The 328,942-nt window shown below is 38.0% G+C and carries 273 protein-coding genes, 9 tRNA genes, 2 pseudogenes, 1 riboswitch and 1 other annotated feature (1 of these 286 running past the window's edge); of the genes and pseudogenes, 141 read left to right on the top strand and 143 right to left on the bottom strand.

Going from position 1 to position 328,942, the window contains the following annotated elements; all coding sequences use genetic code 11:
- Positions 1-112 precede the first annotated feature (112 nt).
- The 4 genes from DK858_RS15820 to DK858_RS15805 form a co-directional block, all read right to left on the bottom strand.
- Positions 113-460: a YfiM family lipoprotein gene (locus tag DK858_RS15820; protein ID WP_109398205.1), complete on the bottom strand. Its 348-nt coding sequence runs from the start codon at positions 458-460 to the stop codon at positions 113-115.
- Between the two features lie 130 nt (positions 461-590).
- Positions 591-1,949, bottom strand: a complete 1,359-nt coding sequence (gene pssA / locus DK858_RS15815; protein ID WP_109398204.1) for a CDP-diacylglycerol--serine O-phosphatidyltransferase — start codon at positions 1,947-1,949, stop codon at positions 591-593.
- A 178-nt stretch (positions 1,950-2,127) separates the two neighbouring features.
- On the bottom strand, positions 2,128-4,797 hold the full coding sequence (locus tag DK858_RS15810; protein WP_109398203.1) for a bifunctional acetate--CoA ligase family protein/GNAT family N-acetyltransferase: 2,670 nt from the start codon (positions 4,795-4,797) through the stop codon (positions 2,128-2,130).
- Between the two features lie 46 nt (positions 4,798-4,843).
- The gene (locus DK858_RS15805) at positions 4,844-5,527 is read right to left on the bottom strand and encodes a tRNA-uridine aminocarboxypropyltransferase (protein WP_109398217.1); all 684 of its coding nucleotides are present in this window, start codon (positions 5,525-5,527) and stop codon (positions 4,844-4,846) included.
- Positions 5,528-5,666: 139 nt separating this feature from the next.
- Between DK858_RS15805 and DK858_RS15800 the strand changes: the two genes are divergently transcribed.
- Both DK858_RS15800 and DK858_RS15795 read left to right on the top strand, forming a co-directional pair.
- The gene (locus DK858_RS15800) at positions 5,667-6,737 is read left to right on the top strand and encodes a C48 family peptidase (protein WP_109398202.1); all 1,071 of its coding nucleotides are present in this window, start codon (positions 5,667-5,669) and stop codon (positions 6,735-6,737) included.
- Between the two features lie 91 nt (positions 6,738-6,828).
- Complete coding sequence (locus DK858_RS15795; protein WP_109398201.1) at positions 6,829-7,965, top strand: tRNA/rRNA methyltransferase; 1,137 nt, start codon at positions 6,829-6,831, stop codon at positions 7,963-7,965.
- Positions 7,966-8,059: 94 nt separating this feature from the next.
- Here DK858_RS15795 and emrB read toward each other — a convergent pair whose 3' ends face one another.
- The 8 genes from emrB to DK858_RS15755 form a co-directional block, all read right to left on the bottom strand.
- Complete coding sequence (gene emrB / locus DK858_RS15790) at positions 8,060-9,577, bottom strand: multidrug efflux MFS transporter permease subunit EmrB (protein ID WP_109398200.1); 1,518 nt, start codon at positions 9,575-9,577, stop codon at positions 8,060-8,062.
- Positions 9,578-9,592: 15 nt separating this feature from the next.
- On the bottom strand, positions 9,593-10,771 hold the full coding sequence (gene emrA, locus DK858_RS15785) for a multidrug efflux MFS transporter periplasmic adaptor subunit EmrA (RefSeq protein ID WP_109398199.1): 1,179 nt from the start codon (positions 10,769-10,771) through the stop codon (positions 9,593-9,595).
- 192 nt (positions 10,772-10,963) lie between these two features.
- On the bottom strand, positions 10,964-11,491 hold the full coding sequence (gene mprA, locus DK858_RS15780) for a transcriptional repressor MprA (RefSeq protein ID WP_023581117.1): 528 nt from the start codon (positions 11,489-11,491) through the stop codon (positions 10,964-10,966).
- A gap of 492 nt (positions 11,492-11,983) precedes the next feature.
- Positions 11,984-13,192 carry an MFS transporter gene (locus DK858_RS15775; RefSeq protein WP_109398198.1) on the bottom strand — a complete coding sequence of 403 codons (1,209 nt, stop codon included), beginning with the start codon at positions 13,190-13,192 and terminating at the stop codon, positions 11,984-11,986.
- Positions 13,193-13,358: 166 nt separating this feature from the next.
- On the bottom strand, positions 13,359-13,766 hold the full coding sequence (locus DK858_RS15770; RefSeq protein WP_109398197.1) for a hypothetical protein: 408 nt from the start codon (positions 13,764-13,766) through the stop codon (positions 13,359-13,361).
- Positions 13,747-15,102, bottom strand: a complete 1,356-nt coding sequence (locus DK858_RS15765) for a phosphatase PAP2/dual specificity phosphatase family protein (protein ID WP_109398196.1) — start codon at positions 15,100-15,102, stop codon at positions 13,747-13,749. The genes DK858_RS15770 and DK858_RS15765 overlap by 20 nt, the downstream gene beginning before the upstream one ends.
- A 103-nt stretch (positions 15,103-15,205) precedes the next feature.
- Positions 15,206-16,975, bottom strand: a complete 1,770-nt coding sequence (locus tag DK858_RS15760) for a bifunctional alpha/beta hydrolase/class I SAM-dependent methyltransferase (RefSeq protein WP_109398195.1) — start codon at positions 16,973-16,975, stop codon at positions 15,206-15,208.
- Positions 16,972-17,607: a CDP-alcohol phosphatidyltransferase family protein gene (locus tag DK858_RS15755; protein WP_109398194.1), complete on the bottom strand. Its 636-nt coding sequence runs from the start codon at positions 17,605-17,607 to the stop codon at positions 16,972-16,974. Before DK858_RS15755 ends, DK858_RS15760 begins: the two co-directional genes overlap by 4 nt.
- Before the next feature lie 446 nt (positions 17,608-18,053).
- Between DK858_RS15755 and DK858_RS18095 the strand changes: the two genes are divergently transcribed.
- Positions 18,054-18,209 (top strand): hypothetical protein, encoded by a 156-nt coding sequence (locus DK858_RS18095; protein WP_162556410.1) that lies wholly within the window; start codon positions 18,054-18,056, stop codon positions 18,207-18,209.
- Between the two features lie 106 nt (positions 18,210-18,315).
- Here DK858_RS18095 and DK858_RS15750 read toward each other — a convergent pair whose 3' ends face one another.
- From DK858_RS15750 to nrdH, 8 genes are all read right to left on the bottom strand, one after another.
- Entirely contained in the window at positions 18,316-18,666 is a 351-nt protein-coding gene (locus tag DK858_RS15750; RefSeq protein WP_109398193.1) for a ribonuclease G, read from the bottom strand.
- A 276-nt stretch (positions 18,667-18,942) separates the two neighbouring features.
- Positions 18,943-19,938: a glycine betaine/L-proline ABC transporter substrate-binding protein ProX gene (proX, locus tag DK858_RS15745; protein WP_109398192.1), complete on the bottom strand. Its 996-nt coding sequence runs from the start codon at positions 19,936-19,938 to the stop codon at positions 18,943-18,945.
- Between the two features lie 123 nt (positions 19,939-20,061).
- The gene (proW, locus tag DK858_RS15740; protein WP_109398191.1) at positions 20,062-21,261 is read right to left on the bottom strand and encodes a glycine betaine/L-proline ABC transporter permease ProW; all 1,200 of its coding nucleotides are present in this window, start codon (positions 21,259-21,261) and stop codon (positions 20,062-20,064) included.
- Entirely contained in the window at positions 21,254-22,453 is a 1,200-nt protein-coding gene (gene proV / locus DK858_RS15735; RefSeq protein WP_109398190.1) for a glycine betaine/L-proline ABC transporter ATP-binding protein ProV, read from the bottom strand. Before proV ends, proW begins: the two co-directional genes overlap by 8 nt.
- A gap of 621 nt (positions 22,454-23,074) precedes the next feature.
- Positions 23,075-24,043, bottom strand: coding sequence for a class 1b ribonucleoside-diphosphate reductase subunit beta (gene nrdF, locus DK858_RS15730; RefSeq protein WP_109398189.1), 969 nt, complete (start codon positions 24,041-24,043; stop codon positions 23,075-23,077).
- Between the two features lie 24 nt (positions 24,044-24,067).
- Complete coding sequence (gene nrdE / locus DK858_RS15725; protein WP_109398188.1) at positions 24,068-26,194, bottom strand: class 1b ribonucleoside-diphosphate reductase subunit alpha; 2,127 nt, start codon at positions 26,192-26,194, stop codon at positions 24,068-24,070.
- Positions 26,195-26,199: 5 nt separating this feature from the next.
- Positions 26,200-26,619: a class Ib ribonucleoside-diphosphate reductase assembly flavoprotein NrdI gene (gene nrdI / locus DK858_RS15720; protein ID WP_109398187.1), complete on the bottom strand. Its 420-nt coding sequence runs from the start codon at positions 26,617-26,619 to the stop codon at positions 26,200-26,202.
- A gap of 11 nt (positions 26,620-26,630) precedes the next feature.
- A complete protein-coding gene (gene nrdH / locus DK858_RS15715; protein ID WP_109398186.1) occupies positions 26,631-26,855 on the bottom strand; it encodes a glutaredoxin-like protein NrdH in 225 nt (74 codons plus the stop codon).
- 283 nt (positions 26,856-27,138) lie between these two features.
- On the opposite strand from nrdH, the gene DK858_RS15710 reads away from it, so the two are divergent.
- Positions 27,139-27,612, top strand: a complete 474-nt coding sequence (locus DK858_RS15710; RefSeq protein ID WP_109398185.1) for a methylated-DNA--[protein]-cysteine S-methyltransferase — start codon at positions 27,139-27,141, stop codon at positions 27,610-27,612.
- A 197-nt stretch (positions 27,613-27,809) separates the two neighbouring features.
- The gene (gene cspE / locus DK858_RS15705) at positions 27,810-28,019 is read left to right on the top strand and encodes a transcription antiterminator/RNA stability regulator CspE (protein WP_023581133.1); all 210 of its coding nucleotides are present in this window, start codon (positions 27,810-27,812) and stop codon (positions 28,017-28,019) included.
- 60 nt (positions 28,020-28,079) lie between these two features.
- Here cspE and crcB read toward each other — a convergent pair whose 3' ends face one another.
- From crcB to rsfS, 10 genes are all read right to left on the bottom strand, one after another.
- Positions 28,080-28,454 carry a fluoride efflux transporter CrcB gene (crcB, locus tag DK858_RS15700; RefSeq protein WP_109398184.1) on the bottom strand — a complete coding sequence of 125 codons (375 nt, stop codon included), beginning with the start codon at positions 28,452-28,454 and terminating at the stop codon, positions 28,080-28,082.
- A gap of 13 nt (positions 28,455-28,467) precedes the next feature.
- Positions 28,468-29,433, bottom strand: coding sequence for a lipoyl synthase (gene lipA, locus DK858_RS15695; protein ID WP_075671558.1), 966 nt, complete (start codon positions 29,431-29,433; stop codon positions 28,468-28,470).
- Between the two features lie 101 nt (positions 29,434-29,534).
- Positions 29,535-30,179: a lipoyl(octanoyl) transferase LipB gene (gene lipB, locus DK858_RS15690; protein WP_109398183.1), complete on the bottom strand. Its 645-nt coding sequence runs from the start codon at positions 30,177-30,179 to the stop codon at positions 29,535-29,537.
- 157 nt (positions 30,180-30,336) lie between these two features.
- Positions 30,337-30,600: a DUF493 family protein YbeD gene (gene ybeD / locus DK858_RS15685; RefSeq protein WP_109398216.1), complete on the bottom strand. Its 264-nt coding sequence runs from the start codon at positions 30,598-30,600 to the stop codon at positions 30,337-30,339.
- Positions 30,601-30,800: 200 nt separating this feature from the next.
- Positions 30,801-32,012, bottom strand: coding sequence for a D-alanyl-D-alanine carboxypeptidase DacA (dacA, locus tag DK858_RS15680; RefSeq protein ID WP_109398182.1), 1,212 nt, complete (start codon positions 32,010-32,012; stop codon positions 30,801-30,803).
- A 121-nt stretch (positions 32,013-32,133) separates the two neighbouring features.
- A complete protein-coding gene (rlpA, locus tag DK858_RS15675) occupies positions 32,134-33,129 on the bottom strand; it encodes an endolytic peptidoglycan transglycosylase RlpA (protein WP_109398181.1) in 996 nt (331 codons plus the stop codon).
- 10 nt (positions 33,130-33,139) lie between these two features.
- Positions 33,140-34,252, bottom strand: a complete 1,113-nt coding sequence (gene mrdB / locus DK858_RS15670) for a peptidoglycan glycosyltransferase MrdB (protein WP_099075876.1) — start codon at positions 34,250-34,252, stop codon at positions 33,140-33,142.
- A 5-nt stretch (positions 34,253-34,257) separates the two neighbouring features.
- Complete coding sequence (gene mrdA / locus DK858_RS15665; RefSeq protein ID WP_109398180.1) at positions 34,258-36,153, bottom strand: peptidoglycan DD-transpeptidase MrdA; 1,896 nt, start codon at positions 36,151-36,153, stop codon at positions 34,258-34,260.
- A gap of 38 nt (positions 36,154-36,191) precedes the next feature.
- Positions 36,192-36,662 (bottom strand): 23S rRNA (pseudouridine(1915)-N(3))-methyltransferase RlmH, encoded by a 471-nt coding sequence (gene rlmH, locus DK858_RS15660; protein ID WP_004246050.1) that lies wholly within the window; start codon positions 36,660-36,662, stop codon positions 36,192-36,194.
- Positions 36,663-36,664: 2 nt separating this feature from the next.
- A complete protein-coding gene (rsfS, locus tag DK858_RS15655) occupies positions 36,665-36,991 on the bottom strand; it encodes a ribosome silencing factor (protein WP_109398179.1) in 327 nt (108 codons plus the stop codon).
- 516 nt (positions 36,992-37,507) lie between these two features.
- Here rsfS and DK858_RS15650 point away from each other — a divergent pair.
- Entirely contained in the window at positions 37,508-38,254 is a 747-nt protein-coding gene (locus DK858_RS15650; protein WP_109398178.1) for a YbgA family protein, read from the top strand.
- Positions 38,255-38,264: 10 nt separating this feature from the next.
- Here the strand turns inward: DK858_RS15650 and nadD are convergent, their stop codons facing one another.
- The 8 genes from nadD to DK858_RS15610 form a co-directional block, all read right to left on the bottom strand.
- The gene (gene nadD / locus DK858_RS15645) at positions 38,265-38,936 is read right to left on the bottom strand and encodes a nicotinate-nucleotide adenylyltransferase (protein WP_109398177.1); all 672 of its coding nucleotides are present in this window, start codon (positions 38,934-38,936) and stop codon (positions 38,265-38,267) included.
- Positions 38,929-39,963: a DNA polymerase III subunit delta gene (gene holA, locus DK858_RS15640; protein WP_109398176.1), complete on the bottom strand. Its 1,035-nt coding sequence runs from the start codon at positions 39,961-39,963 to the stop codon at positions 38,929-38,931. The genes nadD and holA overlap by 8 nt, the downstream gene beginning before the upstream one ends.
- A complete protein-coding gene (gene lptE / locus DK858_RS15635) occupies positions 39,960-40,508 on the bottom strand; it encodes an LPS assembly lipoprotein LptE (RefSeq protein ID WP_109398175.1) in 549 nt (182 codons plus the stop codon). The genes holA and lptE overlap by 4 nt, the downstream gene beginning before the upstream one ends.
- Positions 40,509-40,520: 12 nt before the next feature.
- Positions 40,521-43,103, bottom strand: a complete 2,583-nt coding sequence (gene leuS / locus DK858_RS15630; RefSeq protein ID WP_109398174.1) for a leucine--tRNA ligase — start codon at positions 43,101-43,103, stop codon at positions 40,521-40,523.
- 326 nt (positions 43,104-43,429) lie between these two features.
- Positions 43,430-44,155 (bottom strand): amino acid ABC transporter ATP-binding protein, encoded by a 726-nt coding sequence (locus tag DK858_RS15625; protein ID WP_109398173.1) that lies wholly within the window; start codon positions 44,153-44,155, stop codon positions 43,430-43,432.
- Positions 44,156-44,830 carry a glutamate/aspartate ABC transporter permease GltK gene (gene gltK / locus DK858_RS15620; RefSeq protein WP_006537724.1) on the bottom strand — a complete coding sequence of 225 codons (675 nt, stop codon included), beginning with the start codon at positions 44,828-44,830 and terminating at the stop codon, positions 44,156-44,158.
- Complete coding sequence (locus DK858_RS15615; protein ID WP_069370058.1) at positions 44,830-45,570, bottom strand: amino acid ABC transporter permease; 741 nt, start codon at positions 45,568-45,570, stop codon at positions 44,830-44,832. The genes gltK and DK858_RS15615 overlap by 1 nt, the downstream gene beginning before the upstream one ends.
- Positions 45,571-45,686: 116 nt before the next feature.
- Entirely contained in the window at positions 45,687-46,580 is an 894-nt protein-coding gene (locus DK858_RS15610) for an amino acid ABC transporter substrate-binding protein (protein WP_109398172.1), read from the bottom strand.
- Between the two features lie 365 nt (positions 46,581-46,945).
- Here DK858_RS15610 and DK858_RS15605 point away from each other — a divergent pair, with 365 nt between their 5' ends.
- The 4 genes from DK858_RS15605 to DK858_RS15590 all read left to right on the top strand — a co-directional run bounded on the left by DK858_RS15605 (position 46,946) and on the right by DK858_RS15590 (position 50,693).
- Positions 46,946-47,335 carry a metal resistance protein gene (locus DK858_RS15605; RefSeq protein WP_109398171.1) on the top strand — a complete coding sequence of 130 codons (390 nt, stop codon included), beginning with the start codon at positions 46,946-46,948 and terminating at the stop codon, positions 47,333-47,335.
- Positions 47,336-47,419: 84 nt separating this feature from the next.
- Positions 47,420-49,459 (top strand): protein-disulfide reductase DsbD family protein, encoded by a 2,040-nt coding sequence (locus DK858_RS15600; protein ID WP_109398170.1) that lies wholly within the window; start codon positions 47,420-47,422, stop codon positions 49,457-49,459.
- Positions 49,459-50,190: a DsbA family protein gene (locus DK858_RS15595; RefSeq protein WP_109398169.1), complete on the top strand. Its 732-nt coding sequence runs from the start codon at positions 49,459-49,461 to the stop codon at positions 50,188-50,190. The genes DK858_RS15600 and DK858_RS15595 overlap by 1 nt, the downstream gene beginning before the upstream one ends.
- Complete coding sequence (locus tag DK858_RS15590; protein WP_109398168.1) at positions 50,190-50,693, top strand: protein disulfide oxidoreductase; 504 nt, start codon at positions 50,190-50,192, stop codon at positions 50,691-50,693. Before DK858_RS15595 ends, DK858_RS15590 begins: the two co-directional genes overlap by 1 nt.
- An 87-nt stretch (positions 50,694-50,780) precedes the next feature.
- On the opposite strand, the gene lnt is transcribed toward DK858_RS15590, so the two are convergent.
- The 5 genes from lnt to miaB form a co-directional block, all read right to left on the bottom strand.
- Positions 50,781-52,307: an apolipoprotein N-acyltransferase gene (lnt, locus tag DK858_RS15585; RefSeq protein WP_109398167.1), complete on the bottom strand. Its 1,527-nt coding sequence runs from the start codon at positions 52,305-52,307 to the stop codon at positions 50,781-50,783.
- Between the two features lie 7 nt (positions 52,308-52,314).
- Entirely contained in the window at positions 52,315-53,196 is an 882-nt protein-coding gene (gene corC / locus DK858_RS15580) for a CNNM family magnesium/cobalt transport protein CorC (protein ID WP_109398166.1), read from the bottom strand.
- Between the two features lie 71 nt (positions 53,197-53,267).
- Complete coding sequence (ybeY, locus tag DK858_RS15575) at positions 53,268-53,735, bottom strand: rRNA maturation RNase YbeY (RefSeq protein ID WP_109398165.1); 468 nt, start codon at positions 53,733-53,735, stop codon at positions 53,268-53,270.
- Positions 53,728-54,789 carry a PhoH family protein gene (locus DK858_RS15570; RefSeq protein ID WP_109398164.1) on the bottom strand — a complete coding sequence of 354 codons (1,062 nt, stop codon included), beginning with the start codon at positions 54,787-54,789 and terminating at the stop codon, positions 53,728-53,730. The genes ybeY and DK858_RS15570 overlap by 8 nt, the downstream gene beginning before the upstream one ends.
- Before the next feature lie 28 nt (positions 54,790-54,817).
- Positions 54,818-56,248 (bottom strand): tRNA (N6-isopentenyl adenosine(37)-C2)-methylthiotransferase MiaB, encoded by a 1,431-nt coding sequence (gene miaB, locus DK858_RS15565; RefSeq protein WP_109398163.1) that lies wholly within the window; start codon positions 56,246-56,248, stop codon positions 54,818-54,820.
- 205 nt (positions 56,249-56,453) lie between these two features.
- On the opposite strand from miaB, the gene ubiF reads away from it, so the two are divergent.
- A complete protein-coding gene (ubiF, locus tag DK858_RS15560; RefSeq protein ID WP_109398162.1) occupies positions 56,454-57,641 on the top strand; it encodes a 3-demethoxyubiquinol 3-hydroxylase in 1,188 nt (395 codons plus the stop codon).
- Between the two features lie 52 nt (positions 57,642-57,693).
- On the opposite strand, the gene fghA is transcribed toward ubiF, so the two are convergent.
- From fghA to nagB, 13 genes are all read right to left on the bottom strand, one after another.
- Positions 57,694-58,524 (bottom strand): S-formylglutathione hydrolase, encoded by an 831-nt coding sequence (fghA, locus tag DK858_RS15555; protein WP_109398161.1) that lies wholly within the window; start codon positions 58,522-58,524, stop codon positions 57,694-57,696.
- A gap of 53 nt (positions 58,525-58,577) precedes the next feature.
- Positions 58,578-59,690 (bottom strand): S-(hydroxymethyl)glutathione dehydrogenase/class III alcohol dehydrogenase, encoded by a 1,113-nt coding sequence (locus DK858_RS15550; protein ID WP_109398160.1) that lies wholly within the window; start codon positions 59,688-59,690, stop codon positions 58,578-58,580.
- A 19-nt stretch (positions 59,691-59,709) separates the two neighbouring features.
- Positions 59,710-59,985: a metal/formaldehyde-sensitive transcriptional repressor gene (locus DK858_RS15545; RefSeq protein WP_109398159.1), complete on the bottom strand. Its 276-nt coding sequence runs from the start codon at positions 59,983-59,985 to the stop codon at positions 59,710-59,712.
- Between the two features lie 264 nt (positions 59,986-60,249).
- Positions 60,250-60,334: transfer RNA gene (locus DK858_RS15540), tRNA-Leu, on the bottom strand.
- 50 nt (positions 60,335-60,384) lie between these two features.
- Positions 60,385-60,459: transfer RNA gene (locus tag DK858_RS15535), tRNA-Gln, on the bottom strand.
- A gap of 5 nt (positions 60,460-60,464) precedes the next feature.
- Positions 60,465-60,541: transfer RNA gene (locus DK858_RS15530), tRNA-Met, on the bottom strand.
- A gap of 32 nt (positions 60,542-60,573) precedes the next feature.
- Positions 60,574-60,648: transfer RNA gene (locus DK858_RS15525), tRNA-Gln, on the bottom strand.
- 42 nt (positions 60,649-60,690) lie between these two features.
- Positions 60,691-60,765: transfer RNA gene (locus tag DK858_RS15520), tRNA-Gln, on the bottom strand.
- 27 nt (positions 60,766-60,792) lie between these two features.
- Positions 60,793-60,877, bottom strand: a tRNA-Leu gene (locus DK858_RS15515).
- Positions 60,878-60,884: 7 nt separating this feature from the next.
- Positions 60,885-60,961, bottom strand: a tRNA-Met gene (locus tag DK858_RS15510).
- Positions 60,962-61,371: 410 nt separating this feature from the next.
- Entirely contained in the window at positions 61,372-62,604 is a 1,233-nt protein-coding gene (nagC, locus tag DK858_RS15505) for a DNA-binding transcriptional regulator NagC (protein WP_109398158.1), read from the bottom strand.
- Positions 62,605-62,617: 13 nt separating this feature from the next.
- On the bottom strand, positions 62,618-63,778 hold the full coding sequence (gene nagA / locus DK858_RS15500; protein ID WP_109398157.1) for an N-acetylglucosamine-6-phosphate deacetylase: 1,161 nt from the start codon (positions 63,776-63,778) through the stop codon (positions 62,618-62,620).
- Between the two features lie 125 nt (positions 63,779-63,903).
- The gene (gene nagB, locus DK858_RS15495) at positions 63,904-64,710 is read right to left on the bottom strand and encodes a glucosamine-6-phosphate deaminase (RefSeq protein ID WP_075671607.1); all 807 of its coding nucleotides are present in this window, start codon (positions 64,708-64,710) and stop codon (positions 63,904-63,906) included.
- A 354-nt stretch (positions 64,711-65,064) separates the two neighbouring features.
- Between nagB and nagE the strand changes: the two genes are divergently transcribed.
- From nagE to DK858_RS15475, 4 genes are all read left to right on the top strand, one after another.
- Positions 65,065-67,107, top strand: a complete 2,043-nt coding sequence (nagE, locus tag DK858_RS15490) for an N-acetylglucosamine-specific PTS transporter subunit IIBC (RefSeq protein WP_109398156.1) — start codon at positions 65,065-65,067, stop codon at positions 67,105-67,107.
- A gap of 197 nt (positions 67,108-67,304) precedes the next feature.
- Positions 67,305-68,972, top strand: coding sequence for a glutamine--tRNA ligase (glnS, locus tag DK858_RS15485; protein ID WP_109398155.1), 1,668 nt, complete (start codon positions 67,305-67,307; stop codon positions 68,970-68,972).
- Between the two features lie 634 nt (positions 68,973-69,606).
- On the top strand, positions 69,607-71,001 hold the full coding sequence (gene chiP / locus DK858_RS15480) for a chitoporin ChiP (protein WP_109398154.1): 1,395 nt from the start codon (positions 69,607-69,609) through the stop codon (positions 70,999-71,001).
- Between the two features lie 494 nt (positions 71,002-71,495).
- A complete protein-coding gene (locus tag DK858_RS15475) occupies positions 71,496-72,335 on the top strand; it encodes a DUF817 domain-containing protein (protein ID WP_109398153.1) in 840 nt (279 codons plus the stop codon).
- An 85-nt stretch (positions 72,336-72,420) separates the two neighbouring features.
- Here the strand turns inward: DK858_RS15475 and fur are convergent, their stop codons facing one another.
- The 4 genes from fur to ybfF form a co-directional block, all read right to left on the bottom strand.
- The gene (gene fur, locus DK858_RS15470; protein WP_023581171.1) at positions 72,421-72,867 is read right to left on the bottom strand and encodes a ferric iron uptake transcriptional regulator; all 447 of its coding nucleotides are present in this window, start codon (positions 72,865-72,867) and stop codon (positions 72,421-72,423) included.
- A 189-nt stretch (positions 72,868-73,056) separates the two neighbouring features.
- Entirely contained in the window at positions 73,057-73,584 is a 528-nt protein-coding gene (gene fldA, locus DK858_RS15465; protein ID WP_004244384.1) for a flavodoxin FldA, read from the bottom strand.
- Positions 73,585-73,857: 273 nt separating this feature from the next.
- Positions 73,858-74,166, bottom strand: a complete 309-nt coding sequence (ybfE, locus tag DK858_RS15460; protein WP_036912278.1) for a LexA regulated protein — start codon at positions 74,164-74,166, stop codon at positions 73,858-73,860.
- Positions 74,167-74,377: 211 nt separating this feature from the next.
- Positions 74,378-75,160 (bottom strand): esterase, encoded by a 783-nt coding sequence (ybfF, locus tag DK858_RS15455; protein WP_109398152.1) that lies wholly within the window; start codon positions 75,158-75,160, stop codon positions 74,378-74,380.
- Positions 75,161-75,617: 457 nt separating this feature from the next.
- Between ybfF and seqA the strand changes: the two genes are divergently transcribed.
- The 6 genes and pseudogenes from seqA to DK858_RS15425 all read left to right on the top strand — a co-directional run bounded on the left by seqA (position 75,618) and on the right by DK858_RS15425 (position 80,322).
- Positions 75,618-76,169, top strand: coding sequence for a replication initiation negative regulator SeqA (gene seqA / locus DK858_RS15450; protein ID WP_109398151.1), 552 nt, complete (start codon positions 75,618-75,620; stop codon positions 76,167-76,169).
- A gap of 74 nt (positions 76,170-76,243) precedes the next feature.
- The gene (gene pgm, locus DK858_RS15445; protein ID WP_109398150.1) at positions 76,244-77,884 is read left to right on the top strand and encodes a phosphoglucomutase (alpha-D-glucose-1,6-bisphosphate-dependent); all 1,641 of its coding nucleotides are present in this window, start codon (positions 76,244-76,246) and stop codon (positions 77,882-77,884) included.
- Between the two features lie 146 nt (positions 77,885-78,030).
- Positions 78,031-78,513, top strand: coding sequence for a YehS family protein (locus DK858_RS15440; RefSeq protein ID WP_098943871.1), 483 nt, complete (start codon positions 78,031-78,033; stop codon positions 78,511-78,513).
- Between the two features lie 178 nt (positions 78,514-78,691).
- Positions 78,692-78,889, top strand: a pseudogene (locus DK858_RS15435) (type II toxin-antitoxin system RelE/ParE family toxin); the annotation flags it as partial.
- A gap of 260 nt (positions 78,890-79,149) precedes the next feature.
- Positions 79,150-79,356, top strand: coding sequence for a YbfA family protein (locus tag DK858_RS15430; protein WP_109398149.1), 207 nt, complete (start codon positions 79,150-79,152; stop codon positions 79,354-79,356).
- 222 nt (positions 79,357-79,578) lie between these two features.
- Positions 79,579-80,322: a type 2 GTP cyclohydrolase I gene (locus tag DK858_RS15425; RefSeq protein WP_109373941.1), complete on the top strand. Its 744-nt coding sequence runs from the start codon at positions 79,579-79,581 to the stop codon at positions 80,320-80,322.
- A gap of 61 nt (positions 80,323-80,383) precedes the next feature.
- On the opposite strand, the gene DK858_RS15420 is transcribed toward DK858_RS15425, so the two are convergent.
- From DK858_RS15420 to DK858_RS15395, 6 genes are all read right to left on the bottom strand, one after another.
- Positions 80,384-82,456: an SWIM zinc finger family protein gene (locus DK858_RS15420; protein ID WP_109398148.1), complete on the bottom strand. Its 2,073-nt coding sequence runs from the start codon at positions 82,454-82,456 to the stop codon at positions 80,384-80,386.
- On the bottom strand, positions 82,453-83,610 hold the full coding sequence (locus tag DK858_RS15415; protein WP_109398147.1) for a VWA domain-containing protein: 1,158 nt from the start codon (positions 83,608-83,610) through the stop codon (positions 82,453-82,455). The genes DK858_RS15420 and DK858_RS15415 overlap by 4 nt, the downstream gene beginning before the upstream one ends.
- A complete protein-coding gene (locus tag DK858_RS15410) occupies positions 83,597-86,179 on the bottom strand; it encodes a DUF5682 family protein (RefSeq protein ID WP_109398146.1) in 2,583 nt (860 codons plus the stop codon). Before DK858_RS15410 ends, DK858_RS15415 begins: the two co-directional genes overlap by 14 nt.
- Positions 86,180-86,278: 99 nt before the next feature.
- The gene (locus tag DK858_RS15405) at positions 86,279-87,388 is read right to left on the bottom strand and encodes an ATP-binding protein (protein ID WP_109398145.1); all 1,110 of its coding nucleotides are present in this window, start codon (positions 87,386-87,388) and stop codon (positions 86,279-86,281) included.
- A 25-nt stretch (positions 87,389-87,413) separates the two neighbouring features.
- Complete coding sequence (locus tag DK858_RS15400; protein WP_109398144.1) at positions 87,414-91,142, bottom strand: DUF4132 domain-containing protein; 3,729 nt, start codon at positions 91,140-91,142, stop codon at positions 87,414-87,416.
- 363 nt (positions 91,143-91,505) lie between these two features.
- Positions 91,506-92,636 (bottom strand): multidrug effflux MFS transporter, encoded by a 1,131-nt coding sequence (locus tag DK858_RS15395; RefSeq protein WP_109398143.1) that lies wholly within the window; start codon positions 92,634-92,636, stop codon positions 91,506-91,508.
- 102 nt (positions 92,637-92,738) lie between these two features.
- Here DK858_RS15395 and DK858_RS15390 point away from each other — a divergent pair, with 102 nt between their 5' ends.
- Positions 92,739-93,500, top strand: a complete 762-nt coding sequence (locus DK858_RS15390; RefSeq protein ID WP_109398142.1) for an AraC family transcriptional regulator — start codon at positions 92,739-92,741, stop codon at positions 93,498-93,500.
- A 78-nt stretch (positions 93,501-93,578) separates the two neighbouring features.
- Here DK858_RS15390 and DK858_RS15385 read toward each other — a convergent pair whose 3' ends face one another.
- Positions 93,579-94,862: a citrate synthase gene (locus tag DK858_RS15385; RefSeq protein WP_109398141.1), complete on the bottom strand. Its 1,284-nt coding sequence runs from the start codon at positions 94,860-94,862 to the stop codon at positions 93,579-93,581.
- A gap of 623 nt (positions 94,863-95,485) precedes the next feature.
- Here DK858_RS15385 and sdhC point away from each other — a divergent pair.
- The 12 genes from sdhC (at position 95,486) to ybgE (ending at position 109,822) form a co-directional block, all read left to right on the top strand.
- The gene (sdhC, locus tag DK858_RS15380; protein WP_129586864.1) at positions 95,486-95,866 is read left to right on the top strand and encodes a succinate dehydrogenase cytochrome b556 subunit; all 381 of its coding nucleotides are present in this window, start codon (positions 95,486-95,488) and stop codon (positions 95,864-95,866) included.
- Positions 95,860-96,204, top strand: a complete 345-nt coding sequence (sdhD, locus tag DK858_RS15375; RefSeq protein WP_006537664.1) for a succinate dehydrogenase membrane anchor subunit — start codon at positions 95,860-95,862, stop codon at positions 96,202-96,204. The genes sdhC and sdhD overlap by 7 nt, the downstream gene beginning before the upstream one ends.
- The gene (gene sdhA / locus DK858_RS15370) at positions 96,204-97,970 is read left to right on the top strand and encodes a succinate dehydrogenase flavoprotein subunit (RefSeq protein WP_006537663.1); all 1,767 of its coding nucleotides are present in this window, start codon (positions 96,204-96,206) and stop codon (positions 97,968-97,970) included. The genes sdhD and sdhA overlap by 1 nt, the downstream gene beginning before the upstream one ends.
- 34 nt (positions 97,971-98,004) lie before the next feature.
- Positions 98,005-98,721, top strand: a complete 717-nt coding sequence (locus tag DK858_RS15365) for a succinate dehydrogenase iron-sulfur subunit (RefSeq protein ID WP_006537662.1) — start codon at positions 98,005-98,007, stop codon at positions 98,719-98,721.
- A 245-nt stretch (positions 98,722-98,966) separates the two neighbouring features.
- Positions 98,967-101,771: a 2-oxoglutarate dehydrogenase E1 component gene (gene sucA, locus DK858_RS15360; RefSeq protein WP_109398140.1), complete on the top strand. Its 2,805-nt coding sequence runs from the start codon at positions 98,967-98,969 to the stop codon at positions 101,769-101,771.
- 13 nt (positions 101,772-101,784) lie between these two features.
- On the top strand, positions 101,785-102,990 hold the full coding sequence (odhB, locus tag DK858_RS15355; RefSeq protein WP_109398139.1) for a 2-oxoglutarate dehydrogenase complex dihydrolipoyllysine-residue succinyltransferase: 1,206 nt from the start codon (positions 101,785-101,787) through the stop codon (positions 102,988-102,990).
- Between the two features lie 161 nt (positions 102,991-103,151).
- On the top strand, positions 103,152-104,318 hold the full coding sequence (gene sucC / locus DK858_RS15350) for an ADP-forming succinate--CoA ligase subunit beta (RefSeq protein ID WP_006537658.1): 1,167 nt from the start codon (positions 103,152-103,154) through the stop codon (positions 104,316-104,318).
- On the top strand, positions 104,318-105,187 hold the full coding sequence (sucD, locus tag DK858_RS15345) for a succinate--CoA ligase subunit alpha (protein ID WP_006537657.1): 870 nt from the start codon (positions 104,318-104,320) through the stop codon (positions 105,185-105,187). The genes sucC and sucD overlap by 1 nt, the downstream gene beginning before the upstream one ends.
- A gap of 1,487 nt (positions 105,188-106,674) precedes the next feature.
- Entirely contained in the window at positions 106,675-108,240 is a 1,566-nt protein-coding gene (cydA, locus tag DK858_RS15340) for a cytochrome ubiquinol oxidase subunit I (RefSeq protein WP_072062916.1), read from the top strand.
- 14 nt (positions 108,241-108,254) lie between these two features.
- Entirely contained in the window at positions 108,255-109,412 is a 1,158-nt protein-coding gene (gene cydB, locus DK858_RS15335) for a cytochrome d ubiquinol oxidase subunit II (RefSeq protein WP_006537654.1), read from the top strand.
- 12 nt (positions 109,413-109,424) lie between these two features.
- Positions 109,425-109,538 carry a cytochrome bd-I oxidase subunit CydX gene (gene cydX, locus DK858_RS15330; protein ID WP_072062915.1) on the top strand — a complete coding sequence of 38 codons (114 nt, stop codon included), beginning with the start codon at positions 109,425-109,427 and terminating at the stop codon, positions 109,536-109,538.
- On the top strand, positions 109,538-109,822 hold the full coding sequence (gene ybgE, locus DK858_RS15325) for a cyd operon protein YbgE (RefSeq protein ID WP_006537652.1): 285 nt from the start codon (positions 109,538-109,540) through the stop codon (positions 109,820-109,822). The genes cydX and ybgE overlap by 1 nt, the downstream gene beginning before the upstream one ends.
- A gap of 91 nt (positions 109,823-109,913) precedes the next feature.
- On the opposite strand, the gene DK858_RS15320 is transcribed toward ybgE, so the two are convergent.
- Positions 109,914-110,801 (bottom strand): LysR family transcriptional regulator, encoded by an 888-nt coding sequence (locus tag DK858_RS15320; protein WP_109398138.1) that lies wholly within the window; start codon positions 110,799-110,801, stop codon positions 109,914-109,916.
- Positions 110,802-110,890: 89 nt separating this feature from the next.
- Between DK858_RS15320 and DK858_RS15315 the strand changes: the two genes are divergently transcribed.
- The 11 genes from DK858_RS15315 to DK858_RS15265 all read left to right on the top strand — a co-directional run bounded on the left by DK858_RS15315 (position 110,891) and on the right by DK858_RS15265 (position 118,688).
- Positions 110,891-112,261 (top strand): MFS transporter, encoded by a 1,371-nt coding sequence (locus tag DK858_RS15315; protein ID WP_109398137.1) that lies wholly within the window; start codon positions 110,891-110,893, stop codon positions 112,259-112,261.
- Positions 112,251-112,658: a DUF4440 domain-containing protein gene (locus tag DK858_RS15310; protein WP_109398136.1), complete on the top strand. Its 408-nt coding sequence runs from the start codon at positions 112,251-112,253 to the stop codon at positions 112,656-112,658. The genes DK858_RS15315 and DK858_RS15310 overlap by 11 nt, the downstream gene beginning before the upstream one ends.
- A gap of 309 nt (positions 112,659-112,967) precedes the next feature.
- On the top strand, positions 112,968-113,363 hold the full coding sequence (gene ybgC, locus DK858_RS15305; RefSeq protein ID WP_006537646.1) for a tol-pal system-associated acyl-CoA thioesterase: 396 nt from the start codon (positions 112,968-112,970) through the stop codon (positions 113,361-113,363).
- Complete coding sequence (gene tolQ / locus DK858_RS15300; protein WP_036912094.1) at positions 113,363-114,049, top strand: Tol-Pal system protein TolQ; 687 nt, start codon at positions 113,363-113,365, stop codon at positions 114,047-114,049. Before ybgC ends, tolQ begins: the two co-directional genes overlap by 1 nt.
- A gap of 22 nt (positions 114,050-114,071) precedes the next feature.
- Complete coding sequence (gene tolR / locus DK858_RS15295) at positions 114,072-114,497, top strand: colicin uptake protein TolR (protein WP_023581195.1); 426 nt, start codon at positions 114,072-114,074, stop codon at positions 114,495-114,497.
- Between the two features lie 28 nt (positions 114,498-114,525).
- The gene (gene tolA / locus DK858_RS15290; protein ID WP_109398135.1) at positions 114,526-115,593 is read left to right on the top strand and encodes a cell envelope integrity protein TolA; all 1,068 of its coding nucleotides are present in this window, start codon (positions 114,526-114,528) and stop codon (positions 115,591-115,593) included.
- 142 nt (positions 115,594-115,735) lie between these two features.
- Positions 115,736-117,031 (top strand): Tol-Pal system beta propeller repeat protein TolB, encoded by a 1,296-nt coding sequence (gene tolB / locus DK858_RS15285; RefSeq protein WP_109398134.1) that lies wholly within the window; start codon positions 115,736-115,738, stop codon positions 117,029-117,031.
- 45 nt (positions 117,032-117,076) lie between these two features.
- A complete protein-coding gene (pal, locus tag DK858_RS15280; protein WP_072070586.1) occupies positions 117,077-117,571 on the top strand; it encodes a peptidoglycan-associated lipoprotein Pal in 495 nt (164 codons plus the stop codon).
- Between the two features lie 9 nt (positions 117,572-117,580).
- Positions 117,581-118,351, top strand: a complete 771-nt coding sequence (cpoB, locus tag DK858_RS15275; RefSeq protein WP_109398133.1) for a cell division protein CpoB — start codon at positions 117,581-117,583, stop codon at positions 118,349-118,351.
- 154 nt (positions 118,352-118,505) lie between these two features.
- Positions 118,506-118,581: transfer RNA gene (locus DK858_RS15270), tRNA-Lys, on the top strand.
- 31 nt (positions 118,582-118,612) lie between these two features.
- A tRNA-Lys gene (locus tag DK858_RS15265) sits at positions 118,613-118,688 on the top strand.
- Positions 118,689-118,861: 173 nt separating this feature from the next.
- Here DK858_RS15265 and DK858_RS15260 read toward each other — a convergent pair.
- Entirely contained in the window at positions 118,862-119,746 is an 885-nt protein-coding gene (locus tag DK858_RS15260; protein ID WP_109398132.1) for an aminoglycoside 6-adenylyltransferase, read from the bottom strand.
- 253 nt (positions 119,747-119,999) lie between these two features.
- Between DK858_RS15260 and pnuC the strand changes: the two genes are divergently transcribed.
- Both pnuC and aroG read left to right on the top strand, forming a co-directional pair.
- Positions 120,000-120,728: a nicotinamide riboside transporter PnuC gene (gene pnuC, locus DK858_RS15255; RefSeq protein WP_109398131.1), complete on the top strand. Its 729-nt coding sequence runs from the start codon at positions 120,000-120,002 to the stop codon at positions 120,726-120,728.
- A 243-nt stretch (positions 120,729-120,971) separates the two neighbouring features.
- Positions 120,972-122,030: a 3-deoxy-7-phosphoheptulonate synthase AroG gene (gene aroG / locus DK858_RS15250; protein ID WP_109398130.1), complete on the top strand. Its 1,059-nt coding sequence runs from the start codon at positions 120,972-120,974 to the stop codon at positions 122,028-122,030.
- 73 nt (positions 122,031-122,103) lie between these two features.
- On the opposite strand, the gene gpmA is transcribed toward aroG, so the two are convergent.
- A complete protein-coding gene (gene gpmA, locus DK858_RS15245; RefSeq protein WP_109398129.1) occupies positions 122,104-122,856 on the bottom strand; it encodes a 2,3-diphosphoglycerate-dependent phosphoglycerate mutase in 753 nt (250 codons plus the stop codon).
- Between the two features lie 389 nt (positions 122,857-123,245).
- Positions 123,246-124,712 (bottom strand): molybdate ABC transporter ATP-binding protein ModF, encoded by a 1,467-nt coding sequence (modF, locus tag DK858_RS15240; protein WP_109398128.1) that lies wholly within the window; start codon positions 124,710-124,712, stop codon positions 123,246-123,248.
- 198 nt (positions 124,713-124,910) lie between these two features.
- On the opposite strand from modF, the gene DK858_RS15235 reads away from it, so the two are divergent.
- The 6 genes and pseudogenes from DK858_RS15235 to DK858_RS15220 all read left to right on the top strand — a co-directional run bounded on the left by DK858_RS15235 (position 124,911) and on the right by DK858_RS15220 (position 132,456).
- Positions 124,911-126,455 (top strand): ShlB/FhaC/HecB family hemolysin secretion/activation protein, encoded by a 1,545-nt coding sequence (locus DK858_RS15235; RefSeq protein ID WP_109398127.1) that lies wholly within the window; start codon positions 124,911-124,913, stop codon positions 126,453-126,455.
- A gap of 15 nt (positions 126,456-126,470) precedes the next feature.
- Positions 126,471-128,117 carry a filamentous hemagglutinin N-terminal domain-containing protein gene (locus DK858_RS18385; RefSeq protein WP_228407340.1) on the top strand — a complete coding sequence of 549 codons (1,647 nt, stop codon included), beginning with the start codon at positions 126,471-126,473 and terminating at the stop codon, positions 128,115-128,117.
- Positions 128,118-129,514: 1,397 nt separating this feature from the next.
- A pseudogene (locus tag DK858_RS18460) lies at positions 129,515-130,348 on the top strand (DUF637 domain-containing protein); the annotation flags it as partial.
- A gap of 86 nt (positions 130,349-130,434) precedes the next feature.
- A complete protein-coding gene (locus DK858_RS18380; protein WP_267128369.1) occupies positions 130,435-131,037 on the top strand; it encodes a DUF637 domain-containing protein in 603 nt (200 codons plus the stop codon).
- Positions 131,038-131,064: 27 nt separating this feature from the next.
- Positions 131,065-131,838 (top strand): hypothetical protein, encoded by a 774-nt coding sequence (locus DK858_RS18190; protein ID WP_194294857.1) that lies wholly within the window; start codon positions 131,065-131,067, stop codon positions 131,836-131,838.
- A 15-nt stretch (positions 131,839-131,853) separates the two neighbouring features.
- Positions 131,854-132,456, top strand: coding sequence for a hypothetical protein (locus DK858_RS15220; RefSeq protein WP_072062904.1), 603 nt, complete (start codon positions 131,854-131,856; stop codon positions 132,454-132,456).
- Positions 132,457-132,584: 128 nt separating this feature from the next.
- Here the strand turns inward: DK858_RS15220 and modE are convergent, their stop codons facing one another.
- The gene (gene modE, locus DK858_RS15215; RefSeq protein WP_109398126.1) at positions 132,585-133,376 is read right to left on the bottom strand and encodes a molybdenum-dependent transcriptional regulator; all 792 of its coding nucleotides are present in this window, start codon (positions 133,374-133,376) and stop codon (positions 132,585-132,587) included.
- Positions 133,377-133,535: 159 nt separating this feature from the next.
- Here modE and DK858_RS15210 point away from each other — a divergent pair, with 159 nt between their 5' ends.
- The 4 genes from DK858_RS15210 to modC all read left to right on the top strand — a co-directional run bounded on the left by DK858_RS15210 (position 133,536) and on the right by modC (position 136,550).
- Positions 133,536-133,679: an AcrZ family multidrug efflux pump-associated protein gene (locus DK858_RS15210; RefSeq protein WP_071788544.1), complete on the top strand. Its 144-nt coding sequence runs from the start codon at positions 133,536-133,538 to the stop codon at positions 133,677-133,679.
- A gap of 332 nt (positions 133,680-134,011) precedes the next feature.
- Positions 134,012-134,782, top strand: coding sequence for a molybdate ABC transporter substrate-binding protein (gene modA, locus DK858_RS15205; protein WP_109398125.1), 771 nt, complete (start codon positions 134,012-134,014; stop codon positions 134,780-134,782).
- Positions 134,783-134,799: 17 nt separating this feature from the next.
- Positions 134,800-135,492 carry a molybdate ABC transporter permease subunit gene (modB, locus tag DK858_RS15200; protein ID WP_006537607.1) on the top strand — a complete coding sequence of 231 codons (693 nt, stop codon included), beginning with the start codon at positions 134,800-134,802 and terminating at the stop codon, positions 135,490-135,492.
- Entirely contained in the window at positions 135,486-136,550 is a 1,065-nt protein-coding gene (modC, locus tag DK858_RS15195) for a molybdenum ABC transporter ATP-binding protein ModC (protein WP_109398124.1), read from the top strand. The genes modB and modC overlap by 7 nt, the downstream gene beginning before the upstream one ends.
- Before the next feature lie 75 nt (positions 136,551-136,625).
- On the opposite strand, the gene DK858_RS15190 is transcribed toward modC, so the two are convergent.
- Positions 136,626-137,447: a pyridoxal phosphatase gene (locus DK858_RS15190; RefSeq protein ID WP_109398123.1), complete on the bottom strand. Its 822-nt coding sequence runs from the start codon at positions 137,445-137,447 to the stop codon at positions 136,626-136,628.
- 149 nt (positions 137,448-137,596) lie between these two features.
- Between DK858_RS15190 and pgl the strand changes: the two genes are divergently transcribed.
- On the top strand, positions 137,597-138,586 hold the full coding sequence (gene pgl, locus DK858_RS15185; protein WP_109398122.1) for a 6-phosphogluconolactonase: 990 nt from the start codon (positions 137,597-137,599) through the stop codon (positions 138,584-138,586).
- 63 nt (positions 138,587-138,649) lie between these two features.
- On the opposite strand, the gene bioA is transcribed toward pgl, so the two are convergent.
- On the bottom strand, positions 138,650-139,921 hold the full coding sequence (gene bioA, locus DK858_RS15180; protein ID WP_109398121.1) for an adenosylmethionine--8-amino-7-oxononanoate transaminase: 1,272 nt from the start codon (positions 139,919-139,921) through the stop codon (positions 138,650-138,652).
- 103 nt (positions 139,922-140,024) lie between these two features.
- Here bioA and bioB point away from each other — a divergent pair, with 103 nt between their 5' ends.
- The 6 genes from bioB (at position 140,025) to DK858_RS15150 (ending at position 147,260) form a co-directional block, all read left to right on the top strand.
- Positions 140,025-141,062, top strand: a complete 1,038-nt coding sequence (gene bioB / locus DK858_RS15175) for a biotin synthase BioB (RefSeq protein ID WP_036912109.1) — start codon at positions 140,025-140,027, stop codon at positions 141,060-141,062.
- On the top strand, positions 141,062-142,225 hold the full coding sequence (gene bioF, locus DK858_RS15170; protein ID WP_109398120.1) for an 8-amino-7-oxononanoate synthase: 1,164 nt from the start codon (positions 141,062-141,064) through the stop codon (positions 142,223-142,225). The genes bioB and bioF overlap by 1 nt, the downstream gene beginning before the upstream one ends.
- Complete coding sequence (bioC, locus tag DK858_RS15165) at positions 142,200-142,964, top strand: malonyl-ACP O-methyltransferase BioC (protein ID WP_109398119.1); 765 nt, start codon at positions 142,200-142,202, stop codon at positions 142,962-142,964. Before bioF ends, bioC begins: the two co-directional genes overlap by 26 nt.
- Positions 142,957-143,640, top strand: coding sequence for a dethiobiotin synthase (bioD, locus tag DK858_RS15160; protein WP_109398118.1), 684 nt, complete (start codon positions 142,957-142,959; stop codon positions 143,638-143,640). The genes bioC and bioD overlap by 8 nt, the downstream gene beginning before the upstream one ends.
- A gap of 472 nt (positions 143,641-144,112) precedes the next feature.
- Positions 144,113-146,122, top strand: coding sequence for an excinuclease ABC subunit UvrB (gene uvrB / locus DK858_RS15155; RefSeq protein WP_109398117.1), 2,010 nt, complete (start codon positions 144,113-144,115; stop codon positions 146,120-146,122).
- 187 nt (positions 146,123-146,309) lie between these two features.
- Positions 146,310-147,260 (top strand): DUF1266 domain-containing protein, encoded by a 951-nt coding sequence (locus tag DK858_RS15150; protein WP_109398116.1) that lies wholly within the window; start codon positions 146,310-146,312, stop codon positions 147,258-147,260.
- A gap of 101 nt (positions 147,261-147,361) precedes the next feature.
- Here the strand turns inward: DK858_RS15150 and yvcK are convergent, their stop codons facing one another.
- Positions 147,362-148,300, bottom strand: coding sequence for a uridine diphosphate-N-acetylglucosamine-binding protein YvcK (gene yvcK, locus DK858_RS15145; protein WP_109398115.1), 939 nt, complete (start codon positions 148,298-148,300; stop codon positions 147,362-147,364).
- A 279-nt stretch (positions 148,301-148,579) separates the two neighbouring features.
- A riboswitch (molybdenum cofactor riboswitch) is annotated at positions 148,580-148,727 on the top strand.
- Between yvcK and moaA the strand changes: the two genes are divergently transcribed.
- The 5 genes from moaA to DK858_RS15120 all read left to right on the top strand — a co-directional run bounded on the left by moaA (position 148,717) and on the right by DK858_RS15120 (position 151,826).
- Positions 148,717-149,697, top strand: coding sequence for a GTP 3',8-cyclase MoaA (gene moaA / locus DK858_RS15140; protein WP_109398114.1), 981 nt, complete (start codon positions 148,717-148,719; stop codon positions 149,695-149,697). It overlaps the preceding riboswitch by 11 nt.
- 39 nt (positions 149,698-149,736) lie before the next feature.
- The gene (moaC, locus tag DK858_RS15135) at positions 149,737-150,216 is read left to right on the top strand and encodes a cyclic pyranopterin monophosphate synthase MoaC (RefSeq protein ID WP_072062889.1); all 480 of its coding nucleotides are present in this window, start codon (positions 149,737-149,739) and stop codon (positions 150,214-150,216) included.
- On the top strand, positions 150,213-150,458 hold the full coding sequence (gene moaD, locus DK858_RS15130) for a molybdopterin synthase sulfur carrier subunit (RefSeq protein WP_109398113.1): 246 nt from the start codon (positions 150,213-150,215) through the stop codon (positions 150,456-150,458). The genes moaC and moaD overlap by 4 nt, the downstream gene beginning before the upstream one ends.
- A 1-nt stretch (position 150,459) precedes the next feature.
- On the top strand, positions 150,460-150,921 hold the full coding sequence (gene moaE, locus DK858_RS15125; protein WP_109398112.1) for a molybdopterin synthase catalytic subunit MoaE: 462 nt from the start codon (positions 150,460-150,462) through the stop codon (positions 150,919-150,921).
- Between the two features lie 194 nt (positions 150,922-151,115).
- Positions 151,116-151,826 (top strand): Bax inhibitor-1/YccA family protein, encoded by a 711-nt coding sequence (locus tag DK858_RS15120; protein WP_109398111.1) that lies wholly within the window; start codon positions 151,116-151,118, stop codon positions 151,824-151,826.
- Positions 151,827-152,008: 182 nt separating this feature from the next.
- On the opposite strand, the gene DK858_RS15115 is transcribed toward DK858_RS15120, so the two are convergent.
- The 5 genes from DK858_RS15115 to cecR are packed head-to-tail and all read right to left on the bottom strand — an operon-like array spanning position 152,009 to position 157,754.
- Positions 152,009-153,118, bottom strand: a complete 1,110-nt coding sequence (locus tag DK858_RS15115; RefSeq protein WP_109398110.1) for an ABC transporter permease — start codon at positions 153,116-153,118, stop codon at positions 152,009-152,011.
- A 12-nt stretch (positions 153,119-153,130) separates the two neighbouring features.
- Positions 153,131-154,282, bottom strand: coding sequence for an ABC transporter permease (locus DK858_RS15110; protein WP_109398109.1), 1,152 nt, complete (start codon positions 154,280-154,282; stop codon positions 153,131-153,133).
- Complete coding sequence (locus DK858_RS15105) at positions 154,275-156,044, bottom strand: ATP-binding cassette domain-containing protein (RefSeq protein WP_109398108.1); 1,770 nt, start codon at positions 156,042-156,044, stop codon at positions 154,275-154,277. The genes DK858_RS15110 and DK858_RS15105 overlap by 8 nt, the downstream gene beginning before the upstream one ends.
- Positions 156,045-156,057: 13 nt before the next feature.
- Entirely contained in the window at positions 156,058-157,044 is a 987-nt protein-coding gene (gene hlyD, locus DK858_RS15100) for a secretion protein HlyD (RefSeq protein WP_109398107.1), read from the bottom strand.
- Between the two features lie 11 nt (positions 157,045-157,055).
- Entirely contained in the window at positions 157,056-157,754 is a 699-nt protein-coding gene (gene cecR / locus DK858_RS15095; RefSeq protein WP_109398106.1) for a transcriptional regulator CecR, read from the bottom strand.
- A gap of 371 nt (positions 157,755-158,125) precedes the next feature.
- Here cecR and rhlE point away from each other — a divergent pair, with 371 nt between their 5' ends.
- The 3 genes from rhlE (at position 158,126) to DK858_RS15080 (ending at position 160,933) form a co-directional block, all read left to right on the top strand.
- Complete coding sequence (gene rhlE / locus DK858_RS15090) at positions 158,126-159,541, top strand: ATP-dependent RNA helicase RhlE (RefSeq protein ID WP_109398105.1); 1,416 nt, start codon at positions 158,126-158,128, stop codon at positions 159,539-159,541.
- Positions 159,542-159,550: 9 nt separating this feature from the next.
- On the top strand, positions 159,551-160,483 hold the full coding sequence (gene dusC, locus DK858_RS15085) for a tRNA dihydrouridine(16) synthase DusC (RefSeq protein ID WP_109398104.1): 933 nt from the start codon (positions 159,551-159,553) through the stop codon (positions 160,481-160,483).
- Positions 160,484-160,684: 201 nt separating this feature from the next.
- Complete coding sequence (locus DK858_RS15080; RefSeq protein WP_069367521.1) at positions 160,685-160,933, top strand: GlsB/YeaQ/YmgE family stress response membrane protein; 249 nt, start codon at positions 160,685-160,687, stop codon at positions 160,931-160,933.
- 87 nt (positions 160,934-161,020) lie between these two features.
- On the opposite strand, the gene sseA is transcribed toward DK858_RS15080, so the two are convergent.
- The 4 genes from sseA to metC form a co-directional block, all read right to left on the bottom strand.
- A complete protein-coding gene (gene sseA, locus DK858_RS15075) occupies positions 161,021-161,863 on the bottom strand; it encodes a 3-mercaptopyruvate sulfurtransferase (protein ID WP_109398103.1) in 843 nt (280 codons plus the stop codon).
- 13 nt (positions 161,864-161,876) lie between these two features.
- The gene (locus tag DK858_RS15070) at positions 161,877-162,062 is read right to left on the bottom strand and encodes a hypothetical protein (protein ID WP_109398102.1); all 186 of its coding nucleotides are present in this window, start codon (positions 162,060-162,062) and stop codon (positions 161,877-161,879) included.
- A gap of 286 nt (positions 162,063-162,348) precedes the next feature.
- Positions 162,349-163,716, bottom strand: coding sequence for a C4-dicarboxylate transporter DcuC (gene dcuC, locus DK858_RS15065; RefSeq protein ID WP_109398101.1), 1,368 nt, complete (start codon positions 163,714-163,716; stop codon positions 162,349-162,351).
- A 34-nt stretch (positions 163,717-163,750) separates the two neighbouring features.
- On the bottom strand, positions 163,751-164,926 hold the full coding sequence (gene metC, locus DK858_RS15060; protein ID WP_109398100.1) for a cystathionine beta-lyase: 1,176 nt from the start codon (positions 164,924-164,926) through the stop codon (positions 163,751-163,753).
- A gap of 403 nt (positions 164,927-165,329) precedes the next feature.
- On the opposite strand from metC, the gene purB reads away from it, so the two are divergent.
- Positions 165,330-166,697, top strand: a complete 1,368-nt coding sequence (gene purB / locus DK858_RS15055) for an adenylosuccinate lyase (RefSeq protein WP_109398099.1) — start codon at positions 165,330-165,332, stop codon at positions 166,695-166,697.
- Between the two features lie 81 nt (positions 166,698-166,778).
- On the top strand, positions 166,779-168,167 hold the full coding sequence (locus tag DK858_RS15050) for an MmgE/PrpD family protein (RefSeq protein WP_109398098.1): 1,389 nt from the start codon (positions 166,779-166,781) through the stop codon (positions 168,165-168,167).
- A gap of 59 nt (positions 168,168-168,226) precedes the next feature.
- Here the strand turns inward: DK858_RS15050 and fabZ are convergent, their stop codons facing one another.
- Positions 168,227-168,652: a 3-hydroxyacyl-ACP dehydratase FabZ gene (fabZ, locus tag DK858_RS15045; RefSeq protein ID WP_109398097.1), complete on the bottom strand. Its 426-nt coding sequence runs from the start codon at positions 168,650-168,652 to the stop codon at positions 168,227-168,229.
- 211 nt (positions 168,653-168,863) lie between these two features.
- Positions 168,864-169,772 carry a LysR family transcriptional regulator gene (locus DK858_RS15040; protein WP_109398096.1) on the bottom strand — a complete coding sequence of 303 codons (909 nt, stop codon included), beginning with the start codon at positions 169,770-169,772 and terminating at the stop codon, positions 168,864-168,866.
- Positions 169,773-170,024: 252 nt separating this feature from the next.
- Here DK858_RS15040 and dinG point away from each other — a divergent pair, with 252 nt between their 5' ends.
- The 5 genes from dinG (at position 170,025) to DK858_RS15015 (ending at position 178,726) form a co-directional block, all read left to right on the top strand.
- A complete protein-coding gene (gene dinG, locus DK858_RS15035) occupies positions 170,025-172,127 on the top strand; it encodes an ATP-dependent DNA helicase DinG (protein ID WP_109398095.1) in 2,103 nt (700 codons plus the stop codon).
- 925 nt (positions 172,128-173,052) lie between these two features.
- A complete protein-coding gene (locus DK858_RS15030) occupies positions 173,053-174,609 on the top strand; it encodes a [FeFe] hydrogenase, group A (RefSeq protein ID WP_109398094.1) in 1,557 nt (518 codons plus the stop codon).
- Between the two features lie 18 nt (positions 174,610-174,627).
- Positions 174,628-175,458, top strand: a complete 831-nt coding sequence (locus DK858_RS15025; RefSeq protein ID WP_109398093.1) for a 4Fe-4S dicluster domain-containing protein — start codon at positions 174,628-174,630, stop codon at positions 175,456-175,458.
- Positions 175,455-176,600, top strand: a complete 1,146-nt coding sequence (nrfD, locus tag DK858_RS15020; RefSeq protein ID WP_109398092.1) for an NrfD/PsrC family molybdoenzyme membrane anchor subunit — start codon at positions 175,455-175,457, stop codon at positions 176,598-176,600. The genes DK858_RS15025 and nrfD overlap by 4 nt, the downstream gene beginning before the upstream one ends.
- 92 nt (positions 176,601-176,692) lie before the next feature.
- Positions 176,693-178,726 carry a TonB-dependent receptor plug domain-containing protein gene (locus DK858_RS15015; protein ID WP_109398091.1) on the top strand — a complete coding sequence of 678 codons (2,034 nt, stop codon included), beginning with the start codon at positions 176,693-176,695 and terminating at the stop codon, positions 178,724-178,726.
- A gap of 75 nt (positions 178,727-178,801) precedes the next feature.
- Here DK858_RS15015 and dps read toward each other — a convergent pair whose 3' ends face one another.
- Positions 178,802-179,308 carry a DNA starvation/stationary phase protection protein Dps gene (gene dps / locus DK858_RS15010; protein ID WP_006537560.1) on the bottom strand — a complete coding sequence of 169 codons (507 nt, stop codon included), beginning with the start codon at positions 179,306-179,308 and terminating at the stop codon, positions 178,802-178,804.
- Positions 179,309-179,584: 276 nt separating this feature from the next.
- Positions 179,585-180,475, bottom strand: a complete 891-nt coding sequence (gene rhtA / locus DK858_RS15005) for a threonine/homoserine exporter RhtA (protein ID WP_109398090.1) — start codon at positions 180,473-180,475, stop codon at positions 179,585-179,587.
- 330 nt (positions 180,476-180,805) lie between these two features.
- Here rhtA and DK858_RS15000 point away from each other — a divergent pair, with 330 nt between their 5' ends.
- Positions 180,806-181,384, top strand: a complete 579-nt coding sequence (locus DK858_RS15000; protein ID WP_109398089.1) for an LOG family protein — start codon at positions 180,806-180,808, stop codon at positions 181,382-181,384.
- 9 nt (positions 181,385-181,393) lie between these two features.
- Positions 181,394-181,858, top strand: coding sequence for a GNAT family N-acetyltransferase (locus DK858_RS14995; RefSeq protein WP_109398088.1), 465 nt, complete (start codon positions 181,394-181,396; stop codon positions 181,856-181,858).
- Positions 181,859-181,949: 91 nt separating this feature from the next.
- On the opposite strand, the gene DK858_RS14990 is transcribed toward DK858_RS14995, so the two are convergent.
- The 3 genes from DK858_RS14990 to moeA form a co-directional block, all read right to left on the bottom strand.
- Positions 181,950-183,650, bottom strand: coding sequence for an amidohydrolase (locus DK858_RS14990; RefSeq protein ID WP_109398087.1), 1,701 nt, complete (start codon positions 183,648-183,650; stop codon positions 181,950-181,952).
- A gap of 269 nt (positions 183,651-183,919) precedes the next feature.
- Entirely contained in the window at positions 183,920-184,687 is a 768-nt protein-coding gene (gene moeB, locus DK858_RS14985) for a molybdopterin-synthase adenylyltransferase MoeB (RefSeq protein WP_109398086.1), read from the bottom strand.
- Between the two features lie 5 nt (positions 184,688-184,692).
- Entirely contained in the window at positions 184,693-185,934 is a 1,242-nt protein-coding gene (gene moeA / locus DK858_RS14980; RefSeq protein ID WP_109398085.1) for a molybdopterin molybdotransferase MoeA, read from the bottom strand.
- A 205-nt stretch (positions 185,935-186,139) separates the two neighbouring features.
- On the opposite strand from moeA, the gene DK858_RS14975 reads away from it, so the two are divergent.
- From DK858_RS14975 to yeiB, 3 genes are all read left to right on the top strand, one after another.
- Complete coding sequence (locus tag DK858_RS14975) at positions 186,140-187,300, top strand: YbfB/YjiJ family MFS transporter (RefSeq protein WP_109398084.1); 1,161 nt, start codon at positions 186,140-186,142, stop codon at positions 187,298-187,300.
- A 156-nt stretch (positions 187,301-187,456) separates the two neighbouring features.
- Positions 187,457-188,116, top strand: coding sequence for a GTP cyclohydrolase I FolE (gene folE, locus DK858_RS14970; RefSeq protein WP_109398083.1), 660 nt, complete (start codon positions 187,457-187,459; stop codon positions 188,114-188,116).
- 14 nt (positions 188,117-188,130) lie between these two features.
- Positions 188,131-189,282: a DUF418 domain-containing protein YeiB gene (gene yeiB / locus DK858_RS14965; RefSeq protein WP_109398082.1), complete on the top strand. Its 1,152-nt coding sequence runs from the start codon at positions 188,131-188,133 to the stop codon at positions 189,280-189,282.
- Here the strand turns inward: yeiB and sanA are convergent.
- The 6 genes from sanA to metG all read right to left on the bottom strand — a co-directional run bounded on the left by sanA (position 189,279) and on the right by metG (position 196,479).
- A complete protein-coding gene (gene sanA, locus DK858_RS14960; protein WP_109398081.1) occupies positions 189,279-190,010 on the bottom strand; it encodes an outer membrane permeability protein SanA in 732 nt (243 codons plus the stop codon). The two genes, yeiB and sanA, sit on opposite strands and share 4 nt — an antisense overlap.
- A 140-nt stretch (positions 190,011-190,150) precedes the next feature.
- A complete protein-coding gene (locus tag DK858_RS14955; RefSeq protein WP_109398080.1) occupies positions 190,151-191,848 on the bottom strand; it encodes an NAD-dependent malic enzyme in 1,698 nt (565 codons plus the stop codon).
- 213 nt (positions 191,849-192,061) lie between these two features.
- Positions 192,062-192,946, bottom strand: coding sequence for a cytidine deaminase (cdd, locus tag DK858_RS14950; RefSeq protein WP_109398079.1), 885 nt, complete (start codon positions 192,944-192,946; stop codon positions 192,062-192,064).
- 199 nt (positions 192,947-193,145) lie between these two features.
- Positions 193,146-193,841 (bottom strand): CidB/LrgB family autolysis modulator, encoded by a 696-nt coding sequence (locus tag DK858_RS14945; RefSeq protein WP_109398215.1) that lies wholly within the window; start codon positions 193,839-193,841, stop codon positions 193,146-193,148.
- A gap of 2 nt (positions 193,842-193,843) precedes the next feature.
- The gene (locus DK858_RS14940) at positions 193,844-194,317 is read right to left on the bottom strand and encodes a CidA/LrgA family protein (protein ID WP_072063009.1); all 474 of its coding nucleotides are present in this window, start codon (positions 194,315-194,317) and stop codon (positions 193,844-193,846) included.
- Between the two features lie 134 nt (positions 194,318-194,451).
- Positions 194,452-196,479: a methionine--tRNA ligase gene (gene metG, locus DK858_RS14935; protein WP_109398078.1), complete on the bottom strand. Its 2,028-nt coding sequence runs from the start codon at positions 196,477-196,479 to the stop codon at positions 194,452-194,454.
- Positions 196,480-196,683: 204 nt separating this feature from the next.
- Between metG and apbC the strand changes: the two genes are divergently transcribed.
- From apbC to dcuC (DK858_RS14910), 5 genes are all read left to right on the top strand, one after another.
- On the top strand, positions 196,684-197,796 hold the full coding sequence (gene apbC, locus DK858_RS14930; RefSeq protein WP_036912151.1) for an iron-sulfur cluster carrier protein ApbC: 1,113 nt from the start codon (positions 196,684-196,686) through the stop codon (positions 197,794-197,796).
- A 219-nt stretch (positions 197,797-198,015) separates the two neighbouring features.
- On the top strand, positions 198,016-198,657 hold the full coding sequence (gene udk, locus DK858_RS14925) for a uridine kinase (RefSeq protein WP_109398077.1): 642 nt from the start codon (positions 198,016-198,018) through the stop codon (positions 198,655-198,657).
- 67 nt (positions 198,658-198,724) lie between these two features.
- A complete protein-coding gene (gene dcd / locus DK858_RS14920; protein WP_006537532.1) occupies positions 198,725-199,306 on the top strand; it encodes a dCTP deaminase in 582 nt (193 codons plus the stop codon).
- A gap of 46 nt (positions 199,307-199,352) precedes the next feature.
- The gene (gene asmA / locus DK858_RS14915; protein WP_109398076.1) at positions 199,353-201,287 is read left to right on the top strand and encodes an outer membrane assembly protein AsmA; all 1,935 of its coding nucleotides are present in this window, start codon (positions 199,353-199,355) and stop codon (positions 201,285-201,287) included.
- Between the two features lie 275 nt (positions 201,288-201,562).
- The gene (dcuC, locus tag DK858_RS14910; protein ID WP_109398075.1) at positions 201,563-202,924 is read left to right on the top strand and encodes an anaerobic C4-dicarboxylate transporter DcuC; all 1,362 of its coding nucleotides are present in this window, start codon (positions 201,563-201,565) and stop codon (positions 202,922-202,924) included.
- Between the two features lie 387 nt (positions 202,925-203,311).
- On the opposite strand, the gene DK858_RS14905 is transcribed toward dcuC (DK858_RS14910), so the two are convergent.
- Positions 203,312-204,892 (bottom strand): TerC family protein, encoded by a 1,581-nt coding sequence (locus DK858_RS14905; protein ID WP_109398074.1) that lies wholly within the window; start codon positions 204,890-204,892, stop codon positions 203,312-203,314.
- A gap of 244 nt (positions 204,893-205,136) precedes the next feature.
- On the opposite strand from DK858_RS14905, the gene gndA reads away from it, so the two are divergent.
- Positions 205,137-206,543, top strand: a complete 1,407-nt coding sequence (gndA, locus tag DK858_RS14900) for an NADP-dependent phosphogluconate dehydrogenase (protein WP_109398073.1) — start codon at positions 205,137-205,139, stop codon at positions 206,541-206,543.
- A gap of 332 nt (positions 206,544-206,875) precedes the next feature.
- Here gndA and DK858_RS14895 read toward each other — a convergent pair whose 3' ends face one another.
- Positions 206,876-208,228: a dicarboxylate/amino acid:cation symporter gene (locus DK858_RS14895; protein ID WP_109398072.1), complete on the bottom strand. Its 1,353-nt coding sequence runs from the start codon at positions 208,226-208,228 to the stop codon at positions 206,876-206,878.
- Between the two features lie 527 nt (positions 208,229-208,755).
- Positions 208,756-209,256: a YbaK/prolyl-tRNA synthetase associated domain-containing protein gene (locus tag DK858_RS14890; RefSeq protein WP_109398071.1), complete on the bottom strand. Its 501-nt coding sequence runs from the start codon at positions 209,254-209,256 to the stop codon at positions 208,756-208,758.
- 314 nt (positions 209,257-209,570) lie between these two features.
- Here DK858_RS14890 and yiaY point away from each other — a divergent pair, with 314 nt between their 5' ends.
- On the top strand, positions 209,571-210,722 hold the full coding sequence (gene yiaY / locus DK858_RS14885; protein ID WP_109398070.1) for an L-threonine dehydrogenase: 1,152 nt from the start codon (positions 209,571-209,573) through the stop codon (positions 210,720-210,722).
- Positions 210,723-210,831: 109 nt separating this feature from the next.
- On the opposite strand, the gene hisIE is transcribed toward yiaY, so the two are convergent.
- From hisIE to hisG, 8 genes are read right to left on the bottom strand one after another with little or no spacing between them, the layout of a single operon-like run.
- A complete protein-coding gene (gene hisIE, locus DK858_RS14880; protein ID WP_162556408.1) occupies positions 210,832-211,449 on the bottom strand; it encodes a bifunctional phosphoribosyl-AMP cyclohydrolase/phosphoribosyl-ATP diphosphatase HisIE in 618 nt (205 codons plus the stop codon).
- The gene (gene hisF, locus DK858_RS14875; protein ID WP_109398068.1) at positions 211,449-212,222 is read right to left on the bottom strand and encodes an imidazole glycerol phosphate synthase subunit HisF; all 774 of its coding nucleotides are present in this window, start codon (positions 212,220-212,222) and stop codon (positions 211,449-211,451) included. The genes hisIE and hisF overlap by 1 nt, the downstream gene beginning before the upstream one ends.
- Positions 212,204-212,941: a 1-(5-phosphoribosyl)-5-[(5-phosphoribosylamino)methylideneamino]imidazole-4-carboxamide isomerase gene (gene hisA / locus DK858_RS14870; RefSeq protein ID WP_109398067.1), complete on the bottom strand. Its 738-nt coding sequence runs from the start codon at positions 212,939-212,941 to the stop codon at positions 212,204-212,206. Before hisA ends, hisF begins: the two co-directional genes overlap by 19 nt.
- A 6-nt stretch (positions 212,942-212,947) precedes the next feature.
- Positions 212,948-213,538: an imidazole glycerol phosphate synthase subunit HisH gene (gene hisH, locus DK858_RS14865; protein WP_109398066.1), complete on the bottom strand. Its 591-nt coding sequence runs from the start codon at positions 213,536-213,538 to the stop codon at positions 212,948-212,950.
- The gene (hisB, locus tag DK858_RS14860) at positions 213,538-214,605 is read right to left on the bottom strand and encodes a bifunctional histidinol-phosphatase/imidazoleglycerol-phosphate dehydratase HisB (protein WP_109398065.1); all 1,068 of its coding nucleotides are present in this window, start codon (positions 214,603-214,605) and stop codon (positions 213,538-213,540) included. The genes hisH and hisB overlap by 1 nt, the downstream gene beginning before the upstream one ends.
- Positions 214,606-214,654: 49 nt before the next feature.
- Positions 214,655-215,737, bottom strand: a complete 1,083-nt coding sequence (gene hisC, locus DK858_RS14855; RefSeq protein WP_109398064.1) for a histidinol-phosphate transaminase — start codon at positions 215,735-215,737, stop codon at positions 214,655-214,657.
- A complete protein-coding gene (gene hisD / locus DK858_RS14850; protein ID WP_109398063.1) occupies positions 215,727-217,055 on the bottom strand; it encodes a histidinol dehydrogenase in 1,329 nt (442 codons plus the stop codon). Before hisD ends, hisC begins: the two co-directional genes overlap by 11 nt.
- Before the next feature lie 6 nt (positions 217,056-217,061).
- Positions 217,062-217,961: an ATP phosphoribosyltransferase gene (hisG, locus tag DK858_RS14845; RefSeq protein ID WP_109398062.1), complete on the bottom strand. Its 900-nt coding sequence runs from the start codon at positions 217,959-217,961 to the stop codon at positions 217,062-217,064.
- A gap of 44 nt (positions 217,962-218,005) precedes the next feature.
- Positions 218,006-218,135, bottom strand: a sequence feature (His leader region).
- 357 nt (positions 218,136-218,492) lie between these two features.
- Between hisG and DK858_RS14840 the strand changes: the two genes are divergently transcribed.
- Complete coding sequence (locus DK858_RS14840) at positions 218,493-219,314, top strand: SDR family oxidoreductase (RefSeq protein ID WP_109398061.1); 822 nt, start codon at positions 218,493-218,495, stop codon at positions 219,312-219,314.
- Position 219,315: 1 nt separating this feature from the next.
- Here DK858_RS14840 and DK858_RS14835 read toward each other — a convergent pair whose 3' ends face one another.
- A complete protein-coding gene (locus DK858_RS14835) occupies positions 219,316-219,936 on the bottom strand; it encodes a glutathione S-transferase family protein (RefSeq protein ID WP_109398060.1) in 621 nt (206 codons plus the stop codon).
- 157 nt (positions 219,937-220,093) lie between these two features.
- Here DK858_RS14835 and DK858_RS14830 point away from each other — a divergent pair, with 157 nt between their 5' ends.
- Positions 220,094-221,296: a serine hydrolase gene (locus DK858_RS14830; RefSeq protein WP_109398059.1), complete on the top strand. Its 1,203-nt coding sequence runs from the start codon at positions 220,094-220,096 to the stop codon at positions 221,294-221,296.
- Positions 221,297-221,445: 149 nt separating this feature from the next.
- Here the strand turns inward: DK858_RS14830 and DK858_RS14825 are convergent, their stop codons facing one another.
- The 4 genes from DK858_RS14825 to ybjG all read right to left on the bottom strand — a co-directional run bounded on the left by DK858_RS14825 (position 221,446) and on the right by ybjG (position 227,799).
- The gene (locus DK858_RS14825; RefSeq protein WP_109398058.1) at positions 221,446-223,116 is read right to left on the bottom strand and encodes a formate--tetrahydrofolate ligase; all 1,671 of its coding nucleotides are present in this window, start codon (positions 223,114-223,116) and stop codon (positions 221,446-221,448) included.
- Between the two features lie 365 nt (positions 223,117-223,481).
- Complete coding sequence (locus tag DK858_RS14820) at positions 223,482-224,846, bottom strand: L-serine ammonia-lyase (protein ID WP_109398057.1); 1,365 nt, start codon at positions 224,844-224,846, stop codon at positions 223,482-223,484.
- Between the two features lie 122 nt (positions 224,847-224,968).
- Positions 224,969-226,285: an HAAAP family serine/threonine permease gene (locus DK858_RS14815; RefSeq protein ID WP_109398056.1), complete on the bottom strand. Its 1,317-nt coding sequence runs from the start codon at positions 226,283-226,285 to the stop codon at positions 224,969-224,971.
- A 902-nt stretch (positions 226,286-227,187) separates the two neighbouring features.
- Positions 227,188-227,799 (bottom strand): undecaprenyl-diphosphate phosphatase, encoded by a 612-nt coding sequence (ybjG, locus tag DK858_RS14810; protein WP_109398055.1) that lies wholly within the window; start codon positions 227,797-227,799, stop codon positions 227,188-227,190.
- A 238-nt stretch (positions 227,800-228,037) separates the two neighbouring features.
- Here ybjG and DK858_RS14805 point away from each other — a divergent pair, with 238 nt between their 5' ends.
- Positions 228,038-228,463, top strand: a complete 426-nt coding sequence (locus DK858_RS14805; protein ID WP_109398054.1) for a secondary thiamine-phosphate synthase enzyme YjbQ — start codon at positions 228,038-228,040, stop codon at positions 228,461-228,463.
- Between the two features lie 253 nt (positions 228,464-228,716).
- Here DK858_RS14805 and DK858_RS14800 read toward each other — a convergent pair whose 3' ends face one another.
- Positions 228,717-228,980: a GrxA family glutaredoxin gene (locus DK858_RS14800; RefSeq protein WP_036912158.1), complete on the bottom strand. Its 264-nt coding sequence runs from the start codon at positions 228,978-228,980 to the stop codon at positions 228,717-228,719.
- Between the two features lie 171 nt (positions 228,981-229,151).
- Here DK858_RS14800 and DK858_RS14795 point away from each other — a divergent pair, with 171 nt between their 5' ends.
- The 3 genes from DK858_RS14795 to rlmC all read left to right on the top strand — a co-directional run bounded on the left by DK858_RS14795 (position 229,152) and on the right by rlmC (position 231,293).
- Positions 229,152-229,454 (top strand): YbjC family protein, encoded by a 303-nt coding sequence (locus tag DK858_RS14795; protein WP_109398053.1) that lies wholly within the window; start codon positions 229,152-229,154, stop codon positions 229,452-229,454.
- Between the two features lie 165 nt (positions 229,455-229,619).
- Positions 229,620-230,129: a type III secretion system chaperone family protein gene (locus DK858_RS14790; protein WP_109398052.1), complete on the top strand. Its 510-nt coding sequence runs from the start codon at positions 229,620-229,622 to the stop codon at positions 230,127-230,129.
- A 30-nt stretch (positions 230,130-230,159) separates the two neighbouring features.
- The gene (rlmC, locus tag DK858_RS14785; protein WP_109398051.1) at positions 230,160-231,293 is read left to right on the top strand and encodes a 23S rRNA (uracil(747)-C(5))-methyltransferase RlmC; all 1,134 of its coding nucleotides are present in this window, start codon (positions 230,160-230,162) and stop codon (positions 231,291-231,293) included.
- Between the two features lie 160 nt (positions 231,294-231,453).
- Here the strand turns inward: rlmC and artM are convergent, their stop codons facing one another.
- The 6 genes from artM to DK858_RS14755 form a co-directional block, all read right to left on the bottom strand.
- Positions 231,454-232,122, bottom strand: a complete 669-nt coding sequence (gene artM, locus DK858_RS14780) for an arginine ABC transporter permease ArtM (RefSeq protein WP_109398050.1) — start codon at positions 232,120-232,122, stop codon at positions 231,454-231,456.
- Positions 232,122-232,826, bottom strand: coding sequence for an arginine ABC transporter permease ArtQ (gene artQ / locus DK858_RS14775; protein ID WP_006537477.1), 705 nt, complete (start codon positions 232,824-232,826; stop codon positions 232,122-232,124). Before artQ ends, artM begins: the two co-directional genes overlap by 1 nt.
- A 17-nt stretch (positions 232,827-232,843) precedes the next feature.
- A complete protein-coding gene (gene artJ, locus DK858_RS14770; RefSeq protein WP_109398049.1) occupies positions 232,844-233,578 on the bottom strand; it encodes an arginine ABC transporter substrate-binding protein in 735 nt (244 codons plus the stop codon).
- A 14-nt stretch (positions 233,579-233,592) separates the two neighbouring features.
- A complete protein-coding gene (artP, locus tag DK858_RS14765) occupies positions 233,593-234,321 on the bottom strand; it encodes an arginine ABC transporter ATP-binding protein ArtP (RefSeq protein ID WP_006537475.1) in 729 nt (242 codons plus the stop codon).
- Between the two features lie 112 nt (positions 234,322-234,433).
- On the bottom strand, positions 234,434-235,891 hold the full coding sequence (locus DK858_RS14760) for a DUF2867 domain-containing protein (RefSeq protein ID WP_109398048.1): 1,458 nt from the start codon (positions 235,889-235,891) through the stop codon (positions 234,434-234,436).
- Between the two features lie 52 nt (positions 235,892-235,943).
- Entirely contained in the window at positions 235,944-236,846 is a 903-nt protein-coding gene (locus DK858_RS14755; RefSeq protein WP_109398047.1) for a LysO family transporter, read from the bottom strand.
- Between the two features lie 342 nt (positions 236,847-237,188).
- Between DK858_RS14755 and DK858_RS14750 the strand changes: the two genes are divergently transcribed.
- From DK858_RS14750 to macB, 3 genes are all read left to right on the top strand, one after another.
- The gene (locus tag DK858_RS14750) at positions 237,189-238,865 is read left to right on the top strand and encodes an ATP-dependent nuclease (RefSeq protein WP_109398046.1); all 1,677 of its coding nucleotides are present in this window, start codon (positions 237,189-237,191) and stop codon (positions 238,863-238,865) included.
- 134 nt (positions 238,866-238,999) lie between these two features.
- On the top strand, positions 239,000-240,109 hold the full coding sequence (gene macA / locus DK858_RS14745; RefSeq protein ID WP_109398045.1) for a macrolide transporter subunit MacA: 1,110 nt from the start codon (positions 239,000-239,002) through the stop codon (positions 240,107-240,109).
- A complete protein-coding gene (gene macB / locus DK858_RS14740; RefSeq protein WP_109398044.1) occupies positions 240,109-242,055 on the top strand; it encodes a macrolide ABC transporter ATP-binding protein/permease MacB in 1,947 nt (648 codons plus the stop codon). Before macA ends, macB begins: the two co-directional genes overlap by 1 nt.
- Before the next feature lie 139 nt (positions 242,056-242,194).
- Here the strand turns inward: macB and cspD are convergent, their stop codons facing one another.
- Positions 242,195-242,404 (bottom strand): cold shock domain-containing protein CspD, encoded by a 210-nt coding sequence (gene cspD, locus DK858_RS14735; protein WP_023581298.1) that lies wholly within the window; start codon positions 242,402-242,404, stop codon positions 242,195-242,197.
- 288 nt (positions 242,405-242,692) lie between these two features.
- Here cspD and clpS point away from each other — a divergent pair, with 288 nt between their 5' ends.
- Together clpS and clpA are read left to right on the top strand one after the other, a co-directional pair.
- Positions 242,693-243,007: an ATP-dependent Clp protease adapter ClpS gene (gene clpS, locus DK858_RS14730; protein WP_109398043.1), complete on the top strand. Its 315-nt coding sequence runs from the start codon at positions 242,693-242,695 to the stop codon at positions 243,005-243,007.
- 30 nt (positions 243,008-243,037) lie between these two features.
- Positions 243,038-245,320: an ATP-dependent Clp protease ATP-binding subunit ClpA gene (gene clpA / locus DK858_RS14725; protein ID WP_109398042.1), complete on the top strand. Its 2,283-nt coding sequence runs from the start codon at positions 243,038-243,040 to the stop codon at positions 245,318-245,320.
- 123 nt (positions 245,321-245,443) lie between these two features.
- Here the strand turns inward: clpA and infA are convergent, their stop codons facing one another.
- The 5 genes from infA to trxB all read right to left on the bottom strand — a co-directional run bounded on the left by infA (position 245,444) and on the right by trxB (position 251,320).
- The gene (infA, locus tag DK858_RS14720; RefSeq protein ID WP_004244560.1) at positions 245,444-245,662 is read right to left on the bottom strand and encodes a translation initiation factor IF-1; all 219 of its coding nucleotides are present in this window, start codon (positions 245,660-245,662) and stop codon (positions 245,444-245,446) included.
- A gap of 340 nt (positions 245,663-246,002) precedes the next feature.
- Positions 246,003-246,695 carry a leucyl/phenylalanyl-tRNA--protein transferase gene (gene aat / locus DK858_RS14715; RefSeq protein ID WP_109398041.1) on the bottom strand — a complete coding sequence of 231 codons (693 nt, stop codon included), beginning with the start codon at positions 246,693-246,695 and terminating at the stop codon, positions 246,003-246,005.
- A gap of 1 nt (position 246,696) precedes the next feature.
- Positions 246,697-248,448, bottom strand: coding sequence for a heme ABC transporter ATP-binding protein/permease CydC (gene cydC, locus DK858_RS14710; RefSeq protein WP_109398040.1), 1,752 nt, complete (start codon positions 248,446-248,448; stop codon positions 246,697-246,699).
- Positions 248,449-248,450: 2 nt separating this feature from the next.
- Positions 248,451-250,220, bottom strand: a complete 1,770-nt coding sequence (gene cydD, locus DK858_RS14705; RefSeq protein WP_109398039.1) for a heme ABC transporter permease/ATP-binding protein CydD — start codon at positions 250,218-250,220, stop codon at positions 248,451-248,453.
- 140 nt (positions 250,221-250,360) lie between these two features.
- Positions 250,361-251,320, bottom strand: coding sequence for a thioredoxin-disulfide reductase (trxB, locus tag DK858_RS14700; protein ID WP_109398038.1), 960 nt, complete (start codon positions 251,318-251,320; stop codon positions 250,361-250,363).
- 553 nt (positions 251,321-251,873) lie between these two features.
- Here trxB and lrp point away from each other — a divergent pair.
- The 5 genes from lrp (at position 251,874) to serS (ending at position 259,686) form a co-directional block, all read left to right on the top strand.
- Positions 251,874-252,368, top strand: a complete 495-nt coding sequence (gene lrp, locus DK858_RS14695; protein WP_004244566.1) for a leucine-responsive transcriptional regulator Lrp — start codon at positions 251,874-251,876, stop codon at positions 252,366-252,368.
- A gap of 132 nt (positions 252,369-252,500) precedes the next feature.
- On the top strand, positions 252,501-256,199 hold the full coding sequence (locus tag DK858_RS14690; protein WP_109398037.1) for a DNA translocase FtsK 4TM domain-containing protein: 3,699 nt from the start codon (positions 252,501-252,503) through the stop codon (positions 256,197-256,199).
- A gap of 113 nt (positions 256,200-256,312) precedes the next feature.
- Positions 256,313-256,921: an outer membrane lipoprotein chaperone LolA gene (lolA, locus tag DK858_RS14685; protein ID WP_109398036.1), complete on the top strand. Its 609-nt coding sequence runs from the start codon at positions 256,313-256,315 to the stop codon at positions 256,919-256,921.
- A gap of 7 nt (positions 256,922-256,928) precedes the next feature.
- Positions 256,929-258,278, top strand: a complete 1,350-nt coding sequence (locus DK858_RS14680; protein ID WP_109398214.1) for a replication-associated recombination protein A — start codon at positions 256,929-256,931, stop codon at positions 258,276-258,278.
- Positions 258,279-258,396: 118 nt separating this feature from the next.
- Complete coding sequence (gene serS / locus DK858_RS14675; protein WP_109398035.1) at positions 258,397-259,686, top strand: serine--tRNA ligase; 1,290 nt, start codon at positions 258,397-258,399, stop codon at positions 259,684-259,686.
- Positions 259,687-259,819: 133 nt separating this feature from the next.
- Here serS and DK858_RS14670 read toward each other — a convergent pair whose 3' ends face one another.
- Positions 259,820-260,152 carry a hypothetical protein gene (locus DK858_RS14670; protein ID WP_109398034.1) on the bottom strand — a complete coding sequence of 111 codons (333 nt, stop codon included), beginning with the start codon at positions 260,150-260,152 and terminating at the stop codon, positions 259,820-259,822.
- 401 nt (positions 260,153-260,553) lie between these two features.
- Here DK858_RS14670 and allD point away from each other — a divergent pair, with 401 nt between their 5' ends.
- A complete protein-coding gene (gene allD, locus DK858_RS14665) occupies positions 260,554-261,603 on the top strand; it encodes an ureidoglycolate dehydrogenase (RefSeq protein ID WP_109398033.1) in 1,050 nt (349 codons plus the stop codon).
- A gap of 85 nt (positions 261,604-261,688) precedes the next feature.
- Here the strand turns inward: allD and DK858_RS14660 are convergent, their stop codons facing one another.
- The 5 genes from DK858_RS14660 to ycaO all read right to left on the bottom strand — a co-directional run bounded on the left by DK858_RS14660 (position 261,689) and on the right by ycaO (position 269,342).
- Positions 261,689-262,576, bottom strand: a complete 888-nt coding sequence (locus tag DK858_RS14660; protein ID WP_109398032.1) for a BPSS1780 family membrane protein — start codon at positions 262,574-262,576, stop codon at positions 261,689-261,691.
- A gap of 295 nt (positions 262,577-262,871) precedes the next feature.
- Positions 262,872-263,612: a pyruvate formate lyase 1-activating protein gene (pflA, locus tag DK858_RS14655; RefSeq protein WP_023581312.1), complete on the bottom strand. Its 741-nt coding sequence runs from the start codon at positions 263,610-263,612 to the stop codon at positions 262,872-262,874.
- Positions 263,613-263,720: 108 nt separating this feature from the next.
- Entirely contained in the window at positions 263,721-266,003 is a 2,283-nt protein-coding gene (pflB, locus tag DK858_RS14650; protein WP_072062808.1) for a formate C-acetyltransferase, read from the bottom strand.
- Between the two features lie 54 nt (positions 266,004-266,057).
- Positions 266,058-266,912: a formate transporter FocA gene (focA, locus tag DK858_RS14645; protein ID WP_109398031.1), complete on the bottom strand. Its 855-nt coding sequence runs from the start codon at positions 266,910-266,912 to the stop codon at positions 266,058-266,060.
- Between the two features lie 672 nt (positions 266,913-267,584).
- The gene (gene ycaO, locus DK858_RS14640; RefSeq protein WP_109398213.1) at positions 267,585-269,342 is read right to left on the bottom strand and encodes a 30S ribosomal protein S12 methylthiotransferase accessory factor YcaO; all 1,758 of its coding nucleotides are present in this window, start codon (positions 269,340-269,342) and stop codon (positions 267,585-267,587) included.
- Positions 269,343-269,570: 228 nt separating this feature from the next.
- Here ycaO and ansB point away from each other — a divergent pair, with 228 nt between their 5' ends.
- Entirely contained in the window at positions 269,571-270,608 is a 1,038-nt protein-coding gene (ansB, locus tag DK858_RS14635; protein ID WP_109398030.1) for an L-asparaginase 2, read from the top strand.
- Between the two features lie 84 nt (positions 270,609-270,692).
- Here the strand turns inward: ansB and DK858_RS14630 are convergent, their stop codons facing one another.
- Positions 270,693-271,913, bottom strand: a complete 1,221-nt coding sequence (locus DK858_RS14630) for a two-partner secretion domain-containing protein (RefSeq protein ID WP_109398029.1) — start codon at positions 271,911-271,913, stop codon at positions 270,693-270,695.
- A gap of 140 nt (positions 271,914-272,053) precedes the next feature.
- The gene (locus DK858_RS14625; RefSeq protein ID WP_109398028.1) at positions 272,054-273,484 is read right to left on the bottom strand and encodes an MFS transporter; all 1,431 of its coding nucleotides are present in this window, start codon (positions 273,482-273,484) and stop codon (positions 272,054-272,056) included.
- A gap of 136 nt (positions 273,485-273,620) precedes the next feature.
- On the opposite strand from DK858_RS14625, the gene serC reads away from it, so the two are divergent.
- The 13 genes from serC (at position 273,621) to mqo (ending at position 289,464) form a co-directional block, all read left to right on the top strand.
- Positions 273,621-274,709: a 3-phosphoserine/phosphohydroxythreonine transaminase gene (serC, locus tag DK858_RS14620; RefSeq protein WP_109398027.1), complete on the top strand. Its 1,089-nt coding sequence runs from the start codon at positions 273,621-273,623 to the stop codon at positions 274,707-274,709.
- A 196-nt stretch (positions 274,710-274,905) separates the two neighbouring features.
- Positions 274,906-276,192 (top strand): 3-phosphoshikimate 1-carboxyvinyltransferase, encoded by a 1,287-nt coding sequence (aroA, locus tag DK858_RS14615; RefSeq protein ID WP_109398026.1) that lies wholly within the window; start codon positions 274,906-274,908, stop codon positions 276,190-276,192.
- A gap of 302 nt (positions 276,193-276,494) precedes the next feature.
- A complete protein-coding gene (gene cmk / locus DK858_RS14610; RefSeq protein ID WP_109398025.1) occupies positions 276,495-277,181 on the top strand; it encodes a (d)CMP kinase in 687 nt (228 codons plus the stop codon).
- A gap of 173 nt (positions 277,182-277,354) precedes the next feature.
- Positions 277,355-279,028 carry a 30S ribosomal protein S1 gene (gene rpsA, locus DK858_RS14605; RefSeq protein ID WP_006537421.1) on the top strand — a complete coding sequence of 558 codons (1,674 nt, stop codon included), beginning with the start codon at positions 277,355-277,357 and terminating at the stop codon, positions 279,026-279,028.
- A gap of 62 nt (positions 279,029-279,090) precedes the next feature.
- Positions 279,091-279,378 (top strand): integration host factor subunit beta, encoded by a 288-nt coding sequence (gene ihfB, locus DK858_RS14600; protein WP_006537420.1) that lies wholly within the window; start codon positions 279,091-279,093, stop codon positions 279,376-279,378.
- Positions 279,379-279,777: 399 nt separating this feature from the next.
- Positions 279,778-282,147: a DNA internalization-related competence protein ComEC/Rec2 gene (locus DK858_RS14595; RefSeq protein ID WP_109398024.1), complete on the top strand. Its 2,370-nt coding sequence runs from the start codon at positions 279,778-279,780 to the stop codon at positions 282,145-282,147.
- 36 nt (positions 282,148-282,183) lie between these two features.
- Positions 282,184-283,929: a lipid A ABC transporter ATP-binding protein/permease MsbA gene (msbA, locus tag DK858_RS14590; RefSeq protein WP_109398023.1), complete on the top strand. Its 1,746-nt coding sequence runs from the start codon at positions 282,184-282,186 to the stop codon at positions 283,927-283,929.
- Positions 283,926-284,915, top strand: a complete 990-nt coding sequence (gene lpxK, locus DK858_RS14585; protein WP_109398022.1) for a tetraacyldisaccharide 4'-kinase — start codon at positions 283,926-283,928, stop codon at positions 284,913-284,915. The genes msbA and lpxK overlap by 4 nt, the downstream gene beginning before the upstream one ends.
- A 513-nt stretch (positions 284,916-285,428) precedes the next feature.
- Complete coding sequence (locus DK858_RS14580) at positions 285,429-285,644, top strand: cold-shock protein (protein WP_023581324.1); 216 nt, start codon at positions 285,429-285,431, stop codon at positions 285,642-285,644.
- 415 nt (positions 285,645-286,059) lie between these two features.
- Complete coding sequence (locus DK858_RS14575; protein ID WP_004244593.1) at positions 286,060-286,239, top strand: Trm112 family protein; 180 nt, start codon at positions 286,060-286,062, stop codon at positions 286,237-286,239.
- A 4-nt stretch (positions 286,240-286,243) separates the two neighbouring features.
- On the top strand, positions 286,244-287,005 hold the full coding sequence (gene kdsB / locus DK858_RS14570) for a 3-deoxy-manno-octulosonate cytidylyltransferase (protein WP_099074994.1): 762 nt from the start codon (positions 286,244-286,246) through the stop codon (positions 287,003-287,005).
- A gap of 554 nt (positions 287,006-287,559) precedes the next feature.
- Positions 287,560-287,955 (top strand): cupin domain-containing protein, encoded by a 396-nt coding sequence (locus DK858_RS14565; RefSeq protein ID WP_006537410.1) that lies wholly within the window; start codon positions 287,560-287,562, stop codon positions 287,953-287,955.
- A gap of 12 nt (positions 287,956-287,967) precedes the next feature.
- Positions 287,968-289,464, top strand: a complete 1,497-nt coding sequence (mqo, locus tag DK858_RS14560; protein ID WP_109398021.1) for a malate dehydrogenase (quinone) — start codon at positions 287,968-287,970, stop codon at positions 289,462-289,464.
- Positions 289,465-289,572: 108 nt separating this feature from the next.
- Here the strand turns inward: mqo and DK858_RS14555 are convergent, their stop codons facing one another.
- Together DK858_RS14555 and elyC are read right to left on the bottom strand one after the other, a co-directional pair.
- The gene (locus tag DK858_RS14555) at positions 289,573-290,496 is read right to left on the bottom strand and encodes an AEC family transporter (protein WP_109398020.1); all 924 of its coding nucleotides are present in this window, start codon (positions 290,494-290,496) and stop codon (positions 289,573-289,575) included.
- Positions 290,497-290,904: 408 nt separating this feature from the next.
- A complete protein-coding gene (elyC, locus tag DK858_RS14550; RefSeq protein ID WP_109398019.1) occupies positions 290,905-291,738 on the bottom strand; it encodes an envelope biogenesis factor ElyC in 834 nt (277 codons plus the stop codon).
- A 375-nt stretch (positions 291,739-292,113) separates the two neighbouring features.
- On the opposite strand from elyC, the gene cmoM reads away from it, so the two are divergent.
- The 8 genes from cmoM (at position 292,114) to DK858_RS14510 (ending at position 303,969) form a co-directional block, all read left to right on the top strand.
- Positions 292,114-292,887 carry a tRNA uridine 5-oxyacetic acid(34) methyltransferase CmoM gene (gene cmoM / locus DK858_RS14545; RefSeq protein WP_109398018.1) on the top strand — a complete coding sequence of 258 codons (774 nt, stop codon included), beginning with the start codon at positions 292,114-292,116 and terminating at the stop codon, positions 292,885-292,887.
- Positions 292,888-292,896: 9 nt separating this feature from the next.
- On the top strand, positions 292,897-294,219 hold the full coding sequence (mukF, locus tag DK858_RS14540; RefSeq protein WP_109398017.1) for a chromosome partition protein MukF: 1,323 nt from the start codon (positions 292,897-292,899) through the stop codon (positions 294,217-294,219).
- Positions 294,200-294,928: a chromosome partition protein MukE gene (gene mukE / locus DK858_RS14535; RefSeq protein ID WP_006537402.1), complete on the top strand. Its 729-nt coding sequence runs from the start codon at positions 294,200-294,202 to the stop codon at positions 294,926-294,928. The genes mukF and mukE overlap by 20 nt, the downstream gene beginning before the upstream one ends.
- Positions 294,925-299,385: a chromosome partition protein MukB gene (mukB, locus tag DK858_RS14530; protein WP_109398016.1), complete on the top strand. Its 4,461-nt coding sequence runs from the start codon at positions 294,925-294,927 to the stop codon at positions 299,383-299,385. The genes mukE and mukB overlap by 4 nt, the downstream gene beginning before the upstream one ends.
- Positions 299,386-299,610: 225 nt before the next feature.
- Positions 299,611-300,324, top strand: coding sequence for an acid phosphatase AphA (gene aphA, locus DK858_RS14525; protein WP_109398015.1), 714 nt, complete (start codon positions 299,611-299,613; stop codon positions 300,322-300,324).
- A gap of 352 nt (positions 300,325-300,676) precedes the next feature.
- Positions 300,677-302,404: a L,D-transpeptidase gene (gene ldtD / locus DK858_RS14520; RefSeq protein WP_109398014.1), complete on the top strand. Its 1,728-nt coding sequence runs from the start codon at positions 300,677-300,679 to the stop codon at positions 302,402-302,404.
- 327 nt (positions 302,405-302,731) lie between these two features.
- Positions 302,732-303,280, top strand: a complete 549-nt coding sequence (locus DK858_RS14515) for a YcbK family protein (protein WP_109398013.1) — start codon at positions 302,732-302,734, stop codon at positions 303,278-303,280.
- 38 nt (positions 303,281-303,318) lie between these two features.
- Positions 303,319-303,969, top strand: a complete 651-nt coding sequence (locus DK858_RS14510) for an MBL fold metallo-hydrolase (protein ID WP_109398012.1) — start codon at positions 303,319-303,321, stop codon at positions 303,967-303,969.
- 150 nt (positions 303,970-304,119) lie between these two features.
- Here the strand turns inward: DK858_RS14510 and DK858_RS14505 are convergent, their stop codons facing one another.
- From DK858_RS14505 to pncB, 4 genes are all read right to left on the bottom strand, one after another.
- Positions 304,120-305,310 (bottom strand): amino acid aminotransferase, encoded by a 1,191-nt coding sequence (locus DK858_RS14505; RefSeq protein ID WP_109398011.1) that lies wholly within the window; start codon positions 305,308-305,310, stop codon positions 304,120-304,122.
- A gap of 447 nt (positions 305,311-305,757) precedes the next feature.
- Positions 305,758-306,855, bottom strand: a complete 1,098-nt coding sequence (locus tag DK858_RS14500; RefSeq protein ID WP_109398010.1) for a porin — start codon at positions 306,853-306,855, stop codon at positions 305,758-305,760.
- A gap of 340 nt (positions 306,856-307,195) precedes the next feature.
- Positions 307,196-308,596 (bottom strand): asparagine--tRNA ligase, encoded by a 1,401-nt coding sequence (gene asnS / locus DK858_RS14495; RefSeq protein ID WP_109398009.1) that lies wholly within the window; start codon positions 308,594-308,596, stop codon positions 307,196-307,198.
- Positions 308,597-308,863: 267 nt separating this feature from the next.
- On the bottom strand, positions 308,864-310,078 hold the full coding sequence (gene pncB / locus DK858_RS14490) for a nicotinate phosphoribosyltransferase (RefSeq protein ID WP_109398008.1): 1,215 nt from the start codon (positions 310,076-310,078) through the stop codon (positions 308,864-308,866).
- 340 nt (positions 310,079-310,418) lie between these two features.
- Here pncB and pepN point away from each other — a divergent pair, with 340 nt between their 5' ends.
- The 4 genes from pepN (at position 310,419) to DK858_RS18090 (ending at position 315,541) form a co-directional block, all read left to right on the top strand.
- On the top strand, positions 310,419-313,034 hold the full coding sequence (gene pepN / locus DK858_RS14485) for an aminopeptidase N (RefSeq protein ID WP_109398007.1): 2,616 nt from the start codon (positions 310,419-310,421) through the stop codon (positions 313,032-313,034).
- A gap of 204 nt (positions 313,035-313,238) precedes the next feature.
- Entirely contained in the window at positions 313,239-314,249 is a 1,011-nt protein-coding gene (gene pyrD / locus DK858_RS14480) for a quinone-dependent dihydroorotate dehydrogenase (protein ID WP_109398006.1), read from the top strand.
- A gap of 218 nt (positions 314,250-314,467) precedes the next feature.
- Positions 314,468-315,019, top strand: coding sequence for a cell division protein ZapC (locus tag DK858_RS14475; protein ID WP_109398005.1), 552 nt, complete (start codon positions 314,468-314,470; stop codon positions 315,017-315,019).
- Positions 315,020-315,394: 375 nt separating this feature from the next.
- The gene (locus DK858_RS18090) at positions 315,395-315,541 is read left to right on the top strand and encodes a hypothetical protein (protein ID WP_162556406.1); all 147 of its coding nucleotides are present in this window, start codon (positions 315,395-315,397) and stop codon (positions 315,539-315,541) included.
- A 403-nt stretch (positions 315,542-315,944) separates the two neighbouring features.
- Here the strand turns inward: DK858_RS18090 and DK858_RS14465 are convergent, their stop codons facing one another.
- Positions 315,945-317,069 (bottom strand): YcbX family protein, encoded by a 1,125-nt coding sequence (locus DK858_RS14465; RefSeq protein WP_109398004.1) that lies wholly within the window; start codon positions 317,067-317,069, stop codon positions 315,945-315,947.
- Positions 317,070-317,176: 107 nt separating this feature from the next.
- Here DK858_RS14465 and rlmKL point away from each other — a divergent pair, with 107 nt between their 5' ends.
- The 7 genes from rlmKL to rmf all read left to right on the top strand — a co-directional run bounded on the left by rlmKL (position 317,177) and on the right by rmf (position 325,965).
- Positions 317,177-319,291, top strand: coding sequence for a bifunctional 23S rRNA (guanine(2069)-N(7))-methyltransferase RlmK/23S rRNA (guanine(2445)-N(2))-methyltransferase RlmL (gene rlmKL / locus DK858_RS14460; protein WP_109398003.1), 2,115 nt, complete (start codon positions 317,177-317,179; stop codon positions 319,289-319,291).
- A 6-nt stretch (positions 319,292-319,297) separates the two neighbouring features.
- Complete coding sequence (locus DK858_RS14455) at positions 319,298-321,226, top strand: ABC transporter ATP-binding protein (RefSeq protein WP_109398002.1); 1,929 nt, start codon at positions 319,298-319,300, stop codon at positions 321,224-321,226.
- Between the two features lie 75 nt (positions 321,227-321,301).
- Positions 321,302-322,591 carry a membrane integrity-associated transporter subunit PqiA gene (gene pqiA / locus DK858_RS14450; protein WP_109398001.1) on the top strand — a complete coding sequence of 430 codons (1,290 nt, stop codon included), beginning with the start codon at positions 321,302-321,304 and terminating at the stop codon, positions 322,589-322,591.
- Entirely contained in the window at positions 322,584-324,236 is a 1,653-nt protein-coding gene (gene pqiB / locus DK858_RS14445) for an intermembrane transport protein PqiB (protein ID WP_109398000.1), read from the top strand. The genes pqiA and pqiB overlap by 8 nt, the downstream gene beginning before the upstream one ends.
- On the top strand, positions 324,236-324,808 hold the full coding sequence (gene pqiC / locus DK858_RS14440; protein ID WP_109397999.1) for a membrane integrity-associated transporter subunit PqiC: 573 nt from the start codon (positions 324,236-324,238) through the stop codon (positions 324,806-324,808). The genes pqiB and pqiC overlap by 1 nt, the downstream gene beginning before the upstream one ends.
- 100 nt (positions 324,809-324,908) lie before the next feature.
- Positions 324,909-325,322 (top strand): ASCH domain-containing protein, encoded by a 414-nt coding sequence (locus tag DK858_RS14435; protein WP_109397998.1) that lies wholly within the window; start codon positions 324,909-324,911, stop codon positions 325,320-325,322.
- Between the two features lie 472 nt (positions 325,323-325,794).
- The gene (rmf, locus tag DK858_RS14430; protein WP_023581348.1) at positions 325,795-325,965 is read left to right on the top strand and encodes a ribosome modulation factor; all 171 of its coding nucleotides are present in this window, start codon (positions 325,795-325,797) and stop codon (positions 325,963-325,965) included.
- A gap of 188 nt (positions 325,966-326,153) precedes the next feature.
- Here the strand turns inward: rmf and DK858_RS14425 are convergent, their stop codons facing one another.
- Both DK858_RS14425 and mdtN read right to left on the bottom strand, forming a co-directional pair.
- Positions 326,154-328,151 carry an FUSC family protein gene (locus DK858_RS14425; RefSeq protein ID WP_109397997.1) on the bottom strand — a complete coding sequence of 666 codons (1,998 nt, stop codon included), beginning with the start codon at positions 328,149-328,151 and terminating at the stop codon, positions 326,154-326,156.
- 25 nt (positions 328,152-328,176) lie between these two features.
- Positions 328,177-328,942, bottom strand: the 3' portion of a protein-coding gene (gene mdtN, locus DK858_RS14420) for a multidrug transporter subunit MdtN (protein ID WP_109397996.1). Its footprint extends 251 nt past the window's final position; 766 of the gene's 1,017 nt are visible here — the last part of the coding sequence; the start codon falls outside the window, past its right edge; the stop codon is at positions 328,177-328,179.

Here is a 328,942-nt window from a genome sequence, read left to right as displayed (position 1 = left end):
TGAGAGTAGGGAACTGCCAGGCATTAAATAAGACGAGAAAGCCAACCCACTGGGTTGGCTTTTTTGCGTTTGGGGTTTTTATATCTCTATTTTATTTTTGGGAAATAAAGCACTATTTTAATTGCTGATAAAGTAATGAACCTGCAACAGCTCCTGCAACATCGTAAGTAAAATCATGCCAACTCCAGCCAGTACCTTCTGGGCGGCTATCATAAAGTTCTTTCGCTACCCCTAAACTTATCGAAACCGAGAGCCCAATTAATAATCCCTCTCTATGACCATAATTTTGATGATCTGCATACGCATTTGCACCAGCAGATGTTGCCATTGAAAATAAAAAATGTTGAGCTTTATCTTTGCCTTTCCAATTATCATTAGCAAAATGAAATGATTGGCAACCAGTCAAAGTTATTACTGATAATAAAACGATCAGAAAGCCACATCTAAGCCTTTGTTTCATAAAAAATAAAAGCCTTTTCACTGATAAAGATATTTTTAATATAAGAGTTTACTAAGTATAGACGGGGAATATTAGAAAACAAAAAAGCCTTGCTAAAATTATAGCAAGGCTTATCAAATGAAGCGTCGATTTAAAGTATACGACTGATTAATCTATCAACACGAATACGTCGTAATCGTTTGATTAATTTCTTCACTTTTAGAGGATAAAGTTTAATACTTTCTAGATCTTGGTAATTTTTCACGACAATAGTATGTTGGCGAATACACTCTAACTCATTATGTCGTTGTTCATGTAATTCATGTTTAGGATCATGAATCAATATGGCATTTTCTAAATCTAATCCCCATGCACGTGGATTAAGATTATTACCAGTAATTAATTGCCAATTATCATCTACCCACAGGCCCTTTAAGTGATATGTATTATCATTATCTTTCCAAAGTCTTACTGTTAATTGGTCATTATCAATAAATCGTTGGAAACGTTGAGTAAATTTACGCAGATTGATCTCATAGAGATAAGGTAGAGCACCTATAATTTTAAATGGCTCTTCTGGTGGAATATAGAAGTCATTCGCAGTTTTATCACCAATAATAATTTCGACTTGCTTGCCATTTCTTAATAAATGACTGATTTGACGTACAAGTATCGCGGGTAAATTAAAATAAGGTGTACAAATAACAAGTTTTTCTTCAGTAGAAGCCATAAGGTGAGAAATGGTCTTATTTAAGATATTTTTCTTACCTAATCCCATTAAAGGTGTGACTGCCAATTCATTGTTAGAAGCGTTAGCTTTAATATCATAACCATCACGCGTGCGTAAATTGAAACGAAATTGACGAATACAGTTTTTAATTTCGGCACAACGAACTCTATCTTTGATATCCAGTCGTTGAATTGCTTCTGATTGCAACAGATCAGTCACAATAAATTGTTTCATTGTGGAGGCTAATTCGCTATTTTTGATGATGTGATATCTGTCATAACGATATTTATCCAGCTTGTGCAAGTAAACATTATTAATACTTGCACCACTATAGATAATCGTATCATCAAAGATAAAGCCTTTAAGGTGTAGTACACCTAATGCTTCACGAGTGTTTACGGGAATGCCGTAAATAGGGATCTCGATATCAGGGTGTTGTTGTGCAACATGGTAGTACCAATCTGCATTTGTTGCATCAGCAGAGACACCAATACGCCCACGCTGAGCACGGTGCCAATCAACAATAACGGTAATGGATAATTCAGGACGTTGTTGTTTTGCGGTGTAAAGTGCATCAAGGATCTCTTCACCAGCCTCATCGTGCTCTAGGTAAAGAGCTGTAATAAAGATCTCTTTTTGGGCTTGAGCAATGTATTTCAATAAGGTGCTGCGAAACGCGGATGTTTGATAAAGCGTTTCAACATCAGCAACTGACTGAGCTAATTTAGGCAGTTGTGCAAGGTGTTGTTGATGCTTAGCAAGTTTTAGTTTAGACAACATCACAGTGCTTAATTCTCTTGTTTATGATGGCAGATGGAGCCATCGTCCATGTGGATTTTCTTTAACCGATCTTCTGATCATAACATTAGTTATATGGGATGTACGCATAAAATCATCATATATAGCTAATTTATCAAAGGATGCGTGAACAATCACATAAAGAAACTTTCTCTTATGATCATAGTATTGGGCTATTTTTTGATGGTTCAAGCTGTAAATCAAGATTGACTATTCCTTCATCAAATTGTACTTCAACAGAAAACCCCAGTTTTTTGGCTAGACTTATCATATTGCGATTTTCAGGCATGGTTATTGCGGTTAAACGTTTAATGCCATGTTCTCTAGTATAGTTGATAAGTTTAGCCATAAGTTGATGGCCTAAGGTATTTCCTTTTAAATCAGAACGCACAAGGATAGCAAATTCTGCATGCTGATTATCAGGATCCGCCATTGCACGAGCAACACCAATGATTTCAGGCCGATCTTCAGGATTTCGGATTGCGACAAAAGCCATTTCTCGATCGTAGTCAATTTGTGTCATATTAGCGAGATCGTCATGTGTAAACTCACTGATTTCACTAAAATAACGATAATAAAGATCTTCTTTTGTGACTTGGTTTATAAACGTTTTAAGTAATGGCTCATCTTCCGGCAAGATCGGTCGGATAAAGCAAGGATTGTTATCCCTTAAAAAGAAGGTTTCTTCTAATTCATTGGGATAAGGGCGAATAGAGAGTTTTTGATGGGGATCGCCTTGTAGTGGTGCTAGCTCCATCGCAACATCGAGTAATGTAAAATCATTACCTGAAGCTAATAGAGGGTGAATATCTAACCTGACAATTTGCGGACAATCTAGAAGTAAGTGAGAAACTTGCACTAAAAAATGACTTAGACTTAATATATTTAGAGGCTGTAAAGCGCTTCTAGGCTGTATCTTTCCGCTTTTTATCGCATTAATAACCAGATAGCGAGCAAGTGCCATATTAAGAGGTGGCAAAGCAACTGCGGCTTTCGTTTCTATTTGCCACTCAACGCCCCCTTCACCCAATACAATTAATGGACCAAAAATAGGATCTTGCTCTATAGCGACTCGCAGCTCTTGAGAGCCAGCTCGATTTGCCATACTTTGCACTAATAAACCCTGAATTTGTGCTTGAGGGTACAGCTCTGTGACGCGCTCTATAATGGCATGTGCTGCTGATGATACTTCCGTACTGTCTCGAAGATAAAGCATAACACCTTGTACTTCGGACTTATGAGGGATATCAGGGGAACGCAATTTCAGAGCAACAGGATAACCAATTTTTTCAGCAATATTGACAGCTTCTTGAGCATTATGGGCAATCCAAGTTGGAAGTGTATTAAAACCGTAAGCTTCCATAATGGGCTGAACTTGGTGTGTATCTAATCGATATTGCTTATTTTTTAATGCTTCTTCAATGCAACGATGTGCTTGTTGCGTATTCATTTTGACATCTAAAGGTAATGCTGGTGTTTCTTTTAACTGTTTCTGATTTCGACGATATTCTACCATATGCATAAATGCGGTGACGGCACCTTCAGGTGTTCGATAGGTTGGAATTCCTGCTTCACTAAATAATTTACGCGATTGTTGAGATGAATACTCTCCACCCCAGTTAGTGAAAACGGTAAGCCATTTACGTCGAGGATGTTTATTGATGGCCTCTATCACTCGTTGAGCAGTTTCAATGCTAGGAGCAATGGCACTCGGTGTGTGAATAAGAAGCAAAGCATCATGATCATGGCTATCCAACAAACAATTCAATGCCAAAATATAACGATCAACCGTTGTATCATCACCTAAGTTTAGCGGGTTACGAATGCTATTTTCTTCTTGAATAACACTTTGTAGCTTTTGTTTTGTTTCATCTGTAATTTGTGCGAGTTTTCCTGAATGTAAAAATAGCTCATCAATTGCCATCGCGGCAGGTGCTGAGCCATTACTCATAATCATTAATCTTTCACCTTTTAAAGGCGTCATATAGCTAAGTGTTTCAACGGCAGAAAACATTTCATGGGTATCTTGTACTCGTAATAACCCAGCACGTTGAAAAGCCGCATCATAAGCGACGTCATAACTCGGTGTATCGCCCAGTAGCAGTTGAGCTTTTTGAGTACGACCGCTTTTTATCACCAGAATAGGTTTGTTGCGCGAAGCACTACGAGATGCTGACATAAAACGCCGTGCATCTTTGATATGTTCGAGATGCAATAAAATGGCACTGGTTTTACTGTCTCTTGCTAGAAAATCTAACAAATCATCAACTTGGATATCTTGGTTATCACCTAACGCAATAAAATAGGAAAAACCAATATTACGATAGTAAGCCCAATCTAAAATCGTATTGGCAACAGCTGCTGATTGCGAAATAAAAGCTAACTTTCCTTTTTTAACAGGCAGAGGTGAAAAGCTAGCATTTAAACCTTGCCACGGCGCTAAAAGCCCCAAACTATTTGGGCCAAGTAAGCGGATGTGATATTGCTGGCAAAGTAATTTTATTGGTTGAAATTGTTCAGGTTGTGCGGAAAGCACAATCACGGCTTTGCAACCCGATTCACCTAATTGTTTTAGTAGCTCAAGATTGCGACGATGATGTGTACAAATAATTGCGAGATCAGGAACTTGAGGTAATTTATCAATAGAAGGATAAGTAAAAACACCAGAGACAGAGCCACGAGATGGATTAATTGGAAACACAGGACCATTAAATCCACCGCTGAGCAGGTTTCTCATCATTGTTGTTCCTGCTCGACCCAATTTTTCAGAAGCACCGATCACTGCAATAGATTTAGGACGTAATAGTGCTTCAAGACCTCGTTGGCTCATATTCACTCCAGCGTTTCATTATCAACTGCTATTCAATGTAGCTGATTTACACTTCTTTTGCCTGACTTCGGTCTGGTTTTCCAAGTAAATATTGTTGACGAAAGTAACTAAAATGAGAAAAAAGTTGTTGTGAAGCTTGAATATCGCCGACATTCTCTAAAATAGAGGCAGCGACCTCTGCGGTACAATGTTGCTCTTCTCTTGCTGCTTGGCGAAGCACGTAGTCACATTTGCTGGCTTCATTTAAAGAGAAGATAGGCAGAGCATCAAGATAGGGGCTTTTGCGAAACATTTTGCGTGCTTCACTCCAAGTACCATCAAGAAGAATAAATAAAGGTGGTTTGCTATTTGTAGGGAGTTGGTTGTATACAATACGTTCACTTGATGCATAGCTTTCAGGGAAGACAACATAAGCTTGCCTATCTGGTGTATTGATGAGGTCAAGCAAGGCTTGTTCTGGCGTCGTTCGGGACCATAAAAAAGCTCGCGTGTCTGGTAATACATCGGCAATTAATTTCCCCGTATTACTTGGCTTCATCACTTCAGTATCATACATCAATAAACAAAATAGGCTTTTTGCGGGTTGATTGACAATTGTGTCACAAAGACACTGTTTTTCAGGTAATAAGCAAAAAGAGCAACGTTTTGTACGAAAACCTCGCGCTTTAAAAGGACGAGTTGAAATCGAAAGTCGATATTGACGAAGTCGAGAGACTGCATTGTCATGCATAACAGATTGACCAATACTCATAAAAAAGAATCGAATATTATCATGATACCCAAAAGTCTACTATCAGTTGTTTTTTTTATGAAAGTTAATTTACTGGATGGTAATAGGATTATTATTATTTAATAATTTGTGGTGATTTATGAACATAATGCCAATCTCTTTTGTTTCTAATCAACAGAGTATTAATGATAATGAAATTAAAAATCTATTTGATATTTTTAATAAAGATAGTTTGAGTCGTAATCTTGATATTGCTAAAAATCAAATAAATAAACTTGCTGATTTAGTAAGGAATGGAAGTTCAAAAGATTTAGAATATTTGATAAATATCATGTTTCATGATGATATAAAAATAAGCCTATATGCAACAAATCAACTCTACTTAATTTATTCAAAATTAAGTGATTCGATAAGAGAAGATATTAAGGAACTAATTAAATCACTCTATGAAGTAAAAGTAAAAGGTGAGAGCGAATATTTCAAAGAACGACCTTTATTAAGTGCTATGGCTTGCGGAACAGAAATAGCTAAACAAGAAGGAGATGGAGACAATGTTTTTATCTCAGTGATTGATACTTATTTAAAGAATGTTGTGTTAGCAGACAGTACTGAAAGCGTAAACTCTGAAAGCGTAAGCAATAATAATCGTTATATTTCTGCATCAGAATTACAATCTTGGGTTTCATTTCAACCCTATCAATGTGATATTAGCGATTATGAAACAGTACTTAAAAAAATAGAAAATGAAAAAAAAACTGATGAGTTAAAAAATTACATCGCTTTAGTCAACCACAATCATTGGGTAGCATTATTTACTTATAAAGATAGTTGTTTTTTATGTGACTCATTATCTTCAATTAAAAAAGAAAATGATGATCGTAATAAATTATTAGCTAGATTAAAAGAAAAAGGATTTAATATCTTTAATATAGAAGACAATTTACAAAAAAATGTACCTAATGGATGTGGTCTTTTTGCACTTAATTATATTGATAATTTACAAAATGAATTGAATAAATTAAATGATAAAAAAATAGCTGATTTAACATCTACAATAAAAACAGTATTACAAAATACAGGAAAAAACTTTCTTGGCCAGACAGATGAAGACCAAGCTGTATTTAATCATGATTTTAGGAAAAAATTGATCATGGATACACTTTTTCGTTTTGTTGAATCTGATCTTATTTTGAAAGAGAGTGTTTTTTGATATAGGTTTATCTCTTACTCTGCGTGATTCTCTCGGTGACAGTTGCTAAACTATCATGTAATCTGCGCCCCTATTGCAGTTGGAGAGACAAATGAACGATTCTTATGAAGGTAAAAACGGCAAAGTAAAAGTGATGTATGTCCGTAGTGAGGACAATGCCGACAATAAACCTAAAAAACCATCCCGTCGTCCTGAAAATGGTCGTGGTGATAACCGTAACGACAAAAGTCGTGATAATAGACGTGATAACCGCGATGATAAAAATCGCGATAACAGACGTGGTGATAACAAATTTTCTCGTCGTGATGATCGCGGTGCAGGTAAGCCTTCAGGGCGTGGTACATCACGTAATGAATCCAAACCTTCTCGCGATAGCGAAGGCGGAAGTTTTTCTCCATGGAAAACGGTTTCTCGCCCTGCGGGCGAAGAGGCAATTAAAGAGCACGATGGCATTACTGGCAAGAGCCAAATCGATCCTGAACAGCTACGTCGTCAGCGTTTAGAAGAAACCCGCATTTATGGTGAAAATGCCTGTCAGGCAATGTTTAAAAATCGTCCTGATGCAATTGTTCGTGCTTGGTTTTTACAAGATGTGACACCTCGTTTTCGTGATGCCCTAAAATGGATGGCTGCAAACCGTAAAGCTTATCATGTTGTTGAAGAAGAAGAGATGGTCAAAGCCGCTCGTACTGATCATCATGGTGGCGTATGCTTTTTAATCAAAAAACGTGTTGGTCATGATGCAGAAACTTATCTGAAAGATGCACCTGAACATGATTGCGTATTAGCACTTGAAGATGTGGGGAATCCACATAATGTAGGGGCTATTATGCGTAGTTGTGCACACTTTGGTGTGAAAGGCGTTATCTCTCCTGATTCTGCTGTCTTGGAATCTGGTGCTGCTGTTCGTACCGCAGAAGGTGGTGCTGAATATATCCAAGGTATTGATGCTGATAATTTTGCTCAAACTTTAGATAAATTTAAAAAAGCGGGTTATACGCTGGTGGCAACATCAAGTCATAAAGGCAGTGTGCCATTATCAAAAGCGCAATTACCGGCGAAAATGGTACTTATCATAGGTCAAGAGAAAGATGGTTTAAGTGAAGGTACTTTAAATCAAGGTGATATGAGCATTTACATCGGCGGTACTGGGCACGTTGAAAGCTTAAACGTCTCTGTAGCTTCTGGTGTGTTATTAGCTGAATGGTGGCGTCAGCACAAAGGCTAATTGCTTTATTGATTTAAATATAATATAAAAAATCCCGCTTAATTATTATGATTTTTAAGCGGGATTTTTATTTATAAGGCCTACGTTAATGGCATTATTTCCCCGGTGAGAAAGGCGGTTTTGCAAACCAAACCACGACCATCATGATAAGGAAAATACCTGCTGCTAACCAAAAAATTTCATTGGCTGAAATAATTAATCCCTGCTCTGTGATCATTTTCGCTAAATATGCTGATGCTTGTTCATTTGAAAGACCAAGATCATTCATTTGTTGGTACGCCATTTGCGAATCAGGATCGAGTGGATTAATTTTTTCTACAAAGGTTTCATGGTGAAGCGATTCTCTTTGTGTCCAAATTGTTGTGGTTAAGGATGCGCCAATTGCCCCTGCCAATGTTCTTAAGAAGTTCGAAAGACTTGACGCTGATGCCATTTTTTCTGGTGGTAATCCAGATAATGTCATTGTTGTTAATGGCATAAAGAAACACGCAACGGCTAAACCTTGCCAGAATTGAGGCCATGCCACAGTGGAAAAATCCATTCCTGGTTCGAAGGTGTAAGCTCGCCAATAAAAACACACAGAAAACATAATAAAGCTAAAGCTGATGATATAGCGTAAATCCACTTTACCACCAAACTTGCCTATTATCGGTGTGATAATTAAAGGCAGTAAACCTACTGATGCTGATGCTAATCCAGCCCATGTTGCTGTATAGCCAAAGACCTCTTGTAAAAGCAGGGGCAGTAAAACAATGGTGCCAAAATAGATCATATAGGCGAGGCTGAGTGTGACACAACCAATGGTAAAGTTTCGACTCTTAAAGAGCGAGAGATCTATCACTGGATGATCGTCTGTTAACTCCCAAACAATTAAGAAGCTGAGTGCAACTACTGCCACAATGGCGAGGACTATGATTTCTGTCGAATTAAACCAATCGAGCTCTTTACCCTGATCGAGCATGATTTGTAAAGCACCTATACCCACGACGAGTAAAACAAGACCAATAGTATCTATTGGTTTAATTTCAGTTTTGGTTTCGCGTCCAGCTAGGGTGTTTGATATACACATAATAATCAACACACCAAATGGAACGTTAATAAAGAATATCCATCCCCAATGATAGTTATCACTGATGTAGCCACCTAAAATAGGCCCTAAAATCGGTGCAACAACAATGGTTACTGACCATAGTGCAAGTGCCATATTTCGTTTTGCTGGTGGATAGTTATTCAATAGCAAACTTTGTGATAAAGGAATTAATGGTCCTGCAACTAAGCCTTGAAGTACACGAAAGAAAATAAGCATTTCAAGACTTTGAGAAATGCCACAAAGCCAAGAGGTTAGTGCAAAAAGTGCTGTTGACCACATAAAGAGTCGAACTTCACCAATACGTTTTGCTAACCAACCAGTAATGGGGATAGAAATAGCATTCGCCACACCAAAAGAGGTAATAACCCAAGTACCTTGTGAGTTAGAGGCACCTAAGTTTCCTGCAATAGTTGGAATGGCTACGTTAGCGATTGTAGAATCGAGAACTTGCATAAAGGTTGCCAACGCAAGGGCGATGGTCATTAAGGCAAGTTTTCCTCCTTGTAATGGCTCTTTGATCACCTTTACACCTCGCCTTTATTGTCCTGCATTTTGTTCAATGATTTCATTGATCAGTTTATTAATCTCTGACATATCAATTGTTAAAACATCAGTATGGTAAGCTGGCGTTTGGCGTTCACTGTGTGATAATACTTTTCCATCAAGGTTAATCGTATCGACAGTCACTTCAGAAGAAAGACCAATACGCAGTGGTTTTTCCGCTAATTCTTTTTCATCTAAAGAAATACGAACCGGCAAGCGTTGAACAACTTTTATCCAGTTACCACTGGCATTTTGCGCTGGTAATAATGAGAAAGCACTACCTGTTCCCATATCTAAACCTAATACAGTGCCGTGATAAATGACTTTTTTGCCGTAAAAATCAGTTGTGATCTTTGCCGGTTGCCCAATACGCATATTAGCGAGCTGGGTTTCTTTAAAATTGGCATCAATCCACATACCCGTTACAGGAACAACGGCCATTAATGGTTTACCCGGCGAGACTTGTGCGCCGACTTGAACGCTACGACGCGAAACATAGCCATCTGTTGGGCTTAAAATTTTAGTACGTTCTAATGCGAGCCATGCATTACGAACATCAGTCGAGGCTTGTAAAACAGAAGGTTGTTTTGCAATTGGTGTGTTTAAGATAATTGCTTGATTAGCATTATATTGCTCTTTTGCAACTTCTAAAGCCGCTTTTGCGGTAGATACTGCCTCTCTGGCGTGTTGAAGTTCTTCTTTACCAATGACATTGCGTTCGCCTAAAACTTCGCGACGACGAAGATCATTTTGTAATTTAGTGAGCTCTGATTCTCGTAAAATGATGTTTGCTTTTAGTTGGCGACCTGTGATGATTTGCTGATGCATTTGGCGAACACTATTTGCTAATGCTGTTTTTGCTTTTTCTAATGCCAATTTTTCATCACTTGAATCTAATAAAACTAAGGGGGCTCCTGCTTTTACAAAATCGGTGTTATCCACATAAACAGTGGTAACAGAACCTGAAATTTGTGGCATCACCATGATTTGATTGCCAGTTACATAAGCATTATCTGTCGTTTCATGATGTCTTAATACCATAAACCAATAAGCTGTATAAGCTACGGCTGCAACAATAAATAGGATAGTTAGCAACAGTAAAACATTTCGGCGAGTTCGTTTTTTATTGCGAATGGGAGCCTGAGGGAGGGTATTTTCCTCATTAACACTCATTTAGAAGATCTCCATAAAACCAGAAAAACATCATTAGATATGTTTCCAGTATTAAAACTGGAAACATAATTATAAAGTCAATCTTAGAATAATAATTAGCGTGAAGGTAAATTATAAATGCTAATGGGTAAGTATGTTTGCCGATTTATGGCGTAAATAGGATTAGATCAATAAAACTATTTATTATGCTACTTATTCACAACCTTTTTCAGCCAAAGTATCTAATTGTAATAATAACTTACGCATTAGTGTTTCAAGCTGTCTTTGTTCAGATTGATCTAATACAGACCAGATTTGTTTTAAACATTGATGTTGTGGTGGTAATAAGCTATTTAAAAACTCTTCGCCTGCATCAGTTAAATGGAGATGTAAACAACGGCGGTCATTATGACTTTCACGGCGTTCAATCCAACCTTGTTTTTCAAGCTCATCAGCAATACGCGTTGCATTTGTTCTTGAAGAGCCTAAAGCTGCACTTAATTCTGATGGTTGAATACTACGATTTTCTGTCGTATCTAATATCATTAGTGCCATAAATAATGTCTCGTTAATACCCTGAGACTTCAACATATTATTACGACTTTCAAGAAGTTTGCTTTGAACATGCATAGAAAGGCGAGTTAACAAAATTTCTTGATAAGGAATATCTTTGTTAAGCGATTTCTGTTGTGTAGCGCGAGTGTTTAGTAATTCTTCTGTTGGCGTAAATGAGCTTTCCATTTTTAGACACCTTGTTAGTTTCGAAAATTAGGATAATGCTGTTATCAACATGTTAAATGGTATATTAAACACACAATTTAGCAATTTTTATTATTTATAGTCACTATGTTTTTTTGATTATGTTACCTGATTCATAAATTTTCTGAATGATAACACAAAAAAAAGATAGGTACTTATCTCTTTGCAATAAGTTAATAAAATTAATTTATCACTTATCTGACAATGAATAGTAGTCTATTTACGAAAAAAGGGATCATTTTTTACGATAAAACACGTAATAATTTTATTATAACTACCAATGGTTGTTATGTTGATGATATCGAAATGAAATTATTTATATAGTGCTTTATTGGGGGGATTGATATAATTATTCTTAATAAAGAATAGGATGATGATATACATTAATAGTAATCACGCTGTTAAAACATTAACATTTTATTCTGATTACAGTAGGATTGAAGAAATAATATAACCCATCCTTGGGTTTGAAAATTATTCAGCGTGGATTATTGGATCATTTTTATAACCTAAAAACCAAACAATAAGTCCAATAACACCAATGACTAATCCAGCGATGGAAACCCCTGTCCATCCATATTGATGATAAGCATAGCCTGATAGTAAAGATCCTAATGCACCACCGATAAAATAGCTTGTCATATAAGCGGCAGTTAGGCGGTTTCTAGCATCCGGTAAAATACGGTATATGGTGCTCTGATTGGTAACGTGAACACCTTGAACAGCTAAGTCTAGCAAGACAACACCAATAATAAAGCTGATGAGCCCTATCCAGTGGTAATAAGGTGCAATAACGATAAAACCCCAAGAAAGAAAAAGGATGGCTAATCCCACGGTAGTGGTTTTTTTACCTTTTCCTTTATCAACTAATACACCTGCTTTACCGGCCATTAATGCACCTGCAGCACCAACAAGACCAAATAAACCAATCACGGCATCTGAGTAATTAAAAGGATCAGAAGCCAATAAAAAAGCCATTGAAGTCCATAATAAACCAAAGTGAGCAAAAATAAGTGCACCAACTAATGAGCGCGTTCTTAATACGGGAGTTGTTGCAAATAATTTGAAAATAGAGCCTAGCAATTGGAAATAATTTAAGTTAGTTTCACTTTTATAAGTGGGTAAACAGCGCCATAAAGTGATAGCCAAAATTGCCAGAAAAATACTTGCTACCCAGAAAATACCCTGCCAATTAGTAAATGACGCCATTAACCCAGATGCCGTTCTCGCCAGTAAGATCCCGAGTAAAAGACCACTCATAATCGTTCCGACGGCTTTTCCTCGTTGATGTGGCGCGGCAAGCGTTGCAGCAAAAGGAACAAGAATTTGAGCCACAACGGAGAACATGCCTGAGAGTGCAGTTCCTATTAACATTACCCAAATATTAGAGGCCATAGCAGTAATTAATAGACCACTCGCTGAAATTAATGTCATGGTAATAATGAGTGAGCGACGTTCAAAAATATCGCCAAGAGGCACTAATAACATTAATCCGATGGCATAACTTAATTGTGCTGTGGTGACAATAAATCCGGCCATAGTAGCCGATATGTGGAAATAGTTTGCGATTGAATCAAGTAGTGGCTGTGCATAGTAATTACTGGCAACAACCATGCCAGTGGCAACTGCCATAAGTAAAATAAGACCTTTGCTTAGCGAGGTTTTTGGTGCGCTGTTTTCCATAATACTCATAACGAATCATTTGTAAGGTAAATGATAGTAACATGAGTCATTTTTTTGAGAAAAGAATTACTGTGATAGAGATGTTCAATTAATTTGATATTACTCCTTAGATTTTATTTTTATAACATATTGTTTTGTATAATGAATAAATATTGAACCTAGCTTATTAATAACTAAAAGACGTAAGAAAAAGTATAGCCAAACACCATATCCATTGAACTGAAATACCAATAACTGCAAAAGAAAATAGACGTTTAGTCCCTAACCAGCGGGCTTCCATCGTCTGTTTTTTGGGGCGTTTAGGAAATAATGTAGAGAGACTTTCATCAAAGCTAACATGGTCTTGATAGCGATAAAGGGCTTGAAAAAAATGACTATCAAGCCATAAACGAAAAAGGTGATATTGCGTAAATAAAAATAAAAGAGAAGCACCAAAGAATGCTAATTTATTGTGAACGTGAAGGCTAAAAACAGGCCATGTGTTTATATAAGGTAACAGTGATAACAGCAGTAAATAACGCCAACTTTGAGTTAAAGATACAATGACTTTACCGCTAGTTTTTGTTGTCAGCATTGTTGCCTCTATTTTGTTGGAAATGTGAATACCAAATTTGTAATGCCTCTTGTGTTTCTGGATTTAAAATCACTTGAGGGCGTGTTTGATACACCTGTTTTATTGCGTCCTCCAAGGTATCAACTGTGCCATTATAAACTAGCCATGCGACTGCAATAGTAGCACTGCGCGAATAACCTAATTTGCAATGAATATAAACAGTTCCTACTTGGCTAAGATGTTCCATAGACAACATGGCTTTGCTGATATCATCAGGAGATAATGGTAATAAATCGATTTGAGGTTGGGCTAAATAAAGCTGATTTTGGCTAAATTTGTTTCTTGGCCATTCACAGGTTAAATCAAACACTGCGTTAGCGTTTAATTTATAGAGAGGGCGTCCACCTAGTAAAACACCTTCCGCCACTAAACTGGGAGTTTGGCAACGAGTTAAATAATAGCGATAAGTACACCAAGCAAAAAAGCGATAAGGTAATAGGATTATCTGTGCAGAAAGGGGAATTTCACCCTGTGTATTTTTTTGAAAAATAGAAGCTCCAGCCCCTAAATAACCCAAAGTTACAAAAGTTAATGTGATTGCTGGCCAGAGAAAGATCCAAAAGAAACCTTGCAGGCCAAAAGATAACAGATAAAACACCATTGCTGATAACGCATAATTTTTACCAATACGTAAACTGCGTTTGCTGCCGGTAAAATGCCATTTCCAACGAGAGTTTATTGGTAATAAATAACAAATAAACACACCAACACCAAAGCCTGTAATAATATCAATAAAGTGATGTTGCCATGTTGTCAGCACAGAAATAGCAATAAGCAATGACCATAAATTCAAAAACCATTGCCATGATTTGGGCGTATGTGCGCGAAAACGTAACCAAATTATCCACAATAAAATAATGTGCAAAGAAGGGGCTTGATTATAGGGTAAATCGAAACCTTCTAATTGGGTAAATAACCAGCCAGAAACCCCTTCTGTTGTTGGGCGAGTAAAACTAAATTTTAATGGAAATAATAAAAAACCAGCACAAGCAATAAGTGAGGCCACAATTAAACGTAATCCATGTATAAATTGCTCTCTTAGCGTTGTACAAATAATCAGTGAAATACCGTAGGCAATATTTACACTCCAATAAGGAATGATTGTCCAGGGTAAAAAGGGGATCGCTTTTTCCCATGAATAAACAAAAGAAGGAACATCAGATAAAGTGGAAGTATAAGTGTTAACTTGCATATAAGTTAAATAGAAAAATGGAGCCAGAAATAACAGCCATACAATACCAGCGAGCCAGATACTTTTTCTTGATGATGTTATTTGAGAATGTTGGGTTCCACCCATACTAAAATTCCTTTATTTGTTTATATTTCTGTTTTACAACGTCTTAAAGCTATCGCTATATGTTGCCATATAGCGATAGCCCAGTGATTGATGGTATATTCTGTTAGCGACGTTTTGCTATCGATACACTGAAAATCCCCCAATGATCAATTTGTTGATCTAACTTTTCAAATCCCGCTTCATTGACTAAAGCATCCATTTCCCCTTGACTACGGCAACGCATGATCCAAGGTTGTCCATTTTGGTGACTTGGTAATACACGCGCAATCATTTCAAGCTGAGGGTGCCAAGGTTGACAGGTATAAATCAATAAACCGCCACTAGGTATGGCTTGCGATAGTCCTTTTAAAGACTCTTTTAGCAGATGATTTTCAGGGAATAATTCATAGAGTCCACTGACAATGCCTAACGTTGGTGAAGGTGAAACTGAACTCAAACTTTCTGCATCAAAAGCGTTACCTTCTTCAAAGCGTACTTTATCTTCTAAGTGACGCTCTTTAATCGCCATTCTGCCTTGTTCGACATTAATGGTGCTATAATCACGCATTAAAATTGAATCAATCTTGCTATAATCATTAACAGCATCAAAAAGATAGCGCCCTTGTCCTGCTGCGATATCCATAATATGCACAGGCATATTATTTTGTATTAATTGGCGAATTGCGTAGCGGATCGTATTTTCAATATTGATTTTACGTTGGCGGATCCCTTGCCAACCAATACTATTTAGATACTGCCTATCAACAACTCGACCAAATAATCCTTTCCCTTGAGGCTGATTACGGTAGACATAATCTAGAGTCGATCCAGAATCAAAACCTTTATCGTAACCCAGCGCAACCCCTTCAGATGCTTTACCTAAAGTGCTCATAGAACGACTAAGTACTTTATAATAAAGTTTTTTTAGACAATATTTAGGAAGAGGGGTCTGTAATGCACGATACATATCAGCGCTATGGCTCCAAGTATCTTCATGCTGGTAATCATGTTGATAAAGTGGTTGTGCAAATAAGGTTTCGATAAAACTACGCATTTTATTAATAGGGATAACCCTGTCTTTTTCACCTAATGTATCGTGGTAAAAGCCGGGTAAGACGTGCTTTTCTTTGATAGGGGTATTTAAACGTTCATAGAAAAGGTGTTGAGGCTTGGCGTGAACCACATGATCATTACCTGAAATAAATAATTGTGTTGGTAAAGTAATCGCACTTGCATCTTCAACAACACGATCTGCCGTTTTATAAAGTTCTAATAAAATATTGACGGCAATAGGGCGAGTGATCAGAGAGTCTTGATTAAAAGAGTCTATACGACTTTGGTCATGGGTTAAGTATTTGGCTTTCACATACGAATTGACGTAAAAAAGGCCACGAACTTTTTGCATTAAGGCGAGGCCGGTACGTGCAAAAGGAACATATAACTTCACTTTAAATGCTGGCGAGGCTAACACCATACCACGGATTTTTGGGGCATAATCGTGTACCCAACCAGTTACTAAAACAGCACCGACACTTTGACCAACAACCAGAATATTCTCCATTGGAATATTATAGTTGGATGAAACGTAATGAACGAATTCGTCGATATCTTTTATTGATGTTCCCATTGATGGGCTATAACCGCGAGCACCTTCATTTTTACCATGTCCACGAGCATCCCAAGCAAACATTGAAAAATCAGGAAGATCTAACTCATCAACTAGATGAGAAACACGCCCTGAGTGTTCATGACCTCGGTGAAATAAAATAATTGCTTTTGGCTCAGTGGTAATTTGAGCAGGCCAGTGGCGATAATACAGTGGTGTCTTATCGCTGGTGGTAAATTCAGACTCAATCATATTCCTTTGAGTTTGATATTGCGGTTGTTGATTCATAACGATGTATCCTTATCTTTATCTGTCATCGTTGCTTCTTTTAGTGCGCGATGAATTCGGTGATAACAAGTCAACAAAAGTAATAAATTAATAATAATAAAAAGATAATGCGTGTTTTCTGATAATGTCAGTGAGGGGAATATTCCGATAAAAAACGCAATAGCACCGAAAATAAAGGCTCTATCACTTTTTCCCATGGGGCCATCATAACGACGAGACGCATGAATAGTTTGGGCAAGAACACCTAAAAACTCAGTCATTATCATTAAAAAAAGTGCCAGCATGATCCACCAGTAGGCCTGTGGAAAAATAAAAACAAAAGGTAAATAGAGTGCAATGTCTGAAATAACATCGCTAGCTTCGTTTAATATCGCTCCAAGCGCACTTTTTTGATTATGTTCTCGGGCAAGCATGCCATCAATGGCATTAAGCGCCATCCGAAAAAAGAGGACAAAAGGGAGTAATAAAAATAAACGAGGAGAAGGATAAAGCAAAAGTAATCCACCAACGGCAATGGATAACAGTAAGGCAGACAGTGTAACTTGATTTGCGGTGATCCCTTTTGTAAATAATTGTTTTACATAAGGGCGCAAGAGAGATTGAAATTTGGGTTTTAAGTCATAAATTGTCATGACGCATCCTTGTGTTCAAAAGTGCGTATACTATCTCAAAATTATTGTTTTATTATTAGCTTATTTTTATCTTATTGAATATATTTATTTCAAATGTTTAATTTATTTACGATTTGGTCATAAAACTATTTTCTGAAATTTACCTGAATTAATAAATGTTTAGCTCTAAAAATAAAAGAAAAATCAAATGTATATAATTGTAATTATCAGACTGTTCTGTGTTTGTATTTATTATTTTACTTTGAAAATTATTAATTTTTCTTTAGAAATGTGTGCGCAATTATAATTAGAGAATTAAAAGGAGGGAATGAAAATAAGGGATATTAAACACTTTATAACAACCAATAAAGTAGTTTGATTTATTTAATATATTGTTTTATATGATATTTAAATATAATGAGGGATCAATAGTGTAGTTATCTGTATTTAGTGTTAAGTGAAAAAAGATGATGATAATTATTATCACTATTGATGAAGTTGGGGGCACCTCTATCTATCAAGCTAATAACCATATAAAAACATATTATTATGGTTCATTCCTTAGTAAAAAAATGATGCTTACTATCAGTGGATTGGAATATTTTTATTTTCGTCATCAGTGATTTATAGTAGCAAAATGTTTCGAATATTATTGCAAGTAAAAACAGATAAACCCCATGGATATTATGGGATTTATTGTCATTAAGAGTTTATACCCAATATATTGAATTAATAACCGTGTGAGGCAGAAGTTGCAATCATTGCCATCATGGTAGTGAAGAAGAAAATAAAGAAAAGAACAGCCATAACGATACTAATAATAAAGTAAACAAAGCCCGCTCTATTCCATGTTTCTTGCACTTTCATAAAGGTTTCAACAGAATCATAATCACCATTTTTCCAAGCCCATTCATTCCCTTTAATACCACAGACAAAGATCCAAACGAGATTAAGTAAAGGAACAAGCGCTAATAATGGAAGATAGGATTTATTACCAAATCCCCAAATAATATTGAACATGAAAGCACCCCAGTTCCAACGTTTAATTTCTTCTGGTACGGGTTTATTAGTGTAAGACACAGTTTATTCCTTATCTAAAATATAAAAACGAGAGTGCCAAAATGGCAACTGGAGAAAAGGATAATCATAATTGAAGAAATGAGAGAATGAAAGATAGGCCTATCTCAGCCATTAATAAAAAGAATAATCTTAATAATAAAGTGGTATTAATATCTTTTAATTATTATATAAGTTTCGTTCGGCCTAATAATATTTCATTTTAGTCTTTATCAATAAAAACAGGCCACAATAGTGTGACCTGTTTTGTGATAATCTTAAATTAAGATTATTTATTGATTATTTTGCAGCTGCTTGGGCTTGCTCAATCCAACCATCAAAGGTTTTTTGATGTGCTTTGATCCAAGCATTAGCATGGCGCTCAATATCTGCTTGTGATTTTTGACCATTATGCATACGTAAGTTTTGCGCATTAATATCGGCAACAGACACTTTCATGACTTCAAAGAGTTTTGCCGCAGCAGGGTTTTCTTCAGCCCATTTTTTATTTGCTGCGATGTGCATGGTACTTGGCGGGAAGCCATAGTTTTTACCATTTGCTAATGTGGTATCAGTTTTATCATCACCTGGTAATGAAGAAAACGGTACTTGTAGCCAAACAACATCTTTACCCGGTTTTAATACATCACTTATCCAGTAAGGTGTCCAAGTGTAATAAAAAATGGGTTTGCCTTCTTTATAGCGAGTGATGGTATCAGCCATCATTGCCGCGTAATTACCTTGGTTGTGTGTAACCGATTTTTCCAATCCATAGGCTTTTAAGTGATTGTTGATAGCTTCTTCACAACCCCATCCCGGATTACACCCGGTTAAATCGGCTTTGCCATCACCATTGGCATCAAATAATTTAGCAATTTTAGGATCTTTTAATTGCTCAATATTTGTAATGTTATATTTTTCTGCTGTTTTTTTATCAATCAAGTAACCTTGAGCCGCATTAACGACATAATTCCCTTTACGATAAAAGGTATTATCACCTCCCGCCGCGGCATATTGTGAATTATGAAGAGGAACCCAACTGACGGCCATAAAGGTTGCATCACCATTGGCGATAGAGGAGTAAGCAACGTTATAGTCAACTTCTTTAATTGGCTGAACAGTGTAACCTAATTGTTCTAGTGCTTTGTTAACGATTAAAGTTTGAAAGGTTTCTTCAGAAATCGTACTTTGCACAGGTTGAACCGAAATCCCTTTTCCAGGTAAATCAGCAGCGGATAACTGGGTGCTTATCAGTGTGGCGGACAATACGGTTGCCCAGAGAACTGGATTACGCATAGTTTTTCCTTCTGTTGTTATGGTAAGAGATAAATAGTGACAGCAGAACTGCCACTTCTATTTCTTATATTGATTGAACGTGATGTTCTTTATTGATTTTTTAATTAATAGTGTAAATGTTTATTACGATGCTTTTTTGCCAAAGAGTCGGCAAATTAAGCCAATAGGCCCTGTCATATACCAGCATCGATTACCTTTATGACGGCTGTTTTGGCCTAAAGATTGTGTTAATCGGTCAAGGATAATGGCGAGGATAACAATACCTGCGCCTCCTACGGCAGCAAGACCCATATCAAGACGACCTATGCCACGTAATACCATTTGACCTAATCCACCAACGGCGATCATTGATGCAATAACAACCATTGAAAGTGCTAACATCAGTGTTTGGTTTACACCCGCCATAATCGTTGGCATGGCAAGCGGTAATTGCACTTTAAATAACATTTGGCGAGGATTCGCACCAAATGATTGTGCTGCTTCAATTAAATCTTCAGGGACTTGTTTGATCCCCAAAATGGTCAATCTCACAATGGGAGGTAAAGCAAAAATAATGGTGACCACAACGCCGGGCACGTTACCAATACCAAATAACATGACGATAGGAACTAAGTAAACAAACGCAGGTGTTGTCTGCATTGCATCCAGTAAAGGCCGAACAATTTTGGATGCTCTATCACTGTTAGCTAGCCATATTCCTAATGGAAGCCCGATAACAAGACAAAACAGTAATGAAGTGAGTACTAATGCGAGGGTCACCATGGCTTCGGACCAAGCACCAATCGCACCAATGAGTATTAATGAGATAAAAGATGCGATACCCATGGCTTTACCTGAAAGTTGCCATGCAATCAGAGAAAACAGAATAATGGCGATAGGTGCAGGCATTGAGGTTAAGAAATTTTCAAAACCGCTTAATACCAAATCAACAGGTACACGAATACCTTGGAAAACGGGACGAAAGTGCAACACAATCCAGTCAATCGCATCGGTAACCCATGAATCTAATGGGATCAGCGTATTGTGAAACGGATCCATTAGATTGAATGAATCTGGTGTAACATCTGTTGGTGCTGCATCTAGCCAATCACTGCCTGTGGATGAGGTATCGATATTTTCAGTACTACCACCAGCGCCCCATGGATCGGCATCTGTTGATGCACTGTCAGTACTGTTCCAAGGATCGCTTTCTGTTGTGCTTGTATCTGTTGTTGCCCAAGGATCATCACTGGCGTTATTGGTTGTCCCTTGTGTTGTCTCACTTGTTATGGTTTCTTGGATATCTGCATCCAAAGTCGTATTTTGATCTGTTGTATTACTCATTTGGCGTCTCCTTATCCAGTGCTTGTAGTAACATTCCTTTAGAAATTAAGCCGATATAACGATTTTTTTCATCAATAACAGGAATAGCACAGGGAGATTGTGCAACAGTTGAAATCAGCTCGTTTAATGGTGTATCACCATTAATGGCGCAAGGCTCAGGTAAAATAGCTGACTCAATAGGTTGTTTATTTTTAAGTGCCTCTTCAAGAGACGTAATGGAAACGATGCCAACAAATTTTCTTCCCCGTTCAATGAGATAGCCAAAGTTTCTATCTTCATCTTCGAGTACTTTCAAGGCGGAGCGTGGGCCAAAACCAGGAGCTATATGCAGTAAGGTTTCTGGGCGACGTTTGGCAATATCTTTTGCGCTAAATACGTGGCTAATATCAACGCCACGGAAAAACGTACGCACATAATCATTTGCTGGATTGTTGAGTATTTCATCCGGCGTTCCCGTTTGGACAACAACGCCACCTTGCATAATGGCAATTCGGTCGCCAATACGCATAGCTTCATCCAGATCATGGGAGATAAACACAATGGTGCGTTGTTTATCGCCTTGTAAGCTTAATAACTCATCTTGCATTTCTGTACGAATTAGTGGATCAAGTGCTGAAAAGGCTTCATCCATTAACAATATATCAGGATCATTAGCAAGCGCCCGGGCAAGACCTATACGTTGACGCATCCCCCCAGAAAGCTCATCAGGCCAAGAATTTGCGTAACTGCCTAAATTGACTTGCTCTAAGGCATCCATGGCTTTTTTATAACGCTCGTCTTTGCTTAAGCCAGCGAGATCCATGCCAAATGCTGTGTTATCAAGCACGTTCATATGGGGCATTAATGCAAATGACTGAAACACCATACTGATTTTTTTACGACGTACTTGTCGTAATTCTTTATCCGACATGGTAGCAATATTTTCACCATCAATAAGCACTTCTCCTTTTGTTGGAGAGATCAGACGATTGAGAAGGCGGACTAGAGTGGATTTACCTGAACCGGATAATCCCATAATGACAAATATTTCGCCTTCTTCAATTGCCAGATTTGCATTTTGAACACCCACCGTAAGCCCCGTTTTATCAAAAATCTGATCTTTATTCATACCAGATTCTAATAATTCAAATGCGCGTTTAGGGTGTTCACCAAATACCTTGTAGAGGTTTTTTACTTCGAGTTTAATTGCCATGCAATATATAGTTTCCTATTTAAATATTGAAAGGAATAAATTAAATATTAATTAATAAGTGTTGTTGTTTTTCCTAAATAAGATTTTTAGTAAGGAAAATACCCTACCACAATGATTGAGTCTGGCAACCCTATGTTAATTATAATTAATTAAATAATTTAGCTATATTTTCTTTATTTCAAATATGATTAATAATTAAATAAAGTGAAAAAAAGAAAATTTATTAAAAGATGAATTTTACTCTAACCAACTGAAATAACTTTATTTTTAGAAATATTGTTATTTTTATTAGGAACTCAATAAAAGGAATGTTTAATATCAAAATAGAGAGAAAAAAAGATGAAAAATAAATGAAAAAAAATCCAAATACATTAGGTTATTTAATGTTTTGTGTGTAACAATAAGGTTTATCTATGGGCGTTAAGCTAAAATCATTCGAAAAAAATTGATTTTTTGACAACATTGAACGGCAAAAATCAATTGATTAGATTATTTAATAGACAAATAAAAATACACCAAAAAATAATCTATATTTTTCAGTGTATTATGTTTTACATCCAATACATAATTAAATTGAATGTATTTGGCTATTTCTCTTATCTTTAATGAGGCTAGTAAATCTTAAAAATCCCAATCATCATCTTCAGTGTTAATGGTTTTTCCAATAACATAAGATGAACCTGATCCAGAGAAGAAATCGTGATTTTCATTTGCATCTGGTGACAATGAAGAAAGAATTGCAGGACTTACATCAGTTATCTCATCAGGAAATAAAGCTTCATACCCTAAATTCATTAATGCTTTATTTGCATTATAATGAAGAAATTTTTTAACATCTTCAGTCCAACCGACAATGTCGTAAAGATCTTCAGTATATTTCACCTCATTATCATATAAATCTAATAATAATGAAAAAGCAAAATCTTTAATATCTTGTTTCTCTGTTTCCGATTTATTTAATAACTGATTTTGAAATTTATAGCCAATATAATAACCATGAACGGCTTCATCTCTAATAATAAGGCGAATTAAATCAGCTGTATTGGTTAATTTTCCTCGACTTGACCAATACATTGGTAAATAGAATCCTGAATAAAATAAAAAGGATTCTAAAAAGACGCTGGCAATTTTTTTCTTTAAAGGATCTTCATCTTGATAATAACGCAAAATAATTTCTGCTTTCTTTTGTAAGTAAGGATTTTCCTCACTCCAACGATATGCTTCATCGACATCAGTTGTTAAGCAGAGTGTAGAGAATATGGAACTGTAAGAGCGAGCGTGAACCGCTTCCATAAAACAGATATTAGATAACACGGCTTCTTCATGAGGCGTGAGTGCATCAGGCATTAAAGTTGGTGCGCCTACGGTGTTTTGGATGGTATCAAGTAAAGTGAGCCCAGTGAAAACACGGATTGTCAGTTGTTTTTCAGCCGGTGTCAGCGTGTTCCATGAGGGAATATCATTAGAGAGTGGAATTTTTTCAGGTAACCAAAAATTCATGGTTAAACGATTCCAAACTTCTAGATCTTTTTCATCTTCAATGCGATTCCAATTAATCGCATTAACTTGGCTTAATAAAGGTGATGACATGCTATGTTCTCCTTATTGTTATTATTAAAGCGCACACGAAACACAGCCTTTGATTTCAGTACCTGCTAATGCAGATTGTCGGATACGAATGTAATACAAGGTTTTAATACCTTTACGCCATGCATATATTTGTGCTTTGTTAATATCTCGGGTTGTTGCTTCATCAGAAAAGAATAATGTGAGCGATAAACCTTGGTCGATATGTTGAGAAGCTTCAGCATAGGTATCGATTATTTTTTCAGCCCCAATTTCATATGCATCTTGATAATATTGACGATTTTCATTGGACATAAAGGGGGCTGGGTAATAAACACGCCCAATTTTACCTTCTTTTCTAATTTCTATTGGTGCAGCAATAGGATGAATGCTTGATGTAGAGTGGTTGATATAGGAAATAGATCCTGTCGGTGGTATCGCTTGTAAATTTTGGTTATAGATCCCATGCTTCATAATTGATTGCTTGAGAGTCTGCCAATCATCTTGAGTTGGAATATGAATATTAGATTGGCTAAATAGCTGGTGGACTTTTTGAGTTTTAGGTAACCATTGTTGTGATAGATATTTATTAAAATATTCACCCGTTGCGTATTTTGAATTTTCAAAACCTTTAAAGTGCTGTTTTTTTTCAATAGCTAATTGATTTGACGCTAATAACGCATAGTAAGTGACAGTATAAAAATAGATGTTAGTAAAATCTAACGCTTCTTCAGAGCCGTAATAGATCCTTTCACGTGCTAAGTAGCCATGTAGATTCATTTGTCCTAAACCAATGGCATGAGAAGCGAGATTACCTTTTTCAATAGAAGGAACAGACTCAATTTTTGTCATTTCAGAGACATTACTTAATGCCTTAATTGCGGTGCTGATGGTATGTGCAAAGTTAGGCGAGTCCATTGCCATAGCAATATTCATAGAACCTAAGTTACAACTGATATCATGACCTATATGGCGATAACTTAAGTCAGGATGATATTCACTAGCACTGTTGACTTGTAAAATTTCAGAGCAAAGATTACTCATGTTAATTCTACCAGCGATAGGATTGGCGCGATTCACTGTATCTTCAAACATGATATAAGGATAGCCTGATTCAAATTGAATTTCGGCAAGTGTTTGGAAAAACTCTCTCGCTTTAATTTTCTTCTTACGAATTTGTGCGTTATTTACCATTTCACTGTATTTTTCACTAATACTGATCTCTGACATAGGTACGCCATAAACACGCTCTACATCATAAGGAGAGAAGAGATACATATCTTCATTACGTTTTGCTAATTCAAAAGTGATATCAGGGATAACAACACCTAATGAGAGTGTTTTTATTCGGACTTTTTCATCCGCGTTTTCTCTTTTTGTATCAAGAAAATGGTAAATATCCGGATGATGAGCATGAAGATAAACAGCACCAGCGCCTTGCCTTGCACCTAATTGATTAGCATAGGAAAAAGCATCTTCAAGCATTTTCATAATAGGAACAACACCAGAAGATTGATTCTCTATACGTTTAATGGGAGCGCCTGCTTCACGTAAATTAGTGAGCAAAAATGCAACGCCACCGCCACGTTTAGAAAGCTGTAATGCGGAATTTACTGATCGGCCGATAGACTCCATATTATCTTCTATACGTAATAGAAAGCAGGAAACTAATTCACCGCGTTGTTGTTTTCCGCAATTTAAAAAAGTCGGTGTTGCGGGTTGAAAACGACCACTAATGATCTCATCAACAAGATGAATAGCAAGGTCAGTATCACCTTGTGCAAGCGTGAGAGCCACCATACAAACGCGATCTTCATAGCGTTCAAGGTAGCGCTCTCCATCAAACGTTTTTAAGGTGTAACTGGTGTAATACTTAAAAGCGCCAAGGAAAGATTGAAAGCGAAACTTTTTGCTATAAGCCTGTTTGAATAGTTGTTTGATAAAGGCAAATTCATACTGTTCTAACACTTGAGCTTCGTAATAGTGTTGTTGGACTAAGAACTCTAATTTTTCTCTTAGATCATGAAAAAATACCGTGTTTTGATTTACATGTTGACGAAAAAAATGGTGTGTCGCCAATTTGTCTTTATCAAATTGAATATTACCTTGCTCATCATAAAGATTTAGCATGGCATTCAGTGCATGGTAATCCAGTTGTTCTGTTGATTGTGTCATGTTAATTATCTCATGGCGCATTGGTCAGTCAGGCTTGACCAAAATGTGCTTAAACCTGTTTTTACGCGCTTGACATCTTCTTGCGTACCTAATAATTCAAATCGATACAGAAAAGGGATGTGGCATTTTTGTGCAATAATATCGCCCGCTAATCCGTAAGCTGTACCAAAGTTAGTATTTCCAGACGCAATGACTCCACGTATTAATTGGCGGTTTTCAGGAATATTTAAGAACTGAATAACCGCTTTAGGCACTGCACCTTTAGCACCACCGCCACCATAAGTTGGGCAAAGTAATACAAAAGGCTGCGTTGCAAGCAATGTTTCATCTTCACTAATTCTGGTCGCCTCTAAATTGAGCTTTTGTACAAAACGATGGCTGTTTTCAGAGCGACTTGAAAAATAGATCAAAGGTGCAGTTTGCATGAAATGCTCCTTTAGAGCGTGATCTGTCTGATTTTATCAGGGCAGAAACCCGACCAATGTTGTTCACCGTGAACCACAACAGGTACTTGGCGATATCCCATTGAAACAATGTGAGCGAGGGCTTGTGTATCTTTGGTGAGATCAATGGCAACAAACGGAATGTTTTTCTGTTTTAAAGCACGCTCTGTGGCACTGCATTGAACGCAATTCGGTTTGGTATAGAGGATAACAGACATAAAAATAACCCTTATAAAAATATGGATGCGTCTGTTTTCACATCCATAATGAGAAGTGTTTAAATACTATATATGGAGTTATTTTTTATCAACCACACAATATATGGTGGTTTTTATTTTTGATAATGATTATCATTAAAATTAAGTAGTTAGTGCGCTAATTTTATTTTTAGATCGTTCGATTGATCAATTTTTATTAGATATACGAGTAATTAGATGATTGCTTTATCAATCGAGCATGATTTAATCTTGTGGCTAAAGACAAATCAGCAGAGAAAACATTATGTATCAAGACTATCTCAATGCTCCTAAAAGCTTTCCAAAACCCTATATCTCTATTACTGCAAATGAAAAAGGGATCACGAGCCTATATTTTGTGAATGACAAAGAGGTTGCTGTAAATTCAAGCCCCGTGATTAATCAATGTATACAACAATTAAAAGAGTATTTTACAGGGAAGCGCACAACGTTCTCTCTACCATTAGCACCAGAAGGAACTGAATTTCAAAGCCGTGTTTGGAAAACATTACAGACAATCCCTTATGGCGAAATTTGGAGTTATAAAAAATTGGCGCTTACATTAGGTTCGATAAATTATTGCAGAGCGGTAGGAATGGCTAATTCACGCAATCCAATTTCTTTAATTATTCCTTGCCACCGAGTTATTGGTCATAACGGCAAGTTAGTCGGCTATACTGGCGGATTAGATATTAAGCGTTGGCTACTTCAATATGAAAAAGTAGAATTTGATGAATAGTTCTGATTGTAAGTATTAAGTATTGTTTCTTAAGTGAACTATGCGTTAAGGCATGGGATTTGTCTGAATATTAATCATTTGGCAGAAAAAAAATGTGAGTTTCGTGATCTAGACTGTGGACAGGGAATCATCATTTTTGTTTTACTATAGCTAACGCAAAACGCTTGCGTTTATTTTCTATTTTAAAGGTAAACTTGATGTCTAAATTAAAAGGTAACGTTAAGTGGTTTAACGAAACTAAAGGTTTTGGTTTTATCACTCCAGAAGATGGCAGCAAAGATGTATTTGTACACTTTTCCGCTATTACATCAGAAGGCTTTAAAACCCTTGCTGAAGGTCAAAAAGTAGAGTTTGAAGTTACTGACGGCGCGAAAGGGCCATCTGCTGCAAACGTTGTCGCTATCTAATTAACGACTTCTTTGAGACAGTAAAAACCCGTTGTTTAACGGGTTTTTATATTCTGAGTATTACATTTCTCGTAGTAACCAAAACGCAAATGCGGTCATTAAAAATGAACCCGCTAAGTTAGCACCCATCGTACTTAGCGCCCATCCTATCTTCCCTTCAGTTAAGAGTGCGACAACTTCGACAGAAAAGGTTGAAAATGTTGTCAGACCGCCACAAAAGCCCGTAGTTAGCATAATTTTCCAAATAGGATCAATATTTGGGGCTTTGCTAAACCAAGCGATACCAAAGGCAATAATAAAAGCACCAATACAGTTAGCAATAAAGGTGCCTGTGGCAAAATGAGGAAAAATAGAATTTAGGCGGTAGCTAATTAGCCAGCGTAATACGCTACCTAAACCACCACCTATAAATACAGCAATTGCAATATTAAGCATGAGAAATTAATTGTTATTTAACCTCAATCCCCTGAGCTTGAAGATCTGCATGATAAGAGGAGCGAACAAACGGCCCACAAGCAGCATGGGTAAAGCCCATCGCGAGTGCTTGCTCTTTCATATATTCAAACTCGTCAGGACTGACGTAGCGTTGAACAGGAAGATGGTGACGACTTGGCTGTAAATATTGCCCTAAAGTCAGCATCGTTACCCCATGTTTACGCAGATCACGCATAACGTCAATAATTTCTTCGTTGGTTTCCCCAAGACCGACCATTAAACCCGACTTAGTGGGAATATCTGGGTGAGCTTGCTTAAAGCGCTCTAACAAAGTCAATGACCATTGATAGTTAGCACCTGGACGTACTTGACGGTAAACACGAGGAACGTTCTCTAAGTTATGATTAAAGACATCAGGTGGTGTGTCCGTGAGGATCTCAAGTGCTTTATCCATACGACCACGGAAATCAGGAACTAATGTTTCAATACGGATGGTTGGATTTTTTGCTCGAATTGCTGCAATACAATCCGCAAAATGCTGAGCACCGCCATCACGTAAATCGTCACGGTCTACGGAAGTAATTACGACGTAGCGTAATCCCATATCTTTGATTGTTTGAGCGAGTTTCTCAGGCTCTTGTGGATCGGGCGCATTTGGTCGGCCATGAGCGACATCGCAGAATGGGCAACGGCGTGTACAGATTGCCCCTAAAATCATAAAGGTTGCCGTTCCATGGTTAAAGCATTCTGCAAGGTTAGGGCAAGAGGCTTCTTCACAGACTGAATGAAGACCATTTTTACGCATCGCTGCTTTGATACCCTGTATTTTACTTGAGTCAGCGGGTAGCTTTATTTTCATCCAATCAGGTTTGCGTAGCAGTTGTTCTCGTTCTGTAGCGACTGTTTTAACAGGAATAAGTGCCATTTTATCGGCGTCGCGATATTTAACTCCGCGTTCCATCTGAATAGGTTTACTCATAATTGTGCCAGTTCCAGTTATCTAGAGTGATTAACACGATGTGACTGAGGTAATCAGGGTTTTAAAAAAATATGATAAATGTTAAAAAAATTATAGCATTTTTATTGCTGTGGTTGAAATCCTAGATGTGTACAAAAATGCTTAACTAATAACGGTGCTACCTGTGTCGTTGTCGTATTCGGTGCAAAATCAATTAACTGCGTCATTTTGAGATCAGAATAACCACAAGGATTTATTCGTGCAAAAGGGGATAAATCCATATCGATATTGAGCGCAAGTCCATGAAAGGAGCAACCTTTACGAATACGTAATCCTAAAGAGCAAATTTTATCACCCTTCACATAAACACCGGGCGCATCAGCACGAGCATAAGCCTCTACATTAAACTCTGCCAGTGTATCAATAACAGTGTTTTCAAGAGCAGTGACTAATTGACGAACACCTATATGATTGCGTTTTAAATCAATTAAAACATACATCACTTGCTGACCAGGACCATGATAAGTCACTTGACCTCCACGATCAGACTGAATAACAGGGATAGTCCCTGTATTTAATAAGTGTTCTGCTTTACCTGCTTGGCCTTGGGTAAAAACCTGTTCATGTTGAACGAGCCATATTTCATCAGGAGTATGACTTTCCCGTTTTTCCGTAAACTGATGCATAGAATCAGAAACCGGTAAATAGGGTTTCACACCTAATTGGCGAATAATGATTGTCTTGTCTTGCACCGTGAAAATCTTCATTTGTAGCGTAATTGTGAAGGGCAGTATAACGCCCCAGCAAATGAACTACCAGATTGAGATGTTTTTTTTCCAAGGTTGAGATAAAAATGAGGAGATGTAGAAGAAAAAGCGCCTTAATGAAAGGCGCTTTTAAAAAGTCATCGATTAAAAGAAAAGGTTATAGAACCATACGGACTAATTCAAGTTCACCTAATTCTTTATATAACGTTTCTACTTGGTCGATATGAGTTGCGTTGATGGTAATAGAAACAGAGTGGTAATTACCTTTGCTACTTGGTTTCACTGAAGGTGTGTAATCACCAGGAGCATGGCGTTGAATGACTTCAACAACTTGCTCGACTAATTCAGGTTTTGCATGACCCATCACTTTATAAGTGAAAGAACATGGGAACTCTAACAACTCGTTTAATTTTGTTTTCATCATAATGTAATTCCTTAAGACAACAGGTGCTGTTGTTTTAATAATTTATTTCTACACCTAATCTTAGCAAATAAAAAGCGCATTCCTTATATAATAAGGAATGCGATACTGGTAATTAGGGTAAATATAAGAGTGGTAAATGTGTCTTTGCCAATATCTGTATAAAAGTTATATGTGGCCACATTTACCTTTTTCAAGTCTTAGCCAAACCAGTGTGAGAATAATAATTTGATATAGTCGATAATACGGCTAAAGAAACCACCTTCTTTTACTTCATTCATCACAACAAGCGGGCGCTGTTCAATAACTTGTCCATCAAGTTGGAAATTAATTGTTCCTACAACTTGGTTTTTAGTTACTGGTGCATGTAATTCTACATTATCAAGAACATAGCTTGCTTTTAAATCTTTTAAACGGCCACGAGGAATAGTTAAATAAACATCTTTATCTACCCCTAATTGTACTTTATCTGTTTCACCATACCAGATAGGCTCTGCCGCAAATTCTTTACCCACTTGCAATGGTTTTACGGTTTCAAAGAAACGAAAACCCCAAGTAAGCAGTTTTTTACTTTCGGCATCACGGCCTTTAGGTGAGTGACCGCCCATAACGGCAGAAATTAAACGCATATTGCCTTCAGTTGCAGAGGCGACAAGATTATAGCCAGCGGATGCAGTATGACCTGTTTTAATACCATCAACGTTTAAACTGGTATCCCACAACAAGCCATTTCGGTTAGTTTGGCGGATATTGTTGTAAGTGTACTCTTTTTCTTTATAGATGGCATATTCATCCGGTACGTCGCGAATTAATGCAGCACCGATTAGTGCCATATCACGAGCCGAGCTGTATTGTCCCGGGGCATCAAGACCATGAACGGTTTGGAATTGTGTATTTTGTAAACCTAGACGTTTAACGTAATCGTTCATCATAGTTACAAATGTATCTTGGCTGCCTGCAACATAAGAGGCCATTGCGACACAAGCATCATTACCTGATTGTAAGTTAATACCACGTGTTAACTGTGCAACAGTAACTTGATCACCTGGTTTTAAGAACATTAAAGAAGAGCCACGAAAAATAGGATTACCCGTTGCCCATGCTTCTTCACCAATAGGTACAATATCGCTATTAGATATTTTACCAGCCCGAATAGATTGACCAATAACATAGCTGGTCATCATCTTGGTTAAACTAGCAGGATCACGGCGAACATCAGCATTCATTTCAGCCAGTACTTTCCCAGAATTATAATCAATCAGAATATAAGATTCGGCTTCGATACTAGGAACAGCGGGTATCATTGTTTTTAGGGAATCTTCTGCAATACCTTGATGACTTACTGCGAGTAAGGCAAAAGTAGCACTTAATAAGCTTGTTCTTAGTAATTTTGCTGGGAGTATCTGTTTCATTCTGTTTGTTTTATCCAAAATTCAGGGAAAAATAGGAACCGATAAATAAAATATCAGCAAATCCGGATGATTCTACGCTTGAATTTGCTGATATAAAAAGAATTTTACGTAATATTATCTTTTATTGGGTAATAATAAACCCAGTGACATTTTTAACTTGTTTTAGCTTGTTTTTTATCGTTTCGGCTTGCTCTTTAGATGAATAAGGGCCGAGTTGTACTTTATATAATCCATCTGTTTTATTGATCACACCTTGTGTGTTAAATAATGACGATAAATCATTGAGCAAAAACTGTGCATTATTTTCGTTACTGAGAGCGCTGACTTGGACATAAAAACCTTGTGCTATGGAATTTGCCGATAATGCTGGTTTTGATGTTTTTGTTTCCGTCTCTACTGGCGTTGGAACTGGCACTGGAGTTGACGTTTTTGCTAGAACTGGAGTTGGGGCAGATGGCTCAACTGGCATATTGTTGTTGGTAGGCGTTGATGTTGTTAATGGCGCAGGTGCAGCGGGTTGAGCATTAAAATTAGGGCGCTCAGGTAATGCCGTTGTTTTCTTTTCTATTTGCGCACCATGTGTACCAATACCGCTCATATGGCCAGTTTGATCAACAACAATCCCTTCAATAAGTAATGGGGTTGTCGGCATTAAACGTAAGCTATCAGAAACCGCAGGAGTGACTTGGATTTGTTTTCCATTAACATAAGGGCCACGGTCGTTAATGCGTACAACCATTGTGCGTCCATTGATCAAGTTTGTGATTTTCGCATAGCTTGGGATCGGTAATGTAGGATGCGCAACGGCAAACTCATAGGGATTAACGCGCTCACCAATGGTAGTTAAACGGCTCATCGCTAAACTATCATAGACAATCGCTTCTCCTCGCTCACTGAAATTTGCTGGATCCGTCACGATACGGTAAATCACTCCATTTTTTCGGTAATCTTGATTTGCCGTAGGATGATAAGGCTCGTAACGTGGCTCTGCACCGAGAACACGTTGAGCTGGCACATTCGGTAATGGTGCTGGTTGTTTATTGGTATTTGGCTTATCAATAACACACCCTGACAGTAGCAATGCACTGATACCAATCAAAACCCATTGCAGACGCATAAAATCCTCGTTATAAACTTTTTGATAGTAGTTTTCGGTGTGTGTGAATCGACATCACGATACCAAACCCAGCCATTAACACAATAAGAGCCGAGCCTCCATAACTCATCAGCGGTAACGGAACACCCACAACAGGAAGGATGCCACTCACCATTCCTATGTTAACAAAGACATAGACAAAGAAAATTAGCATTAATCCACCAATCATGACTCTACCAAATGTGTTTTGTGCTTTCGTTGCAAGGTAAAGACCTCGCGCGATTAAGAGTATATAAAGAGTCAGTAGTATCAAAACACCAATTAATCCAAGTTCTTCAGCTAATACAGCAAAAATAAAGTCTGTATGGCGCTCTGGTAAGAATTCTAATTGAGATTGAGTGCCTTGTAACCATCCTTTTCCATGTAATCCACCAGAACCAATGGCAATTTTAGATTGGATGATATGATATCCTGCGCCAAGTGGGTCTGATTCGGGATCAAGAAGCATCATTACCCGTGCTTGTTGGTAATCATGCATGAGGAAAAACCAAAGTATGGGGATAAAGGCAGCAACAAGAATTATAGCCACAGTAATAAGACGCCAACTCATTCCGGCTAGGAAAAGGACAAATAATCCTGAGGCAGCAACAAGAATAGAGGTTCCTAAGTCAGGCTGCGCTGCGACTAATAAAGTTGGCACAAAAATAAGTACCAGAGCAATAGCTGTATTACGTAATGTCGGAGGGCACACATCGCGATTCATAAATCGAGCGACCATTAAAGGCACGGCTATTTTAGCGATTTCTGACGGTTGAAAACGCACAATGCCTAAATCTAGCCAACGTTGAGCCCCTTTACTGATTTGACCAAAGACATCAACAAGAATAAGTAAAATAACACAAAAGAAATAGAGATGCGGAGCCCAGCTTTCATAGACTCTCGGCGGGATTTGTGCCATGACTATCATGATCATAAAACCCATTGCAATCTGTCCTAACTTACGTTGCATCATTTCTGGATCTTGCCCACTGGCACTCCACATAATAAATGCGCTGTATCCTAATAAAGCAATAATACAAAGTAAGAATAGAGGATCGATATGGATCCGTGTCCAGAAGGATTTTTTCTTGTTATTTTCAGTCATAAGTATTATTCCTCTGAACCACGCGGTGCTGGTGGAGACGCTGGCAATACCGTGTTGTTATCACCAAGGAGAATATGGTCAAGAATTTGTCTTGTAATATCACCAACAGAAGGGCCGGCACCGCCATTTTCTAGAATAATAGAGATGGCTATGGTTGGGTTATCATAAGGTGCAAAGGCAATCATCAATTTGTGGTCACGAAGATGTTCAGCCAATTGGCTCGCGTTGTAGGTTTCGTAACTAAACACCTGCGCAGTCCCCGATTTTGCAGCGACTTTATAAGGCGCATCAGCAAAACTTCGGCGACCTGTACCATTTGGGAAGTTAGCCACACCATACATACCGTGTTTTGCTAATTCCCAATAACCGGAGTTGATATCACCAATTTGGCGTGTTTCCTTATCAACATAAGGCACCATTTCATTGCCAAGTTTTGTACCGTAAAGCAGGTGAGGGGTTTTAACTTGGCCGTCATTAATCAATGTCATTAACGCTTTCGCCATTTGAATGGGGGTTGCTGTCCAATAGCCTTGCCCAATTCCTACAGGGATTGTGTCACCTTGATACCAAGGTTTTTTATAACGTTGCTGTTTCCATTCACGTGTTGGCATGATCCCATTACGCTCTTCAGATAAATCAATACCTGTATATTCACCATAACCAAAGCGACTCATCCAAGTTGATATGCGATCAATCCCCATATCATAAGCAACTTGGTAGAAGAAGGTATCGGCAGATTCTACGATAGACTTTGTAACATTAAGTTTTCCATGTCCCCAACGTTTCCAATCTCGATAACGTTTTTCAGATCCCGGAAGTTGCCACCAACCGGGATCATGAATTGTTGTATTGGCTGTAATGACACCTTCACTTAATGCCGCAACAGACATAAACGGTTTCACAGTTGATGCCGGCGGATAAAGACCTTGGGTTGTACGGTTGATCAGTGGTCTATCTGGGTTATTTAGTAACCCTTGATAATCGGTGTTCGATATTCCGCCGACAAATAAGTTAGGATCATAACTAGGGTTTGATACAAGCGCTAAAATTTCACCATTACGAGGATCGGTTACTACAACTGCAGCTCGACTTGTGGTGAGTAGTTCTTCAATATAGGTTTGCAGTTCAAGGTCGATGGTAAGATAGATATCTTTACCGGCCTGTGGCGGCTGTTCGTGTAATTGGCGAATAACTCGACCACGGCTATTAACTTCAACTTCTTCATAGCCCGTAGTGCCATGTAAAACAGACTCATAATAACGTTCGATGCCTAACTTACCGATATCGTGAGTCGCTGCATAGTTAGGTGATAAACCTTCTTTATCAAGGCGTTCAACATCTTTATCGTTAATTTTCGCAACATAACCAATCACATGCGTTAATGCTGAGCCATAAGGATAATAACGACGTTGATAACCTTTAATTTCTAAGCCAGGATAGCGGTATTGGTTGATAGCGAAACGGGCGACTTGTACTTGGCTTAAAGTTGTTTTTAAGGCAATAGAGCTAAATCGGCGCGAGCGCTTGCGCTCTTTTTCGAATGCAGCAATATCTTCATCAGTTAAGTCAATAACATCTCTCAAACTTTCAAGTGTTTCTTGTAAGTTTTCTACCTTTTCAGGCACAACTTCTAATTGATAGATAGTACGATTGAGTGCAAGAGGGATACCTTTGCGGTCGTAAATAATGCCTCTGCTCGGCGCAATTGGTACTAATTTAATTCGGTTATCATTTGAACGTGTTTGATAATCATCATGGCGAGTGATCTGTAAGTGATTGAGGTTAAAAACCAAAATACCACTCAATATAATAATTACTGAAAATGCGACAATCACACGACGGATAAATAACTTTGATTCCGCAGTATAATCTCGAAACGGGGTACGTTTTTTTCTTTTCATCCCATTTGACTTCACTTACTGACCCGCCAATTTATTGATTATTCACGATGATAAGGATGGTTTGTGGTAATGCTCCATGCTCGATAAAGGCTTTCTGCAACCACGACACGAACAAGGGGATGTGGCATTGTTAAAGGAGATAAAGACCAGCTTTGTTCAGCCGCAGCTTTACACGCAGGTGCTAATCCTTCAGGGCCTCCAATGAGTAAGCTGACATTTCTACCATCAAGTTTCCATCGATCGAGTTGTTCTGCAAGTTTTGGCGTATCCCAGCGAGCGCCAGGAATATCGAGAGTGACGATACGATTTCCTTTACCTACTGCAGCTAACATTTGTTCACCTTCTTTTTCGAGAATACGTTTGATATCCGCATTCTTTCCACGCTTGCCTGCGGGGATCTCGATAAGTTCTAAAGGCATGTCTTTAGGGAATCGATTAAGATAATCCATAAAGCCGGTCTGTATCCAGTCCGGCATTTTTGTACCAACGGCAATGAGCTGTAATTTCAAACTCAGCTCCAGAGTTTTTCAAGTTCGTACATACGGCGACTATCTTCTTGCATGACGTGTACCATGGCTTCACCAAGATCAACGACTATCCAATCAGAAACGCCTTGTCCTTCAACACCTAAAGGTTGTAATCCCGCTTCGCGGCAATCATCAACGAGATTATCTGCAACAGACATAAGATGTCTGCTTGATGTACCTGTACAAATAATCATGTAATCCGTTACACTTGATTTTGCGCGGACATCTAATGCAATAATGTCTTGAGCTTTAGAGTCTTCAAGTTTATCAATAATAAATTGCTGTAATTCAGAACCTTGCAAAAGGATCACCTTTAATCTAATGAGTTAATTCAACCGAAAAATAACATACTCGTGATACTTTAAGCTGCAGCGTTGTTGACTACATTTATTCGCACTAGTTATATACTTGGGTATACTTCTAGCGACTTACTCCAATGGTTGTCTAACTGCGCCTCAAATTATTTAGAATATGAATGCTATTTTAAAGGAATTTATACCAATAAATCTATTTTACTGGATGATTAATTCCAGTTAGCAATAACAAGAACATAAATCTCATTTTCTTGTTTTTCGACGTTTGATTTAGAAAAATTCATATATGTCCATTAACTGCGTCATAATAAATAACAAAAAGAAGGCAGATAAGAACTTTTCCATTTAGACGACAGTTTTACCTTACAGTTCCCTTAAGGGAACAGTGGGTGAGAATAACAGCTAAACCTCGTCTGTCAATGCTCATCAAACACCTAATTAGGTGTGTTTTTACTTTGTTAGGTTCAGATTATACCGTGTAATGCTCAGACTTTTTAATTGGAGAGAAAAAGAATGGAAAGAAAAGTGAATTATCTCGGGATATCTTCAGAAATTATGAGTAACAGCGATCACCAATTACAAGAAAAGTTAGCGTTACTTTGTCACACCATTAAAGATGAAAAAATAGACATTATGCAGATAGATCCCCAAAACAGAGATTATCTGTTGCCGATTTATGGTTATATCGGCAAAGCGGGAGACAGTATTGTTTCACCATCAAATTTTATTTTACCTCAATTAAGTCTTGAGCAACTTTTACAGCCTATTATTCTTGACCATTTTCTTACTCAGTTCTTTACACTATTCGATTACCAACAACAGGTTAGCCAATCATTAAGTAAAGGGGCTTTGATTAAGTTTCATAGTCGGTATAAATATTTAATTATGGCTTATTCTCAAGTAGCTTATCGAGAATTAGGGCGTTATATCGCTAATCTTTCTGATGAAATTTCTCTCGATGAAATAGCATCGAAATATCAACAAAAGCTAATGAGAGCATTAAGCGTTGCGCCAAATCGAGAAGGGCAAACGAATGCATTAATGCATATGGCTGGGTATTTTAAACGAGATTTGAGTTCGCAACAGAAACAAGAAATGTCACAGACAATTTTGTTATATCGTCAATGTGTTATACCTTTTTCCAAGCCTTATAACTTACTTCAATATTGGTTAAGTGTTTACCCTGATGATTATTTGATTCATCAACGCTACTTCTCACCTTATCCGCAATCTTTTGATTATCTAAGAGAACAACTTTAGAAATAATAACTTATTTATAGAGTTGGTGTTGGCGGATATAGTTTTCAACAGCATTTGGTAGTAAATCGTGGCAATCTAATCCCGCTTTATGGCGGGCTCGAATATCTGTTGCTGAAATATTATAAAGAGGAGTATCAGCCAGAAAAATTTTTCCTGAAGGTAAGCAATGAATATCTTCTTGCTGTTTTGTTTGATGCTGGATTAACCAAGTTTGCATTTGTGTGTTTTCAAAATGCGTTTGATAACCGGGACGCGCGCAAACAAGCAAATGGCATACATCCAATAGTTCATCCCACTGATGCCATGTGTTAATTGAAAGCAATGAATCTTGACCAATAATAAAGGCTAAAGGTTGTTTATCGCCAATTTCTAGCCTGAAATCTCTTAATGTCTCAATAGTATAAGATGGAGTTGGTTTCTCAAGCTCACGGGTGTCCACTTTAAATGAGGAATAGGGTTCAAGAGCAAGCCGCACCATATCAAGACGTTGTTGAGAAGATGCCTCTGGTTGAGGGCGATGAGGAGGAATGTTGTTAGGTAGCCAAATCACCTCCTTTAAACCAATCAATCCTGAAAGTGCTTCTACAGGGCGTAGATGCCCATAGTGAATCGGATCAAATGTGCCCCCGTATAAGGCGATAGCTTGATTAATTAAAGGTGTGGCTTGATTAGTTTTAGGCATGACTTACAAATCCTTCTGGTAATGCTTTTCCACAGAGTAATAAACCTAATGCACTAAGTGATGGCCAAACGGTCTGACCATAATCTTGTTTAATGGTCATTTCTATATTGGCTAATAAGCGTATTGCGGTTAGTAGTTGATGCTCGGATAAACGCTGTAATGCCGCTGTGAAAATTGGGCGCCGGTTTTGCCAAATTCGATGTTTATCAAAAATTGTTTTTAACGAAGCCGTTTTAGATTCACGATGTAGCGTAATCAATTGCATTAACTCACGTTGTAATGTTCTGAGTAAAATAACAGGTTCGCTATCTTCTCTTTTGAGTTGTTGCAAGATATGCCATGCACGTTGTGTTTTTCCTGTCAGTAATGCATCAACCCAGTGATAAGGGGTAAAATGTGACGCGTCATTGACCGCTGCTTCTACTCTTGGAAGTGTTAGCTTACCATCAGGGTACAATAGAGAAAGGCGCTCGATTGCTTGTGCTAGTGCCAGTAAATTTCCTTCATAACAGTAGCAAAGTAATTGATTACCTTGTTCATCTAGCGCTAATCCTTTTTGTTTTGCTCGACGTGCAACCCAATTAGGTAATTTATCAAGCTCAGGTGTCAGACAAGACACATAGGTTCCATGTTGGCTTAATGTTTTAAACCATTCACTGTTTTCTTGGGCTTTTGTGAGTTTATTGCCACGTAAAATCAACAATAAATCTTGATGTAATTCTTGAGATAGGCGAGTGAGTTTCTCCGACATTACTGCATTAGGGCCATTTTCAGGTAAATGCAGCAAAAGAGATTGCCTTTGAGAAAAAAGACTGAGTGATTGACAAAGTGAGTAAATTTCATTCCAGTCCGTATTATTATCAAGGGTAAATTGATAATGTTCACTAAATCCTTGGGATTTAGCGACGGATTGAATAGCATCTTGAGACTCTTGGAGTAACAGAGGTTCATTACCCCAAAGTAGATAACTTTGACGCAGCCCCTCTTGGAGCTGCGCATTCAGTTGTTCTGGATATAAGCGGATCATTTGGCTGGTGAGATTATCTGTTTTGCCTGCTCAGTTTGTGCGGCTTTTTGGCGTTCAGCATTGTGAACAACCAATAATTTACGCACTAATATTGCTGTCGCTTGTTCACGCATCTCTTGCTTGATAATCTCATTTTCAGCATCTTTCGCTAATGCTTCTAATGGGTTATCGAAGAATGGGCGTGAAACCTGTGATGAAATTGGGTAAATCGTACCATCAGGCATAATCACTTGCGCATCAAGCACAAATGTTAACTGACGTTCTGCTGATTTACCGTCTTGATACACAGAAACGGTCTCTTTACTTTCTGATGAACCGACAATTTTAAGAATAGGGATATTCGCTGTTGGGTTTTCAACAAGCTGAACATCATTAAGTCTAAGTTGTTGACGCATTATACGAGATAATGGGCCATAAGGGTCACCAGAGCTAAGATAAAGCGTTTTTAATTCTGCTGGAACCTGAGTTTTACCCTGAAGGTGAAAACCACAGCCAGCGGTGATTAACACCGCTAAACCGAAAAATAGCGAAAGTAGATATCGCACTAGGCCTCCTTATCAGCCAACAACGATGTTCAGTAATTTTCCTGGAACATAGATGACTTTACGAACAGTCACATTTTCCAAATATTTAGCAACACTGTACTCTTTTGTCGCCATTTCCTGAACATATTCTTTTTCTGAATTAGCCGGAACAGTGACTCGACCACGCACTTTACCATTCACTTGAACGATAATTAGCTTGGTGTCATCGATCATTGCTTCTTCATCAGCAACCGGCCATGGTGCAACATCAACGTCCTCTTTTCCACCTAATGCCTGCCACATAACAAAACAAGCATGAGGGATAATTGGAGAAAGCATACGAACAATCGCTTCTAATGCTTCTTGCATTAAAGCACGATCTTGTTCTGTTTCTTGTGTTGCACGAGTTAATTTATTCATTAACTCCATAATGGCGGCAATCGCGGTGTTAAAGGCTAAGCGACGACCTACGTCATCAGATACTTTTGCAATCGTTTTATGTAAGTCGCGACGTAAATCTTTTTGTTCTTCTGTTAATGCAGAAAGATCAAGAGACTGTGTCGCTCCTTTTTGAGTGTGCTCGTGAACTAAACGCCATAAACGACGTAAGAAACGGTTTGCGCCTTCAACACTAGACTCCTGCCATTCCAGTGTTAATTCTGGTGGAGCAGCAAACATCATAAATAAACGAACAGTATCGGCACCATAACGTTCAACCATAGTTTGTGGATCGATACCGTTATTTTTAGATTTAGACATTTTGCTCATGCCAGCATAAGTCAGTTCATGACCTTCACTGTCAGTCGCTTTTATGATGCGGTTTTTCTCATCACGTTCAACTATAGCTTCAGCAGGAGATACCCAATGACGAGCACCATCTTCACCTGTGTAATAGAACGCATCAGCTAATACCATGCCTTGACACAGTAAGCGTTTTGCAGGTTCATCTGAGTTCACTAAACCAGCATCACGCATCAGTTTATGGAAGAAGCGGAAATACATTAAGTGCATGATAGCGTGTTCAATACCACCAATATACCAGTCAACAGGTAACCAATAGTTAGCGGCTTTTGGATCTAACATGCCTTTATCGTAATCAGGGCAGGTATAGCGAGCATAATACCAAGACGACTCCATAAAGGTGTCAAAAGTATCAGTTTCACGTAACGCTGGCTGACCATTGATTGTGGTTTTTGCCCACTCTGGATCTGCTTTAATTGGGCTGGTGATCCCGTCCATTTTAACATCTTCTGGCAGAATAACTGGCAGTTGATCTTCAGGAACAGGAACAACAGTACCGTCTTCTAAGGTAGCCATTGGAATTGGCGCTCCCCAGTAACGTTGACGAGAAACCCCCCAGTCACGTAAACGGTAGTTAACTTTGCGCTCGCCAACACCCATTTGTGCTAGTTTATCTGCAATTGCATTAAAGCCAGCTTGGTTGTCTAATCCAGAGAATTCACCCGAATTAATCAGGCTATTTTTCTCGGTTAATGCGCCTTCAGATAAGTCAGGTTGATTACCTTCAGCATCTGCAATAACAGCTTTAATTGGCAAGTTGTATTTAGTTGCAAATTCCCAGTCACGTTCATCATGGCCTGGAACTGCCATGACAGCACCTGTGCCGTATTCCATTAATACAAAGTTAGCAATCCAAATAGCTACTTTCTCTTTAGTTAATGGATGAATTGCATAAAGACCCGTAGCAATCCCTTTTTTCTCCATTGTTGCCATATCGGCTTCAGCCATTTTCATGTTACGGCATTCATCAATGAAGTGTTGAACTTCAGGATTATTTTGAGCAGCTTTTTGCGCTAATGGGTGACCTGCTGCAACTGCAACATAAGTAACGCCCATAAATGTATCTGGACGCGTTGTATATACGGTCATTGTGTCGTCACTATCAGCAACATCAAATTTAATTTCGATACCTTCGGAACGACCTATCCAGTTACGTTGCATGGTCTTAACTTGTTCAGGCCACTCATCTAACGTATCTAAATCGTTTAACAGCTCTTCTGCATATTGAGTAATTTTGATAAACCACTGTGGAATTTCTTTACGCTCAACAGGGGTATCACAGCGCCAGCAACAGCCATCGATAACTTGTTCATTGGCTAAAACAGTTAAATCGTGTGGACACCAGTTAACAGCAGAGGTCTTTTTATAAACTAAACCTTTTTCATATAACTTAGTAAAGAACCACTGTTCCCAACGATAATATTCGGGGGTACAGGTTGTGACTTCACGATCCCAATCATAACCAAAACCCAGTTTCTTTAACTGGTTTTTCATATAATTGATATTTTCGTAAGTCCACGGCGCTGGCGCGGTATTATTTTTTACAGCGGCACCTTCTGCAGGTAAGCCAAATGCATCCCAACCAATAGGTTGTAAGACGTTTTTACCTTGCATACGTTGATAACGGGAAATCACGTCACCAATGGTGTAGTTACGGACGTGTCCCATGTGTAGTCGGCCAGAAGGATAAGGTAGCATTGACAGGCAGTAATATTTTTCTTTGTTATTATCTTCTGTCACTTTAAATGTGTTGTTCTTTTCCCAGTGTTCCTGGATAGTTTGCTCTATATCTTCGGGACGATATTGTTCTTGCATGGCACCGATAATCCTATGGTGAATTAATGGCTACCGGAGGGTAACCGCTATTATGAAATTAAGACTTGCATAGCATAGCTGATTTTGTCTAATAGCCACAACTATTGATCTTAATGAAAGTCACTGTTTGCATAACTTTTTCAAGACAATTGCGAGATATCTTGGAAAGAGTTAAAACAAAAAGACAATAAATGCGTATTTTCTGAAAAAATAATAGTGATATTGCAAAAAAATAAGGTTTTTTGATATTTAGTTGCGAGGTTAATCGAAATTATTATTTGGGGCTGACGTGCTAAAAAAGCACGCCAGCAGAGGGATAGTGGCAATTAGTGCAGAATTTTAGCGAGGAAATCTTTTGCTCGTGCTGATTTTGGATTATCAAAAAAGTCGTTTTTAGGTCTATCTTCTACTATTCGACCTTCATCCATAAAAATAATACGGTCAGCAACCTTTTTAGCAAAACCCATTTCATGGGTCACTACCATCATCGTCATACCTTCATTTGCAAGCTCTACCATTACATCAAGGACTTCATTAATCATTTCAGGATCAAGTGCTGAGGTCGGTTCATCAAATAGCATTGCAATAGGATCCATACATAATGCACGAGCGATGGCGACACGTTGTTGCTGACCACCAGAAAGTTGCGCGGGATATTTGTTAGCATGACTTGCTAATCCCACTCGCTCTAATAACTTTAACCCTTTCTCTCTTGCAGCCTCTTTTTCTCTATTAAGCACTTTAACTTGTGCTAGTGTAAGATTTTCAATAATAGAGAGGTGAGGGAAGAGTTCAAAATGTTGGAATACCATCCCCACTTTTGCTCGTAATTTAGCAAGATCGGTATGCTTGTCATTGACTTTGATTTCATTAACAAGGATTTCGCCTTGTTGTATAGGCTCTAAACCATTTACTGTCTTGATCAGTGTTGATTTACCTGAGCCAGAAGGTCCACAGACAACAACAACTTCCCCCTTTTTAACTTCAGTGGAACATTCAGTCAGTACTTGAAACTGACCATACCATTTAGATACGTCTTTTAGGGAAATCATCTAGGTAGTCCTTTTTTTAAGAAAGTTCACTAACATTGAAGCAGCAAAGCTAATGACGAAATAAACAAAACCAGCAAAAAGGATCATTTCAACTTGTGTACCATCTCGTTCTCCAATATTTGCCGCTGTTCTGAAAAAGTCAGTAAGACTTAAAACGTAAACTAAGGAAGTATCTTGGAATAATACAATTCCTTGAGTCAGTAAAAGCGGGATCATGGCTCGAAAGGCTTGAGGTAGGATCACTAAACGCATTGTTTGCGATTTGGTCATACCTAACGCAAGTGAGGCTGAAAATTGTCCTTTGCTAACACTTTGAATACCTGCTCTTATAATTTCAGAGTAATAAGCTGCTTCAAATAAAGAGAACGCTATCATTGCTGAAATTAAACGGATATCACTTTTCGGTGAAAGCCCTAGAACATTTTGTAATATGTTAGGCACAATTAAATAAAACCACAGTAATACCATGACTAATGGAATAGAACGGAAGGTATTAACGTAAGCGGCTGCAAACCAGCTAATAGGCTTAAAGGTCGATAGGCGCATAACAGCAAGCACCGTTCCCCATAAAATACCGACCACAATAGCGGTGATGGTGATTTTTAGTGTAATAGCCATTCCATCAACTAAAAATGGTAGGCTTGGAACAACAGAACTCCAGTCAAATTCGTACATTATTGACCTCCTGTTGTGCCGGGTAAGCGAACGCGTTTTTCAAGCCAATGCATTATTAGCATTATGATGACATTGATAAATACATAGGCCAGTGTGATTGCTGTGAATGACTCATACGCTTTTGCTGAATAATCGAGGAGTTTATTTGCTTGTGCTGCCATATCAATCAGTCCGATAGTAGAGGCAATAGCTGAGTTTTTCACGAGATTGAGCATTTCGGATGTCATTGGTGGGATAATGACTCGGTATGCATTGGGTAATAAAACATAGCGATAAGTTTGAGGTAAAGTTAAACCCAATGCTAATCCTGCGGCTTTTTGACCTCGGGGTAATGAGTTTATTGCAGCTCTCACTTGTTCACACATACGCGCTGCGGTAAATAAACCTAAGCAGAGTGCTGATGAGACAAAAAATTGCACATTTGGCGCTAAGTCCATTTTAAACCAGTCGCCAATAGATTGAGGTAATAGCTCAGGAATGACGAGATACCACGTAAAGAATTGAACAATAAGTGGTACGTTACGGAATAATTCAACATAAACAGTGCCTAAGCTTGAAAGCCAGCGATTAGGGACCGTGCGTAAAATTCCGAATAAAGAACCAACAAGAAAGGCAATAACCCAAGCGCATAGAGATAAGGCAATAGTGACTTGGAAGCCAGAAATTAGCCATCCTAAGTATGTGGTGTTTCCGAAAGGGGCTTCTTGGAAGAATATCCCCCAATCCCAATCAATCGACATGATTTCACCTCCGGTGAAAAAAGAGGGGCAGGGAACGGCTGCCCCAAACTTCACTGATCTGTCTGTCCAACAGATACTTTATAATTATGTATTTTGCATCAACTGCTTATATGTTTTTAATTCAGAGCTTTATCATTTGGTGATGCAAATAATGCTTTCATTTCATCAGAGATGGTGAATTCTAAGTTAAGATTTTTAGGTGGGATCGGTGCATTAAACCAGCGATTGAACGATTTTTCTGCTTCACCTGATTTTTGTGCTTTAGCGATAGTTTCATCAATTAACGCTTTGAATTGAGTGTCATCTTTACGCAACATACAGCCATAGGCTTCTTCAGATTGTGGGGTTCCTACAATTTCCCACTCACCCGGTTTTTTCGCTTTTGCACGTTCGCCAGCGAGTAATGCGTCATCCATCATAAAGGCAACTGCACGACCTGATTCAAGTGTACGGAATGAGTCTCCATGATCTTTTGCGCTGATAATGCGCATATTCATCTTTTTCTCATCATTTAATTTGTTAAGTAACATTTCGGACGTTGTTCCTGATGTTACGACAACGTTTTTACCTGACAAATCTGTAAAATCTTTAATTCCACTGTCTTTTTTCGTCAGTAAACGAGTACCTACGATGAAAATAGTATTAGAGAAGCTAGCTTGTTGCTGACGAGCTTCATTGTTGGTTGTTGAGCCACACTCAAAATCAAATGTGCCATTTTGTAATAATGGAATACGATTCTGAGAGGTAATAGGAATAAGGCGAACTTGTAAGTTTGGTTTGCCTATTTTGTCTTTGACTGCTTGCACAATAAGGTTGGAATAGTCTTGAGAATAGCCAACCACTTTCTGTTGATTGTCATAATAAGAGAAAGGAACAGAGGATTCTCTGTGTCCAACGATAATAATATCGTTATCATTGATTTTCTTTAAGGTTCCAGTGAGTTCTTCTGCCTGCACAGCTCCTGCAGCCCCTAAGATCATTAACGATAATGCTAGTTTACGCATGCGCATAATAACTCCTGTCGTGGTGATAAGTGATATTTGTGTTTTGCTTTGTGTTACTTTTTTGTTTTAATTTGTTTTGGTAATGTTAATAGATAGAACAAATAACATATTGTTGGGAAGTGCAATTTGTGAAATACGAGAGGTATCTCTCAATAAAAGAATGAAATCAAATCTAGTTGATTATTTTTTTGGAAGTTGTTTTCAATATTTTAAATTATTGTAGTAGAAACCTTATAGAAATAAAGGGTAAAGATGGAAATTTGAGATAATGCGAAAAATAAACTAAGTAGGGATTTGTAAAGTTTGTCTTAAGGAGTTGTTTGTCTGTAGATTACCGCTAAGATAGCGAGTCATCTTGATGAGGAACATCTATGAGTAATTGGCGGTCAGGTCGCTGGCTAGTGGTGATAACAGTTTTGCTGATTTTGTGTTGTATTGTTCAGCGTTCATTAGGTGCCCACATTATTAGTGAGCGCTTAGCAACGGCTGTTGCTCAAACACAATACCCACTATCAACACCAATTGCCGATGAAAATAGCGCAACAGAACACACTTATTCACTATCCACCTGTGAGTTAAGCGCCAAATCATTATTATCTGTTCCTCCATTAACAGTAGAGCCATTTTTTCATTCATGGGCTGTATTGCTATTGTTAAGCATGGCTGGCATCTATGTATCGCGTCAGCGTAATCAGAAAAAACATCACCATCCACCTCCTCCAATCAGACTTCACCTTCATTATTGTATTTTGAGGGATTAGAAATTTCCTTTTAGCTAAAAGATTACACGTCTATTTTGGACGTGGCTCTATGTGTAGCGTTGTAGGAATTTTTAGGGAGTTGTTATGTTTCGTTCTTTTATGATGGCGTTTATATTCACGCTATTTACTTTATCTACTTCTCAAGCTGCAGATACAGGCTGGTTAACTACACCTGATAATTCTCATGCACAAGTTAGGGCGACAGCACAAAAGTCCCCAACAGGTGAAGTGAAAATGTTACTTGAAGTACAACTTGAGTCTGGGTGGAAAACGTATTGGCGTTCTCCTGGAGAAGGTGGTGTTGCCCCTGAAATTAACTGGTCTCAAGATGTGGGGGCTATGAATTGGCATTGGCCTTCGCCTTCAGCTTTTGATGTCGCTGGTATTCACACTCAAGGTTATGATAAACAGGTTATTTTTCCCATTGAATTATCTCCTGTTCATGCTGATCGTTTAACAGGGGTTTTAACTTTATCAACATGCAGTAATGTCTGTATTCTGACTGATTACACTTTAGATTTAGATCTTACTGAACCTGTGCCTGCTGATTTTGAATGGCAATATAATCAGGCAATGGCCAAAATTCCTGTTGGAACGGGATTAATATCATCAGTTTCTTCTAGTTATAACAATAGCCAACTCACTATTTCTTTGCAAAGAGAGCAAGGTGCTTGGGGTCAGCCTAATATTTATCTCGATCCCCCCGAAGGTATGCTTTATGGCATTCCAAAATTAAATCATCAAGATAAAAACCTATTTGTCACCGTTGATGTGACAGATGATTGGGGGGATGCTGCTGGTGATATCTCAGGTAAGGCGCTTTCCTTTGTTATTACTGACCAAGATTTTTCTCGTCAAGTTAATGACACAATAGGGCATGGAAAAGAGGAGATTGTTCCACCATCTAGTTCCGGTATTGGGCTTTGGAGCATTCTTGCTTTTGCACTATTGGGCGGCTTAATTCTGAATTTGATGCCTTGTGTATTACCTGTACTTGCGATGAAAATGGGATCAATTTTACATCTTGAAAATCGGGATAAAGGGGTTATTCGCAAGCAATTTTCTGTTTCTGTTTTAGGGATTTTAGTTTCATTTTGGGTGCTAGCTCTGTTTATGACGGGCTTACGTTATAGCCAAGAAGCCTTAGGTTGGGGCATTCAATTCCAAAGTCCTTGGTTTATTGGCTTTATGGTATTAGTTACTGCTATTTTTACTGCAAATCTATTTGGATTATTTGAACTGCGTTTAAGTAGTGATATGAATACCAAAATGGCAACCGCGGGGGGCGAAGGATATAGTCGGCACTTTTGGGAAGGTGCATTTGCGACTTTACTTGCGACACCTTGTTCAGCGCCATTTTTAGGAACCGCCGTCGCCTATGCACTTATTGCGCCTTTAAATGAGCTATGGCTTATTTTTACCGCGCTCGGGATTGGAATGAGTTTGCCTTGGATCTTAGTGGCAATATTCCCATCTATCGCCAAAGTGTTACCAAAACCAGGTAAATGGATGAATCGCCTAAGAGTGGTTTTAGGCTTTATGATGTTGTTGTCCAGTATTTGGCTAATTACATTACTTATTCCACACTTAGGAATGCCAATCGTTATGGCTATTTTTATTGCCATTGCTTTACTTTTATTGTTAGCGATTGCACGGCATTATGGCAAAAAAACCGTATTTATTTCGGCTATTATTGCTCTCTTTTTAGGTGGAAGTACTTATTTGTTTGTGGAGCAACCAGAAAGCCAAACACTCGCCGGTCAAGATACGATAAATTGGCAGCCTTTATCAGAAGAAGCAATACACCAAGCATTAGCAGACAATAAACGTGTGTTTATTGATGTAACTGCAGATTGGTGCGTAACCTGCAAAGCAAATAAATACAATGTATTATTGCGAGACGAGATCCAAGAAGCACTTTCAGCACCAGATGTTGTTGCATTAAGAGGGGATTGGACTAAACCCTCTGATAAGATCACTCAGTTTTTAAAACAACGTGGTCAAGTTGCAGTACCTTTTAACCAAGTTTATGGGCCTTGCCATAAAGATGGCGTGGTTTTACCCCCTATTTTAAATAAAGATTCAACATTGACAGTTCTTTCAGAGGCTAAAGGAGCCCAATAATGAAAAAAACACTTTCGGCACTGGTTATTTCTTCGCTACTTTTTGGTGCAAATGTGCAAGCTGCAGCATTAAGTGCTGATCAGGAAAAAGAAGTTCGCGCGCTGGTTCGTGATACGTTAATTAAAAATCCAGAGATTTTGGAAGAAGCTATCACTGCATTACAAGCGCAAAAAGCAGATGAGCAACAAGCTCAATTCCGTACTGCATTAAATGCAGAACACGATGCATTATATAACGATGCAGCAAGCCCTCGTATTGGTGCAAAAGACGCTAAGTTAGTGTTGGTTTCTTTTACTGATTATAACTGTCCTTATTGCAAACGCTTTGACCCACTGTTAGAACAAATCACAAAAGATTATCCTGAAGTTGCTGTGGTGATTAAACCACTGCCATTTAAAGGTGAAAGTTCAGCAAAAGCCTCTCAAGCTGTGCTTTCAGTCTGGAAGGAAGATCCAAAAGCATTTTTAGCATTACACCAACGTTTAATGCAGAAGAAAACAATGCTAGATAATGCAAGTATTGACGATGCAATGAAAACAACCAATACAAGCAAAGTAAAATTAACGGATGAAAGTTTAAAAGCGTTACAAAACAATTTAGAGCTTTCTCGTAAGTTAGGTATCCAAGGTACACCTGCAACGGTTGTTGGCGATATGGTTATCCCTGGCGCTGTTGATTACGCTCAACTAGAAGTGATTGTGAAAGAGCAACTGGCTAAAGTGAAAAAATAATGTGTAGTCGCTTGCGAAAGTGGAGTAAAGAACTGCTTGTTCTGGTTGTCATTTTCGTTGTAGCTTCTTTTGCTATGGATTGGTGGCGACAACCTACGCCACCCTCTCTAACCAATTTACCTGAGCTTTATACTATTGATAATAAGGTTGTTTCTTTAGCTGAATTGAGTGCTGAAAAGCCCTTATTAATCTATTTTTGGGCAACTTGGTGTGGTGTTTGTAAACTCACAACGCCGACAGTCAATTCGTTAGCGCAAGATGGCTATAATGTGACATCTGTTGCGATCCGTTCGGGTGATAACGCAAAGTTAGAACGCGGTATTCACTCTAAAGGACTACTCTTTCCGGTAATAAATGATAGTCGAGGGGATATTTCTCAACAGTGGGAAATTAGTGCAACACCCTCATTTGTTATTGTTTATAAAGGGGAAATGGTAGGGTTTACTAGCGGTTGGTCATCTTCGTGGGGATTAAAACTGCGTTTATGGTGGGCTGGTTTTTGAACGGTATACAAGCAATCATTTTAAGCTTTAATCGATTAAAAATAACGGAATTCATGATTATATTGAATTCCGTTATTTTATTTTGCTTTATTCAACTCGGCGTTTAATAAAGGCGATGATAAAAAATAATCCAACGATTATCCACAATGGTGTATTTCCCCATTTATAATAAGGGGTTAACCCTGTTGTTGGGGTGATTTTTTCCGCTAAAGCACCTTCTTCAAACTGAGGCAGTTGAGAGATTACATCACCATTGGCAGCAATGAATGCGGTAATACCGTTATTTGTCGAGCGTAATAATGGTCTTCCTAGTTCAAGAGAACGCATTCTCGCCATTTGGAAGTGTTGCCATGGTCCAATGGAGTTACCAAACCACGCATCATTAGAAATCGTTAATAAGAAGCGTGTATCAGGTTTAAAATTAGCGCGGACTTGTTCACCTAAAATAATTTCGTAGCAAATCGCTGCGGTTATTTTGGCATCATTGACTGTAAGTTGAGGCTGTACATATTCACCTTGGCTTAATGATGACATCGGTAAATTAAAGAAAGGCGCAAGTGGACGTAATAGTGATTCTAATGGTACATATTCACCAAAAGGAACAAGGTGATGTTTGTTATAGCGATCGGTTGCTGGATATTGATAAGCATAGTGCTCACCTAATGTGATGACACTATTGTAGAAACGATAACCTTCTAATGTTGGCCGAGCATCAATAATTCCTGTCATTAAATGGGTATCTTGCTCTCTTAACTGCTTATCCAATTCAGCTAAAAAACGTTGTTGCTGAATTTCAACATCAGGGATCGCAGATTCAGGCCAAATAATGAGATTCGCATTACCAATAAAAGGGCGACTTAAAGTGAGATAGGTTTTTAATGTACTCTCTAATGTACCCGGTTCCCATTTTAAAGATTGTGCAATATTGCCTTGAACTAATGCGATTTCTTGCGTTTCATCAGGCAAAGGTTGATACCACTGATAGGATTTAAAGCTGATAGGTAATACTAATAAAAGCAGTGCAACCACGAGGCTGTAAATTGATTTACGATAGATTGTAAATGCAATTAATCCACTAATAACGGTTAAGAGCAACGTTATCATCGTGACACCGAAAATAGGTGCAATACCTTTTAATGGGCCATCGATTTGGCTATAGCCAAATTGTAACCAAGGGAAACCTGATAATACCCAGCCTCTTAAAAATTCAGTGATTTGCCATAGTGCAGGGGCGGCAAATACAAAACGCCACAGGGTTGGCTTTGGAAAAAACTTATTCAGCAATCCTGCAAATAACAGTGTATAGAGTGATAAGTAGAGTGCTAATAAAATGACTAAAAAGATATTTATCGCAAACGGCATACCACCAAAATCAGCAATACTGACGTAAACCCAATTTACACCGCTACCAAATAACCCAAATCCCCAAGCAAAACCAAGGAATGCACCTTGACGAGTTGTACGATGCGTGATTATCAGTAATAAGCCAAGTAGTGAAATTAACGCCGCAGGCCAAAAATCAAATGGTGAAAATGCTAATGTGCCAATGGCACCGAAAAAAACCGCCAGAAGGGCGCGAACCCACTGGCGGTTTAAGAAAGAGATCTTATTCATTGATATCCTATGCATCATTACCTAGTTCAGGAATTGGCGCATCATCGGGAATATGCACATAAACCTGAATGATCTTACGGCTATCAGCCATAACAACTTTAAATTGGTAATTATCAATGGCAATAGTTTCACCACGAGCAGGAAGGTGACCAAAGGCTTGCATAACTAAACCGCCAATAGTATCAACTTCTTCATCGCTGAAATGTGTCCCGAACGCTTCATTGAAATCTTCTATCTGGGTTAAAGCTCGAACTGAGTAAGCGTGACGACTCAGTGGGCGAATATCAATATCATCCTCATCGTCATACTCATCTTCAATTTCGCCTACGATAAGTTCAAGAATATCCTCAATTGTGACGAGACCAGATACGCCTCCAAATTCATCGATCACAATCGCCATATGATAGCGTTGAGAGCGGAACTCTTTTAATAGGCGATCAACTCGTTTGCTTTCAGGCACAACAACAGCAGAGCGTAAGACTTTATCCATACTAAATGGCTCTGCGTCAGTACGCATAAATGGCAGTAAATCTTTTGCCATTAATAAGCCTTCAATATGATCTTTGTCCTCGCTAATAACAGGGAAACGGGAGTGTGCTGAGTCAATAATCACATCCAAACATTCATCAAGGGTTTGATTGCGTTTTAGTGTGACAATTTGCGAGCGAGGGATCATGATGTCCCGAACGCGTTGTTCAGCAATATCCATTACCCCTTCAAGCATGTCGCGGGTGTCAGGATCAATTAATTCTTTCTGTTCAGAATCGCGGATAAGCTCCATCAGATCATCACGGTTTTTAGGTTCACCGTGGAACCACTGATTAAGCAGTGTGAGAAACCCTTTCTTAGGACCAGGGTTATCGTTACTCGAAGATTGGTCGTCGCTCATGGCGTTTTAACTATTTTTCCTCATTGAATGGTTAATTAGATATAGTATTTATCATAAAAATAAGAGAACTGTTACTCTTTTTCAATTAAATAGGGATCTGCATAACCTAAATTTTGTAAGATTTCTGTCTCTAAACCTTCCATTTCTTCGGCTTCATCATCTTCAATATGATCATAACCTAAAAGATGCAGACATCCATGAATAACCATGTGTGCCCAGTGTTCTTCAACAGTCTTACTCTGTTCAGCCGCCTCTTTTTCTACCACTTGACGGCAAATAATCAAATCTCCCAAGAGAGGCAATTCAACTTCAGGTGGAGCCTCAAAGGGAAAAGAAAGCACATTAGTTGGTTTATCTTTTCCTCGATAAGTGAGATTTAGTTCGTGACTTTCTGCTTCATCAACAATACGAATAGTCACTTCACTTACCGGTTGAAATTGCGGTAATACCGCTTCTAACCATGTCATAAATTGGGCTTCGGTAGGAAGCCCTTGTGCATTTTCACTTGCTATTTGTAAATCAAGGATAACTTCACTCATGATTATCTCTCTGAAGCTTCTCTTTTTCTGCTTTGATAGCTTGGCGGCGTTTTTGATCTTCCGTTTCCCAAGCTTCATAGGCGATAACAATTTTGGCAACCACTGGATGGCGAACAACGTCTTCACTGTGGAAAAAGTTAAAACTTAAGTCATTTACATCAGATAACACTTCAATGGCATGACGTAAGCCTGATTTATTGCCTCTTGGCAGGTCAATCTGGGTAATATCCCCAGTGATAACTGCTTTAGAGTTAAAACCAATACGCGTTAAGAACATTTTCATCTGTTCAATAGTGGTGTTTTGACTTTCATCGAGAATAATAAAAGCATCATTAAGTGTACGCCCACGCATATAAGCGAGAGGGGCGACTTCGATAACATTACGCTCTATTAGTTTCTCAACTTTTTCAAAACCCAACATCTCAAATAACGCATCATAAAGTGGTCGCAAATAAGGATCGACTTTTTGACTGAGGTCACCCGGTAAAAAGCCTAGTTTCTCACCTGCTTCAACGGCTGGACGTGTTAACAGAATACGACGTACTTCTTGGCGCTCAAGGGCATCCACAGCAGCAGCAACAGCTAGATAGGTTTTACCTGTACCTGCAGGTCCAATACCAAACGTAATATCATGGGTTTGGATATTGGCAATATACTGCGCCTGATTGGGTGTACGAGGTTTTATTACACCTCGTTTAGTCCGAATATTGGTTGATTTCCCAAATTCAGGAACATGCTCATCACTTTGCTCAAGCACACGGCTTTCTTTGATTGCAAGGTGAATTTGTTCAGGGTCGATATCGGGGATCACGCCTTTAATTGGCGAGGTTTCCACATACAGGCGACGTAAAATTCCTGCAGCCGCATTGACACACAATGATTTTCCCGTGAGTTTAAAACGGTTATCACGATGATTAATCTCGATACCTAAACGGCGCTCAAGTTGCTTAATATTATCGTCAAATGGACCACATAGGCTCATTAAACGGGCATTGTCAGCTGGCTCTAAGAAGATTTCTTGGGTCGCTACCTGTGCATGTGCTATTACTGTCACTGATTATCCTTTTGTTAAATCTGATCAATTAAGGTTGGTAAACACCGACTCCTAATTCATCTTCTTTACGTGTACGTGCAATGACGGATTCTGGAGATTCGTGAATACGTAAATCCATTTGATCTTCCGTTCTAACGACTTTACCACGTAGTGAATTGGCATAAACGTCAACAATCTCAACATCAACGAACTTACCAATCATATCTGGTGTGCCTTCAAAATTAACCACTCGGTTATTTTCAGTACGGCCAGAAAGCTCCATCACATTTTTACGTGAAGGCCCTTCTACTAGAATACGCTGTACGGTGTTTAACATTGCACGGCTAAAGTTCATCGCTTGTTGATTGATGCGCTGTTGTAGTAGATATAAACGTTGTTTCTTCTCATCTTCAGTGACGTCATCAGGTAAATCAGCGGCTGGTGTACCTGGACGTGCTGAATAGATGAAACTAAAGCTCATATCAAAATTAACATCCGCAATTAATTGCATGGTTTTTTCAAAGTCGTCTTGAGTTTCACCCGGAAAACCAATGATAAAGTCTGAACTTATCAGAATATCAGGACGAGCTTTGCGTAATTTGCGAATGATGCTCTTATATTCAAGTGCAGTATGGTTACGCTTCATTAATGTTAGAATGCGGTCAGAACCACTTTGCACAGGCAAGTGTAAATAGCTGACTAATTCTGGTGTATCTTCATAAACCGCAACAATATCGTCAGTAAATTCGATAGGGTGACTGGTAGTAAAGCGAATGCGGTCAATACCGTCAATTGCAGCGACTAAGCGAATTAATTCAGCAAAGCTACAGATCTGACCATCAAAAGTAGCACCACGATAGGCGTTAACGTTTTGACCTAACAAGTTTACTTCTCGTACACCTTGTGCAGCTAATTGAGCAATTTCAAATAGTACATCATCACAAGGACGGCTAACTTCTTCACCACGTGTGTAAGGCACTACGCAGAAAGAGCAGTATTTGTTACAGCCTTCCATGATGGAAACGAAAGCAGAAGGGCCTTCAGCACGTGGTTCTGGTAAACGGTCAAATTTTTCGATTTCAGGGAAGCTGATATCGACAACAGGGCTTTTAGTCCCTTTAACCTGATTAATCATTTCAGGCAAACGGTGTAAGGTTTGTGGCCCGAAGATAATATCGACACACTGCGCGCGTTGACGGATGTATTCACCTTCTTGAGATGCAACACAACCGCCGACGCCAATGATAATATCGGGTTTATTATCTTTGAAATATTTCCAACGTCCTAACTGATGAAAGACTTTTTCTTGTGCTTTCTCACGGATAGAACAGGTATTTAGCAGTAGAATGTCCGCATCTTCGGCGACATCGGTTAACTGATAACCGTGGGTGCTTTCGAGTAGGTCTGCCATTTTGGATGAATCGTACTCATTCATCTGACAGCCCCAAGTTTTAATGTACAGTTTTTTTATCGTCGACATTGTGTAAATCCGGTATTTTCAGTGAGACAATAGCTAATCATTGGAAAACGTTGCGTGTAATAAGCCAATAAGGTGGTTATTGTAGTCATTTGTGTGGTCAGTGACTAGAGCAAGTCGGCGCTAATTATCTATGGCGTTTAGTTTAATAGAAATAAATTGAAACAGCGCTTACCTATTATTTAAAGTAATGAGTTATGGCATAACAATGATGAGTAATGTAAAAAACGATTTTGATGCAATCATCGCGGGTGGCGGGATGATTGGCGCTGCTGTTGCAATTGGGCTGGCGCAAGAAGGATTGCGTGTTGCAATGATTGAACGACAGTCTCCTGCACCTTTTGATGCGTCATCTCATCCTGATATCCGTATTTCTGCGATTAGTTGCGCGTCCGTTAGTCTATTAAAACAATTAGGTGCATGGCAACATGTTTTAGCTATGCGTTCTGCACCTTATCTTACCTTAGAAACATGGGAAGAAGAGAATGCCCATGTGGTTTTTGATGCTAAAAGCTTAGGTTTACCTGAATTAGGCTATATGGTTGAAAACCGAATTTTGCAATTAGCCCTTTGGCAAGAGGCTGAACGTTATAGCAATATCACTTTATTATGTCCAAATAGTCTAAGTAAAATGACGTATTTAGATGATAAATGGAAAGTAACACTTTCTGATGGTAATGAAGTGACTACAAATTTAGTGGTAGGTGCAGATGGTGCGAATTCTCAAGTTCGCCAATTTGCGGGTATTGGTAGCAATGGTTGGCAATATCGTCAATCTTGTATGCTGATCACGGTGAAAACAGAGTTGCCTCCTGAAAAGGGAACATGGCAACGTTTTTACCCCTCAGGGCCCCGTGCTTATTTACCCCTTTTTGATAATTGGGCCTGTTTGGTTTGGTATGACTCGCCTGACAGAATTAGAAAACTGCAAAATATGTCGATGACGCAGTTAGAAAAAGAAATTCAACATGCTTTTCCTGAGCGATTGGGTAAGGTAACGCCTATTGCTGCTGGCTCATTCCCATTAACGCGTCAACATGCAAGTCGTTATGTTGATAAAGGTGTTATTTTGTTGGGCGATGCGGCTCACACCATCAATCCGTTAGCAGGACAGGGCGTTAATTTAGGTTACCGTGATGTGGATTGTTTCTTAGACTTAGTGGCTGATGCCAAAAAACATTTTGAGCCTTGGGATTCAATGGCGGTATTGAAGAAATATCAGCGTCGTCGTATGCCTGATAATTTAGTCATGCAAGCGGGTATGGACGTATTTTATCACGCTTTTAGCCACCAATTACCGGGTTTAAAAGTCGTAAGAAATATCGGCCTTTTAGCTGCTCAACATGCAGGAAAAGTGAAAGAAGCTGCACTACGTTATGCGTTAGGTATTAAGTAACTAGAAATGCGATGATCTGGGGAATGTCAGCAATAAGATCATCGCATTATTATTACGCTTTTAACTGCTTGGCATGAAAAGCAATATGCTCACCAATAAAACTCGCCACAAAATAGTAACTGTGATCGTACCCTTGATGTAAATTCAATTGATAAGGGAATTGTTTTCTATCACAAGCTTGTGCAAATAATTCAGGTTTCAGTTGCTCTTGATAGAAAGGATCATCGAGTCCGACATCAATACGTATAGGTAACACACTTTCTGCTTGGTTAATCAATGCTACCGTATCATATTGTTGCCATTGTGCTGTATCATCGCCTAAATAAGCGCTAAACGCTTTTTTACCCCAAGGAACAACTGATGGTGCTACGATCGGAGAAAACGCTGATACACTGCGATAGCGCTCTGAATTTCGCAGTCCAATCATTAATGCGCCATGTCCCCCCATCGAATGCCCACTAATGGCACGTTGATAAGTCACTGGAAAATGCGTTTCTATTAGTGCAGGAAGTTCATCTACAATGTAATCATACATATTGTAATGAGTATTCCATGGCGATTGAGTCGCATTGAGGTAAAACCCTGCGCCTTGCCCTAAATCATAAGCACTATCATCAGCGACATTTTCACCGCGAGGGCTAGTATCGGGTACAACTAAAATAATGCCATGTTGCGCGGCAAATTGCTGAGCGCCTGATTTAGTAATAAAATTTTGCTCGTTACAGGTTAAGCCTGATAACCAATATAAAACAGGGTATTTTTGCTCTTCTTCCATAGGAGGAAGATAGATAGCAAATTTCATCTCACAATTTAACGTCGTTGATGTATGTTGATAGACTTCTTGCCAACCACCAAAACAGGCATGACGTTCAATCCTTTCCATTTTGACTCCTTTAAAAGCAAAGACAAACCTATGAGACATAGGTTTGATGATGATTAATCGAAATGAATAACGGTTCGGATTGATTTACCTTCGTGCATTAAATCAAAAGCTTCATTAATTTTTTCTAACGGCAGTTTATGAGTAACAAAAGGCTTAAGTTCTATATTGCCTTTCATCGCATCCTCAACCATATCAGGTAATTGGCTACGACCTTTAACACCACCAAAAGCTGTACCTTTCCAAGAACGTCCAGTCACTAATTGGAATGGACGGGTTGAGATCTCTTGTCCTGCGCCTGCAACACCAATAATAATGGATTGCCCCCAGCCACGATGTGCACTTTCTAATGCTGCTCTCATGACATTAACGTTACCAATGCATTCAAAAGTATGATCAACACCCCATTGTGTCATTTCAATAAGTACTTGCTGAATGGGCTTGTCGTAGTCATTAGGATTTAAGCAATCTGTTGCACCAAATTGGCGTGCTAATGCAAATTTTTCAGGATTGGTATCGATAGCAAAAATACGACCCGCTTTAGCTTGTCTTGCGCCTTGAAGAACGGCAAGACCAATGCCTCCTAAACCAAATACAGCAACAGAATCACCTTCTTGCACTTTTGCTGTATTGTGAACCGCGCCAATACCAGTTGTTACGCCACAACCTAATAAACAAACTTCTTCGTGATTGGCTTCTGGATTGATTTTTGCCAGAGAAACTTCAGCCACCACTGTGTATTCGCTAAAAGTAGAGCATCCCATATAGTGATAAATGGGCTGTCCGTTATAAGAAAAACGAGTTGTTCCATCTGGCATTAAACCTTTACCTTGCGTTGCTCTGACTGCAACACATAAGTTTGTTTTGCCTGATTTACAGAATAGACATTCGCCACATTCAGCGGTATACAGAGGAATAACGTGGTCGCCTGGTTTAACACTAGTGACACCTTCACCGACTTCGACAACTACTCCCGCACCTTCATGGCCAAGAATAGCAGGGAATACACCTTCAGGATCATCACCAGAAAGTGTGAATGCGTCTGTATGGCATACACCTGTGTGACTAATTTTAATGAGCACTTCACCCGCTTGAGGTGGCATGACATCAACTTCAACGATTTTTAAAGGTTCTCCTGGCCCAAATGCGACCGCAGCACGAGATTTCATGGTGTATCCTTTTTTGTTATTAACGCAGGTAAGTGCGGATAAGTGAAATGGCATCATCAACGGAATTTTTTTGATCTTCAGGAGAAGCGACGGCATCCATAAGACCTTCACGTAAATGACTTTCGAGTACACCGGCCATCAGACCGTTTATCGCACCTCTGATGGCGGCAATTTGTTGTAATACCTGACTGCATTCATTTTCTTTTTCAAGTGCAGTTTCCAATGCAAGAAGCTGTCCTTTAATTTTTCTTACGCGAGTTAACGCGGCTTTTTTTTCTGCTGGTGAGTGTGGCATACAGAGTCCTTAAATATACTATGGGGGAGTATAGTATTTAGGGGGATATATGTACAGAGAGATAAATAAAGTGTGTCGAGATGAGAATAAGTAAAAAAATAATGATGTAGAAGAGCTTAGTTCTTGGGTGCTGAGGAATAAGAAAAGAAGGGAAGAGAAATGATATTTAGAGAATAGATTGGAAATTTAAAGAGATAAAAACAAAAAAGACCCGCTATTGCGAGTCTTATCTGTTGATTTCGTGATAAACACGTTAGTAATCAATGGTGCGGGAGGCGAGACTTGAACTCGCACACCTTGCGGCGCCAGAACCTAAATCTGGTGCGTCTACCAATTTCGCCACTCCCGCAACAACTTGGAGAAAAAAAGACTCGCTCTGCGAGTCTCTCTTTCAAAATATGGCTGGGATACCAGGATTCGAACCTGGGAATGCCAGGATCAAAACCTGGTGCCTTACCGCTTGGCGATATCCCAAAAAATGGTGGCTATGACGGGATTCGAACCTGTGACCCCAACATTATGAGTGTTGTGCTCTAACCAGCTGAGCTACATAGCCGTATTGAATCTAGCTATCTTTCCTTTGAAAGATGGCTGGGGTACCAGGATTCGAACCTGGGAATGCCAGGATCAAAACCTGGTGCCTTACCGCTTGGCGATACCCCATCCGCTAATTCAATTGTCAACACACTATATTTATCAGAAAAATGGCTGGGATACCAGGATTCGAACCTGGGAATGCCAGGATCAAAACCTGGTGCCTTACCGCTTGGCGATATCCCAACTGATAAATTCTTGACGAAGTTTAAATGGTGCGGGAGGCGAGACTTGAACTCGCACACCTTGCGGCGCCAGAACCTAAATCTGGTGCGTCTACCAATTTCGCCACTCCCGCAAAAAGATGGTGGCTATGACGGGATTCGAACCTGTGACCCCAACATTATGAGTGTTGTGCTCTAACCAGCTGAGCTACATAGCCATCTTTTTTTGCATAACCTTCGTCGGCGTTGCGGGGCGCATTATGCGTATTACAGACAAATCCGTCAACTGCTTTTTGCATTAATTTTCGAGAAACGTGTCCGTTTGCTCGATGGTTAATCATTTTGTCGAAAAAAGATCCAAAAAACAACCTTGTTGATGAAAAATATCTCAAAGTATAAGGCGCAATGGTGTATGAATAAAAAGAAAAAACAAAGCAATAAGAGAAATGATATTAAGTTAAAGAGGAAAAAGATGAAGAACAAAGGGTATAAAAAAAGAAATGTAACGCGAAATTCACGCAACATTTCTTTTTCTTTGAATATTACTGATTGAATTTTAGACTTATTTTACAATTAAAATCAGAAAAGTATAAATTCAACTCAAAAAGTATAATTTATCGACAATAAACTACTTTTCTAATAGCTGTTGAAGCAATTCTCCGTTAAGCATTGCGCGTTTAGCCAAAGCAAAAGCCCCTATGGCAGAACGATGATCGAGCTCTGATATGACAATAGGAAGATCTTCTCTGAATTCTTTTAATACTTGTGTATTAATACAACTTTGAATTGAGGGAAGTAAAACTTCAGCCGCTTCAGTTAATTCACCCGCCAAAACTACTTTTTGTGGGTTAAATAGGTTAATTGCGATCGCAATCGCTTTACCTAAATGTAAACCCACTTGTTTGATGGTTTCGACTGCTAGAGGGTCATTTTTAACGGCAGCTCGACAAATATCTTGGATTTGGCACTGCGTTGGCGATAAATACTGGCTCGGATAGCCTTGCTCTAATTGATAGCGCACTCTGGCTTCGATAGCAGTATTGGATGCAATCGTTTCTAAACAACCAAAATTGCCACAATGGCAACGTTCACCTAGAGGATCGATTTGAATATGACCAATCTCCCCTAAATTACCACGTTGGTTGAGTAGAATTTTATTATTAATAATAACACCAGCACCAGCACCACGATGGATACGGACTAGTAACGAGTCTTCACAATCTCGTGTCGCACCAAAATAATTTTCAGCTAGTGCAAGGCTTCGAATATCATGTCCAGCATAACAAGGCAGATTAAAGCGTTTTTCTAAGCTATTGACCAGAGCCCAATTATCTACTTTCATATGAGGCATATAACGAACAATGCCTTTATTGGGATCAACAAGACCGGGTAAGATCACGGAAATTGAAATAAGCTCACGAATGCGGCGTTGATTTTGCTTAATAAAATCATCAATTGCATTGATAAGCAGGGCTTCAACTTCATTTTGAGTGCTCTGTTCTAACGGGTAGTGTTGCTCAATAATGACTTTACCGCTTAGGTCGTAAAGCGCGACAGTAGCATCATTACGACCCAATCGTACACTGACTGTATTAAAATTGCGGTGTTCAACAATAATAGAAATTGCACGACGTCCACCAGTTGATGCTTGTTGATCAACTTCTTTGATTAAGCCTCGTTCAAGCAACTGACGAGTAATTTTAGTCACACTGGCTGGTGCTAGTTGGCTTTGTTCGGCTATTTGGATACGGGAAATCGGCCCGTGTTGATCAATCAGTCGATACACAATCGCACTGTTAAGTTGTTTAACAAGATCGATATTGCCAATTTGCGTTTCAGTGTTGTTATGACTCATCAGCATATACATCCATTAGTTATTCAGTTATTTCGATACCATTGACAAACGTTGTACAAAGGTTGAAATCGTTGTCAAAAGAAGCGAGATTAGCAATTTTTCCAGCTTCAATTGTTCCCAATTCTTTTTCTATTCCAATTGCACGAGCAGGATAAAGTGTTGCCATCCGCAATGTTTCATCTAATGGAATACCTACGTGGATTACACTATTTTTGATTGCATCAATCATGGTCAGTGATGATCCACTTAATGTGCCATCCGCATCGACACAAAGGCCATTACGATAATATATGGTTTTACCGGCAAAATCGAAACTATCCATCTCATTTTTATTAGGATCAAGCCCCGCTGGCGCAGTTGCGTCTGTGACTAAAAGTAATTTTTCACCTTTTAAACGCTTACTGTTACGAATATTTGCCCATGAAACATGTAAACCATCGGCAATGATACCAGCATAAACCTCTGGTGTATCATAAATGGCGCCAACAAGCCCAGGGCCTCTGCCTGTAATATAAGGCATTGCATTGTAAAGGTGAGTCGATAATGAGATACCATTACGGAATCCTTTACGTGCTTCTTCATAAGTTGAATTGGAATGACCCGCAGAAACAATGATACCTGCTTTGATTAATTGACGAACATACTTTTCATCAACCATTTCTGGCGCAAGAGTGATTTTGGCGATGACATCAGCATTATCGCACAAATAGTTAATCATCTGAGCACTTGGTTGACGAATGAATTGTGGATCATGAGTTCCTTTTTTAATCACGTTGATATAAGGACCTTCTAAATGTAATCCCAATACTTTATTTTTATGTTTCTTCATATAAGCACGAGTTGCTTCAATGCCTATTTTCATCAATTCATCAGAACAGGTAATTAGCGTTGGCAAATAGCTAGTGCAACCTAAACGTTCATTCGCCTTTTGCATAATTTCTAACGTTTCAACAGTAACATTTTCAGGTATGTCATTAAATTGTACACCACCACAACCATTAACCTGTAAATCGATAAAGCCGGGAGAGACAATTGCCCCTTTCATATCACGAACAGTAATATCTTTTGGCAGTTGATCCTGTGGGCAAACCTGCTCAATATGGGCGCCGTTAATAATAATGGCGTGGTTTTCTAAACGGTCGTAACCTGTATAAATAACAGCATTTGTTAAGGCAAACATACCTTTGTCTCCTGATAAGGGAAGTCAATCTAAAAAGCCGATATCAGCCAGCAAATTCTGGCTGATAAGTAAGAGAGTTTAGCCTTTTCCGCTACTTAATCAGTAGGTACTTAATTTTACTAAACTTAGTCTTGGTATTTCTGACACTCTTGCGCTTCAATTTGTTGGAAATAACGCAATGTTTTTACTCGTAATTCCATTGTTGCTGGATCGTCACACACTAAAATTGCTTTAGGGTGAAGTTGAACACAGGAAATCGTCCATAAATGGTTAACAGCGCCTTCTGTTGCTGCATGTACGGCTTGTGCTTTATTAAAACCAGTTGCCAAAATCATCAATTCTTCAGCATCTAATAATGTGCCTACACCAACTGTCAGTGCATATTTAGGAACATGATTGACATTATTATCGAAGAAACGTGAATTTGCTAAGCGTGTATCTTCAGTTAGCGTTTTCATACGAGTGCGTGAAGAGAGTGATGACGCGGGTTCATTAAATGCAATGTGACCGTCGTTACCTACACCGCCCATAAATAAATTGATTTTGCCATAAGACTTGATTTTAGCCTCATAACGTTCGCATTCAGCTTGTGGATCTTCTGCATTGCCGTTTAATAAATTGATATTTTCATCTTTAATATCAATATGATTAAAGAAGTTTTCATACATAAAAGTACGATAACTTTGTGAATGGTCAGATGGAATACCAACATATTCATCCATATTGAACGTCACAACGTGTTGGAAGCTAACTTTTCCTGCACGATGTAATTCAATTAACTCTTTATATGTCGCCAATGGCGTGCCACCAGTCGGTAAACCAAGTACGAAAGGGCGTTCTGCCGTTGGATTAAATGCGTTGATTTTCTCAACGATGTAATTTGCAGACCACTTACCAACTTGCTTTGCCGTAGATAGGGGGATTAACCTCATAGTAACCTCATAGAAAAAAGACAAATCTGATAATTCAGTAACGTGTTATTTCATCATGTGATTATCAGTAGCTCATCTATAACACGAATTTCTTTTCATTTTTAGCTGATGATCGAAATGTCCCGCCAAAAGATATTTTTAATCATAAAATAAGCTTTCTGACTTAGCTAGCATTTAAGCTAAAAAATATACGACATTGGTGACTCAAATCACAAATTATGACTAATTAATTTGCGATACGAAATAATTTTTTTAGACTAAAAATGGAATTAAATAATTAGCTCATCAATTTTGTTACAAAATATGAATGAGTATGAATAAGATCCCGCATAGGGGCTATCCAAGGGGGAGTTTGTGAATATTTTAAGTTATCTGCAGAAGATAGGGCGGGCGCTGATGGTGCCTGTTGCTACATTACCTGCAGCAGCAATTCTGATGGGGATTGGCTACTGGATTGATCCAGTAGGCTGGGGTAGCGATAACGCGCTTGCTGCCTTACTTATCAAATCTGGTGCTGCCATCATCGATAATATGTCAGTCTTGTTTGCCATTGGTGTTGCTTATGGTATGTCGAAAGACAAAGACGGTGCTGCCGCTTTAACAGGATTTGTTGGGTTCTTAGTCGTGACAACACTTTGCTCTCCAGCAGCGGTGTCAATGATTAAAGGCCTACCTTTAGAAGAGGTTCCCGTTGCTTTTGGTAAAATAAATAACCAGTTTGTTGGGATCTTGGTTGGTGTCCTTTCTGCCGAGCTTTATAATCGCTTTAGTAGCGTTGAATTGCCTCGCGCATTGTCATTCTTTAGCGGTCGCCGTTTAGTTCCTATCCTAACCTCATTTTTAATGATTATCGTTGCCTTTATTCTGATGTATATCTGGCCTGTGATTTATGGCGGATTAGTCAGCTTTGGTGAAAGCATTAAAGATATGGGGGCATTAGGTGCGGGTATTTACGCATTCTTTAACCGTTTATTAATTCCAGTGGGCTTACACCATGCGTTGAACTCTGTATTCTGGTTTGACGTTGCTGGTATTAATGATATTCCTAACTTCCTAGCAGGTCAGCAAGCTATTGATTCTGGCTTAGCAACAGTGGGGGTTACAGGTCGTTATCAAGCAGGTTTCTTCCCAGTAATGATGTTTGGTTTACCGGGGGCAGCTCTTGCTATTTATCACTGCGCACGTAAAGAGCACAAAGCAAAAGTGGCTGGTATCATGCTTGCGGGTGCATTTGCTGCTTTCTTCACCGGTATTACTGAGCCGCTTGAATTCTCCTTTATGTTCGTGGCACCAGTGCTTTATGTTATTCACGCATTCTTGATGGCGATTTCTGTTTATATCGCGGCGAGCATGGAGTGGATTTCAGGATTCGGCTTTAGTGCAGGCTTAGTGGATATGTTCTTATCTTCACGCAACCCACTAGCTGTTCATTGGTACATGCTGATTGTTCAGGGTATTGTTTTCTTCTTTATCTATTACGGTATTTTCCGTTTCACTATCACTAAATTCAACCTGAAAACACCAGGTCGTGAAGATGAAGTGGTTGGTGATGAAACGGCGGATGGTTATGATGAAGATGTCAAAACAGCGCCAGCAAATAGTAAAGAAGGTATCCAGCAAGAAGCTCGTCAATATATCGCGGCTATCGGTGGTTCAGATAACTTAACCGGTATTGATGCTTGTATTACCCGTTTACGTTTAAATGTAAAAGATGCCACAGTTGTTAATGATGCCTATGCAAAACGTTTAGGTGCATCAGGTGTTATTCGTTTAAACAAACAAAGCGTTCAAGTGATTGTGGGTACGCGTGCTGAATTAGTTGCTAACGCTATGCGTGAAGTATTAACTCAAGGCCCTGTGCCGGCTTATGAAGCGCCTGCTAGTTCAACAGTATCTATGGAGAAAACAGCAGTAAAACAAGCCAACACAACTGCAAAAGTGTTACTTGAAATGATTGCACCTTTTGATGGTGAAGTCGTGGCATTGAAAGATGTGCCTGATGAAGCGTTCTCTAGTGGTGTTGTTGGTGATGGTGTAGCGATTAAACCAACCTCTAATATCGTGATGGCTCCAGCAACAGGTACGGTGGTTAAGATTTTTGATACAAACCACGCATTTTGTATTGAGACTGACAATGGTGTTGAAATCATCGTGCATATGGGAATTGATACCGTTGCGTTAGGTGGCAAAGGCTTCAAGCGTCTAGTTGAGGAAGGTGCGGAGGTTAAAGTTGGTCAACCTATCTTAGAATTAGATCTTGAATATCTGAATGCTAATGCTAAATCGATGATAAGTCCTGTGATTGTTAGTAATATCGATGATTTTGATAAGATTGCTAACCCCGTTGCCGGTGTTGTGGTCGGAAATAAAACCATTATCTACAATGTGATAAAATAAATTCTATATAGATATTTAATCCTCTATAAAGAGATGGTTAAATAAGACGATAAAACGGGGAGTCTTTTGAACTTCCCGTTTTTTTATCTCTATTTTGATAAATATCTCAGGGGTGTATTTAGCTAAGGTATTTATGAAACCTGCTTATTGGATTATAGTGGGTTAATTATGCGTTTTGCTTTGAGGAAAAAATGACCATGAATGAGGCAGATGCCCGCCCAACGAACTTTATTCGTCAAATTATTGATGAAGATCTGGCTACCGGGAAACATGATAGCGTTCATACGCGTTTCCCACCTGAACCTAATGGCTATCTTCATATCGGCCATGCGAAATCAATTTGCCTGAATTTTGGTATTGCTAAAGATTATCAGGGAAAATGTAATCTACGTTTTGATGATACCAATCCAGTAAAAGAAGATATTGAGTACATCAACTCAATTCAAAAAGATGTTCAGTGGTTAGGTTTCCAATGGGAAGGTAGCATTCATTACTCCTCAGATTATTTTGATCAGCTTTATCAATATGCGATTGAGCTGATTAATAAAGGCTTAGCTTATGTTGATGAGTTAAGCGCTGAAGAAATTCGTGAATACCGCGGTACATTAAAAGAGCCAGGTAAAAACAGCCCTTATCGTTCACGTAGCGTAGAAGAGAACTTAGCGTTATTTGAAAAAATGCGTGCTGGTGGTTTTGAAGAAGGTAAAGCCTGTTTACGTGCAAAAATCGATATGGCATCACCGTTTATTGTTATGCGTGATCCTGTGCTTTATCGTATTAAATTTGCTGAACATCACCAAACTGGAAATAAATGGTGCATTTATCCTATGTATGATTTTACCCACTGTATCTCTGATGCACTGGAAAATATCACGCATTCTTTATGTACTTTAGAGTTCCAAGATAACCGTCGTTTATATGATTGGGTATTGGATAATATCACTATCCCTTGTCATCCTCGTCAATATGAATTCTCACGTCTTAATCTTGAATACACAGTGATGTCAAAACGTAAGCTGAATCAGCTTGTGACAGAAAACATTGTCAATGGTTGGGATGATCCTCGTATGCCAACGATTTCAGGCTTACGTCGTCGTGGTTATACTGCAGAATCTATTCGTGAGTTTTGTCTACGTATTGGTGTAACGAAACAAGAAAACAACGTCGAAATGGCAGCGTTGGAATCTTGTATTCGTGATGACTTAAACGAAAATGCACCACGTGCAATGGCGGTTATCGATCCCGTTCGTTTAGTGATTGAAAATATGCCTGAAGGTGAAGAAATTCTTGTTGCACCAAATCACCCGAATAAACCAGAAATGGGAACGCGTGAAGTACCATTTAGCCGTGAGATCTATATTGATCGCGCTGACTTCAAAGAAGAAGCAAACCGTCAATATAAACGTTTGGTGCTAGGTAAAGAAGTGCGTTTACGTAATGCTTATGTTATTAAAGCAGAACGTGTTGAAAAAGATGAGCAAGGTGAAATTACGACTATTTACTGTACCTATGATGCAGAGACTTTAAATAAAGATCCTGCTGATGGACGTAAAGTAAAAGGCGTTATTCACTGGGTAAGTATTCCACATGCTGTTCCTGCTGAAATTCGTCTTTATGATCGTCTATTTAGCGTACCAAACCCAGCAGCAGAAGATGATTTCTTATCAACAATCAACCCTGAATCATTAGTTATTCGCGAAGGTTTTGTTGAACGTAGCTTAAAAGATGCAGCTATTGAAAAAGCGTATCAATTTGAGCGTGAAGGCTACTTCTGTGTTGATAAGCTTTCAACGGCAGATAAACTTGTGTTTAACCGCACCGTAGGCTTACGCGACACTTGGGCGAAGATTTCTCAGCAAGGTTAATCTAACGCACTTTAAGTCACATTAGTATTTTAATGAAAAATGCTCGGTAATTATTTATCGAGCATTTTTTTAGTTGTTTTACACCTTGGTTTGTATGATTTTTCATCTATTGATATAAAATAATGACTACTCTTAATTTGATTGATTGGTCATTTTCTCTTTTTTCGGTGATAAATTTTCATTTATTTCAGTTGAAATAATTTATTCACTATCACTTTATTCTTTTGTTTTTTCATACCATCACGCTAAATAAAACTGTAATAATAAAAGTGTGATACGAGCCATATATTTCACATCGTTAAAAAAGATTATTTATAAATACTGCTTATTATTCCTTTCTGTCAAAACGAAATTTTATATCATTTAATGATTGTTTTATAAAATATAGTTAAATCAATTAATTATGACATTTTTAAATCACTCTTTATAAAAGTAAAAAAATGAAACGATCATTGTGTTATGTGCCCTTTGTCATATTTTGATAAAAATTCTTTTTTTTAGGTTGATAATTCGCGTCGCGAAAAATATGCTGTTTCTAACCTAATTTAGGTTTTTTCCCCACTTGGGGTTTTATATTTGGAAATAGGCATTGTGCTTATTTCTTTTTTAGTCAAAGTCAAAGAGGAACAATGCTATGGTTATGCAACATGCTAAACCAGGCAGGGTGGCACTTGCCGTTATGGGCGCATTGCTTGTAACTGCACTACCTGCAAAAATGTCTCATGCTGAAGGGTTTATTGATGACTCAACCTTAACGGGTGGTCTTTTTTATTGGCAACGTGATCGTGATAGAAAAGAGTTAACACCAAATAGCCCCGATTACGGCAAATACAAAGCTAACTTACACCATTCTACATTCAACGCTAATTTAGATTTCTCATCTGGTTACCTCGGTGATTTTATCGGTATTGATTTAGCTGCTTTTGGTGCGGCTGAATTGAATAACAGTGGCCCTGCGGCACCTAATGAAATCGGTTTTAGTGACGCTAAAAGTCGCTGGGATGAAAAATGGACTGGCGATCGCAGTGGCTTAAGTGTTTATAAAGCGGCTGCAAAATTCAAATTAGGCAATTTCTGGGCTCAAGGGGGATATATTCAACCTAAAGGTCAAACGTTATTGCGTCCACATTGGAGCTTCTTACCGGGAACTTACCGCGGTGCAGAAGCGGGTGCTGTTTTCGATTTCGATAAAAGCGGTGAATTATCTTTCTCGTATATGTGGACAGATGAATATAAAGCGCCATGGTATCGGAATATGTACAACTTCCGCAAAGCGGATCTAGAAACCAATATCAGCTATCTTCACTCTTTCGGCGCCAAATATGATTTTAAAAATAGCCTAGTACTAGAAGCGGCATTTGGTCAGGCCGATGGTTATATTGATCAGTATTTTGGCAAAGTTTCTTATGATTTCCCAATTGCTGATAATGCATTAAGAACGTCTTACCAATTCTACGGTGCTAAAGATAAAGTGACCGGCGGTGGCGTTAATGACGTTTATGATGGGCTGGCATGGTTACAAGCACTGACTTTTGGTTATACCTATAATGTATTTGACTTCAAAGTAGAAGGAACATGGGTTAAAGCTGAAGGTAATCAAGGTTATTTCTTACAACGTATGACGCCGGGTTGGGCAACATCAAATGGTCGCCTTGATATCTGGTGGGATGGTCGTTCAGACTTTAACGCTAATGGAGAAAAAGCACTTTATGCTGGCGTTATGTATGATCTGAAAAACTGGGATCTATCCGGTTGGGCTGTAGGTACATCTTATATTTACGCATGGGATGCTAAGCCAAGCGGTAAAGCCATTTATGACCAAGGTCAGCGTATTAGAGAAAGTGCATGGAATGCGGATATTATGTATACGGTTCAAGAAGGTCGCGCTAAAGGCACTCTCTTTAAGCTTCACTATACCCGTTATGATAATCACTCTGATATTCCAAGTTATGACGGTGGTTTTAGTAATATTTTCCAAGATGAAAAAGACGTTAAGTTTAACGTGATAATGCCATTCACTATTTTCTAATATCGGCATAAGGATAAAGTGTATTAATTGCACTTTATCCTAAATAAAACTAAAAAGATTTAAATACGATTACGATAAATAAAATAAGTCGTAAAAAGGTAGGGGTGCGTTAATTAAGAATTAGAAACAAAAGAGTTGAAGTAAAAGTAGTAAACAGTTGTTTTAAAATAGTGGTATGCAGTTGTAGTAAAAGTAATGAAGTAAAGTCGTCATGTCATATCGTCTGAGATAAATGTAAGTGGGTTATGTTTATCTCTTGCGCTTCAGTTATTTCGCAGAATTTGCGTAAGGTATTTACCCTAAGTAAAGGCAGTCAGAGTGGGTATCGTAGTGGGGGGTAAATACCTTTATTTTTTCATTCCTTTCTTTTTCGTCCTTTTCATCCTTGTACGTTTTTTTATTCTATGGCAAATTTCTTGCCGTTCATTTTATCTCACCTTATTTATTATTCTGCATTAAAAGCTGTTTGATAATGCAAGTTTCCAGGAAGAAGCATGTTAAAACGATTGGATGATTTTTTATTAGAACCACCATTGAAACCTTTTAAAGGTATAAAACGATTTATTATTGAATTTCTTTTTTTTGGTGTGAAAGAGGTGCGGTCTTGTTTATTTGCGGGATTTTTCTTTTTTATTTTATTTGCAACACCAAGTAACGGTATTTTTGGCATACCTCGTTATGATGTACTTCTTATTCTCGCTATCGCTTTTCAATTATGGATGGTGTGGGGAAAGTTGGAAACATGGGATGAATTAAAAGCGATTTGTTTTTTCCACATTGTTGGTTTTGTGATGGAGCTATTTAAAACATCAGCGGCAATTGGTTCATGGAAATACCCTGATTTTGCTTACACAAAATTGTGGGAAGTCCCTTTGTTTACAGGATTTATGTATTCTGCGGTAGGAAGTTATTTAATTCAAGCATGGCGTTTTTTTAAACTTCGTATAGATAATTACCCACCTTATTGGCTGGCAACATTTGTTGCTCTTGCTATTTATATTAATTTCTTTTCTCATCACTTTATTGGTGATTATCGATGGTACTTAACTGCCTTTATTTTAGGTCTTTACGCTCGTAGTGTGGTTTATTTTACGCCTTATGATACAGAGCGAAAGATGCCCTTATTACTTGCTTTTGTTCTGATAGGTTTCTTTATTTGGCTTGCTGAGAATTTCGGTACATTTTTTGGTGTTTGGCAATACCCTAACCAAATTGGTGCTTGGTCTGCAGTACATGCAGGCAAATGGGGCTCTTGGTCACTATTGGTTATTGTTACATTTACGATTGTGGTGCATTTAAAACATGTCAAACACAGTATTAGTGTGATGAAGTAACGATATTTATATTACCTAATTTTGAATAATAAAAAAGGAACTGTTCACAGTTCCTTTTTTTTACTGAGAGATTATCCAGAATGAATTATTTCTCATCATGTGCATGGCTATCTTCTTTGCAATTACCTTCAGCGCAGTGGCCATATAAATAAAGGCTATGATTGGAAAGTTTGATACCATGACGTTCAGCGATGTTTCTTTGGCGTAATTCAATTGCATCGTCTGTAAACTCGATAACTTTACCACAATCAAGACAAATTAGATGGTCATGATGGTGTTGTTGAGTTAATTCAAATACTGATTTACCACCTTCAAAATTATGTCGGGTAACAATACCAGCATCATCAAATTGGTTTAAGACGCGATACACTGTAGCCAGACCAATCTCTTCACCGATATCGATGAGTTTTTTGTAGAGATCTTCAGCACTGACATGATGGCACTCAGGATCCTGGAGCACTTCCAAGATCTTTAAGCGAGGAAGTGTAACTTTTAACCCAGCATTTTTTAACGCTTTATTATTGTCGGTCATGCGGATTTAATCCTGTTGCTAATGGTGAATTTAATTTTTGTGCTCACAAATAGGTTTTATTCATTAATACTCGGGTGAATAAATAACCTCATTGATTATAGGCATGATATTTAAAAATAAACACCCCACCTATCACACTATCTTAGCACACCATTGAATAATTATCATTCTCAATATTGAGAATTTATTTTACCCCAGAATTTCGTCTAGGCTCATTTCTTCTTTGATTTGAGCAACCCAAGCGTCAACACGCTCTTCGGTTAATTCTGGTTGACGATCTTCATCAATTGCAAGACCGATAAAATGATTATCATCAGCAAGCCCTTTAGAGGCTTCGAAATGATAGCCTTCAGTTGGCCAATGTCCTACGATAACTGCACCACGAGGCTCAATAATATCGCGGATAGTACCCATTGCATCACAGAAATATTCTGCGTAATCCTCTTGGTCACCACAACCAAATAGTGCAACAAGCTTGCCATTGAAATCAATATCTTCTAGTGTTGGGAAAAAGTCATCCCAATCACATTGTGCTTCACCATAATACCAAGTAGGAATACCTAGTAACAGAATATCGAACGCTTCGATGTCTTCTTGACTAGATTTTGCAATATCATGAACTTCGGCATTATCAGCGCCCAGTCTTTCTTGAAGCATTTTGGCAATATTTTCTGTGTTGCCAGTATCACTGCCGAAGAATATTCCTATGATTGCCATAAAGTGAGATAACCTCTTTTATTCTAAATTCGTTATATTTCAAATTGTAGCGTTATTGACTACGTCTATTCTCACTAGTTACATACTTTTTGTATGTTTCTAGTGACTCATTCACTTGTCACCTAGCTACACTTCAAAATATTTAGAGTATATTTGTCTGTGTTTGAACAATTACTAGTGAAAGATAAGCATTGTGTTTTCATAATAGAAAACTAAAAATGTATTTTGACGAAAATAGCAGGCTAATTCTGTCGAATTTGTGTGGTTTATCTGCTAGCTATTCTTGTTTTGATGCATTTTTAAGGCGTGATTTTGCGCCAATTGCTCTAGTAATATTTCTTCAATAAGTTCACTACGACTGACGTTTCTTTCTGTCGCTAACTCATTGAGAGCATTCACTGCATCTTCATTTAATTTTAACTCAACTCGACGTAATCCATTAACTCTATCACGTCTTAATTGATTGCGTTTATTAATTCTAAGCTGTTCATCCCGAGAAAGCGGGTTTGTTTTAGGTCGCCCAGGTCTGCGTTCATCTGCGAACAAATCCAGTGTGGTGCGATCAGTTTGTTCTTTTGCCATAAATTTTGCTGTGAAAGGGCGTATACCAATGACTAAATTGCGAAACGCCCAATAATACCCCACATAGTGATGTCTCGCCACTGCTTCCTGAATTTAACCTATTGTGATTTGGTCTTTTTATCAACAGACACAAATTTTAAGCACAATAATTATACATTCTATTAAATTCTCATTTTTCAGTGACGTTATTTTAAACAGTAAAGTCTATCAATTAAGCTTTCGCTAAAAAACGACGAATGGCCTTAATAACGGTATCTGGTTTTTCTGAATGAACCCAATGCCCTGTGTTTGCGACAACAAAGGCAGTCGCGAGAGGAAATTGGCGAGCTATATTTTCACGATACTCATCTAAAATATAAGGTGATAAACCGCCACGAATAAATAATACAGGATGATGCCAAGCCGGCACCTCTTGCCAGCCAATAATGTCTGAATAAGCATTTTTTATTGCAGGTAAATTAAATAGCCATTCACCATTTTTGAATGATTTGAGTAAAAATTGGATCACACCTTCCTCTTCAATAAAAGGGCGCATGATTTCCACAGCATCTTGACGGCGTGTGACTTGAGCTTCTGTTACGGCTTCAAGCGCAGCAAAAATTTTGTCATGACGGCGAACGTTATAAGCAACAGGGGACATATCAATCACAACAATATTTGCGATACGTTCGGGAGCTAACGCTGTCATCGCCATCGCAATTTTGCCTCCCATTGAATGCCCAATAATAATGGCTTTTGAGATAGTTAAGCTATCAAGTAATGCGAGCACATCTTGTGCCATATCTTGATAATTCATACTGTTGCTATGAGGAGAATGTCCATGGTTACGCACATCAATTTGTATTACGGTATTATCTTGACGAAGTGCGCGACCTAAAACACCTAAATTATTGAGATCACCAAAGAGACCATGAATTAAAACGATAGGTAAATTAGATGCAGGTGTAGTTTCAGGTTGGTGTAATTGATAATTTAATAATGTATTGAGTTTCATATTAATGACCAAAATGATTGCGATTTTCTTCTATGATGACATGCACAAGATACTAAGCCAACTTATCGCGATAATATGAAAGAGTAATGAAGCTTAGAAATAATTGATAAGATAAATTTATAAAAAACTATAAAAATAACATTTTGCAGATATATATTCTAAAGTTATTTAAAAAGTTGAAACATTGACATTGCTCAAAAATAAATAATTAGGATTTTATATTATTTTGGAATTGGTGGTGTGATATGTTTGAGTTTAAAACTGACTTTTTGCGAATAAGTTCAAAGAATAGAAGATGATACCAAGATAAACAATAGGATAAATGCCGAGCTTAGCCTTTAAAACGGTAGGATCTCGAATAGATCTTCTTTAAGTTATTGAAATTTTACCTATTTTGTTTTTAAAGATTATATCTTATAATCCTAATTACTTTTTTTGAAAACAGTACTGGGTAGCAATGAAAAAGATAGAAATTGATGACGAACTTTACCGCTATATTGCTAGCGAAACTAGGCATATCGGTGAAAGCGCTTCAGATATTTTAAGGCGTCTACTGAAGCTCGATGCCAAACAGCCCGTACAACCAGTCGTTGTCACTGAGTCAGTACAAGCACCTGTTATAAAACAGGAAGCTGAACCTAAATCGATTACACCAGCAAAAAATCCGATCCGTGAAATGCGAGAACTGCTGCTATCTGACAGTTACGCAGAAAAAACAAAATCAGTTGATCGTTTTTTACAGATCCTTTCTACGTTATATAGCCTAGATAGCGCTACTTTTACTCAATCTGCTGAAACAGTACATGGACGAACACGTATCTATTTTGCTGGTGATGAACAAACATTACTCGATAGTGGACGTCATACAAAACCGCGCCATATTTCAGGTACGCCGTTTTGGGTTATCACTAACTCGAACACAGAGCGTAAAAGAACAATGGTACAAAGCATCATGCAGGATATGCAATTCCCTGCAAATGAGATTGATAAGGTGTGTGGAACTATCTAACCACTATTGTTAATTGATGCATTGCAAAGGCTTTTGTTTAAAGCGTGATTGTGATGTCTAATAGGAGAAGATTCGTGGCAATTCATCCAAGAGCAGGGCAGCATACTCGTCAAAGTGATCTTATTAATGTGGCGCAATTAACGTCTCAATACTATTCACTTAAACCACAAGCTAGCAATAATGCTCATCGTGTGAAATTTGGTACATCTGGTCATCGTGGAAGTGCAAATCGCCATAGCTTTAATGAAGCACATATTTTGGCAATTGCACAGGCTATTGCTGAAGTACGTGCTAATAATGAAGTAACAGGACCATGTTATGTGGGTAAAGATACCCATGGATTGTCAGAGCCTGCATTTATTTCTGTTTTAGAAGTACTTGCCGCCAATAAAGTTAAAGTGATTATTCAAGAAAATAATGGCTATACACCAACACCGGCAGTCTCTTTTTCTATTTTGACATACAATGAAGCACATCAAGATATTGCTGATGGTATCGTGATCACGCCATCTCATAATCCACCTGAAGATGGCGGTATTAAATATAATCCATCAAATGGTGGGCCTGCGGATACAGATTTAACTTCAGTTATTGAGAAACGAGCTAATGAACTGCTTGAGAACAATTTAGCAGGGATCAAACGTCTTTCTTATGATGAAGCATTAGCAAGTGGTTATATTCAACCTCAAGACTTAATTATGCCTTATGTCAAAGCGTTAGGTGACGTTGTTGATATGGAAGCGATTAAGAAAGCGGGCTTAAAATTGGGCGTTGATCCATTAGGTGGTTCTGGTATTGAGTACTGGAAACGCATCGGTGAATATTATGGTCTTGATCTTGAATTAGTTAACGATCAAGTTGATCAGACGTTCCGTTTTATGACGCTGGATCACGATGGTGTTATTCGCATGGACTGTTCATCGCCATGGGCGATGGAAGGCTTATTACAGTTACGTGATAAGTTTGATTTAGCCTTTGCTAACGATCCTGATTACGATCGTCATGGTATTGTGACACCTTCTGGTTTAATGAATCCTAATCACTATTTAGCGGCTGCGATTAACTATCTTTTCCGCCATCGTCCACAATGGGCTAAAGATGTAAAAGTAGGTAAAACACTGGTTTCAAGTGCAATGATTGACCGTGTTGTGGCAGATTTAGGCCGTGAGCTAGTTGAAGTGCCTGTTGGTTTTAAATGGTTTGTTCAAGGCTTATTTAGCGGTGAATTTGGTTTTGGTGGTGAAGAGAGTGCTGGTGCATCTTTCTTACGCTTTAATGGAAAACCATGGTCAACTGATAAAGACGGTATTATTTTATGCCTGCTGGCTGCCGAAATGAAAGCAGTAACAGGTAAAGATCCGCAAGAACATTACAATGAATTAGCACAACGTTTTGGTTCACCAAGCTATAACCGTATTCAAGCATCAGCAACCCATGAACAAAAAGCGCTGTTGTCACGTTTATCGCCTGAAATGGTGACAGCAAGTATATTAGCCGGTGATCCAATAACTGCACGTTTAACGCATGCATCAGGTAATGGCGCATCTATTGGTGGTTTAAAAGTGATGACCGATTACGGTTGGTTTGCGGCTCGTCCTTCTGGTACCGAAGAAGCCTATAAGATTTACTGTGAAAGCTTCCGTGGTCCTGAGCATCGTGAATTAATTGAAAAAGAAGCTATTGAAATAGTAAATAATGTTTTTGCTAATAAATAAGTTAGTACGATAAACTATTTATAGAGAATACACTCTACCTAAAGGTAGAGTGTATTTTTTTAATTATTGAATATTTTTAGATCACAGCATTGATATCCATCATTGAGGTTGATTTAGAATTAAAAATAGAGTGGATAATCAATAAAATGCAAAATAATTTTGTTTTACGAAGTGTACGCTACATGCTGGATCTAAGTGATGCGCATGTTGTTGAAATCATGAAACTGGCTGATTTCACAGTCACAAAAGAGTTAGTAAATAGTTGGTTGAAAAAAGACGATGAGCCTGAGTTTGTTGAGTGTGACGATAATGCAATGGGACATTTTTTAAATGGCCTGATTTTTTATCGTCGAGGCAAAGATGAGAATTTTCCAGCACCTGAAGTTGAAAAACGTATAACAAATAATATTATCTTAAAAAAACTGCGTGTCGCTTTTGAGTTAAAAGATGTTGATATTCTAAAGATTTATGAGCTTGCAGACTTCCGTGTTTCTAAGCCAGAACTCAGTGCAGTATTCCGTAAGCCTGGACATAAAAACTATCGTAACTGTGGCGATCAACTCGTGAGATATTTTCTTAAAGGGTTAACCGAAACCCTACGTGGTAAAGGCAAAACGGTTAAGAAATAAATATATCTTAATTAAAATTATCTCCCTCTTTGATAGAGGGATTTTTTTCAAAAAAATGCTTTGTCGTATGATAACTCGTATTTAATCTTGAATTTAGTTGGTGTACATTGCACACCCATTGATGACAGATTAGAAAGGGAATTTAATGAGTCATGCCATAGAATTTATTTAAACCTCAATGTTTACTGAGCAAATCAAACTATTGGCTACAGATAAAGAAATACGAATACTTCAAAATGAACTTATCAGTAAACCTGATAAAGGCGACTTAATTAAAGGAACAGGTGGATCACGCAAAATAAGAATGGCTGTAGGTAACAAAGGTAAAAGTGGGGGGACTAGAGTTATTTATTTTTTAGCAGTAAATCTTATTCTCTGATTTTCTCTTTTTTATAATTCACTCGCGAAATTATTTACTATAACCGTAATTTAATAAAATATTAGGCTACTTTGTTAATGTGGTTTGTTTTTTGTTTCAATTTTGTTTTATTTTTATTTCTATTATGAAATTTAATTACATATCAAGCAAAATAAAGGTGATTTTTCGCACAAATTAAGTGGTCTGATCAGTAGTAAAGTTTCATTAAATGAGGTAAAATTTCAATCAATAAATTAATCTGTATGCAGGAGAGCACTATGCCAGCTTATAACGAATATACAAAAAAACATGTTTTAGCCCGTCGTTCTGGTGCGATTGCGCTAGGTGTTGTGGCATTTCCTGTTATGATTTTTCATCCTAAACGCGCACAGTTTTATAGCTATATACATCGAGTATGGTCTAAAACAAGCGATAAACCCGTTTGGTTGGCAAAATCAGAAGTGGCACTAAATAGTCACAAATAACAGAATATTAAGATAACGCCTGCAAAAGTAGGCGTTATTTTTATCCCTCTTTAAGAACTTTTCTGGTGCTACTTTCTTGTTTTTTCTTATCTGCAAATAATCTTCAATTTTTACGTTACAATAAACAGTAATCAGTCATTTAAACGAAGGCGATTAACCTAATACTATTTATCTTATTGTTAGATAAATAGTGGCATTCGTGATAACAGGGAAATAGATAAAATGAAGAATACTGATCTGGAATTAGTGATTAATGAGAAGTTAAGCATTGAGAACTTTCAAGATTATGCACCTAATGGGCTTCAAGTTGAAGGTCGTCCTCATATTCAAAAAATAGTAACGGGTGTAACGGCAAGCCAAGCATTACTTGATGAAGCTGTACGATTAAACGCTGATGCGATTTTAGTACACCATGGTTACTTTTGGAAAAATGAGCCTGTTGTTATTCGCTCAATGAAGCGTAACCGCTTAAAGACATTACTTTGTAATGATATTAATCTTTTTGGTTATCATTTGCCGTTAGATGCTCACCCAATCTTAGGTAACAATGCTCAATTAGCGTTAAAAATGGGCGTTAAAGTTGAAGGTGAAATATTACCTTTAGTGCCTAAAGGTGTGTTTGATTTACCTTTAACGCCTCTTGAATTAAAAGCTCGTTTAGAAAAAGCATTACAACGCAATGTATTGCATTGTGGTGATAATGCCCCTGAAACTATTCGTAATATTGCTTGGTGTACAGGCGGCGGACAGGGCTTTATTCAAGATGCAGCAGAGCAAGGGGTGGATGCTTTTGTGACTGGTGAAGTTTCGGAACAAACTATTCATATTGCAAGAGAAATGGGCGTGCATTTTTTTGCAGCGGGACACCATGCGACAGAGCGTTATGGTATTAAAGCATTAGGTGAATGGCTTGCTCAGACACATCACTTCGATGTGACATTTGTCGATATTGATAATCCAGCATAAGCCTATTTATTCTTATTCTATAAGCGATCTCTCCATGAAAGAGAGATCGCTTATTACTTTATTACTCATTAAGCTGAATGGGTAATGGGCTTTGTAATTGTTGCAGATTATCGCATAGCCAAATTAGCTGTAATAAAGCTTGAGGATCACGTGTCGTTAAGGCCAGATAACGAGCTAATTGGTTGGCTATTAATGTCATTCCTAAATCGTCAGCAGTATGCTTGCTTATTTCTAACTGCTCTTTTTGCATTTCAGAAAGTAATTCTCTCCCAGTACAGGCTTGGGCTTCTAATACTGATAAAATAGGGCGGCAAAATTTTTGTGCTAAAGTCGGCTCACTGTGATGCATTGCCGTTTGTTGCTTACGTTTAGCCATATATTCTTGAATACGGCTAATAAACGTAGACTGTTTTTTCTTACGCGGAAATTGGTCAAAATCGAGATAAAACAGTTCAATACCTTTTGTCGTTTTAAACCAAATGGTTGTTGGTAATAAATCTATATTTAAATCACGTCGAACAGGTTGCACAGTGACTGCAACTATCTCTAATTCTCGCTTAGTGAGATAACGTAATTCTTCCAGATTATTTTGCATCGTTCCTTCCCAATAAAGACGTAAGAAGGCTGAATTATCATGATTATCTAAAACATCCCAAATAACGCACTGCTCTATTTCATACCAAATTAATGGTTTATAGCTTTTGATATGTAAGACGAGAGGAGAAAGAAATCCTTCAGGTTGATTAGCAAAATAGTCCGGTAATGCTTGCCAATTGTTGATCCCCAATTCAGTTTGCAGATTGTGATAATCCGTAATATCAAGAAAGTCCGTTTGGTTTTGTGCAAAGCTTTCGCCAATAGTCGCCAGTTTTCCTTCATCAGAAATACGAGGCTCTTGTAATAAAAAAGGACGGCGCATTAATTTATCGGATGTTTGTTTCCATAACGATAAGCTATTCCAAACACTATAACGGTTAAACAGAGTATCCAATTGATTTGGGCGTGCTTGTGTTGCTTGTAAGAGCTGTTTTTCTTCTTTATCCCAAAAGGTAAAGGTTGCACCTAATGCACCACTTTGTGCTGTCCACCAGTTCGCACCAATAGGGATCAGTGAGAGGCTCGTTTTTTTATCATCATATTGACGACGAAGTTGTCCTCGTAACACTTTTAACTGTTCAGGTGTCGCATTGGATAATTGGAATAGATAGGCTGAAATATGAGCCAACAAGCGCAAGACATTGCTTTCATCCATAGTGAAATGTCTTTCTGCCAACAACTTAACTTGGGTGCTTAATGTTCGCAAATAAGATGCTAAACGAGGTAAACCTTCTGCTCTAGCTGTCATATTCAATAAGTGCAACTGTGTGGCACTGCTTACGCTGATATGTGATAGCCCTTGACGCAATAGATCATAAATAAATTGTTCAACTGTCGTTATTAACGCTGACTCTTCTTCATTGAGAGGACGCTTTGAAGGTGGAACAACGATTAAATCTTCAGGCCAAACCCATGGTTGAGCATGTTGTTCAAATAGTTTAGCCACGATAGCAAGGTGAAATGCTTTTTTCTGTGAGTCAGAAAAAGGTGATAACATGCCATCATAACCACTACCTTGTAAGAAAATAACAGGTTCATTAATATCAGGAAGTTGAATTTTTAACTGTGTCCCCGTGTCTTCTAAATTTAATGTTGTTGTTTCCCACTGTTCAACTAATTTAATCGCCATGCGACAGGCTGGTTTTCCTGTTTTTTTGATTAATGCTTCTGGATCAAGAGCCAATAAGGTGGGTAATAGAGGGGCGATTTCAACGGGATCAGTAATGGTTTCTGATGATGTTTCATTACTATTATCATCATTTGAATTATCTACACTATTATTGGCTTGTAGCCATAAAACGGCGGCTAAAATATGTTTACAGCAACCTGATGCAGAACAATCGCAACTGGCTTGTTGGATCCCCGCTTCGTGTAAAACAACATTTTGTCCGTCACTATTGAACTGTCCTGTATTGGCATCAGTGAGAGAAACTTTTTTGTTATCAACATCTTTTCTTGCGCGTCTTAATAAACCTGCATTAGCAAATACAGTGAGCGCATCTTCATCGTAATGAAAATAAACAGTTTGCCAACTCATTGCATTACCTCTGCTAACCATTGTGCGAAATGTTCAGGTGTTAACGCTGCAACTTGCATACCTCTATCCGCAAGTTTTTGTGCAATTGCTGAGTCATAAACAGGTTGAGCTTCATCATCAAGCGCCGCAAGCCCTAATAATTTAACTTGTTGGCTATTAAGGCGTTGTGTGCAATCTAATAAGCGGTTTAATGAGCCACCTTCTTCAAAGTCACTGATAAGTGAAATAATTGTGCGTTTAGGATTTTTGACCAAACGTTCACAGTATTGCATTGCACCTGCAATATCAGTACCGCCACCTAATTGTACTGTCATTAAAACTTCAACGGGATCGTCTGCTAAATGCGACAAATCGACAACTTGAGTATCAAAAACCACTAAAGAGACATTAACAGCAGGTAAAGAGGCTAAAATACTGGCACAAACTGCGGCATACATAATTGAGCTGGACATTGACGCACTTTGGTCAACACAAAGAATCACATCCCACGGAAAGTGTTGTTGCATCCGTGAGTTAAAATAGGGAGTTTCAATCACTAAACGGCGATTTTGAGTATCGTAATGTTTTAAATTCGCCGCGATAGTTGCGCGCCAATCAAAGTTACGACTATTGGGGACTAAAGAGCGTCTAAAGCGGTTACGACGACCTGTTAACGATTGGCGAAAATTATTACGAATTTGACGTAAAATATCATCAACCACTTTACGAATAATGGTTTTAACCGCGTCTCGTGTTTCTTCACTCATACGGCCACGTAAGCTTAATAATGTTTTAGCTAACGCTTTTGTTGGCTCCATCGCTTTTAACGTATTGGGATCTTTAAGAAAGCTACTGATTTGATAACGTTCAATCGCTTGTGATTGCATACGTTCAAATGTGCTATTAGGGAATAGCTTACGTGCGTGATTTAGCCAGTTTACCGCAGTAAGTTGCGATGCATCGAGTGATCCATGACGACCTCGTTCTTGGCGAAGGCCTCTGCGTTGATATTCTCGGCGATAGAGAAAGTCGAGTGTACGTTCAACTTTTAAATCATCAGCATTAAAAGTTGCTTGCCCAAGAGCATCATCAGCATATTGACCTAAAATCAGGCGCCAGCGTTTTGCTTGTTTTATTTTATCTTCTTCAGGCATATCGTCATTATGCTGACTCATGAGTCGTATCTCCTTTCTCTATTTTCTTAGTATCAAACCAAGAAGTCATGCCTTGTTCCATTATTCGCTGTTGTAATTTTTGATTGAGTTTAGTGGCTTCAAGCATCTGTTTAGTACTAAATTCTGACTGCCATAAAGATAACGCTTGTGTATCTAAACCAATATCGTTGGCAATATATTGTGCAAGCTCCGCATTTTGTTTGGGATTAAGTTGGCTAAAGGCAAAACGCAGATCAGGTAAGATCTGAATAAATCGTTCTTCATCCCATTGCTGTAACAAGGTATTTAAGTGATCAACTAATAGCGGTAGGCGAATAACCAGCTCTGGTGCCGTTCGCATCATACCGACGAAATAACCAATAGCATGTTCGGGAGAACTGCCTGTACTAAAGGTCGTATTTAGCGTGGCGACTAATGTATTTTCGTCAATATATGAGCCTAAATAACGTAATGCATCTACGGCACCTTTTAATAAAGGTACGGTATCTAATTGACCATCAAGGCGATTGAGTTGCTGATAGAAATCACTTTTATAATCATGCGGATTATTGAGTGATGGCATAAATTCAATCAATTCACGCAAAGAGAGTAGCGCTTGTAAATTGCTTTCTTGTTGTTGCTCATCACCCTGAGCCAATTGTTCTAAACAAAAGAAAGCTTGTGGAATAACTTGATGTAGACGATTTTCAAGTGAAAGCTCATCAGTAATATCAAGATATTGGCGCCCTCGCCATAAATGGATCAGTTTATGTCCACATTGAGTGAGAGACTCAAGACGAAAATCTTGCTGAATATAACTATCTAACAATTTAAAGAGTGATGGTATGCGCTGGTGGAGTCCAATTAATGCTGCTTGGATTAATAACGTGACTGCACTTTGACTTGAACGGCTTTGACCTTGATCTTCAAGCTGTTTCTCCATTGATAACAGATTACTTAGGGCGATGGCTTCAAGTTGAGAGCCTTTCTCTGATAGTGAAATTAGCTCGCCTTCCACATTGGGTGTCCAAGCGTATTGCCACTCTTCAAATAACAGATCTAATTGATGACCAGAAAGAAAATCAGGGCCATTTACACGGTGTGCAAAATGGATCTCTAAGAAAGCCAATAAATGTAAAAAGCGACTTCTTAAGCGATGTTGCCGGTTACGGTACACATCACACTTAGTTGTTTTTGTTAAAGTATCATCAAGTTTGAAACGAAAAGCTTTAGCTCGTTCATAGGTTTCATTAACTAAGGGAGGTGTTGCCGTACCTAATGGAATTTTACCCAAGAGATAACCAGAGAAGCAGGTTTTAATTTCAGCCCATAATTCGCTTTGGCTATCATCTAAACTGCCTTTAATAAAGGCGCTTTGTAAACCATCAAGCAAGTCATAGCGACCGGTACCGGCGTGATCTCTGAGTAAAGCGAGGCGTAAACTCTGTTCAGCCGCGAGTTTTACCGCTAAATAGCTAGGTGGATTATCAAATTGTTTTTCTCTAATTGCCTGAGCTACAGAGCTTAGAAAAGCGATCCCCATTTTATTACGATAAACTTGGGTTGGCTGTTTTGCCGCATCATTATTTTCTAATTTATCATGATGTTGTTGCATCAAACTTTGCCAAGTTTGTTGATAAAATGCTGGAGATGGCATCCCTGAAGCATAACCATTAAGTGCATCTAATCTGTCAAAACTGTAACGAATAAGCCAAGCTTGCTCATTTTCACCCATTTTTTGCATTTTAGTGAATTGCTTCTGTTCTGCGTTAGAAATAGCGAAAGATTGAGATTGTGAATTAGTTAGGCCTTCAATTAATGCAAGGGTATGGAATCCTCCTGTGACGATTAAAATTTTGGCATTAGGCTCTTGCTGTTTGATGGTTTGAATATGCGTCAGCATATGTGCTTCACGTTGTGAAGAGCCCTCAGCTTCAAGCACTTCAGGTTCATAATCAAGGCGTGCAAGTGCGCACCAAATAAAGGTGTCATTAAACAGCGTTTGCCAATCCGCTAAGGATTCAATATTACGTAATTCAAAAAGATGCTCCCAAACATCATCATGATCACGACAGTGGCATTTTTTGGCTAATTGCGCGATAAATTGGCTATGTGCGAAATAACGCTCTTTTTGTAAGCTGCGACTTTGTGAGTCGCTATACTCTTCGTTATTAACTTGTGCAGCCCAAGGTAAATCGATAAAACGTGTTTTGGCATTGATGCGCAAACCACCTCGCAAAGCTTGCCATTCAGGAGAATATTCACAAAATGGAAAATAGGCTGAGTGTAGTGATTTCTCACCTCCTTCTTGTTTTCCATCATTATGCAAATACTCTGCTTGTCCCATAATGGCGACAGGAGGATGAGTGTCTTTATCGTTTAAGCTTGGGATTAGTGAGTTAAACGTATCCGGGCCTTCTATCAAAATATAGTCAGGCTTTACTGAATCAATAAGTGATAAAACACCGTATGCACAAGCTGGGCTATGGTGGCGTACAGGGGCAAAATAGAGATGTTGTTGCTGTAACGACGTCCATTTCAGTCGTGCTTGGTCAATTCTTTCTGGTAAAGGTATTGAAGGTAGCGTCACCGTGTCGATCCCTTTTTTGGGTGAAAAGGCAGAGTGAGTTAACTCTGCCTTTAATAGATAAATAACGTATTTTAGTATGTAGCCACGAGCCTTAGCGTTTTATTGCCAAAACTCTTTTGATGCATCAAAGAAAGCTTTCCACTCTTTACTGTTTCTTGCTCTCTCTCTGGCGACGTTGTCCATGTAATAACGAATACGCTTGATATCATCAGCATTGTCTTTTAATACAACACCGATTAATTGACGGGCAATTGCACCTGCATTCATCACACCGTCACCTAAATAATGCGCTTCTAAGGCACAAGCATAAGCAATATTCACGGCTTCTGCAGTTGACATAACCGCATCTGGTGTTTTGATATTGCCACCATCTTTAGTATTACCTGAGCGTAACTCTTGGAATGTTGTGACCAGTAATTCCACAACATCTGCTGGTACAGTGACTTCATTTGCTAAAGAGCCTAATTCATTTTCCAGCTGTGATTGGATCAAGCTAATTTCAAATGCAGGATCACGAATAGGTTTCACGGTTTCAAAGTTAAAACGTCGCTTTAATGCGGCAGACATTTCATGAACACCGCGATCACGTAAGTTTGCAGTACCAATGAGGTTAAATCCCGGTTTCGCACTAATACGTGCACCATCACCCATTTCAGGGATCATCAATTGTTTCTCTGACATCAAGGAAACTAAAACATCCTGAATTTCAGGAGGGCAACGGGTTATCTCTTCAAAGCGAACTATTTTGCCTTGCAACATACCTTGATAAAGCGGTGATCCCACTAAAGCGCGTTCTGTTGGACCTTCTGCTAATAGCAAAGCATAGTTCCAAGAATACTTAATATGATCCTCTGTTGTGCCAGCTGTTCCTTGGATCGTTAATCCTGAATCACCACTGATAGCGGCAGCAAAAAGCTCAGAGAGCATCGATTTTGCTGTACCAGGTTCACCAACTAGCATTAAACCTTGTTTACCCAACAATGTGACAATCGCGCGATCAACCAATGCATCGTCGCCAAAAAACTTAGGTGTGATGTTTAGTGCATCATCACCTAAAATAAATTGGCGTACAGCACGAGGAGAGCGAAGCCATCCTTGTGGTTTAGGATTATTAGCATCAGCTTTTGTTAAACGTTCTAACTCTTGAGCAAATCGAACCTCAGCGCTTTCCCTAATTGCTTGTTGATCTGCGGGTGCTTTTTTAGCCATATTCTTTCCTAATTATCCCTATCTTTTACCAAGGTGTTTTCTTTTCCCATTCAGGATCAAATCCTGCACAAGCTTCAGCGACTTTTAGATAATCGGCATAACTTTCTGCTAATAGAATGGGTGGTACATCTTTTAGCTCAACATTATTACGATCCCAGTAATCTTGCTGATTTTTCTCAAAGCTCAAATCAAATAAGACAGCAGGAATGTTTTCTTCTGGTACATAGCTACCACTGAAACCGATATTCACGTAGTAGTTTAAACTAGAGAAGAATTTGTAATAGTGCGAGAACGAGCCACCATCTTCTGCTGGGCCTCGTTGATAACCCATTTTGGTTAAAATACCGCGTAAAGTGAATGTGTCTGTGATCCAACCTTTTCTATCTTCCACTTCAGTTTGTTTCAGATCTAACTCAGGGATCTTATGCTCCATTTGAGAGAACAAGAATTTCACTTTGTAATCTTTAAAATGAGCGATCCATGCCTTACGCTCATCTTCATTAACTAATGCTGCATGAGCAAGCTGGATCAACGAATCGTTTTGTAAAGTCACTTCATCATCTTCTAGATCAAGCAATGCACCATCATCAGAAGGGCGGAATGTATTGATAACCTTGCCATCTTTCACTTCTTGCCAAACCAATTGTTCAATCAATTTATGCATGATTGGGTGAGCTAAGATATATTCTTGCCAATCCGTGCTTAACCACTGACGTTGAGCACACATCGCTTCATATAAGCGCACACTTTGTAGCTCGATAACTTGTTTAAGTTCTTTTTTGCTTGAAGTGAAGAGTTTTTTCGCTTCTTTGATAAGCTCAGGATCATCATTTTTACGCGCAGCAGGTAAGGCTTTAACTTCTTTCCCTTCAGGATTAAACAAGACTAGTTTTTGTTTTGCATCCATCTTCGCAGTAAAGGTACGCTCACCGTATTCCAGCACTAATGTACCAGTATCATCAAAGCCAGCAGTTGGAATGGTTCTATCCGCTAATTCATCTGAACTCCAGCCATTACGTTCAGCAATTTGCGTGACTAAGTTACGCGCTTTTTCTTGCACTGATGCAGTACGATAACGACGAGATAATGACAGAAGAAGCTGAATGATAATCGGATCATTGCTTGATGCTACGGCATCAATCATCGCTTCAATTTGCGCACGACGCTGATAGTGATCACGCATATAGTTACGTAATACAGATACCGCAACATGGCCTTCAATACCACAGATAAGCGCTAACATACCTTTATCACTGATTGCTGAGCCTAAATAACGACGTAATACCTCGTTTTTAATCTCTTCAATCACTTGCTCTAAAGTGTAGTTTTCATATTTAGCGTAATATTCAGGATAACGCTTCGCCCAGTTTTGATAATTGCTTAAACGTCCCGGTGCTTCACGTTGTGCTTCTACCATCGCTTCTTCAAGCGTTGGACCTTTAATATCTTGAGCAACAAAGGTATGCAGAATAAAGCTTGAAAGTTTATGTTGACTATCAGTAGAAAGCAGGCTGATATAACGTTGTAATAACGCGTTTCCTCCTGGCATTTTTAGTTTTACTGCCAGAATAATCCACCAACGAATAATTGCTGGATCAACTGCTTTTTTGTTTTCCCATGTTAATGCAGGAATGGCATCAAAGTTAAACCAAGCGAGGCTTGCAGGTGCTTTAGCTTTAAGGCCTTTTTCAGCTTCAGCTAATAAGGTTTTTGGTGATAAATAACTTGAGATATCTTCACCAAGTTGCTCTAACGCTGTTAATAAAGAGGCTCGTACTATTTCACGTTTCTCTTTTTTCAATAAGGCATTTAGTACAGGTAATGACTCTGGATTTTTTAAACGAGCCAACCATTCAATGGTGGTAACGCGAATTTCTTGTTTCGCAGAAGATAAACCTTCTTGTGCACTTGTATGAATATTTGGCAGTGTTTCAAGTAAATTCTGAGCTGAAACGCGGTGCATTTTATTTTCACCTAATGCCAATTCCATAATTCGAGGCACGAATTGTGCGGGAATGGTAGGAAAAAGACTTAATACTTTAATGCCTTGTGAAATTTCAAACTGGCGATAACGATGCTCACTTTGATTTGGCATTAAATTCAGGGCTTCAGCGATATAATCTGGATGTTGAGAGAAGAAAGGCCAAACTTGCTCTGGTTTACGGAAGCGTTTTAAACCATCCTCATAAGATTCTAAACATAATGCAGCAGTTAGGCGGGTTGCATTTTTAAAATTACAACGTTGTAGCACATCTTCAAGGTGACGTAATTCAATATCACTAAATAAGCGTTCAGGAATTTCGCCATTAAAATAATGAGAGGAGAAGTGGTCGGCATGTTGGCGATTATTTGCGATTACACGCACAGCATGGAATAGCGTATATTCAGGTAAATTTAAAACACGATTTTTATATTTAATGATTTGAATTTCATTTGACTGAATAGAACCTTGGCCACTATTCAATTTATCTACTATTGCACGGCACTGTTTTTCATCAATTTTATTTAAATCTCTTAAATGTCGTTGTGCCCAATTATAAGTGTGTTTAGTTGTTTTATTTTCTTCAATTTCACGTTCAGCATTTTCTTTGGCTTTGACCAAGAGCTCATTGAAGTTATTGACCATCATATCGCGAACGCTATCAGGTAATGGTATGTCTTCTAATGGCGTGAAATCAGGAGTCTCAATTGCCTCTACGGCATTGGCATCTTCTGCAACATTAAAACGTAGCAGGGCGCTTTCAATACTTTTTATTACCGCTTTTGAAGTTTCATGTTTTAACGCTTCTTCAAGTACATCGCGGTTTTCACCTTGGCGTGCAAATAAATCTGCGGCCTGCGTCCGTTGTTTTGGCGTACCATTCATTAAAACATGGGTAAGATTTTCTTTAACAATTTCAGGTGGTAAGGTGATTAAAATTGGTTCTGCGGTTTTCTTAACGGTTTTTAAGCTACTGGTGGCAAGTAACACAATAATGTCAGCAAAAGTGTCACGTAATACGGTATTTTTATTGAGGTAATTAATTAATTCAACTAAGCCATTTGCTGACAATTTTTCAATTAATTCTGTTCTAACAAATTCTTGATGTGAAAGTAGGTAGTCTTTTAAATCACTTAATTCATAGATACGCTTAAGATTAGAAGCATAGTATTCAGAAATATCTTTTCTATCAAACACAGCGAATAAGGCTTTTTCTCCCGCAATATTGGCTTCTTTTTCAACCATATTAGCGATAAATTCCATATTCCAATGTTTACGATGCTCTAAATTGAGATTGCGCGCATTATCATAAGTGTTGTAAAACACATCAATTAAAAGATAAAGCACCCAAGATGGCACTTCTTTTGTGGTGATTTTAATATTGATATCTTGGCAAGCTGCGGCTAGAACTTTACCATAACGTGCAACTTGTTCTGCTGAAAAGCTATCGCCGACTTTAGAATAGAGTTTGTGTCGTGCATTCAGCCCTTGAGTGATGACTTTATTATATTGACCTGTATTCACATTGTGAGCATACCACCACTCTAATGTGCCAGGTTTATCAAAGTAAACCGCCGCTTTTGAAGCATCCAGCTGATTTAATTCGAAAAGGATCTCCGGATTTTCACCTGTAAGTACATAATTTAATGTACGTTTAGGCAAACTCTCATCAAATATTGCAAGCAATACCAGTGATTCTTGGAGATGTTTTTCAGTAATTGCGACGTCTTTTTTCCCAAAAAGTGGGAAAATGTCTAAGATTTTTTTTATCACGCCAGTTCCTTAAGCTATGTATGGATAAACAGTTTTTTTTACCATGAAACAGCGTAACGAACAATTTGATTATTGTTATAATAAATAAAGGCAAGAGATAATATTGGTTAAATTTATAGAGATAAACACTAAATAAAATCACTAATCTTTATTAATGTTCAACTTGTCCTTATATAAAAGGGTATATCAGGAAAAAGTGCTAAAAACGAAGAAATGATAATAAAGGCATTTTTTGTGGGATTGAACAAGATTAAGAATTGTCTGTTAAGCGAAATAAGCGTTAACCCTTAGTGAAATTGATTAAAAAATAAGATCAATTGTAAGAGAAAACCCCGTACCTTTAAGGAGTACGGGATAAGTTTATTATTTAGCCGTTTGGCGAGAAAAAGACAACAATAAGGAACCGATGCTACAAATGAGTAACGTTATCGCTAAACTTTGTCCCCATCCTGCCAGTGCAAGCCCACCGCCAATTAACAGATAGTAGAACAAGCCTAATAACGCTCCCGCTGTGCCCAAACGATCTTTATATTGTGCTAATGCGGTAGCTAAGATATTTGGAATGGCAATGCCATAAGCAATAACGCTGGTCATCATTGGAATAATAAAGCTAATGTGACTACGTAATAAATAAACACTTATGGCACTGACTAATGCAATAAAACTTGCGAGTAAAACTAATTTTTCACATTGCCAATGATGATTTAATAGTGCTTTATTAATATAAGAGCCAATACCGACACCTATTGCTAATACAATACCGCTATAACCAAAAGTGCTCGCGCTATAACCTTGTTTATCAAACATAAAAGGTGCTAATTGATAATAAGCAAAGAGGCTGATATTAAAAAAGGCAATTAATAATACTGTTTTAGCAATTTGCTTATCTTTAAGCATTTTTATTGCAGTTTCTCCGAGTGGTGCTGTTTTTATTGTTTCAGGGCGACTTTCAGGTAAAGCGACGGCGCTCCATAACAGTAAAATTATAGCGAGAAAGGCTAGTCCACTAAACACACCTTGATAGCCCGTATAACTCACTAATAATGAACCACTTAACATCCCAATTGCTGGACTTAGTGCGATAGCGGCTCCCATAACAGAGAAAACTTTAGCCAGTTCATCACCACTATACACATCACGCATAATAGTTTGAGTGCCCACTGAACCTACTGCTGCACCAAAAGCGGAAAGCATGCGTAATCCAAGTAAGACTGAAAAATCTTGTGTCATAAAAACGCCAAGACAAGCAATCGCATAAATAAACAATCCAGCTAACATTGTTGGGCGGCGACCAATGACATCACATAATCGACCCCATATAATGACGCCCAAAGCAAACGCAAAAAAATAGAGCGAAAGTGTTTGTCCAGCTTCGTTTGCATTCACATGAAAGCCGTTTGCAATATCAGTAAGTGCTGGGCTATAAATGGTTTCTGCAATTTGTGGAAACATCATTAACGCAATTGCTAACCATAAAGAGAGTTTTTTGTTCATCTTTTTTATCCTAAATCCTTAAATCTTGATGAACAGAATACAGAGATAATAAATGTCTTGTTATAAATATAAAGACATATTGTTTTTCAAATAGGACAAGTGATGGCTTGGCTTAATCAATACGACCACTTTGTGCCAGAAGAACATCTTGCACCGGTCGTAGGTATTGCGGCAGAAATGGGAAAGCACGACTCAGGGTTTCATTCTCATGATAGAGGGCAATTATTATTTACGCAGTCAGGATGCATGAGAATTACTTTGGCTTCCCGTATTTCTGTATTACCTCCAATGAGGATTGCGTGGATCCCTCCGAGACTTGAGCATCGAGTCGAAATGTATGCCTCTGTTGGATATCGTTCAGTTTATATTAGTGAAGAGTTACATGATAATTTTCCAAGTGAGAGTGAGATCTTAACGATTTCACCTCTTTTACGAGAAGTATTAGAACGAATTTCTATTGCTGATTTTGATACTCAGTGGGAAGAAGGGCGCTATGCCAATTTATTGGCGGTTTTTTTTGATGAAATCGCTCAAGCACCGCGGCAACCTAATCATTTATTTATGCCTAAAGATAGGCGACTAAGCCGTTTATCCTTTGATGATTTACCGCCAGCACTACAAGAAATGGCTAAGTACGTGGGGGCGAGTGAAAAAACAATCACACGTTTATTTTACAAAGAAACGGGGCTGAGCTATCAACAATGGCGCCAGCAATGGCGATTAATGAAAGCTATTGAGTTATTATCTACCCATCATCGCTATATTGATATTAGTCAGATATTAGGATTTGCCAGTGACAGTGCCTTTATTACCTTTTTCAAAAAAATGACAGGGCAAACACCGCAAGAATATTTGAAAAATTGATAGATTTTATCGATAACTTAAAAACATAAAGCCCCGATTTAAACGGGGCTTAACAAAGATAATTAATAAAAAAATCAATTATTTCTTTTTAATTTCACTTTTGAAATCGCGCTCATCATAACCAGTATAAAGTTGACGAGGACGCGCAATTTTCAGACCATCTTCGTGCATTTCATTCCAGTGAGCAATCCAACCAATTGTACGAGCAATAGCAAAAATAACAGTGAACATATTGGATGGGATACCTAACGCTTTAAGGATAATACCTGAGTAGAAGTCAACGTTAGGGTAGAGTTTTTTCTCAATAAAATACGGATCGTTTAGAGCAATACGTTCTAATTCCATTGCCACTTCAAGTAAACTGTCATTGAGGTTTAATTCTTTTAACACTTCATGACAGGTCTCACGCATTACTGTCGCACGAGGATCGTAGTTTTTGTAAACACGGTGACCAAAGCCCATTAAACGGAAGGAGTCATTTTTATCTTTTGCTCGTTTAATAAATTCAGGAATATGTTCAACCGTTTTGATCTCTTCCAACATACGTAGACAAGCTTCGTTAGCACCACCGTGAGCCGGTCCCCAAAGTGACGCGATACCTGCTGCGATACATGCAAATGGGTTTGCACCAGAAGAGCCAGCTGTACGCACAGTAGAAGTTGATGCATTTTGCTCGTGATCTGCGTGAAGGATGAAAATTCTATCCATTGCGCGTTCAAGTACTGGGTTAACAACATACTCTTCGCATGGTGTTGCAAACATCATATGCAAGAAGTTGCCTGCATAGGAGAGGTCATTTCTTGGATAAACGAAAGGTTGACCAATCGAATATTTGTAACACATCGCTGCCACTGTTGGCATTTTAGAAAGAAGGCGATAAGCCGTAATATCGCGGTGAACCGGATTACTGACATCCAATGCATCGTGATAGAACGCAGCTAAAGCACCTGTAACACCACACAGTACGGCCATTGGGTGTGAATCACGACGGAATCCATTGAACAGTCGGGTAATTTGTTCATGGATCATGGTGTGACGCGTTACTGTGGTTTTAAATTTATCGTATTGCTCCTGTGTCGGTGCTTCGCCGTATAACAGGATATAGCAGACTTCTAAGTAGGTTGATTCAGTCGCTAATTGTCCGATAGGGAAACCACGGTGAAGTAAGATGCCATTATTACCATCAATAAAGGTGATCTTTGATTCACAAGAGGCGGTTGAGGTAAAGCCGGGATCATAGGTGTAATAACCTTTGGAGCCGAGAGTACGAATATCAATAACTTTGGAACCGAGTGTAGGGGATAGAACGTCCAAGTCTACAGATGTTTCAGCAATCGTTAGCTTAGCTTTGTTATCAGCCATTTATAATCTCCTTAGCGCTTATATGTCTCCTAACAAAGTCGAGGGTATCTTCATAAAGATGCACTTCGATAGTGAAACTATAGTTGATGTAAGGTACCCAGCCGAGTTTTACTTAATGCCCGTAATATCTAGGTCTATAGTGTGTCACTTATGTTAAGGAGCTTTTGATGTTATGTTTTTTTAGGTGCTTTTTTATGCAATGCACTTAGAATTAGTACTGCTATCACTTTTACATAAGTTTGAGGTTTCTGGAAGCGTGTTTGCGCACAAAAAAAACATAAACATTAAATTAATGCAGTAAATGTAATAAAAATGTTGTGTATGTGTCAAAAATGATAATCATTTTTGCATCGGATGTATTAAATAGTGATCCTTCTCACTGTTCGAGGCAAATGTCGGGCACACAAGTTGTGTGGTAATTGTAATAAGTTTGTGAAGCACTTATACTGCGCGCAGGTCTCCGGAACCGTTGTTGTATGGAGAACCAGCGTAACGAATCCACACTTTTTGTAAAATAGACGGATTTAACATTTTACTTAAAATGTGCCTTTGTACCCCATTCGCTGTTTGATTTCCATCCAGGTCCGGAGGAAGGAAAAATTATAAAAGCTGTGTGGGCATAAATTGTGAAAAAACAAAGACCTGTCAATCTGGATTTACAGACGATACAGTTTCCACTCCCTGCTATCGCATCGATCTTGCATCGTGTCTCTGGGGTTATCATGTTAGTCGCAGTTGGTATCTTACTGTGGTTACTTGGTACTTCTCTCTCTTCTCCTGAAGGTTTTCAGCAAGCTGCTGAAATTATGACTGGTTTCTTCGCAAAATTTATTTTGTGGGGCATCCTAACGGCATTGGCGTATCACATTTGTGGTGGTATTCGTCATATGTTGATGGACTTCGGCTTTATTGATGAAACCTTGATTGTTGGTCGCAACTCAGCGGCTGCATCAATGGTTATTACCGTTATTTTATCAATATTGGCGGGGGTATTAGTATGGTAAGTAATTCTTCTACTTTAGGCCGTACTGGCATACAGGATTGGTTATTCCTTCGTGCTTCAGCCATCATTATCGTTTTATATGTTCTTTATCTTGTGGGATTTATTGCTACAACAGAAATAACCTATGAGGTATGGCGTGGGTTCTTTAGCTCATCCTTAACCAAAGTGTTCACCATCTTGACCTTGCTTTCTATTCTTATTCACGCGTGGATCGGAATGTGGCAAGTGTTAACGGACTATATTAAACCGCTGGCATTACGCCTGACTTTACAACTGATTATTGTTGTTGCGCTGTTGGTTTATCTTATTTATGGAACAATTGTGGTGTGGGGTGTGTAATGAATCTGCCAGTAAGAGAGTTTGATGCTGTTGTTATTGGTGCTGGTGGTGCCGGTATGCGTGCCGCTTTACAGATTTCTCAAATGGGTCTGTCTTGTGCACTGATTTCTAAAGTTTTTCCTACTCGTTCTCATACCGTTTCTGCTCAAGGTGGTATTACTGTTGCACTGGGTAATACCCATGAGGATAACTGGGAATGGCACATGTACGATACAGTAAAAGGTTCCGATTATATTGGTGACCAAGACGCTATCGAATATATGTGTAAAACCGGCCCAGAAGCAATTTTAGAGCTGGAACATATGGGACTCCCATTTTCTCGACTCGATGATGGTCGTATTTATCAGCGTCCATTTGGTGGTCAGTCAAAAAACTTTGGTGGTGAACAAGCTGCGCGTACAGCGGCTGCTGCTGACCGTACTGGGCACGCATTATTGCATACCCTTTATCAGCAAAATTTAAAAAATCATACAACCATTTTTTCAGAGTGGTATTCACTGGATCTCGTGAAAAACCAAGATGGTGACATTGTTGGTTGTACAGCAATTTGTATCGAAACGGGTGAAGTCGTTTACTTCAAAGCCAATGCCACTATTTTAGCGACTGGCGGTGCGGGTCGTATTTACCAATCAACCACAAATGCGCATATCAACACGGGTGATGGTGTGGGGATGGCAGTTCGTGCAGGTGTTCCTCTGCAAGATATGGAAATGTGGCAATTCCATCCAACGGGGATTGCGGGTGCAGGCGTATTAGTGACCGAAGGTTGTCGTGGTGAAGGTGGATATCTGTTAAATAAAGACGGTGAACGCTTTATGGAACGTTATGCACCAAATGCCAAAGATCTTGCCGGCCGAGATGTGGTTGCGCGTTCTATTATGATCGAAATTCGTGAAGGTCGTGGTTGTGATGGCCCTTGGGGACCTCATGCGAAATTAAAACTGGATCACTTAGGTAAAGAAGTTCTTGAGTCTCGTTTACCGGGTATTCTTGATCTTTCTCGTACTTTCGCACACGTTGACCCAGTTAAAGAACCAATTCCTGTTATACCTACTTGTCACTATATGATGGGGGGGATCCCAACCAAAGTGACGGGACAAGCTATTCGTGTGAACGAAAAAGGCGAAGATGTTGTTATTCCTGGGCTGTTCGCAGTGGGTGAAATTGCTTGTGTATCTGTTCATGGTGCAAACCGCTTAGGTGGTAACTCGCTGTTAGACCTCGTTGTATTTGGCCGTTCAGCGGGAGTGCACTTAAAAGAGTCACTGATGGAACAAGGTACAATGCGTGATGCGAGCGATTCTGATATCGAAGCAGCATTAACTCGCTTAAATCGCTGGGAAAATAACCGTTCTGGTGAAGATCCAGTTGAAATCCGTAAAGCACTGCAATCTTGTATGCAACATAACTTCTCGGTATTCCGTGAAGGTGATGCAATGGCAAAAGGCTTAGAAGAACTGAAAGTGATTCGTGAGCGCTTACAAAATGCACGACTGGATGATAATTCAAGTGAATTCAATACACAGCGTATTGAATGCTTAGAGTTAGATAACTTGATGGAAACGGCTTATGCCACAGCGGTATCTGCAAACTTCCGTACAGAAAGTCGTGGCGCTCATAGCCGTTTCGATTTCCCAGAACGTGATGATGCGAACTGGTTATGCCATACATTATATCAACCGCAAACCGAAACAATGACACGACGTGAAGTCAATATGCAGCCGAAACTGCGTGAAGCTTTCCCACCAAAAGTGCGTACATATTAATTAGCGGTGTTATTGAAGTTGCGGAGACTTAAATATGAAACTTGAATTTTCGATTTATCGTTATAATCCCGACGTTGATAATGCGCCGCATATGCAAGATTACACCCTCGAAGTTCCTGAAGGGCGTGACATGATGCTGTTGGATGCATTAATTCAATTAAAGGAAAAAGATCCTACCTTATCGTTCCGTCGTTCTTGTCGTGAAGGTGTTTGCGGCTCTGATGGTGTGAACATGAATGGTAAAAATGGTTTGGCTTGTATCACACCTATTTCATCTTTACAGAAAGGAAGTAAGAAAATTGTGATCAGACCGTTACCTGGTTTACCAGTGATTCGTGATTTAATAGTGGATATGACTCAGTTCTATACACAGTACGAGAAAATTCGTCCGTATTTAATTAATAATGGCAAGAATCCTCCTGCTCGTGAGAACTTACAGTCACCAGAACAGCGTGAAAAGCTTGATGGGCTTTACGACTGTATCCTTTGTGCTTGTTGTTCAACCTCTTGTCCGTCATTCTGGTGGAATCCAGATAAGTTTATCGGACCTGCCGGACTGTTAGCGGCTTATCGTTTCTTGATTGATAGTCGTGATACAGAAACTGAATCTCGTCTTGATGATCTTAATGATGCGTTCAGTGTGTTCCGTTGTCATGGCATCATGAACTGTGTCAGCGTATGCCCTAAAGGACTTAATCCAACAAAAGCGATTGGTCATATTAAGTCAATGTTATTAAAACGTAGTGCATAAAATAATAACCGCCCTAAAATAATTAGGGCGGTTAATGGAAAAACTAAGTTAGGCGTTTGCGGTAAAAATAGTAAGGCACCTTTAAATACTGTAAGACAGTACTTAAAGGTTCCTTGAGAGCTAAAGCTCCATATTTAAAGAACCTGCGAGATAGCGGGTCATAAGAGAACCTTGCAATCGACACCGTTTAATCACGGTATTAGTTATCCACGGCGAACTAAAGCTGTATAGCTTAAGGGATCATAATGCAGAACGGCGCAATGAAGGACTGGCTAGAATCAACCTTTCTAGCAGGAGAGAATCAGTCTTACATAGAAGATATCTATGAAGACTACCTAACTGACCCAAACTCTGTTGACGAAAGTTGGAGAGAGATTTTTCAACAACTGCCCGCAAGTCAAGGCATAGAGCAGTCGCATTCACAAACCCGCGACTACTTCAGACGCCTCGCAAAAGAATCCACTCGATATCATACCTCGGTAAGCGATCCGGCAATGGACTCAAAACAAGTGAAAGTTTTGCAGCTCATCAATGCCTTCCGTTTTCGTGGTCACCAAAACGCTAATCTCGACCCGCTTGGTTTATGGAAACAAGAATCTGTGCCAGATTTAGATCCAGCTTTCCATAATCTAACTAAAGAAGACTTTGAAGAAACCTTCAACGTCGGTTCTTTTGCTATCGGCAAAGAAACGATGAAATTAGGTGATTTATATGAAGCCCTGAAACGCATTTACTGTGGTTCAATCGGTGCTGAATATATGCATATCACTAATACTGAAGAAAAACGCTGGATACAACAACGTTTAGAATCAGTGAATGTTGCAGACCAATTCACTAAAGAAGAGAAGTTACGCTTCCTGACAGAGCTAACTGCAGCTGAAGGTTTAGAGCGCTATTTAGGGGCTAAATTCCCAGGTGCAAAACGCTTCTCTTTAGAAGGTGGTGATGCATTAGTTCCAATGCTAAAAGATTTAATTCGCCATGCCGGTAAACAAGACACTCGTGAAGTCGTTCTTGGTATGGCGCACCGTGGACGTTTAAACGTTCTGGTTAATATCCTAGGTAAAAAACCGGCTGATTTATTTGATGAATTTGCGGGTATTCATAAAGAACATTTGGGAACAGGTGACGTTAAATATCACCAAGGTTTCTCATCTGATTTTGCGACTGAAGGTGCTCAAGTTCACCTCGCATTAGCTTTTAACCCATCTCACCTAGAGATTGTTAGCCCAGTTGTAATTGGTTCTGTTCGTGCTCGTCGAGATCGCTTAGATGAAGCGCGTAGTAATATGGTTCTTCCTATCACTATTCATGGTGATGCGGCTGTGACAGGTCAAGGTGTTGTGCAAGAAACCCTGAACATGTCTCAAGCGCGTGGTTATGAAGTAGGTGGTACCGTTCGTATTGTTATCAATAACCAAGTTGGTTTTACGACTTCAAATCCAAAAGATGCCCGTTCAACACAATACTGTACTGATATTGTGAAAATGGTTCAGGCACCAATTTTCCACGTTAATGCTGATGATCCTGAAGCGGTAGCTTTTGTCACTCGCTTAGCATTGGATTTCCGTAATACCTTTAAACGTGATGTTATGATTGATCTCGTTTGTTACCGTCGCCATGGTCACAACGAGGCGGATGAGCCAAATGCGACTCAGCCTCTGATGTATCAAAAAATCAAAAAACATCCGACACCACGTAAAATTTATGCGGATAAACTGGTTGCTCAATCATTGCTTGATGCCAATGATGTGACAGAGATGGTTAATCTCTATCGTGATGCCTTGGATCGTGGTGATTGTGTTGTTGAAGAGTACCGCCCAATGGGTCTGCATTCTTACACATGGGAACCATATTTAAATCACGAATGGAATGAAGAGTATCCACATAAAGTAGAGAAAACGCGTTTACAAGATTTAGCGCGTCGTGTGAGTACCGTTCCTTCAGAAATCGTGATGCAGTCTCGAGTTGAGAAAATTTATGCTGACCGTGCTGCTATGGCTGAAGGAGAGAAACTACTCGACTGGGGTGCGGCAGAAACATTAGCGTATGCAACTTTAGTTGACCAAGGTATCACCATTCGCCTTTCTGGTGAAGATGCGGGACGTGGTACATTCTTCCATCGTCATGCAGTTATTCATAACCAAACAAATGGCTCTGTTTATGTACCATTAGCCAATGTTCATAATGCTCAAGGACAATTTAATGTCTGGGATTCTGTATTAACAGAAGAAGCAGTGCTTGCATTTGAATATGGTTATGCCACAACAGAACCTCGTGGTTTAACAATTTGGGAAGCACAATTTGGTGACTTCGCAAACGTTGCTCAAGTAGTTATCGACCAATTCATTAGCTCTGGTGAGCAAAAATGGGGTCGTATGTGTGGTCTAGTCATGTTGTTACCACACGGTTATGAAGGTCAAGGTCCAGAGCACTCCTCTGCACGTTTAGAACGGTATCTGCAACTGTGTGCAGAACAAAATATGCAGGTTTGTGTGCCGTCAACTCCGGCTCAGGTTTACCATATGTTACGCCGCCAAGCGTTACGTGGTATGCGTCGCCCACTTATTGTAATGTCACCAAAATCACTGTTACGTCATCCATTAGCGGTTTCTGCGTTAGATGAATTAGCAAATGGTAAATTCTTACCGGTCATTGGTGAAATTGATGATTTAAAACCTACTGATGTGAAACGTGTTGTGATGTGTTCCGGTAAGGTTTACTACGATTTATTAGAACAGCGTCGAGCCAATGAGCAAAACAACGTTGCCATTATTCGTATTGAACAACTGTATCCATTCCCACACGAAGATATTGCGCAAATTCTCGCACCTTATGCACATGTAAAAGAGTTTATTTGGTGTCAAGAAGAGCCACTAAATCAAGGTGCTTGGTACTGTAGTCAGCATAACTTCCGTGATGCTATTCCAGCAGGCGCAACATTACGTTATGCAGGACGTCCTGCATCAGCCTCTCCAGCAGTTGGTTATACCTCTGTTCATCAGGAGCAACAAAAAGCTCTGGTTGAAGACGCACTGAAAGTTGAATAAATAAGGATAGAAAATGAGTAGTGTAGATATTCTAGTACCGGATCTCCCTGAATCAGTTGCTGACGCATCAGTCGCAACTTGGCATAAAAAACCTGGTGATAGCATTCAACGCGATGAAGTGCTGGTTGAAATTGAAACAGATAAAGTTGTTTTAGAAGTACCTGCAAGTGAAGCAGGTGTTTTAGAAAGTATTCTTGAGGAAGAGGGCGCTACTGTTGGTTCACGCCAATTGCTAGGTCGTATTCGTTTAGGTGATAGCACTGGCATTCCTGCTGATGTGAAACCTGCTCAAGATAGCACGCCAGCACAGCGCCAAAGTGCGGATATTGCTGCAAAAGACAATAATGATGCTTTAAGTCCAACAGCACGTCGCTTAGTGGCTGAACACGATATTAACCCTGCGGATGTGAAAGGTAGCGGTGTAGGCGGACGTTTAACTCGCCAAGATATCGAAGGTCATGTTGCGAATAAATCAATTGCACAACCCGTTGCAGAGGTTCCTCAAGCACCATTATCTCACCGTAGCGAAAAACGTGTACCAATGACACGTTTACGTAAACGTGTAGCAGAACGTTTATTAGAAGCGAAAAACACCACTGCAATGTTGACAACGTTTAACGAAATCAACATGCAACCAATCAAAGATTTACGTGCTCAGTATGGTGAAGCATTCGAAAAACGTCACGGTGTACGTTTAGGCTTTATGTCTTTCTATATTAAAGCGGTTGTTGAAGCCCTGAAACGTTATCCAGAAGTGAACGCTTCTATTGATGGCACTGATGTGGTTTATCACAACTACTTCGATATCAGTATTGCGGTATCTACACCGCGTGGTCTGGTAACACCAGTATTACGTGATGCGGATGCAATGAGCATGGCTGATATTGAGAAAAACATCAAAGCATTAGCTGTAAAAGGTCGTGACGGTAAGTTAACTGTTGAAGACTTAACCGGTGGTAACTTCACTATCACCAATGGCGGTGTTTTCGGTTCATTAATGTCAACTCCAATTATCAACCCACCACAAAGTGCCATTTTAGGGATGCATGCAATTAAAGATCGCCCAATGGCAGTAGATGGTCAGGTTGTTATTCTACCAATGATGTATCTGGCTCTGTCTTATGACCACCGTTTAATTGATGGTCGTGAGTCTGTCGGTTTCTTAGTAACCGTTAAAGAGATGCTAGAAGATCCAGCTCGTTTATTACTTGATGTATAGGTAATAGATATCGCTTTTAGGCAGGAGATGCTCCTCCTGCCTACTTAGCAACAGACACAAGCATCAAAGAAGTACAGTGTGTTCGTGAAGCCAGATTTTACTGGCTTATAGTCAAAAAAATAAGAAAGCCCGACTTTCAACAAGATTATGGATAGAACATCATGAATTTACACGAGTATCAGGCAAAACAGCTTTTCACACGGTATGGATTACCAGCACCTGCTGGTTTCGCCTGCACCACACCGCGTGAGGCAGAAGAAGCTGCATCAAAAATCGGTCAAGGCCCTTGGGTCGTGAAATGTCAGGTTCACGCGGGTGGACGTGGTAAAGCTGGCGGCGTAAAAGTCGTTAAATCTAAAGAAGAGATCCGCGCATTTGCTGAACAATGGTTAGGCAAACGTTTAGTTACTTATCAAACAGACGCTAATGGTCAGCCTGTTACACAGATTTTGGTTGAAGCAGCAACGGATATTGCTAAAGAGCTTTATCTTGGTGCGGTTGTTGACCGTGGTACCCGTCGCGTTGTCTTTATGGCCTCAACAGAAGGCGGCGTTGAAATCGAGAAAGTGGCAGAAGAAACGCCAGAACTTATTCATCGCGCAATTATTGATCCACTGACAGGCCCTATGCCTTATCAGGGACGAGAATTAGCATTTAAACTGGGTTTAAAAGGCAAGCAAGTTAGTCAATTTGCTAAAATCTTTATGGGATTAGCCTCTATTTTCTTAGAGCGCGATCTTGCTTTAATCGAAATTAACCCGCTGGTTATTACTAAAGAAGACGATCTGATTTGTCTTGATGGTAAATTAGGCGTAGATAGTAACGCGTTGTATCGTCAACCAGAAATGCGTGAAATGCACGATCCTTCACAAGAAGATCCTCGTGAAGCACAAGCTGCACAATGGGAACTGAACTACGTTGCATTAGATGGCAACATTGGTTGTATGGTTAATGGTGCAGGTTTAGCGATGGGAACAATGGATATCGTTAAACTTCACGGTGGCGAGCCTGCAAACTTTCTTGATGTTGGTGGTGGTGCAACAAAAGAGCGCGTAACTGAAGCATTTAAGATTATTTTGTCAGATGAAAATGTCAGTGCTGTATTAGTCAACATTTTCGGCGGTATTGTGCGTTGTGATTTGATCGCAGACGGTATTATTGGCGCAGTTGAAGAAGTTGGCGTTAATGTTCCAGTGGTTGTTCGTCTTGAAGGAAACAATGCAGAGTTAGGCACGAAAAAATTAGCGGATAGTGGATTAAACATTATCGCTGCTAAAAGCTTAACTGATGCCGCGAAACAAGTTGTTGCAGCAGCGGAGGCAAAATAATGTCTATTTTAATCGATAAGAATACCAAAGTAATTTGCCAAGGTTTCACTGGTAGCCAAGGAACATTTCACTCTGAGCAAGCTATTGCTTATGGTACACAAATGGTCGGTGGTGTTACGCCAGGCAAAGGCGGGACGACTCACTTAGGCTTACCTGTATTCAATACAGTACGTGAAGCGGTTGAAGCAACGGGTGCAACGGCAACAGTTATCTATGTACCGGCACCTTTTTGTAAAGATTCAATCTTAGAAGCAATTGATGCAGGCATTAAATTAATTATTACTATTACTGAAGGTATTCCTACGCTGGATATGCTGACGGTTAAAGTGAAATTAGATGAAGCTGGCGTGCGTATGATTGGTCCTAACTGCCCAGGCGTTATCACTCCAGGTGAATGTAAGATTGGTATTATGCCTGGTCACATTCACTTACCAGGTAAAGTAGGTATTGTATCTCGTTCAGGTACATTAACTTATGAAGCGGTTAAGCAAACAACAGATGTTGGCTTAGGTCAATCAACCTGTGTTGGTATCGGTGGTGACCCAATTCCGGGTTCTAACTTTATTGATATTCTGAAGCTTTTCCAAGAAGATCCACAAACAGAAGCGATTGTAATGATCGGTGAAATTGGTGGTACAGCGGAAGAAGAAGCGGCTGCTTATATCAAAGATCACGTTACTAAACCTGTTGTTGGCTATATTGCTGGTGTAACAGCGCCTAAAGGCAAACGTATGGGACATGCGGGTGCAATTATTGCTGGTGGTAAAGGCACTGCAGACGAGAAATTTGCTGCTCTTGAAGCTGCTGGTGTGAAAACTGTCCGTAGCTTAGCTGATATTGGTGAAGCAATTAAATCACTGATCAAGTAAGTAACAATTCTGTTAATAATTTCAGATTAACACTATCTAAAATGCCAGCTTCCAAAAAAGAAGCTGGCATTTTTATTTCTAGTTTCATTTAACAGCTTATATTCATAGTTAGTATTGTAATTAATGCATCAATACCTTGCCTAAATTTATACTAATAAATTGTTTTATATTGGCTTTTTCTAAAATTGATCTGGATATGAAAACGCGTTTTTCTATTTATTTACTTTATTGTAGAGCCTAAAAATAATGATAAAAACCATGAATAAGTCTCTTGGATTGTTAAAAATAATATTTTAAATACGTGTTTTGAATCAAAGAGTGTCATCTAGAAAAAATGAACATCTGTTTTATGCTGTTTTCAAGACTAGGTTTTTCTATAAATATCGTAATAATTAGCGTTAAATTTATACAAGGATCATGCTGTAACGCCGATTTTTACTAAGAAGATAAGACAGTTAAACATGCTAATGAATGCGTAATGAAGAGGGGGAGGTAAGCTCTTTGATAGAAAAAATATCTTCCTATTATACTAAAATATCAAAATGACGATTAAAGGTGGATTATGTTCTATTTATCGTTATAAGAATTGATAATAAGAAGTTGATAGTATCTTGAAGAACACTTAGTTTAAATAAGAAAATAAAATAAAAAAATCTTCGTTTTTTTTCTCACACCGTTCAATGAAATAATTTGCCATAATCATTTATCTTATTGATTTATTTGTGTTTATTTCCTTTTTTTGTGTTAATGGCTGTTTTGCGTTTTGTCAGTTAAATACAGATTTATTGCACTTCGTTTATTTAGAATAAAAAAGGACTATAAAAAAATAACATTAGGAATCAATAAGCAAGATTAGACTTTTCATATATCTTTATTAGATAAAATAATTGAGAGTATTTTTTATATTTACATTTTTGTAAATTTTAACTTATTAATTAATAGATTATTTTTTTAAAATATTTATTATTTACCTGCAAAAAAATCAAATTGATATTAAAATTAATAAAACACAATTAAATGTGTTTATTTTTAAGTCTTTTATGAAAATAAAAAGTTAATTTTATTATGGAAGTTATGAGGAGGTAAATAATACTCAAAAACAAAAACAACATTGCATTAACACTATGGTAACTATTGGGTAATTTATTCGCAACTAGTTAACATTAAAGTGTTTTTTTGATGTGGGTCAAGTTATTAATTGTGGAAAAAATTTCTGAATATGCTTAAATTGGCACACGATCAAATATGCTGTTACAAACCTAAAAGTCGTATTGTTGACCTAAGCTCAGAATTCAAATCTGGGTCACGCAAAATATATTTATTATATGTAAATATAAGCGTACTATTTGTAAGGTATTGTGTTTTTGGTCTTTAATATTCGTTGTTGTTTTTAGAGGCATTTATTGCTGGTAGTTATGAGGCTTTATAATTTAATAAAGTCGGGTTGCCGCAAGTCGGTGTCTTCCTGCTAGGAGCAAGGAGTCAAGATGTTTGATATTGTCGAACTGTCACGGTTACAGTTTGCCTTAACAGCAATGTATCACTTCCTGTTTGTCCCATTAACGCTGGGTATGGCGTTTATGCTGGCAATCATGGAAACGATATATGTTCTGTCGGGTAAACAAGTTTACAAAGATATGACAAAGTTCTGGGGTAAGTTATTTGGTATTAACTTTGCTCTGGGTGTCGCAACTGGGTTGACCATGGAGTTCCAATTTGGTACTAACTGGTCATATTTCTCTCATTACGTCGGTGATATCTTCGGTGCACCTTTAGCAATCGAAGGTTTGATGGCGTTCTTCTTAGAATCAACTTTCGTCGGATTGTTCTTCTTTGGCTGGGATCGCTTAGGTAAGAAGCAACACTTGATGGTAACTTGGTTAGTTGCTTTCGGTTCTAACTTCTCTGCTTTATGGATCCTTGTTGCGAATGGTTGGATGCAAAACCCTGTCGCTGCAGACTTCAACTTTGAAACCATGCGAATGGAAATGTTGAGTTTTGCTGATCTGGTTTTAAACCCTGTCGCTCAAGTTAAATTTGTTCACACCGTTGCTGCTGGTTACTGTACTGGTGCATTCTTTGTTCTGGGTATCAGCTCTTACTACCTGCTCAAAGGTCGTGATATTGGTTTTGCAAAACGTTCTTTCGCAGTTGCTGCTACTTTTGGTATCGCAGCTGTATTATCTGTTATCGTGCTGGGTGATGAATCTGGTTACGAAATGGGTGACGTACAGAAAACCAAATTGGCTGCAATTGAAGGTGAATGGCATACAGAACCCGCTCCAGCTGCATTTAATCTGATTGCATTCCCTAATCAAGAAAAAATGGAAAACTCGTTCGCATTACAAATCCCTTACGTCATGGGTATTATTGCAACGCGTTCTTTCGACACGCCTGTATTAGGTCTTAATGATCTGATGAGTCAGCACGAAGTTCGTATTCGTAATGGTATGAAAGCTTACGAATTATTAAGCGAATTACGCGCAGGTAATACTGATCCTGCTATTCGTGCAGCATTTAATGATGCTAAACAAGATTTAGGTTACGGCTTATTACTGAAGCGTTATACTGATAAAGTTGTTGATGCAACAGAAGAGCAAATCAAATCTGCTGCAAAAGACACTATTCCTAATGTTGCACCACTGTTCTGGTCGTTCCGTATCATGGTTGCTTCAGGCTTCCTGATGTTACTAGTTGTTGCGATTTCCTTCTGGACAGTTCTGTCTAACCGCATTGGTAACTATAAATGGTTACTGCGTGCTGCTCTGTTTAGTATTCCATTACCATGGATCGCAGTTGAAGCAGGTTGGTTTGTTGCAGAATATGGACGTCAACCATGGGCGATTGGTGAAATCCTGCCTACGGCTGTAGCAACTTCTTCATTGACACAGGCTGATATCCTAGTATCTATGGGACTTATCTGTGGTCTGTATACACTGTTCCTAATTGCTGAAATGTTCCTGATGTTCAAATTTGGTCGTCTTGGGCCGAGTAGCCTGAAGACGGGTCGCTATCACTTTGAACAGAAGACAGCTTCTTCTCAAAGTAAGTAACACAGGAGTCCACTATGTTTGATTATGAAGTATTGCGATTTGTTTGGTGGCTACTGATTGGTATCTTACTAATTGGCTTTGCGGTCACTGATGGTTTTGATATGGGTGTAGGGGTGTTACTACGCGTTATCGCGAAAGATGACACTGAACGCCGTATTTTGATTAACTCTGTTGCACCTCACTGGGATGGTAACCAAGTCTGGTTAATCACAGCAGGTGGTGCATTATTCGCTGCATGGCCAATGGTTTATGCTGCGGCATTCTCGGGTTTCTATTTTGGTATGATTTTCGTACTGGCGGCTTTATTCTTCCGCCCAGTGGGTTTTGATTACCGTTCTAAACTGGAATCTCCAAAATGGCGTGGTATGTGGGATTGGGGTATCTTTATTGGTAGCTTCGTTCCGCCATTAGTTATCGGTGTTGCTTTTGGTAACCTGTTACAAGGTGTACCTTTAGAAGTCGATAGCATGCAACGTGTATCTTATAACGGTACGACTAATGCACTGATCAACTTGTTAAGTCTGTTAAACCCATACGGTTTATTAGCGGGTGTGGTTAGCTTAATGATGATTGTTGCACATGGTGCAAGTTATCTTCAAATGCGTACAACAGGTGAATTACATGAGCGTACTCGTAAAACAACCTACATTACCTCATTAATTACATTTATCGCATTCGCATTAGCTGGTGTATGGTTAATCTATGGTATTGATGGCTTTATTATTACAAGCGCTATTGATACAGCTGGTCCATCATCTCCACTACTGAAAACCGTTTCTCATGAGGCGGGTGCTTGGATGACTAACTACAACAATTATCCAGTGTTATGGGTATTACCAGCCTTAGGTCTGTTATCTCCATTACTGGCGATTGTTGCAACTAAAGCAAATAAAGGTGGTTGGGCATTCCTGTTCACTTCACTGACAATTGCGGGTGTTATCCTGACGTGTGGTGTGACTATGTTCCCATTTGTGATGCCTTCAAGCACTTTCCCAGATGTGAGCTTAACTATGTGGGATGCAACTTCTAGCCTGTTTACTCTTCAGGTGATGACAGTTGTTGCGATTATCTTTGTACCTATCGTTCTCCTTTACACCATCTGGTGTTACTGGAAAATGCATGGTCGCCTCGATAAGAAATTTATCGAAGGCAATAATCATACTCTGTACTAAGGAGCATAGAGAATGTGGTATTTTACATGGCTTCTCGGAACGCTCTTCGCTTGTAGTATTGCGGTGATCGCAGGACTGGCTTTCGAGCATGCTGAAGCGAAAAAAGCTTCAGAAAGTGAAGAATAATGTTGGATAAGAGCTACCAACTCTTAGACAAGGGCCCTATTAGGGCTCTTGTTTTAATCATGGCGTTGGTAATGGCATTTTGTGTCATGTGGGATCCTAGCCGATTTGCAGCGAACACAAGTTCACTTGCAATTTGGCAAGGTGTCCTTCTTATTTGGTCTGTATGTGCTGGAGCAACTTTTGGTCTAGCATTTCGTCCTAAACATGTTGTTGCAAAATGTTTATTACATCCAATCCCTGCAATTATTATTTTAGTCGTTGGGCTAATTTACTTTTTCTTCTAAGAAAATACCTTATTTCTGCTCAGTGTATGAAAAAGAAATAAGGTATTTTATTTTCTAAATATCCTTGCTAAATTCTTTCGCTTTTCTAACGTTATAGCTGGATATTTTCTTTTAAATAATCAATAAATAAACGTGTTTTTCTTGGAATATATTCACTATACGGGAAAATAATATTAACGGACTGCGTTAATAAGGAAATATCAGGAAACAGCACAACCAATTTTTCTTCCAATAATTCTTGATGAATAAACCAATGTGGCAAAATAGCCATTCCTGCATGCGAAAGCACCATTTTTTTTAATGCCGCAATGGTATTAGTTTCAAAATAAGCATCTTGAGATAACTGAGACAGTAAGATATTAAACTCTAAAGATGATGAAAGTTTACTTTGACGTAAATTACTATTTGCTAAATAAGGAATAACCTTTAAGTCGTCGATAGTTTTTATTGAGAATTTCTGTAATAAATCAGGGGAAATAACTAAACTTATCTTATAATCAGCCAGCTTTGTAGATCGGTAATTGCTATCTTTCAATGTACCAAGTCGAATAGCAAGATCAAGCTTATGGTTTATTAAATCCTCAATAGAAGAGTTAAATGCATATTGTATTTTTAGCTTTGGGTGTAACTGTCTAAATTGATTGAGCAATGGTAAAATATAGTGTTCACCAAATTCAGCTGTTGAACTTAATCGCAACGATCCTTGCAACTCTTGTTGTCCTAATCGCGCCTTATCTAAAGTTTGTTCTAACTGACTTAGCACAAGGCGAAAGTCTTGATAAAGCATTTCCCCTGTTTCCGTCAGTGAAAATCGTCGTGTATTACGATTGAGTAAAGAGACATCCAATTCTGTTTCTAATGCTTTGATATGAATACTTACCATCGACTTACTGAGTCGCAAATATTTTGCTGCTTGAGTAAATGAGCCGGTATCAACAACAGCAATAAAAGAACGAATTCGATCAATTTGATTTTGCATGATTGTTTACTCTGATTAAACAATAAATTCTATTTTGTCAGATAGACGAAATTCGTCAACCTTCCGTACTCTATGTGCGGAGGATTTTTATGACTTACCGTTATCGAATTGCATCTATTTTTTTGCTGGGCTTCTTTATTGATTGTATTAACATTTTTATGTCAGCAATTGCATTACCTGCAATAGCCGATGATATGCAGATCTCTATCGTTTCTGTTACATGGGTTTCAAATAGTTATATTCTGGGATTAACATTAATTATTCCCTTGAGTCACTGGTTATCTCAACGTTTTGGAATTAAAGCATTGATGGTAACGTCAATGTTGATGTTTAGTTTATCGGTTGCATTAGTGGGATATTCTCACGCTTTCAGCGAGCTTATTTTTTGGCGCTTTATTCAAGGTGTGAGTGGTGGACTGTTAATCCCAATTGGACAAGCGTTAACGTTTCAATATTTTCAAGGGCATGAGAGAAGCAAAATTTCAACACTTATTATGGCAATCGCTCTAGTTGCTCCTGCAATATCGCCAACATTAGGTGGATTTATTGTTGATGTTGTGTCGTGGCGCTGGGTTTTTTATAGCAATATTCCATTCTCATTGCTAACTGCATTTCTAGCCTTTATCTGGGTAAAAGAGCCTTTAGCTAAAAAAAACGTTATACCTGATATTAAAGGGATCATTCTTATTAGTTTGATCATTGTATTTGGATTGTTCGCGTTATCTGCTTATGGTGAATATCACTCAACATTACTTGCCTTAGTGATTGCCGTACTTTCCACAATTTTTGCTGTACTTTATTATTACCACTATCGACACCATTCATCACCGGTTATTAATTTAGCACTGTTAAAAAATAGAAATTTATCTCTCTCTATTTTTATTTATTACTGTATTCCAGGTGTTTTTACTGGAGTGAATATTCTCGCTATTTTTTATTTACAACAATATTTAAAATTTACAGCTCAAGGAACTGGTGTTTTTATGTTGTTGTATGCACTGGGTGCTTTAATTTCAATAACAATAAGTGGTGCACTTTATAATAAATTAGGTATGAAACGCTTATTTATTATTGCATTGCTATTACACAGCCTTGGGATTTCTTTATTAACATTTGTAAATAGTAATACAGATATTCCATTACTTATTATTGTATATTTAATTATAGGAGTGGGTGGTGGAATTGGTGCTAACACCGCTCAAACCACAGCATTGTATGACTTTAGTGCACAAAAATTAGTTCAAGCAAGTGTTATTTGGAATATTAACAGACAAGTTGTTTTTAGTGTCGGAGCAACCATGGTTGCTATGTTATTTAATATTCTCTCTCTTTTTTGTTTACCACAAACAGCTTATAGCATGACTTTTTTAATATGCGCATTGATAGGCATATTGCCACTTATTTTATTATTCACACTAAAGAAAAAAGTGATTACACAGGAAATACAAGATGAATTTTAATACTGACTTAATTATAGAAAGCATCAAATCTTTGCATGATGAGATTGAAACCGTTTTTACGCAATATCCACTATCAGTTGATGCTATTACAAAAATAGAAAATGTTTTATCCCAAGACTTTTCAATGGTAGGGATCAGTGGAAAAGCAGTGAGTTATGATGACGTTATCGCGATGTTTAGACAAAATGCAGGAAAAAGAAGTGATCTGAAAATAAAAACGAACGATTATAAAATAATATATCAGTCAGATTTTTTGGCGCTTGTCAGATATCAAGAAACACATAGTGAAAATAAGAAAATTCTTACACGTGAGTCTGTAGTGTTATTGAGACGCAATTCTCATAATGAGTGTTGGCAATGGCACTATCTTCATGAAACCCCAATATTAAATAATTAATTGATTTATATGAAAAACCAGTTTTTAGCTGGTTTTTTTTTGTCATTAAAAATAATACTACTAAATTAGACAATATATGAATTTCTAATTAGCAAGCATTTTTATGCTGTCTTAATAAAAATATTTTTTCTATTCAGAGCACAAAGCATATTGCGTGTTGCAAAGAAGAGTTTATGATTGGCGCCTGAAAACTGCGTTTTCTATTCTTTACGTTACTACGATTCCCTTAGAGCGACCTCTTAAGTATAGTTAGGTAACCTATAGCTACATTATTTATGGACTTAACTTGGGGAATGTAAGGGAGGTAATATGCAGTTTCTTTGGCCTGTTCGTGTTTATTATGAAGATACTGATGCCGGTGGTGTTGTTTATCACGCCAGTTATCTGAAATATTTTGAACGCGCTAGAACGGAACTACTTAGAGAAAAAGGTTTTCATCAGCATGATTTACGGGAGTATGATCATGTTGTATTTGTTGTACGTAAATTATCAATAGAATATATTGCACCAGCTCGACTTGATAATCTTTTGCAAGTAGAAAGTGAAATTACCACATTGCGTGGTGCTTCAATGACATTTTCTCAAAAGATTATTAATGAAGATGGTTGTGTATTGTGTAGCGCAGAAGTCCTCGTTGTCTGCGTAGATTCATCAAAAATGAAGCCAGTAGCGCTTCCTAAGTCCATTATCGCGGAGTTTAAGTAGTGGCTGACATGAATGTTATCGATCTCTTTCTAAAAGCAGGGCTTTTAGTCAAGTTGATCATGTTGCTTTTAATCGGATTTTCTATTGCATCTTGGGCGATTATTATTCAGCGAACTAAAGTTCTGAATGCCGCCGATCGTGAAGCTGCAGATTTTGAAGATAAATTCTGGTCAGGTACTGATTTGGCTCGTTTATATAAAGATAGCCAAGCTCGTCGTGATGAATTATCTGGCTCAGAACAAATTTTTCATTCTGGATTTAAAGAATTTGCTCGTTTGCATCAAGCAAGCGTTCATGCTCCTGATGCGGTTGTTAATGGTGCATCAAGAGCAATGCGTGTCTCTTTCAATCGTGAATTAGAATCTTTAGAAACTCATATTCCTTTCCTCGGTACTGTTGGCTCTATCAGCCCATATATTGGTCTGTTTGGTACAGTATGGGGGATTATGCATGCATTTATTGCATTAGGTAGTGTTAAACAAGCAACGTTACAAATGGTTGCCCCCGGCATTGCTGAAGCGTTGATTGCAACAGCTATCGGTTTATTTGCGGCAATCCCCGCAGTTATGGCTTATAACCGGTTTACGCAGCGTGTAAATAAACTGGAACAAAGTTACGATAACTTTATGGAAGAGTTCCTGACGATTTTACATCGCCAAGCTTTTGCCTCCGCAGAAAAGAAATAGTTAACGCAGAAGGAGAGAGCTGATGGCACGGGGTCGCAGTAGCCGCCGAGGCGTAAAATCAGAGATTAACATTGTTCCTTTGCTCGACGTATTATTAGTGTTGTTACTTATTTTTATGGCAACGGCACCTATTATCTCGCAAAGTGTTGAGGTTGATCTTCCTGAAGCAACAGAGACACAAACTGTTTCAAGTAGTGATAATCCGCCTGTGATTGTCGAAGTGGCAGGGGTTGGGCAATACAATATTCGTGTTGATCAGGAAGTATTAGAATTATTACCACAAGAACAGATTATGGCTGAAGCTAAACGACAACTGGAAAAAAATCCGAAAGTTGTATTTCTTATTGGCGGTGCTAAAGATGTTCCTTATGATGAGATAATTAAAGCGCTCAACATGTTACGTCAAGCAGGTGTTAAATCTGTAGGTTTAATGACTCAGCCTATGTAATTAGGTTGAAATAAGTTTGGATAATAGCGTGGGAAAGAAAACGAAGCCAATTCGAAGTAAATTGAGCGGTTCAGTTATCTTGTCTACCGCCTTGCATTTACTCGTTATAGCCTTACTTATCTGGGGTTCGTTAACTCAGAAATGGGATTTAGGCGGTGGCGGTGGATCTGATGGACAAGTTATTGATGCTATTATGGTCGATCCTAATGCTGTGGTGCAACAGTATAATCAGCAAAAAGCGCAACAAGCTAACGTCCAAAAAGCCGAGCAAGAGCGTAAAGAGCGAGCTGAGCAACAAGAAGAAGAGTTGCGTCAGCAGCAAATGAAAGAACAAGAACGTTTGAAAACGCTAGAAGTTGAACGTTTACAAGCGAAAGAGGCGGCAGAGGCTCAAAAACGTGAAGCCGCATTAGCTGCTGCTAAAGCAAAAGAAGAACAAAAGGTTGCAGAAGAAGCGGCTGCGCAAGCAAAAGCTGAACGTGATCGCATTTTAAAAGAACAAGCTGATGCTAAAAAACAAGCAGAAGCAGAAGCAAAAAAACAAGCCGATTTAGCTGCGAAACAAAAAGCGGAAGAGGCGAAAGCTAAAGCCGAGGCAGATGCAAAAGCGAAAGCAGAAGCTGAAGCAAAAGCGAAAGCTGAAGCGGACGCTAAAGCCAAAGCAGCCGCAGAAGCAAAAGCTAAAGCAGCAGCAGAGGCTAAAGCCAAAGCCGCAGCTCAACAGCAAAGTAAGGCAGTAGATAGTTTACTTGATGGTTTAATGGCTGATGGTAACAAACAAAGTGGTGCAGCCGCAGCTGGCCAAGGCGGTGGAAATCGTACTGGTGCCAATAATGCAGGTGTTGCTACTTATATTGGACAAGTAAAAACGGCTATTGAGCAAAAGTTTATTGACCCAGAGTTGTATAAAGGGCGAACCTGTGAGCTAAAAGTCAGTATTGCACCTGATGGCTTGTTAATTAGTGCGAAGGTTGTAGGTGGGGATCCTTCTTTATGTCAAGTGGCATTAAGAGCAGCAAATACCGCTAAATTACCGAAGCCACCGAAAGATGTTTATGAACAAGTAAAATCATCAGTAATTGAGTTTAAACCATAAAACTGTCTGATTGTAGGAAAACATACACTAATTTATAGCTATTTTAGAATGTTATTGATGTGTTGTATGGTGTTGTTGAAAAGCGTTTGTTACTATTCTGTGCGTTATTGCGTAATAACCGCAATAATAAAAGGGAGACATGATGAAGCAGGCATTAAATGTTATTTTCGGGCTTTTAATTTTATGCGTAACCACTCTGGCCAACGCTGAAGTTCGAATTGAAATTACACAAGGGGTGAATACAGCACGCCCTATCGGTGTCGTTCCTTTTAAATGGGAAGGTACTGGTCAAATGCCAGAAGATATTGCTGGTATAATTGCGGCTGATTTACGAAATAGCGGAAAATTCAATCCGATTGATGTATCTCGTATACCTCAACAACCCGTTACTGCTTCTGAAGTCCAACCTGCACTTTGGACTGCATTAGGCATTGATTCTGTTGTCGTGGGACGAGTGCAACCATCAGCAGATGGCCAATATTTAGTAAGTTATCAGCTAGTTGATGTTGCAGGCTCACCAGGTGCAGTTTTATCTCAAAGTGAGTTTAAAGTTCCATCTAAATGGCTACGTTACTCTGCACACACCGCTAGTGATGAAGTGTTTGAAAAACTAACTGGTATTCGTGGTGCATTCCGTACACGTATTGCTTATGTTGTTGTGACAAATGGTGGCGCATACCCTTATGAATTGCGTGTTTCAGATTATGATGGATTTAACCAAGATCGTGTTTATCGTTCATCACAGCCATTAATGTCACCAGCATGGTCGCCAGATGGTGCTAAACTTGCATATGTGACCTTTGAAAGTGGTCAATCTGCTTTAGTAGTGCAAACATTAGCAACAGGTGAAATTCGCCAAATTGCATCATTCCCAAGACATAATGGTGCACCTTCGTTTTCACCTGATGGCTCTAAACTGGCATTTGCGCTTTCTAAGAGCGGTAGCTTAAATCTGTATGTTATGGATTTAGCTAGTGGAAATATGACACAGGTAACTAATGGCAGAAGTAATAATACCGAGCCAAATTGGATGCCAGATGGACAAACCTTAGTCTATACTTCAGATCAAGGTGGACGTCCACAAATTTACAAGATTAATATTAACGGTGGAACACCAGAGCGTATTACTTGGGAAGGTAAACAAAATCAAAACCCAGCAGTAAGCCCAGATGGTAGTTTCTTAGTTATGGTGAGTTCTGAAAGCGGTAGGCAACATATCGCTAAGCAGGATCTGGAAACGAATTCCGTACAATATCTAACAGATACGTTTCTGGATGAAACGCCAAGCATCGCGCCTAACGGCACAATGGTTATTTATAGCTCTACACAAGGCTTAGGCACCATTTTGCAGCTAGTATCGACTGATGGACGTTTCAAAGCGCGTCTTCCGGCGACTGATGGTCAGGTTAAATCGCCTGCCTGGTCACCGTTTATGTGATGCATAAAAATTATGTATGGCAAACAAATAAAGGAACAAATAGAGATGCAATTAAACAAAGTGTTTAAAGGGTTGATGTTAGCATTACCACTCGTTGCTGTTGCAGCATGTAGCTCAAACAAAAACGAAGATCAAACTGATACAAACAATGTACCAGTTGTTGAACAAGGTCCTACTGCTGAAGAATTAGCACGTCAGCAATTAGAACAACTGAAACAACAAAACATCGTTTACTTCGGTTTTGACAAATATGACATTAGCTCAGACTACGCTAACCTGTTAGATGCACACGCTGCATTCCTGCGTGCTAATCCTTCAGTACGTATCACTGTAGAAGGTCATGCTGACGAACGCGGTACTCCAGAATACAACATCGCTCTGGGCGAACGTCGTGCTAACGCTGTGAAAATGTACCTACAAGGTAAAGGCGTATCAGCTGATCAACTGTCAATCGTTTCTTACGGTAAAGAAAAACCAGCTGTACTGGGTCATGACGAAGCCGCTTATGCGAAAAACCGTCGTGCAGTACTGGATTACTAAGAGAACGGCATGAACAACAGTAACTTCAGACCTTTCTTGATGAGTCTGTTGTTACTGGTTGGCGTAGCGGCTCCTGTAGCCGCTATTGCCCAAGCGCCAATCAGTAATATCGGTTCAGGTTCGACCGATGAACGACTCGCCCAACTTGAGCGTTTTTCAAATGCTCACAGCCAGCTTTTGACTCAATTACAGCAACAACTCGCTGATTCTCAGCGTGATATTGATATGTTACGTGGTCAAATTCAGGAAAATCAATACCAGTTAAATCAAGTTGTTGAACGCCAACGTAACATCTATCAACAATTAGATAGCCTTGGTGGTGGAGCTTCTTCAACATCTACAGAAGCCACTCAACCTGATAATACTGCTTCTTCAACACCTTCTGCGGCAACTAATGCAGGGCAAGGTGATGAGAAGGCCGATTATAATGCAGCAATTGATATCGTATTGAATTCTAAAGATTACGATAAGGCAATTGTTGAACTAAACAACTTTATCAATAATTATCCGAAGTCTAGCTATCAATCAAATGCACAATTTTGGTTGGGTCAGATGTATTACTTAAAAGGTAATAAGGATCAGGCTGCAAGCACCTTTGCTATTGTTGTTAAAAACTATCCAAAATCTCAAAAAGCAAGTGAAGCCTTTTATAAAATTGGTTTAATTATGCAAGAGAAAGGGCAAAAGGATAATGCTAAAGCTGTTTACCAACAAGTGATTAAGCAATATCCAAATAGCGCTGGCGCTAAATTAGCGCAAAAGCAGCTAGGAACACTCTAATTATTGACCCCGTAATGTAAAACGTTGCATTTTCGGGGTTAAATGATTGTTTTTTCAACGGTTGAATGTTTTTTTGAAAAAAAACGTTGCACAAAAACATTAAATCAGTATTATTACCCGCCGTTGCCACAGAGAATGTGGCGAGTTCGAAAAAGGGTCGTTAGCTCAGTCGGTAGAGCAGTTGACTTTTAATCAATTGGTCGGGCGTTCGAATCGCCCACGACCCACCATTTTCGAATACCAATCCGTTTTTATTGAAATGGGTCGTTAGCTCAGTCGGTAGAGCAGTTGACTTTTAATCAATTGGTCGGGCGTTCGAATCGCCCACGACCCACCATTTCAAATCCTTCCTTGTTTTCATTACCGTTTTGATAGCCAACCAGATTATTAATTATTTTCCCTTCATTTTCTTTTGATAAATAACATCATCTAGCTATTTAGCTCAGTAACTAAGACAGTTTTCTCAAAATTGAAAAAACTATCTCGCTTTGATTAAAAATGATATTTAAGTCAGTAATGGCAAATAATAGATGACGTGATTTGGGTGTATTCATTTTCAGTCAAAAATTCATTATCAATTAACCAATTACTGACAAGTTCTTGGGTTTTAATGGCTGTATCGATAGGATGGTTTAACCGTTTTGAAGCATCAAAGAAAAATGCCATCATGGCAGAAAGGGCCGCGGCTGATTCATAAGGTGTACTCATTGCCAAGGTGCTTTCTAATGAACGCAATGAATAAAACTTAGGTAGCCACTCTTTCAGATTTCTACCTTGATACCACACATCTTGTGTTGATGTTTGTAAGGCTAGTTGCTCAAGTAATGTTATCAGCCATTCACGCATATCATTTATACGATAATTGGCGGACCAAAATTCATGGCGCAGAATGGCTACAGCGACTTGTGTCGCCTCAAACCAGAATTCTTGAGCATTGTTATACGCCTGCTCTTTTGAAAGCGTAGGAGGCGTTATAGTGCTAATTTCAGGAAGCCCGTCACATAAACCTGTTTTATCGAGTAATATTTGATATCCACGTTGGTAAACTGGGCTAAGTCCTTCAGTTTTCATGTTAAAAACACGCTCAGGCTCTGCCATCATAATGTCCATTTTGCGACCTTGAGCTAAAATATGTAAATAAATAGGCCAAAGTTTACCTCTAGGATCTTCACACTCTAATTGTAAGTTAACTAAGCTATCACCAAATTGTGATAACCAATGTTGGTTTTTTGCGAGTTCAGTCGCACCATAACCGATAAGCTCTATATCAATATCAGAATAACTGTCTATCTTTTTATTACGTCCTAATGATCCCGTTAGCACTACGGCTTCAATTCTTGGATCAAGGAGGGCAAAAGATAGCATACGATCGATTAAACGTGTTGTTGGCTCCATATTTCTCTCTAATAAGTAAAATATAATAAAGTTATTTGTCGTTTTTATTGTTTAAAAAGTAGAATTAGAATAATTTGTTTAATATATAAAACATTTGTTTGTTATTTTTATAAATCAGAAACATAATGTTTAATATTGAAAACTAAGTACCATTATAAATATGAATTTATAATATATCTTTACTACTTTGCAAAGATGTCGCAATAACCCATATTTTCTTTGTTTTTTCTATGATTAAGTCGGGGTTGTAAAAATGGATGTGATGAATTGGTTTAGTATCAATAATATTTTAGTCAATATTCCACTCGGAGAAGGTGGATATCCACTTTCATGGATTGAAGCAGTTGGCACCATCGCAGGACTATTGTGTATTTGGCTTGCCAGTCAGGAAAAAATTATTAACTATTTGTTTGGACTGATTAATGTCACTTTATTTGCCATTATATTTTTTCAAATTCAGCTGTATGCAAGCTTATTACTTCAAATTTTCTTCTTTGCCGCCAATATTTATGGATGGTATGCATGGAGCAGAGTGAATGATTTTGAGCAGGCTGAATTGAAAATACGTTGGTTAAAATCAAGCCATCGTCTTTTTTTAATCGTTGTTTCGATAGCGGCTATTGTAGCTCTTACTTTCAATATTGATATGGTATTTGGTTATTTAGCTGTTGTTGCTGTTGATATATTAAATGTCTTTGGTGCAAATTTAGCTACACCAGTTCTTGAACCTGATGCTTACCCATTCTGGGACTCGACAATGACGGTTCTTTCTATTGTCGCGATGATCTTAATGACACGGAAATTAGTTGAAAACTGGCTTATTTGGTCTGTTATTAATGTGATTAGTATTGTTATATTCTACAAACAAGGTGTTTATGCAATGTCTGTTGAATATATTATTTTACTGGCTATCGCTATTAATGGTTCTCGTTTGTGGATCAAAGCAGCAAAACACTCTAGCAGAAATAATTATCTCTCCTAATAAAAAAGGCTGGCAGAGTTATCTTTCTCTCCAGCCTTAATACTCATCGTTTTTATTCTTATTCCTAACGCAATTTCGAATCATTATTTTGCTTAAGTGCGCTATTTCCCTTTATATTGAAATTTTTAGAGAGATGACCGTAGGCGCTTTAGGTTGAAAGGGTGTTTACAGATAGAAAATGAATGGTTAGATTGGAAAAGCAATAATAACATTGACTAGATAACATAGAGTGGATACACGGGAATGAATTATCAAAATGATGACCTTAAAATAACACAAATTAATGAACTCTTACCGCCAGTTGCTTTATTGGAAAAGTTTCCAGCAACTGATAATGCGGCTTTTACAGTTCGTCATGCCCGTGAAGCTATTCATCAAATCCTCGCTGGAAAAGATGATCGTCTATTAGTGGTAATTGGACCGTGCTCCATTCATGATCCGAAAGCTGCGCTGGAGTATGCACAACGTTTAAGCCTTATTAGAGAAGAGCTGAAAGATAAACTCGAAATTGTCATGCGTGTTTATTTTGAAAAACCTCGTACTACTGTAGGTTGGAAAGGCCTAATTAACGATCCTCATATGGATCATACTTTTGATATTAATGAAGGTTTACGTATTGCTCGTAATCTTTTATTAACAATTAATGATAGTGGCTTGCCAACTGCTGGCGAGTTTTTAGATATGATAACGCCTCAATATGTTGCTGATTTAATGAGTTGGGGGGCTATTGGTGCTCGTACCACAGAATCTCAAGTACACCGTGAGCTTTCATCGGGTTTATCTTGTCCTGTTGGTTTTAAAAATGGTACAGACGGCACCATTAAAGTAGCTATTGATGCAATCAATGCTGCAGGATCGCCACACTGCTTTCTTTCAGTGACTAAATGGGGACACTCTGCGATAGTGCGCACAGCGGGAAATAAGGATTGTCATATTATTTTGCGTGGTGGCAAAGAGCCAAATTACAGCGCTGAACATGTCGCAGTGGTAAAAGAAGGGCTTAAAAAAGCCGGTTTACCACAAAATGTCATGGTAGATTTTAGTCACGCTAATAGTTGCAAGAAATTTGAGAAACAAATGGAAGTTGGTGCTGATATTTGCCAACAAATTAGCTCAGGTGAAAAAGCATTAATCGGTGTGATGATTGAAAGCCATTTAGTGGAAGGTAGTCAGTCATTAGAAAGCGGTGAGCCTTTGGTTTACGGTAAGAGTATCACTGATGCTTGTATTGGTTGGGATGATACTGAAACGCTGTTGCGTCAATTAGCAGATGCGGTTATAACTCGTCGTAGTAAAGCGTAATAGTTAAATTTAGAGTATAAAAAATGCCACTTTTACGTGGCATTTTTTTATGTAACTCAAAATAAAAGTAAAATTATTTTGCTTTACCTTGGTTAGCAACAGCGGCTGCTTTTGCTGCGATTTCGTCAGCATTACCTAAGTAGTAACGTTTGATTGGTTTCATGTTTTCATCAAATTCGTAAACTAAAGGTACAGCTGTTGGGATGTTCAGCTCAAGAATTTCATCTTCGCTCATGTTGTCTAGGTATTTAACCAGAGCACGCAGTGAGTTACCGTGAGCGGCGATAATAACTTTCTCACCAGAAGCAACACGTGGTTTAATCACTTCTTCCCAGTATGGTGTTACACGGTCGATAGTCAGTGCTAGGCTTTCAGTTAATGGCAGTTCTGCCTCAGTTAAAGAAGCATAACGAGGATCTTTACCTGGGAAACGCTCATCATCTTTAGTTAATTCTGGTGGTGTGATCGCAAAACCACGACGCCATTGTTTAACTTGCTCGTCACCGTATTTTTCAGCAGTTTCAGCTTTGTTTAAGCCTTGCAGAGCACCGTAATGACGTTCGTTTAATTTCCAGCTTTTTTCAACTGGCAGCCATTGTTGATCAACTTGATCAAGAATGTTCCACAGGGTGTGAATTGCGCGTTTCAGAACAGAAGTATATGCATAGTCAAAAACAAAACCTTCAGCTTTCAGCAGTTTACCTGCTTCTTGCGCTTCATTACGGCCTTTTTCGGACAACTCAACGTCAGTCCAGCCTGTAAAACGGTTTTCTTTGTTCCATACACTTTCACCGTGTCGAACTAGCACAAGCTTAGTTACTGCCATAGTTTAGACTCCTATAATTACTTTCTTAATATAAGTTTAAAATTAGCACTTCAATCATTATATGGATCATCGACAAGAACGCCAAACATAAGTGACAAAACAAGAGGGATTAAGTCAAAAATGTCGTTTGTTCGATGAATTATTGCACAGTTATCACACCTTTTGCTTAATCGTTCAAGCTATTAATCTAGCGGGATCGGCGTAAAAAAACAAAATATCCGTTTTGTATGAAAAATAGACGAAAATAACGTCTATAAAAGCGACACATTTTTTATTTATTATTGTTCAAATAATAAGCAAAAAATTGTCGATTTAAATAAAAATTCAGGCCTAAGTTTAGCGTTAATTTCTAAAATCATTGCCCTAATTATGACAGTAAAAAACCATATTTAACAAATTTCTTGCTGATAACGATAAATTTCGCCGTCTTTAATAAAAGTCAATCGATGAGTAATACATAATGGTGCGTCTTCTTGATGGTGACTCACAAAGAGAAGCTGTGTATTACTATGACTTATCATGATGTCAATAAAACGCTGCACTAAGAGTCGATTCGTTGTGTCTAATCCTTGCAGTGGTTCATCAAGAATAAGCAAAGTAGGGTGCTTAACCAACGCTCTAACAATTAGCACTAAGCGTTGTTGTCCCCATGATAAAGCATGAAATGGACTATTGGCATGGTTTGTTAAACCAATCAATGTTAACCATTCATCAGCGAGTTTAAGCTGTTTATCTGTAATAGCCTGATAAATACCAATTGAGTCATGAAAACCTGAAATAATGACATTTTTTACACTTGAAGAGACGCGATAGCTTTGGTGTAAGGCATTACTGACATAACCGATATGGCGTTTAATTTCCCATATCGTTTCGCCACTTCCTCTTTTACGGCCAAATAATGTTAAGTCATTACTATAGCCTTGAGGGTGATCGCCAGTAATTAAGCTTAATAATGTCGATTTTCCTGCGCCATTAGGACCTAAGATTTGCCAATGTTGGTGAGGTTTGACTTCCCAAGTTAAATGATGAAGCACAGGTTTGTCGTTATAGCTCACTACTCCATCTTTTAGCATGATAGGGGAAAGCGTTAGTGGTAATTGAGGAATAGCATTAGATGGATCTTGTTCTGGCAGTGTGAGATTTTCAAGGGTTTCACTGTGAGATAATTGCCCTATTACCGAATCAGATAAAATCTGTTCTTTTTTACCGTTGGCGACCAATTCGCAGTTAATCAGTAGACCTGCATACTGAATAAAATCAGGAATATCATTAAAACGATTTAAAATTAGGATGATAGTCAGATTTTGTTGATGTAATAGAGTGAGTAGTTCATTTAGTGCGCGACGAGAATCAATATCTAGGCCATCAAAAGGTTCATCTAAGATTAATAGATCAGGTTTATTCATTAAAAGCTGGATAAGTAATATTTTCCGAGATTCACCTGTGGATAGATATTTAAACCGTCTTGATAGCAAATATTCAACACCAAATTGTTTGGCTAATAAAAAACATCGGTCATCATCTTTTACCTGCATTTGAATAACTTGAGCCACGGTCAAGCCAGTATCTTCTTCACCTTCACTGAGTAAATCTGTGTTATTGCGACGCCACTCTTCTTCAATCATTTTTTGTAATTTTTCAAAAGAGAGACTAATTGGATGAGAAAATGTATTGATAAACTCACCTGATAGCAAAAGACCTTCTTGGCATAGTGCATTTGATAATGCTGTTTTACCACTGCCATTACTGCCCACAAATGCCCAACTGTCACCTTCATTAATCGTTAAGTCATTAATTTGCAAACAGAGTGTATCGCTTAATCGAAATTGTGTTTTTTTGAGTTGCAAGTATTTCATTATTATTATCCGTCGCTTTTTCGAGCAAATAGAGTACTTACCAATATCGAGTTAATTAAACATTGTCAATATCTGTTGAATTATTCTTAATTAAAAAATAAGCATCTATTAAAAAATATGCGTCTATTAAAAAATGATAACCATTAAGTTAGATAGCTTATGTAATGATATAAAAAATAATTCAAGGATGATTTTTATATGCATAAATTTAAAAATAAAATGATTAACTGGTTATTATTTTTTTTATTAATATCAGTAAATAAAATGAGTTTTTCTGATGTTAATAAAAATAATTGCTTTATAATTAATAAAATAAAAATAGAAGACGCTAGTTTGTTAAGTAGTAAAAAACAAAATCAATTAACATCAAAATATTTACATCAATGTTTAGCAGTAAATGATATACAGAGTATCGTTAACACTATAACAAATGAATATATTAAAAACGGTTATATCACTTCACGGGCGCTTATTTCTCATCAAGATCGCTCTAATAATAAACTTACAATTAAAGTCATAGAAGGAAAAATAAAAGATATTTTTATTGATAATATATCTTCTCAATTAATCAATATTATCTTTCCATCGTATAAAGAAAAAACACTTAATTTACGTGATTTAGAGCATGGGCTTGAACAACTTAATCGATTAACAACATCACAATATACATTAGATATAAAACCAAGTAATAGTGTGGGGTATTCTTCTATTTTTATTGTTCAAAAAAATAAAAGATCGCCATTTAAAAATCAATTAACCGTTGATAACTCAGGTACCAAAACAACAGGTGAAATTCTATTAGCTAATACTACAACTGTTGATTCATTATTTGGATTAGGCGAACAATGGGGGTTTTCACTAAGTTCAAATACAGATTTATCTCGTTCGCACTATTCTCGTTCTTATTCTGTAAGTGTGAATATTCCTTATGGGTACTGGTTTTATCAGTATCAATTATCTCATAGTCAATCCTCATATCCTTTTCAAAGCTATAAGGCTCAATATAGTTATAAAAACAAAAATAGAGATCAACAATTTGATATTAGCCGTTTAGTCTATCGTGATAATAAACAACGTATAACCCTAAAGGGAACGTTAAAAAATAAAAAAGCAAAAACAAAATTAGGACAACAAGCACTACGAATAAATAGCCCCACATTAACTTCTTTATCATTTAGCCCTCAATATAGCTTAACTATAGAACGAGGATATTTAACGATTTATCCAATGGTAGAAATGGGGCTTTCTTTTTTTGGTGCATCATCTGATTATATTGCTGAAAACTCACCTCGTAGTCATTATCGAAAACTAAGCATAAATTTAAGCTATCAACATTTATTTCTTAACAAATTTGTCTATATTACGTCATTTTATGGGCAATATACGCCAGATAATCTTTATAGTATAGAAAGAGTTGCAATTGATGGAATAAAGGCAACTCGTGGATATAAAGAAACAAAACTGAATGCGAATAGTGGATTTTATTGGCGTAATGAAATAAACACACCACAAATAAAATGTTTTTTAGGTAATGTTAATTTTATTTTTGCACTTGATTATGGCGTTGCTCATTCAGATAAATATGAAACAAAGAAAAATAAAATAATAGGAAGCGCAATAGGTGCTTCTTTTGATCACTCTATTTTTTCCTCTCAGATATTAATTAATAAGCCTATGTTTTATCCCACATCATTAAAACCTGAACATTGGTCTTTATTTTGGTCTATTTCTTTTGCTATTTAAAATTTGGAGGTTTTTATGCACGAAAAGGATATCTCTCGAAAACAGCGCTTAATTAGCTATAGTATTATTTATTTAACCGCTATTTATCCATTACATCCTGCTTGGAGTTCTGTAATTACTCCATCCGATAAAACAATAAAAATAAGTCAGCAAAATACTATTCCTATTATTAATATTGCCACACCTAATAATACTGGTATTTCTCATAATCAATTCCATTCTTTTAATGTAGGTAAACAAGGTGTTGTACTTAATAATGCAACAACTTCGGTTAATACACAATTAGCTAAACAAGTGAATGCCAATGCCAATTTAAAAGGTAATGCAGCGCATTTAATTATTAATGAAGTGGTAGGAAATGGACGTTCACAGTTATTAGGAAAATTAGAAGTTGCAGGTGAACAGGCGAAAGTGGTTATTGCAAATCCGAATGGTATTACGTGTGATGGCTGTTCGTTTATTAATACCCCTGCAATTACGCTTACGACAGGAAGATCTCAATTTAGCCCTCAAGGTGCCTATTCAGCAATAGAAGTGAAAAAAGGCAGTGTTGTTATTGGTAAACAAGGTATGAATACCGAGTTGCAAAATTATGCTGACATTATTAGCCGTAGTATTGAGTTAAACGGGAAAATAAATGCTAAAAACCTTTCTTTAATGCAAGGAAATAACCGTATTGATTTTGAAAAAGGAACAGTAAATAACCTTATTGGAGAAGACATAAAGCCAACAATCTCTATTGATACGAAAGTACTGGGGGGAATGTATGCCAATCAAATACGCCTAGTCAGCACAGAAAAGGGAGTCGGTGTTAATTTAAGTCATATTCAGACAACTCAAAATAGTGTGAATTTAACGGTTGATGGAAAAATTACCTTTAATGGCAATATTCAATCTGAACAAGATATTAATGTTAGCAGTAAAGAATTACAAATTAATAGTAATGCAAAGTTAAAAGCAAAAAGGGATATTACGTTAGCATCTAATACACTAACTAATCATAGTGAAATTATCTCAGAAAAAGATATGCGTTTATTTGCAGATAAACTCACTAATAAAGGCAAAAAAGCACTTATTCAAGCAAAAGATAATTTATGGATACAAAAAAATGCACAGGGTGATCCTAGTAGTTTAATTGAAAATCAATCAGCAACAATAAAAACAGAAAAGGGTGATTTGATTATTAGAACAAAGAAGTTGGTTAATGAATCTATTACTCCTTTATTTAAAGAGATAAAACAAGAGCCTGATTCTAAAAAATTTTACAGTGTGAGAAATCAATTTATTCCACCTTATCCTAGTAGCAGTTTTTCCCATGGTAATTATGAAGCATATATTATTGCTTATATACCTGAATTAATAGATGAGAGAAGAAAAAAATGGTTTGGGGTGGCAAATTTAAATGATGATTATGGTATAAATAGTGAGAGGAAAAAAGTAGATTTAATTTCAAGTTATGTTGGTTCTAAAATTATCTCTGGTAATAATTTATATGTTCAATCCAATAGTATCTCAAATCATCAATCATCTATTTTAGCAAATAATAATTCTATTTTAACTGGTAAGGATGCTTATTTTTTAGATTATTCAATAGGTCAATTAGATAAATGGGTAATATATAAAAATAGTGCTATTACTTCCAGAAGTAAATCCACTATTTGAGATCCCTAACAATCAGGTTGAGAAATCAAATTATAGAAAAGAATATATATATACCATATGTTTCCACTGATAATCATAGTTATAATTTTAAATTTGAAAACAAAAATGAATATATTAGAGCGAAAGGTAATTTAGTTTTAGATTTTAAAAACTCTATAAATATAGAAACTAAAGTATCATTTCAATATTCTAAGATTAAAAAAATAACAAATAAATTACACTCAGGGTATAATTTTTTAGCTAGTAGTATACTGCTTAATTCTAGTTCTATTAATATATCTTCAAATATAAATTCAAATAATGATTTATCTATTATTTCTAGTGGAGATCTTATAGTAAAAGATTCACATCTCTCATCTAAAAAATCATTAAGCTTAATTTCAAATAAAAATATAGAACTTAACCAAGTAGATTTAACAGCAAAAGATAGTGTTGTTCTTGCTAAGAATGGAAAAATTGATTATACATTAAATCCTATTTCTGCATTTAATGAAAATAACGTTTTAACTCCACCGGTTATTAATGTCTCTGATTCTGTTTTATTTCAATCTGGACAAGGTATAACTTTTAATAATATTGAGATTAATAATGCTAATTCTTTAAGTGTGATTGCACATGGTGATATAAAAATTCAGAGAGATGAATCAGCACTTTTTAAAATATTACCGTATTTTCATTTATATACTCAAGAACCTGCATTAGCAAAAACGGAAAGCTGGAAAACGCGAGGTGATATTACTTTCACTTCCGGTAAAGATATTATTAGTCAAGGAATAAAATATAACAGTAATAAAGCCATAACCTTTAATGTCGGACAGGATATTTTTCTTTCCTCTAAATCAATCAAAGAAGCCAATACTTTCTTTAGTGATGTTCATTATCCTCAATTACAGTCTAAGTTATTTTCAAACAATAACCTTATTTTAAATGCCGCTCGTGATATTGATTTAAGTTCAACAGTATTAAATTCAAAAGATAAAGTCATTGTATTAGCAGGTAGAAATATAAAGCTGGGTGCAAACGCTTATTCTGCTATCAAAGATCCCCATGAAGATGCTCAAGATATTCAGTATGCCACAGCAACGATAACTGGCAATAAAGGCATTTCTATTGCGTCATCAGGTACATTAATCACAGAAGGAAGTTCGTTTAAATCAGAGGGTGATGTCACTATTTCAAGTGGTGGCAATATTCAATTGGGATCAGTAAGAACGCATTTTCGTAAAGAGTCGGGTTCTGACTTAGAAGAACTTCGTAAACAAGTCAGTACTGAAATTAATAGTGGTAATAATCTAACACTATTATCTGAGGGTAGTATTTTATTTCAGGCATCAAAATTAACTGCCAATAAAGAGATTGATATCGCGGCTAAAGGTGGGTTCCTTTACGCGCAAGCAATGGAAGAGTCGAGTTACTACAAAGAAGAAAAGAAAAAATGTAATAAGTGGACTTTGTGTATTACTAAAAAGAAATATACGAAAACATTTTATAACACCAATAATAAAGTTACCGAATTTATTGCTAATGGCAATATTAATTTATTTGCTAAAGATGATATCACTTTAGAAGCGACTAAAATTGATACAGCAAAAAATGCCAAGTTAACCAGTAAAATAGGAAAAGTTAATTTTAAAGCAGTAAAAAACACTGCCTTTAAACAAGTTATTACCAATTCAAAAGATATTTATATTACTCAGCGTGATCAGGGATATACCAAAGGAATATGGGTATTACCTGAACTCTATATTGGCGGAAAGCTCACAATTGATGCCCCAAAAGGCATATCTGCGGATATTAAAGCTAAGAAAAAAGAATCACTAGAACAAGCATTAACCGTTTTAAGTAATACACCAGAATATGCTTGGCTTAACTCTCTTCAACGTCAAGAAAATATTAATTGGAATTTAGTGAAAGACACTTATTCCAATTTGGATGATAAAACTCAGCAATTAAATCCTGTTGTCGGTGCCGTTATTGCCATCGCGGTAGGGGTCGCAACTTATGGTACTGCAACCGCGGCGACCATTAGCGGAATGGCAAGTAAAGCAACTATTGCGGCAGGTGCATCAGCCAGTGTGGCTTCAACGGCATCTGTTGCAGCACAAGCAGGTTTTGCCTCTTTAGTATCGCAAGCAGCGGTATCTTTAGCCGAAAACAAAGGCAGTATTTATAAAACTATTGAATCCCTCGGCCGTAGTGATACCGCTAAATCTATTGTTACAAGCATGGTGGTTGCCGGGGCATTGCAAGGTCTTGACCAATTTATGGGGGGGATCAGGCAATCCAAGGCGGAACATTACCCTCAACAAGCAAGTTATTGCTTACTGATAACGCAACATGGGATCAAGTTGCACAGCGTGTCGCCTCGCATTCAGTTGTCAGTTCAACCCTCGGTACTGCCATTCAAGGCGGTAGTTTTATTGATAATTTTAAAACCGCGCTATTAAGCAATATTGGCAGTCAATTTCACGCAGAAGGCGCCAACTTAATTGGTGATAACGGTGCGGTATTAGGACATGCAGGAAAGGTTTTAAGTCATGGCGTCGTAGCAGGTATTAGTGCAGAAATTGCAGGAGGCAGTGTTACAGGAGCTGTAGCAGGCGCCTTGGCGGCAGAGATAGCGGCGATATCGCTACAAAGTAAATTATTTGAGCCTAGTTATTTAAATGAAACTGACAGACAAGTTGCATTAATTCAAGAGGCAATGCATGGCAATGAAGGTCAAACACAGCTCACTAAATTAATTGGTGCACTGACAGGCGCTATTGTGACTCGTAAGCCTGAGGGCGTATTTTCTGCGGCTAATTCTGCGGAATTAGTTTATCGGCATAATTATAGTGAGCATATGCTTTCTAACTTAGCTTTAGAAAATAATAAGGATATGATCGCTGCTTCGAAAGGAGATGTTGCAGCAGCATAAAGAGTTGTCAATCGACAAAATGCAGGAATGGTTGCAATCGCTCTTGGCTTAGGAGGAAGTGTAAGTTTTATTGCTGGTCATACAGTTATTGCAGCAACACCGGAACTTATCGCTATTGCTCAAGTTGCATTTAATACATGTAAAACTAACTGGGTTTATTGTGCTAATCAGCTAGGTATTAATATTGCGGGAATATCGGCTCCGGAAGCAGCAATAGCAGGCGTCACTTTTGGCAGCGGGTATAAAGTGTTAGCAAGTTCAGAAGAAAGTACTAAAGCTTTCTCTAGCATGTTAGCTAATAGCTCAAAGTCTTTAATGACGTCGGGTAAATTAAATATTACTGCTATAAAACCGATAGTAGAACAAGAAAAATTATTAATAGCAGCAAATAAACGTGTAATAGAGGAAATTAATAAAATATCTTCAAAGAGTAAAGCTAAAGATATTGCAACAATGGTAGCTGCATATGATATTAAAACAGGAACTATTATAGTAAGAGGAAGTGTTGGTTCTGACATTAAAATAGAAATGCTTCATAAAGATACTGTGATTCTATTAAAAAATAAATTAGGCGATGCTAAAGTCGGAACAAAAACAGTACACTGTGATAATATTGTAGGAGGATGTGGTGAGGTATTAGCAGCAGATCAGTTGATTCGAAAAGGGATCAAACCTCAAGATATTCGAATTTCTCAGGCATATCGCCCCAGAAAAGCTTACGGGTATGATTTATCAACTATGCCAGAAGAAGCATTTGTTGATACATGTAAAAATTGTATTAAAGTTTTTTTAGATAAATAGTACTAGGGAGCATATATGGGACTGTTACTTGATATAAACTGGTATCCTGGTCAAGCAAGAAATCATTCATGGATTGCTATGGATAAAAATGGATGTATTTCAATGATGCTAAATAATGGGTATGGATGGTTACCTAAATGCATATTAAAAATAAATAATATAAAAGAATCACTTAATGATTTATGTGAATATATCGATTGCGAATCTGAAAAATATAGTAATGATGTAAATAAAAAAGGTGAGTATTTTATAGATCTATATTCTAGCTGGGTATATAAAAGATATAAAAATAAACAAGAAATAATTAATAACTTTAACTTTAGGTTAGAAAATAAAAAAAATTGTGATGCTGAGTTAGCAACTAAAATGGGAATGTTTTATTTTGAAGCATTAGAGGGGCAATCTATAGGAGAAGATTATCCTATTGGTTATGAAGGTGAAACCAAAATGGGTGACTATTTTCGCTTTATTGTTCCAACTATTTATGCAACGATAAAAGATATTCCAGAAGAATTAAGAAAATATATTGTAGTCTCTGATAGTCTTGATTTTACCAAAGATAGATTGCTTGATAACAATAAAATTAGCGATTATTTTACTCGCATGTATTCAGAATAAATAATTTTAATTGTTTATTCTTTAATAAAAATATTTTTCTAAACTAAAAACCATCACTTAATATTATTTATTAAAATAATTAGCAAGTGATGGTTTTATTGTTTAATAAAAAGCAACCATGCTAATAATTAACACAGTGTGGCGACAATCACCTGATCGGCATTAAATAAAGCCGTTACATTGTCATTAATATGCAAATTTTGCTCTTTAACATGCTGATTAGAACAGGTGGCACACACTTCTTGTCCACCTTCTAATGTTACCACTAGTTCGCTGTTTTCATTGCCTGTTTCAATTTGAGTCAACGTGCCTGAAAGGGCATTGTCATATTGTTGTGCTAAAGAAGTCCCTTTTTCAATATTAACCCATGGGGCTTTAATTAAGATCAGTACTTCTTTGCCTTTTTTCAGGCCTAAGCGATCTGCACTTTTTTCTGTTAAAGCAGCACGAATAGTCGTTTTTTTATCTGCAAGTTGCACATTAACATGCTGTTGAACTTGCAGGTTATCACGTTCAATAATGGTACCGAAAAATTGGTTTCTAGCACTCGTTTGTAATGAAAAGCGAGAAATAGCTGCTAATAAGCTATCAAGAGGGAGTGAATCGTCTTTTAATACATCAAAGGCTTTTTGCTGAATTTGACCTAGTAGATCGTAAAGTTGAAGTAAGCGTTCACAATAATGAGTAAGAGTTGCACCACCGCCGCCTTTGCCACCTGTTGCTCTATCAACAAGAAGTTCGTCTGCGAGTTGATTCATTTCATTAATGGCATCCCAAGCACTTTTATAGCTAATGCCTGCCATTTTTGCCCCTTGGCTAATAGAACCTGTCGCTTTGATCTGTTTTAATAATGCAACACGACGAGGATCGGCAAAGAGCTTATCTTGAAGTTTAAGTGTTAATAATATTTCTGCTTGCATAATGATAGGCTTCTTCTTTTTTTGTGTGTTTATCGCATTTTTTGTGCCGACACAAAGCGATAATTCTCTAGAATATATACAACTATAGCGTTATTATTCGTTATTCGTGAAGAAATGCCAACTCTGGCTTTCCGAATATACCATGATAAAGAGGTTATCATGCTTGAATTATTGAAAAGTTTAGGGTTCGCTCTCTTGATGGTACCTGTTGTAATGGTACTCATTATGGGCATCATTTATGGTTTAGGTGAAGTGTTTAACCTGATTTCACCAAGTCAGCCAAAAGCAGATAAAAAATCATAAAATCTCCCCCCCCTGATTTAGAATAGCCCTTTATTATTAAAGGGCTATTTTTTTATACTCGTACTCGTCATACTTCAAGCCACAGCGTTGTTGACTGCGTTCTTTCGCACTAGTCACATATTCATGTATGCTACTAGTGAGTCATTCTCTTGTCGCCTAGCTGTGACTTGAATTATTTAGAGTATGTAAATTTCTCTATCTCTATTTTCTGTTTCTTCTTAATGGTTATATTTATTGATATATAACCAGTTTCTCACATCTAATTCTTTCATTTTACGTTGTATCTTGATATATACAGCGTGGTTATCCTTTAATTTAAGTGGAATTAGAACATGAAAAAATTATCAGGTAAGTTACTTGCTGGTGCGGTTATCTCTTTTGCTTTAGTGAGTCAAAGTTTTGCATCGGAAAAAGTAACGGTATTTGCTGCCGCTTCTCTTACCAATGCTCTTAATGAAATTTCGGCACAATATAAACAAGAAAAGAAAACTGAAGTGGTTGCATCTTATGCATCTTCTTCAACATTGGCTCGTCAAATAGAGCAAGGTGCACCTGCAAATCTGTTTATTTCAGCAGATCAGCAGTGGATGGATTACGTAATCGATAAAGATTTAATGGTTGCAGATTCACGTCATACACTATTAGGTAATGATTTAGTACTCATTGCCCCTAAAGATAGCAAATTAAATGACGTTGTTATAAATAAGGAAACCAAATGGAAATCCTTACTTAATGGTGGAAAACTTGCTGTTGGCGATCCGGACCATGTGCCAGTTGGTATCTATGCAAAAGAATCATTAGAATATTTAGGTGCATGGAATACAGTAAGTCCAGAAATGGCTCGAACTAATAACGTACGTAGTGGTATGGCGTTAGTTGAACGTGATGAAGCACCATTAGGTATTGTATACGGTTCTGATGCGGTTGCGAGTAATAAAGTGAAAGTGGTCGGCGTATTCCCAGCTGATAGCCACAAACCTGTTGAGTATCCAATGGCAGTTGTAAAAGGTCATGACAATAAAGCAGTTCGTGATTTTTATGACTATCTGAAAACACCTCAAGCCGCAGAAATTTTTAAGAAATACGGCTTTAGTCCACTGTAGGAATTATACTTTTGGAGATGTTAAGTGAATACGAATGGCAAGCCATCATACTAAGTCTTAAGGTATCGACTGTTGCAGTTATTATTAGTCTACCTTTTGGTATTTTTATGGCTTGGCTTTTAGTTAGGGTACGTTTTCCCGGTAAATCATTGCTTGATAGCATTATTCATTTACCTTTAGTTCTACCTCCCGTTGTGGTCGGTTATCTTTTACTGATCAGTATGGGAAGACGTGGATTTATTGGTGAATGGTTGTATGACTGGTTTGGTTTTAGTTTTACCTTTAGTTGGCGAGGTGCGGCACTTGCATCCGCAGTGGTTGCATTTCCACTGATGGTAAGAGCGATCAGATTAGCATTAGAAGCTGTTGATCAACGTATGGAACAAGCAGCGAGAACTTTAGGTGCTTCACCGTTGCGTGTCTTTTTTACCATAACATTACCTTTGTCTATGCCAGGGATCATCGCAGGAATTGTGTTGGCATTTGCGCGCTCATTGGGAGAATTTGGCGCAACGATCACTTTCGTCTCCAATATTCCGGGGGAAACAAGAACCATACCTCTGGCAATGTATACCTTGATTGAAACACCGGGTGCGGAAATGGATGCCGCTCGTTTATGTGTGATTGCAATTATTTTGGCGCTCGTCTCTTTAATGGCTTCTGAGTGGCTAACTCGTTGGGGCCGTAAAAGACTGGGGGGCGTATGTTAGAGATGAATTTTAAACAGACGTTAGGATCACTGCGTCTGGAAATCAATACTGAACTGCCAACAGAAAGTATTACTGCCGTCTTTGGTTTATCTGGGGCGGGTAAAACTTCACTGATTAATGTGATTGGTGGTTTAACCAAACCCGATTCAGGGCGAATTGTATTAAATAATCACACACTGGTTGATACTGAAAAGAAAATTTATCTGCCGCCTGAAAAACGTAAAGTGGGCTATGTATTCCAAGATGCCCGACTGTTTCCTCATTACACGGTAAGAGGAAATTTGCTTTACGGTATGTCACCGACAATGAAAGTGCAGTTTGATCGCATTATTCATTTGTTAGGTATCGAACATTTACTTTCACGTTTTCCTATCACCTTATCAGGTGGTGAAAAGCAACGTGTTGCTATCGGCCGTGCATTGCTCACTGCTCCAGATATTATGCTAATGGATGAGCCTTTAGCCTCACTGGATTTACCTCGTAAACGTGAGTTATTACCTTATTTAGAAAAACTCTCACAAGATGTACAAATTCCTATTTTGTATGTGAGCCATAGTCTTGATGAAATTATTCGACTTGCAGATAACGTCATTGTGATGGATGCAGGAAAGATCAAGGCGACAGGTAAGCTGGAAGATGTGTGGGCAAGTAGTGCATTACGCCCTTGGTTACAAAAAGAGACATTAAGCAGTATCGCTAATGTAATGGTAGTCGAACACCATAGCCATTACGATATGACTGCAACGGCTTTTGGTAATCAAGTGTTGTGGTTACCTCAAATTGAAACAAAAATCGGTCGTGATGTGCGTGTGCGTATTGATGCTTCTGATGTGTCATTAACAACGACTCGTCCATCCAATAGTAGTATTCGTAATATTTTGCATATGAAAGTGGTTGAAACCATAAAAAATGATGGTCAAGTTGATGTAAAGCTTGTCAATGATGGCAATTATTTATGGGCGAGGATCACTCCTTGGGCGAAAGATGAATTGAATATTCAAGAAGGGCAATGGCTTTATGCTCAGATAAAGAGTCTTTCGCTAAGTCGTCATCTATAATTTATTAGTTATATTTATTGATAAAAAACCTCATCTTTGATGAGGTTTTGTTTTGGGCTCAATATAGAAATGAGATTAAGACAGAATATATTTATGGATAGTTTCTGCGATACCTGGTTGTGAATTCACTTTAGTGACCATTTTAGCGCGTGCTTTTACTTCATCGGAAGCATTACCCATTGCAACCCCTAAACCAACATGTTCTAACATGCTCAGATCATTAAAATTATCACCGAAAGCAATAACATCACTCATCTTCATACCATTTGCTTCCACCCAACGTTGTAAACGACGGCCTTTACTATTGCCTTTTTTAGCGATATCAACTTGATCAACCCAAGACCATTCACACTCTAAGCCGACTTGTTGTTCAATTTTCTCAACTAATGCGTGTAGTTCATCGTGATCAGGCGTTGTAGTGGCAATTTTCCAAATGGCATTAACATCATGCATTGCTTGATAAAAATCATCGACTTTAACGAGATTGGGGCGCTGTGCGATGGGAAGGGTATCGGCCCAATTAAGTGTGCGTTGTACTGTTGCAGTTAGTTGGTCATACATCATTGCATCGTCAGCATAAACTAAATGGTGTACATCGGTTTGTTTAACGAGATCTAATACTGCTCTGGTTTCTTGTGTGGTTAATGGATCAGATTCCAGGACCTTTTTACCAATATAGTCATAAAGGTAAGTTCCATTACAGCAGATTGCAGGGGTGTCAAGATCGAGTGCTTGATAGAATGGATGGATAGCAACATGATGACGACCTGTTACAATTAAAACTTTAACACCTGCTTTTCTTGCAAGATTGAGTGCTTCTAAAGATTCTGGCAGGATACGTTTTTGGTCATCAAGCAGTGTGCCATCAAGATCCAATGCAATAACGCGATATGACATAAATAAGCCCCTTGATAGTATTAAGATGCAATGTTGTTGATGTTACACGTTAACCAATAAAAGATAAACTAGCTTAATCGTGACAGGTTATTGTTGGTTTTTCTATTATTCTTTATAAATCAATGGGTAATCAGTTTTAAGGAGAAGGGATGAAACAGGTAGTCTACGTAGCAAGCCCAGAGAGTCAACAAATCCATGTTTATGCATTAAACACTGAAGGTGAAATGGATTTATTGCAGGTTGTTGAGGTTGCAGGGCAAGTACAACCGATGATTGCAAGTGCAGATGGAAAATACCTTTATGTAGGTATTCGTCCTCATTTTAGTGTGGTGACATTTGCGATTGCTGTCGATGGCCAGTTAGAGCAAAAAGCTATCACTTCTATTCCAAGTACTCCTGTTCATTTGTGCTTAGATAAAACAGGGCGTTTCTTATTTGTACCTTCTTATCATCAAGGCAATTTGGCAGTTTTACCTATTAATGATAAGGGGATCCCTCAATCACCAATCCAAATTATTGAAGGACTAGATAAACCTCACTCCTCTAATATTGATTGGAATAATAAACAACTGATTGTGCCTTGTTTAGGTGAAGATCATATTCGTTTATTTAATTTATCAGAAGATGGGCGTTTAACAGAAGCAGGTACTGAATCGCTGACAACAGCGCAAAATGCAGGGCCTCGCCATATGGCATTTCATCCTAATGGTAATGTGTTTTATTGCCTTAATGAATTGGATGCGACAATCAATGTTTATTGTCGTATGGGCGATTTATATCGTTTAATGCAAACGGTTGATATTGTTCCTGAAACATTTAACAGTACTCGTTGGGCATCAGATATTCATATTACCGCTGATGGTCGTTTTCTTTATGCAAGTGAACGCTCTGAAAGCTTTATTTGTGCAATGACAATTTCAGAGACGGGCGACCATCTGCAACCTGTGGGTTATTACCCAACACAAATACAGCCTCGTGGCTTTAATCTTGATAATACAGGAAGTTATCTGATTTCTTGTGGTCAAAAATCAGATTTTGCTTCAGTTTCTCGTATTGATAAATATACGGGAGCCTTAACAGAATTAGCACAGTATCCTGTTGGAAAAGGTGCAATGTGGGTAACGGTTGTCACTAAATAAATCTCACTTTTAACCTCTAGTGAAAATAGTTTCTCACTAGAGGTTAGCGCATTGTTTGGCTTATTAAAGATTAACTACTTTTTCAATTGATTGAGTAAGTTTAGTTAGGCTTTCTGATGACATAATAAAGGGTGGCATGATATAAATTAGCTTACCAAAAGGTCTGATCCAGACCCCTTCATCAACAAAGATTTTTTGTAATTTTGCCATATTGACTGGCTCGTTCATTTCGACCACACCAATCGCACCTAAAACCCGCACATCTTTGACACTTTTAGCCTGTTTTAATGGTAATAGCTCATGTTTTAGTTGTTTTTCAATGTTTGCAACTTGGTTTACCCAATCGCCTTTTGCTAATAGAGATAAACTGGCATCAGCAACAGCACAAGCGAGTGGATTTCCCATATAGGTTGGGCCATGCATAAAGCAACCCGCATCGCCTTGACTGATGGTTTCGGCAATATGACGCGTTGTTAAGGTGGATGATAAAGTCATGTAACCACCCGTTAATGCTTTACCTACACACATTATATCTGGCGATATTCCTGCATGTTCACAGGCAAAAAGTTTGCCTGTTCTGCCAAATCCTGTGGCAATTTCATCAGCAATTAATAACACATCAAACTCATCACATAACGCTCTAGCCTGTTTCAAATATTCAGGATGATAAATTCGCATTCCTCCTGCACCTTGAACAATGGGCTCAAGCATCACGGCCGCAATTTCTTGATGATGTTGCTCTAACGTTGAGCGTAATGAGTGGATATCAGCCGGATCCCACTCTTCATAAAAACCTGTTTTAGGGGCATCCACGAAGAGATGATTAGGCAGATAACCTTTGTAAAGACTGTGCATGGAGTTATCCGGATCACACACAGACATGGCACCAAATGTGTCACCATGATAGCCTTGTTTTAATGCCACAATACGTTGGCGTTTTTCACCTTTAGCTTGCCAAAATTGCAACGCCATTTTCAGCGCAACTTCAACAGCAACCGAGCCAGAATCTGCTAGAAATATGCATTCCAGAGGCGCTGGTGTTATCGCTAATAATTTTCGACAAAGTGATACTGCTGGTGGATGAGTAATGCCACCAAACATCACATGAGACATATTACTGAGTTGTGTTGTAACGGCATTATTAAGTTCTGGGTGATTATAACCATGAATTGCAGCCCACCATGAAGACATTCCATCAATCAGTTTTCTGCCATCAGCCAAGACTAATTCAACGCCTTTTGCACTGACGATAGGGTAAGCAGGTAACGGATTACTCATCGACGTGTATGGATGCCAAATATGGCGTAAATCGAAAGCGATATCTTCAGATGTCATTATATTTTTCACTTAATCATGTAAACCAATGGTGATCAATTTTAGTTGACATGATAACCCTATTATTTAAACTGGCAATCACTTTTAAACAGGAGATTGTATTGTGAGCGCACTAAAACGTTGGACATTAAAAGAAGCCAGGGCACTGTTTGATATGCCATTTTTAGATTTAGTTTTTCAGGCACAACAAGTTCATCGTCAACATTTTGATCCTTCACAAATTCAAGTGAGTACGTTGCTCTCTATTAAAACAGGCGCTTGTCCTGAAGATTGTAAATATTGTGCCCAAAGCGCGCGGTATAAAACAGGATTAGAAAAAGAGCGATTAATGGAAGTGCAGCAAGTAATTGAATCGGCAAAAAAAGCAAAAGCAGCAGGTTCAACACGTTTTTGTATGGGAGCAGCATGGAAAAACCCGCATGAGCGAGATATGCCTTACCTTGAGCAAATGGTAAAAGAAGTTAAAGCACTGGGTATGGAAACCTGCATGACACTTGGCAAATTAGATGATTCACAAGCTAACCGATTAGCAGATGCAGGGCTAGATTTTTATAATCATAACCTTGACACCTCCCCTGAATTTTACGGCAGTATTGTGACAACACGTACCTATCAAGATCGTTTAGATACGCTTGATAAAGTGCGTAATGCCGGTATTAAAGTGTGCTCCGGCGGAATTTTAGGATTAGGCGAAGAAGTTAAAGATCGTGCAGCAATGTTAGTGCAATTAGCGAATTTACCGCAGCCTCCTGAAAGTGTGCCTATTAATATGTTAGCCAAAATCAAAGGTACGCCATTGGCTGATAATGAAGATGTCGACCCGTTTGATTTTATTCGTACTATCGCCGTTGCCCGCATCATGATGCCACGCTCTTATGTGCGTCTTTCTGCTGGTCGTGAGCAAATGAGTGAACAAACACAAGCGTTCTGCTTTATGGCTGGGGCGAACTCTATTTTCTATGGTTGTAAATTATTAACGACAACTAATCCAACTGAAGATAAAGATCACCAATTATTCCGTAAGTTAGGTTTAAACCCTGAACGATTAGCGGTATCTATGGGCGACAATCAGCAAGAAGAAGCTTTGATGCAAGCGGTTGCCAATAAAGACACTGAACAATTTTATAATGCGGCACTGTAATGAGCTGGAAAAACTATTTAGCTGAACAACTTAATGTGCGTAGAAATACGCCATTATGGCGAAAGCGCCAAGTGATCAAACAAGCTAATGGACGTTTTTTGATCACAATAGCGGGCGAAAAGTACCTTAATTTTTCAGGCAATGATTATTTAGGTATTAGCCAACATGAAGATGTCATTAAAGCATGGCAGCAAGGTGCTGATAAGTACGGTGTAGGTAGCGGTGGTTCAGGGCATATTACAGGATTTACACAAGCTCATGCGCAATTAGAACAGCATCTTGCAGATTGGTTAGGTTACGATAATGCGCTGTTATTTTCATCCGGTTATAGTGCTAATCAAGGTGTGATATCGGCATTACTTGAAAAAGAAGATGCCATTATTGCAGATAAACTTTGTCATGCTTCTCTAATGGAAGCCGCTGTATTATCACCCGCGACATTATGGCGATTTTTACACAATTCTCCTGACTCTTTATCTCAAAGACTCAGTAAAACATTAGCTAATAAAACCCTTGTGGTAACAGAAGGGGTATTTAGTATGGATGGGGATAAAGCGCCATTAAGAGAAATAGCAACAATAAGCCAAAAACATCAGGCATGGTTAATGGTTGATGATGCGCATGGCATGGGTGTTTTAGGTAAAGAAGGTCGAGGTAGTTGTGATGAAGCGGGTATTAAACCTGAAATACTGGTAGCCACTTTTGGTAAAGCTTTTGGTATCAGTGGGGCGGCAGTGCTTTGTAACAAGCCGACAGCAGAGTTTTTTGAACAATATGCTCGCCATCTTATTTACAGTACATCAATGCCACCAGCACAAGTTATTGCTTTAAACTCAGCTCTAAATGTTATTAAGCAAGCAGATAAGGAACGGGAATATCTTCAACAATTAATCAATACTTTTCGCCAAGGTGTAATTTCACTACCCGTTAAATTATTACCTTCAGAAACGGCTATTCAGCCATTAATTATTGGTGATGAACAATTGTGCCAAACACTTTCAGATTATCTGCAATCTAAAGGGCTCTGGGTAAAGGCCATCTTTCCTCCTACGGTACCTCCTCAAAGTGCACGTTTACGAATAACGTTAACCACTCGCCATCATCTTTCAGATATTAAGCTGTTAATCGAGACGCTTCATGCTTTCTTCAGTCAAAACAGATAAACAACGTATAGCTCAAACATTTGGTAAAGCGGCTGTTCATTACGATAATCACGCCAATATTCAGCGCTATAGCGGTAATAAATTAATGGATTTAGCACGTCATGATAGTGGTCATATCGTGTTAGATGCAGGATGTGGAACAGGATATTTCAGTCAAAAGTGGAAACAACAAGATAAGTTTGTTATTGCACTTGATCTGTCACACACCATGCTACAAGTGGCAAAACAACAACAGCGAGCTGATGGTTACTTACAAAGTGATATCGAGCATTGCGCGATTGCACCACAAAGTGTGGACATTGTATTTAGTAATTTAGCGATGCAATGGTGTGATGATTTATCTGGTGCGATTAAAACATTAATGAACGCAGTCAATGCAAAAGGTGCGCTTTATTTCTCAACACTGACTACGTTGACATTACAAGAAGTTAGAGAGGCTTGGCAATCTCTTGATCAACATTCTCATGTAAATCCTTTTTTATCACTTCACGATATTAAGAGAGCGTGTTGTGGTTTTCATTACCAATTGTCTCTTGAAACGGTCACTGAACGATATGATTCATTACATGCACTTTTTGCTTCTTTGAAGGGAGTTGGCGCCAATTTTGTGCAAGGGGATCGACAAAAAGGGTTGATGACACGACAGAAATTTCGTGGATTAGAAAATGTATGGAAAAGAGAATTTGGTAAATATTTACTTACTTATCAACTTGTTATGGTTAAGGTGTCACATGGCTAAAACATATTTTTTGACGGGTACAGATACAGAAGTGGGTAAAACTGTAGTCAGTAGTGCTCTATTACAATGTGCGGCGCAACTTGGGTTTCAAACTGCAGGCTATAAACCCGTGGCGTCAGGAAGTGAGTGGTTAAATGAAGGATTACGTAATTCAGATGCACTTACTTTGCAAAAATTCAGTACGGTACAGTTAGATTATCATCGCGTTAATCCTTACTGTTTTGAAACGCCAACATCACCACATATTGTTAGCCAAGAAATAAAACAGCCTATTGATTTTAATGTGATGTCAGAAGGTTTGTCTTATTTAAAGCAACAAGCTGATTGGGTTTTAGTCGAAGGTGCTGGTGGTTGGTTTACCCCACTGTCAGAAAACTATTTTTTCTCTGATTGGGTTATCAATGAAAAGCTACCTGTTATTTTGACTGTGGGTGTTAAATTGGGGTGCATTAATCATGCGTTATTAACGCAACAAGCAATTATTCAGTCTGGTTTAACATTGGCTGGCTGGGTTGCAAATGAAGTTGAACCTGCGGGGCGATATCAAAAAGAATATTTGGCAACATTAAAACAGCATATTAACGCACCATTCTTAGGCAAAATACCCTATTTAAACGAAGTAAAAGAGCATAATTTTACTTCTTACCTTGATCTTTCCTGTTTAAAACTAAGTTGATAGGTGGTTATTAAGTAAATTATAAAAGTCTATTTTTTATACCAATAAAAAAATAAAAAAAATAAATTTAGTCAATTTTTAGGGATATTTTAAGGTAGAAAAAAAGACGTAACCTACCGAGAGATAACAACTTTGTGCAGTTATCCACTATTCCTGTGGATAACCTTGTGTATTACCATTATAAAAATACGCTGAATAGAGAGAATACAAGGCATTGCTAAAGATTGGTGTTATTCTCAACTTTTATTTTTAATTCTTATATATCAATTAATTAAATAAAATCAATAGAGGGAGTGGTATTGGTGAGCCTCTTGGAATAATTCGCAAAAAAGGGGGTTGCCTTTTTGAAAAAAATCCAGTTCCAAAACTGGGGATAACTTATGCTAATTTATTCAGATAAATTTTGTGAGATAGAGATTGAAGCTGGATTTTTATCCAGTATCATAAGGAGTGTCAGCGAGGAGAAGAAAATATGAGCAAAGATTTCAAACTGCATTCTGAATTTAAACCGGGGGGGGATCAACCCGCCGCTATTGCCTCACTCTGTGAAGGGTTAGATGATGGTCTTGCTCATCAAACTCTTTTAGGGGTAACGGGCTCAGGTAAAACCTTTACGATTGCCAATGTAATTGCCAATCTAAATCGTCCAACTATGGTGTTGGCGCCGAATAAAACATTGGCAGCTCAGCTTTATAGTGAGATGAAAGAGTTTTTCCCTGAAAATGCAGTGGAATACTTTGTTTCTTATTATGATTATTATCAGCCTGAAGCGTATGTTCCAAGCTCTGATACCTTTATTGAAAAAGATGCCTCTGTTAACGAACATATTGAGCAAATGCGCCTATCTGCGACTAAAGCTTTGCTAGAACGTAAAGATGTTATTGTCGTATCATCAGTTTCTGCTATCTACGGTTTAGGTGATCCTGATAGCTATTTAAAAATGATGCTTCATCTGACTAACGGCATGATAATCGACCAACGTGCCATTTTACGTCGTCTTGCTGATTTACAATATACTCGCAACGATCAAGCCTTTCAGCGCGGGACATTTCGCGTACGTGGTGAGGTGATTGATATCTTTCCGGCTGAATCTGATGATTATGCATTACGTGTTGAGCTATTTGATGAAGAAGTCGAACGCCTTTCACTGTTTGATCCTTTAACGGGACAAATTCACTACAATGTGCCTCGTTTTACTGTTTATCCTAAAACGCACTATGTTACACCTCGTGAACGTATTCTTGAGGCGATGGAGAAAATCAAAGAAGAGCTTGCAGACAGACGCAAAGTGCTTTTAGCTAACGATAAACTGGTTGAAGAGCAACGTGTGACACAGCGTACTCAATTTGATCTCGAAATGATGAATGAGTTGGGGTATTGCTCTGGTATCGAAAACTATTCACGCTATTTATCTGGTAGAGGCCCCGGTGAGCCACCACCAACCCTGTTTGATTACCTCCCCGCTAATGGTTTATTAGTGATTGATGAATCACACGTTACTATTCCTCAAATTGGTGGAATGTATAAAGGTGACCGTTCGCGTAAAGAAACCTTAGTTGAATATGGTTTCCGTTTGCCTTCCGCGCTTGATAACCGTCCATTACGTTTTGAAGAGTTTGAGGCGTTAGCCCCACAAACGATTTATGTTTCAGCGACACCGGGTAAATATGAACTTGAAAAATCGGGTGATGAAATTGTTGAGCAAGTTGTAAGACCAACAGGTTTACTTGACCCGGTTGTTGAGGTGCGACCTGTTGCTACGCAAGTCGATGATTTACTGTCTGAAATTCGTATTCGTGCGGCAAAAAATGAACGTGTACTAGTGACAACACTGACAAAACGAATGGCTGAAGACTTAACCGAATATCTTGAAGAGCATGGTGAACGAGTTCGCTATTTACACTCTGACATTGATACTGTTGAACGTGTCGAAATTATTCGTGATTTGCGCTTAGGTGAGTTTGATGTATTGGTGGGGATCAACTTACTTCGAGAAGGTTTAGATATGCCAGAAGTCTCTTTAGTGGCGATTTTAGATGCTGATAAAGAGGGCTTCTTACGTTCAGAGCGTTCATTGATTCAGACAATTGGTCGTGCTGCACGTAACCTTGAAGGTAAAGCGATTTTATATGGTGATAAAATTACTGATTCAATGGCAAAAGCGATAAGTGAAACTGAGCGCCGTCGTGAGAAACAGCAACAGTTTAATCTTGAGCATGGCATTGTGCCTAAAGGATTAAATAAAAAAGTGGGTGATATTCTTAAGATTGGTCAACCTACGCAAGGGCGCAATAAGAAAGGGCATAAAGCAACAGATATTCATGAAAATTATCCGTTGTTATCAACGGCTGAATTGGAAAAAGAGATCCAACGTTTAGAAGCCGAAATGTATCAATATGCAAAAGATCTTGAATTTGAGAAAGCGGCGAGTACGCGTGATAAATTGCAAGCTTTACGTGCTCAATTTATTGCGAACTCTTAGTTAGCGAAATTAAGGTCACAAAACGATAAAGGGATATCCGTATTTTTTAAGGGATTATCCCTTTTTACCTTCTATCTTCCATTTTTTGCTTTTTTTGATATTCCCTTAATGGCGTGCAACTGTTTAAATATCACCACAAACAAAGCGTCAATTATTTACAAAGATAAAAAGACATTAAGGACAGTGAATGAGTGGTTATGTTTATGCAGGGTTTCCTAGCTCTGCTGGAGTAATTCTTGGTGTTATTCTTCTTATTATACTTTTTAAATGGCTACGCAAATTTGCTGTACAAGATAGTGAGTTGCAAAAATCATCAACAGCAGGGCAGGAGCCCATTTTATCTAAAGTAGAAAATACGGCAGATCAGTTGTTACCCAACGAATGGGGTCTATATGTTGCAGCGCCTTATGCCGTAATGAATGAGTGGGCATATAACGAATATGCTCAAGGCAAAGATGATGGTGGATTATCAGCAGGCTGGGGAATTAACGACCGTTGGGATTTAGTCTATCAACTCTTTTGGTTGCTTACTCAAGGTCACACGAATGATTTTTATCAGTTACGTGACCAAATTTTGAATGGCAAAGAAGACGATGTTCAGTCATTAAAAAATGATATCTTACTTTCTGAGTTAACTGAACATGATAAAAATGAGCGTTTATGGCAAATCGATATGATGAGCACAAATCGTATGAATATCCAAAATGTGAAATACCTTATTTGGGATCTCTGTCGTTTTAACAAGCTCTGTTTAGAAGGTTGCCAGCAAGGTTATATTACTCAACAAGAAGCCCAAACATGGTCATTAATGAGCGCATCAATGCTGCGTCGGATCTATGATGGTTGGGAAGATATGTGGAGAAACTTTATTGCTACTCGTTGGTTTTGGGCAAGTGGCGATCAAGATTGGGTCTCTTCACATCAAGCTTTTACGGATGTGATACAAAATATTCTGAATGCAGAAGATACGCTGGCAACAGAAGAGAATTGGATCATGGAGTTACCTCCGTTAGATTTAATGTCGTTTTCTCGCACTGTGGCAGGCCTTGGTTTGATGAAAAATGATGTACCAATGACACTTGACGAAATTGAAGAAGTGATTAGCCAGCGTATTACATTAAAGCAACTTAATAGCTAATAATTCGTTGAAGACCAATAGTGATATTGTGTTTTTACCAACAAAAAAACCGCATTTGCTGTTTGCCGATGCGGTTTTTTATGAAAGTAGATGGTTAAATACTATTTAACAGCTCGAGGTGATGCATTACGTTGCCCTAATTGCTGCAATGTTAACTCAATAGCTTTGCTTAATAGATGGCGATCGTGACGATAAGGAATATCTTTGGCTTCCAATTGAGCTTGTACAATTAATCGACCTTTCATCGATTCATATTGTGTTTCGGGGCTAATGATCACGGCATCTATCGTTTGTAAACCAATATAATTTTCCATCATAGCGATTTTATCAGATATCGTCATACTGGCAGCTGCAGGGCTTAGCTCTTTGCCTAAATTACCAATATAAATTGTGGTTGCACTGCTACGGCGCAATGCTTGTGCAAGCTCTGGCAGTAATAATAGAGGCATTAAACTGGTAAAAAAGCTACCAGGACCGATCAAAATCAAATCTGCTTGTTCAATCGCTTCAATGGCTTCGCGTGTAGTGGGTACTTTAGGATAGAGATCAAGTTTTTTGGGGATCTTCGGTAAAATATCAACATTGACCTCACCATAAATTTCATTTCCTTGGTCATCTATCGCCATAAGGTCAACAGCTTGTTCAGACATCGGAATAAGGTGAGCATTCACTCTTAATAACCCACGGATAAGGTTAATGGCTTCTAAAGGTCGAACACTTAAGTTATCGAGAGCTTTAAGCATTAGATTACCTAAGTTATGTCCTGCTAATTCACCTGTACCCGAAAAACGGTATTCAAACATCGCAGAAGCCACGGAAGGTTCAGTAATTAACTGATTAATGCAATTGCGCATATCTCCCCACGCAATCCCCCCTTCTTCTCGGCGAATACGGCCAGTAGAACCGCCATTGTCTGTTGTTGTAACAATACCAGTCAGACGAGAGCCTAAGTAGGAGAGTGCTGAAAGCACACGTCCAAGGCCATGACCACCACCCAGGGCAACAACACGATCTAAATCACTTAGCGTGCGATTTCGCATATTTGTTCTACTCATCTTTAAAAATTTGTCGCTAATTTATCACAATTAAATTTTAAGCCTATGATCACGACGTGATTTCATCACATTCCTAATTCAATTTTACTTTTGATAGCCTAATATTTAATCAATAAAGGTGTTTTTACTTATGTTATTAGAGTGATTAAAGTATTGTAAGTCGTTGTATTATAAATTATATAGCGAAAACATTGTTCGCTTTTTGAAAAATTAGCAGGTAGAATCCACAATAAATATATAGGTATTAGAAATCTGTGAAAAACAGATAAAGATTAACTCCTAGCCTTAACGTCTAAGTCATGTGCTTACAAGACAAGATATGATGTTCTGGCCGTGACGAAACAAGTCACCAGGGTGCAAGGTAGAAATGCCAGCATCTCCCGATTTGGAAAGGTGTTACTATGCAACAACTTGTTGATGCGTTTTCCCGCAAATTTTTCTATTTACGTCTTTCAATTACCGACGTTTGTAATTTCCGTTGTACTTATTGCCTGCCTAATGGCTATAAGCCTAATGGTCATAAATCATTTCTTTCGTTAGATGAAATCAGTAGATTGACACAATCTTTTGCCGCGTTAGGGACAGAAAAAATTCGCCTAACAGGCGGTGAGCCGACAATGCGTCGTGATTTTACTGATATTATTGCAACCATTAAAGACAATGCATCCATCAAAAAAATCGCAGTAACAACCAATGGCTATCGCTTATCCAGAGATGTTGCCCAATGGCGTGATGCAGGTTTAAGTGCCATTAATGTGAGTGTTGATAGCCTCGATCCTCGTCAATTCCATGCTATTACTGGGCAAGATAAATTTAGTCAAGTAATGGAAGGTATTGATGCTGCATTTACTGCGGGTTTTGAAAAAGTAAAAGTTAACGTTGTGCTAATGCGCAATGTGAATGATAAAAACCTCCCTGATTTTCTTAATTGGATCAAAGACCGACCGATTCAGTTGCGCTTTATTGAATTAATGGAAACAGGTGACGGTAGTGATATTTTCAACCGCTTTCATTTGTCTGGTGAAGTGATTCGCCAGCGCTTACTCAATGAAGGTTGGTTACAGATCCCTCGCGCTCGTAGTGACGGGCCCGCTCAAGTGTTTACCCATCCTGATTATCAAGGTGAAATTGGTCTTATCATGCCTTATGAAAAAGACTTTTGTTTAACTTGTAACCGTTTACGTGTTTCAGCTATTGGTAATCTTCATCTTTGCCTATTTGGTGAAAATGGAATTCCTTTACGTGACTTACTTGCTGATGATAGTCAACAACAAGCATTACAACAGCGTATTCAGGGTGGTCTTCTTCATAAACGAGAAACCCATTTTCTTCATCAAGGCGATAGCGGTATTACACCGAACTTATCAGTTATTGGTGGATAGTTTTTCGCTCTGTTATTTCGTTAATTTCAGGAGTTGTGCATGTCTCAACTAACCCATATTAATGCCGCCGGTGAAGCTCACATGGTGGATGTTAGCGCTAAAGCTGAAACAGTACGAGAAGCACGTGCTGAAGCCTTTGTTGAAATGTCAGCAGAAACATTAAGTATGATCACTGAAGGTAAACATCATAAAGGTGATGTTTTTGCCACGGCAAGAATTGCTGGTATTCAAGCAGCAAAAAGAACATGGGAGTTGATCCCATTATGTCATCCGCTGTTATTAACTAAAGTCGAAGTGCGTTTAGAAGCACTAACGGAGTCTAACCGTGTACGCATTGAATCTGTTTGCCGTTTAACGGGTAAAACAGGGGTTGAGATGGAAGCATTAACTGCGGCATCAGTCGCAGCGTTAACGATTTATGATATGTGTAAAGCCGTTCAAAAAGATATGGTGATAGGGCCTGTACGTTTATTAGAAAAAACAGGTGGTAAATCAGGTCACTTTAAGGTGGAAGCATGATTAAAGTTCTCTTTTTTGCTCAAGTGCGTGAATTAGTGGGTGTTGATTCTCTCGAATTAGATTGTGAATACCACACAGTAGACGATTTACGTAAAGTATTAATTAACAAAGGTGAACGCTGGTCACTTGCGTTAGAAGATGGCAAGTTACTCTCAGCGGTAAATCAATCTTTTGTTCAAGGCTCTCATGTTATTAAAGATGGTGATGAAATCGCCTTTTTCCCACCTGTTACAGGAGGATAAGATGAGTGCATCAACTCGTATTTCAGTACAAACTGAAAATTTTAGCGTGGGTGATGAATACCAATGGCTTTCAGAGTGCGACAGCGATGGTGCTGTTGTGACCTTTACGGGTAAAGTTCGTAATCATAATCTTGGTGATGAAGTGAGTACGCTCACGCTTGAACACTATCCGGGAATGACAGAAAAAGCACTGACAGATATAGTGAATGAAGCTCGTTCTCGCTGGCCTTTGCAACGTGTCAGTGTTATTCATCGGGTAGGGACTTTGCATATTGGTGAAGAGATAGTGTTTGTGGGCGTTACCAGTTCTCATCGTAATAGTGCTTTTGAGTCTGCTGAATTTATTATGGATTTTTTAAAAACAAGAGCGCCTTTTTGGAAAAAAGAAGGGCTTTCTGAAAATAATGATAGATGGGTAGAAGCACGCCAAAGTGATTATGACTCGGCTGAGCGTTGGGAATAAATCACTACACTGAATTAATCACTACATTACTTTACTTAAATTTATTTTATGGTGACATTTCATACAGTTTATTTCATGGAAATGTAAAATTAGTGTGATAAAATTAAATTCTAATGAGCCCATAATGGGCTCTTTGCTGAAATAAGCGTTATTATTAAATCTAACGTTATTACTATGATTAAAGGGTAATCATCATGGATCGATTTTCACGTTCAAATGATTCAATCGTACAGCGCACAGGTTCTGGCCTACAAACCTTTATGGCTCAGGTTTATGGTTGGATGACGGTAGGGCTGTTATTAACTGCGTTTGTTGCATTATACGTTGCATCAAGCGAAGCACTATTATCAATGATTTTCTCCAGCAAGATCGTCTTTTTTGGTTTAATCATTGCTCAATTAGGGCTAGTTTTCGTGTTATCAGGTATGGTTCATAAAATGAGTGGTGCAATGGCAACCTCATTATTTATGCTCTATTCCGTGTTAACAGGTGTGACTATCTCAAGCGTATTACTGCTTTATACTGCATCTTCAATTGCTAGCACCTTCTTTATTTGTGCGGCAATGTTCGGTGCATTAAGCATTTACGGTTATACCACTAAACGTAGCTTAACGGGTATGGGTAGCTTCCTGTTTATGGGGCTTATCGGTATCATTATTGCTTCTATTGTGAATATCTTTATGCAAAGCTCAATGATGAGCATGGTTATTTCTTACGCTGGTGTGTTAATTTTTGCAGGTTTAACTGCTTACGACACACAAAAATTAAAAGATATGGGTAATGAGATTAACCAAGAAGATAAAGAAAATATGCGCCGTTACTCAATTATGGGTGCATTAACGCTTTATTTAGATTTTATCAATCTGTTCTTAATGTTACTGCGTATTTTAGGCGATCGTCGTTAATTTTAACGATAGCTACGGATAAATGTAGTTAAAAAGTTTAAAAACAGTTTAAAAAATAAATCCCATAACTTTGTCAGTTATGGGATTTTTTTATGCTGATATTAAGCTGATTTGTATCTTGTTCGCCTATTATTTTTTTCTTTAGCATCAGTCTATTAGAGTTAGTGATCAATATACGGATTTTAAGCTATCTTCCGTTGGAAAAGGTAATAGGCAATGCTACCCGTTCCTACTGCAATCACTAATAAAGGCCACAGACTGTGCCATATAACAGTAATATCGGCATTTTTAAGGTAAATCTGTTTTGTGATATCGGTGAAATGACGAATTGGGTTTATCCATGTGGCATGTTGTAGCCAAATCGGCATATTTTCTACGGGGGAAATATAGCCAGATAATAAAACCGCAGGCATCATAAACACAAATACACCAATAAAAGCCTGTTGTTGTGTCGAACTTAAGGCTGATATTAACAAACCAAACCCTACCAGTGATAAGCCATAAATTAACATGGTAAAGTAAAATAGAGCTAGCGAACCTGAAAACGGAATTTGATAACCAAATATCCCAATAATTAATACGATAGTGCCTTGAACGGCAGCGACAACCATTGCGGGAACCGCTTTGCCGATAAATATTTGCCATGTTGATAGAGGAGAAACTAATAGTTGATCTAATGTGCCTTGTTCACGCTCTCTAGCAACAGAAAGTGAGGTGACTATCATAACGCCTATGGTAATAATCAATGCCACCAAAGAAGGTACAATAAACCATTTGTAGTTTAAATTAGGGTTATACCAATTACGAACAACAAGCTCTGTTTTATTCAGCAAAGAAGGTGTATTACCTGCTAATTCAGTTTGATAGTTTTGTACGATTTGCTGTACATAATTAGCAGCGATTTGCGCACTATTAGAATTTCGACCGTCTAGGATTATTTGCAATTTAGTAGCAGTATGGCTTTCTAAATCAGCACTAAAATTCTGTGGAAAACGAACTAATAAAAGCGCTTTGCGATTATCAATCGTTTCTTTTATTTCATGTTCATTTTTAAGCAAAAGAGTTTGAGAAAATGCACTTGCTTTGGCGATACGTTGGGTTAACTCAATAGATTGTTTACCATTATCTTCATCAAAAATTGCAATAGAGGCATTAGTAACATCTAACGTCGCGGCAAAAGGGAATAAGATCATCTGAAAGATAACTGGCACTATTAAAATAATACGCGTTTGAGGCTCTTGTAATAATGACTGTAGCTCTTTCATTATCAAGGTGAGAAGGCGATAAAACATAAAGTTCTCCCTTTAATCTAATCGACGACGTGTTGCTAACGCCGTTAATCCAATAAAAAATATCGCCGATACAATTAATAGCCACATATCTAGCATCAATATCAACGGAATATCGCCAGCTAAAAATAGCGTTTGTAAACTACTCACAAAATAACGCGCAGGAATAAAATAGGTCACCACTTGAATAAAGATGGGCATACTATCAATTTCAAAAACAAAGCCTGATAACATAATTGCGGGCAAAAATGCAGCGTTTAATGAAATCATTGCGGCATTAAATTGATTGCGCGTTAGCGTGGAAATAAGCAACCCCATACCTAAAGCGGTAGCTAAAAAGAGCGAGGTGATCCCGCCTAAAATCCACAACGATCCTCGATAAGGTACGCCAAGCACAAACACGGTGACTATCATACACAAGATCATGACAAAACTACCTAACACTTGGTAAGGAATAAGTTTTGAAAGTAAGAGTTCTGTGCGCGTAATTTGAGTGGAAAGTAAGGCTTCCATAGTGCCTCTTTCCCATTCGCGAGCAATCACTAACGAGGTAAGGATAGCTCCAACTACGGTAATAATAATAGTCACTGCACCCGGAATAATATAGTGCTGGCTGATTGCAGCAGGATTAAACCAATAGCGAGGTTCTATTTCAATTAATGGTGTAGTATCAATACCTTTACTAATGGCTTGTTGTTGTAACCAAATTTGCCAAACTCCTTTAGTATAAGCCTGAACGAAGTTTGCGGTATTGGGCTCACTGCCATCAGTGATCACTTGAATAGGGGCTGTAGTATCTTGACGGGCAAGCAATTCAGCAAAATTAACAGGAATAACGACAATGCCACGAATTTGTCCCGCTTGCATTTTATCGATTAATAATTGTCGATTATCACTAATAGTTGCATTGATATACGGTGAGTTTGTGAAGGTGTAAACAAGCTCTTGTGCTGGTTGGCTTTGTTGATTCGTTAAAATACCAATGTTTAATTTGCTTGAATCTAAATTAATGCCATATCCAAAAATAAACAGCAAAGTAAGTGGGATAACAATAGCAATTAGGGCACTACTGGGATCACGAGTAATTTGCTTTGTTTCTTTTAAACACAGTGCGTATAAACGTCGCCAAGAAAAGCGAGCATGAGATGATTGAGCTGAATTATGCATGTTTTTCGCTCCCTTTATCATTTTCACTTTCAAGTTTCTTATCATAATCCAGCACTAAACCAATAAAGGCATCTTCCATTGAAGGGGTTGGATTATCATCACTGGCAACCATTTTTTTAAGAGAATCAGGCTCGCCGGCCGCAATGATTTTTCCTCTATAAACTAAGCCAATACGATCACAATACTCGGCTTCATCCATAAAGTGAGTGGTAACCATCACAGTCACCCCTTTATCAACCATACCATTAATATGTAGCCAAAATTCTCTTCGCGTTAATGGATCAACGCCTGATGTAGGTTCATCTAAAAAGAGAATATCGGGCTCGTGCATTAATGAGCACGCAAGGGCAAGGCGTTGCTTATAACCTAGAGGTAAGGTTTCAGTGATTTGGTTTACCATCGGTTGTAAACCAAAAGCTGTTAACATATCGTTGATTTTGTCGCGTTGCTGTTTGCCATGTAAGCCATAAACACCAGAGAAGAATTTCAAGTTTTGTCCCACTTTAAGGTTGCCATAAAGTGAGAATTTTTGTGCCATATAACCTAAATGTTGGCGTGCTTTACCCGAGCTTTCTTTCAAGTCCATCCCTAGCACAAGGGCTTTACCGCTGGTAGGGACTAATAAACCACACATCATTTTAAAAGTTGTCGATTTACCTGCACCGTTAGGGCCCAATAAACCGAAAATTTCACCACGTTTAACTTGGAAGTCGACATGATCGGTTGCTGCGAATTGACCAAACATTTTGGTTAACTGTTGTGCTTCAATCACAGTCTCGTTAGGTGAGGGGGGGATCTGAGGCATAATTTCAGCTAATTCAGATTTATGAGAAGGCCCACCTCCTAATAAATCGATAAAAGCATCTTCAAAGCGAGGTGTAGCAGGAATAAGCTTCGCATCAGGTTTACCCAAAGCACTCAGTAATTCAGTTTGATTACTCTGTTTTTTCAAGATCAAACGAACGGATTGCCCTTGAATAACGCCATCAGTTACTTGAGGTTGAATAATCGCCTGTTGCAATACTTTTCTACGCTGATGACCTTCAACATTAAGTAAAAAAGAGCGACCTGCCATTTTGGCTGTTAAATCTTGAGGGATGCCACTATAAAGTCGCTCTCCTTTATTAAGTAAGAGAATGTTTTTACATTGCTCTGCTTCATCAAGATAAGAGGTGCTCCATAGTATCAACATGCCATCGCTAGCCAAAGCATGTACCATTTGCCAAAGTTCACGGCGTGCAATGGGATCGACCCCGACACCTGGCTCGTCAAGTAGTAAAACTTTAGGGCTACCTAATAAAGTACAGGCAAGGCCAAGTTTTTGTTTCATCCCTCCGGAAAGATTACCTGCAAGGCGAGATGTAAAGCGAGTAAGATCAGTAAAAGTGAGTAGTTGGTGATAAACTTTTTCGCGCTCCTCACCAATGACATTTTTTAAATCAGCATAAAGATTAAGGTTTTCTAATACCGTTAAATCTTCATAGAGCCCAAATTTTTGTGGCATATAGCCAAGAATTGCTCTGACATCGACACTCTGTTTTTGCGGATCCATACCCAAAATTCGAATATCACCCGCATCAGGTTTTAATAAACCCGCAAGCATCCGAATTAAGGTTGTTTTACCTGCACCATCAGGGCCAACTAACCCCGTCACAGAGCCACCTGTGATGGTGGCGGTTAATGACGAAACAGCAGGGTTTTCCATCCCTATAAAGCGTTTCTCAACACCTTTAAGTTCGATAGTGTAATCAGTGTGTTCCATTTTTTCCCCACACTTAATGAGAGGAGGCAAATTTTAAGGTGACTGGCATACCTTGGCGCAATTCGTCATCAGCATCTGTCACAACCACTCTGAGGCGATAAACTAAATCAGTTCTTAATTCAGGTGTTTCGACACTTTTTGGCGTAAATTCGGCTGTAGGGGAAACAAATCCAATCGTGCCATGGTATGGCTTATCTTTACGTCCATCGGTGTAGAGATAAACTTCTCGATTAGGAATAGCTTCGTTTAAATGTGTTTCACTGATATAAGCTCTGATCCAAACAGGGTTAGTTAATGACACCGTAAATACAGGGCTTCCGGCAGATAACATTGTGCCTGGTTCCACAGCTCGAGTTAACACAGTACCTTGTGATGGAGAGATTAATTGTGTGTCTTGGAGGTTTAATTCAGCTTGTGCAACGGCGGCTTTAGCTTGCATAACCTGCCCTTTTGCCGCCTCAATATCTTCTTTTCGATAACCATTTTGATACTGATTTAATTTATCTTGTGCTGCTTTTAAGGCTGCGGCTGCTTGATTGCGATTATTTCTTGCGCTATCTAAATCATTGGCTGAAATGACTTTTCGCTTGGCAAGATCTTGCTGGCGTTTATAAAAGTTATCGGCATATTGCCAAGCGGCTTGCTTTAATGACACATCAGATTGAGCTTGCGCGATTTCTTCAGTACGATACCCCGCTTCCATTAAAGCTAACGAAGCAATGGCACTATCACGCTCACCATAAGCTTTATTGAGTGCATTGCGATAGGGGGCATCATCAAGCTTACCTAATAGTTGTCCTTTTTGGACGGGTGCACCTTCGTCAACGAGTAATGAGTCTAATCTTCCAGCAACACGAAAACTGAGATTGACTGTACGTATATCGACATTGCCATAGAGTACTAATTCAGACTCTTTGTTTTCTTCATAATAATAGATACCTGCAATAATACCGATAATAATCATTAAGATAATAAACAAACTGACTTTTTTAGTTTTCATAATAACTCTATTTATGCGTGATGTGGGTTAGTGTAAATCTCTCTTAATCCGTTGAGTAATAAAGTAATATGAGTTTTTAAGGTGTTCGAGATAATTTGATATTCATTTTTACCTATTCTATCCCATCCTGTTTGTCTAAGAATGGTTTCTCTTACTAAACGAAATGATAGCACTTCTCCTAAAATAGCGTGAGTGTGTAGCATTGTCGTTGGAAGTGAAGGATCTAAACCAATATAGAGAGCTAATAGTTTGTTTACACGCGTTAAAAGAGGCGATAACGCTTGTTGATGGATTAGCGAGTATGCTTCTGTGGGAACAAGCTGTTCTCTTGCCATAATACGACTAAGATGAATATTTTCTTTATCAAGCACAAGACGAGCATATTGTAGAAAACTATCAGTGATAAGCGTTTGCAGTAATGGCAAATGTTCTGCTGGGTTAGGCCGCTCAAGAAATTCGTCAAGAATGACTACTGTCGGTTCAAAATCAAGGCGAATAAGATCAGCAATATGTTGTGCAACGGCGAGATATAACCCTTCTTTAGAACCAAAATAATAAGCGATAGCGGCAATATTTTGTTGAGCAGCTTGTGCAATTTGGCGTGTTGTGGCTGCATCGGGGCCATTTTTACCAAAGATCTCACATGCCGCTTCCAATAATTGTCGTTTTGCTAGTTCACCACGTGTCGTCTTCTGATGGGTTTCTGACATAATAGAAGATACCTTACTTAAGTAAAATGTAACAAAACCAATGATATTAAAAACAGCGATAACAAGGAGTATTATATTAGATGATATTGAACAATAGGGAAAATTTGTAATAAATAATCGAATAAAGGTGATTTGTAATAAAAAACACTATCTATTATTGAAAATTATTTTTGTATTCTGAATATAGCAAAAACTGTTAAAATAGGGGTTATTAGGTTAACCTAGCAAGGTTCATTCTCTTTCATCACTGTCTATATCTAGAAATGATAGTACTTATAGAGTAACAATACCTATAGATTGACAGTATGAAAGCCCGTCATTTTTAATTTCAATCACCGTGTTATACGTTCTGGTTGTAGGAGACTACTGTTTTGACCGATTTTACATCGCTTGGCTTAAGTGAGGCGCTTCTCCGCGCTATTGATGAGCAAGGGTATAAAACCCCAACCCCTATTCAACAACAGGCGATTGAGCCGATTTTGGCAGGTAAAGACGTATTAGCCAGTGCACAAACAGGCACAGGTAAAACAGCAGCTTTTACATTACCAATATTGGAAAAGTTATCTCAATCAGCTACGAAAACAAAAGGTCGCCAACCAGTTAAAGCGCTGATTTTGACACCAACACGCGAGCTTGCCGCTCAAATTGCTGAAAATGTAAAAGCGTATAGCCGTTATATTCCTATTCGTTCATTAGTTGTTTTTGGTGGTGTGAGCATTAATCCACAAATGATGAAGTTACGTGGTGGTGTTGATGTATTGATTGCAACACCAGGACGTTTACTCGATCTTGAACATCAAAATGCGGTTGATCTTTCTCGCGTTGAAGTTTTAGTGCTTGATGAAGCTGATCGTATGTTAGATATGGGCTTTATTCACGATATTCGCCGAGTGATTAGTAAATTACCGAAAAAACGTCAAAACTTACTATTTTCCGCGACGTTTTCTAAAGAGATCACCGGTCTTGCCAATTCGCTCTTAAATGATCCGGTGAGTATTTCTGTTGCACCAAAAAACTCAGCTGCTGAATCTGTCGATCAACATGTACATTTAGTTGATAAAAAGCGTAAAACTGAACTGTTATCACATTTAATTGGTTTAGAAAATTGGTCACAAGTACTGATTTTCACCCGCACTAAACATGGTGCAAATAAACTTGCTGAACATTTAAATGCAGATGGTATTAAATCAGCGGCTATTCACGGTAATAAAAGCCAAGGTGCGAGAACCCGAGCTTTAGCTGACTTTAAAGACGGTAAATTAAGAGCGTTAGTTGCAACAGATATTGCCGCTCGTGGTCTTGATATCGACCAACTACCTTATGTCGTCAATTTTGAATTACCGCAAGTTGCAGAAGATTATGTGCACCGTATTGGTAGAACAGGTCGTGCAGCTGCAACGGGTAAGGCTATTTCGCTAGTTTGTGTTGATGAACATGGTTTATTAGCTGATATTGAACGTTTATTAAAACGTGAAATCCCACGTTTAGCATTAGAAGGTTACGATCCTGATCCTTCAATTAAAGCTGCGCCTTTGCATAAAAAGCCAAAGAATAAAACACCACGTAGAAGTGGTGGTCGTGCAGATATTCGCGGTAAGGACAATCGCAACAATAACCGTACAGAGGGTGACAACGAAGGCAAAGAGTCTGGGCGTAATAAAAACAGAGAAAACTACCGTAATAAAGATGGCTCTCGTAGCGGAAAATTAGGGCCTCGCCGTTCACGTAAAAGTGATGAAGGTAGTAATAATCAAAGCCCTTGGTCAAAAGCTAGAAAAGAGTTTTGAGGTTAAAAAGTGCGAGTTTTATTAGCGCCAATGGAGGGGGTTTTAGACCCCCTTGTGAGAGAATTACTCACTTCGATTAACGATTATGATCTCTGTATTACAGAGTTTGTACGCGTTGTTGATTCATTACTGCCAACGAAAGCATTTTATCGCTTATGCCCTGAGTTGCAGACAGAAAGTCGCACTAAGAGTGGCACACTGGTGCGAGTACAATTATTAGGACAACATCCACAATGGTTGGCTGAAAATGCCTTTAGAGCGGTATCATTAGGCTCTTGGGGGGTTGATTTAAATTGTGGTTGCCCTTCAAAAACAGTCAATGGTAGTGGTGGGGGTGCTTCTCTTCTAAAACAGCCAGAAACGATTTATCAAGCAACAAAAGCAATGCGTGGCGCAGTGCCTTCAGAGTTACCTGTCTCTGTTAAAGTGAGACTTGGCTGGGATTCTTCTGCGTATAGTCATGAAATTGCCGATGCTGTGGTGCAAGGTGGCGCTACGGAAATCACCATACATGGTAGAACTAAAGAAGATGGTTATAATGCCGAAAAAATTAATTGGCAAGCCATTGGGGATATTCGTCAAAGGCTTTCAATCCCTGTGATTGCTAATGGCGAAATTTGGAACCGTGAAGATGCATTAGCCTGCTTAGCCACAACAGGTTGTGATGCGATTATGATTGGTCGCGGTGCAATGAATACCCCTAACTTAAGTCGTGTTGTAAAAGGCATAGAAGAGAGAATGCCTTGGCAAGAGGTGATAGAATTATTAAAGCGCTATGTTCGTTTAGAAAAGCGTGGCGATACGACGATTTATCATGCATCACGTATTAAGCAGTGGTTCAGCTATTTACGCAAAGAATACTCAGAAGCAGATGAGTTATTTAGGCAAATAAGAACATTAAAAACATCGCCAGAAATCGCGCTTGCAATAGAAGCGTTGTAGTTTAAAAATCATCTTATTCGATAACAATAGCGCTAATAAATTAGCGCTATTTTTTTGTTCGTTAAACAATAATTTCTCTATTTATCTTAAATATGATGTTACTTATCTTCAATAATTGGAAAAAATAATTATTTCGACTTACACTCAATAAGTGACATTTTTAGGTATGTTGTTTATATCATGACTATTTTAGGGGGAACTATGGGAATTCTTGCTTGGATTATCTTTGGTTTGATCGCGGGTATTTTGGCGAAATTCTTAATGCCAGGCTCTTATGATATTGGTCTGATATGGACTTGTATTTTAGGTATTGTGGGTGCGGTTGTTGGTGGTGCAATTAGTAGCTTCTTTGGCAAAGGCAAAGTGGATGGCTTTAACTTCGGTAGTTTTGTTGTCGCTGTCATTGGTGCTATTGTTGTGCTCTATCTTGCGAAAGTATTCGCAAGTTAATGTATTTGCATCAATATTCACATCTAATCGATATTGATAATAAACCCGCTTAATGCGGGTTTACTTTTTCAGGCAAAATAGATCAAGTTAGCATTCACAAGGAAGGGCACTTTCAGCACCCCATTGCGCCCAAGAGCCGTCATAAAGTGCAATAGATTGGCAACCTAATACAGTTAACGCTAAAAATAAAATTGCCGCGGTCATACCTGAACCACAAGTCACAATAATAGGTTGTGATAAATCAATGCCGGATTTTTCAAAGATTTGTTTTAGTTCGGTTTTTTCTTTTAATTTCCCATCAATAACTAATTCATTCCAAGGCACATTTTTACTGCCAGGGATATGCCCACTACGTAAACCCGGGCGAGGTTCAGGTGCTCTACCATAAAAACGATCAGCAGAACGAGCATCAACTATCTGTTTTTGTTTAGTCTCTAAATTATCAAGAAGTTGCTGTTTATTAGCATAACGTTGTGCATGGCGCTCAACAACAAAAGGAGACTGTGCAGGTGCTTTAATTGCTTCACCTTGTTCTGTCGCAAATCCCGCTTCAATCCATGCCTGTAATCCACCAGCAAGAATACGCACATTACGACAACCTAGTGTTGTGAATGTCCACCAGCCTCTTGGTGCCGAGAATAAATTGCCTTGATCATAAAGAATGACAGTCGTGCTATTAGAGATACCTAATTGTGTCAGAGTCTCTGAAAATAGCGCATCAGAAGGTAGCATATGGGGGAGTGACGTGGTTTTATCTGCGACTTCATCAAGATCAAAAAAATGGGCATGTGGAATATGACGTTCAAGGTAAAGTGCTTGATAATCAATATCTTGAGTTGGCATTGGTGCACTTACATCAAGGATCACAAGATCAGCGTTATTTTGATGTTCAAATAGCCATTGGGGAGTAACAAAGTAATCGTATTCCACGGTGCGACCTCATTTATTTTGTAGAAGGTGAGCTGTCTGGGATAGCTGGAAATTGCTGTGTAGGAGATATTTCTGGTTGAGTTTGCTCAGTTTCTATTGGCGTCGTAGAGCGTGTATAGATATTTAAACCCGCCAAGAAAATACCACCAATAGAACCAAAGGCAAGTAGCGCGATAATAACAATAATTATTTTTTTCATAATGTTCATTTGCAGATGAATGTTACGCAAAAGTATATCGAGATATAAAGTTGAAACAAGTACTCAGTTGGTTTAATCGACAAGTAATAGTGGCGAAAACATCTGTTTTTTTAAGTAAAAAAGAGGCAAATAGATAAATAAACAGGCTATTTATTTTTTATAAACAGCCTGAGTAAAGTTAAGGTTGACGTTAATGATTTCAATCAAAGTTGACAGTCAATGATAAGAAAAAAACCCTTAAACTCAGGAGTAACGGAGTTTAAGGGCAAGGGGTAACGCAACTTAATTAGGAATATAAAAACCAGAATGTCATTGCTAAGTTCACAATGGCTGCGACAGCCATAGGAATAGCGGTACGTTTAACTATTTGGAAAGGTGAGACATTCGCAATACCCGCAATAGCGACAATAGCGGCAGTAATTGGTGAAACAGTACGGCCAAAGCTTGTCATTATTTGCATAGGTAAAATTAGGGTGATCACATCTACTTTTAAGAAGGTGGCAATTTTGGGAGTTAAGGCGGCAAATGAGAAGAATGCCGCATTACCTGATCCCATTAAAAAGGCGGCTAATGCGAGAATGGCACTCATTACAATGATCATGGCTGCAATACCAAAACCCGCATCTTGAGCAGAGCTAATTAGCGTATCGACGGCACCACTTTTGAGTAAACCATTCGCAAAGAATTCACCTGATACAATTAACGATACCACTAAGACAAATTGCTTACCCATTCCTTCAAAAAACAGCATAAAGCTATTCATTACCGCTTTTGCATCGCGTAAGCGAACATATTCAAAAAGAAGGGCAATCACAGTACTAATAATCATCGCTGTGGTGACTTCTAATTTAATATAAGGGTGTAGCAAAGGACTGAAGCCGATAATTAGAATTAAAGGGATCACGGGTAGTAAGGCATAAGATAACGGGATTTTATTACCTTCTTCTTTTACGACATCAATTGTTGTTGGGTCAAAAACAAATCCTTCACGTTTATCCCACCAGCGTTGAATAAAAAAGTGAGTGATAGCAACCGCAATAATAATAGGAATAGTGATTGGTAACTGATACTGCACAAAATAGACAGCAGGTTCGATATCCGCTGTTTTTGCCGCCATAATCACATTACCTGAACCAGGACCATGGTCGATAAACTGGCAACATCCAATTACGGCTAAAGCGGAAAGTGGGCTAATACCAGAACGAATTAATATCGGATACATGGTAACCATTAACAGCATACCTAAGCCTGCATGGCTAGGAATAAAGATCACCAAGATTTGGGTAACTAGAAATGAAATCACTAATAATAAGTAAGGCGATTTTATCGCTTTTAATGGTCTTTCAAAAATAGCGAATAAAGCACGGCTTGCGCCAACATGTTCCATATAACGAGAGAAACCTGCTATTGCCATTAATGTTAAACCAAGGCCCGCTAAGCGAGAACTCATAATATTCGTAAAGATTTGGAAAATATCAAAATATTTAAATTGAGTGGATTTATTTTCTGGTAATAACGGATTAAGGTCTAGAGATGCTGTTAAGAGCAAGAGTAATAACCCGCCGAGTAATAATACTGGCTGAGGTTTATAACCCCGCGCCAGTAAATAAACCACCAGCGCTGTTACCAGCGCGGCAATAATTAAACCTGTCATAGTGAATTCCCCGGTAATGATGCAATATTTTTTGTTATTGGTTTAATGCTGAAAACGCTTGTGTAATATCTGCAATAAGATCATCCGTTGCTTCAAGGCCAATATGTAAACGGACAAAAGGCCCATGACCTTCACGCCAATCAGAGGCTGTTCTTGCACCGACAACATTGGCAGGTAAAGCAAGGCTCTCAAATCCTCCCCAAGAAGCACCAATACCAAAAAGTTCAAGTGCATCAATAAATTGCTCTGATTGTTTTGTGGTATATTTTTGTTTAAATTCAATAGTTAATAGACCGTTACTGCCTTTGCAGTCTCGTTTCCATAAGTCATGACGAGGGTGATTAGGTAATTCAGGAAACCAAACTTTTTCAACTTCAGGGCGAGTTTCTAACCACTGTGCAATGGCTAGTGCTGATTTACCATGAGCAGCAATGCGTTGACCTAGTGTTCTTATGCCACGAAGAACTAATGCTGCATCATCTGGGCTACTGGCTTGGCCTAATGCTTCAGGCAATGCACCAATTTTTTTCCATGCTTTTTCATTTGCAACCATAATGCCCATCATCACATCAGAGTGACCACATAGATATTTAGTTGCAGCGATAACAGAGACATCAGCGCCTAACTCTAGCGGGTTATACAGCCATGCTGAGCCCCAAGTATTATCAACCCCGACAGGAATATCTCTCTCATGAGCAATACGACAAATTTCAGGTAAGTCGAGCATTTCATAAAGTAATGAGCCCGGTGATTCGACAAAAATAAGTTGTGTATTTTCTTGAATTTTTTGTTCAAAATCAGAACCATCGGTTTTAAAGAAACTATAAGCGATGTTATTAGGTTCAAGAAAAGCCGATGCAATTTTACGAACGGGTTCATAAACAGAATCAGCAAATAAAACATGCCCACCACTACGTGCATATCCCATAATAGTGACGGCGATAGCCGCCAATCCAGTAGGGAACAACTGAGCGCGATAGCCACCTTCTAATTCGGTTACTAAAGCTTCAAGGGCAAATGCAGTTTCGGTACCACGTGCGCCATAACTTAAAACACGCTCTGTTGCTCGGCGATCACGCACTTCGCGCCAGCTTTTAATTGAATCAAAAACAATGGTACTGGCTCTCATGACTGGTGGATTAATAGGGCCTGAAGTTTTGATTGTTTGGCGTCCACTGTGTATCAGTTTTGTTTGTTTATTTTGTTTCATTATTAATATCTCCAAATATAGAAATAGAGTTCCCTGGTAATTAAATAAAAGGATTAATTACTGTTTGTGCTTATTTTGTTTCTATTATTTATAACAAACTTATTTGTTTTTAAAATAGCTATTTTTTAAAAATGATGATCTTCCTCTAATTTTTTAGCATTAATTATTCTAATTAAATCTTAAATAACATTTAAGATTCAAAAGTTATAACTAATAAATAAAGGGATATTTATAACTAATTGAATTAATGTTATTTTTTAATTGATTAGAAATATTTTAAATTAGATTAAAATTATCAAAGTGTTTTTATTGAGATTCTATTGCATAAATAAAATAACAATCTAACAAGTCGTTTGATTAAAAAAACGATTTTTTTATTATTCTTTTAACAGGGGAAATAATTATGGGAACCAGTGTTTTTGATTCTGTTTTATTAAAGAATTTATGGTCAACAGAAGAAATGAGAACTATTTTTTCTGATAAAACCAGAATGCAAAATTGGCTTGATTACGAAGCTGCATTAGCGATTGAGCAAGCTGAATTAGGTTTGATCCCAAAAGACGCGGCAAAAGTTATTGCAGATACTGCAAAACTTGAAAAACTTGATATGGATTATGTATTAGAACAAGTGCGTCTTACTCGTCATCCATTAGTGCCAACAATTCGTGGTTTAGAACATGCTTGTCCAGAACATTATGGGGAATATGTTCACTTTGGTCCAACAACACAAGATGTTATTGATACTGGACTTGTACTGCAATTAAAAGATGCACATCATACGTTTTTACGTGATATCAAAGTATTAGGTCGTGCACTGCTTTCATTAAGTGAACAACATCGCAACACCCCCATGGTTGGGCGTACATTAGCATTGCAAGCTCTGCCAATTACGTTTGGTCATAAAACTGCAATTTGGTTAACTGAGTTAGCGCGTCATTATCAACGCCTTAAAGAGATCGAGCCTCGTTTATTTGTTGGTAGTGTTGTTGGGGCGGTAGGCACAAAAGCTTCTTTAAGCGATAAGGCAGATGAATTAGAAGCTCGCGTATTAAAGCGCTTAGGCTTAGCTGTACCTGAAATTTCATGGCAACCTGCGCGTGATAGATTCAGCGAATATGGCATGCTAATAGGTTTAATTAGTGGAACTCTAGGTAAAATTGCTAATGAAATCTTACTGTTAGCGCATAACGAAATTGATGAGTTATCTGAGCCTTTCGGTAAGGGGCAAGTGGGGTCTTCGACCATGCCACATAAACGTAACCCTGCCATTGTTGAAAATGCGGCTTGTGTGAGTAATACCCTAAAAGCGAATCTTTCTGTTTTAACGGATATGATGAAACACCAACATGAACGTGATGGTGCAATCTGGAAAATGGAATGGAAGATCATGCCAGAGCTGTGTCTGATGCTGTCTGTTATTTTTGATAATATGAAAACAGTAATAGGCGGGCTGAATGTGCATGTCGAGAAAATGCGCGAAAATATGGATATCCTTGGGGGCTTTATGTTGGCAGAGCGTGTGATGTTTGCATTATCTGATAAGGCTGGCAAACAAACTGCGCATGAAATTGTGTATGAAGCATCAATGTCTGGGCAAGAAGAAGGTATTACCTTCGTGGAAGCGATTAATCGTGATACCCGTATTCGTGATCACATTACTCAAGAAGAGCTTGATGCACTTTTAGATCCAACGACATATGTTGGTAATGCACCAGCCCAAGTTGATCGTGTTGTTGCACAAACCAAAGCCTCTGGCTGGTTAAATGACTAAGTGACTTAATTGCATCTAACCTTCTTATTATCTAAAAGCCGGTGATATTGCTGGCTTTTTCTTATCGACTTCGAGGTGTTTATGACATTGAGTCAGCAGTTAGCTCTATTTATTACCACAACCCATTTTTCTGATTTACCCGCTCAAGTTGTTAGCCGAGCCAAAATTCATTTATTAGATACATTAGGTGTCGCCCTTGCTGGAAGTATGCAACAAAGTGCTATTCAAAGTCGTCAAGGTGTGGCTTTTTTACCTGATAGTCAAGGCAATATCCCAATCTGGGGGAGTTCGCTAACGACAAGTACCACCGTGGCTGCACTTACAAATGGTATTGCTTCACATGCATTAGATTTTGATGATACACACACAGACTCGATAGCACATGGCAGTGCGGTATTAACGCCGATCGCTTTTGCATTGGGTGAATCTATCGATGCATCATCACAAGATATTTTAACAGCGTGGGTGATTGGCTGGGAAGTCGCAGCAAGAGTGGGCTTAGCAAGCCATAGTGGATTTCATCAGCGTGGTTTTCATACCACAGCAATTGCTGGGATTTTTGGCGCAACGGCTTGTGCCGCTTCACTATTAAAATTGAGCTCTGAACAAACTGTGAATGCATTAGGATTAACAGGAAGTCAAGCTGGAGGTGTGGCGGAATATCTTACCAATAGCTCATCTTCTAAATGCTTTCATGCGGGATGGGCTGCACAATCAGGTATTATCGCGGCATCATTAGCAAAAGGTGGAATGACGGGGCCTGAAACAATATTTGAAGGTCGATATAGTCTTTATCAAACCCATGGCATTCGAGAGCAAGCGCAACCAGAACAGGTGGCATTGGGATTAGGTGAAGTATGGGAGTTTTTAAATGTTTCTATTAAGCCTTATCCGGTGTGCCATTTTGCTCATGCAACGGTTGATTGTGGGCGTAATTTACTGAAAAAAGGGATCACGGCTGACGATATTGTGAGTGTGGAGTGCGTTGTCGATCCGGTAGCGGCAGCCCTGATTTGTGAGCCTCCAGAAACAAAATGGGCTCCACAAACAGCTTATGGCGCCAAATTTAGTTTGCCGTGGTTATTTGCTGCCGGCTTTTTAGATAATGCTTTAACGCTATCTTCATTATTCCCTGAAAACCTACAGCGGGAAGATATTCAATCGTTAGCGAAGCGTGTGAGTTATCGTTATCCAGAAAAAGGGGAAATTCCATTTCCTACCTATTTCCCCGGATTAATTTTCGTGACATTAAAAAATGGTGAGAAGATCACGGAGAGATTAGATATTCAGTATGGTAATCCGAAAAATCCAATAACAGATAAAGATGTGATTAGTAAGTTTTACGATAATACATCTATGGTGATAGAAGCTAAACAATCGGCACAATTAGTTGAAAAGATACTTGATTTCGATAATGTCACTATTTCAGAAATAACACAATTATTACGTGTTAAAGAAATAGCAAGCTGAATAAAGATAAAACAATGAGATAATGACAAGAAGGATTGGTTTGAGTCACCAATCCTTTTTTATTGCCTTGCACACATAAACTCAGATGTACAAACTATCTTTTCCCCAATTTTTACTGTACCTGAAAAGCTAACAATAGTGCGACGCTGCCGGCAAAATTGGATCTCAATAAGTAGCTGATCACCCGCTTTAACCGCATCATAAAAGCGTGCGTTTTTTATGCTAGCAAAATAACATCGCTGATCTTCATTCATAGGTGAAAGGTAATAATGTGCAAGAACACCTGAAGCTTGAGCCATGCTTTCAAGTAGTAACAACGGTGGGTAAAACTCGCCAAAAACAACAGTGTCATTGGTTGTGATACTTTTAATAGCTGTTAATTTGCCACTGGCAAGTTCAGCTGGCTTAGAAATAACCTGATCGATTAATAAGAATGGATAACGATGAGGCAATATTTCCATTATTTCACTGACGGAAATGGGCATACATTTTCTCCTCGTTATGATGATAGGATAAACTTTATTTTATAATAATGGTGGCTATTATTTCATTCTTATTCAATATCGTACAGTGTTAGCCTGTCTTTGGGCTGAGAAATTTGAATTAAATAGATAACAAAGACTAGTATAGATAAAATCTAGTCTTTGTTATTGCTGATTTTTCTGATGTGTTATCGTAATAGTTTATTTATTTTGACTATTTTTGTTGAAGAGTAATATCAGCATGATTAATCACTTCATTTTGTTCGTTTTTTAATGAATCAAACAGTATTTGGGCAGCTTTCCCTGGGCTATTGGCATTGAGATACAGGTTATAACTAATCGCGGGTAAAGCGGGTAAACCTTCTTTTTCTCCTAAAATACGCAAATCATCACCTGACAGTTCAATTGAACGCGCCATAATACCTAAGCCTGCACGTACAGCGGCTCTAGCACCTGAAAGTGTTGTAGCAACATAAGCGATTCGCCAACGAATACCTTGCTGATCAAGATGATTAATCATCATATCGCGGTATGTGCTTGGTTCATCTAATACAACTAATGGTAGGGGATCATCAAGATCAAATCTGAAGTGTTTTCCGCAGTACCATAAAGAGGGGGAAACGCGTAATACAATTTTGGGATAACCTACATGTTCTTCGGTGGAAATGGCTAAATCAAGCTCGTTATTTTCTAACATAGACATTAAAAACGGACTACGTTTCACAATAATTTCCATGATTAAGCGAGGATAAGCTCCAGAAAAACGCGCGAGAAGATCAGGTAAAATAGTGTTTGCCGTGTCATCAGGAGATCCTATTTTTAAGATCCCATCAATTTCTTCATGCATCAATGAAAGACACGCTTCATCATTCAGACGCAAAATACGGCGAGCATAATTAAGTAGTTGTGTACCGGCTTCTGTCAGCGTTTTATTTCGACCTTGACGAGCAAATAGCTCTTTGCCTATTAGCGACTCCAGCCGTTGCATTTGCTGGCTTACCGCTGATTGTGTACGACAAACAGATTCCGCTGCTGCTGCAAAGGTATTACCATCGACAACAGCAACAAAGGTTCGAAGTAAATCAAGTTCTAAGTTAAAAATAGGGCGCTTTGCAGAGGTCATTATAGGAGTCTCTTAACTGATGTTGTATTTAGTAAAAATCATAAATCATATTTTTTATAAGACTATTTTAGATGTTACATAATGAATACTCATACTATGAAGAGTTGAATTAATAATCCATAACAAAGCTCAATAATTTCGAGGTGTTATCCATTCTTTGATGAAAAAGGAGACCAATCGAAGGTAACTACTGATTTTTATACAGTGTTATGAGACAATGACGCCTTTCTTAAAATCAGTTGCAGAGTGGTTATGTCCCTTTCCCAATCAGTTAAAAATCAAATAAGTCAGTGGTATAAAGCCCTACCAGAGCATATTGAAGGGTTTATTCCGCGTGCGCCACAGCGTGAAATGATCGCGGAGGTGGCTAAGACTTTTTCTGATGAAATGGGACGTCATTTAGTAATAGAAGCCCCAACAGGTGTGGGTAAAACACTCTCTTATCTTATTCCGGGTATTGCTATTAGCCGTGATGAGAAAAAACCACTGATAATCAGTACGGCAAATGTGGCACTGCAAGATCAAATTTATAGCAAAGATCTGCCATTACTAAAAAAAATTATTCCTGATCTTACGTTTACTGGCGCTTTCGGTCGTGGGCGTTACTTGTGTCCTCGCAATTTAGATGCGATCTGTGCAACAGAAGGCGAGCAAATTGACTTAATGTTTTTACTTGAAGATAAAGTTGATGTTGCAACAAGTGCAGAAAGAGAAATTTGTCGAGAGCTCAAAAATGATTTCACTAGTTTCGGTTGGGATGGCTTGCGTGATCACCATAAACGCGCACTAACAGACAGTTTATGGCGCAAAATCAGTACGGATAAAATGAATTGCTTAGGGCGCAATTGCCAATACTATCATCGCTGTCCTTTCTTTATTGCTCGTCGTGAAATTGATGAAGTAGATGTCGTTATTACTAATCACGCTTTAGTGATGGCAGCAATGGAAAGTGAATCCGTATTGCCTGATGCGAAAAATCTGCTTTTGGTGCTTGATGAAGGGCATCATATTCCTGATGTTGCGCGAGATGCACTTGAAGTCGAAGGGGAAATAACCTTAGTTTCTCTTAATAATCAGCTTGATAATATCACTCGCCATGTTAGCCAGTATTTAGCGCAATTTATTCCTGTAAGACCACCTAAATTAGCTGATCCTATTCGTTTTGATGCTCATATTGCTAAGTTACGTGAAGCTTATCAAGAGATTGATACATTTACCCGTGCACTATTACCAGAACGCAGTGAACAAGATGAATATCTCTTTCCGTTAGGTGAATTACCGGAACAACTTCTGTTAAGTTGTCAGACATTATTTAAGTTAACAGATGGTTTAAAAATGCTGGGCGAAGCTATTTTAAACGATTTAACAGAACGAACAGCGAAAGAAGATGTTGTACGTTTACATCGTGCTATTTTAACGACCAGTAGGATGGTGGGTTATTTAGAAAATATGGCGAAATTGTGGCGTTTAGCCACATTAGAGCAAACTTCAAAAGCACCAGTATCCAAATGGTTAACTCGCCGTTACGATAAAAAGCAGTCTCATCTCTATTTTCATTGCGCGGGTATTCGTGTCAGTGAACAACTGACGCAATTATTATGGAAAAATATCCCGCATGTGGTTATTACATCTGCAACATTACGTTCATTAAATAGCTATTCTCGTATTCAAGAATTAACAGGATTAAGTGAACATTTTGATGATCGCTTTATTACGTTGTCTTCCCCTTTTGAGCATCAAAAGCAAGGTAAACTGGTGATCCCAAAAATGCACTATGAGCCAACTATGCTCCATGAACGTGAGCATTTAAAAGAGATGGCTCGTTATTTTCGCCAAGAAATGGAAGAGAATAATCATCGCGGGCAATTGGTTTTATTTAGTAGTCAACGTGCAATGGATGGCTTTTTAGAAGAAGTGAAAGATTTGCGTTTATGCTTATTAGTACAAGGTGATCAGCCACGCTATCGATTAGTTGAAACGCATTGTAAGCGCATTGATGCGGGAGATAATAGTGTATTGATAGGTTTGCAATCTTTTGCCGAAGGGCTCGATTTAAAAGGTGATTATTTAACGCAGGTGCATATTCATAAAATTGCTTTTCCACCCGTGACGGATCCGGTGATTGTGACAGAAGGTGAGTGGCTTAAATCTCTAAAACGTTATCCTTTTGAAGTACAGAGCTTGCCAAGCGCATCGTTTAATTTAATTCAGCAAGTTGGGCGCCTTATTCGTAGTCATCATTGCCACGGTGAAATTGTTATTTATGACCGACGTCTGTTAACTAAAAACTATGGTTCACGTTTATTAACGGCTTTGCCTGTTTTTCCTATCTATCAGCCGGATATGCCTAAATAGGCTCTACATTGATTATTGATAAAACAAACCTCTTTTTATAAGTGTTTTATGCTTTATAATTCATTTTTATATGATTAATTCTGGAATATTTTTATATAGATAATTTTTTTATTGTTTATTTTATTTTTATTAAAAATAAAATATATAAAATGTTTAAAATGACTCACCTTATCTTATTGTTAAATATATTTAACTATTTTATTTTTATCCTCATTTTTTATATTCTATTTTATCTTTAACTTGCATTTATTATGAATCTTATTGCTATTTTAAAAAATAATTTTTTATATTTAAAATGTAATAATTTATTTACAATATTGAATGAAATTATAATTTTGTTATTTTTTTTGAATTAAGAAAAAGTATATACTTTATTTAGATTTTTTATCATTCATTTTTATTTTTAGTTTAATAAAATAAATAAGAAGTTATATTTTTTATTTTATTTATCAATTAAGATAAACGCTCAATAAATTAATAAAAAATAACAACACTAATAACATATTGATTATTAAGTTTATTTTATTATTTTTTTTAATGTTTTTTTTGTATGTTGGTTGTGTGTATTAATTGTTTTTTATTTGTATTTTGACATTTATCAATAAAGTCAACTATATTTTATCAATGATGCGCTATAATGTTTTCTTTAAATTTTTCTTCAGTACAATATATACATTAATAACACCCTATCACTTATTTGAATTTAAAAATCTCTCCTGATTTTCTTAAATGAAACGATGATTGCTGATAGGGTGTTTTATCCAATAAAATAATTTCTTTAAGGTTAATGCTTATTTTAAGTATTGATCTTTTTATTAATATAATTATGTAAATATATTTAACAAAAATAAGCTTTAATTATTTATATATTATTACTTTTAAACGGTAATTTTATTTATATATTAAAGCAGGAGCATTGTAACAAATGAAATCTATTCTCCCTACAAAAGAAGAAAGTGACGAGAAATTATTATCTCGGCGTTCTTTTTTTTCATTTGCTGGAAAGATGAGTCTTGTAGCTGGGGTAACTGCTGTTACTACCGGATGTGATGGTAATGTTTCGGGAGGTACTGGCTGGGTTCCTGAGCAATATAATGCGAAAGGCACTTTCCCTGTACAAGTCCGAGGCCGAATTCCTATTGATCCTAATAATGTAGCAATTTGTCGTGATGATAAAAAATGCATTTTATGTGGTCAATGTGTTGAGGTGTGTGAAAAAGTACAAACGGTGATGGGAAATTATAATTTACCGTTAATTGATAGCGTGCCTTGTATTGATTGTGGGCAATGTACACTTTGGTGTCCAACAGGTGCGATAACAGAAGTTGATGATACGGATAAGGTGATTAGGGCTTTATTAGATCCAACATTGCATGTTGTTGTTCAAACTGCGCCTGCAACACGAGTGGCATTAGGGGAAGAGTTTGGTATGCAACCGGGTAAGGATATTGAGTTACTGCAAGTTGCTGCACTGAGAAAACTGGGTTTTGATAAAGTTTTTGATACAAACTTTTCGGCTGATCTGACCATTATGGAAGAAGCCTCAGAATTACTGCAACGAATTCAAAATAATGGTGTATTACCACAATTTACATCGTGCTCGCCGGGTTGGGTTAAATTCTGTGAGATGTTTTATCCTGAATTGATCCCTAATTTATCTTCAGCAAAATCACCCATGACAATGTTGGGCACGATGATAAAAACCTATTATGCCAAAGAGCAAAATATCGATCCTACCAAAATTGTCTCTGTTGCCATTATGCCATGTACCGCTAAAAAATCAGAAGCAGCACGTCCTGAAATGAATGGCGCTAGCGTGTTATGGGAAAAACCCAATCTTCGTGATGTTGATATCGTGCTAACAACAAGAGAACTCGCCAGATTAATTAAAAGCCACAATATCAATTTAACGTCTCTTCAACCCGCAAATTATGATCGCTTAATGTCGGAATACAGTGGTGCCGGTGCCATTTTTGGCGTAACAGGGGGTGTAATGGAAGCGGCTGTCAGAACCAGTTACTACTTTATTACGGGTGAAAGACCACCTGAGCCGTTATTTAATTTACAACCTGTACGTGGATTAGAAGGCATCAAAGAGGCAGCTGTAGATATTCCAGGAGTGGGGGAGATCCGCGTTGCGGTTTGTTCTGGTATGGGAAATGCACGCCCGGTTTTAGAAGCAATTCAAAAAGGGGAAAAAGAGTGGCACTTTGTTGAATTTATGGGATGTCCTGGAGGTTGTATTGCGGGTGGTGGACAACCTCGTTCGGCATTACCGCCTTCAGATGAAATACGAGCTTTACGCATGAAAGCGCTTTATAGCAAAGATGAACGCGCCACCATTCGCTTAAGTTATGAAAACAGTGAAATTCAAAGTATTTACGAACAATTTTTAGGCGAACCTTGTAGTGAGCGTGCTCATCAGTTGCTTCATACGCATTACCAAGATCGCAGTATTCATTTTAACAAAAAGAAAGCTTAAAGATTGAGGAAACACATTATGTCTAAAGGTGTATTAGTCGATCTTACAAAGTGTATCGGCTGCGGTAGTTGTACAGTTGCATGCAAAATGTACAACGAAAATAAATGGATAGAAGACAGACAACCCACAAGTGGTGAGAATGCTAAACTTGCGGATGAAAACTGGACGGTTATCAAAACGGTCACGGTTGAAAAAGAAGATAAAGCGGTTTGGCGTTATGTTAAAGAGCAATGTTTTCACTGCATTGATCCCGCGTGTGCTTCAGCGTGTTTTGCAAAAGCCTTTCAAAAAACACCAGCAGGGCCAGTAGTTTACTATCCTGATCTCTGTGTGGGTTGCCGATATTGTATGGTGGCTTGTCCTTTTGATATCCCTAAATATGAGTGGGAAAAGTCACTTCCTTATGTCACTAAATGCATGATGTGCTCATCGCGTGTAGAAGAAGGGCAATCACCCGCATGTGTCGCGGTCTGTCCTACTCAAGCGTTGATATTTGGTGAGCGCCAAACTTTATTAGAAAAAGCCAGAGAAACCATCACGAATAATCCAAATTATGTTCAGCATATTTATGGAGAGAAAGAAGTGGGAGGGACTGAATGGCTCTATATTTCGGATGTGTCGTTTGAAAAACTAGGTTTTAAAACAGGGTTAACTGAAAAACCACTCTCTTCTTATACCTCTGATTTTATGAAATATACGCCGATAGCAGGCGCTACATGGGCTGTGATTTTAGGGGGTATTGCCATGTTTAATCACAGAAAAGATAAAGTGAGCCGCGATGAAAAATCCTATCAGAATCTAGAACATAACCAGAATAACACTGATGAAGAAACAAGGAGATCAGAATGAGTGTTATCGATAATTCGACCTACTTTGGTAAGTGGCGTTTTCCTATGACACCAGTACGCTGGGTACTCGTTGCTATCAGTTTGATTGCCGTAGGGCTTATCTTATTTCGTTTAGTCACTGGATTGGGATTAGTGACCAATCTTAATGATGAATGGCCTTGGGGGCTTTGGATCTCTTTTGACGTGATGTGTGGTGTGGCATTAGCAGGAGGCGGATATGGTACGGCGTTAATTGTTTATGTGTTTAAACAAGAACAATTTTCAAGTATTGCCCGAAGTGCAGCATTAACGTCATTAATTGGTTATTTATTGGTGATGGTTGGGCTTTTTCTTGATATTGGGCAATGGTGGAATTTCTGGCGCCCATTAGTTTCTCAAGGTCATAGTTCAGTATTATTTGAAGTCTTTATTTGCGTTTCTGTTTATACCAGCGTGCAATTAATAGAATTTGGTGAAGTGGCTACTGAGCGAATTGGACGAAAATATCATCCGTTTTTCCGTAAAATATTACCAGTATTGTTAGTTATTGGTATTGCAATTCCATCAATGCATCAATCATCACTTGGGGCACTTTATTTATTAATGGTCGATAAATTACATCCATTATGGTGGTCGCCAATTATTTTCTTCCAATTTTTGATTTCGTCATTCTTTGTGGGCCCCGCCATGATTGCTGTTGAAACTGCATTAGCAGGCCGAGCATTTAATCATAAAGTGCCAATACCGGTATTAAGTGGATTAGTTCGAGTTTCAGGTTATGCAATGCTGGTTTATTTAGTATTGAAATTCGGCAGTATTATTATGGAAGATAAAGTACATTACCTTTTTGAAGGTAGCTTTGAATCCTTATTTTTTTGGATTGAGGTCGGTTTTGGCGTTATTGTTCCATTAATTATCTGCTTCTCTCCATTAATAAAACGTCGTCGCTGGCTGGTGACCTTTGGTGTACTAGTGGCTTTAGGGGTTATTTTAAACCGTTATAACGTAGTAGTGACTGGTATGGTAACATCAACGGGTGTCTCTTATTGGCCATCACTACCAGAATTAACTATCACTCTTGGTCTGGTTTCAATGGGAGCGCTTGCTTATTTATTTATCTGCGAAAACTTCCGTATTATTGAACATGAAGACGCCAAACATTAATTAACTTAATGCCCAATTTTATTGGGCATTTTTTATAAATAAAACTAAAAAATATTTTTATTTTTTCTTTAACGATAAATAGAACGATAAATATGCTTATTTTAAAAAAATCTTTATGGTTTATTTCATTCTCTTTGCTTTCGATTACACCACTATTTAACTATTCCCAAGCGAGTGAAAATAAACTGGAACATATTATTGTCACTGGACAAAAAGAAGAACATACATCAAATCGCATTTATAACATTGAGTCTGAAAAAATAAGTAATATAGCTGGAGGAACCAATTTAATTACAGTTAATCATGAGAGCCGCTTATTAACGTTGAATGATGCCTTAAAGAATCAATCAGGTATTGTGATACAAAGTTTATTTGGTGGATTAGATCAACCTCGTTTAAGTATTCGCGGTTCAGGTGTTCAAAGTGCGCCACTTTCTAGAGGGGTGTTATTACTCCAAGACGGATTACCTCTCAATGAAGCTGATGGGAGCTTTCACTCAAGTATGATTGATGTACGAGATGTACAATTTATTAGCATTCGTCGTGGTGCAAATAGTACACAATTACAAAGCAATAACTTAGGAGGAGAGCTTGATTTTATCACTTATACAGGACGAGATAATCAAAATCAATTGCGTTATGAACAAGGTTCTTTTGGACGTCAAGGTCTACAAATGGCGTTAGGTGGTTATAGTGATGATCATCCTATTGATGCCAGAATAAGCCTAAGTTATGACCATTATGATGGGTATCGGGAGCATTCTGCTTCTCAACGTAAAACAATGCGTTCAACATTAGGGTATACCTCAGGCAACTTTGAAAACAGAACATGGATTAATTGGACTGATCTGCGTTTCGATGTTCCCGGCCCTGCAACATCACAAATGCTTGCAAATGATCCCAAAAGTGTATTACCTGCTATCCAGAAGAAAGATCCCCATCGTAATGTGGAGCAAATACGCATTATGAATAAGTCAACGTGGGATCTCGGTGCTCATGATATTCAACTAGGATGGTGGTATTCACAAACACATGATAATTTCAAAACACCCAGTCATTATCAATTTGTGAATTACTATACGAAAGGCGCTCAATTTAATTATAAATTAGAAACCCAGCATATTAGTTATCGTGCAGCGTTAGCTTGGGATCATTCGATAATGAAAGATGATATCGAGAAAAATCCCAAAGGTTGGTTAGGTCGATATGATGGACGAGCTGAGAATATTTATGCATCTTTAGGCGCAGGAATACATATTAGTAACAGTGTGTTATTTAATTTAGATATAAAAGGAACATATGCGAAAAGAGATGTATTTTCGGGTCATAATTCCCTTGCACAATCCTTTAATTTCTTAACACCTAAAGTTGGGCTGATTTGGTATCCTAATTACAAAACACGTTTATTTGCTAATGTCAGTATGAGCCAAGAGCCAGCTTCTTTTAATGATATTATTAACCCTAAAGCACCGTTAAATAAGGTCAATCTGTTAAAGCTTTCGCCTCAAAAAGCAACTAGTTTTGAAATTGGTAGTGATATTGAATTAACTGATAATATTAGTTTGAGTACTGCGCTTTATCGCAGTTTTATTAAAGATGAATATATTACATCCCACGATCAAAACGGGAATATTGTCGATATTTATAATTATCCTGCTAAAACTCGTCATCAAGGTGTCGAATTTACTATAAATGCCATTCAACCTCTTCGTGTAGGGGATTTTCTCTACCGCGCAACATGGACGTATAATGATTTTCGTTTTATGGGCGGAGAATATAACCGAAAATATATTGCAGGTGTTCCTAGAAATCTTATTTCGGGTGAAATTAACTACCAATTAAATGGATTGAGATTCGGTCCTACAGTGTATTGGTCACCAACAAATGTTGCTGTTGATCATGGCAACCATCTTAATCTTGAAAAGAGTAAACCCTATGCATTATTAGGATTTAATGCACACTATCAATATGACAATATATGGTTGACTTATCTTAATTTAGATAACATAACCAATAAACGTTATGCGGCAAGTACGTTAGCTAATCCAAGTGTGAATAAAAATAATGCTTTATTTTTTCCAGGAAATGGTTTTAGCGTTAATGTTGGCGTTGTCTATAAATTTTAACTAAATCGAAAATAGAGAAAGGCGGTCTTAAATGACCGCTTTTCTCATTATTAACAATGTATTGTTATATGTTAATTAGTTCTCAATATTGGCTTCAATGAACCATAAGAATTTATCAAGATCACGCGATGCGGCTGTAAACATATCGGCGGTATCTTCGTCTTCAACTTCGTCAATGGCTTTGCGAATATCATTAGCAACAACTGCATAACGATCAGCGAGCGCTTTTAGGTGATCTTGTACATCATGGATATCCAGAGGATACGCTTTTAAAGGGGTTTTCTTACTCACCACTTGTGCCGTACCCAATACAGTGCCACCTAATTGGACAACACGCTCTGCAAACTCATCAGTGTGCTGATTAATGGTATCGCGGAAACCGTCAACCATCTCATGAACAGAAATAAAGTTTCTGCCACGCATATTCCAGTGCGCTTGTTTTGTGATGAGAGATAGGTCGATAAACTGCGTCACCATCTGTTGCAATAGTTCGATAGCATGAAGTTTTACACTGTCATCGAGGTTATTACGGGTATAAAGCAGGCTTGAAGGTGTGGATTTGACTAATTTAGCAGTACTCATAATCGTTCTCCCTAAATAATTAATAACTCAATATCTTAATTTCTGTTAATTATGATAGTGAATTATTAATGGTTAGTCTTATCGATTGATACTATTAAATTGATAGGTCATCTATTTAAAAAAAACTAATCTATCGAAATAACCTATTTAGGTTAGGACAATGTGCGTAAAATAGCAATGATAGATCAGTAAAGTTATTATTTAATAAGTAAAAAGGATCATAAGATCCTTTTTAAATTAATATTTATTTGTTATTGAGCAAAATGAGTTAAATATCTATTTTACTTCCTCAATTTTGGTTTTGCTTTTCATGGTTACTGTTGAACCTATAGAGGCTAACACAATAAAGGCAAGAGCAATCCATTGAATTAATGTCAAATGTTCGTGTAAGAAAATAATACCAATAAAGGCACCCATACATGGCTCTAAGCTCATTAAAGTACCGAATGTTTTAGCTGGTAAACGTGTAAGAGCAATCATTTCTAACGTATAGGGGAAAGCGGTTGATAAAATCGCAATAGCTAATGCAACAGGTAAAATTGACCAGCTAAACATAATATCAGGACTACTTTGCAACATACCAATAGGTACAAAAATAAAGGCAGCAACTAATGAGCCAATTGAAACTGTTGCCGCACCATAGCCTTTACCTGCACGTTGCCCGAATACAATATATAATGCCCAACCTACACCAGCACCCAGTGCATAAAGAATACCTAGAGGATCTAATCCATGAATATTATCGCCAATAGGGAGTAATAACCCTAATCCAGCAATGACTAAAATTATCCATAAAAAGTCGATAGCTCTGCGCGATGAAAACATGGCAACAGCTAAAGGTCCTGTAAATTCAAGGGCAACAGCAATACCTAAAGGAATGGTTTCAAGCGCGAGGTAGAAAAGGTAATTCATTGCCCCTAAAGATAAACCATATAGAAACAGTGGTATAATCGATTCTCGATTAAACTTGAGTCGCCACGGTTTAAAAATAAAAAAGAGGATCAACGTGCCCAATAATAGACGTAATGCCGTTACAGCTGGGGCACCAATAACAGGAAATAGGCTTTTAGCAAGGGATGCGCCACTTTGAATTGAAAGCATAGAGAGAAGCAAAAGAAGCACAGGGTAAAATACCTGTAATTTAGCTGAGTGCCTGGCTGACAACATCCTATAAAACCTCGTCAATAATCAATCGTATGTGTTCTCTGTTAACAGCTAACAAAGGATCGCATAATATAAAGTAAAATTACCCACTTTAATATAGCTACTCATTAATAAATATTTTTTATTTTAATTTTGTTTAGTGAAATTGGCTAAAATATAAATTAATTTATATTTAACAAAATTAAAAATAACTTCTCATAAATATAAGTGTTAATAATGATTAAATATATATATGCGATAAAAAGCGTAAAAACACTTTTTTTAACCTTTTTTATTAAAAGTACCTTCAGTATAATTCCAAGCTCGTTTTAACTAGCTAAAAGAGAATAAAAAATGAGTAAAATAAAATCTATCGCAGTGTATTGTGGTTCTAGTTTAGGGGCTTCACCTATTTATAAAGAACAAGCAATTATTTTTGCTAAAGAGCTGGTTAAACGTAATATTACCTTAATTTATGGTGGTGCCAGCGTCGGTATTATGGGCACTCTCGCTGATACTGTATTAGCCGAAGGCGGAAAGGTGATTGGTGTTATTCCTGTATTATTAGAAGGCCGTGAAATTTCACATAAAAATCTGACCGAGCTACATGTCGTTGAAACAATGCATCAACGTAAAAGCAAAATGATTGAATTAGCTGAAGGTTTTGTCGCTTTGCCTGGAGGTTTTGGTACATTAGAAGAGTTTAGTGAAGTCTTTACTTGGAGCCAAATTGGTTTACATCAAAAACCGTTAGGCTTGCTTAATATCAATCAGTTCTATTCTCCATTATTAATGATGATTGATAAAATGGCTGATGAACAATTCTTACATGAAAAATATCGAACTATGGCGATTGTGGAACAATGTCCTATTCAACTTTTAGATAAATTTGAAACATATATTGCGCCACCAGTAAAAACCTATAACAAATAAAGGTAAAAAATGATAATAATAAGAAAAGCAATTTTGTCTGATATAGAAGAAATTAGCACGCTTTACACTTATTTATTTAATGAAATGGCGAAGTTACAACCCGATCGATTAAAACCGGGTGAGCAAGATGAAGCTTTTATTATTAATGGAATAAAAAATAATAAGTTTCATCTTTTAGTAGCAGATTTAGACGGTAAAGTGGTTGGATTTAGCATGGCGCAAATTCAAGAAACACCGATGTTTAACTGCTTAGTTCAACGTAAATATGCTTATATTTACGATATTATTGTTGACCCTTCCATTCGTAGCCAAGGCGTAGGTAGCTTGCTATTAACAGCAATGAAAGAGTGGGCTAAATCAGAAAAAATGACTCATCTTGAGTTATCTGTATTAGCTGAAAATGGTGCGGCTAAACGTTTTTACCAGCGTGAAGGGTTAAAAGAAGTGAGCTCCGTGATGGGGATTGTTTTATAGCAGATCCAATTTACGTTAATTCTCATAGGATTAAGTGCGTAGATAAAAATAAACCCGCTTCAACGGCGGGTTTATTAATTATATTATTCAGCTAAATTGTGGGTTTCCCCGCAATGATCGTACACAATACCCTGACATTTTCAACATCTTCTGCCGATATTTCAAACAAGTTTCTATCTAATACAATTAAATCGGCAAATTTTCCGACTTCTAGTGATCCAATTTGCTTATCCATATCTAATGCCTGAGCGGCATTAATGGTCGCTGCACGTAAGACTTCAATTGTCGTAAGGTTACGATCGTTATCAAGACGTGGGCTTATTGCATCTTTTTGGCGAGTCATCGCGACTTTAAAATCGTACCATTCATTAAGTGGATCAATCGGCCAATCGCTACCAAAAGCAACAGTAACACCTGCATCAATAAATTTGCCAGCAGTCTCTAAATAGTTACAGCGAGATTTACCTAGCATTTCAATATCTTTTTCGATATTGCTCTGTTCTACTGCTGCCCATTGGAAGGAGAGAAAAGGGTAGGCTTTTAGTTGTGTAAAGCGGGCATAATCTTTTTCACACATCAATTCATTATGTGCAAGTCCCGGTCTTATGTCTTTTTCAGGTAAAGCTTTACGCATTACACTAATTGCATCAAGTGCTGTACTAATGGCACCTTCAGCAACAGTATGAATATGAGGATGATAACCCGCACGGGCAATCTCAGTGATTAGTGGTGTTAAAATTTCAGGTGAGAAATAGAGATCGCCAATATGTTCAGAGTTTTGCCAGTGTGGCGTGTCGTCAGTACCAACATTAATACGATAAGGTGAGTGTAAGCGCGCTGTCATAATCGGCGCTTGTAATACACCATCAAGGAAAAGTTTGATATGGCGGATCGCAACACTGGGTTGAGCGCCATTGCTGATTTGATGCCATTGTGAAAAGCGAGTAGTAGCATGGTGTACAGCGTTTGGAATATCGTCAATACACGTTACATCATCTGGCGTGATTTCAACGGCATTCTCTATACGAAGAGTCAATTCGCCTGTTTTTCTTAATGTATTAAAGGCGCGTAATTGAGGCTCACCCACACGAGCATCCATAATGGTGGTCACGCCTTGTTGATTTAATAATTTTTGAACATGGCGAGCTATCTGTAAATTTTGAGCGTCAGTCAATGGAGGTAAACTATCAATGGCTTGCATTGCTGGTGCATCTTCAAGAATACCAATAGGTGTTCTATCACTATCACGTTCAATGTTTCCATCAGGGGGATCGGGCGTTTCTGCGGTGATATTTAATAGCGCTAGAGCGCGAGAATTAGCAAGAACGCTATGGCAATCACTAGAAAAGAGCAAAATAGGGCGAGTCGTATTTAAGGTATCAAGGTGGTAACGTGTCATTTGCACGCCTTCTGGTAGCATACCCTCTCGATACCATGCGGAGACTTTTAACCATTCGGTATCACTATCGATAAAGTTTTCATCAAGGTAGTTCTGAATACGCAATAAAATGTCATCGATAGAGAGTGATTGATAATCAAGATGGCAACCTGCTAACGTTGCACCTCCCCAGAAAGGGTGCATATGTGCATCAATAATGCCCGGCATGACCATTCTTCCCTGCAAATCAATCTGCTCTGTATTTTCATTGCAGTAAGAAAGTAACGCCTCTTTTTTACCTGAAGCAATAATGATACCTTGCTCGATCGCGATGGCATCAACAATATTGTTATTATGATCAGCGGTATAAATAAGTCCGTTGTAATAGAGAGTGTCTGCAATTTGAAATGTCATTCTTCTACCTTGTATTGCTTTTTTAGCACATAGAATGCGTGCTTAAATGATTGTTTTGCTTATAGGGCATCCTGTTGCGTTTTGACGCGGGCGGTCATAGTAGAATTAAATCAGAGTGAATACTACAAGCTTGTTACATCGACTTAACGAAAAATACGACTTAGAAGGTGGATTAAAATGTGTAAAAAACAGTTTAATACCTCTATTTTTGAGAGAAAGTAAGGTAAGTTTAAATCGGTTAGACTTACCTTATCTTGGATAAAAAGTGGTTAGTTGTCTGGTAAATTGGCAGAACACACTTCGCAATGTGGATTTTTAGGTAATTTGAATTCGCGAAATTGCATTCTCATTGCATCAAACATCAATACTTTACCATGTAAATTTTCACCGTAGCCAGTCAGTAATTTAATGGCTTCAACGGCTTGTAATGTGCCAATAGTACCTACTACGGGTGCCATTACGCCAGCTTCAACACAACTTAATGCATTATCACCAAAAAGATGACTTAAACAGCGATAGCAAGGCTCGTCTTCTTGATAGGTGAACACACTAATTTGTCCTTCCATCCGAATAGCAGCACCAGAAACGAGCGGTTTTTTCTGCTGAAAGCAGAGGCGATTAAGTTGTTCACGCACTGTCACATTATCAGTACAATCCATAACCATATTATGGTGGCTAATAAGCTCTGATAAAGCTTCATCTTCAAGTAATGCATCAACGGTTTCTATCGTGACATGAGGATTAATTGCTTCTAATGTTGCTTTTGCAGAGAGTACTTTAGGTTGACCAATCGTGGCGTCGCGATGAAGAATTTGGCGTTGCAGATTAGAAAGGGAAACGGTATCAAAATCTAATAATGTGAGTTTCCCTATACCTGCGGCTGTAAGATATTGCGAGGCACTACATCCTAAACCACCTGCGCCAACAATCAATACAGAAGCGCTTTTCAGCGCTTCTTGACCATCAAAATCAAAGCCTCTTAATACGATCTGGCGATTGTAGCGTAGTGTTTCTTCATCCGTTAATTCAATACTCATAAAGGCTATTCACTTTTTAATAGAGAATTAAATAGTTCGATAGTCACAGTTTCGCCCGCAGCGACTTTACCGCGTTCACGCTCTAAAACAATAAAGCAGTTAGCGACACTAAATGAGCTATAAACATGAGAGCCTTGATGTCCTGAAGTATCGACTTGCCATTTGCCATCTGCATTGATACTGGCGATACCTCGTTGAAAATCTAAGCGACCTACTGATTTTTTCAATGATGATTGAGCAATAGCTTGGAAACGTTGTGGTGCTTTCCAATGGCTAAATCCTGACAAACGAGCGATTAAAGGTTGGACTAATTGGTAGAATGTCACCGTTGCCGAGACTGGATTACCTGGTAAACCGCAGAACCATGCGTTGTGTAACCGACCAAAAGCAAAAGGTTTTCCTGGTTTGATCGCTAATTTCCAAAAACCAATTTCACCAATTTCATCAAGAATTTGTTTGGTGTAATCGGCCTCGCCCACAGAAACACCCCCACTGCTGATCACTAAATCTGCTTCTTGATCAGCCTTTTTAAAGGTTTCACGCAGTTTTTCTGGTGAATCAGGAATAACGCCTAAATCTAACACTTCACATCCTAGTTTTTCTAGCATTAAACGTACTGCAAAGCGATTAGTATCATAAATTTGTCCCGCTTTTAATGGCTGACCGATAGTTTGTAATTCATCACCAGTTGAGAAAACAGCTACTTTTAAACGACGATAAACGTGTACTGTTGCTACACCTAAAGAGGCAATTAAAGGTAATTGCGCGGTTGAAAGTTTAGTACCAGCAGGTAATACAATGTCGTTTTCTTTAATATCTTCACCAATCCGGCGAATATTCTGGCCTTTTTTTGCCGGCTGTAAAAAACGAACACCATGCTCAGTTACTTCAGCTTCTTCTTGCATAATGACAGTATCAACACCAGTAGGAACCATTGCTCCTGTCATAATGCGTACACATTGCCCAACAGGGAGTTCTCCCTCGAAAGGGATCCCTGCAAACGATTTACCTGCAATAGGAAGTGGAGCTTGGGCTTCTAAGTCAGCGTAACGAAGTCCGTAACCATCCATTGCCGAATTATCAAAAGGGGGAACATTCAGTGGAGATGTAATATCTTCACTTAGAATATAATCTGCGGCGTTATTTAATGGAATGTTAAGGGTATTGGTAATTGCCAGCGGTTTTTCAAGTAGTTTTTCTAGCGCTTCATCAAGAGATAATAAACCGCTAACGTGACATTGACTCATCATATACTCCAAGATCTATCAAAATGTTCTTTTTTATTTCATGATACTAATCTATCACGATGAACATCATCATGTCAGAGATCATCTTGTGAATAGAAAGAAATGAAACTTATTATTACGAAAATGTTAGTGTGTTGGAGGTAATATGTTACTTGTTCTGCTATTAATGAGTAGCATATTTAAAATGATAAAATAGTGGATATCCATGAATACTTCAAATCATCAAAGTCATTCAGCGCAAGCTTTTCATATCGCTTTTAGTGGGTTTCTTGCTTTAGTTGTGGCAATGGGAATAGGGCGCTTTACATTTACACCACAAGTGCCGTTGATGATTGCAGAATATCAATTAACACTGACAAGTGCGGGTATTGTCGCTGCATTTAATTATCTTGGTTATCTTGCGGGCTCCTATGATGCGATGAAAGCCGTTAAAGGTGTGGGATATCGCTTGTGGGCTGGTCTTTGGGGAGCGGTGATAATTACGCTGCTATCTGCTTTTTTAAATGATGCATTTACACATAGTATTGCACGATTTTTTATTGGCTGGGCAAGTGGTTGGACGTTAGTGCTAGTGGCTTCATGGGCTAACGAATTACTGGCTCGTCTTAATCGACCAGCATTAAGTGTGGCTGTTTATGCCGGAACTGGCGCAGGTATATTTATTAGCGGTATTCTTGCTGTGTTTATAATGAAATGGCAAATGAGCGCGATGGCGGGATGGTTAATTTATGGTTCTCTTGCTTTTATTTGTGCCCTATATGTGAGCTACTATCTTCCTAAGCCTTGGTCAATGAGTAGAGAAGCAGTAAACGTTGCCCCTTTAACGCTAACTCCCGCGATGAAAAAGCTGATTTGGGGTTATACTTTTGCCGGATTTGGTTATATTTTACCCGCAACATTTCTTTCTCAAATGGCGGCAGAACGCTTTCCAGGAAGCCTAATTGCGCAATTTGTTTGGCCTGTATTCGGTGCTTCTGCGGCATTATGTATTGGGATCGCTATTTTAACGCGTAATGTATTAAATACGCAGTTACGTTTAGCTATTACGCTTTGGTTACAAGCATTAGGTATTTTGATTGCAGAGTGGCTTCCGACAATAACAGGGCTTGCGATTGGCGCTTTCTTAATTGGTGGCGGTCTTATGTGTGCGGTACAGCTGGCTTTTTTACGAGGTAGAGAATTAGCGCCTGAGCATGGGCGTTATATGGCGGGTTTACTCACTACTTTTTATGCTATTGGACAATTAGTTGGCCCTGTCATTTCTTCACTTTCAACGGCATTGACGGGAAAATTAGAACCCGCACTTTATGTTGCCTTTATTGTATTGATAATCGGCGGTTTTCTGGTGTGTTTAAAAGAAAAATAGCTTAGCAAACAAAAAATAGTCCATACAAAAATGCAATAATTTCATAACGAAAAATGCGGTATTGCTGGATAATGTGATTGAGGTCATCTAAAGTGTAAGCTGTTGTTGCTAAGCGCGATAACAGCTACTTAATTAATGTGTTTATCGGAGAGTCCAATGTCATCATTAAGTAAAGAGGCGCAATGGGTGCACGCTGCGTTAGTCGAACGCGGTTTGGAAACGCCTCTTCGTGAACCACAACTCTCTCCAAGTGAGAGCAAGCAGCAAATTGAACATCATATGACAGAAGTGATGAAGCTGTTAAATCTGGATTTAAGCGACGATAGTTTAGCTGAAACACCTCGTCGTATTGCTAAAATGTATGTTGATGAAATTTTCTCAGGGCTGGATTACCACAACTTCCCAAAAATCACGCTAATTGAAAATAAAATGCAAGTTGATGAAATGGTGACGGTGCGAGATATCACATTAACAAGTACTTGTGAGCATCATTTTGTCACTATTGATGGTAAAGCGATTGTGGCTTATATTCCAAAAGATAAAGTGATTGGGTTATCTAAAATTAATCGAATTGTGCAATTCTTTGCTCAGCGCCCTCAAGTTCAAGAACGTTTAACACAGCAAATTCTTATCGCATTACAAACGTTACTCGGTACAAAAAATGTGGCTGTTTCTATTGATGCGGTGCACTATTGTGTTAAAGCGCGAGGCATCCGTGATGCAACGAGTGCAACGACAACAACTTCGTTAGGTGGATTATTTAAATCTAGTCAAAATACGCGTCAGGAGTTTTTGCGCGCTGTTCGTCATATTTGAGATTTTAAATAAAAATGAATGAATCGTCTCATCAGCGTATCGAAGCACTTGATGCGTTGAGAGGAATGGCGATCCTTGGCATTTTATTGCTCAATATTTCAGGTTTTGCATTATTAAGAGTGGCTTCATTTAACCCATTACATTCGGGAGAAGCCTCTTTTGGTGATCGTATAACATGGATGGCATTAAATCTGTTTGCTCAAGGAAAATTCCTCTTTATTTTTGCGTTACTATTTGGTGGTACGCTTTATCTGCTTTTGTATAAAGGGATGCGTTTTAATTTATCGCGACTCGTTGTATTGGCATTGATTGGGGTTATTCACACATTATTTATTTGGGAAGGTGACATTTTATTTCCATATAGTATATGTGGTTTATTTGTTTTTGCGTTTATCAAATCAATTGCGACAAAGCACCAATTTATATTAGGCGCGGTACTCTATTTTTGTGGTGCGCTTATTTTAGGTGCGTTGTTTTATTATTATCGTGATTTTATTGATACCGTTTGGTATAGCACACCATATTCTCAATTATCTGAATCAGATTGGAAAACAGGGCCTTATTTAAATAGTGTTTATTATCGTTTAAATGAGCTAACGCTGTTTGTTTTTAATCTAGTACGTCAATACAGTTGGTTTTTGTTTGGTGCGATGTTGATGGGAGCAGCATTAATGGCATCAGGCTGGTTGCAGCAGAAATTTAGTCGCGCTCATTATGGTCGTGTAGCACTTTATTTCCTCACAATAAGTTTAAGCTTACAAACGGTTATTGTGCTGGTGGATTATTATCTTGATTGGGATTACCGCTGGGCGGCTATTTTAGCACAGCCTTTAACTATGCTGATCCAAGTGGTGCAAAGTTTGGGGTATATTGCGCTGTTCTATTGGAGTTGGAATAGTATTCAACATTCTTATTTTGCTTATGCTTTACGTTGTGTTGGCAAAATGGCGTTAACGACCTATTTAATGCAAAGTGTTATTGGTATTTATCTATTTCAGCGTATGGGGTTATTTAATCAATTTACTTTACCTGAGCTGATGCCTTTTGTTGTCGTCATTTGGGCAATTAATATTGTTTTTGCTGTGATTTGGTTACGTTATTTTCCACAAGGGCCAATAGAGTGGATCTGGCGTAAATCAGCCTCAAAATTAGCACAATTTTTTTAGGTTTTTTCATGATTATTTTCATTCAGAGGAAGTGATTCGACTTCCTCCGGTGAAACCGCAGGATAACCTTTAATGCCTTCAGGGATAGATTGTATTGCGGGGATCGTTTCTGGTGGCCCTAAAAAGCGGGGTTCGCGGTTTAGAATATAAACATCAATCATTGCACCTGCTCTTGCAAATACTTCGCGTACACGCACTTTAAACATGCTTTTTGGGGATGCAACCGCAAAGCATTGCGCATCAATTCCTTTTTCTAATGCGATAAAAACAGCACGTTCACAGTGAAAACGCTGAGTAATAATGGTAAATCCATCTGTACCAAACACCTCTTTTGTTCGTACAACTGAATCGAGTGTTCTGAAACCCGCAAAATCCATCACAATACGAGAGGCAGGAATGCCTGCTTTAATGAGATCTTTACGCATCGTATTTGGCTCATTATAGCTATGTTTTGCATTATCACCGCTAAGTAATAAATACTGAATTTTGCCACTATTATAAGCATTAACAGCACCTTGAATACGGTATTGATAAAACTGATTTATATAACCGCTGGTATAGTACTTCGATGTACCTAACACCATACCCACTTTTTTAGCGGGTAATGTATCCACATCTTCAAAGATATAAGGATTAGTTTTCCAGCCGATCCAACGATCGCAGGCAATCAAAATGACTGCAAGCAGCATAAAAAGTGTGAGAAAGAGATAAATGAGGCGTTTTAGCATGTCCTTGCCTTAATGACGCAAATAACCAATGACTTTCATAATGCTTAAGGCTACTTGAGCAGGAATAGGGAAGCAAGAAAAAAGCGCCTCATATTAAGTAATGACGCGCTTTTCAGAATGGTACTTAGTGTTTCAAGCTACTAGAACGAGGTTCTTTTGTAAATACGGTACTCTGGTGCCCAATAGTTACGTTCAATCGCTTCTTCTAATGCTGAATCAGACGTAACAGTAGCAACACCTTGTACTTGTGCTTGTTTGGCAACTTGTTTTGCGATGTAGCGCGAAACTTGTTGAATATTAGCCAGTAAAGGTAACAGAGAACCATCACCTTCTTTTGCCATTGGCGAGCAATCTGCTAATGCGCGGCTTGCAACCATTAACATGGCATCAGTAACACGCTTCGCACCACATGCGATAACACCTAACCCAATACCTGGGAAGATATAAGAGTTGTTACATTGTGCAATTGGATACTCTTTATCTTTGTATTTAACGGGGGCAAATGGGCTGCCTGTGGCCACTAAAGCTTGTCCATCAGTCCAGTTGATAATATCTTCAGGACGCGCTTCTACACGAGACGTTGGGTTAGATAATGGCATTACGATAGGACGTTCACAGTGTTTGTGCATTTCACGAATAATTTCTTCAGTGAATAAACCTGCTTGTCCTGAAACACCAATCAAAATAGTTGGTTTTGCATTCTTAACCACTTCTAGCAGTGAAATTGCATCACTTGCGGTTTCCCAATTAGCAATGGTTTCGCTTTTTTGGATAAGTTTGCTTTGGAAATCCAGTAAATTTGGCAGTTTGTCTGTTAATAAGCCGAAACGGTCAACCATAAAGATACGTTCACGCGCTTGCTCATCACTTAAACCTTCAGATTTCATTTGGGCAATGATTTGCTCAGCAATACCACAACCTGCAGAACCAGCACCTAAGAAAGTGACTGTTTGGTCTTTTAACTGGCGACCAGCAGCACGACTTGCTGCAATTAGGCTACCTAAAGTGACCGATGCTGTACCTTGAATATCATCGTTAAAGCAACATAGTTCATCACGATAACGGTTTAATAAAGGCATCGCATTTTTTTGTGCGAAATCTTCAAATTGTAATAAAACATTTGGCCAGCGACGTTTAACTGCTTGGATAAACTCATCAACAAATTCGTTGTATTCATCACCTGTAATGCGAGGATGACGCCATCCCATATACAGAGGATCATTTAAACGTTGTGGGTTGTTAGTACCAACATCAAGTACAACAGGCAGTGTGTACGCTGGGCTAATACCACCACACGCGGTATATAAAGAGAGTTTACCGATAGGTATACCCATACCACCGATACCTTGGTCACCTAAACCGAGAATACGTTCGCCATCTGTTACAACAATGACTTTGACGTTCTGTTTCGTGGCGTTTTGTAGCATATCGTCGATATTGGCACGGTTAGGGTAAGAGATAAATAAACCGCGAGCTCGACGATAAATATCAGAGAAATGTTCACAAGCTTCACCCACTGTTGGCGTATAAATGATTGGCATCATTTCAGTGAGGTGAGATTCCAATAGACGGTAAAACAGGGTTTCATTGGTATCTTGGATATTTCGGAGGTAAATATGTTTATCGTTATCGTTTTTGAAATCAAGATATTGGCGATAAGCGCGTTCAACCTGCTCTTCGATGGTTTCAACTGCTTCTGGCAGTAAACCATGTAAGTTAAAGGTGCTGCGTTCTTCTTCGCTGAAAGCACTACCTTTATTTAACAGGGGAAATTCAAGCAGGATTGGGCCTGCATACGGGATGTAGAGAGGGCGTTTACTTTCGTGTTCCAGTTCCATGAAAAATACTCTTGTAAGGCAGTTAGTCACATGACAATTGTAGATCCTACAAAATAATAAAAATATGTACAGCTTATGTTATTTTTTTATGATTTTTATGCTTAGAAATGAGAGATAGATACAGTTGTTACAACTTTTTCTGGTAAGCATCAGCAAAATTTACATGCTGATGCTTTTTTAGGAGCGATTTTTAGAGGAATAAGTTAAAATTTTTTACAAAGTGATGCGTTGCATCTGGCGACAACCTAAAGCCATTAATGTGGCTTGAGTTGCATCCCATTGCGTTAAAATGGCTTCTGCTTTTTCAATTAAGACAGCCGATTCAATATCCATCACACTCTCACCTGCCATATTTAATAAAATCAATGCGGCTTGTAATGGCGGAAGACTTGGGTTAAATGCAGCATTTTCTGCGTAGCTACCTTGGAAAATTTTGCCACTTTTCATTTGCACAGCAATACCACTGTGCGACTCACTATAAGGTGCGTGGCTACGATTAGTCGCTTGTAGCGCCTGTTGCGCTAACTCACTAGGGTTATCAATTTTGTAACCGTGATTAACTTTGTCCATTAATAAAGAGGTGATATTAAGATCTTTTGGGCCAAAGCTATCAGGTAAATAATCACCCAATGTTGCCATTTTTCTACCCGGTAACTGAATTTGAATATGGGTGCCACTGTTCAATTCGTTCATAAACTGGCGACAATGACCACAAGGTGTATAGTTAACGGTGACTGAAATTAAGCGAGACTCACCACGTAACCAAGCATGAGTTACAGCACTTTGTTCAGCGTGAACAGTCTGTTGTAGTGGGGCGCCAGCAAATTCCATATTGGCACCGAAGTAGAGATTACCACTCTCACCACGTGCAACCGCACCGACTTTAAAATTAGAGATTGGTGCAACAGCACAAGCAGCAGCAACCGGTAAAAGTGCGAGGGCTAAGGCATCATCATTACATTGTAACTGAGTTTTTATGGCATTGACCTGCTCTGCCGTAAACATTGCAGGGAATTCATCCTGCTCAAGATAAGGAGCAAGCGCTTGTTGCAACTGAGGGGATAAATCTGACCAAACTGCCTGAAAACGAGTATGCATACATGAGTCTCCCATTAATCTTTCTGTATTGTAAGATTCTAGGCATCTTTACTCACTCTTATATGTGATAAAAGTCATGTTTTCAATGAAACAATTGCAACAAATTCATTAATTGAGAGATATATCTCAAATTTATAGTGAAATCCCCGAAATAAATTTAATTAAATCGGGGATTTAAGAATAGAGGGTAAGAAAGATATCAACTATAGAGATGTAAAATAATAGGGAAGATAAATGGCGCAGTAAGGGAAGTAATAATCCCGCAAGTCATTAAGGCCAATGAGCTGTAAGCCCCCTCAATATAATCGATTTCTGCAGCTCGTGCTGTTCCCACTGCGTGAGATACGGTTCCCATAGCCAAACCACGAGAGGCGTGAGTAGGAATACGCAGTAGCTTAAATAATGTATGACCAAAAATGGCACCTAAAATACCTACTGCAATAACACATGCAGCACTGATTGCAGGAATACCACCTATGGAGTCTGCGACAGCCATTGCAATTGGCGTTGTCACTGATTTAGGTAAGATTGATGCGGCAATTTCAGGTGTTGCACCAGCCCATAATGCAATGGCTGTGCCACTGGCCATCGCAGCAATACTACCAATAAAGCAAATACTGATTAATGATTTCCACTGTGCACGAATTTGGTGTAATTGCTGATAAAGTGGTATAGCTAAAGCGACAACGGCGGGTTGCAGTAAGTCATTTAAAACTCGACTACCTGCGAAATAATTTTCGTAAGGCACTTTGGCTATTAACAAAATAGGTATAATTACCACAATAGCAATTAGCAGAGGATTTAAAATAGGCAATTTAAATCGGGCTGCAAGCTTACGAGCTAAGTAAAAAATAAAAATACTTAAAGGAAGTGACCACCAAATATTCATTAATATGGCTAACATTTTTTCTTCTCACTTAACGCTTTATCATCGTCTTTCTCTTTTGTTTCAACAATATCTTCAACTTGGTCTGGTTTCGAACCCACGATAACGCGCTCGCGATGAACATAGTGTGAGCAATAGGCAACGAGTGCCATAACACCAAAGGTACTCACGACGCAGGCTAAAACGATGGGAAAAAGTTGCTGACTTAACAAATCATAATAGTTCATTACACCAACCCCGATGGGGATAAAGAGTAATGACATGTTTTTTAAGAGGATATTTGCACCAGGTTTAACCCAACGCACAGGGATAAGCTGAAAAGCCAGTAAACCAAAAAGAATTAGTAAGCCAACAATACTGCCTGGAACCGCGAAGGGTAGAAGGGCTGAAATAAGATTACCAGCGAAGAGACAAAGATAAAGTACCAAAAAAGATCGTAGATAATGCCAAAGCGTAATCTGCAATCGTGCCCGTTTAGATTTCATAAGTAAGTGTCCCAAATCAACTAACAGAATTATCATACACCGATTTTGAAAGTGTGCTATGGATCACAATAAAAAAAAGGCGGGGCTCTAATAGAACCCCGCCATTCATTTATTTTGTAAATGAATTTTAGTTGTTATTTCACTTGCTGACCCGGTTTTGCACCAGAATCTGGGCTGAGTAAGAAGATATCTTTATCGCCAGGACCTGCTGCCATTACCATGCCTTCTGAAATACCAAAACGCATTTTACGAGGAGCTAAGTTTGCCACCATTACCGTTAAGCGACCTTCTAACACCTTAGGATCAGGGTATGCAGTACGAATACCTGAGAATACTTGGCGAGTTTCGCCACCTAAGTCCAGAATTAATTTCAGCAGTTTGTCTGAACCTTCAACTAAATCTGCTTGTTTAATTTCAGCAATACGCATATCGATTTTCGCAAAATCATCAAAGTTGATGGTTTCTTGAATCGGCGAATCTGCTAATGGGCCTGTTATTTCTTTTACTGGCGCAATGGTACTTTTTGATGCTTCAACCATGGCATTGGCTTTATCCATTTCAATGCGATTAAACAGCGCTTTGAATTTAGTGATCTCTTGGCCTAACAGCGGTTTTTCAAGCGCATCCCATGTTAATTGAGTTTGTAAAAAGGCTTCTGAACGCTCTGTTAGTGAAGGTAATACTGGTTTTAAATAAGTCATCAATACGCGGAATAAGTTAATTCCCATAGTACAGATTGCTTGTAACTGAGCATCTTGACCCTCTTGTTTAGCCACGATCCAAGGCGCTTTTTCATCAATGTAACGGTTAGCTTCATCAGCTAATGCCATAATTTCACGAACAGCTTTACCAAATTCACGATTTTCAAATGACTGTGCGATAGTTTCTTTCATATCAACAAAGTGTTGATAAAGTTTAGCATCATCTAAAGAATCAGCTAATTTGCCATCAAAACGCTTGCTGATAAAACCCGCTGTACGTGATGCTAGGTTAACGACTTTATTTACAATGTCGCTATTAACACGTTGAACAAAGTCTTCTAAGTTTAGGTCAATATCGTCAATGCGTGATGAAAGTTTTGCAGCATAGTAATAACGTAGACAATCAGCATCAAAATGATCAAGATAAGCACGCGCTGTAATAAAGGTGCCACGAGATTTTGACATCTTCGCACCATTTACAGTGACGTAACCGTGAACAAATAAGTTGGTTGGTTTGCGATATTCGCTACCTTCTAACATTGCAGGCCAGAATAAGCTGTGGAAATAGACGATATCTTTACCAATAAAGTGATAAAGATCTGCTTTGCTGTCTTTATTCCAAAACTCGTCAAAACTTAAATCACCGCGTTTTTCACATAAGTTTAAGAATGAACTCATGTAGCCGATTGGTGCATCTAACCATACATAGAAATATTTACCCGGTGCATCTGGAATTTCAAACCCAAAATAAGGTGCGTCACGAGTGATATCCCACTGTTGTAAACCGCTGTCAAACCACTCTTGCATTTTATTCGCAACTTGCTCTTGCAGAGCACCAGAGCGGATCCACTCTTGTAACATATTGCTAAATGCAGGTAAGTCGAAGAAATAGTGTTCAGTTTCACGCATAACAGGCGTTGAACCTGATACAACAGAGCGTGGGTTAATTAATTCTGTTGGACTGTAGGTTGAGCCACAAACTTCACAGTTATCACCATATTGGTCTTGCGCTTTACATTTAGGGCAAGTGCCTTTTACAAAGCGGTCAGGCAAAAACATACCTTTTTCTTCATCATAAAGCTGAGAAATAGTTTTGCTTTTGATGTGACCATTTTTTTTCAGTGCAAGATAAATTTTAGTTGATAATTGGTGACTCTCTTCACTGTGTGTAGAGTGATAATTATCATAACTGATATTGAAACCCGCAAAATCCTGCTGATGCTCTTTGCTCATTTCTTCAATCATTGCTTCTGGCGTGATACCCAGTTGTTGGGCTTTTAGCATAATAGGTGTACCGTGAGCATCGTCAGCGCAGATGAAATGAACTTCTTTGCCGCGCATTCGTTGATAACGGACCCAGATATCTGCCTGAATGTGTTCAAGGATATGACCGAGATGAATTGAACCGTTAGCATAAGGTAACGCGCAGGTTACCAATAATTTATTCACGACGTGAGACATAGTAAGGATCTTACTTCCATAAAATTAATAAAAGGGACTTTGATGTTAACCGATCCGTCATGATGTCGCTAGGGCAATAATTGAGTTTTTGCAAGAGAAATTTCAGTTGGCAAATTGAGGTAAGGCATTATCGTAGTCATCTACTATCTGATATGATAGATACACTCATATATTTAATAAATAATGAAAACGAGAGGAGCCGGGATGAGTGATAAATCCCCCGAGCAGACCACCCCTGAGATTCTGAACGAAAAAGTTTCAGGTGTCTTGTCTACTTTTGAACACCCAACATTGAAACGTAATCTGCTTTCTCTAAAAGCATTACATCAATGTGCGATGATTGACGATGTTCTTCATATCGAGTTAGTGATGCCGTTTGTTTGGAAAAAACCTTTCCAAGTCCTAATTGAAGAAAAGACCGCCGAACTTCGCAATATTACTGGTGCAAAAGCCATTGAATGGAAACTCAAGCATAATATTTCAACCTTACGCCGTGCAAATGATCTGCCAGGTGTTAATGGTGTGCGTAATATTCTTGCAGTGAGCTCTGGTAAAGGTGGCGTTGGTAAATCAAGTACAGCCGTTAACCTTGCGTTAGCTCTTGCACAAGAAGGCGCTAAAGTAGGTATTCTTGATGCTGATATTTATGGGCCGTCTATTCCGAATATGTTGGGGACCACAATGGAGCGTCCAACGTCTCCTGATGGACAACATATGGCACCGATTATGGCTTATGGTTTAGCGTCTAACTCTATCGGTTATTTAGTCACCGATGATAATGCAATGGTATGGCGTGGTCCTATGGCGAGCAAAGCATTAATGCAAATGCTTCAAGATACGCTGTGGCCTGACTTGGATTATCTGGTTATCGATATGCCACCGGGAACAGGTGATATCCAATTGACCTTATCTCAAAATATCCCTGTAACTGCTGCGGTTGTGGTAACAACACCACAAGATATCGCGCTGGTGGATGCAATGAAAGGGATCGTCATGTTTAAAAAAGTCAATGTGCCTGTCTTAGGTATTATTGAAAACATGAGTGCACATATTTGTAGTAACTGTGGTCACCTTGAACCTATCTTTGGTACTGGTGGTGCGGCTAAATTAGCAGAGAAGTATCATTGCCAATTATTAGGCCAAGTTCCTCTTCATATCTCTTTACGTGAAGACCTAGACCGCGGGCAACCAACCGTGATGCGTGATCCTGAAGGTGAGTTTGCCGATATTTATCGCGAAATCGCATCTACAGTGTCCGCTCAAATGTATTGGGATGGTGATGCAATTCCAACGGAAATTTCTTTCCGCGCAGTGTAATTACAGTGGAATAATATCTTGAATTATTTGCTGATTTAAATGGAGAGCCATTTGGCTTTCCATTTTTATATGCAATTTCCGACTGTTTTTGATAAAAAACAAATAGATTTCTGGTTTTACGCTGGAACCAGAGTGATTTCAAAACTATAATCTGCGCTAGCGTAATATTTACATATTATTACGTTATCCCTCTTTTTATTTCAAACCAGGTTTTTGATTATGGCTGACACAGCACATCAGTGCACAATTGTAGGTATCGCTGGAGCCTCTGCTTCGGGTAAAAGCCTTATTGCAAGTACACTTTACCGCGAATTAAGAGCGCAAGTAGGTGATCATAATATCGGAGTGATACCAGAAGATTGTTATTATCGTGACCAAAGTGATTTAACGATGGAAGAACGATATAAGGTCAATTATGACCACCCAAACTCGATGGATCACGCACTTTTATATCATCATTTGTGTGAATTAAAAGCAGGAAAATCCATAGAACTCCCTCAATACGACTACGTTGCTCACACTCGCAAAGCAGAATCCATTCCTTTTCAACCTAAAAAAGTTATTATCATTGAAGGCATCTTGTTATTAACAGATAAACGCCTGCGTGAAGAGATGGATTTTTCTATCTTTGTTGATACGCCATTAGATATTTGCTTGATGCGTAGAATTAAACGAGATGTGAATGAACGTGGACGTAGCTTAGACTCAGTCATTGAACAATATAATAAAACCGTTCGTCCGATGTTCTTCCAGTTTATTGAGCCTTCTAAACAATATGCCGATATTATTGTCCCTAGAGGGGGAAAAAACCGCGTTGCGATTGATATTCTGAAAGCAAAAATTGGGCAATTCTGCGAATAATAGATTCATTTGTAGGCAGCTTTCATGCATGATGAAACTGCCTGTTTAACTTGAAGAAGGAAATAAAATGCGATTATGCGACCGTGATATTATTCAGTGGCTGGATGAAGGTAAATTAGTCATTGAACCCCGCCCGCCCGTCGAGCGAATTAACGGCGCAACAGCAGATGTTTGCTTAGGAAATCAATTTCGTGTTTTCCAAGGCCATACTGCAGCTTATATTGATTTGAGTGGCCCTAAGGCTGAAGTGAACGCTGCGCTAGAGCGTGTAATGAGTGATGAAATTGTTTTACCTGAAGGTGAAGCATTTTTCTTACATCCGGGTGAATTAGCGTTAGCAGTGACACTGGAGTCAGTCACTTTGCCTGATAATGTTGTTGGATGGTTAGATGGACGCTCATCATTAGCTCGTTTAGGTTTAATGGTGCATGTTACCGCCCATCGTATTGATCCTGGCTGGCATGGACAAATCGTATTAGAATTTTTTAATTCAGGTAAACTTCCTCTCGCATTAAGACCGGGTATGGTTATTGGTGCATTAAGCTTTGAGCCTATGTCGGGTTCTGCTGATAGACCTTATAATCGTCGTCAAGATGCAAAATATAAAAATCAACAAGGTGCAGTTGGTAGTCGGATTAGTGAAGATTAACTATCTTTATAATCATCATTATCATGTTCACTAAACGGGTAATTATATGAAAAGGTTTTTGACAACACTGGCTATTTTGCTTGTGGTTATTTTGGCAGGCTTAACAGCGTTAGTTTTACTCATTAACCCAAATGATTTCCGTGGATACCTTATTGAAAGGGTTGAAAAACAAAGCGGTTATAAACTCACATTACAAGATGATATGCGTTGGCATGTGTGGCCAAAGTTAAGCATTATCAGTGGTAAAATGTCATTGACAGCACCTGGTGCTGAAATGCCTTTAGTCACAGCAGATAACATGCGTCTTGATGTTGAGTTATTGCCGCTACTTTCCCATCAACTTGAAGTAAAAGAAGTTATGCTTAAAGGTGCAGTGGTTCGCCAAACACCTGAAAGTAAGGCAATTCCTAAAATATCACCTCCGTCTACTCCTCGAGATATTTCTCGTCCCGTTATCGAACCTAGAGCCAATAATTGGCAGTTGAATATCGCTAAAGTGAATATTTCAGATAGCTTAATTATTTGGCAAATGAAAGATGGTGAGCAGCTTAATTTACGTGATATTAATCTGTCGTTGAAAACAGACGAGAAAAAACAAGTTAGTCTTGAAATGAGCACGAAAGTGAATCGTGACCGTCGTGAGATCATGCTAAATATTGCCGCTAATGCGGATATGAAAAGTTATCCTTACCAAGTTTCAGGTAATATCACACAGTTAGATTACGCTTTATCAGGTGTTGGGATCCCTGAAAATGGAATTGCAGGAAGTTTAACTTCAGATTTTCATATCCAAAATGAAGGCGTGAGAAAAATTTCACTTAATAACTTAAATCTCACTGCTAATGATAGTCAATTGCAAGGTAATATCAGTGCAGAATTTGCAGATACGACTCGTTATCAAGTTGATCTAAAAGGTGAACAATTAAATTTAAATACCTTGTTACCTGAGTTAGCTGCGACTAACACTACTGAAACTGTATTATTGACATCAAAAGATAATAAAACGTCACCGTTATTTTCATTATTTAATACAGCCCATGCAGCACCTGCACCAAATGCCACTATTATGGCAAAACCGGTTATTACTTCAGTCGCTGTTGAAAGTAAAGAATATGATTTAACTCATTGGAGTAATATTGAATTTACATTGAAATTAGCACTGAATAAGCTTCTTTATAAAGATTTAGAGATTAATAATTTTAAACTTGATGCTCTAAATAATCCTAACTCCTTGAATATTAAAACCTTAACAGGGCAACTCCTTCAAGGTGATTTTTCACTTCCAACGGTTATCTCTACAAGCATTGTGCCAGCGCATATTAGCATGGATATCACAATGAACAATATTCCATTACAGCCACTATTGCGTGTTTTTAATCAACCTGAAAATTTTAGTGGATTAATTTCAGCAAAAGGAAATTTAGAAGGAACGGGATATAACCGAAAAGCTTTTTATAATTATTGGCAAGGTACGCTTAATACATCTGTTACTCAATTTAAAATGCAGGGATTAAATGTACCACAGGTTATTCAGCAATCTGTCGCTCAAGCGACGGATAAAGTAATTTACCCTGAAGATGTCGAAAGTTATACCCAAGCAGATAATGTGATTGCCCAATTTAAATTAGCGCCCAAAGGGAAAGTAACCATTAATTCACTCGATGCTCAAGCAGAGGCTTATCAAATTAAAGGGCAGGGTAAAGTGGATCTTCAACGCCATGATCTTGATGTGATGTTACTGGTTAATATCAAAAAAGGTTGGGGTAAAGAAAACGATTTTATCCGTCAATTGGCTAAAATTGAAATTCCATTAAGGCTCTATGGTGATTGGAATGCTATTCAATATGAACTTAATATTGAAAAATTATTGCGCGACCAATTACAGCAAAAAGCCAAGCAAGCTATCGATAATTGGTTAAATAAACAAGATGCAGAAAGTCCTGAAGTAAAAGCACTTAATCAACTATTGAAGAAAATCTAATTTCACGATTTTTAACTTCATCACATTCTTAATAAAAGCACACTATTTTGGTAATTGTGTGCTTTTTGCTTTATATCTATCATTTAATTTATCTTTTGAATGAAAAGTAAGCATTCATGCTATGTATGTGCAAAAAAATAGTCGTTTTTTTTGATATATATCATACACTGGAACGTTGCCTTTGGGCAGAGTGTGTCAATCGCACTAAACGCAAAAATGATGATAAAAATAAAAAACTTCATTTTATAAATGACTATGTTAGACAGGATAAATAAATGATCGAAATTCTTATCGGCGCCTTCGTTGCTGTAGGTGTTGGACGTTATATTGTAAAAGGCTATTCACCAACAGGTGTTTTAATGACGGGTGGTCTGTTATTACTGATCATCAGCGTTATTATGGGAAGAACTGTTTTACCTGCAAGTGCAACTGCGACAGGTTATGGTTTAATCGATATTGTTGAGTATGTGAAAAATCTACTAATGAGCCGTGGTGGCGATTTAGGTATGATGATCATGATACTTTGTGGCTTTGCTTCTTATATGACACACATCGGCGCTAATGATGTTGTTGTTAAATTAGCCTCACGTCCACTGAAAATGATTAACTCGCCTTATCTGCTAATGGTTGCGGCTTACATTGTTGCATGTTTGATGTCGCTGGCTGTTTCATCAGCAACAGGTTTAGGTGTGTTATTAATGGCAACATTGTTCCCTGTTATGGTGAACATGGGAATTAGCCGCGGAGCGGCGGCTGCAATCTGTGCCTCTCCAGCTTCTATTATTTTAGCGCCAACATCAGGTGATGTTATTTTAGCCGCAGAAGCGTCTAAAATGCCGTTAATTGATTTTGCATTTAAAACCACATTACCTATCTCTATTGCTGCAATTATAGGTATGTGTATCGCTCACTTCTTCTGGCAACGTTATCTTGACCGTAAAGAGCATATCGAAACAGAAATGTTAGACGTGAATGAGATCAAAACTCATGCACCAAGTTTCTATGCGATTTTACCTTTCACGCCAATTATCGGCGTTCTCGTCTTTGATGGTAAATGGTTGCCAGAATTACATATTGTCGCCATTATTATTATCTGTATGATTTTAGCGGCTGTTATCGAATTTATTCGTAGCTTTAGTGCAAAACAAGTTTTTGAAGGTTTAGAAGTTGCTTATCGCGGTATGGCCGATGCCTTTGCTCAAGTTGTTATGTTATTAGTGGCGGCAGGGGTATTTGCTCAAGGCTTAACAACAGTTGGCTTTATCAATGCGTTAATTGATGGTGCTCAATCATTAGGTTCGGGTGCGATTGTGATGATGATTGCGCTGGTCTTAATTACCATGTTAGCAGCAATGACAACTGGCTCTGGTAATGCGCCATTCTATGCGTTTGTTGAATTAATTCCTCGTTTAGCAAGCAATATGGGTGTAAACCCGGCTTATTTAACTATTCCTATGTTACAAGCTTCAAACTTAGGCCGTACATTATCACCGGTCTCTGGTGTTGTGGTCGCGGTATCGGGTATGGCAAAAATTTCACCTTTCGAAGTGATGAAACGAGTTTCTGTACCTGTATTAGTCGGTCTTGTGATTGTAATTGTTGCTACAGAAATTCTTGTACCAAGTACTTTAGGTTAATTTTCATTGTATTGAATTAATCTAAAATGAGTGTTTAAAATTTTATTGGCGGGCTTTGTGTGAAAACAAAGCCCGTTTTTTTATTTACTCAGGAAAAATTATATAGAAGGTGGTTATTTAAATTGAATAAAAACATCTGCGACTTTTTTGGGGCCTTCATAAATTTCAATCACAAGGCTCCAGCTATTTTGCACATTAGGCAGTTGAATCGTTGGATAATAAAAACCAGTTAAAGGTGGTGGTGATTGTCTTCCTCCTTCAATAGAGAATAGAGGTTAACCAGATTGTTTTAACACTGACATTGGTATGCATAGTATTTTCCAGCGCATTATCTTCAGATAAAAAAATATCCGCCTTTAAGGCGGATATTTTGCTATTTGACGGGGATTACGCTTCGTCAACGTTCTCTTCGTTTTCTGGTGTCGGTTCAACAATTCGGACTTTATTAATTCGATGGTTGTTCACTTCTAACGGCTCAAATTCAATGCCATCAATAAGGATTTTTTCACCAACAGTTGGAACACGTTGTAAATGTTCCATTAATAAGCCTGCTAAGGTTTCATACTCACGTTTTTCATCCAATTTGATTGGGATATAAAGCACTAAGTCTTCAAGTGGTGTAAAACCGTTTACAGTCCATGAACCATCTTCATTTTGAACCAAGTCATGACGTGAATCGTTTTCTTCAGAACTGACCGGTAGGTTACCCGCGATAGTTTCCATAACGTCAGTTAGCGTCACGATCCCTTCTACTGAACCAAATTCATCTACAACAAAAGCGAAGTGAGTGTGAGCACTACGGAACTGTTCTAACGCTTGTAGCAAGGATAAGCCTTCAGGGAAAATCAAAGGTTGAGTGACCAATAAACGTAAGTTTAGAGGCTCATTACGTAACTGTTGATTCAGTAGCTGAATGACATTAACCACGCCGATCGGTTCATCACTATGTTGTTCATCAGTGATCACCAGACGAGAGTGGGGATCCTTCTCTAATAATTGGCGGATATCATCTTGTGTTGCATTTAAGTCTACGTATTCAACATCATGACGAGACGTCATAATACTGTTGACATTACGTTGGCTTAAACCAAGCACACGCACAATCATTTGACGCTCTTGAGGATCAAACACTTCTTCTGAGCTGGAGACTAAATCAGATGTGTGAGGATCTAATTCAGACGATTCGGGCTTACCATTAATAATACGTAGAACCGCTTCTGCTGTACGTTCACGCAAAGAGCGAGAAGCAGATAAAAAACGGCGACGGTTAAATTGTGCAAGCTGATTAAAGACTTCTATCATGATAGAGAAGCCGATCGCTGCATATAGATAACCTTTTGGAATGGCGTAGCCAAAGCCTTCGGCAACTAATGCAAAACCAATCATCAGCAAGAAGCTTAAACACAAGATAACAATGGTTGGGTGATTATTGACGAAACTTGTTAGAGGCTTACTTGCTAGGATCATCAAGAACATTGCAATAGTAACAGCCGCAATCATTACGCCTAAATGATCAACCATACCTACAGCGGTTATCACTGAGTCAAGTGAGAATACCGCATCCAGCACGATAATTTGTGCAACCACAGACCAAAAGCGAGTAGTTTTGCGTTGTTTTCCTTCGTCGTGATCTTTACCTTCTAGTCGTTCATTAAGCTCCATAGTCGCTTTGAACAGTAAGAATATCCCTCCGAGCAACATAATTAAGTCTCTTGCACTGAAAGGATGATCAAACAGTGTAATAAGAGGTTTTGTCAGAGTGATAAGCCAAGAGAGACTAAATAACAACACAATCCGCATAACAAGGGCACACAATAGACCTGTTATACGAGCTCTATCTCTTAGTTTTGCTGGGAGTTTATCTGCCAGAATAGCAATGAAAACAAGGTTATCAATACCAAGTACGATTTCGAGAACAATAAGGGTGGAGAGCCCTACCCAGATTGTCGGATCTAAGATCCATTCCATACAGTTTGTTTTACCTTCTATAAAGACGGCATATGCCGACTTGAGAATAATGAGCAATTTGAAGGAATTTTTCAATAAATTATTATTAGTAGTAGGGGAATAATTTCATTTCGTCTAAAAGATTGTGATACCAATTACATCAATAACTACCACCAAGTGAGAGAGTGAGTTACTATGTGATCAGGTTAACAAATTGTCAGTACATTGATACTGGCAGGTTTATTTTCAGACGGGAGTTATTTTCATGTCAAAACAGCAAATCGGCGTGGTTGGTATGGCCGTTATGGGACGTAACCTTGCGCTAAATATTGAAAGCCGTGGTTATTCTGTATCCATTTACAACCGCTCAAGCGATAAAACCAACGATGTTATCGCTGAAAATCCAGGTAAAAAACTGGTTCCGAATTATTCTATTGAAGAGTTTGTTGATTCGTTAGAAAAACCGCGCCGTATTTTATTAATGGTAAAAGCGGGTGAAGCAACGGATAAAACAATTGCTGCATTGACACCGCATTTAGATAAAGGTGATATCCTTATCGATGGCGGAAATACTTTCTTTAAAGATACTATTCGTCGTAACCGTGAATTATCAGCACAAGGCTTCAATTTCATTGGTACAGGTGTTTCTGGTGGTGAAGAAGGTGCATTAAAAGGTCCTTCAATCATGCCTGGTGGACAAAAAGAAGCTTACGAATTAGTTGCTCCAATCCTTGAAAAGATTGCGGCTGTTGCTGAAGGTGAACCTTGTGTCACTTATATCGGTGCTGATGGTGCGGGTCACTATGTAAAAATGGTACATAACGGTATCGAATATGGCGATATGCAACTGATTGCAGAAGCATATTCAGTATTAAAACACTCTTTAGGTCTAACTAACGAAGAACTAGCAGAAACCTTTACCGAGTGGAATAAAGGTGAATTAAGTAGCTATCTAATTGAAATTACAGCTGATATTTTCCGTAAAAAAGATGACGAAGGTAAATACCTTGTCGATGTGATTCTTGATGAAGCGGCAAATAAAGGTACTGGTAAATGGACTAGCCAAAGCTCTTTAGACTTAGGTGTACCAGTTACTCTTATCACCGAGTCTGTGTTTGCTCGTTATATCTCTTCATTAAAAGATCAACGCGTTGCTGCATCTAAAGTACTATCAGGCCCAACACCTAAAGCATTCTCAGGTGATAAAAAAGCCTTTATCGAGAATGTTCGTCGTGCGCTGTATTTAGGTAAAATTGTCTCTTATGCTCAAGGTTTCCAACAACTAAAAGCAGCATCAGACGAATATAATTGGGATTTAAACTACGGTGAAATTGCGAAAATTTTCCGTGCGGGCTGTATTATTCGCGCTCAATTCCTGCAAAAAATTACAGATGCTTATAACGAAGATGCAAGTATTGCAAATCTGCTATTAGCGCCATACTTCAAACAAATCGCTGACGATTACCAACAAGCTCTGCGTGATGTTGTGTGTTATGGTGTACAAGCAGGTATTCCTACTCCAACATTCTCTGCGGCGATTTCTTACTATGATAGCTATCGTGCAGAAGTGTTACCAGCAAACTTAATCCAAGCTCAGCGTGATTACTTTGGTGCGCATACTTATAAACGTACTGATAAAGATGGCGTATTCCACACTGAGTGGATGGAATAAGTAAGATTAAATATTCGGTTATATTACTCAAAATATAGCAAACAAAAGGTGCTCAAATAGAGCACCTTTTTTATAGATATAATATTGTAGTATTAAACGGGATGAGCATTATTAAAAAACATTAAAAATACTATTTTTCTATACACTTATTTTAATCTATTAAAGTGAAAATAATTTTCAGTGGTATTTAAATACAATCGATGACTTGTCATGATTGTATTATTTATTACTATGGTAATAACAAAGTAATTAAATATGAATAATTCAATAAAAAAGAGGATACTTATTTAAATATCCTCTTTTATCATTATCGAGTGAAGAAAAAACACAAGTTATTGCTCAGAGATTTTCACATAATGAGGCTCTTTGTTTGTTTTATCAGAGACTAAATTATCATCAGAAAAGTTTTCTTTTGATATTTTTCCACTAAAAACATCATTCATTCTCTCTTTATCTAAGGCATCTTCCCAACGCGCAACAACAATACAGGCACAAGCATTACCCACAATATTAGTTAATGCACGACATTCAGACATAAAACGGTCGATACCGAGGATTAGAGCCATACCTGCAACGGGAACACTAGGGACAACCGATAAGGTTGCTGCTAAAGTAATAAAACCTGCACCAGTGACACCTGCCGCGCCTTTTGAGCTAATCATGGCAACAAAGAGTAACGTAATTTGTTCTGTTAATGACAAATCTACGCCCGTTGCTTGCGCAATAAATAAGGCTGCCATAGTCATATAGATATTAGTGCCATCTAAATTAAAAGAGTAACCCGTTGGAATAACTAAACCGACAACTGATTTTTTACAGCCTAGACTCTCCATTTTATTCATTAATGTGGGGAGTGCGGCTTCAGATGAAGAAGTACCTAGCACTAACCAGAGTTCATCTTTTATGTATTTAATTAAAGAGAGAATAGAAAAACCGTTATATTTAGCAACAGCGCCTAAAACCACCAATACAAAAAGTAATGCTGTTAAATAAAAAGTGATAACTAACAACATTAAATTGCCAATAGAAGAAATACCATATTTACCTATTGTAAAAGCCATTGCACCAAAGGCACCAATAGGTGCTAATTTCATTAGCATACTAACCATCTTAAAGACTGGGTCGCAAAGTTGTTGTAAGAATTTTAATACAGGTTCACCCCGAGAGCCGATTGATGCTAATGCTAGACCAAAAATCACAGAAACAAACAATACTTGTAAGATATTGCCGTTAACTAATGGGCTAACGATAGTGTCAGGGATGATGTTCATTAAAAAATCAACAAGAGAAGAGCTATGTGCCTGAGTGACATACATTTCTACTCGGCTACTATCTAATGATTCAGGAGTGATATTTAAGCCATCGCCGGGACGAATAATGTTAGCAGTGATTAATCCAATCACAAGTGCAATCGTAGAAAAAGTGAGAAAGTAAATCATTGATTTACCAGCCACTTTACCGACGGCTTTCATGTTATTCATACCAGCAATACCCGTTACTACTGTTAAGAAGATAACCGGTGCGATGATCATTTTTACAATTTTGATAAATCCATCACCTAGTGGTTTAAAGGATTCACCAACATCAGGGTAAAAATGCCCTAATAGAATGCCGAAAATGATAGCAATAATAACTTGAATATATAACACACGATAAAAGGGGAGCTTGCGGGATGAAGTCTGCATAAAAATTCCCTGTAACTGAAAGATATTGACTAAATAAAAAAGAAATTATGATGTAAATTATTATTTACATTTATTTTGTTGTAATAGGTAACTTAAAGGTATGAGTAAATCAGGTCAATAAAATAAAGTTGATTTTATCAAATATTGTGCTCTTCATCTAAAAAATTAGATTTAATTTCAATTTATCGCTATTTGTGGGATTTATTTATCTTAAATCAATAGGTTAATAAGGTTATATTTTGTTTTTATTTATGGTGCTTCGTTAAAAGTATGTGTCTTTGCTTCGTTTTTTTAGTGAATAAAATGATTGAAATGTAAATATATATGGTGGGGGAGAGATAGGAAAAGAGATTTCATGTAACTGTTTGTTTTTGTTGGATTTATTTAAAATGGAAATTAACTAATGATAAACTCCTTAATATAAATAAAACGTTAATCCACAAACAAATAAGCCTTCAGAAAGAATAGTTATTATGATAACAATTACCCTTAGATTAGGGTAATTGTTAAAGATAAGTTGAAGATTTTTATTGCTGGGTTTCTTCATCTCGAATAAAAGAGATTAATTCCGGTTGTGCAATACGTTTGTAATCTTGTGTATTAAGAATAATAGAACGCTCTAATGTACCTGCATTAAAAGCTAATTCATCAAAACGTTCAAAAAGTAGAGGGTCAGCTACAAGTTTCAATGCAGGATGAAAACTAAAAGGCGGTATTGCGCCAAATACGCATTGAGTCAGATCATCCACTTCTTTAGGGCTAGCCAGCGATGCCCTTGTTCCACCAATTTGGTGAGCGAGTTTTGATAGATCGGCTTGTTTATCGGCGGGTAATATTGCAAGAACATGTTGCTTAACGCCATTACCTTTTATATGGCAAACAAGTCCTTTTGCTCCTTGTCCTAATTGTGTTCCTCTGATTTTTGCAACTTCTTCAGAACGACCTGCAGTTGGGTGTTTCATAACACGGTAAGAAGCGTGGTTTTTATCTAATAAAGCTGTAAGTTGCTCAAAAATAGTCAAAGACATCAATGACTCCTGAATTTAATAAGTTATTTCTTTTAGGTCATTATACGACTTTAAAAAAAATATTCTGCTGTGATGTTCATAGCTGGTTTTGATTATTTTGATAAGCTTTTCAAATTATTTTGTTACAAATGATAATATGTTAATAGTATTATCCTATTGAATTAATAGGGTAATTGGGCTTCTTTATTAAATTACCTATAATAGAATGATAAACAAATTGATATTTATTCATTATTTTGATGATGATCAATTTAAGAACAAAAAGAATAGAACATATTAAAACGCAGATTTAATTACTAAAAAGGAAGTCAATAATGGCAGTTTCAACATTCTATATCCCTTCTGTAAATAAAATTGGTGCTGGTTGCCTTGCTGATGCTGTAAGCTCAATGAAAGACTTCGGTTTTCATAAGGCGTTGATTGTCACTGATAGCATTTTAAATCAACTGGGTGTTGTTGATAAAGTCAGTAAGTTACTGACTGAGGCTGGTATTTCTAGTGTTACTTATGACGGTACAGCACCAAACCCTACTGTTGAAAACGTAGAAGCGGGTTTAGCTCTGCTGAAAGAAAATCAATGTGATTGTGTGATTTCTTTAGGTGGTGGTTCTCCACATGACTGTGCTAAAGGTATTGCTTTAGTGGCTTCTAATGGTGGAAAAATTGCAGATTATGAAGGTGTTGACCGTTCTGAAAAACCTCAATTACCATTAATTTCAATTAATACCACAGCAGGTACTGCGTCAGAAATGACACGTTTTTGCATCATCACAGATACTGTGCGTCATATTAAAATGGCTATCGTTGATAAAAACGTTACACCACTTTTATCTGTAAATGATTCAGAATTAATGATTGGTATGCCAAAAGGTTTAACTGCTGCAACAGGTATGGATGCGTTAACTCATGCTGTTGAAGCTTATGTTTCAACTGCTGCTAATCCAATTACTGATGCGTGTGCATTAAAAGCTGTTACTATGATCAGTGAGTCTTTACGTAAAGTTGTTGATAATGGTGGTGATGCGGCAGCGCGTGAAAGCATGGCTTACGCTCAGTTCTTAGCCGGAATGGCATTTAACAATGCTTCTTTAGGTTATGTACATGCTATGGCTCACCAATTAGGTGGTTTCTATAACTTACCTCATGGTGTGTGTAATGCGGTTCTATTACCACATGTTCAAGCTTATAACATTCAAGCAGCCGCAGGTCGTTTAAAAGATATCGCGCAAGCTATGGGTGTTGATGTTTCTGCAATGAGCGATGAGCAAGGTGCGAAAGCGTGTATTGAAGAAATTCGTAAAATGGCTAAAGATGTTGGTATTCCAGCAGGTCTGAAAGAATTAGGTGTGAAAGAAGAAGATTTCAAAACATTAGCTGAAAATGCGCTGAAAGATGCTTGCGCAATCACTAACCCAGTTCAGGGTTCTGAAAGTGATGTTATCGAGTTATTCCGCCAAGCAATGTAATGTTCTTTAGGAAATAAAAAGGTAATTAAGCCATTACTTTTGTTTTTCCCAAAAAATGAAGCCGATACGTTAGTTTGTATCGGCTTTTTTCATATTAATGTTAATTCATTTACTCTGTTTTTTTATGGCGCTCTTGTAGGCAACCTATGACATCAGTGAGTGATAATGATTGATCTTGTAGTAGTACCATTAAGTGATAAAGCAAGTCTGAGGCTTCATTTTTTAGCTCTTCTCTATCATTAACAGTGGCAGCTAATGCTGTTTCAACACCTTCTTCTCCCACTTTCTGGGCTATACGTTTTGTACCACTGGCATAAAGGCGGGCAGTATAAGAGCTATCAGGCGAGGCATTTTTACGTTCACGTAATAAATTTTCAAGCTCATAGAGAAATCCCCATTGGCTTTGTGCTGGGGCAAAACAACTTTCGGTTCCGTTATGGCAAGTTGGGCCAATAGGATTGGCTAAAATAAGTAAAGTATCGTTATCACAGTCTGGGTAAATATTGACTAATTTGAGAAAGTTGCCTGAAGTTTCACCTTTTGTCCATAAACGCTGTTTAGTGCGCGAATAGAAGGTAACATTCCCACTTTCTAGAGTGACATTTAATGCTTCTTTATTCATATATCCTAGCATTAATACATCACCTGAAATGGTATTTTGGATAATCACAGGCATCAGATTATCGACTTTTTCCCAATCTAGTTGCGCTAATGTTTCACTATTCATTATATTCTTACCTTAACGTCATTCTTTGCAAGATACTGTTTTAATTCGTTGATATTAATTATTTGTTTATGAAAAACAGAAGCTGCAAGAGCGCCATCAACATTGGCTAATTGAAATGCATCAAGAAAGTGTGACATTTCGCCAGCTCCCCCTGATGCAATAATAGGAACATCTGCAACTTGGCGTACTAAAGCCAGTTGTTTTAGATCATAGCCTTGTCTTACACCATCTTGGTTCATCATATTTAAAACAATTTCGCCTGCGCCAAGTTGCTGAACTTCACGTACCCAATCAAGGGTTTTCCAGTGCGTTTGTTGTGTGCGTTTTTCATCGCCAGTGAATTGATAAACTAAATATTCACCTGTTTTTTCATCAAACCAAGTGTCAATGCCTACAACAACGCACTGTACACCATAGCGATCAGCTAAACGAGATATCAGTGAAGGATCGGAAAGTGCAGGGGAGTTAATCGAAATTTTATCTGCACCAAATGAAAGAATTTTCCCTGCATCTTCAACAGAGCGAATGCCACCTGCAACACAAAAAGGAATATCAATCACTTCAGCGACACGCGATACCCAACTTTTATCCACAACACGACCATCAGAAGATGCTGTAATATCATAGAATACTAGTTCATCAGCACCTTCTTTGGCATAGCGTTCAGCAAGAGGAACAATATCACCAATAATTTCATGATTACGGAATTGAACACCTTTAACAACTTGCCCGTCTCGGACATCAAGACAAGGAATTATGCGTTTTGCCAACATGATATTGCCTCTTTTAATGTAAACTTGCCTTCTAATAATGCTCTACCAACAATAATACCGGCAACACCAGATGCTGGAAGATCTGCGATATCTTGTAAATCACCAATACCGCCCGAAGCTTGGAATAAAATATCAGGGAAACGCTGGCTAATTTCTTTATACAGTTCGACGTTAGAGCCCGCTAATGTGCCATCTCGAGAAATGTCAGTACATAACACATGCTTTAAACCCACACTTTGATAAAGCTCGATGATCTCTTCAAGCGTATAGGGCGAGTTTTCTTGCCAACCACTGACAGCAACCCACTTTTTGCCTTGTTTATCAATGCGAACATCGAGGGCTAATACAATGGCGTCTGCTCCATAGCGCTCAAACCATGTTTTTACCATTTCGGGCTGACTGACTGCGGTAGAGCCAATAACAACACGGCTTGCTCCTGCATCAAGTAGTGATTTAACATCATCTTCAGTGCGAATACCTCCCCCCACTTGTACTGGCACATTGACACAAGTAACAAGTTCTTTTAACAGTGGAATTTGGCGGGCAGAGGGATCTTTTGCTCCCGTTAAATCCACTAAGTGAAGTAATTTTGCGCCATCTTTTTCATATTGTTGGTAGCGTGTCAGCGGATTATCATCATAATCGCGCTGTTTGGCATAATCACCCTGATGAAGACGAACGACTTTACCCTCAATTAAATCTAATGCTGGAATAATCATAACGGGTTACATCTCCAAAAAGTTCTTGATAAGTTGAGCACCTGCTTTTCCTGAACGCTCTGGGTGAAATTGCACGCCATAAAAGTTATCTTTCTGAATTGCACTACTAAAACGAGTGCCATATTCAGTTTCTGCAATCGTCGATTCATTGAGTGCTAAAGCGTAGCTATGAACAAAATAGAACCAAGCATCGCTACCAAGCTCACGAAAAAGAGGATGTCCAGGCTTTGCTAATACCTGGTTCCACCCCATATGAGGTAATGGTAATCCGGCTGTATCAAGCTTACCTATGGTGCCATCAACTAAACCTAATAAAGGGATATCCTTACCTTCTTCGCTTAGTGAGGCCAATATTTGCATGCCTAAACAAATACCTAAAACGGGTTGTGTTAAGGCTTTAATCAAAGGAATTAGCTCACGTGCTTTGAGTTGTTCCATTGCCGCTCTAGCCGTGCCTACTCCGGGTAAAAAGAGTTTATCCGCAGATAACACCTTATTTTTTTCATAGGACACTATTGGGTCATAACCGAGTCTCTTAACGGCGTAAGCGACAGAGGCTAAATTGGCACAACCTGTATCAAGAATAACCACTTTCATTACAGAACACCTTTTGAGCTTGGTAAAGTATTACCTTCAACACGAATGGCTTGGCGTAAGGTACGACCAAAGACTTTAAATAAGCTTTCAGCTTTGTGGTGATCGTTTTTGCCTTTTGATTTCAGGTGTAATGTGCAACCCATGGTGTAAGAGAGAGAACGGAAAAAGTGTTCGATCATCTCTGTACTTAAATCACCAACGCGTTGATATTTAAATTCGGCTTTGTACTCGAGGTGTGGACGACCAGAAATATCTAATGCACAGCTTGCGAGGCACTCATCCATTGGTAATGTAAAGCCAAAGCGAGCAATACCTCGTTTATCACCTAATGCTTCACGTAATGCCTCACCCAAAGCAAGGCCGGTATCTTCTACTGTGTGGTGATCATCAATCACTAGATCACCTTTCACATTTATATTCATACGAAAGCCACCGTGTGTCGCAATTTGATCAAGCATGTGATCAAAGAAACCGACTCCCGTACTAATTTGGCTATTGCCTTCACGATCGAGCCAAATATCGATCGCAATTTGTGTTTCTTTTGTTTTTCGCTCAACGTGAGCATAGCGATCTTTTTTAGTCAATTGCTCTGTAATAACAGCCCAATTGAGTTTGTCGGTATTATAAAGAAGGCCTTTGATACCCATATTTTCAGCTAGCTGAATATCAGTTTGCCTATCACCAATGACATAGCTGTTATCTTTATCTAGTGCGCCATCAACTAAATATTGGGTGACAAGTCCTGTTTCTGGTTTGCGACAAGGGCAGTTGTCTTCGGGTTTATGAGGACAAATTAAAACGTCATCAAATGAGATCCCTTGAGAAGAGAAAACTTGCATCATTAAATTATGAGGAGGATCGAAATCTGCTTGAGGAAAACTTTCTGTGCCTAATCCATCCTGATTTGTGATCATAATGAGTTTATAACCTGCTTTTTGCAGAGCAGTAAGTGCGGGGATCACGCCATTTTCAAAGGCAAGCTTATCAAGTCTATCAACTTGATAATCAGTGGGGGGCTCTGTGATTAAAGTTCCATCACGGTCGATAAAAAGAATTTTTTGGCTCATGGTTGAGATCCTTCAGTTGCGATTTTTTGTTGTTATCGTTTTTAATGTTTTATATGTTTGCAGTTTGAATATTTTTTATGGCATTAATCACGCTATCACATTCTTCTGCTGTACCGATAGATATACGCAAACAACCATTAAGCCCATATTGACGTTGTTGATCGCGTAAAATAATCCCTTGTTCCCATAAAGTTCGGAAAATCAGAGTAGCATCAGTAAATTTCACTAAAATATAGTTGGTTTCACTGTTATAAACCTGTTCAACATTAGGCAATTTTTTTAACGTATCAGATAAAAAGGCTCTGTTGCGCGAAATTTCGGCTACTCGCTTTTTCATTATCTCAATACCGGCTTCTGTTAATGCTTGTGCCGCAATATCTGCAACAGGTGTTGAAAGTGGGTATGGTGCGATTACCTTTAGTAATAATTCAATGACAGGTGGGTTGGCAAGCGTAAAGCCACAACGAAGCCCTGCTAAAGCAAAAGCTTTCGATAAGGTTCGCAAAATAACTAAATTCGGATAATCTTCAAGCCATGAAACAATTGATGCTTGTGGGCAAAATTCAATATAAGCTTCATCTATCGCAACAATGGCTTTGTCTTTAGCCAATGCTAATACATCACGAATAAGCGAAGGATCAATAATATTTCCTGTCGGATTATTTGGGCTACATAGGTAGATAAGTTTGACATTATCAAGTTGTGATGCGATAGCTTTGACATCAGGACTCCAATCAGCAAGAGCAGGGACAACACGCTGTTCTACACCGAAAGTTTCAGCACTAACGCTATACATGCCATATGTGGGTGGGCAATAGAGCACTGCGTCTTTACCCGGTTCACAAAAAGCACGAATAAGGAGCTCAATCGCTTCATCTGCACCACGGCTAACTAAAACTTGGTTAGTGTCTACACCTGCATATTTTGCATAACGACTAATTACATTCACAGGCTGACATTCAGGATAACGGTTTAAGTTTTTTTCATTAAAAGTAAAGTCAGGCGCGATAGGGTATTCATTTGCATTTAACCAAACAGAACCATTTCCGCCTAAGCGCCGAGCAGATTGATATGGGGTTAGTTCGCGTACATTTTTTCTGGCAAGTGTGGTGATATCAAATTTAGTTTTCATCGTTATTTTTCCCTTGAGCCAAAGCATTAACACGAAGTGTAACTGCATTTTTGTGGGCGGTTAATTGTTCAGCTTGTGCTAATATTTCAATCGTTTCTGCTAAATCAGATAAACCTTTTGCTGTCAGTTTTTGTACCGTCATGCGCTTCATAAAGTCAGCTAAACCTAAACTGGAGTAGGTTGAGGTATAACCATAAGTTGGTAGAACGTGATTAGTGCCAGAAGCATAGTCTCCCGCAGATTCAGGCGACCAAGCACCAAGAAAAACAGATCCAGCGCTGGTAATGCTATCAACACGAGTATCAGCATCATTGGTTTGAATAATTAAGTGCTCAGGGCCATAGCTATTACTGATTTCAATACACTGTTCAAGATCGCGAGTAATAATGACGCGACTTTCTGCAAGCGCTTGTTTCGCTATTTCAGCACGGCTTAATAGTGTCAGTTGTGTTTCAGTTTCAGCAATAACGGCTTTAGCGAGTGTTTCATCAGGTGTTAATAACACAACTTGTGAATCAGGGCCGTGCTCAGCTTGTGAAAGTAAGTCGGCAGCAATAAACGCAGGATTTGCATCCGCGTCAGCAATCACTAAAACTTCAGAAGGGCCTGCTGGCATATCGATAGCAGCACCTTGTAGCGATTGGCTTACTTGACGTTTCGCTTCTGTTACATAAGCATTACCGGGGCCAAAAATTTTATCAACTTTAGGAATAGATTCAGTACCGAAGGCCATGGCAGCAATCGCCTGTGCACCTCCTACTTGAAAGATTTCATCAATACCAATTTGTTGAGCAATATATAAAATTTCATCAGCAATTGGGGGCGGTGAGCAAAGAACAACTTTACGACAACCTGCAATACGGGCAGGAATACCTAACATCATGACTGTTGAAAGCAATGGCGCTGAACCTCCGGGAATATAAAGTCCTACAGCATCAATTGCTCTGCTTACTTGCTGACAAAATACACCGGGCTGAGTTTCTACGTTGATAGTGTTAGGAATTTGCGCCTCATGAAAGCGACGAATATTATTCATCGCCTGTGCTATTGCCTGTTTTATTTTGCTATCAAGTCGTGATGAGGCTTCATCGATTTGCGATTTTGACACCAAAACACTTTCCGGCGCTGCCTTATCGAATTTTTGGCTAAGCGCTTTAAGCGCTTTATCTCCCTCATTACGTACCTGTGAAATGATGTTAGCAACTTGTTCTGTAATTGAACCTGATGCAGAAATAGCAGGGCGAGTTAATAGCTGTTGTTGCTGTTCTCTCGTGTATTTATTCCAGTAAATTAATGTATTAAAACCCGTTTTCATCATTTCACCTTATTCCATCATTTTTTCAATTGGTAAAACCAGAATTGAACTTGCACCTAATGCTTTAAGCTTTTCCATTGTTTCCCAGAATAGGGTTTCGCTACTCACCATGTGCATGGCAACGCGATTTTGGTCTCCCGCCAGAGGTAAAATAGTTGGTCTTTCAGCTCCCGGAAGTAATGCAATGACATCTTCAAGACAATCACTTGGTGCGTGCAGCATAATATATTTTGATTCTCGAGCTTGAATAACACCTTGAATACGCGTTAGTAAGCGGTCGATAAGCGCTTGTTTATCGGCTTCCATTTCACCGTCGCGTTGGATCAAACACGCTTTTGAGCGATAAATCACTTCAACTTCTTTTAAACCGTTGGCTTCTAATGTTGCGCCAGTAGAAACCAAGTCACAGATTGAGTCAGCAAGACCCGCACGAGGAGCGACTTCAACAGAGCCGTTTAATAAACACGATTTAAATTTGATACCTTTTTGGTCTAAATAGCGCTTGAGTAGATTTGGATAGGAGGTTGCGATACGAGTATTATTTAAGCATTCCACACCTTGATAATCAAAATCGACAGGGGTAGCAAGAGATAGACGACAGCCACCAAAATCAAGACGACGTAGTGTCAGATAACTCGGGTTTTCACCTTGAGAGCGACGCTTTAATAACTCTTCTTCTAAAACGTTTTCACCGATGATCCCTAAATCAACAACGCCATCCATTACTAATCCAGGAATATCGTCATCTCTAACACGTAGAATATCAATTGGCATATTTTCTGCGTAAGCAATTAGACGTTGTTGGTTTAAATTAATTTTGATGCCACAACGTGCTAAAAGGGCGCGAGATTCATCACTTAAGCGACCTGATTTTTGCATTGCAATTCTTAATCTTGTTTTGTCTAACATAATATTACCCTGTCCTTGTCTTAATTTTTTGTTTGAAAATTAGCTATAAAAAAACCCCGGAAGTTGCCTTCCGGGGTTTTAGTTGTTATCTGCATTCAGACCACCGGAAGCGTTTCTTAAACGTCTTCCAGCACTCATCGCCTGAAAGACTAGTCAGGGTGATGGTGATGATGGTGGTTTAGTTGAATGCTATACATGATTATTTTCCTAGCTAATAACACTATTTGTTATTTAATAATGCCTGTTACGGTTAATCTCTATTTAGTAACCTGCATTTAGAATTTGTCTGCCTTTCAACCTACATGATTTACAAAGCAGAAAGCAACCTATTTTTTAATAATAATTTAATTATTTTATAACCTTTTGTTTTTAATGTGATTTTAATATTTCTCTTATTTACTTAATGGGATAAGTAGGCGAGTATATAGGGAGATGCGAAACGTTTATGAAATATAAGTATTATTTATAAGTAATGGCGAAACTGAAATTTTATAGCATACTTTGACTAAGCCATTTAAGTAGGGGAGCAAAATGAAACGAATAACCATCGTAGGATTAGGTTGGTTAGGTTTACCACTTGCCGCTGCGTTGCGTGATGCAGGCTATCAAGTTAAAGGGACTAAAACCACCGAAGATGGCGTAGAAGCAGCAAGAATGAGTGGTGTTGACTGCTGTTTAGTAAATTTAACACCCGCAATTGAATGTGATAGAGATGATTTTGATTACTTAATGGAAACTGACGTCCTTATTATCACGTTACCACCCAGTGCTGCTGGTGGTGGTTATGATTATGTTGAAGCTATTCAGACGTTAGTGGATAGCGCAATGTCTCGTCATGTTACGAGAGTCATTTATATTAGCTCTACTTCTGTATATGGCAATCAAACGGGTAATATCACGGAAGAAATGGATATTCGACCAGAAACACAATCAGCAAAAATGTTAGCAGAAGTTGAAAACTGGCTACATCGTTTACCGTTAACTACGGTTGATATTCTTCGGTTAGCTGGATTAGTTGGACCGGGTCGCCATGCAGGACGTTTTTTATCAGGTAAAAAACAGGTAAAAGGCGCTCATCAATGCGTTAACTTAGTCCACTTAGACGATGTGATTTTTGCTGTTGAACAACTTCTTGCGCAGAATGAAGGTGGCCATTTATATAACTTATGTGCTCCTATTCACCCTAAAAAGAAAGATTTTTACTCAAGAGCATCTAATCAACTCGATCTTATTCCGCCAGAATTTGTTGAGGAAGAGAAGCCTTTAATACGAGAAATTGATGGTCAGCAGATCTGTCGAGATCTTGGATTTCATTACCATTACCCAGATCCCGACAAAATGCCAATGAATTAACTTAATTTACAGGCAGTAACACGATATCACGGAAAATAGGTCTTTCACTTAATTGTGCAAACCAACGCTCAATGTGAGGGAAGTGTGGTCTATCTTTGCAAACTTCTAGCCATGGATAGACCAATGGAGCGATTGCTATATCAGCAAGAGAAAATGCATCTCCTGCAAAATAAGTTGTTTTTGCAAGTTGGTCGTCAGCAATTTTAATAAGCTTATTAAGCTTTTCTTTCAACGCGTTAACAATCTCAGGATTTTGTTGTTCTTTAGGCGTGCGAACAATCATGATCATCATTTGTTGAATGGGAGCAAATAAGCTGCCATTTGACCAATCCATCCATTTTTCTATATTTGCTCGTTGTTTTAGATCAATGGGATAGAGTGTGTTATTTTCATATTTTGTACATAAATAACGAATAATGGTATTAGATTCCCATAAAGCAAAGTCATCATCTTGTAAGGTTGGAATAGATGCGTTGGGGTTGATCGCTAGATAATTTGCTTCATTGAGTCCACCAAAAGGGCCGCCAACGTCGATTTGCTCATAAGGAACATTTAATTCCTTTAAACACCAAAGAACTTTTTTAACGTTAGATGAGTTTTTTCTACCCCAGACTTTTAACATAAAGGTCTCCTAAACCACGATAAGTAATAAAATTTCCCTCTATAGGGCGCTAAATATGAATATAAGATAAATCTCTACATATCAATGTTGGCGTCTTATTCCAGAAAGCCATATAGTAGGAAAGCTTTAACAAATTGATATAAAAGGGTGATCGGTAATGACAAAAAATATTCCATCTGTTCTGAGTAAGGTTACCGCGGGAATGGGTTTACTGCTAATTATTTCTAGTCCTTCATTTGCAGTAAATAATCCAGTCGCTCCTCAAATTGAGGCAAAATCTTATGTATTAATGGATTATAACAGCGGAAAAATTCTAGCATCAGAAAAACCTGATGAGCGTTTAGATCCTGCTAGTCTTACAAAAATCATGAGTAGCTATGTTGTTGGGCAAGCTATTAAAGAAGGTCGTATGTCACCTGACGATATGGTTATTGTTGGACGTAATGCATGGGCAACAGGAAATCCGGTATTGAAGGGATCATCATTGATGTTCTTGAAACCGGGTGATCAGGTCAAAGTGATTGATTTAAATCGCGGTATGGTTATTCAATCTGGTAATGATGCCAGTATCGCATTAGCCGAACATATTGCGGGTAGTCAGGAAACTTTTGTTGATTTAATGAACTCCTATGCTAAGAATCTTGGTTTAAAAAATACATACTTTAAAACCGTTCATGGGTTAGATTCTGAAGGACAATATACAACAGCACAAGATATGGCATTACTCACAGCAGCCATGATCCGCGATGTTCCTTCAGAGTATGAAATACATAAAGAAAAAGAATTTACATTCAACAATATTCGTCAGCCAAATCGTAACCGCTTATTGTGGAATAAAAATATGAATGTCGATGGTGTGAAAACCGGTCACACTAATGGAGCAGGGTACAATCTTGTTTCTTCGGCAACTGAAGGTGATATGCGCTTGATTGCTGTTGTTTTAGGCGCACCATCAGATAAAGTACGTTTTGCTGAAAGTGAAAAGTTATTAGGCTGGGGTTTCCGCTTTTTTGAAACGGTAACACCAGTAAAAGCCGCTACACCACTAACCAGTCAAAAAGTGTGGTACGGGGATAAAGGTGAAGTTGCATTAGGGGTTGCTAATGATGCCTCAATTACTATTCCTAAAGGTGAATTGAAAAACCTGAAAGCCTCTTTTACGTTAACCAACCCTGTATTAGAAGCGCCGTTAACTCAAAATCAGGTTGTAGGTACAGTTAACTTTTTATTAAACGATGAAGTGATTGAACAACGCCCACTGGTTGTCAAAGAAGCGGTTCAAGAAGGCGGTTTTTTCAGCCGTATTTGGGATTTTGTTGTTAAAACAGTATCCGGTTGGTTTAATGCTATTTTTGGTTAATTTATCAAGAATAGCTCTATCAAAACGTTACTGAGTTTTTCACCCCAAAAGAAAGATTAGCTGTTATTTTAATATGAAAAATCCGTAATTGTTTTACGATTACGGATTTTTTTATATTCAATAAAATTGGGAGATATTTACTTTAGAGTTTAAATCAGACCATCAATTTTACCTTGATTATCAACATTAACAGTGATAGCTGCTGGTGTTTTCGGTAATCCGGGCATTGTTGTGATAGAGCCAGTTAAGGCGACAACAAAGCCAGCGCCAGCAGAAACATACACTTCACGAACGTTTATTGTAAAATCAGTCGGACGACCTAATAATGTGGGATCATCTGAGAGTGAATATTGCGTTTTTGCCATGCAAACTGGGAAATGAGAAAATCCCATTTTTTCTATTTTTTCCAACATGTTACGAGCAGAACGGCTATAAGTCACACCCTCGGCACCATAAATTTCTTTGGCAATAATATCGATTTTTTGACTCAGTGAGGCTTCATTAGGATAAATTAATTGGAATTGGCTCTGCTCATTTTCAAGTGTGTCAATCACTTGCTTAGCTAATTCAATACCACCTTCGCCTCCTTTCTCCCACACTTTAGTCATTGCGAAGCGACAATTTCTATCTTGGCAGAATTGTTTGATAAACTGATGCTCTGCAATACTATCAGTAACATAAGCATTAAGAGCGACAATAACGGGTAAGCCATATTTTTTTAGGTTTTCAATGTGTTTTTCAAGATTTACAATACCTTTTTCAAGTGCACTTAAATCTTCATTATTCCACTCGCCTTTACCTAATCCACCGTTATATTTTAGCGCTTTAGTGGTGACAACAATCACGGCACAATCAGGGCGTAATCCACTGATCCGGCATTTTATATCTAAGAATTTTTCAGCACCTAAATCAGCACCAAAACCCGCTTCTGTCACAGTGATATCAGCAAGTTGAAGAGCAAGTTTTGTCGCTCTTACGCTATTGCAACCATGAGCAATATTCGCGAAAGGACCGCCATGAATAATGGCTGGGGTATTTTCGAGTGTTTGTACTAAATTAGGATTAATGGCATCTTTTAATAAACTAGCCATTGCACCGACGGCTTGTATATCGCTTGCTGTAATAGGATCACCACGATAAGAATAGGCAACAATGATGCGAGAAAGTCGTTGTTTCAAATCATCAATATCTTCTGCTAAACAAAGGATAGACATAATTTCAGACGCAACGGTAATAACAAAGTTATCTTCTCGTGTGATGCCGTCTTTTTCGCCACCTAACCCTACAACAATATTACGTAAAGCCCGATCGTTCATGTCCATACAACGTTTAAACACGATTTTCTTAGGATCGATATTTAAAGGATTACCCTGATAAATTGAATTATCAAGCATGGCTGCAAGTAAGTTATTGGCAGAGGTAATAGCATGAAAATCGCCAGTAAAATGAAGGTTGAGATCTTCCATAGGAACAACTTGTGAATAACCACCACCGGTTGCTCCGCCTTTAATGCCAAAGCAAGGGCCTAAGGAGGGTTCACGCAACGCAATAATCGCATTTTTTCCAATATGATTAAGAGCTTGTCCTAATCCAACCGTGACTGTTGTTTTACCTTCACCAGCGGGTGTCGGATTAATTGCTGTAACTAAAACTAATTTTCCGGGCTTTTTGGCTGCAATTTTTGACCAAATACTGTGGCTAAATTTGGCTTTGTACTTGCCATAAAACTCGATATCATCTTGATCAATATTTAAATTTTTCGCAATTTCTTGAATAGGTAAGAGGTGTGCTTCTTGGGAGATTTGAATATCTGATTTCATTTTAGTTCTCTTTTTATCCCGCTGATGATGTCTCTAGTGATCTTTACTTATCAACTTTAGACAATAATCTAAATATCGCCAATAGATTGATTAATTTGTAATTATTTACTTTAGATAACGCGTTTATCGTCACGGCATTTAAATAATATGTGTTGTTATCTCCTATTTTTTCTTTACATTATCTTTATTGAGTGATGCTTTGCTCGTTTGAAAAAACATATTTTAACTAAGGATGACAATTTAATCTCATACAAAAAAGATGATATTAAAAAAGAAGAGTAATGAGATAGATACTAAATAAACAAAAAAGGCGCTGATATCAGCGCCTTATCTATTATAGCTATCAGTATTTAAGACTCACAGGGTTAGTCACAGGAAATTTTAATAGCTAATCCACCTTGAGAGGTTTCACGATATTTAGCATTAATGTCTTTACCTGTTTCGTACATTGTTTCAATGACTTTATCTAAACAAATACGAGGATCGCTGACACGACGTAAAGCCATGCGCGATGAGTTTACTGCTTGTACGGCTGCGATAGCATTACGTTCAATACAAGGAACTTGTACTTGTCCTGCTACTGGGTCACAGGTAAGTCCTAAGTTATGCTCCATCGCAATTTCCGCTGCAATGCAAACTTGTTCTGGGCTACCACCTAAAAGTTCAGTTAATGCACCTGCAGCCATTGAACAAGCAACACCAACTTCACCTTGGCAACCGACTTCAGCACCTGAGATAGATGCATTCATTTTGTAAAGTGAACCAATAACACCAGCAACTAAGAAAAAGCGAGTGTAAGAGTTTTCATTTACAGGACGAATAAATTTATCATAGTAAGACAATACTGCTGGGATAATACCACAGGCACCGTTTGTTGGTGCTGTGACAACACGTCCACCCGCCGCATTTTCTTCATTCACGGCAAGGGCAAACATATTAATCCAGTCAACCACTGTCATTGGATCTGTTGTCGTTTTATCTTCTGTGACTAACATGCGGCGTAATGCAGAAGCACGACGAGGCACGCGTAATGGTCCTGGTAATAAGCCTTCGGTATTTACACCGCGTTCAATACCTGATTTCATCACTTCCCAAACAGCAGCAAAATGGGATGAGATTTCTTCTTTGCTACGTAATGCTAATTCGTTTTGCATCACTAATGCGGATAAAGAAAGGCCTGTTTCTTTGCAATGGCGTCGTAAATCAGCCGCATATTGATAAGGATAAGGAACTTGAACTGTATTTTCTTCAGGTTGGCCAAAATGTTCTTCATCAACAATAAAACCGCCACCAATAGAATAATAAGTTTTTTTCAATAAAATCTGTTCACCGTTATAAGCGGTAATAGTCATGCCATTTTCATGGAGAGGCAGATTGGTTTTATGAAAATTCATACCGCCTTCAACCGGAAAATCTACTTCTTTTATGCCATTTGCCAGCATTAAGCGACCGGTTGTTTCTACTTGTTTTATAAATGGCGCGATAGAATCAATATCGACAGTATCAGGTAAATTTCCTGCGAGTCCCATAATAATAGCAATATCCGTTGCGTGACCTTTACCTGTTAAAGATAAAGAGCCATAAACATCAACGATAACGCGGGAAACAGAAGAGAGAAGGTTTTTTTCAGCAAGCAAATCAACAAATCCTTTACCTGCTTTCATTGGACCTACAGTGTGTGAGCTTGAAGGGCCAATACCAATTTTAAAAATATCAAAGACGCTAACCATAATATTCGCCTCCCTAATTCATTTAAAGGCGCAACTGTGTGATTATTAGAATGTTAAGTGTCAGTTTTGAACTCTAAAGCAATGGCTACTCTCTTTTCAGAAAGTAGCCATGTGATGCTTTATTAGCCCATGAAAGAGTTAATTAAGCTATAGAAAACTGCTGAGATTGCGATAAGACCCATAACTACAACAAATACGTTGCTGATGTGGCCAGCATATTTCTTCATCGCTGGTACTTTGCGGATTGCATACATAGGCATCAGGAACAACAACATTGCGATAATTGGTCCACCTAATGTTTCAATCATACCTAAAATACTTGGGTTTAATGTCGCAACGATCCAAGTTGTAACCAGCATAAACAGTGCAGTGATTTTATTTAAACGATCTTTTTCGATTGTTTTACCTTTTTCACGCAGTGATTTGATGATTAAACCATTGAAACCTTCACGGGCACCTAAATAGTGGCCTAAGAAAGATTTAGTAATCGCAACGAAGGCAATGAAAGGTGCAATATAAGCGATAACGGGTGCTTCAAAATGGTTAGCAAGGTAAGACAGGATACTAATGTTTTGTGCTTTTGCTTCTGCTAAGTTTTCTGGTGTTAAGCTAAATACACAGCTAAACACGAAGAACATAACAGTGATAACCATCATGATGTGTGCATAAGCTAAAATGCGTGAACATTTTTTCTCTGCGTTTTCGCCGTATTCTTCGCGTTTTGCAACTGCAAACGCAGAGATGATTGGAGAGTGATTGAAAGAGAACACCATTACAGGGATAGCTAACCATAAGGTTACTAATAGGCCTTGACCCATGCCAGAAGTGGTTGCGTGATCAAAAGAGAGAGTCTCAAGGATTGCACCATTCCATTCTGGGATCAGATACAGTGCAAGTACCATCAAGATTGCAACAAATGGGAATACCAGCACGCTCATTGCTTTAACAATAGCTTGTTCACCAAAGCGAATAATACACATGATACCAACGATCAGGATCAGTGATAAAATTGCGCGAGGAGGAGCAGCCATATGCATTTGGTTTACAATAAAGCTTTCTACAGTATTAGTGATAGCAACACTATAAACTAATAAAATAGGATAAATTGCAAAGAAATAAAGCAGTGTGATTAGTTTACCTGCAGTTTTACCAAAGTGTTCTTCAACAACTTCAGTAATATCTTCACCAGGGTTTTTACCTGATAGCACAAAGCGACACATACCACGGTGTGCAAAGAAGGTCATTGGGAATGCAAGCACTAACATGATCAACAGAGGAATTAAACCACCAATCCCTGCGTTGATAGGTAAAAATAGAACGCCAGCACCGATAGCTGTGCCGTATAAACCTAACATCCATACAGTATCTGACTTACGCCATGTTTTGTAATCACCTTGGGTGTTACCCGATGCGATAGAACCAGCTTTGGTTGTATCCATAATACTCTCCGAAATAACGCGGTAAAAAAATAATGAAGAAAAATAAGAGCGCAATTGTATTTTCTAGAAACAACTACGGTATAAATTTAATTATGAATAAATGAGTTTATTGAGCACCTGGTGTTATCTCAATATCTTCAATTACCACATATAAAAATCTTTAACTTTCAAAAGAATTAAGCTCTTTTAAAATTTGAAAAAATATTCAATAAGTTTATATCCAGACTTAAGAGGTGCAGAATATAGTGTTTTTCAGGATAAACTACCGTGATCACCATCTCAAATGCTAAATATAACTGAAAAACCTAAAAATGTAACATTTTTTATATTTTATGTTTTTTGAATTGGTTTTTTAAACATATTGAAATAATTTTCCAATTTTAAGGTAAGTATTAAATAAAGCTAAATGCCTAAACATTCACATGTTAATGATTTTTCTTGGGTGTTTTTATTATTTGGTAAATAGATGATTAAAATCAATTAGGTTATTTTTATTTACAATTGGAACATTATATTAACAGTGTATCATATTGAAATTTAATGAAAAATTATTTTTCTTAATTAATATTTAAAAGTAAATAAAAGAATATAGAAACGATGCAATATGATTATTTATTAATGAATTTTTTTATTTTATGAAATGAATATAGCTATATTTCATTTATAAATAGAATATTGTTTATAAAAACAACAATAAATTCGTTAATAAATGAGTTGGGTAGGTTGTTATACAACGAATATAAAAGTTTAAACTTGATTAAAATAACAACACATTTACTTTTGGACGATTAATATAATAGTAGAGAATATTTTTATTTATATATTAATATATTGAAGAGGGAAGGCACTTAAGTTAAATATAAAAAGGCCACATAAATGTGGCCTTTTCGATCTTAGAAAGGTTAGGCCTTTGTCCAACCTTTACGAATAGGATAAGCGAAACAGAGCTGATAGAGGTGTTGTACCCATTTTTGGAGTATATCACCGCCTTTAGACCAGAAGATCTGGCAAAGGCCACAAGAGAGTAGAGCAACAATAAAAGCACCAATCATATCGATTGGCCAATGCACACCAAGGTAGATACGTGCCCAAGCAATCGCAATTCCTAAACCGAGCATAATATAGCCAATGCGTTTGCTGTTATGCCAAAAGAGATAAGCTAAAGCAATGGTGAAAACAAAGGTACCATGGTTACTTGGGAATGATGGTGTTGCATCATGATCAAGAAAGTTGTAGCCAATGTTGGCAGCAAAAGGGCGGTCATGAGGAGCAATAGCACCAATCATCCAAGAGATAGAAAGTGCGATACCCAAAGAGACAGCCGCTTTACATGCTAATGCTCTTTGCTGACTAAGATGTTTTTCATTACCCCATAACCAATAGAACACTAAAGATAACGGAAAAAGATAGACAAGGTACTTAGCAATAATTATCGCCGTACCGATTTCTAAAGGCGATGCCGCAGGTGTTGCATTCATTATTGAAAATACGGCTAAATTGAATTGTTCCAGCAAAGTAGGCTCCATACATGTCGTATTGATAAGCGATGTTTATGATACATAATACGCAAGTTTTTAAGGGTAAATGAGGGAGTAATAGGGGTAAAGTGTTTTTTTCTTATTTAATTGTGCTTTTTTAAAAAATTTGTCAGTTTTATACCAAACTGAGCTCAAGCACGCTTAAAAAGAGTATTGCGCTTGTGTTATTACTCTCGCATCGTTCTTTTTCTTATCTTCAATGAGGTATAACTTTATGTGGTTCCAGAAAAATATAGTCCTTAATGCAAGGCCAAGAGGATTTCACTTAATTACACAAACATTGATTCAAGAATTACCGCAACTAAGACAATATAAAATTGGAATTGCTCATTTTTTTATTCAACATACATCGGCTTCTTTAACGATTAATGAAAATGCGGATCCGACAGTTCGAAGTGACTTTGAAAGCTTTTTTAATCGAAGTGTAAAAGAGGACGAGGATGACTATCTTCACACCTATGAAGGCAGTGATGATATGCCTGCGCACATTAAAAGTAGCTTACTTGGACAAAGTGTTACGATCCCTATTAGTCAAGGTGAGTTGAATTTAGGAATTTGGCAGGGGATTTATCTTGGTGAACATCGTAATCACGGGGGAGAGCGTCGTATTATTGTGACATTGCAAGGTGAGTGTTACTAAATATCAAGCAATAAAAAACCCGACAGTTATTTCACCAAAAGGGTTGAAACTATCGGGCTCCTCAATATTTGGGGACATCAAAGAAAAGCAGTGGCACTTATTCAGACTACGGGTTAGAAAGAAAGTTCGCTGACTAATGAAAAAAAATAGAGTTTTTTTTAGAAAGAGAAGGTAGGTAAAGAGAAAAGTCATGATGAAAAAAAAAGAAAGCGCTAAAACATATTGATAAATAATCTGTTTTAGCGCTTTTGAATTAGTTGTAGATGCCTAAATTTTCTTTAGCATAAGCTTCAAAATCTGTGCAACCACCAATGTGTTTCTCATCAATAAAAATTTGTGGCACAGTTTCAACTGGTTTACCGACAGTTTTAGATAAATCAGCTTTTGTAATTCCTTCTGCTTGAATATCAACATAACGGAAATCGAAATCGTCACGTTTTTCAGACAAAGTTTCAGCCAGTTGTTTCGCACGAACACAATATGGGCAACCAGGGCGACCAAAAATGACAACAAACATACGACACTCCTTATTGAGGAAATAAAATTCAGGCATAATAGTTTCTATTGGTTGTTACTATGCCCTTTTATTAGGCTAAATAAAAACAGTTATTGCCTTTTAGTGTGATAAATTATACCAATTTGCTGAATAATGAGATAGGACTGCAACACTGCATTTAGCGGAGAAATGATGGAAAAGCCTTCAAATCGAGATATGAAATCACTGTCAGATATGCCAAAACCTATTATCATCATTGAAATAATAGGGATTATTTTATTGGTGGTTGCTTATCTTTATATTAATCAATATATGACCTCTCCGCAGTGGCTAGGAACATATACAGGACAATTAACGTTAGTTGTATTAGGGGTTATCTGCATGATCCCGCCAGCTATCCATATAGTATGGCGTGCTATTTATCGATTAACTTTTTTAGGGATTGATCATCAGTCTACAAAGAGTCAAAAGAAAAAAGAGAATAACGAAAAGTAGCTATCTGTTTTTCCTCAAAATGTATTAGAAACTAAGAAAACGCAATGTGTAAATTGGCTTAATTTTCTTAGTTTTTCTATTTATTAGTGCCTTCAAGATAGAAAAAGTGGCAAAATAGCATCAATGCCAACAGGCACTCTTTTTTTGCGCGTAAAGGTTATTTGAATGAACGCTGTTGTGACTACCGATCTGGATCAGCTAAAGTCTTGGCTTGATGAATTGCAGATCGCTTATTATGAATGTGACTCTTGTCAGGCGTTACATTTACCTCACCTTCAATATATCAGTGGTATTTTTGATGCCAAAATTGATATTCTTGAAGATGTGCTTGTATTTACCGCTATCGCTGAGCTAAAACCGTCAGCAATAGTGCCATTAATGGCAAATTTAAGCCAAATTAATGCAAGTTCTTTATTTATTAAAACATTTTTAGAAATTAGTGACGAGAACTTACCAAAATTAGTTTTTTGCCAATCATTTCCAGTTGCTGCAGGTATTTCACTTAATCAATTTGATCTGTTCTTACAAAAAGCAGAAGAGCAATCAGCTGAAGTTATTAGCGAAATTTTTAATAACGGTTTCTTGTATGGTGAAAAGCAAGAAAGTGAAAACGAAGATGAAGAAGATGTTGAGATAAATAGCACATCAACTGACTCTTCTTATACTGTACATTAATATTAATCTCCATAACGGTCACAAAATCTTATGCAATGCGCACGATTTAGTGCGGGTGAATGTCATTCTTGTGAATGGCTTTCTCTTGCTTATCCTGAACAAATCAAGAAAAAACAGCATAGCCTATTAGCATTACTTCCAGAAGATTATGCTTTTGATAAATTAGCACCCGTTGAAAGCCAACAGGCGCAGTTTCGTAATAAAGCCAAAATGGTCGTCAGCGGGAGTGTCGAAAGACCAATATTAGGTTTAAAAACTAAAGAAAGTGTCGCTGTTGATTTATGCGAATGTCCACTGTACCCAGCTTCTTTTGCACCTGTATTCCCTGTTTTAAAAACATTTATTGCGAAAGCAGGGTTAGTACCTTACGACATTGAACGTCGTCGTGGTGAGCTTAAGTTTATTTTATTAACGGAGAGCCGAAGTAATAGCACGATGATGCTGCGCTTTGTTTTGCGTTCAGAAAAAAAACTAGAACAACTTCGTAAAGCACTTCCTTGGTTACAAGCGCAATTACCCCAATTGGTCGTTATTTCCGTCAATATTCAACCTATACATATGGCTATTTTGGAAGGTGAGCAAGAAATTATTCTGACAGAAAAAACGTTCTTAGATGAATCACTTAACCAAATTCCATTGCATATTCGTCCTAGAGGTTTTTTCCAAACTAATCCGGCGGTGGCTTCATCACTTTATGCCACGGCAGGTCGTTGGGTAAGAGAATTAAATATCACGCATCTGTGGGATATGTTTTGTGGATCAGGAGGGTTTGGGTTGCATTGTGCAGATAAATCCACCCACTTAACAGGGATTGAAATTAGTCCAGAAGCGATTGAATGTGCACGTTTATCGGCTCAGGAGTTAGGGTTAGAGCATGTTGAGTTTCAAGCGTTAGATTCAACGGGCTATGCATTGGCTAAAGAGTCTGTTCCTGAATTAGTGCTTGTTAATCCACCAAGGCGAGGTATTGGTGAGGTATTGTGTGGTTATCTAAATAAAATGAAACCTCGCTTTATTCTTTATTCAAGTTGTAATGCTCAAACTATGGCGAAAGATATTCAGCAACTTTCACACTATCAGATAGATAGAGTGCAATTGTTTGATATGTTTCCTCATACTTCTCACTATGAAGTCCTTACATTATTGATATTACAAGACAGCTAAGATAGTTATTAAAAAATAATAGCTCAGCGTTAGTATAAATAATGTATTGACGCTCAATGGATCACATCGAGCGTTTTTATTGTTTATTCAGACATATAAAAACACCCCAGAATGAAAATTGCTGGGGTGTTTTTATATTCATAGGTCAGTTTATGCGTTTTTAATTACGATGTTCAAACTCTAAGGCTTTTTTCTCAATCAATCTCATTAAAAGTGTCAGCATTCCATTGATACACAGATAAATAATGCCTGCTGCAACAAAGACCATCACATCATAACTCTGACCAAAAACTTGTCGGCTATAACCTGTTAATTCAAGTAAGGTGATAGTACTGGCAAGTGAGGTACTTTTGAATATTAAGACCACTTCGTTTGAATAGGATGAAAGCGCACGCTTAAATGCGTAAGGTAATATCACTCGTGCTGTTTGTACGGGTGACATGCCCAACGCTTGACAGGATTGCCACTGTCCTGACGGAATTGCTCTTACCGCACCATAGAAAAGTAAAGTTGAATAAGCCGCACTGTTTAATGCCAATGTAACCATTGCACAAAACCATGGTGTTGATAGTAACTCCCATATTGCTGGATAGTTTTGCAACGTAGGAAATTGCCCTGGGCCATAATAGATTAAGAAGAACTGTACTAATAAAGGTGTACCAGTAAATAAGGTAATATAGGCTTTTACTATTTGGCTAATAACAGGTGTTTTTAATGCCAAAACAAAAGTCATTAAAACCGAGAGTGTAAATGCAACCAATAGAGCTACAAATGTTAAAGAAAGGCTGGTTGGTAATCCCGGTAAAATATCAACAATATAATCCCACATTATGAGGCACTCCGTTCAAATCGGGTCGTTCTCATCTCTAACCATTTCAGGATATATTGACTGACCAACGTAATTGCCAAATAAATTAATGCAACAATGCTATACCAAGTAAAAGGTTCTTGAGTTCGGTTAGCGATACTTTGTGTTTGTAACATTAAATCATTAACGCTGATTAATGAGACTAAAGCCGTATCTTTTAATAGAACTAACCACTGATTGCCTAAACCCGGTAAAGCGTGACGCCACATTTGAGGCATGATAAAGCGGAAGAAAATAGTAATACGGCCCATGCCTAAGGCTTGGCCGGCTTCCCATTGTCCTGTAGGTACTGCTTTTAATGCGCCACGTAAAGTTTGGGATGCATAAGACGCATAAAGAAGTGAAAGGGCGATAACACCACAATAGAAAGGCAATGATTCAGTATCACCAAAATCAATTTGTAAGGTGAAAGCACCGAGATCAATCCCATCCATTAACATCATGACGCCTTGCAAGGTGCCATAATAGACAAAAAGAACCACCAGCATTTCTGGTAGTCCTCTAATTAGTGTTACCCAACATGTTCCTAAGAAAGCAAAGGCTTTCCATCTCGCGGATTCCCAAGCTGTAAACAACATGGCTAGAACTAATCCGATGATAAGAGCAGAAATAGCAAGTGTGACCGTTGTGACGGCCGCACCTGCTAGAGTTGTTATTTCATTCATTTATTAAGCTATTATTGTTATTCAAACCATTTTTTATAAATGACATCATAGGTGCCATCAGCTTTTACTTCAGCTAATGCTTTGTTTAATTTATCTTGTAAATCAGCATTACCTTTTCTTACTGCGATCGCAAGGCCTGTACCAAAGTAGTTAGGATCTGCAACTTTGTCGCCTACAATACCTAATTCAGGATTCTTTTTCAGCCATTCATTAACAACAGCAGTATCACCAAAGATAGCTTCGATACGGCCATTTTTAAGATCTAATACTGCATTTTGATAACTGTCATAAGGCACAGTTTTCATCTCTTTGTGTTGTTCATTGATGAATTTCTGATGGGTTGTCCCATTCTGCACACCAATTTGTTTGCCTTTTAAGCTTGCAACATCAGAGATTTTACCTTTTACGGTGATAAATACTGCAGAGTTATCATAGTAAGAATCAGTGAAATCAACTTGTTTTTGACGCTCTGGCGTAATATCAATACCAGCCATTAACGCTTCAAAACGACGGAATTTCAGACTCGGAATTAAACTATCAAATGACTGATTGGTAAAGGTACAGTCAGCATTAATCTTTGCACACATTGCGTTGGCTAAATCAACATCAAATCCCACAATTTGATTATTCGCATCAATCATTTCAAATGGAGGATACGTTGCTTCAGTTGCAAAACGAATTGTCTCTTTCTCAGCCGCAGTTGCAGAAAGTGTAATACTGGTCAGAAGTGCTGCAAATAATATTTTTTTCATTGTCTGATCCTGATTTAGTGTGACAAGTAATTAGCAAAAGCTTCCGTTTGTGGAGCAGTGAAACGATAGTTATCACCTTGCTCTATAATACGGCCGTTTTCCATATATACAACTTTGCTCGCGGCTTTGCGTGCAATTTCAACTTCGTGGGTCACAATAACTTGTGTAATACCCGTTTCAGAAAGCTCTTTAATGATATCAACAACTTGAGCTGTAATTTCAGGATCTAATGCTGCCGTTGGTTCATCAAATAAGAGAACTTGAGGCTCCATCATTAATGCCCTTGCAATAGCAACACGCTGTTGTTGTCCTCCAGATAAATGTAGAGGAAAACGTCCTGCATAATCACTTAAACGCAAACGCTCAAGTAATTTCATCGCTTTTTCTTTGGCTTGCGGTTTTGATAAACCTAATACACGACAAGGTGCTTCAATTAAGTTATCAAGAACCGTTAAATGTGGCCATAAATTGTATTGTTGAAATACCATACCCACATTTTGACGTAATAAGCGAATTGCCTTTGCGTTAGGCTGTTGGCTAAAGTCAAAATGCAGACCAGCAATTTCTAATTCGCCTGAACGTGGCATTTCTAATAAATTGAGAACTCTCATTAGTGAGCTCTTACCCGCACCACTTGGTCCTAATAGAACCATTGTTTCACCGGCAGAGCATTCTAGATTAATGTCATAGAGTGCTTGGTGCGAACCGTAGAAACAATTTATGTTTTTTAATTGAATACTCATGCGTTTTTTTTGAATAGTCATCAACTGTTTCAAATAATAAAACGGTAAGAATAATTATGCAACTAAAACTGCATAATAAAGTGGTTTCTTTATATAAAAATGGGTAATTTAGCTATTTTTTCTCATCGTTAGATGAATTTTTATCCAGTTCGTAAGCGTTAATACTTATTGTTTTAGCCATACCTTTGAAAATAAATAAATGCGCAGGCATCATGGCAAACCAATAAAGCAATCCACTAAATCCTGCTGGGTGCCACCAAGCACGAACATCTATTGAGCGAAGATTACCACTGTCGTGGATCGTGAAAGAGAGTCTACCTAAACCGGGTGCTTTCATTCCAAATAACAGTGTGAGCTGTTTTTCAGGCTCAAGTTTGATCACACGCCAACCATCAATCATATCGCCAAGTTCTAATGTTTCTCTAGAAGGGCGTCCGTAAGTGACCTTATTTCCTGCGATATCATCCATAATGGCGCGTATTTTCCATAACGTATTACCATAAAAATAGCCTTGTTCTCCGCCGATTTGTTGCACTGTATGCCAAAGTGATGTTGCACTTGCCGGGGTGGATACTGTGTAACCTGCATTTTTAGGGTAATAACCATAGCCTGGTTTCCAACGACTACGAACTGCAGAAGAGTAACCCCAATCTTGGTTATCTAAAGCGGCGGCTTCATCAGCCAGTGTTTCTTTTACTGCATCATCAAATTTAATTAGGGTTTGAGGAATAAGTTTACGTAATGGTTCATCATTGGCTGGGAGATCGTATTTAAGCCCTTGGATCAGCTCTTTAGCAATAGAGGTTGGCACCGATGTGATCATACTGATAAAGCCGGCAGAAATAAGACTGCCGGGCATCGGTAGCGGGATTAATACGCGTTTTTTACCTGAGATTTTAATAAAGCGCTCAAAAAGGGTTTGATAGCTAATATATTCAGGACCACCGGCATCAAAAATACGGTGTTGATGAGTGGGGTGATGAATTATTTCAGTTAAATAGTGAATTAAATTTTTGAGTGCAATAGGGGAAGATTTAGAGCGAACCCAACGTGGTGGTGTAAGAATAGGAAGGTTGTAAACCATATCACGCATAATCTCAAAGGCAGCAGAGCCTGGCCCGACAATCATTGAGGTGCGAATTTCGGTCACGGGAATAGTGCTGGTTCTTAACACTTCTCCTGTTAGTTTTCGGGCAATAAGATGAGGTGAATATTGTTGGTCTTTATGTTGTAACGCACTTAAGAAGATAATTTGTTTAACATTACTGCCTTCTAATGCTTCCACAACATTGATTGCCGCTTTACGCTCTTGCTCAATTAAATTATGTGCATCGCTCATGCTATGAACAAGGTAATAAACAATATCAGTATCATGCATGACTTTGGTTAAGGTTTCAGGATCATATAAATCGACAAAGATACAGCGTGTATTTTCCCAACCTTGAGACATCATCCAGTCTACTCGACGGGCACCAGCAGTGACCTGATGACCTTGCTCTATCAAAGCAGGAATAAGATTTTGACCAATGTGCCCACTTGCACCAAGTACTAATACACGCTGTTGATTCATGGTTAATCCATTGTAAAAAGAGAACGTTATGGTTCTATTGTTACTGATTTTTCTATGAAGTAAAGAACGCCATCAAGATTGGTGTGATTAAACTTAAAACAAATCCATGCACAATAGCCGCAGGAACGATGGCAACACCGCCACTTCTTTGTAAAACAGGTAAAGTAAAGTCCATAGATGTTGAGCCACAAATTCCTAATGCCGTATTTCTGTAACGGTTAACTATAATCGGAATAAGCATGATTGCTGCTAATTCACGCATTAAATCATTGAAAAAGGCGGTGCTACCAATAACGGGGCCAAATGCATCAGTTAGTACAATACCCGATAATGAATACCAACCATAACCAGATGCAATAGCTAATCCCATTTTCATCGGTAACCCCAGTAAGTAAGCGGCTAAGGCACCACCAGCAAGTGCGCTAATGCCCATAACGACGGCAACGGTTGTTCCACGACGGTTGATAAGAATTTGCTTTGGGCTCATTCCGCTATTACGTAATTGTAATCCGACTAACCAAAGTAAGAAGATAAGCGCACCTTGGCTGGCATGAGAAGCATAATGGAAAATTGACCAACCGGTTAAACCGACAAAGAAGCCCACGACAACAACGCCACATAATTGCAGTGATTCAAGTACCATTTTTATGCGTGAAGGGGGCTTGGACTGCTTATGAGCAGGGACGTGCCAAGGATCTTTCTTATCCAGTAGCCATAAAAATAGTAAATTGGCGCCAAAGGTACATAAAAAGAAAACACTGGCATAAGAAAGAATAGAAACTAAGTTTTCACCAATATTATCTAGCATGGCTAAACTAACGCCCATTAGAAATAGGATAACGTAAACCATCGCGCTAAGCAGGCGGTTTGCCAGATGAAGTAATGGGCGATTGTTTAACTTAATCAAATATCCTACAAAAAGCGGAAGTAGGATAATCAATAACCCTGATAGCATTTCTATTCCTTACTGAGTGTGCTCAAATTATAAAGTAAACTAATAATGTAAATCGGATTATAACATTTACTTATGATGTTGTGGATACAGAAATTAAGATAAGTCTAAAATATTTATTAGGGGTAACGAGCCTATCACGTTTAGATGTAAGAGGCTTTAATTGATTGAAAAGTGAACGAAATGGGTATATATCGAATAGTTGAGTAAATTTTATTACGGCTATCTTGAACTGTGATTTAATGAAAACATCCATTAAGTGAAATTATTAGCTGATTAAGCATAAAATAAAGATAGGAAGAATAAAATAAAACCATAGCTTAGTCGTAACTAACGAGGGAATTTATGTATTTAGAAAGAGTGGAAATAGTTGGATTCCGTGGACTTAATCGTCTTTCATTACCTCTTGATATGAATACAGTCTTAGTGGGTGAAAATGCGTGGGGTAAAAGCTCATTACTTGATGCGTTAACACTCAGTTTGGGAATTGAAACCTATCAATATGCATTTACACCCGAGGATTTCCATCGTTTGCCGAATGAGCCAGAAGAAAATGGCAAAAAAAGTCTACAAATTATTTTAACCTTTACCGAATCTCGCCCTGGACGTCATCGCTCTTATCGTTTTCATAAATTAGCGCCTGTATGGGTTGAAAATGGTGATGAACTAAAACATATCTATTACCGTATCAGTGCTGAATTAGATGAACAAAAGAATGTAAAAACATTCCGCTATTTTCTTGATAAAGAAGGAAAGCAAATTCGCTTACCTAATGGACAAACTCAAGAAATTATTGCAGAGATAGTTAGGCTCTATCCTGTTCTTCGCTTACAAGATGCACGTTTTGTGCGTGATCTTGCTTCTGACGTTATCGATCCCCATAATAATCCTCATCGAGAAGCGTTTAATAATAAAATGAGTGAGTTAACCAAAGCGTTAGTCAAAAATCCTGATGAGTTGTCAGATGATGATTTACGTGAAGGCCTTGATGCAATGCAACAACTATTAGGGCACTATTTTGCAGATCACGGTTCGTTGTTGTTTAAATCTCGCCCTCGTCATCGCAAAGTTAACGAGCCTCACGTGCGTGGTTGGCACGCTTTAGAAAATATCAATAAAGTGTTGGCAAAACCTAATCAAAGAAGTATTCGATTAATTATCTTGGGGATGTTCTCTTCTATCTTACAGTCTCGTGGTAGTGCCGCGTTAGATCCTTATGCAAGACCTATTGTCATCGTTGAAAATCCAGAAACGCGTTTACATCCTATTATGCTTTCGGTGGCTTGGGGATTACTCAATCTTTTCTCATTACAACGGATCACAACGACAAACTCAGGTGAATTACTGTCACTCGCTCCATTAGAGAGTGTGTGCCGTTTAGTACGTGATACCGATAAAGTTGCTGCTTATCGTGTTGGGGAGCAGCAACTACATTCTGATGAAGAGCGACGTATCTCCTTTCATATTCGTTATAACCGACCCTCGGCATTATTTGCGCGTTGTTGGTTATTAGTTGAAGGTGAAACAGAGATTTGGTTAATGAACGAATTGGCAAGGCAATGTAATTATTTCTTTGAAGCAGAAGGTATAAAAGTCATTGAATTTGCGCAATGTGGACTTAAGCCATTATTAAAGTATGCAACCTATATGGGGATAGAATGGCATACTTTAGTAGATGGTGATGAAGCGGGTAAGAAATATGCTGCTACCGTTAAAGATTTTGCGTTAAAAAGCAATGATGCAGAGCGCGATAGATTAACGAAGCTTCCGGCATTAGATATGGAACACTTCTTATACAAAGAAGGCTTTCGTAATGTATATCATGATGTAGCCGGTGTGCCAGATAATGAAAAATGGCCGACTCGACGCGTGATCATTAAAGCTATTCAACGTTCATCCAAGCCAGACCTTGCACTAACGGTGGCTAATAATGCGGCTCAACGTGGTATAGATTCCATCCCTTCCATACTGAAAAGTATGTTCTCTCGTGTTGCATGGCTTGCTAGAGGCAAGGCGAATTAGTTTGAATTCGTTACACTTGTGTCAGTAAGATAAATTAACGAGATTTACACTTATTTTATTTAGCTATGAGAATAACTCTCATAGCTAAAGCGTTGTATGGTTTATTATATCTTTATGTTTAAAAAGGAAAAAGCATGGCTTTTTTATCTTTAAAAAAGCGAGGGAGAATACTCACCCTTATTTTAATTTTTGCAGCAATTGCGACATACTTTTTTTGGCCAAAAGAGAAGGCACCGATATATCAAACGCAACAGATCACACGAGGTGATTTGTCAAAAGAAGTGACCGCAACAGGTAAGCTTGATGCTGTACGTAAAGTTGATGTGGGGGCACAAGTCAGTGGTCAGTTACAGTCGCTTTTAGTAAAAGAGGGGGATGTGGTTAAAAAAGGGGATTTGCTCGCGATTATCGATCCTAAAAAAGCGCAAAATGACGTCACTGAATCTCAAGAAACAGATAATGAGCTTAAAGCCAATCTTCAGCAAGCACAGGCTGAATTGCGTTTAGCACAATTAACTTATCAGCGACAATTAAAGCTTATTGGTACTCATGCTATTGCGCAAGATGAACTTGATCGCACTAAAACCGATGTTGAAGTAAAAAAAGCACGGATCATCACTTATCAAGCTCAAATTAAAAAGAACCAAGCTACGTTAGATACAGCAAAAACGAATCTGCAATATACACGAATAACAGCTCCTATGGATGGAGTCGTGACGTTTATTAAAACGCTTGAAGGTCAAACCGTAATTGCAGCACAAGAGGCACCGACTATTTTAACTTTAGCCGATTTAGATACGATGTTGGTAAAAGCGGAAGTCTCTGAAGCCGATGTTATCTATTTAAAACCTGATCTTAGTGCTTCTTTTACAGTGTTAGGTGCACCAGATAAAGCCTTTAGCGGTAAATTAAAAGATATTTTGCCGACCCCTGAAAAAATTAATGATGCTATTTTCTACTATGCTCGTTTTGAAGTCCCTAATGAACAGCATTTATTACGTTTGCAAATGACCGCTCAGGTTAAAATTCTTATCGAAAATAAGAAAAATGTGCTTCTCGTTCCGCTTTCTGTATTAGGTGATAATGCAGGTATTAATGAATATTATGTAGATGTATTGGTTAATGGTCAGCCAGAAAAACGTACAGTCAAAATAGGTATGCGCACTGATGTTTATGCCGAAGTTCTTAGCGGATTGAAAGAAAACGATCAGGTTATTCTAGGTGAAACATCAGGAGAAGCATGATGCCTGCATTATTAGAGCTCAATGAGGTGAGTCGTCTATATACTAATGGCGAGGAAGAAACCGTTGTTCTTAATAAAATCTCATTAACAATTAATGCTGGTGAAATGGTAGCGATTATTGGGGCTTCTGGCTCCGGTAAATCAACTTTAATGAATATCTTAGGCTGTTTAGATAAACCAAGTAGCGGTGAATATAAAGTTGGTGGTCAAAGTGTTGCGAAAATGGATGGCGATCAACTTGCGGCATTACGGCGCGAGCATTTTGGTTTTATCTTCCAGCGCTATCATTTAATGTCTCATTTAAGTGCAGAACAGAATGTTGAAATTCCTGCAATTTATGCAGATAAAAATGCTACTCAACGAAAAGAAAGGGCTCGCGAATTATTAACACGTTTAGGATTAGGTGATCGTATTGATTATCGCCCTAATCAACTTTCTGGCGGTCAGCAACAGCGTGTAAGTATCGCAAGAGCATTAATGAATGGCGGTGAAGTCATTCTTGCTGATGAGCCCACTGGAGCATTGGATAGCCATTCGGGTAAAGAGGTGATGTCTATCCTTAAGCAATTAAATGAACAAGGGCATACGGTTATTATCGTAACTCATGATCCTTTAATTGCGACACAAGCTGAGCGAATTATAGAAATAAAAGATGGTGAAATCATTAATGATAACTGTCATCAAATAACTGTAAATAAAGTTAAAAAAGAGACAACAACTGTTTTAGTTTCTTCTTATTTAGGGCAAATACTCGGGCGTTTTACACAAGCATTAGATATGGCCTGGCGTGCAATGGTTGTGAATAAAGTACGCACTTTGCTAACGATGCTCGGTATTATTATTGGTATAGCCTCTGTCGTCTCGATTATTGTGATTGGTGATGCAGCTAAAAGCATGGTGCTGGCTGATATAAAAGCGATTGGCTCTAATACGATTGATATCTATCCCGGGAAAGATTTCGGGAGCGACTCACCAGAAGATAGACAATCATTAACGCTACAAGATGTTTTTGCTTTAAAACAACAATCTTATGTACAAGCTGTTACACCACAAGTTCAATTTAGTACACGATTACGCCGTGGAAACCAAGATTCGCCTGCATCTGTTGCGGGGGTTAGTGATGATTATTTCACTGTATATGCGATGACATTTTCACAAGGTCGCTCATTTACACCTGATATGATCCAACGACAAGCTCAAGTTGTTGTTATTGATGAAAATACCCGTCAGCGATTCTTTCCTAATAAAAAAGAGGTTATTGGTGAGCAAATCATTATTCGTAATATTCCCTCTACGATTGTTGGTGTCATTGCTGAGAAAAAATCATCTTTTGGCAATGGTCAATCGCTCAAAGTATGGGTACCTTACAGCACACTAAATAGCCGCATCTTAAATCGAAGTTATCTTGATAGTATTACAGTAAGAGCAATTGACGGTTATGACGCTAGCATTGCAGAACAACAAATTCTCCGCTTATTAACGATTAGGCATGGTAAAAAAGATATTTTCACTTATAACCTTGATAGCTTTATTAAGGCAGCTGAAAGTACCACCCAAACAATGCAACTGTTTCTCACTTTTGTGGCTGTTATTTCATTAATCGTGGGGGGAATTGGTGTAATGAATATTATGCTGGTTTCAGTGACTGAAAGAACGCGAGAAATTGGTATTAGAATGGCGGTTGGTGCCAGAGCTAGTGATGTGATGCAACAATTCCTTATAGAATCTGTATTGGTTTGTCTAGTAGGTGGATTACTGGGAATAGGCCTTTCATTTGGTATTGCCATGGTGGCAAGTGTTATGTTGCCTGATTGGCATTTCGTCTTTCAGCCCATTGCATTAGTGAGTGCTTTTATTTGCTCGACTGTTATTGGCGTTATTTTTGGCTTTTTACCAGCAAGAAATGCTGCAAAAATGAATCCAATAGACGCTCTTGCGAGAGAGTAAATCAAACTATAAGATAAAAGCCCTTAAGATATAAAGGGCTTTTATTTGAATGAATTAGGCTTTCTGTTTAACTAAAAATAACCAGTTATTGTGATTAAAAGGTATTTTTATTGGGGTTATCTATACTGTAAATTACCTTCTATTCGATAATAGGAATGATAAGATCAGCATGGTCACCTTTAGGCCCTTTTATTGTGCTATAATTGACTTTCTGCCCCGCTTTAAGAGTGCGGTAACCTTCCATTCTGATTGTTGAATAGTGGGCAAAAATATCATCGCCACCTTTTGCTGGGGTAATAAAACCAAACCCCTTAGCATTATTGAACCACTTTACTGTACCTGTCTCCATACTTAGCTTCTCTCATATACTTGTATTTATTTGTTTAACATCACTTTCAGTATATTTACTGAGCTGTTCATAAAACATACTCTATTTTATTGTTTCAATCGTCAAGGGGGGAAGGGGATAGAAAGTGTTTTGAGTAGATGAAATTTTGATGTAGCTAACGCTTTGTAATTTTTTGAATGCAAAAAGAAGGAATAAAAAAGCGTTGATAGGCAGACTTTCCTGTGAGATGGTAAACTAAATGTCATAATTGAAAGTGACGTTTAACAAAACTATGAGTAATGCAAAACAATGGGTCAGTTTGATTTTTTAACAGAAACCACGTTAGGGGAAGATGTTCATCAGAAAAATGAGCCACCATCAATGTATAAGGTGATCTTGAATAATGATGATTACACCCCCATGGATTTTGTTGTAGAAGTGCTTACGATGTATTTTTTCCTTAGCGAGGAAAAAGCAACACAAATTATGTTGGACGTTCATCATAAAGGGAAAGGAGTTTGTGGGGTTTATAGTGCGGATGTTGCCGAAACAAAAGTGGCTCAAGTTAATCTGTACGCGAGAGAAAACGAATACCCACTTTTGTGCACTCTTGAACAGGCATGATCCGGTTAGTTTTTTAAGGAGGAGGTGCTTATGCTTAATCACGAATTAGAGCTGAGTCTTAATGTTGCATTCGCGAAAGCCCGTGATAACAGACACGAATTTATGACTGTAGAGCACCTGTTGTTGGCGCTATTAAGTAATAAATCGGCACGCGAAGCATTGGAAGCTTGTAAAGTCGATCTGGCAGTCTTACGCGAAGAACTTGAAGTCTTTATTCGTAAAACAACCCCAATTCTGCCTGAAAATGTGGACAGAGAAACACAGCCAACGCTGAGTTTTCAGCGTGTATTACAGCGCGCTGTTTTTCATGTTCAATCATCAGGTAAAAATGAAGTCTCTGGCGCTAATGTGCTGGTGGCTATTTTTAGTGAACAAGAGTCTCACGCAGCTTACTTATTACGTAAACACGACGTTAGTCGCCTCGATGTCGTTAACTTTATTTCTCATGGCATTTCAAAAGAAGATCAACCAAACGAAGATCTTTCTGATATGAACGCTCAATCTCAGCAAGAGATGCCTCAAGGCGACGATCATATGGATAATTTTACCACTAACCTTAATCAGTTAGCGCGCCAAGGTAAAATAGATCCTCTAATTGGGCGTCAAGCTGAATTAGAAAGAACAATCCAAGTGTTATGCCGCCGTCGCAAGAATAATCCATTATTAGTGGGTGAGTCTGGTGTCGGTAAAACGGCTATCGCCGAAGGGCTTGCATGGCGTATTGAGCAAGGTGATGTGCCTGATGTGATGAAAGGTTACACCATTTACTCACTCGATATTGGTTCTCTATTAGCGGGCACCAAATACCGTGGTGATTTCGAAAAACGGTTTAAAGCATTACTGAAAACACTCGAAAAAGATGAAAAAAGTATCTTATTTATTGATGAGATCCACACCATTATTGGTGCAGGCGCTGCATCGGGTGGGCAAGTTGATGCGGCAAATTTAATTAAGCCATTGCTATCTGGTGGCCGAATTCGAGTTATAGGCTCTACGACCTATCAAGAATTTAGCAATATCTTTGAAAAAGACAGAGCGCTGGCACGTCGTTTCCAAAAAATTGATGTGACTGAACCATCTCCAGATGAGACAGTTTTGATCATCAAAGGATTACGCCAGAAATACGAAGCGCACCATGACGTCCGTTATACTAATAAAGCTATTCAGGCTGCGGTGGACTTATCGGTTAAATACATCACCGATAGACATCTACCTGACAAAGCTATCGATGTTATCGATGAAGCGGGTGCAAAAACACGTTTAATTGCACCAAGCAAACGTAAAAAAACCATTAATGTCTCAGATATTGAGTCAGTCGTGGCTAAAATTGCACGTATTCCTGAAAAAACAGTTTCTAGCAGCGATAAATCGATGCTGAAAAATCTCGATAACCAATTAAAAATGTTGGTGTTCGGTCAGGATCAAGCAATCCATGCCTTATCTGAATCGATTAAGATGAGTCGTGCAGGATTAAGTCAAGAGAATAAACCTGTGGGGTCGTTCTTATTTGCTGGCCCTACTGGGGTAGGTAAAACGGAAGTCACCGTTCAGTTAGCAAAAGCATTGAATGTTAAACTGCTTCGCTTTGATATGTCCGAGTATATGGAAAGACATACGGTCAGTCGTTTAATTGGTGCTCCTCCTGGTTATGTTGGTTTTGATCAAGGTGGATTATTAACAGACGCTGTCATTAAAAACCCATATTCCGTTGTGTTACTTGATGAAATTGAGAAAGCGCATCCTGATGTATTCAATATCCTGTTACAGGTTATGGATAACGGTACATTAACGGATAACAATGGTCGTAAAGCCGATTTTCGTAATGTCATTTTAGTGATGACAACCAATGCCGGTGTGCGGGAAACGCAACGTAAATCGATTGGGTTTACAGAGCAAGATAACAGCACTGATGCGATGGTCGAAATCAAAAAAGCGTTCTCACCAGAGTTTCGTAACCGTTTGGATAGTATTATTTGGTTTAATGCATTATCACCAGAAATTATCTCTATGGTTGTGGATAAATTTATTGTTGAACTACAAGTGCAGTTAGATGATAAAGGTGTATCGCTAGAAGTTAGCCAAGAAGCACGCCAATGGTTGTGTGATAAAGGTTATGACAGCGCGATGGGAGCAAGGCCAATGGCGCGTGTTATTCAAGACAACTTGAAAAAACCATTAGCTAATGAGATTTTATTTGGTTCTCTTGTCAATGGTGGTTCAGTTTCTGTGACACTTGATAAGCTGGCTGGCAAATTGAATTATGAGTTTATTAGCCAAGAAAAACTGGCTAAGAATGAAGACACCGTTATCTAAAGATAGCGGTTAATCTTACTAAGCTATAAAAGCATACACCACAGGTGAGCATCGATAAATGCCTTGCCTGTGGTGTTTTTTTTCACCCGTTATATGACAATAGCGGGAGAGAACAGATTGGGATCAACGGCTACGGAAGATGATACGGCCTTTGCTCAGGTCATATGGGGTCAGCTCAACGGTAACCTTGTCGCCTGTCAGGATACGAATATAGTTTTTACGCATTTTTCCTGAGATATGAGCGGTAACGACGTGTCCGTTTTCTAATTCTACGCGGAACATCGTGTTTGGCAGAGTATCCAGTACAGTGCCTTGCATTTCAATGTTGTCTTCTTTGGCCATCTAATCCTCTAAGTTTTAATAACCATATTTTTTAAACGGCAAGATAATGCCGAAAATATTGTCCTATGTAAAGGAATGTTATTGGATAGCAATGGTGTTCACCTTGCTATTGTACTTAACATCCTTACCGCAACTTGCGTTTTACTTTGTGAAATAAAAAGTAATAACAGAAGTAATAATTCTTTGTTTTGTGGTATTTGTAGCAATAAAATAGCAACACCCCAACCACATAATGGGTGTGCAAGATAAAATTTTTGTATAAACCTTTTTGCATAAATAACAGAATGATCTTCTCGATTCTGTCTTAAATTAAGAAGGGCTTTACAAAAACAAGCAGTGATTATAATTCCAACGATTGCTGATACCAACACTTTTTATCAATAATCACTTTTTTCCAACGAGATAACGCAACTAAATAATGTTCACGTGAAATCTCAGAGGCACCTAACGAAGCAGTATGAGAGTTTAGCACCTGACAATCAAATAGTTGACCCCCATAACGAAGAAAATGGTTATAAAAAGCAATAAAGGCACATTTAGAAGCGTTATCTCTACGACTAAACATAGATTCTCCACAAAAAACGGCACCTATATTTACACCATATAATCCTCCAACGAGTTTATCACCCTCCCAAACCTCAACAGAGTGTGCCTCGCCTTGTTGATGAAGCGCTTCATATCCTGCTTTTATATCAGGACCTATCCACGTTCCTTCTTCACGTACAGAACAAGCTTCAATAACTGAAGCAAAGGCATGATTTAACGTAATTTTGTAAGGTTGTCGCCGAATAAATTTACGTAAACTGCGCCCAATATGCAAATCACCCGCGGGTAAAACCGCTCTTGGATCGGGTGACCACCATAATGGTTCTTCATTAGGAAAATACCAAGGAAAAATACCCGATTGATATGCAACACGTAATCTTGAAAGGGAGACTTCTCCCCCTATCGCTAATAAACCATTAGGCTCTTTTAAAGCTAAATGAGGCTCTGGAAAATCCAAATCACTATCATCTAATTGAAACAATGGCATATTATGCCTCGTGAGTTGGTGTTAATAGAGCCTGTCTTTGATGAAATTTAGCATAATGCCCTTGTTGCTGTAACAACGAAGCATGAGTGCCTGTTTCAACGATTTGTCCGCCATCCATAACGCAGATTTTATCCATTTTATCTAAACCGTGAAGTCTGTGGGTGATCATTAATACGGTCTTACCTTGGCAATGCTGATGTAAGAGCGCTAGGATCTGCTGTTCTGTATCGGCATCAAGGCCTTCTGTTGGCTCATCAAGCAATACAAGCGGTGCATTGTGGAGTAGTGCTCTTGCAAGTCCTAAACGTCGCTGTTCGCCGCCAGAGAGCTGTCTACCACCATCACCCATCCATGCGTTTAAGCCTTCATCATTTTCAAGTAGTTGCCCAAGGCCAACTTGTTGAAGAACATCTTTAAGCTCTTCATCTGTTGCTTGTTCTTTTGCCATCAATAGATTTTCTCTTAATGTGTGACTAAAGACATGAACGCGTTGAGGGACAACTGACATCATTGAACGTAATGTCGTTTCATCGTACTCAGCAATAGGTAAGTTATTTAAGTTGATAGTGCCGTGAGTCGGATCAAAAGCCCGATTGATCAACTGCAATAATGTCGATTTACCACATCCTGTTTTCCCTAATAAGGCAATGTGTTGTCCCGCTTCAATCGTTAAATCAACGTGATTGATAACTTGCATTGGTTGGGTTGGATAAGTAAAACAAATATTGTGCATTGTCAGTGTGGCACGATTGTCTGTTTCTCCCCCTTTTTCAGGAAAGGTGACATCAGGTTTTTGCTCAATTAAATGAGAAATACGTGTTGCTGATGTCATTACTTGTCCTAAATGCTGGAAAGCGACAGTAACAGGGGCTAAAGACTCAAATGCTGCCAATGCGCAGAATGTAAATAAGGCAATTAACGCTTCTGGCATAAAATTGTTGTCGATACCACCAGCCGCCAACCATAAAATTAATGTTGCAGTTAGTCCTGATGCAAGGATCATGAGTGCTTGCGATAAGCCAGTTAAGTTTGCCTGTTGTGCTTGTCTATGTAGCCATTTAGCTTCAAGTTGTGCCAAATTTTGTCTAAAACGAGGCAGTGCACCAAAAACAGTTAATTCAGCTTGTCCTTGCAACATGCTGGTTAATACTGTGCGATATTGGCCTCGTAAGTCGGTGAGATCACGTCCAATTGGTTTACCTGCATAGTAGAATATGAAAGGCAAAACAATCAGCAAGGTAAGCATAATACCACCTAGCGTATTGGCTAAACGTGCATCGATTAACCCAAGGCCAAACATTATTGTCATAATGACAACAAAAGCGGCAATGATAGGGGAAATAACGCGAATATAAAGATGATCTAGCGTTTCAACATCAGCAACTAAGCGGTTCAGTAACTCACCTTGGCGAAAACGTGCAATTCCGCCTGGTGAAAGAGGGAGGATTTTTTTAAAGGTGAATACACGTAGATGCGACAATACGCGAAACGTTGCATCATGGCTAACAAGCCTTTCAAAATAACGACCCGCTGTACGAAAAATTGCAGCACCTCGTACACCTGCGGCTGGTAGCATGTAGTTAAAACTATAAATTCCTGCAAAGCCTGCAAGAGATGTTCCTGCTAAAAACCAACCTGATAGTGTCAAAAGACCAATACTTGCTAGCAAAGTAAAAATAGCAAGGGCTATACCTAGCAATAACATAAACCAGTGACGACGATAGAGTGCGAGAAAAGGAAGCAATACTCTCATGATTAAAGTTCCTCTTTACGATGAGCAAGAAGGCGAGCAAAAGTGCCATTCTGTTGGCTTAACGATGCATAAGTGCCAGTTTCAATAATTTGACCTTTTTCCATCACCCAAATTTGGTCGTAATCCAAAGTCTCTTCGAGTAGATGAGTAATAAGCAAGGTTGTTTGATTTAATGAGGCGTTATTAAGCGCATACATCACGCGTTGTTCACTATGAGAATCAAGGCTTGCTGCCGGTTCATCTAATAACAAAAATTGACAAGGTGACAACAAAGCACGAGCAACAGCAATACGCTGAGCTTGGCCAACAGAAAGGCGAGCAGCACTATCACCAATAATCGTATTTAAGCCGTCAGGTAACTCATTAATAAAATCGCTGACATACGCTTTTTCAATGGCAAGGTTAATTTGTTCATCGCTGGCATTAGGATTGCTTAAGCGAATATTATCTAGCAAGGTTTGTTCTGGTAAATTAGGATTTTGACCAACCCAACTTAAACATTGACGCCATGCTTCTGGCGAGAGTTGTGTCAATTCAACCCCATTTACTTTTAATGAGCCACGATAAGGTAAAAAACCGAGTAGCGCATTTAATAACGAGCTTTTGCCTGCACCACTTAGACCCACAATCGCAATTCGCTGATGGGGAGTTATGGTGAAGTTTAATGGCCCCGCAAGTTTGACTCCTTGATGAGATAGAATTTCTAGTTCATGAGCTATTATTTCAATACTTTCTGTTGTATTGATACGCTCATTGCCTGTGAATTGTGGTTTTTCACCTTCGGTTTCTAAAAATTCAACTAGAGACTCAGCAGCGCCAACGGCTTGTGCTTTGGCATGATAGTAAGTTCCTAAGTCTCGCAAAGGTTGAAAAAACTCAGGGGCTAAGATCAGCGCTAAAAAGCCAGAGAAAAGTGTAACACCTAAACCATAACTACCGAAATTAAGTTCACCTAAGTAAGAAAAACCAAAGTAAACAGCTACAACAGCAATAGAAATTGCGGTAAAGAATTCCAATACGCCTGATGAAAGGAATGCCATTCTTAGCACTTCCATTGTACGTTTGCGGAAATCTTCAGTTGCTTCGGTAATCTGTTTAACTTCTGCATTACCACGGTTAAATAACCGCAAGGTATCTAACCCTCTTAATCTATCGAGGAAGTTACCACTTAAACGGCCTAATGCGAGAAAGTTTCTACGGTTAGCATCTGCTGCGCCTAATCCAACTAATGCCATAAATAGCGGGATCAGTGGTGCGGTAAAAAAAAGAATTAATCCAGCAACCCAGTTAACTGGGAAAAGGGTGATAAGGATAAGAATAGGCACAATAGTGGCAAGATACATCTGTGGAAGATAACGAGCATAGTAATCTTGCATATCTTCTATTTGTTCTAAAATAATTGTAGCCCAGCTCCCCGCAGGTTTGCCTTTAACCCAAACGGGACCAAGTTCTTCAAGTCGATCAAGAACGATCTTACGAATTTGTTGCCTGACAGCCATACCGCAGCGATAACCAACACGTTCTCGTATCGCCATGATGATGGCACGTAATATAAAAATGCCAATAAGAGTGAGAAAGGTAGGTATATGCGTATCACGGCTCAGACTGTCCATGATAAACGCTTGAAGTAAAACAGCTAATAACCATGCTTGGGCAATAATTAATAAACCGCTTACAACACCTAGGATCATTGATAGCCGTAGCCATCGACGGGCTGGAGCACTTTGCTGTTTCAGCCATCGAACCAATTCATTTTGTTTAGTTTTATCCATAAGAAAAGATTCAAATCTGCAGGTGAGATACAAAGTATCAGAAAGGCCAAGGTAAGTAGTTATACGCGTTGGCAACCAGCCTAGTATGTTACATGGTAAAAGGCGCTACTGAAATAGCGCCTTGAAAGGAAGTGATGATTTTAGTTGGATTTTAGTGCGTCTAAGTAACGTTCTGCATCTAAAGCAGCCATACAACCTGTTCCTGCAGAGGTAATTGCTTGACGATAAATGTGATCCATTACGTCACCTGCCGCGAACACCCCTTCAATAGAAGTTTGTGTTGCATTACCTTGAGTACCTGATTGCACTTTGATGTAACCATTGTCTAATTCTAATTGGCCATCAAAAATAGCGGTATTAGGGCTATGTCCAATAGCGATAAAGACACCCATAACATCTAATTCTTCGGTTTTATCACTCTTAGTATCTTTTAAGCGAACTTTCGTTACACCCATTTCATCGCCAAGAACTTCGTCTAAGGTACGATCAGTATGCAAAATAATATTGCCATTGTTTACTTTGTCCATTAGACGGTTAATTAAGATCTTTTCAGAACGGAAAGAGTCACGGCGGTGGATCAGATGAACTTCAGATGCGATATTCGCTAAATAAAGAGCCTCTTCCACAGCGGTATTTCCGCCACCGACAACAGCGACTTTCTGATTACGATAGAAAAATCCGTCACATGTTGCACAAGCAGAAACGCCTCGGCCTTTAAAAGATTCTTCTGAAGGTAAACCGATATAGCGAGCAGAAGCACCTGTTGCGATAATTAATGCATCACAAGTGTACTCTTGTTCATCACCAAATAGGCGAAATGGACGGTTTTTCAGATCGACTTTATTAATATGGTCAGAGATAATCTCTGTATTAAATTTTTCGGCGTGCTGAAACATGCGGTCCATTAATCCAGGACCTGTTAGCCCTTCTGGGTCTCCGGGCCAGTTTTCGACTTCTGTTGTCGTTGTCAGTTGACCGCCTTTTTCAACACCCGTAATCAGTACTGGTTCTAAGTTTGCTCTTGCAGCATAAACGGCGGCGGTATAACCCGCAGGGCCAGAACCTAAAATAATAAGTTTGCTATGTTTGATGGTGCTCATGTATACCTCATCTCTGATTAGGCGTGATGCGAATTGAGGGATTGTAGGAGAAATAAGACGTTAAAAAAAGCCAATGACGAGAAATAGACATAATATTTTAGCTATTTTAGCAATAGTTAATACTAATATAGTTTAATAATTATAGAGTTATATTACGCTAACATCATCGAATTAATATGAAACATTTTGCTTTACAATTGATGTTTATCTTGCGTATATAGAGAATAAACATAGCGCCTTGTTCTGATTTTTACTCATTTACTTTGACAATCCGCTGTACATTTGCGAAAACATGATTGTTAAAGACAATTATCCTCGGATGTTATACGTATTATTTTTTAGACAGACAGGGTGTGGGATAGTTACTTTGTGATATTTGCTAATGAGTATTTGGATAAAATAGAATTTTTATCTGGCATTAAAAGAAAATAGATTGGTAGTTTGCTCTGACCGTTTGATACCGAAGTTTCGACATTGATGCTGAAGGTGTACAGGTATGGGTATAGGAAAATAAAGTAAGAGAAAAAGAGAAAAAGAGAAAGAGAGTATAGAGATGATTGATAATAAAAAACGTCCGGGTAAAGATCTTGATAGAATAGACCGGAATATTCTAAATGAGCTTCAAAAAGATGGACGTATTTCAAACGTTGAGTTATCTAAACGTGTAGGTTTATCACCAACACCTTGTTTAGAGCGTGTACGTCGTTTAGAGCGCCAAGGATTTATTTCTGGTTATACAGCACTGTTAAACCCACATTACTTAGATGCATCATTACTGGTATTCGTGGAAATCACATTAAACCGTGGTGCACCAGATGTTTTCGAACAATTCAATATGGCTGTTCAAAAACTTGAAGAAATCCAAGAATGCCATTTAGTTTCTGGTGATTTTGACTATCTGTTGAAAACTCGTGTACCTGATATGTCCGCTTATCGTAAATTACTCGGTGAAACACTGTTACGTCTTCCTGGTGTTAATGACACACGTACATACGTGGTTATGGAAGAAGTGAAACAAAGTAACCGCCTTGTAATTAAAACTCGCTAAGCCAACTTAATAGGTTGGTGCAAAGCAGGAAAAAGTTAGGTACACTCCTGTTTATGCATACAGTTTCAACGCTGGGATATCTCAGCGTTGTTCCGTTTTAATTCACCCTAAGTTAAACCTGGAGAGCCCTCTTTGAGCCAGGAATATACAGAAGATAAAAATATTCGTTTAACAAAGATAAGCAACCGTCGCCGTATTTGGGAGGCTATTCTCATTCTTATCGGCATTGGCGCTGTCTTTTTAATGGTTTCATTACTTAGCTTCCATCCCTCTGATCCTAGCTGGTCACAAACCACTTGGAATGAGCCTATTCAAAATTTAGGCGGTAGTATCGGAGCATGGTTAGCTGATATTCTGTTTTCTGCATTTGGTTTACTGGCCTATGCAATTCCTGTCGTCGTGGTTTTTGGGTGCTGGAATTCTCTGCGCTACCAAAAAAACCGTGAATATACCGACTTCTTTTCTCTTGCACTTCGCACGATTGGTGCTTTAGCTCTGATCTCTACATCGTGTGCATTGGCTGATCTTAATTTTGATGATATCTATAATTTCAGCTCTGGTGGTGTTATTGGAAGTTTGTTTAGCAAAGCCCTATTACCATGGTTTAATGTTTTAGGTGCGACTCTTGCTCTGTTATCTGTTTGGGCGATTGGTTTCACACTATTTACTGGCTGGTCTTGGTTAACCATCACAGAAAAAATAGGTGCTGTTATTTTGGGAAGTATTGGTTTTATTACCAATAGAGGCCAAAATGAAGCTGATGAAGAAGAGGAAGATGATACTCAGGATGTTGTTACAGAAATAACTGAAAATTCAAATCAAAAAGAAAATCAGCAATCTGAATTAGCAACAGAAGAGAATGATGATGTTTTATTTTCTGCACCTTCAGCACTTGAACTCGCTCGTCAGCAAGAGATAGACACATTACAATCTAAAGCAAAACAAGACGATGATTTGCCATCTTTCTCTGCAACAAATGACATAGCAGAGGAACATGCGCAAACATTGGCGCAAACTGATCCGGTTGTATCTACAACGGTTTCACAACCCACTCATACAGAGGAAGAACCAGAACATTACCGTTTTGATATTCCAGAAGCATTCTTGAAAAAAGAAGCTCAATCAGAAGTCAATGCCCCTCAACATTCTGTTGAACCAACATCGGAAGAAAACACACCTTCTGTGATGCCGGTTGAAAATGAACCTATGGTACAGCCATCGTCTGCATTAACAGAGAATTTTATGCCGACGGGTAGTATTGAACCAACATTCTCGCTAGCACCTGATACAGACGCGTTGACGCAAGCAACTACTGTGGCTTCTGGTGTGGCGGCAAGTGCTCTTGTGAGTCATGGTCCTCAAGTTAAACAAGGATTAGGTCCTGAATTACCACGCCCAAATCCAGTACGACTGCCAACACGTCGTGAGCTTTATGGTATCCATATACCTTCACAACGTGAAGCTGAATTGCGTCGTCGTGAGGAAGCAGTTCAATCTGAACCTGAAGATGAGTTAGCGGATATTCAAGAACAAGCGAATTTTGAACAAGCGTTGCGTCAGCAATTCCTTGAACAGCAACGTGAACGCTATGGTGAGAACAATAGCGCTGAACCTGAAGATATTATTGGCTCTCATCAGCCAATTATGACAACACCAATATCTTCATTTAGTCATCAACAAGATGATTATAATGATGAACCAACAGTTACTGCGAATACATTCTCTTCGACAGAAGAGAATAACAGCGATATTGATGAAGATGAACAATATCAGCAACAATTAGCAGCACAATTTAAACAACAATTGCAGGATCGCTATGGTGATGATGTTTCGTTAGATGATGACGAAGATGAAGTTTTACCTCAAATATCAACACCAGCACCTTCATTGCAAGCAACAACGGGTTATCAACCTCATATTCAACATTCATTTGCTTCACAATCAGCGCAACCGACGCAAACTATTGAGAAAAAAGTTGAATACCCAACTAGCAGTGCATTTCTACAAATTTCGCCTCGTGATGAAGAAGAGGAAGAGTACAGCCCTAAAATTGAGCTAGAAAGAGAGCTCACAGCATTAGAGGCATTCTCGCCAATTGATGATCTATTGGATGAAGAGCCGATAGAGCCAGTATTTACACCGATTGTTTCAGAACCGGTTACGCCACAAGTTGCCCCTCAAGCTGTATCACAATCACGTATTGAGCCACAGCCTAATATGGCTCAGCATTTTGCACAGCAACAGCAACAGCAACAGCAACAGCAACAGCAACAGCAACAGCAACAGCAACAATCCTTAATTCATCCATTATTAATGCGTAATGAAAGGCCGTTGCAAAAACCAACAACACCTATGCCTTCTCTGGATCTACTAACAACGCCACCAGTAGAAGATGAACCTGTTGATATGTTTGAGCTTGAGCGTATTGGTAAACTGATTGAAGCGCGTCTTAATGATTATCGTGTTAAAGCCAAGGTGGTTGGTATTTCACCAGGGCCAGTTATCACTCGTTTTGAACTTGAACTGGCGCCAGGTGTAAAAGCTGCACGTATATCAAATTTATCACGTGACTTAGCGCGTTCATTGTCTGCTATTGCGGTACGTATTGTTGAAGTTATTCCGGGAAAACCTTATGTAGGATTGGAGTTACCTAATAAAAAACGTCAAACCGTATATATGCGTGAATTGTTAGATAGTGATGCATTCCGTGATAGCCGTTCGCCATTGACTGTTGTTTTAGGTAAAGATATCGGTGGTCAGCCAGTTGTTGCCAATCTGGCTAAAATGCCTCATTTACTTGTTGCCGGTACAACCGGTTCAGGTAAATCTGTTGGTGTGAATGCGATGATTATCAGCATTCTCTATAAAGCGAAACCAGAAGATGTTCGCTTTATTATGATTGACCCTAAAATGCTTGAGCTTTCGGTTTATGAAGGTATTCCGCATCTTCTCACAGAAGTCGTTACCGACATGAAAGATGCCGCAAGTGCTCTGCGTTGGAGTGTGGCTGAAATGGAACGTCGTTATAAACTCATGTCAGCATTAGGTGTGCGTAATCTCGCAGGTTATAACGAAAAAATTAAAGAAGCCGAAGCAATGGCGCGTCCTATTCCTGATCCATTCTGGAAACCAAGTGATAGCATGGCAACAGAAATTCCGACGTTGGAAAAAGAGCCTTATATTGTTGTTGTCGTCGATGAATTTGCTGATTTAATGATGACAGCAGGTAAGAAAGTTGAAGAGTTGATCGCTCGCTTAGCACAAAAAGCGCGTGCTGCGGGTATTCACCTAGTACTTGCTACACAAAGGCCTTCTGTTGATATTATTACAGGTTTAATTAAAGCCAATATTCCTAGCCGTATTGCATTTACTGTATCGAGTAAAATTGACTCTCGAACTATCTTAGACCAAGGTGGTGCAGAATCATTACTAGGAATGGGTGATATGCTTTATGCACCAAATGGTTTTGTTCCTGAACGTGTTCACGGTGCTTTTGTTAGTGATGATGAAGTACATGCTGTGGCAACTGACTGGAAAGCAAGAGGTCGTCCTCAATATATTGAAGCCATCACCAAATGCAGTGAAGACGGTGAAGGTAATAGTGGTGGTGGATATGATGATGGTGAAGAGCTTGATCCGTTATTTGACCAAGCTGTAGAATTTGTGGTTGAAAAACAACGCGTTTCCATTTCTGGCGTGCAACGCCAATTTAGAATTGGTTATAATCGTGCTGCAAGAATTGTTGAACAGATGGAAATGCAAGGTATCGTGAGTGCACCAAACCACAACAATACGCGTGATGTACTTTCACCACCACCTTCAGATATGTAATATCTTGAAAACACAGTTATCAGCTAATGAGATAGCATGATAATCTGCATAATATCATCAATAATTTATACGCCGACATTATGTCGGCGTTATCTCATGCCGAGGCTTGTAAAATGAAAAAAGTATTATTTGCAGTGTGTGCGATGACATTAATAAGTAGCCAAGCCGCTTGGGCTGATGCACGTCAGGATTTGCAACAACGATTAAATAAAGTAAATAGTTTTCAAGCAAACTTTAGTCAAACCGTGACTAGCAATGAAGGCTCACTTATTCAAAAAGGCGAAGGTAGCCTAAAAGTACAACGCCCTGATTTGTTTAATTGGCAAATGACTGCGCCGGATGAGAGCACATTGATCTCTGATGGCAAAACTTTGTGGTTTTACAATCCTTTTGTCGAGCAAGTTACTGCAACTTGGCTTAAAAGTGCCACAACCAATACGCCTTTTATGTTGATTGCTCGTAATGACAGTAAAGAGTGGCAAAACTATGATGTAAAACAGTCTGGTGATCGTTTTGAGTTAACACCTAAAGTAGAAAATAACTTAAAACACTTTACGATAACTGTATTACCTAACGGACAAATTCAGCAATTTGCAGCCACAGAGCAAGATGGTCAAGTAAGCAATTACCAATTGACTGCACAGACTGCCGCACCAATCGATGCATCCGCGTTTCGCTTTACACCTCCCGCGGGTGTGACTGTGGATGACCAACGTCAGTGAGGATATTTTGAGTAATTTATCACTCGATTTTTCACGCAATGAGTTCCAACCTTTAGCCGCAAGAATGCGGCCTGAAACGTTGGAACAATATATCGGACAAACCCATTTACTTGCAGAAGGCAAACCATTACCTCGAGCGATTAAAGCGGGTCAATTGCATTCCATGATTTTATGGGGACCTCCTGGTACGGGTAAAACCACGCTTGCGGAGATCATAGGTCGCTATGCGCAAGCTGATATAGAACGATTATCTGCGGTGACATCGGGTATTAAAGAAATTAGAGAGTCTATTGAAATTGCGCGCCAAAACCGCAATGCAGGACGTAGAACGATCCTGTTTGTTGATGAAGTCCATCGTTTTAATAAGAGTCAACAAGATGCTTTTTTGCCTCATATTGAAGATGGCACAATCACTTTTATTGGTGCAACGACAGAAAATCCCTCTTTTGAATTAAATTCAGCCTTGCTATCCAGAGCGAGAGTTTATCTATTGCGTTCATTAACTGAAGCCGATATTGAGCAAGTGTTACAACAAGCGCTGGACGATCCCGAACGAGGATTAGGCGGGCGTAATATTATTCTGCCAGATAATACACGCAAAATGATTGCGCAATTGGTTAATGGTGATGCGCGTCGTTCATTAAATTTGCTTGAAATGATGGCAGATATTGCTGACGTTGATAATCAAGGAAAACGAGTATTAACTCCGGCATTACTGACAGAAATCAGTGGTGAACGAAGTGCTCGGTTTGATAATAAAGGTGATCGTTTTTACGATCTTATTTCGGCATTACATAAATCAGTCAGAGGATCAGCGCCTGATGCAGCCCTTTATTGGTATGCAAGGATCATAACAGCTGGTGGCGATCCGCTTTATGTTGCTCGTCGTTTATTGGCGATTGCATCAGAAGATGTGGGAAACGCCGATCCTCGTGCTATGCAAGTGGCAATTGCTGCATGGGATTGTTTTACTCGTGTTGGTCCCGCAGAAGGAGAGCGCGCTATTGCTCAAGCAATTGTATATCTGGCTTGTGCACCAAAAAGTAATGCTGTTTATACCGCATTTAAAGCCGCCATTGCCGATGCTAAAAGTAAACCTGATTATGATGTGCCAGAGCATTTGCGTAATGCACCAACAAAATTAATGAAAGAAATGGGCCTGGGGGCTGAATATCGTTATGCTCATGATGAGCCTAATGCTTATGCTGCTGGAGAGGTCTATTTTCCTAAAGAAATGGCAAATACACAATATTATTACCCTGTAAAAAGAGGGTTAGAGATCAAGGTTGCAGAGAAATTAGACTGGCTTTCTCAGCAAGATCAAAATAGTGTTACAAAACGCTATCGCAAAATGTAAAGATGCGGTAAGGTTATTAAATTATCATTAATTTCTTAACTATGCCTTGTCTCAGATATCTTTTTTATAAGATAGGAGAGAAGGTTTTTATTAATCTATCAATAAGCACAGGATAAGCATGCTCGATCCAAATCTACTGCGTAATGAGCTAGACGCGGTCGCCGAAAAACTGGCTCGCAGGGGGTTCACCCTCGATGTGGAAAAAATTCGTCAACAAGAAGAACGCCGTAAGGTGTTACAGGTTGAAACTGAATCCCTGCAAGCAGAACGTAATTCTCGATCGAAGTCCATTGGTGCGGCAAAAGCGCGTGGTGAAGATATTGAGCCACTTCGTCAAGAAGTTAACCTGTTAGGTGAAAAACTTGAAGCTGCAAAAGCCGAACTTGAAGTGCTGCAAGCTGAAATTCGTGATTATGCTTTAACTATCCCGAATATGCCTGATGACTCTGTGCCAAATGGTAAAGATGACAGCGAAAACGTAGAAGTTTTCCGTTGGGGCACACCAAAGACTTATGATTTTGAATTAAAAGATCATGTGACTTTAGGTGAGTTGACTGATGGTTTAGATTTCGCATCTGCGGTGAAAATCACGGGCTCTCGCTTTGTGGTCATGAAAGGGCAAGTTGCACGTTTACATCGTGCGATCACTCAATTTATGCTGAATCTGCATACTGAAGAACATGGTTATCAGGAAATGTACGTTCCTTATTTAGTTAACCATGCAACACTGTATGGCACAGGTCAATTACCAAAATTCAGTGGTGATCTGTTCCATACTAAGCCTTTAGAAGAAGAGGCTGAAAGTCAGTATGCATTGATCCCTACAGCGGAAGTGCCTGTAACCAATATGGTTAGAGATGAAATTCTTGAAGAAGATGCTCTACCTCTGAAAATGACTGCTCATACACCATGTTTCCGTTCAGAAGCGGGCTCTTATGGTCGTGATACTCGTGGTCTTATTCGTATGCACCAATTTGATAAAGTTGAGCTAGTTCAGATAGCTCATCCTGAAAAATCAATGGAAGCATTAGAAGAGCTAACTGGTCACGCTGAAAAAGTGTTGCAATTACTGAATCTACCTTACCGTAAAGTAGTTCTTTGCACTGGCGATATGGGCTTTGGTTCACGTAAGACTTACGACTTAGAAGTTTGGGTTCCAGCTCAAAATACTTACCGTGAGATCTCTTCATGTTCAAATATGTGGGATTTCCAAGCACGTCGTATGCAAGCACGTTTCCGCGCTAAAGGTGATAAGAAAACTCAACTAGTTCATACCTTAAATGGTTCTGGCTTAGCAGTCGGTCGTACTTTAGTGGCAATTATGGAAAATTATCAAATGGCTGATGGCCGTATTGAAATTCCAGAAGTGTTACGCCCATACATGAACGGTTTAGAATATATCGGTTAATTATGATTTAATTAACTGAGTATTAATAATTTAACCCTCTGCTTAGGCAGGGGGTTTTTTGTCTAAATGGCCTAAAGATGATAAGAGAACAGATTGCTTAATTATTAATGTTCTATATATTTTGAGTGTTCTTTTAATGAGGTTCTGATAAAAACGGTAATAGGTCAAAAAAGATCTCTATTTTTCTTTCATTATTCATATTTACAAAGTCATCCATTGCTATTTCTATATAATCAATAGTTTTATTGTGAATAGCAAATTTATACATTAAATGTCCACTCCAACTGCGGTGAACGTAGACACAGTTTTCTATACTATAAGAAAGCCATTTATCTTCCATACATTCAGGTTGCCAACCATTTAATATGTTTCTTTCTGCATCTTCAGTTAGAGAATAATTAATATGATGAATTAATGGTGCTTTTTCAAAATACTTTAAATTCTTTAATATTTCTTTATTTATCATTTGGTTTATTCCATAAATTATAATTATGGCTATAGACTACTGAAATAAATCTAAATGTTCAAAATAAATGTATAAAAACTTAGTTCTATTAACATGAGTTAATAAAGCATAATATTTTGCAAAAATAAAAAATAATAGATTGTCGCCCATATCTATGATTAATAAAAAATATTGTTAATATTATCTCAATATCGTTATAACGCGTAGAATTAATAAATTGATTATAAAAAAAATCTTACTAAATAAAGTGAGATTAAATAAAAATATAACGCAATCCACCATTGGTTAAACTGATCACGGCAGATCCTATTTATGCTGTTAAATTAGACCTATCGCTCGAATTTACCTCCATTAATTTAGACATTTCTATGTAATTAGAACCCTACAAAAGAGCATATTCTATGATAGTTTCTAAACAGCAGTTACATCTATTAATCAAAAATAAATTACATCATGCAGGATTGAGTGAGTCTCATGCTGATACGGTGGCTGATGTCTTAGTCCATGCAGATGCCAAAGGCATTCACTCTCATGGTGCTGTGCGTGTGGAATATTATGCAGAGAGGATCAGTAAAGGCGGTACAAATGTGTCTCCTAATTTTACTTATACTGAAACAGGGCCATGTAGCGCTGTATTTGATGGTGATAATGGTGCAGGGCATGTTGCAGCGAAAGAGGCAATGGAACACGCAATTAAAATGGCACAAGAGAAGGGAGTTGCAGTTGTTGGTGTAAGACGAATTGGTCATAGTGGCGCACTGTCTTACTTTGTTGAGCAAGCATCACAAGCAGGTATGATTGGTATTTCGTTATGCCAATCTGATCCTATGGTGGTTCCTTTTGGTGGCTCAGAAGTCTATTACGGCACTAATCCTATCGCTTTTTCAGTGCCAGGAGTAGGCGATAAACATATTACATTTGATATGGCAACAACTGTACAGGCATGGGGCAAAGTACTAGATGCGCGTTCACGGCATGTCGATATTCCCGATACTTGGGCAGTCGATGAAAATGGTAAGCCTACGACGGATCCTTTTGCAGTAAAAGGCTTATTACCTATTGCGGGGCCTAAAGGATATGGTTTAATGATGATGGTTGATGTGTTGTCTGGGATCTTGCTTGGACTTCCTTTTGGTAAACATGTCAGTTCAATGTATCACGATTTAACACAGGGACGAGAGTTAGGCCAATTACATATTGTTATTAATCCAGCTTTCTTTACTGATGTTACATTATTTAGAGAACATATCTCACAGGTTATGAGTGAATTAAATGCCATTAAGCCTGCACCTAATGTAGATAAAGTTCTCTATCCTGGTGAAAATAGTCAAATGGAAGAACAAAGAAGTGAAAAGGAAGGTATTGAAATTGTTGATGAAATTTATCACTTTTTAATATCTGATGCACTTTACAATAAATCTTATGATAATAAAAATCCGTTTGCAGATTAATAATATTTATTATTAGATAATAAAAAGCAGTAGATGAAATTACTCCAGTCTACTGCTTTTGGATTTTGCCTAGTTAACGCTAAGATTAGCTTACTAATTTTCCAATATTGGATTCAGCGGTTTTATTTAGAGAAATTGTACCATTTCCACCGATACCACCGTTATTTCCTTGGCTTCCTATATTATGGTGATAAAAAATATCACGATAAGAACCATACATTGCCGTATAGGAAAGAGGGATGGTAATAAGTAACCCTAAACCAAATGGAATAAGGCTAATAGCAAGAATAAAGAACAGTAAAATAAAGAAGAAGAAACCACCAGATAAGTTTATTTTTACTGCTGCAAGGCTCGCTTTAACTGCAGGGAATGCTTTATAACCATTGACTAATACAAGCGCAGGAACAAACCAATAGGCTGCAGTACTCAACGCACCAAAAATAGCGATAATAACAAAAAATAATGTAAACCCAGATGCGTTATCTACCATCATTTCTGCAATAATTTCATCAGGATAATCGCTATTAATAGCATAAATAATATCCATCATAGCGGCGCTACTGACGAGAATAGCAATAATAATACCAGCAAGTAAAATTAGGAAACTAATACCATAGGCACCCATTAAGCTAAGGTAACGTTTGTTATAAAAACCAAAGAATAGAGTATCAACATCAATACGTTGAGTCTCATATTGTTGATGGGCAATTGCTACGACACCTGCTGCTAATACAGTAGTAATAAAAGGTGAAATGATTGGACCAATTAGCGGAATAAATCCAAGAATGGTCGATATAATAAGACTAACGATAAAGTAGATAATAATAACGCCTATCCACATCCAAAAACGTTCTTTTATTAAATCCCATCCCAGCCCTAACCAGCGAACACCGCCTGAGGCACCTCGTGCTTGAGGAATAGGCGTAAATACCTCTTGTGGCTCTGTTTGCGATGAATTGTTGTCTTGTTCCATTTCCTGTACCTTAATCCCAATATCTTTGTTTATAAATATAAGCTTTCTATAATATCTTTTTGTTTTGTTACTAATCAACTGCATTAAAGCTAATATAGGTTAAGGATAATCTTATTATGTGTATTTTTACTGAGGGAACCGTCATTCTTTAATTAATATAAAATGATTTAAATAATTTAAGTTAACTTCATCTAATAAAAAATGACTTTATTTATTTTGGATTTTTTTAATCCTATAAAAACAAAAAGCAGCGTTTAAAACCGCTGCCTCTTAAATTAAGATTAAGTAGATTAACTTAATAGATAACTTTATGGCCGTAAGACTCGAGGATGGATTTTACATTTTCCATCGTCTCTTTTGACGGTGGATGAATACCATCTAGTTTGTACTCTTCTCCTAAAGCTACCCATTTATGTTTACCGAGCTCGTGGTAAGGAAGAAGTTCTACTTTTTCGATATTTTTCATATCTTTAATAAATTCGCCTAAACGATGAGCAGAATCATCATCATCAGACCAACCCGGCACAACAACATAACGAACCCATGTTTTTTGGCCTCGTTTTGCTAAATAACGTGCGAATTCAAGTGTACGCTGGTTTGATACACCAACCAGTTTTTGGTGGATCTCATCATTGACTTGTTTTAGGTCGAGCATCACTAAGTCTGTGGCATCCATTAATTCATCGATAACGGGATCATAACGACGAACAAAGCCATTAGTATCCAGGCAGGTGTGGATATTTTCTTTTTGGCAAGCACGAAACCAGTCACGCACAAATTCTGCTTGCAAAATTGCTTCGCCACCTGAAGCAGTAACACCACCGCCAGAAGCATTCATAAAATGACGATAGGTAACAGCCTCTTTCATTAATTCATCAACTGTGACGATTTGCCCACCATGAGTATCCCATGTGTCACGGTTGTGACAATAGAGGCATCTCATTAGGCATCCTTGAAAGAAAACAATGAAACGTATTCCGGGACCATCAACAGTACCGCAGGATTCAAATGAGTGGATACGACCAAGTACGGACATAACAGGGTTACTCCAAAACTGTCTAATAAAAAGGCCCCAAAGTAGGGGCCTTTATTCTAAGCGATTTTATCTACTTTCTCAGTAAATAAATGCATATAGTTATCTTAATTACATTGTTTGTGTAAATGTACGAGTGATAACGTCTTGCTGTTGTTCTTTAGTCAGTGAGTTAAAGCGAACTGCGTAACCAGAAACACGGATAGTTAACTGAGGATATTTCTCAGGATCTTCCATTGCTTCTAACAGCATTTCACGATTCATCACGTTAACGTTCAGGTGTTGACCACCTTCAATGCCTGCTTCGTGGTGGAAGTAACCATCCATCAGACCAGCAAGGTTTGCCTTACGAACATCATCATCTTTACCTAATGCATTAGGTACGATAGAGAAGGTGTAAGAAATACCATCTTTCGCATAAGCAAATGGTAGTTTCGCAACAGAAGTCAGAGAAGCTACCGCACCTTTTTGGTCACGACCGTGCATTGGGTTAGCACCTGGTCCGAATGGTGCACCAGCGCGACGACCATCTGGAGTATTACCTGTTTTCTTACCATAAACAACGTTTGAAGTAATTGTCAGGATGGACTGTGTAGGTACCGCATTACGGTAAGTACGCAGTTTCTGAATTTTCTTCATGAAACGTTCAACTAAGTCACAAGCGATGTCATCTACACGAGAATCGTTGTTACCGAATTGTGGATATTCGCCATCAATTTTGAAGTCAACTGCCAAGCCGTTTTCATCACGGACTGGAGAAACTTTCGCATATTTGATTGCAGACAGTGAGTCAGCAGCAACAGATAGACCTGCGATACCACATGCCATTGTACGATAAACATCACGATCATGAAGTGCCATCAGAGCGGCTTCATAGCTGTATTTATCGTGCATGTAGTGGATAACGTTCAGTGCAGTTACGTACTGAGTTGCTAACCAATCCATAAAGTGATCCATTTGATTCATCACAGTATCGAAGTCTAAGACTTCATCCATGATTGGTGCATGTTTTGGACCTACTTGGATTTTCAGTTTTTCATCAACACCACCGTTGATGGTATACAGTAAGGTTTTCGCTAAGTTTGCACGAGCACCGAAGAACTGCATTTGTTTACCCACAACCATTGGGCTAACACAACAAGCGATAGCATAGTCATCACTGTCGAAGTCAGGACGCATTAAGTCATCATTTTCATACTGGATTGATGAAGTATCGATAGAGACTTTCGCAGCGTATTTTTTGAAGTTGATAGGTAATTGTTCAGACCACAGAATGGTCATGTTTGGTTCTGGTGATGGACCCATGGTATATAGAGTATTTAAGAAACGGAATGTATTCTTAGTTACCAGAGTACGACCATCTAAGCCCATACCAGCTAAAGATTCTGTTGCCCAAATTGGGTCACCAGAGAACAACTCATCATATTCAGGAGTACGTAAGAAACGAACCATACGTAATTTCATGACTAAATGGTCAATTAATTCCTGAGCTTGTTCTTCTGTCAGTAAACCTGCTTCAATATCACGTTGGATGTAGATATCTAAGAAAGTAGATACACGACCAAATGACATTGCAGCACCGTTTTGAGATTTAACAGCGGCTAAGTAACCGAAGTAAGTCCATTGTACTGCTTCTTTCGCATTTTGAGCTGGGCGAGAAATATCGTAACCGTATTTCGCAGCCATTTCTTGGATTTGACCTAAAGCAGCGTGCTGCTCTGCGATTTCTTCACGCAGTTGGATAGTCATTTCCAGATCTTCGCCTTTTTCCATTCTTTCTTGTAAAGAGGTGAATTGGGCAAATTTGTCTTTACGTAAGAACTCAATACCGTATAGAGCAACACGACGGTAGTCACCAATGATACGACCACGACCATAGGCATCTGGTAAACCTGTTAAGATACCAGATTTACGGCATTTCAGGATGTCTGGAGTATAAACATCGAAAACGCCTTGGTTGTGAGTTTTACGATAATCAGTAAAGATTTTTTTCAGTTCTGGATCCAGCTCACGGTTGTACGCGTGGCAAGAACTTTCAACCATACGGATACCACCGAATGGGATGATTGCACGTTTCAGAGGTGCATCAGTCTGTAAACCTACGATTTGTTCTAAATCTTTAGCGATGTAACCTGCATCGTGAGATGTGATAGTTGAAGCAACAGAAGTATCAAAATCAACTGGCGCATGTGTGCGGTTTTCGATTTTGATGCCTTCCATAACTTGTTCCCAAAGTGTATCAGTTGCTTTAGTGGAACCTGCTAGGAAAGATTCGTCGCCTTCATATGGAGTATAGTTTTTTTGAATAAAGTCACGAACGTTAACGGCGTTCTGCCATTCACCTTCAGAAAAACCTTTCCATGCTTCAGCAAATTTTTCATTTAAATCAGACATGATACTTCTACCTTTTTACAATGGAACTTAAGAAATCAGTCATATCTGCACGGATTAATGTTTGTCACCGCGCAGATGCATTAACCAGTATACCAGACCGACTAGGACTGCCCCGCCAATAATGTTACCGATAGTGACAGGTAATAAATTATCAGAGAGAAAATTTGATACAGTTAAATTTGAAAATTGTTCGGGTGATGCACCTACTTTAGTCCAGAATTCTGCTGGTGCAAAATTCTTAATAACAATACCTAAAGGAATAAGGAACATGTTAGCGATACTGTGCTCAAAACCACTAGCAACGAACATACCGATAGGTAAAATCAGTGCGAAAAGCTTGTCAATCAGCGTACGGCCTGCATAGCTCATCCATACTGCAAGACAAACCATTAAGTTAGCTAGAATACCTAAACAAACAGCTTCAATAAACGTGTGCTCAAGTTTATGTTGTACAGTTTGTAACACATTCAGCCCCCAAAGCCCATTTGCTGCCATATGCTGACCAGCAAACCACATTAAGGCGACAAAAAAGAGTGCGCCAATAAAGTTACCAAGATAGACATTTATCCAGTTAGCAAACATTTTGCCCCAAGATATACGTCCAGTTGCTTTAGGAATAATAGTAAGAACAGTTGAGGTAAATAAGTCCGCGCCACAAACGACAACGAGCATTAACCCCAGAGAGAAGCAGATCCCACCGACTAATTTAGCCAGCCCAAAAGGAACAGATGCGGTACCTGTAGTAGCAGTAATATAAAAAACAAAAGCAATTGATATAAACATTCCCGCAGTAAATGCAGATAAGTAAGTCGTTGGAATATGTTTATTTGCTTTATAACAACATGCATCATCGGCAACTTTTGCCATATCAGCAGGTGATAATAAATTAAAAGGGCTGTCAGCTTTCATACTAACACTCTCTTATATGTTGGAATAATTATAGCACGCAATAATAGTAGCAAAGGGGCTTACTTCTAAAATTGATATGGATCATGGTCACTCATTAGAACCTTGGTTTTAGTGCGTAAAAACCCGCTATTTCAGCTATAACTATTTGATTAATAAAATGAAAAAATTTTTTAAAAATTATCAAAAAATTTTAGACCAGCTGGATAAATAAAGTAAAAAGTAAATATAAAGTATTATTTAAACCCCGTATGTTAAGAATTAAAAATCAAATTTAACGCCTTATTTACTTTTATAATAAATATAAACATTACTTTATTTGTGGTTAATCTTTAATGATTACTCCAGCCATATACCCATTATAAAAATAAGGTTTTTTAATTTTTGAGATCTGGTTAAACAAATAGCAATTTAAACTAGATTTATGTGATATTGTTAGTGTAAAAGTTCAATATGTGTTTATGATGTCATATTAAATGCCTTAAATCGTCACTTTTGCCATATTTTGACAATTTTGTCAGGTGGCAAATTTGTCATATTGACAAATCTGTCAATATTTTATTTTTAGCAAAATAAAACACTCTACTTTTCAATAGAGTGTTTCAATTTAAATACGCGCTTATTATTCAGTTAAAATTAGTTATTATTTGATAAATAACCTTAAGCAAAATAGGTTTATTTAATCGATTGACGTTTTGCTTTCTGTAATTTCTCATAGGCCACAAGTAATGACTGATGAATAGGTAAATTAGCTAAATCAGCATCAATCGTTTGTAATCCGTAAAATGCTTGTTTACCTTGTATTGCGTTTAAGGCTGCCTGTAATGTTTTTTCGCCATACATACGAGAAAACGCGTGCATATATTGTTCTGGTTCACGTTCAGTCTCTTGTTGTAATAATAAGAGATTGTGCAAACAGCGATAATAGTTTTGACGCTCTGGCGTAAATAAAGAAGCATTAAAATCTTGAGTCCATTCAACCCAAACCAGCGCTTGATCAAGATCGCCACCTGCAAGAGCTAACATTGATTTTAATTCACCTACACGTAAATGGCTCCAACCATTATCTTTACCCGGTGCAATACCAATCATCTCTCTGATACGTGTAAAGTCATCTAAACCATCTTCATCAAATTGACCAATAAGAGAAAGATACTCTTCTTGAGAGCCTTGGCTTGTTGGTAGAGAAAGAATAGTGTCACGCCAATGTACACCCATAATATTATTGGCTAATTGTAAATCTTCAGCGGGATAAATATCTGATAAACCCGGTACTAAAATACGACAAGCGTAAACACCTAGATGTGAGTAGTCCATAATATAGACTTCTGCATCGCACTGCTGGCAAAGTGACATTAATGTGTGGAACTCTTCTTCTGTTGTACCACTGAAGTTCCAATCAACAAATGCATAATCGGCATCTTTCTTAAATAGATCCCAACTAATTAGACCACTTGAATCAATAAAGTGTGTTTCAAGGTTAGTATGATCACCGACTTCTTCATCATCAAAGCTTGGTGGATTAAAGACATCGAGATCTTTAAGGCTACGCCCTTGCAATAATTCAGTAACTGTACGTTCTAAAGCCACACCAAAATCAGGATGAGCACCAAAAGAAGCAAAACAAGTGCCATTTTGTGGGTTGAATAACACGACACAAATAACAGGAAATTGACCTCCTAACGATGCATCAAAGCTAAAGATTGGAAAGCCTTCTTGCTCTAATGTTTCAATCGCTTCAATAACAGCAGGATAGCGAGTTAAAACTTCTTTCGGAATTTCAGGTAAGCTAATTCTTTCAGTGATAATGCGATTTTTTACATAACGTTCAAAAACTTCAGAAAGCCCTTGAACTCGAGCTTCATTCTTTGTATTTCCCGCTGACATACCATTAGAGGCATATAAGTTAGCAATAATGTTTACGGGAATATAAACAGGCTTTTCATCGGATTGGCGTATGAATGGAAGGGCGCAAATTCCGCGATCATGATTACTTGATTGTAAATCAACTAACTCACTACCACATAATTCACCTTCAGGATCATAAAATTTGCGTAAACGCTCATCTAATAAGCCAGCAGGAACAGAGTCATCTTCTGTCAGTGGGAACCATTTTTCACTTGGATAGTGAACAAATTCACCTTCTGCAATATCACTACCTAGCCAGAAATCAGAGAAAAAATAATTGGTGGAGAGACGTTCGAAATATTCACCTAGTGCAGAGGCTAATGCCGCTTTTTTGCTGGCACCTTTACCGTTAGTAAAACATAAAGGGCAATCTTTATCGCGAATATGAACAGACCAAACGTTAGGAACAGGATTTAACCATGAAGCTTCTTCAATGTTAAATCCTAAGTCGGTTAATTTTTGTTGGAAGCGAGCGATAGAATCTTCCAGTGCGGCATCTTTGCCAGGAATAAATGTTTGTGACATGGCAGGTTTCATCAATATTTTGCTGGTGATAGTTAGGGGCACATAATACTGAAATCCCTTGTAATGCACTAATAATTTCTCTCATTTACCCAAGTCTGATTATATTCACCATTCATAATTTATTTGATATATGAGTTTTTTTAATAAATTCGTTCGATTTATCACGGAATTAATAATTTTAAATCATCATAATTGGATTTATTTATAAATTCATAAGGGATCAGTTCGATGATGAAAAAAACATTGCTCGCTAGCCTGTTAGCTGTAATCAGTGGTTCTGCTTTTGCCTTACCTAATGTCACCATTTTAGCGACAGGTGGCACAATTGCTGGTGGTGGCGATTCAGCAACGGCATCAAGCTATACAGCAGGCAAATTGGGTATTGATACATTGATTAATGCAGTACCTGAGGCTAAAAAAATCGCTAACTTAAAAGGCGAGCAAGTCGTGAATATCGGTTCTCAAGATATGAATGACCAAGTATGGCTCAAGTTGGCTAATAAAATTAATGCAGATTGCGATAAAACAGACGGTTTTGTTATCACTCATGGTACAGACACCATGGAAGAAACAGCCTATTTCCTTGATTTAACCACAGCATGTAAAAAACCAGTTGTTATGGTGGGGGCAATGCGTCCTGCAACGGCATTAGGTGCTGAAGGCCCTTTAAATCTTTTTAATGCAGTTGTGATTGCAAGTGATAAAGCCTCTGAAAATCGTGGTGTGTTAGTGACCATGAATAATGCGGTTATCAGTGGTAAAGATGTTGTAAAAATGAACACGACTGAAGTGCAAGCATTCCAGCCTGTTAACGCAGGTGCTCAAGGTTATGTGCATAACGGTCAGGTTCATTATTATACTGCGGCATTACCTCGTGCGGATAAACCCATATTTGATGTCAGCAAACTGACTGAATTACCAAAAGTGGGTATTGTTTATAACTATTCAAACGCCTCTAATTTACCAGCAAAAGCCTTTATTGATAACGGTTACAAAGGTATTGTCAGTGCCGGTGTGGGTAACGGTAATTTATATACTGATATTTTTGATACCTTAGCCGATGGCGCTAAAAAAGGTGTCGTTGTTGTGCGTGCAAGCCGTGTACCAGTTGGTTTTACTACACAAAATGGTGAAGTGGATGATGCAAAATATGGTTTTGTTGCATCAGAGCGCTTAAATCCACAAAAAGCGAGAGTGTTATTGCAGTTATCTTTGACAGAAACACAAGATCCAGCGAAAATCCAAGAAAACTTTGAAAGATATTAATATTAGTCAATTTTTCAGCTTCTTAAGTTAAACCAGAAAATCATCCGTCAATTAATAACGGATGATTTTCTTTATTTATTAATATTATTTTATTTTACGGAATTTATCATATAAATTAATTAGAGCATCTTCATTAAAAATATTGTGTGTTGATTTGTTTAGAGTAAGGTATCGATGTGTTTTTAATGCGCCTTGATTAGTAAAACGACTACTATTATCTGCGTTGATAGCTATACGATGTAATTTTGAATACATAAAAAAGGGATCAGTGCTATTATACCATTTATAGTCATCAGTGCGTATATTCGCTATTACTCCCGTTGAAGTATTTTTAAAATGAGAATTATTTGTTAATTTTATTAAAGAAGAATTTCCAGCTATAACACCATAGTTTTTAAAAGTGGATGCATTATCTAGATTAATATTTAATTTATTTGAACTCATAATAGCATAATTATTTATAGTTGAATTACTTGTGTGTATGTTTATTTTATTCGCAAATAAAATCTCATCCATATTGCCTTCATTACCAATAGTAAGATTTTTACTGATGTATTTTCCGAGTAAACGACTGCCTTTTTCATTATTAATTAAATGAAATTTATTGCTTCCTAGCCTTTGTTCTACGATATTAATTCCGCTATAAATATTGATGTTCTGACTGGCATGAACTCTCATATCAATACTGACATTGTTACTGATAATATTAAGCTTATTAAAACTTGTGGTTAAGTATTTAGTGGGTATGTTTTTATTTTCGCTAAAAATAATTTTCCCAAAATATTTAGTATCTATTCCTTCTCTACTATAAGAATTAAAACGAGATAAAAAATTAGCCGTGTTGTATGAAATTAAATTATCTTTAGAAGTATCAATATATGCTGTTGCTAAAGTTTCAGATAATGTATTCGAAAAACTACATCCATTACAGCTGATACCATTTGGATTGGCGATAATAACATGGGCAGCATTACCTTTTACACTAATATTACCTGCTAAATAAGAAGAAGGACCTCTGACGATTTCATTAATAATATATTTTGCTTTTGCTGTTTCATTATTTAATATAATGCCGCTTTCATCTACACTAAAGTGATTATATTTATTATGTGATATTTTGTTTTTATCACTATCTGCAATTAATATCTCTGCTATATCATCACGGTTATTATAATCTCTTACCGTTGCAGATGAATTTTCTTGAATGGAAATATGGGTGCTATCATTATAGATAGCATAGAGTTTATCGTTAGAGTAACATGTTGAAGTAAAGATTGAAGCGATTACTATTAACTTTAATTTCATGGTTTTTCCTTTTACACCTAATTTTTAAGTTAACTTTATAATTATTATTTGTTAAAATAAATGTATGTTTGTGTAAAAGGTTTTTATTTGAAAAATTATCCATAAGAATTATATTAAAGATAATGATTATAGGCTTTTATCTATTGTTTGTTTTTATTGTTTATTACTTTTTTTACAGTAATAAATGCAATAACTGGGGTAATGGAAAATACAATAAATAACCAATGAGCGGCATTTTGTGCCCCACTAATCCCACCGGGTTCGGTTAATCCAGCCATATTCACAATAGTACCTGAAATGGCTGCACCTACAGCTGTTGAAAAAAGTTGTATTGTAGTAATTGAAGTTGCCGCTTTTTGAGCTTCTTGCCCCTGAGAAACGTGTAAAACATGGGTTAAATAGTGGGGCCATGCCATGCCGATTCCGGCACCTGTAAAAAAGAGAGCGATACAAATAATGATAATTTGCCCATAAACTATGGTTAGTACATTAGAAATAAATAAACCAAGGATCACAATAGCTATAAAATTAATCATTGGGCCAAAGCGCATTAATCTTTGAGCTGTAGATTGTTTACTTGATGAAGAGATGATGGCAGAAAAAGACCAACCTGCACCAACCAATGCCGCTAAATAACCTGAAAGCAGAGGGGGAATATTATGGATAATTTGCAAGAAATAAGGCACAAAGACTTCTGTTTGTACACTGATCCCTAATAAAGCCATGGTGAGATATATTGGTGCTAACGGTGCAGAAAAAGAAAATGTTCCTTTAGGAAATAAACCATCATTTGATTTTTTATCAATATTGACTAACAGTAGAATAAAGATAAAAGCAAATACAAAGGATAAAGTGTTATATAAAATAACGTTATAAAGACTACCAATAGAAATAGATAATACAGCAAACATTAATAAAATAAGTTGTTGATAAGGTAATGGCGTTTTCGTGATAATATTATCGGCATTGTTTTCGGTAGGAAGAATCACAAATAATAAAATAGCGTAAGGAATGCCAACAAATAAAATAGACCAAAATGCTCCACGCCAAACATCATATTCAGCAAATATTCCACCTAGTGCTGGGCCTAATAGTGTCGATATACCCCACATGCTAGACATTAATGCCATAGCTCTAGACCAAAGTGGTTGAGGAAACATGACTCGGACTAAAGAGTAAGCAAGTGCTAGCAACATTCCTCCGCCAGCGCCTTGGATAAATCGTCCTAAAAGTAATACCTGCATTGAGGGTGCTGTCGCACAAATAACAGAACCTGCTAAAAAGCAAATAGTGGCAAAGAGATAACTATTACGAGGTGCAAATACACTCAGTAATCGTGAGGTTAATGCAGAAGAGAGAATTGAAGCTAGAATAAAAACAGTGGTATTCCATGCATATAAATTAAGTCCGCCAATATCACGCACAATCGAAGGTAGCGTTGTGATCGTGATATAGACATTTATTGCGTGTAATGCGACGCCTCCTGCTAAAGCAAGAGATTTTAGACTATTTTTTCCATGAAGAAGCATTCCCCAGCTTGCTTCTTCTTTTTTATTTACACTCCCCGACATAAAACACTCCTAACCATCATTTTTATGTTCTGTATATTATGCGTTAGTTCACAATAATCATTGCGCCAATTTAACGGGAATGATACAACCGATAAAGGTCATTTTGTAAAAACATATTCAGATAGGGTGAATTTGAATGAGTCAGGTATATAACTTTAGTGCAGGTCCGGCTATGTTACCGGCAGAAGTTCTTCGTCGTGCAGAGTTAGAATTATGCAACTGGCATGAACTTGGGCGTTCGGTTATGGAGATTAGTCACCGCAGTAAAGAGTTTCTTGAAGTTGCTCATCAGGCAGAACAAGATCTTCGCGATCTTCTCAATGTGCCAGAAAACTACAAAATTCTTTTTTGTCACGGTGGTGCTCGAGGCCATTTTGCTGCTTTACCTCTCAATTTATTGGGCGATAAAGCAAGTGCTGATTATATTGATGGTGGTTATTGGGCTAAAAGTGCAGCCGAAGAAGCTGAAAAATATTGTTCGCCAAATATCATTAAAATTAAAACAGAAGTTGATGGCAAAATTGGTGTTAAGCCAATGAAAGAGTGGCAATTAAGTGCCGATGCTGCTTATGTGCATTATTGCCCAAATGAAACCATTGATGGTATTGCTATTCATGAAGAGCCAGATTTTGATGACAGTAAAATTGTTATTGCTGACTATTCATCTTCTATTTTATCTCAACCAATAGATGTTAGCCGTTTTGGTGTTATCTATGCAGGTGCACAAAAGAATATTGGCCCAGCAGGGTTAACTCTTGTCATTATTCGTGAAGATTTATTAGGCAAAGCGCGTAAAGAAACACCTTCTGTGTTTGATTACACTGTGCTTGCTGAAAATGATTCCATGTTTAATACACCACCTACCTTTGCTTGGTATCTATCAGGTATGGTTTTTAAATGGTTGAAAGAGCAAGGTGGCTTACAAGAGATGGCGAAACGTAACTATGAAAAAGCAACGCTTCTTTATAGTGCAATTGATAATAGTGATTTCTATATCAATCGTATTGCTACAGAAAATCGTTCACTAATGAATGTACCTTTCCAAATGTCTTCTCCAGAGTTAGATGCTGTATTCTTAAAAGAGGCAGAAGCACAAGGATTAGTCGCATTAAAAGGTCATCGTGTATCAGGTGGGATGCGTGCTTCAATTTATAACGCAATGCCATTGGAAGGTGTTCAAGCATTAGTTGATTTTATGGCTGACTTTGAACGTCGTCATGCGTAATAAATAAAATCTAGAATAAGAAAGCCTGCTTAAAATACAGGTTTTCTTATTTATTCAATATTTAAGATGTTAATAATTAAAATTGAATTACTAAGTACAGAATTAATAAATAAAATGTAAGTACCTAAATAAATTGATATTTAATTAAATGACATTTCTGCTTAAATAACTTGTTTATTGGAGTTTCTACCTGTTTATGGAATCGTTAACATTACAACCTATTGCTCATATCGAAGGTGTTATTAATTTACCAGGATCAAAAAGTGTCTCTAACCGTGCATTGTTATTAGCTACATTGGCTAAAGGTAAAACTCGTCTAACCAATTTATTAGATAGTGATGATATTCGCCATATGCTTAATGCATTAAAAGCGTTAGGTGTAAAATATCAATTATCAAATAACAATACGGTATGTGATATTGAAGGGCTAGGAGGGGAATTTAAAACACATTCACCATTAGAGCTCTTTTTAGGTAATGCCGGAACAGCAATGCGTCCATTAGCTGCCGCACTAAATCTCGGTCAGCATGATATTATTCTTACTGGTGAACCTCGTATGAAAGAGCGTCCAATTGGACATTTAGTTGACGCTTTACGCCAAGGTGGTGCAAAAATTGACTACCTTGAACAAAAGGATTATCCACCCATTCGCTTACGTGGTGGTTTTTTAGGTGGTAATGTTGAGGTTGATGGTAGTGTTTCTAGTCAATTTTTAACGGCATTATTAATGACCGCTCCTTTAGCTGAGCAAGATACGACTATCACCATTAAAGGCGAATTAGTCTCAAAACCTTACATTGATATTACCTTGGCGTTAATCAATACTTTTGGTGGGAAAATTGAAAACCAAGACTACCAATGTTTTGTTATAAAAGGTGGCCAACAATATCAATCACCAGAAAAATACCTTGTAGAAGGTGATGCTTCCTCTGCTTCTTATTTTTTAGCTGCCGCCGCCATTAAAGGGGGTACTGTACGTGTTACAGGTATAGGTAAAAATAGTTTACAAGGGGATATTCATTTTGCTTCTGTACTTGAAAAAATGGGGGCAAAAGTGCGTTGGGGGGATGATTATATTGAGTGTGAGCGTGGAACATTAAAAGGCATTGATATGGATATGAATACTATCCCTGATGCAGCAATGACCATTGCTACCACGGCACTTTTTGCTGAAGGTGAAACGGTTATCCGCAATATTTATAACTGGCGCGTAAAAGAAACTGATCGATTAGCGGCAATGGCAACTGAGTTACAAAAAGTAGGTGCGATGGTTGAAGAAGGGCATGACTATTTAAAAGTAACGCCACCAAAGCAGTTAATCACTGCGGATATTAAAACTTATAATGATCACCGAATTGCGATGTGTTTTTCGCTGGTGGCACTTTCTGATACGCCAATCACTATTCTTGATCCGGGATGTACCGCAAAAACTTTTCCTGATTATTTTGAGAAATTAGAAACACTTTCTAAACGTAATAATTAATGTAAAAATTATTAATAAAACAAGTCAAAATTAAATCAGTTAAATCGGTCATATTGGACTTTTTGAAGAACAATATGGCCGATTTTTATTGTAATTAAACTAAAAAACGCGCCATCTCGAAAAAATAATATTAAATAAGACTCTTTAGTACTTATCTGCTGGTTTCTTCCTATACGTTGTATGCGTATAATGTCGCGCATATATTAAAGACTGTTTTTCTCTGCTTGAACACTATGCCTATTATATCAATGTAATAAGCGCAACAAACACAGAAATGCAGTGTCCACGAAAAGGAGAAACTCATGGCGGTTATCGTCCCTGTTATAACTGTTGATGGGCCCAGCGGAGCAGGTAAAGGAACATTATGCCAAGCATTAGCAAAAGCGTTTGGCTGGCACTTACTCGATTCTGGCGCTATTTATCGTGTCTTGGCATTAGCGGCTTTACATCACCGTGTTGATATCACTTCAGAAGATGCTTTAGTACCTTTGGCTGCAAATTTGGATGTGCGTTTTATCCCTAATGAGAATGGTTTAAGTGTCATTCTTGAAGGTGAAGATGTTTCATCTGAAATTCGAACAGAAACGGTTGGGAATACAGCCTCACAAGCTGCGACTTTTCCTCGTGTAAGAGAAGCATTACTGCGTCGTCAGCGCTCATTTCGTACAGAGCCAGGCTTAATTGCAGACGGCCGAGATATGGGTACAATAGTTTTTCCTGATGCCCAAGTGAAAATATTTCTAGAGGCAAGTGCTGAAGAGCGTGCACGTCGACGCATGTTACAGTTGCAGGAAAAAGGCTTTAATGTTAACTTTGAACGCCTTTTATCCGAGATAAAAGAACGCGATTATCGTGACCGAAATCGCGCGGTTGCGCCACTTGTTGCGGCGAAAGATGCATTAATTCTCGATTCTACAAGCTTGTCTATTGACGAAGTCATTGAAAAATCGTTGACTTATGCTAAAAAAAATCTGCAATTATCAGCGTAATTAATTTTTATTTCGTTTATACTAGGTAATTATCTAAATCGGGTTGACGTGTTAATGAAAACACAACAATGCCCGATGACCTTGTCACAAAGGATGTAACGAGGTATGTGAAACAACCCCATTCGGCCGGATGCTAAATGGACGTTAATTAAATTTACTTGAAGATCATTAACATGACAGAATCTTTTGCTCAACTCTTTGAAGAATCCCTAAAAACAATCGAAACTCGTCCTGGCGCTATCGTTCGTGGCGTTGTAGTTGCTATCGATAAAGACGTTGTTCTGGTTGATGCAGGTCTGAAATCAGAATCTGCTATTCCTGTAGAACAATTTAAAAACGCTCAAGGCGAATTAGAAATCCAAGTAGGCGACGAAATTGATGTTGCTCTGGACGCGGTTGAAGATGGCTTCGGTGAAACCGTTCTGTCTCGTGAAAAAGCTAAACGTCACGAAGCGTGGCTGATGCTGGAAAAAGCTTACGAAGAAAACGAAACTGTTGTTGGTATCATCAACGGTAAAGTTAAAGGTGGTTTCACTGTTGAACTGAACGGCATTCGTGCGTTCTTACCAGGTTCACTGGTAGACGTTCGCCCAGTTCGCGATACAACTCATCTGGAAAACAAAGAGCTTGAGTTCAAAGTCATCAAATTAGACCAAAAACGTAACAACGTTGTTGTGTCTCGTCGTGCGGTTATCGAATCTGAAAACAGCGCAGAACGCGATCAGTTATTAGAAAACCTGCAAGAAGGCATGGAAGTTAAAGGTATCGTTAAGAACCTTACTGACTACGGTGCATTCGTTGATCTGGGCGGTGTTGACGGTTTACTGCACATCACTGACATGGCTTGGAAACGTGTTAAACACCCAAGTGAAATTGTCAATGTTGGCGACGAAATCACTGTTAAAGTCCTGAAATTCGACCGTGAACGTACTCGCGTATCATTAGGTCTGAAACAACTGGGCGAAGATCCATGGGTAGCTATCGCTAAACGTTATCCAGAAGGTACTAAACTGACTGGTCGTGTAACTAACCTGACTGATTACGGTTGCTTCGTAGAAATCGAAGAAGGCGTTGAAGGTCTGGTACACGTTTCTGAAATGGATTGGACTAACAAAAACATTCACCCATCTAAAGTTGTTAACGTTGGTGATGTTGTTGAAGTTATGGTTCTGGACATCGATGAAGAACGTCGTCGTATTTCACTGGGTCTGAAACAGTGTAAATCTAACCCATGGCAGCAGTTCGCAGAAACTCACAACAAGAACGACCGTGTTGAAGGTAAAATCAAGTCTATCACTGACTTCGGTATCTTCATCGGTTTAGACGGCGGTATCGACGGTCTGGTTCATTTATCTGACATTTCTTGGAATGTTGCAGGTGAAGAAGCTGTTCGTGAATACAAAAAAGGCGACGAAATCGCTGCTGTAGTTCTGCAAGTTGATGCTGAACGTGAGCGTATCTCACTGGGCGTTAAACAATTATCAGAAGATCCATTCAATAATTACCTGTCTGCTCACAAAAAAGGTGCTATTGTTTCTGGTAAAGTAACTGCTGTTGATGCTAAAGGCGCAACTGTAGAATTAGCTGACGGTGTTGAAGGTTACCTGCGTGCTTCAGAAGCTTCACGTGACCGCGTTGAAGATGCAACTCTGGTTCTGAATGTTGGCGAAGCTGTAGAAGCTAAATACACTGGCGTTGACCGTAAAAACCGCGTTATCAACTTATCTGTTCGTGCTAAAGACGAAGCAGACGAGAAAGACGCTATCGCTTCTGTAAACAATAAAGAAGAAGTTGGTTTTTCAAACAACGCTATGGCTGAAGCTTTCAAAGCAGCTAAAGGCGAATAATTTAAGTTATTAACGAGGCAACGTTAATCGTTGCCTATTTATCGGTAGTTTAGGGAGGTAATATGACCAAGTCTGAGTTAATCGAGAGACTTGCAGGCCTACAATCTCATCTTTCGGCTAAGACGGTTGAAGAAGCTGTAAAAGAAATGCTTGATCATATGGCTGATACTTTAGCTGATGGTGAGCGTATCGAAGTCCGCGGATTCGGCAGTTTTTCTCTACACTACCGTGCGCCGCGTACGGGTCGTAACCCGAAGACTGGTGATAAAGTAGATCTGGAAGGTAAATACGTTCCACACTTTAAGCCTGGTAAAGAGTTACGTGACCGTGTAAATATTTATACGGAATAATAACTCCTGTCGAAATGGCACGATGTTAGTTAACTTTCTCAAAACGGCGCTTAGGTGCCGTTTTTTATTACTAATTATTATGGCTTTTAGTCTGTTTTTCTCCTCTCTAATCTTCTTCTATTTCTAATCCTGAATTATTGATTCGCTCTATTGGCTTTATCTCATTAGCATCTTTCTTTTTTATTACTGTATTCTGTTTCAGTTTTAATTTCTCTACTTAATTACCAATATCACTTAGTTGTTTCGCTTTTTACGAGTTTCTTCTCAAAATTTATTGTATGTAGCAAGGGCGCTTTTTCTTTTTATAAAGTACTGCTAAAAAACGGTCTAAAATCCTTTCTTTAATCAAATGATAACATCATGATATTTAAAGAATGATTGAAAGTAAGGATGCTGGAAATGATTTTATTGAATCGAATGATGAGTTTTTTTGGGTTAGAGGTGATATCAATAAAACGGAGGTGTTTTCATTCAACCTATTTTCAAAAACTCTATTTCACAAGGTTAACTTTAGATAATATTGCTTTGGCGATGATATTAGGTTGTTTACCATTATTAATTCAACATTCACTTTTTAGCCAGACTATTTATTACATTATTATTCTTGTTGCACTCTTTCTATTACTGATCCCTTTTTGCTTATTCCGATTTTTAGCAATATTTCTATTTTTCTGGGTTTATTCAAATATGGTAGCGTCATCCTTAATGACGAGAACGGAACAATTTGCTGATAATGTAGCAACCATTGAAACCAAGGTAATAGAGTATCGCCAATTAACAGATGGTAATATTATTATCAAAATACCTATTACGAAAAAAACACTCTTTTCATCATCTGTTTATGCCAATGTGTATTGGCGAAATCCGCCTAAAAATATAATGGCAGGCCAGCATTGGAAGTTTAAAATTCAATTCAGAGCTGTCCATAGCTATTTAAATCAAGGTGGATTTGATAACCAAAAATATGCTGTTTCTATGAAAGAAACATTAACGGGTAAAGTGATGTCAGCTAAGTTTATTCGAGATGATATATCACTGCGTACTCAACTTATTCAGACAATCTCAGCTTATTGGCAAACCACACAAAATAAAGGTGAAATTATTGCTCTAGTTTTAGGCGATAAACGACATATCGAACCCGAGAAAAAAGATCTCTATATGAAAACAGGGGTTGCTCATTTAATTGTGATATCGGGTTTACATATAGGTTTAGCTGCCTTTGTTGGTTGGGGTATTGCAAGAGGTATTCAATTTCTTTTTCCTATCAGATGGATTAATCCACAGTTTCCATTAGTTATAGCTTGGCTATGTGGTGTTTTCTATGCCACGTTATCAGGTTGGGGAATACCGGCAACAAGAGCTGTGATAGGATTAACCGTTTGGGTTATTTTACATTCGGGGAGCCGATTATTTTTACCTTGGCAATGGGCACTTTGGAGTGCTGCACTCATTCTGATTGTTGAACCTCTTTCTATTCTTTCTGCCAGTTTTTGGCTTTCATTTTCTGCTGTATTTGCCATTATTTTTTGGTATTGGATGTATCCATTAAAAATTCAATATAATTATCAAAAGCGGTGGTTTATTTTAAGATTGATACATTTACAATTTGGTTTATTAATAATTTTATTACCATTTCAATTATATTTATTTAATGGTGCTAATTTTTTTAGTTTTATCGTTAATTTATGGGCGGTTCCTGTTATTTCTTTTATTACTGTGCCATTAATAATGTTTGGATTATTGACATTTTTTCTCTCATTTTTACAACCAATAATTTGGCATTGGGTTGATCTTTCTATTAACCTTGCTTTTTGGTGTTCTCCATTATTTTTACCATTTTGGCAAGATATCGGCGCTATCCCTTTATTATTAGGTTTTTTGGGCATAGGTATTATTTTAATCATTAAAATGTCATGGTGGTATCACCACTTTATTTGTATTGTGGCTCTTGGCGCTATTTTATATTGTGAATTCGTAGCTTCATCACACTATCAATGGCGAATATCTATGCTAGATGTTGGACATGGTTTGGCGGTTATTATTGAAAAAGAAGGGGAGGCGATTATTTATGACACGGGAATGCGTTGGAAAGGTGGTGGTTCAATTGCCAAAAGTGTCATTATTCCTTATTTAAAAAGTCATCGACTTAAACCAGTTGCATTGATAATTAGTCATGACCATCTTGATCATACGGGAGGAATTAAAGATTTAATAAAAGCTTATCCTCACTTAAGCATTCGTAGTAGTTTTGACGATCCTTCTCATTTAGCTTGCTTAAGCAATAAATCATGGCAGTGGAAAGGGCTTCAATTTGATGCATTATGGCCACCAAATAAATTACTCTCCCCGAAGAACAATCAATCCTGTGTGATTAATGTCAGCGATGGTAAACATACTATTCTTTTGACTGGAGATATAGAGAAAGAAGCTGAAGCTCAATTGGTAAGAGTAAAAAAAACTCAACTGAAAGCGGATGTTTTACAAGTTCCTCATCATGGTAGTCAAACATCTTCCACATTGATGTTTATTCAAGCAGTATCGCCAAAAATTGCACTCGTTTCTGCTGCTCGTTATAGCCCTTGGCGTTTACCTTCTGATAAAGTACATCTTCGTTATAAAAAAGAAGCTATTAATTGGCTAACAACCTCTGTTAGTGGTCAAGTTTCTGTCGAGTTCAATCAAGATAATATTGATGTATTTACCTATAGACGAGATATTTTACCTCGTTGGTATCATCAGTGGTTTGGTATTTTGACGTTTCCCGAGTAGAATGACCGGCTAATTATTAAAAGTTTGGTAATATATATGAATGATATAGATCTATCAACGTGGCAAACATTCCGCCGCTTATGGCCAATGATCCGACTTTTCAAAGCGGGTTTAATCGTTGCTGCAATTGCATTAGTCGTTAATGCGGGTGTGGATGCATTTATGATTTCTTTATTAAAACCGCTTCTTGATGAAGGGTTTGGTAAAGCCAGCAATGACGTATTAAAATGGATGCCTTTTGCCGTTATTGGACTGATAGTTCTGCGTGGTATATCTAACTTTATTTCAAGTTACTGCCTTTCTTGGGTATCTGGAAAAGTAGTAATGAATATGCGTCGCCGACTGTTTTCTCATATTATGGGAATGCCGGTGAGCTTTTTTGATCAGCAATCAACAGGGACTTTACTTTCCCGTATCACATATGATTCAGAACAAGTTGCCTCTTCATCATCAGGTGCATTAATTACTGTAGTGCGTGAAGGTGCTTATATCATCGGGCTATTTTGTTTGATGTTTTACTATAGCTGGCAATTATCCCTGATCCTTATTGTGATCGCGCCTATTGTAGCAGTTGTTATCCGTTTGGTATCAACTCGTTTTAGAACCATCAGTAAACGAATCCAAAATAGCATGGGGCAAGTGACAACTAGCGCAGAACAAATGCTAAAAGGACATAAAGAAGTACTGATTTTTAATGGTCAAGAAGTTGAAAATAAACGCTTTAACCATGTGAGTAATCATATTCGTCGCCAAGGTATGCGTATGGTTGTCGCGTCGTCAATTTCAGATCCTATTATTCAATTGATTGCTTCTTTCGCATTAGCCTTTGTTCTGTATGCAGCAAGTTTCCCTGAAATTATGGAAACATTAACAGCGGGTACAATTACTGTTGTCTTTTCCTCAATGGTTGCATTAATGCGCCCGTTGAAATCACTGACTAATGTCAATGCTCAATTTCAGCGTGGTATGGCTGCTTGTCAAACGCTATTTGCTATTCTCGATATGGAGCAAGAAAAAGACACGGGTAAACTTGAACTGAAAAAACCAACAGGTGATATTGAGTTTCGTAATGTAACTTTCCAATATGTCACAAAAGATACGCCGGCACTGAAAAACATATCATTTACTATTCCCGCAGGGAAAACTGTTGCATTAGTTGGGCGTTCTGGGTCAGGTAAGTCTACGATTGCAAATCTGCTCACTCGTTTTTATGACATTAATGAAGGTGAGATATTGATTAATGGTCATGATATTCGTGAATACACATTGAAATCTTTGCGTAACCAAGTTGCACTAGTTTCTCAAAATGTACATCTTTTTAATGAAACTGTAGCAAACAATATCGTCTACGCTTGTGAAGATCAGTATTCCCGTGAAGATATTGAAAAAGCAGCGAAAATGGCACATGCGATGGATTTTATCCAAAAAATGGATAAAGGCTTAGATACTGAAATTGGTGAAAATGGCGTGTTACTTTCAGGTGGACAACGTCAGCGTATTGCAATAGCAAGAGCGTTATTACGAGATTCACCAATTCTTATTCTTGATGAAGCAACATCGGCGCTAGATACAGAATCAGAACGAGCTATCCAGTCAGCACTTGATGAACTACAACGAAACAGAACCTCTTTAGTCATTGCTCACCGTTTATCGACGATTGAAAAAGCAGATGAAATATTGGTTATTGAAGATGGTGAAATTATTGAACGTGGCGCACACCTTGATTTGATTGAGAAAAAAGGTATTTATGCACAACTTCACAGGATGCAATTTGGCAAATGATTGAACGGATTTGGTCTGGTAAATCTTGGTTTTATATCCTATTGCTTCCATTCTCATGGTTGTATGGTGTGATCACACTGTTAAGGCGTTTTGCATATCAGAAAGGGTGGTTAGCATCATGGAAAGCTCCCGTTCCTGTTGTGATTGTTGGTAATTTAACCGCAGGTGGGAATGGTAAAACACCCGTTGTGATATGGCTTGTTGAGCAATTAATACAGCGGGGATTTAAACCAGGTGTTGTCTCTCGTGGTTACGGCGGGAAATCAGACCATTATCCATTACTTTTGGCCTCGGATACATCACCTGCCATGGCAGGTGATGAACCTGTATTGATTCATCATCGAACTGGTGTTCCCGTGGCGGTTGCTCCTAATCGACGAGATGCAGTAAAAGCGTTATTAGCTCAATATAAGCTTGATGTTATCATTACGGATGATGGTTTACAGCATTATGCATTACAACGAGATTATGAAATTGTTGTCATTGATGGTCTGCGTCGGTTTGGTAATGGTTGGTGGTTACCAGCAGGCCCTATGCGAGAGCGTGTAGGACGCTTAAAGTCAGTAGATGCAATTATTGTTAATGGTGGGGTAAGTCAAGGTAAAGAGATAGGCATGACGTTGGAAGGTGATATTGCAGTGAATCTTAAAACGGGAGAAAAGAAACCCGTTCAGCAAATTAAAAAAGCTGTTGCTATCGCTGGAATTGGTCATCCACCTCGATTTTTTAACTCTTTAAATGAAAAAGGAGTAGAGTTAATCACAACAAAATCATTTAGTGATCATAGTGATTATAGTGCCCAAGAATTACAAGATTTAACACCTGATTTAGAACCCCTTATTATGACAGAAAAGGATGCTGTTAAATGTCAGCATTTTGCGCAAGATAATTGGTGGTATTTACCGGTTAGCGCTGAATTAAATAGTCAATCTGTGCTAAAACAAGTCAGCAATTTAATTTACGGCTCGAAAAAAACTTGTATCTGATCTGAAACAATGATATTTATAGTGGAAATCAGGATAGCGTTACATAAAAGATTACCTACCTATAGTTGCATATCGCTTTTGTCGTAGTTCAATTTAACTCGTCATTACCCTATCTACTCAAAAGCCTTGTGTGGAGATTTTGTGGATCTTAGATGTAGAGTTAATAGTTTGAGCAGTGAATAGTGTCGACTTTTGTACACAACGAATGATGAAAACCATTTTTGCTGGTGATTCATTATCGCTATATTCGGTTATCTTTTTATCAGTGTGCAATAAATATCAACATGTCATTTTTTTGTCATATTGATACTGTAAATATTTATTGAGCTTTATGATATTTATTAAGCTTAGCTATCACGATTTTGAACATTTATATTGAATAATAAAATGCACTACTTAAATTAATGTGTTCAGAATTTAATTGGGGTTTTATATACGAAGACTTAATAAAAAGTAGGATGCATATGTATAGGAAAATAAAACTATACAAAGAACAAAAGGAGTTTATCTATCATGACATTACAATTAAGAATGGGTCGCGTAAAATGGTTTGACAATAACAAAGGTTATGGTCTTATTGTTGCAAGAGATATTGAACAAGAAGTTTATGTCAATAAAAAAGCGATTGCCAATACAAAAAATAAAGCATTAACAGAAGGCCAAGACGTTGAGTTTTCTGTTATCAGAACAGCAGCAGGTTTAGAAGCCGCTGATGTTATCGGGTTTTAAATAAGGCTTAGCCTTGTCAAAGATGTAGATAAAACGATAGTTTAGCATTGAGATTAAATTATCGTTTATGCCTATTTTAGGTAGGTAAGCGGAAATAGTTTACCACCGAGCTGAAGTAAGTAATATAAAAGAGTGCTTTCGTTAATTAGAATGCAATAAAGATAATAAAAAGGTTAAATTATTATCAATAAAAGCTGAATGTAATTCTTTATTAATGATGTTGCAGACTCAACGATAAAAAGCCACATTAATGTGGCTTTTTTGTTGCTTATAGTAAAAGAGAAAATAATAAATTTATTAATAACTAAAATTATTTTCGAATTATCACTAAACGAGTGGTTTTGAGTATTAACGCTGATCATTCCTTATGATATCCTTTTGCCCTATAAAATGATTAACCCTTGAGAGGGACAAAATGGATCACCGCTTACTCGAAATTATTGCTTGTCCAGTTTGCCACGGCAAACTTATCTTTGATAAAGAAAATTCAGAGCTTATCTGCAAAATTGATCATTTAGCTTATCCTGTTCGTGACAATATCCCCGTTCTTCTGGAGAATGAAGCAAGAGAATTGTCACTAGAAGAGGAAAAGTAATTTCATGTTCACGGTCATTATCCCGGGTCGATATGCATCGACCCGTTTACCGGGTAAACCCCTCGCGGATATTCATGGCAAACCTATGATTGTTCGTGTAATGGAACAAGCTATGCGCTCTGGTGCAAACCGTGTCATTGTTGCAACTGATAATTTAGATGTCGTTGCAGCAGTTGAAAAAGCGGGCGGGGAAGCGTGTATGACTCGCGAAGATCACCATTCAGGTACAGAACGTTTAGCCGAAGTCATTGAAAAGTATCAATTTGCCGATGATGAGATAATCGTTAACGTACAAGGTGATGAGCCTCTTATTCCACCCGCTATTATTACCCAAGTTGCTGAAAATTTAGCAAGTTGTGGTGCAGGAATGGCAACATTGGCGGTACCTATTGTTGATTCAAAAGAAGCTTTTAATCCTAATGCGGTGAAAGTCGTGATGGATGCAAAAGGTTTCGCACTTTATTTTTCTCGTGCAACCATTCCTTGGGAAAGAGACCGTTTTAATTTATCACATGATGAAATTGGTGAGCATTATCTACGCCATATTGGTATTTATGCTTATCGTGCAGGCTTTATACGTCGATATATTACTTGGGAACCAAGCCCATTAGAATCTATTGAAATGTTAGAGCAACTACGTGTACTGTGGTATGGCGAAAAAATCCATGTTGCAAAAGCATTAGAAGTCCCCGGAGTAGGTGTAGATACACAAGATGATCTAATTGCAGCAAGAGCTGCCTATCGTGCACTGAACCAAGAATTTTAATTATTATATTAAAATCTAAAATATCTAGCGGCACTTATTTTATTAAGTGCCGTTTTTATATTTTTTCTTTAAGTTAAATTAACTACTTAATATTATTGAGTTAATTATTGCTAAATTAGATTTATGATTGTAATAATTGATGTTATCCCACCATTTAGCGACAAATATCTACTTCTTTTATTCCTTAATTCGTCGTTTCAAGATATTGATGATTTGAGCCTCAGTAAAAATAAATTTTTATCAGAGTAGCAAAATCTCAATTTATGTAACGGGTTAAAAAGATTAAATAAAAAATAAAATATTCAAGAACGACTGAGAAATATAACATATTATCGGAATATTCTTTGTAAAGAATACTATGTTTTTTTGAACAACCTATTGAATATTCGATCTAATAATCAATTATATAATTTAATTACTGCTATACTTTTTTAATAATAAAAATATTTAATTATGATGCTAATTGGGGAAAGTAGTAAGAATATTATCTATACTAAAGAATTATCAAATTTTAAGTAATTTTAAGTATAAAATTATTAAAGGAGTTTGAAAATATGATCCGTTGTGTTCGTTTATGGACTGGAGAAGATGGCAATTCGTTATTTGAAGAAGGTGTCATTGAATTTAAAGATAGCTCACAAGGCGATCGGGAAAGTTTACCTATCAATGTTTCAGAATTATCGTTTAGGGAAACAACTTCTGGAGGTTCTTATGATTGGCATCAGGATCCCGTTCCTCGCTATGTTATTACACTATCTGGTACATTAGAATTTGAAGTAAAAGATGGTTCAACCTTCATTATTAGGCCGGGTGATGTGTTATTAGCACAAGATAATAGTGGCACTGGCCATAAATGGCGTCTTTTAGATAATGAGCCTTGGCGTCGTGCTTATGTTGTCTATAAAGAAGACGCAGGATTATGTTTTAAACCTAATAAAACAACCAACTAATTGGGAGTTGTTATGAATAAACCTATTAGTGAGCAGGTTGATATCGCATTAATTGGCGCTGGTATCATGAGTGCGACGCTCGGTACATTACTTAAAGAGCTTGAACCGAGTTTAAAAATCGCTATGTTCGAAAGATTAAATGATTGTGGTCAAGAGAGCTCTAATTCATGGAACAATGCAGGGACCGGACATGCAGCTAACTGTGAATTAAATTATACGCCTCCAAATTCTGATGGAACTGTGAATATCAGTAAAGCATTAGAAGTTAATACAGAATTCGATCTATCTCGTCAATTATGGTCTTATTTAGTCACAAAAGGCAAAATTACTGATCCTCGAGATTTTATTCATGCTTGCCCACATATGAGTTTTGTGTGGGGGGCTGATAATGTTAAATTTCTTCATCAACGTTATCGCCAAATGTCTGCTAATCACTGTTATGAAAATATGGAATACAGTGAAGATAAAAAACAAATTGAAAATTGGGCGCCATTAATAATGGAAGGGCGTGATCCTAATCAACAACTTGCGGTGACTCGCGTTACTACAGGTACTGATGTCGATTATGGCGCATTAACACATCTCTTAGTTAAGCAACTTTCCTTACAAAACAATTTTGAGTTGCACTATAAACATGATGTTATTGATATAAAAAGGAATAATTCGGGTGGTTGGAATATTGAAGTCAGAGATCTAACCACTCATGATAAATACATTATTTCCGCTAAATATGTTTTTGTTGGTGCGGGGGGACGCGCTATCGATTTGTTACAAAAATCAGGTATTCCAGAAGGTAAAGGTTATGGTGGATTCCCGGTTAGTGGCATTTGGTTGCGCTGTGATGAAGATAAAATCTGTAATCGTCATCATGCTAAAGTTTATGGGAAAGCAGATGTAGGTTCACCACCGATGTCTGTGCCACATCTTGATACTCGTATTATTGCGGGTAAACGCTCTCTGCTCTTTGGCCCTTATGCTGGATTTTCGAGTAAGTTTTTAAAACAGGGTTCTTATTTAGATTTATTTGAATCAATTCGCCCCAGTAATATAGAACCGATGCTTGATGTAGCAAAAGATAACTGGTCATTGACTGAATATTTAATTGGGCAAGTATTACAAACTTCGGCACATCAATTTGAAATGCTCAAACAGTTCTATCCTCAGGCACAGCATGAAGATTGGCAAGAGGCTGTGGCTGGACAGCGTGTTCAGATTATTAAACCTGAAGCTAAGCATCATGGTGTATTAGAATTTGGTACTGAGTTAATTAGCAGCGCAGATAAATCATTTTCGGTATTATTAGGAGCATCGCCGGGTGCTTCTACCGCAGCATTTATTGCTATTAATATTATTAAGTCTTGTTTTAAAGATCAGCTTGAAAATGATGGTTGGGAAGAACGTCTTAAAACGATTATTCCAACTTATGGTATTGATCTCAAAGTGGATGCGGATGCATGTCGCAATATTCGTGAATCAACAGCCAAAACATTAAAATTAGATACACTTTAGTCATAGTACTTATAAAAATAAAACAGCCCTGTAGTATGGGGCTGTTTTATTTTTTATCCGTATTGTTGGTATAAATAATATTTTTCCAAGTAAATGAACTTAGAAAAATCACATCATTTCTACAATAGCAATACCGCCAATAATAGAAAATAATGAACATAATGTACTTAATAATACAGTTCCTGTTGCCATATCCGTATAAGTTTTATATGAAATGGCTAAAGCTGGCACCGCTGTTGCAGTAGGTAATACGCCAATTAAAAATACCGCTTTTAATAATTCAGTTTCCAACCCAAGGGCAAATCCAATACCTAAAATTAATGCACCTTGTACAATATTTTTTATTATCACATTAAAGATAATTTCAGTATTAACTTTAAGCTTAATACCTGAAATTAACAAACCTAAGAAAAATAAAGCAACTCCACCCGAAGTTTTCCCTATTTCATTGACTGAATTTTGCAAAATTTCTGGGAGTTTAATGCCGAGAATAGCTAATATAGCACCAAAAATAGGCAGAAAAACTAATGGCTGGGAAATGGCATTAAGCAATGATTGAAAGATGCCTTTTCCCTGCTTGGTGCCACTGATAATCATCATGGTAAAAGGTAGGATAATGATAGTGTAAATCAAATTACCGATCACCATTGCAATTAAACCTGATGAACCGACCGTAGCCAGTAATACAGGTGGTCCACAATATGCCATATCTGGGAATGAGACTGACAATGCTTGCATGGCTGAATTCTTTTTATCATGTTTAAAAAAGAGTTTGCCTCCTAAAAAACCTATAAGATAAGAAATAAGTAGTCCTAATGCGAGGGCTAATAGATAATCTATGTTATAGAAAATAGATGGAGAAGCTTGTGTTGCCGCTAGAAATAGTGCAAATGGTAGTGCTATTTTAACGACAAAATCAGCAAAGGCTTGTGAATATTCTCTTTTTATAAATCCATATTTACCTGAGAGCCATCCAACTAAAAGTCCTAATATAATTGGCCCCAGTGCTGATAAAATGGTTTGTAGTAACATATTACCTCTGATTGCTTAATATAGGTATTTTTACTTTATTCAAATATTTATAACTAATTAAAAAAGAGTTATTTTTATATAAATAAAGAAAATCTGTATTATTACCTAGTAATTAAAATCAAGTGTTTTTAATTATCGAAGATATTTGAGAATATTCAAGAAATAAATGGCGATGTTATTTACTGTACTAAAAATAACACTTTATTTAGCAAGTAATACTTAGGATAGTATATTTAATGATATATGACATCGTTTCTAATGAGCTACCTATATACCTAAGCGTAACATAACTATAACTTTATTATAGAATATAATGCATGTTAATAATAGAAATATATTGAGTATTCAATGAATTGGTTATTGAGGGAAAACTGAACCTCTATATTGAGGTTCAGTATAGAGATTAGATCACTTATCTGAATTTATTTTATTTGATGGATAATGAGCTTTTTCTGGTATTTCTGTAGGTTGCCCTGCGGGTTTTACTGATTGCCAAATTGATCCCAAAAATTCATACCATGCACGTTCACTGTGTTGAAAATAAGTGGCAGAAGGGAAATATTTTTCCCAAGGATGTAATGGTGAAGTAATAGCCAATTGGTTAGCAGGTGCAACGATGGGGTTCATATTTCGTGCTAAAAAGAAACGTTCAGCACGTGCTAAATGGTTGGCAGAAGTCACAAGGAGAAAAGGTTGTTTACCAATTAGCTTATCAACTTCATAGGCTTCTTCTTCAGTATCTTTCGGTGTTGATAGTGCAATAGTTTTATTTGCCGGCACGCCTAAAGATTGTGCCACTTGTGCGGCAACTTCTGCATTACTTATCTGATTAACACCTGCGCCACCTGTAAAAATTAGTGTTGCATTAGGATTGCGATAATAAAGTCTAACACCTTCTGTAACACGAAATAAGCTATTATTGAGAAGGTTCGCGCTAGGTGCCCATTCTGGGTTATAAGTAAATCCACCACCTAAAACAACAATGTAGTTCACATCTTGTTGCGAATTTTCTCGTAATTCATAGCGAGCTTGATACTCTTTTTCACTTGGCATTAATAGTGTATCGGCAACAGGTTGTATGCCTAAAATAGTTAACAGAATAAGCACTACAGTGAGTAGGCTTTTTCCTGTTTTTTGCCAACGAGTAAACCAAAGTAGTGCTAATGCAAAAAAGGCGATTAATAAGAGCAAAGGCAAGGGCATCAGAAAGCCTGCAACGTATTTTTTGAGCAAAAACAGCATAAATCATCCTAGATTGAGTGAAATACATGCAATTGATAGCGAAAGCTTAGTGAAAACTAGGGGAATTCCAAGACGTTGTGTCAAAATAGCTAACACAACAACGTTTCACTAAGTTTTCATCAATAGAAATAAAGAGCCATTTAATTATTTATAAAACGATAAACGTTTGAACGTTAATTTTTTCATTAATAAGCGTTATATTTATACTTCGCTTTGCGAATAGTCTGATTCATGACTTATTTCTTTAGAGAAAACAGTCAGTATCATAGAACACTGGTAAAATTGTCGTCTTTATTTATGTACAGTGTCTCATATTTTTGAATTTATCAGAACGCAAAGAGCGCAAGTAGTAAGTTGTTATCATGAGGCGTTTTAATGTCAGATCGTAATTTTGACGATATTGCAGATAAATTCTCCCGCAATATCTATGGCACAACAAAGGGTAAAATACGTCAGGCGGTGATTTGGGAAGATTTACAACAATTATTGACTCTCTTACCTAATCGAAGCTTACGTATTTTAGATGCAGGTGGAGGTGAAGGATATTTCTCTCGTCAGCTTGCTAAATTAGGACACCAAATTATCTTATGTGATTTATCGCAAGAGATGCTCAATCGTGCTCAAGAGGCAGCGATTGAAGAGGGTGTTGCCGAAAACATGAGGTTTATTTGTTGTGCAGCTCAAGAGATTAAAGAGCATATAGATGAAAAGGTTGACTTAGTTCTATTTCATGCAGTATTGGAATGGATCACGGATCAGAAAGACGCCGTAAATGTTCTTACCGATATGTTGCTACCTAATGGTATCTTATCGCTGATGTTTTACAATGCGAATGGTATTGTCATGAGAAATGCGATTTTAGGAAATTTTCATCTGGCAAATCCGGAAATACCACGTAGAAGAAAAAAATCGCTATCACCTCAAAATCCGTTGCAACCTGAAGATGTTTATCAATGGTTAGATGAATTTTCAATGATAATATTAGGAAAAACAGGTGTCCGTGTTTTCCATGATTATTTGCAAAGTCGTCAGTTACAAAATAAAGATTTTCCATCGTTGCTTGCATTAGAGCAACGATATTGTCGGCAAGAGCCCTATATCAGTCTGGGGCGTTACATTCATGTCATGGCACAAAAGCGTGTAAATTAAGGATGTACTATGAGTGATTTTACCCAGACCGTTCCAGAGTTAGTGTCTTGGGCGAGAAAAAATGATTTTTCAATCTCACTGCCACCAGAAAGATTAGCTTTTTTGATGGCCGTCGCTGTATTAAACAGCGAGCGCCTTGATGGCGAAATTAGTGAAGGGGAGTTAATTGATGCCTTTAGAGAAGTGTGCAAAGGTTTCGAACAACCCGCAGAATCAATACAAGTTCGCGCGAATAATGCCATTAATGACATGGTAAAGCAGCGACTTTTTAACCGTTTTACCAGTGAGTTGGTAGAAGGTAATGCAATATACCGCTTAACCCCGTTGGGCATTGGAATTAGTGATTACTATATTCGCCAACGTGAATTTTCATCATTGCGCTTATCTATGCAACTTTCTATTGTGGCGGGTGAGCTTGATTCTGCTGCTAGCTCTGCTGAAGACGGTGGTGATGAATATCATTGGCATCGTAATGTTTTTGCGCCCCTAAAATATTCTGTGGCGGAAATTTTCGATAGCATTGATTTATCTCAGCGAATTATGGATGAGCAGCAAAATACAGTAAAAGAAGATATTGCTGCGCTATTAAACCAAGATTGGCAAGCGGCTATTTCAAGTTGTGAACAGTTGCTATCTGAAACATCAGGTACATTAAGAGAGTTACAAGATACGCTTGAAGCAGCCGGCGACAAACTTCAAGCTAATCTTTTACGTATTCAAGAAGCAAACATGAATACAGGCCATGTTGAGCAAATAGATACATTAGTATTTGAACTTCAAAGTAAGTTAGACCGCATTATTAGTTGGGGTCAGCAATCTATTGATTTATGGATTGGATACGATAGACATGTCCATAAATTTATTCGTACCGCGATTGATATGGATAAAAACCGTATTTTTTCTCGCCGCTTACGTCAATCCGTACAAAACTATTTCGACAGCCCATGGGCATTAACTTACGCTAATGCTGATCGGCTGTTTGATATGCGTGATGAAGAACTGGTTCTACGTGATGAAGAAGTCACGGGTGAGTTGCCCGAAGAGCTTGAATATCAAATGTTCAGTGAAGTGAATGAACAGATAGCACAATGGGTAGAACAAGAACTTGTTTCTTACAAATTAGAACAACGAGCATTAGATCTCAGCTCAGTATTAGTAGAATACCTTAATCGTTATCCGCAACAGAAACATTTTGATGTTGCACGTATTGTTATTGATCAAGCCGTACGATTAGGTGTAGCGAAAGCTGAGCTCGCAGGATTGCCTGCAAAGTGGTCAGAAATTAACGAATATGGAGCTAAGGTACAAGCGCATGTCATCGATACATACTGAACAATTTATGCCAGCAAAACTGGCGCAGGCATTAGCGAACTCACTTTTTCCTGAACTGGATAGCCAGTTACGTGCAGGTCGACATATCGGTATAGACTCTCTGGATAATCATGCTTTTTTGATGGACTTTCAGGATGAGTTATCAGACTTTTATGCGCGTTATAACGTTGAATTAATTCGAGCGCCGGAAGGTTTCTTCTATTTGCGACCTCGTTCAACCACGCTTATTCCACGCTCAGTTCTCTCTGAGATGGATATGTTGGTGGGGAAAATACTTTGTTATCTCTATCTTAGCCCTGAACGATTAGCGAATCAGGGAATATTCACCGTTCAAGAGCTGTTCGATGAATTAAGAACATTAGCAGATGAAAGCAAACTTTTACGTTTAGTGAATCAACGTTCAACAGGTTCTGATCTTGATTTGCAAAAATTACAAGAAAAAATGAGGACTTCTTTAAATCGTTTACGTCGTTTAGGGATGATTTCATTTTTATTAAATGATATGCAACGTTTTTCAATTACTGAATCTGTTTTCCGTTTTGGGGCTGATGTACGCAGTGGTGATGATCCTATCGAAGCTCAAATGAGAATGATCCGTGATGGTGAAGCAATGGCGCTTGAAAGCGGTTCAGAAGCACTAAACGATGAAGAAAATGAAGATGAGCAGTTACAATCCAGTGAAGATGATGCGGAGGAAGAAAATAAATGATTGAACGGGGAAAATTTCGCTCATTAACACTTATCAACTGGAATGGGTTCTTTGCTCGTACTTTTGATTTAGATGAGTTGGTGACTACGTTATCAGGTGGTAATGGTGCGGGTAAATCAACCACTATGGCTGCATTTATCACAGCTATGATCCCTGATCTTACTTTACTTCATTTTCGTAATACCACAGAAGCCGGATCGACAAGCGGATCTCGTGATAAAGGGTTGTACGGGAAATTGCGTCCTGGTGTGTGTTATGCCGTATTAGATGTGATCAACTCGCGTCACTTACGTGCTGTGGTCGGTGTTCGTTTACAGCAGATTGCAGGGCGTGATAAGAAAGTTGATATCAAACCCTTTATGATCCAAGGGTTGCCAATGGCGGAAAATCCAACGGAAATTTTGACGCAAGCTGTTGCAGATCGCCAAGCTCGAGTACTCCCTTTAAATGAGTTAAAAGAGAAAGTTGAAGCGATTGATGGCGTTGTTTTTAGACAATTTAATTCTATCACTGATTTCCATGCTGTAATGTTTGACTTGGGTGTTATTCCTAAACGTTTACGTTCAGCCAGTGATCGCGCAAAATTCTATCGTTTAATTGAAGCCTCATTATATGGCGGTATCTCAAGTGCGATTACTCGCTCTTTACGTGATTATTTATTACCTGAAAATAGTGGTGTAAGAAAAGCGTTCCAAGATATGGAAGGCGCATTACGTGAAAATCGTATGACACTTGAAGCGATTCGCGTCACACAATCCGATCGTGATTTATTTAAACACCTGATCACAGAAGCTACGTCTTATGTTGCTGCGGATTATATGCGTCATGCTAATGAAAGACGCGTTCATCTTGATGAAGCTTTAGCTGTACGTCGTGAATTATGGAGTCAGCGTAAATCCATTAATAACGAAGCATATCGTTTTATTGAAATGGGTAAAGAATTAGAAGAACAACAAGCGCTTTCTTCTGATCTTGAAGCTGACTATCAAGCAGCAAGTGATCGATTAAACCTAGTACAAAATGCCGTTCGTCAACAAGAAAAAATTGACCGTTATGTCGCTGATGTCGAAGAGATCACTTTCCGTTTAGAAGAACAAAGTGAAGTCGTTGAAGAAGCTGCATCTAAGAAAGAAGAGCTTGAAGCTCGCGTAGAGTCAGCCGAAGAAGAAGTTGATGAGCTGAAGAATCAGCTAGCAGATTATCAGCAGGCTTTAGATGTACAACAAACACGTGCAATTCAATATCGTCAAGCAGTGCAGGCTTTAGAGCGAGCAAAAGCACAATGTGGTATTGCTGATTTAGATGAAACTAATGCAGAACAATGGGCTGAACGTATTCAAGCAAAAATTCAAACCATTACTCATTCTTTGCTCTCTATGGAGCAGAAACTCAATGTTTCTGAAGCGGCTAAAACGCAATTTGATCAAGCTTATAAATTGGTAAGTTCGATTGTCGGTGAGGTTGAACGCCAAAATGCATGGGAAGCAGCAAAAACGGCATTACGTGAATGGTCTTCGCATCGACATCAAGCGGATAGGGTTCATCCTATTCGTATGCAGTTAGCTGAGTTAGAACAGCGTTTACATCAACGAAATACTGCTGAACGTCAACTTGAAGAGTTTAATAAACATCATGGTAAGTCGATGGAGCCTGATGATTTGTTAATTCTTCAAGATGAATTAGAAGCAAAAATTGAAGAACTTAGCGATTACGTTAATGAATCTGGCGAACAGCGTATGCAGATGCGCCAAGAGTTAGACCAACTTAAACAACAAATTGAAAAGCTGAAAAAACAAGCGCCAGCATGGCTTGCAGCACAAGATGCGTTAACACAATTATGTGAGCAGACTCGTCAATCTTTTGATACGGGTCATCAAGTAACAGAATATATGCAACAGTTACTTGAAAAAGAGCGCGAAGCAACGGTATTACGTGATGAAACTGCAACTCGCAAACAACAGATTGAAGCGCAAATTGAACGTTTAAGTCAGCCAAGTGGTGCTGAAGATGGGCGATTAATTACGTTAGCTGAACGTTTTAATGGTGTTTTATTATCAGAAATTTATGATGATATTACCTTAGACGATGCGCCTTATTTCTCTGCATTATATGGCCCTGCACGTCATGCGATTGTTGTACAAGATCTATCTCAAATTCAGGAGCAATTAGAAACATTAGAAGATTGCCCAGAAGATCTCTATTTTATCGAAGGCGACCCACAATCTTTCGATGACAGTGTATTTAATGCACAAGAGATGGATAAAGCTGTTCTTATTAAGAGTTCAGATAGACAATGGCGTTATTCTCGCTACCCTGAAATTCCACTGTTTGGTCGAGCTGCGCGTGAAAATCAATTAGAAATTTTGTCGCGTCAGCGAGATGAGCTTTCTGAGCTTTATGCAACACAAGCTTTTGATGTACAGAAGATCCAACGTGCTCACCATGCTTTTAGTCAGTTTGTCGGACAACACATTTCTGTCGCTTTTGAGGCTGATCCTGAAGAAGATATTCGCCAGCTTAATCAACGACGTAACGAGCTAGAAAGAGCATTAGCACAATACGAAGAGAGTACTCAGCAACAGCGTCAACATTATTCACGAGCTAAAGAATCGCTAAATCTTCTTAATAAACTTATTCCTCAAGTTAATATCTTGATGGATGAAACTCTGATTGATCGCGTTGAAGAGTTACGCGAAGAGCTGTATGCCGCTGAAGAATCAATGCGTCATTTACAGCGTCACGAAAAAGCATTAGCAACATTAGAGCCGATTGCTTCTATCTTGCAAAGTGATCCACAAGCACATGAACAATTAGCGCAAGATTACGAGCAGGCAAAAGCAGAGCAGCAACGTTATCAGCAGCAGGCTTTCTTGCTGGTGGAAGTGGTACAGCGTCGCCCACACTTTAGTTATAGTGATGCCGTTGAGATTGTCAGTGAAAATAGTGATCTTAACGAGAAGCTACGTCACCGCTTAGAGATGGCAGAAACAGAGCGCGCTACGGCAAGAGAACTTTATCGTCAGCAACAAGCACAATGCGCTCAATTTAATCAAGTGCTTGCCTCATTAAAAAGTTCCTTCGACACGAAATCGGAATTGCTCAGAGAACTTGAGCAAGAGATGCGTGATACAGGGATCCATATCGATATTGGCGCAGAAGCAAGAGCTAAAGAGCTTCGCGATCAACGCTATTCAGCGGTAAGTGAAAACCGCTCGCGTATTAGTCAACTTGAGCGAGATATCGCACTGAGTGAAGCTGAGCGAGATAACCTAACCAAGAAAATTCGTAAACTTGAACGTGACTACATTCAAATTCGTGATCATGTTGTAAGTGCAAAAGCGGGTTGGTGCGCTGTTATGCGATTGGTGAAAGAAAATGGTATGGAACGTCGTTTACATCGACGAGATTTTGCTTACCTTTCTGCTGATGAACTACGTTCAATGTCGGATAAAGCGTTAGGTGCTTTACGCCAAGCGGTTGCAGATAATGAATATTTACGTGATGCGTTACGTCGTTCAGAAGATGCGAAATATCCTGATCGTAAAGTTCAGTTCTTTATTGCGGTATACCAGCATTTAAGAGAGCGTATTCGTCAAGACATCATTAAAACCGATGATCCAGTTGATGCAATTGAACAAATGGAAATCGAACTTGCTCGCTTAACAGAAGAGTTAACTAGCCGTGAGCAAAAATTAGCGATTAGTTCACGAAGTGTTGCGAATATTATTCGTAAAACTATTCAGCGAGAACAAAACCGTATTCGTATGTTAAACCAAGGTTTGCAAGCGGTTTCATTTGGACAGGTGCGAGGTGTCCGACTCAACGTTAATATTCGTGAAAGTCATCAAGTATTATTGGATGTGTTATCTGAAGAAGATAGCCAGTATCAAGATCTATTTAAAAACCAAAATCTGACTTTCTCCGAAGCAATGGCGAAACTTTATCAGCGTTTGAATCCTCAAGTGGATATTGGTCAACGTATGCCACAAACCGTGGGTGAAGAGCTGTTAGATTACCGTAATTACCTTGAAATGGATGTTGAAGTTAATCGTGGGCCAGAAGGTTGGTTAAAAGCGGAAAGTGGTGCTTTATCAACAGGTGAAGCGATTGGTACGGGGATGTCAATTCTGGTGATGGTTGTACAAAGCTGGGAAGAAGAATCACGACGCTTAAGAGGAAAAGATATTTCTCCTTGTCGTTTACTCTTCCTTGATGAAGCCGCACGTTTGGATGCGAAATCTATTGCGACGTTATTTGAGCTTTGCGAGCGTCTTGATATGCAGTTAATTATTGCGGCACCAGAAAATATCAGCCCAGAAAAAGGGACAACTTATAAACTAGTGCGTAAAGTGTTTAATGGTACCGAGCATGTACATGTGGTTGGATTAAAAGGTTTTGGTCAACAGGCTGAAAAAGATAAAATTGCATCATCAAATGTTGCTGAAATAACAGAATAATTTTATTCGATTATTAGCCTTAAGAGGGCAAGAATAAGGCACTACGGGTTTATGCTCATAGTGCCTTATTCTTTTAAAGTGTTACACAGATCAAAAAATGAAAGTAAATTAACAAAAAAATGAAATCTTAAATGGTATAACGTGCGCCATATCTCATTTAAATGTAATCATGATGTTTATGATCGCATCCGTATGTGATTACTATAAAAATTTAAAGGAAAGAGAATGCGTAAAGTCACGTTAGCTTTTAGTGCAATTGCTTTAGCGTTAAGTTTAAATGGCGCGGCAATGGCAAAAGTTCATATGCCAGAAGTTGTTAGCCCAGGCGTTACCGTCGCACAACTCGCTCAACAACAACCAATTCATTGGGTTTCTGTTGCAGATATTGAAAAAAGCCTTGTAGGTCAAGCACCGATGGCCGTTGGTTTTGATATTGATGACACCGTTCTGTTCTCAAGCCCAGGTTTCTATCGTGGTAAATTGGAATACTCTCCAAACGATTTTAGCTACCTGAAAAATCCAGAATTCTGGGAAAAAATGAATAACGAGTGGGATAAATTCAGTATGCCTAAACAAGTCGGTATCGATCTAGTTCAGATGCACTTAAAACGTGGAGATACTGTTTATTTCATTACTGGTCGTACTCAAACTAAAACTGAGACTGTGACCAAATATGTACAAGAAGGCTTAAATATTCCTGCTGATAAAATGCAGCCTGTTATTTTTGCGGGTGACCAGCCTGGCGCAAATAACAAAGTAAGCTGGATGCGTGATCACAAACTGAAAATTTACTATGGTGATGCTGATGCTGATATCGCAGCAGCAGATGAACTGAACATCCGTGGTATCCGTATTCTGCGTGCTGCTAACTCTTCTTATCAACCACTGCCAAAAGCAGGTCAGTTTGGTGAAGAAGTCGTTATCAATTCAGAGTATTAATCTTTCCCCTTTGTTTACCTCTATTTGTAAGGCGTAGGAAACTGCGCCTTTTTCTATTTTAAAATATCTTTTATTAAAATAATTTTATTTATCTCTTTACAACTCTTTATTATTTTTTGAAAGCTTATTTTTAATTTGTCTGTTTTTTGTTCTTTTATTGCACCTTTATTTAAATAATATATTTGAATATAAAAATAGCTAAATAGTCTTTTTTTGATTGAAAAAAACTAAATTTCTATCAAGGGCTTACAAAACGTTAAAAATATTAGTTTATTCCTATAAAACTCTTTGCCTAGCTCATCTAATATTCTAGGATACCAAAATAATAATAAGGAATGAGGGTAGAGGAATTATGGCGCATCAACCAATTAAAAGAGCAATCGCATATTCAGTTGTTATAGGAACACTCCTTTCTGGGCATTATGCAATAGCGACAGAAACAGAGTCGGTGACTTTATCTGCGCCCGAAACAGAAAACACGGCGTTAGTTCCTGTGAATAACGAAGCTATGCCAGCACCTGCAATTGTGGTTATGAATGCCCCACAATTGACTGAGTTAGCAGTAAGAACAAAACTGCAATCATGGCTTCCTATAGGTTACAAACCTTCATATCTAACTCAGCTTGTGAAAATGTACCAAGCGAATAATCTGGCATTAATTTGGCAAGATGAAAAAATAGTACAGCAATTACAGCAACAAATAGCAGAAGTGGCTATTTCAGGCATTCAGCCTCAGTTTGGACAATGGTTAACACAATTAGAAACACCTGAATTAACTAAAGAAGGGCGTGATATTATTTTATCAGATGCTTTTTTAGGTTATATCAGTTTTGTTGAGCAAGTAAATAAATCCGGCGCATCTTTACTGTATCGTAGTGCAACACAAGGATTATCCGCTCCCTCCGATAATTCAGTGATTGAGCTACAACAAAATATTCAAAATAACACGTTAGGTAGTTTTGTTATTTCTTATGCACCATCTCACCCTTATTACGCTTTAATGAAAGAGGAAGTGCGAAAGCAATTACATAGTTCTGTTGTTTGGCCAGAAATGAAAGGAACGACATCATTAAAGCCAAATCAATCATCACAAGAAGTTGTACCGCTGAGACAGATTTTACGTAATTTAAAATTAATTCCTGAGTTGGCAGCGAACGAGCAAGAAATTGCGACAACCGTTTATGATGCGTCTTTAGTTGCAGCTGTTAAATTATTTCAAACTGCTCATGGGTTAGAGCCCGATGGTGTTATTGGGCGACAAACACGAGTATGGTTAAATATGACACCAGCACAACGTGCTAGCATTATGGCATTAAATATTCAGCGCCTTCGCCTGACGCCTGCTATTGGTGATACTGGAATTTGGGTTAATATTCCTGATTTCTCGCTCTATTTTTATGCCAATAACGAGCTTATTCTTGACTCAAAAGTCATTGTTGGTCGCCCTGATAGAAAAACACCCATTATGAGTAGTGCACTCAATAATGTCGTGGTTAATCCCCCTTGGAATGTACCAACAAGTATGACACGTAAAGACATTGTGCCTAGAGGTAAAGCAGACCCTAGTTACTTTAGTCGTAAGGGCTATACTATTTATTCAGGGTGGGGGAATGATGCTTATCCTATTAACCCTTACGATATTGATTGGCAAAATGTGAGTGCAAATAACTTTCCTTACCGAATTTGGCAGGCTCCTGGGCCAACAAACTCATTAGGTCGTTATAAATTTAATATGCCAAATTCAGATGCGATATATCTGCATGACACACCAAATCATTCACTATTTGCAAAAAATATGAGGGCAATCAGTTCTGGCTGTATTCGTGTTAATAAAGCCTCCGAACTTGCTTCAATTTTATTGGGCGATGCTGGATGGAAACAGGATAGAATTGATGCAGCATTAAAACGTGGTTCAACACAATATGCGCCAATTCCTGAACGTATTCCGGTTTATTTATATTATCAAACAGCATGGGTCGCTCAGGAAAATGCACCTCAATATCGTGCAGATATTTATGGTTATGATAAAAGCATTTCAAATGCAGAGCCGTATTTAGAGAGTATTAAGAAATATTTGTAATATAAATAAATAGACGTTGAATAAAGGATGGATATATTGCCCATCCTTTTTTTATATATCAATCAATAAGATAAATGTAAAAATTATGTTCTATAATAAAAGTATGAAAAAATTATAATTTATAAAATACTTTTAAAAATTCCAATAAAATTATAATGATAAAAAGAGTATTTAGTATAAATAACTAAATTAATAAGATTTGAAATGTTGATAAATTGAAACGAAGTGTTATTTACAATACTATACAAACCATAAGAAACAATTCAGGAAAAATATTGTCATAATAAAGGTTCTTCCTCCTGAAATAATTTGTTGAGTGCATATACTATGGATATTATTGATTCACATCGCCGTAAGTGGCTGGGGCTTGGTATGGCCGCAGTGGGGTTAGGGTTATTGCCTTCTCATGCATTTGCTTCATTAGCAACACCTCGTCCAAAAATCCTTCGCTTTAATAATTTAAATACTGGTGAAACTATTAAAGCCGAGTTTTTTGATGGAAAACGCTATAATAAACATGAGCTTGCCAAATTAAATCATCTTTTTAGAGATTATCGTCAAAATAAAATTAAAACGATTGATCCCGCACTATTTGACCAAATCTACTTATTGCAAGTGATGCTTAATAATAATAAGCCTGTTGAACTTATTTCAGGTTATCGCTCTTTAGCGACCAATAATAATCTACGTCATAGTAGTAGTGGAGTGGCAAAGAAGAGCTATCACACGCGTGGGCAAGCAATGGATTTTCGTTTAGTCGGCACTGAGCTTTCTAAAGTGCGCCAGGTTGCATTAAGAATGAAAGCAGGTGGTGTAGGTTATTATCCTAGAAGTAATTTTGTGCATATTGATACAGGACCGGTTCGCTCATGGTAATCTATTGAGAATTAGATAAATAGAGAGTGGAGTGATTCATGATGTATCACATTGTACCTGTGACAAACTATATGCAAAATTGCACCCTTATTTGGTGTGATGAAACGAAGGAAGCCGCAATTGTTGATCCCGGCGGTGATGTTGAAACGTTAATTGCAGAAATAGAAGAACGCCAATTAACATTGACCAAAGTATTATTAACACATGGGCACTTTGATCATATTGCAGGCACCTCACAAATTGTTGAGCACTTCAATGTTCCTGTTTATGGTCCTCATAAAGATGATAATTTCTTATTAGAAGAATTAGAACAACAGTGCCGTATGTTTAATTTTCCTTGTGGAAAGTCATTTACACCAGATAGTTGGTTAAATGAAGGTGATATCGTCACGATAGGTAAAACAATTTCGTTATCTGTATTACATTGCCCTGGCCACACACCGGGACATATTATTTTTGTGAACCATCAGAATAAAATTATCTCCATGGGAGATGTGTTATTTAAAGAAAGTATTGGTCGTACCGATTTTCCGCGTGGAAATCATGGCGATCTTATTGCTTCAATCAAAAATAAAGTTTTACCTTTAGGCGATGATTATCTGTTTATTCCGGGACACGGGCCGATGTCTAATTTAGGGCATGAACGCCAATATAATCCTTTTTTACAAGATGAGATGCCAATCTGGTGATCACACACTGATATAAATAAATGAAAGCTCTTTATTATAAAGAGCTTTTTTTTATGAATAAAAAAGTGTGGTTTATATTTCTTTTAAACCTATAAAAATGCCACGTTATTAGTAACGTGGCATTTATCTTAATTACCTTTTAGAAGGTAATTAGAGTACTGCAACAATGGCTTCGCACAATGGAACCATATTCTCAAGGGTTAAACCTGCAACGTTAATACGGCCGGAACCCACGATATAAATACCGTATTCAGCACGTAAACGCTCGACTTGCTCTTTATTTAAACCACTAAATGAGAACATACCATTTTGATCGATAATAAAGCTAAAGTCTTGTTTAGCGCCTTTTTCTTGTAGCGTAGTTACTAACAGCTGACGCATACGCTGAATACGTTCGCGCATGGTTGTTAGCTCTTCAATCCACTCTTCTTTTAACTCTGGGTTAGAAAGAATAGTCGTTACTACTGAAGCGCCATGTGCTGGTGGGTTTGAGTAGTTTGCACGGATTATAGCTTTTGCTTGGCTAAAGGCTTTTTCAGCGGTATCGCTGTCTTTGGTGACGATAGTACATGCACCTACACGTTCATTGTAAAGACCGAAGTTTTTAGAATATGAACTCGCAACAATAAGCTCAGGATTCTTTTCTGCAAAGAGACGTAAGCCTTGTGCATCTTCTTCTAGACCATGAGCAAAACCTTGGTATGCAAAGTCAAAAACAGGCAACCAGCCTTTTTCTGCTGATAATGTGGCTAGTTGGCGCCATTGCTCTTCTGTTGGATCAATACCACTTGGGTTATGACAGCAACCGTGGAATAGCACCACATCTCCAGCTTGTGCATTTGAAAGACTTGCTAACATGCCATCAAAATCTAACCCGTGATTTTCCGCATCATAATAATCATAATTACAGATCTCAAGACCTGCAGTTTGGAAAATATTATTATGGTTAGGCCAAGTTGGATTACTTATCCAGACGCGTTTTGCAGTGGTTTGCTGAGCAATAAAATCAGCAGCAATACGTAAAGCTCCTGTACCACCAGGGGCTTGTGCTGTGCGTGCACGTTTTTCAGCGATAATAGGATGTTGTTCACCAAACAGAAGTGCTTGGGTCACATTGCCAAATTCAGGGATACCGCTAATAGGAAGGTAGTTTTTGGTGGTTTCGTTTTCTAATAAGTATTTTTCTGCTTTCTTAACTGTGGTTAAAACAGGTGTTTTACCTGTCTCATCCTTGTAAACACCAATTCCTAAATTAATTTTGTTTTCACGAGGATCAGAACGGAAACTATCAGCTAAACCTAGAATAGGATCGGCTGGTGCAGCAATGATTTTCTCAAACATAGTGTAATTGTTCCCTAAGCTCAAAACGAAGCCGAAATATGAGTATCAAGAGTAACGCCATGAGGCCTTTTTGCCAACTGTTTGTAGAGAAATTAACAAGAAGTTGTGAACTAAGTGAGAATAAATAGCAAAACAAGATGTAAATAAGTGAATATCCTGTAATTACATTAACATGTAAAAATAATCACTAAAAAGAGATAATTGTTTAGTGCGATAAACTTTTTGAAGTTGCTAAAAATAAAGAAAATGCGATATTTTTCAGTGAATAAATAAACAAGTCTACTGCAAATGTAAAAATAAAGAGAAAGAAAACATTGAGAATAAGAAGAAAAAAGAGAGATAAATAACAAGAGAAAAGATTGGTAGTAGCAGTATAAATAAAAAAGCAACACCGAAGTGTTGCTTTTAAAATCAATTAACTTGACTGTTTAATTACCTAAGCGGTAATTAGAACTGATAAGTCAGACCTAAACCAACTACGTTGTCGTCGTTCAGACCTAAAGCATTATCAGATTTCAGCAGGTTGATTTTGTAATCAACAACTGCAGTCATGTTTTTGTTAAATTTGTAGAAAGAACCTACAGAGATATATTTAACTAAATCAGCATCAGAAACGCTTGAAGCACCGTTAGCATCTAAATCTTTACCTTTAGATTGAACATAACCTAAAGATGGTTTCAGACCTAAATCTTTAAAGTCATACTGTGCTGTTAACTCGATGTTTTGAGTTTTGTTAGCGATACCGTCTGTATAAGTAGTCATGTTACGGGTTTCACCGTACATAGCTGCTAAATAAACGTTGTTAGCTTCGAATTTACCACCGAAGTTCCATGCTTCTGCACGGCTACCGCGAGCTGTCGCGTTAATACCATCTTGTTGAGCAGAAGTACGAGCAGAGTTAGAATAACCACCACCCAGTGTTACGCCCCAGCCTAAGTTATAAGCTGTAGAGAAACCGAAACCGTCGCCATTAGCTTTTGAGCCTTGACGTGCATTATTGGTGTTTTCGTTGTTTTTGCCTTGATATTGCAGAGCAAAACCTAAACCATCAACATAACCGAACATATCAGTGTTACGGTAAGTTAGAACGTTGCTGGTACGGCCAGTCATGTAAACGTCAGTTTGTGACATTGAGTCGCCGCCCCATAAAGGCAGAACGTCTGTCCATGCGTTGGTATCGTAAATTACACCGTAGTTACGACCGTAGTCCATTGAACCGTAGTCAGCAAATTTAAAACCAGCGTAAGCGAAACGAGTTTTCGCATTACCTTCGCTGCCTTCAGTATTGTTAGTTTTAACTTCGTATTCAAAACGACCAAAACCAACTAAATCTTTATTGATTTGAGTTTCGCCTTTGAAACCGATACGAGCACGAGAAGCGTCACCGCTTTCGCCTGAATCTTTATCAGCGAAGTAATGACGAACGTCAACTTTACCGTAGATGTCTACTTTGTTGCCGTCTTTGTTGTACATTTCAGCTGCGTTTGCTGCACCAGCAAACATTAAAGCTGGGATTACCACTGCAAGAAGATTGCGCTTCATCATTATTATTACCCTCATTGGTGTTATTCAGACACCTTTGCCACTGCCAGAAATAGTTTCTTAATTTTTATGGAACTATTTATGAGAGTTAAGTGTCGTCTGTGTCGGGTGACAGTGTTCCATTGGTAAAAAATTTTATCTACCCCCAATTTGCTACAAAAACGAAAAAAGTGTAACAAATTGTAACTATGTATTTCAAAGTGTGTATTTTGGGGAACTTTTGAATCAAATAATAGCCATGCATAAAAAAAGCCAACCTTGAGGTTGGCTTCTTGATTTAAGTAAAACGAGTACAATAAAACAGCAATGCAAATTTTTAGTTGAATACTAATTGATCACTAAATTAGAAATCTGCATTTCGTGGTGTACGAGGGAATGGAATAACTTCACGAACGTTTGAGACACCCGTCACATAAGCAACTAAACGTTCAAAGCCTAAACCAAATCCTGAGTGAGGTACGGTGCCATAGCGACGTAGGTCGCGATACCACCAGTAGTCTTCTTTGCTCATTCCCATTTCATCTAAACGTTTATCAAACATATCTAAACGCTCTTCACGTTGAGAACCACCGATAATTTCACCAATGCCTGGTGCTAACACGTCCATTGCTGCAACTGTTTTGCCATCTTCATTCATGCGCATATAGAATGCTTTGATGTCTTTCGGATAGTTTTTTACCACAACAGGTGCTTTAAAGTGTTTCTCTGCAAGATAACGCTCATGCTCAGAAGAGAGGTCAACACCCCAGTAAACTGGGTTTTCAAATTTCTCACCACAGTTTTCAAGCACAGTGACCGCATCAGTATAATCGATTTGAGCAAAGTCAGAGGTGATAAAGTTCTCTAAGCGTGTGATAGCGTCTTTATCGACACGTTGTGCAAAGAATTCCATATCATCTTTACGCTCTGCTAATACGGCTGCAAAGGTGTATTTCAGCATTTTTTCAGCAAGGGCTGCGATATCGTTAAGATCAGCAAATGCCACTTCAGGCTCTACCATCCAAAATTCAGCAAGATGACGACTGGTATTTGAGTTTTCAGCTCGGAATGTTGGGCCGAAAGTATACACTTTGCTTAATGCAGAGGCGTAAGTTTCACCATTTAGCTGACCAGAAACAGTTAAAAACGCTTCACGGCCAAAAAAGTCTTCACTGAAATCGACTTCGCCTTTATCTGTGCGTGGTAGATTGTTCATATCTAATGTAGAGACACGGAACATCTCACCTGCACCTTCTGTATCAGCCGCGGTAATTAGTGGCGTAGAAACCCAGAAGAAGCCTTGTTCATCGAAGAAACGATGTAGTGCTTGTGCTAATGTGTGACGAACACGCGCAACTGCACCAATTAAGTTAGTACGAGGACGAAGGTGAGCAACTTCACGTAGGTACTCAATACTATGACGTTTGGCGGCCATCGGATAAGTTTCCGGATCATCGACCATTCCTACCACAACAACCTGAGTGGCGTGAATTTCAAAGTTCTGTCCCTGGCCCGGAGATTCAACAATTTTACCGGTGACTTCCACAGAACAGCCTGTGGTTAAGTGCAGCACTTCATCTTGATAATTCGGTAAATTATTATTAATGATGGCCTGTACTGGATTAAAGCAGGAACCGTCATAGACGGTAAGAAATGAGATACCAGCTTTTGAATCTCTTCTTGTACGTACCCAACCGCGAACGGTGACGTCTTCGCCAACCGCGATACGGCCTTGCAGTACGTCGACTACAGGCGCAACGATCATAAATAAATCTCTCTTCGTTTAATTAAAATAATTGTTAGGTTAATTCATTCTGCCCCTGTCGGACAGTTTTTCTATGTTACTTGCAATAGCGCAGGAAACAAGTAGGAAATTTTAGTTTAAAGAGTCAATAAAGAAGAAAAAAGCTTTTGTATAAAATAAATTGATAAAAACAGGTGAAATATTGATAAAAGCAGGGGGTATGGCAAGTTATGGCAAAAGAAAGGGCAATTATTACCCTTTCTTTTATTAATGAAGATTTTTAGCTAATTAACAGGCTTGTTTAACAAGAGGAACATCAAAGGCTTTGCGTAGCTTGTCAACAAAGTCATTATCGTCACAAATTGTTTTACCTGGGCTATCTGATAATTTAGCTACTGGCTTACCATTACACTCCACCAGCTTAATCACAATATTAAGAGGCGTTATTTCAGGAATGTTACAAGTGAGTCGAGTACCAATACCAAAGATTAGACGAATACGCTTATGGAAATGCTTATAAAGTACAAGTGCTTTTTGAAAATCGAGGCTATCAGAAAAGACTAATACTTTACTCATTGGATCAATACCCAATTTTTCATAATGCGCGATCGCTTTTTCACCCCATTCAATGGGATCGCCAGAGTCGTGACGTAAACCTTGATAACTCTCTGCAAAGGTTTTATCAAAATCACGCAAAAACGCGTCCATTGTAATGCAATCTGTTAATGCAATGCCTAGTTGATCTGGATATTCGTCCAACCAAGATTGCAAAGCAGCACGCTGGCTGTTTGCCAGTTCTGGGCTAATCTGCTGATGAGCCTGAAACCATTCGTGAGCCTGTGTTCCTACTGGAGCTAAATGCATACGTTCAGCTAAATGATAGTTACTTGTACCAATAAGATAAGGGAAATGATTTTTCAGCTCATCCACAATGGCACACTGCACATCATAAGAAAAACGACGACGAGTACCAAAATCCATCAGTTTAAAATCAGCTAAGTCAATCTGTTGCTCAGCCGCATCACGGTAGAAGATATCAATTAATTTACGTAGCTGATTAACTGCATCATCAGGTGTGATTTGAGGAGAACGAGCACGATGTACAATTTCACTCACTAAAGCCAACAAAGGAACTTCCCATAGAATAACTTCGCGCCAAGGGCCTGTTATTCTGATTGACAGCTGGTTTTCAGGTGTTGTTGAAATTTGGACTTGTTCTGGTTTAAAGCGAAAACGCTTAAACCATTGCAGATAGTCATTTTTGAAAAAGGGGAGACTCTGAAGATAGTCAAACTCTTCATTCGTTAATGACAAGTCTGCCATCATATTAACTTGATGGCGTAAGGTTGTTGCATATTCACCTAGACGTTCATCACTCCGACAGCGGAACTCAGCAACGACAGGAATATCACTATAATGGTGGTAAACCGCTTGTTGCATGTGAAGCTTATATGCATCGGTATCCAACAGTGATGTAATAATCGGTGTAGCGTCTAAAATCATAGCGCGTCAAGCATCCTCACGGAGCGTTTTTATGTCTGCTAAATCGTTAAGGTTGGAGAGTATACCCGAATATGATGACAAAGCGTCACTATTCAATAATATTTCTCTGCAACATAAAAACAAGCTGTAAAACTTAGATGAGTTTACCACGTTAAACATAATTTGGGAGTATATTAGCATCATTTACCAAATAAATTGATTACATGAATTAATAAATAATTAACATTCTGTTGACTTTTAATGTTCTCAATTGAATATTCGACTGGCTAAACAGATTTTTGACGGGTAAGCTTTGGTAATATAACCGTTAAATAGTCGTGTTAACTAAAAGGTTTTTTCTATGACACAACAAAGAATCGCGAAATTTCGCAAAGATTATCGTGCCCCTGACTACACAATCACCGATTTACATCTTGATTTTATTTTAGATAAAGAAAATACCCAGGTTACAGCGATAAGCCAATGTAAACGCCTAAACTCAGATGCAACCGCATTAGTGTTAGATGGTGAAGAATTAACATTAAAATCAATTGCAGTGAATGATGTTGCTTGGACACACTATAAAGAAGAAAACGGCAAACTCATCATTGAACAACTACCAGCACAATTTACATTAAAAATTGTTAACAACATTAATCCATCGGCTAACACCGCATTAGAAGGGTTGTATGTTTCTGGTGATGCATTATGTACACAGTGTGAAGCTGAAGGTTTCCGCTATATTACCTACTATTTAGATAGACCTGATGTATTAGCTCGTTACACCACTACAATCACGGCAGACAAAAAACAGTATCCTTATTTACTGTCCAATGGTAACCGTATTGCACAAGGTGAATTGGAAGATGGTCGTCATTGGGTAACATGGGAAGATCCTCATCCAAAACCAAGCTATTTATTTGCTCTAGTCGCAGGTGATTTTGATGTATTACGAGATACTTTTATCACCAAAAGCGGTCGTGAAGTTGCTTTAGAGCTTTTTGTTGATAAAGGTAATTTAGATCGTGCAGATTGGGCAATGACATCATTGAAAAATGCGATGGCATGGGATCAATCTCGCTTTAATTTAGAATACGATCTCGATATCTATATGATAGTTGCTGTTGATTTCTTTAATATGGGGGCAATGGAGAATAAAGGGCTGAATATCTTTAACTCTAAATATGTGCTAGCGAAAAGTGAAACGGCAACTGACAAAGATTACTTAGGTATTGAGTCTGTTATTGGTCATGAATATTTCCATAACTGGACAGGTAATCGCATTACTTGCCGTGATTGGTTCCAGTTAAGTCTAAAAGAAGGTTTAACGGTTTTCCGTGATCAAGAATTTAGCTCTGACTTAGGCTCTCGCTCTGTTAATCGTATTAATAATGTACGAGTGATGCGTACTGCTCAGTTTGCAGAAGATGCAAGCCCAATGGCACATCCAATTCGTCCTGATAGTGTGATCGAAATGAACAACTTCTATACTTTAACAGTATATGAAAAAGGTTCTGAAGTGATCCGAATGATCCACACCTTGTTAGGTGAAGAGCAATTCCAAGCTGGCATTCAAATGTATATTCATCGTCACGACGGTAGTGCTGCAACTTGCGACGATTTTATTCAAGCAATGGAAGATGCTTCTAATGTTGATCTTACTTTATTCCGTCGTTGGTATAGTCAATCAGGTACTCCACAACTGACTGTTCGTGATAGTTATGATGCTAATAAAAAGCAATACACTTTAACTGTTAGTCAAATGACGCCACCGACAGCCGATCAAACTGAAAAGCTGCCATTACATATTCCATTAGATATTGAATTATACGATACCAAGGGTAATGTGATCCCACTGCGTTCACAGGGCCAAACTATTTCTAATATATTGAATGTGGTACGTGAAGAGCAGCAGTTTGTTTTTGATGATGTGCCAGAACAACCGATCCCATCTTTATTACGTGAGTTCTCTGCGCCTGTAAAACTTGACTATCCATTTACGGATGAGCAACTCTCATTCTTAATGAAATATGCTCGTAATGCATTTTCACGTTGGGATGCAGCTCAAGCATTATTAGGTCGCTATATAAAAGAAAATGTTGCTCGAGTTCAAAAGGGTGAAACATGCATTTTGCCTGAGATGGTAGTTGATGCTTTCCGTGCAGTATTACTTGATAAAGATATCGATCCAGCATTAGCTGCACTTATTCTGACATTGCCAACAGATGTCGAAGCGGGTGAATCATTTAGTATTATTGATCCGATTGCTATCAATAAAGCACTTGGTTTTATTCGTAAGACACTAGCAACTGAAATGGCTGATGAATTCTCTGCTGTTTATCATTCAATGCATATCGGTGCTTATCGTGTTAATCATGATGATATTGCAAAACGTGATTTACGGAATGTTTGTTTAGCTTATTTAGCGGTTGAAAATGAGCAAACAGGTAATCAGCTTGTTGATGTGCAATATCACAATAGTGATAACATGACCGATGCGCTCGCTGCACTTAATGTTGCTGTAATGGCTCAGTTACCTTGTAAAGATACGTTATTACAAGAGTTTGATGACAAATGGCATCAAGATGGTTTAGTGATGGACAAATGGTTTAGTTTACAAGCTATGAGCCCAGCAAAAGAGGTGTTACAGAAAGTACGTAGCCTGTTATCTCATCGCTCGTTTACGCTTGCAAACCCTAATCGTACTCGTGCGTTAATTGGTGCATTTGTAAATAATAATCCAGTCGCTTTCCACGCTGAAGATGGTTCTGGTTACTTATTATTGACAGAAATTCTGACTGATCTAAATAGCCGTAACCCACAAGTTGCATCACGCCTTATTGAACCGTTTATTCGTTTAAAACGTTATGATGCAACGCGCCAAGAAAAAATGCGTGCAGAGTTATTAAAGCTGAAAGAACTTGAGAATTTATCAGGTGATTTATATGAGAAAATCACCAAGGCATTAGCTGATTAATATTACGTTTCATATCACTTTATGAGTGAGTAAATAATATAAAATTAGCAAGATAACTAGATCCCCAGCATAGTCTGGGGATTTTTTATGACAAATTATGAATTTGAAGCGTTTACTTTTCGTGTTTTTATCTATATGATGCACGACGCTTAAATTGTCGTAGACATATCATTCCTAATACCCGATATTCTCAATGGAGATCGTATGTATTATTCCTTAGTAAGGAAGGCATTGTTTCGGCTAGATCCTGAACGTGCCCATGATTTTACCTTCCGTCAGTTAAAACGTTTATCTCATTCCCCATTTCAATTTCTTATTCAGCAGTCACTTCCTTCCAAACCCGTTTCTTGTATGGGGCTCTCGTTTAAAAATCCACTTGGCCTTGCTGCCGGCCTTGATAAAAACGGTGATTGTATCGATGCATTGGGTGCAATGGGATTTGGTTTTATCGAAGTTGGTACAGTGACACCACGTCCTCAAGTGGGAAATGATAAACCTCGTTTATTTCGCTTAGTGGAAGCCGAAGGTTTGATTAACCGAATGGGTTTTAATAATCTTGGTGTTGATAACTTAATTGAAAATGTAAAACAATCTCGTTATGGTGGTGTACTGGGTATTAATATTGGTAAAAATAAAGATACCCCAGTAGAGCAAGGTAAAGATGATTATCTGATTTGTATGGAAAAAGTCTATGCTCATGCGGGTTATATCGCAATCAATATCTCATCACCAAATACCCCAGGCTTGCGTACACTACAATATGGTGAAGCATTAGACGATCTGCTATCAGCAATTAAAAATAAACAATTAGAGTTGCAGGGTAAATATCAAAAATATGTTCCCGTTGCTGTTAAAATTGCACCTGATTTAACCCATGAAGAATTAATCCAAGTTGCAGATAGCTTAGTCCGTCATCATATTGATGGTGTTATTGCGACAAATACTACATTAGATAAATCATTAGTCAGTGGATTAAATCATTGTAATGAAGCAGGGGGATTAAGTGGTCGCCCAGTACAATCAAAAAGTACACAAATAATTCGCCAATTAAATGAAGAATTAAAAGGTGCATTGCCTATTATTGGTGTTGGTGGAATTGATTCATTAACAGCAGCCAGAGAAAAAATGGATGCAGGTGCTTCTCTTATCCAAATCTATTCAGGATTCATTTATCAAGGTCCTGCTCTTATCAAATCTATAATTAATCACATCTAAATACATTTTATAATGAGTTAGGGGCTTTTCTTCTGTCCCTAACTCGTTTATATTGCCCCTAGTTGGTTATTTTTTATTAAATTGCACTGATTGTGCTTAATTAATAGTAAAATGAATCCTGTTTTTGTTAGGTGATATTAAATATTTTATTTATGTCATTTAATTTTGATTGTTTATCCGAGTATAAAACAGGAAATGAATCGAAGGGGGATTAATTAGTGATAATAAAACCCGATGATCGCTGGCGTTGGTATTTTGATGTTGAGCAACAAAAATTAATGCTTGATTTAGCAAATGGTATGGTTTTTCGTTCTCGCTTTCCAAGCAAAATGTTGAGTGAAAGTGCTCGACAATCAGCATCTTTTACCGTCGATGATGCAGCTCTTTATTACGGATATGATGAGCAAATTCGACAAATAGACATGCCATCAGAGTCAAGAGCTGAATTAGCGTTAAATGCATTAATAGCCCATCGCTTTTTAAAGCCACTGATGCCTAAGAGTTGGTATTTTGAAGTTAACAATAATCAAATCAACCCTTATTTATCTCAAGTGGTAGAAGTTTCATTAAAAGAAGAAGACGAAACCGCTCTTTTTTTAGTGACTGAAGTGGGGGCTCAAGCTTGTTTATGTTTATTAGCTCAACCTCAGTTAACATTATTTGATAGAACACTTAATTTTTGTGACCCAATAAAAATTATGAATGATAGGTTAAGCAATTACCATAAAGAGCCAGAATCAGGATCATTTTTGTACGAGAAAGTTATTTAACAAAAAGAGTTAAAAGGATTTACTCTTTTTATCGTCACTCATTATTTTTAATATCCTAAAAATAAATCTACTCTAAACAATACTACTTCAAATCAAATCTTCATCACTCTCTTTCTGTAACCTTCTTCTAAAAAATAAAATGGGTTTATTGATAGTTTATTTTGGGTTCTTAATAAGACAATTCTTATTAAATAAACTGTTTTATTTAAAATAAAAAAGAAGGTAAGGGCAAATTATCTTCTTTATGTCAAATGTGAGCTATGGATCTGGAGGTTTATAACACTCGTATCAAAAAACAGAATAGTCAAATAATGGTGTGTTGGTCATATTAGATCACTATCGTCATTGTATGATTGAATATAAAAAGGAATTTATATGAGTGAACGTGTCAAACCGATCGAGGTAATGAAGCGTAATATTTGCCCTGTATGTGCAAAAATAGATTGTATCTTTTTAACAAGAGATAAGCATTGCAAAGAGATGATGGAGCTTTCAGAGAAGGTAACACAGGCAAAGCAATAAAAATTTATACATAGCGCTAACTACCGTATGCGGGGATGATGAGTGGTAATGGGCAAGCATATATAATATTTGTTTATTTCATTTTAAATGTCTCTTAACAGAGGCTTTTTTATTGTGCCTGACCCGTCCTAGCAAGAAATGAGTTTAACTCACTCATCCCCAATAAAATCCTTTCCATTATCTTTATACTTAATAAGGTAATACTTTTCTGGCAAATCATAACGACTGACAATGCAATGAATATTGGGGAAGCTTACTTGGCCTAAGAATTCAATAAACTCAGTTATATATGAGTGAGGTACAATTAATCAATTTAATGTTTACCGATAACGATATATATCATACATAACTGTGTTTATATTGATTTTTTTATTTAATTTATTTGTTCATATCAATTTGATTTTTATTTTCTATTAAGCGAAAGTTTCACATTACCGCTAGGAACACAACTACAGGCTAAGATTTTACCTGAGCGTTTAATTGCGCCAGCTTTTAATGCATTAACATCACCTTCATCTAATTGGATAACACAAGAGCCACAAAGGCCAGCTCGGCAACTATAAGGGATAGCATAGCCATTATTTTCAAGCTGTTCTAATAGCACTTCTTGATTATTGCCTTCAAAAACTTCACCATTAAACTCGATACTAACAGCTTGTTCTTGGGTATTTTTAACCATAGGTGTTGATTGTGTTTCAACAGGTGTTGTTACAAGATATTGTTTTGCTTTTTTATAAGCTAATACTTCAACAGTATCTCCCACACGAATAATACCCGTTTGACGAATGATGACATTTTGACCAAAATCGACATCACCTTTTTCATCGCTACGGAATGTTTGCAGTGTTGCGAGTGGTTCTGTGTTAGGATGTTTAACACCTTTATCAATACTAATTGTGGTCATGATGCAACGGCTACAAGGTTTCATCAGATCCATCACTACAGAGCCAATCCGAATAGTCTGCCAAGTATCTTCTTCAAAAGGCTTTGCACCTGTTATGAGGATATTACCTCGAAATTGCTCAATATTAATTGAAGCGGGGCAACGTTGCTGTAAGTATTGAAATGAAGCTTCATTAATTAATAAGTAAGGGTAACCATCAGCGAAAGAAACAGCGGTTTCTGGATTTTTTTTCACTCGGCGTGTCGATTTTTCGCCAGTCCAACGAAGTTGAACGGCCATTTTTAAATAACGACTGAACCACTGATTTATTTCATCTGGAGCCACATACGCGGTAAAATGGTTGCCCCAAACTTCTGTCGGTTGCAATGTGGTCTCAAAATCTTGATAGGTGATAGCAATACCTTCACCATCAGGTGCTTGAATATAGATACCATTTGCCATGACAGTGGGAATAAAACACAGCAAAACGGGAAATTTTCGTGCCGTGATAAAAGTCCCTTCTGGGGTGGTTATCATAAAATCGCGATCAAACGTGAATCCGCTCTCACGAGCAAATGCATGAGAAAGTCGAATTCCCTTCATTGATTTAACTGGGTGTATATAAAGGCGTGAAACGTTGATCATCAGTGCTCCCAAAAGACATTATTATTTTTTATAGCCAGTAACTTTATGACAACGTAATACAATTAGCTATAATGCCCAACAATTTTATTTTAGGTGGTAACAATATTATGCGCTCTCTGTTTGCCAGCACAGGCCGAGGTCTGGAAGAACTATTAAAATCTGAACTTGAACACCTTGGTGCTCAGGCTTGCCAGATAACTCAAGGCGGTGTTTATTTTCGTGCTGATGATAAAACCATGTATCAGTCTTTACTTTGGAGTCGTTTAGCGTCACGCATTATGTTGCCGTTAAATGAATTCAATGTTTATAGTGATCTAGACTTATATCTTGGTGTGCAGGCAATTGATTGGAGTGAGATTTTTACAGTTGATCAGACTTTTGCTATCCACTTTAACGGCACGAATGACATTATTCGTAACAGCCAATATGGTGCATTAAAAGCGAAAGATGCCATTGTTGACTCATTTCAACGTAAAATAGGGCAACGTCCAGATGTCGCTAAACAATCTCCTGATATCCGCTTAACTATCCACCTTCATAAAGAAAAAGCCTCTCTATCTTTAGACTTAAGTGGTGATGGTTTACATCAACGTGGTTACCGTGACTTAACGGGTCAAGCGCCTTTAAAAGAAAATTTAGCTGCTGCAATTATTATGCGTTCAGGCTGGAAACTCGATACACCATTAATCGATCCAATGTGTGGCTCCGGTACATTATTAATTGAAGCCGCCATGATGGCGACGGATTGTGCTCCCGCATTAAATCGTGTGCATTGGGGATTCCGTCATTGGTTAGGTCATGATGAAGCACTATGGAAAGAAGTGACTCATGAAGCTTTTGCTCGTTTCCGTGAAGGTAAAAAGAATACCACTGCGCGTTTCTATGGTTTTGATGTTGATAAACGTGTATTGGATATGGCGAGAGCTAATGCCCGCAGAGCAGATGTTGCCGAACTGATCACGTTTGCTCATGGCGATGCCGCTAAACTGACAAATCCAGTCTCAACAGAAATAAAAGGGACAATTATCAGTAATCCACCTTATGGTGAGCGTTTAGAAAGTGAGCCAGCATTAATTGCATTACATAGCCAATTAGGAAGAGCGGTAAAAGCACATTTCCCAGGTTGGAGATTGTCACTGTTTAGTGCATCACCTGAATTGTTAAGTTGCATCCAATTACGTGCTGAAAGAGAGTTTAAAGCAAAAAATGGTCCTCTTGACTGTGTACAAAAGAATTATTTACTTTCTGATACACCATCAACGATTAACACTGGGCTTGCGGAAGATTTTGCAAACCGTTTACGTAAAAATGAGAAAAAACTCGCGAAATGGGCAAAACAACAGCAAATTGAATGTTATCGCTTATACGATGCTGATTTACCTGAATATAATGTTGCTGTGGATCGCTATGGCGATAAAGTGGTTATTCAAGAGTATGCGCCACCGAAAACTGTTAATGAACACAAAGCCCGTCAGCGTTTATTCGATGTAATTAGCGCAACAATGGAAGTACTGGCATTACGTTCTGATCAACTGATTTTAAAAACACGCCAACGTCAAAAAGGCAAACAGCAGTATGAAAAAATGGCTGAAAAAGGTGATTTTTTCTTAGTTGACGAGTTTGGTGCAAAATTCTGGGTAAATTTAACTGATTATCTTGATACAGGGTTGTTCTTAGATCACCGTATTGCACGAAAAATGTTGGGTGAAATGAGCAATGGAAAAGACTTCTTAAATCTTTTTGCTTATACCGGTACGGCTTCTGTTCATGCAGGAATTGGTGGTGCAAAAAGCACAACAACAGTGGATATGTCACGCACTTATCTTGAATGGGCTGAGAAAAACTTCCAAGCAAATGGCCTATCAGGTAGACAACATCGTTTAATGCAAGCGGATTGTATTCAGTGGTTAATGCAGAGTAACGAACAATTTGATGTGATCTTTATCGATCCACCTACGTTTTCTAACTCAAAACGAATGGAAAACACCTTTGATGTACAGCGTGATCACATTGAACTAATGAAACATCTGAAACGTTTGTTGAGAAAAGGTGGAACTATTATGTTCTCAAATAATAAACGTGGATTCAAAATGGAACATGAAGAGTTAGCAAAAATTGGATTGCGTGCAAAAGAGATAACACAGAAAACATTATCACAAGATTTTGCTCGTAACCGCCAAATTCACAATTGCTGGCTGCTAACGCATGTTGGTGAGGAATAATTTACAATGCCGTTAATTAGTTTGACAGGGGCTTATTTATCTTTCAGTGATGCTCCTCTATTAGATAGCACCGATTTATTTATTGAAGAAAATGAACGCGTTTGTTTAGTTGGGCGCAATGGTGCGGGTAAATCAACGCTATTAAGAGTGTTATCTAAAGAGCAACCTTTAGATGATGGCCAAGTTGTTTATGAGCAAGATCTTGTGACTGCTCGCTTACAGCAAGATCCACCAAGAGATATTGAAGGTACTATCTTTGACTTTGTTGCAGAAGGTGTTGAAGAAGATGCTAAATACCTAACGGCTTATCACCATATTTCTAAATTGATTGAGACAGATCCTTCTGATAAAAATCTCAATAAAATGGCAGAACTGCAAGAAGTACTTGATAGTCGTAACTTATGGTTACTTGATAGCCGAATTGCAGAAGTGCTAGAAAAACTCGGTTTAGATGGTGAAGCTGAGCTTTCTTCTTTATCTGGTGGTTGGTTAAGAAAAGCAGCATTGGGACGAGCATTAGTTAGTGCACCAAGAGTGCTGTTTTTAGATGAACCAACAAACCACCTTGATATTGAAACGATCCTTTGGCTTGAGAAATTCTTAAAAGACTTTCAAGGAAGTATCGTATTTATTTCTCATGACCGTTCATTTATCCGTAATATGGCAACACGTATAATCGATCTTGATCGTGGAAAATTGTCTTCATGGCCGGGAAATTACGATAAATATCTTGAAAGTAAAGAAGAAGCATTACGTGTTGAAGAGCAACAAAACGCAGAGTTTGATCGCAAATTAGCACAAGAAGAAGCGTGGATACGCCAAGGTATTAAAGCACGACGTACTCGTAATGAAGGTCGTGTAAGAGCATTAAAAGCACTACGTGTTGAGCGTAGTGAGCGCCGTGAAGTATTAGGCAGTGCACGTATGCAGGTCGAAGAAGCAACTCGCTCTGGTAAAATTGTTTTTGAACTTGAAGATGTTAATTACAGCATTGGAATGCGTAAGTTAGTTCGTGACTTTTCAGCCAAAGTACAGCGAGGTGATAAAATTGCGCTGGTGGGGCCGAATGGTTGCGGTAAAACCACTTTATTGAAACTCATGCTAGGCGATTTAAAAGCAGATAGTGGACGAGTTCATTGTGGGACTAAGCTTGAAGTCGCTTACTTTGATCAGCATCGTGCAACACTTGATCCTGATAAAACAGTGATGGATAACCTTGCTGAAGGTAAGCAAGAGGTAATGGTAAATGGTCGTCCTCGCCATGTACTTGGCTATTTGCAAGACTTTTTATTTCCTCCTAAACGTGCGATGACGCCAGTTCGTGCCCTATCAGGCGGAGAAAGAAACCGTCTATTACTGGCTCGTTTATTCTTAAAACCAAGTAACTTGCTTATTCTCGATGAACCAACCAATGATCTCGATGTTGAAACATTGGAATTACTAGAAGAGTTGGTTGATGCTTACCAAGGCACCGTTTTACTGGTTAGCCATGATCGTGAGTTTGTTGATAATAGTGTTACTGAGTGTTGGATTTTTGAAGGTGATGGTGTTATTAACAGCTACGTTGGTGGATATTACGATGCGCAACAACAACGAGCACAGTCGATTTCATTAAAGAGTGAAACCAGCAAATCACGCAACGTACCAGAAAAAGCTGAAAAAGAAGCAAAAGTGAAAGATAGCTCTAAAAAGAACACGCGTTCTAATAAGTTAAGTTATCATTTGACGCGAGAGCTTGAACAACTGCCTGCTAAATTAGAAAGCTTAGAAACGCAATTAAGTGCATTACAAGAGGAAGTGAGTGGGGCGGATTTCTTTACTCGTCCTCATGAAGAGACAGAAAAAGTCTTAAAAGCACTTGCAGATAAAGAACAAGAGCTTGAAGCGGCTTTTGACCGATGGCAAGAGCTAGAATTGATGCAAAATGGCGAATAGCCAACCGAAAACGGGGCATCGTGCCCCGTTTTACTTTCTGGATTAAATATTTTTTTATTGATAAGAGGTGTCGCTGTGTGCTCTGGTCAACAACATCGTCATGAACATAAACATGAGCAAATATTATGTCCTCAGTGCGATCTGGTGGTCAGTGTTCCTCAATTAGCACAAGGAACAAAAGCAACATGCCCTCGTTGCCATACTGTATTAATTGCACGTTGGCGCCAGCCTTTTTATCAACCTGTTGCATTAGCAATCAGCGCATTATTTATGTTGCTAATGGCAAGCCAGTTCACTTTCGTCAGTATGGAAGTGGCTGGTATCGCCAACAACGTCACATTGATGCAGATCCCAACGGTTATGTTTAGTGAAAATTACGTCGAATTAGGCGCATTTTTCTTACTGTTTGTCCAAATTGTGCCAGCTTTTTGTATGGTGGCAATCTTATTTCTTTGTACACCAATTCAATTACCTAGAAAGCTACAAATTTGGTTATCACGTATTTTATTTCAATTAAAATCGTGGTGTATGGCGGAAATTTTTCTGGCGGGAATTTTAGTTAGTTTTGTAAAATTAATGGCCTATGGTGATATTGGTCTAGGGCTTAGTTTTCTACCTTATGTGCTTTATTGCTTATTTCAAATTCGAGCATTCCAGTGTCTTGATAGACATACTTTATGGGAAAAATTAGAACCTCGCCCAAATTACCCTAATATTGAATCAGGTCAATCAGGATTAAAGCAAGGGGTTAGGTTATGTCGCTCATGTACGGCAATCTTACCAGTAGATCAATATGAATGTAGTCGTTGTGAAGTAAAAGGACATGCAAGAAGGCCGAAAAGTTTACAATGGACGGTCTCTTTGTTGATTACGTCACTTATTCTTTATATTCCCGCTAATTTATTGCCTATCATGGTGACTGAATCATTAGGTAATGATATCTACTCCACAATTATGGCTGGGGTCATTTTGCTTTGGGAAGACGGCTCTTATCCTGTTGCGATGGTGATATTTATTGCCAGTATTATGGTACCAAGTTTAAAAATGGTAGCAATTGCTTGGTTGTGTTGGGATGCACATAAATCTAATGGAAAAAGAGATCCTGCTAGAATGCATTTTCTCTACGAAGTTGTTGAATATGTAGGGCGTTGGTCGATGATTGACGTATTCGTAATTGCTGTTTTAGCTTCATTAGTCAGAATGGGACGTCTGATGAGCATCTATCCTGATTTTGGTGTGGTGCTATTTGCATTGGTTGTAGTATTAACTATGTTCTCTGCAATGATGTTTGATCCTCGGTTGACGTGGGATAAGTGTACAACCGAAGATGATAAACCCACGATTAAGGAGCCTAAGGGTGACTGAAAAGAATGAAACTGCTTTAACTGAAGCAAAAATTAACAAACTAAAAAGCTGGTCTCCAGTTTGGATCATACCACTTGTCACCTTACTGATTGGTGCGTGGATACTTTATTATCATTTCAGCCATCAGGGTCCAGAAGTTACATTAATTACCTATAATGCAGATGGCATTGAAGCTGGTAAAACCAAAATTAAAAGCCGCAGTGTAGATATCGGTTTAGTTGAAAGTGTCTCACTCGATAGTAATTTTAGTCGCGTTATTATTAAGGCTCGCCTTGATAAAGAGATGAAAGAGTTATTACGCGCAGATACTGCATTTTGGGTTGTAAGACCTCAAGTTGGTAAAGAGGGTGTAACGGGACTAGGCACCTTGCTTTCTGGGGCTTACATAGAACTGCAACCAGGATTAAAAGGTAAAGAAGAAGATGAGTTTAATCTTCTTGATTCACCACCGTTAGCTTCACCAGATGCAAAAGGTATTCGTATCAATTTAGTAAGTGAAGGCGCAGGCCAATTAAATGCGGGTGATCCTGTTTTATTTAGAGGTTACCAAGTCGGCTCTGTTGAAACCAGTGAATTCAACATTGAGAGTCGAGATATGCATTATCAACTCTTTATTAAAGCGCCTTATGACAAAATGGTGACATCAAATGTTCGGTTCTGGAAAGATTCAGGTATCGCTTTTGATATGTCTTCATCGGGTGTACGGGTTGAAATGGCATCACTTTCTACACTCTTTAGTGGGGGGGTTAGTTTTGATGTTCCTGCGGGATGGGTTCCAGGTGATCCTATTGAACCTAAAACAGAATTTAAACTCTACGATAATGAAAAGAGTATTCAAAACTCGTTATATACCGACTATCGTAGCTACATCATGTTCTTTTCTGATTCTGTAAGAGGATTGCAAGCAGGAGCGCCTGTGGAATTCCGCGGAATTCGAATGGGAACGGTTGTACAAGTGCCTTATTACACTAAGGGTATGCAACAATCATTGGATAAAGATTTTCGTATTCCCGTTCTTATTCATGTTGAACCAGAACGTTTTGCTAATGATGTCGGTGAGAGTTTCGACTTCGTTAAAGAAATTACTTTTGCGTCTAAGAATGGATTAAGAGCATCATTGAAATCAGGTAACCTTTTAACAGGGGCACTTTATATTGATCTTGATTTCTACCCTGATGAAGCTAAATGGGATGGGCCTCAAGAAGTTGCTGGTATCCAACAAATTCCAACGGTTAGCTCTGGTTTAGCGCAAATTCAGCAAAAAGTGATGACCTCACTGGATAAGATCAACAATCTTCCTGTTGAACCAATGCTTAAAGAAATGACTGCAACATTATCTGAAAGCCAAAAAGCGGTCAGTGAAGCGAAAGAAACGCTGAAGTCGTTAAATGCGATGATTGGCAGTGACGAATTTAGAAATCTTCCTAGCGATATTCAGCAATCATTGAAAGAGATCAATCGTAGTATGCAAGGCTTCCAACCGGGTTCTCCTGCTTATGGAAAAATGATTGATAATATGCAACAGCTTGATCAAGTGCTAAGAGAGATGCAGCCTTTATTGAAAACATTGAACAATAAAAGCAACGCATTGATTTTTGAAGCGAAAGAAGGTAAAGATCCAGAACCAAAGAGGGCTGAAAAATAATGAAATACATCATTGGGGTATTTGTATTGATGTTAACAGCATGTTCAAGTCAGATTGATAAAACGTATTATCAGTTACCTGATGTTTATCAAGGGGGCACGTCAGAACAAAGCTCGGTAACACAGTTAGCCAAGAAGCCTCAAATTTGGGTTCAGCCGATCCGTTTGTCTAATATGTTAGTAAATGCAGGAATTGTTTATCAAACGACGGATATTAATTATACCGTGGCTAATCAGCATCTATGGATTAATCCACTTGATCAGCAATTACAGCAGAATCTTATTTCTGGTTTAACAAAAGCACTGCCAGGTACTGTTGTTGCAAATCAGCCTGTTGAAGATAACTTAGCGAAATTAACGGTCACAGTGAATTATTTTCAAGGCCGTTATGATGGACAGGTAATTATTTCAGGTGATTGGATTTATACTGAAAATAATAAAGTGATTAATCAGCCATTCTCTTTAGTTCTACCACAAACTGAAGATGGTTACCCTGCTTTAGTGCGCACATTAGGGCAGGGATGGGAGCAAGTTATATCTGATATAGCGAAAGCAATTCAAGCTCAATACTAGCGACTTAGTATTATATTTATTCACACCCAATATTCTCTTAAATTGTATTTAAGTTGAATATTGGGTTTTGTTTATTTGAAATAATAACAGAGAAAACAATATGTTAGAAACCCTGAAAAAGAAATATCCCACTGCAATCAGTTGGTCATTTGGTGATAACCCTGAGTTGGCGGATGAACTTGCTATGCTGGTGGTAGAAGGAAAAAAAACGGCAACATGTAGTTCATTAAGTGGTTTTTTTAGTGACAGTGTTATTCCAGTTATTGGTGGTTTTAACATTATTCTCAACAGTAAAAATGAGCCTGTTTGTGTTATTCGTACACGTTCTTTGCAGTTAATTCGATTTAATGAAGTCACAGCAGAGCTGGCTAAGAGAGAAGGTGAAGGGGATTTAAGCTTGGCATATTGGCAAGAAGGACATAAAGCGTTTTTTAATCGAGAAGGTTATTTTTCAGAAGATATGGAGTTGGTATTTGAAGAGTTTGAATTAATAGAAGTATGTAAGAGGTATTAATAGCTTATTTTGCCTTCAATGATGGCTAATTCCTTAATAAAACAAGGTAATTAAAAAGAGTTTTCTATGAAAAAAATAGAAATAGAGCAAAAATTAATACTTATAAACCAAGTCTTATATTGACATAAACTTAAAAATAAATATCAATTTATCTTATTTAATTTATTGATTATATAAGATGAAAGTAACCAAATTCATTTTTATTTATTTATGTTTATAAATATCAATAAGTTAAACCTCATCCAACTACGACTTATAAACGAATGAGATAACCTCTTTAATAAAGTATTAAATAAAATAAATAATAATGTTGGTTATTAAATTTATAGTTAGCTCAACATCACAAATATGACATTTGTATTAACTTCTTTACTTGCTTAAATGCTCAATAAAGCGTATCAATTTATAGTGGTTGTTGAAAAAACAATCATTATCTTTCCGCTTAAACTTAGAACGTGAGGGTTGTCTAGATATGAAAAGACAGAAACGAGATCGTTTAGCAAGAGCATTATCGAAAGGTTATCAAGCTGGTATGCAAGGCCGTTCAAAAGAACTTTGCCCTTATTTCGCCATTGATGCGCGTTCACATTGGCTTGGCGGTTGGCGACAGGCCATGGAAGATCGCCCAAGTCTGGTAAAATAAATAATTCGCCGTAGTGAAATAAACAATAATTACATTGAATATTATCACTAATATTTTGCTGACAATCAAAATGAGGGTTATTTATATATTTCTGTGCTCACATTGAACACAGCATAATTTGAATATAAAAGGAAAAGGCTTACACAGGTTGTAAGCCTTTTACATTTATAATTTTACAATTAAACAGATTAACGACCTAAATTAAAGAAACTGTTCATGCTTAGCTCAAAGTTTTGCATTAATTCTTTTAAGTTATTATTTTTAACTTTATTAAGATCAGGGTAGTGTGGGCGATTAGTACGGGCACCTTGTAATCTAAGTGTTATGAGGAATAAATTATTTTTATATTGATTAATAATTTCAGTGTTACTTTCTATCGTTTTATGATCCATTGTTTTTTTACTATCATCAAATTGTAAAAGTAATTTTTCATAGTTATAAATAATATTTTTTAATAAATAGAAAATCTCTTGTGTATACTGATTAAAACTATCGTGTGATCCTTCATTATTTACCCATGTTGGCTCAATACTTACTCGTGAAATAAATTCATTACATTCAAAGAGTTTTATTGCAATATCTTCGCGTGTTAACTTCATCTCTTGCTTGTTTTTTGGGCTCCATTCATTTCTGACTAATTCTATAATAGAGGCAAGTTTCCCTAAAATTATCGATCCTTCTCTCTCTGGAGAGATAAATATATGAATTATACTACCTAATATAATACCTAAAATTATACCAATAATACGATCACGAACAGCTGTAAGTTCATAAACAGGGCCTGTTGTTTCTAATAAAGCTAATGAAAATGTAAATGCTATTTGAATACCTGCATAGCTAATATTTTCTTGGCCCGTTGCCACCCATCCAGCAAGAAAAAAAACGGGAATTATCAATAATAATAAACCAAAAATAGAATTTATTTGGTTGGTGATAAACATTATTGAAAATAGCGCAAAAGCAGCACCAATAACCGCTCCTGATAAACGTAAAATAACTTTGCGTTGAACATTGCCTAATCCAGGTTGAGCAATAATCAAGCAACTTAACATAAAGGTGCTAATCCCGGTCCAATCAGTTAATGTATAAATAAAATAACTAACTAATACAGAAAGTAATGTTTTTAATGCAAAAATGATGTATCGACTATTAGTAAAGGCATCTTCGATCCAAAAACGTTCTTTAGGTTGATCAACTTTATTTAAAATTGATTCAACTTCCTCTTTACTAAGGTAATTTTTTTCACTATCTAAATACCTTTTTAGTGCTGAGTAGATCCTATTTAAAATTACATTATTTGTAGTTTTATAATCAATTATATCTTGTTCAGATAATGATTTTTTTTCTAGTGATAACATTATATTTTCTAGCGTATTGGCTAGTTGTGTAGCAAATATTTTATCTTCCTCATTAGCTAATTCTTGAGGTAGTTTTGCTGATAAATTTCGAATTTCAGAAATAAGAGTTATTTTTTCAATATAGTATTGTTTATCTAGTGTGTTATTTTTATCTCGCATAATACTAAAGCGTAGATATTTATACATGGCCTGTAGATCCATACCGACTTGAACAATATTATGATCTTTTTCAGTAGATGAAATTGTAGGATTAATACACTTATTAATAATTTTAATTTGATAAATTAGAAAGTTAGTAAGTTGTTTTTCGGGTTCAATTGGTAATAAAAGTGTATTAACTATCAGTGTAACTACTATAGTGTAAATAACAGAAACCCAAACCCATAAAATTGATCTAACAAGTAGTTCTGCATTAGGTGCTATATCAACAAGTGATTGTGAATAAATAACAACGATTGAGATAATATAAAAGAGAATTCCGACTTTTGTTGTTCTCATTAAAAAAAAGCTAATTAGAAAAACAAGAGAGGAAAGTAATATTCTGAGAAAAGGAGAGTTCCAGGTTATAATAATGATTAAAAGAGATACCAATATTGCTAATGTACCTGCAATAATAAATAAAAATCCGATTATTTTTGTAATAACAATATTTGTTTGAGTTAGAAAGAAGACAACAATAATAGAAAGAGGAATATATGGTATTTGCAGGGACAGTGAAATAATTACAACAAAAACGCATGATATCACTGTGCGTACTGTTTGATTCATTCTTCCCGGGTAAGGTAATAAAGCATTATGAATATTTTCTAAAATTGAGTTCTCTTTCATTATTTTGTTCTTCCTTAATGACTTATCATTTATCGCGATGAATAATGACAACGGAAGAAGCACCAATACGGAATAAATCAGGATCAGGATCAGCAATACGTATTTTTACAGGAAACCGTTGTGAGACATGAACCCAATTAATAGAACGACTTACTGACGGTAAACTGCCAATAATTATTCCTTCATCTGTGGGTGCGACACCATAACTAATTGAGTCAACAACACCAGAAAAAGATTTATTTGTATCGCTCATAACAAACACTTGTGCTGGAGAGCCTTTATGAAGTCCTTTTAAATCTGTTTCACGGAAATTTGCGATGACAAACCATTGTTTTGTATCAATCAAGGTCATAATGGCTTGAGAGGGGGAGGTATATTGTCCTACAGTGGTTTTTAGTGATGTTACTATGCCATCAAAAGGGGCTCTGACTTCTGTATATTGTAAATTAAACTTCGCTTTTTCAATTTGAGCAATGACTTCATTGCGTTGAGCTTCTAAAGCATCAATACCATCAATAGCTAGAATCGCTTGTTTGGCTTGTAACTGTAAAGCTTTATAGATAGCCTCATCACTATTTTTCTTTGTTAATGCTTGATTTATCTCTTCTTTAGAAACATAGCCTTTTTTAACCAAAGGGAGTTTTCGATTATATGAATCGAGAGATTGTAAAAATTGAACTTTTGCACTTTCAACTTGTGCATGAATAGCTTCAGCATTTTTTTCTTGAGAACTGATTGAGCGTTGCATTAATTTTATTTGTTCTTCAAGCGTTTTTTGTTTAGCTAAATTA

The organism is Proteus faecis, from assembly GCF_003144395.1.
Taxonomy (GTDB): domain Bacteria; phylum Pseudomonadota; class Gammaproteobacteria; order Enterobacterales; family Enterobacteriaceae; genus Proteus; species Proteus faecis.
Note: the sequence above shows the minus strand (reverse complement) of the source record. Positions and strands in the feature narration are given on the sequence as shown.

Excerpts from the sequence above, each read along its gene's own strand:
- DK858_RS15070 (WP_109398102.1), bottom strand. The coding sequence starts at position 162,062 with ATGAAAAAAATAATTATTGTTATTATCGCGCTACTTGCCTTTGGTTCT.
- hisF (WP_109398068.1), bottom strand. The coding sequence starts at position 212,222 with ATGTTGGCAAAACGCATAATTCCTTGTCTTGATGTCCGAGACGGGCAA.
- DK858_RS15220 (WP_072062904.1), top strand. The coding sequence starts at position 131,854 with ATGGGACTGTTACTTGATATAAACTGGTATCCTGGTCAAGCAAGAAAT.
- sucC (WP_006537658.1), top strand. The coding sequence starts at position 103,152 with ATGAATTTACACGAGTATCAGGCAAAACAGCTTTTCACACGGTATGGA.
- DK858_RS14670 (WP_109398034.1), bottom strand. The coding sequence starts at position 260,152 with ATGATAAATAAAGAAATATTAAAGAATTTAAAGTATTTTGAAAAAGCA.
- purB (WP_109398099.1), top strand. The coding sequence starts at position 165,330 with ATGGGAACCAGTGTTTTTGATTCTGTTTTATTAAAGAATTTATGGTCA.
- infA (WP_004244560.1), bottom strand. The coding sequence starts at position 245,662 with ATGGCCAAAGAAGACAACATTGAAATGCAAGGCACTGTACTGGATACT.
- cecR (WP_109398106.1), bottom strand. The coding sequence starts at position 157,754 with ATGTCAGAAACCCATCAGAAGACGACACGTGGTGAACTAGCAAAACGA.
- DK858_RS18090 (WP_162556406.1), top strand. The coding sequence starts at position 315,395 with ATGAGTGAACGTGTCAAACCGATCGAGGTAATGAAGCGTAATATTTGC.
- tolR (WP_023581195.1), top strand. The coding sequence starts at position 114,072 with ATGGCACGGGGTCGCAGTAGCCGCCGAGGCGTAAAATCAGAGATTAAC.
- modE (WP_109398126.1), bottom strand. The coding sequence starts at position 133,376 with ATGCAAGCAGAAATATTATTAACACTTAAACTTCAAGATAAGCTCTTT.
- DK858_RS15390 (WP_109398142.1), top strand. The coding sequence starts at position 92,739 with ATGGCTTGGCTTAATCAATACGACCACTTTGTGCCAGAAGAACATCTT.
- DK858_RS14975 (WP_109398084.1), top strand. The coding sequence starts at position 186,140 with ATGAATACTTCAAATCATCAAAGTCATTCAGCGCAAGCTTTTCATATC.
- DK858_RS15475 (WP_109398153.1), top strand. The coding sequence starts at position 71,496 with ATGTTAAAACGATTGGATGATTTTTTATTAGAACCACCATTGAAACCT.
- DK858_RS15425 (WP_109373941.1), top strand. The coding sequence starts at position 79,579 with ATGAAGAATACTGATCTGGAATTAGTGATTAATGAGAAGTTAAGCATT.
- DK858_RS14895 (WP_109398072.1), bottom strand. The coding sequence starts at position 208,228 with ATGCAGACTTCATCCCGCAAGCTCCCCTTTTATCGTGTGTTATATATT.
- proX (WP_109398192.1), bottom strand. The coding sequence starts at position 19,938 with ATGCGTAATCCAGTTCTCTGGGCAACCGTATTGTCCGCCACACTGATA.
- clpS (WP_109398043.1), top strand. The coding sequence starts at position 242,693 with ATGGGTCAGTTTGATTTTTTAACAGAAACCACGTTAGGGGAAGATGTT.
- hisA (WP_109398067.1), bottom strand. The coding sequence starts at position 212,941 with ATGATTATTCCAGCATTAGATTTAATTGAGGGTAAAGTCGTTCGTCTT.
- aphA (WP_109398015.1), top strand. The coding sequence starts at position 299,611 with ATGCGTAAAGTCACGTTAGCTTTTAGTGCAATTGCTTTAGCGTTAAGT.
- hisB (WP_109398065.1), bottom strand. The coding sequence starts at position 214,605 with ATGAGCCAAAAAATTCTTTTTATCGACCGTGATGGAACTTTAATCACA.
- lolA (WP_109398036.1), top strand. The coding sequence starts at position 256,313 with ATGAAAAAAGTATTATTTGCAGTGTGTGCGATGACATTAATAAGTAGC.
- apbC (WP_036912151.1), top strand. The coding sequence starts at position 196,684 with ATGAGTGATAAATCCCCCGAGCAGACCACCCCTGAGATTCTGAACGAA.
- DK858_RS14595 (WP_109398024.1), top strand. The coding sequence starts at position 279,778 with ATGATTTTATTGAATCGAATGATGAGTTTTTTTGGGTTAGAGGTGATA.
- DK858_RS14435 (WP_109397998.1), top strand. The coding sequence starts at position 324,909 with ATGTTAGAAACCCTGAAAAAGAAATATCCCACTGCAATCAGTTGGTCA.
- DK858_RS15405 (WP_109398145.1), bottom strand. The coding sequence starts at position 87,388 with ATGGCTAAAAAAGCACCCGCAGATCAACAAGCAATTAGGGAAAGCGCT.
- mukE (WP_006537402.1), top strand. The coding sequence starts at position 294,200 with ATGTCATCGATACATACTGAACAATTTATGCCAGCAAAACTGGCGCAG.
- DK858_RS15760 (WP_109398195.1), bottom strand. The coding sequence starts at position 16,975 with ATGAATCAACAACCGCAATATCAAACTCAAAGGAATATGATTGAGTCT.
- DK858_RS14760 (WP_109398048.1), bottom strand. The coding sequence starts at position 235,891 with ATGAATCAACAGCGTGTATTAGTACTTGGTGCAAGTGGGCACATTGGT.
- rpsA (WP_006537421.1), top strand. The coding sequence starts at position 277,355 with ATGACAGAATCTTTTGCTCAACTCTTTGAAGAATCCCTAAAAACAATC.
- DK858_RS14465 (WP_109398004.1), bottom strand. The coding sequence starts at position 317,069 with ATGATCAACGTTTCACGCCTTTATATACACCCAGTTAAATCAATGAAG.
- pyrD (WP_109398006.1), top strand. The coding sequence starts at position 313,239 with ATGTATTATTCCTTAGTAAGGAAGGCATTGTTTCGGCTAGATCCTGAA.
- bioC (WP_109398119.1), top strand. The coding sequence starts at position 142,200 with ATGCTTTCTTCAGTCAAAACAGATAAACAACGTATAGCTCAAACATTT.
- DK858_RS15260 (WP_109398132.1), bottom strand. The coding sequence starts at position 119,746 with ATGGAGCCAACAACACGTTTAATCGATCGTATGCTATCTTTTGCCCTC.
- DK858_RS14755 (WP_109398047.1), bottom strand. The coding sequence starts at position 236,846 with ATGCTATCAGGGTTATTGATTATCCTACTTCCGCTTTTTGTAGGATAT.
- rlpA (WP_109398181.1), bottom strand. The coding sequence starts at position 33,129 with ATGCGTCTGCAATGGGTTTTGATTGGTATCAGTGCATTGCTACTGTCA.
- ybeY (WP_109398165.1), bottom strand. The coding sequence starts at position 53,735 with ATGAGTGAAGTTATCCTTGATTTACAAATAGCAAGTGAAAATGCACAA.
- miaB (WP_109398163.1), bottom strand. The coding sequence starts at position 56,248 with ATGTCGACGATAAAAAAACTGTACATTAAAACTTGGGGCTGTCAGATG.
- DK858_RS15395 (WP_109398143.1), bottom strand. The coding sequence starts at position 92,636 with ATGAACAAAAAACTCTCTTTATGGTTAGCAATTGCGTTAATGATGTTT.
- nrfD (WP_109398092.1), top strand. The coding sequence starts at position 175,455 with ATGAGTGTTATCGATAATTCGACCTACTTTGGTAAGTGGCGTTTTCCT.
- DK858_RS15595 (WP_109398169.1), top strand. The coding sequence starts at position 49,459 with ATGAAAAAAACACTTTCGGCACTGGTTATTTCTTCGCTACTTTTTGGT.
- mukF (WP_109398017.1), top strand. The coding sequence starts at position 292,897 with ATGAGTGATTTTACCCAGACCGTTCCAGAGTTAGTGTCTTGGGCGAGA.
- DK858_RS18095 (WP_162556410.1), top strand. The coding sequence starts at position 18,054 with ATGATGATAATTATTATCACTATTGATGAAGTTGGGGGCACCTCTATC.
- dacA (WP_109398182.1), bottom strand. The coding sequence starts at position 32,012 with ATGAAACAGATACTCCCAGCAAAATTACTAAGAACAAGCTTATTAAGT.
- DK858_RS15120 (WP_109398111.1), top strand. The coding sequence starts at position 151,116 with ATGGATCGATTTTCACGTTCAAATGATTCAATCGTACAGCGCACAGGT.
- pflB (WP_072062808.1), bottom strand. The coding sequence starts at position 266,003 with ATGTCTGATTTAAATGAAAAATTTGCTGAAGCATGGAAAGGTTTTTCT.
- hlyD (WP_109398107.1), bottom strand. The coding sequence starts at position 157,044 with ATGAAAACTAAAAAAGTCAGTTTGTTTATTATCTTAATGATTATTATC.
- cmk (WP_109398025.1), top strand. The coding sequence starts at position 276,495 with ATGGCGGTTATCGTCCCTGTTATAACTGTTGATGGGCCCAGCGGAGCA.
- bioD (WP_109398118.1), top strand. The coding sequence starts at position 142,957 with ATGGCTAAAACATATTTTTTGACGGGTACAGATACAGAAGTGGGTAAA.
- aat (WP_109398041.1), bottom strand. The coding sequence starts at position 246,695 with ATGCCATTGTTTCAATTAGATGATAGTGATTTGGATTTTCCAGAGCCT.
- DK858_RS15310 (WP_109398136.1), top strand. The coding sequence starts at position 112,251 with ATGAATTTTAATACTGACTTAATTATAGAAAGCATCAAATCTTTGCAT.
- DK858_RS14815 (WP_109398056.1), bottom strand. The coding sequence starts at position 226,285 with ATGGATACAACCAAAGCTGGTTCTATCGCATCGGGTAACACCCAAGGT.
- nrdE (WP_109398188.1), bottom strand. The coding sequence starts at position 26,194 with ATGACACAATCAACAGAACAACTGGATTACCATGCACTGAATGCCATG.
- aroA (WP_109398026.1), top strand. The coding sequence starts at position 274,906 with ATGGAATCGTTAACATTACAACCTATTGCTCATATCGAAGGTGTTATT.
- DK858_RS15050 (WP_109398098.1), top strand. The coding sequence starts at position 166,779 with ATGACATTGAGTCAGCAGTTAGCTCTATTTATTACCACAACCCATTTT.
- DK858_RS15430 (WP_109398149.1), top strand. The coding sequence starts at position 79,150 with ATGCCAGCTTATAACGAATATACAAAAAAACATGTTTTAGCCCGTCGT.
- DK858_RS14995 (WP_109398088.1), top strand. The coding sequence starts at position 181,394 with ATGATAATAATAAGAAAAGCAATTTTGTCTGATATAGAAGAAATTAGC.
- DK858_RS14990 (WP_109398087.1), bottom strand. The coding sequence starts at position 183,650 with ATGACATTTCAAATTGCAGACACTCTCTATTACAACGGACTTATTTAT.
- moeA (WP_109398085.1), bottom strand. The coding sequence starts at position 185,934 with ATGAGTCAATGTCACGTTAGCGGTTTATTATCTCTTGATGAAGCGCTA.
- macA (WP_109398045.1), top strand. The coding sequence starts at position 239,000 with ATGGCTTTTTTATCTTTAAAAAAGCGAGGGAGAATACTCACCCTTATT.
- DK858_RS15235 (WP_109398127.1), top strand. The coding sequence starts at position 124,911 with ATGCATAAATTTAAAAATAAAATGATTAACTGGTTATTATTTTTTTTA.
- kdsB (WP_099074994.1), top strand. The coding sequence starts at position 286,244 with ATGTTCACGGTCATTATCCCGGGTCGATATGCATCGACCCGTTTACCG.
- seqA (WP_109398151.1), top strand. The coding sequence starts at position 75,618 with ATGAAAAAGATAGAAATTGATGACGAACTTTACCGCTATATTGCTAGC.
- DK858_RS14660 (WP_109398032.1), bottom strand. The coding sequence starts at position 262,576 with ATGGAACAAGACAACAATTCATCGCAAACAGAGCCACAAGAGGTATTT.
- DK858_RS14625 (WP_109398028.1), bottom strand. The coding sequence starts at position 273,484 with ATGTCGGGGAGTGTAAATAAAAAAGAAGAAGCAAGCTGGGGAATGCTT.
- tolB (WP_109398134.1), top strand. The coding sequence starts at position 115,736 with ATGAAGCAGGCATTAAATGTTATTTTCGGGCTTTTAATTTTATGCGTA.
- holA (WP_109398176.1), bottom strand. The coding sequence starts at position 39,963 with ATGATCCGCTTATATCCAGAACAACTGAATGCGCAGCTCCAAGAGGGG.
- elyC (WP_109398019.1), bottom strand. The coding sequence starts at position 291,738 with ATGCTGTTTTTGCTCAAAAAATACGTTGCAGGCTTTCTGATGCCCTTG.
- DK858_RS14825 (WP_109398058.1), bottom strand. The coding sequence starts at position 223,116 with ATGAAATCAGATATTCAAATCTCCCAAGAAGCACACCTCTTACCTATT.
- dcuC (WP_109398075.1), top strand. The coding sequence starts at position 201,563 with ATGATCGAAATTCTTATCGGCGCCTTCGTTGCTGTAGGTGTTGGACGT.
- ybgC (WP_006537646.1), top strand. The coding sequence starts at position 112,968 with ATGCAGTTTCTTTGGCCTGTTCGTGTTTATTATGAAGATACTGATGCC.
- ldtD (WP_109398014.1), top strand. The coding sequence starts at position 300,677 with ATGGCGCATCAACCAATTAAAAGAGCAATCGCATATTCAGTTGTTATA.
- DK858_RS15625 (WP_109398173.1), bottom strand. The coding sequence starts at position 44,155 with ATGATTTCCCTAAAAGACGTATCTAAATGGTATGGTCAGTTTCAAGTA.
- odhB (WP_109398139.1), top strand. The coding sequence starts at position 101,785 with ATGAGTAGTGTAGATATTCTAGTACCGGATCTCCCTGAATCAGTTGCT.
- DK858_RS15365 (WP_006537662.1), top strand. The coding sequence starts at position 98,005 with ATGAAACTTGAATTTTCGATTTATCGTTATAATCCCGACGTTGATAAT.
- DK858_RS15590 (WP_109398168.1), top strand. The coding sequence starts at position 50,190 with ATGTGTAGTCGCTTGCGAAAGTGGAGTAAAGAACTGCTTGTTCTGGTT.
- DK858_RS14750 (WP_109398046.1), top strand. The coding sequence starts at position 237,189 with ATGTATTTAGAAAGAGTGGAAATAGTTGGATTCCGTGGACTTAATCGT.
- sdhD (WP_006537664.1), top strand. The coding sequence starts at position 95,860 with ATGGTAAGTAATTCTTCTACTTTAGGCCGTACTGGCATACAGGATTGG.
- fabZ (WP_109398097.1), bottom strand. The coding sequence starts at position 168,652 with ATGCCCATTTCCGTCAGTGAAATAATGGAAATATTGCCTCATCGTTAT.
- DK858_RS14515 (WP_109398013.1), top strand. The coding sequence starts at position 302,732 with ATGGATATTATTGATTCACATCGCCGTAAGTGGCTGGGGCTTGGTATG.
- artJ (WP_109398049.1), bottom strand. The coding sequence starts at position 233,578 with ATGAAAAAAATATTATTTGCAGCACTTCTGACCAGTATTACACTTTCT.
- ybeD (WP_109398216.1), bottom strand. The coding sequence starts at position 30,600 with ATGAAAACAAAATTAAACGAGTTGTTAGAGTTCCCATGTTCTTTCACT.
- chiP (WP_109398154.1), top strand. The coding sequence starts at position 69,607 with ATGGTTATGCAACATGCTAAACCAGGCAGGGTGGCACTTGCCGTTATG.
- artM (WP_109398050.1), bottom strand. The coding sequence starts at position 232,122 with ATGTGGGATTATATTGTTGATATTTTACCGGGATTACCAACCAGCCTT.
- modB (WP_006537607.1), top strand. The coding sequence starts at position 134,800 with ATGTTAAGTGAATACGAATGGCAAGCCATCATACTAAGTCTTAAGGTA.
- ybfE (WP_036912278.1), bottom strand. The coding sequence starts at position 74,166 with ATGGCAAAAGAACAAACTGATCGCACCACACTGGATTTGTTCGCAGAT.
- DK858_RS15605 (WP_109398171.1), top strand. The coding sequence starts at position 46,946 with ATGAGTAATTGGCGGTCAGGTCGCTGGCTAGTGGTGATAACAGTTTTG.
- nadD (WP_109398177.1), bottom strand. The coding sequence starts at position 38,936 with ATGCCTAAAACTAATCAAGCCACACCTTTAATTAATCAAGCTATCGCC.
- cydB (WP_006537654.1), top strand. The coding sequence starts at position 108,255 with ATGTTTGATTATGAAGTATTGCGATTTGTTTGGTGGCTACTGATTGGT.
- DK858_RS14510 (WP_109398012.1), top strand. The coding sequence starts at position 303,319 with ATGATGTATCACATTGTACCTGTGACAAACTATATGCAAAATTGCACC.
- cydC (WP_109398040.1), bottom strand. The coding sequence starts at position 248,448 with ATGAGAGTATTGCTTCCTTTTCTCGCACTCTATCGTCGTCACTGGTTT.
- hisD (WP_109398063.1), bottom strand. The coding sequence starts at position 217,055 with ATGATGAAAACGGGTTTTAATACATTAATTTACTGGAATAAATACACG.
- DK858_RS14575 (WP_004244593.1), top strand. The coding sequence starts at position 286,060 with ATGGATCACCGCTTACTCGAAATTATTGCTTGTCCAGTTTGCCACGGC.
- DK858_RS14820 (WP_109398057.1), bottom strand. The coding sequence starts at position 224,846 with ATGGTTAGCGTCTTTGATATTTTTAAAATTGGTATTGGCCCTTCAAGC.
- DK858_RS15150 (WP_109398116.1), top strand. The coding sequence starts at position 146,310 with ATGAGTGGTTATGTTTATGCAGGGTTTCCTAGCTCTGCTGGAGTAATT.
- serS (WP_109398035.1), top strand. The coding sequence starts at position 258,397 with ATGCTCGATCCAAATCTACTGCGTAATGAGCTAGACGCGGTCGCCGAA.
- ybfF (WP_109398152.1), bottom strand. The coding sequence starts at position 75,160 with ATGAAACTCAATACATTATTAAATTATCAATTACACCAACCTGAAACT.
- DK858_RS15795 (WP_109398201.1), top strand. The coding sequence starts at position 6,829 with ATGAACGATTCTTATGAAGGTAAAAACGGCAAAGTAAAAGTGATGTAT.
- modF (WP_109398128.1), bottom strand. The coding sequence starts at position 124,712 with ATGAAATACTTGCAACTCAAAAAAACACAATTTCGATTAAGCGATACA.
- cspD (WP_023581298.1), bottom strand. The coding sequence starts at position 242,404 with ATGGAGACAGGTACAGTAAAGTGGTTCAATAATGCTAAGGGGTTTGGT.
- rmf (WP_023581348.1), top strand. The coding sequence starts at position 325,795 with ATGAAAAGACAGAAACGAGATCGTTTAGCAAGAGCATTATCGAAAGGT.
- allD (WP_109398033.1), top strand. The coding sequence starts at position 260,554 with ATGATAGTTTCTAAACAGCAGTTACATCTATTAATCAAAAATAAATTA.
- proV (WP_109398190.1), bottom strand. The coding sequence starts at position 22,453 with ATGGCAATTAAACTCGAAGTAAAAAACCTCTACAAGGTATTTGGTGAA.
- DK858_RS15810 (WP_109398203.1), bottom strand. The coding sequence starts at position 4,797 with ATGAGCCAACGAGGTCTTGAAGCACTATTACGTCCTAAATCTATTGCA.
- lnt (WP_109398167.1), bottom strand. The coding sequence starts at position 52,307 with ATGAATAAGATCTCTTTCTTAAACCGCCAGTGGGTTCGCGCCCTTCTG.
- moeB (WP_109398086.1), bottom strand. The coding sequence starts at position 184,687 with ATGAGTATTGAATTAACGGATGAAGAAACACTACGCTACAATCGCCAG.
- DK858_RS15015 (WP_109398091.1), top strand. The coding sequence starts at position 176,693 with ATGCTTATTTTAAAAAAATCTTTATGGTTTATTTCATTCTCTTTGCTT.
- mrdB (WP_099075876.1), bottom strand. The coding sequence starts at position 34,252 with ATGACTGAAAATAACAAGAAAAAATCCTTCTGGACACGGATCCATATC.
- fldA (WP_004244384.1), bottom strand. The coding sequence starts at position 73,584 with ATGGCAATCATAGGAATATTCTTCGGCAGTGATACTGGCAACACAGAA.
- DK858_RS15385 (WP_109398141.1), bottom strand. The coding sequence starts at position 94,862 with ATGGCTGATAACAAAGCTAAGCTAACGATTGCTGAAACATCTGTAGAC.
- glnS (WP_109398155.1), top strand. The coding sequence starts at position 67,305 with ATGAATGAGGCAGATGCCCGCCCAACGAACTTTATTCGTCAAATTATT.
- asmA (WP_109398076.1), top strand. The coding sequence starts at position 199,353 with ATGAAAAGGTTTTTGACAACACTGGCTATTTTGCTTGTGGTTATTTTG.
- yvcK (WP_109398115.1), bottom strand. The coding sequence starts at position 148,300 with ATGCGAAATCGCACGCTAAGTGATTTAGATCGTGTTGTTGCCCTGGGT.
- DK858_RS15805 (WP_109398217.1), bottom strand. The coding sequence starts at position 5,527 with ATGCATGACAATGCAGTCTCTCGACTTCGTCAATATCGACTTTCGATT.
- DK858_RS18385 (WP_228407340.1), top strand. The coding sequence starts at position 126,471 with ATGCACGAAAAGGATATCTCTCGAAAACAGCGCTTAATTAGCTATAGT.
- DK858_RS15615 (WP_069370058.1), bottom strand. The coding sequence starts at position 45,570 with ATGTCGATTGATTGGGATTGGGGGATATTCTTCCAAGAAGCCCCTTTC.
- DK858_RS15415 (WP_109398147.1), bottom strand. The coding sequence starts at position 83,610 with ATGAGTCAGCATAATGACGATATGCCTGAAGAAGATAAAATAAAACAA.
- mukB (WP_109398016.1), top strand. The coding sequence starts at position 294,925 with ATGATTGAACGGGGAAAATTTCGCTCATTAACACTTATCAACTGGAAT.
- DK858_RS14790 (WP_109398052.1), top strand. The coding sequence starts at position 229,620 with ATGAACGCTGTTGTGACTACCGATCTGGATCAGCTAAAGTCTTGGCTT.
- DK858_RS15315 (WP_109398137.1), top strand. The coding sequence starts at position 110,891 with ATGACTTACCGTTATCGAATTGCATCTATTTTTTTGCTGGGCTTCTTT.
- fghA (WP_109398161.1), bottom strand. The coding sequence starts at position 58,524 with ATGGAAAGGATTGAACGTCATGCCTGTTTTGGTGGTTGGCAAGAAGTC.
- DK858_RS15320 (WP_109398138.1), bottom strand. The coding sequence starts at position 110,801 with ATGCAAAATCAAATTGATCGAATTCGTTCTTTTATTGCTGTTGTTGAT.
- modA (WP_109398125.1), top strand. The coding sequence starts at position 134,012 with ATGAAAAAATTATCAGGTAAGTTACTTGCTGGTGCGGTTATCTCTTTT.
- clpA (WP_109398042.1), top strand. The coding sequence starts at position 243,038 with ATGCTTAATCACGAATTAGAGCTGAGTCTTAATGTTGCATTCGCGAAA.
- DK858_RS14555 (WP_109398020.1), bottom strand. The coding sequence starts at position 290,496 with ATGTTACTACAAACCATTTTATCAGCACTGGGGCCAATTATATTAGGA.
- mprA (WP_023581117.1), bottom strand. The coding sequence starts at position 11,491 with ATGGAAAGCTCATTTACGCCAACAGAAGAATTACTAAACACTCGCGCT.
- DK858_RS15000 (WP_109398089.1), top strand. The coding sequence starts at position 180,806 with ATGAGTAAAATAAAATCTATCGCAGTGTATTGTGGTTCTAGTTTAGGG.
- moaD (WP_109398113.1), top strand. The coding sequence starts at position 150,213 with ATGATTAAAGTTCTCTTTTTTGCTCAAGTGCGTGAATTAGTGGGTGTT.
- cpoB (WP_109398133.1), top strand. The coding sequence starts at position 117,581 with ATGAACAACAGTAACTTCAGACCTTTCTTGATGAGTCTGTTGTTACTG.
- sanA (WP_109398081.1), bottom strand. The coding sequence starts at position 190,010 with ATGCTAAAACGCCTCATTTATCTCTTTCTCACACTTTTTATGCTGCTT.
- cdd (WP_109398079.1), bottom strand. The coding sequence starts at position 192,946 with ATGCATACTCGTTTTCAGGCAGTTTGGTCAGATTTATCCCCTCAGTTG.
- fur (WP_023581171.1), bottom strand. The coding sequence starts at position 72,867 with ATGACCGACAATAATAAAGCGTTAAAAAATGCTGGGTTAAAAGTTACA.
- DK858_RS14830 (WP_109398059.1), top strand. The coding sequence starts at position 220,094 with ATGACAAAAAATATTCCATCTGTTCTGAGTAAGGTTACCGCGGGAATG.
- ansB (WP_109398030.1), top strand. The coding sequence starts at position 269,571 with ATGATGAAAAAAACATTGCTCGCTAGCCTGTTAGCTGTAATCAGTGGT.
- DK858_RS15550 (WP_109398160.1), bottom strand. The coding sequence starts at position 59,690 with ATGAAATCTCGTGCTGCGGTCGCATTTGGGCCAGGAGAACCTTTAAAA.
- DK858_RS15545 (WP_109398159.1), bottom strand. The coding sequence starts at position 59,985 with ATGCCACACTCACCAGCAGAAAAAAAAGCCGCGTTAACTCGCGTAAGA.
- modC (WP_109398124.1), top strand. The coding sequence starts at position 135,486 with ATGTTAGAGATGAATTTTAAACAGACGTTAGGATCACTGCGTCTGGAA.
- folE (WP_109398083.1), top strand. The coding sequence starts at position 187,457 with ATGTCATCATTAAGTAAAGAGGCGCAATGGGTGCACGCTGCGTTAGTC.
- focA (WP_109398031.1), bottom strand. The coding sequence starts at position 266,912 with ATGAAAGCTGACAGCCCTTTTAATTTATTATCACCTGCTGATATGGCA.
- DK858_RS15755 (WP_109398194.1), bottom strand. The coding sequence starts at position 17,607 with ATGACAATTTATGACTTAAAACCCAAATTTCAATCTCTCTTGCGCCCT.
- nagB (WP_075671607.1), bottom strand. The coding sequence starts at position 64,710 with ATGAGGTTAATCCCCCTATCTACGGCAAAGCAAGTTGGTAAGTGGTCT.
- serC (WP_109398027.1), top strand. The coding sequence starts at position 273,621 with ATGAGTCAGGTATATAACTTTAGTGCAGGTCCGGCTATGTTACCGGCA.
- DK858_RS15110 (WP_109398109.1), bottom strand. The coding sequence starts at position 154,282 with ATGCATAATTCAGCTCAATCATCTCATGCTCGCTTTTCTTGGCGACGT.
- sucA (WP_109398140.1), top strand. The coding sequence starts at position 98,967 with ATGCAGAACGGCGCAATGAAGGACTGGCTAGAATCAACCTTTCTAGCA.
- corC (WP_109398166.1), bottom strand. The coding sequence starts at position 53,196 with ATGAGCGACGACCAATCTTCGAGTAACGATAACCCTGGTCCTAAGAAA.
- DK858_RS15765 (WP_109398196.1), bottom strand. The coding sequence starts at position 15,102 with ATGGGTGGAACCCAACATTCTCAAATAACATCATCAAGAAAAAGTATC.
- macB (WP_109398044.1), top strand. The coding sequence starts at position 240,109 with ATGCCTGCATTATTAGAGCTCAATGAGGTGAGTCGTCTATATACTAAT.
- hisH (WP_109398066.1), bottom strand. The coding sequence starts at position 213,538 with ATGAAAGTGGTTATTCTTGATACAGGTTGTGCCAATTTAGCCTCTGTC.
- bioF (WP_109398120.1), top strand. The coding sequence starts at position 141,062 with ATGAGCTGGAAAAACTATTTAGCTGAACAACTTAATGTGCGTAGAAAT.
- DK858_RS14565 (WP_006537410.1), top strand. The coding sequence starts at position 287,560 with ATGATCCGTTGTGTTCGTTTATGGACTGGAGAAGATGGCAATTCGTTA.
- DK858_RS15800 (WP_109398202.1), top strand. The coding sequence starts at position 5,667 with ATGAACATAATGCCAATCTCTTTTGTTTCTAATCAACAGAGTATTAAT.
- DK858_RS14840 (WP_109398061.1), top strand. The coding sequence starts at position 218,493 with ATGAAACGAATAACCATCGTAGGATTAGGTTGGTTAGGTTTACCACTT.
- pgl (WP_109398122.1), top strand. The coding sequence starts at position 137,597 with ATGAAACAGGTAGTCTACGTAGCAAGCCCAGAGAGTCAACAAATCCAT.
- crcB (WP_109398184.1), bottom strand. The coding sequence starts at position 28,454 with ATGCTTAATATTGCAATTGCTGTATTTATAGGTGGTGGTTTAGGTAGC.
- asnS (WP_109398009.1), bottom strand. The coding sequence starts at position 308,596 with ATGATCGTTGCGCCTGTAGTCGACGTACTGCAAGGCCGTATCGCGGTT.
- lipB (WP_109398183.1), bottom strand. The coding sequence starts at position 30,179 with ATGAAGATTTTCACGGTGCAAGACAAGACAATCATTATTCGCCAATTA.
- lpxK (WP_109398022.1), top strand. The coding sequence starts at position 283,926 with ATGATTGAACGGATTTGGTCTGGTAAATCTTGGTTTTATATCCTATTG.
- dinG (WP_109398095.1), top strand. The coding sequence starts at position 170,025 with ATGTCCCTTTCCCAATCAGTTAAAAATCAAATAAGTCAGTGGTATAAA.
- yeiB (WP_109398082.1), top strand. The coding sequence starts at position 188,131 with ATGAATGAATCGTCTCATCAGCGTATCGAAGCACTTGATGCGTTGAGA.
- sdhA (WP_006537663.1), top strand. The coding sequence starts at position 96,204 with ATGAATCTGCCAGTAAGAGAGTTTGATGCTGTTGTTATTGGTGCTGGT.
- artQ (WP_006537477.1), bottom strand. The coding sequence starts at position 232,826 with ATGAATGAAATAACAACTCTAGCAGGTGCGGCCGTCACAACGGTCACA.
- DK858_RS14425 (WP_109397997.1), bottom strand. The coding sequence starts at position 328,151 with ATGAAAGAGAACTCAATTTTAGAAAATATTCATAATGCTTTATTACCT.
- DK858_RS15420 (WP_109398148.1), bottom strand. The coding sequence starts at position 82,456 with ATGAGTTGGCAAACTGTTTATTTTCATTACGATGAAGATGCGCTCACT.
- proW (WP_109398191.1), bottom strand. The coding sequence starts at position 21,261 with ATGAGTAATACAACAGATCAAAATACGACTTTGGATGCAGATATCCAA.
- DK858_RS15105 (WP_109398108.1), bottom strand. The coding sequence starts at position 156,044 with ATGGAACACACTGATTACACTATCGAACTTAAAGGTGTTGAGAAACGC.
- trxB (WP_109398038.1), bottom strand. The coding sequence starts at position 251,320 with ATGAGCACCATCAAACATAGCAAACTTATTATTTTAGGTTCTGGCCCT.
- lipA (WP_075671558.1), bottom strand. The coding sequence starts at position 29,433 with ATGAGTAAACCTATTCAGATGGAACGCGGAGTTAAATATCGCGACGCC.
- cydD (WP_109398039.1), bottom strand. The coding sequence starts at position 250,220 with ATGGATAAAACTAAACAAAATGAATTGGTTCGATGGCTGAAACAGCAA.
- DK858_RS14940 (WP_072063009.1), bottom strand. The coding sequence starts at position 194,317 with ATGAAATCTAAACGGGCACGATTGCAGATTACGCTTTGGCATTATCTA.
- DK858_RS15115 (WP_109398110.1), bottom strand. The coding sequence starts at position 153,118 with ATGTTTTATCGCCTTCTCACCTTGATAATGAAAGAGCTACAGTCATTA.
- moaE (WP_109398112.1), top strand. The coding sequence starts at position 150,460 with ATGAGTGCATCAACTCGTATTTCAGTACAAACTGAAAATTTTAGCGTG.
- cmoM (WP_109398018.1), top strand. The coding sequence starts at position 292,114 with ATGTCAGATCGTAATTTTGACGATATTGCAGATAAATTCTCCCGCAAT.
- DK858_RS14835 (WP_109398060.1), bottom strand. The coding sequence starts at position 219,936 with ATGTTAAAAGTCTGGGGTAGAAAAAACTCATCTAACGTTAAAAAAGTT.
- emrA (WP_109398199.1), bottom strand. The coding sequence starts at position 10,771 with ATGAGTGTTAATGAGGAAAATACCCTCCCTCAGGCTCCCATTCGCAAT.
- DK858_RS15600 (WP_109398170.1), top strand. The coding sequence starts at position 47,420 with ATGTTTCGTTCTTTTATGATGGCGTTTATATTCACGCTATTTACTTTA.
- msbA (WP_109398023.1), top strand. The coding sequence starts at position 282,184 with ATGAATGATATAGATCTATCAACGTGGCAAACATTCCGCCGCTTATGG.
- DK858_RS15820 (WP_109398205.1), bottom strand. The coding sequence starts at position 460 with ATGAAACAAAGGCTTAGATGTGGCTTTCTGATCGTTTTATTATCAGTA.
- udk (WP_109398077.1), top strand. The coding sequence starts at position 198,016 with ATGGCTGACACAGCACATCAGTGCACAATTGTAGGTATCGCTGGAGCC.
- mqo (WP_109398021.1), top strand. The coding sequence starts at position 287,968 with ATGAATAAACCTATTAGTGAGCAGGTTGATATCGCATTAATTGGCGCT.
- DK858_RS15190 (WP_109398123.1), bottom strand. The coding sequence starts at position 137,447 with ATGTCATATCGCGTTATTGCATTGGATCTTGATGGCACACTGCTTGAT.
- moaC (WP_072062889.1), top strand. The coding sequence starts at position 149,737 with ATGTCTCAACTAACCCATATTAATGCCGCCGGTGAAGCTCACATGGTG.
- DK858_RS14580 (WP_023581324.1), top strand. The coding sequence starts at position 285,429 with ATGACATTACAATTAAGAATGGGTCGCGTAAAATGGTTTGACAATAAC.
- nagA (WP_109398157.1), bottom strand. The coding sequence starts at position 63,778 with ATGTTTGCCTTAACAAATGCTGTTATTTATACAGGTTACGACCGTTTA.
- pqiC (WP_109397999.1), top strand. The coding sequence starts at position 324,236 with ATGAAATACATCATTGGGGTATTTGTATTGATGTTAACAGCATGTTCA.
- DK858_RS14500 (WP_109398010.1), bottom strand. The coding sequence starts at position 306,855 with ATGATGAAGCGCAATCTTCTTGCAGTGGTAATCCCAGCTTTAATGTTT.
- DK858_RS15710 (WP_109398185.1), top strand. The coding sequence starts at position 27,139 with ATGTATCAAGACTATCTCAATGCTCCTAAAAGCTTTCCAAAACCCTAT.
- nrdH (WP_109398186.1), bottom strand. The coding sequence starts at position 26,855 with ATGTCTGTTATCCTCTATACCAAACCGAATTGCGTTCAATGCAGTGCC.
- pnuC (WP_109398131.1), top strand. The coding sequence starts at position 120,000 with ATGGATGTGATGAATTGGTTTAGTATCAATAATATTTTAGTCAATATT.
- DK858_RS14455 (WP_109398002.1), top strand. The coding sequence starts at position 319,298 with ATGCCGTTAATTAGTTTGACAGGGGCTTATTTATCTTTCAGTGATGCT.
- ihfB (WP_006537420.1), top strand. The coding sequence starts at position 279,091 with ATGACCAAGTCTGAGTTAATCGAGAGACTTGCAGGCCTACAATCTCAT.
- rlmKL (WP_109398003.1), top strand. The coding sequence starts at position 317,177 with ATGCGCTCTCTGTTTGCCAGCACAGGCCGAGGTCTGGAAGAACTATTA.
- artP (WP_006537475.1), bottom strand. The coding sequence starts at position 234,321 with ATGAGTATTCAATTAAAAAACATAAATTGTTTCTACGGTTCGCACCAA.
- cspE (WP_023581133.1), top strand. The coding sequence starts at position 27,810 with ATGTCTAAATTAAAAGGTAACGTTAAGTGGTTTAACGAAACTAAAGGT.
- DK858_RS15210 (WP_071788544.1), top strand. The coding sequence starts at position 133,536 with ATGCTTGAATTATTGAAAAGTTTAGGGTTCGCTCTCTTGATGGTACCT.
- sucD (WP_006537657.1), top strand. The coding sequence starts at position 104,318 with ATGTCTATTTTAATCGATAAGAATACCAAAGTAATTTGCCAAGGTTTC.
- mrdA (WP_109398180.1), bottom strand. The coding sequence starts at position 36,153 with ATGAAAAGAAAAAAACGTACCCCGTTTCGAGATTATACTGCGGAATCA.
- DK858_RS15650 (WP_109398178.1), top strand. The coding sequence starts at position 37,508 with ATGGAAAGAAAAGTGAATTATCTCGGGATATCTTCAGAAATTATGAGT.
- cydA (WP_072062916.1), top strand. The coding sequence starts at position 106,675 with ATGTTTGATATTGTCGAACTGTCACGGTTACAGTTTGCCTTAACAGCA.
- pssA (WP_109398204.1), bottom strand. The coding sequence starts at position 1,949 with ATGTTGTCTAAACTAAAACTTGCTAAGCATCAACAACACCTTGCACAA.
- lrp (WP_004244566.1), top strand. The coding sequence starts at position 251,874 with ATGATTGATAATAAAAAACGTCCGGGTAAAGATCTTGATAGAATAGAC.
- gltK (WP_006537724.1), bottom strand. The coding sequence starts at position 44,830 with ATGTACGAATTTGACTGGAGTTCTGTTGTTCCAAGCCTACCATTTTTA.
- hisC (WP_109398064.1), bottom strand. The coding sequence starts at position 215,737 with ATGAAAACTAAATTTGATATCACCACACTTGCCAGAAAAAATGTACGC.
- nrdI (WP_109398187.1), bottom strand. The coding sequence starts at position 26,619 with ATGCAAACTGCACCTTTGATCTATTTTTCAAGTCGCTCTGAAAACAGC.
- metC (WP_109398100.1), bottom strand. The coding sequence starts at position 164,926 with ATGAAACAAAATAAACAAACAAAACTGATACACAGTGGACGCCAAACA.
- DK858_RS15610 (WP_109398172.1), bottom strand. The coding sequence starts at position 46,580 with ATGCGCATGCGTAAACTAGCATTATCGTTAATGATCTTAGGGGCTGCA.
- nagC (WP_109398158.1), bottom strand. The coding sequence starts at position 62,604 with ATGCTGATGAGTCATAACAACACTGAAACGCAAATTGGCAATATCGAT.
- pflA (WP_023581312.1), bottom strand. The coding sequence starts at position 263,612 with ATGTCCGTACTTGGTCGTATCCACTCATTTGAATCCTGCGGTACTGTT.
- rhtA (WP_109398090.1), bottom strand. The coding sequence starts at position 180,475 with ATGTTGTCAGCCAGGCACTCAGCTAAATTACAGGTATTTTACCCTGTG.
- DK858_RS15025 (WP_109398093.1), top strand. The coding sequence starts at position 174,628 with ATGTCTAAAGGTGTATTAGTCGATCTTACAAAGTGTATCGGCTGCGGT.
- ybgE (WP_006537652.1), top strand. The coding sequence starts at position 109,538 with ATGTTGGATAAGAGCTACCAACTCTTAGACAAGGGCCCTATTAGGGCT.
- dcuC (WP_109398101.1), bottom strand. The coding sequence starts at position 163,716 with ATGACAGGTTTAATTATTGCCGCGCTGGTAACAGCGCTGGTGGTTTAT.
- DK858_RS15030 (WP_109398094.1), top strand. The coding sequence starts at position 173,053 with ATGAAATCTATTCTCCCTACAAAAGAAGAAAGTGACGAGAAATTATTA.
- DK858_RS18190 (WP_194294857.1), top strand. The coding sequence starts at position 131,065 with ATGGTTGCAATCGCTCTTGGCTTAGGAGGAAGTGTAAGTTTTATTGCT.
- DK858_RS14505 (WP_109398011.1), bottom strand. The coding sequence starts at position 305,310 with ATGTTTGAGAAAATCATTGCTGCACCAGCCGATCCTATTCTAGGTTTA.
- gpmA (WP_109398129.1), bottom strand. The coding sequence starts at position 122,856 with ATGGCAGTAACTAAGCTTGTGCTAGTTCGACACGGTGAAAGTGTATGG.
- DK858_RS14800 (WP_036912158.1), bottom strand. The coding sequence starts at position 228,980 with ATGTTTGTTGTCATTTTTGGTCGCCCTGGTTGCCCATATTGTGTTCGT.
- leuS (WP_109398174.1), bottom strand. The coding sequence starts at position 43,103 with ATGCAAGAACAATATCGTCCCGAAGATATAGAGCAAACTATCCAGGAA.
- bioA (WP_109398121.1), bottom strand. The coding sequence starts at position 139,921 with ATGACATCTGAAGATATCGCTTTCGATTTACGCCATATTTGGCATCCA.
- DK858_RS15040 (WP_109398096.1), bottom strand. The coding sequence starts at position 169,772 with ATGACCTCTGCAAAGCGCCCTATTTTTAACTTAGAACTTGATTTACTT.
- DK858_RS15440 (WP_098943871.1), top strand. The coding sequence starts at position 78,031 with ATGCAAAATAATTTTGTTTTACGAAGTGTACGCTACATGCTGGATCTA.
- DK858_RS14905 (WP_109398074.1), bottom strand. The coding sequence starts at position 204,892 with ATGGAATGGATCTTAGATCCGACAATCTGGGTAGGGCTCTCCACCCTT.
- metG (WP_109398078.1), bottom strand. The coding sequence starts at position 196,479 with ATGTCTCACGTCGTGAATAAATTATTGGTAACCTGCGCGTTACCTTAT.
- gndA (WP_109398073.1), top strand. The coding sequence starts at position 205,137 with ATGTCAAAACAGCAAATCGGCGTGGTTGGTATGGCCGTTATGGGACGT.
- DK858_RS14955 (WP_109398080.1), bottom strand. The coding sequence starts at position 191,848 with ATGGAACTGGAACACGAAAGTAAACGCCCTCTCTACATCCCGTATGCA.
- pncB (WP_109398008.1), bottom strand. The coding sequence starts at position 310,078 with ATGATTTTAGACGCTACACCGATTATTACATCACTGTTGGATACCGAT.
- DK858_RS15080 (WP_069367521.1), top strand. The coding sequence starts at position 160,685 with ATGGGAATTCTTGCTTGGATTATCTTTGGTTTGATCGCGGGTATTTTG.
- hisIE (WP_162556408.1), bottom strand. The coding sequence starts at position 211,449 with ATGAATAGTGAAACATTAGCGCAACTAGATTGGGAAAAAGTCGATAAT.
- dcd (WP_006537532.1), top strand. The coding sequence starts at position 198,725 with ATGCGATTATGCGACCGTGATATTATTCAGTGGCTGGATGAAGGTAAA.
- hisG (WP_109398062.1), bottom strand. The coding sequence starts at position 217,961 with ATGTTAGACAAAACAAGATTAAGAATTGCAATGCAAAAATCAGGTCGC.
- uvrB (WP_109398117.1), top strand. The coding sequence starts at position 144,113 with ATGAGCAAAGATTTCAAACTGCATTCTGAATTTAAACCGGGGGGGGAT.
- DK858_RS15770 (WP_109398197.1), bottom strand. The coding sequence starts at position 13,766 with ATGCTGACAACAAAAACTAGCGGTAAAGTCATTGTATCTTTAACTCAA.
- DK858_RS14805 (WP_109398054.1), top strand. The coding sequence starts at position 228,038 with ATGTGGTTCCAGAAAAATATAGTCCTTAATGCAAGGCCAAGAGGATTT.
- ubiF (WP_109398162.1), top strand. The coding sequence starts at position 56,454 with ATGATGAGTAATGTAAAAAACGATTTTGATGCAATCATCGCGGGTGGC.
- yiaY (WP_109398070.1), top strand. The coding sequence starts at position 209,571 with ATGGCAGTTTCAACATTCTATATCCCTTCTGTAAATAAAATTGGTGCT.
- moaA (WP_109398114.1), top strand. The coding sequence starts at position 148,717 with ATGCAACAACTTGTTGATGCGTTTTCCCGCAAATTTTTCTATTTACGT.
- DK858_RS14795 (WP_109398053.1), top strand. The coding sequence starts at position 229,152 with ATGGAAAAGCCTTCAAATCGAGATATGAAATCACTGTCAGATATGCCA.
- nrdF (WP_109398189.1), bottom strand. The coding sequence starts at position 24,043 with ATGTCATCACCTTTATTAAGCCAAGTTAATGCGATTAATTGGAATCGC.
- ycaO (WP_109398213.1), bottom strand. The coding sequence starts at position 269,342 with ATGTCACAAACATTTATTCCTGGCAAAGATGCCGCACTGGAAGATTCT.
- DK858_RS15775 (WP_109398198.1), bottom strand. The coding sequence starts at position 13,192 with ATGGAAAACAGCGCACCAAAAACCTCGCTAAGCAAAGGTCTTATTTTA.
- pepN (WP_109398007.1), top strand. The coding sequence starts at position 310,419 with ATGACACAACAAAGAATCGCGAAATTTCGCAAAGATTATCGTGCCCCT.
- rlmC (WP_109398051.1), top strand. The coding sequence starts at position 230,160 with ATGCAATGCGCACGATTTAGTGCGGGTGAATGTCATTCTTGTGAATGG.
- aroG (WP_109398130.1), top strand. The coding sequence starts at position 120,972 with ATGAATTATCAAAATGATGACCTTAAAATAACACAAATTAATGAACTC.
- DK858_RS14630 (WP_109398029.1), bottom strand. The coding sequence starts at position 271,913 with ATGAAATTAAAGTTAATAGTAATCGCTTCAATCTTTACTTCAACATGT.
- DK858_RS14890 (WP_109398071.1), bottom strand. The coding sequence starts at position 209,256 with ATGTCTTTGACTATTTTTGAGCAACTTACAGCTTTATTAGATAAAAAC.
- dps (WP_006537560.1), bottom strand. The coding sequence starts at position 179,308 with ATGAGTACTGCTAAATTAGTCAAATCCACACCTTCAAGCCTGCTTTAT.
- pal (WP_072070586.1), top strand. The coding sequence starts at position 117,077 with ATGCAATTAAACAAAGTGTTTAAAGGGTTGATGTTAGCATTACCACTC.
- cydX (WP_072062915.1), top strand. The coding sequence starts at position 109,425 with ATGTGGTATTTTACATGGCTTCTCGGAACGCTCTTCGCTTGTAGTATT.